333 protein-coding genes, 5 tRNA genes, 5 pseudogenes and 2 CRISPR repeat arrays (2 of these 345 cut by a window edge) are annotated in these 374,341 nt (G+C 63.1%); of the genes and pseudogenes, 171 read left to right on the top strand and 172 right to left on the bottom strand.

The window, feature by feature from the left end; all coding sequences use genetic code 11:
• A protein-coding gene (gene gyrA / locus SLG_RS08220; protein ID WP_014075992.1) for a DNA gyrase subunit A crosses the window boundary here: on the bottom strand, nucleotides 1-304 show its 5' end (the start). The gene continues 2,414 nt to the left of window position 1, outside the view; the window shows 304 of its 2,718 coding nt (coding positions 1-304); its start codon is at nucleotides 302-304; its stop codon lies beyond the left edge, outside the window.
• Between the two features lie 341 nt (nucleotides 305-645).
• Here gyrA and SLG_RS21670 point away from each other — a divergent pair, with 341 nt between their 5' ends.
• On the top strand, nucleotides 646-1,956 hold the full coding sequence (locus SLG_RS21670) for a hypothetical protein (protein WP_014075994.1): 1,311 nt from the start codon (nucleotides 646-648) through the stop codon (nucleotides 1,954-1,956).
• A 97-nt stretch (nucleotides 1,957-2,053) separates the two neighbouring features.
• Here SLG_RS21670 and SLG_RS08230 read toward each other — a convergent pair whose 3' ends face one another.
• Complete coding sequence (locus SLG_RS08230) at nucleotides 2,054-2,527, bottom strand: Lrp/AsnC family transcriptional regulator (RefSeq protein WP_014075995.1); 474 nt, start codon at nucleotides 2,525-2,527, stop codon at nucleotides 2,054-2,056.
• Between the two features lie 152 nt (nucleotides 2,528-2,679).
• Here SLG_RS08230 and SLG_RS08235 point away from each other — a divergent pair, with 152 nt between their 5' ends.
• The 8 genes from SLG_RS08235 (at nucleotide 2,680) to SLG_RS08270 (ending at nucleotide 9,617) form a co-directional block, all read left to right on the top strand.
• Nucleotides 2,680-4,449 (top strand): sensor histidine kinase, encoded by a 1,770-nt coding sequence (locus SLG_RS08235; protein WP_014075996.1) that lies wholly within the window; start codon nucleotides 2,680-2,682, stop codon nucleotides 4,447-4,449.
• A 90-nt stretch (nucleotides 4,450-4,539) separates the two neighbouring features.
• A complete protein-coding gene (locus SLG_RS08240) occupies nucleotides 4,540-5,547 on the top strand; it encodes a polysaccharide deacetylase family protein (RefSeq protein ID WP_041392934.1) in 1,008 nt (335 codons plus the stop codon).
• An 89-nt stretch (nucleotides 5,548-5,636) separates the two neighbouring features.
• A tRNA-Ile gene (locus tag SLG_RS08245) sits at nucleotides 5,637-5,712 on the top strand.
• Nucleotides 5,713-5,885: 173 nt separating this feature from the next.
• Complete coding sequence (locus SLG_RS08250; protein ID WP_041391829.1) at nucleotides 5,886-6,470, top strand: hypothetical protein; 585 nt, start codon at nucleotides 5,886-5,888, stop codon at nucleotides 6,468-6,470.
• A 74-nt stretch (nucleotides 6,471-6,544) separates the two neighbouring features.
• Complete coding sequence (locus tag SLG_RS08255; protein WP_014075999.1) at nucleotides 6,545-7,177, top strand: hypothetical protein; 633 nt, start codon at nucleotides 6,545-6,547, stop codon at nucleotides 7,175-7,177.
• A 14-nt stretch (nucleotides 7,178-7,191) separates the two neighbouring features.
• Nucleotides 7,192-8,319, top strand: coding sequence for a hypothetical protein (locus SLG_RS08260; protein WP_014076000.1), 1,128 nt, complete (start codon nucleotides 7,192-7,194; stop codon nucleotides 8,317-8,319).
• Between the two features lie 17 nt (nucleotides 8,320-8,336).
• The gene (locus tag SLG_RS08265; protein ID WP_014076001.1) at nucleotides 8,337-8,792 is read left to right on the top strand and encodes a DUF1425 domain-containing protein; all 456 of its coding nucleotides are present in this window, start codon (nucleotides 8,337-8,339) and stop codon (nucleotides 8,790-8,792) included.
• Between the two features lie 24 nt (nucleotides 8,793-8,816).
• On the top strand, nucleotides 8,817-9,617 hold the full coding sequence (locus tag SLG_RS08270; RefSeq protein ID WP_014076002.1) for a hypothetical protein: 801 nt from the start codon (nucleotides 8,817-8,819) through the stop codon (nucleotides 9,615-9,617).
• On the opposite strand, the gene SLG_RS08275 is transcribed toward SLG_RS08270, so the two are convergent.
• The 3 genes from SLG_RS08275 to SLG_RS22140 form a co-directional block, all read right to left on the bottom strand.
• Nucleotides 9,618-10,751, bottom strand: a complete 1,134-nt coding sequence (locus SLG_RS08275) for a helix-turn-helix transcriptional regulator (RefSeq protein WP_070098715.1) — start codon at nucleotides 10,749-10,751, stop codon at nucleotides 9,618-9,620.
• A 530-nt stretch (nucleotides 10,752-11,281) separates the two neighbouring features.
• Nucleotides 11,282-11,557: an HU family DNA-binding protein gene (locus SLG_RS08280; RefSeq protein ID WP_014076004.1), complete on the bottom strand. Its 276-nt coding sequence runs from the start codon at nucleotides 11,555-11,557 to the stop codon at nucleotides 11,282-11,284.
• A 34-nt stretch (nucleotides 11,558-11,591) separates the two neighbouring features.
• Nucleotides 11,592-11,816 carry a hypothetical protein gene (locus tag SLG_RS22140; RefSeq protein WP_148276530.1) on the bottom strand — a complete coding sequence of 75 codons (225 nt, stop codon included), beginning with the start codon at nucleotides 11,814-11,816 and terminating at the stop codon, nucleotides 11,592-11,594.
• A 54-nt stretch (nucleotides 11,817-11,870) separates the two neighbouring features.
• On the opposite strand from SLG_RS22140, the gene SLG_RS08285 reads away from it, so the two are divergent.
• Nucleotides 11,871-12,410 carry a DUF6438 domain-containing protein gene (locus tag SLG_RS08285; protein ID WP_014076005.1) on the top strand — a complete coding sequence of 180 codons (540 nt, stop codon included), beginning with the start codon at nucleotides 11,871-11,873 and terminating at the stop codon, nucleotides 12,408-12,410.
• A 24-nt stretch (nucleotides 12,411-12,434) separates the two neighbouring features.
• On the top strand, nucleotides 12,435-12,830 hold the full coding sequence (locus tag SLG_RS08290) for a hypothetical protein (RefSeq protein ID WP_041392940.1): 396 nt from the start codon (nucleotides 12,435-12,437) through the stop codon (nucleotides 12,828-12,830).
• A 15-nt stretch (nucleotides 12,831-12,845) separates the two neighbouring features.
• Here the strand turns inward: SLG_RS08290 and SLG_RS08295 are convergent, their stop codons facing one another.
• The 3 genes from SLG_RS08295 to SLG_RS08305 all read right to left on the bottom strand — a co-directional run bounded on the left by SLG_RS08295 (nucleotide 12,846) and on the right by SLG_RS08305 (nucleotide 16,881).
• A complete protein-coding gene (locus SLG_RS08295; RefSeq protein WP_051003718.1) occupies nucleotides 12,846-13,811 on the bottom strand; it encodes a helix-turn-helix domain-containing protein in 966 nt (321 codons plus the stop codon).
• A gap of 138 nt (nucleotides 13,812-13,949) precedes the next feature.
• Nucleotides 13,950-16,325, bottom strand: coding sequence for a serine/threonine-protein kinase (locus tag SLG_RS08300; RefSeq protein WP_014076008.1), 2,376 nt, complete (start codon nucleotides 16,323-16,325; stop codon nucleotides 13,950-13,952).
• Complete coding sequence (locus SLG_RS08305; protein WP_014076009.1) at nucleotides 16,318-16,881, bottom strand: ECF-type sigma factor; 564 nt, start codon at nucleotides 16,879-16,881, stop codon at nucleotides 16,318-16,320. Before SLG_RS08305 ends, SLG_RS08300 begins: the two co-directional genes overlap by 8 nt.
• 270 nt (nucleotides 16,882-17,151) lie before the next feature.
• Between SLG_RS08305 and SLG_RS22145 the strand changes: the two genes are divergently transcribed.
• Nucleotides 17,152-17,961, top strand: a complete 810-nt coding sequence (locus SLG_RS22145) for a PEPxxWA-CTERM sorting domain-containing protein (RefSeq protein WP_148276531.1) — start codon at nucleotides 17,152-17,154, stop codon at nucleotides 17,959-17,961.
• An 84-nt stretch (nucleotides 17,962-18,045) separates the two neighbouring features.
• On the opposite strand, the gene SLG_RS08315 is transcribed toward SLG_RS22145, so the two are convergent.
• Entirely contained in the window at nucleotides 18,046-19,212 is a 1,167-nt protein-coding gene (locus SLG_RS08315; RefSeq protein WP_014076011.1) for a DDE-type integrase/transposase/recombinase, read from the bottom strand.
• Nucleotides 19,213-19,413: 201 nt separating this feature from the next.
• Nucleotides 19,414-20,589, bottom strand: a complete 1,176-nt coding sequence (gene pobA / locus SLG_RS08320; protein WP_014076012.1) for a 4-hydroxybenzoate 3-monooxygenase — start codon at nucleotides 20,587-20,589, stop codon at nucleotides 19,414-19,416.
• Between the two features lie 121 nt (nucleotides 20,590-20,710).
• Between pobA and SLG_RS08325 the strand changes: the two genes are divergently transcribed.
• Complete coding sequence (locus SLG_RS08325; protein WP_014076013.1) at nucleotides 20,711-21,601, top strand: helix-turn-helix domain-containing protein; 891 nt, start codon at nucleotides 20,711-20,713, stop codon at nucleotides 21,599-21,601.
• Nucleotides 21,602-21,644: 43 nt separating this feature from the next.
• On the opposite strand, the gene ppsA is transcribed toward SLG_RS08325, so the two are convergent.
• On the bottom strand, nucleotides 21,645-24,044 hold the full coding sequence (gene ppsA, locus SLG_RS08330) for a phosphoenolpyruvate synthase (protein ID WP_014076014.1): 2,400 nt from the start codon (nucleotides 24,042-24,044) through the stop codon (nucleotides 21,645-21,647).
• A 238-nt stretch (nucleotides 24,045-24,282) separates the two neighbouring features.
• Here ppsA and SLG_RS08335 point away from each other — a divergent pair, with 238 nt between their 5' ends.
• From SLG_RS08335 to SLG_RS08385, 11 genes are all read left to right on the top strand, one after another.
• Nucleotides 24,283-27,135 carry a monovalent cation/H+ antiporter subunit A gene (locus tag SLG_RS08335; RefSeq protein WP_014076015.1) on the top strand — a complete coding sequence of 951 codons (2,853 nt, stop codon included), beginning with the start codon at nucleotides 24,283-24,285 and terminating at the stop codon, nucleotides 27,133-27,135.
• Nucleotides 27,132-27,485, top strand: a complete 354-nt coding sequence (locus SLG_RS08340) for a Na+/H+ antiporter subunit C (protein ID WP_014076016.1) — start codon at nucleotides 27,132-27,134, stop codon at nucleotides 27,483-27,485. Before SLG_RS08335 ends, SLG_RS08340 begins: the two co-directional genes overlap by 4 nt.
• Nucleotides 27,485-29,020, top strand: coding sequence for a monovalent cation/H+ antiporter subunit D (locus SLG_RS08345; RefSeq protein ID WP_014076017.1), 1,536 nt, complete (start codon nucleotides 27,485-27,487; stop codon nucleotides 29,018-29,020). The genes SLG_RS08340 and SLG_RS08345 overlap by 1 nt, the downstream gene beginning before the upstream one ends.
• A 1-nt stretch (nucleotide 29,021) precedes the next feature.
• Nucleotides 29,022-29,513: a Na+/H+ antiporter subunit E gene (locus SLG_RS08350; RefSeq protein WP_014076018.1), complete on the top strand. Its 492-nt coding sequence runs from the start codon at nucleotides 29,022-29,024 to the stop codon at nucleotides 29,511-29,513.
• A complete protein-coding gene (locus SLG_RS08355) occupies nucleotides 29,510-29,779 on the top strand; it encodes a K+/H+ antiporter subunit F (RefSeq protein WP_014076019.1) in 270 nt (89 codons plus the stop codon). The genes SLG_RS08350 and SLG_RS08355 overlap by 4 nt, the downstream gene beginning before the upstream one ends.
• Nucleotides 29,776-30,183: a Na+/H+ antiporter subunit G gene (locus tag SLG_RS08360; protein ID WP_014076020.1), complete on the top strand. Its 408-nt coding sequence runs from the start codon at nucleotides 29,776-29,778 to the stop codon at nucleotides 30,181-30,183. Before SLG_RS08355 ends, SLG_RS08360 begins: the two co-directional genes overlap by 4 nt.
• An 81-nt stretch (nucleotides 30,184-30,264) precedes the next feature.
• Nucleotides 30,265-30,669: a DUF2946 family protein gene (locus tag SLG_RS08365; protein ID WP_014076021.1), complete on the top strand. Its 405-nt coding sequence runs from the start codon at nucleotides 30,265-30,267 to the stop codon at nucleotides 30,667-30,669.
• Between the two features lie 78 nt (nucleotides 30,670-30,747).
• The gene (locus SLG_RS08370) at nucleotides 30,748-31,284 is read left to right on the top strand and encodes a DUF2244 domain-containing protein (RefSeq protein ID WP_014076022.1); all 537 of its coding nucleotides are present in this window, start codon (nucleotides 30,748-30,750) and stop codon (nucleotides 31,282-31,284) included.
• 2 nt (nucleotides 31,285-31,286) lie between these two features.
• Nucleotides 31,287-31,493 carry a hypothetical protein gene (locus SLG_RS08375; protein WP_014076023.1) on the top strand — a complete coding sequence of 69 codons (207 nt, stop codon included), beginning with the start codon at nucleotides 31,287-31,289 and terminating at the stop codon, nucleotides 31,491-31,493.
• 30 nt (nucleotides 31,494-31,523) lie between these two features.
• Nucleotides 31,524-33,554: a TonB-dependent receptor family protein gene (locus SLG_RS08380; RefSeq protein ID WP_014076024.1), complete on the top strand. Its 2,031-nt coding sequence runs from the start codon at nucleotides 31,524-31,526 to the stop codon at nucleotides 33,552-33,554.
• A 52-nt stretch (nucleotides 33,555-33,606) separates the two neighbouring features.
• Nucleotides 33,607-34,983 carry a PepSY-associated TM helix domain-containing protein gene (locus SLG_RS08385; protein ID WP_014076025.1) on the top strand — a complete coding sequence of 459 codons (1,377 nt, stop codon included), beginning with the start codon at nucleotides 33,607-33,609 and terminating at the stop codon, nucleotides 34,981-34,983.
• 12 nt (nucleotides 34,984-34,995) lie between these two features.
• On the opposite strand, the gene SLG_RS08390 is transcribed toward SLG_RS08385, so the two are convergent.
• From SLG_RS08390 to phnX, 5 genes are all read right to left on the bottom strand, one after another.
• Nucleotides 34,996-36,174, bottom strand: a complete 1,179-nt coding sequence (locus SLG_RS08390; protein ID WP_197535683.1) for a PepSY-associated TM helix domain-containing protein — start codon at nucleotides 36,172-36,174, stop codon at nucleotides 34,996-34,998.
• Nucleotides 36,175-36,189: 15 nt separating this feature from the next.
• The gene (locus SLG_RS08395; RefSeq protein ID WP_014076027.1) at nucleotides 36,190-38,340 is read right to left on the bottom strand and encodes a TonB-dependent siderophore receptor; all 2,151 of its coding nucleotides are present in this window, start codon (nucleotides 38,338-38,340) and stop codon (nucleotides 36,190-36,192) included.
• A gap of 162 nt (nucleotides 38,341-38,502) precedes the next feature.
• Nucleotides 38,503-39,798 (bottom strand): MFS transporter, encoded by a 1,296-nt coding sequence (locus tag SLG_RS08400; RefSeq protein WP_014076028.1) that lies wholly within the window; start codon nucleotides 39,796-39,798, stop codon nucleotides 38,503-38,505.
• A 118-nt stretch (nucleotides 39,799-39,916) separates the two neighbouring features.
• Nucleotides 39,917-41,017 carry an iron-containing alcohol dehydrogenase PsrA gene (gene psrA / locus SLG_RS08405; protein WP_014076029.1) on the bottom strand — a complete coding sequence of 367 codons (1,101 nt, stop codon included), beginning with the start codon at nucleotides 41,015-41,017 and terminating at the stop codon, nucleotides 39,917-39,919.
• On the bottom strand, nucleotides 41,014-41,847 hold the full coding sequence (gene phnX, locus SLG_RS08410; RefSeq protein WP_014076030.1) for a phosphonoacetaldehyde hydrolase: 834 nt from the start codon (nucleotides 41,845-41,847) through the stop codon (nucleotides 41,014-41,016). The genes psrA and phnX overlap by 4 nt, the downstream gene beginning before the upstream one ends.
• Before the next feature lie 127 nt (nucleotides 41,848-41,974).
• Here phnX and SLG_RS08415 point away from each other — a divergent pair, with 127 nt between their 5' ends.
• The 3 genes from SLG_RS08415 to SLG_RS08425 all read left to right on the top strand — a co-directional run bounded on the left by SLG_RS08415 (nucleotide 41,975) and on the right by SLG_RS08425 (nucleotide 47,699).
• Nucleotides 41,975-42,841, top strand: coding sequence for a LysR substrate-binding domain-containing protein (locus SLG_RS08415; protein ID WP_014076031.1), 867 nt, complete (start codon nucleotides 41,975-41,977; stop codon nucleotides 42,839-42,841).
• A 215-nt stretch (nucleotides 42,842-43,056) separates the two neighbouring features.
• Nucleotides 43,057-46,326 carry a TonB-dependent receptor domain-containing protein gene (locus SLG_RS08420; protein ID WP_148276532.1) on the top strand — a complete coding sequence of 1,090 codons (3,270 nt, stop codon included), beginning with the start codon at nucleotides 43,057-43,059 and terminating at the stop codon, nucleotides 46,324-46,326.
• A gap of 71 nt (nucleotides 46,327-46,397) precedes the next feature.
• Nucleotides 46,398-47,699 carry an alkaline phosphatase family protein gene (locus SLG_RS08425; RefSeq protein ID WP_014076033.1) on the top strand — a complete coding sequence of 434 codons (1,302 nt, stop codon included), beginning with the start codon at nucleotides 46,398-46,400 and terminating at the stop codon, nucleotides 47,697-47,699.
• 59 nt (nucleotides 47,700-47,758) lie between these two features.
• On the opposite strand, the gene SLG_RS08430 is transcribed toward SLG_RS08425, so the two are convergent.
• Nucleotides 47,759-49,987: a TonB-dependent receptor domain-containing protein gene (locus SLG_RS08430; protein WP_148276533.1), complete on the bottom strand. Its 2,229-nt coding sequence runs from the start codon at nucleotides 49,985-49,987 to the stop codon at nucleotides 47,759-47,761.
• Nucleotides 49,988-50,368: 381 nt separating this feature from the next.
• Nucleotides 50,369-50,724 (bottom strand): annotated as a pseudogene (locus tag SLG_RS22460) (ParD-like family protein).
• A 255-nt stretch (nucleotides 50,725-50,979) separates the two neighbouring features.
• On the opposite strand from SLG_RS22460, the gene SLG_RS21305 reads away from it, so the two are divergent.
• Nucleotides 50,980-51,477: a hypothetical protein gene (locus SLG_RS21305; RefSeq protein ID WP_148276534.1), complete on the top strand. Its 498-nt coding sequence runs from the start codon at nucleotides 50,980-50,982 to the stop codon at nucleotides 51,475-51,477.
• Entirely contained in the window at nucleotides 51,470-52,198 is a 729-nt protein-coding gene (locus SLG_RS08440) for a hypothetical protein (protein ID WP_041392951.1), read from the top strand. Before SLG_RS21305 ends, SLG_RS08440 begins: the two co-directional genes overlap by 8 nt.
• A gap of 230 nt (nucleotides 52,199-52,428) precedes the next feature.
• On the opposite strand, the gene SLG_RS08445 is transcribed toward SLG_RS08440, so the two are convergent.
• The 6 genes from SLG_RS08445 to SLG_RS08470 all read right to left on the bottom strand — a co-directional run bounded on the left by SLG_RS08445 (nucleotide 52,429) and on the right by SLG_RS08470 (nucleotide 58,586).
• Nucleotides 52,429-52,504 (bottom strand) — tRNA-Lys (locus tag SLG_RS08445).
• A 408-nt stretch (nucleotides 52,505-52,912) separates the two neighbouring features.
• On the bottom strand, nucleotides 52,913-54,028 hold the full coding sequence (rodA, locus tag SLG_RS08450; protein ID WP_014076037.1) for a rod shape-determining protein RodA: 1,116 nt from the start codon (nucleotides 54,026-54,028) through the stop codon (nucleotides 52,913-52,915).
• Nucleotides 54,025-56,127: a penicillin-binding protein 2 gene (gene mrdA, locus SLG_RS08455; RefSeq protein ID WP_148276535.1), complete on the bottom strand. Its 2,103-nt coding sequence runs from the start codon at nucleotides 56,125-56,127 to the stop codon at nucleotides 54,025-54,027. Before mrdA ends, rodA begins: the two co-directional genes overlap by 4 nt.
• Nucleotides 56,112-56,624 (bottom strand): hypothetical protein, encoded by a 513-nt coding sequence (locus tag SLG_RS08460; RefSeq protein WP_014076039.1) that lies wholly within the window; start codon nucleotides 56,622-56,624, stop codon nucleotides 56,112-56,114. Before SLG_RS08460 ends, mrdA begins: the two co-directional genes overlap by 16 nt.
• The gene (gene mreC, locus SLG_RS08465; RefSeq protein WP_014076040.1) at nucleotides 56,624-57,526 is read right to left on the bottom strand and encodes a rod shape-determining protein MreC; all 903 of its coding nucleotides are present in this window, start codon (nucleotides 57,524-57,526) and stop codon (nucleotides 56,624-56,626) included. The genes SLG_RS08460 and mreC overlap by 1 nt, the downstream gene beginning before the upstream one ends.
• A gap of 16 nt (nucleotides 57,527-57,542) precedes the next feature.
• A complete protein-coding gene (locus tag SLG_RS08470; protein ID WP_014076041.1) occupies nucleotides 57,543-58,586 on the bottom strand; it encodes a rod shape-determining protein in 1,044 nt (347 codons plus the stop codon).
• A 142-nt stretch (nucleotides 58,587-58,728) separates the two neighbouring features.
• Between SLG_RS08470 and mutL the strand changes: the two genes are divergently transcribed.
• A complete protein-coding gene (gene mutL / locus SLG_RS08475; protein ID WP_041391834.1) occupies nucleotides 58,729-60,558 on the top strand; it encodes a DNA mismatch repair endonuclease MutL in 1,830 nt (609 codons plus the stop codon).
• Between the two features lie 29 nt (nucleotides 60,559-60,587).
• On the opposite strand, the gene SLG_RS08480 is transcribed toward mutL, so the two are convergent.
• The 4 genes from SLG_RS08480 to ychF form a co-directional block, all read right to left on the bottom strand.
• Nucleotides 60,588-61,052 (bottom strand): MaoC family dehydratase, encoded by a 465-nt coding sequence (locus SLG_RS08480; RefSeq protein ID WP_014076043.1) that lies wholly within the window; start codon nucleotides 61,050-61,052, stop codon nucleotides 60,588-60,590.
• Nucleotides 61,053-61,099: 47 nt separating this feature from the next.
• Nucleotides 61,100-62,650, bottom strand: a complete 1,551-nt coding sequence (locus SLG_RS08485; protein WP_041392955.1) for an alkaline phosphatase D family protein — start codon at nucleotides 62,648-62,650, stop codon at nucleotides 61,100-61,102.
• A 70-nt stretch (nucleotides 62,651-62,720) separates the two neighbouring features.
• Nucleotides 62,721-63,152, bottom strand: coding sequence for a group II truncated hemoglobin (locus tag SLG_RS08490; RefSeq protein WP_014076045.1), 432 nt, complete (start codon nucleotides 63,150-63,152; stop codon nucleotides 62,721-62,723).
• A 72-nt stretch (nucleotides 63,153-63,224) separates the two neighbouring features.
• Nucleotides 63,225-64,322, bottom strand: a complete 1,098-nt coding sequence (ychF, locus tag SLG_RS08495) for a redox-regulated ATPase YchF (RefSeq protein WP_014076046.1) — start codon at nucleotides 64,320-64,322, stop codon at nucleotides 63,225-63,227.
• A gap of 194 nt (nucleotides 64,323-64,516) precedes the next feature.
• On the opposite strand from ychF, the gene SLG_RS08500 reads away from it, so the two are divergent.
• On the top strand, nucleotides 64,517-66,295 hold the full coding sequence (locus tag SLG_RS08500) for a hypothetical protein (RefSeq protein WP_014076047.1): 1,779 nt from the start codon (nucleotides 64,517-64,519) through the stop codon (nucleotides 66,293-66,295).
• Nucleotides 66,296-66,378: 83 nt separating this feature from the next.
• On the opposite strand, the gene SLG_RS08505 is transcribed toward SLG_RS08500, so the two are convergent.
• Nucleotides 66,379-68,262, bottom strand: coding sequence for a PhoX family protein (locus tag SLG_RS08505; RefSeq protein ID WP_014076048.1), 1,884 nt, complete (start codon nucleotides 68,260-68,262; stop codon nucleotides 66,379-66,381).
• Between the two features lie 236 nt (nucleotides 68,263-68,498).
• On the opposite strand from SLG_RS08505, the gene SLG_RS08510 reads away from it, so the two are divergent.
• A complete protein-coding gene (locus tag SLG_RS08510) occupies nucleotides 68,499-69,122 on the top strand; it encodes a septal ring lytic transglycosylase RlpA family protein (RefSeq protein ID WP_148276537.1) in 624 nt (207 codons plus the stop codon).
• Between the two features lie 61 nt (nucleotides 69,123-69,183).
• On the opposite strand, the gene pth is transcribed toward SLG_RS08510, so the two are convergent.
• The 5 genes from pth to SLG_RS08535 form a co-directional block, all read right to left on the bottom strand.
• The gene (gene pth, locus SLG_RS08515) at nucleotides 69,184-69,753 is read right to left on the bottom strand and encodes an aminoacyl-tRNA hydrolase (protein ID WP_014076050.1); all 570 of its coding nucleotides are present in this window, start codon (nucleotides 69,751-69,753) and stop codon (nucleotides 69,184-69,186) included.
• Between the two features lie 27 nt (nucleotides 69,754-69,780).
• Nucleotides 69,781-70,404 (bottom strand): 50S ribosomal protein L25/general stress protein Ctc, encoded by a 624-nt coding sequence (locus SLG_RS08520; protein WP_014076051.1) that lies wholly within the window; start codon nucleotides 70,402-70,404, stop codon nucleotides 69,781-69,783.
• Nucleotides 70,405-70,552: 148 nt separating this feature from the next.
• Nucleotides 70,553-71,359, bottom strand: a complete 807-nt coding sequence (locus tag SLG_RS20850) for a PAS domain S-box protein (protein ID WP_014076052.1) — start codon at nucleotides 71,357-71,359, stop codon at nucleotides 70,553-70,555.
• 115 nt (nucleotides 71,360-71,474) lie between these two features.
• Nucleotides 71,475-72,410 (bottom strand): TraB/GumN family protein, encoded by a 936-nt coding sequence (locus tag SLG_RS08530; protein WP_014076053.1) that lies wholly within the window; start codon nucleotides 72,408-72,410, stop codon nucleotides 71,475-71,477.
• A 6-nt stretch (nucleotides 72,411-72,416) separates the two neighbouring features.
• Nucleotides 72,417-73,364, bottom strand: a complete 948-nt coding sequence (locus SLG_RS08535) for a TraB/GumN family protein (protein ID WP_041392962.1) — start codon at nucleotides 73,362-73,364, stop codon at nucleotides 72,417-72,419.
• Nucleotides 73,365-73,526: 162 nt separating this feature from the next.
• Between SLG_RS08535 and SLG_RS08540 the strand changes: the two genes are divergently transcribed.
• The 4 genes from SLG_RS08540 to SLG_RS08555 all read left to right on the top strand — a co-directional run bounded on the left by SLG_RS08540 (nucleotide 73,527) and on the right by SLG_RS08555 (nucleotide 79,527).
• On the top strand, nucleotides 73,527-74,447 hold the full coding sequence (locus SLG_RS08540; RefSeq protein ID WP_014076055.1) for a glycine--tRNA ligase subunit alpha: 921 nt from the start codon (nucleotides 73,527-73,529) through the stop codon (nucleotides 74,445-74,447).
• The gene (glyS, locus tag SLG_RS08545; RefSeq protein ID WP_014076056.1) at nucleotides 74,447-76,588 is read left to right on the top strand and encodes a glycine--tRNA ligase subunit beta; all 2,142 of its coding nucleotides are present in this window, start codon (nucleotides 74,447-74,449) and stop codon (nucleotides 76,586-76,588) included. Before SLG_RS08540 ends, glyS begins: the two co-directional genes overlap by 1 nt.
• Before the next feature lie 96 nt (nucleotides 76,589-76,684).
• Complete coding sequence (gene ppdK, locus SLG_RS08550) at nucleotides 76,685-79,354, top strand: pyruvate, phosphate dikinase (protein ID WP_014076057.1); 2,670 nt, start codon at nucleotides 76,685-76,687, stop codon at nucleotides 79,352-79,354.
• A 96-nt stretch (nucleotides 79,355-79,450) separates the two neighbouring features.
• Nucleotides 79,451-79,527, top strand: a tRNA-Arg gene (locus SLG_RS08555).
• 499 nt (nucleotides 79,528-80,026) lie between these two features.
• Here the strand turns inward: SLG_RS08555 and SLG_RS08560 are convergent.
• A complete protein-coding gene (locus tag SLG_RS08560; RefSeq protein WP_041391836.1) occupies nucleotides 80,027-80,338 on the bottom strand; it encodes a hypothetical protein in 312 nt (103 codons plus the stop codon).
• Between the two features lie 173 nt (nucleotides 80,339-80,511).
• On the opposite strand from SLG_RS08560, the pseudogene SLG_RS20855 reads away from it, so the two are divergent.
• The 3 genes and pseudogenes from SLG_RS20855 to SLG_RS08575 all read left to right on the top strand — a co-directional run bounded on the left by SLG_RS20855 (nucleotide 80,512) and on the right by SLG_RS08575 (nucleotide 83,065).
• Nucleotides 80,512-81,242, top strand: a pseudogene (locus SLG_RS20855) (IS5 family transposase).
• 150 nt (nucleotides 81,243-81,392) lie between these two features.
• Nucleotides 81,393-81,644, top strand: a complete 252-nt coding sequence (locus tag SLG_RS21310; protein WP_148276538.1) for a hypothetical protein — start codon at nucleotides 81,393-81,395, stop codon at nucleotides 81,642-81,644.
• Entirely contained in the window at nucleotides 81,644-83,065 is a 1,422-nt protein-coding gene (locus tag SLG_RS08575) for an SGNH/GDSL hydrolase family protein (protein WP_014076061.1), read from the top strand. Before SLG_RS21310 ends, SLG_RS08575 begins: the two co-directional genes overlap by 1 nt.
• A 729-nt stretch (nucleotides 83,066-83,794) precedes the next feature.
• Here the strand turns inward: SLG_RS08575 and SLG_RS21675 are convergent.
• Both SLG_RS21675 and SLG_RS08580 read right to left on the bottom strand, forming a co-directional pair.
• On the bottom strand, nucleotides 83,795-83,962 hold the full coding sequence (locus SLG_RS21675) for a hypothetical protein (RefSeq protein WP_158512696.1): 168 nt from the start codon (nucleotides 83,960-83,962) through the stop codon (nucleotides 83,795-83,797).
• A gap of 118 nt (nucleotides 83,963-84,080) precedes the next feature.
• Entirely contained in the window at nucleotides 84,081-84,344 is a 264-nt protein-coding gene (locus SLG_RS08580) for a hypothetical protein (RefSeq protein ID WP_041391838.1), read from the bottom strand.
• Nucleotides 84,345-85,891: 1,547 nt separating this feature from the next.
• Between SLG_RS08580 and SLG_RS20340 the strand changes: the two genes are divergently transcribed.
• The 12 genes and pseudogenes from SLG_RS20340 (at nucleotide 85,892) to SLG_RS20860 (ending at nucleotide 100,433) form a co-directional block, all read left to right on the top strand.
• Entirely contained in the window at nucleotides 85,892-86,434 is a 543-nt protein-coding gene (locus SLG_RS20340; protein ID WP_014076063.1) for a transposase, read from the top strand.
• Between the two features lie 329 nt (nucleotides 86,435-86,763).
• Nucleotides 86,764-89,115, top strand: a complete 2,352-nt coding sequence (locus SLG_RS08590; RefSeq protein ID WP_014076064.1) for a CRISPR-associated endonuclease Cas3'' — start codon at nucleotides 86,764-86,766, stop codon at nucleotides 89,113-89,115.
• Between the two features lie 153 nt (nucleotides 89,116-89,268).
• Nucleotides 89,269-89,934, top strand: a complete 666-nt coding sequence (gene cas5c / locus SLG_RS08595) for a type I-C CRISPR-associated protein Cas5c (RefSeq protein ID WP_014076065.1) — start codon at nucleotides 89,269-89,271, stop codon at nucleotides 89,932-89,934.
• Nucleotides 89,931-91,736: a type I-C CRISPR-associated protein Cas8c/Csd1 gene (cas8c, locus tag SLG_RS08600; RefSeq protein WP_014076066.1), complete on the top strand. Its 1,806-nt coding sequence runs from the start codon at nucleotides 89,931-89,933 to the stop codon at nucleotides 91,734-91,736. Before cas5c ends, cas8c begins: the two co-directional genes overlap by 4 nt.
• Nucleotides 91,733-92,665 (top strand): type I-C CRISPR-associated protein Cas7/Csd2, encoded by a 933-nt coding sequence (gene cas7c / locus SLG_RS08605; protein ID WP_014076067.1) that lies wholly within the window; start codon nucleotides 91,733-91,735, stop codon nucleotides 92,663-92,665. Before cas8c ends, cas7c begins: the two co-directional genes overlap by 4 nt.
• 228 nt (nucleotides 92,666-92,893) lie before the next feature.
• On the top strand, nucleotides 92,894-93,553 hold the full coding sequence (gene cas4 / locus SLG_RS08610; protein ID WP_014076068.1) for a CRISPR-associated protein Cas4: 660 nt from the start codon (nucleotides 92,894-92,896) through the stop codon (nucleotides 93,551-93,553).
• A 3-nt stretch (nucleotides 93,554-93,556) separates the two neighbouring features.
• On the top strand, nucleotides 93,557-94,597 hold the full coding sequence (cas1c, locus tag SLG_RS08615; RefSeq protein ID WP_014076069.1) for a type I-C CRISPR-associated endonuclease Cas1c: 1,041 nt from the start codon (nucleotides 93,557-93,559) through the stop codon (nucleotides 94,595-94,597).
• A 4-nt stretch (nucleotides 94,598-94,601) separates the two neighbouring features.
• Nucleotides 94,602-94,892 carry a CRISPR-associated endonuclease Cas2 gene (cas2, locus tag SLG_RS08620; protein ID WP_014076070.1) on the top strand — a complete coding sequence of 97 codons (291 nt, stop codon included), beginning with the start codon at nucleotides 94,602-94,604 and terminating at the stop codon, nucleotides 94,890-94,892.
• 194 nt (nucleotides 94,893-95,086) lie between these two features.
• Nucleotides 95,087-96,376: direct repeats of the CRISPR family, unit length 32 nt; unit sequence GTCGCTCCCCGTGCGGGGGCGTGGATCGAAAC.
• Nucleotides 96,377-96,473: 97 nt separating this feature from the next.
• Nucleotides 96,474-97,103: a CRISPR direct-repeat array (repeat unit 32 nt; unit sequence GTCGCTCCCCGTGCGGGGGCGTGGATCGAAAC).
• A 460-nt stretch (nucleotides 97,104-97,563) separates the two neighbouring features.
• The gene (locus SLG_RS08625) at nucleotides 97,564-98,196 is read left to right on the top strand and encodes a hypothetical protein (protein ID WP_014076071.1); all 633 of its coding nucleotides are present in this window, start codon (nucleotides 97,564-97,566) and stop codon (nucleotides 98,194-98,196) included.
• Between the two features lie 25 nt (nucleotides 98,197-98,221).
• On the top strand, nucleotides 98,222-98,875 hold the full coding sequence (locus SLG_RS08630; protein ID WP_014076072.1) for a DUF2971 domain-containing protein: 654 nt from the start codon (nucleotides 98,222-98,224) through the stop codon (nucleotides 98,873-98,875).
• The gene (locus SLG_RS08635) at nucleotides 98,872-99,345 is read left to right on the top strand and encodes a hypothetical protein (RefSeq protein WP_051003720.1); all 474 of its coding nucleotides are present in this window, start codon (nucleotides 98,872-98,874) and stop codon (nucleotides 99,343-99,345) included. The genes SLG_RS08630 and SLG_RS08635 overlap by 4 nt, the downstream gene beginning before the upstream one ends.
• Before the next feature lie 330 nt (nucleotides 99,346-99,675).
• Nucleotides 99,676-100,433, top strand: a pseudogene (locus SLG_RS20860) (IS5 family transposase).
• A gap of 171 nt (nucleotides 100,434-100,604) precedes the next feature.
• On the opposite strand, the gene SLG_RS20345 reads toward SLG_RS20860, so the two are convergent.
• The 9 genes from SLG_RS20345 to SLG_RS08680 form a co-directional block, all read right to left on the bottom strand.
• Nucleotides 100,605-103,094 carry a VapE domain-containing protein gene (locus SLG_RS20345; protein WP_014076075.1) on the bottom strand — a complete coding sequence of 830 codons (2,490 nt, stop codon included), beginning with the start codon at nucleotides 103,092-103,094 and terminating at the stop codon, nucleotides 100,605-100,607.
• Between the two features lie 437 nt (nucleotides 103,095-103,531).
• Entirely contained in the window at nucleotides 103,532-103,786 is a 255-nt protein-coding gene (locus SLG_RS21315; protein ID WP_014076076.1) for a hypothetical protein, read from the bottom strand.
• The gene (locus SLG_RS08655) at nucleotides 103,783-104,574 is read right to left on the bottom strand and encodes a hypothetical protein (RefSeq protein ID WP_041391839.1); all 792 of its coding nucleotides are present in this window, start codon (nucleotides 104,572-104,574) and stop codon (nucleotides 103,783-103,785) included. The genes SLG_RS21315 and SLG_RS08655 overlap by 4 nt, the downstream gene beginning before the upstream one ends.
• Nucleotides 104,571-104,828, bottom strand: a complete 258-nt coding sequence (locus SLG_RS08660; protein ID WP_014076078.1) for a hypothetical protein — start codon at nucleotides 104,826-104,828, stop codon at nucleotides 104,571-104,573. Before SLG_RS08660 ends, SLG_RS08655 begins: the two co-directional genes overlap by 4 nt.
• On the bottom strand, nucleotides 104,825-105,046 hold the full coding sequence (locus tag SLG_RS08665; RefSeq protein WP_014076079.1) for a hypothetical protein: 222 nt from the start codon (nucleotides 105,044-105,046) through the stop codon (nucleotides 104,825-104,827). The genes SLG_RS08660 and SLG_RS08665 overlap by 4 nt, the downstream gene beginning before the upstream one ends.
• A gap of 446 nt (nucleotides 105,047-105,492) precedes the next feature.
• Nucleotides 105,493-106,776, bottom strand: coding sequence for a tyrosine-type recombinase/integrase (locus SLG_RS08670; protein ID WP_014076080.1), 1,284 nt, complete (start codon nucleotides 106,774-106,776; stop codon nucleotides 105,493-105,495).
• Between the two features lie 343 nt (nucleotides 106,777-107,119).
• The gene (gene sciP / locus SLG_RS08675; protein ID WP_014076081.1) at nucleotides 107,120-107,446 is read right to left on the bottom strand and encodes a CtrA inhibitor SciP; all 327 of its coding nucleotides are present in this window, start codon (nucleotides 107,444-107,446) and stop codon (nucleotides 107,120-107,122) included.
• 128 nt (nucleotides 107,447-107,574) lie between these two features.
• Complete coding sequence (locus tag SLG_RS21930; RefSeq protein ID WP_173384999.1) at nucleotides 107,575-107,742, bottom strand: hypothetical protein; 168 nt, start codon at nucleotides 107,740-107,742, stop codon at nucleotides 107,575-107,577.
• 40 nt (nucleotides 107,743-107,782) lie between these two features.
• Nucleotides 107,783-108,277 carry a nuclear transport factor 2 family protein gene (locus SLG_RS08680; protein WP_014076083.1) on the bottom strand — a complete coding sequence of 165 codons (495 nt, stop codon included), beginning with the start codon at nucleotides 108,275-108,277 and terminating at the stop codon, nucleotides 107,783-107,785.
• A 264-nt stretch (nucleotides 108,278-108,541) separates the two neighbouring features.
• Between SLG_RS08680 and SLG_RS08685 the strand changes: the two genes are divergently transcribed.
• Nucleotides 108,542-111,187 (top strand): TonB-dependent receptor, encoded by a 2,646-nt coding sequence (locus SLG_RS08685; RefSeq protein ID WP_014076084.1) that lies wholly within the window; start codon nucleotides 108,542-108,544, stop codon nucleotides 111,185-111,187.
• A 10-nt stretch (nucleotides 111,188-111,197) separates the two neighbouring features.
• On the opposite strand, the gene SLG_RS08690 is transcribed toward SLG_RS08685, so the two are convergent.
• From SLG_RS08690 to SLG_RS08700, 3 genes are read right to left on the bottom strand one after another with little or no spacing between them, the layout of a single operon-like run.
• Nucleotides 111,198-112,100, bottom strand: coding sequence for a carbon-nitrogen hydrolase family protein (locus SLG_RS08690; RefSeq protein ID WP_014076085.1), 903 nt, complete (start codon nucleotides 112,098-112,100; stop codon nucleotides 111,198-111,200).
• On the bottom strand, nucleotides 112,097-112,690 hold the full coding sequence (locus SLG_RS08695; protein ID WP_014076086.1) for a GNAT family N-acetyltransferase: 594 nt from the start codon (nucleotides 112,688-112,690) through the stop codon (nucleotides 112,097-112,099). The genes SLG_RS08690 and SLG_RS08695 overlap by 4 nt, the downstream gene beginning before the upstream one ends.
• Nucleotides 112,687-113,112 (bottom strand): ketosteroid isomerase-related protein, encoded by a 426-nt coding sequence (locus SLG_RS08700; RefSeq protein ID WP_014076087.1) that lies wholly within the window; start codon nucleotides 113,110-113,112, stop codon nucleotides 112,687-112,689. The genes SLG_RS08695 and SLG_RS08700 overlap by 4 nt, the downstream gene beginning before the upstream one ends.
• Before the next feature lie 95 nt (nucleotides 113,113-113,207).
• Between SLG_RS08700 and ald the strand changes: the two genes are divergently transcribed.
• Complete coding sequence (gene ald, locus SLG_RS08705; RefSeq protein WP_014076088.1) at nucleotides 113,208-114,326, top strand: alanine dehydrogenase; 1,119 nt, start codon at nucleotides 113,208-113,210, stop codon at nucleotides 114,324-114,326.
• 4 nt (nucleotides 114,327-114,330) lie between these two features.
• Here ald and SLG_RS08710 read toward each other — a convergent pair whose 3' ends face one another.
• A complete protein-coding gene (locus SLG_RS08710) occupies nucleotides 114,331-114,552 on the bottom strand; it encodes a hypothetical protein (protein ID WP_041392974.1) in 222 nt (73 codons plus the stop codon).
• A 127-nt stretch (nucleotides 114,553-114,679) separates the two neighbouring features.
• Nucleotides 114,680-115,159: an RNA pyrophosphohydrolase gene (locus SLG_RS08715; RefSeq protein WP_014076090.1), complete on the bottom strand. Its 480-nt coding sequence runs from the start codon at nucleotides 115,157-115,159 to the stop codon at nucleotides 114,680-114,682.
• A 383-nt stretch (nucleotides 115,160-115,542) separates the two neighbouring features.
• Here SLG_RS08715 and SLG_RS08725 point away from each other — a divergent pair, with 383 nt between their 5' ends.
• Genes SLG_RS08725 through SLG_RS08735 form a run of 3 tightly spaced genes read left to right on the top strand, consistent with a single transcriptional unit; the run spans nucleotide 115,543 to nucleotide 119,216 of the window.
• The gene (locus tag SLG_RS08725; protein ID WP_014076091.1) at nucleotides 115,543-116,496 is read left to right on the top strand and encodes a metal-dependent hydrolase; all 954 of its coding nucleotides are present in this window, start codon (nucleotides 115,543-115,545) and stop codon (nucleotides 116,494-116,496) included.
• Between the two features lie 9 nt (nucleotides 116,497-116,505).
• The gene (locus tag SLG_RS08730) at nucleotides 116,506-117,882 is read left to right on the top strand and encodes a cryptochrome/photolyase family protein (RefSeq protein ID WP_014076092.1); all 1,377 of its coding nucleotides are present in this window, start codon (nucleotides 116,506-116,508) and stop codon (nucleotides 117,880-117,882) included.
• A gap of 56 nt (nucleotides 117,883-117,938) precedes the next feature.
• Complete coding sequence (locus SLG_RS08735; RefSeq protein WP_014076093.1) at nucleotides 117,939-119,216, top strand: SAM-dependent methyltransferase; 1,278 nt, start codon at nucleotides 117,939-117,941, stop codon at nucleotides 119,214-119,216.
• Here SLG_RS08735 and SLG_RS08740 read toward each other — a convergent pair.
• Together SLG_RS08740 and SLG_RS08745 are read right to left on the bottom strand one after the other, a co-directional pair.
• A complete protein-coding gene (locus SLG_RS08740; protein WP_014076094.1) occupies nucleotides 119,182-121,554 on the bottom strand; it encodes a patatin-like protein in 2,373 nt (790 codons plus the stop codon). The genes SLG_RS08735 and SLG_RS08740 overlap by 35 nt on opposite strands.
• 98 nt (nucleotides 121,555-121,652) lie before the next feature.
• Complete coding sequence (locus tag SLG_RS08745; protein WP_014076095.1) at nucleotides 121,653-122,363, bottom strand: endonuclease/exonuclease/phosphatase family protein; 711 nt, start codon at nucleotides 122,361-122,363, stop codon at nucleotides 121,653-121,655.
• A 113-nt stretch (nucleotides 122,364-122,476) separates the two neighbouring features.
• Here SLG_RS08745 and SLG_RS08750 point away from each other — a divergent pair, with 113 nt between their 5' ends.
• From SLG_RS08750 to SLG_RS08775, 6 genes are all read left to right on the top strand, one after another.
• Entirely contained in the window at nucleotides 122,477-122,917 is a 441-nt protein-coding gene (locus SLG_RS08750) for a host attachment family protein (RefSeq protein ID WP_014076096.1), read from the top strand.
• Nucleotides 122,918-122,987: 70 nt separating this feature from the next.
• Nucleotides 122,988-124,355 (top strand): DNA repair protein RadA, encoded by a 1,368-nt coding sequence (gene radA / locus SLG_RS08755; RefSeq protein WP_014076097.1) that lies wholly within the window; start codon nucleotides 122,988-122,990, stop codon nucleotides 124,353-124,355.
• 10 nt (nucleotides 124,356-124,365) lie between these two features.
• Complete coding sequence (locus SLG_RS08760; RefSeq protein ID WP_014076098.1) at nucleotides 124,366-124,923, top strand: CvpA family protein; 558 nt, start codon at nucleotides 124,366-124,368, stop codon at nucleotides 124,921-124,923.
• A gap of 15 nt (nucleotides 124,924-124,938) precedes the next feature.
• Nucleotides 124,939-125,382: a hypothetical protein gene (locus SLG_RS08765; protein ID WP_014076099.1), complete on the top strand. Its 444-nt coding sequence runs from the start codon at nucleotides 124,939-124,941 to the stop codon at nucleotides 125,380-125,382.
• Nucleotides 125,375-127,180 carry a cation:proton antiporter domain-containing protein gene (locus SLG_RS08770; protein WP_014076100.1) on the top strand — a complete coding sequence of 602 codons (1,806 nt, stop codon included), beginning with the start codon at nucleotides 125,375-125,377 and terminating at the stop codon, nucleotides 127,178-127,180. Before SLG_RS08765 ends, SLG_RS08770 begins: the two co-directional genes overlap by 8 nt.
• Entirely contained in the window at nucleotides 127,177-127,515 is a 339-nt protein-coding gene (locus SLG_RS08775) for a DUF423 domain-containing protein (RefSeq protein ID WP_014076101.1), read from the top strand. Before SLG_RS08770 ends, SLG_RS08775 begins: the two co-directional genes overlap by 4 nt.
• A 1-nt stretch (nucleotide 127,516) precedes the next feature.
• On the opposite strand, the gene aroB is transcribed toward SLG_RS08775, so the two are convergent.
• On the bottom strand, nucleotides 127,517-128,617 hold the full coding sequence (gene aroB / locus SLG_RS08780; protein ID WP_014076102.1) for a 3-dehydroquinate synthase: 1,101 nt from the start codon (nucleotides 128,615-128,617) through the stop codon (nucleotides 127,517-127,519).
• Complete coding sequence (locus SLG_RS08785; RefSeq protein ID WP_014076103.1) at nucleotides 128,614-129,153, bottom strand: shikimate kinase; 540 nt, start codon at nucleotides 129,151-129,153, stop codon at nucleotides 128,614-128,616. Before SLG_RS08785 ends, aroB begins: the two co-directional genes overlap by 4 nt.
• Nucleotides 129,154-129,249: 96 nt before the next feature.
• Between SLG_RS08785 and SLG_RS21680 the strand changes: the two genes are divergently transcribed.
• From SLG_RS21680 to SLG_RS08805, 5 genes are all read left to right on the top strand, one after another.
• Nucleotides 129,250-129,423 carry a hypothetical protein gene (locus SLG_RS21680; RefSeq protein ID WP_014076104.1) on the top strand — a complete coding sequence of 58 codons (174 nt, stop codon included), beginning with the start codon at nucleotides 129,250-129,252 and terminating at the stop codon, nucleotides 129,421-129,423.
• Between the two features lie 8 nt (nucleotides 129,424-129,431).
• Entirely contained in the window at nucleotides 129,432-131,267 is a 1,836-nt protein-coding gene (locus tag SLG_RS08790; RefSeq protein WP_014076105.1) for a hypothetical protein, read from the top strand.
• Nucleotides 131,267-132,196, top strand: coding sequence for a tyrosine-type recombinase/integrase (locus SLG_RS08795; RefSeq protein WP_014076106.1), 930 nt, complete (start codon nucleotides 131,267-131,269; stop codon nucleotides 132,194-132,196). The genes SLG_RS08790 and SLG_RS08795 overlap by 1 nt, the downstream gene beginning before the upstream one ends.
• Nucleotides 132,197-132,206: 10 nt before the next feature.
• Nucleotides 132,207-133,151, top strand: a complete 945-nt coding sequence (locus SLG_RS08800) for an acetyl-CoA carboxylase carboxyltransferase subunit alpha (protein WP_014076107.1) — start codon at nucleotides 132,207-132,209, stop codon at nucleotides 133,149-133,151.
• Nucleotides 133,152-133,300: 149 nt separating this feature from the next.
• Nucleotides 133,301-134,779 (top strand): M48 family metalloprotease, encoded by a 1,479-nt coding sequence (locus tag SLG_RS08805; protein WP_014076108.1) that lies wholly within the window; start codon nucleotides 133,301-133,303, stop codon nucleotides 134,777-134,779.
• Between the two features lie 117 nt (nucleotides 134,780-134,896).
• On the opposite strand, the gene SLG_RS08810 is transcribed toward SLG_RS08805, so the two are convergent.
• Together SLG_RS08810 and SLG_RS08815 are read right to left on the bottom strand one after the other, a co-directional pair.
• On the bottom strand, nucleotides 134,897-135,061 hold the full coding sequence (locus tag SLG_RS08810; RefSeq protein ID WP_014076109.1) for a Flp family type IVb pilin: 165 nt from the start codon (nucleotides 135,059-135,061) through the stop codon (nucleotides 134,897-134,899).
• A 127-nt stretch (nucleotides 135,062-135,188) separates the two neighbouring features.
• Nucleotides 135,189-135,359, bottom strand: coding sequence for a Flp family type IVb pilin (locus SLG_RS08815; RefSeq protein ID WP_014076110.1), 171 nt, complete (start codon nucleotides 135,357-135,359; stop codon nucleotides 135,189-135,191).
• Nucleotides 135,360-135,436: 77 nt separating this feature from the next.
• Here SLG_RS08815 and SLG_RS08820 point away from each other — a divergent pair, with 77 nt between their 5' ends.
• On the top strand, nucleotides 135,437-135,841 hold the full coding sequence (locus SLG_RS08820; RefSeq protein WP_014076111.1) for a (deoxy)nucleoside triphosphate pyrophosphohydrolase: 405 nt from the start codon (nucleotides 135,437-135,439) through the stop codon (nucleotides 135,839-135,841).
• Nucleotide 135,842: 1 nt separating this feature from the next.
• On the opposite strand, the gene SLG_RS08825 is transcribed toward SLG_RS08820, so the two are convergent.
• Complete coding sequence (locus SLG_RS08825; protein ID WP_014076112.1) at nucleotides 135,843-136,754, bottom strand: class I SAM-dependent methyltransferase; 912 nt, start codon at nucleotides 136,752-136,754, stop codon at nucleotides 135,843-135,845.
• Between SLG_RS08825 and SLG_RS08830 the strand changes: the two genes are divergently transcribed.
• The 7 genes from SLG_RS08830 to mazG all read left to right on the top strand — a co-directional run bounded on the left by SLG_RS08830 (nucleotide 136,753) and on the right by mazG (nucleotide 141,092).
• A complete protein-coding gene (locus SLG_RS08830) occupies nucleotides 136,753-137,499 on the top strand; it encodes a ComF family protein (protein ID WP_014076113.1) in 747 nt (248 codons plus the stop codon). The genes SLG_RS08825 and SLG_RS08830 overlap by 2 nt on opposite strands.
• 57 nt (nucleotides 137,500-137,556) lie before the next feature.
• Nucleotides 137,557-137,814, top strand: a complete 258-nt coding sequence (gene grxC / locus SLG_RS08835) for a glutaredoxin 3 (protein WP_014076114.1) — start codon at nucleotides 137,557-137,559, stop codon at nucleotides 137,812-137,814.
• Between the two features lie 16 nt (nucleotides 137,815-137,830).
• Nucleotides 137,831-138,658, top strand: a complete 828-nt coding sequence (locus SLG_RS08840) for a carbon-nitrogen hydrolase family protein (RefSeq protein ID WP_014076115.1) — start codon at nucleotides 137,831-137,833, stop codon at nucleotides 138,656-138,658.
• Nucleotides 138,655-139,131, top strand: coding sequence for a DUF1178 family protein (locus tag SLG_RS08845; protein WP_014076116.1), 477 nt, complete (start codon nucleotides 138,655-138,657; stop codon nucleotides 139,129-139,131). Before SLG_RS08840 ends, SLG_RS08845 begins: the two co-directional genes overlap by 4 nt.
• A 79-nt stretch (nucleotides 139,132-139,210) precedes the next feature.
• Nucleotides 139,211-139,287 (top strand) — tRNA-Arg (locus tag SLG_RS08850).
• A 124-nt stretch (nucleotides 139,288-139,411) separates the two neighbouring features.
• The gene (locus SLG_RS08855; protein ID WP_014076117.1) at nucleotides 139,412-140,260 is read left to right on the top strand and encodes a WecB/TagA/CpsF family glycosyltransferase; all 849 of its coding nucleotides are present in this window, start codon (nucleotides 139,412-139,414) and stop codon (nucleotides 140,258-140,260) included.
• Between the two features lie 55 nt (nucleotides 140,261-140,315).
• Nucleotides 140,316-141,092: a nucleoside triphosphate pyrophosphohydrolase gene (gene mazG, locus SLG_RS08860; RefSeq protein WP_014076118.1), complete on the top strand. Its 777-nt coding sequence runs from the start codon at nucleotides 140,316-140,318 to the stop codon at nucleotides 141,090-141,092.
• Between the two features lie 139 nt (nucleotides 141,093-141,231).
• Here mazG and hflX read toward each other — a convergent pair whose 3' ends face one another.
• From hflX to dusB, 7 genes are all read right to left on the bottom strand, one after another.
• The gene (hflX, locus tag SLG_RS08865; RefSeq protein WP_014076119.1) at nucleotides 141,232-142,551 is read right to left on the bottom strand and encodes a GTPase HflX; all 1,320 of its coding nucleotides are present in this window, start codon (nucleotides 142,549-142,551) and stop codon (nucleotides 141,232-141,234) included.
• Nucleotides 142,552-142,621: 70 nt separating this feature from the next.
• Nucleotides 142,622-143,110, bottom strand: coding sequence for an RNA chaperone Hfq (gene hfq / locus SLG_RS08870; RefSeq protein ID WP_014076120.1), 489 nt, complete (start codon nucleotides 143,108-143,110; stop codon nucleotides 142,622-142,624).
• Nucleotides 143,111-143,329: 219 nt separating this feature from the next.
• Complete coding sequence (ntrX, locus tag SLG_RS08875; RefSeq protein WP_014076121.1) at nucleotides 143,330-144,697, bottom strand: nitrogen assimilation response regulator NtrX; 1,368 nt, start codon at nucleotides 144,695-144,697, stop codon at nucleotides 143,330-143,332.
• On the bottom strand, nucleotides 144,687-146,933 hold the full coding sequence (locus SLG_RS08880) for a sensor histidine kinase (RefSeq protein WP_051003722.1): 2,247 nt from the start codon (nucleotides 146,931-146,933) through the stop codon (nucleotides 144,687-144,689). Before SLG_RS08880 ends, ntrX begins: the two co-directional genes overlap by 11 nt.
• A 142-nt stretch (nucleotides 146,934-147,075) precedes the next feature.
• Complete coding sequence (gene ntrC, locus SLG_RS08885; RefSeq protein ID WP_014076123.1) at nucleotides 147,076-148,527, bottom strand: nitrogen regulation protein NR(I); 1,452 nt, start codon at nucleotides 148,525-148,527, stop codon at nucleotides 147,076-147,078.
• Nucleotides 148,524-149,642, bottom strand: a complete 1,119-nt coding sequence (locus SLG_RS08890; RefSeq protein WP_014076124.1) for a two-component system sensor histidine kinase NtrB — start codon at nucleotides 149,640-149,642, stop codon at nucleotides 148,524-148,526. Before SLG_RS08890 ends, ntrC begins: the two co-directional genes overlap by 4 nt.
• Nucleotides 149,632-150,660, bottom strand: a complete 1,029-nt coding sequence (dusB, locus tag SLG_RS08895) for a tRNA dihydrouridine synthase DusB (protein ID WP_014076125.1) — start codon at nucleotides 150,658-150,660, stop codon at nucleotides 149,632-149,634. Before dusB ends, SLG_RS08890 begins: the two co-directional genes overlap by 11 nt.
• An 84-nt stretch (nucleotides 150,661-150,744) precedes the next feature.
• Here dusB and SLG_RS08900 point away from each other — a divergent pair, with 84 nt between their 5' ends.
• Both SLG_RS08900 and SLG_RS08905 read left to right on the top strand, forming a co-directional pair.
• On the top strand, nucleotides 150,745-151,941 hold the full coding sequence (locus tag SLG_RS08900; protein WP_014076126.1) for a bifunctional 2-C-methyl-D-erythritol 4-phosphate cytidylyltransferase/2-C-methyl-D-erythritol 2,4-cyclodiphosphate synthase: 1,197 nt from the start codon (nucleotides 150,745-150,747) through the stop codon (nucleotides 151,939-151,941).
• 81 nt (nucleotides 151,942-152,022) lie between these two features.
• Nucleotides 152,023-152,559, top strand: a complete 537-nt coding sequence (locus SLG_RS08905) for a CinA family protein (RefSeq protein ID WP_041392983.1) — start codon at nucleotides 152,023-152,025, stop codon at nucleotides 152,557-152,559.
• Here the strand turns inward: SLG_RS08905 and SLG_RS08910 are convergent.
• Complete coding sequence (locus SLG_RS08910; RefSeq protein WP_014076128.1) at nucleotides 152,505-152,981, bottom strand: type II toxin-antitoxin system RatA family toxin; 477 nt, start codon at nucleotides 152,979-152,981, stop codon at nucleotides 152,505-152,507. The genes SLG_RS08905 and SLG_RS08910 overlap by 55 nt on opposite strands.
• A gap of 6 nt (nucleotides 152,982-152,987) precedes the next feature.
• The gene (lipA, locus tag SLG_RS08915) at nucleotides 152,988-153,965 is read right to left on the bottom strand and encodes a lipoyl synthase (RefSeq protein WP_014076129.1); all 978 of its coding nucleotides are present in this window, start codon (nucleotides 153,963-153,965) and stop codon (nucleotides 152,988-152,990) included.
• 68 nt (nucleotides 153,966-154,033) lie between these two features.
• Here lipA and SLG_RS08920 point away from each other — a divergent pair, with 68 nt between their 5' ends.
• The 3 genes from SLG_RS08920 (at nucleotide 154,034) to SLG_RS08930 (ending at nucleotide 155,434) form a co-directional block, all read left to right on the top strand.
• Entirely contained in the window at nucleotides 154,034-154,675 is a 642-nt protein-coding gene (locus SLG_RS08920) for a carbonic anhydrase (protein ID WP_014076130.1), read from the top strand.
• Entirely contained in the window at nucleotides 154,668-155,051 is a 384-nt protein-coding gene (locus tag SLG_RS08925) for a gamma-glutamylcyclotransferase family protein (RefSeq protein WP_014076131.1), read from the top strand. Before SLG_RS08920 ends, SLG_RS08925 begins: the two co-directional genes overlap by 8 nt.
• 101 nt (nucleotides 155,052-155,152) lie before the next feature.
• Nucleotides 155,153-155,434, top strand: a complete 282-nt coding sequence (locus SLG_RS08930; RefSeq protein ID WP_014076132.1) for an acylphosphatase — start codon at nucleotides 155,153-155,155, stop codon at nucleotides 155,432-155,434.
• 82 nt (nucleotides 155,435-155,516) lie between these two features.
• Here the strand turns inward: SLG_RS08930 and ettA are convergent, their stop codons facing one another.
• On the bottom strand, nucleotides 155,517-157,196 hold the full coding sequence (gene ettA, locus SLG_RS08935) for an energy-dependent translational throttle protein EttA (RefSeq protein WP_014076133.1): 1,680 nt from the start codon (nucleotides 157,194-157,196) through the stop codon (nucleotides 155,517-155,519).
• A gap of 274 nt (nucleotides 157,197-157,470) precedes the next feature.
• Between ettA and SLG_RS08940 the strand changes: the two genes are divergently transcribed.
• The 3 genes from SLG_RS08940 to SLG_RS21685 all read left to right on the top strand — a co-directional run bounded on the left by SLG_RS08940 (nucleotide 157,471) and on the right by SLG_RS21685 (nucleotide 158,196).
• Nucleotides 157,471-157,683 (top strand): hypothetical protein, encoded by a 213-nt coding sequence (locus tag SLG_RS08940; RefSeq protein ID WP_014076134.1) that lies wholly within the window; start codon nucleotides 157,471-157,473, stop codon nucleotides 157,681-157,683.
• Between the two features lie 167 nt (nucleotides 157,684-157,850).
• Nucleotides 157,851-157,927: transfer RNA gene (locus SLG_RS08945), tRNA-Pro, on the top strand.
• Between the two features lie 122 nt (nucleotides 157,928-158,049).
• Nucleotides 158,050-158,196 (top strand): hypothetical protein, encoded by a 147-nt coding sequence (locus tag SLG_RS21685; RefSeq protein ID WP_158512697.1) that lies wholly within the window; start codon nucleotides 158,050-158,052, stop codon nucleotides 158,194-158,196.
• A gap of 115 nt (nucleotides 158,197-158,311) precedes the next feature.
• Here the strand turns inward: SLG_RS21685 and SLG_RS08950 are convergent, their stop codons facing one another.
• The 4 genes from SLG_RS08950 to SLG_RS08965 form a co-directional block, all read right to left on the bottom strand.
• Entirely contained in the window at nucleotides 158,312-159,775 is a 1,464-nt protein-coding gene (locus SLG_RS08950; protein ID WP_014076136.1) for an amino acid permease, read from the bottom strand.
• 50 nt (nucleotides 159,776-159,825) lie between these two features.
• On the bottom strand, nucleotides 159,826-160,476 hold the full coding sequence (locus SLG_RS08955; protein WP_014076137.1) for a GntR family transcriptional regulator: 651 nt from the start codon (nucleotides 160,474-160,476) through the stop codon (nucleotides 159,826-159,828).
• 86 nt (nucleotides 160,477-160,562) lie between these two features.
• Nucleotides 160,563-161,561 carry a 4-hydroxyproline epimerase gene (locus tag SLG_RS08960; RefSeq protein WP_014076138.1) on the bottom strand — a complete coding sequence of 333 codons (999 nt, stop codon included), beginning with the start codon at nucleotides 161,559-161,561 and terminating at the stop codon, nucleotides 160,563-160,565.
• Nucleotides 161,562-161,567: 6 nt separating this feature from the next.
• Nucleotides 161,568-162,485 (bottom strand): dihydrodipicolinate synthase family protein, encoded by a 918-nt coding sequence (locus SLG_RS08965; RefSeq protein ID WP_014076139.1) that lies wholly within the window; start codon nucleotides 162,483-162,485, stop codon nucleotides 161,568-161,570.
• A 65-nt stretch (nucleotides 162,486-162,550) separates the two neighbouring features.
• Here SLG_RS08965 and SLG_RS08970 point away from each other — a divergent pair, with 65 nt between their 5' ends.
• Nucleotides 162,551-163,789 (top strand): NAD(P)/FAD-dependent oxidoreductase, encoded by a 1,239-nt coding sequence (locus SLG_RS08970; RefSeq protein ID WP_014076140.1) that lies wholly within the window; start codon nucleotides 162,551-162,553, stop codon nucleotides 163,787-163,789.
• Nucleotides 163,790-163,804: 15 nt separating this feature from the next.
• On the top strand, nucleotides 163,805-165,007 hold the full coding sequence (locus SLG_RS08975; RefSeq protein ID WP_014076141.1) for a M24 family metallopeptidase: 1,203 nt from the start codon (nucleotides 163,805-163,807) through the stop codon (nucleotides 165,005-165,007).
• A gap of 43 nt (nucleotides 165,008-165,050) precedes the next feature.
• Here the strand turns inward: SLG_RS08975 and SLG_RS08980 are convergent, their stop codons facing one another.
• On the bottom strand, nucleotides 165,051-166,070 hold the full coding sequence (locus SLG_RS08980) for an Ldh family oxidoreductase (protein WP_014076142.1): 1,020 nt from the start codon (nucleotides 166,068-166,070) through the stop codon (nucleotides 165,051-165,053).
• Between the two features lie 133 nt (nucleotides 166,071-166,203).
• Between SLG_RS08980 and SLG_RS08985 the strand changes: the two genes are divergently transcribed.
• Genes SLG_RS08985 through SLG_RS09000 form a run of 4 tightly spaced genes read left to right on the top strand, consistent with a single transcriptional unit; the run spans nucleotide 166,204 to nucleotide 172,730 of the window.
• Complete coding sequence (locus SLG_RS08985) at nucleotides 166,204-168,621, top strand: glycoside hydrolase family 127 protein (RefSeq protein WP_014076143.1); 2,418 nt, start codon at nucleotides 166,204-166,206, stop codon at nucleotides 168,619-168,621.
• 54 nt (nucleotides 168,622-168,675) lie between these two features.
• Nucleotides 168,676-170,403, top strand: coding sequence for a gamma-glutamyltransferase family protein (locus SLG_RS08990; RefSeq protein ID WP_158512698.1), 1,728 nt, complete (start codon nucleotides 168,676-168,678; stop codon nucleotides 170,401-170,403).
• A gap of 37 nt (nucleotides 170,404-170,440) precedes the next feature.
• The gene (locus SLG_RS08995; RefSeq protein ID WP_014076145.1) at nucleotides 170,441-172,228 is read left to right on the top strand and encodes a DUF885 domain-containing protein; all 1,788 of its coding nucleotides are present in this window, start codon (nucleotides 170,441-170,443) and stop codon (nucleotides 172,226-172,228) included.
• The gene (locus SLG_RS09000; protein WP_014076146.1) at nucleotides 172,215-172,730 is read left to right on the top strand and encodes a YybH family protein; all 516 of its coding nucleotides are present in this window, start codon (nucleotides 172,215-172,217) and stop codon (nucleotides 172,728-172,730) included. Before SLG_RS08995 ends, SLG_RS09000 begins: the two co-directional genes overlap by 14 nt.
• A gap of 122 nt (nucleotides 172,731-172,852) precedes the next feature.
• Here the strand turns inward: SLG_RS09000 and SLG_RS09005 are convergent, their stop codons facing one another.
• Together SLG_RS09005 and SLG_RS09010 are read right to left on the bottom strand one after the other, a co-directional pair.
• On the bottom strand, nucleotides 172,853-174,418 hold the full coding sequence (locus SLG_RS09005) for an aldehyde dehydrogenase (NADP(+)) (RefSeq protein ID WP_014076147.1): 1,566 nt from the start codon (nucleotides 174,416-174,418) through the stop codon (nucleotides 172,853-172,855).
• Between the two features lie 61 nt (nucleotides 174,419-174,479).
• Nucleotides 174,480-175,583: an alpha/beta fold hydrolase gene (locus SLG_RS09010; protein ID WP_014076148.1), complete on the bottom strand. Its 1,104-nt coding sequence runs from the start codon at nucleotides 175,581-175,583 to the stop codon at nucleotides 174,480-174,482.
• Between the two features lie 122 nt (nucleotides 175,584-175,705).
• Here SLG_RS09010 and SLG_RS09015 point away from each other — a divergent pair, with 122 nt between their 5' ends.
• Complete coding sequence (locus SLG_RS09015) at nucleotides 175,706-177,265, top strand: S10 family serine carboxypeptidase-like protein (RefSeq protein WP_041391848.1); 1,560 nt, start codon at nucleotides 175,706-175,708, stop codon at nucleotides 177,263-177,265.
• 445 nt (nucleotides 177,266-177,710) lie between these two features.
• Here SLG_RS09015 and SLG_RS09020 read toward each other — a convergent pair whose 3' ends face one another.
• From SLG_RS09020 to SLG_RS09040, 5 genes are all read right to left on the bottom strand, one after another.
• The gene (locus tag SLG_RS09020; RefSeq protein ID WP_014076150.1) at nucleotides 177,711-179,378 is read right to left on the bottom strand and encodes an amidohydrolase family protein; all 1,668 of its coding nucleotides are present in this window, start codon (nucleotides 179,376-179,378) and stop codon (nucleotides 177,711-177,713) included.
• A 61-nt stretch (nucleotides 179,379-179,439) separates the two neighbouring features.
• Complete coding sequence (locus SLG_RS09025) at nucleotides 179,440-182,331, bottom strand: TonB-dependent receptor domain-containing protein (RefSeq protein WP_148276541.1); 2,892 nt, start codon at nucleotides 182,329-182,331, stop codon at nucleotides 179,440-179,442.
• A 123-nt stretch (nucleotides 182,332-182,454) separates the two neighbouring features.
• Nucleotides 182,455-183,858: a M24 family metallopeptidase gene (locus SLG_RS09030; RefSeq protein WP_014076152.1), complete on the bottom strand. Its 1,404-nt coding sequence runs from the start codon at nucleotides 183,856-183,858 to the stop codon at nucleotides 182,455-182,457.
• Between the two features lie 184 nt (nucleotides 183,859-184,042).
• A complete protein-coding gene (locus SLG_RS09035; protein WP_041391849.1) occupies nucleotides 184,043-185,227 on the bottom strand; it encodes an efflux RND transporter periplasmic adaptor subunit in 1,185 nt (394 codons plus the stop codon).
• Nucleotides 185,220-188,414, bottom strand: coding sequence for an efflux RND transporter permease subunit (locus SLG_RS09040; RefSeq protein ID WP_014076154.1), 3,195 nt, complete (start codon nucleotides 188,412-188,414; stop codon nucleotides 185,220-185,222). The genes SLG_RS09035 and SLG_RS09040 overlap by 8 nt, the downstream gene beginning before the upstream one ends.
• Before the next feature lie 458 nt (nucleotides 188,415-188,872).
• On the opposite strand from SLG_RS09040, the gene SLG_RS09045 reads away from it, so the two are divergent.
• Nucleotides 188,873-190,507, top strand: a complete 1,635-nt coding sequence (locus SLG_RS09045) for an amidohydrolase family protein (protein WP_041391851.1) — start codon at nucleotides 188,873-188,875, stop codon at nucleotides 190,505-190,507.
• 97 nt (nucleotides 190,508-190,604) lie between these two features.
• On the opposite strand, the gene SLG_RS09050 is transcribed toward SLG_RS09045, so the two are convergent.
• From SLG_RS09050 to SLG_RS20865, 4 genes are all read right to left on the bottom strand, one after another.
• Nucleotides 190,605-191,627 carry a proline racemase family protein gene (locus tag SLG_RS09050; RefSeq protein WP_014076156.1) on the bottom strand — a complete coding sequence of 341 codons (1,023 nt, stop codon included), beginning with the start codon at nucleotides 191,625-191,627 and terminating at the stop codon, nucleotides 190,605-190,607.
• 125 nt (nucleotides 191,628-191,752) lie between these two features.
• Nucleotides 191,753-194,137: a hypothetical protein gene (locus SLG_RS09055; RefSeq protein WP_014076157.1), complete on the bottom strand. Its 2,385-nt coding sequence runs from the start codon at nucleotides 194,135-194,137 to the stop codon at nucleotides 191,753-191,755.
• Between the two features lie 113 nt (nucleotides 194,138-194,250).
• Nucleotides 194,251-194,811 (bottom strand): hypothetical protein, encoded by a 561-nt coding sequence (locus tag SLG_RS09060; protein ID WP_014076158.1) that lies wholly within the window; start codon nucleotides 194,809-194,811, stop codon nucleotides 194,251-194,253.
• Between the two features lie 400 nt (nucleotides 194,812-195,211).
• Nucleotides 195,212-195,972, bottom strand: a protein-coding gene (locus SLG_RS20865; RefSeq protein WP_086012830.1) for an IS5 family transposase whose coding sequence is annotated in 2 segments (ribosomal slippage) — nucleotides 195,212-195,639 and nucleotides 195,639-195,972 — 762 coding nt in all. Because the reading frame shifts where the segments join, the coding sequence is not laid out codon by codon here.
• A gap of 302 nt (nucleotides 195,973-196,274) precedes the next feature.
• On the opposite strand from SLG_RS20865, the gene SLG_RS09075 reads away from it, so the two are divergent.
• Nucleotides 196,275-202,283, top strand: coding sequence for a DUF3320 domain-containing protein (locus SLG_RS09075; protein WP_051003723.1), 6,009 nt, complete (start codon nucleotides 196,275-196,277; stop codon nucleotides 202,281-202,283).
• Here the strand turns inward: SLG_RS09075 and SLG_RS21690 are convergent.
• From SLG_RS21690 to SLG_RS09085, 3 genes are all read right to left on the bottom strand, one after another.
• Nucleotides 202,219-202,719: a hypothetical protein gene (locus SLG_RS21690; RefSeq protein WP_158512699.1), complete on the bottom strand. Its 501-nt coding sequence runs from the start codon at nucleotides 202,717-202,719 to the stop codon at nucleotides 202,219-202,221. The two genes, SLG_RS09075 and SLG_RS21690, sit on opposite strands and share 65 nt — an antisense overlap.
• 161 nt (nucleotides 202,720-202,880) lie before the next feature.
• Nucleotides 202,881-204,002 (bottom strand): aromatic ring-hydroxylating dioxygenase subunit alpha, encoded by a 1,122-nt coding sequence (locus SLG_RS09080; protein ID WP_014076161.1) that lies wholly within the window; start codon nucleotides 204,000-204,002, stop codon nucleotides 202,881-202,883.
• A 236-nt stretch (nucleotides 204,003-204,238) separates the two neighbouring features.
• Nucleotides 204,239-205,531: an acyl-CoA dehydrogenase family protein gene (locus SLG_RS09085; RefSeq protein ID WP_197535684.1), complete on the bottom strand. Its 1,293-nt coding sequence runs from the start codon at nucleotides 205,529-205,531 to the stop codon at nucleotides 204,239-204,241.
• 253 nt (nucleotides 205,532-205,784) lie between these two features.
• Between SLG_RS09085 and tnpA the strand changes: the two genes are divergently transcribed.
• The 3 genes from tnpA to tnpC all read left to right on the top strand — a co-directional run bounded on the left by tnpA (nucleotide 205,785) and on the right by tnpC (nucleotide 208,112).
• Nucleotides 205,785-206,168 carry an IS66-like element accessory protein TnpA gene (gene tnpA / locus SLG_RS09090; protein WP_041391853.1) on the top strand — a complete coding sequence of 128 codons (384 nt, stop codon included), beginning with the start codon at nucleotides 205,785-205,787 and terminating at the stop codon, nucleotides 206,166-206,168.
• Nucleotides 206,165-206,512 (top strand): IS66 family insertion sequence element accessory protein TnpB, encoded by a 348-nt coding sequence (gene tnpB / locus SLG_RS09095; RefSeq protein ID WP_014072621.1) that lies wholly within the window; start codon nucleotides 206,165-206,167, stop codon nucleotides 206,510-206,512. Before tnpA ends, tnpB begins: the two co-directional genes overlap by 4 nt.
• Before the next feature lie 61 nt (nucleotides 206,513-206,573).
• Entirely contained in the window at nucleotides 206,574-208,112 is a 1,539-nt protein-coding gene (tnpC, locus tag SLG_RS09100; RefSeq protein ID WP_014072622.1) for an IS66 family transposase, read from the top strand.
• Between the two features lie 342 nt (nucleotides 208,113-208,454).
• Here the strand turns inward: tnpC and SLG_RS20870 are convergent, their stop codons facing one another.
• Genes SLG_RS20870 through SLG_RS09115 form a run of 4 tightly spaced genes read right to left on the bottom strand, consistent with a single transcriptional unit; the run spans nucleotide 208,455 to nucleotide 211,611 of the window.
• Nucleotides 208,455-208,889, bottom strand: a complete 435-nt coding sequence (locus SLG_RS20870; RefSeq protein WP_014076163.1) for a nuclear transport factor 2 family protein — start codon at nucleotides 208,887-208,889, stop codon at nucleotides 208,455-208,457.
• 41 nt (nucleotides 208,890-208,930) lie between these two features.
• Nucleotides 208,931-209,317, bottom strand: coding sequence for a VOC family protein (locus SLG_RS09105; RefSeq protein WP_014076164.1), 387 nt, complete (start codon nucleotides 209,315-209,317; stop codon nucleotides 208,931-208,933).
• 45 nt (nucleotides 209,318-209,362) lie between these two features.
• Nucleotides 209,363-210,373 carry a TonB-dependent receptor domain-containing protein gene (locus SLG_RS09110; RefSeq protein WP_158512748.1) on the bottom strand — a complete coding sequence of 337 codons (1,011 nt, stop codon included), beginning with the start codon at nucleotides 210,371-210,373 and terminating at the stop codon, nucleotides 209,363-209,365.
• Complete coding sequence (locus SLG_RS09115; protein ID WP_014076166.1) at nucleotides 210,352-211,611, bottom strand: TonB-dependent receptor; 1,260 nt, start codon at nucleotides 211,609-211,611, stop codon at nucleotides 210,352-210,354. The genes SLG_RS09110 and SLG_RS09115 overlap by 22 nt, the downstream gene beginning before the upstream one ends.
• Between SLG_RS09115 and SLG_RS22465 the strand changes: the two genes are divergently transcribed.
• Entirely contained in the window at nucleotides 211,599-211,763 is a 165-nt protein-coding gene (locus SLG_RS22465; RefSeq protein WP_148276544.1) for a hypothetical protein, read from the top strand. The genes SLG_RS09115 and SLG_RS22465 overlap by 13 nt on opposite strands.
• 109 nt (nucleotides 211,764-211,872) lie before the next feature.
• On the opposite strand, the gene SLG_RS09120 is transcribed toward SLG_RS22465, so the two are convergent.
• Both SLG_RS09120 and SLG_RS09125 read right to left on the bottom strand, forming a co-directional pair.
• Nucleotides 211,873-212,931, bottom strand: a complete 1,059-nt coding sequence (locus SLG_RS09120) for an aldo/keto reductase (RefSeq protein WP_014076167.1) — start codon at nucleotides 212,929-212,931, stop codon at nucleotides 211,873-211,875.
• A 984-nt stretch (nucleotides 212,932-213,915) separates the two neighbouring features.
• The gene (locus SLG_RS09125) at nucleotides 213,916-214,434 is read right to left on the bottom strand and encodes a MarR family winged helix-turn-helix transcriptional regulator (RefSeq protein WP_014076168.1); all 519 of its coding nucleotides are present in this window, start codon (nucleotides 214,432-214,434) and stop codon (nucleotides 213,916-213,918) included.
• Between the two features lie 532 nt (nucleotides 214,435-214,966).
• Between SLG_RS09125 and SLG_RS09130 the strand changes: the two genes are divergently transcribed.
• The gene (locus tag SLG_RS09130) at nucleotides 214,967-215,632 is read left to right on the top strand and encodes an FABP family protein (protein WP_014076169.1); all 666 of its coding nucleotides are present in this window, start codon (nucleotides 214,967-214,969) and stop codon (nucleotides 215,630-215,632) included.
• Nucleotides 215,633-215,945: 313 nt separating this feature from the next.
• Here SLG_RS09130 and SLG_RS09135 read toward each other — a convergent pair whose 3' ends face one another.
• Nucleotides 215,946-216,254, bottom strand: coding sequence for a formate dehydrogenase subunit delta (locus tag SLG_RS09135; RefSeq protein ID WP_070098720.1), 309 nt, complete (start codon nucleotides 216,252-216,254; stop codon nucleotides 215,946-215,948).
• Here SLG_RS09135 and SLG_RS22155 point away from each other — a divergent pair.
• Nucleotides 216,152-216,622, top strand: coding sequence for an MFS transporter (locus SLG_RS22155; protein WP_231848815.1), 471 nt, complete (start codon nucleotides 216,152-216,154; stop codon nucleotides 216,620-216,622). The genes SLG_RS09135 and SLG_RS22155 overlap by 103 nt on opposite strands.
• Nucleotides 216,623-217,002: 380 nt before the next feature.
• Here the strand turns inward: SLG_RS22155 and SLG_RS09140 are convergent, their stop codons facing one another.
• Both SLG_RS09140 and SLG_RS09145 read right to left on the bottom strand, forming a co-directional pair.
• The gene (locus SLG_RS09140; RefSeq protein ID WP_051003725.1) at nucleotides 217,003-219,270 is read right to left on the bottom strand and encodes a TonB-dependent receptor; all 2,268 of its coding nucleotides are present in this window, start codon (nucleotides 219,268-219,270) and stop codon (nucleotides 217,003-217,005) included.
• Between the two features lie 816 nt (nucleotides 219,271-220,086).
• Complete coding sequence (locus SLG_RS09145) at nucleotides 220,087-221,166, bottom strand: aromatic ring-hydroxylating dioxygenase subunit alpha (RefSeq protein WP_014076174.1); 1,080 nt, start codon at nucleotides 221,164-221,166, stop codon at nucleotides 220,087-220,089.
• Between the two features lie 427 nt (nucleotides 221,167-221,593).
• Here SLG_RS09145 and SLG_RS20350 point away from each other — a divergent pair, with 427 nt between their 5' ends.
• Both SLG_RS20350 and SLG_RS09155 read left to right on the top strand, forming a co-directional pair.
• The gene (locus tag SLG_RS20350; RefSeq protein WP_014076176.1) at nucleotides 221,594-222,211 is read left to right on the top strand and encodes a hypothetical protein; all 618 of its coding nucleotides are present in this window, start codon (nucleotides 221,594-221,596) and stop codon (nucleotides 222,209-222,211) included.
• A 19-nt stretch (nucleotides 222,212-222,230) separates the two neighbouring features.
• A complete protein-coding gene (locus SLG_RS09155; RefSeq protein WP_014076177.1) occupies nucleotides 222,231-222,791 on the top strand; it encodes a nuclear transport factor 2 family protein in 561 nt (186 codons plus the stop codon).
• Nucleotides 222,792-222,803: 12 nt separating this feature from the next.
• Here SLG_RS09155 and SLG_RS09160 read toward each other — a convergent pair whose 3' ends face one another.
• The 4 genes from SLG_RS09160 to SLG_RS09175 form a co-directional block, all read right to left on the bottom strand.
• Nucleotides 222,804-223,691 (bottom strand): MBL fold metallo-hydrolase, encoded by an 888-nt coding sequence (locus tag SLG_RS09160; RefSeq protein ID WP_014076178.1) that lies wholly within the window; start codon nucleotides 223,689-223,691, stop codon nucleotides 222,804-222,806.
• Between the two features lie 108 nt (nucleotides 223,692-223,799).
• A complete protein-coding gene (locus tag SLG_RS09165; protein ID WP_041391854.1) occupies nucleotides 223,800-225,752 on the bottom strand; it encodes an MFS transporter in 1,953 nt (650 codons plus the stop codon).
• Nucleotides 225,749-226,504 carry an SDR family NAD(P)-dependent oxidoreductase gene (locus tag SLG_RS09170; RefSeq protein ID WP_014076180.1) on the bottom strand — a complete coding sequence of 252 codons (756 nt, stop codon included), beginning with the start codon at nucleotides 226,502-226,504 and terminating at the stop codon, nucleotides 225,749-225,751. Before SLG_RS09170 ends, SLG_RS09165 begins: the two co-directional genes overlap by 4 nt.
• A 103-nt stretch (nucleotides 226,505-226,607) precedes the next feature.
• Nucleotides 226,608-228,932, bottom strand: coding sequence for a TonB-dependent receptor (locus SLG_RS09175; RefSeq protein ID WP_158512702.1), 2,325 nt, complete (start codon nucleotides 228,930-228,932; stop codon nucleotides 226,608-226,610).
• A gap of 248 nt (nucleotides 228,933-229,180) precedes the next feature.
• On the opposite strand from SLG_RS09175, the gene SLG_RS09180 reads away from it, so the two are divergent.
• Nucleotides 229,181-231,370: a PQQ-dependent dehydrogenase, methanol/ethanol family gene (locus SLG_RS09180; protein WP_148276545.1), complete on the top strand. Its 2,190-nt coding sequence runs from the start codon at nucleotides 229,181-229,183 to the stop codon at nucleotides 231,368-231,370.
• A gap of 159 nt (nucleotides 231,371-231,529) precedes the next feature.
• Here the strand turns inward: SLG_RS09180 and SLG_RS22400 are convergent, their stop codons facing one another.
• The 3 genes from SLG_RS22400 to SLG_RS09190 all read right to left on the bottom strand — a co-directional run bounded on the left by SLG_RS22400 (nucleotide 231,530) and on the right by SLG_RS09190 (nucleotide 232,806).
• Nucleotides 231,530-231,856: a TetR/AcrR family transcriptional regulator C-terminal domain-containing protein gene (locus SLG_RS22400; RefSeq protein WP_014076183.1), complete on the bottom strand. Its 327-nt coding sequence runs from the start codon at nucleotides 231,854-231,856 to the stop codon at nucleotides 231,530-231,532.
• Between the two features lie 5 nt (nucleotides 231,857-231,861).
• Complete coding sequence (locus tag SLG_RS22405) at nucleotides 231,862-232,107, bottom strand: TetR/AcrR family transcriptional regulator (protein WP_331386528.1); 246 nt, start codon at nucleotides 232,105-232,107, stop codon at nucleotides 231,862-231,864.
• Between the two features lie 267 nt (nucleotides 232,108-232,374).
• Nucleotides 232,375-232,806, bottom strand: a complete 432-nt coding sequence (locus tag SLG_RS09190; protein ID WP_014076185.1) for a MarR family winged helix-turn-helix transcriptional regulator — start codon at nucleotides 232,804-232,806, stop codon at nucleotides 232,375-232,377.
• A 130-nt stretch (nucleotides 232,807-232,936) separates the two neighbouring features.
• Between SLG_RS09190 and SLG_RS09195 the strand changes: the two genes are divergently transcribed.
• Nucleotides 232,937-233,539: an SgcJ/EcaC family oxidoreductase gene (locus SLG_RS09195; RefSeq protein WP_083853353.1), complete on the top strand. Its 603-nt coding sequence runs from the start codon at nucleotides 232,937-232,939 to the stop codon at nucleotides 233,537-233,539.
• 101 nt (nucleotides 233,540-233,640) lie between these two features.
• On the opposite strand, the gene SLG_RS09200 is transcribed toward SLG_RS09195, so the two are convergent.
• Genes SLG_RS09200 through SLG_RS09210 form a run of 3 tightly spaced genes read right to left on the bottom strand, consistent with a single transcriptional unit; the run spans nucleotide 233,641 to nucleotide 235,305 of the window.
• Nucleotides 233,641-234,300 (bottom strand): hypothetical protein, encoded by a 660-nt coding sequence (locus SLG_RS09200; RefSeq protein ID WP_041391858.1) that lies wholly within the window; start codon nucleotides 234,298-234,300, stop codon nucleotides 233,641-233,643.
• On the bottom strand, nucleotides 234,300-234,800 hold the full coding sequence (locus tag SLG_RS09205; RefSeq protein WP_014076188.1) for a nuclear transport factor 2 family protein: 501 nt from the start codon (nucleotides 234,798-234,800) through the stop codon (nucleotides 234,300-234,302). The genes SLG_RS09200 and SLG_RS09205 overlap by 1 nt, the downstream gene beginning before the upstream one ends.
• Before the next feature lie 19 nt (nucleotides 234,801-234,819).
• Entirely contained in the window at nucleotides 234,820-235,305 is a 486-nt protein-coding gene (locus SLG_RS09210) for a hypothetical protein (protein ID WP_014076189.1), read from the bottom strand.
• 291 nt (nucleotides 235,306-235,596) lie between these two features.
• Between SLG_RS09210 and SLG_RS21330 the strand changes: the two genes are divergently transcribed.
• Entirely contained in the window at nucleotides 235,597-235,815 is a 219-nt protein-coding gene (locus tag SLG_RS21330) for a hypothetical protein (RefSeq protein ID WP_148276546.1), read from the top strand.
• Nucleotides 235,808-237,175 (top strand): MFS transporter, encoded by a 1,368-nt coding sequence (locus tag SLG_RS09215; protein ID WP_014076190.1) that lies wholly within the window; start codon nucleotides 235,808-235,810, stop codon nucleotides 237,173-237,175. Before SLG_RS21330 ends, SLG_RS09215 begins: the two co-directional genes overlap by 8 nt.
• On the opposite strand, the gene SLG_RS09220 is transcribed toward SLG_RS09215, so the two are convergent.
• A complete protein-coding gene (locus SLG_RS09220) occupies nucleotides 237,141-238,502 on the bottom strand; it encodes an MFS transporter (protein ID WP_158512703.1) in 1,362 nt (453 codons plus the stop codon). The genes SLG_RS09215 and SLG_RS09220 overlap by 35 nt on opposite strands.
• A 95-nt stretch (nucleotides 238,503-238,597) precedes the next feature.
• On the opposite strand from SLG_RS09220, the gene SLG_RS09225 reads away from it, so the two are divergent.
• Both SLG_RS09225 and SLG_RS09230 read left to right on the top strand, forming a co-directional pair.
• Nucleotides 238,598-239,788 carry a multidrug effflux MFS transporter gene (locus SLG_RS09225; RefSeq protein ID WP_014076192.1) on the top strand — a complete coding sequence of 397 codons (1,191 nt, stop codon included), beginning with the start codon at nucleotides 238,598-238,600 and terminating at the stop codon, nucleotides 239,786-239,788.
• Nucleotides 239,785-240,669 carry an MBL fold metallo-hydrolase gene (locus tag SLG_RS09230; protein ID WP_014076193.1) on the top strand — a complete coding sequence of 295 codons (885 nt, stop codon included), beginning with the start codon at nucleotides 239,785-239,787 and terminating at the stop codon, nucleotides 240,667-240,669. Before SLG_RS09225 ends, SLG_RS09230 begins: the two co-directional genes overlap by 4 nt.
• A 178-nt stretch (nucleotides 240,670-240,847) precedes the next feature.
• Here SLG_RS09230 and SLG_RS09235 read toward each other — a convergent pair whose 3' ends face one another.
• Both SLG_RS09235 and SLG_RS09240 read right to left on the bottom strand, forming a co-directional pair.
• Nucleotides 240,848-241,903 (bottom strand): aromatic ring-hydroxylating dioxygenase subunit alpha, encoded by a 1,056-nt coding sequence (locus SLG_RS09235; RefSeq protein ID WP_014076194.1) that lies wholly within the window; start codon nucleotides 241,901-241,903, stop codon nucleotides 240,848-240,850.
• A gap of 161 nt (nucleotides 241,904-242,064) precedes the next feature.
• Complete coding sequence (locus SLG_RS09240) at nucleotides 242,065-242,556, bottom strand: nuclear transport factor 2 family protein (RefSeq protein ID WP_014076195.1); 492 nt, start codon at nucleotides 242,554-242,556, stop codon at nucleotides 242,065-242,067.
• A gap of 330 nt (nucleotides 242,557-242,886) precedes the next feature.
• On the opposite strand from SLG_RS09240, the gene SLG_RS09245 reads away from it, so the two are divergent.
• Nucleotides 242,887-243,180, top strand: a complete 294-nt coding sequence (locus tag SLG_RS09245; protein WP_041393015.1) for a hypothetical protein — start codon at nucleotides 242,887-242,889, stop codon at nucleotides 243,178-243,180.
• Between the two features lie 547 nt (nucleotides 243,181-243,727).
• Here SLG_RS09245 and SLG_RS09250 read toward each other — a convergent pair.
• On the bottom strand, nucleotides 243,728-245,743 hold the full coding sequence (locus SLG_RS09250; protein ID WP_014076197.1) for a hydantoinase B/oxoprolinase family protein: 2,016 nt from the start codon (nucleotides 245,741-245,743) through the stop codon (nucleotides 243,728-243,730).
• A gap of 10 nt (nucleotides 245,744-245,753) precedes the next feature.
• Nucleotides 245,754-247,883, bottom strand: coding sequence for a hydantoinase/oxoprolinase family protein (locus tag SLG_RS09255; protein WP_014076198.1), 2,130 nt, complete (start codon nucleotides 247,881-247,883; stop codon nucleotides 245,754-245,756).
• A gap of 188 nt (nucleotides 247,884-248,071) precedes the next feature.
• Between SLG_RS09255 and SLG_RS09260 the strand changes: the two genes are divergently transcribed.
• The 3 genes from SLG_RS09260 (at nucleotide 248,072) to SLG_RS09270 (ending at nucleotide 251,638) form a co-directional block, all read left to right on the top strand.
• A complete protein-coding gene (locus SLG_RS09260; protein WP_051003730.1) occupies nucleotides 248,072-248,866 on the top strand; it encodes an SDR family NAD(P)-dependent oxidoreductase in 795 nt (264 codons plus the stop codon).
• 47 nt (nucleotides 248,867-248,913) lie between these two features.
• Entirely contained in the window at nucleotides 248,914-249,837 is a 924-nt protein-coding gene (locus SLG_RS09265) for a nuclear transport factor 2 family protein (protein WP_158512704.1), read from the top strand.
• A 514-nt stretch (nucleotides 249,838-250,351) separates the two neighbouring features.
• The gene (locus SLG_RS09270; protein WP_158512705.1) at nucleotides 250,352-251,638 is read left to right on the top strand and encodes an MFS transporter; all 1,287 of its coding nucleotides are present in this window, start codon (nucleotides 250,352-250,354) and stop codon (nucleotides 251,636-251,638) included.
• 71 nt (nucleotides 251,639-251,709) lie between these two features.
• On the opposite strand, the gene SLG_RS09275 is transcribed toward SLG_RS09270, so the two are convergent.
• Nucleotides 251,710-252,402, bottom strand: coding sequence for a pentapeptide repeat-containing protein (locus SLG_RS09275; protein WP_041391866.1), 693 nt, complete (start codon nucleotides 252,400-252,402; stop codon nucleotides 251,710-251,712).
• 370 nt (nucleotides 252,403-252,772) lie between these two features.
• On the opposite strand from SLG_RS09275, the gene SLG_RS09280 reads away from it, so the two are divergent.
• A complete protein-coding gene (locus SLG_RS09280; protein WP_014076203.1) occupies nucleotides 252,773-255,115 on the top strand; it encodes a TonB-dependent receptor in 2,343 nt (780 codons plus the stop codon).
• Between the two features lie 977 nt (nucleotides 255,116-256,092).
• Here the strand turns inward: SLG_RS09280 and SLG_RS09285 are convergent.
• The 5 genes from SLG_RS09285 to SLG_RS09305 are packed head-to-tail and all read right to left on the bottom strand — an operon-like array spanning nucleotide 256,093 to nucleotide 260,084.
• Entirely contained in the window at nucleotides 256,093-257,355 is a 1,263-nt protein-coding gene (locus SLG_RS09285) for an NAD(P)/FAD-dependent oxidoreductase (protein ID WP_014076204.1), read from the bottom strand.
• A 5-nt stretch (nucleotides 257,356-257,360) separates the two neighbouring features.
• Nucleotides 257,361-257,678 (bottom strand): 2Fe-2S iron-sulfur cluster-binding protein, encoded by a 318-nt coding sequence (locus tag SLG_RS09290; protein WP_014076205.1) that lies wholly within the window; start codon nucleotides 257,676-257,678, stop codon nucleotides 257,361-257,363.
• Nucleotides 257,679-257,692: 14 nt separating this feature from the next.
• Entirely contained in the window at nucleotides 257,693-258,529 is an 837-nt protein-coding gene (gene fghA / locus SLG_RS09295; RefSeq protein ID WP_014076206.1) for an S-formylglutathione hydrolase, read from the bottom strand.
• Nucleotides 258,530-258,550: 21 nt separating this feature from the next.
• Complete coding sequence (locus tag SLG_RS09300; protein ID WP_014076207.1) at nucleotides 258,551-258,943, bottom strand: VOC family protein; 393 nt, start codon at nucleotides 258,941-258,943, stop codon at nucleotides 258,551-258,553.
• A 28-nt stretch (nucleotides 258,944-258,971) separates the two neighbouring features.
• Complete coding sequence (locus SLG_RS09305) at nucleotides 258,972-260,084, bottom strand: S-(hydroxymethyl)glutathione dehydrogenase/class III alcohol dehydrogenase (protein ID WP_014076208.1); 1,113 nt, start codon at nucleotides 260,082-260,084, stop codon at nucleotides 258,972-258,974.
• A gap of 126 nt (nucleotides 260,085-260,210) precedes the next feature.
• On the opposite strand from SLG_RS09305, the gene SLG_RS09310 reads away from it, so the two are divergent.
• Both SLG_RS09310 and SLG_RS09315 read left to right on the top strand, forming a co-directional pair.
• Complete coding sequence (locus SLG_RS09310) at nucleotides 260,211-261,302, top strand: aromatic ring-hydroxylating dioxygenase subunit alpha (RefSeq protein ID WP_014076209.1); 1,092 nt, start codon at nucleotides 260,211-260,213, stop codon at nucleotides 261,300-261,302.
• Between the two features lie 208 nt (nucleotides 261,303-261,510).
• A complete protein-coding gene (locus SLG_RS09315; RefSeq protein ID WP_014076210.1) occupies nucleotides 261,511-262,260 on the top strand; it encodes an SDR family NAD(P)-dependent oxidoreductase in 750 nt (249 codons plus the stop codon).
• Nucleotides 262,261-262,778: 518 nt separating this feature from the next.
• Here SLG_RS09315 and SLG_RS09320 read toward each other — a convergent pair.
• From SLG_RS09320 to SLG_RS09330, 3 genes are read right to left on the bottom strand one after another with little or no spacing between them, the layout of a single operon-like run.
• Nucleotides 262,779-263,456, bottom strand: coding sequence for a GntR family transcriptional regulator (locus SLG_RS09320; RefSeq protein WP_014076211.1), 678 nt, complete (start codon nucleotides 263,454-263,456; stop codon nucleotides 262,779-262,781).
• Between the two features lie 31 nt (nucleotides 263,457-263,487).
• Nucleotides 263,488-264,597 (bottom strand): zinc-dependent alcohol dehydrogenase, encoded by a 1,110-nt coding sequence (locus SLG_RS09325; protein ID WP_014076212.1) that lies wholly within the window; start codon nucleotides 264,595-264,597, stop codon nucleotides 263,488-263,490.
• A gap of 1 nt (nucleotide 264,598) precedes the next feature.
• A complete protein-coding gene (locus tag SLG_RS09330) occupies nucleotides 264,599-265,744 on the bottom strand; it encodes an MFS transporter (RefSeq protein WP_014076213.1) in 1,146 nt (381 codons plus the stop codon).
• A gap of 283 nt (nucleotides 265,745-266,027) precedes the next feature.
• Between SLG_RS09330 and SLG_RS09335 the strand changes: the two genes are divergently transcribed.
• A complete protein-coding gene (locus SLG_RS09335) occupies nucleotides 266,028-266,882 on the top strand; it encodes an amidohydrolase family protein (protein ID WP_083853359.1) in 855 nt (284 codons plus the stop codon).
• 263 nt (nucleotides 266,883-267,145) lie between these two features.
• Here the strand turns inward: SLG_RS09335 and SLG_RS09340 are convergent, their stop codons facing one another.
• Nucleotides 267,146-268,480: an MFS transporter gene (locus SLG_RS09340; RefSeq protein ID WP_014076215.1), complete on the bottom strand. Its 1,335-nt coding sequence runs from the start codon at nucleotides 268,478-268,480 to the stop codon at nucleotides 267,146-267,148.
• Nucleotides 268,480-270,693, bottom strand: a complete 2,214-nt coding sequence (locus SLG_RS09345) for a TonB-dependent receptor (protein ID WP_158512706.1) — start codon at nucleotides 270,691-270,693, stop codon at nucleotides 268,480-268,482. Before SLG_RS09345 ends, SLG_RS09340 begins: the two co-directional genes overlap by 1 nt.
• Nucleotides 270,694-271,425: 732 nt before the next feature.
• Between SLG_RS09345 and pdhA the strand changes: the two genes are divergently transcribed.
• The 3 genes and pseudogenes from pdhA to SLG_RS09360 all read left to right on the top strand — a co-directional run.
• Entirely contained in the window at nucleotides 271,426-272,433 is a 1,008-nt protein-coding gene (gene pdhA, locus SLG_RS09350; RefSeq protein ID WP_231848789.1) for a pyruvate dehydrogenase (acetyl-transferring) E1 component subunit alpha, read from the top strand.
• Entirely contained in the window at nucleotides 272,433-273,821 is a 1,389-nt protein-coding gene (locus SLG_RS09355; protein WP_014076218.1) for a pyruvate dehydrogenase complex E1 component subunit beta, read from the top strand. The genes pdhA and SLG_RS09355 overlap by 1 nt, the downstream gene beginning before the upstream one ends.
• Before the next feature lie 47 nt (nucleotides 273,822-273,868).
• Nucleotides 273,869-274,804, top strand: a pseudogene (locus SLG_RS09360) (2-oxo acid dehydrogenase subunit E2); the annotation flags it as partial.
• A gap of 58 nt (nucleotides 274,805-274,862) precedes the next feature.
• Here the strand turns inward: SLG_RS09360 and SLG_RS09365 are convergent.
• The 3 genes from SLG_RS09365 to SLG_RS09375 form a co-directional block, all read right to left on the bottom strand.
• Complete coding sequence (locus SLG_RS09365) at nucleotides 274,863-275,546, bottom strand: GntR family transcriptional regulator (protein WP_014076220.1); 684 nt, start codon at nucleotides 275,544-275,546, stop codon at nucleotides 274,863-274,865.
• 109 nt (nucleotides 275,547-275,655) lie between these two features.
• A complete protein-coding gene (locus SLG_RS09370) occupies nucleotides 275,656-276,837 on the bottom strand; it encodes an acyl-CoA dehydrogenase family protein (protein ID WP_197535685.1) in 1,182 nt (393 codons plus the stop codon).
• A 53-nt stretch (nucleotides 276,838-276,890) separates the two neighbouring features.
• Nucleotides 276,891-278,039: a WD40/YVTN/BNR-like repeat-containing protein gene (locus tag SLG_RS09375; protein ID WP_014076222.1), complete on the bottom strand. Its 1,149-nt coding sequence runs from the start codon at nucleotides 278,037-278,039 to the stop codon at nucleotides 276,891-276,893.
• Between the two features lie 139 nt (nucleotides 278,040-278,178).
• On the opposite strand from SLG_RS09375, the gene SLG_RS09380 reads away from it, so the two are divergent.
• From SLG_RS09380 to SLG_RS09420, 9 genes are all read left to right on the top strand, one after another.
• Complete coding sequence (locus SLG_RS09380; RefSeq protein WP_014076223.1) at nucleotides 278,179-279,228, top strand: amidohydrolase family protein; 1,050 nt, start codon at nucleotides 278,179-278,181, stop codon at nucleotides 279,226-279,228.
• Complete coding sequence (locus tag SLG_RS09385; protein ID WP_014076224.1) at nucleotides 279,228-280,220, top strand: protocatechuate 3,4-dioxygenase; 993 nt, start codon at nucleotides 279,228-279,230, stop codon at nucleotides 280,218-280,220. The genes SLG_RS09380 and SLG_RS09385 overlap by 1 nt, the downstream gene beginning before the upstream one ends.
• Nucleotides 280,221-280,288: 68 nt before the next feature.
• Nucleotides 280,289-280,942, top strand: a complete 654-nt coding sequence (locus SLG_RS09390) for an RraA family protein (protein ID WP_231848643.1) — start codon at nucleotides 280,289-280,291, stop codon at nucleotides 280,940-280,942.
• A gap of 8 nt (nucleotides 280,943-280,950) precedes the next feature.
• Nucleotides 280,951-281,604 carry an RraA family protein gene (locus SLG_RS09395; protein ID WP_014076226.1) on the top strand — a complete coding sequence of 218 codons (654 nt, stop codon included), beginning with the start codon at nucleotides 280,951-280,953 and terminating at the stop codon, nucleotides 281,602-281,604.
• A gap of 12 nt (nucleotides 281,605-281,616) precedes the next feature.
• Nucleotides 281,617-282,282, top strand: coding sequence for a 4-carboxy-4-hydroxy-2-oxoadipate aldolase/oxaloacetate decarboxylase (locus SLG_RS09400; protein WP_014076227.1), 666 nt, complete (start codon nucleotides 281,617-281,619; stop codon nucleotides 282,280-282,282).
• 36 nt (nucleotides 282,283-282,318) lie between these two features.
• Nucleotides 282,319-282,828: a flavin reductase family protein gene (locus SLG_RS09405; protein ID WP_070098781.1), complete on the top strand. Its 510-nt coding sequence runs from the start codon at nucleotides 282,319-282,321 to the stop codon at nucleotides 282,826-282,828.
• Nucleotides 282,828-283,124: a YciI family protein gene (locus SLG_RS09410; protein WP_014076229.1), complete on the top strand. Its 297-nt coding sequence runs from the start codon at nucleotides 282,828-282,830 to the stop codon at nucleotides 283,122-283,124. The genes SLG_RS09405 and SLG_RS09410 overlap by 1 nt, the downstream gene beginning before the upstream one ends.
• A gap of 35 nt (nucleotides 283,125-283,159) precedes the next feature.
• Nucleotides 283,160-283,471 carry a DUF2218 domain-containing protein gene (locus SLG_RS09415; protein WP_014076230.1) on the top strand — a complete coding sequence of 104 codons (312 nt, stop codon included), beginning with the start codon at nucleotides 283,160-283,162 and terminating at the stop codon, nucleotides 283,469-283,471.
• A 41-nt stretch (nucleotides 283,472-283,512) separates the two neighbouring features.
• The gene (locus SLG_RS09420) at nucleotides 283,513-284,064 is read left to right on the top strand and encodes a nuclear transport factor 2 family protein (protein WP_014076231.1); all 552 of its coding nucleotides are present in this window, start codon (nucleotides 283,513-283,515) and stop codon (nucleotides 284,062-284,064) included.
• 101 nt (nucleotides 284,065-284,165) lie between these two features.
• Here the strand turns inward: SLG_RS09420 and SLG_RS21700 are convergent, their stop codons facing one another.
• Entirely contained in the window at nucleotides 284,166-284,324 is a 159-nt protein-coding gene (locus tag SLG_RS21700; protein ID WP_014076232.1) for a hypothetical protein, read from the bottom strand.
• A 214-nt stretch (nucleotides 284,325-284,538) separates the two neighbouring features.
• Here SLG_RS21700 and SLG_RS09425 point away from each other — a divergent pair, with 214 nt between their 5' ends.
• The 5 genes from SLG_RS09425 (at nucleotide 284,539) to SLG_RS09445 (ending at nucleotide 289,687) form a co-directional block, all read left to right on the top strand.
• Nucleotides 284,539-285,810 (top strand): Rieske 2Fe-2S domain-containing protein, encoded by a 1,272-nt coding sequence (locus SLG_RS09425; protein ID WP_014076233.1) that lies wholly within the window; start codon nucleotides 284,539-284,541, stop codon nucleotides 285,808-285,810.
• Between the two features lie 82 nt (nucleotides 285,811-285,892).
• Entirely contained in the window at nucleotides 285,893-286,618 is a 726-nt protein-coding gene (locus SLG_RS09430; protein WP_051003733.1) for an amidohydrolase family protein, read from the top strand.
• Nucleotides 286,619-286,804: 186 nt separating this feature from the next.
• On the top strand, nucleotides 286,805-287,710 hold the full coding sequence (locus SLG_RS09435) for a LysR family transcriptional regulator (RefSeq protein WP_014076235.1): 906 nt from the start codon (nucleotides 286,805-286,807) through the stop codon (nucleotides 287,708-287,710).
• A 192-nt stretch (nucleotides 287,711-287,902) separates the two neighbouring features.
• Nucleotides 287,903-289,108, top strand: coding sequence for an NAD-dependent formate dehydrogenase (locus SLG_RS09440; protein ID WP_041393037.1), 1,206 nt, complete (start codon nucleotides 287,903-287,905; stop codon nucleotides 289,106-289,108).
• Between the two features lie 90 nt (nucleotides 289,109-289,198).
• The gene (locus SLG_RS09445; protein ID WP_014076237.1) at nucleotides 289,199-289,687 is read left to right on the top strand and encodes an HPP family protein; all 489 of its coding nucleotides are present in this window, start codon (nucleotides 289,199-289,201) and stop codon (nucleotides 289,685-289,687) included.
• A gap of 147 nt (nucleotides 289,688-289,834) precedes the next feature.
• Here the strand turns inward: SLG_RS09445 and SLG_RS22160 are convergent, their stop codons facing one another.
• Nucleotides 289,835-290,047, bottom strand: a complete 213-nt coding sequence (locus SLG_RS22160; protein WP_231848644.1) for a hypothetical protein — start codon at nucleotides 290,045-290,047, stop codon at nucleotides 289,835-289,837.
• A gap of 606 nt (nucleotides 290,048-290,653) precedes the next feature.
• Nucleotides 290,654-291,034, bottom strand: coding sequence for a hypothetical protein (locus SLG_RS09450; RefSeq protein ID WP_014076239.1), 381 nt, complete (start codon nucleotides 291,032-291,034; stop codon nucleotides 290,654-290,656).
• A gap of 194 nt (nucleotides 291,035-291,228) precedes the next feature.
• On the opposite strand from SLG_RS09450, the gene SLG_RS09455 reads away from it, so the two are divergent.
• Complete coding sequence (locus SLG_RS09455) at nucleotides 291,229-291,456, top strand: hypothetical protein (protein WP_014076240.1); 228 nt, start codon at nucleotides 291,229-291,231, stop codon at nucleotides 291,454-291,456.
• A gap of 15 nt (nucleotides 291,457-291,471) precedes the next feature.
• Here the strand turns inward: SLG_RS09455 and SLG_RS09460 are convergent, their stop codons facing one another.
• The 12 genes from SLG_RS09460 to SLG_RS09515 form a co-directional block, all read right to left on the bottom strand.
• Complete coding sequence (locus SLG_RS09460; protein WP_014076241.1) at nucleotides 291,472-291,984, bottom strand: hypothetical protein; 513 nt, start codon at nucleotides 291,982-291,984, stop codon at nucleotides 291,472-291,474.
• 280 nt (nucleotides 291,985-292,264) lie between these two features.
• A complete protein-coding gene (locus SLG_RS09465; protein WP_014076242.1) occupies nucleotides 292,265-293,245 on the bottom strand; it encodes a DUF2493 domain-containing protein in 981 nt (326 codons plus the stop codon).
• 398 nt (nucleotides 293,246-293,643) lie between these two features.
• Nucleotides 293,644-294,654 (bottom strand): DUF2493 domain-containing protein, encoded by a 1,011-nt coding sequence (locus SLG_RS09470; protein WP_014076243.1) that lies wholly within the window; start codon nucleotides 294,652-294,654, stop codon nucleotides 293,644-293,646.
• 70 nt (nucleotides 294,655-294,724) lie between these two features.
• Nucleotides 294,725-295,003: a hypothetical protein gene (locus SLG_RS09475; RefSeq protein ID WP_014076244.1), complete on the bottom strand. Its 279-nt coding sequence runs from the start codon at nucleotides 295,001-295,003 to the stop codon at nucleotides 294,725-294,727.
• An 87-nt stretch (nucleotides 295,004-295,090) separates the two neighbouring features.
• A complete protein-coding gene (locus SLG_RS09480) occupies nucleotides 295,091-295,561 on the bottom strand; it encodes a DUF736 domain-containing protein (protein ID WP_014076245.1) in 471 nt (156 codons plus the stop codon).
• A gap of 621 nt (nucleotides 295,562-296,182) precedes the next feature.
• Nucleotides 296,183-297,133: a hypothetical protein gene (locus SLG_RS20880; RefSeq protein WP_014076246.1), complete on the bottom strand. Its 951-nt coding sequence runs from the start codon at nucleotides 297,131-297,133 to the stop codon at nucleotides 296,183-296,185.
• Nucleotides 297,134-297,514: 381 nt separating this feature from the next.
• Nucleotides 297,515-297,718, bottom strand: coding sequence for a hypothetical protein (locus SLG_RS09490; protein WP_014076248.1), 204 nt, complete (start codon nucleotides 297,716-297,718; stop codon nucleotides 297,515-297,517).
• A 363-nt stretch (nucleotides 297,719-298,081) separates the two neighbouring features.
• Nucleotides 298,082-299,380 carry a hypothetical protein gene (locus SLG_RS09495; RefSeq protein WP_014076250.1) on the bottom strand — a complete coding sequence of 433 codons (1,299 nt, stop codon included), beginning with the start codon at nucleotides 299,378-299,380 and terminating at the stop codon, nucleotides 298,082-298,084.
• A 12-nt stretch (nucleotides 299,381-299,392) separates the two neighbouring features.
• Nucleotides 299,393-300,595: an ATP-binding protein gene (locus tag SLG_RS09500; protein WP_014076251.1), complete on the bottom strand. Its 1,203-nt coding sequence runs from the start codon at nucleotides 300,593-300,595 to the stop codon at nucleotides 299,393-299,395.
• A gap of 62 nt (nucleotides 300,596-300,657) precedes the next feature.
• Complete coding sequence (locus SLG_RS09505; protein ID WP_014076252.1) at nucleotides 300,658-301,500, bottom strand: hypothetical protein; 843 nt, start codon at nucleotides 301,498-301,500, stop codon at nucleotides 300,658-300,660.
• The gene (locus tag SLG_RS09510) at nucleotides 301,497-302,066 is read right to left on the bottom strand and encodes a DUF5983 family protein (RefSeq protein ID WP_014076253.1); all 570 of its coding nucleotides are present in this window, start codon (nucleotides 302,064-302,066) and stop codon (nucleotides 301,497-301,499) included. Before SLG_RS09510 ends, SLG_RS09505 begins: the two co-directional genes overlap by 4 nt.
• A 66-nt stretch (nucleotides 302,067-302,132) precedes the next feature.
• Nucleotides 302,133-303,893 (bottom strand): ATP-binding protein, encoded by a 1,761-nt coding sequence (locus SLG_RS09515; protein ID WP_231848645.1) that lies wholly within the window; start codon nucleotides 303,891-303,893, stop codon nucleotides 302,133-302,135.
• 41 nt (nucleotides 303,894-303,934) lie between these two features.
• Here SLG_RS09515 and SLG_RS22165 point away from each other — a divergent pair, with 41 nt between their 5' ends.
• Nucleotides 303,935-304,099, top strand: coding sequence for a hypothetical protein (locus SLG_RS22165; RefSeq protein WP_014076255.1), 165 nt, complete (start codon nucleotides 303,935-303,937; stop codon nucleotides 304,097-304,099).
• A gap of 20 nt (nucleotides 304,100-304,119) precedes the next feature.
• Here the strand turns inward: SLG_RS22165 and SLG_RS09520 are convergent, their stop codons facing one another.
• The 9 genes from SLG_RS09520 to SLG_RS09560 all read right to left on the bottom strand — a co-directional run bounded on the left by SLG_RS09520 (nucleotide 304,120) and on the right by SLG_RS09560 (nucleotide 310,621).
• The gene (locus SLG_RS09520) at nucleotides 304,120-304,530 is read right to left on the bottom strand and encodes a hypothetical protein (RefSeq protein WP_014076256.1); all 411 of its coding nucleotides are present in this window, start codon (nucleotides 304,528-304,530) and stop codon (nucleotides 304,120-304,122) included.
• 26 nt (nucleotides 304,531-304,556) lie between these two features.
• On the bottom strand, nucleotides 304,557-305,639 hold the full coding sequence (locus tag SLG_RS22170) for a DUF5983 family protein (protein WP_014076257.1): 1,083 nt from the start codon (nucleotides 305,637-305,639) through the stop codon (nucleotides 304,557-304,559).
• Between the two features lie 15 nt (nucleotides 305,640-305,654).
• Nucleotides 305,655-306,116 (bottom strand): hypothetical protein, encoded by a 462-nt coding sequence (locus SLG_RS09530; protein WP_014076258.1) that lies wholly within the window; start codon nucleotides 306,114-306,116, stop codon nucleotides 305,655-305,657.
• A 137-nt stretch (nucleotides 306,117-306,253) separates the two neighbouring features.
• Nucleotides 306,254-306,514, bottom strand: coding sequence for a hypothetical protein (locus SLG_RS09535; protein ID WP_014076259.1), 261 nt, complete (start codon nucleotides 306,512-306,514; stop codon nucleotides 306,254-306,256).
• A 76-nt stretch (nucleotides 306,515-306,590) separates the two neighbouring features.
• Nucleotides 306,591-307,025 (bottom strand): DUF4262 domain-containing protein, encoded by a 435-nt coding sequence (locus tag SLG_RS09540; RefSeq protein ID WP_014076260.1) that lies wholly within the window; start codon nucleotides 307,023-307,025, stop codon nucleotides 306,591-306,593.
• Nucleotides 307,026-307,077: 52 nt separating this feature from the next.
• On the bottom strand, nucleotides 307,078-308,340 hold the full coding sequence (locus SLG_RS09545) for a hypothetical protein (RefSeq protein WP_041391874.1): 1,263 nt from the start codon (nucleotides 308,338-308,340) through the stop codon (nucleotides 307,078-307,080).
• A gap of 215 nt (nucleotides 308,341-308,555) precedes the next feature.
• Complete coding sequence (locus SLG_RS20895; protein ID WP_162471092.1) at nucleotides 308,556-308,903, bottom strand: hypothetical protein; 348 nt, start codon at nucleotides 308,901-308,903, stop codon at nucleotides 308,556-308,558.
• Nucleotides 308,904-309,126: 223 nt separating this feature from the next.
• Nucleotides 309,127-309,339, bottom strand: coding sequence for a hypothetical protein (locus SLG_RS09555; protein ID WP_014076263.1), 213 nt, complete (start codon nucleotides 309,337-309,339; stop codon nucleotides 309,127-309,129).
• A gap of 85 nt (nucleotides 309,340-309,424) precedes the next feature.
• The gene (locus SLG_RS09560) at nucleotides 309,425-310,621 is read right to left on the bottom strand and encodes a hypothetical protein (RefSeq protein ID WP_051003735.1); all 1,197 of its coding nucleotides are present in this window, start codon (nucleotides 310,619-310,621) and stop codon (nucleotides 309,425-309,427) included.
• A 188-nt stretch (nucleotides 310,622-310,809) separates the two neighbouring features.
• On the opposite strand from SLG_RS09560, the gene SLG_RS09565 reads away from it, so the two are divergent.
• Genes SLG_RS09565 through SLG_RS09575 form a run of 3 tightly spaced genes read left to right on the top strand, consistent with a single transcriptional unit; the run spans nucleotide 310,810 to nucleotide 313,430 of the window.
• The gene (locus tag SLG_RS09565; RefSeq protein ID WP_014076265.1) at nucleotides 310,810-312,540 is read left to right on the top strand and encodes an ABC transporter ATP-binding protein; all 1,731 of its coding nucleotides are present in this window, start codon (nucleotides 310,810-310,812) and stop codon (nucleotides 312,538-312,540) included.
• A complete protein-coding gene (locus tag SLG_RS09570; RefSeq protein ID WP_231848646.1) occupies nucleotides 312,524-312,889 on the top strand; it encodes a hypothetical protein in 366 nt (121 codons plus the stop codon). The genes SLG_RS09565 and SLG_RS09570 overlap by 17 nt, the downstream gene beginning before the upstream one ends.
• Entirely contained in the window at nucleotides 312,879-313,430 is a 552-nt protein-coding gene (locus SLG_RS09575) for a type II toxin-antitoxin system VapC family toxin (RefSeq protein ID WP_041391876.1), read from the top strand. The genes SLG_RS09570 and SLG_RS09575 overlap by 11 nt, the downstream gene beginning before the upstream one ends.
• Nucleotides 313,431-313,451: 21 nt before the next feature.
• On the opposite strand, the gene SLG_RS09580 is transcribed toward SLG_RS09575, so the two are convergent.
• From SLG_RS09580 to SLG_RS09610, 7 genes and pseudogenes are all read right to left on the bottom strand, one after another.
• Nucleotides 313,452-313,757: a hypothetical protein gene (locus SLG_RS09580; protein ID WP_014076268.1), complete on the bottom strand. Its 306-nt coding sequence runs from the start codon at nucleotides 313,755-313,757 to the stop codon at nucleotides 313,452-313,454.
• 106 nt (nucleotides 313,758-313,863) lie between these two features.
• On the bottom strand, nucleotides 313,864-314,784 hold the full coding sequence (locus tag SLG_RS09585; RefSeq protein WP_014076269.1) for a deazapurine DNA modification protein DpdA family protein: 921 nt from the start codon (nucleotides 314,782-314,784) through the stop codon (nucleotides 313,864-313,866).
• 5 nt (nucleotides 314,785-314,789) lie between these two features.
• Nucleotides 314,790-315,131: a hypothetical protein gene (locus SLG_RS09590; protein WP_014076270.1), complete on the bottom strand. Its 342-nt coding sequence runs from the start codon at nucleotides 315,129-315,131 to the stop codon at nucleotides 314,790-314,792.
• A gap of 305 nt (nucleotides 315,132-315,436) precedes the next feature.
• On the bottom strand, nucleotides 315,437-315,793 hold the full coding sequence (locus SLG_RS22175; RefSeq protein ID WP_231848647.1) for an N-6 DNA methylase: 357 nt from the start codon (nucleotides 315,791-315,793) through the stop codon (nucleotides 315,437-315,439).
• A 324-nt stretch (nucleotides 315,794-316,117) separates the two neighbouring features.
• Nucleotides 316,118-316,822, bottom strand: a pseudogene (locus SLG_RS09600) (hypothetical protein).
• A 45-nt stretch (nucleotides 316,823-316,867) separates the two neighbouring features.
• Nucleotides 316,868-317,530: a hypothetical protein gene (locus SLG_RS09605; protein ID WP_014076274.1), complete on the bottom strand. Its 663-nt coding sequence runs from the start codon at nucleotides 317,528-317,530 to the stop codon at nucleotides 316,868-316,870.
• Nucleotides 317,523-318,005, bottom strand: a complete 483-nt coding sequence (locus SLG_RS09610) for a hypothetical protein (RefSeq protein ID WP_014076275.1) — start codon at nucleotides 318,003-318,005, stop codon at nucleotides 317,523-317,525. Before SLG_RS09610 ends, SLG_RS09605 begins: the two co-directional genes overlap by 8 nt.
• A gap of 168 nt (nucleotides 318,006-318,173) precedes the next feature.
• On the opposite strand from SLG_RS09610, the gene SLG_RS09615 reads away from it, so the two are divergent.
• Complete coding sequence (locus SLG_RS09615) at nucleotides 318,174-319,133, top strand: MucR family transcriptional regulator (RefSeq protein ID WP_014076276.1); 960 nt, start codon at nucleotides 318,174-318,176, stop codon at nucleotides 319,131-319,133.
• Nucleotides 319,134-319,208: 75 nt separating this feature from the next.
• On the opposite strand, the gene SLG_RS09620 is transcribed toward SLG_RS09615, so the two are convergent.
• The gene (locus SLG_RS09620) at nucleotides 319,209-323,363 is read right to left on the bottom strand and encodes a strawberry notch family protein (protein WP_014076277.1); all 4,155 of its coding nucleotides are present in this window, start codon (nucleotides 323,361-323,363) and stop codon (nucleotides 319,209-319,211) included.
• 228 nt (nucleotides 323,364-323,591) lie between these two features.
• On the opposite strand from SLG_RS09620, the gene SLG_RS09625 reads away from it, so the two are divergent.
• Nucleotides 323,592-323,774, top strand: coding sequence for a ribbon-helix-helix domain-containing protein (locus SLG_RS09625; RefSeq protein WP_014076278.1), 183 nt, complete (start codon nucleotides 323,592-323,594; stop codon nucleotides 323,772-323,774).
• A gap of 192 nt (nucleotides 323,775-323,966) precedes the next feature.
• Here the strand turns inward: SLG_RS09625 and SLG_RS09630 are convergent, their stop codons facing one another.
• The 5 genes from SLG_RS09630 to SLG_RS22470 all read right to left on the bottom strand — a co-directional run bounded on the left by SLG_RS09630 (nucleotide 323,967) and on the right by SLG_RS22470 (nucleotide 331,358).
• Nucleotides 323,967-326,417 carry a S8 family peptidase gene (locus SLG_RS09630; RefSeq protein WP_231848648.1) on the bottom strand — a complete coding sequence of 817 codons (2,451 nt, stop codon included), beginning with the start codon at nucleotides 326,415-326,417 and terminating at the stop codon, nucleotides 323,967-323,969.
• 54 nt (nucleotides 326,418-326,471) lie between these two features.
• Entirely contained in the window at nucleotides 326,472-327,467 is a 996-nt protein-coding gene (locus SLG_RS09635) for an AAA family ATPase (RefSeq protein ID WP_014076280.1), read from the bottom strand.
• 332 nt (nucleotides 327,468-327,799) lie between these two features.
• Nucleotides 327,800-329,842, bottom strand: a complete 2,043-nt coding sequence (locus SLG_RS09640) for a ParB/RepB/Spo0J family partition protein (RefSeq protein WP_014076281.1) — start codon at nucleotides 329,840-329,842, stop codon at nucleotides 327,800-327,802.
• 174 nt (nucleotides 329,843-330,016) lie between these two features.
• On the bottom strand, nucleotides 330,017-330,946 hold the full coding sequence (locus SLG_RS09645) for a DUF7146 domain-containing protein (protein WP_014076282.1): 930 nt from the start codon (nucleotides 330,944-330,946) through the stop codon (nucleotides 330,017-330,019).
• A gap of 130 nt (nucleotides 330,947-331,076) precedes the next feature.
• Complete coding sequence (locus SLG_RS22470) at nucleotides 331,077-331,358, bottom strand: RNA polymerase sigma factor (protein WP_443018056.1); 282 nt, start codon at nucleotides 331,356-331,358, stop codon at nucleotides 331,077-331,079.
• A 173-nt stretch (nucleotides 331,359-331,531) separates the two neighbouring features.
• On the opposite strand from SLG_RS22470, the gene SLG_RS20360 reads away from it, so the two are divergent.
• From SLG_RS20360 to SLG_RS09670, 5 genes are all read left to right on the top strand, one after another.
• Entirely contained in the window at nucleotides 331,532-332,344 is an 813-nt protein-coding gene (locus SLG_RS20360; RefSeq protein WP_148276551.1) for a helix-turn-helix transcriptional regulator, read from the top strand.
• 78 nt (nucleotides 332,345-332,422) lie between these two features.
• Nucleotides 332,423-333,049: an acyl-homoserine-lactone synthase gene (locus tag SLG_RS09655; protein ID WP_014076284.1), complete on the top strand. Its 627-nt coding sequence runs from the start codon at nucleotides 332,423-332,425 to the stop codon at nucleotides 333,047-333,049.
• A gap of 12 nt (nucleotides 333,050-333,061) precedes the next feature.
• Nucleotides 333,062-333,976 (top strand): phytanoyl-CoA dioxygenase family protein, encoded by a 915-nt coding sequence (locus SLG_RS09660; protein ID WP_014076285.1) that lies wholly within the window; start codon nucleotides 333,062-333,064, stop codon nucleotides 333,974-333,976.
• A gap of 6 nt (nucleotides 333,977-333,982) precedes the next feature.
• Nucleotides 333,983-334,324: a MarR family transcriptional regulator gene (locus tag SLG_RS09665; protein ID WP_014076286.1), complete on the top strand. Its 342-nt coding sequence runs from the start codon at nucleotides 333,983-333,985 to the stop codon at nucleotides 334,322-334,324.
• 176 nt (nucleotides 334,325-334,500) lie between these two features.
• Nucleotides 334,501-334,734 carry a DUF6429 family protein gene (locus tag SLG_RS09670; protein ID WP_014076287.1) on the top strand — a complete coding sequence of 78 codons (234 nt, stop codon included), beginning with the start codon at nucleotides 334,501-334,503 and terminating at the stop codon, nucleotides 334,732-334,734.
• Between the two features lie 216 nt (nucleotides 334,735-334,950).
• On the opposite strand, the gene SLG_RS09675 is transcribed toward SLG_RS09670, so the two are convergent.
• Both SLG_RS09675 and SLG_RS09680 read right to left on the bottom strand, forming a co-directional pair.
• Nucleotides 334,951-335,859 carry a hypothetical protein gene (locus SLG_RS09675; protein ID WP_014076288.1) on the bottom strand — a complete coding sequence of 303 codons (909 nt, stop codon included), beginning with the start codon at nucleotides 335,857-335,859 and terminating at the stop codon, nucleotides 334,951-334,953.
• Nucleotides 335,859-336,944 carry a hypothetical protein gene (locus SLG_RS09680; protein WP_014076289.1) on the bottom strand — a complete coding sequence of 362 codons (1,086 nt, stop codon included), beginning with the start codon at nucleotides 336,942-336,944 and terminating at the stop codon, nucleotides 335,859-335,861. The genes SLG_RS09675 and SLG_RS09680 overlap by 1 nt, the downstream gene beginning before the upstream one ends.
• A gap of 560 nt (nucleotides 336,945-337,504) precedes the next feature.
• Between SLG_RS09680 and SLG_RS09685 the strand changes: the two genes are divergently transcribed.
• The 4 genes from SLG_RS09685 to SLG_RS09700 all read left to right on the top strand — a co-directional run bounded on the left by SLG_RS09685 (nucleotide 337,505) and on the right by SLG_RS09700 (nucleotide 343,803).
• Nucleotides 337,505-338,050 carry an RNA polymerase sigma factor gene (locus SLG_RS09685; protein WP_014076290.1) on the top strand — a complete coding sequence of 182 codons (546 nt, stop codon included), beginning with the start codon at nucleotides 337,505-337,507 and terminating at the stop codon, nucleotides 338,048-338,050.
• On the top strand, nucleotides 338,047-339,075 hold the full coding sequence (locus tag SLG_RS09690) for a FecR family protein (protein WP_014076291.1): 1,029 nt from the start codon (nucleotides 338,047-338,049) through the stop codon (nucleotides 339,073-339,075). The genes SLG_RS09685 and SLG_RS09690 overlap by 4 nt, the downstream gene beginning before the upstream one ends.
• Nucleotides 339,076-339,163: 88 nt before the next feature.
• The gene (locus tag SLG_RS09695; protein WP_014076292.1) at nucleotides 339,164-341,725 is read left to right on the top strand and encodes a TonB-dependent receptor; all 2,562 of its coding nucleotides are present in this window, start codon (nucleotides 339,164-339,166) and stop codon (nucleotides 341,723-341,725) included.
• 35 nt (nucleotides 341,726-341,760) lie between these two features.
• Nucleotides 341,761-343,803 carry an Atxe2 family lasso peptide isopeptidase gene (locus tag SLG_RS09700; protein ID WP_231848649.1) on the top strand — a complete coding sequence of 681 codons (2,043 nt, stop codon included), beginning with the start codon at nucleotides 341,761-341,763 and terminating at the stop codon, nucleotides 343,801-343,803.
• Here the strand turns inward: SLG_RS09700 and SLG_RS09705 are convergent.
• The 6 genes from SLG_RS09705 to SLG_RS09720 all read right to left on the bottom strand — a co-directional run bounded on the left by SLG_RS09705 (nucleotide 343,791) and on the right by SLG_RS09720 (nucleotide 348,040).
• Entirely contained in the window at nucleotides 343,791-345,479 is a 1,689-nt protein-coding gene (locus SLG_RS09705; protein ID WP_148276552.1) for an asparagine synthase-related protein, read from the bottom strand. The genes SLG_RS09700 and SLG_RS09705 overlap by 13 nt on opposite strands.
• Nucleotides 345,476-346,150: a lasso peptide biosynthesis B2 protein gene (locus tag SLG_RS20910; RefSeq protein ID WP_083853361.1), complete on the bottom strand. Its 675-nt coding sequence runs from the start codon at nucleotides 346,148-346,150 to the stop codon at nucleotides 345,476-345,478. Before SLG_RS20910 ends, SLG_RS09705 begins: the two co-directional genes overlap by 4 nt.
• Nucleotides 346,151-346,209: 59 nt before the next feature.
• Nucleotides 346,210-346,344 carry a hypothetical protein gene (locus tag SLG_RS22355; RefSeq protein ID WP_269453875.1) on the bottom strand — a complete coding sequence of 45 codons (135 nt, stop codon included), beginning with the start codon at nucleotides 346,342-346,344 and terminating at the stop codon, nucleotides 346,210-346,212.
• 171 nt (nucleotides 346,345-346,515) lie between these two features.
• Nucleotides 346,516-347,130 (bottom strand): GntR family transcriptional regulator, encoded by a 615-nt coding sequence (locus SLG_RS09710; RefSeq protein ID WP_014076295.1) that lies wholly within the window; start codon nucleotides 347,128-347,130, stop codon nucleotides 346,516-346,518.
• A gap of 6 nt (nucleotides 347,131-347,136) precedes the next feature.
• Nucleotides 347,137-347,559, bottom strand: coding sequence for a transcriptional regulator (locus SLG_RS09715; protein WP_014076296.1), 423 nt, complete (start codon nucleotides 347,557-347,559; stop codon nucleotides 347,137-347,139).
• 157 nt (nucleotides 347,560-347,716) lie between these two features.
• Nucleotides 347,717-348,040, bottom strand: coding sequence for a hypothetical protein (locus SLG_RS09720; protein WP_231848650.1), 324 nt, complete (start codon nucleotides 348,038-348,040; stop codon nucleotides 347,717-347,719).
• Nucleotides 348,041-348,580: 540 nt separating this feature from the next.
• Between SLG_RS09720 and SLG_RS09725 the strand changes: the two genes are divergently transcribed.
• From SLG_RS09725 to SLG_RS09825, 21 genes are all read left to right on the top strand, one after another.
• The gene (locus SLG_RS09725; protein ID WP_443018051.1) at nucleotides 348,581-349,348 is read left to right on the top strand and encodes a DsbC family protein; all 768 of its coding nucleotides are present in this window, start codon (nucleotides 348,581-348,583) and stop codon (nucleotides 349,346-349,348) included.
• Nucleotides 349,349-349,542: 194 nt separating this feature from the next.
• Complete coding sequence (locus tag SLG_RS09730; protein ID WP_041393065.1) at nucleotides 349,543-349,857, top strand: hypothetical protein; 315 nt, start codon at nucleotides 349,543-349,545, stop codon at nucleotides 349,855-349,857.
• 129 nt (nucleotides 349,858-349,986) lie between these two features.
• Complete coding sequence (locus tag SLG_RS09735) at nucleotides 349,987-350,253, top strand: type IV conjugative transfer system protein TraL (protein WP_014076300.1); 267 nt, start codon at nucleotides 349,987-349,989, stop codon at nucleotides 350,251-350,253.
• Between the two features lie 11 nt (nucleotides 350,254-350,264).
• Complete coding sequence (locus SLG_RS09740) at nucleotides 350,265-350,894, top strand: TraE/TraK family type IV conjugative transfer system protein (protein WP_173385003.1); 630 nt, start codon at nucleotides 350,265-350,267, stop codon at nucleotides 350,892-350,894.
• Nucleotides 350,895-350,967: 73 nt separating this feature from the next.
• Nucleotides 350,968-351,714, top strand: coding sequence for a type-F conjugative transfer system secretin TraK (locus SLG_RS09745; protein ID WP_014076302.1), 747 nt, complete (start codon nucleotides 350,968-350,970; stop codon nucleotides 351,712-351,714).
• The gene (locus SLG_RS09750; protein ID WP_014076303.1) at nucleotides 351,711-353,042 is read left to right on the top strand and encodes a TraB/VirB10 family protein; all 1,332 of its coding nucleotides are present in this window, start codon (nucleotides 351,711-351,713) and stop codon (nucleotides 353,040-353,042) included. The genes SLG_RS09745 and SLG_RS09750 overlap by 4 nt, the downstream gene beginning before the upstream one ends.
• A 56-nt stretch (nucleotides 353,043-353,098) precedes the next feature.
• On the top strand, nucleotides 353,099-353,689 hold the full coding sequence (locus SLG_RS09755) for a TraV family lipoprotein (RefSeq protein WP_231848651.1): 591 nt from the start codon (nucleotides 353,099-353,101) through the stop codon (nucleotides 353,687-353,689).
• Nucleotides 353,686-356,208 carry a TraC family protein gene (locus SLG_RS09760; protein WP_014076305.1) on the top strand — a complete coding sequence of 841 codons (2,523 nt, stop codon included), beginning with the start codon at nucleotides 353,686-353,688 and terminating at the stop codon, nucleotides 356,206-356,208. Before SLG_RS09755 ends, SLG_RS09760 begins: the two co-directional genes overlap by 4 nt.
• Entirely contained in the window at nucleotides 356,205-356,534 is a 330-nt protein-coding gene (locus SLG_RS09765) for a hypothetical protein (RefSeq protein ID WP_014076306.1), read from the top strand. The genes SLG_RS09760 and SLG_RS09765 overlap by 4 nt, the downstream gene beginning before the upstream one ends.
• A gap of 29 nt (nucleotides 356,535-356,563) precedes the next feature.
• Nucleotides 356,564-356,938 (top strand): hypothetical protein, encoded by a 375-nt coding sequence (locus SLG_RS09770; protein ID WP_148276553.1) that lies wholly within the window; start codon nucleotides 356,564-356,566, stop codon nucleotides 356,936-356,938.
• Between the two features lie 50 nt (nucleotides 356,939-356,988).
• Nucleotides 356,989-357,249 (top strand): hypothetical protein, encoded by a 261-nt coding sequence (locus tag SLG_RS09775; protein ID WP_014076308.1) that lies wholly within the window; start codon nucleotides 356,989-356,991, stop codon nucleotides 357,247-357,249.
• On the top strand, nucleotides 357,246-357,482 hold the full coding sequence (locus tag SLG_RS09780) for a hypothetical protein (RefSeq protein ID WP_014076309.1): 237 nt from the start codon (nucleotides 357,246-357,248) through the stop codon (nucleotides 357,480-357,482). The genes SLG_RS09775 and SLG_RS09780 overlap by 4 nt, the downstream gene beginning before the upstream one ends.
• On the top strand, nucleotides 357,472-358,131 hold the full coding sequence (locus SLG_RS09785) for a conjugal transfer protein TraW (protein WP_014076310.1): 660 nt from the start codon (nucleotides 357,472-357,474) through the stop codon (nucleotides 358,129-358,131). The genes SLG_RS09780 and SLG_RS09785 overlap by 11 nt, the downstream gene beginning before the upstream one ends.
• A complete protein-coding gene (locus SLG_RS09790) occupies nucleotides 358,128-359,141 on the top strand; it encodes a TraU family protein (protein WP_014076311.1) in 1,014 nt (337 codons plus the stop codon). Before SLG_RS09785 ends, SLG_RS09790 begins: the two co-directional genes overlap by 4 nt.
• Before the next feature lie 137 nt (nucleotides 359,142-359,278).
• The gene (locus tag SLG_RS22180; protein WP_231848652.1) at nucleotides 359,279-359,461 is read left to right on the top strand and encodes a hypothetical protein; all 183 of its coding nucleotides are present in this window, start codon (nucleotides 359,279-359,281) and stop codon (nucleotides 359,459-359,461) included.
• Nucleotides 359,458-361,389 (top strand): hypothetical protein, encoded by a 1,932-nt coding sequence (locus tag SLG_RS09800; protein WP_014076312.1) that lies wholly within the window; start codon nucleotides 359,458-359,460, stop codon nucleotides 361,387-361,389. The genes SLG_RS22180 and SLG_RS09800 overlap by 4 nt, the downstream gene beginning before the upstream one ends.
• Nucleotides 361,386-362,480 carry a conjugal transfer protein TraN gene (gene traN / locus SLG_RS09805; RefSeq protein WP_014076313.1) on the top strand — a complete coding sequence of 365 codons (1,095 nt, stop codon included), beginning with the start codon at nucleotides 361,386-361,388 and terminating at the stop codon, nucleotides 362,478-362,480. Before SLG_RS09800 ends, traN begins: the two co-directional genes overlap by 4 nt.
• Before the next feature lie 13 nt (nucleotides 362,481-362,493).
• Nucleotides 362,494-363,342, top strand: a complete 849-nt coding sequence (locus SLG_RS09810) for a type-F conjugative transfer system pilin assembly protein TrbC (protein ID WP_014076314.1) — start codon at nucleotides 362,494-362,496, stop codon at nucleotides 363,340-363,342.
• Nucleotides 363,314-363,910: a S26 family signal peptidase gene (locus tag SLG_RS09815; RefSeq protein ID WP_014076315.1), complete on the top strand. Its 597-nt coding sequence runs from the start codon at nucleotides 363,314-363,316 to the stop codon at nucleotides 363,908-363,910. Before SLG_RS09810 ends, SLG_RS09815 begins: the two co-directional genes overlap by 29 nt.
• Entirely contained in the window at nucleotides 363,907-364,794 is an 888-nt protein-coding gene (locus tag SLG_RS09820) for a conjugal transfer protein TraF (protein WP_014076316.1), read from the top strand. The genes SLG_RS09815 and SLG_RS09820 overlap by 4 nt, the downstream gene beginning before the upstream one ends.
• Nucleotides 364,791-365,387 (top strand): hypothetical protein, encoded by a 597-nt coding sequence (locus SLG_RS09825; RefSeq protein WP_014076317.1) that lies wholly within the window; start codon nucleotides 364,791-364,793, stop codon nucleotides 365,385-365,387. Before SLG_RS09820 ends, SLG_RS09825 begins: the two co-directional genes overlap by 4 nt.
• 59 nt (nucleotides 365,388-365,446) lie before the next feature.
• Here the strand turns inward: SLG_RS09825 and SLG_RS09830 are convergent, their stop codons facing one another.
• Complete coding sequence (locus SLG_RS09830) at nucleotides 365,447-366,613, bottom strand: ATP-binding protein (RefSeq protein WP_014076318.1); 1,167 nt, start codon at nucleotides 366,611-366,613, stop codon at nucleotides 365,447-365,449.
• Between the two features lie 104 nt (nucleotides 366,614-366,717).
• On the opposite strand from SLG_RS09830, the gene SLG_RS09835 reads away from it, so the two are divergent.
• Together SLG_RS09835 and SLG_RS09840 are read left to right on the top strand one after the other, a co-directional pair.
• Complete coding sequence (locus SLG_RS09835) at nucleotides 366,718-368,142, top strand: conjugal transfer protein TraH (protein ID WP_014076319.1); 1,425 nt, start codon at nucleotides 366,718-366,720, stop codon at nucleotides 368,140-368,142.
• Nucleotides 368,143-368,150: 8 nt separating this feature from the next.
• Nucleotides 368,151-371,894: a conjugal transfer protein TraG N-terminal domain-containing protein gene (locus tag SLG_RS09840; protein ID WP_014076320.1), complete on the top strand. Its 3,744-nt coding sequence runs from the start codon at nucleotides 368,151-368,153 to the stop codon at nucleotides 371,892-371,894.
• On the opposite strand, the gene SLG_RS09845 is transcribed toward SLG_RS09840, so the two are convergent.
• The gene (locus tag SLG_RS09845) at nucleotides 371,891-372,298 is read right to left on the bottom strand and encodes a hypothetical protein (RefSeq protein ID WP_041391883.1); all 408 of its coding nucleotides are present in this window, start codon (nucleotides 372,296-372,298) and stop codon (nucleotides 371,891-371,893) included. The genes SLG_RS09840 and SLG_RS09845 overlap by 4 nt on opposite strands.
• 609 nt (nucleotides 372,299-372,907) lie before the next feature.
• Between SLG_RS09845 and SLG_RS20670 the strand changes: the two genes are divergently transcribed.
• On the top strand, nucleotides 372,908-374,341 hold the 5' portion of the coding sequence (locus tag SLG_RS20670; RefSeq protein WP_014076322.1) for a recombinase family protein. The gene runs 261 nt beyond the window's last position; the window shows 1,434 of its 1,695 coding nt (coding positions 1-1,434); its start codon is at nucleotides 372,908-372,910; its stop codon lies off the right edge, out of view.

Genomic DNA, 374,341 nt, shown 5'->3' on the forward strand with positions numbered 1-374,341 from the left:
AGTCCTGCGCCAGGCGGGCGAGGGCATCGTAGATGGCGGAGTCGCCATGCGGGTGGTAATTACCCATCACGTCGCCGACGATCTTGGCCGACTTGCGGTACGGCCGCCCGGCCACGAAGCCGCCTTCGTGGCTCGCCCACAGGATGCGGCGATGCACGGGCTTGAGGCCATCGCGCACGTCCGGCAGGGCGCGGGAAACGATGACCGACATGGCGTAGTCGAGATAGCTCGACTTCATCTCGTCGACGATGCTGATCGGGCTGATATCCGAGGGTTCGGCGAGGAGTGTCTCGTCGCTGCTCAATTATGTTCTCTTATGTCTGTTGCATGGAAAAGGGAGTTCCCGAGCCTAGCCGCCGGGGCGTCCGAATGCCAGAAAAAAGGGGTGGCGCGATGGCGCCCGACGACGCCTCCGGCCAGGCAGGCCGCTCATGTTCACAGCGCCGGAATCGCAAGCGTCCATCGACATGGCGGGCATGAGCTGCGATGATCCGCTTGCGGACCGATGACAAGCTGCGCTAGCCAGTTTATACCGCATTCAAACCCGGTTAACACTCACATTGCCATGGAACCATCCGGGACACATGCCGGTTTTTCCGTTCCCCGGCGAACCGATCATGAGCCTAGTCTTTGGAGGAAGTTTTGATGCGTCTGTTGAGAACTACTGCCCTGTCGATCGCGCTTGCGGCCGTTTCGGCCGGCATGATGATGCCGTCGGCCGCGGTAGCGCAGAAGAAGAACGACAAGAAAGCCGATGACGGCAAGATGAAGCTTTCGCCGAGCAAGGAATTCACCCCCGGTGCGCAGGCCCTGCAGGAAATGCTCGCCAAGAGCGATTTCGAAGGCGCCAAGGCGAAGCTCGCCGAAATCGAGCCGACCGCCACCAAGCCGGACGACAAATATTTCCTCGGCAATTTCTACCTGAACACCGGCATCGGGCTGAAGGACGAAAGCCTGCAGCGCAAGGGCGTGGAAACCATGCTCGCCTCCGGCATGACGCCGGCTGCCGACGTGCCCAAATTCCATTATTTCGCCGGCCAGTTCGCGCTGAACGCCAAGGATCACGCGGCCGCGCGCCAGCATCTGCAGCAGGCCGCGCAGGCGGGCTATGAAGGCGCCAACCCGGAAATCTACCTGGCCGAGAGCTATTTCGGCGAAGCCTACAACAATGTGAACGGCAACCAGTTCAACCCGGCCGGCAAGGCGCTGGTGCAGCAGGGCCTGCCGCACCTGAAGAAGGCCATCGAGCTGCGGCAGTCAGCGGGCGAGGCGGTTGATGCGAGCTGGTATACGCGCGGCCTCAAGATGTCGGTTCTGGCCGATGATCCCTCGCAGATCGAGTGGTCCAAGCTCGCGCTCGCCCATGCCGGGACGCCGGACAACTGGCGCGTGGTGCTGCGCTCGCTTCAGGACGCGAATGACAACATGACCCGGGATGAAACCCTGGACCTCATGCGTCTGATGGACAGCAGCAAATCGCTGCAGAATGCCTACAGCTACAGCGAATATGCCGAATCCGCCTGGAAAGCGGGCCTGCCGGGCGAAGTGAAGGCCGTGATCGAGACCGGCCGCGCCCGGGGTGAGATCGATAACAACAGCCTTGCCGACCTGTATCGCCTCGCCACGGAAAGCGCCGCGAAGGACAAGGCGACGCTCGCCTCCTCCGCGACCAGCGCCGCCTCCGCCGCGACCGGCAAGCCGGCCTCTTCGACCGCCAGCGCCTATATGGGCTTTGGCGACTATGCCAAGGCGGCCGAGCTTTACCGGCTGGCGCTGCAGAAGGGCGGCGTGGACGCGGACGAGGTCAACACGCGGCTCGGCATCGCGCTGGCACGCAGCGGCGACAAGGCCGGGGCCGTGGAAGCTTTCGGCAAGGTCGGCAACGGTGGCACCAACGGCGTGCGCCGCAAGATCGCCGATCTCTGGACGGTGTGGGTGAACAATCCCACCGCCTGATCGGCTCTCGCTATCGGGAAACAGGAAGAACGCCGGCGGAGTTTTCCGTCGGCGTTTTCGTTTGGGGGCGCTGCGTTTTCAGGGAGCGGCGCCGCGCTCAGATCTCGACCGGAACCCCGGGCAGATTCTTCGACGTGCGAATGGTGAGGGAGGTCTTGACGCTCGCTACGTTGGGTGCCTGCGTCAGGCGCGAGGTGAGGAACTGCTGGAAGCTCCGCAGATCCCGCGCCACCACTTTCAGGATGAAATCAATCTCGCCGTTGAGCATGTGGCACTCGCGCACTTCCGGCAGCTCGGCGACGTAGCTCTCGAAGGCGCGCAGGTCATTCTCCGCCTGGCTCCTGAGGCTCACCATGGCGAAGACGGTGATCGTATAGCCCAGCGAGACGGGATCGAGATGCGCGTGATAGGAGCCGATATAGCCGCGCTCTTCCAGCGTGCGCACGCGGCGCAGGCAGGGCGGCGCGGTGAGGCCCACTTTCGCGGCCAGATCCACATTCGTCATGCGTCCATCCGCCTGCAGGGCGTCGAGGATCTTGAGGTCGATTTCGTCGATGGCCGCACCCGGCATGAGCTGACATTTCCTTTCGCAATGATGCTCTATACCACAAGATAATGTCTCGACAATGCAATTGTCCCACAATGCGACGTCCCGTTTTTTGCAGCTAGGCGTCCGCTGAAACCAAGGTTACCCGTCGCTTAACCACGAAGGGTCCCCGGGCAATGCGTTTCAATGATATCTTGCGGACGGTGCTCGCCAACCCGGGCGAGGGCGCCACCGCGACCGTGACGCGCTGGCGGCAATGCATCGACCTCATCGCGCAGCATGACGTCTCCGGTGCGCAGCCGCCGCGCCTGCTGGACGAGGACGATCGCCGCCTCGTCCTGGGGATCATTGCCCGCCTGAGCCCGCAAGTGCCGCTCGAGAAGCGCATCGCATCCATCGTGGAGCTGGGCGGGCGGCTGCGCTCGCCGGGGCTCGTGCGCAGTCTCGCGCAGGATCATCCCTCGCTGGTCGCCGCGCTGATGAGCCATGTCCGCCTCGCCGACGCGGACTGGGCCGCGCTGATCCCCGATCTCGGCCCGCTGGCGCGCAGCGTCCTGCGCCGCCGCACCGACCTCGGGCCGCGCGCGGACGCGACGCTGCGCCAGTTCGGGCCGAACGACATGGCACTTCCCTCGCTGGTGGACGCCGACATCCTCACGCTGGCGGACGCGGATCGCATGCCGGCCTTCGCGGGCGATTCCGGCCACGGGCTGGACGATCGCCAGGACGAGGGGGCGGACGATGGGCCGAGCCAGTTCGAGCGCATCGTCGCGCGGATCGAGCGCTTCAAGGAAAGCCGTGTTCCCTCCGAGGCTGAAGGGGCGGACCAGACGCAGGACATTGCGCCGGCCGTCGAGGAAACCGCGCCCGCTTACCGGGATGAGGCTGCGGTTCCTGCGCCGACACCGATCGACCAGTTCACTTTCGAGACGGACGCTTCGGGGCTCATCCGGCTTGTCGGCGCGGCCCCGCGCGGCGCCGCCTTCGGCCTCAGCATCGCCGTGGCGGACCTGGACAATCGCCATGGCGCCGACGGAACGGCGCTTGGCGCGTTCCGTCGGCGCGCGGCCTTCGACAATGCGCGCTTCTCCATCGGGGAAGGTGCGCTGGCGGGCGAATGGCGGATGTCGGCGACGCCCCGTTTCGACAAGGCGAGCGGCCGGTTCCTGGGCTATGCCGGTTCGGCCAGACGCGAATTGCCGCATGAAGGGCTGGTGCGCTCGACGGCGCAGGATGACGCACAGGGATGGGCAGGCCTTTCCGCCCAGAGCACCCGCCAGCTCATCCATGAACTGCGCACGCCGCTCAATGCCATCCAGGGCTATGCCGAGATGATCCAGACCCAGCTCGTGGGGCCGGTGCCCGGCGAGTATCGGGACATGGCGCAGCATATTCTCTCCGATGCCCATGTGCTGCTGACGACATTCGACGATCTCGATCTGGCGAGCCGCATCGCGCGCGGCGACGACCGGACGCGGCCCGAGCCTCTCGATATCGAGGCGCTGCTGCGCGCGATCATGAGCAGCGCGGCACCCGAGGGCGTGGTGGCACTGTCCGTCGAGGAAGGTCTGCCTGCCATCACCGGCGATCGCCAGCAGGTGGAGCGGATGCTGCGCCATCTCGTGCGGGCCGGCTGTGCCGCGCTCGAACCGGGGGAGCAATTGACCCTGCGCCTGCAACAGGACGGCGCCGGGGCGAAGGTCCGCTTCCTCATGGCGCGCCCCAATGCGCTGCAATCCCTGTCCGAGCGCGACCTACTCGATCATGGCGGGGCGGGGGAACAGAAATTCCACGATGTCCCCCCGCTCGGGCTCGCCTTCACGCTCAGGCTGGTGAGGGGCATTGCCGCGCATCTGGGTGGCGGGTTCAGCATCACGAGCGAGCATTTCTGCATCCTCATGCCGGTCGCGGCCTCGCTGGAGAGCGGGCAGGAGAGCCAGCGCTGACGCCGGTCCGCGGTGTGCGCATGCTTAATCCACCGGCAGGGATTTCATGCTAGGGCGGCGAACGCACATCCCGCTCAAGACGAGGTCCGCATCATCGTGGCTGCCTTTGCCGCCAATCTGATCGAGCCGCCGCCCTCCACGGCAGCCATCGACTGGCCCGGGAGCCTCGGCCGGCGCTTCATGCTGTGGATCGACACGGAGGAAGAATTCGACTGGGCGGCGCCGTTCAGCCGGAGCGCGACGCAGGTCAGCGTCGTCGCGGGCATGGAGCGGTTCCAGCGCTTCATCGGGTCGGCCGGCGTGCGCCCGGTCTATGTGACGGACTATCCCGTCATCGAGGACGAGGCGGCCAGCGCCTTGCTGCGTGGCTGGGCGGAGGACGGTGTGGCGGACGTGGGCGTCCACCTGCATCCCTGGGTCAATCCGCCGCATCAGGAGGAAGTGAGCCTCTTCAACAGCTATGCGGGCAATCTGCCGCTCTCGCTGGAGCGCGCCAAGCTGACCGCGCTGCGCAACCGCATCGAGCAGCGCATCGGCGTGAAGCCGGTCGCTTACCGGGCCGGACGCTATGGCGTGGGGCCGCATACCGCCGCTTTGCTCGAGGACGCCGGCTTCCGGATCGACAGCTCGGTGCGGAGCCGCTTCGACTATCGCGGCCAGCTCGGGCCGGACTTTTCCGGGATGCCGCTGCGGCCCTGGCGCGCGGGGCCGACGGGCGGGCTCATCGAAGTGCCGCTCTCCACCGCCTATGTCGGCGCCCTGAGGCGCGGCGGCGAACGGCTCCATCCCCTGCTGGCGCGGGCCGGGCGTGTGGCCGGCGCGTTCTCCCGCTTCGGGCTGCTCGCGCGGGTGCCGCTGACGCCGGAGGGCGTCGATCTCGCCGCATGCCGCGCGGCGATCGACGCGCTGATCGAAGAAGGCGCGCCCTTGCTCAATTTCTCCTTTCATTCGCCGACGCTTGAGCCCGGACACACGCCCTACACGCGCAGCGCAGCCGACGTGGAGCGTTTCTATCGCTGGTGGGACGGCGTGCTGGATCATCTGGAAAAGCGCGGCATCGCGCCGATCAGCCAGGCCGAGCTGCTCGCCGCGATATAGCGCCGGCGCATGAGGATACTTGCCTTGCGGGGCTGGGGCGGGCTAACGCGTGGCTCGATACCCCTTGTCCGGGCGTCTGATGGACATCGGGGCCTGTAGCTCAATGGTTAGAGCTGGCCGCTCATAACGGCTAGGTTGCGGGTTCGAGTCCTGCCGGGCCCACCATCCCCTCACGCCGCATCCGTCCATTCCTGGTTCCGATTGTCCGCCGCTGACTGGCCGGTGAGGATGCGGGTCTTTGGCTACAGGATTTTGCCGCATAACCCGCGCGGGTGATGTGGGATGTCGCGAGGTTCATTACTCGGCCCCTCCGAACGTCAGGTTCAGGGGGTATCTATATGAACTATCGTGCGACGAGTGCTGCTCTGCTTCTCGCTCTCTCTCTTTCAGCCTGCGCCAGCTCCGGCGGCGTGCAGGATGTGGCCCGCATTTCCGATCCGGTCCAGCGGGAACAGGCGATCGCCGCGCTCCGCGCCGCAGCGCCCAAGCCGATCGAGGGCAATGGCGGCGCCTTCATGTCGCCCTTCACGTCGGATGGCGTGACGGCCGAGTGGGTCACCAATGCCATGGGCGTGCAGAATGCCGGCGACATCGCGGGCGCCGCGGGACAGGTCGCCGCTGACCAGCTGCTCAGCAACATTCCCTTCGCCGGCCTGTTCGCGGGCCAGGCGACCAAGAAGCTGGCGCGCGCCGCGGCGCTGAAGTCGATCGGCGGCGAGGAATTCCTCAAGAGCTCGAGCGACCAGTCGTTCAACACGCTCGAGGACATGGCAGCCAACATGTACGCCTTCCATTCCGGGCACACCGAATATGCGCGCATCGTGAAGGCCGTGACGGCGATCTATCCCGATTTCGGCAATATCTATGCCCGTTATCCGCGCACGCCGGTCGTGAGCGAAGCCACCACTTCGGCCTCGCTCTGAACATTCCGGGCCTGCGGGCGGGGCTCCATGCCCGCAGGCCAATTCCCCATATTCGAAGGAAAGGCCGGAAGATCATGGTCGCCAGATTCGGCAGGGCGTTCGTCGCGCTCGCAGTGATCGGTTGCATGCCCGCAGTGGCGGACGCCAAGACGAAGTCCCGGCAGCCAAGTCTCTACCAGTCTCCGGATTCGCCGGGCGCGGTGCGGGGCGTGGGCGTCGAATCGCAGGACATCGTCTCGATGAGCGACGCGATGATGCGTGACCTGCTCACCGTGCCGGCGATCATGAACGCGGCCACGGCGCCGCGCGTCATCATCGATTCCGCGCATTTCCGCAACGAGAGCTCCGAGATCATCGACAAGGCCATGATCACGGACCGCATCCGCGTGCTGCTGAGCCGCGCGGCGAGCGGGCGGGTGCGCTTTGTCGGACGTGAATATGCCGATGCCGTGCAGATGGAGCGCGACCTCAAGGATGCCGGGCAGGTCGACGTGGGAACGACCGGACGCACGCGCGCGATGGCCGGAGCGGACTATCGCCTCGTCGGCCGCATCGGGACGCGCGACGCGGTGGACACCCGCACCGGCGTCAAGGAGCGCTACAGCACCTATACCTTCGAGCTTCTCGACCTCGAATATGGCGACCTCATCTGGTCGAACATCTACGAGTTCAAGAAGGCCGCGCAGGACAACGTGGTCTATCGTTGAGCCGGGCTTCGACGATGTTCCGCAAGCTCCTCGCAGGTCTCCTCGTCCTGGCCCAGGGCGCGCCCGCGCTCGCGCTGGCCGACGCGGACCCGGCGCCCTATCTCGCGAAGCTGGATTCCGAGGGTGACCGCAACCGCGTGCTCAACCAGATGGAGATCGGTACGCGCTATTTCTGGTCGCAGGACTTCCAGGGCGCCGGCCGCAGCTTCGACGACTGCATCCAGAACATCGAGCTGGTCTTCCTCAACGATCCCAGCGTCGTGAAGGCGCGCAGCCTCTGGTACGAGGAGGGCGCCAAGACGTTCAAGGGCGAGCCCTATGAACGGGCGATGGTCTATTATTATCGCGGCCTCGTGTTCCTCGCGCAGGGGGACTATGAGAATGCGCGCGCCGCTTTCCGGCAAGGCACGTTCCAGGATGCCTTCGCGGAGGAAGAGCAGAACCAGGCCGACTTCGCGGTTCTCTATTTCCTCGAGGCATGGGCGTCCCATCTGAACGGCGACAAGGACCTGCGCGACGAGGCGCTGGCGAAGGTCCACGCGCTGCGGCCCGATTTCCCGGGAATCGGCGAGAGCGACGACACGCTCGCGCTGGTCGAGACCGGTACGGCGCCGCGCAAGCTGGGCGACGGGCTCGACCACAGCTATTTCGTTTTTCGGCGGGGCAAGGGCTTCACCGAGAACCGCGCCGAGCTGGTTACGGCGGGCGAGCAGCTTCCGCTCTATGCCATGGAGGACGTCTACCGCCAGGCAGCGACGCGCGGCGGACGCGAGATCGATCAGATCATCAAGGGCCAGGTCAAGTTCAAGCGTGCGGCCAACGACGTCGGCTCGACATTGACGGACACCGCCCAGGTCGTCTCCGCGCTGGGCGGCGACGGGACCGTGTCCGGCGCACTGGCCGGGGTGGGCGCGCTGGCCTCGATCCTCTCCGGCAAGGCCAAGGTGAAGGCCGATACCCGGACCTGGAGCTCGCTGCCCGATCGCGTCCACGTCTCCACCTTCGCTTCGGGGAAGCTGGGGATGCAGGATCTCGCCGTCCAGTTCCTGACGGACGGCACGCCGACGGACCAGCCTGCCCAACAGCTCATCACCATCAAGGACCCGAGGGGCCGCCAGCTGGCGCTGGCCCGCTCTCGCTAGGAAAGAAGGACGTGCAGATGACAGTTCACCGGATTGCGGCGCTTGCCGCCACGGCAGCCGCAGCAGCGATGCTCGCGGGATGCTCCGCGACCATGCCCGAGGGTGGCGTGCGCATCGACAACCAGAATTATGTGCGTCCCACGCTCAACACGGTTCGGGTGATCGACGAGAGCCTGGCGCGCTACAAGAACCGCAAGTGGGAAGCGAACTCGGTGCTCGACGTCGAGAATGTCGTGCTGAGCGATACCGGTACCGGCTTCAAGCGGATCAGCGTCGAGCTGCGCAACAAGACGGGCGTGGAAATCCCGCTCGAGGTGCGCAACAGCTGGTACGATCCCAATGGCCGCCCGGTCGACGCCGCATCCTCCTGGACACGCCTTTTCGTGAAGCCCCAGTCCATGGTGCTCTTCGAGCAGGTGGCGAGCAATGGCTCGGCTTCGCAATATTATGTCGAGGTTCGCGCCGCGCAGTAAGCGCGGCGCGCGGGGAGATCTGCCATGCGAGCTTTCATCATTCCGGCTCTGGCTGCCAGCGCGCTGGCCTGCGGCGGGGCCCAGGCGCAGGAACGCACCGGCATGCCGGTGGTCGCCGGTGCGGAGCGCGGCGGCATGCCCGCCGTCAATCCGCGCCGCGCGACAGCCGATCCGGACGCGGCCATGTATCGCACCCAGGACGAATTCCGCTCCTGGTCGCGCAAGGCCGGCAACCCGCGCATCCTGCTCTTCTGGAACGTGGCGCTGACGGACGAATCCTCGTCACGCTACCGCCTGCGCGCGCAGGAGGACGTGACTGTCGAGGCGTATGGCGGCACCGTGACGCGCTCCACCGACGCAGTGATCGAGGCCGAGCGCACCACCGGCGGGCCCAGTGCCTGGCTCGACAGGGACGATGAAGGCGATCTCGAAAGCGCCTATGTCACGGCCTTCGTGCGCGCGGGCGCCAATCTGGTCGATCGCGCCGCACTGATGCGCAAGGTCTCCGCCGCGCGGAACCAGGACGACCGGGTGGACCAGCAGTTCATGGAGACGCTCGCGGTCGAGGAAGGCATTGATTATCTGGTCGAGGTGCTGCCGGAATATCGCAGCGGCAGCGCCACAGGCATGATCTTCGGCATCCGGGTGCTGCACGTGCCGAGCTCCCGCGTGGTGGCAACTTTCCGGACCGAGGCGCGCCCGGCGGCCGGTCCCGAGCGCCTCGTGGCACGACCCGGCGGTTTCCAGCGCGAGCGGGATGAGCGCATCACGCCCGATCTCGTCGCCGAGACGCTGGCTTCGGAGACGATGCGCGGCTTCCTCTGATCAGCCGAGCAGATCAGCGAGCAGCAGGACGAGTTCCGCCTCGCGGTTGCAGCCGGTCTTGGCGTAGATATTGCGGACCTGAACCCGCAGCGTCTCGTTGGAGATGTTGCGGACGGCCGTGATCTGTTCGCGCGTCAGTCCCCCGGCCAGCAGCAGCGCCACCGAGGCTTCAGCCGTGGTAAGGCCGAAAGCGAGGCCGAGCAGCCTGGCATCCTCATCGCGGTCGCCGCGCAGGTCCTGGTCGCGAATGACGACGGCAACGGCGGGAATGAAACCAAGGGACCATTCGCGCTGCTGGAGCCGGAAGAAATCCACCCGGAACGGCCGCGTTTCACCGTGTCCGTCGTCGTCCTCCGGCCGCGCCAGGAGAAGGCGGCGGTGCGTGCTGCCGCCTTTGTCGATCACATCGCCGAGCGCGCGATCAATCTCGCGCGTCGCATGCTGCGTGACGCCGAACAGCCGGCCACCGATGGCGCGAAGCACGCCGGCGCGATCTGCCATATGGCGCTCGGCTCCCTCGGTCATCGCACCGACCCGGCCGGCCCGGTCGACGAGGATGCAGTTCACGGACATGTCGCCAAGCATGCCGCCGACGAGGCTCAACCCCTGCTTTTCCAGCGCGATCTGCATGCGGACCCCGGTGCGCGCGGCGCGATCGGCCAGGGCGAATATGCGCCGCGATTCCTCGGTGGTCCTGCCGTCCCGCTCGGTCCGCAGCAGGGCGAAACCGATCATCTGCCCGGTCTCCTGAAGGAGCACGGACTGGCAGCCATGAGGTATCTGGTGCCTCTCGCAGAATTCGAGATAGATGTCGCTGCGCAGCGCCGATTTGGCTTCATCGTAATCGGCTTCGAAGAGAATTCTGCGGTTGCCGTTTATTCGCTCCGCCGCAATGCGGAAGTTGATGTCCGCATGGCTGCCGTCGATCTCTTCGAAATCCTCCAGCATCCACGGATCGGCATGAGTCACCCAGTTGAAGGAAATGGCCTTGTCGCCGAGGCCGATCAGCTGGGCTCGGGCAGAGCCGGTATGGTCGGCGAGGTTCGCGAGCGTATTTGCCCACAGCGAAGGATCGAGCGCAGCATCCTGAAAGCTGCGCTCCCAATGGTGCGCTTCGTCCAAAATTCCCCCCAATTTTTCCGTCCGTTATGAAGTCGCGATAGTGCAGCATGGTTAACAGGCAGCTAATCCATGCACAGCGACCAGCACGCCCGGCATGAAGACCGGCCACGCCGTAGATGATCTGTCTATTGGCCCCCCCGGGTCATGAGCGCCCGGAATATCCGCACGCACCTTGTCCCCATAGCGAGTGCGAATGCTTCCCGCTACTGGGCTTTTACTGCCGGGACATGAGATTCCTTGGCCACGCCTCGGGCGCGGCGGCGGTCCGATGGCTCTTCGCGCCGGGGAAGAGGCGGCAAGGCGATCCTGAAGCAACCGCGGGCATGGGAGGGCAGGGCGGGGCCAGGGCGGCGGCGTGTGCGTTGTCACGAACGATGGCCGCCATGCCAGGGCGCGACACGCATATAAGAGCCCGGCTCAGTCGGGACTGGAAGCCGGGCTCTCATCGATGACCAGAGGTTGGCGACAGTCCTCAGAACGGGACGGGTCGCTGAACCTTCAGGGGCAAATCCGCTGCGGGGGGATTCTGCCGGCCAACGGCATCAGCCGTTGAGCTTGTCCTTCACGGCCTTGGCAGGCGCGAAGCTCAGCTTCTTCGAAGCCGCGATCTGGATCGTGGCGCCGGTGGAGGGGTTGCGGCCCTCGCGAGCGGGCGTGTCCTTGACCTTGAACTTGCCGAAGCCGTTCAGCGAGATTTCCTCACCCTTGGCAGCGGCGTCGGCGATCGAAGCGAACACCGCGTCGACGACGGCGCGGGCGTCCGTCTTGGTGAGATCGTGCTTGGCGGCAATGGTATCGGCGAGATCGTTATTGTTCATGGCACATCCTTTCTCTGTTTTCGGTCGGGCGCGCTTAGCGGCACCGCTCATGACAGTCTACCGCCGTCATGTCCTCTCCGCTTGTCCGCTGCGTCTTTGCGTTCGTTTGCAACGCGCCGGATCGTAACCAGCGCCAAGCCGGGCTTTGATATCCATCGTTCGGGAAAAAGCCAACGGCATCGGCCGAAAAGAGCGAATTTGCCTGAAAAACGGGGGCGTGGCGGCCTTTTTCAAGACAGGCGGCGTTCAGTTCCGTCATGTCATCGGGTGACGCTGGACGTTATCCGGACACTCAGGATCAAAGGGCATCTTCATGAATTTCCGTCATCTTGTCCCGCTCCCGCATATGGCTCTTGCCGGCCTCGCCCTCTCCCTTGCGGGGTGCGCGGCCACTGATGCGCCGGCGACGGGGGTGCCCGCGAGCGAAGGACCCGCCGAGTCCATTGCCTATGAAGTGGGCCCGTGCTTCGGCTTCTGCCCCGTCTACAATGCGCGCATCGCGTCGGATGGCACAGTCGCTTTCGAGGGGATTCGTCATAGCGCGACGATTGGAAAACAGGCAGTGGCGAAGGATGCCGGCACCTATCGCGCGTTCGCCGAGGCCCTTGCGCCTTTCCGTCCGGCGGACGGGACGACGGCCAGCACGACCTGCGAGGCGCGCATCAGCGATCAGCAGCATTATCGAATTACCTGGACATCGGCCGATGGCAAGACGACCGTCCTCCAGCATGATCGCGGGTGCCGGTCGCCGCGGAACGACCAGCTGAACGCAGTCCTGGAAGGCGCGCCGGAGAGGCTGGGCATTGCCGACCTTGCAAGACAGACGACCCGGCCCGGCGCCTCGCGGGGCTGAGCGTGAACGATCAGGGAGTGAATGATGTTACCCGCGCGAAGTTTCAGCGTCTCGATCGCCATGGAAGCCAAGGCGCTCTACGATCTCATCTGGCAGCCGGAGTTTTTCCCGAAATGGGCGCTGGGGCTGGCCGAATCGGACCTGCGGATGGAGGACGGTCGCTGGCAGGCCGATGGTCCCGAGGGGCCGATCCATATCCGCTTCACGCCCTATAATGATTTCGGCGTGATGGATCATTTCGTCGACACCGGGGAGGGGCCGGAGATCCATGTTCCGCTTCGCGTGGTCGAGAACGGCGCGGGCGCCGAAGTGATCATCACGCTCTTTCGGCAGCCGGACATGGACGAAGAGCGATTTGCCGGGGATATCAAGCTGGTGAACCGGGACTTGAAGGCTCTCAAGAAGCTCGTCGAAGGCTGAACGACTGGGATATCTTCAAGCGCCGGTCAGCCGGTCGGGCGTGACCGGCCTGCCGCGCATGGCGCGGTAGCGGCTCGGGCTCATGTCGAACCGGCGGCGGAAGGAGCGGCAGAAGCTGCTGAGATCATTGAAGCCGACATCGAAGGCGATCTCGGTGATGGTCACCTCGCTGCTTGCCTTGCTGAGGCGCGAGGCCGCCCGCTCCAGCCTGCGCCGCTGGATATAGGCGGACGGCGTCGTCGCCATGCCGGCGAAGAGGAGCTGGACATAACGGGCGCTCACCCCCACGCCGGCCGCGATCCGGTGCGTGTCGAGCGCGGCGTCGCACAGATTGGCCTCGATGAGATCGAGCACGGCGCGGCGGCGCAGATCCCGCCGGTTGGCCTGCTGCACCTCGGGACAGGCCGGGCTGTAGGCAAGATCGAGCAAGGGCCAGATGACATCGCTGATCGCATCGCCCCAGTCATTCTCGCCCGCTTCGAGCTGGCTCCACGCCGAGCGAAGGAAGCGCGAGAAGAGCGCGCCTGCGCCGCTGTCCCCGCGCACCGGAATGCCGACCATCTGGCGCAGGCGGGGCAGGCGGGCTTCCACATAGGCAACCGGCAGCCGCAGCACGATGGTCTGCGTCGGTTCGGCAAAGGTCAGCTCAAGCGAGCGGGAGGGATCGAAGAGCAGGAAATCGCCCTCGTTCAGCCGGCTTGTCCGCCCGCCCGTGTGATTGACGCTGCTGCCGACATGCTGAAGCTGAAGATTGAGGGCGCCGACGTCCAGCCCCGGCTGATTGTAGATCCGGGCGGGCGAGGAGCAGGGCGAGATGATGTCGCAATCCCGGAGCGAGGCGCGATACATGCGGGCCTCGAAGGGGCAATCGTCCGGCACCTCGATGGTGAGCGGCGCAATGAACCTGTCTGCCAGTTCCGTCCAGAAAGGCAGCCGATCGCGCGCGGCCACACTGCTGGTGTCGATTGCCTGGAGCATCATGTCCACGCCTCTCCTCATATGGTCCTGCCCTCTGTGCGGAGCATTTTTCCGGACGATGGCCGCAGGCTATGCGCAAATGACTCCCGCAGCAAGGCGATAGCAGCGACGGCGCCGGCGGTCCGTCCTCCGCCGCGCGAGTCAGCGCATGGGGAAATCGATCGGGCCGCCGTTCGCGCAGGCTTTCACATGCGCCTCGATGCCGGGGATGAAGCCCTGGTGGAAGCCGATGATCTTCTGCGCCTTCTCGGCCGTGCGCAGGCTGGCGAGCGCATCGCGCCAGGCCGCGCAGGCAAGCGGGCGCTGTCCGCCATCGCGCGCGACGACGCCGAGAATCATCTGCGAGAAACCGAGATTGCCGAGGTCATTGGTGGTGCCGGCCCTGCGTGCCTTTTCGGCGGCAGCCTTGCGCAGCGCGACCACCTGTTGCGCGGCCGCGATCGCGTCCTCGAATGCGCCCGCATCGCGCAGATTCTGGGACAGCGCTTCCTTGATGTTCATCTGCAGCGCGCGGACCGCATCGTCGCGATCATCGATCAGCGCGAGCCGGTCGATGACCTGCGCGGCGCGACGGATAAGGCGATCCGAAACATGCTCGATGCCCGCCCGCGAGCCCGCTGCGAAGCCATCGAGGCCGTTCCACGCCGCGCGGTAGAGCAGCAGGGGATCGTCGCGCCGTTCCTTCAGCAGGGCATCGTAGCGCTTCTCCGCCTCGAGATGCACGGCCAGCGCCTTCTCATATTCCGTATCGCCCAGGCTCAGGCCTTCATAATAGAGCAGCATGGCCTCGTCGGCGCGGGCGCCGAAGCTGTTGCGCTGGGCCGGCGTCCAGCCCTGCAGCTCCGTCCGTGCGCGCTCGATGAGGCTCGCCAGCCCGGCGCGCTCTCCCGCCACATCCAGGAACTCGAGCTGCGCGATCCGCAACGCGCTCATGGCGCGCACCCATTCATCGTCGCGGCCTGCCGGGGCGACGCTCGCGAGGCTGGCTTCGGCTTGGGCGATCGAGGCGCGCGCTGCCTTCTGGTCAGCCTTGCCATGCACTTCTATGAGGCCGCGATAGAGGGCCGAAAGGCCGCGATAGATGGCCGCATGCGCATCCTCCCGGGGGCGGGGCGTGAGCAGCTGGTCGGCCCTGCGCAGATTGGCGAGGGCATTGTCCCGCTCGCCGAGATTGGGCTCGTTGGGCACGCCCTGGATCTGGGCGAGGCGCAGCAGGCCGCGCGCTGTCTCGAGCTGAAGGTCCGGAGAAGCGCCGGGCGTGGCGGCGAGGGACGCGAGGTAGCGCTGCGCCTGATCGGCCAATGCCGCTCGCGCGGCGGTATTGCCCGGCACGCGGGCCAGCTGCCCGTTGAGATCGAAGAGCATGTAGTTGGCGAGGGCGCGAACGTCATTGAACCGGGTTTCCGCATCGGCCCGCGCGATCTGGGCGCGGTGGTTCGCGACGAGCGCATAGACGAGCGCGGCCACCAGCAGGGCGATCGTCAGGGCCGCCGCGGCAATGGGCAGACGATTGCGGCCGACGAACTTGGCGAAGATGTAGCCCGGCCCGCGCCGGACGGCGGAGACCGGATAGCCTGTCGCCCAGGCCTCGACATCCTCGGCCAGCGATTCGGCTGTGGCGTAGCGGTCATTGGGATCATCCGCCGTGGCCTTGGCGATGATGGCCCGCAATTCGCTGCTCTTGTCGTCGACCAGCCAGCCGAGCAGCTTGCCCAGCGAATAGATGTCCGTGCTGGTCGAGACGGCGGCGCTGGTCATGCGCTCGGGGGCCGCATAGCCCGGCGTAAGGCTGAGGCTGCCGATGGACGGCGCCCTGGCACCGTCAGTCGACGGCGCGAGATCGGGCGCGCGGGCAATGCCGAAATCGATGAGCTTGGGGGAGCCGTCCGGCGTGACCAGCACGTTGGAAGGGGTGAGATCGCGATGGACCACCAGGCTGCGATGCGCAAAGCCGACCGCGCGGCAGATCGCGCCGAACATGCGCAATCGATCCGCCCGGGACGGCGCCGTCTCCTCGACCCAGCGCAGCAGCGAAAAGCCGGGGACGAACTCCATGACGATGTAAGGCGCGCCTTCATCGGTCTCGCCGCCATCGAACAGCTGGGCGATGTGCGGATGGGAGAGCTGTGCCAGCGTCTGCCGCTCGCGGCGGAAACGCTCGGCCAGCGCGTCACTCAGAAGCCCGGGCTTGATGACCTTGACCGCGACCACATGATCGAAGTCGCCGGAATCGCGCTCGCCCCGGTACACCGTGCCCATGCCGCCGCGCCCGATGAGGCCGGTGATCCGATAGGCGCCGATGCGCGCCGGGAGTTCGGCCGTGTCCTCGCTCAGCCATGCGCCGCCCGTGCTCAGGCTGGCGCGCCGTTCGGCCGCGAGCAGGGAGCGCAGCCGCCCGGCCAGCGCTTCGTTGCCTTCGGTCCGGGCGGCGATCCACGCCTCGCGGTCCACCTCGGGAATGTCGGTCAGCGCCTCGAACAGGCGCAGTGCCTCGCGCTCCAGCGCGACATCATCCATGGTCGATCGTTTCCGCCATGGCGTCGGCCAGCCAGGCCCGCGCCGTGCGCCAGCGCCGCTTCACCGTGGCGGGAGACTGATCCGTGGCGATCGCCACGTCCTCGATGCTCATCGCTCCGAAATAACGCATCTCGACAAGCTCCATCAGCGCCGGATCGATGGCGCCCAGCCTGATAAGCGCGAAATTGAGCGATTCGAGATCAATGCGCTGCCCGCCGTCGACGCGGGTGTTCAGCTCGATCTTGTGGTGCTGGCGCTTGTCCGTCGCTTTCGCCCGCGCATGGTCGGTCAGCACATTGCGCATGATGCGCGAGGCCAGCGCGATGAAATGCGCCCGGTCGGCAAGGTCGATCGCGGACAGGCGCATGAAGCGGACGACGGCATCGTTGATCAGGTCGTCCGTGGACAGGGAGCTGTTCAGCTCATTGCGCAGCCGCGCCGCGGCGATCTGGCGCAGCTCCGGAAGCATCCGGCCGATCAGTTCGTCCCGCGCAACACGGTCCCCGGACCGCCACCGTTCGACAAGATGGGCAAAGCCCCCATCGGACCGATCCATGTCATTCGACCCCCACCGTCCTTGACCGCGCGATCTTCGATGGCCGGGCGTGGCCTGTCCAGTCCTAATGATGCCGTGAGCGCCGGGCGGAGAGGGAAGACGGGGAAAGCAGGAGGGCGGCGCCGGAGCATGCGTCTCCTCCGAACGCGAATGTCCTGAACCGGGACGAAGCCGGCGCGGCGTCGTGACCCGATCGACGCCATTTTCACGCTGTTCGTGATGGGAGGTCGCGTTCCGCGTCTCCCGGATCGATGATGTGGGAGAAAACAAATGACCAGGACGATGAAGCGGGTCCGCTCGGGCGTGACGGCCCTGACCATTCCGACCCTGACGATGATCGCGACGGCGCCGGCTCTTGCGGCCGAAGTGCCTGTCGACCTCTCCACCTGGACGGCGGAAGGCTACGGCAACAGCTACAATTGGGTTCTCGAAAGCGGCAACGACACGGTCCGCCAGACCGTGAACGGATCCCCGACGGTTTTCTACAGCGACTTCAACGCGTTCGGAAACCAGCTCTCCGGAACGATCCGCGTCAACACGAGCAGTGACGATGATTTCGTAGGCTTCGTGATCGGCTTCAACCCCGGAGACCTGACGGCGGAGTCCACCGATTTCCTGCTGATCGACTGGAAGCAGCTCAACCAGAATTTCTATGGCTTTGCCCCGGCCGGCCTCGCGATATCGCATGTGAGTGCCGGCCTTGCCGACAATGCCGGCGCCTGGTCGCATGACCCGGCTCTGGGCGTGACGGAACTGGCGCGCGGGGCTACGCTGGGCAGCACCGGCTGGGGCGACAACGTCACGTATAATTTCGACATCGCGTTCACCGCGAGCAACATCAAGGTCTGGGTGGACGATGTCCTCCAGTTCGATCTCGATGGCACGTTCAGCGATGGCCGGTTCGGGTTCTACAATTACTCGCAGGCGCAGGTCATTTATGCGGGCATCACCAACGAGGTCCTGCCCCCGCCGCCGCCGGCGGTGCCGGAACCTGCGACCTGGGGCATGATGATCGGCGGTCTGGCGCTGGTCGGCTCGGTCCTGCGCCGTCAGCGCGGATATCGGGTGCACTTCGCCTGAATTCGCCGGGCAGCGGCGCGCGGAAGCCGGGCGGGGGAGAACCCCTTGTCCGGCTTCTGGCCGTGCGCTGCCAGCCCAAGGGAATTAGCGGCCCCCGGAGGAGCGGAGGGGGGCGACGCTGTCGCAGGCGCGGGGACAGAGTCTGAGCTGAACCAGCGGCGGCTGTCGGAGTTTCCGAGAGAGGGCTTCAAAGGTCGCGATGTCGGGCGAGCGGACATTCCCACTTTTCGTCATTCCCGCGCATGCGGGAATCCAGCTGAGACATCGCGTACGAGCGCCACGGTGTAACTGGATTCCCGCATGCGTGTTGTGTTTCGTGAGGATGGCAAGTTGTTGCGCTGGGGCGTGGTATGCGAGGCATCGCAGTCTTGTTCGGTTATAGTTATTGACGAACTGTCGGATGAAGCTGTTGCGCTCCTGATGTGAAGAGAAGTGGTTTCGGCCTGCATTTTGGTTGTTTGCGGGGTGAGCGGCGATGGCCTGGCTGATACGTCTGTTGAAACGCTCGACCATGCCGTTGGTTTGGGGATGATAGGGCCGTGTGAGCTTGTGCTTGATGCCATGGGCGGCGCAAACCTGATCGAAGGCATGGCGGCCTGTTCCGGTGTTGCGTTTGCCCCAGTAGGCGCCACCGAAGCGATCGGTGAACTCGCTGCCATTATCTGTCAGCACGGTGTGGACGGGATGGCTGAAGGCTTTGAGGAAGCGCTCGAAGGCGGCAGCGAGGGTTGCGGCGCTGCGATCATCGAGGATGTCGACATGGACGAAGCGGGTTGCCCGCTCGATGACGACAAGCACATAGGCTGGTTTGCCGAGCAGGCGGGGCAGATGCTTGAGATCGGCATGGACATAGCCGAAGGGTGCAGGATCGAAGGGCAGGCTTGCGCCAGCGCCTTGATCGCTGGTGCGCGGGGCAGCGATGCCATGCCGACGCCACAGGCGGTAGAGAGCGGCGCGGGAGATATCGGCGCGCAGACAGCGGCGCATCACCTCGAGTGCATCGTCGAGCGAGAGGGCAAGGCGGGAGCGCAGTTCGACTGCGATATCCTCTTCCTCGGTTGAGAAGCGGGTCATCAGGCGGTGGGGTGTTGATGGCCGGTCCATCGTATCACGCCGCCCTTTCCAGCGGCGGATGCAACTCTGGTTGACGCCCAGTTCACGCGCCAGGTCCGCAACGCTCTTGTCGCTGGCCTGGATATAAGCCCGCTGGCGCGGGGTCGTGGTCGCATTCCGGTGAAGCTTGATCAGCATAGTCCGCGACTCCTCAGCCACGTCATGCCTCTCTCTACCCCAGAGGCTTCATGCCAACCATCCGAAACACTACACATGCGCGGGAATGACGATGTGGGATGAGGTGACGTCTCCTTTGGCGTCTTGTCCCGGCGGGCTATTTCCGGACCGAAACCCCGCCTAGCCGCCATTCCGCAGAGCCATCCTATGTGGCCACGCAGCCTAAAGCGGCAGGCCGACATAGTTTTCCGCGATGGTGGTCTGGGCTGCCGTCGAGGAAGCGATATAGTCGAGTTCGGCCATCTGCATCCGGCGCGCGAAGGGATCCGTGTCCGGGAAGCGATGCATGAGGGTGGTCAGCTGCCAGGAGAAACGCTCCGCTTTCCACACACGCGCCAGGGCTCTCGGCCCGTAAGCGGCGATCCCGTCGCTGTCGCTCTGCTGGAAATAGCGGATCAGCGCATCGGAGAGATAAGCGACGTCCGACGCGGCGAGGTTGAGACCCTTGGCACCGGTGGGCGGGACGATATGCGCGGCATCGCCGGCGAGCATCAGGCGGCCGTGACGCATCGGCTCGAACACGAAGGAGCGAAGCGGCGCGATCGATTTCTCGATGGCGGGACCGCGCGTCATCGAAGCCGCGGCATCGGGCCCGAGCCGAACCGCAAGCTCGTCCCACAGCCTGTCATCGGGCCAGTCTTCCACCCGGTCGGTGAGGGGAACCTGGATATAGTAACGGCTGCGCGTCTTCGAGCGCATGGACGCCAGGGCAAATCCATTCTCGTGGTTGGCGTAGATCAGCTCATGATTGCAGGGCGGGACATCGGCGAGGATGCCGAGCCAACCGAAAGGATAGATCTTCTCGAAGGCCTGACCGGCCGATGCGGGGATCGTCTGGCGGGAGGGGCCATGGAAGCCATCGCATCCGCAGATGAAATCGGCCTCGATCCGATGGACGCTGCCATCCTTCTGAAATGTGACGGAGGGACGATCGCTCTCGATATCGTGCAGGGCCACGTCGGCGGCTTCGTAGACGATCTCCAGCCCTCGTGCCGGCGCGGCATCCATCAGGTCGCGGGTCAGCTCGGTCTGGCCGTAGACCATGACCTGCTTGCCGGTGAGCGCCGCGATATCGATGCGGATCAGCCGCTCGCCATCGGCGAGGTTGAAGCCATCATGGGGCAATCCTTCCGCGTTCATCCGATCGCTGAGGCCGAGCCGGTCAAGCAGGTCGGTCGTCGTGCGTTCCAGCACGCCCGCGCGGATGCGGCCCAGCACATAATCGGGCGATGCGCGCTCTATGACGAGCGCCTCGATCCCTTCCGCCCGGAGAAGATGCCCCAGGAGCAGGCCCGCGGGCCCGGCTCCGATGATCGCGACCTGTACCTTGGTCTTCATGACCTCTCCTGCCTGGCGTGAAATCCGTACCTGCCACCTTCATGCCGCGAATCGGCCTTGCCTCCCATGGCCGGATCAACCAGACATCTGGACGATTCAGTCTCCGGCCGGGCGTCACCAGATGTCTCAAGTGTCTTCCACCAATGTCGTTCCTGCTTACTCTCTCTACGGCGAGGAGCAGCGGGGGATCACCGAAGGCTTCGTCCATGTCGAAACGCTGGACGAACGGTCCCGGCCCGAGGAATGGACGATCAAGCCACATGTCCATGGCCATCTCGATCATGCCATCCTCATCGCCCGGGGCGGCGGAACCATCCATGCCGAGGGCCAGCGCACCGATTTCGAGGCGCCGGCGCTGCTGCTGATTCCCGCCGGGGTCATCCACGGCTTTTCCTGGCATCGCGAATCGAGCGGATGGGTTTTGACGACGGCGGATTCCTATCTGCGCCAGCTTCTCTCCAGAGATCCGGACATCGCCTCCCTGTTCAGGGAAGCGACTGCCGTGCCGCTGGACGCCGGGGACGGACAGGCTGCCGAGCAGTGGATGATCGCGATCCGGCGCGAGCTGGACGAAGGAGCAAAGGGGTTTCGCGTGGGCGTGGAGGCATCGCTCCTCGCCTTGCTGGTGCTTGCGCTTCGCCGGTCGGCGGTCCTGCCTGAGCCATCGGCGGGGCAGGCCTATGCCGCCGATCTGATGCCGCGCTGGCGCGCCCGCATCGAGCAGCGGTTCCGGCTGCGGGAGCCCGTCAGCGTTCATGCCCGTGCGCTTGGCGTGAGCGAGACGACATTGCGGCGCGCGTGCCTGAGCGTCGCCGGCCTGTCGCCCGCCGCGATGATCGACCAGCGCGCCTTGCTGGAAGCGCGACGGCTGCTGTTCTATTCGCAATTGAGCGTCGCCGAAGTCGCTTATGCGATCGGGTTCGAAGACCCCGGCTACTTCTCCCGCTTCTTCTCCCGCCACATGGGCGAAGCGCCCAGCGTCTATCGGGCGAGGTGGGAGAAAGGCAGCTGAGGCTTGCCTGCCCGGTGCTCGCGACCGGTGCAGGCGGGCCCGATCAGCCCCCAGCGGCCGATTTCTCCGCTTGCGCGATGACGGCGCTGGTCCGCACGAAACTGTCCGGATTGAGCGAGATCGAGTCGATGCCCTCGCCGACCAGGAAGGCGGCGAAATCCGCATGGTTGCTGGGCGCCTGCCCGCATATCCCGATCTTGATGCCGGCCTCATGAGCCGCGCGAATGGCTTGGGCGATGGAGATCTTCACGGCCGGGTCCCGCTCGTCGAACATCGCGGCCAGCAGATCGGAGTCCCGATCGACGCCCAGGATGAGCTGGGTCAGGTCGTTCGAGCCGATGGAAAAGCCATCGAAGCGCCTGGCGAATTCGCTCGCGAGGATGACGTTCGAGGGAATCTCGCACATCATGTAAACCTGCAGCCCATCCACGCCGCGCTGCAGGCCATTCTCCGCCATCACCGCCAGCACGCGGTCGGCCTCCGCCAGCGTGCGGCAGAAGGGGACCATGACGATGATGTTCGAGAAGCCCATGGCTTCCCGGGCCATCTTGAGGGCCTTGCATTCGAGCGCGAAGCCTTCCCGGTAGCGATCGTCATAATAACGGGATGCGCCACGAAAGCCGAGCATCGGGTTTTCCTCGCTCGGCTCGAAGGCGCTGCCGCCGATCAGATGGGCATATTCGTTGGTCTTGAAATCGCTGAGGCGGACAATGGCCGGATGCGGGAAGAAGGGCGCAGCCAGCCGGGCGATGCCGCGCGCGAGCGTCTCGACGAAGAAGTCGGGCGGGCTGGCGAAGCCCTTTGCCAGCGCATTGATCTGGCGCCGGTCCGCATCGGAAATCCGCTCGGGATGCAGCAGCGCCATGGGATGGGCCTTGATGAGATTGTTGATGATGAACTCCATCCGGGCGAGGCCGACGCCCCGTGCCGGCAAGGGCCACCACTGGAACGCGGCGGACGGCTCGGCGATGTTCAGCATGACGGCCGTTTCCGCCTGCGGAATGGCCGTCAGATCGATGTCCTCGACGATGAAATCGAGCAGGCCATCATAGACCAGGCCTTTGTCGCCCGACGCGCAGGACAGGGTGACTTGCTGGCCATCGCGGAGGATCGAGGTGCCCGAGCCGGTGCCCACGATGGCGGGCACGCCCAGCTCGCGGCTGACGATGGCGGCATGGCTGGTGCTGCCGCCCCGATCAGTGATGATCCCGGCGGCGCGTTTCATCACCGGCACCCAGTCCGGATCGGTATTGCCGGTGACCAGGATCGCGCCATCCGTGAAGCGGGCGATGTCCGAGGCATCCTGGATGAGGCAGATTTGTCCGCTGGCGATCGCGCTGCCGACGGCCACGCCGGAGAGCAGGGGACTTGCCTGCGTCTTCAGCTCATAGCGGCGGAACGTCTTCTGCTGCCCGGTCCCGTGGACTGTCTCGGGGCGTGCCTGGACCAGATAGAGAAGGCCGTTGCTGCCGTCCTTCGCCCATTCGAGGTCCATGGGCCGGCCGTAATGGGCTTCGACGGCGACCGCCCAGCGGCCGAGCTCGAGGATCTCCGCGTCGTCCAGCACGAATGCCAGCCGCTTGTCCGGATCGGTCGGGATCACGCGGGTCTGGTGCGCGGCATCCTGCGCATAGACCATCGTGATGGCTTTCTCGCCCCGGCTCTTCTCGATGATCGGGGCAGCGCCGGGCTTCTCCAGCAAGGCCTTGAAGACGACATAACGATCCGGATTGACGGCGCCCTGGACGACGGTCTCTCCCAGTCCCCAGGCAGCGCTGATCGTGGCGACGCCGGGAAAGCCGGATTCGGGGTCGATCGTGAAGATGACGCCCGAGCCGGCGAGATCCGAGCGAACCATCTGCTGGATGCCCACCGAGAGCGCCACCGAGAAATGATCGAAGCCCTTCGCCTCGCGATAGCTGATCGCGCGATCCGTGAAGAGCGAGGCGAAGCAGCGCAGGCAGGCATCCAGCAGCGCTTTTTCGCCCCGGATGTTGAGGAAGCTCTCGTGCTGCCCGGCAAAGCTCGCATCGGGCAGGTCCTCGGCGGTCGCGCTGCTGCGCACCGCGACGGCGGGGTCGCGCGTCTGCGTGATCTCGGACAGGCGCGCATAGGCGGTGCGGATCTGGCTGACGAGATCGTCCGGGAGGTGGCAGGCGAGGATGAGCGTGCGGATCGCGTGGCCCGCGTCCTGCAGGCTTTCCTCCCCGGCACGAAAGCGAGCGATGTGCGCTTCCATTGCCGGACGGACGCCGCCAGCCGCGATGAAGTCCCGATAGGCCTGCGCCGTCGTGGCGAAACCGGCGGGAACACGCACCCCGGCGGTTCCAAGCTGACGCACCAGTTCGCCCAGGGAAGCGTTCTTCCCGCCAACGGACGGCACGTCGCCGATGGACAGGTCCTGAAACCATATCACGGCCGGATCAGTGGGTTGATGCGCCATTTTTCTCTCCCTTCGAATGCGACGGGTTGATTCGCTGCCGGACAGACATGGACAACCAAAAGGGGGCTGCGGCAGGGACCGGGTCATGACTAGGTGGGGAGGAGCGCCTGTGCCTTGATCGAGGTCAGGCCGGGGAAATCGCGCGGGAGGAAAGGGGTGGCCGGAATACAGCCCTAAGCGCCGGATTTGATTGCACATCGCGAGCCATGCTGACACTGAGGCGGAGCGGAGGACCGGATTGCTACTGCTGCTACTGATCGCCTTGCCCTTTCTGGGCACCTTGCTCCTTGCGTCGCTCGGAAGCGCCGGACGCACGGTCCAGGCGACCGCTGCAGGCGCCATGACTGGCGCGGCGCTGCTCATTCTGGTCAGTCTGGCGCCATCCGTGCTGCAGGGCGAGGTGCCGGCGGCGCGTCTCGACTGGGTCCCCGGCCTCGGCCTCGCGTTCAGCCTGTTCCTCGATCCGCTCGGCCTCATGTTCGCCGGGCTGATCCTGGGCATCGGCCTGCTCATCATCATCTATGCGCGCTTTTATCTCTCCGCGGCCGATCCCATGGGGCGCTTCCTTTCCTATCTGCTGCTGTTCCAGGGCGCGATGCTGGGCATCGTGATCTCGGACAACCTGCTGCTGTTGCTCGTCTTCTGGGAACTCACCAGCCTGTCCTCCTTCCTGCTGATCGGCTTCTGGCGGCACGAATCGGAAGCGCGGCAGGGCGCCCGCATGGCGCTGCTGGTGACGGGCGGCGGCGGCCTTGCGCTGATGGCGGGCCTGCTGCTGCTCGGGCAGGCGGCCGGCAGCTACGAACTGACCAGCATCCTCGCGAGTGGCGACGCCATCCGCCATTCGAGCCTCTATCCCGTGGCGCTCGTGCTGATCCTGATCGGCTGCTTCGCCAAGTCGGCCCAGTTCCCGTTCCACTTCTGGCTGCCGCACGCCATGGCCGCGCCGACGCCGGTGAGCGCCTATCTGCACTCGGCAACGATGGTGAAGGCAGGCATATTCCTGCTGGCGCGCCTCTGGCCGGTGCTGGCCGGGACGGAGCTGTGGTTCTATCTGGTCGCCACCACCGGCCTCGTCACCATGCTGATCGGTGCGACCGTGGCGCTGTTCCGGCACGATCTCAAATCGATCCTCGCTTATTCGACGATCAGCCAGCTCGGCATGCTGACGATGCTGTTCGGCTTCGGTACGCCGGCCGCCGCTATCGTCGGCCTGTTCCACATCCTCAATCATGCGACTTTCAAGGCGGCGCTGTTCATGAACGCCGGCATCGTCGACCATGAGGCAGGCACCCGCGACATCCGCGCGCTGGGCGGACTGGCCACGCTCATGCCGATCACGGCGACGCTGGGCATCGTCGCGGCGGCCTCCATGGCCGGCATTCCGCCCCTCAACGGCTTCCTCTCCAAGGAAATGATGCTGGAAGAGGCGACGCATTTCCAGTGGCTTGGATCGTCCTGGTTGATCCCGGCGCTGGCGACGCTCGGCGCGCTGCTCTCGGTGGCCTATTCGCTGCGCTACATCGTGCAGGTCTATCTCGGGCCGCGCCGGGCGAGCTATCCCGGCAAGCCGCACGATCCATCCTTCGGCTTGTGGGGACCATCCGGCCTGCTCGTGCTGCTGGTGATCGCCATCGGCCTGTGGCCCGCCACCATCGCGGCGCCGCTGATCCTCCCCGTCGCGCAGGCGGTCACGGGTGATGCCGCCATCCGCTTCGCGCCCAAGCTCTGGCATGGCTTTACGCCGGCCCTGTACATGAGCGTGCTGGCGATCGGGGGCGGCGCCATCCTGCTGGCGCGGCACGCCGGCCTGCTCTCGCTCTGGGAGCGGCTGCCGCTGCCTTATGCCAAGCCGCTGTTCGAGCGCGGGGTGGAGATGGTCGTCCACGCCAGCCGGACAATGACGCTGTTCGTTCACAACCAGTCGCTCCAGCGGCAGATGGCGTTCCTGTTCCTCGTCGCCATTCTCCTGGGTGTCGAAGGCGCGATGACAGGCGGGCTGCCGGCAGGGACAGGCCCCACGCTGCCCGCGCCGCCGCTCGCCGTGGTGGCCTGGCTGCTGCTGATCTGCGCGACGCTGGCCGTGGTGCGCGCCCAGCGGCAACGCTATCTGACGCTGATCTTCATCAGCGTCATCGGCCTGATCGTCTCGCTCGCTTTCATCTACCTCTCGGCGCCCGACCTCGCGCTCACGCAGATCTCCGTGGAAGTGGTGACGATCCTGCTGCTGCTGCTGGCGCTCAATCTCCTGCCGAAGACGCCGCCACGCCTGTCCGGCAACGCGCGGCGTCTGCGCGATGCCGTGCTGGGCGGGGCAGGGGGGCTCGCGACGGGCGTAGCGGCCTATGCTGTCATGACCCGGCAACCCAATGACCCGATCTCGCAATATCATTGGGCGAACAGCTATTCGGGCGGTGGCGGCACCAATGTTGTCAACGTGACGCTGGTGGATTTCCGCGCCTTCGACACCTTCGGCGAGATCATCGTGCTCGGCATCGCGGCGCTCACTATCTTCGCGCTGCTGCAGACCGCGATCATGGGTGCCTCGGGACGGCGGCTGCTCGCCTGGATCCCGGACATCGTCCGCTCCCCCGAGCGCCATCCGATGATGTTCGTCGTGGCGACGCGCCTGCTGTTCCCGCTGGCCGTGCTGGTCGGCCTCTACATCTTCCTGCGCGGCCACAACATGCCGGGCGGCGGCTTCATTGCCGGGCTTGTCATCTCCATCGCGATGCTGATGCAATATATGGCGTCCGGCTTCGAATGGGCCGAGCAGCGCCGGCAGGTGGACGAGCATCTGATGATCGGCCTCGGCGTCATCATCGCGGCGCTGACGGGCCTGGGATCGCTGGCGTTCGGCCTGCCCGTCTTCACCAGCGCTTTCGGCTACTTCACCTTGCCGGTCGTCGGCACGTTCGAGCTGGCGACGGCCATGCTGTTCGACATCGGCGTGGCCATGACCGTGATCGGCGCAGTGATGCTCGCGCTCGCCGAGCTCAGCAACATCGCCCAGCGCGCGCAGAAGGAAGTGTTCCCGGACAGCGGCCCGATGGACATCGACCCGGCCCGGATCAGGAAGGAGCTGTCATGAGCATGGAATTCCTGATCGCCAGCGCCATCGCGGTGCTCACGGCGGCGGGCATTTATCTGTGCCTGCGGGCGCGGACCTTCCAGGTCGTGCTCGGCCTCGCCATGCTCTCTTATGCCATCAACCTGTTCCTGTTCTCGATGGGCCGGCTGAAAGTGGATCGCCCGCCGATCTACGAGAAAGGGCTGATGGACTATACGGACCCGCTGCCACAGGCGCTGGTGCTCACCGCGATCGTCATCGCGTTCGGCATGACGGCGTTGGTGGTGGTGCTTTCGCTGCGCTCCTATCTCGAAAGCGGGACGGACCAGGTGGACGGCAAGCCCGACCCGGACGAGCGCGGGGAGCCGTGATGGATCAGCTGATCGTCGCGCCTCTTCTCCTGCCGGCCATCGCGGCCGCCGCCTCGCTGCTCTTCATGCGGCGCCGGCGCTGGATCGGCGCGGCCCTGTCGCTGGGCAGCGTGCTGCTGCTGATCGCCCTCGCGCTCCACATGCTGCTCACCGCCAGCACAGGCGCGGTCAACGCTTATGCACTCGGGAACTGGCCTGCGCCGTTCGGCATCGTGCTGGTGCTGGACCGGCTCGCCGCGCTCATGCTGCTGCTGACCGCGCTGCTGGCGCTGCCGGTGCTGGCCCATGCCGTCATCTCGGGGCTCGACCGGAAGGGCTGGCACTTTCACCCGCTCTTCCAGTTCCAGCTTCTCGGGCTGAACGGCGCTTTCCTGACCGGCGACCTGTTCAATCTGTTCGTCTTCTTCGAAGTGCTGCTGATCGCCTCCTATGGCCTGATGCTCCACGGCCAGGGGCCCGAGCGCCTGAAGGCGGGCGTCCAGTATGTCGTCATCAACCTCGTCGGCTCGACGCTGTTCCTCATCGCGCTCGGGATCCTCTATGGCGTGACGGGCACGCTCAACATGGCGGACATGGCAGTGCGCATTCCCGCCCTGCCGGCAAGCGACGGCGGGCTCGTCCGAGCGGGGGCGCTGATCCTGCTGTGCGTCTTCGCGCTCAAGGCGGCGCTGCTGCCGCTGCATCTCTGGCTGCCGCGCACTTATGCCGCGACATCGCCCGCCGTCGCGGCGTTCTTCGCCATCATGACCAAGGTGGGCATCTACGCCATCATCCGCACCGTGCCGCTGATCTTCGGCGCGCAGGCAGGCGCGGCGGCCTGGGCGCCGATGCCGTGGATGCTGCCCAGCGCGCTGGCGACGACCATCATCGGTTTCCTGGGGCTGCTCGCCGCGCGGGGCCTGCGCGATCTCGCCGCCTTCGCCCTGATCGGATCGACCGGCACGCTGCTGATCTCCGTCTCGCGCTTCGATCCCGGCGCGATGGCAGCGGGCCTCTATTATCTCCCGCATACGACGCTGACGGCGGCCCTGCTGTTCATCCTCGTCGACATCATCGCGCGCCGGCGCGGGAGCTATGGCGACGCTGTGGTGCCGGGCGTGCGCTTCGCCGGGCTGGAACGCCTTTCCCTGCTTTACCTGCTGGCGGCCATGGCGCTGGTGGGGATGCCGCCGCTCTCCGGTTTCATCGGCAAGCTGCTGATCCTGCAGGCGACCCTGACCGACCCGTGGCGCGCCTGGATCTGGGCGACCATCCTCGGCACGACGCTGCTCGGCATGCTCGGCATGGCCCGGGTGGGAAGCGCGATCTTCTGGAAAAGCGCTTCGGCGATGCCGCAGCCTTCCTTCCGCACCGCGGCGCCCTCGCCGCCGGGTTTCACGGAGCTGCTGCCGGTGCTTTTCCTGCTCCTGCTCCTTGGTGGCCTGACCGTGGGTGCGGGCGTAGCGAGCCACTATGCCCAGGAGACCGCCAGCCAGATCTTCGCGCCGGCCGCCTATATCGAGGCGGTGCTCGGCCCGGCAGTGGGGGAGCGATAACATGCTGCGACGGCTTTTCCCGCATCCCGGCCTCTTCGTCCTGCTGGTGATCGTCTGGATGCTGATGCTCAACAGCCTCACGCCGGGCGGCCTGCTGCTGGGGCTCGTCTTCGCCACGCTCGTGCCGATCTTCACCGGGCCGTTCTGGCCGGACCGGCCGCTGCTGCGCTTCGGCTGGCCGATGGTGGCCTATCTGGGCATCGTGCTGTGGGACATCGTGGTGGCGAATTTCCAGGTGGCCGCGCTGATCCTGTTCCGGCGCAATCGCGACCTGCGCTCGCACTGGCTGTTCGTGCCGCTGGACCTCACTTCCGCCGAGGCGATCACGACGTTGGCCGGGACGATCAGCCTGACGCCGGGAACAGTCTCGGCGGACGTCTCGACCGACGGGCGCCATCTTCTCGTCCATGCGCTGGACGTGCCGGACGAGGCTGCCGAAGTGGCGCGGATCAAGTCCCGCTACGAAGCCCGGCTGAAGGGGATCTTCCCATGATCGGCATCGCGCTCATTATCGCCCTGGGCTGCGTGGGACTGGCCATGCTGCTCAACCTCTACCGGCTGCTCAAGGGCCCCAACAGCAGCGACCGCATCCTCGCGCTCGACACGATGGTGATCAACGCGATCGCGCTCATCATCCTGTTCGGCATCTACGAGACCAGCACGACCTATTTCGAGGCGGCACTCCTGCTGGCGATGGTCGGCTTCGTGGGGACTGTCGCCTATTGCAAGTTCCTGCTGCGGGGGGACATCGTGGAATGAGCCTGGACGTGATCGCCGAGGCGCTCATCGCCTTCCTCATCCTGCTCGGCGGGGCCTTCGCGCTCATCGGCAGCTGGGGCCTCACGCGGCTGCCGACGCTGATGAGCCGCCTGCACGGGCCGACCAAGGCGACGACGCTGGGCGTGGGAAGCTGCCTCATCTCCTCCATGATCTACTTTCCGCTCAAGGCGGGCAGCTGGTCGGCGCACGAGCTGCTCATCACGCTCTTCCTCTTCATCACCGCGCCCGTCTCGGCGAACATGATCGCCAAGGCGCATCTCCACCGGCGGCGCAGCGGCGATGACGGGGAAGGGGGGAAGGCCATCCACGACCCCCTGCCGCCGCCGCCACCCGAGGCCCATTGGGCAAGCTTCGGCAGCGAGGACGGCGCGAGGATGCCGTAGCGGCAGGGGCAGCGTGATCCCGCGAAAGGCTGGCGCGCGAGGGATGACTTTGGATTTCCGCTCGGCTAAGGACCTGCCAGGATGCTGCCGCTTCGTGCCCTTTTCCTGCGTCATCGCGCAATCGCCCTGCTGCTGGTGCTCGCCGCGCTGTGCATGAAGGCGCTGGTGCCGGGCGGCTACATGATCGGGCAGAACAGCAAGGTACTGACCGTCCAGATCTGCCATGACGGGCTCGGCGAGCCGGTCACCAGGCAAATCGTCATTCCGATGAACGGCGAACCCGGCGATCACGGCAGCAAGCAGGGGAAAAGCGACTGCGCTTTCTCCTCGCTCTCCATGGCTTCGCTGGCCGGGGCGGGACCAGCGTTGCTCGCCATCGCGCTCGCCTTCATCATCGCGCTCGGCTTCGCGCCGGTGCGGCTGCCGCATCCCCGGCGCATCTTCCATCTCCGTCCGCCGCTGCGCGGGCCACCGGCGTTCGCCTGACAAAACCGCATTTTGTCGGACCGGCCGGTCTGAGCGCCTGATCGCGCGCATGCACCGGCCCTGCCGGAGCATTTTCCTATGTATCAGTTACTGCGCCGTTCACCCGAACGGCCCTGGGGCGCGCCCCGCCACGAGCTGCCGCCCGGTTCATCACGAGACGACACGACCGACCATCCCCTCATCCTGCACATGCGGGAGAACCGCTCGCACCTGACCCGCGCGGCGCGGGCGTGCGTCGGCATGATCGCCCTGCTGTTCATGCTGACCACCCTTGGTCCCGCGATGGAGGGGCAATGGCCGGTGCCGGTCTTCTCGATGGTCACCATCGCCGCGCTGACCTTCGCGCTGGAGCGGCATGCACGATCCCGACCCGCCAGCGAGACGCTCGAGCTCGATGACGGCCGCGTGCGGCACCGCGACAGCGCCGGGCGCAGCGTGGACTATCCCGCCTGCTGGATGCGGCTCGCCACGGAAGGGCGAAGCGCGGCCGAATTGCGCCTCTTCCTGCGGTGCCGGGAGGGCGCGATCGAGTTCGGGCGCTGCCTGAGCCTCGACGAGAAGCGAGAGGTGGCGCCACTGGTGGCACGCGCCCTCGCCGCCGCGCGGGGGCGTTGAGGATGCGCTGGCTCGCTCTTCCCGAGAGGCGCGCGCGGCAACTGCGTCGCTTCCGCCGCCGCACCTGGCTGCTGGTCGCGCTCTGCTTCGTCGCGCGCGGCGCGGACGCGGCGCTGGGCCTCGACCTCATCGAACATATCCCGCCGGTCGCCGCCCAGGACGCGGCGACCTGCCTGCATGACGCCCGCCATTCCGGCGCCGGCGCCTGACCAGACCATATCCAGACAGGAACACAGACCATGAAGACGTCCATCATCGCGCTTGGCGCAGCTCTTGCCGCAACCATGCCGGCGCAGGCCCAGACCGGAACCCCGACCGGGACCGGAACAAGAGGCTCTGCACCGGATGACATCCTCGTCATCGGCACACTCAATACCGATCAGGCCCGCACCGAGATCGAGAGAACGCCCGGTGGGGTGGAGGTGGTCCCGGATACGGCGTTCAAGAATACGCCGGTCCAGCATATCAAGGACATCCTTGGCTATGTGCCGGGCGTCATCACGCAGCCGCGCATGGGCGACGATGCGCGCGTCTCGGTGCGCGGATCGGGGCTCTCGCGAGCCTATGGCGCACGCGGCATTGCTTTGCTGCTCGACGGCGTGCCGATGAACACGGCGGATGGCCTCGTCGACTTCTTCGAGGTCGATCCCAGCGCCTATCGCTATGTGGAGGTGTTCAAGGGCGGCAACGCGCTGCGTTTCGGGGCCAATGCGCTCGGCGGCGCGATCAATCTCGTTACGCCGACCGGACGCGATGCCGCGCCGCTCGATGCGCGCATCGACGTCGGCAGTTTCGGCTATGTGAAGGGGCAAGCCAGCACAGGCGGGGTTTCAGGCGCGCTCGACTATTTCGCGACCGTCTCGGCACAGCGGATCGACGGCTATCGCGACCATAGCGATGGCAATGCCCTTCGCGGTAACATGAACGTGGGATACCGCATCTCGCCCAATGTCGAGACGCGCTTCTATCTGACCGGCGCCTCCACCAACCAGCGCATTCCGGGCGAGGTCTCGAAAGAGCAGGCGCTGGGCAATCCGCGTGCCGCGAACCCCGCCTGGGTCGATCAGGACCAGCAGCGCAATGTCGATTCCATCCGCATCTCGAACAAGACGACGGTCCGGCTCGACCAGACGGTGCTGGAGTTCGGCGCCTTCTATAACTGGCGCCATGTCGATCATCCGATCTACCAGTATCTCGACTACACCGTGGACGATTATGGCGGGTTCCTGCGCGCCGTGGACGATCGCAATCTCGGCGGCCTGCGCAACCGGCTGATCCTCGGCGCCAATCTCCACAACGGCACGATGGATACCGAGCAGTTCGTCAATCTGCCCGGCGCGGTGAAGGGCGACCTCACTCAATCCATGGTCGACAAGTCGAAGAACCTTTCCGTCTATGCCGAGGATTCGCTCTACGTTCAGCCCAACCTCGCGCTGATCGCGGGCGTCCAGTATCTGCACGCGACCCGCGATCGGCGCGACCGGATCGGCACCGGGTCAGGCCGTCAGAGCTTCGACCTGTGGAGCCCGAAGTTCGGTGTGCTGTGGGACGTGCAGCCGGACGTCCAGCTCTTCGCCAATGTCTCGCGCAGTGCCGAAGTGCCGAGCTACGACGCGGGCATTTTCTCCTCGCCGACGACGAGTATGAAGGCGCAGCGGGCGACCACCTATGAGATCGGCACACGCGGGCGCAGCGGCATCATCGGCTGGGATGTCTCGCTGTATCGCTCGGATATCCGCGACGAGCTTCAATGCCTCACGCTCTTCCCCTGGGCGCCGTGCACGACGACCAATGCCGATCGCACCGTGCATCAGGGGATCGAAGCAGGGCTCGACGCGACCATTCCGCTCTCGGCCTCCGGTGATAGCCTCGCGCTGACCGCGGCTTACACTTTCAGCGACTTCTTCTTCGATGATGACGCTATCTACGCCAACAATCGCATCCCCGGCGTGCCGAAACATTATCTGCGTGCCGAGATGCTCTACAAGCATCCGGGCGGCTTCTACGCTGGCCCGAATGTCGAATGGGCGCCGGGCCACTACTTCGCTGACAATGCCAACACGTTGACGGTCGATCCCTACGCGTTGCTGAACCTTAAGGCCGGGTTTGATCTGGGCGAGCGCTGGTCGCTCTATGTCGAGGGACGCAACCTCACCGACAAGCGATACATCTCCACGGTGGCCATTGCCGGCACAGCCAACCTGACGTCGGAGATATTCAATCCGGGCACGGGCCGGGCCGTCTATGGTGGCATCCGGTTCCGCTGGTGACCATGCGCGGCCGCAACCTGACCTTCATCAAGCGCTCCTGAGGACAACCGACATGGCAACCGGACAGCCCCGCCCGAACAGCTATCGCACGATCTGGCGATGGCATTTCTACGCCGGGCTGTTCGTGCTGCCCTTCATCATCACCTTGTCGCTCTCGGGCGCGCTCTATCTGTTCAAGCCGCAGATCGAGCGTTGGGAAGAGCGGGACTTCCGGGGATCGCCAGTCGCAACGCAGGGCGCGCCATCGCGGCAGGTGGAGGCTGCGATGGCCGCCTTTCCAGGTGCGCATCTGCTGGACTACCGCTTGCCCGAGCGCGCCGGTGACGCGGCAATGGTGCGTCTCGATCTGCCGGATGGCGGAGGCGTGCGGGAGACGTTCGTCGCTGCCGACGGGGCGGTCGTGGGGAGCCTCAGGCCAGAGGCGCGGATCATGGCGCTGGTCAAGACCGTCCACAGCCAACTGATGATCGGCAAGGCCGGCAACTGGCTGGTGGAACTGGCGGCGAGCTGGGCGATCCTGATGATCGCGTCCGGCCTGTATCTCTGGTGGCCGCGCGGGCAGGGGATGGCCGGCGTGCTGTGGCCGCGGCTGACGGGCGGGCGGCGCCTGTTCTGGCGCGACCTGCATGCCGTCACGGGCTTCTGGATTTCCGGGCTCGCGCTGGTGCTGCTGCTGACCGGCCTGCCGTGGACGGACGTCTGGGGCAGCGGCTTCAACCGGCTGCGTGCTGAGCTGGGTTGGGTGAAAGGTGCTTCGCCCTGGGTGACCGAAGAGGGGGCAGCCGAGGAACGGCAGCCGATTGCCGCAGCAGAACCCCATGCACCTCATCATGACGGCCATTCCGGCGTCGGGCACATGGGCGGGGATGACGGCGCCTTTTCGCCGACGCTTTTCGACGCGATGGTGGCGCGGGCACGATCCGAACGTCTCGCCTTTCCCGCCATCGTCACGCCGCCCGGCGCGCCCGGCCGGTTCGGCGCGCCCGGGGAGATGGCGTGGACGATCCGCTCCGACGCGGCCAACGTGCCCCTGCAGCAGACCATCCGCTTCAGCCGCGATGGCAGCGAGCAACTCTACCGCGAGCGGTTCGGAGACATCCATGTCATCGACCGCATGGTGGGCTACGGCATCGCCTGGCATCAGGGACAGCTCTTCGGTCCGCTCAATCAGGCGATCGGCGTGCTGACCGCCGCCGGACTGATCACCCTGGCCGTCAGCGGCTTCATGATGTGGCGCCGGCGCAAGCCCGCGGGCAGGCTTGGCGCGCCGTCGGCGGCGGAAAGGCCGGGGCGTGTTGTCGTCACCATCCTGCTGGCCTCTGCGGCGCTGCTGCCGCTGCTCGCCCTCTCGCTGCTGCTCATCTGGCTCGTCGAGCGCTTGGCTTTCCCCCGATTGCCACGGCTTGCCCGGTGGCTCGGCGCCGCATGACGAGGGCGAGCTCTAGCTGGCGCCGCCGATCGCCCCCGGGGTCAAGGCCAGTGCCAGGATGACCGCTGCGATCGACACATAGGCCCAGAGCCCCATGCCGGCCCATGCGATGCGCACCCCGCCGCCTTCGACGCGATCGGCGCGCTGGATACGCCTGGCGTAGATCAGCATGCCAGTGACGGACAGGCCGGTGAGCAGCGCGCCGGCGAGGAACCAGATGATCTTGGTTGCGAGCCCGCCGAACGTGCCGAAGTGCAGCGGGTCCGCCATTTCCGAAATGCGCTGGTGGACGGAGAGGTCGCGGCCATCCAGCATGGCGGTCACGCGGCCGGTGGCCGGATCGACCGCCACGCCATTGGCGCGCTCGCGCACCAGCCAGGCGCGATCCTGCCCCAGGAAGATGACGCCATTATCCGGCGTGAAGCGGATCTCGCGGATCGAGAGCGTGGGCTTCGCCGCGCGCGCGGTGGCGACAAGCCGGTCGAGCGCGGGGCCGGTCACCGGCGCGGCAGTGACAGCGAGGCGCGGCAGCTCCGGCACCGGCGCGCGCCCGCCGAGCGTCTCGACGAGATACCAGATGCCGGTCACCGTCATGAGCGCCACGAACCACAGGCTCCACACGCCGGCCAGCCGGTGCAACTCCCCCTGGAAGCGCCGCGCGTCGCCGCCGCGCGGGAGGCGCAGGAAGCCTCGCCACCATTTCTTGTAAGTGACGATGCCGGTGACGAGCGATGCCAGCAGCAGAAAGGCCAGCGAGCTGACGATGGGAATGCCGATCCGGGTGGGCAGCATGAGGTGCCGATGCACCTGACGCAGGAAGCGGTGGACATTCGCCCAGCCATGCGTGCCCGTCACCTGCGCTTCCCACGGGTCGACATAGACGCGGCGCGGCGCGCCCTTGCCCATGTCCACCCATGCCTCAACGGCGAACCATGGATCGATCGGCGCATGGAGCGTCTGCAGGCGTCCCTCCGGCTCGGCGCGCGCGGCGGCCTGCGCGATCTCGCCCCAGCTGGCAAGCGGGCGATCCTGCGGCGTGACGCGCATGGCGGGCGTCACCAGCCAGTCGATCTCATGCGCGAACACGGCAAGCGTGCCGGTGGCGAGGATGAAGGTCAGGAAGATCGAGAGCTTCAGCCCCGCCCAGCTGTGCACGCGCCACCACAGGGAACGCCGCTTGGGTGGTTTCACCGGTCGCATCGGCCGTCAGAACCGGACGCGCAGCTCGGCCAGGAAGGTGCGCGGCTCGCCGGGGAAATGCCCGCTCTGCGCGCTGAAGCCGGATGCGGCATAGACCTTGTCGAAGATGTTATCGACCCGGAGCAGCAGTTCGGCAAAGCCCAGCCCCTTGGTGATCGACGCGTCGAAAATCGTGTAGGGCTGCACCGACTGGCCGGAAAGGCTGATGCGGCTGGACACATGCTCGCCGCCGAAGGCGAAGGCCGCGTCAAGCCCCGGAAACTGATAACGCGTCCAGAAGCCGACCTTGTGCCGGGGCGCGTTGGCGAAGCGGTCCCCGACCGCATTGGTGATCGCCTGACCGGCGACCGTCCCGGTGATCCGGGTGTCGTTATAGCCATAATTCACCAGCAAGACCCAGTCGGGCGTGATGTCGGCGGCGAGGTCCACCTCGAAGCCCTTGCTCGTCACCTCGCCGATCGGGGCGAGCTGGTCGACGCCGTTCACGGGCGGAAGCGAAGGATCGACCTGCAGGATGTTCCGGCGGACGATGCGATAGGCCGCGAGATTGGCCTGGAGCCGTCCGTCGAGCAACTGCGTCTTCACGCCGCCCTCGATCTGGTTGCCGGTGACGGGCGCGAACGGGCCGCCGGCATTGGCATCCTGGCTGGCGGCCGCCTGCGGCTCGAAACTCTGCGACCAGCTGACATAGGTCGAGATGTCCGGCAGCGGCTTGAAGATCAGGCCCGTGCGCAACGTGACGTCACCATCCCGATAGGAGGAGCGGTTGCTCACCGTCCCGTCGGTGCTGGTCGTCACCTTGTCCTCGAAATGATCGTAACGCACGCCGCCCACCAGCAGCAGGCTGCGCGTCAGGCTGATCTGGTCCTGCAGATAGACGCCCTGCCGCTTGGTCCGGGTATCGGTCGTGGTGAACGGCAGCAGTGCTGCGCGCGCCGCATCGCCCTCCGCTGCGCCCCCATAGACTGGGTTGGAAAGGCTAAGGGACGTCACGCCCGTCCGCAGGATGCGGGAATCCAGCACATTCTTCTCGTCATACCAGTCCGCCCCGGCCTGGAACTTGTGCTCCATGCCGAACAGGTCCACCCGGGCCGTGGCATTGGTCATGAACGAGAGGCCGTGGACCGGGCGGATCTGATCGCGGAACTCCCGGCGGACGAGATCGGGATTGGCCGGATCGAGTCCTCGCGGCTCGTGATATTTCTGGGCCTCGCGCGCATCGAAATAGCGCACGCCCGCGTCGAACGTCACACGGTCCCCCACGCTCGTCTCATAGCGGGCCTGATAGGCCTGGCTCTTGAGATGCAGGAAGTCGGTCGGCTCATTGGCGTTCCAGCGGATATCCGTCAGGAAATTGCCGGCATCGTCGACAAGGACGCCGCGCAGCCGGTTGGCGCGCAGATAATTGTCGTAGATCGTGGCCTGCAGCGTGAGCTTGCCGCCCTCGTTGGTGCGGATCGCGATCGCGCCATCGGCGATCTTCGCCTTGTTCTGCGTGTTGCGCCGATACGGGTCCATGGCCTCGTAGAAACCGCCAAGGCGATAAGTGATGACGCCGTCGGCATCGACCGGCCCTGTCGCTTCCGCCGAGATGCCGACGCGATCATAATTGCCGCCGGTGGCGACCATGCGCAGCGAAGACGTGTCGGACGGGGTCTTGGACACGTAATTGATGATGCCGCCGGGCGATCCGGGGCCGAAGAACAGGCCGGCCGGACCCTTCAGGACCTCCACCCGCTCGATGTTGAACAGTTGCGGGACGGAAAAGCCGATGAACGGATTGCCGCGCTGCCCGTCATAGAAGGACTGGTCCTGCCGGAACCCCCGGAACGTCACGCCGGCATAGCTGAAGAAGCTGACGCCCGAGATGTTGCGATAGATGTCCGTTGCATCACGGGCGCCCTGATCTGTGAACAGCTCGGAATTGATGACCTGCACGGACTGCGGGATGTTCATCGGGTCTTCCGCAGCCTTGCCCACCGTCGTCTGCTCCGCGCGATACAGGCGCTGGACCCGGCCGGTGACGATGATCGTATCGGCCCCGTCGCTCTCGCCGGCATCGGCCGGAAGAGGCGCCTGCTGCGCGAGCGCGGGCACGGAAGACAGCGCGGCGGGCAGAACGACGGACGCAAGCAGGATGGATCGGAAAACAGACAAGACAGCCCCCTCGGAAGATTCGATAATGCGAGTTAGTCGCAACTATTGAAGGGTGCTTAGGAATGCAATGGCCTGTTTCTGGATTTTTCTGTTCGGGAATTGAGAGGGTTGCGCAGGCTGCGCGGAGGGCCGGAAGGCCGTATTGCCGCCTCGATCGTCAGGTCAGCGGCGGATGAAAGACGCCGTCACGGCGCTTGCGCCGCTTGCCATGGCGACGAGCAGGAAGATGACGGAGGTGGTGCCGCTGCTGTCCATCACCTTGCCGATCAGCGGCTCGCCAAGGCCGGCGAACAGATAGGCGAAGAAGTTCATGACGCCGACCGCGGTGCCCGCGCGGCGATGGCCGACGAGATCCGGGCAGAGCGCCCAGAAGCTGGCCTGTGGTCCATAGACGAAGAAGCCACAGAGGAAGAGCACGGCAAGCCCGAGTTGAACGGACGCGGCCGGAATGCTGTACATCAGCAAGGCCATCGCCGTGGCGAGCGTCATGTACAGGACGATGGCGACATAGCGACGGGTGGCGAAATAGCGATCCGAGATGTAGCCGTTGGTCGCGGCCCCGATCGCCATGCCGACCGGTAGCGCGATTGTCGTCCATTCCGGCGCGATCAGGCTTCCCGTGCCCGCCGCTGCGGCGCCGTCTCCGCCGATGAAATGGACCGGAACCCAGACCAGCAGGCCGTAGCGGGCCGCGTTCTGGAAGCCGATCGCCAGGCCCCCCATCCATATCCGCCAGTTGGAAAGCACCGCCCGGTAGCGCTGCATCGAGCTTTCTTCGCTTGTCTCGGAAACGGCCTCACGCTCGGAGGCATGCGGGGAACCGAAACCCAGGTCTTCCGGACGCTCTCGCGCGACGAAGAAGAAGGTCAGCCCACCCAGCAGCATCAGCAGCACCGGGATGCGGAAAATCCAGCGCCACTCCATCTCGAAGATATGGACCACAAGGATGGAGGTCACGAAGCTGAGGACCGAAGCCATGCCCGCCGCAAACACATAGCAGCCAAACACCTTCCCCCGGTCGCCCGGCCCGAACCAGTTGGAGAGGACGCGGCTGCCGGGCGCCCAGCCCATCGCCTGGAAATAGCCGTTGAGGCCCCAGAGGAAGCCGAGGCTCAGCAACCCGGTCGAGAAGCTCACCGCCCAGTTCGTCGCGCAGGAGAGGATCGCCCCGGCGCTCATGACCGTGCGGCCGCCCAGCTTGTCACCGAGATTGCCGTTGATGGCCTGGCCGATGGCGTAGCACCAGAGGAGCGCGGCGCTGACCCAGCCCAGCGTCTCCTTGCTGACGCCGAACTCCGCCTGAATGCCGGGTATGGCGAAGCCGAAGGTTTGCCGCCCCGTGTAGAAGAACAGATAGCAGAACATGGTCGCAAGCAGCACTTTGCGCCGCGCCCGCAGGAAGGATTGCCGCTGGTCGGGCAAGGCGGCGATCATCGCGATCGAGCTGGAGGAAGTCACGGCCGGGGAATCCTTGCTGTCGGCTTCCGCCAGAGGGACGTTCCCTGGCCGGGAGACATGTCTTCATGATGACAGCGCGACGGCAGCCCTTGCCGCGACCTCATCGGCGCGGTGGCGCTCACGCGACGGGCCGATCAGGAAAGCGTTCGCGCGCCCCGATGAAATTGCGGCCGCGCGGACCGTCAAAGGCGTCGGCCACGATGCCGCGCCATGCCTCGCCACCGATACCAAAAGCGGCAGGATCACCCGCAATGCCGAGATCGGTCAGCCTGCGGCGCAGGGCTTGCGGGGCCTGGGCGAGCGCGCCGAAAATCGATCCCAGCGCCGTGTCGCACGCATCATCCGCGCCGATCGCGGCGGCCATCACTTCCGGCAGGCAGAAGGAACAGGCGATCCCGTGAGCGACGCCATAGTCCAGTGTGATCGGGTAGGAGATGTTGTGCGCCAGCGCCGTTTGCGTGTTCGAGAAGGCGAGCCCGGCTTTCATCGCGCCGGCCGCGAGCATGGAGCGGGCGTCCTGATCGTCCAGATCTCCCTGCAGCCGGGCGAGCGCCGTCAGCACATCGCCGGCCGCCGCAATGGCGAAGCTGCGCGTGATGGGGTTTGCGTTGCGGTTCCAGAGGCTCTCAAGCGCGTGGGACAGCGCGTCCAGTCCGCTGGCAAGCGTGAGGGGCCAGGGCAGGCTCGCGGTCAGCTCCGGATCGATGAAGGCCGCCTCGGCATAAAGATCGTCCCGGTTCAGAGACAGCTTGCGTCCCTGCTCCGGATCCCAGATCGTCGCCCATTTGGTGAGCTCGCTGCCGGTGCCCGCCGTGGTGGGAACCGCGATGACCGGCAGCGCCCTGCCGCCAAGCGCGACCTGTCCATCCAGATAGCAGGCCACGCTCCTGAAGTCGCAATGGCCGGCCGCCAGGAACTTCGCCGTGTCCATCACCGAACCGCCGCCAAGCGCCACGATGACGTCTATTCCGTCAGCCCTGGCCTGCAGGAGCCCGCAGACATGCTGCAGCATGGCCAGGCTGGGATTGGGCATGATCGCATCGGCAATGGCGAGGGGCGGGTGGACATGGCCGAGCAGCCGGTCGCGCATGGGTGCGAACGGCGCGTCTTTATGGGTCACCAGCAGCCATCTGCGCTGCCCGATCTGTTCCTTCACCCGATCGAATACACCCGCCCCGAAATGCAGGGCGACGGGATTGTGAAAGGACCATTGCCTCATGGCCTTTCGCCGCCGGCAAGGCGCGCCTCGATGGCGTCGATGATCGGCGGGAGATCGGCGATGGTATCGATCACATAATGGGCGCCCGCCCGAGCAAGGACCGGAAGGCCGCGACCCCGATGCGCATCCTGCTCGTCGGCGGACAATGCCGTCCAGTCCTCCAGCGACAGGCCGACTTCGTTGCCGCTCGCCAGGATGCCGATCGCCCACATGCCGACCGCGCGACCGGCGGTGAGGCCGCTCGGGCTGTCATCCACGACGATGGCGCCGCGCACGTCGGCGAGGCCGAGCGCGAGGGCATTGGCGAGGATCATGTCGGGATAAGGGCGGCCGCGCGTGACATCGCTCACCGTGATGCAGCAATCCGGCTCATAGCCCTGCGCCGCCGCAAGGGGGATGAGCCCATCCATGATGCTGCGCGGATAACCGGTGGTGCTCCCGATCGCGATTCCCCGCTCGCGCAGGGCGCCGATCGTTTCCAGAGCACCCGGGATCAGCGCACTGTAGCGCGCGCAATTCACCTGATCGATCCTCAGGAAATCCGCATAGAGCGCATCGAGGTCCTGCTCGTCCGAAGGCTTGCCATGGTAAGCCAGCCAGCGCCCGGCGACGGCTTTATCAGCCAGGATCAGTTCGATGTGCGTGCGTTTCGCCGCTCCCATGGGCCCACGCGCTTCCGCTTCGCTGATCGGCACGCGGGCGTTGGCAAACGCCTCCTGGAAAGCGGCGACAGGCGCGATGCATCCGAAATCGAGGACCGTCCCGGCCCAGTCAAAAATAGCGGCAGTGATCTTGCCTGAATAGGCGAGGGGGGAAGCAATCTCGTTCATCAACCTGCTCTGATGGTCTCGGTCAGAGCGGCTCTAGGGCGCGAACATGACAGTCATATGCCTGAAACATACGTGCCATACCGATTGATCGACCGATATTTTCGGTGGATTGGAAGCGGGCCTTCACGTGACGCTCACGCAACTTCGCAGTTTCATCGCGGTCGCGCGCTACAACGGCTTCACGGCTGCTGCGCGCGCCTTGCGCACGAGCCAGACGACCATCACGTCACAGATCCAGGCCCTGGAGGAAGAGCATGGCGCGCGCCTGTTCGAGCGACGGGGGCGGCGCATCGACCTGACGCCGGTCGGCACCGAATTCCTGCAGATCGCGCGGCAGATGATCGAGCTGGAGAATGACGCCGCAATCCTGCTGAAGGACAGCGGCGCCCTGCGGCAGGGCGCGATCAAGATCGGCGCGGTAAGCCCTTTCCATGTGATCGCCATGATCGAGGCCTTTCACAGCCAGTATCCGGACATCTACACGTCCATGAGGCTCGGCAACTCAGGCGACGTCCTCACTGACCTCGGCAATTACGCGGCGGACGTCGGCGTCGTCGCCCGGGCGGACGACGATGATCGCTATTATATGCAGCATTATGCGAGCTATCCGGTGACGGCCTTCGTACATCGTGATCACCGCCTGGCCGCCAATGGCTCGATCGAGCTGGCCGAGCTCTCCAAGGAGCGTCTGCTGATGCGCGAGACCGGCTCCACGACGCGCCGGGCGCTCGAGGATGCCATGGCGTCGATCGGCCGCAAGCCGCGCATCGCGATGGAGATCGGCAGTCGCGAGGCGATCCGCGAGGCCGTGATCCGTGGCCTCGGCATCGGCACCGTCTCGCAATCGGAATATGTGCCGGACGAGCGGCTGGTGCCGCTCCCCATCACGGGCACCGCCGTCGTCACGCACATCTATCTGTGCTGCCTTCGGGAGCGGCGGCGCAGCCTGCTGATCTCTGCATTTCTGAATGCCGTGACCCGGCGGACCACCTGAAAATAACGCCATCCTGCTCTTTCAACATCGCGCTCCAATCCATCGAATTGTTCGGTGATTGTATCGACGGAACACGGGTAAATCCGCAGCATTGCGGTCACGCACCCTGTCTATCTCACCGGTCGAGGCGAAGGGCCGGGGCTGTCCAGAAGGCGAGCGACATCGCCTCAACCCCGGCCAACGCAGTCCTTTCCGGAACAATCAGGGGTCTCCACGTGAACATTCGACTTTCAGCCATGACCGGCAGCGCCCTTTTCGCGCTCGTCGCCGCCCATTCCCAAGCGAATGCAGCCGAGGCGGCAAGCCCGTCCGACAGCGCGATCGCACAGCCGACGCCCGGCGACGCGATGAGCGACACCATGGGCGAAATCGTGGTGACGGGCACCAACCTGCGCCGCTCCACCAGCGAAGGAGCGCTGCCGATCAGCGTCATCACGGCGGACGACATCGCGCTGCGCGGCGGCTCGACCGGCGCCGATCTTTTCGCGACGCTGCCCATGGCGGGTCCGCCGTCGATCAACGAAGCCACCATCGGGTCGCAGGCTGCGCGTGGCGATGTCATGTCCGTCGACCTGCGTGGCATTGGCGCGGGCAGCACGCTGATGCTGATCAACGGCCGCCGCATCGCCGCGCATCCGCTGTCCGGCACGGACCAAGGCGTGCCGGCGCTGTCTCCGAACGCCAACGTCATCCCCACCGCACTGCTGAGCCGCGTGGAAATTCTGCGCGACGGCGCATCGGCGATCTACGGCGCAGACGCCGCCGCGGGCGTCATCAATTCGATCGTTTCGCCCAACGCCCAGGGCGGGCGCCTCTCGATCGAGACGGCCCAGACGCAACATGGCGGCGCCGGCGAATATCGGATCACCGGGTCCAATATGTTCAAATTCGGTCGCACGTCGATCGGCCTCTCGCTCGACCTGTTCAAGCGCGACAAGATGATGGTCAGCGACCGCGACTGGGGCACCCAGAGCGACTTGCGCCGCACGCGCGACCTGCCGGCCCCGTGGAACGGTCTTCCCGTCGTCGACCCGAAGACCGGCACCGCCTTCGCGGTCGACAATGATTTCGACAACAGCAGCACGATCACCAATTTCGGCCAGTTCCGGCGGGGCTACATCCAGCCCGACTTCCAGACCTTCGTGAGCGGACGACCGGCCGGCAATGCGGGAATCGTGACGACCGCCAGCCCGACCGGCGGCGTGGCGACCATGGCTGCGGACGGCACCTTCTTCCTTGTCCCGGACGGGAATGGCGGCATCAACTTCAAGCAGAGCACGCCGAGCCGGACGCTGGGCAATGTGGAGAACGGCTATTATCACAATCGACTGCCCCACCGCACGCTGATCCCCGGGGTCGAACGCATCAACGGGGCATTGTTCATCGAGCATGAGGTGAACGACAATCTCACCCTGTTCGGCGACGTGCTTTATTCGGGCTCGCGCGCGAACAGCCAGCGGGAATCCGCCAATCTCCAGAATGTGAACGAGCCGGGCATCTATGTCCCCGCGTCGAACCCGTACAACCCGTTCGGCGAACGCTTCTACAATATCGATGGCTTGCCCAATGCGGACGGCACGCCGCGCATCAAGGGGGCTCCGGCCGATGTGACGATCGCCGCAGGCACGATGCCGAACGGCACGAAGGACCGCTATATCCAGGTCGACTCCAGCTTCTACCGGGCCCTTGCCGGTGTCCGGGGCACGATCGGCAGCGACTGGTCCTGGGAAAGCGCGGTCATGATGTCGGGCGCGTACAGCCATGAGACCGAGACCAATATCTACCGCGAATCCCTCGTTCGCAAAGCGCTCGAGCGGACGGACGCTACCGCGTACAATCCGTTCCCGGTGACCTTCAAGGTCGAGAACGGCAAGATCGTGGTCGACAAGCCCTATACCAATCCGGCGTCAGTGACCGACCCGATGTACGATACCGACAATCGCTACGGAAAGACGCGGATCATCACCTGGGACGCGAAGCTCTCCGGCGAGCTGTTCCAGCTGCCATTCGGCGGCGGTCGCGTCCAAGCGGCGGGCGGCACGGAAGTCCGCTGGGAGAATTACGATGCCTGGAAAGCTCCCTATGCCGGCCTGAACCCGCCGGGATCGGGCGCGCAATTCCCCTATCTGCGCGAGAATGACAACGACTTCATCTCGATGAGCCCGAACGCGGACGTCAGTGCGCATCAGCGCGTGCTTTCCGCTTATGCCGAGATTGGCCTGCCGCTCATCACGCCAGCGAACGCGCTGCCGCTGATCCATCGCCTCGAACTGGGCGCCGCGGTGCGCCACGAGCGCTTCTCGATCCATGGCGAAAGCACGACGCCCAAGTTCAGCCTGTTGTGGAGCCCGACGCCATGGCTGAGCCTGCGCGGCTCATACAACAGGAGCTTCCGGGCGCCCAATCTCGCGCAGACCGACACGACGCAATTGCTTCGCGTGAACTACACGCAGGATCCCTATCGCTACAGCGTCACCGGCTTTGCGCTGGACGGCAGCGGCCCGCGCCGCACTTATCGACAGGGCAACAACCGGCTGAACCCGGAACGCGCGGAGAATTTCGGTCTCGGCTTCGTGCTCGACGTGCCGGGCATTCGCGGCCTGTCGATCACCGGCGACTATTGGCGGATGAAGCAGCGGGACGCGATCAGCGCGCTCAGCAATGCCGATGTGCTGGCGCTGGACGAGCTGGCGCTCGATCTGGCGACCCAGGCCGCGCTGGCCAGCGGAAAATCGATCGATCAGATCGACCTCGGCTCGGGGACCGGCGCCTATGCCGGCAGTGCCCGCGTCGTTCGCCGTGCCGTGACCGCCGCTGACCGGGCGGCCTTCGATGCCTACAACGCTGCACAGACGTCCAATGCCTCGAAGCGGGCAGTCGTGGGTGAAATCGAGAATATGGTCGTCGACTATATCAACCTCGGGTCGCGCACTCTGTCCGGTCTCGATTTCGGCCTGCAGTATCGCTCGCCCGAAACGGCTTTCGGCCGCTTCACGATGCGTGCCGAGGCCACGCGCAATCTGCAGCGCGACGAGGACCTCACCGATGAAGGCGTCACCATCGATCAGCTGGGCCGCAACGGCTACGCCAAATGGATCGGCAATGCCGCCATTGGCTGGTCTAAGGGCGGCGTGTCCGTCAACTGGCTGACCACCTATTATGGCTCTTTCTCGAGCACTTCGGCGGCGACCACCGAAGCGATCTATGAGGCCCTCGGCCGCCCCGACTATATCAATGTCGTCGATGATAATGGCGTGATGCGCTATTATTACCGGGTGAAACCGGCCATCCAGCACACGCTGAACGCCAGCTATGCCTTTGGCCGCACGGTGAATGACGGCAAGCCACGCCATGCCGTGACATTCACGGTGCACAACCTCTTCGATGCGGACCCGCCGGTGGCAGACGAAGACAATGGCTTCGTGGTCGGCACCGTCAATCCGCGCGGTCGCCAGTTCCGGCTCAGATACACGTTCGGTTTCTGAGGACCGTCATCGCCTCCTGGAAGGCAGCTTCGCGCCGCCTTCCATCCCCGCCAAGCCAGCACGGACAGCCCATGAACCTCCTTCGCATCATGATCGGCGCGACCTGCGCCCTGCTTCTGGCCCAGGCACCATCACTCGCTGCCTCGTCGCTGGCGCAAGCGGATGAAAGCGTGAGCCAGGCGCATGGCGAGGAGAAGCCGCATCGCCCGGTTCTTCTCGTCAGCATTGACGGCTTCTCGCCCGATAGCCTGCTCGGGCCCGAAAAGGACCGGCCGAACCTCCCGGTGCTGCGCGGCCTGCTGCACGAAGGCAGCCATGCCGAGCGCGTCGTCAACGTCAACCCGACCGTCACCAATCCCAATCACACGACGCTGGTGACCGGCGTTTCCCCGATCGAGCACGGCGTGTTCAACAATCGTCCGTTTGCCGCAACGGCCAGGCTGCCGGAGTCCTACAGTCAGTATGAGGCGATCAAGGTGCCGACGCTCTGGTCGGCCGCGAAGGAGGCCGGGCTGCGGACAGCCAGCCTTTACTGGCCCGTGACCCGGGGCGCCGCGCCGATCGATGTCAACATCAATAACGGCGATTCCACCGACGACGAGCAGATCACCAGGGAGGCGATCCGGATCATCACCGAATATCGGCCTCATCTCCTGACGGTGCATTATGTGTCGCACGACAAGGAACAGCACGCCCACGGGCCGGGCTCGGCAGAGGGTCGCGCGGCGCTGGAACGGATCGACCGGGAAATCGGCAAGCTCGTGGCAGCGTATCGAGCTCAGAACCCGCAGGGCGTGATCGCGATCGCGTCCGACCACGGCTTCGACCGGACGACCCGGGAGGTCAACCTGAACATCGCCTTCGCGGATGCCGGGCTCATCACCTTCACGGACGAGACGCGCAGCGAAGTGAAATCCTGGCGCGCCTTTGCATGGTATGTCGGCGGCAGCGCGATGGTCGTGCTGCAGGACCCCGGCAATCGTGCGCTGGAGGCGGAGGTCGCCACATTTCTTGGAAAGCTCGCCCGGCAACCCGAAGCCGGCATCGCCGCCATCCTGCCCGCCGAGGACTTGCGGCACAGCGGCTTGTCGGATCAGGCGCGTTTCGTGATCGCCCTGAAGCCGGGCTATCGCATGGGAAATGCGATGAAAGGGCCGTTCAGCCAGGCTTATGCAGGCGGCTCGCACGGCGCCTATTCGACCACCAACACGCGCCGGGACATGCACGCCGCTCTCATCCTGGTGGGCGAGGGGATAGCGGCGAACAGGAATCTCGGCACGATCGACATGCGCCGGATCGCCCCGACGCTTGCCGGATTTCTGCATGTGCCCCTTGCCGCTGCGCGGGGCGCGCCGCTGGACGTTGGCGAATGATCTGGTGATCGCGATTCAGATGAGGCGGCAGGCACCCGACGCCCGCCGCCTCGCCCGGGTCAGAATGCGTGACGCATGCCGATGGCGACGCTGCGGCCGCGCAGCGGCGATTGATCCTTCACGAACGAGGTGTGCGCGAACGCCAGCTCGTTGAGAAGGTTGGTGCCGCGAACATAGAATTCCACCGCCTTTGCCCGGCCCAGATCGAAGCGGTAGCTCAAGGTCGCGTTGAGCATGTCATAGCCGGCCGTGCGCGTCTCATAAGAGGCGATCTTGTCCTGCTCGAATGTGTGATAATATTCCACATCGCCTGAGAGGGGACCCGCGGTGAGATCATAGCGGACGCCGAGCCGGCCGGGGGGAATGCGCGGAAGATTGTCATCCTCGCTTTTCAGCCTGGCATCCACATAGTCCCCGAAGATCGTCACGCGCGATTGCGGCGTCAGCTGATAGCCGATCTGCCCGTCGATCCCGGCGAAGCGGACGTTGGCGGCCGTGTAGATGAGGAAGTTGTGCCGGACCCCGGTTTCCGTTTCGGTCTCGATCAGCCGCGCGAAGACATAATCCTCGATATCCTGGTAAAACAGGCCCACTTCGAAGGCGAGGGGGCCGCCCGTCTTTCGGAAGGTAAGGTTGATCGCGTCCGTGGTCTCGAGCACATCCTCGGGCGCAATACCGGCATCGTTGAGGAGGGGATTTCGGGCGGCGAGCCCGAGCTCATAGCTGTTTGTGGCGAGATTGTTCCCGCGCGCGTAAAGCTCACGCACGCTCGGGGCGCGCTCGGTGTGCGCAAGCGACAGCGACGCGGCGTATCCATTGCCGACATTCCATGTCGCGCCGAACGAGACCGAGAACGGATCATGCCTGACGGGCGGATTGCGGCTGAGAAACGATTCAATCGTTTCGTCCTCGATCGCCTTCTTCCAGTCGGGCCCATAGAAATCGCGGAAGATCGTGTCGTAGATCGCTTCCATGTCCGGCGTCAGCGTGAACAGGAACTGCGGTCTTGCGGCCCGGGTCCTGCGCCAATCCTTGCGGGCGGCAAGCTCGACATCGACCGCACCGAATGACCGGCGCTCGCTCAGGAAGATGCCGACATTCTCCGTGAGGTGATAATAAGGCGGGACGGTGCCATAAGCATTGTCAGGGAACGGCACGTGAAGGTCTTCGACATTGATGCCGCTGAACTTGCCGTCGGTATACTGAACGCCCAGCGTGCCGGTGAAGCCGAAGATCGGCTTGTGGGTCAGCTCGAGCCGCCCGTCCCAGACCTCGTTGGTGTAGCGGGTGAACAGCAGGTCACCGTCGATCTCGTCATGGGCATAGTCGGTATAGGATCCGCGAAGGCGCACATGGGCAAGGCCGGGCAGAAGATCATCATAGTCCGCGCGCAGGTCGACCCGGTCGGCACGCAGCCTGATATAGGCAGTATGGTCGTCGGACCCGCCGAACGGATCGTCGAACCCGCCATGCGCCTCGCAATGCAGATCGAGGCCATGTGTGTGGCACACGCCGTTGATGTGGCTGTGGCCGGGCAGGCCATACTCGCTTTCCATCCGGCTGTAGGACGCGCCGATATAGCCCTTTGACGTGACCCAGGATGCGCCGAAGGCGTAGCTGGTGCTGTCTGCAAAGGAATCGCGCAGCTTGTCCGTGCCAAAGGCATCCGGCACGTCATAATCATCGGCCCTGCGACGCGCCCCCTCGGCGTGTATGGCAAATTGCCCGAGCCCGGCGGTCACACGGCCGACGAGTGTCTTCTCCTCGTCGCCTGTGCCGAAACGCACCTCGGTAGCGCCGGTGAGGCCGCCGACCGGAACGACCTTCGGCACCTTGCTGTCGATCAGGTTGATCGCGCCATTGGTGGCATTCCCGCCATAATGGATCGCCGCAGGGCCGCGCTGGATCTCGATTGCATCGAGCAGCAGCGGATCGGCGGTGATGGCGTGATCGGGCGAGATGGACGACACGTCGAACAGATTGGCCCCATCGGTCAGCACCTCGATGCGCGGCAGCGTCTGGCCCCGGATGACAGGGCGCGACGCGCCGCCACCGAAATTGTCCAGATGCACGCCTGGCAGACCGGCCAGAGTCTCACCCAGCCCGCCCTGACGGCGATGGGCGAGTTCGTCGCCGGCCAGAACCTGCACTGGCAGGGCTGTCTCTTCCGTTCTCAGCGACTGGCCGGTCACCACGATGTCTCTGCGCGCCGAACCGCGCTCCCTCGGGTCCGGATCGTCGCGCTCCACTTGCGGTTCCTGTGCCCATGCGGGCATGGGGCCGGACATGGCGACCGTTGCGAGAAGCGCTGCTGCGCGATGGGAAATATGTCGTAAACGCAATGACTTTGCTCCGCCCTGAGTTGCAGAGCGGGCGTGTATGATATGTTATACCGTAATTTCAAGAGGGATTGCGCTTTCTGCCCCGAGATATCAAGATCGACTTCATAGACCGATCTGATCCAGCCGGGGCAGGCGCGGCAACGCATAGACCAGGCCGCCCGTTCGCGAATGTCAGACAGTGGTTTGGCGGCTGGTTTAGGCGGGAATTGTTCGTGGGGACGATATGCCCGCCTTCATGGACGTGCGTACCGACACGCGCGATAGAGAGGTCCGGCGCATGGACGCCGATATGCATCATCGGCCCGGCAAGCGCGATCATCGTCGGCTTCATCCCTTGCCGGCAGATTTCCCGAGCACGAGGTTCCCGGCTTCGTCGAGACCGACGCCCAGACGGAGCTTCAGCCGCCGGTCAAAGAACGCAGTCTCGTCAGGACCGGGCCGCGCCATTTTGTCCACAAAGCCGTCGAGCCAGACATATTTTTCCTCATGGGTGAGGTCCGTGGTTTCCATGTCACCGGCCAGAGTGGCGGTGATGCGGGCATGATCGAAATTACCCGATTTCTCGATGGCACGGCCATGCGGACCCAATGCGCGATCTGGCCGGCGATCGAACGGCTCTGCAACTCGGATTCCCGGCGCGCGATGTTCATGATGTCGTCGCCAAGCTTGACGGACTGGGCCATGGATCACCTCTGGTGCCGAAGTAGCATTTCGCTACCTCGGTACCAACTAGCAGCTATTCCCAGGGACCGCCAAACCATAGGTTTGACCGTCGGTCGGAGTAAGTAACTCAGAAGATGTGATAATTTTTGCACCACAGCACGTCGATACGTCTACCGTAAGTAACGTAAGTCGTTTTACGCCTTACTCTTGACTTTTTTAAGTAGCGATCCATCTTCTTCGTGACCGCTGGGGGCAGCGGCTAACGGGGAAATCTCATGGTTGCAAAAGTCCGAATTAAAGCCGGTCCGGTTGAGTTTGAATATGAAGGTGAAACTGAATTAGCGGTCACCGACATTAAAGACTTGTTCTCTCATATCGAGACCTTGTTCAAGGTTCCTATACTGGCGGAGGGCGGAGAGACACATACGCCCGTAGAGCCTGCGCCTCCTGTTATCTCGGGCAACGCAAGTAGCGGAGGGGGTAAGAAGCTTCATGTCAACAGCGTCGCTCAGACACTCAAAGCGAAGAGTGGCTCGGAAGTGGCACTTGCAGCAGCTGCAACCCTTCAGATTTGTGAGGGTAAGCAAACATTTTCACGCACCGAATTGCTGGACACAATGAAAAAGGCAACGATGCACTACAATGCCAATATGTCGAGCAATTTGACTAAAATTCTTGGTACATTGGTGGGTTCAAAGTTCAATCAAATCGGTGATGGGGTGTATTCTCTTAAGTCTGAGGAGCATCAAAAGTTGGCGGCAGCACTTGCTTGATGTCGCCGGGCTGAAGGACTGGCTGCATCGCGATCTTGGTGCGCGTGATAAGCTGCTCCTCATACTCGCTACATTCGACCAGCCCGTTCAGCTTGCCGACTTACGCTCGCGTTCGGAGGAAGCGGGTTTCAAGCTTCCGAAGAAGTGGAATCTATCGCAGGTGCTAGGCCGTAGTGGTGGTTTAGCTCTGCGGATACCATCGGGATGGGAACTTGCCGAGACTGGCAAGAACTACCTCCGCAATCTCGGCGTGGAGTCGATCAGCCCAGCAGCGATGCAGGTTGCCGCTGATCTTCGGAAACACCTCGCCAATGTTCAAAACGTGACCACACGGGCGTTCGTCGAGGAAGCCATCAAGTGCCACGAGGCGAAGCTATATCGCTCGGCCATCGTTATGTCGTGGGTAGCGGCGGTAGACGTGCTGTATCGCGAGGTTGTCGCCAATCATCTCGCCGCGTTCAACGCCGAGGCGCACAAGTTCAATGCCAAGTGGAAGGCGGCGGTCAACGAGGACGGCCTCTCCAAGATGCAAGAGGCCGATTTTCTCGACCGGCTCGTCCCGATTGGTGTCATAGGTAAGAACGTGAAGGAGGAACTGGCGAAGGCGTTGAAGCTGCGGAACGGGTGTGGTCATCCTAACAGCCTCAAGATCGGGCCGAACATGGTCGCCAGCCATATCGAAACGCTCATCCTCAACGTATTCGAGCAATTCCAGGTCTGAATTACGCCCGAGCGCATTTTCCGGCAAATTCACCCGCATGTTAAGAAGCTGGCGATGGGGCCGACGCTTTCTGCAATTTGACACATACCCCCACCGGCAGGGGTTCGTCGCCCTGTCACCGGTGACGCTTACGGGTGCCGCCACTGCTTACGATTTGCTTATGGGTGAAATACTGGCAGCGCTCGGAGCGATCCCCTCGCGGGGTAAGTTACTGTATTTGAAAGAAAATGTGGTGGACGCACTAGGGCTCGAACCTAGGACCCGCTGATTAAGAGTCAGCTGCTCTACCAACTGAGCTATGCGTCCACTCGCCAAACAAACGACCCTGCAATGCAACGGTCCCGTTCAGGAGCGGCGCCGTTAGCATGGGGTTTGGGTGTTGCCAAACAAAAAATGCGCGATGCGGTGATTGTATCGTTCCGGAGGTGAAGAGGGGGAAGGGGACGGACTTGAAATGGGGCGGTGACGCCACGCCTGAGAGGCGAATGCGGGGTGGATGGCCGTTTCGGTCGCGCTCTGCGGGCGTGGGGGAGGCGGTCGGTAGAATGCCAGCGGGCCCGGCAGAGCGATGCGGGCGGCCTGCGCGCCGTTGGTGCGTCGCATTCAGCACAGGCGTCCGGCGCTTGTAATGACCTTGCCTGCGGTGCCGGGGAAAGCGCTCCGGCTGGCCGTCATGGTCCGCGCGCAAGCCTCCCCAGCACGCCGCCCTTGCATTCAGGGCCAGCGTTCGCCCAGCGCCTTGCGGTTGCGATCGATGTTCATGATGATGCCGACGCACAGCATGACGGTGAGCATCGATGATCCGCCATAGGACATGAAGGGCAGGGGGATGCCCACCACGGGCGCCATGCCCATCACCATCATGAGGTTGATGGCGATATAGAGGAAGATGGTGGTGGTAAGGCCGCCGGCGACGAGGCGCGCGAAGCGGTCCTCGGTGCGCTGCGCCACACGCATGCCCCAGCGCAGCAGCAGGAACAGGGCGATGATGAGCGCCAGTCCCCCCATCATGCCCCATTCCTCCGCCATGGTGGCGAAGACGAAATCGGTATGGCCCTCGGGCAGGTAGTCGAGATGGCTCTGGGTGCCGTTCAGGAAGCCCTTGCCGAACAGGCCGCCCGAGCCGATCGCGATTTTCGACTGGCTGATGTGATAGCCCGCGCCCAGCGGATCGCTCTCCGGGTCCATGAAGATCAGCACGCGCTTCTGCTGATACTCATGCAGGAAGCTGAAGGCGATGGGGATGAGCGCCGCGCCCGCCAGCCCCGCGCTCACGAAAAGCCGGAGCGGCAGGCCCGCGAGGAACATGACGGTGACGCCGCCGAACCCGATCATGCTCGCCGTGCCGAGATCCGGCTGGAGGAGCACGAGGAGGACAGGCATGCCAATCAGCACCAGCGACGGCCAGATCGCCATGAACGTCCGGATGAAAGCGCTGGGCAGGAGCGCATAGAAGCGGGCGACGGCAAGCACGATCGCCACTTTCATGAACTCGGAGGGCTGCAACTGCATGAAGCCGAGATTGATCCAGCGCTGGCTGCCGCCGGCGACCCCGCCGATGAGCTCCACGAGGAACAAAGCGACGAGCACCACGCCATAGATCGGGAAGGCGCTCATCCTGATGTAGCGGAAAGGCACACGCGAGATGACTTCCGCCATCACCAGGAAGATGCTGAAGCGGACCATCTGCATGCCCGCCCACGGCGTCACATGGCCGCCGGCGGCGCTGTAGAGAACGATGGCGCCGAACGAGGCGAGCACGATCAGCAGCACGTACAGCCGCCAGGGGAGGCGCGCGATCGCATCGGGGACGGGGACCAGCCGGTTCATTCGGGGTCCACGGCGTTCTGGCCGGCGGGCCGGACGATCGAGAGAGAGGCTTCGTCCTCCGCCCCGAGATCGTCCCCGGCGACGGGCGCGCTCTCGCCGGCACTGGTGGCGCCGCTCGCATTGGCTGGGTCGGATGCGTTCCCATTCCCGGTGGCGGCTTCCAGGATCGGCGCGGCCGCGGCCAGGCCCCGCGCGACGCGGAACTCGTTGAGCTGCCGCTCCAGCCGCTGCTGCGGCGTCCCGCCCCAGCTCCGTTCGAGATTGGTGAGCTTTTCCATCGCCTTGGCCGGATCGTACAGATAAGTGATGCAATCGCCAGAGATCATCGGCGCATCCTGGTTCCGATCGAGATGGCCGCCATGCTCGACGATGCAGGCAATGGCATAGCGCGGGTTGTCATGAGGCGCGAAGCCCTGGAACAGCGCATGGTCGCGCCGCTTGTAGGGCAGGGATGCGCTGCCCATGCCCCGGGCGGAGACGGCGCCTACCTGTGCGGTGCCGGTCTTCCCTGCCAGCAATATGTTCGGAATGGGGAGCCGGGCGGCGCGTCCGGTGCCGCCGCCATTCACCACATCCTTCATGGCATTGCGAATGACGGTGAGATGATCGAGCCCGATGCCCAGCGGCTGCCCTTCGTGCTTCTTCCCGTCCATGAGAAGATGGGGCTGGAGATCCATGCCCGTGGCGAGGCGCGCCGCCATCACTGCCATCTGCGTGGGATTGACCAGCATATAGCCCTGGCCAATGGTGGCGTTGACGGTGTCGTAGGTCTGCCACTCCTGCTGATATTTGCGCTTCTTCCAGGCGGGGTCCGGCACGGTGCCGTAGCTCTGGCTGGGGAAGGGCAGATCGAAGCGCTGGCCCAGCCCCAGCCGGCGAGCCATCGCGGCGATCGCGTCCATCCCGATCTTCTGCGCGAAATAATAGAAGTAGATGTTGCAGCTCTGCTCGATGGCGCGGTGCATGTCCACCCGGCCATGGCCACGCCGCGAATGGCAGTGGAACAGGCGATTGCCGACGCGCAGCGCACCCGTGCAGGTGACGGTGTCGTCAGGCGCGAGGCCGGCTTCCAGGAAGGACAGCGCGATCATGGGCTTCACGGTCGATCCGGGGGGATAGAGACCCGCCAGCGTCTTGTTGCGCAGCGGGACATGATCGTCCTTCGAGAGCATTTCCCATTCGAGATGCGATATGCCGTCCGAGAAGCTGTTGGGATCGAAACTCGGCATCGAGGTGGAGGCGAGGATGTCCCCGGTCAGGCAATCGACGATGACCACGGCGCCGCTCTGGGTGCCGAGCCGCCGGCCGGCGAATTCCTGAAGGCCGGCATCGATGGTGAGCTTGATGGTGCGGCCGGGCGTATCAGGCCGGGTGGTGAGATCGCGCACGACGCGGCCGCGCGCGGTGACTTCCACGCGCCGCGCGCCGGGCTTTCCGGTCAGCAGCGTGTCCAGCGATTGCTCGAGCCCCTGCTTGCCGAGCTTGAAGCCCGGCGTGATGAGCAGCGGGTCTTTCGTCTTGCGATAATCCTCTGCCGAGGCGGCGCCCACATAGCCCAGGAGATGGCCCACGGCGGGCCCGGCGGGATAATGGCGCGAGAAGCCTTGCGCGGGCGCGACGCCCGGCAACTCGGAAAGGCGCACCGATACGGCGGCATATTGCTCGTAGCTGAGGTCATCGGCGACTTGCACCGGCTGGAAACCGGCGGCCTTGTCCAGATCCTCGCCGATCCGGTCCACCGTGTTGGGATCGAGCTTGAGCAGGTCGGTCAGCTCGGCGATCACCTTGGGGCGGTTCTGCAACCGGTCGGGAATGAGATCGACGCGGAAGTTCGTGCGGTTGGAGGCGAGCGGCAGGCCGCGGCGATCCACGATCCACCCGCGCCGGGGCGGCGTGATGGTGAGATTGACCCGGTTGCTCTCCGAGAGGAGCTGGTATTTCTCGTTCTCGGCAATGGCGATCCAGCCCATGCGGCCGACGAGCAGCCCGCCGACCGTGACCTGCGCCGCGCCCAGGAAGAAGGCCCGGCGGCTGAACGTGAAGGACTGGCTGGCGTCGGTTACGGTCTTCTTGCCAAAGAGATTCACGGCAATCGCCATCTGTCGAGTGCAGCGCAAAGGCGCACGATGATCGGGAACAGACCGATACTATAGGCAATCTGTGGCAGGATTTGAATGATCGGCCCGCCATGGCCGGCAAGATGCACTGCCAGCCAGCCCCCGGCCAGCGCGAAGGCCATCGCCACGGACGCGACGAACCAGCCATGCCAGTAGTCCCGCCAGGTGTGGCGCTGGCTCTCGAAATCGAGCGCAAGGAGGATGATCGTCCACAGGAAGATCGCGCTGCCGAGCGGCTGTCCGCTCATGAGATCGTCGAACAGGCCAAGCGGCAATCCCACCCACAAGGGCCAGATGTCCGGCCGCAGCAGGCGCCAGGCGAGGAAGATCATGAGGCCAAAGGGCGGCAGGAGCGGCGTCTGCGCGATCACCGGGGCGACCGCGACGATCATCGAGCCGATCATCACCGAGACGACCGGCGTCCCCCGGATGTGGAGGAGCGTCCGGTCCCGGCCAATGCGGTGATCGTAGCGCGGCACTATTCCGCGCCCGCATTACTGGCTTCGACTTCACGTGCCGCTGCCTCGCGGGCGGCCTCGGCGGGCCGATAGGGCGTCTGCACCAGCACCAGCTCCACGCGCGAGGGATTGGCGAGCGGGAAGGCGACGGCACGGTCCCCTTCCAGCCGCGCCACGACTGCGACGGGGATGTTGGGCCGATAGATGCCGCCGATGCCGGACGTGACGAGGATATCCCCGGGCTTGAAGGGATTGCGCTCCGTATTCAGGGCACGGATCTCGACGGTGCCATCGCCACGGCCCGAGCTGATGCCGGGAATATTGTCCGTCGTCCGGCGCACCGGCACGACATTGCCCTCGTCGATCAGCAGCAGCACGTCCGAGCTGTTGGGCCCGGCGCGCAGCACGCGGCCGACCAGCCCCTCCGGCGCGCGGACGGGCATGCCCGGCTGCACACCGCGCGCGCGGCCGATGTCCAGACGGGCGAGGCGCGCGGCGCTGCTGCTCGTGGAGGATATGAGATGCCCGGCGGAAACCACGCCGGTCTCGCTCTCGGTCAGCCGCAGCAGGCGCTTGAGCCGTGCATTCTCCTGCCGGATGGCCTCCGCCTCGATCAGCCGGGTGCGATTGGCTTCCACCTGCCTGAGCAGCGCGGCATTCTGGGCACCGGCATTGATATAGGCCGCGACCGCCTCGTCCAGATTGCCGATTCCCACCACCACGGTCCGCAGCCCGCTGGACACGGGCCGCGTGATCTCGGCCGCGACGGATCGCAGCGCCGCGAACCCGGTCGGGTCGGCAATCGAGATCATGAGCAGCAGCAGGCCAAGGGCCGCGCCGGCAAGAGCGATCACATAGCTGGCGAACAGGCCATATTGCGCCTTCCGGTCATAGCCGGGGCGCCTCTTTCCTGGTGGCGGCACGACGCGCCGCCCTTGATCAGGCGGTCTGGAGCACGCCGCGGAAGACCGGGTCCTCCATTGCGCGCCCCGTCCCGATCGCGACGCAAGTCAGGGGATCCTCGGCGACGGTGACCGGCAGGCCGGTCTCGTCGCGCAGTTCCTCGTCAAGCCCCTTGAGCAGCGCGCCGCCGCCGGTGAGGACAATGCCCTGATCGACGATGTCGGCCGCCAGCTCCGGCGCCGTGTTCTCCAGCGCGATGCGCACGCCTTCCACGATGGTGCCGATCGGCTCCGCCAGCGCGTCGGCGATCTGGCCCTGATTGATCGATATTTCCTTGGGCACGCCATTCACGAGATCGCGGCCCTTGATGTGGATGATGGCGCCCACGCCGTCCGCCGGCTTCTGGGCAATGCCATATTCCTTCTTGATGCGCTCGGCGGTCGCTTCGCCGATCAGCAGATTGTGGTGACGGCGGACATAGGAGACGATCGCCTCGTCCATCTTGTCGCCGCCCACGCGCACGCTGGTGGTGTAGGCAAGGCCGCGCAGCGAAAGCACGGCGACTTCCGTCGTGCCGCCGCCGATGTCGACGACCATCGAGCCGATCGGCTCCGTCACCGGCATGTCGGCGCCGATCGCGGCGGCCATCGGCTCCTCGATCAGGAACACCTGGCTCGCGCCGGCATTGCTCGCGGCATCGCGAATGGCGCGCCGCTCGACGCTGGTCGAGCCCGAGGGCACGCAGATCACGATTTCCGGGAAGCGCGGGAATCGGCGATGGCCGTGCACCTTGCTGATGAACCATTTGATCATCTGCTCGGCGATATCGATGTCCGCGATCACGCCGTCGCGCAGGGGACGGATCGCCTCGATGGAATCGGGCGTCTTGCCCATCATCAGCTTGGCATCCTCGCCCACGGCCTTGACGCGCTTGACGCCATTGATCGTCTCGACCGCTACCACCGAGGGCTCGTTGAGGACGATGCCGTGGCCCCGGACGTAGACGACCGTATTGGCCGTCCCCAGGTCGATCGCCATGTCGCGGGAAGTGAACTTGAACAAATTGGAGAAAAACGACATCGAATGTCCTGTTCATGCCAGCGCGCCGGGACCGGCGCGTTTCGCGATCCTTTGGGAATGTCCGCTCTGGCGACTCCAACCATTTCAGGAAATGAATGGCTTTCGCTCGCGTAGGTCGCTCGCTTGGTCTAGTCGCCATCAGATGTCAATACGCCGCCTGCCCGAGACTCTGGTGAATCGCATTGCCGCTGGCGAAGTGGTCGAAAGACCCGCCAGCGCGCTCAAAGAACTGATCGAGAATGCGCTGGATGCGGGCGCCGACACGATCGCCGTGACGCTGCGGCAAGGCGGCCTTGACGGCATCGCCGTGACCGACAACGGCCATGGCATCGCGCAAGGGGAGATCGCGCTCGCGCTGGAGCGCCACGCCACCTCCAAGTTGCCCGACGAGGCGATCGAGCAGGTCCGCACGCTCGGTTTTCGCGGTGAGGCGCTGCCCTCCATCGGCAGCGTCTCGCGCCTCACCCTGTCGAGCCGGCAGCCGGGCGCCGACGGATGGCGCCTCATCTGCGACAATGGCGCCATCGCGCCACTGGTGCCTTGCGCGATGCCGGCCGGCACGCGCGTGGAAGTGGACGGCCTGTTCGCTCGCGTGCCGGCCCGGCGCAAGTTCCTGCGCAGTGCCCGTTCGGAATATGCCGCCTGTCTCGACATCGTGCGTCGCCTCGCCATGGCGCGCAACGACGTGAGCTTCGTGCTCGAGCATGACGGCCGGCGCGTGCTCTCGCTGCCCGGCGGGCAGGATCGCGAGGATCGCGTGGCCCAGATCATCGACCGCGAACTGGCGGACAATCATGTGATCGTCGCGCTGGAGCGTGAAGGCGTCTCGCTGGCCGGCGTGGCCTCACTGCCGACATTCCATCGCGGCAGCGCGGATCATCAGTATCTCTTCGTGAACGGGCGGCCCGTGCGCGACAGGCTGCTGGTCGGCGCGGTCCGTGGTGCCTATGCCGATTTCATCGCGCGGGACCGGCATCCGGTGCTGGCGCTGTTCCTGGCGCTGCCGGTGGAGGAGGTGGACGTGAACGTCCATCCCGCCAAGACCGAAGTGCGCTTCCGCGACCCGGCATTCGTGCGCGGCATGATCGTGAGCGGGCTGCGCCGCGCGCTCGACGAGGCCGGGATGCGCGTCGCCAATCGCCCCGAGGCCGGCTCGGGTGATCTCTGGCAGCGCGAGCCGGCGGCCATGGAACAGATGGCCGCCCTGGCTGCGCAGGGCATGCCGTTCGGGCCAGCGGGAGCGGGGATCGGAGTGGGCGCGATGTCCCGGGGCGGCGCTTATGGCGGCGCGCCGCTCCTGGGCGACCGGCAAGCGCGCTTCTCCGGCTTCGCACCCTCGGGCCGCGCCGAACCGGCATCACCGGCGGCCCCGGCGGGGCAGGACGCGCGCGAATTTCCGCTCGGCGTGGCACGGGGGCAAGTGGCGCGGACCTATATCGTCGCGGAGGCCGAGGACGGCCTTGTCATCGTCGATCAGCACGCCGCGCACGAGCGGCTGGTGCTGGAACGGATGCGCCGGGCGCTGGCCGATGGCGCGGTGGCTCGTCAGGCGCTGCTGCTGCCCGAAGTCATCGAGCTGGACGAGCCCGCCTGCGACCGGATCGAGGCGCGGATCCCCGAACTGGCCGAGCTGGGCCTGGAGATCGAGCGCTTCGGCCCCGCCGCCATGCTGGTGCGCGCCGCACCCGCGCTGCTCGGGTTGAGCGACGTTGCCGGGCTTGTGCGCGATCTGGCGGACGATCTCGCGGCGCTCGGCGATGCGACGTCCCTCAAGGCGCGGCTTGATCTGGTCGCGGCCACCATGGCCTGCCACGGCTCGGTGCGCGCCGGACGCATCCTCTCGGTCGCCGAGATGAACGCCCTGCTGCGCGAGATGGAGGTGACACCCCATTCCGGCCAGTGCAACCATGGCCGCCCGACCTGGATCAAGCTCGCCCATGGCGACATCGAGAAGCTGTTCGGCCGCCACTGAGCGGCGGGTCAGCCGCGCGGCTGCGCGCCTTACCCGTCTGCCGGGCGGCGCTTCTGCATCGCGATGGAAATGAGGCTCAGCACATCCTCGTCATGCTGGTTGACGATGCGGGTCTGCCATTTGAGGATACCCATTTCCGGGCGGGAACGGCTGGCGATCTTCTCGATCAGTTCACTGCTGCCGCGCAGGACGTCGCCGGGGAAGACCGGGCGCTTCCAGCGCAGCTCATCGATGCCCATCGCGCCGAGCGACTGTTCCTGCCAGCCGGGGACAGCCTGCCAGCGCTCGACCATGGCGGCCATCATCATCGCGCAGGTGTGCCAGCCGCTGGCGGCCAGGCGCCCGAAATGGGTCTGCGCCGCCGCGTCCTCATCGAGGTGGAAGGGCTGGGGATCGTAGCGCCGGGCGAAGGCGATCACTTCCTCGCGGTCGACCGTGAAGGGGCCGAAACTGTCGCTGATGCCCGGTTCGAGATCTTCCCAGTAATAGCTCATCGTCAGGAACTGCCCACTGCCAGCAAAAGCCCATTGTCGGATGCGGCTCAGCCAATGTCCAGAGCGACGGTTCCGCGCGGGACGGTCGCCGTCGCGCGACGACTGAGCGTGCCGCCCGGCGTCGATACCCGATCGAGCACCATGAAATGGGTGCGCCAGGCCTCCGGCGTCACTTCGCACACGCTGTAGCCGCGCTGATCGTTCATGAAGCGCAGCTGGGGATTGTTGGCCATCATCATGTCGGTTCCGGGCCGCTTGTCCTGCCCGTCACCACCGCTGGAAATGGACGTGGTGACGCATTCGACAGCGACGGGGCGATCGCGATCGTACAGGAGCCCGGCGAAATTCTGGTGCTCGTCGCCGGTCAGCACGACGGCGTTGTCGACGCCCGCGAGGCGGCGCATCAGGCGATTGCGCGGGGCGTCATAGGCGGCCCAGCTGTCGAGATTGAGGATTTTCTCCGTCTCTTCTTCGGAGCGTCGCCTGTCGAGCGGCATCATCATCACCTGCTGGGCGAGGCAGGTCCACACGGCGTCCTTGCGAGCAAGGTTCGCGTCCAGCCAGCTTTCCTGCGCCTGCCCCAGCACGGTCGCCTTCGGGTCCGCCACGTCGGCGCAGAAGGGCCGGAAACCATCCTCGCAAGGCTGGTCGGACCGGAAGCTGCGGGTGTCGAGCAGGTTGATGCTGGCCAGATCGCCATAATGCAGCGCACGATTGGCATGGATGAGGGGGCCGTGCGGGATCATGGCAGGGCGCACCGGCATATGCTCGTACCAGGCCTGCATCGCTGCCTGGCGCCGCAGGGCGAAAATCTCCGGCGGCACATCGCCATGCTGCTGGAAATCCTGCACCCAATTGTTCTCGACTTCGTGATCATCGAAGGTCGAGAGGAAGGGATGGCGGGAGCGGGCGGCCTGCAGATCGATATCCAGCAGATATTGCGCATAATGCGCACGGTAATCGTCCAACGAATACAGTACCCGGAGCCGGTGATCGCGCACCTTGGGCACGGGCAATCCCTGCTGGAAGGCATAGTCCGAGCGATATTCGTAGATGAAGTCGCCATAATGGAAGACGAAGGCCAGGTCTTCCTGCGCGAGATGCCGATAAGCGGTGTAGAGACCCGCCTCGTAATGCTGGCAACCGCACACGCCGAACCTGAGCGAGGAGACTGGCGCGCCCGCGCGGGGCAGGGTCCGTGCGCGGCCGAAGAGCGAGCGATCCGATCCGAGGCGAAAGCGATACCAGTAGGGCCGGTCGGGCTCGAGCCCGGTGACTTCCACATGGACGCTGTGGCCCAGCTCCGGCCGGGCCGTGGCCGTGCCGCTGGCGACGATGGTCGCGAACCGGTCATCGCTGGCGACTTCCCACAGGACGGGCAGGGCGGACATCGGCATGCCGCCATGCGGCGCGAAGGGCTCGGGCGCCAGCTTCGTCCAGATCACGAAGCCGTCCGGCGCGGGATCGCCCGAGGCGACGCCAAGCCGGAAGGGCGTGTCCGAAAACCAGTTCTGCGCGCGCACGATGGCAGGCGCGCCGGCGATGCCCAGTGCAGCGGCCGTGCCGCCGGTGGACAGGAAATCTCTACGTGTCAGCATGGCCGGATGCATTAACCGCCAAGTGTGACGGGTCAGGGACAGGCTGGCGAGGATGAGGTCGCGCTGCCTCTCACGCCTGCGCCAGCGTCTCCCTCTGCGAGGCCAGATGCGCGGCGCGCGCGGCCATGCCGTCGCACATGCGGCCGAGCGCTTCCAGCACGAGCTTGCGCACCTGCGCGTCACCGGGCTGGGTCTCGGCCATCGCGCGGCTCATGGCATCGATCCATTGCGTGGCGGTGGTTCGCGCAAGACCCGGCAGCACGACATGCATCGACATGATGCAGGCGCCTGGCCGCTGCTCGAACCAGTCCCGCGGTCCACCCGTCCATGCGACCAGGAAATCGGTGAGCGATGCGACCATCGGCACGAGGTCCGGCCCGTGCATGGCGCGCAGCTCCGCATAAGCCGGATCGCTGTCCATGATCTGGTAGAAGCGCTCGGCAAGCCGGGCGATCGCCGCGCGACTGCCCAGGCGCTCAAAGGGGGAGGCGAATTCATCCATGAAGCGGCGCTATCATCCGCGCCGCATCCTCCATTTGATCGGGATCAAGGCACGCCGAGCTGCTGTGAATGCTCAGCTGTGAAGGAAATGCATGACGTCCCCGTCCTGCACCACATAGGCCTTGCCTTCGGCGCGCAGCTTGCCCGCCTCGCGCGCCTTCGCTTCGCCGCCGAGCGCCACGAAATCGTCGAATGCGACGGTTTCCGCGCGAATGAAGCCTTTCTGGAAATCGCTGTGGATCTCACCCGCGGCCTCGGGCGCGTGCGCACCCTTGTGGACAGTCCAGGCCCGCGCTTCCTTGGGGCCAACGGTGAAGAAGGTGATGAGATCGAGCAGCTCATACCCGGCCCGGATGACCCGGGCGAGACCGGCTTCCTCAAGGCCCATGGCCTCCAGAAACTCGGCGCGGTCCTCGATCGGCATCGTCACCAGATCGGCCTCGATGGCGGCGGACACCACGACTGCCTGCGCGCCCTCGGCCTTCGCCTTCTCGAACACGCGGGCGCTGAAGGCATTGCCCTGCGCCGCGCTCTCTTCCTCGACATTGCAGACGTAAAGCACCGGCTTGGACGTGAGGAGCTGCGCCTGGCGGAAGATGCGGGCCTCCTCCTCGTCATGGGGCTCGACAAGGCGGGCGGGCTTGCCTTCGCGCAGGAGGTCGAGCGCGCGGCCCAGCACGGCGGCCGCGATCTTCGCTTCCTTGTCGCCACCGGTCGCCTTCTTTTGATAAGCCGGCACGCGCTTCTCGAGGCTTTCGAGATCGGAGAGCATCAGCTCGGTCTCGACCGTCTCGGCATCAGCGATGGGATCGACGCGATTGTCGACATGCTGGATGTCGTCATTCTCGAAACAGCGCAGCACATGGACGATGGCGTCCACTTCCCGGATGTTGCCGAGGAACTGGTTGCCAAGGCCCTCGCCCTTCGAAGCGCCCCGCACCAGACCCGCAATGTCCACGAAAGCCAGCTGAGTGGGGATGATCTTCTGGCTGCCCGCGATGGCCGCCAGCTTGTCCAGCCGGGCGTCGGGCACCGCCACCTGGCCGACATTGGGCTCGATGGTGCAGAAGGGATAATTGGCAGCCTGCGCCGCCTGCGTCTCGGTGAGCGCATTGAAAAGGGTCGACTTGCCGACATTGGGCAGGCCGACGATACCGCATTTGAAACCCATTGGACGTCCGTTCGATAGAGCGATTGGCAGCCCATTAACGCCGGGGTGGGCGCAATGCCAGTGCGAAGGGTATCCCGCTCGCTGCCGTCGCCTGCGCCCTCATGGATCCTGTTCACTTGGAAACGCCGCCGGTGTAGAAGATCGAGGGGTTCAAGGGGGGACGTATGAAGCCGGCTATATGGTGTCCATTTCTGTTGTCGCTGGCCATTGCCGGCGATGCGAGCGCGCAAGACGTCGCTCTTCCGACGCGTCTCGCGCAATGTCAGCCGCAGAGCACGACGACGGATGCTTCCGAGATACGCTACCGGAACTGCTTCCCCGATATCCGCGAGAGTAGCTACGCGGCCGCCTATATCAGTTTCAACAACGACCGGATGAATCTCGACGCCTATCTGGACGGGCTCGAACGAAACCAGCGGAGGAGCTTTCTCACCTTCCTGAGATCGCTTTTCGTCTCCAACACGGACACGGTGCTGGTCGTCGCACGGATCGTCGCAAAGCCCGGGGGCGGGCGGCCGGACGAGCTGGTCGGCAGCTACACGCTGATGAAGATCTTCAAGAGCGACAGGGGCGGCGAGCATTTCTCCGTGGAAAAACTGACCAAGGACGGGCTCGAAGGCCCGATCTTCTCAGCGGATTCAACCTCGAGGGTGGTTGTCCAGATTTCCTACGCGGCGGAGCACCGCGCGGAATCCAATGTCAGCGGCGCCATCAGCCAGCTGGGCGACTTGCTCGGGGGCATCAGTTATCTGCGGAAGATTTCGGCGCTCGCCGCTGACAAGAAGGCCGAGATCAAGCGGCTCGACGATCTGATTACCTCCAAGTTCAACCGGAATGCGGATTTCGGCAATGCCGTCGACCTGGGGCTCGACCCTGCCGGGACGCAGGCCTTCTACGGACGGCTGACGCTCGGCAAATATCTGGACAGTTCAGCGGGCGGCAATCTGCACGTCGCCGTGGTGCCGGTGGCTTCCGTCCTGGTGAACAATGCGCCGGTTGATCCATCCAGCATCCAATATGGCGATGGCCGCTGGGATCCTGTGGCGACCAGGCGGATCAGCGACCGCTACATCGACGGCCTGCCGCTTTCCTCCCATGTTCGCCAGGCGATGGGCGACGATTATCTGCTGTTGAGCCGGGCAGCCGACCAGACGACATTCAATCGCGTCTGCGACAAGCTTTCAGAGTTCCTGAGCGATCCGGCCTTCGGCCTATCCGGTACGGACAGCATGGCAGCGACCTGGGCCTTCATTGCGGGCAACCCCTTACTGAAATCTCCGCCGGTGCGGGCGAATTATTGCCTGAGCGCTTTCGAGCAGCAAGGCATCCTGGAGCGCCACGGCCTCGGCTTGCCGCCGCTCTCCATCGTCCCGGATGCCAAGTTCGACAGCCTCATCGCCGCAGCGCAGCTTTATGCGGCAAGGGCCGATGAAAGTGCGATCGCGGCCCAGCAGGAAATCAACCGTGCCCTCGTCGCCGAAACGCGCGCGGCCCTGATCCCGCCACCGGAGGGCTATTCGTCGACGCCGCTGGGAGGTCATCGTTATGCGGGGCAAACCGTCGATCCGGTCGAGCCATTCCACGGCGTAGCAACCGAGACGATGTCCGGACGGGAAGGCAATCGATATGAAGGGCAGCTCACGCTTGCCGGCAGCGGGCTCATCTACGAAGGACTGGGACGTTATGTGGTCAGTCGTCCTGGTACCGCCGGCTGGGAGTATCGCGACTATACCGGGGACTTTCAGGCCAACTGGTTCAGCGGAAACGGCGTGATGCGCTGGCCCGACGGGCGCGAGTTCAAGGGTCAGTTCGCGCGCGACCTGCCAAGCGGCTACGGGATACTGAGTTACTCCTCGGGGGAGCGCTATCATGTCCGAATGGTGGACGGGCTCCCGAACGGACCCGCCGTGAGAGAACAGAATGGGGAGCGCCGGGGCGGCAACTGGATATCAGGCACGTTCGTGCCGGAATGACCCGGTGGTGATTTTGCCGCGGAAGAATCATGCAATGGCGCAGGCACCGGCGGCAGGGGTTCCGCCGCCGGTGCCGCTCTGCATCAGTTGCCGACCGGCTGGTTGTCCGTCCGCGTGACCACCACGGTCGAGGACCGCGGCTGCTGGCCCGACACCGGCCAGTTGCCGGTCGGGTGCTGGATGTTCACGAAAAAGGTGCGCAGGTCCGGCGTGTAGGCGAGGCCGGTGATCTCGCAGCCTTCCGGACCGACGAGGAAGCGCTTGGACTGCTTCGTCGTCTGGTCGATGTAGAACATCGCATTGTGGCCGATCGTATCCTCGATGGACACGCCCGAGACGCCGGACGAGCCGGGAACGCTGTGATCGGTCTGCACCCACAGGCGACCCTGCGGATCGATGCGGATGCCATCGGGGCTCGAGAAGGTATCCCCATTGATGTTGCCGGCCAGATTCGCGCCGCCCGGTGCCCAGGCGGGATCGCCCGCGAGCAGGAACAGCTCCCAGGTGAAGCTGGTCGCGAGCGGAGAATCGCCACTTTCCCGGAACTTCAGGATGTGGCCGTGGCGATTTGTGACGCGCGGGTTGGCGGCATCGACCACACGACGGCCGCTGTTGTTCGTCAGCGTGACGAAGATCGCCTTGCCGTCGGGTGCGACCGTGATCCATTCCGGGCGGTCCATCACCGTCCCGCCGGCGACGCGCGCGGCGGACTGGCACTTGACGAGCACTTCGGCCTGGTTCGCGAACGAGACCGGCGTGGGCGCAGGCGGCGTCGTGCTCTGGCTGACATTGCCCGGATCGGACGCGGTCGCCGTCAGGCCGTTCTGGCCGTGGACGAGCGCGCGCCACTCGCCAGTGCCATCAGCGTTGAACTTCGCCACATAGAGCGTGCCGTAGTCGAGGAGGTTGGTGTTCGCCGCCCGATTGGTGGTGCTGTAGGCACTGTCCGGAACGAACTTGTAGATGCAGCCCGGGGTGCTGTCGTCGCCCATGTAGAAGGCCACGCGCCGATCGGTGTTTGCGAGGAACGTGACGTTCTCATGGCTGAAGCGGCCCATGGCGGTGCGCTTGGTGGGCGCGGCCAGCTCGAGATAGGGATCGATCTCGACGACCCAGCCATAGTTCTGCTCGGGCTGCGCGGGATCGAAATAGTTGTCCGTCGTTTCCTCGCAGGTGAGGTAAGTGCCCCAGGGCGTGCGACCGCTGGCGCAATTGTTCAGCATGCCCTTGATCGTGCCGGAGAGCAGGCCTGCGGCCGGGCCGCCGGCGCGATAGCTGGAATTGCCGGTGTAGCGCTTGTTGTACTTCGAGCCGGCCTTGACCGCCCATTTGCCGGTGGAATCGGCGGCGACCTCGATCACGCCGATGCCGACCGCGGAGAGAGCGAGCGCCTTCTGCTCGGCCGTGGCCGTCGCGATGTCCGGCACGCTCGCCATCAGGATGTTGAAATCGGGATATTCGAAGTTGATGGCCAGCAGTCCGCCCTTGTTCGCATCGGTGCCGGACAGCTCGAAATACTCCATGCCGTCATGATTGCCGCCGGACCACTTCTCGGCCTGCTCGAGGGTGGGGAAGCTGCCGGAATAAGGTGTGCCGGCCTCGATGGAGTCACCGGCCTTCAGCAGCACCTCGACCTTGTAGCCGGTCGGAACGGTGACGGTGTCGTTGCGGTTCGCGGGCACCGACGTGAAGCCGATCGTGTAGCTCGGGGTGGGCGTGGGGGTCGGTGTGGGCGTGGGGGTCGGTGTGGGGGTCGGCGTCGGAATGGTCACCGGGCCATCATCATCGTCATCACAGCCGGCAAGCATGGCAGCGACGGGGAGAATGGACAGGCCGAACAGGCCATTGCGCAACAGGCTGCGACGCGACGGATTCGCGGCAACGATGGCTTCAAGGCTGTTGGGCTGCGGCTCGCCTTCGACTTCGGTGCGATAGGGCGCGCGCGCCTTATCCGTGAGATAGGACATGATTTTCCCCTTGTTGGCAGTCTGGCTCGGATGCGGAAGCGACGGCTGGCTGCCCCCGCCCTTGGCGCCCACCTGATTGCAGCCGTTCATGTCATCACCATTGCCGGAGCGTTGCTTCGCCATGACAGTTGCATGACCATTGCGCGGCAGAACCATGTCCGATCCGTTACGGCAGCGGGCGGCTTCCCGGCCGGGCGCAGCTGCGTTAGAGAGCGCGCATGACCTGTGCCGATCAGATGAGGGCTCTTCCGTCGGCTCCGCGCCGACGCGGCGGATACGGCCTGAGTACCCTTGCCGGGCTCGCGCTGCTTCTCGCCGGCTGCGCTTCCACCAAATACCGCCCCGTGAGCGACACGCCGGTGCGGATCGGCAAGCCCTATGCCGTGCGCGGGATGACCTATACCCCGGCCGACGATCGTGCCTACGACCGCCTCGGCTATGCGAGCTGGTATGGCGACGAATCCGGCAACATGACCGCAAATGGCGAACGCTTCCGCAAGGGCGCGATCGCCGCCGCGCATACGACGCTGCCACTGCCGAGCTATGTCGAGGTCACGGCGCTCGATACCGGGCGGACGATCCTGGTGCGGATCAACGATCGCGGGCCTTTCACCAGCGGGCGGATCATCGATCTCTCGAAAGGCGCTGCGGCCCTGCTCGGCATCGAGCGGCAAGGCGTGGCTGCCGTGCGCGTGCGCCGGGTCGAGCCCCCCGAAAGCGACCGCGCGCGTCTTCGGGCCGGTCGCGAGGCCATGGCGCGCCCCCGGGTCGCGGAATCGACGCTGACGCTCTGGCGCGCCGCACTTGCGGACTCACGCACGGGGCAGGGCGGCTGCGGCGCACAGACCGCACGCTGCTGAAGGCGCGGGGTTCTGATACTGGGGTAATCCTAGTGAGCCCGGGAACCCTTTCGGGGCACCCTCAATCCGCGAGGCGCAGGGCGACTTCGCTCATGAAGCGGGCGTCATCGCCCTTCGCCAGCCATTCCGCTTCGCGGGACATCGCGCCGAGCAGGTCGGCCAGCGGGTCGATCTCGCTCTTGGCATAATTGCCGAGCACATGGCCCGTCACACGATCCTTGTGGCCGGGATGACCGATGCCGATGCGCACGCGGCGGAAGGCATTGCCGACATGCGCTTCGGTCGAACGCAGGCCGTTATGCCCGGCGGTGCCGCCGCCGCGCTTCACTTTCATCTTCATGGGCGCCAGATCGAGCTCGTCGTGAAAGACGGTCACGTTCCCGACATCCAGCTTGTAGAAATCGCAAGCCGCGCGAACGGCCCTGCCGCTCTCGTTCATGAAGGTCTGGGGTTTGAGGAGAAGGATCTTCTCGGGCCCGATGCGGCCCTCGGCGGTCAGGCCCTGAAACTGCTTTTTCCAGGGCGAAAAGCCGTGATCTTCGGCCATGACGTCAAGCACCATGAAGCCGACATTGTGGCGGTGGAGCGCATATTGCGTCCCGGGATTGCCGAGGCCAACCCAGAGTTGCACAGATGCGCTCCCCCCGCGCGGAGAGGCTTACGCCTCGCCGGCCTCTTCGCCTTCCTTCGTCGTGTCGCCTTCGCTCGACTTGAGCGCGGACGGTGCAACGATGGTAGCAATGGTGAAATCGCGATCGGTGATCGCCGGCTCGGCGCCCTTGGGCAGCTTCACCGCGCTGATGTGGATCGAATCGCCCACGTCAAAGCCGGTAAGGTCAACCGTGATGCTGTCCGGAATCTCGGCGGCATCCACGATCATTTCCAACTCGTGACGGACGACGTTGAGCACGCCACCGCGCTTGAGACCGGGAGCGGCCTCTTCGTTCTCGAACACCACGGGCACATTCACATGCACCTGGGCGTGCTCGGAAACGCGCAGGAAATCGGCATGGAGCGGGCGGTCCGTGACGGGATGGAAAGCGACGTCCTTGGGAAGGGTGCGAACCTTCTTGCCGCCAACCTCGACCATCACCACCGAGTTGAAGAAGTGGCCGGTGCCCAGCAGCTTGGAGAGAATCTTCTCCTCGACATGGACCATCTGCGGCTCTTCATTGTTGCCATAAATGACGGCGGGAACGCGGCCCTCGCGGCGGAGAGCGCGGGAGGCTCCCTTGCCTGCCCGATCGCGTGCCTCGGCCGACAGCGTAAGCGTGTCGCTCATATGCGTGTCTCCAAAAGCAGATTGTGTATATTCCGCCACGCCTCCAGGGATGACCATGACGGAAGGCGGCGCGCTTAGCGGCAAATGCAGGCAAAAGCAATGCCCATGAGCAACGCTGCGATGGGGCGGTGCCCGCCGGGCGCTCCGCTCAGCCGAGCACTTCCTGCACCGCAGCGACCAGCGAGCGGGCGCGAACGGGCTTCGAAAAGCTGGGCGCGCCGCTGAAGATCGGGGGCTGCACGTCCGCGAGATAGCCCGACATGACGAAGAAGGGAATATCGTCCTCCTTCAGCCGGCCCGCGAGCGGAGCCGACGTCTCGCCGTCGCCCAGGTTGATATCGAGGAGGGCAAGGGCGCATTCGTGCCGATCGAGCAGCGCCATCGCCGTGGGCACGTCTCCGGCCGGGCCGATGACGTCGAACCCCGCATTCTCCAGCATGGCGGCGAGGCCGAGGCCGACCAGCGGCTCGTCCTCCACGACCAGGATGTTCCGCGCGACCGGCGAGGGCGCCGCGAGCAGATAAGTCCACTCATCCCCGCGCGATGAGCGGTGCATTGGTCGCTCGGCAACGATGAGCGCGGCCGCAACGATGACGCCGCCGGAATCGCGAACCGCGGAGAAGGCCGCGCTCACCGGAATTTCGGCGCCCGACGCGGCGAGATGCGTCGTTTCCTGCCGGTCCGGCTGCTGCCCTTCCCGCAGGCGGGCAAGCACGGCTTCCTGATCGCGCCGGAGATGGTGCGGCAGGATACGACTGAAGGATCGCCCGATCATCTCGCTGGCAGAATGGCCGTAGAGTCGCGCGGCCGCGTCGTTCCAGCTCAGCACGATGCCGCCAAGATCGAGGCCGATGATCGCATGTTGAGCGCCATGCACGATGGCAGCGAGCAGCGCGTTGCTGCCAGTGATGAACGGCCCCTCGGCGAGGCCGGATTCATGATCGAAACGGGGCATCCGTGCGCCCTTTCCCGGTTCGTCCCACTCCGGGACGGATAGTGCCCGAGTCGCAGGAGGGGCGCAAACATAATCTCGGATTAACCGGTCGGGTCGTGTGACTTGCGGGGCCGGTTCACTGGAGGCGGGCCACGCGCCAGCCGCGCCGGGCCAGTTCGTTCTGCAGGCTCGCGGAACCCAGCAGATGACCTGCGCCCACAGCCACGAAAGCGATCCCTTGATGGCGGCGCAGATCGCCATCGAGAGCGGCGCCCCAACGTGCATTGCGCGCGTCGATGAGCGCCCGGCGCAAGCGCGGCGCGCTGTCGAGCGGCGCGAGGAACTGCCGCTCCAGCCGATCGAGGTCGCCTTGCGCCCAGGCCTGCTGCAGATCGGCATGGAGACTAGCCGCCGCATCCGCTTCCCGCACGGCCTGCACGAGCAGCAGGCGCTGGTCCGCTTCCGGCAGCGCATCGAAGATGCCGAGCTGCTCCTCGATGGTTTCGAGCCCCCGCACCGGCTTGCCGGCGGTCTCGAAGGTGCGGGTCAGCACGGTCTCGCCGCCATCCTCCGAGGAAAGGCCGAGCTCGGCGGATGCGGCGGCACTGACCAGCAGGGCGGCGGCCCAGCTCTCATAGCCGTCCAGCCCATGTAGCACGCCGGGCCGCCGCCGGATCAGGGCGCGCAGCGTCTCGGCATCGGCAGGCGCGAGCCGGGCGGTGGCCGGGGCAAGGCCCGTGGCGCGGCCGAGCCGCTCGAACACCGCGCGGCTGCGGCGCTCCTTTTCCAGCCCGGTCACCTCAAGGATCAGCCGGTCGCTGCGCGCCGTTGCCCGCGCGATCTCTGGCGACAGCCATGTCGTACCACGCTGCAGGGCGTGGACCGTGCCGAACAGATAGGCTTCCCGGCCGTGGCCAGTGACATGCCACAGGGCCGGTCGCGCGGTGACCTCCGCCTGCCCGCCCTGACGCCCGATCTGCCAGCCTGCCCAGGCGAGCACGACCAGCGCGGCAAGCGCGAGGCAAAGGAGCAGCGGGCGGGACAGGCTCCGGCGGGATGCCCGATCGGCCATGAAGGCTCAGCGCCGTCGGCTGACGCGCCGGGCGGAAATGCCGCGCGCCTTCAGCATCTGCTGCACGCTGCCGTCCCCGGCGAGATGGCCCGCGCCCACGGCGATGAAGACCGTGCCGGGCTTCTCCATGCGGGTGCTGATCCAGTCCGCCCAGCGGGCATTGCGATCAGTGAGCAGGCGCTTCTCCAGCTCCGGATTGCTGTCCACGGACTCGTTCATGATGGCGGCGAGTTCGTCCGGCTTGCCCTTCGCCCATGCGTCGATCATCCGCTCGATGGTTTGCGCGAGCGTGGGCAGTTCGTCGAGCGTCTGCACCAGCAAGTCCACCTGCAGCGGATCGGGCAGGGTTTCAAAAATGCCGATCTGCTCGGCGGCCGTCTCCAGCCCGGTCAGGGTCTTGCCGGCTTGCGTTGCCGCGGCCTCGATCACGCGGTCCGCACCGCTCTGCGGATCATAGCCGAGCCGGTGCAGCGGCGCGACGGTCAGGGTCAGGGTCGTGAACCATGGCTTCACATGGTCGAAAATTTCCAGCGGCAGGTCGTTCGCTGCCAGCGCGGCCTGCAGCTTCTCCCGCGACGGCGCGGGCAGGCGGCTGCTCAGGCTCTCGCCACCCGGATCGAACGCGCGCCGCAGGAGCATCTGCTGCGCCTCCGGCTCGTCATCCTGCCCCGCGATTTCGAGCACCACCTCCCCGGACTTGTCGAACGCGGCGCGCATCGGCCCCTCGAACCAGCGCATCCCGGGCTTGAGAAGGTGGATGGTGCCGAACAGATAGATGGTCGTATCCTCGTCCCGCACGACCCACAGTGCCGGACGCGCCCGCACGGAGCGCGGGGCCGAGGCGGCACGCGTCGGCGCATCCGCCGATGGTGCCGCAGGCGCGGCAAGGGCAGGGGCGGGCAGGCAGGGGGCGAGGGCCAGCGCGCAGCCGAGGATGAATGAGGTCCAGCGCATGATCTCTTTTTCCGGGTCCGGCCGTTGCATCGCGGAGTTGCCGGCGCCGCGCAAGGCCCTTGCGTCGCCGCGCCTTGACCCGCGCCCACCCATGCGCCAAAGCGCGCCCGTCCGTTCTCCCGCGGAAATGCGGGAGAAAGTTGCAGGTGAAATGATTGGGCGATGCCGGATACGGAAACCAAGCCGCTGAGTTTTCAGCAACTGATCCTGAAGCTGCATGCCTATTGGGCGGCGCAGGGATGCGTCATCCTGCAGCCGTTCGACATGGAGGTGGGCGCGGGCACTTTCCATCCGGCCACGACGCTGCGCAGCCTCGGCCCCGACCCGTGGAACTGCGCCTATGTGCAGCCCTCGCGCCGGCCGACCGACGGGCGCTATGGCGAGAACCCGAACCGGCTCCAGCATTATTACCAGTATCAGGTCATCATGAAGCCGAGCCCGCCGGACCTTCAGGGGCTTTATCTCGGCTCGCTCGAGGCGATCGGCATCGATCCGCTGCTGCATGACATCCGCTTCGTGGAGGACGACTGGGAAAGCCCGACCCTCGGTGCTTGGGGACTGGGCTGGGAAGTCTGGTGCGACGGCATGGAAGTCACTCAGTTCACGTATTTCCAGCAGATGGGCGGCTTTGACTGCAAGCCGGTCGCCGGCGAACTGACCTACGGGCTGGAGCGGCTCGCCATGTACATCCAGGGCGTGGACAGCGTGTACGACCTCGTCTTCAACGACGCGGTGGGGGACCGCCCGGCCGTGACCTATGGCGACGTGTTCCTCGCCAACGAGCAGCAGATGTCGAAATGGAATTTCGAGGTGGCGGACACCGAGAAGCTGCTGCGCTGGTTCCGGGACTGCGAGGCGGAGTGCCAGGCCTCCATCGCGGCGCACGTGCCGCTAGCGGCCTATGAGCAGGCGATCAAGGCCAGCCATGTCTTTAACCTGCTGCAGGCGCGCGGCGTCATCAGTGTGCAGGAGCGCGCCAGCTATATCGGCCGGGTGCGCGATCTCGCGCGCGGAAGCTGCGAGGCTTTTATCGAGGGCAATCGCCCGGATTGGGAAGCCAGATATCCCGGGTGGACGCTCTGATGGCCAATTTCCTTCTTGAACTGCGCTGCGAGGAAATCCCGGCGCGCATGCAGGCCAAGGCGAGCGAGGATCTTGCCCGCCTGTTCCGCGACAAGCTGGCGGAAAGCGGGCTCCGGCCGGGCGAGATCACATCCTATGTGACGCCGCGCCGTCTCGCGCTCATCGCACATGACCTGCCGATGGCGACGGACGCGGTGAGCGAGGAATATAAGGGGCCGCGCACATCGGCGCCGCCACAGGCGCTGGAAGGCTTCCTGCGCAAGACCGGTCTGACACAGGACCAGCTCGAGGATCGCGACGGCATCTGGTTCGCGGTGGTCGAGAAGCCGGGCCGCGCCACGGCGGACGTGCTGGCCGAGGCGATCCCCGCCATCGTGCGCGCTTTCCCCTGGCCCAAGTCGATGCGCTGGGGCGATGCTAGCCTGTCGAGCGGCAGCCTGCGCTGGGTGCGCCCGCTGCAGGGCATCGTGGCGCTGCTGGGCCATGACGTCGTGCCGTTCGACATCGAGGGCGTGACGGCGGGCAATGCCACCGTCGGGCACCGCTTCCATTCGCGCGGGCCAGTCACCATCGCTTCGGCCGAGGCCTATGTCACGGCGCTGGAACAGGCGCACGTCATCGTCGATCAGGAACAGCGCAAGGCAATCATTCGCGGCGAAGCCAACCGGCTGGCGCGCGAGGCGGGGCTGGAGCTGATCCCGGACGAAGGGCTGGTAGCCGAGAATGCCGGGCTCACCGAATGGCCAGTGCCGCTGCTCGGCCGCTTCGACCCGGCCTTTCTTGAGGTGCCGCCGGAAGTTATCCAGCTAACCCTCCGCATAAACCAGAAATACTTCGTACTGCGCGATGGTGCAGGCAAGCTGGCCAACGCCTTCATCTGCACCGCCAACATCGTGGCGAGCGATGGCGGCGCGGCGATCGTCGCGGGCAATGGCAAGGTGCTGGCCGCGCGGCTCTCCGATGCGCGCTTCTTCTGGGAGCAGGACCGCAAGACCCCGCTCGCGGTGCAGGCGCAGAAGCTCGGGCGGATCACCTTTCACGAGAAGCTGGGCACGGTCGCGGACAAGGTCGAGCGCGTGGCGAAACTGGCCGAATGGCTTGCGAGCGAAGGCATCGTTCCCGATTGCGACCCCGCCCTGGCGCGGCAGGCAGCGGAACTGTGCAAGGCCGATCTCGTCACCGAGATGGTCGGAGAATTTCCTGAACTTCAGGGCCTTATGGGCGGCTATTATGCTCGCGCCGAAGGTCTGCCGGATGCCGTCGCCGATGCGATCCGCGATCATTACAAGCCGGTCGGGCAGGGGGACGATGTGCCGACTGCCCCAGTGACGGTGGCTGTGTCGCTGGCGGACAAGCTGGATACGATCATCGGGTTCTTTGCCATCGATGAGAAACCCACGGGCTCCAAGGATCCCTTCGCTCTCCGACGCGCCGCCTTGGGCTGCATCGCGATTATGTCGACAGCGGGATTGCGGCTTGGATTGCGGGATGCATTGGGCTGGTGGCGCCATTCGGGAAACCAGACACTCCCTAACGAAACTTACGACAACCTGCTCGACTTCTTCGCTGACCGGCTCAAGGTCCAGCAGCGCGAAGCGGGTGTCCGCCATGATCTCATCGATGCCGTGTTCGCGCTTGGCGGGGAGGACGATCTGGTCCGGCTGCTGGCGCGGGTGAAGGCGCTGCAGGCCTTCGTCGGCACGCCGGACGGCGCCAATCTGCTCGCCGGGTACAAGCGCGCCGCCAACATCCTCAAGAAGGAACGGCCGGAGGGAACCAAGCCGGAAAGCGAAGCCGGCGAGGAAGATCCCGGCGTGGCGCTGACCGACCCCGACGTGGCGGAAGCGATCCGCGTGCATGACGAGAATGTCGGTCCCGGTTACGAGCCCGAGCCGGCGGAAGCCGCGCTCATGGCGGCGCTCGATGCTGCCGAGCCGCGTGCCGATGCCGCGATCGAGGCGGAGGACTTCGAGGGCGCCATGGCTGCCCTCGCCACGCTGCGGGCGCCGATCGACGCGTTCTTCGACGCCGTGACGGTCAATGATCCCGATGAACGGAAACGGAATTCCCGGTTAAACCTGTTGACCCGAATTCGTGCTGCGGTGCACAAAGTCGCCGATTTTTCACGGATTGAAAGCTAAAAACACGCAAGCGGACGCAGACCCGCATCTCATTGTCTGGACATTGGTCGCCCGGACGAACTCAGGCCATCCTGGCTCAAGAAGGTGGAACGGCAGATGACACGATATGTCTATCGCTTCGGCGGTGGTGTGGACGATGGTGGCAAGGGGAACAAGAATCTCCTCGGCGGCAAGGGCGCCAATCTGGATGGCATGGCCGCGATCGGCCTGCCGGTGCCGCCCGGCTTCACCATCACCACGGAGATGTGCACCCGTTACTATGAGGACGGGGAGACCTATCCCGAGAGCCTGAAGGCGGAAGTGGCCAATGGCATCGCCCATATCGAGGGCGTCACCGGCAAGCGCTTCGGCAATGCGGCCGATCCGCTGCTCGTCTCGGTGCGCTCCGGCGCGCGCGTCTCCATGCCGGGCATGATGGATACGGTGCTCAATCTCGGCCTCAACGACGAGACGGTCGAGGGGCTGGCCGCCGTTTCCGGCGATGCCCGCTTCGCGTGGGACAGCTACCGCCGCTTCATCCAGATGTACTCGGACGTCGTGCTCGGACTCGATCACGGCAAGTTCGAGGAAGCGCTTGAAATCGCCAAGGAAGACAAGGGCGCCTATCTCGACACCGAGCTGGAGGCCGCGGACTGGCAAGCGCTGGTCGGCGAGTACAAGAGGCTGGTGGAAACGCTCTGGGGCCGGCCTTTCCCGCAGGATGTGCATGAGCAGCTATGGGGTGCCATCGGCGCGGTGTTCGGCTCCTGGCAGTCCGAGCGCGCCAAGGTCTATCGCCGGCTCAACGGCATTCCCGGCGAATGGGGAACGGCCGTCAACGTGCAGGCCATGGTGTTCGGCAACATGGGCGACACCTCGGCGACTGGCGTGGCCTTCACGCGCGATCCGGCGACCGGCGAGAATGCCTATTATGGCGAATATCTCATCAATGCGCAGGGCGAGGACGTCGTCGCCGGCATCCGCACGCCGCAATATCTGACCAGGGCCGCGCGCGAGCGGGCCGGGGCGAAGCCGCTCAGCATGGAAGAGGCGATGCCGGAGACCTATGCCGAGCTGGCGCAGGTCTTCCAGATCCTCGAGACGCATTATCGCGACATGCAGGACATCGAGTTCACCGTGCAGCAGGGCAAGCTCTGGATGCTCCAGACGCGCGCCGGCAAGCGCACCGCCAAGGCGGCGCTGAAGATCGCGGTGGACATGGCCAGTGAAGGGCTCATCACGCGCGCCGAAGCCGTGGCCCGCGTCGATGCGGGGGCGCTCGACCAGCTCCTGCACCCGACGCTTGATCCCAAGGCGCCGCGCGATGTGCTCACCAAGGGCCTGCCCGCCTCGCCGGGCGCGGCATCCGGCCAGGTCGTGTTCGACGCGGAAACCGCCGAGCGGCTCAACGAACTGGGCGAGGCCGTCATCCTCGTGCGCATCGAGACGAGCCCCGAGGACATTCACGGCATGCATGCCGCCAAGGGCATCCTCACCGCGCGCGGCGGCATGACGTCACATGCCGCCGTGGTGGCGCGCGGCATGGGCCGCCCCTGCGTCTCGGGCGCGGGCGCCATCTCCATCGACGCGCCGAGCAAGCTGCTGCGCATCGGGGAACGCCTGCTCAAGGAAGGCGACATCATCACCATCGACGGCGCAACCGGCGAGGTGATGGCCGGCGAAGTGCCGACCGTGCAGCCCGAGCTGGCCGGCGATTTCGGCACGCTCATGGAATGGGCGGACGAAGTGCGCCGCCTGAAGGTGCGCGCCAATGCCGAGACCCCGCTCGACTGCCGCACCGCGCGCGAGTTCGGCGCCGAGGGCATCGGCCTGTGCCGCACCGAGCACATGTTCTTCGATGCCGCGCGCATCACCGCCGTGCGCCAGATGATCCTGGCGGACAGCGAGGCAGGACGGCGGGAAGCGCTGGCGAAGCTGCTGCCCGAGCAGCGCGCCGACTTCACGGCGATCTTCACCGAGATGGCGGGCCTGCCCGTCACCATCCGCCTGCTCGATCCGCCGCTCCACGAGTTCCTGCCGCACGAGGATGTAGACTTCGCGGACGTCGCGGCGGCAGCGGGCGTGGGCGTCGACCTGCTCAAGCGACGCGCGGCCGAACTGCACGAGTTCAATCCCATGCTCGGCCATCGCGGCTGCCGTCTTGGCGTCACATATCCCGAGATCTACGAGATGCAGGCCCGCGCCATTTTCGAGGCCGCGCTGGACGTGGCCGCGGCGAGCGGCGAGGCGCCGATACCCGAGGTCATGATCCCGCTCGTCGCCACGAAGCGCGAGCTGGAGCTGATGAAGGATGTGGTGGACCGCACGGCGCAGGCCGTGTTCGCCGAGCGCGGCGCACGGGTCGAGTATCTGGTTGGCACCATGATCGAGCTGCCGCGCGCGGCCCTGATGGCCGGCGAGATCGCGCAGGTGGGGGAATTCTTCTCCTTCGGCACCAACGACCTGACGCAGACGACCATCGGCATCAGCCGGGACGATGCCGGGCGCTTCCTCACCCAATATGTCGACAAGGGCATCTTCACGCGCGACCCGTTCGTGAGCCTGGATGTGGAAGGCGTGGGACAGCTCATCGGCCTCGCGGCTGAGCGGGGCAGGGCGACTCGCGCCGGCATCAAGCTCGGCATTTGTGGCGAACATGGCGGCGATCCGGCCAGCATCGCCTTCTGCGAGGAAACCGGCCTCGATTATGTCAGCGCCTCGCCTTACCGCGTCCCGATCGCCCGGCTCGCCGCGGCGCAGGCGGCTCTGGCCAAGGCGAATAAATAACCGGGCCAAGGCACAAAAAGGGGTTGCCATGGGGAGGGGCCGGGACTATCTGCGCCTCTCCCGGCTGCCCCACAGGCAGCCCGGTAAATGGCTCAAGCACCCGTAGCTCAGCTGGATAGAGCATCAGACTACGAATCTGAGGGTCGGACGTTCGAATCGTTCCGGGTGCGCCATTTCCTCCCATATTATCAAATGGATAATGGCGGCGTCCCGCTTTCACCTTCCTGGCAGGTGGCGGGCAGGCATCACATAGGCATCACGCCTATGGGAACCTGAATATCGTTCACCTTTCGGTTCAAGCGCCCGCGCAGTGATCCGCAGTGAACATCTCGCCCTTAGTGCTCTCACTCAACCTGCCGAGTCGCTTGCCTCGGGTAGCGAACGCGACCGCTGAGGCGCGATCGTGGATGTCATTGCGCGTCGGAAATACGAGCGCACGCTGGGGCCCCACTCTCCGCCCAGTCCGATCAAAATGAGCCTCCCGACTCATGGCTCCATCCCTGCCCCGTGGTCGCGGCGCCAGTAGAAGCCGACACGGAGTCTCGCCTGCTGCTTGCCTCCCGGCAGCCTGGCAATGACGAGAGAGGGTGCGTTGCGCTGTTCGCACTGACTTGACGAGATAGTCATGCGAACGGGCACCTCTTAGGCGGCGTGGACAAATTCGGATTGAATTTAGTCGGTCACAACGACCGCTTCTCCAATGATGCGCCCTTCCCACAGGTAGAATTTTCCGGCCCGCTTGAATGTGGATGCAGCCTGATCGCCGGATAGGAACATCCAGCCGAAGCGGCCAGTTTCACCGGGTCGCAACTCAACCCCGCCCAAAATCGGCCAGCCATCCCAAGCGGGTTCTTCCGGTGCGATGGTCGTTTTGCAGGGGCAGCCCCACCCCGAGAATACAGGCTGCGATTTGCCACCTTGATCGGTTGGATAGAGCCAGACGTCTGCAATCAGGTCTCGGCGCGCGTGGCGCATATCGGGCATGGGATTTCCTCCGATCCCATAGTGCCGTGAGAAGAAGGCTTGGGCAACATTATGGCGGAAACGCCAAGCCTCGTTGACGAAGCGCCAACAGATTGATTCAAGGCTTCCTTTTGGAGGCGGGTTTGAGCAGGGGCGATCTCACCGAAGCGGAATGGCGCGTTTTGAAGGACTTGTTGCCAATCGAGCCGAAGAACCGTGGCCGAGGCAGGCCACCAGAACAGAACCGATCAATCATCAACGGCATACTCTGGCGGCTCCGGTGTGGAGCGCTATGGCGCGACGTTCCGCCCAAGTATGGGAGTTGGAACACCATCTATCGACGGTTCCGGCGGTGGAGCGAAGCCGGGGTTTGGGAAACCGTCGCCGTGACGCTGGCTGAGATCATGACGGACAGCGGCCACTACAGCATCGACAGCACCACCGTTCGCGCCCACGTCTCGGCAGCGGGCGGAAAAGGGGGACTCATCGACGCGCTCTTGGCCGCTCGCGGGGCGGGTTCACCAGTAAGCTTCACTACCTAGCTGATGCTCTCGGACGACCGCTCGCCTTCCATCTGACGGTCGGCGAAGCGGCAGATTGCAAAGCTTATGACGCCCTGATCGGTCTGCCAGAGCGCACGCCATATGCTTTGCTCGCCGATAAAGGCTATGACGCTGACGCCATCCGCGCCGACCTTGCCGAACGGAAAATTGAGGCCGTCATTCCCGGTCGGTCAAACCGCCGCGTGAAGATCGAGCATGACCGGACGTTTTACAAGCAGCGCAACCGCATCGAACGCATGTTCGGTCATCTCAAGATCAACCGTGCTATCGCCACCCGCTACGATCAACTGGCCAACAGCTTCCTCGGCATGGTCCATCTCGCCACCGCCAGATACTGGCTCAAATTTGTGCACGCGGCCTAACTCATCCGGGCATATAAAATAAATACAGATATAATTTCCGTAAATGCGCATATATCCCAAAGTAAGTCTAGCAATAATCCGCGTTTTATTGATATATTCCAATTTTGGTATTATATTTAATGGCTAGATGCACTTTAGCGGGAGTGCCCTGTGCCCCTTCAAATTGTCGAGTTCAACGATCTTACGCCGCTGCATAACGGCGTCGCTCAGGTTTCTCTAGGATCACCGGTGGCCAACACCGATGGCGAGATCACCGGCGAAGTGACGCTGAGCGGGAAGACCAGGATCATCAAGATCGTCGGCGACGGAACGATCGACTGGGGCAACGACACTCATCCGGAGCCATTCCGCGGCGTCGAGTTCCGCGGTGTTAAGCCCGGAACCCAATTTACGGTCGCCTGATGTTCGGAACGCTTGGAGCCGGGGGCGCGAACGGCGCCTCCACCCGTCCGCGCAACGTGCGCGTCGCTGCGAATACGGCCGGGATCGTCTACCGTGTGCGCCGTCTGCTCGGCAGCACCTCGACGATTTCCCTGACCGCCGCGAGCAATGCGAACCTCAGCCTCGACGGCGACAATATCGAGGCTGAGAGCGGCATCGCGCTGGGGGAGACGCAGAAGGCCGTAATCCGCGAAGAGCTCGGCGACCAGGCGGTCGAGTATGCGGTCAACGTCAGCGCAACATCGGGGAGCGAACCTACGCCGACGCTCGACCCTGCCGTGAGCGGTCTCACGCTCGCCAACACGGCCGCCATCCGCGCCGGGTTCGCCGCCGTGCGCGCCGGCACGCGGGACATGCGGATTATCACGATCGGCGACAGCACGACCGCCACAGGCGGCGTCGTCACCGGCAACTCACGCTACCACTCCTGGCCGGCCCGCATGGCGAGACTGCTCCGCGATGGAGGCCTTGCGACGAGCCACGAAAATCTCGTTGGCTTCGCGGGCCAAAGCTCCGCCGACAATGCCAATACCAGCTTCCCCAACTTCACCTTCACCGGGCAGTGTAACCCCGTGGAGGATTCGCTGGGCGGGAAGATATTCGGCCAGTCCACTACGGGGACGTTCACCTTTACGCCGAGCGAGAATGTGACCGGCTTCCGGGTGCTCTACACCAAGTCGACATCGGCGGGTGTCTTCTCCTGGAAGGTCAACGGTGGTGCGGCGACCAACGTTAACCGCCAGATCGGTGCGGGTTATGCGTTAGGTGAACTGATCGTCGATGCCGCCACCGTGCCGGCGCTCGCAACGCCCGGCCTGCATACGATCAGCTTCTCGTGGGTAAGCGGCTATCACGCAGTCATCTCGGTCGAGGGCCTGCGGGACGAGCGCCTCGTTAACGTCTATAATGCAGCCATCTCGTCCAGCAAGGCGGTTGACTGGCCAACTCCGACAGGCCGGCCCTACTACCGGAAGGAGCTGTTGCAGACCGAGCAGGCTGACCTCGTGATCATCAACCTCGGCATCAACGATTGGCGGGCAGGCAACTGGACATCAGCCTACAACACGGCGCTGCAGTCGCTTATCACCTCCGCGAAGGCCGGCGGTTCGGACGTGATCCTGCTGTGCCCCTGTCCCTCGGCTGAATCCAGCGGCGAGAGCATATCGGCCGTGCGGCAGCTCGCCTATAACGACGCCATCCTGGCGCTCGCGGCGAGCAATGACGTGCCGGTCGTCAACCTGCGCAGCTTCTATGGCAATGGCGATGCGGCGGTGAGCGCGGGCTACCTGCTGGCGGACGGGATCCACCAGACGCAGGAAGGCTATGCCGCGACGGCGGCGCTGATGGCCGGCACGCTGGTCTATATCGAGCAGATGGCGTAAACGTCAGCATCGATCATGTGCATTCGATCCGCATTAGTGATTGCGAGCACTCCGGCAGAAGCACGAGGCGGCGGGCATACTTGACAGCGCCGGAGTGGAACCTCTGCAAAGGATGTCCCCAAGAGGGGCGCCGAAGTTGCCGTCCTCCGATTTCCCCGGTGGGCGCTGACGCGGTGCGATGTCACGTTTATAGGGATTATCGCTTGTCACGGCGTCACCTAACGCGTTGTAGCACAACCAATAGCCCCCGCAGAGTCCGCCAGGACTCTGCGGGGGGCTTCGCCGTTCAGTCGCTGGCGTGGCCGCTATCCATCGCCCGCAGCAGGCACAGGCGGCACCTCACCTTATCCGGATCCACGGTGACCAGGATGACTCTTACGCCCGACGCGCAGCGCCTTACGGCCGTTTCGATCGGGCGTATCTGGAGCGGGGGCCTATGCTCATGCGGCAATGCGTCCGATCGTGCGACATGATCCCGTGCACAGCGCGCGGCCGGCCGCCGGTGACGTCGCGAGGCTTCCATGGAGCGCGGTGGAGGGGGCATAGCACGATACCAGGCCGCACGATCCAGCCAGCGTTTCCAGCTCGCGGAGACTTGATGCGCTGAAGCCGTAGCGCGTGGCGCATATGTCGCATTGGCGCCCCATGGTTGCGCCTCTTAGCTTCGTCGACCTGAATCGAAAAGGGCGCCCCGTGAGGCGCCCCCGTCGATCGATCAGGCTGGCAGGATCAACGCACGAGCGAAACCAGGATAAAAAGCCCTATCACGCTCAATATCGATAGCGGGATCCATTCGAGGCGCTTCACCATAGCGCGCGCTTCGCTTCGTTGCTCGGGCGTTGCGATGGCGTTGCCCATGAGCGCCAGCACGGCGAATAGCATTATGATTTTCAGCATGGCAGGACTCCCGTGCGTTGCTCGATTCCGTGGCTGCCGTCATAGACGGCGACATCGGCCGGCGCATCGTGCTCCCTGCCGCCCCCTTGGAATATAGGGAGCGGCGGGCCTTCACCGTCTAGGGCAGGATGTGCTCGCCGAGCCTGTGGAAGAACGCTCGCTCCATGGGGCCGAGATCCCCGGCTTTGGAGATCGCGTCAGCCACGAACGGTAGCATGATCGGATGCCCGCTAACCCGCATTGCGTTAACGAGTGCGTCGGCGCGGGATTTCCCCTCAACAGTGAGTTCCTGGCCGCCCTTGTCCGACGCAGGCCAGTAATTTATCAGCCCACCCTGGAAGCATTCTGCGAAGTAGAGTGTTTCCAGCTTAACTTGATCCATGATGCATTCCTTTACTTCTTTGTTTGTTGATAGGTTTTCAGAGACGTCGCCCGTTGCCGCGGGCGGCGTTTTTTTCTTTAGATTAAGCTAAGCTAACTTTTATCGTCATTCAAGATAACCCTCGCGAATCGGTAAGCAATACTACCACCTCATCGGCGTGAGTCAAACGAATATTAAATCACTATAATAGTGACATCATGGAGTATTAAATCACTATTATAGGGACAGTGTCGAATATAATGCTGAATCTGCCCCTTTGGGCGGCTTTTTGTTATCCGCCGTCTTCTGGCCGCGCTCGCGAGGACGCATTGGGCGACGGGATCGCCAGCCAAGTCGCGCGGCAGATGCGGCCTCGCCGTTGAGGCTGAGCGCCCGTGCCGGCCGATAGCCTTTGCGCTCTCCGGACTCCATCACGCGACAGCCAAGCTCCGATGGCGGCTCACCCGAGAAGGCTCTAAGATGGGGAGGCTAGGACGCCAGGCGATTGGTGCGAGCTGGCGCGTCAGAGATGCGTAGGGCGCAGGCTTTCATCCTGAAGGGTAAGGGCTCTGGGTGCGGGGCGGGGGAGGGCTCAAATCTACCCGTCACATGTTCGCTCCGGGTCCCATCTCGCGATTACGCGGTAACGGGGGACGCGCTGAGCCCGATTCTCGCAAGGTTCTAGATCGGCCACTGAGACAAACGGGTATCATGACGCCTTTAACCTGAGGCAGACGGTAGAGTTTGCCATTGTCACAGGGTGAACAGGTACCCACCATACCCTGTGTCAGGAAAATTTGATTGAAATCATAAACTTGCACAGGGTGAACAGGGTGAACAGCCCTATTGTCTAGGGAATAGTGAGAGAGAAGAACCCCAGGTAGGCAATAGCTTGGTCGAGGGGAAAGCTGTAAAATGACAGCCTATAAGGAAATGCCTGTCCACCCTGCACACCCTGTACAACAGATTAGTTTTATTGGATTTTATCAGTCACAGGGTAGGGCGGGCACCTGTTCACCCTGTTCAGGTGTATGGTGGGCTAGTGTCCGACTGCATCCTGAACGCTCAGATTCCGGACAACCGCCGTCACGGCAACTCACTACTTTATCCTGAGCGACGAGTCGCGACGCGGATTCACTGCTCGGTGTCGAACCCGGGGCGACAGCGCCGAGGATGTGCAAAGTCCAGTTCTAGAGACACGCAACGCAAAGCTGATGGGGTGGACGCCCCCGCGACGGCATCTAGGTGCCAAAGTGGAGGTGTTGGAGCACCACTGAGGGAAGCGTCTGTGTCGCAGGTCACCACAATCGGTCTGGATATCGCCAAGAGTCTTTTCCATGCGCACGGCAACGGCGAGCGCGGTGTGATGGTTTTCAATCGCAAGCTGACGAGAACCAAGCTGCTCGACGTCCTTGCTGGACAGCGCGCATCATTGGGCGCGAGAGTTGCAGGCGATGAGACACGAGTTACGGCCCGTCCCACCGGCCTATGTGAAGTCGTTCATGAAGCGGAACAAGAACGATGCGATCGATGCGGAAGCGAGCTGCGAAGCAGCGTAGCGCCCCGGCATGCGCTTCGCTGCGGTGGGGAGCGAGGAACAGCAGGCTGCCCGCCTTGTGTTCCGGACGCGCGATCTGGTGATGCGTCAGCGCACCCAGTTCATCAATCCGATCCGAGGGCATTTGGCAGAGTATGGCTGGGTAGCACCACGCGGAACGGCGCACGTGACGATGTTCGCCGATCTGCTTGAGGATGAGGAGATGATCTCGACCCTGTCGGAAGCAGCTCGGCCGATGTTCAAGCTCCTGGTTGAACTGCTGCCGAGCTCGACCAGCAAATCACCGTGCTTGACCGTGCGATCGGCGGAGCCAGCAGGAGGAAGACGCTGTCCGGCGGCTGATCGGTTCTATCACCGCCACTGCTATCCTCTTGCTGGCGCCGCCGATCGAGACGTTTGCAACAGTCGGGACTTCGCGGCGTGGCTCGGCCTCGCCCCGCGCCGACGCTCAAGGGGCGGCAAACAGAGGCTTGGCAGCATATCGAAGAAGGGCGAGCGGACCATCAGACGGCTGCTCATCATCGGTGGTAGCACCGTCCGGCCGCGATCATGAAGGCTCGGACACTCGCAACGAAGCCGTCCGATGACCTCGCAATACGGGAACAGGTAAGCCGATGCGAAAATCATCAGGCAATGATTCGGAACGGCAGGCCAAAGTGACAAAAGCCGAATAGCGGACATCCGTGCGCCGCTTTCCAAAGGTCCTCAATTTCTACGCATTTTCAGCGCGGACGAATTTCGATGTCATTTCAGTTGTTCACATTGGACGCGTGGAGTTAACCTGAGCAGGAAATAGAAACGTATGTCACCCCCTCTCCCTTTTGGGTTCGCTGCCTTCTTGGCACGCGGATGGCATATCGTTTCCCCTTTTGAGGTGCAGCCGTGATTTATGCCCACTCGATTTCCAGTAAATCGGAGAACACCTGGGAGCCTCTTTCTCACCATTTAAGCAGCGTCAGTAACTGCGCGGAAGCATTTGCTGAGCGTTTCGGAGTAGGGGTTCTTGGCCGCATTATGGGGGCGCTTCACGATATCGGGAAGTGTTCGGCGGCCTACCAGCACTATATTCGCACACCACAGCAGGGTGATGGAAGGGCGCGCGGCCCCGACCACAGCACCGCCGGGGCGAAGGAAGCGCTGCGCCTGTACGGTGTGGCCGGCCGCCTGATGGCCTTCGGTATCGCCGGCCACCACAGTGGCCTGATGGACGGCCCGAGCCTGACTGAACGCGAAAACAAGGCGGTCGAGGACTATGTGGGGTGGGAAGGTCAGGCCCCGCCGCTGCCTGATCGACGCACATGGATGGCGAGCATGACATCGCCCCAACCGAATGCGATCGAACCGGCGTTCAGGGGTTTCTTCCTGACGCGGATGCTGTTCTCCTGCCTTGTTGATGCCGATTTTCTGGAGACGGAGCGCTTCTATGCCGTCGCCGAGGGCCGTTCACCGCCCGAGCGCGGAGGGCGGATCGACCGGCGCCACCGCGACGCCGTCCGCACATACATGGCGAAGTACCGGCGCGAAGATACGCCGGTCAACACGCTGCGCTCGCAGATTCTCGATCATGCCGTGGTAAAGGCCGCACTGACGCCGGGTCTGTTCACGCTTACTGTACCGACGGGAGGCGGCAAGACGCTTACCTCGCTTAGCTTCGCAATAGAACATGCGCTCCGGCATGGGCTGGAGCGGATCATCTACGTCATCCCCTTCACGTCAATCATTGAGCAGACCGCCGAAGTGTTCCGCACCGCGCTGGGGGCCGGACTGGCCGGCGATGTGCTGGAACATCATTCCAGCTTCGACTGGGACGCGCGCCAGCCCACCGAAGAGGGCGACGAGGAAGGGGAGGGCGCCAGCGGCCTCGCCAAGCTGCGCCGCGATGCAGAGAATTGGGACGTGCCGATTGTGGTGACCACGGCGGTGCAGTTCTTCGAAAGCCTGTTTGCTGCCCGCACCAGCCGCGCGCGCAAGCTGCACAATCTGGCGAAGAGCGTGATCGTGATCGACGAGGCGCAATCGATCCCCGTCCATTTATTGCGCCCGTGCATGGCGGCTATCGACGAACTGGCGAAGAATTACGGGGCGAGCGTGGTGTTGTGTACTGCAACCCAGCCTGCGCTGCGAAAGCAGGACGACGCGTTGCCGCGACCAGTAAGGGCGCCATCGGATGCCGGACCGGAACGGACAGACGGCCTCGATATTCCGGATGAACGCGAGTTGGCGCCCGATCCGCGCGGATTGTACCGGAGACTGCGGCGGGTGAGAGTCGAATGGTCGCAGATGCCGGTGCCCGACGCGGCGATTGCCGCCCGGTTTGCCGAGCGACCGCAGATGCTATGCATTGTGAACAGCCGCGCCCATGCACGGGAATTGTTCGAGGCGATCCGCCACCAGCCGGGCGCGCGCCACCTAACCACGCTGATGTGTGCGCGTCACCGCCGCGACGTGCTGGCTTCGGTGCGCGCCGATCTGGCGGCGGGCCAGCCGGTGCGGCTCGTAGCGACCAGCCTGATCGAGGCGGGGGTCGACGTGTCGTTCCCCGAAGTGTGGCGCGCCGCCGCGGGACTCTCGAACATCGCCCAAGCGGCCGGACGCTGCAACCGCAGCGGCGAACTGGGTCCGTTGGGTGAGGCCCATGGCCGGACGCTGGTGTTCGAACCCGAAATGGTGGAGGGCCGCCGCCCGATCCCGCGCGACCTCATGCCCTTTTACGATGCGGCGCGGGAGGTGCTGAAAAACCCAGCGCTCGATCCGCTTAGCCTGGAGGGCGTGACCGACTATTATCGATGGCTGTACTGGAAAAAGGGATATGCCGCGCTCGATCAGGCGAAAGGGACCGGGAGCGACTATCCGATCCTCTCCGCGATCCACGAGACGGTAGGCAGAGGCGGGGTCAACTGTCCGTTCCGCACCATTTCGGATGCCTTCCAGATGATCGACCAGGCGATGGACCCGGTGCTGATCCCGTATGACGCGGATGCGGAGGAGGCCTTGCGCGTGCTCGTCCATGCCGATCGCCCGCCGGCGGGCACGCTGCGGACGCTCCAGCAATATGTGGTGCCAGTGCCCAAACAGATCCGCGCGGCGATGTTGGCGAACGGTGACGCGGCGGTAGTGCGCGAGGACTATGGCGACCGGTTCGTACGGTTGGGTGACATGTTCCTGTATGACCGCAGTCTGGGCTTAGCGCTTTCTACCCCGGAATGGCGCGCATCGGAGCAGAACATCATGTGATGTTTCTAGAACGGGATGAGTCATTTTTGAATCAGATCCGATATGAGGTGGTGCTGCTGTAGATGCGGCACCACCGTCCGAGCAGATCGGTTCGCGCTTTGTTTGACTGATCTCAAAACATAATTATGAAAGTCGCATATTGGGGGCGGGTAAATGGCGGTCAGGCTACATATCTGGGGCGATCACGCCTGTTTCACGCGCCCGGAAATGAAGGTAGAGCGCGTCAGTTATGACGTGATTACGCCATCCGCAGCGCGCGGTATCCTTGAGGCCATTCACTGGAAGCCGGCGATCCGCTGGCATGTGACGCGCATCCATGTGCTGAACCCGATCCGGTTCCAGTCGATCCGCCGCAATGAAGGGGGTGCCAAGGCGAGCGCCGCCAACGCCGCCAGCGCGATGAAGCGCGGCACCACCGATGGGCTGGGCATCGCGGTCGACGAAAATCGCCAGCAGCGCGCGGCGCTGGTGCTGGTCGATGTCGCCTATGTGATCGAGGCGCATTTCACGATGACCGATCGGGCCGGGCCGGACGACAGCGCCGCCAAGCATATCGCGATGTTCAATCGCCGTGCGACGCAGGGCCAGTGTTTCCATCGCCCCTGCCTGGGCACGCGCGAATTTCCCGCCGAATTCGCGCTGATCGCGGACGGCGCGCCGCTGCCGGAATCGCGCCTGATCGAGCGTGATCGCGATTTCGGCTGGATGCTCCACGATATCGATTTCGCGCGAGGCAATGAATCGCGTTTCTTTCGCGCGCAGATGCAGGGCGGCGTGGTCGACGTGCCGCCCTTCGATGCCGAAGAGGTGGTGCGGTGACGATCCTCCAGGCGCTGGTGCGATATTATGACCGGCTGCCGGGCGTCGCAGCGCAGGGATGGAGTTCGGAAAAGTTCGGCTGGTGCATCGTGCTGAATGCCGATGGCGATGCGGTTGAGGTCGAGACTCTGCACGACCTGTCGGGCAAGAAGCCGCGACCGACGCTCCGGGTAGTACCTGCCGCAGTGAAGCGCACCGTTGCCATCGCGCCCAACTTCCTGTGGGATAAGAGCGCCTATGTGCTTGGGCGCACGGCCGGCGAAGGCAGGCGCACGGTCGACGAGCACGCCGCCTTCGTCGCGCTGCATCTGGAGCGGCTGGCAGGGCAGGGGGATGTGGGGCTGGTGGCACTTCGCCGCTTCCTTGAGAACTGGCGTCCCGAACGTTTCGACGAACTGCCGCGCGGCACCCCAGACATACTCGACGCGAACATCCTATTTCGACTGGAGGGCGAGCGTGGCTATCTGCACGAGCGGCCTGCGGCGCGCGCACTGGTTGAGGCGGGGGCGGTCGCCGGCGATGGTGTGGGCAGCTTGTGCCTCGTCACGGGCGAAATTGGGCCAATCGCGCGGCTGCATCCGACGATCAAGGGCGTGGAAGGCGCGCAATCCTCGGGCGCCGCGCTGGTGTCGTTCAATCTCGACGCCTTCACTTCGCTCGGCAAGGAGCAGGGGGCGAATGCGCCGACCAGCGAAGCCGCCGCCTTCCGCTATGGCGAGGCGCTCAATAAACTGCTGCGGCGCGACAGCCGCAATCGCCTGCCGCGCCCAATCGGCGACACGACGGTGGTGTTTTGGGCCGATTCTAGCGATGTGAAGGCGGCGGAGGCTGCTGACATGCTGGCGGGTGACTGGCTGTTGGGCGGCGCGGACGAGGTCTCCGACGCGCAAGAGGCCGCCAAGGTACGGGAGCAACTGGAAAAGATCGCCGCCGGGCGCCCGATCCAGGAGATCGCCGACGGAATCGAGCCGGGCACGCGCTTTCACATCCTGGGCCTGTCCCCCAATGCGGCGCGGCTGTCGGTGCGGTTCTGGCTGTGCCAGAGCTTCAGCGATTTCGCCCGCGCGCTGGCGCAGCATTATCAGGACATGCGCGTGGAGCCGTTGCCTTTTAGCTGGGGCGCCGCCCCTTCGGTCGGGCGGCTACTGGTCAACAGCACTGCGGCGCAGCGCGATTACAAGAACATTCCGCATGCGCTGGCGGGCGAGGTGCTGCGCGCCGTGCTCTACGGCGGGCGGTATCCGCAAACGCTGCTGGCGACCGCGCTGATACGGCTGCGCGCTGGCGATGACGCGGGCTCCGGCTGGCACGCGGCTGTGATCCGCGGTGTACTGGTGCGCGAAGGCCGCGCCAAACCCCTTGTTCCCGAATCAGGAGAGCTTCCGATGAGTTTGCAACGCGACTATCAGGACGCGGGCTATCAGCTCGGTCGCCTGTTCGCCGTCTATGAACTGGCGCAGCGTTCGGCGCTGGGGCGCGTGAACGCCAGCATCCGCGACAAATATTTCGGCGCGGCCTCGGCGGCGCCGGCCAGCGTGTTTCCGATCATCGTGCGCGGGGGGCAGAACCATCTGGCCAAGGTGCGCAAGGAAAAGCCCGGATGGGCCGCGCTGATCGAACGCGAGTTGGAGGAGATCCATGGCCATCTCGCCCCCGCGCTGCCACGCTCGCTGACGCTGCAAAAGCAGGGGGAATTCGCCGTTGGCTACTACCACCAGCGCGCCGCGAAGCTGAGCGACGGCAAGGAGGTGATCGATCCGGCCACGTTGAACGATACCACTAACTCCGAGGGGGAAGCATGAGCACGCCGGTTATCCAGCGCCACGAATTCGTCCTGTATTTCGACGTGACGAACGGCAATCCCAATGGCGATCCCGATGCCGGCAACATGCCCCGGCTCGATCCCGAGACCAACCAGGGGCTGGTTTCGGACGTCGCACTGAAGCGCAAGGTCCGCAACTTCGTCGCGCTGGTGAAGGAGGATCAACCGGGCTTCGAGATCTACATGACCGAAGGGGCCACGCTCAACAATCAGCACAAGAAGGCGTGGGCCGCGCTGCTGCCCGAAGTTACCAAGGACGACGAGTTCAAGCGGCTTCCCAAGGACCAGCAGAAGGCGCAGGAACTCACCCGCTGGATGTGTGCGAATTTCTGGGACATCCGCACCTTCGGCGCGGTGATGACCACCGGCGTCAATGCCGGGCAGGTGCGCGGGCCGGTGCAGTTCGGCTTCGCCAAGTCGGTCGAGCGCATCCTCCCGCTGGAAATCTCGATCACCCGCATGGCCGCGACGACCGAGAAGGATGCCGAGGAAAAGGGTGGCCGCACCATGGGCCGCAAGCATATCGTGCCGTACGGACTGTACCGCGTCCACGGCTTCGTCTCCGCGCCGCTCGCCAGCCACCCGACCAAGGGCACCGGTTTTTCGGAAAGCGATCTGGAACTGCTGTGGCAGGCGCTGGGCCAGATGTTCGACCATGACCGCTCGGCCGCGCGCGGCGAGATGGCCAGCCGCAAGCTGATCGTCTTCCGCCACCAGAGCGCGCTCGGCAATGCCCAGGCGCAGAGCCTGTTCGATCGCGTGAAGACGTGGCGGGTCCACGAAGGCTCGGTGCAGGAAATCGGCAGCACCGCCACCGACAACTGGCCGCCCGCACGCAAATGGGAGGATTACAAGGTCACGATTGACCGCGAGGGCCTGCCGGCGGGGGTCGAGATTCTGGAACTTTAGTAGGTGGGCCTCGATGGTGTCGAGGCTCACGCATTTTATACAACAATCTCAGTAGGTTTCGATCCACGCCGATTTCTCGACGACAGGAGATTATCCTATGGGGGCCACCATTCAATCTCAATCACGCTGATGCCGAGGACCTTCACTCTAATCCGTTTGGACACTCGCATGAGCTTGCCTTTCCTGGTTGGCAACTCGAAGCCTAGCCTAATCTTAGTAGGAAGGTAAATGGTTTTCGCGCCGCCCCCGGACCCGGCCGCCGAAGACGCTCTGGTGCCGGTGTCGGCGTTGCAGCATTATTTGTTCTGCCCGCGCCAGTGCGCGCTGATCCATGTCGAGCGCATCTGGGCGGAGGACGGCGCCACCGCCGAGGGGCGCATCCTCCACGAGCGGGTGGATGGCGGCCGGCCGGACCGCCGCGCCGGCGTCCGCACGGTGCGCGGGCTGGTGTTGCGCTCCTTCGAATATGGCCTGGCCGGCAAAGCCGACGCGGTCGAGTTCGTGCGCGGCGTGCCCTATCCGGTCGAGTATAAGCGCGGCCGCCCCAAGGCGCACCGCGCCGACGAGGTGCAGCTCTGCGCCCAGGCCCTGTGCCTGGAGGAGATGTTCGGCTGCACCGTGCCCGAGGGCGCGCTGTTCTACGCCCAGACGAAGAAGCGCAGCCGGATCGCCTTCGATGCCGAGCTACGTGCTCTGACCGCCGCGCTTGCCGCAGAAACCCGGGCGATGCTCGCCGCCGGCCACACCCCGCCGCCCCGGGCGATGCCCGGCTGCCGACGCTGCTCGCTGGCAGACGCATGTCAGCCCAAGCGGCTGGAACGCCCGCCGTCCGTCCGGTGCTGGCTGCTGCGCCAGATCGCCGAACCCGATGCCCTGTCGGAGGATTGACCGATGCGGCGCCATCTCAACACCATCTATGTCACCACCGAGGATGCCTGGCTGCGCAAGGACGGCGCCAATATCGTCGTTGAGGTGGAGGGCACCGAGCGCGGGCGCGTGCCGATGCACCTGCTGGAAGGGGTGGTGTGTTTCGGCCGGCCGGGCGCTTCGCCCGCGCTGATGGCGGCCTGTGCGGAGGCAGGGATCGCGCTCTCCTTCCTCACCCCTAACGGCAAGTTCCTCGCCCGGGTGGAGGGGCCGCGCACCGGCAATGTGCTGCTGCGCCGGACCCAGCATCGCGTCGCCGACGATCTCGTCCGCGCCGTGCCGATCGTGCGGGGGATCGTTTCCGCCAAGGCCGCTAACCAGCGCACCGTGCTACGCCGCGCGTTGCGGGATCATCGCGATCGGCTCGCACCCGAAACACATGCGGCGCTCACTGCAGCCGAGGCACGACTGGGCCATGTCGCCCGCCGGGCCGCGCAGGCGGAGGATATCAACAGCCTGCGCGGGCATGAAGGGGAGGCGGCGCTCGTCTATTTCGGTGTGTTCGATGCCATGCTGCAAGGCCAACGCCCCGCCTTCACCTTCGCCGGGCGGTCGCGCCGGCCGCCGCTCGATCGGGTGAATGCGCTGCTCAGCTTTCTATACGCAATGCTTGGGCATGACTGCCGTTCGGCGCTGGAGGGTGTGGGCTTCGATCCGCAGGTGGGGCTGCTCCATGCCGATCGACCCGGTCGCGCAAGCCTGGCGCTCGACCTGATGGAGGAGCTGCGTCCGGTACTGGCGGACCGGCTGGCGCTGACGCTCATCAATCGCGGCCAGCTGAAACCCCGCGATTTCACCGTGGACGAAGGCGGCGCCGTGTCGCTGACCGAGGATGGCCGCAAGGCTGTGCTGGTCGCCTGGCAGGAGCGCAAGAAGCGCGAATTGCGCCATCCGTTCCTGGGGGAAAACATGCCGATGGGGCTGGTCGTGCATGTCCAGGCCCAACTGCTGGCGCGCCACCTTCGCGGTGACCTCGACGGCTATCCGCCCTTCGTGTGGAAATGACCCGATGCTGATGTTGATTACCTATGATGTGCACACTCAGGACGCGGCCGGTCGGCGTCGGCTGCGGCGAGTGGCCAAGACATGTTTGGACTTGGGACAACGGGTGCAGAATTCGGTATTCGAGTGCGAGGTTGACCCTGCACAATGGGCTCTGCTTCGGGTTGCCTTAGTCAAGGAGATCGACCCGAGGAAAGATTCGCTGCGTTTTTATCGGCTCGGTGCCGATGGCAAGCGGAGGGTGGAGCATGTCGGCGCCAAGCCCATACTTGACCTAGATGGCCCCCTGCTATTCTGAACAGCGACACCGAGCGCCGCGCGAACCCCAGTCTGTTGGACAAACAGTGGTAGGTTCGCGCGAAATATTTCGTCGTGTTTCCAGAAGGGTGGCAGATAAGCCGCCCACGTCACCCGATCGGAGTGCTGCAGAAGAAGGCGTCCGCGCCACCGCCAAGATTTACTGCTCTTTCTCATCGTATTAGCCAAGTGGCCGTCGCTCCCCGTGCGGGGGCGTGGATCGAAACATGTTGTGGAACGCGATGCTGTCGTCATCCCATGGTCGCTCCCCGTGCGGGGGCGTGGATCGAAACCGTTTCCGCCTCGCGTGTAGGGAGGGATCAGCTTGTCGCTCCCCGTGCGGGGGCGTGGATCGAAACCCGCCCAACCCGGCGCCACATATCACGGCATGGCGTCGCTCCCCGTGCGGGGGCGTGGATCGAAACCAAACTTCGATGCCTAATTCTCAATCTCGCCCCGGTCGCTCCCCGTGCGGGGGCGTGGATCGAAACCTGAGCCAGTCAGGCAAGCCGCCGAACCAGGACGTCGCTCCCCGTGCGGGGGCGTGGATCGAAACTTCCAGCGGCTGAACGTCGTGGGATGGACCCCCGGTCGCTCCCCGTGCGGGGGCGTGGATCGAAACGCCGGCGAGATCGACGTCGCCACCATGCGATCCGGTCGCTCCCCGTGCGGGGGCGTGGATCGAAACACGCGGCAGACCATGTTGGGGATGTCGATGTAGGTCGCTCCCCGTGCGGGGGCGTGGATCGAAACCGCGAGACTAGCCCGGCTTTGGTCGTCATCGAAGGTCGCTCCCCGTGCGGGGGCGTGGATCGAAACTGGTTGAACAGATTGTCGCGCGCCTGCGCCCCAGGTCGCTCCCCGTGCGGGGGCGTGGATCGAAACAACGGCACGACCGGCAATGCGACCACCAGCGGCTGTCGCTCCCCGTGCGGGGGCGTGGATCGAAACAAGCCGTGGAACGCGAAGCGGCAAGGAGACGGGCCGTCGCTCCCCGTGCGGAGGCGTGGATCGAAACTACGCAGAAGAACATCGGGTGAAAGCAGCCAAGGCTGTCGCTCCCCGTGCGGGGGCGTGGATCGAAACGTGTCGCTTGCTGCGCCAGCTCCGACGCCATTGAGTCGCTCCCCGTGCGGGGGCGTGGATCGAAACGATGATGGCGGCAAGGAAGTGCAGGCACGGTGGAAGTCGCTCCCCGTGCGGGGGCGTGGATCGAAACCAGTCACTGCACGGCTCGCTCGTCCAGTCCTCCAGGTCGCTCCCCGTGCGGGGGCGTGGATCGAAACTTCGACCAGATAGCTGTCGCCACGTCCAGATCGAGTCGCTCCCCGTGCGGGGGCGTGGATCGAAACGCCGTGCCAGCGGGCCATGCTGCCCGGATAAGGGTCGCTCCCCGTGCGGGGGCGTGGATCGAAACGTTGATTTCGGTGACCTTGATGCCATGGACGATGGGTCGCTCCCCGTGCGGGGGCGTGGATCGAAACGCGTTCGGCACGGCGATAGTCGCGGTCCGCCTCGTCGCTCCCGTGCGGGGGCGTGGATCGAAACAAGCAGGAGCATCTGCGCCGCTGGCACGCGAAGGGTCGCTCCCCGTGCGGGGGCGTGGATCGAAACGTCGCGTCATAGGTCGATGCGGTGCCGGTCAGAGAGGTCGCTCCCCGTGCGGGGGCGTGGATCGAAACCGTCTTGATCCCAAGGACGTGCGCCTTGCGCAGAGTCGCTCCCCGTGCGGGGGCGTGGATCGAAACTACAAGGATTTCTCGATCGACATGCAGCTCGGCACGTCGCTCCCCGTGCGGGGGCGTGGATCGAAACTGAACCCGTGGGGATGGTCCCCCCGTCCGCGAAGTCGCTCCCCGTGCGGGGGCGTGGATCGAAACGGTGCGGCTTATACCAGTGATACGCCGCTGGGCGTCGCTCCCCGTGCGGGGGCGTGGATCGAAACAACGACATCACGGCGACATCGGGCGTCTTCGACAGTCGCTCCCCGTGCGGGGGCGTGGATCGAAACCGGGAATACGAGGCGCACCACGAGGCCCAGGCAGAGGTCGCTCCCCGTGCGGGCGCGTGGATCGAAACCCCTCCGAGCCGGTGGGATATCGCTCCGGGAACGTCGCTCCCCGTGCGGGGGCGTGGATTGAAACAGCCGCACTGCGATATATTCGGCGCCACCCTCGGCGGTCGCTCCCCGTGCGGGGGCGTGGTTTGAGACGCGTGACACCTTACCATGCGACCGCGGTTCCTGCGTCTCGCGAACGCCCCGCAGCCAACCCCTTAATGCGCGGCAAGCTTCGATAGGCGCTTCACGCCGGGAAGGTCGGTTACAGGGCGAGCGCTCCCTAGGCCCGGTCGCTTGCACCCGAACCGAAAAACGTTAGTTCCGGCCGAAGCGGCCATCCGCGCAAGTTCATACTCGACGATAATTGGCCGGTTGAAGCGAAGAGCGTTCCATTATCAGGCATCCCAAATCGACGCCGGCACACTCTGGGATCATAGTTCAGGCACGGTAATCGTCGCGGATGGATAACTCTGTTGTTGTCTGCAGAAGGTGCGCCGCTTGCTCTTCAACTGATAGATCCAAGTAGCGAGCCGGAGAACACCGCGCTAACATTCTCCTTCATCTGAATGATCCCGCGCGGGGCGCCGATTCAATCGCACAAAGGATGTATCGCATGGAAGATTCTGATCGCGGCCTGACCTTCTTTGACGGGTGCATCCGCGCTTATGGAGCCGCGACCCGTCATATGATGGAGGTCTGGCAGGACGTGACTGACAAGCCAATGGACACGCTGTCGGGCTATCCAAGGGATCGCTTTCGCGAAGCCCTCGGTTATTTTGTGCGAGCGATGAAAAGCGGCGACGCCGCGGTGCTGCGCGCGAAGCTGGATGAGGCGACGAGGCATGACGGGACCGTCAAATCCCTGATCGAGGACAGCCTTGCATCGCCGGCGGAGGCGTTCGCTCCGGATATCGACGATGTGCCGCCGTCCATTTTCAAGAAGGCAATCTGGGCTGAGGCCCTCAATTGTGTGGGCGACGAGCCCGTCGACGTCGACTTGGAGGTTTTCCTGCGGGCCGTCGTGTCGCGAGTGATTGGCGAGATGGGATGGAAGCGTCGTTTCAACGTGGGGGAGAATCGTCACTTTCCGCGCATGGTCCAGTGGCTGCGGGAAGTGGAGGAGGAGACGGCAGGGGATGAGGGCTTTGGCTTGCACCTCATGAATCGCGGGTCGGCGGGACGGGTTGCTTCTTACCCTGCCGGCCCTCACAATCTTAAGGTCAGACTAGACGCGGATTGGCTCTGAGGGGCCGACTGTAAGGAGTTGACTCTTGCTGCTCTATCACTTCGTACCGTCGCACTGGGGGCTTCAGAACATCCAACGTCGGCGGGTCAAGGTCGCAACGCTCGACGCCCTGAACGATCCCTTCGAGATGCTCGCGGCCACGTCGCCGTCGCGGGCGCATCGGGCGGCCTTTCGCCGGGCCAAGGCCGAGCGGGCGGCCGCTGTTGGCCTGCTGTGCTTCAGCCGCAACTGGTCGAACCCGGTGCAATGGTCGCATTACGCCGACGGGCACAAAGGGCTGTGCTTGGGCTTCGAGGTCGATGATGCTCGGTGCCGTCCCGTTCGCTACCGAAAAAAGCGGGTCGCGTTCGATCCGCACGGTCTCGACGATCCTGCCGCCGCCAAAGTCCTCATCGAGAGCCTGATGACCGTGAAGTTCGCGCATTGGGCCTATGAGGAGGAGGTGCGTGTATGGGAGGATCTTGCGACGTGCGACCACGAGGGGGATAATCGTTTCAAGCGCTTCTCGAACGTGATGAGTCTGAAGGAGGTCATTCTCGGCGCCGAGTGTGACACGGGCAGGCAGGCGATCACCGCCAAGCTTGGCGACCTCGCCCCGACTGTTCGACTGCGCGACGCACGGCTGGCATTCAAACGCTTCGCCGTCACGGAACAGCTCGATTCCAGGCGGTGGCAATGACCTCGTTGGTCGAGCCGGGCGGAGATTGCTGGACTATCGAGGACAGTACGGACCAAGAGTTCCTTCATCGAAACATCACGGCATCTGCCGAGCGCCTGCTCGCATTTCTCGACCTCAATCGGGTTGAGGGTATTTTCGAGTTCCCCTCCTCCAGATCGTTCCCGCACAACGCCTGCCAGAGAGTGTCTATGATCTTCGCCTTCTTGGTCGAGGAGCGTTATGCCGTACGAGACGCAGCCATCATCCGGGGCACCAATCCGAGGAGATATGAGCATCATTTCTGGGTTCGGGCCTGTGGTCGGATCTATGATCTCACCGCCCAACAATTCCGCGGTCGTCGGCCCATCCTAGGTATGGTTGCCACACCGCTCGCCCGGCGCTTCAACGAGCAGCAGGAAATGCACGACGCCGATTCCGTTGAGCGGGCTGAGGTGATCGACCTATTCCGTCGTGGCATCATCCCGTTCTGATGGCGCTCGTGGTTCCATTTTCCACCTGGCACTCAGACTCCTCGCAGAAAGCGAAGGCCCTGCCGGCCCGATTTGATGAAACGGATAAAGACTAACCTACGCATCCAGCACAGCCGGGCACTCCCTTGCATCGTTCTACCGGGCCGTTGCGTCTTTGTTTCGTGCACCCTCATATCGTTGTCGCAGCAACGCCAGCACCCCAGCGTGGCAGCGCAATCATCTCGGCGGACGAAGCGACAAAGCTCGTAAGACTAGGGCGGCTCGCCATTCAGGATTCCCAAGAGGACTGATCGCTGATTCATAGCATCCGTGTTGAGGCGCGGGCGAACGATGTCGGCCAAACGATATGAACTGAATGAAGCGCAATGGGCGAAGATCGCGCCCTTGTTGCCGGGCAAGGTGGCCGATCCGGGACGGTCGGCGTCTGATAACCGCTTGTTCGTGAACGGATGTCTGTGGGTTTTGCGATCAGGAGCACATTGGTGTGACCTGCCGGAGCGCTACGGTAAGTGGAAGACGGTGCATCGTCGCTTCAGTCGCTGGTGCCATGCGGGCGTCTGGGAGCGGGTGTTCGAAGCGCTGACCGCCGACCGGAACAACCAGTATCTGATGATCGACAGCACCATCGTTCGCGCACACCAGCAGGCGGCGACCGGAAAAGGGGGGCGTGCAATCAGGCGCTGGGGCGTTCCCGAGGCGGACTGACCACCAAGGTCCACATGTTGGCCGACCCGCTCGGCAGGCCGCTGCGCTTCATCATCACACCCGGCCAGACCGGGGACATCACCCAGGCACCAGCCCTGCTTCACGGCCAGAATGGTGCCGCCGTGCTTGCCGACAAAGCCTATGACAGCAATGCCTTACGGGCCATCATCGCTGGCATGGGCGCCAAAGCGGTCATTCCCTCCAACCGATCCCGCAAGCTCATCATCCCGCATGATGCGGCGCTCTATAAACACCGCAACCGCATCGAGCGATGCTTTGGCCGGCTCAAGCACTTCCGTCGCTTCGCAACCCGATATGAACGACGAACCATCCATTTCGCTGGCTTCGCATACCTTGCCGCCGCCATGGTCTGGTTACGCTGAATGTCGGTTAGCCCTAAGGGACGGCATACTCACCGATGCCGAATTCGAGGCGGAAAAGCACAAGCGTCTCGCTCAACACGGCTCAGGTTCCTGAACGTACGGCGGCTATTAGCAAGGTAACCAATCTTTGCTGAGCGCTGGCCGTGTTGGAGCAATAGCCTGGCACCATTGTCATAGAGCACCGACCCGATAGTACCGGCGCTGACGGCCATAGGGCTTGGAGAAGTTCCACTGTCGCCCGTCGCTTTCCCATCCGTTAACCAGTCGCATAGCCTTGCCGAGCTTCTGAGCTTCAACCTGATTGTACCGAAGCAAATCTCCCTGCAGACATTCCACCCAAATCTGATTCAGACAGGTGACAGAGCGGACCTCGCCATCGCATTCGATGTTTCCGCTATAGGCAGGAGCTTCGAGCCAAGCAGCAATGCGGCCAGCCAGCGCGTCTTCCGGAGTTTCCACTCGCCGGGATTCCTGGAGCCTTGCAGCCGTTTCAGCAGCATCGCGGTTGGTAAGATAGAGGGGCAGGGGGCCGAATGGCTGTATCTCGCGCATTGCCAGATATGTGTGGCGCGCTTCAGCCCAAATCTGATCCACATTCGCTGAGAGAGAACTGATGTCGATCGAGCGGCCGGCACATTCCACCGGCATGAAGCGACGTCCACCCGTGGAGTCCTTCAGGTATTCTCGATCATTGGTGGTGCCAACCAGGATCGAGGAGCGGGGAAAATCTGAGGCTCGAGCGTCATAAGCGAGGCGGACGCGGTCTACTGGCCGGCTGATGAAGGCCTTGATTGCTTGCACGTCTGAGCGAGCAAAGCCTGAGAGCTCGGGCATTTCGATCACGAACGCCCCCTGCATTTTCTCAACAAGCTCTTTGGGAGCATGGAAATCTCCATCCAGTTCGCCGGGCCAGTGCTTCGCCAACGTCCGGATAAAGGTGCTTTTGCCGATACCTTGCGGTCCTTCCAGGATAACTGCCGTGTCGTACTTGTGGCCCGGCTCATAAATGCGTGTCACTCCGGCCACCAACAGGAGCTTCGCCACTTCGCGGTGGTAGACGTTATCAGGGGTGCCCAAGTAATCGATGAACAGGGTTTCGAGTCTCTCAGCGCCATCCCATTCCACGCATTCCAGCCACTCCCGCACCGGATGAAAGGCGTTTTGCCAAGCGGCATTGACCGTGGCTGCCTTGAGATCGCGGTCAGCGACCTTGAGAGAGTAGCCGCCCTGCGTCTTTGGGGCCTCGAGTATTGATCGAATTGCATGCTCACGAGCGGACGACCACAGATCGCCGTTCAAAGAATCCTTTACCCGCCAGACGTCGCTGGTGAGCTGGCGCGTTGGTTTTGCGGGCTTCTTGCGACTCTGTTTAACACCTGGTGCCCTACGCTGCGTCACTTCTCGAGTGAACTCGTTCAGTTGTGCAAGGCCCCGAAATCTAGGGTCATGGGAGATGATCAGCTCAATATTGTGGAGCGTATTTTTGATGCCGCCAGCCTCATTGATATCCAGCAGCGATTTCCACTCAAGCTCAGGCACATCATCGCTCGGCGCCTTGGCGTCTGCCTTATCAAAGTCATCGACATGGGCGTCATCATCGTCGTCGTCGAGAGAATCGCCCTCAACGCCTAGCAAATCTGCGAATTCTTCGTCGTTTCCACCATCTCGGCCGGCCACCTCGTCGGCATCATCCAGGTCGTCGAGATCGTCCAGTTCGGCGGCCATCGCCGCGGCGCGCGCGTCCTGCGCCCACTGCCGGATCGTCGCCATCGTGACCGGGCGGCCGCGGTAGCGCCCAAAGCTCCGCCACTTGATGCGCCGCATCTCGCGGTCCTGGCGGTCACCGGTATATTTCTTCGAGCGCTTTGTGTGGCTCAGCCACAGATCGAAGCCTTCCTGACTGCCACCCGTCTGGTGGTGGATCGCCTGGCCGAGCCGGATCCAATCATCATAATGAAGATCAGAGACGTTGAGCGCATCGAGATCGCGCTCCATCTGGCCGGGCTTGAAGTCCAGCGGCGGAACGGCCTCAAAGGCGTAGGCCGTATCTTCGACGACGCCCAGTGCCTCCACGCGCGAAGCCGGAACAAACGGTCCCAGTCCCATCTCAAGCATGTCGAGATCGAACGGGCGCTCCCAGCGATAAGGCTCACCGGTGTTGGGGTGGATCGACGGCGGCAGCACGACCTGCTTGCCGCTGCCGAACAATTCCACTTCCCATTCGCAGGACCAGACATCCTTGTCCTGAGCCTTGTCGAAGCGGCGAAATTTCTCCGCCGAGGCGGCGAGACGACGGCTGCGGAACGGCTTTTCAGTGACGAAATAGAGGTGCCGACTGGCGCCGCCGCTGCCCGATATGACCGACGGGAACGACATGGCGTCCGGAAACATCTCGAGCAGCTTCGCCATAGCCTCTTCCGCCATGTCCGGCACCCGGATGTCGACGTCGAGCACATGGAGGTAGCCGCCTTCGACTTGCGAGGGCTCCCCGAGGCGGACGCCTGCGTTCAGACCATCCCGATAGCTCGCGCGCAGAGCGTCAAGCGTCGCGACCGGGATGTCTGACCAGTTGTCCTTGATGGGACGTTTCGAGCGGGGCGCCAGCCAGTGGACGGCAAAGCCCGCGCGCACAAAAGGCGCGACCTGGTCGAGCATGGTCATAAGGTTGAGAGTCCTTAAATTTGAACTCCGAACCAGAATCCGCTATATGCTGAGTTGTCTTCAATGACGGACTGGTTGGAGTTGCCGCGGCTGTCCCCATTGCCGCGGCAATTTCATCAGAACCCGGATCGTTGGATTAGCGCTAACACAGCGCGATCCATGTCGTTCCGGATGGCACGATCATCTATTGTGTATCGGAATGTGATTCCTTCCGGGCCGTCCGCTCCGTCCTCAAAGCTGAGGACGAGTTGCCCCGAGCGGGCGGCCCGGCTTCCAATATAGCGAGCAAGTGCCCGCCGCTTCCTGCATTCGGCCCGAACGATTTTACGGGCAACGCTGGCGGATAGGCCTTCGCTCGTGAGTAGGCGGACCCGTCCGTTCTCAAACGCCCGCCACTGCCGATTTTCCTGCCTCCCGGTCATCGAACGCATCGGCGGCTAGCTCGCCTGTTTGCGGGCAGCGTCACCATGACCAGCGAAGCCCTGCAGGCCAAAAGCTCGTGCCAGAGCGATATCGTCCGACGCGTCGTCCGGGTTCCTCGACTTGGACGATGCCGGCGGAAATGTTCCGGCGCTCGGCGTATCCTTCGACGGTCCACCGTTTCCGCCATTGGCAAAGCCTTTCAGGCCGAAGCTCCGAGCCAACTCGATATCGGACGAGGTATCGTCCGGGTTGTGGTTTCGTCTGGTCATGCCGCTTCTCCCATGCTTTCGACAGGTGCCGACACTGCGGCGTCACCACTGGCGAGCGCCTCATTTGCCGAAGCGACCTCTCGGAACATCCGGAGATAGTCGATCACGATCTCATTGACCTTCGGCCGTACCCCATTGAGAGGCGCCCAGCTCGGTCGAAACGAATGGGGCCATGTCGGCCACTTCAGATTCTGCAGGATCTCGATCAAGGCGCCGGCCGGACCGTACTGCCACTGATGGCCGGGCTTCCAGCCAAGCTGCGTGGCCTCGTGGTAGAGCTCCACCGATTGGGCGACGACCGCCGGCAGGGCCTCGATATATCCCTCGATGAGGGCATTTGCGCGCGCTGCGGGGCCTTCGGGATCGTGGATTTTCCACTTCAGAGACGCACGCTGGTACGCGTCCTGCAGGGCCGAAACGATCCGCTCGGCAGCAGAAATCGCTGCCCGCTCTTCGGAGGCTTCGATTTCCGCTTTTTTGAGCGCCTTCTCCAGAGCCGAAAGGGTCACCGAGGCTTCTGCGGAAGCCTCTCCGGTCAGCACCTCCACTTCAACGCGCTCTTCTGCCGCGACCTTTCGCTTGACGAGATCGTCAATGCTCTTGGTACGCGACTCGAGTTTTGTCCGGAGCTTCTGAAGCTCCAGCTCTGCCTCGGCCAAGTTCATCTCCGCTTCTCGCACATATGCCGGCGGATTTGTTTTCCGGGAGGAGTAGGACTTCGCCGATTCAACCAGTGTCGACACATGGAGGTGCCCGTACTTTTCGGGCAAGATCGCGGTCGTCGTCATGACAGCCCCCCGAAAGTCTGCGGGTCGGACCCGCTCAACTGAGCGAGGCTGAGGATTTTCGTCCGCGAGGCGATCAGCATGTCGAGTTCGTCGAGTTCCTCGATCGCCTCAAGCCCCATGAGCTCGGCGCGCTGAGCAGGGCTGTCACAATAGAAGATCGTGCCCGGCAGAATGCTGCCGTTGATACGAAAGACGGCCTTCACGGGCGCAAGACCGTCCGGGCCGGCCGCGGCATTGAGAGTCTTCCTGGTCATGCCGCGCCCTCCGTGTTCCGGAGACGCTGCTCCATCCAGGATGTCACCGAATTTGGGCCGGTGAGGGGGTAAACCACCCGTCGCCCGATGCGAGCGAAAGGCGGAGATAGCTCGGGGCGGTACAGGCGATATTGAACCAGCGTCTGCTTCGCGAGGCCGGTGATTTCAGCGACGTCATCGACATTACCGTAGCGCGTAAGGTCCGGTTGGATGCTCATAACAAATAGCTCCTTCTCCGGGCGGCCGTTCCGCGGCGCCCGGAAGCCCAGTATAAGGGCTCCGGATCCTAATATGAAGAGCTAGCGTTACGGTTCCACAGAATTTCCCAGAACCTTCAAATACTCAGTCAACATTCCGGTGACAACTACCATCTGTGATGATGTATATGGCCTCCTGTCAACATTTCGGTGACACATGCTTTTCTTTTAAAGTTCGGAATTAAGCTCAGATTGCGAGAAGGCGGCGCGTCTGTCAACATTTCGGTGACAGATGTTATTCTCTTAAATCTTAAAGTTCGGCATGCGGGTCAGATCGCGAGAAGGCGACCATGTTCGCGAGATTGCACGGGCACGCCGCTGGCTATGAGCCTGCACACGTCGCGGCAGGCTCTATAAACGTGAAGCCCTGTTCGACCGGGAGTCCAGCGCATGTAGCGCTTGGCTTGTTACGCCTTTTCCGGGTTGCTTCTATCTGTGACATAGCACGCCCAAGCTTCCAGCGCTGCGCGCTTCTCTGCCGCCCATCCATATCGCTGATAAACACCAGCTATGCCGGATCGCGAGCCCGAGAGATGGTTGAGCACCGCCTCTGTTACCTCAAAACGGACGCCGAGCCGTTGAAGGCCAGTTGCCACGGTCCGGCGAATGTCATGGACGCGCCACGGCGGAATGGCCACATTGCCCGCTTGGGCGGCCTTTGCGGCCTGCAACATAGCCGCGTCCAGGAGACGCTTACCTTGAGAGAATGCGGATAGCGATGTTTTCGCTCGGCTCGGAAAAACCACTCCGGATCTCGGCCATTCTGCACTCCCGGCCAAGCCGTCAAAAAGTGAGACCATCTGACGGCTGAGGGGAATGATGTTGGATTCACCGTTCTTTGCGCGCTCACCCGGCAGTGTCCATTCTCGGGCATTGCGGTTCACCTCTTCCCACCGCAAGCCGGCAACCTCCTCCCTTCGCTGACCGGTGAGAACTAGCGTCCTGTAGAAGGCAGGATAGGGGGATGGCAGCATGGTCGACGCCTGCCAAAGCCAGCGGAGCTCTTCGTCGCTCAGTACGCGGTCCCGCGCCTCCGCAGCCGGCGGCGGCTTCATGCTCGCCATGGGATTTGCGAGAAGGTCCAGATCCTCCACGGCCCAGGCGCTAAGCCAACTCAGGACAGCGAATACGTTCCTTCTTAATGCAGTCTGCCTCAGTTCCAGTGTGGATAGCGCCTGGTTCACGTGACTTCTCGTCAACTCATCCAGTCTTACCGCGCCGATAGATGGCAGAACGTGAAGACGCAGTGTTCCTTCACAGAACTCGTAGGACGCAGGAGAGGTTGTTTTGATGAACTTCAGAAAGCGCCCACTCAGCGCTCTGAGCGTCAGTTTTTGCGCCTTTTCCTGGGCCGCCGCCGCCGCAGCGGCTTCACGCTCCCGGCATCGCCTTTCGTCCTGAGCCGCGGCTACCGGATCAACTCCCTGAGCGACCATGACTGCCAGCTCAGCGGCGCGCGCTCTCGCCATTTCGGGGGTGAGTAAGCCGTGCCGTCCCAACGTCACCTTCCGCGGCGGGATCGTTCGCTTCTGCTCTGTGTGGGGCGGCCGGTACTGGAACAAATAGGTTTTGGTGCCGGCGGGGGTAACCCTCACCCCAAAGCCCTTCAGAGAGCTATCCCACAATACATATTCCATTGCGCTTGGATTCAGAGCTGCGACGCTTCTTCTCGTGATCAATCCAACTGCCAAACGAACCTCCAGGCATCACGCTAGGCATCACAGCGATGGATTTCAGCGCATCTTCACCCAACAGGAGCAATGATAGCCGGAAAGCAAGGCATTGAATATAGGTCAAAAGTTAAGCTAGAAACATCACAGGAAAGCTCAGCAAAACTCACGCCCCAGAACTACGAATCTGAGGGTCGGACGTTCGAATCGTTCCGGGTGCGCCATTTCCCCTGACAGGACTGGATCGAACGGATGGCGTGGGCCATCGGCTTCCGGTCGCTTCCCTTTCGGGATGGCTCTCCTTTTTATTCCGGGCTTGAGTGCAGCGCGCCGCCGGGCGTGGGGTCCCGGCGGCGCGTCTTTGTCAGGCGGCCCAGCCGAAACGCTGGCTGCGCTCCTGCAGGTCACGATAGTGCTGGATGCGGGTCTGCCGCAGGCCGGCGAGGCCGAAACGCTCGACAGCACGCTGCCAGCTCGCGAATTCCTCGACGGAGAGATTGTAAAGCGACATCACCTCATCGGCGGTCATCAGACCACCATTAACGGCCGCGACCACTTCCGCTTTGCGGCGGGGTGTCCACTGGCTATCTGGCGCGGGCAGATCTTCCCGACCGATGAGCTCACCGAGCGGTCCGATGACACGATCGGCAGAGGTAACAGGTTGATTTCTTTCGAAGGGGACGACATTCATGGCCACGATCCTTTGTCTTTTGCCATGACGTCAATTTTCGGCAATCTCGGTAAAAAAGCTGTTAACCATGCTCTAGGTAATTAACCGGATATTCTCGGTTCGTCGCAAATTGCGCCCTCGGGGCGCCCCTAGCGCCGGAGCAGGCCCATCGCGATCGCCAGGGCGATGCCGATACCAATCCCCGCGATGATATTATCCATGGCAAGGCCGATTGCCACGCCGAGCGCAAGCCCGACGCCAATCCCGACCGCGCTCCTGTTCCAACCGCCCATGATCCGCGCTCCGCTGGTTTCCATCAGAGACACAATGCCCTGCTGTGCGGATCGATCCGACGGTTCAGCGGCGGATGACCAGCGAATCGGGCCGTTTGCGGGGCACCCATTCGCCGCGGCCGGGGAAATTCTTCAGCACTTCGCCATCCCACAGGCGCACGGTGCGCCGATGGAAACGCCACTGGCCGTCCTCGCCCTTCACCGCATGATCGTCGTACCAGCCGGTGAATCGCAGCAGATAGGGCGGCTCGCCCTCGCACTCGGTGACGATGGCGAAGGAGCGCATCTTCACCGAGCCGTCCGGCTGAGGCTTGAATTGCGTTTGCGTCACATGGTGCTGGCGGCCGGGGAAGCCTGCCGCGTTGCGATAATGCTCGGCAATGCCGCGAATACCCTCATGGCCTTCCCAGATGTCCGGATCCTCGAACACTTCCTCGACCATGCGGGCATCCGGCGTGAAGCAGGCGACCAGCGCCTCGACATCGCCGGTGTCCAGTGCCCAGCTATAATTGGCGATGAGATCCTGAAGGCCAAGCCTGTCCTCGATAGGCAATGTCATCCGCATCCTCTCCCTGGTTGACCGGTCGTGCCGGCCTCGCGGGCATGACGACAATTTAGTACAAGTTCAACGATTGTCGGGGGCGACGATTTCCGGCAATCGCGCCGCGATTTGCCGTCATTCTCCTGCACGCGCCGCCCGCGCCGGCGATCTCGCCGGGCAAGCGCCGGTCACGGCTGCGCCGCGCGGTCCGGTCAGGGAAGTGACAGCTTTCACCGTTTAACGCGCTCCGGACACTACTCACCAGCAAGGCTGATCCTGCCCATGAACCATCCGTTCCGTTTCTCCGCCATGATCCTGGCGACGGCATCTTTCGGCGCCTTGGCCGGAGCACGGGCCAGTGCCCAGACGCTTGACGAGAAGGAAACGGAGCAAACGGACGGGACGATGCTGCCACCCGTCGGCGCGGGCACCAGCGGGGAATTCGGCGACGAAGAGGAAATCGTCGTGACCGGCGCGCGCGAACGCGGCGCGGTGGTCGGCGACACCAAGCCCGAGCAGCAATTTCGCGCCGCGGATATCCGCGCGCTGGGCGTCAGCACGATCAGCGACCTGCTGACCGAACTCGGGCCGCAATTGCAGAGCGCGAGCGGCAAGCCCCCGGTGACGCTGCTGGAAGGCCGGCGCATCGCCAGCTTCCGCGAGATCGCGTCGCTGCCTGCCGAGGCGATTGCCCGCGTCGACATCCTGCCCGAGGAAGTGGGGCTGCGCTACGGGTATAGCGCGGACCAGAAGGTGATGAACATCGTCCTGCGCCAGCGTTTCCGCGCCTTCACCGGTGAGGCGGGCACGCGGCTCCCGACTGCGGGCGGCGCGGCAACGCTGGAGGCAGAGGGTGGCTTCCTCGCCATCCGCAATGGCCAGCGCGTGAACATCTCGGCGGAATGGACGCAGACCAGCGGCCTGCTGGAATCGGATCGCGGACTCACCCGGCCGGAAAGCGCCGCCCGCTCGCTCGTTCCGCAGCGCGACCAATTGACCATCAATGGCAGCTATTATCGCCCGCTAAGCGAGCGCACGCATGCGACATTGAGCGCCGAGATCGGTACGACCGGCAGCGAGAGCGATGTCGGCCTTGCCTTGCCCGGCGTTACCATCCCCGGCGGCACGCCTTATGCCGGTGGTCCCGAGGACAGTATCGTCTATCCAACCGCCCCCGGCATCGGCGCGCTCGGCCGCTCGTCGAGCACGCAGAATGGCGAGATCGGCCTGACGATCAATGCGCAGCGCAGTTCGGGGCAATGGACGCTGACCGCCAATTACGCCCGGCAGGAATCGCGCGGCATCACAGCCCGGCCCTTCGACCTCACTGCTTATGCGCAGGCGGTCGCGGCGGGTGATCCGACCGCTGACCCGTCGCTGCCGCTGGCGGGCAACTGGCTGGTCGGCCGCCCGGCAGATGACACGCGCAGCACGCGCGACACCGCCAATGTCGACCTGCTCTACAACCGCTCGCTGCTGCGGCTGCCGGCGGGCGATGTCGCGGCGACTGTGCGGGTCAGCGGTTCGACCCTGCGGATCGACAACAGCCTCGACCGCGATCTCGTCCTTACCCGGCGAAATCTCGCGCGGGATGCTGCTAGCGGCGCGCTGACGCTGGAAATCCCCCTCACGCCCGCTTCGAGCCCGATCGGCCGCTTGTCCGCCAATGCGAGCGGCGGGGTGGAGCACCTGTCGGACGCGGGGACGCTGCGCGAACTCGGGCTCGGCCTCAACTGGACACCCCGCCGGGGCATCGCCTTCTCCGCCTCCTATCGCGACGAGAAGACCGCACCGACACCGGCGCAGCTCGGTGATCCGGTCACTTTCACCCAGTTCGTGCCGGTGTTCGACTATGTGCGGGGCGAAACCGCGCTCGTCACCACCATTTCCGGCGGCAATGCCGGTCTGGATGCCCCGCGTGCGCGGAATTTCCGCTTGGGCGTCGTGGTGACGGCGCTGGACGACCCGAACCTGCGCCTCAGCCTCGACTATAGCCGGCGGCGGACCGATGCCGGCATCACCGGCTTTCCCGGCATCACGGCGGAAACCGCAGCGGCCTTCCCGGATCGCTTCATGCGCGATGGCGCGGGCAGGCTGACGCAGGTGGACCTGCGGCCGATCAACATCAGGGAAGAGAAGCGCGATTCGATCCGCTGGGGCATCAACTTCAGCAAGCGGCTGCGTACCCCGCAAAGCCAGATCGATGCGATGCGGGCGGCGTTCCAGCGGCGGGGCGCTCAAGGTGGGCAGGGCGGGGCAGCGCGGCAACCCGGCCAGGATGCGCCTGCGCCGGCCGGCGAGAGCGAGCGGCCCCCTGCTGACGGCGCATCAGGGCAGGGCATGCGCGCCGATCGCGGCCCAGGCGGCGCCGGTGCCGGGGGCGGCCCGCGCGCCGGGGGCGGCGGCCGCTTCGGAGGCGGTGCCGGCGGGCCCGGAGGCGGCGGGCGTCTCAGCTTCGCGCTGTATCATGAGATCCAGCTCACCAACACGACGCAGCTGGCGACGGGCCTGCCGGTGCTCGACCTGCTCGACGGCGCGGCGCTGGGCAGCGGCGCCGGGCCTTCCCGCCACACGGTGGAAGCGCAGGCCGGCTTCTCGCGCGGCGGTTATGGCCTGCGACTGACCGGAGAATGGAAAAGCGCTACGCATATCGATGGCGTGGTGGGCGTGCCCTCCAGCCAGCTGCGGTTCGGTGACCTCGCAACCGTCAATGTGCGCCTGTTCGCCAACCTGACGCAAATGCCCGGGCTCGTGACGAAAGTGCCGCTGCTGCGCGGGGTGCGGGTGCAGATCGGCGTCGACAATCTGTTCAACAACCGCCAGCGCGTCACGGACGGCAATGGCGACACGCCCTTCGCTTACCAGCCCGCCTTCGTGGATCCGCTGGGCAGGACGATCCGGCTGAACATCCGCAAGCTCATCTTCTGATCGGGCGGGCTCAGCCGAGCGTAACGACCTCACAGGGCAGCGCCGGGGGCATCGCGCCGGCAAACTGCTCGTCCCAATGGGCAAAGGGCCGCACGGCGCCAAGGCTGCGCCAGCGCGGCACGCGCGCCGCCTCGACCGGGGCATGCACCCACTGCGCGTGCCCCGGCTCACCCGAGGCCAGCACGCCATCGTCCGGCGCGTCGCCATCCGGCGGAGCGAAGAGCCCGGCCGCGCCATAATTCTCGTCCAGAACCGGCGACCAGGGCGCCATGCCGACCGTGGGAGCCTGCGCGACGAAACATTGGTTCTCCAGTGCCCGCGCCTGCGCGCCGATCCGCACGCGCCAGTAACCCTGCATCGTGTCCGTGCAGGACGGCGCGAGGATGAGCGTTGCGCCCGCCTGGGCCTGCGCCCGGGCGATCATGGGAAACTCGATATCATAGCAGATCGAGATGCCGACGAGGCCGATCGCAGTGCGGAACAGGCGGATCGCGGTGCCGCCGGATATGCCCCAGCGCTCGCGCTCGAAGCGGGTCATCACGATCTTGTCCTGATGGCCCATCTGTCCCCCCGGGGTGAACAGGCGCGCGCGGTTCACGACGCGGCCGTCCGGTAGCGGCCAGGGCAGGCTGGCGGCGAGGATATGGACATCATGCGCCGCAGCGAGAGCGCGGTGATGCGCATCGATCTGGGGAGCCAGCCCCGCCACGAAGCGGAGCGAGCCCTGCAGATCGCCCATGCTGGCAGGATCGAGCGCGGCCAGTTCCATCGCGCCATATTCCGGGAAGACCAGCAGCCGGGCACCGGCATCGGCCGCTTCCTTCACCCATCGGGCCGTCTTCGCTTGCCATTCCGCGAAGCTGGCGAGCCGGTCGATGGGATATTGGGCGAGGGCGAGATTGAAGGCGCTCACAGGCTTTTGTGCCAGAACTGCATGGGATGGGATGTCTCCCCGGGCTGATCGAGGTCCTTCCAGTCATAATGCGCGATGACGCCCTCAAGCGGTGCATAGCCCCGCTTGCGCCAGAAGGGAGCGAGATCGCGGGCACCCGCCGGTCGGAGATCGTGGTCGGCGGGCCGGATCACGCCGCAGAAGCAGGCTGAGCGAGCGCCGGCCGCCCGCGCCGCCGCTTCGCGCGCATCGAAGAAGGCATGGCCAAGGCCGTGGCCGCGATAAGCTGGCAGCAGCACCGATTCCCCGAAATAGGCGAGGCGAGCGACGTCGTGCCCACGCTGCTCGAAGGGGGCGCGGAACGCCGCTTCCTGCCCTGCCATGGGCGAAGCAGTGGCCGCGCCGACAATGACATCGCCGGCGCGCGCCACCACCAGCACCGCGCCCGGATCACCGAGGAAATGCGCGAGATAGCGGCGCTCGTAATCGAGGGAGCCGTCATAGAGATAGGGCCACGCGCGGAACACGGCGATGCGCAGCCGCGCGAGATCCTCCAGCACGGCAGCGTGTGCCTCCGGTGTCAATAGGGTCTCGACAGCGACAGCGTTCACGCGGCCGCCTCTTCCTTGCTCACCTGCGCGATCCAGTCGGCGAGATTGTAATAGACGGTGACGCGCGTGATGAGCCCGTCGGCGAGCGTGAAGAAAGTGCCCGCGGGCAATTCGTAGCGCTGGCCTCGCGCGGGCGGGAGGCCTTCCTCGCCCTGCAGATATTCCCCATGGACGACGAACTCGGCGGCGGCCCGGCTGCCATCGTCGCTGGCCATGATCGCGATGTCGGTCAGCCGCTCGCGATAGGCGTTGTCCATCCGGCCCAGGAACGCGCGGAAAGCCGCCTTGCCGGTCTCGCGGCCGCCCTGATTAACGTCATGAGCGATATCGTCCGCGAGACAATCCAGCATGGTCTGGTGATCGCCCGCATTGAAGGCGGCGTAATAGCGCTCGATCAGGGAGATGGCTTCGTCACGCGTCATCTGCTCGCTTCTCCGTCCAGAATTGTGCCTCGGGGTCTCTATCGCCCCTCGCGCATTTCGCTAAGGTCAAATCCAAATAAAGCAGGAGAAGACTCATGCTTGTCGGCACAGTCCGGGAAATCAAGACACACGAATATCGCGTCGGCCTGACACCTGAAAGCGTCCACGAACTCGTCACGCATGGCCATGACGTGCTGGTGGAAAGCGGCGCCGGCCTCGGCATCGGCGCGACCGACGAGGACTATCGCAAGGCGGGGGCACAGGTCGTCCCGACCGCCGGGGAGGTTTTCGAGCGCGCGGAAATGGTGGTCAAGGTGAAGGAGCCGCAGCCTGTCGAACGGGCGATGCTCCGCAAGGACCAGATCCTCTATACCTATCTCCACCTCGCGCCCGATGCCGAGCAGACGGCCGATCTGGTGAAATCCGGTGCGACCTGCATCGCCTATGAGACCGTGACGGATGCCCATGGCGGCCTGCCGCTGCTCAAGCCGATGAGTCAGGTCGCCGGGCGCATGTCGATCCAGGCGGGCGCAACGGCGCTGGAGAAAGCGCATGGGGGCAGGGGCGTCCTGCTGGGCGGCGTGCCCGGCGTGCTGCCAGCCAGGGTGACGGTGATCGGCGGGGGCGTGGTCGGCTTCAATGCCGCGCAGATGGCCGCCGGGCTGGGCGCGGACGTGACGATCCTCGATCGCAATCCCGAGGTGCTGGAAAAGCTCGGCACCTATTTCGAGGCGCGGGCCAAGACGCGCTTTTCCAACAAGGCCAATCTCGCCGATTGCGTGGCGCAGGCCGATCTGGTGATCGGCGCGGTGCTGATTCCCGGCGCGGCGGCCCCCAAGCTGGTCTCCCGCGAGATGCTGGGCACGATGAAGCAGGGTGCGGTGCTGGTCGACGTCGCCATCGATCAGGGCGGCTGCTTCGAGACGAGCGTGCCGACGACCCATGCCGAGCCGACCTACATCGTGGATGGCATCGTCCATTACTGCGTCGCCAACATGCCCGGCGCCGTCGCGCGCACCAGCACTTATGCGCTCAACAATGTGACGCTGCCGCACGCCCTGCGCATCGCCGACCTCGGCTGGAAGGAAGCGATGCGCCGCGACAGCCACCTGCTTGAGGGGCTCAACGTGTGGAACGGCCAGGTCACTTGCGCGCCGGTGGCGCAGGAGCATGGCTATGAGGTCGTGCCGCTGGAGAGCGCGCTGGAAGGTTGACGCATCAGCTCTCGTAAGTGCGCTTGAGCGTCACCGCGTCGATCATCAGCCCACCGGCGATCATCACGGCGCTGACACAGGCCAGTGCCAGAAGCTTGCCGGGCGTTCCGGGATATTGCTCCATGTAATGGAGGCCGCGGGTGACGGCCCCGAGCGCCAGGGCGTAGATGGCCAGAAAGGCCTCGAACTTGGTCTTGATCGTGAAGAGGCGCCTGATCGTCTTCATGGCGATCATTACGCAATGTCCATGCCAGTCCCGCATTCCCGCGTGGGACGATGGTTAATGGTTAAGAAAGTGTAAACGCTGCCGACAGATCAGGCCGCGGGGAAGCAGATTCACTCGTTACCCGGCATCACAGAAGATGCCCGAATTCCTGCACCACCTCGCGGTAAACGGGGCGCTTGAACGGCACGATCAGGTCGACCAGCTCTTCCGCCTGCACCCAGCGCCAGTCGGCGAACTCGGGATGGTGCGTCTCGATATTGATGTCGCCATCCTCGCCCTTGAAGCGCAGGAGGAACCAGCGCTGGGCCTGGCCGCGATATTTGCCGCCCCACAGTTTTCCGATGAGCGGCTCGGGCAGATCGTAAAGATGCTCGCGGGCCGAACGCGCGATAATGTCCACGAGGTTGGCGGCGACGCCCGTTTCCTCGGCCAGTTCGCGCATCAGGGCCTGTTCGGCGGTCTCGCCCCGATCGATCCCTCCCTGCGGCATCTGCCAGGCATCGCCTTCCTTCGGCTGGATCCGCCTGCCGACGAACACATGGCCCTGCCGGTTGGCCAGCATGATGCCCACGCAGGGGCGATAGGGGAGGTCAGCCTTGTCCGTCACGGTTCTGCTCGCATTCGTCCTTCCTGAGGCGCTGCTTCATCCGATCAGCGCCCTGAGGCCTGCCGATGGCAAGCGGGGAGAGAAAAGGCAATGGCCGCGCGCGGCGCAACGGGCAGTTCATGCCTGCGATGGTCCTTTCCGGCCACGGTGCTGCGATAGTCGCCATGTTCCCCCAACGCCCCCACCTAATCCGGATCTTGTTTCCGGACGTCATCCCGTGGGGACCGATCCGGAGCCGCCGACAGTAGCATGACCGGCGGCGTGGCGGATATCCTCATCGCGATGAATCCCGCCCCTCTCAGGACGAATTCTAGCCCTTCGCCGGCCCGAGCGTTCATCGCCAATCGCTTGACGGCACGCCAGGAGGGCCGGAAGAACAGCGGATGGACAATCTGACGCACAGCATGGTCGGCGCCGTGCTCGGGCAACTGGGGCTGAAGCGCAAGTCGGGCCTCGGCATGCCGACCATCATCATCGCGGCCAATATTCCGGATATCGACGCGACGTGCACCGTTCTCGGCACGCAGTCGCTCGCCTTGCGCCGGGGGCTGACGCACGGTCCGCTGGCCATGCTGATCCTACCCGTCCTGCTTGCGGTCATCATGGTCCTGGTGGACCGGTGGCAAGCGCGCCGCGGGACGCGGCCGGCAGGAAGGCTCCCGGTCCATTTCGGCTGGCTGTGGTTCATCGCTCTTGTCGGGACGCTCAGTCATCCCGCTTTCGACTGGCTGAACAGCTATGGCGTACGCCTGCTCTCGCCCTTCAGCGACCGCTGGTTCTACGGCGACACGCTGTTCATCATCGATATCTGGCTCTGGGCGCTGCTGATCGGCGGCTATGTCTGGGCGCGGCGGGGAGAGCGCGTTTCCTTTGACGGGATGAAGACACGCGCCGCGATCATCGTGGCGGCGAGCAGTGCCTATATCTTCGTCAACGGCGCCATCTCCGGCGTGGCGCAGGCACAGGGCGACACATGGTTGCGCCAGCAAGGGCGGGCAGCCGAGACGCTCGTCGCCAATCCGCAACCCTTCATTCCATGGCAACGCGAGATGCTCTGGCGGGCGGATGGCCTCCATGGCCGCTTCCAATATAGTCTCTTCGGCAGCGCCGGGCCCGGCTCCGCTGCCGCACCGGGTCAGCCCACCGGGATGGACGACCCCGCCATCGAGAAAGCATGCGCGGTCGATCCCGATGCCCGTGCCTTCCTGTTCTGGTCACGCATGCCGCTCGCACGGCGCGAGGCCAATGGCGATCTGGTCCTGAGCGACCAGCGCTTCGACAGGATCCCGGTGCGCAACAGCTTCGTGATCCGCGTCCCGGCCGAGGCCCTGCGGTAGCGTCCCTCCATGACGGAGCCGGTCATCCTCTGGCTGCGCCGCGACCTGCGGCTGGGCGATCAGGCTGCCCTGCTCGCGGCCTGCGCGGAAGGGCCGGTCGTGCCGGTCTATGTGCTGGACGACGAGACGCCGGACCATCGACGCATGGGTGCAGCATCCCGCTGGTGGCTGCATGGGAGCCTCGCCAGCCTCGCAGGCGATCTGCGCGCCTCCGGCTCGCGCCTCGTGCTTCGCCGGGGACGCGCGGACGAAGTGCTGCCGGCGCTCGCGCGGGAAGTGGGCGCGCGGCGCGTCCATGCCCTGCACCATTATGAGCCCTGGTGGCGCAATGCGGAACGGGCGATTGCGCGCGTGCTCGACCTCGTGCTGCATGATGGAAACTATCTTCACCCGCCGGGCCTGCTGAAGTCCGGCAGCGGCAGCCCCTATCGCATCTTCACGCCCTTCTGGCGGGCACTGCGGGAGACGATGCCGCCGCCGGAACCCATGGCCCGGCCTGACAAAATCCCCGCGCCCTCCTCATGGCCGGCGAGTGAGCATCTCGACGACTGGTCGCTGCGCCCGTCCAGCCCCGACTGGGCGACCGGCATGGCGCGGGCGTGGCAACCGGGCGAGCAAGGCGCGCTCGACCGGCTCGAGGCTTTTGCGGATAGTGCCGGGGACTATGACATCGCGAGGAACCTGCCGTCGGTGGAGGGCAGTTCGCGCCTGTCGCCGCACCTGCATTTCGGCGAGATTTCGCCGTCCCTCATCTGGCATCGCATTGCCCGGCGCGATGGACGGACCGAGCCCTATCTGCGGGAACTGGCCTGGCGCGACTATGCGCAGACGGTGATCCTCCAGCATCCCCGTCATGGTAGCGCCAACGGCAGGGCGCAGTTCGACGATTTTCCGTGGCGGGACCTGCGCGAAGCTGCCAGCGACTTCGAAGCCTGGAAGCGGGGCCGCACCGGCTATCCCATCGTGGACGCGGGCATGCGCCAGCTCTGGACGACGGGCTGGATGCACAACCGCGTGCGCATGATCGCGGCGAGCTTCCTGGTGAAGCATCTTCTCATCGACTGGCGCCATGGGGAACAGTGGTTCTGGGATACGCTGATCGATGCCGATTACGGCAACAATAGCGTCAACTGGCAGTGGGTAGCGGGCACCGGGATCGATTCCAGCATGTTCGTCCGGATCATGGCGCCACTGGGCCAATCGGCCAAGTTCGACGCCGCGGATTATATCCGCCGCTGGGTGCCCGAACTTGCAGGGCTGCCGGATGGAGTGGTCCACGATCCCGAAAGCCATGGGTTCCGGCCATCGGGCTATCCCGTCAGGATCATCGACCATCGCGCCGCCCGCGAGCGCGCGCTTTCCGCTTACGCCGCCATCCGGGCGTGAAACGTTCGGCAGCCTGAACGATTGTCTTTACGGCGCCGAGAGACCATGTTGGCGCCATGACGGTCCACACCCCGCCAGCGAGCCGCCAACGCGCTTTCCTGCGCCGGACGGGCGCGCGGGCGGGGCGGGGGCTCTGGCGCTTCGTGCCGGGGGCATTGTTCACATCCGTGCTGAGACGAGTCGATCGGGGCCTGCTGACCGGCTCCCTCGAGCTGCACTTGCCGGATGGCGCCGTGCGCCTGCTCGGCGGCCATGCGCCGGGCTTCTCGGCCATCGTCCATCTTGCAAGCTGGCGAGCGGTCGCGCGCCTCGCCACCTCCGGCTCGACGGGCTGGTATCGCGCCTGGGCGGCGGGCGACTGGTCCAGCCCGGATCCGGTGACGCTGTTTGCCCTGTTCGGCGCGAATGCCCGTTCGCTGGGGAGTGCGGCGCGCTCGTCCGGGCTGCCGCGCCTGCTCGGGCGGCTGAAACTCGCCCGGCGGCACAACAGCCGGCGTGGCGCGCGCCGGAACATCGCCGAGCATTACGACCTCGGCAATGATTTCTACGCGCTCTGGCTCGACCGAACTCTCACTTATTCGAGCGCATGCCCCGCCTATCCCGATGAACCGCTGGACGAAGCGCAGACCCGCAAGATCGACGCGCTTCTGGACCGGCTCGACCTCAAAGACGGGGACCGGCTGCTGGAGATCGGCTGCGGGTGGGGCGGCCTCGCCGCGCGGGCGCTCGAGCGATACGACCTGCACTATACGGGCCTTACGCTGTCGAGCGAACAGAAGGCCCATGTCGAGCAACGCCTCGCCGCCAGCGGAGCGCCCGCGCGCGTGCTGCTGCGCGATTATCGCGACGCGGAAGGCACGTATGACGCGATCGCGAGCGTGGAAATGGTCGAGGCGGTCGGGGAGCGCTACTGGCCCGCTTATCTGGAAAGCATTGCGCGCCTGCTGAAGCCGGGCGGGCGGGCGGCCATCCAGTTCATCAGCATCGATGATGCAATCTTTCCCGCTTATGCCGCCCGGGCGGACTTCATCCAGCAATATGTCTTCCCCGGCGGATGCCTGCTCTCCGAGCGGCGCTTCCGGGAGATCGCCGCACAGAAGGGGCTGCTGTGGCAGGATCAGGTCCGCTTCGGGCTTGATTATGCCTGGACCCTGCGCAAGTGGCGTGAGCGCTTCGATGCGGCCGTTGACGCCGGCATGCTGCCGCTACGGTTCGATGTCCGCTTCGTCGATCTGTGGCGCTATTATCTGATGTATTGCGAGGGCGGGTTCATCGGCCGGTCGATCGACGTCTCGCAAGTCACTCTGGTGAAGGGCGATTCGCCGCCGGCATAGCGGCGTCGATCTCCTGCCGGATCCGCGCGATTTCCGCCTGCATGAGCGGCAACTGCGCTTCTTCTTCGTCGAGAATGGCCTCAAAGGCCTGCCGCTTCCACGCGGCCCGGCGCGCATCCGCATCCGGCCAGGCCGGCATGGTGGAGAGCAGCAGGTCGATCAGCCGGTCGGCGCCGTGCAGCCGGCCCCACAGATAGTCATTTTCCCGATAGGCGCGGCTGAAGAACGCGCCGAAGCTGTTGAACTCGATGCCGCGCAGCGTCGCGGCAGCGCCGCCCGCGCGGATAGCCGTCGCATCCTCGGGGGAAATCCGGTCCACCTTGATGGGGTCATATTCGTCCAGTCCCTCACCCTGCAGCAGTGGGAGCGTGGCGATGTCGTAGAAAGGGAAACCCAGATAGGCCTTGAGCAGGTGCCTGCGATCCTCCGGCGCGAGGCATAGCGCCGCTTCGGCGAAGCGCGCGTCCACCACCGCATCGGCCGCGCGCAGATCCCGCGCCTCGGCCACGGCCTCGATGGCGGCGAGCGGATCGCGCCGCGCCGCCCGGGCACGTTCCCGCACAGTCTCGTCGAACCAGCCGGGCAATTGCCTTTCCGCGTAGAGCGCGATGGCCTCGTAAAGCATGTCGCGCATCTGGGCGCGACCGTCATCGACTGCTTCGCCGGCCGAATCCTGCTCGCCCGCCGTCGACAGGTTGCGAGCGAGGAAGCGGAGGCGGCGGATGCGGAAGGCGACGTCATGGCTCCGGTAGAAGGCGATGAGCGCGTCGCTCGCGCCATCCGAAGTCCCGTGCCCCACATTGTCGATGCCACGCACATGCAGCGCATCCCGCAATGTCCGCCGCAATTCCTCCCGGTCCAACGGCGACCCGTCTCCGGCCAGTGCGAGGATCAGGTCGGCCAGTTCCTCGACAATGCCGGAATATTTGAGATAGCCATAAGCGGGATAGGCAAACCCCGCCGATCGGGCCGCCCGCTGCTGAAAGCGGGCGCGCCAAACGGCGAGACGCCGCGCCGTCGGCCGGATGAGGAACAGCGTGCGGCCAAGCGTGCGATCGACAGTGCGCTCGATATCCGGCCGAAGCGCGTCGACGATATGCTGCATGCGCCGTATCCGCGCCGACCGGGCCGCGATCGCTTCCAGATTGTCGCGAATGGGCTGCTCGCGCGGAATGTCGCTGACCGCGCCGAAGATCGTGCGGAAAAAACCGGGGAGGGGGCGTTCGCCCGTCTCTGTCCGTGCGACGGGCGACGTCAGGCGAAAACCCGCCACGTCGGGCGCGGGCTCGACATAGACGAAGCGCCTGTCCACGATCCGGCGGGCAGGGCGATCCTTGAGCGCATCGATGGCCTGCGCGAAGGGCGCATTGGCGAGCACGGAGCCATCGATCAGCACGGCATCCTCCGCCGTGCCCCGCGCACTGTGGTGCGGCAGGATGCGGCGCAGGAAGGCCTCGCGCCCCGGCCATGGCCGCTCCCGCTCGCTCAGCACGCGATCGAGTTCCCGCACCGTGAAAGGCGGAAAGGCGCCGGGAAAGCTCGCCGTGGCGCGCGCCGCGAAGACGAGCTCGGCCGGGTCCGCGAGGCGGCGGGGATAATCGCCCCGAGCCCGGAAAGCGATGGTCAGCCGATGCTCGGTTTCGTTGATCTGGGGGGGGCTGTTGAGCCGCAGCGTTTCCTCATGCCCCGCGAAATCCGTCGCCGTCACGAAGAGATCGAGCGGATGATGAGGCGGCAGCAGCGGCTCGCCATGGGCACCCGCACTCATCGCGTCGAAAGCATCGAGCAGCAGGCCCGAAAAGCCCTTGCCGCCGAAGGGTGGCGCGAACCAGCGCGCGCGCACGAAGTTGGAGAGCTTGCGGCGCACTTCCTCCCGGGCCTCGGGCGCCACCGTCTTGTCCACCGTGTCGCCGCGCCGGCGCATCAGCAGCCAGAGGATGGGCGCCGCCCAGAATTTGGTGAAGCGCGACAGGGGCCGCGCATCGGGATCGAGCAGGATGTCGGCATCGGCGCAGCGGAGCCACAATTCGGTCAGCGGATCGAGCGACTCGCCGGTCTCGATCGCCTGGGCAAGGAAGATGCCGTTGATGCCCCCCGCGCTGGCTCCGGCGATGATGTCCGGCAGGACACGCAGCCTGAGATCATGATCTGCCTGGCAGGCCCGCAGCATCGCGAGATAGATGCTCTCGCTTCCCCCGTCCGGCGCGGGACCGACGCTCCAGAAATCCCGACTGGCGCAGGCGAGGCGCCAGATCTCCTTGGTGACGCCATGCATGTAGACTGCGAGGCTCACGCCGCCATAGCAGACCAGCGCCAGCCTCAGTTCCTTCTCCCGCATGCGGGCAGATTGGCGCGGACGGCGCGGCTTGTCGACTCGTCAATCCTGCGGAGACCGGATTATCGGCAGCGACCTGCGCCCGTCAGTCCCCGCGCCGGTCAGCCCTTCGTGCTGAACGTCGCCCAGATCGGCAGATGGTCGGACGCGCGCCGCGCCAGCGCCGTGCTGTGAACGCCGCAATCCTCGAGCGCGATATTGCCGCGCCACATGATCCGATCCAGCGCCGCGACCTGACGGCGGGCATGGAAGCTGCGACCGCATGGCGCGATCTCATACTGGCGCGCGAAATCGGCAAGGCACCCGCGATTGACGGTCCACTCGTTGGTGTCGCCCATGAGGATCGTCGCGCCCGAGGGATCGCCATCCTCAAGCTGGTCGACATGATGGACGACTGCGGCTGCCTGCCGACGGCGCCACAGCCCCGAAAGGTCGAGATGCATGCCCACCACACGGGTCTTCATGCCCTTGAGATCGAGCGAGGCGAGCACGGCCCCGCGCGGCTCCAGGCACGGCAGATGCATGACGTCACCGGCAGCCCCTTCCTGCGCGTCCCGCCGGACCAGCAGCGCATTGCCATGCCAGCCCATGCTTTCCGTCCGGGTCGGCAATTCAACGGCCCGATAATCCGAGTGCATCGCCAGCAGCCGGTCCGGCAGCACGGCATGGCGTGGCCCGAAGCGGCGATCCGCTTCCTGCAGCGCGATCACGTCGGCATCGAGCTCGTTGAGCACGTCGATGATCCGTTCAGGCAGTCGACGGCGGTCGGTCCCGATGGCTTTGCGAATGTTGTAGGAAGCGACCTTGATCATGGACGCTCTAATTCGGATGCGCGAACCCGCTTGACAAGCCCCCCCGAACGCGGGACGCAACCGGGCGGACCGGCCATTCGTTATCGCTGCAGAACGTCGAATGGAGGAAGAAGATGAAGATCGATCATGGGACTCTTGTCGCGGTGATGGACGGCAAGAAAATGCTGCTCTTCCGGAACGAGGGCGACGAGACCTATCCCAATCTGGTGCTCGAGCAGGAGCGCGAGCAGGACAATCCTCCCGACCACGAGCAGGCCACCGATGCGCCCGGCCGGGCCTTCTCTTCGGTGGGGCCGGGACGCAGTGCCATGGAGCAAACCGACTTCCATCGCCTTGCGGAGGACAAGTTCGCGGACGAAGCTGCCGCGATGCTCAACAAGCGCGCCTTGGCGAATGCCTTCGACAAGCTCATCATCGTCGCGCCGCCCAAAACGCTGGGCGAGTTGCGCGGCCACTACCACAAGGAGCTGGAAAGCCGGCTGGTGGGCGAAGTGGCCAAGGATCTGACGGGGCATCCGGTGCCGGACATCGAGCGGATCGTCAGCGAAAGCTGAGCGCCGCTCCTGCGCTTCCCCGCACGCCGCTTTGATCTGGCGTTCCCTCTTCGTTCTGATATGAGGGGGCATGGTCAAGCTCAAACGCCGATATGTCTGCCAGGCTTGCGGGTCGCTGGCCACGCGCTGGCAGGGACAATGCGACGATTGCGGGGAATGGAACACGCTGGTCGAGGAAGCTGCGCCCACGGCTTTCTCGGTCCGGCACGATCTGCAGGATGGCGGGCGCGCCATCTCGCTGGTCGGGCTGGACAGCGACGTGGCCCTGCCCGAGCGACTCGGCACCGGCCTTGCCGAATTCGACAGGGCGCTGGGGGGAGGCCTCGTAGCCGGATCGGCCACGCTGATCGGCGGTGATCCCGGCATCGGCAAGTCGACACTGCTGCTGCAGGCCGCTGCCAGTCTCGCCCGCGCGGGGCGCGGCGTCGTGTACGTGAGCGGGGAGGAAGCGGCCGATCAGGTGCGGCTGCGGGCGCGCCGGCTCGGCCTTGGCGATGCGCCCGTGCAGCTCGCCAGCGCGACATCCGTGCGCGATATTCTCACCACGCTGGGGCGGGGGCGCGCGCCGGATCTGCTCGTCATCGATTCCATCCAGACAATGCACAGCGACACGATCGAGGGCGCGCCGGGCACGGTGAGCCAGGTCCGCGCTTCGGCGCAGGAACTCGTGCGCTTCGCCAAGAAGGGCGGGGCCGCGCTCATCCTGGTGGGGCATGTCACCAAGGACGGCACGATCGCGGGACCGCGCGTGCTCGAACACATGGTCGACACGGTGCTCAGCTTCGAGGGTGAGCGCAGCCATCAATATCGCATCCTGAGGGCGATCAAGAACCGGTTCGGCGGCACCGACGAAATCGGTGTCTTCGCCATGGCCGGCGAAGGGCTCCAGGAAGTCGCCAATCCTTCCCTGCTTTTCCTCACCGAGCGGGACGAACGCGTGGCCGGCACTGCGGTCTTCCCCGCCATCGAGGGGACGCGGCCGGTGCTTGTGGAAATCCAGGCCCTTACGGTGCGGCTTGCCAGCGGCGCCACGCCCCGGCGCGCCGTGGTGGGCTGGGACAGCGGTCGCCTCGCCATGATCCTCGCCGTGCTGGAGGCGCGTTGCGGACTCAGCTTCTCCGCCTGCGAAGTCTATCTCAACGTCTCGGGCGGCTACCGCCTGCAGGATCCGGCCGCCGACCTCGCGGTGGCCAGCGCCCTCATCTCCGCGCTCTCCGAGCGACCCGTGCAGCAGGACGCCGTGGTGATGGGTGAAATCGCGCTCTCCGGCGAGGTGAGGCCCGTGGCGCATGCCGCGCTGCGCCTGCGCGAATCGGCCAAGCTCGGCTTCCGGCGCGCGCTCGTTCCGTCGAGCGCGGCAAAGCAGGCCAAGGAACTCTCCGTGAGCGGCTTCACGCAGCTCAGCGACCTTGTTGACCATATGCTTGGGCGGGACTAGCGACCGCAGCATGACCGCACTCGACATTGCCGTCCTCCTTCTCATCGGCGGCCTCGCCATTCGCGGGTTCATCGCAGGCTTTGTCACGGAATCGCTGGCGCTGGGCGCATTGATCGGCGGCTTTGTCGCGGTGCGCCTGTTCCACGCCCCGGTGACGGCGATGCTGACCGGCCTCGTCGGCTCGGAATATGGCGCGGCCCTCATCGCCTTCGTCGCGATCTTCGGGCTTGTCTACGGGCTCGGGAAAGTGCTGGCCGGCTATATCGGCGGCAAGACCAAGAGCTCGGCGCTGGGCATGTTCGACCGGCTTCTCGGGCTTGGCTTCGGCGCGGTGAAGGGCCTGCTCGTCGCCACGATCTGTTTCGTTCTCTTCACGATCGTCTATGACGCGCTTTACGGGGTAGAGACGAACCGGCCGGACTGGATGCGCCTCTCGCGCTCCTATCCGCTGCTGAACGCCAGCAGCTCGGCCACGAGCAAATGGATTGCGGAGAACAGTCGGCAGGGTGGGCTGCTCGGCGATTTCGGAGAAAGCGAGCAGGACAATGCGGCCGATGCCGGCGAATGACAGGCAGCCGACGCGATGAGCGCCAGCCTTTACAGCATTGACGTCCTGCGCATGGCGGCGGACGTGGCGTCCTTCCCGCCGCTGGGTGACGCCGATGGCGCCGACGAACGGCGCTCCCCCACCTGCGGCAGCCGCATGAGCGTGACGCTGCGCCTGGATGCGGCAGGCACCATCGAGGCGATCGGGCTCGACGCCAAGGCCTGCGCGCTCGGACAGGCGGCCGCAGCCATCTTCGCGATCGGCGCGATCGGCGCGGACAAAGCGCGGATCGCGGCTGCGAGCCAGGGCTGGCGCGCCTATCTTTCTCGGGAAAGCGACAGCCTGCCCGACTGGCCGTCGCTCGACCTGCTGGCGGCGGGGCGCGATTACCCGGCGCGGCATCCCTCCATGCGCCTCGCCTTCGAAGCGGCGGAAGCCGCCATGGAACAGGCGCTGGTACGGGCATCGGCCGGTGGATGACGCCGGCACGGTCCCGACCGTGACGGAATTGCTGCTGAGCGAAGGTGTCATCCTGCTCAGCGTCGCTTTGGCCTTCGTCATCCTGTTCCGTCGTTTCGGGCTCGGCGCCACGCTCGGCTATCTGGTGGCCGGCGCGCTGGTGGGACCCTATGGGCTCGGCCTGGTGGGCGGGGGCGAAAGCAAGCTCGCCATCGCCGAGATCGGCATCGTGCTGCTGCTGTTCCTGGTCGGCCTGGAGCTCAATCCCGCGCGTCTCTGGCGGCTGAGACGAGATATCTTCGGGCTGGGCGTGCTGCAGGTGGTGACGTGCGGTGTCGTGCTGGTCGCGCTGATCTTCCTGACGACCGGCTTCACACTCGGCGCCGCGATTGCCCTCGGGCTGCCGCTCGCGCTCTCCTCGACCGCGCAGGTGTTGCCCAGTCTCAAGGAGAGCGGGCGGATCAACTCCCCGTTCGGCGAGAAGGCCTTCTCCATCCTGCTGCTGCAGGACCTGGCGATCGTGCCCATGATCACCATCATCGCCTCGCTTTCCCGGGCGCCGACCGATCCCGCCGCGCCCCCCAACTGGATGTTGGCGCTCTATACGCTGGGCGCGATCGTCGGCCTCGTCCTGGCCGGGCGCTTCCTGCTCCAGCCTCTGCTGCGTCTCGTCGGCCGTTTCGGGGAGCGGGAGCTGTTCGTCGCGGTCGGGCTGTTCGCGGTGCTGGCGTCCGCCTCGCTGATGCACGCCCTGCACCTCTCGCCGGCGCTCGGCGCCTTCATTGCGGGCGTGATGCTGGCGGACTCGCCCTATCGGCACGAGATCGAGTCGGACGTCGAACCGTTCCGCATGATCCTGCTCGGCCTGTTCTTCGTTGCGGTCGGCATGGTGCTGGACGTGGCGGTCATCCTCCGGGAACCGCTGTTCATCCTGGGCATGGCGCTCGCGCTGGTGGCCGTGAAAATCGGGCTCATCGCCGGGCTGGGCCGGCTGTTCGGCATGCCAAGCGGGCAGGCGCTGGCGCTCGGCCTGCTGCTGAGCCAGGGTGGCGAGTTCGGCTTCGTGCTGTTTGCCCATGCGCAGAACGCGCTGCTGATCGCGCCGGAAGCCGCGAGCATGTTCAGCGCGATCGTCACCGTCTCGATGATGACCACGCCGCTGCTGCTCATGCTTGCGCGCCGGCTCGAATTCTCGGCGAAGGACGACGAGACGGCGGCGCTCGACGGGCCGGACGGGCAGGTGCGCGGCGGGGCAATCATCATCGGCTATGGCCGTTTCGGCCAGACCGTGGCCCAGATGCTGATGGGCCAGGGCTGCAAGGTCACGCTCATCGACCGCAAGCCAGCCCAGATCGAGCAATCCCGCCAGTTCGACATCAAGGTCTATTATGGCGACGGCACCAGCATCGATCTTCTGCGGCGGGCTGGCGCGGAGGAGGCCAGCCTGCTGATCTTCGCGCTCGATGATCGCCGCCTGACGCCTGCCATGGTCCACGAAGCGATGGAGGCCTTTCCGCAGGCGGCCGTGCTGGTGCGCGCGCATGATCGCCAGCAGCTTCTCGACTTCGCCAGCCTCTCGCCCGCTGCCGTGGTCCGGGAAGTGTTCGAATCCGCCGTGACCATGGGCAGGTTCGCCCTCAAGGAGCTGGGCCTTTCGCCCGAGCAGATCGACGAGATCGAGCGGCAGTATCGCGACAATGACCTCAAGCGACTGGACGTGCAGCTCGCGTCGGGATTGCTGGCGACCAAGGATCTGCTTTACCGGCCCGGGCGGACCATGGTCCTGCCGCACAAGGCGACAGTGGGAGACGAGGCATGATTGTGGTTCTTGCAGCGCTCAGCGCGGCCATTGCCATCGCGGCAGCAGCCTTTGGCGCGCATGCTGCCGGCAGCGAGCAGGCGGCGGAATGGTTGCGCACGGGCGGCCTGTACCAGCTCGTCCATGCCGTGGCCGTTGTTGCGCTGGGGAGCCGGGCAGACCTGCGCGCGCCTGCCGCGTTGCTGCTCGGCGGCAGCGTGCTGTTCGCTGTCACATTGTACGCCATGGCGCTTGGCGCGCCGCGCTGGTTCGGCGCGATCACGCCCATCGGGGGCGTCATGATGATCCTGGGCTGGCTGTGGGCCGGCTGGCTTTTCGCGCGGCCGCGCCGCTGAGTCAGCGGCTCTCGTCGAGAAAGGCGGAGACGTCCGCGAGATCGACATCCTTCGCCAGCCAGGTCTGACCGATGCCGCGCGCGAGCAGGAAGGGCAGGGTGCCTGCGCTCATCTTCTTGTCATGAAGCATATGCGCGACGAGCGTGGCGCCGGAGGCATCGATGCTGGCATCGGCAAGCGAGGCGGGCAGGCCCATGGCGCGCAGATGATCCCTGACGCGCGCGGCATCCTCGGGCGGGCACTCGCCCCGCCGCGCCGAATAGGCAAAGGCAAGGGCCATGCCGGCCGCGACGCCTTCCCCATGGAGCAGCCTGTCGGAAAAGCCGGTCTCGGCTTCCAGCGCATGGCCGAAGGTATGCCCGAGATTGAGGAGAGCGCGTCGGCCAGTGGTTTCGCGCTCGTCTTCCGCGACGATAGCGGCCTTGGCGGCGACGCTCTTGGCGATGGCATGGCTGCGCGCATCCGGATCGCCCGCCAGCAGGGCAGCGCCATTGGCCTCGCACCAGGCGAAAAAGTCGGCATCGTCAATCAGGCCATATTTCACCACTTCGGCATAGCCTGCCGCGACGTCGCGCCGCCCGAGCGTATCCAGCGTGGCCGGATCGATCAGCACCAGCGAGGGCTGGTGGAACGCGCCGATCAGGTTCTTGCCCGCGCGGCTGTTAATCGCGGTCTTGCCGCCCACGGAACTGTCGACCTGAGCGAGCAGCGTCGTCGGGATCTGGATGAAGTGGCAGCCGCGCTTCAGAATCGCCGCCGCGAAGCCGACGAGATCGCCGATCACACCGCCGCCAAAGGCCAGGACATGGTCCGCCCGCTCGATCCCGTGCGCGATCATCCGGTCCGTCAGGCTTTCCAGATGCCTCCAGTCCTTGGTGGCTTCGCCGGCCGGCAGCGTCACCAGCTCGGCGCGCAGCCCGGCGCTTTCCAGCGCGGCGGCAAGGCGGGGCCATTGCGCGGCAGCGACATTCGTGTCGGTGACGACGAGGAACGGGCGGCCCGTGGCATAAGGCGCCAGGGCCTCGCCGGCGCGATCCAGCAGGCCGCTCTCTATGCGCACATCATAGCTGCGCGCGCCGAGGGAAACGGGAACGATGCTCATTGGCCGATCGCCTTCATGATCTTGTCTATGGTCGCGTCATGCGGCGAATCCGAGCTCATCACGCGGATCGGCGCCTGGGAATAGAAGGGGCGCCGCTCATCCGCCAGCTGGGTGAGCACTTCGCGGGCGTTGCGGTTCCGGAGCAGCGGCCGGCCATCGCGGCGAGAGACGCGCTCGACCAGAATGTCGATATTGGCATCGAGCCAGATCGCGACGGCCTTTTCCAGGATGAGCCTGCGCGTGTCCTCGTTGACGAACGCGCCGCCCCCGGTCGCGATCACCTTGGGCGTGCCATCGATCAGCCGCGCGATCACGCGCCGCTCGCCGTCGCGGAACTGCGCTTCGCCGAAGGTGTCGAAGATTTCCTGGATGCTCATTCCGGCGGCGCGTTCGATTTCATCGTCCGCATCGACGAAGGGCAGCCCAAGGCGCGCGGCCAGCCGACGGCCGATGGTCGACTTGCCCACGCCCATCAGTCCTACGAGGACGAGAGAGGTCTGCGGCCGCCGATCCTCATATTTATCGTTTCGCACCATGATTTGCGCGGCTATACAGCGGCACACGCCTGAGGCAACGGCGATCATCTGCCGTCTCGAGAACCTGAAATTTCGGCAAGGCCACGCAATTCCATCATGAAACTCAGCCGCCGCGACCCCTACCGCCCTCGCAGACATCCTCTGTCCCTTCTCGTCTGGATTCCGCCCATCCTGCTGATCCTCCTCCTCGCCCTGTCCTGGTGGAAAGGCGGGGAGCAGCCGGTCAGCGAGATCGAGATCCCCGTTTCCGCCGAAAATCTGGCAGGATAGGCCGCCGGATGCGGTTCAACCGGCCCCTGCTCCTTGCTGGCCTGAGCGCGCTTGCGCTCGCTCTTCCCGTGCTGGCGCAGAGCGGCCCGGAATCGCTGTTGCCGGAGGGATTCGGAGAACCTGCGCCGACGCCCTCGGCGCCCCCGGCTCGCAACCAGCCTGCACCACCACCGTCGACTCCCTCGACGAGCACGCCGACTCCCTTGCTGTCCGCCACGAGTGCGATCGATCAGGCCGCGAACGCGATGCAGGCGCCGGACAATGCGGCCCAGAATGCCGCGCAGGCCGACGAGATCGCGGAGAAATACGACCTGCCGCCGACGGCCCGGCGCTCGCTCGATGTCATCGGGCCGCTCACGCCCGAGCTTGGCGGACTGGACCGCGCGGCATTCGGCCAGACGCATGGACAGGCTCTCGCAAGCATCATGCGCGCCACCCGCGCGCCGTTCATGTCGCGATGGGCCAGCATCCTGCTTCGCCGCGCCCTGATCTCCCAGATCGACACGCCGGGCGACATCAACGGAGCCGACTGGGTAGCCGAGCGGGCCTGGCTGCTGCTGCGCATGGGCGAGGCGGACAATGCCCGCCTGCTCGTCCAAGGCGTCGATTCGGACCAGTATACGCGGCGGCTTTATTCCGTGGCGATGCAGACCCAGCTGGCCACGGCCGATCCCGCCGGTTTCTGCCCGCTGCTGCCCCGCGCCCGCGATTTCAGCGACGAGCCCGGCTGGTTCATGGCGCAAGCGATCTGCGCATCCTTTTCGGCCGACCAAGGCTCGGCAAGCGCGCTGCTCAACCAGGCATCCCGGCGTGGCATTGCGCGTGGCATCGATTACCGGCTCGCCGAGAAGGTGGTCGGCGCGGGCCCCAACAGCCGACGCTCGGTGCGAATCGAGTGGGATGGTGTTGATCGCCTCACCACCTGGCGCTTCGGGCTCGCGACGGCGACGAATGTCGAGATCCCCGCCGCGCTCTATGCCACCGTTGGGCCGCAGGTCCGCGCGTGGGAAGCCCGCGCGCCCGGGCTCACGCCCGCGCAGCGCCTGCCGGGCACGGCCGTGGCGACACGGCTGGGCGTATTCTCAGGCAGGACCACGCTCGGATTTCATGCGGCGCTCGCCGAGGATGACGATGGCAGCGAGAGCGCCGAGCTTCTGCGCAACGCCTATGGCGCGAATTCCATCCGCGGGCGGATCGACGCGATGCGGGAATTCTGGCGCTTACAGCCGGCCGACCGCTGGCCAGCGGGGCCCGGCGAGGTTCATTTCGGCGCACTGCCCGTGATCGCACGCGCTGCCGCCGCATTGCCGCCGACGGCCGGTGCAGGCGAGGATACACCCTGGCTTGTCGCCGCGATGCTGTCCGGCGGCTATGACCGGAACGCCGCGCGCTGGGCCGCCGCGCTCGGCCGGCTGGAAGGCCATGCACGCGAGCGGACCTGGGCGCTTCTCGCCACCGGCCTGCCGGCACCGGCCTTCGACATGTCCGCGGGCCGCATCGAGTCCTTCGTCTCGGCCACGAGCGGCGAGGGAGAATTGCTGGGTGGCAGCCTCGTTGCCGCGCTCGCCGGGCTGGACCGGCTGCCGGTCGATGCCCGCGACCGCCTGTTGCAGGGCGCCGGCATCGATCCCGTTCCCCGGCGGCGCTGGAGCCGTTCGATCATGGCATCGGCGCAGCGCGGGGAACGCGGAACCGTGGCGCTTCTGGCCGCTGTCGGCATGCAGGGGCAGAACTGGCAGGCCATGACGCCCCAGCAGCTCTATTTCATCATCGCGGCGCTCCGTCAGGTGGGACTGGATCCCTATGCCCGCATGATTGCCGCCGAGGCGATGGCGCGGCTCTGATGGCTGAGGGTGAGGACGCGGATCGTCCCATTGCTCCCCGCGACAGGACGATGATCGACCGCTACCTCGCCATGCTGGCGGCGGAACGCGGCGCAGCGCGCAATACGCTGCTCGCCTATCGCAACGATCTGGAGGATGCCGCAGCGCGCCTCGGCCATCTGGCGACCGCGGATGACGCGGCACTGGCGACGCTGGGGGAGGACTGGGCGGACCTCGCGCCCTCCAGCCTCGCGCGAAAATCCTCGGCGCTGCGGGGTTTCTTCGCTTTTCTCGAGACGGAAGGGGAGCGGACCGACAATCCATCGGGCGGCCTCCCGCGGCCGTCCGTCCGCCGCGCCTTGCCGCGCGTGCTGGGCCATGGCGATGTCGACGCGATCTTTGCCGCCATTGCCGAGCGCCTCGCGCACACCCCGGTTAATCCGCTCGACCTGCGCCTCGCTGCCCTGATCGAGCTGCTGTACGGATCGGGCCTACGCGCCACCGAACTGGTCTCGCTGCCCGCCCGGGCGCTTGCGGTCGACCGGCCGTTCCTGATTCTCCGCGGCAAGGGGGGGCGCGAGCGGCTCGTCCCGATATCCGACCGCGCGCGCGCCGCGATCGCCGACTGGCGGCCGCACCTGCCGGAAAACAGCGCCTGGCTCTTCCCCTCCGGCAAAGGGCATCTCAGCCGCGTTCGCCTGTTCCAGATCGTCCGCGCGCTGGCGGCCGAAGCGGGCATCAATCCCGCCCGGGTCAGCCCCCACGTCCTGCGCCACGCCTTCGCGACGCACCTGCTCGAAGGCGGTGCGGACCTGCGCGCGCTGCAGGCGATGCTGGGCCATGCCGACATCGCAACCACGCAGATCTACACTCATGTCGATGCCGGCCGGCTTGTCGCTCTCGTCAATGCCCGTCATCCGCTCGTTGACCTCAGGCGGCCCGGAGTATAGCGCGCTGCCGATGATCAGTTATCTCGACTTTGAGAAGCCGGTCGCGGCCCTGCAGGCGCGCATCGACGAATTGCGCGAAACAGCCGACAGTGGCGCGATCGACATCGATGCGGAAATCGAAAAGCTCCAGCAGCGCTCGACCACGATGCTGGCGGATCTTTATGCCAAGCTCACGCCCTGGCAGAAGACGCAAGTCGCCCGCCACGCGGCGCGCCCACATTTCCGCGATTTCACAGCCATGATGTGCAGCGATTTCATGCCGCTCGCCGGAGACCGCGCCTTTGCGGACGACAAGGCGATCCAGGGCGGATTCGCGACCATCGCCGGCCGCAAGGTCATGCTCATTGGCCACGAGAAGGGCAATGACACGGCCTCGCGCGTGAAGCACAATTTCGGCATGGGCATGCCGGAAGGCTACCGCAAGGCGATCCGCCTCATGGAACTGGCCGACCGCTTCGGCTTGCCGGTGGTCACGCTGGTCGATACGTCAGGCGCTTTTCCCGGCGTCCAGGCGGAGGAGCGCGGGCAGGCCGAGGCCATCGCCCGCGCGACGGAAGCCTGTCTCGCGCTCGGCGTGCCGATGGTCGCCGCGATCGTGGGAGAAGGCGGATCGGGCGGCGCCGTCGCCCTGGCCTCCGCCAACCGGGTGCTGATGTTCGAGCATGCCATCTACTCCGTGATCTCGCCGGAAGGATGCGCGTCCATTCTCTGGCGCACGGCGGACAAGGCCGCGGATGCGGCGCAGGCGATGCAGGTCACCGCGCAGCACCTCGCCACGCTCGGCGTGATCGACCGCATCGTGCCCGAGCCGGTCGGCGGCGCGCATCGCATGCCGGCTGCCGCCATCGAGACGCTGCAGAAGGCGATCGTCGAGGAATTGCGGACGCTCGATGGCCTTGGGGCCGATCAGCTTCGTCGCCAGCGGGCAGACAAGTTCCTCGCCATGGGCGGTTGAGCGACAGCGGAAACGGCCCGTCCGGGGCAACCCGGCTTCCATCCGGAACAAGGCAGGCGGAACCGCGTGGACCGCTTTGCATTCCATGGAAGCCGGACTAATCCACGGAAGGCAGACTGATCTTGCACAAACGGGACGAGGGGAGGCTCATGGGTCGCAGGTTTCTCACGCTTTGGCTCGGCGGCGCGCTGGTGGCCGGTTGCGCGGCCACAGGGACCGGCACTGCCCAGCGCCAGATCCAGACCGCCACCTCGATGAGCCAGAACGAGAAGGCTCAGGGCGCCAAGGCGCATCCGGAGCTTCTAGCCGAATTCGGCGGCCTCTACACCGGACCGCAGGCCGCTTATGTGACCAGCGTCGGCAAGCGGATCGCCGTCCAGTCGAGCCTTTCCAGCCAGCAGAATGATTTCACCATCAGCCTGCTCAACTCGCGGGTGAACAACGCCTTCGCGATCCCCGGCGGCTATGTCTATGTGACGCGGCAACTCATGGCGCTCATGAATGACGAAGCGGAGCTGGCGGGCGTATTGGGGCATGAAGTCGGCCATGTGGCCGCGCAGCACAGCCAGAGGCGCCAGAGCGCGGCGGCGCGCAACTCGATCCTGGGTATGCTCGGGCAGGTCCTGGTGGGCGCTGTTGCCGGCGACTCCGGGCTCGGCCAGCTCCTGCAGCGCGGCATTGGCACGGGGGCGCAGTTGCTCACGCTCAAATTCTCCCGCTCGCAGGAATATGAAGCGGACGATCTGGGCATTCGCTATCTGGCAAGCGCGGGCTATGATCCCAAGGCGCTCTCCTCGATGCTGGCCTCGCTCGCCGCGCAGAACACGCTCGACGGGCAGATCGGCGGGCAGGGGAGCACCGTGCCGGAATGGGCCAGCACGCACCCGGACCCTGCTTCGCGCGTCCGCCGGGCGCTCACCAATGCCCAGGCCACGCGATCCACGAGCAGCTTGCGCAATGCGGACACGTTCCTCCAGAATCTCGACGGCATGCTCTATGACGACGATCCGAAGGAAGGCATCGTCTCTGGGCGGGAGTTCATCCACCCCGCATTCAAGCTCAAGTTCACGGCACCGAGCGGCTTCACCATCCAGAACGGCACCAATGCCGTCTCCATCGTGGGCCAGTCGGGCCAGGCGCAATTCACCGGCACATCGTTCAGCGGCGATCTCGATGCCTATGTCCAGAATGTGTTCGGGCAGCTGGCGGGGCAGGGTCAACGCCCCTCGATCGCGGTGAGACGCACGACCATCAACGGATTGCAGACCGCATCCGGCGCAGCGAGCATGACGAATTCGCAAGGATCCCGGCTCGATGTCACCGTCGTCGCCTATCAGTTCGGACCATCGACAGCCTATCATTTCGTGGTGGTGACGCCGGCGGGGCAGGGGCTCGGCAACCTGTCCCCACTGGTCAATTCCGTGGCGCGCCTCAGCGACACGGAAGCAGGCGCAGTGAAGCCACGCCGGGTGCGTCTGGTGACCGTGCGGGCGGGCGATACCGCGCAGAGCATCGCCAGCCGCATGACTTATAGCGATCATAAGCTGGAACGGTTTCTGGTGCTCAACGCACTGCAGGCTAACAGCCGGCTCGAGCCCGGGCGGCGCGTGAAGATCATCACCAATTAGGAGATGGACGTGCCGTAGCGGCGCGCCGCGCCCCTGAACGCAAAGAAGGCGGCGGCACATGGCGCCGCCGCCTCTTGCCTGTCGAGAAGGAGTCGTCGAAACTCCCCGACGGAAAGACTATTCGTCGAGCTTGTTCGACACCTTGTTGAAGGTATTCTCCAGGCTGCCGCCCAGGCTGCTCATGGCGCCGATAGCGGCGACGGCGATGAGAGCGGCGATCAGGCCATATTCGATGGCGGTCGCGCCCTTGTTGTTCTTCATCATCTTGCGAACGAAATTCATGACAGGTCTCCTCGATCTGCAGTACTACAATCACCCGGCCAACAAAAAATCAGTCAGCATCAGGTTTCTAGCGGCAGGATCGTTTCCAAAGTCCTAACGTAGAGGTCTGACTGTAAAGAATAGATGGTTAACGATTACTCACCTGATTGGCGACATTCGACCACACATTGTTGGTTTTGGTCGCCATGCTGGTCAGCGCACCGATCATCCCAAGCACGATGAGCGAGATGATGAGGCCATATTCCACTGCGGTCGCGCCGTCCTGCGAGACCAGAATTCTGCGGATAAGCGAGCGCACCGATTTTTCCTCTGCGACAGGCGATCGTGCATGTGTAAGGGAGAAGAGGTTAATAATTCATAGAGAACTGTAACCAAATGGCGAAGCAGCCCCTGGTCGTCGTGGCGGCCGCCCTTGTGGATTCAAATACGCGCATTTTTGTCCAGCAACGTCCGCCCGGCAAGGCAATGGCCGGATTGTGGGAGTTTCCGGGAGGAAAAGTGGAGCCGGGCGAGCAACCCGAGGCAGCGCTGGTGCGCGAGTTGCGCGAGGAACTCGCGATCGAGACCGAAACGGCCTGCCTCGCGCCTGCGACCTTCGCCACCGGCATGATCGAGGATCGCCCGCTGCTCCTGCTGCTCTACGTATGCCGCAAGTGGAAAGGGCAGGTCGTGCCAACGGAAGCGAGCGACAGCCGCTGGCTTCACAAGCAGCAGTTGTTCGCGCTCGACATGCCGCCCGCCGACCAGCCGCTCGTCGCCATGCTCGATGCTCTGCTCTGACTCATCCGGTCGGCTTGGGCCCTGAGGGGCGCAAGGCATCGGCAAGGGAGACCGTAGCGCTGCCGCGTCGTGCAGGCTTGGGCTGGGTGGCGCTGGGATGCCAGCCGCTCCCGTGCAGGATCACGAATTTCTCGGTGACCCGTCCATCGGGCTCGGCTTCCTGCGCGAAATGGTCTGCCGCGCGCACCAGCGCGGCGCGGGTGAGCGGCGGGGAAGGCGAAGCGAGGCACTGTGCCGCGCCCATGCCGCGTAGGTCTCCCAGCAGACCGAACAGCGATCCATATCGCACGTTGAGGGTCTGCTGATCCGCGACCGGCATGGCGAAGCCGGCACGGGCCAGCAGATCGCCCAGTGCGCGCACATCCACTTGCGGATGAAGGCGCTGCGCCGGCCGGTCGCCATCGGCTGCCATCAGCGCCGCCCTGAGCCGGGGGAGCGAACCCGCGCCGACGAAGCTCACCAGCAGCAATCCATCAGGCTCCAGCACGCGATTCATCGCGATCAGCGCGCCGGGCAAGTCGTTCACCGTATCCAGCGTCCCGCAGCACAGGATCAGGTCGAAGGCACCCGCCTCATAAGGCAAGGCGTCTTCGCTCACCTGCTCGCCCTGCGCCCGGGCGGCCCACACTGCCCCGGGATCCGCACAGGTCACCTGGCCATAGCCGGTTGCCGACAGATAGTCCCGCAGCCTTGTGTCCGGACAACCGATGACGAGAACGCGGGAAAAGCTGCGCGAGACGTCGCCCAGGCGCTCCAGCAACTCCTCCGCCATGGCGGCATAAAGGAAGTCGTGGCGCTGGAAGGTTGCGGCGGCCCGGTCGCGCCGCGATGCGCGCAAGGCCGGATCGAAGATGCGAGGAACGTTCATCTCGGGCTTGTGCCGTCTGCGGACGCGTGGAACAAGCCGTTTCATGGGGGTTTTTCCGTTTTTGAGGTCCGCGGTCCGGCCGGTGCTGGACTATGCCCTTCCGCCGCGTTGCCCGGCGTGCGGCGTGATCGTGGCCGAACCGGAAACGCTTTGCGCCGCCTGCTGGTCGACCATCGATTTTCTCGGGGAGCCGCTGTGCACGATCTGCGGGAGCGATCTCCCGCATGGCAGCGGGGAAGGGATCGCCTGCGGAGCCTGTCTCGCCACGCCCCCGCCTTATGACCGGGCCCGTGCGGTGATGCGCTATGGGGACGTCGCGCGGACCATGGCGCATCGGCTCAAATATGGTCGCCGGGTCAGCCTGGCCCGGTTCATGGCGATGCATATGGCCCGACTACTCGAGGATAGCGAAACGGCCGACCGGCTGCTTCTCCCGGTGCCCTTGCACCGATGGCGCATCTGGTCGCGCGGCTTCAACCAGGCGGCGCTGATCGCAGGGCATATGCGGCGGGAGACGGGGATCGCGCTGGAGCTGGATCTGCTGCGCCGGGTGAGAAACACGCCGCCGCTCCATGCCCTCTCCCGGCGCGAGCGCAGCCGGATCGTGAGCGGGGCATTCGTGCTGGCGCCCGGCGCCAGGGCGAAGATCGAGGGCCGGCGCGTCGTTCTGGTCGATGACATCTGGACGACGGGGGCGACGGCGACGGCCTGTGCCCGGTTGCTCAAGCGGAATGGAGCGGCCCGGGTGGAGATCCTCTGCTGGACGCGCGTCTCGCAGGCGGACGATTGACAATCCCGTCCGCCGCTCCAACATCCGGGAAAGAAAAAAGAAAGGAAGCGCATCGCCATGCATCAGGTCGAGATCTATACGCGCGCGTTCTGCGGCTATTGCGCTCGCGCTCTTGCCTTGCTCCGTGACAAGGGCGTGGCGTTCGAGGAATATGACATCACGATGGGCGGCCCCGGCCGCGCGGAAATGATCCAGCGCGCCAATGGCCGCGCCACCGTGCCGCAGATCTTCATCGACGGTCAGCATGTGGGCGGGTGCGACGATCTCATGGCGCTGGAGGTCAGCGGGAAGCTCGACGAGCGCCTCGGGCTCTGAAGCGGGCGCCCGAGTCATGCGGATCGCGCTGTTCCAGATGAATACCGGTATCGACCCGCAGGCGAATGCGTCAGCGCTCGTTGCCGGAATCAAGGAGGCTGCCCGTAGCGGCGCCGGGATATTGTTTACCCCGGAAATGTCGGGCTGTCTCGACAGGGACCGGCAGCGCTCCGGGAGCGTGATTGTCCACGAGGAGCAGGACGCCGTGCTCTCGGCCGTCCGGGCAGCAGCGCAGGACGCCGGCATATGGGTCCATCTGGGCTCGCTGGCGATCGCCGATGAGCATCAGCCGGGCAAGCGCCGCAACCGGGGCTATCTCATCGACCCCGCCGGGAATATCCGGGCCCGCTATGACAAGATCCATCTTTTCGATGTCGATCTGCCGACCGGCGAGAGCTGGCGGGAATCGAATAGCTATGTCGCGGGAGAGCAGCCCGTCGCCACCCAGACGCCATGGGGTCGGCTCGGACTGACGATCTGCTATGACCTGCGTTTTCCCGCCCTGTTCAGCGCACTCAGTGATGCCGGTGCGAATATCATCTCGGTGCCGGCCGCATTCACGGTGCCGACCGGCGAGGCGCACTGGCATGTGCTGCTGCGCGCCCGGGCGATTGAATCGGCAAGTTTCATCGTTGCGGCGGCGCAATGCGGACGGCATGAGGATGGCCGCCACACTTATGGCCACAGCCTGGTCGTCGATCCGTGGGGCACCGTCCTTCTCGACGCCGGTCAGACGATCGGCATCCATTATGTGGACCTGCCCCTCGATCGGCTGGAAGATGTGCGAACGAGAATACCGGCCCTGCGGCATCGCAAGCCGATCGGAGACGTTGTGATTTCATGATTTCCTTCGACCTTCAATGTTCCAGCAACCACATCTTCGAAGGCTGGTTTCGGTCTGGCGCCGATTATGAGGAGCAGCGCAGGGCAGGGCAGATCCACTGCCCGACGTGCGGCTGCCCGACGATTTCCAAGGCCGTCATGGCGCCGGCCGTGGCCATGAAGGGCAATCGCCGCAGCGATCTTGCCGGCCGTTCCGACAAGCAACCGGGGATTCCGCAGGATCCGCAGGTCCATGCGGAGCGCGTTCAGCACCTCCTTGATGCGCTGGCGAGCGCCCAGGCGGAAATGTTGAAGGAATCCCGCTGGGTAGGCGCCGACTTTGCCGAGCAGGCGAGGGCCATTCATTATGGGGAAGCCGAGCCCGCGATCCTCCACGGCGTCGCAAAGCCGGCGGACGCCAAGGAGATGCTGGAGGAGGGGATCCCCATCGCGCCGCTTCTCGTGCCGATCGCGCCGCCTGACGAATTGCACTGAATTGCAGCCGGACCGACCACAGGCTTCAAGGCGGTGGACATTGACCCGGTCCAAGCGGCACAATAGGAGCGCATGGCATGCGCCCGTAGCTCAGCAGGATAGAGCATCAGATTCCTAATCTGGGGGCCACAGGTTCGAATCCTGTCGGGCGCACCAATCCTTAACGCGTCGGATGGCATGCGTGCTTTGACGGAGAAGCAGACATGAACTGGAGCGATCCCCGACGCGGCCGTCCCGAGGGAGCGATCCTTTGACGGGGCCGACTATGGAAAACGAGCGAATGGCGCCGCCGCGCGGCGAAGCGGCCTGGCGGCAGGCGCGGCTGCTCAATGTGTGGATCGACGATCTTTCGGTCCAGGAACTGGTCGAGCACCTCGACAATGACGTACTCTTCACCGTCAATTCCGATCATCTCTACCAGCTCCAGCGCAACCCGGACTTCGCCGCCGCTTATGCGGACGCCACGATCGTGTCGTGCGACAGCAAATATGTCAGGGGCGGCGTGCTGGCGCTTGGTCGAGGCCCCATGCGCAAGGCGTGCGGATCGGACATCGTGCCGGCTTACTGGCAACATCACGCATCCAATCCCGATGTGCGGATGTTCCTTCTGGGCGCAAAGCCGGGCGTGGCGGCCATGGCGCAGGCCCGCATCAATCGCTTGGCCGGTCGTGATATCGTCGTCGGCGCGCATGGACCGTCGATGAACTTCGTCAATGACGAAGCCGAATGCGCCGCGGCCATCGAGATGATCAACGCGTCAGGCGCGACCTGTCTCGTCGTGGGGCTCGGCGCGCCCAAGCAGGAAATCTGGATCAGCAAGCATCGGCATCGCATGCCCGGCGTGAAGGTCTTCATGGGCGTGGGCGCAACGATCGATTATGAGGCCGAGGCCGTGGTGCGAGCGCCCAAATGGGTGCGCGCCATCGCGATGGAATGGCTCCATCGGGTGCTCAGCGATCCGAAGCGCTATGCCATGCGCTATCTGCGGAACACGGAATTCTTCTGGCTGGTGCTGCTCGATGGTCTTGGCCGATACCGGCCGCCGGCATTTCTTTCGCCAGTCACCGCGGCGCGAAAGACAAGGCCGGAGACCGGCGGCGCTGAACCGGAAGCGGCGATCACGGGCTGATGCGCGCGCCGAGCACCCCTTTCATTTAACATAATATATATTATCGGACTTTGAGATGAGCAGCAGGGCGGCGGACATAACTCCCCTTCAGGATATCATGGCGCGGCTGCGTGATCCGGAGCACGGTTGTCCGTGGGACGTCGCACAGGACTTCGCTTCAATCGCGCCGTACACGATCGAGGAAGCCTATGAAGTCGCGGACGCGATCCAGCGGGACGACATGGCCGGACTCAAGGACGAGCTTGGCGACCTGCTGCTTCAGGTGGTGTTCCACAGCCGGATGGCTCAGGAAGCCGGATCGTTCGACTTATCCGACGTTATCACAGCCATTTGCGAGAAGATGGTGAGACGTCATCCGCACGTTTTCGGCGATGGCGGCGCATCGCCCGGCTGGGACGAGATCAAGGCGGCGGAACGCGCGGAGAAAGATGACGGCGATCATTCGGCGCTGGCCGGCGTTGCGGTGGCATTGCCGGCGCTGGCCCGCGCCGAGAAGCTCCAGAAACGCGCCGCGCGCGTGGGCTTCGACTGGGACAATGTCGAAGATGTCCGTAACAAGATACTGGAAGAAATGGAGGAGGTCTCCGACGCCGTCGGCTCGGAGGCGCTTGAGGAAGAGATAGGCGACCTGCTGTTCGCGGTGACCAATCTCGCTCGCCATCACAAGGTTGATCCCGAAACTGCGCTCCGGCGGGCCAACGCCAAGTTCGAGCGCCGCTTCCGTGCCATGGAGGCCATGGCCGGCACCGATTTTCCCGGGCTTTCGCTGGGTGATCAGGAAGCGCTCTGGCAGGCCGTGAAAGCAGCGGAGAAGTCGGCCGGACGCGACTGACCGGGCTTCCCCGGCCGGCCTTCCGGCAATCTCATTGAGCGAGCTCGGCGCAGCCAGCCGCTGTTTTAAGCCTTGGAAGACCTGAAAGGGCGCCCCTTCCCCCTCCCCGCGCCCGGTGCTTGCGGGCGCAGCGACGGTCTCAGTTGCTATGGAGGCGAAGGAAGCGCTCATGGTCGGCGGGCGCCATGCGGACCGACACATGCACCGTTGCGGTTTCGCCCGACGTATCGTGCTCTTCCAGGAGCACATCGCCATGCGCATGGAGCCAGGCCAGCGCAGCGCCGTCGCCGCCGTCCAGCGTGATCTCGTAACGGCGATGGCCTTTCGCCAGAATATCCGAGAGCATGCGCCGCAACGCGTCCACCCCCTCCCCGGTCAGCGCCGAGACGATGGCGACATTGCCCTCCTGCTCGGCGCGAGCGCGCACGGCGGCAAGGCGCTCCGGATCCTCGATCAGGTCGGCCTTGTTCCAGATCTCGATGATCGGCGCGACCGGCCCCCCCCCTTCATGCGCCGCGTCCGGCGCTTCCGCCTTCCCGGCCGACCCGTCCTCGTCCGCCGGTGCGGCACCAAGATCGGCGAGAACATCGAGAACGTCCGCTTTCTGCGCCTCGGTATCGGGATGCGCAATGTCCCGCACATGGAGGATGAGGTCGGCCGACAGCACTTCCTCCAGCGTCGCGCGAAAAGCGGCGATGAGCTGGTGGGGCAGATCCGAGACGAAACCCACTGTGTCGGAGAGGATCGCCTTGTCGATGCCCGGCAGGCTGATCTGGCGCATGGTGGGATCGAGCGTGGCGAACAGCATGTCCTGCGCCATGACATCTGCGCCCGTCAGCCGATTGAAAAGCGTCGATTTTCCGGCGTTGGTATAGCCGACGAGCGCGATCACCGGCCAGGGCGCGCGCTGACGGCGGGCCCGGTGCAGCCCCCGCGTACGCGTCACCTGATCCAGCTCCCGCCGGATGCGGGCCATGCGATCGCGGATCATGCGCCGGTCCGCCTCGATCTGCGTCTCGCCGGGACCGCCAAGGAACCCGAAGCCGCCGCGCTGACGCTCAAGATGCGTCCAACTCCGCACGAGCCGGCCGGCCTGATAATCGAGATGCGCCAGCTCGACCTGGAGCCGGCCTTCCGCCGTCGCGGCGCGTTCGCCGAAAATTTCCAGGATGAGCCCGGTGCGATCAATGACTTTCGCGGACCAGGCCTTCTCCAGATTGCTTTGCTGGACCGGCGTCAAATTATTGTCGACGACGACCAGCTCGGCTTCGGCCTGTGCGACCAGTGCGCCGATCTCCTCGACCTGACCGGACCCGAACAGGGCGGCCGGTCGCGACTGGCGGACGCGCCAGACGCCTGTCTCCACGACGTCCAGCCCGATGGCCAGCGCCAGGCCACGCGCTTCCTCGAGACGTGCGGAGACGTCGCGCCGCTGCCGCCCGCCAAGGTCGGCATGCACAACGACAGCCCGCGCCCCGCGCGCGACCTCCTCACGTTCTGTGAAATGGGCGATGGTTCAGACTCGCCGGTCAGTCTTCGTCATCGTCGCTCTCCCCGGAGAGATCGAGCGGATGCGCAGGCTGAACCGTGGAAATCGCATGCTTGTAGACGAGCTGGACAAGGCCATCGCGCTGAAGAAGCATGCAGAACAGGTCGAAAGCGGAAATCTCGCCCTGAAGCATGACGCCGTTCACGAGGAACATCGTCACCGGCTCGCCGGACTTGTGAACCGCCGAGAGGAAAATCTCCTGCAGCAGCTTGGGCTTGCGTTCATTGGCGGAAAAGGCGGACTCGATCTTCGAGAGATCGAGCGGATGCGCCGGCATGACCGTGGAGATTGCGTGCTTGTAAACCAGCTGGGTCTGACCGTCCCGGCGCAGCAGCACGGAGAAGTTGTCGAACCAGGTCACGATGCCCTGAAGCTTGACGCCCTTCACGAGAAACATCGTCACCGGAGTCTTGCTCTTGCGGAGACTATTGAGAAAAATGTCCTGAAGATTGTTAAGTTTATCGGCCATTTTTAACTCCTGTTATTGGCGGGTCGCTGCCCGCATCGCGTCCAGTCTGAACGTCGATTGCCCCACCCTGCGTGGGGACGGCTGGAAACCTAGGCGATTCCCCGGGGGAAATCCAGCCATAGCCTGCTGCAATGCACAAAAGCCATTCATGACAGCCATCCCCCAGGCCAGCGGCTCATTCCGTCGATCGCGCGCAAGGCGCGAGGCGTTTCCCGCGCCTCAGTCCCTGCCCTCTCCGAGCCCAAGCGACTTGAGCTTGCGGTGAAGCGCGGAGCGCTCCATGCCGATGAACGCGGCGGTGCGCGAGATGTTCCCCGAAAACCGTTTGATCTGGATGCGCAGATACTCGCGCTCGAAGTTCTCGCGCGCCTCGCGCAAGGGAGCGCCCATAATCGCGCTCGAAAGCCCCAGATCGTCGCTGCCGCCCGTCGCGTCGACCGGCAACATGTCGAGCTCGATCACGCCCCCGGGCTGCATTGGCGCCAGGATGATGGTGCGCTCCACGACATTGCGGAGCTGCCGCACATTGCCGGGCCAGTCTCCTGACTGCAGCGCCGCCATGGTATTGGGCGCCATGACCGGCGCCGGCATGCCGCGCTCTGCCGCGAAACGGGCCAGATAATGCTCGACCAACCCGGGAATATCATCCCGGCGGTCTGCCAGCGGGGGAATGACGAGCGGCACCACGTTCAGGCGGTAATAGAGGTCCTCGCGGAAACGCCGTTCCTCGATCTCTTCCTTGAGATCGCGGGCGGTGGAGGAAATCACGCGGATATCCACCTTCACTTGCCGCTGGCCGCCAATGCGCGTGAAGCTCTGGTCGGTCAGCACCCGCAGGATCTTGCCCTGGGTGGTCAGCGGCATGTCCGCGATCTCGTCCAGGAACAATGTGCCGCCATGCGCCTGCTCGAGAAGGCCGGGCCGAATGATGCCCTCCGGCGTCTCGACGCCGAACAGCGCTTCCTCGGCCCGCTCAGGCTCGATGCGGGCGGCCGTGACGATGACGAACGGACCGTCCGCCCGGCCGGACCAGTTGTGGAGCATCCGGGCAGCGACTTCCTTGCCCACGCCGGCAGGACCGCAGATCAGCACGCGGCTGCCGGTGCCCGCGACTTTCTTGATGGTGGCGCGCACCGAATTGATGGCATTGCTGGTGCCGGTCAATTCTTCTTCCTGACCGAAACGCGCGCGCAACACCTGATTTTCGCGCCGCAGCCGCTCCGTCTCGGTTGCACGGCCGACGATGTGAAGCAGCCTGTCGGACTCGAAGGGCTTCTCGATGAAATCGACCGCGCCTTTGCGGATGGCCGCGACGGCCGTGTCGATATTGCCGTGCCCGGATATCATCAGCACCGGAATGGTCGCATCCCGCTGCTTGATCTCCTCGAGCAGTTCCAGCCCGTCGAGCCGCGAGCCCTGCAGCCAGACGTCGAGCAGCACCAGCGATGGCCTGCGCGCCGCCAAGGCCTCCAGCGCTTCATCGCTGCTGGCGGCGAGCCGCGTTTCGAAGCCTTCGTCCTCCAGGACGCCCGCGACAAGCTCCCGGATATCCGCTTCATCATCCACGATCAGAACATCAAGCGCCATTCAGTGTCTCTTTCATCATATCTCCGGGCCGCTCCTCGCCGTCCTCCGCCAGGCGAGCGAGCCGCGCGACATCAAAACGCAGCGTCACCACTGCGCCGCCATTCTCCGCGTCGGCAAAGCTCATCGTGCCGAAATGCTCCTCCACGATCTTCTTCACGATCGCGAGCCCAAGGCCGGTGCCCTTGGCGCGCGTCGTCATATAGGGCTCGATGATCCGCTCGCGTTCCACCGGCAGGCCAATGCCGTCATCCGCAACGGAAATGACGAGCTCGCCCTCCTGCTGGTGCACGGCCATGGCGATATGGCCATGAGGCGCGGAAGGGTCCTCCCCGCGCCCGGTCTCGCTGGCTTCCCCGAGATGACGCTGCTCGATCGCCTCGACCGCATTCTTGACGATGTTGGTCAGTGCCTGACCGATCTGCCGCCGATCGCAGACCAGCGTGATATCCGTCGCGTCGCCCTCGAAAGCGAAAGCGATCTCGGGATGCGCCACCTCATGCAGGAACATCGCGTGACGCGCGATATCGATCAGCGCTTCCTCACGGAATACCGGCTTGGGCATGCGCGCGAAGGAGCCGAACTCATCCACGATGCGGCGCAGATCGCCCACCTGACGCACGATCGTCTCGGTGAGGCGACGGAAGGTACCGGGATCGGACTCGATCTCCTTGGCATAGCGGCGCTGGAGCCGCTCGGCGGCGAGCTGGATCGGCGTGAGCGGATTCTTGATCTCGTGCGCGATACGCCGGGCCACGTCCGACCAGGCCGCGCGGCGCTGGTCGAGCAGCTGCTGGGTGATATCGTCGAAGGTCAGCACCCGGTTGCCGCCCTCGGCGACCACCCGAACCGCGAGCGTGCGAATCTCGCCGCCGGCGCGGATCTGGATGATGTCCGCTCCGGTCCCCGCTTCCATGAGTTCGGCAAGCTCCGGCGAGAGTTCAGCGAGCGGCAGGCCGACCGCCTGGACGCCGGGCTTCACGAGAAGAGCAGTCGCCGAACTGTTGAGCAGCAGGATCTCGCCATGGGGATCGACCGAAATGACGCCGGCACTGACGCCCGACAGCACCGCCTCGATGAGCGCGCGGCGGTTGGCGAGCTGGTTGTTGGCGGCGACCAGTGCGGTGGTCTGCGCCTCCAGCCGCTGGGTCATGCGATTGAATGTGCTGGCGAGCGTGCCCAGCTCGTCCCGGCCATGGGCATCGGCGACGCGCGTGGAGAGATCCCCCGCGGTGATGCGGCGGGCCGCGTCGACCAGCTCGCCCACCGGCCGCACCAGCCGGTCCGCGACAGCCAGCGCGATCCAGACCGCCGTCCCCACCAGCATCAGCGTGCCGATGAACAGGGCGATGTTGAAGCGCAGCTGCAATTGTCGCGAACGGGCGGCGAACTCGTCATAATCGGCGAGCACGGCCTGTGCCCGCTCCATCTCGCTGAACGCGGATATGGCGGAATCGCGCGTGGCATAGAGGAAGGTGCGGGAATCCGGATAAAGCAGCGCGAAGGCCTCGATCTGGTTGGGCTTGGCCTGGACGAAAACCGGTTGCCCGGCGCGCAGATGCCGAATGATCTCGGGCGTGATCACGTCCGCCGCCGTGCGCTGCTCGGGGTCCACCGTCGCAGCCGTGCGCGCCACGCCATCGCGGCCAATCTCGATGATCGCCGAGCGGTTCAGCTTCCGGGTGACGACCTGATAGATATAGCCCTCGGCGAAGGAGGGGCTCGTGATGCTCGACTGGGTGAGATAATCGCGCAAGTCGCTGGCCATGGTGATGGTTTCGTCACCCAGCTCCTTGAGATTGGATTGATAATAGCCGCGCGCGAGATCGCTGGCATTCTGCAGCATGCCGCGCGCATCGGCCGAGAACCAGAACTGCACCCCATATTGGAAAAGGAGCGAGGCGAAGATCACCACCAGCAGCAACGGCAGGCTAGCAATCATCGAGAACAGAGCCACGAGGCGCACGTGCAGGCGCCCGTTTCCGCCCACGAGGCTGCGTGCGGCGCGGCGGCGCGCGATCCGCTGGCCGATAAGCACGAGCAGGATGATTGCCGGCAGCAGGTTCAGCACCAGCAACAGCGCCACCACGGGCGCGCTGAGCAGCGAATCGTCCTGCTGCGGCCGACCGATCAGCCAGTAAGTGAAACCGGCAGTGACGAGCAGCGTGACGCCGGCCAGAAGCTCCGCAAGGCGGCCGAGCCGAGGCGAGCCGAACAAGGTCGGCGACGACTCGTCCATCCCTGCATTCCGACCCGTTCTCTGATCCATCGTGGCAGCGATACAACATCGGCGTGTCTCTGAAAACACGCTTTACGAGAGGATCGTCCCGCCCAGGCAACCCGTCGCCGGGCCGCCCCCCGTGCTGTCCGAAAAACGCGTTCTACCGCTCGCGCAAGGGCATGGCGGGATCGATATCGTAATGATTGAGTTTCTTGCGCAGCGTGTTGCGGTTCATGCCCAATGTTGCCGCCGCCCGGATCTGGTTGCCGTCCAGCGCGGCCAGCGTCTCGCCCAGCAATACGGGTTCAATGACACCGAGCAGGCGATCGTGAAGATCATGCGCGATGGCGCCCGTGCCGACGGCGAGTTGTTCCCGCACCCAGCGCCGGGCCGCTTCGCGCAGATCCACCGCGCCGCTCGCGGTGGCCCCGCCCAGCGTCTGCGCAAAGGTGAGGACCTGGCGCAGATGCTGTACCTGGATTTCCTGATCGCGGGTCAGCACGGTCAGCCGCTTCATGAGATTCTGCAGTTCGCGGACATTGCCGGGCCAGTCATAGGCCTCGAGCAACCGCGCCGCTTCGTCCGATAGGCTCTTGCGCGGCAGGCCGCCCTGCGCCGCCTTGTCGAGGAAATAGCGGGCAAGCAGAGGCACGTCGCCCGCGCGTTCCCGCAGGGCTGGCAGGCGGATCGGCACGACATTGAGCCGATAGAACAGGTCCTCACGAAAACGCCCCTCGGCGATCAGGTCCGGGAGATCCTGATTGGTCGCGGCGATGATCCGCACGTTCACGCGCACTGGCCGGGTGCCGCCGACTGTCGTGATCTCGCCGGACTGGAGCACGCGCAGCAGGCGGGTCTGCGCATCCATCGGCATGTCGCCGATCTCGTCGAGGAACAGCGTGCCCCCCTCCGCCTGCTCGAACTTGCCGGCGGAGCGAGCGACCGCACCGGTGAAGGCCCCGCGCTCATAACCGAACAGCTCCGCCTCGATGAGCTCGCGCGGGATGGCGGCCATGTTGATCGCCACGAAGGGCTGGCTGCGCCGGGGCCCAAGGCTGTGGATCGCTTCGGCCACCAGTTCCTTGCCGGTACCGGATTCGCCGAGCACGAGAATGTTGAGATCGTTGCTCACCACCCGCGCAATCGTGCGATACACTTCCTGCATCTGGGGTGAGCGACCGATCAGCGGCAATTCCTCCCCGCCGCCGCCTTCGCCCGCTTCCGGCGCGTCGCCGCTCGAGCGCACGCTGATGGCTTCGGCCACCGCGCGGCTCAGCTCGTTGAGATCGAAAGGCTTGGGAAGATATTCGAAAGCGCCCTGCCCTGTCGCGCGCACCGCGGTGTTGAGCGTGTTCTGCGCGGAAAGGATGATGACCTTGAGATCGGGCTCCTCGGCGAGGATGGCGCCGACATCGTCGAGACCATCGCCATCCGGCAGCATGACGTCCGTGATGAGCACATCCGGCGCGAAGACGGGCAGCGTCGCGCGACGCTCGGCAATGGAGCCGACCGTCCGGACGATATGGCCCTGACGCTTGAGCGCTTCGGATATGACGACGCAGATGGCCGGGTCGTCATCCACAACGAGAATCTTGCCGGTCAGTCTGGTCATCCGTTCGCGCCCATCGGCAACAGCACCCTGAAGATCGAACGGCCAGATGCCTGGTCCCGCTCATATTGCACCAGCCCGTTCATGTCCCGCACCAGCTTGTCCACAAGAGCAAGGCCGAGGCCCTGGCCGCTGCGCTTGTTGGAAATAAAGGGATTGAACAGCACGTCCCGGATGCTGTCCGGCACGCCGGGACCATTGTCGATCACCTGAATCTCGATCTGGAGGGGGGACGTCCCCTTCCCGCTCAGCACCGAGAGGCCGTGCCGATAGGCCGTGGCGACCTGAACTCGCCCATCCTCGACCCCCTCCACGGCTTCCACCGCATTTTTCACGAGATTGAGCATGATCTGGACGAAGGCGTCGCCATTCACCTGCGCGAATGGCAGGGAGGGGTCATAGGTCCGCACGATCGGGCAATCGCGCGCGAAACCGGCGGTCGCGATCTCCACCGCACGATCGAGCAGCGGATAGATGTTCTCCGGGCGGCAGGCGAGCGGCTGGTTGCTGGTGAAGTGCTGCATCCGGTCGATCAGCGCCGCGATGCGGTCCACCTCGTCGCAGATCAGCTTGGTGAGCGGACGTGTGGCTTCCCCCGCATCGCCTTCCAGAAGCTGCGCCGCGCCGCGGATACCGGAAAGCGGATTCTTGATCTCATGCGCAAGCATCGCCGCCGCGCCCGTCGCCGAGCGCACGCCCATGGAGGAGCGGCGCACGCCGAGCGTCTGGGACTGGCCATGAACATGGAGCGCCACGACCCGCCAGCGCTCGTCCTCGAGCAGCGGATGAATCAACACATCCATTTCCAGCGCCTCGTTCCGCCCGGCATGGACCTGGATGCCGAAGGCGGAGAGCGGCTTGTCCGTCATCCAGATGGCCGTATCCATGTGCGGATCGGCAATGCGCAACACGCGCCCGACGACACTGCCCACCAGAGCGGAGCGCGCCATGTTGAGCAGCGATTCCGCGCGGGCATTGGCCGACGCGATGCGGCCGTCCGGTCCGATCAGCAGCGTGGCGACCGGGTGCGCGGCGATCAGTTCGGCGGCGTCCGGCAGTGCCCCCCTGCCGGGAAGGAATTGGCTCGACAGCCGGTTTCTCCCGTTCTCAGGCTGCATTCCGCACTGGTTCGCGCAGGACCGCTTCGGGCTGCGCCAGCAACGGCTCATAGAAGCGGGCCAGCATGTCGAGCACGCGCGCCGCGTCCGGCACCTGGTTCACCTTGTTGCGGAATTCCGCCGAGCCCGGCAGGCCGCGCGTGTACCAGCCCAGATGCTTGCGCGCCATGTTGACGCCCGTCATCTCGCCATAATGATCGAGCATTGCACGGTAATGTTCTGTGATCATGGCATATTGCTCGGCCAGATCGGGGTCAGACCGGTGCTCGCCGGTGGCCAGCGCCTGCATGACCTGGCCAAGCAGCCAGGGCCGCCCATAAGCGCCCCGGCCGATCATCACTCCGTCGGCGCCGCTCTGCGCCAGCGCGGTGCGCGCATCCTCGATGGAGCAGATGTCGCCATTGACGATCACGGGGATGCCGACCGCATCCTTCACTTTCCGCACGAAGGCCCAGTCGGCACTGCCCTTGTACATCTGGTTGCGCGTGCGGCCGTGGACGGTAATCATCCGCGCGCCCAGATCCTCCGCGATGCGCGCCAGCTCCGGCGCATTCAGATTGTCATGGCACCAGCCCATGCGCATCTTGACGGTGACGGGCACATCGACCGCTTCAACCGTCGCCCGGATGAGGCTGGCCGCGAGCGGCAGGTCGCGCATCAGCGCCGAACCCGCATCGCCATTGACCACTTTCTTGACGGGACAGCCCATATTGATGTCGATGATCGCGGCGCCCCGATCGGCGTTCAGCTTCGCGGCCTCCGCCATCTCGGCGGGCTGGCAGCCGGCAAGCTGGAGCGAGACCGGCTCCTCGGCCGGTGCCCATGCCGCTTTCTGGAGCGACTGGCGCGTCTCCCGGATCATCGCAGGCGAGGCGATCATCTCGGTAACGTTGAGCCCGGAGCCATAACGGCGCACGAGCGTACGGAAGGGCATGTCGGTGACACCCGTCATCGGGGCGAGGATCACCGGCATGTCGATCCGCACCGGACCGATCTGGATGGGCTTGAGCGTCGTCATGTTCAGAATGCCTAAAAAACAGGCAGCGCCCTTAGCGCGAAAGCGGTTGGCGAGCAAGCAACCGCTAGGCTAAGCGCCTCGCTCATGGTCTCCCCTCCGCGCACTGCTGCTATCCTCCTCGCTGCCGGAAGCGGTTCACGCACGGGTGCGATGCTGCCCAAGCAATATCGCCCGCTCGCCGGGCGGCCGGTCGCCGCCCATTCCATCTCGGCCTTGCGCGGGCATCCCGCCGTCGACAGCGTGCTGCTGGTGGTGGCGCCGGGCCTCGCGGACGAAGCGCGCGCGATGCTTGGCGAGGAGGCCGCGGATGTGCTCATCGTGGAAGGCGGCGCCTCCCGCCGGCAATCGGTTGCGAACGCGCTGGAAGCCCTGGCGAGCGCGGAGACTCCGCCCGCGCGCGTGCTCATCCATGACAGTGCCCGCCCGCTGCTGCCGGCAGGCGTGATCGACCGGCTGCTGACCGCACTCTCGACGGGCGCTGCAGCAGCCATGCCCGTGCTGCCGGTGGCCGATACGCTGGTGCGGGCGGAGGGGGACGAGGCCGGCGCCGTGATCGACCGCGCAGTCCTGCGCCGGGTGCAGACGCCGCAGGCATTCGATTTTGAAGTGGTGCTGGCCGCCCATCGCAGTTGGTCCGGCGAGCTGGAACCGACGGACGACGCGCAGATGGTCCGGGCGACGGGCAGCGCAGTCCGGCTGGTGGACGGCGACCCCCGGCTCGACAAGATCACCTGGCCGGGCGATCATGAAAGAATGGAGCGGGAGCTCATGGCAATGATGACGACCCGCACTGGCCTCGGCTTCGATGTTCACCGGCTGGTCGCGGGCGCGCCGCTCTGGTTGTGCGGTGTCGAAATTCCCCACAGCCATGGGCTGTCCGGCCATAGCGATGCAGATGTGGCGATCCACGCCCTTGTCGACGCCATTCTGGGCGCGCTGGCGGAAGGCGATATCGGGAGCCATTTCCCTCCCTCCGATCCGCAGTGGCGCGGCGCGCGATCCGGGCAGTTCCTGGCCTTCGCGGCGGAGCGTGTCCGCGCCCGGGGCGGGATCATCGACCATGTCGACGTGACCATCATCTGCGAGGCTCCGAAGATCGGGCCTCATCGCGATGCGATGCGCAGCGCCCTCGCCCGGATCATGGACCTGCCTGAGTCGCGGGTGAGCGTGAAGGCGACGACCACGGAACGGCTTGGCCTCACCGGCCGGGGCGAGGGCATCGCGGCGCAAGCCCTGGCGAGCCTCCGCTTGCCCGAAGAACCGGCCTTTCCTGCGGCCTGAGCCTCACCGGTTCACTGGGCGAAACCCGCAGGAGAGTTAATGCCATTGGCTTTTGAGGCGGATCGGCCCATGCTGCGCGGCATGGCAGGGGTCGCAGAAGCAAAGATATGCTTGCTGCCGGAAGAGCTGGTGACGTTGGCCCGCGAGGTAATCGAGGCCAATCGCAAGCTCGGACGGCGTATCGTTGTTGCCGAGAGCTGCACTGGCGGCCTCGTGTCCGCAGCGCTCACCGAAATTCCCGGTTCGTCCGCGGTGTTCGAAGCAGGTTTCGTCACTTATTCCAACGCGCAGAAGGTCAGCCTGCTCGGTGTGAGCGAGGACGTGCTCGATACCTTCGGCGCGGTCTCGATCGCCACGGCCTGGGCCATGGCGCAAGGCGCACTCAATCGCAGCGGCGCGGATATCGCCGTCTCGATCACTGGCGTCGCGGGTCCTGACGGCGGAACGGAACTCAAGCCGGTCGGCACCGTCGTCTTCGCCCGCGCCGAACGCGGCGACGAAAGCGAGAATGTGGTGGCGGACCTGCGACGGTTCGAGGACGAAGGCCGCGCGAAGATCCGGCTTCACGCCGCGCTGTGTGCGCTCGAATTGCTGTTGCCGGAGGCGCTGGGCGAATAAAGCGCTGCGGCGCGCTCTTCGAAAGCGCCGATCATCTTGCGCAGGGCCCGGTCAAAGACCTGCCCGGCCAGCATCTCGAACATGCGGCTCTTGAACGCGAAATCGACCGAGAAGTCGATGAGGACGCCGCCTTCCCCGTCCGGCCGGAACTGCCAGTCGTTGGAAAGATGCCGCAGCGGCCCGTCGACATAATCGACATGCACGCTTTCCGGCCGGCGCTTGACGACGCGCGAGGTGAAGGTCTCGCGCAGCCCCTTGAAGCCGACCACCATGTCCGCCACCATTTCCGTCTCGCTCTGCGAGCGGACGCGAATGGCCGTCACCCAGGGCAGGAATTCCGGATAGGACGCGACATCGGCCACCAGATCATACATCTGGGCCGGGCTGTAGGGCAGTCTTCGGGTTTCGTTATGTCTGGGCATGGCAGGTCAGCGGGCTGACGCCTCCCCTGCCCCCGATCCGGCCGGGCCGATGCCCGAAGCAGCGGCGGCCTTCGCCAGCGCAGCCTCGCGCGCCGCGCGCATCTGCTGGAAGTCCGCGCCGGCATGATAGCTGGAGCGCGTGAGCGGGCTCGATGCCACCTGCAGGAAGCCCTTGGCCCGCGCAATCGCCGCATAGGCCTTGAATGCCTGCGGCGTCACGAACTCCATCACCGGCGCATGTTTGGGCGTGGGCCGCAGATACTGCCCCATGGTGAGGAAATCGACATCGGCCGAGCGCATGTCGTCCATCACCTGATGCACTTCGAGCCGCTGCTCGCCCAGGCCAAGCATCACGCCGGACTTGGTGAAGATAGAGGGATCAAGCTTCTTCACCATCTCCAGCAGACGCAGCGAGGCGTAGTAACGCGCACCCGGCCGAATGGTGGGATAGAGGCGCGGGACCGTCTCCAGATTGTGATTATAGACGTCCGGCCGGGCAGCGACGATCGCCTCTACGGCGGCTTCATGCTTGTTGCGGAAATCCGGCGTGAGGATCTCGATGGTCGTTTCCGGCGTGGTGCGGCGCAGGGCCTCGATCACCTTGACAAACTGCCGCGCGCCGCCGTCGGGCAGGTCATCCCGGTCGACGGAGGTGACGACGATGTGCTCCAGCCCCATCTCGGCGCAGGCATCGGCCAGATTCTGGGGCTCGCGGGGGTCGACGGGACGCGGCATGCCCGTCTTGACGTTACAGAAGGCGCAGGCGCGCGTGCAGACATCGCCCAAAATCATGACGGTGGCGTGCTTCTTCGTCCAGCACTCCCCGATGTTCGGGCAGGCGGCTTCCTCGCAGACAGTCGCCAGTCCCTTGTCCCGCATCAGCTTGCGGGTCGCCTCATAGCCCTGGCTGACGGGGGCCTTGACGCGGATCCAGTCCGGCTTGCGCGAACCAAGGCCGCGCGGTTCCGAGGAAATGTCGTTCATTGGGTCCAGATAGCGATCCGCACGCCGCCTTGCCAGCCCTGTCGAACTTGTGCAGGAGCGAAATCGCCATGGCAACATTCGCGAACATGCTCGAAGGATATCGGCGCTTCCGCAGCACCGGTTGGACGAATCAGCGCGCGCGATGGGAGCAATTGGCCGACGGCCAGAGTCCCCGCGTCATGGTGATCGCCTGTTCGGACAGCCGCGTTGACCCGACCGAGATATTCGACGCCGATCCGGGCGAGATCTTCGTCGTGCGCAACGTTGCCGCGCTCGTGCCGCCTTTCGAGACCAGCCCGGGCCACCACGGCGTCTCGGCGGCACTGGAATTCGCGGTGCAGATGCTGGGCGTCGAGGAGATCCTGGTGCTCGGCCACGGCCTGTGCGGCGGCTGCCATGCCGCGCTGACACAGGACATGCATGGCGCGCCGCCGGGCGAAGGGGGCTTCATCGCCAGCTGGATTTCCCTGCTCGACGACGCCCGCGCGGACGTCATCGCCCGTTACGGCGAGAACCGCAGCCGCGATGTCGGCCGCGCGATGGAGCAGGCGGCCGTCAAGGTCAGCCTCGCCAACCTGCGCACTTTCCCCTGGGTAAGGGAAAAGGAGAACTGCAACGTCCTGTCACTGAAGGGAGCCTTCTTCGCCATTTCCGACGGGAAGCTCCACTTGCTGGATGAACAGACAGGTGTCTTCACGCCCTATGAATAGCCCTTTCCGCCTGTTCACTTATGGCCAGCTCATGCCCGGCGGAACAGGGTATCAGACGCTCGGCCTCGAGCACCGGACCAGGCATCTCGGGCCCGACCGGGTGGCGGGCCGCCTTTATCATCTCGGCGATTATCCCGGCCTCATAACGGGTGCGCATGGGATCGTCCAGGGAGAAGTCCTGGAGTTCGAAGAGCCCGGACTGATCGAAGAGATCGATCTCTACGAGCTTTACGATCCGGAAAATCCGGTCGGTTCGGAATATCGCCGGATCGAGGTCGATCTGCTCGACAGCCCCCGGCGCGTCTGGACATATGAATATAACCGCACCGTCCGCGATCGCCCGATCATCGCCACCGGAAACTGGCGGATGCGCTGAGATTCGCGACGCGTTCCAGAGCGATCATCCGTGGAACGCCGGCCCTGTCCGGCGATCTCCCGCGACTTGAAAATGCGCCGGGCGCCTGACACATCCCGCTCATGGCCTTCATCGCAAAGCACATCAGGATCACCGGCCGGGTACAGGGCGTGTTCTATCGCGGCTGGACGGTTGCCACGGCTCGCAAGCTGGGACTGGCCGGCTGGGTGCGCAACCGGCTGGACGGCAGCGTCGAGGCCTTCGTGCAGGGCGAGGACGGGCAGGTCGAGCATTTCTTGATGCTGGCGCGGTCCGGCCCGCCTGCCGCACAGGTCGATGCGGTCCGGGACAGCCCCGCGAACCCCGGCGAGCACCATCTGTTCGAGCAGCGCCCGACCGCCTGAGCCACAGGCCGGCAGTCTCTCGCCGCTACCGCGAAAAGGCGCCCGCAACCGAGCGAGCGCCTTTTCACCATGCTGTTTCAGGTCAGCGCGTCAGCTTCTTGTAAGCGAGGCGGGTCGGGCGATCTGCCGCATCGCCGAGCCGGCGGCGCTTGTCTTCCTCATAGGCCTCGAAATTGCCTTCAAACCATTCGACGTGGCTGTTGCCCTCGAAAGCGAGGATGTGCGTGGCGAGTCGGTCGAGGAAGAAACGGTCGTGGCTGATGACCACGGCGCAGCCGGCAAAATTCTCCAGCGCATCTTCCAGCGCACGGAGCGTCTCGACGTCGAGGTCGTTGGTCGGCTCGTCGAGCAGGAGGACATTGCCGCCCTCCTTGAGCATCTTGGCGAGATGCACGCGATTGCGCTCACCGCCGGACAGCTGACCGACCTTCTTCTGCTGGTCGACGCCCTTGAAGTTGAACGCGCCGACATAGGCCCGCGTCTGGATCTCGTGCTTGCCGATGGTCATGAGATCATGGCCGCCGCTGATCTCTTCCCACACATTATGGTTGGGATCGAGCGAATCGCGGCTCTGGTCGACATAACCGAGCTGGACCGTCTCACCCACCTCGATGGTCCCGCTGTCGGGCGTCTCCTGGCCCGTGATCAGCCGGAACAGGGTCGACTTGCCGGCGCCGTTCGGGCCGATGACGCCCACGATGCCGCCGGGGGGAAGCAGAAAGTCGAGATTCTCGAAGAGCAACTTGTCGCCATAGGCCATAGTGAGGCCCTTGGCCTCGATCACCTTGCCGCCGAGGCGCTTGGGCGTCTGGATGACGATCTGCGCCTTGCCCGGTGCGCGGTTCTCCTGCTTCTCGACCAGTTCATCGAACGCGCGGATACGGGCCTTGCTCTTGGTCTGGCGCGCCTTAGGAGACTGGCGAATCCACTCCAGCTCCTCCTTGATGGCCTTCTGGCGCCCGGCTTCCTCGCGCTCTTCCTGCTCCATGCGCTTGGCTTTCGCCTCGAGCCAGGCGGAATAATTGCCCTCGAACGGGATTCCCCTGCCCCGGTCCAGTTCCAGCACCCAGCCCACGACATTGTCGAGGAAGTAGCGATCGTGGGTGACGAGGATCACATTGCCCGGATAATTGATGAGATGCTGTTCCAGCCACTGGACGCTCTCGGCGTCGAGATGGTTGGTCGGCTCGTCGAGCAGAAGGATATCGGGCTTCTCCAGCAGCAGCCGGCACAAAGCGATCCGGCGCTTCTCGCCGCCGGAGAGATTCTCGACGCCCCAGTCGCCCGGCGGGCAGCGCAGCGCTTCCATGGCGATCTCGAGCTGGTTGTCGAGTGTCCAGCCATCGACAGCGTCGATCTTTTCCTGAAGCTCGCCCATCTCGGTCATCAGCGCATCGAAATCGACATCTTCGGGCGGGTCCCCCATGATATTGCTGATCTCGTTGAAGCGGTCGACGAGATCGGCGACGGGGCGCACGCCGTCCTTCACATTCTCCATCACCGTCTTGTTGGGATCGAGCTGCGGCTCCTGCGGCAGATAGCCCACCCGAATGCCCTCGCCCGCCCAGGCCTCGCCCTGGAACTCGGTGTCGATACCGGCGATCACCTTCATCAGCGTCGACTTGCCCGCGCCGTTCACACCGATGACGGCGATCTTCGTCCCGGGCAGGAACTGAAGGTTTATGTTGTTGAAAACCGGCTTGTTGGCGCCGGGAAAGGTCTTGGTCAGCCCCTTCATGACAAAACTGTACTGGACGGCCATGGAGATCGGTCCTCGAATGGGATTTGGGTTGTGGAAAAATCCCGGCCCGGTTAGCCGAGCCGGCGTTGCTTGGCAAATGTCCGCTGACATGGTGCGAGTCCGGGGCCACGGTGCCGCCACCGAGACTCGCAGCTCAGCCGATCTCGCATGCTGCGCTGCGACAATTTCCAATTGGATCGGTTGAAAAGCCTATTGATTTCCCCGCTGCACGCGTTAATTGGGCGGCTCGTGCTTCTTAGCGGAAGCACGCACTTTGCTATGGGAGCCAAATAATATGAAGAAGTTTGCTGTGGCCTGCGCTGCTGCTGCGCTGATGAGCCTGGCTGCGTGCGGCGAGAAGCCGGCGGCTGAGATGAACAACGCGAGCAACGAAGTCGTCGTTGACGAGCTCGAGAACGCCGCGAACGCCGTCGACAATGCTGCCAACGCCGTCGACAATGCCGCGAACGTTGCCAACGTTGCCAACGCGACGAACGCCGCAGAGTAATCTGCGCGAATTTCGGTTCGATGAATAATTCGCAAGGGCGGTGTCGCAACGCGGCGCCGCCCTTTCCGTTTCCGGAAAACGCCTGACCTTCGGGCCGCCCCGGGACGCAAACAAAGATCACCATGGCGATTGCCGAGCCGCTCCCGCTTCGTTAAGCGGGCAGCCGTCGGGGAGTAGCGCAGCCTGGTAGCGCATCTGCTTTGGGAGCAGAGGGTCGCAGGTTCGAATCCTGTCTCCCCGACCATTTTCCCGTTCGTGCCATTCCCTGCCCCGCGTGCACGCTTCGCCGCATGGCCCGGAACATTCTCACCACGGCCGGATTTTCTTCCTGTCCCCCCAGCGAGGGACGAAAAGGAGAGAACCGAAATGGCAGAGCAGACACCGCGCAACAATCAGGACCAGAATCGCCAGCAGGGCGGAAATGTCGAGCGGGATCGCCAGCAGTCCCAGCAGCAGGACCAGAACCGGCAGCAGCAGGGCGGCGAGCGCCAGAATAATCAGCCTCAGCGCTGACGGATCCATTCCTGAAAAGGCAAGGGCCGCCCATCGGGCGGCCCTTTGTCATATCGGCGTGTGGCGTGGGACGGTACATCCGGCCATCCCACTCTGCTCCTTGTGGGTGCGCCCCTTACTGGTGGGGCGGGATCGGTTCGGGTTCGCTGCCTTCCGCCGCCGGCTTGCCCGTCCGGGCCAGCAGGCTACGCGAGCGGCCGTAAGCGAAATAGATCAGCAAGCCGACGATGTTCCATCCCACGAAGCGCACCAGCGTCGTGGAAGGCAGGCTGATGAGCAGGTAGATGCAGCCCAGAATTGCCAGTGTGCCGACGAGGTAGGGCTGCGGACACCGGAAGACCCGGGCGAGGTCCGGCGCGCGACGACGCAGGATCATCATGCAGGCCGCGACCGCGATGAAAGCAATGAGCGTTCCGGCATTGGCCAGTTCGGCGATCTCGTCGAGACGAAAGAAACCGGCCACTGCAGCCACGAAGACGCCCGTGATCGCCGTGATCTTCACCGGCGTGCCGGTGCGCGGTGACACATCGCTGAGGGAACGCGGCAGGAGGCCGTCACGTGCCATCACGAAGAAGATGCGGCTCTGCCCATACATCATCACGAGGATGACCGAAGGCAAAGCGATCAAAGCGGCGGCCGCAATGGCCCATGCGGCGAACGGATGGCCCAGGGTCCGCAGGACAAGCGCCAGCGGCTCTGACGAGCCTGCAAGCTCGGTGAAATGCAGCGAACCGACGGCAGAGACCGCCACTGCCATGTAGATGAGCGTGCAGACCGCCATCGAGCCGATGATGCCGATGGTGAGATCGCGGCCGGGATTGCGGGCCTCCTCTGCCGAGGTCGCCACCGCGTCGAAGCCGTAGAAGGCGAAGAAGACGATGGCCGCCGCCGCCATGACGCCACGGGTCGTGCCGCCGATTTCATGGCTGCCGAAACCATAAGGCATGAATGGCTCGAAATTGCCGGCGGAGAAGCTGGGCAGCGCCAGGATCACGAAAAAGGACAGGGCCGTCAGCTTGATGATGACCAGCACGATGTTCAACGTCGCGCTTTCCCGCGTGCCGGCAATGAGCATGCCCGCAATGGCGAGCGCCACGAGCACCGCGGGAAGATTGATGATCCCGCCGCCATGGGGCCCCGCCAGGAGCATTGGCGGCAACTCGATCCCGACGGACTGGATCCAGCCGACCAGATAGCCCGACCAGCCGACCGCCACAGTGCTGCACGCCAGCGAATATTCGAGGATCAGGCTCCAGCCGACCACCCAGCCGATGGTCTCGCCCATGACGGAATAGCTGTAGGTATAGGCGCTGCCTGCGGTGGGAATGAGCGTCGCGAGTTCGGCATAAGCCAGCGCCGCGCAGGCGCAGACGGCCCCGGCGATCGCAAAGGCCAGCACCACGGCGGGGCCCGCCCTGTCGGCGCCCACGCCGGTGAGTGTGTAGATACCCGTTCCCACGATGGCGCCAACGCCAAGCGCAATCAGGTGCGGCCAGGACAGCGTCGGTTTCAGCCGACGATGATGATCATGCTGTCCGCCGCCGATCGGCTTGATCGGCCCCCAAAATCCTGAACTCACCCCAAAATCTCCCTGTTTATCTTATTGGATGATCCGGGAGAGTCGCGACCCTATTCCGGACTTTCCAACTGTTGCGTAAGGTCATCGATGGTTGCGCGCGTATGGGCGTCCGTCAATGCCAGCACTTTCTCGACGTCCCGGGCGAGCCAGGCATCGAGGATCTCGCGATGCTCCTCGTTCGCGCGCTCGTCGCGTCCCAGCGGTTCGAGATGCTTGCGGACATAGCGTTCCGACAGAACGTGCAGGCGTTGCAGAATATTGACGGTGAGATTGCGATGGCTCGGCGCTAGCAGCGCGAGGTGGAACGCCCGGTTGAAGGAGCCCACGCCGTAGCCGCCCTCGTCCGTCACCTGGTACAGCGTGGCGAAGACGTCCTGCGCGGCGCGCCGCTCCTCCTCGTTCGCATTCAGGGCGGCAAGGGCCATGGTTTCCGGCTCGAGCTTCAGGCGCAGATGATAGACCTCGTAGGCCTCCTCCGTGCTGAGCGGGCGCACGAAGAAGCCGCGATTGGCATGCGAGATCAGGAGACCTTCCTGTTCGAGACGCGCCAGCGCCTCGCGCAGCGGGATCTTGGAAATGCCCAGTTCGGCCGCGAGCAGATCCTGCCGCACCGGGCTCTCGGGCGGAACACGGCCGGAAAGGACGCGCTCGCGGACGAGATCCACGAGCTGCTCTGAAAGATTGCGAATGACGAGACTCATGCCGGCTCCACGCAGAGGCCCCCCGGATCGGGGAAGAAGATGCACCTTTAGACCATAAGTGGGGGCAAATACGATCCGTCACGACATCACACCACCGAAAATCCGTGCCAGAACGGGTCCGACCGATCGATCCAGATGGTATTGAACCCGGTTGAGATCGCAGAGCCTTGAATAGAGGGAATAATGGCCGGCTTTCCTCCCACGGTCGTAACTTCCTCAATTCTTCCCGTGAAGCGGCTGCAAATATAGCTTTCATGCACGAAAGGCTCGCCGGGCTTGAGCAGCCCCTTGGCATGGAGATGGGCGAGCCGCGCCGAGGTGCCGGTGCCGCAGGGGCTCCGGTCGATCGCCTTCTCGCCATAGAAGACGGCGTTGCGGCCATGGGCGCCCTCACCCTTGGGCTTGTCAGTCCACATGACGTGATTGACGCCCCGGATGCTGGGTTCCTCGGGATGGACGGGTTCGATCTTCTCGCGCACCATCGACCGGATGGTGCGGCTCAGCTCTATCAGCTGGCTCGCGCTCATGCCGTCCAGCCCCTCGTAGCGACCCTGGGGCTCGATGATCGCATAGAAATTGCCGCCATAAGCGATGTCGAGCGTGATCGGGCCCAGCCCGGGCACGTCCAGCTCGATACCGGTTTCGGCGAGATAGGAAGCGACATTGCGAAACCGTATGAACCGGACGCGATCGCCGTCGACCTCATAGTCCACGTCCAGCCGTCCCGCCGGGACATCGACGCGCAACTTGCCCGGCGTGGCCGGGGTTATCAGGCCATTCTCGAGGCCGAATGTGAGCATCCCGATGGTGCCGTGGCCACACATCGGGAGGGACCCGCTGGTCTCGATGAAGATGATGCCGATGTCGGCATCAGGGGAAGGGGCCGGATAGAGAAAGCCGCCGGACATCATGTCGTGCCCGCGCGGCTCGAAGCAGAGCCCGGTGCGGATCCAGTCGAACCGCTCCAGAAAATCCAGCCGCCGCTCGGCCATGGTCGCGCCCTTGAGATGAGGGGCACCGCCGGCAACCAGTCGCACTGGATTGCCGGCGGTATGGCCATCGATGCAGAAGAAGACGTGCTTCACGCCGCCTCAGGCCGCTGTCGCCAGGCTGGGCTGCGTTGCGGCGCACGTCTCGACCCAGCGAACGACGTCCTCACGACGCTTGCCTTCGAGCGGCATGCGCGGCAGGCGAACATGCTCGCTGCCACGGCCCATGATCGCTTCGGCCAGCTTGATCGACTGCACGAGATCATGCTCGGCATCGAGATGAAGCAGCGGCATGAACCAGCGATAGATGCGCAGCGCCTTCTCCATGTCGCCATCGTTGATCGCGGCGACCAGCGCGACGGATTCCCGCGGGAAAGCGCTGGTGAGGCCCGAGATCCACCCATGCGCGCCGAGGATCAGCCCTTCGAGCGCCACGTCGTCGAGACCCGCCATCACGATGTAGCGATCTCCGAACGCATTGATGATGTCCGTGAAGCGACGCGAGTCCGGCGCACTTTCCTTCACCGCGACGATGTTGGACTGCGCGGCGAGCCGCTCCAGCGCATCGATGCCGATCGAGACACGATAAGCAGGCGGATTGTTGTACAGCATGATCGGCGCATCGACCGCTTGGGCGATCGTCTCGAAATGCGTGCACAGCTCGCCCACGGTGGGGACGTAGACCAGTGCCGGAAGGACCATGAGCCCGTCCGCGCCAGCCTTGACCGCATCCTTCGCATAGGCGACGCCCTGCGCCGTGGTCAGCTCGGATACGCCCGAGAGCCAGGGCACGCGACCGGCGATGACTTCCTGAGCCGCCGCGAGCACCTGCCGCTTCTCATCAGGCAGAAGGGCGTTGTTCTCGCCACAGGTACCCAGGATGATGAGGCCATCCACGCCATCCTTGATCAGATTGTCGAGAACCGTCTGCGTGGCCTCGAAATCGATTGCGGAATCCGCCGTAAACTGGGTGGTGGCGGCAGGGTAGACGCCCCGCCAGGTTAATTTCGTTTCTTGCACTTAACTCTCCGTTGTCCACCCGTATCGTATACGGTATATTGTCTGAGAGGCCAAGAGGTAATTTTGTGTCGAAGAATGTCATCGTGATCGGAGGCGGGGTGGTCGGGTTGGCCGCAGCCGCTGCTTTAGTGGAAGCCGGCCATCAGGTTCGCGTGATCGCCCCTCTCAGCGACTCGCAGCCGGCGAGTTGGGGCAATGCCGGGCACATCGCTGTCGAGCAAGTCGAACCGCTCGCATCGCGGGCTGCGATCCGCTCCGTTCCGCGACGCCTTTTCTGGCGGGGCGGCGCCTTGTCGCTACCGGTTGCGAGCCTTGCGACATGGCTTCCCTTCACGCTGCGGTTGGTGCGCGCAGCCGCACCTTCCCGGTTCGAAGCGGGCAAGACGGCGCTGCGAGGCTTGCTCGCCGCGTCCCTCCCGGCCTGGCAGCGCCTCGCGCTGCGGATGGAAACTGCCGATCTCCTGCGGGAGGATGGTCACTTCATCCTTTGGGAAAAGCATGAGTCCGCCCTCAGGGGTGAGGCGGCCTGGGGCGCCGTCGACACCGGCGAAACGCACTTCCGCAGAGCCAGCGTCGATGAACTCGCGCATCTCGGCAATCTCATCCTTCCCAAGCCAGCCGACGCGATCCGTTTCGAAGGCAGTGCCCATATTGCCGATCTCGGGCTTTGCCTGGACGCGCTTCGCCGCCTCATCGAACGAAATGGCGGCGAGATGCTGGACGGACGCGCCAGCGCCGTTGCATCCGGGCCTTCGGGCGGGGTCTTGGTCACGCTCGAAACCGGGGAACGCCTCGAGGCGGATCATGCCCTGGTCTGCGCGGGCGCGCGTTCATCCGAGCTGATGCGCCCGCTCGGCTATCATGTCCCCATGATCGACGAGCGGGGGTATCATGTCGAGGCGCCGGTCACCGCCGCGCAATGGCCGGAACATCTGCCGCCCATCGTCTTCGAGGACCGGCAGATGATCGTGACGCGGTTCAGGGACAAGCTGCGCGCGGCGAGCTTCGTGGAGCTCTCGAGGCCGGGCGCCCCCGCCGATCCGGCCAAATGGCAACGGCTAGAGGACCATATCGCGGCGCTCGGCCTCCCGATCGGCAAGGACGCGACGCGCTGGATGGGCTCGCGCCCTACCCTTCCCGATTATCTGCCGGCCATCGGACGGTGCTCGCGCCATCCCGCCATCTTCCATGCCTTCGGGCATCAGCATCTCGGCTTGACGCTGGCCGCCGTCACGGCCGACATAGTGGCCGACATGATCGCCGGAGAAGCGCCACCCCCGGCGCTCTCCCTCGATCGCTTCTGACTTTTGACGCAAGGAATGACCATGACGCAGATCGGCGGCTCGGATGCGGCAACGGAGCTGGCATCCCTTGGCCCATGGCCCTCGCCGGCCCCGGCCATAACTGTGGACGAATATGCCAGCCGCATCGCCAAGGCACGGACCCTGGCGGCGCAAGAGGGCGTGGACGCGCTCCTGATCGGCGCCGGTCAGAGCTTCAATTATTTCGCCGGGCTGGGCTGGGGCGAGACCGAGCGGCTGGTCGCCATGCTGCTGCCGCTCGATGGAGAGCCGATCTTCATCTGCCCCCGCTTCGAGCTCGGCTCGCTGGAAGCGGAGCTGGCGATCAGCGGCGACATCCGCCTCTGGGAAGAGGACGAGAATCCGATAGCGCTGCTGGCGGACGCCTGCGCGCAAAGGAAAGTGCGTTCACTCGCCATCGATCCGGCGATGAGTTTCGGTTTCGTTCACCGCATCCGCAATGCCATGGATGACCTGCGCATCGAGAGCGCCGCCCCGATCATCGACGGATGCCGTCGCGCCAAATCACCTGCCGAGCTCGCGCTCATGCAGCAGGCGAAGAACATGACGCTGGAAGTGCAGCGCCGCGCGGCCCGCATTCTGCGCCCCGGCATTCGCGCCAGCGCCGTCACCCGATTCATCGAGGATGCGCACCGCGCTCTCGGAGCCTCCGGCAACAGCTTCTGCATCGTGCTGTTCGGCGAGGCGACGGCCTATCCGCATGGCCTTCCCGGCGATCCCGAACTGCGCGAAGGCGACATGGTGCTCATCGACACGGGCTGTCGCATCCGGGGCTACAACTCGGACATTACGCGCAGCTATGTCTATGGCGAGCCGACTGCCGAGCAGGCGCGTATCTGGTCCCTGGAACAGGAAGCGCAGCAGGCCGCGTTCGACGCTGTCCGGCCCGGCCGGGCCTGCCAGGACATTGACGATGCCGCGCGCGCGGTACTGGAGCGCGGCGGACTGGGGCCGGATTATCGGCTGCCGGGCCTGCCGCACCGCACTGGCCATGGCATTGGTCTCTCCATCCATGAAGCGCCGTATCTGGTGCGCGGCGACAAGACGCCGCTGGAGCCGGGCATGTGCTTCTCCAACGAGCCGATGATCGTCGTGCCCGGCCGGTTCGGCGTGCGGCTGGAGGACCATTTCCATGTCACCGAGACCGGCGCGCAATGGTTCACGCCGCCCTCCCCGGCCATCGACCGGCCTTTCGCCTGAGCGGCACGAACGCCCTGCGAGATGCAGGCGTCCGGCGCGGCGATCAGGCGGTCCGGGTCAATTCCTCGTAAAGTTCGCGGGCAATCGTCACGCCTTCGGCCGGCGTACGACGACGCGCCGCGAAACGGCGCTCGGAAGGCAGGCGGGCGCCCTGACCGGTGATGCCCTCGAACAGCGCTTCCGCCCGCGCGATGTGCGCGGCTGCCGCCTCGCCCAGGATGCCCGCCGGATCGATGGCAATCACGATTTCCCCGCCATAAGGCGAGGCGAGCGCGCCATCGTCATGCGCCAGCGACTCCGCGCTGGTCATGTCGCCGATCAGCGGGCCGGCCAGCAATTCGACCATCGTTGACAGCGCGGAGCCCTTGTGTCCGCCGAAGGTGAGTAATGCGCCCGCCAGCCCCGCTTCCGGGTCGGTAGTGGGATTGCCCTGCGCATCGATCGTCCAGCCTTCGGGAATGGGCTTGCCGGCGCGCCGATGCAGTTCGATCTCGCCGCGCGCGACGGCACTGGTCGCGAAATCGAAGACATAGGGGTCGCGGTCCGGGCGCGGCCAGCCGAACGCAATGGGATTGGTGCCGAAGAGCGGCGCCGTGCCGCCCGCCGGCGCCACCCAGGCATGGCTGGGCGTACAGGCGAGCGCGACGAGGCCGTGCGCCGTCACCGCCTCGATTTCCGGCCAGAGCGCCGCGAAATGAACGCAATGGTTGATCGCGAGAATGGCGATGCCGTGCGCCTGCGCCTTCTCGACCAGCAGCGGCAGGCCCTGAGCGAATGCGGCCTGCGCGAAGCCGCCATCCGCATCCACGCGCACCACCGCCCCGGCGGCCGGGACAAGGCGCGGCACGGCATGGGGGTTCACCTTGCCTGTCTCCAGCGTGCGGATGCAATTGGTCAGGCGGTAGACGCCATGAGCCGCGCAGCCATCCCGCTCCCCCGCCACGATGGTTTCGGCCACCAGCGGAACATGCGCTTCGCCGAGCCCATGACGTCGCAACACCCGATAGGCGAGGTCGCGTACATCATCGAGCGAGAGGTGAATCATCGTCTTATCGTCAGCCATGCTATCCTATCCCTCGGCCACCCTGCGGGCTGCAATGAATTGATCGAGCCTTTGTCGGCCGACCAATCCAGAGGCTTGCAGGAAAGCAGGAATCGTATACGTTATAACCATCAAGGGTCAATCGAGTAAGAACATGATCGATACGCAGTGCGGCCGCCGCTCCTTCCTGCTGGGTTCGGCAGCGGCGGTCCTGACGCCCGGCGCGGCACAGGCCGCGAGCCGACTCGCGGCGCGACCGTCCGCCACCCCGCTCGAACGCGCCCGGCCGCTGCCGCTGAGCGCCACGCGCCTCCTCCCCTCCCCTTATGCCGATGCGGTGGACGCCAACCGGCGCTACCTGCTGCAACTCGAGCCGGACCGCCTGCTGCACAATTTCCTCGTGCATGCCGGGCTGGAACCCAAAGGCGAGGCCTATGGCGGATGGGAAGGCGACACGATCGCCGGGCATACGCTTGGTCACTATATGACCGCACTTGCGCTGATGCATGCGCAGACGGGAGACGCGGAATGCGCCCGGCGTGCCCTCTACATCGTCGACGAGCTGGAGCGGGCCCAGAAGGCGTCCGGTGACGGCTATGTCGCCGGCTTCACGCGCCGCAACGGCGATGTCGTGGAGGATGGCAAGGCGATTTTCCCCGAGATCATGGCCGGGGACATCCGCTCCGCCGGCTTCGACCTCAACGGATGCTGGGTCCCGTTCTATAACTGGCACAAGCTCTACGCCGGGCTGTTCGACATCCAGACCTGGATCGGCAGCGACAAGGCGATTCCCATTGCCGTCAGTCTCTCCGGTTATATCGAGAAAGTGTTCGCTTCGCTGGACGACACGCAATTGCAGACTGTGCTGGACTGCGAGCATGGCGGCATCAATGAGAGCTTCGCCGAGTTGCATGTGCGCACGGGCGATCCGCGCTGGCTGGCGCTGGCCGAGCGCATCCGCCATCGCAAAGTGCTCGATCCGCTGAGCCGTGGCGAGAACTCGCTCCCCTGGATCCATGCCAATACCCAGATCCCCAAGGTCATCGGCCTTGCCCGGCTTCACGAGATCACCGGCCGGGCCGACCATGCCATCGCGGCGCGCTATTTCTGGGATACGGTCGTCCATCGCTACAGCTATGTGATCGGCGGCAATGCGGACCGGGAATATTTCCCCGATCCGGACACGGTCTCCCGCCACATCACCGAGCAGACCTGCGAGAGCTGCAATACATACAACATGCTCAAGCTGACGCGGCATCTCTATGCCTGGCGGCCCGAAGCGAGCCTGTTCGACTATTATGAGCGCGCGCACATCAATCACATTCTCGCCCAGCAGCGGACGGACAACGGCATGTTCGCCTATATGGTGCCGCTGATGTCCGGCACCCACCGGGCCTGGTCCGATCCCTTCGACAGCTTCTGGTGCTGCGTGGGCAGCGGCATCGAGAGCCACTCCAAGCATGGCGAATCGATCTGGTGGGAAGAGGACGACCAGCGCAGGGCCGGCGAAGCCCTCGTCGCCAACCTCTATATCCCGTCGCGCACGCAGTGGAGCGCACGCGGCGCCACGCTGGTGATGGAAACCGCTTACCCCTTCGACGGAGAGATCGATATCGCGCTGACCGAGCTCGCGAAGCCCGGCACCTTCACGCTCGCCCTACGCATCCCGGCCTGGTGCGACGAACCGGCGGTGCTGATCAACGGCAAGGCATGGAAAGCGACGCCCGCAGATGGCTATATCGCCATCAAGCGGCCATGGAAGCGCGGCGACAGCATCCGGCTTTCCCTGCCCATGAAGCTGCGCATGGAGCCGACGCCGGATGATCCCTCCACGGTGGCCTTCCTGCGTGGTCCGGTGGTGCTGGCCGCCGACATGGGGCCGGCCGACAAACCCTTCGACGGACCGGCACCCGTACTTGTCTCGAGCAACGTGCTTGGCGGCTTTTCTCCCGAGCCCAAGCCTGCGCCGTCTGCCCCGCCCCTTTATCGGGCGACAGAGATGGCCCGCCCGGCGCCGCTCGCCTTCGCGCCTTTCTTCCAGCAGCGGGACCGGCGCACCGCCGTTTATTTCCGCCGCTTCACGGAGGAGAACTGGCAAGTCGCCCAGCAGGCCTATGCCGCCGAGCAGGCCGCCCTGCGCGATCTCGACCGGCGATCGGTCGATGTCATGCACCTGGGCGAAATGCAGCCCGAGCGGGACCATGAGCTGGAATCGAAGATCTCCTACACCACCACCTATCGTGGCCGGCATGGGCGCGACGCGCGGTTCGAGGGCTTCTTCGCCTTCCGGATGAAAGTGCGGCCCGGCCCGCTCATTCTGCGCGCCACCTATTGGGGCGAAGAACGCAATCGCAGTTTCGAGATTCTCGTCGATGGCGAGAAGATCGCCACGCAGACGCTCGACGCCGCGCATCCCGGCGCGTTCTTCGATGTCGACTATGCGATCCCGGAGCATCTCACGCGGGGCAAGGACAGCGTCATCGTCCGCTTCCAGGCCGCTCCCGGCAGCACCCGGATCGGCCCCGTTTTCGGGTGCAGGATCTTCACGCCGCCAAAAGCACAGGCCACTTGACCGAGGCGAATGAAGGTATATCGTATACGTCAGTCTTTGACAGGGGGTAGCTTCATGAGATTCAGGCGTTCGCTGGCCGTGCTCGGCCTTTCCACCGCGTTTGTCATGGCAGTGCCCGCAGCCATATCCCCTGTCTACGCGCAGGAGCAGGGCGCCAAGCCGGCGGCCCATGCCCGCAGCGCGATGGTCTCAGCCAATCACCCCATCGTTTCGCGCGCCATGCTGGACACGCTGAAGAAGGGCGGCAATGCCATGGACGCCGCGCTGGTCGGCGTCATCATGCAGCCGATCATCGAGCCGCAGATGACCACTCTCGCCGGCGGCATGTCGATCCTCTATTATGAGGCGAAGACCGGCAAATATTACTATCTCGATGCCGAACTGGACCACAGCTCGAAGGGCGCGAAGATCACTCCGTCCTGGACCGCGATGACGACAGGTGGCAGCGCGGTGCCGGAAACGTCCGGTATCCGCATCGGCGTTCCGGGAACGGTCGCCGGACTGAAGGCAGCGGCAGACCGCTTCGGCTCGCTCAAATGGGCGGACTATTTCCAGCCGTCCATCAAGGTGGCCGAGCAGGGCTTCCCGATGTATTCCTTCCTTTATGGAGACATGGCGGAAGCCTCCATCGGACGGCTCGCCGCTTATCCCTCCGGGCGCGAGGAATTCATGCCGCAGGGCTATGTGCCGCCCGTAGGCACCACGGTGACTCGCCCGCGCCTCGCTGCCACGCTCAAGCGCATCGCGGCCGCCGACGGCGTGGATTATTTCTACAAGGGCGCCTGGGCGCAGAAGTTCGTGAGCGAGGTACAGCGGACCGGCGGCATGCTGAGCATGGCCGATCTCGCGGGCTACCAGGTGCGCTGGAACGAGCCCGTGCGCACCACTTACAAGGACTATGAGATCATCAGCGCCCCGCCGCCCTCCACGGCCGGCACGCTCATCGGCATGATCCTCAACATCATCGAACCCTGGGATCTCAAGGCAGCGCCGCATTTCACCCAGTCTGCCGAGAGCTTCGCGCGGATCCGCCAGGCCTTCGCGTTCGCCGAGAGCGCGACGGACATGTTCATCAAGGACCCGCTGTCCTTCAACCTGCCGGTCGAGTCGCTGTTGTCCAAGGATTATGCGGCGATCCTCACTGCCCAGATCGACGGCAGCATGCCCAAGACGGTGAAAAGCGCGGCCGCCCTGCCGCCGAGCGGCATGGAGTTCGCAGCCGACTTCTCGCGGCCCGATCCGCACAAGACCGACACCGACCATATCGTGGCTGTCGACAAGGACGGCAACATGGTCTCGGTGACCCACACGGTCTACGGCTCCACCTTCGGCACGGGCCTCGTGGTGGACGGCGTCGTCGTCAACACCGGCAATGGCTTCCCCGGCACGGACAAGGGACCGGGCAAGCGCGTGATCTCCCCCTTCCCCCCCACGATCGTCGCGAAGGCCGGGAAGCCCGAGCTGGTCATCGGTTCGCCTGGCCTCTCCTCACGCGCGGTGGCGCTCACGCTCATCAATTATCTGGGCTATGGCATGTCACTGGAGCAGTCGGTGGACGCGCCGCGCTTCTCCGGTTCGCAGCCCGGCGTTCCGACCATCATCGAGACGCGTGTGTCCGAAGCCGTCCGCGAGAGCCTCAAGACCGACTATGGCGTGGCCGTGCATCCCACCACGCCCTATAACTGGCATCTGGGCTCCATTCACGCGATCGCCCGCGGGGCGGACGGTACGCTGACCGGCGTGGCCGACCCGCGTCGTTCGGGCGAGGCCATCGGTTATTGATCTGCTGCCAGCATCGTTGAGAAAGAGACTGTCCCCCATGATCCTGCGCCACGCCACATCCCTCGCCGCTCTCGCCTTCGCGACCGTGCTGTCCCCCGTCATCTCCATGGCCTTGCCGACAAGCGCCGCCATGGCCGCGGAAGCCACGGACGCGGACCGCAAGCTCCAGGCCCTCTACAATGCCGAATGGCCCTGGCGGATGAAGGAATTCGCCCGCAGCGCGGATCCGGACGGCGGCCGCGCCAAGGCGTCCGATCATCTGCCGAGCGTCACCGCCGCCAGCCAGCAGAAGCGCTACGACTATTGGACGGGCATCCTCAAGCAGCTCGACGCCATCCCGGTCGATCAGCTTTCCCATGAGGAGAAGATCAACGCGGCGGTGTTCCGCGAGTCCATCTGGGCTATGGCGATGAATATCCGCTACAAAACCTATGAGGCGCCGTTCAACAGCGACACCTTCTTCTGGGGCGGCCTCAATCCCCGCACGCCTTATTCCACGGCGGAGGATTACCGGCTTTACCTCAGCCGCATGAAGGATGTGCCGCGTTATTTCGACGAGAATATCGTCAACATGAAGGCGGGCATCAAGCGCGGCTACACCGTGCCGCGTGTCTCCATCGAAGGGCGTGACAAGACGATCGAGGCCTTCGTCTCGCCGGGGACGGACAATCCCTTCTACGATGCGTTCCGCAACATGCCGGACACCATCCCGGCCGATCAACGGCAGGCGCTTCAGGCAGAAGCGCAGGCAGCGATCCGCGATTCCGTCGCGCCGGCTTATGCGAAGCTGCTCGCCTTCATGCGCACCGAATATATGCCCAAGGCGCGCAAGACGATCGACGCTTATTCGCTGCCGGACGGCAAGGCCTTCTATCAGGACCAGATCAAGGAATATACGACACTCGACTATACCCCGCAGCAGATCCATGAGATCGGCCTCAAGGAAGTGGCCCGCATCGATGCGGACATGAAGCAGACCATGAAGGATGCCAAATGGAACGGCACTTTCAAGGAATTCCTGACCTTCCTGCGCACCGATCCGCAATTCTACGCCAAGACACCCAAGGAGCTGCTGTCGTTGTCCGCCTATGTCGTCAAGAAGATGGACGGCAAGCTCAAGGACACCTTCAACCTGCTGCCGCGCTATCGCTTCACCATCCTGCCGGTGCCGGACGCCATCGCGCCGATCTACACCTCTGGCCGGGGCGGCCTCGATAGCTGCCTCATGAATACCTATGAGCTGCCTTCGCGCCCGCTCTACAGCATCCCGGCGCTGACTCTGCACGAGTGCAATCCCGGCCACAGTTTCCAGGCCGCTTATGCGCTGGAGGCGCCCGACCGCCCGATCTTCCGCGGCCAGACCTATTTCTCCGGCTATGGCGAAGGCTGGGGCCTCTATACCGAGTGGCTGGGCAAGAAGATGGGGATCTACGAGAGCCCCTATGAAGAGTTCGGCCGCCAGACCTTCGAGATGTGGCGCGCCGTGCGGCTCGTGATCGACACCGGCATGCACAGCATGGGCTGGACCCGCCAGCAGGCCATCGATTACATGACGGAGCATACCGCGCTCGCGCCCCTCGACATCCAGAACGAGGTCGATCGCTATATCGCATGGCCGGGCCAGGCCCTTGCCTACAAGCTGGGTGAAATCTCCATCCGCAACCTGCGCGCCGAAGCGGAGAAGGAACTGGGCGACAAGTTCGACCAGCGGCCCTTCCATGACACGCTGCTGGGCATGGGCTCGGTGCCGCTCACCGTGATGGAAGCCGAAATGCGCGCCTTCATCGCACGGGAAAAGGCAAAGCACGCGAATGCGGCCGACTGAGCGGCTCGCGCTCGTTCTTCTGGCCCTGGCGCCCTGCGCGCCGGGGCCCTTGCATGCGCAGGCTCCGGCACAGGCCGCTGCGATCGATGAGGCCGCTGAGAAGGCCGCCATCCGCACCGTGATCGCGGATATGGAGAAGGCATGGAACCGCGGCGATTTTCGCGGCTACATGGAAGGCTTCGAGAATCCCGGCGTCGTGTTCGTTTCGCGCGGACGCTTTCAGCGGGACTGGCAAGGCACGCTCGACCATTATATCCGCGATTATGGCGGCTCGGTGGAGCGTCGCGGCACGCTGCATTTCTATGACGTACAGGTGGAGATGCTCGCGCCGGACGCCGCGCAGCTCATCAGCCGCTTTCATCTCGATCGGCCGGATACGCCGCAATATGGGATCAACACCCGGCTGATGCGCAAGATCGACGGGCGCTGGGTGATCGCCCTCAATCATGTCTCGGCTGTCGAGACTCCCGATCCGGAAGACCCCGTCGCCAGCCATCGCTGACGCCATCACCGACGACGGGGTGCTCCTCCTGCGCGCGGGGTTTCCTCCCCGCGTCTTGCCGGGTCGAGCCGTCCGTTCCGCATTCACCGCAAGACGGCCGACTCAACCGGGAAAGAATGCCTTCAGATGCGCTGCCCGTCGACTCGCAAAGGCAGCGAAAGCGGATTGCTCTGGCGCAGGGCCTCGGGCAGCAGCGCATCGGAGATGTCCTGGAAGCAGACCGGGCGCAGGAAGCGCTCGATCGCCATCGTGCCGACCGATGTCGTCCGCCCGTCCGATGTCGCCGGGAACGGGCCGCCATGCACCATGGCATGCGTCACTTCGACGCCCGTGGGCCAGCCATTGGCGAGGATCCGGCCGACCTTGCGGATCAGGCGCGGCATGAGCCGACCGGCGAGCGCCTGATCGCCCTCGTCCATGTGCAGCGTGGCGGTGAGCTGGCCCTCCAGCCCTTCGAGCACCGCGCACAGCTCCGCTTCATCCTTGCAGCGCACCAGAAGCGAAGTCGAACCGAAGACCTCGCGCGAGAGAACGGGATCGGAAAGGAACTGGCTGGCGCTGGTTTCGAAAAGCGCCGCCCGGGCCATATGCGGCCCCTCGCCCACCAGCCCCCGCGCAACGAGCCGCGCGCCGCCATGGTCGGCCAGGGCTTCGATGCCCGCGCAATAAGCGGCATGAATACCGGGCGTCAGCATGGTGAGCGCAGCGCTTTCCACCAGCGCTTTCGTCGCACCGTCGAGGAAGCGATCCGCATCGGGCCCATCCAGCACGAGAAGCAGGCCGGGATTGGTGCAGAACTGCCCCGCGCCCATGGTGAGCGATCCGACGAAGGCGCCGCCCAGTGCCTCGGCCGCCGCCTTCAGTCGGGAAGGCAGCAGGAGGACCGGGTTGATGCTGCTCATCTCGGCATAGACCGGGACCGGCACTTCACGCGCCGCGGCGGTCTTCATCAGTGCCAGGCCGCCGGCGCGCGATCCCGTGAAGCCCACGGCCGCGATGAGGGGATGCGCCACCAGTGCCTGACCGAGTTCATGGGATGGGCCCGGAAGATAGGAGAACACCCCTTCAGGCAGGCCGCAATCACTGACCGCACTCTGGATGGCGCGCGCCACCAGCTCGCCGGTCGCCGGATGCGCGGGGTGCCCCTTGAACACAACCGGACAGCCGGCCGCCAGCGCGGAAGCCGTGTCGCCACCCGCGACCGAGAAGGCCAGCGGGAAATTGCTGGCGCCGAACACGGCTACCGGGCCCAGCGCCATCTTGCGCGAACGGATGTCAGATCGTGGCGCGGGGGCGCGGTCCGGCATCGCCGGGTCGATCCGAGCGTCGATCCATTCCCCCTGCCGGACCAGTCCGGCGAAGAGCCGCAGCTGGCCCACCGTGCGTCCGCGCTCGCCCTCGAGCCGGGGGCGCGGCAGGCCCGTTTCCCGCATGGCCGAGACAATGAGCTCATCGCCGATCGCCAAGATATTCTCGGCGATCTTTTCCAGGAACGCTGCGATCCGTGCCGGTGGGCTCATGGCGTAGTCCATGAAGGCCAGGTCCGCGAGACGGCATGCGGCGTCAACATCCTCGACGCCCGCCTCTGGGAAGCGCGCTTCGATGAGTTCGCCCGTCGCGGGGTCGGTCGCCTGGAAGAAGCGGTCGCTCGAACGAGCTTCACCGCCGACGAGAATTGCACCGGTCATATGTCACCTTATGGTTGGAAATCTGCTGGGCCGGTCCCGGCCCGGATGATGCTGCCGTCCTTCAGCGGGAACGATCGAGCAGGGCTTGCAACTCGTCCTTCCAGAACAACGCGTAAGTGTGCGTGCTGTGTCCGCGCGTTTCCGGCGAGGGTGGAATGAGGACGTAACGGGTCGTGGGCAGACGCGGGAGCACCGCTTCGGCAAGGCCCAGCTCGGGCGGATTGATGAAGTCGTCCGCCGAGTTGATCCAGGTCATCGGCGCCCTGATCTTCTCCAGATCCGGCGAGGGATCGTAGAAGCGCGATGAATCGAACTGGTAGAGGAAATCATTGGCATCGCGCGAGGCGAGGTCAGCTTCGAAACGCTCGGCGAGATAGGCTTCGGCCGCCTCGCGCGTGGGATAATTGACCTGCGCCCACCAAGGCGGCGTGCCCGCGACGACCGACAGGCTGGAGGCAGCGCGCAGGCCCATGAGAGGCTGCGTCTCATAGTTGCCGTTCTTCCAGGCCGGATCAGCCCGGATCGCGTCCATGGCGAGCTTGCGCCACATGCGGTTGCGCCCGGCGATCGGTACGGCCTGGCAAGCCATGGGCATCAGCGCCTGCGCGAAATCGGGATGCTGCTCGCCCCACAGGAAGATATGCATGCAGCCCATCGACGTGCCGAAGATCAGCCGCAACCGGTTGATCTTGAGGCCATCGACCAGCAGGCGCCGCTGCGCCTCCACCATGTCATTGTAGGTATAAGCGGGGAACCGCATCTTCAGGCCGTCGCTCGGCTTGGCGGAACGGCCATGGCCGATATTGTCCGGCAGGATGATGAAATAACGCGAAGCGTCGAGCGGCTGCCCGGGCCCGTAGAGATGGTCGGCAAAGCGCGGGACCAGGAATTGCGCACCCGATCCCCCCGTGCCGTGCAGGATCATCACGGCATTCTCGATCTCGCCCGCAGCGTTGCGGCGCGGCTGGCCGATCGTGCGATAATGCATCCGCAGCTCCGGCAGCGTCTCTCCGCTCTCGAATCGAAAGCTCCGGACGACATGATCGCCTTCCTTGATGACGGAAGCGTCGAAGGGCCGCGGATCGGCCTGCGCTGTTGCCGGCAAGGGGGCCAGAAACAGCGAGAGCGCCGCCGCTAGCGCTGCCCGAAAAGCTTGGCGTTTCATGATGATCTCCCGGGGAGAAAGGCAAGGGCCGGAAACGGGCTTGCCATGATCGGACGAGTTGACAGATTTCGTATACGATGTACGAGGAGATAGCAAGAACCGCAATCAAAAGGGTCCTTTCCATGCGCCGATCCACTTCGACTGCTTTGTTGAGCCTGCTTCTCCTCACTACGGCCGCCCCGCTTGCTCCCGCCTTCGCCCAGAAGAATGACAGTGCGGCGACGGCAAGCGAGAAGAAGGACGATGTCGTCCAGGCGCCGGTCGAGGAGCAGGCAAGCCCGAAGCGGGGCAATGTCACCGTTGCCGGCCGCCGCATCGACTACACGGTCACGCCCGGAACGCTGACCATCCGCAATGACGATGGCGAGCCTATCGCAAGCATGTTCTATGTCTCCTATGTGGCGGACAAGGCGCCCGGCGCTGCCCGCCGCCCGGTGACTTTCGTGTTCAATGGCGGCCCCGGCTCCTCGACCATGTGGCTCCACATCGGTTCCTTCGGCCCGGTCCGCGTCGATACGCCGACGGACAAGGCGACGGCGCCCGCGCCCTTCAAGATCGGCCCCAATCCCGACACCCTGCTCGACAAGACCGATTTCGTGTTCATGGACGCGATCGGCACCGGCCTTTCCCGCCCGCTCGGCAAGGCCCAGGGCAAGCAGTTCTGGGGCGTCGATCAGGATATCGACGTGTTCGCCAGCGCCATCCAGCGCTACATCACGATCAACGATCGGTGGAACGACCCCAAGGTCATCCTGGGCGAAAGCTATGGCACGCTGCGCGGCGCCGGCCTGGTGAACGAGCTGCAGAATCGCGGCGTGCAGATGAACGGCGTGATCCTCCTCTCGTCCATCCTCAATTACGGCATCCGCAATCCGGGCTACGACCAGATCAACGTCACCTATCTGCCGAGCTATGCGGCCACTGCATGGTATCATAATCGCCTGCCCAACCGGCCGGCCACGCTCGAACCCTTCCTGACCGAAGTGCGTGACTTCGCCAACGGGCCCTATCTCACGGCGCTGGCCAAGGGCGATGACCTGAGCGACGCCGAGCGCAACGAGATCGCGACGAAGCTTTCGACCTATACCGGGCTTTCTCCGCAGTTCCTCATCCAGAACGACCTGCGCGTGGACCTTGGCCGGTTCCGTAAGGAACTGATGCGTGGCAGCAGCCGCACCGTCGGCCGGCTCGACTCCCGCTTCCTCGGCATCGACGTGGACGATGGCGCCGAGCAGCCGGAATATGACGCTGCGGACGCAGCGATCAGCGGCGCCTATATCAGCGCGATCAACGACTATCTCTTCGGCACGCTCGGCTACGAAACCAAGCTCCAGTATCGCCCGAACTTCTACAAGGAAATCAGCCCGGCCTGGGACCAGAGCCACAGGAACCCGCTGGGCGGCTTCCGCAAGATGCCGGCGGCCGACACGGCGCTCGATCTCGGCCGCGCGATGCGGATCAATCCCTATCTCAAGGTCCTGTCGCTCAACGGCTATTATGACATGGCGACGCCCTTCTTCGGCGCGGAATATGATCTCAAGCACATGCAGATCGATCCCTCGCTGAAATCCAACATCACCTATCGCTATTATGAATCCGGGCACATGATCTACATCCACCCGGAATCCATGACAGCGCTGCGCACGGACCTCATTTCCTTCTACGACAGCCTGCGCGGCTGACGATCCTTCCACAGATCGGCTTCCGGAAGGCCGCGCACAGCTCAAGGGCCGTGCGCGGCCTTTCTCGTCAGTCCGGACCCAGCTGCGTTGACCCGGACGTGCCGTGCAGAGGCGCTGCCGGAGAATAGGCAAGTGGGAGGGTGTTCGGATGATCGATGAGCTTTCGACGAAAGCCCCTTGCCGTGCCGGCGATGCGAAACCCCACAGCTCAGGCCTGCACGGCAGGACGCCTCCCCCACCGGCATCCTTCCCCCCTTCAGAAGGACCGGTTGAGCGCCTGACCTGAAATGGTTCTGAGGTTAGCACTGGGCTGCACGGCCGAGCCTGCAGCTACCCGCTTGTTTCACGAAATCGCGCTGCCCGATTGGCCTATCCTGCACATATGAGAAGGGGCACCGCGCGCGGTGCCCCTTCCCCTCTGGGGAGCTCTTTCAGGACGTGAACCTCACTGACCGGTGAGATCAGCGTCCTCGATCGTCATGATGCCGTTGGGCAGGCCGCGCTCCGCCTTGGCCTTGGCGACCATGTCGCGGATTTCCGCGCGGATCTGGCGAGCGTCGTACACGATGCCGTCCTTGATCGTGTAGGTGATGCCGCCCACGCGCTCGACCTTGCCGGTCTCGTCATTCAGGTTGAGCGTACCGGTGCCGTAGAGAAGCTTCATGTTCGCAAGGGGATTGCCCTTGACGATGGCGAAGTCCGCTTTCCGCCCCACCCGGATCGTGCCGATCTCGTCCTCATGGCCGAGGACCTTGGCGCCGACCTGCGTCGCGGCATGGATCACCTCGAGCGGCGTGAAACCCGCCTCGCGCAGCAGCTCCATCTCCTGGACGTAGCCGAAGCCATAGAGATTATAGATGTAGCCGGAGTCACTGCCGACCGAGACCAGGCCGCCGCGGTTCTTGTATTCGTTCACGAACTGCATCCAGAGACGATAATTCTCCTTCCAGTCCATCTCGTCTTCCGTGGTCCAGTCGAACCAGTAAGAACCGTGATTGTGACGGCTGGGCTTGTAATAATCCCAGATGCCCGGCATCGAATATTGCTCATGCCACTGGGCACGGCTCATCCGCATGAAATCGCGGCTGGTGAGATAGGCCGTGAATGTCGGGCTCAGCGCGAAATTGCGCTCGAGCAGCGTGTCCATCACCTGGTTCCACTTGTCCGAACCGGGCTTGGCAGCCTGCTGCCAGAGACGGCCGGATTCGGCGAAGCGCATCTGCTCGTCATTGTTGATGAAGTCGTTCGGCCACTTCTGGAATTGCCGATCGGCGAACATGGCTTCGGGCAGGCCGTACCAGTGCTCCATGGACTCAAGGCCCACTTCCGAGGTGGTCAGCACATTGGCATAGGCCACGCTGGGCTGCGCATGATGCATGGTCGTGCGCAAGTCCAGCTTGTCGGCCTCCTCGATGGCCGCCATCAGCACATCTTCGGCGCCGCCGATGAACTTGATGCCGTCCGCGCCGCGCTTCTTGGCTTCCTGGATAGTCGCCCGCGCGTCAGCCGCCGTATTGACGAGCGCACCCCGGCGGATCGCCTGGAACATGGGGTAGACGTCGAAACGCGGCGCCAGAATCTCGTTCGCGGCACTACGCCGCTTGATGTCGACCGACCATTCCATCGGATGGTTGTTGCCGACTTCGCGCACGGTGGTGACACCATGCGCCATCCACAGCTTCAGAATATAATTGGTCGGGACCTTCTGGTCGTCTTCCAGCGAATGGAGATGGACGTGCGTGTCGATGAAGCCCGGCATCACATAATAGCCGGTCAGGTCGATCTCATAGTCGCCCTTGGCGGCGCGCTGGCTCTCGACGATTGCCTTGGGCGCGCCGATGCTCTTGATCTCCGCGATGCGATCGCCGGAGATGACGATGTCGACCGGTCCCTGCGCCGGAGCGCCGGTGCCGTCGATCATGATGGCGTTGCGCAGCACCAGCCGCTTGTAGGGGCCAACCCCCTCCGTGCGCGCCAGAACCGGATCGACGCCGGTGGCCGTGATTTGCGCCTGCGCGCTTTGCGAGATCGGCGTCAATGTCGTGGCCGCAAGGCCCAGGACGATGGCAAGGCGCCGTACAGCGCTGCAGCGCTGACTGAATGTCGTCTTCATGCAAGAAGCTCCAGTAAAGGAAAAGGGCCCGGCTGCATGTGCGGCCGGGCCCGTGGGAGGATCAGAACTTCATCGTGGCACCGATGAAGAAGCGCCGCCCCATGATGTCGTAGAGCGTGACGTCGGTGTTGGCGTCGCCCACATAGGTCGTTCCGAAAATCGGAGGCTTCTTGTTGAAGAGGTTGTTGATACCTCCGAACACCGAAAGCCCGCCGGTCACGTCCACATTGCTGGTGAGATCGAAGTACCAGACCGGATCGATGTCGCCGGCGACGGTCGTGACGCCCGAATAGGGCTTGATCGCGCCGATCATCCGGCCCTGCATCGTCAGTGTCACCGGACCGCTGGTATAGCGAGCGCTGACATTGAGCTTGAAGTCCGGAATGATGAAACCGCCCGAGCCCGAGGAGCAACCGCCCGCATAGTGGCCGGCGCAATCGAGCGGACCGGACGCGCTGGTGGTCTGCAGCGAGCGTTCGAACATCCAGCTGCCCACGGCCTGGAGAGACAGCGACGCATCGCCATCCAGGCTGAGGACGGACGGCAACCCCATGCGATAGTCCGCCTGGACGTCGAGACCGCTGGCCTTCATCGCACCGATGTTGCTCAGAGCGACACGGACATAGTCGATCTGACCGCTCGGCAGACGCAGGACGTTCTGGCATGCAACGCTCGACGGGCTGAGGCTTGCGGCGCACTCGGCCATGGTCTGGGCGTTATTGATGCTGGTGATCGCGTCCTCGATCTCCACGTTCCAGTAGTCGACCGTGAGGTTGAGACCCGGCAGGAACGGCGGCGAAACGACCGCACCGATGGTGTAGGTCTTGGACTTCTCTTCCCGGAGATTGGGATTGCCACCGCTCTCCTGGTTCATGCCCAGCGCCTGCTGCTCGAAGGTGTTGATGTCACCAGCCGGCACGCCGGTGGCGACGCAGAGCGCCTTGAGTTCTGCACTGCGGGTGTCGTTCGTCGACGACGTCCTTGCGCAGAAGTCGACCGCACCGTTCACATAACCGATGGTCCGCGCGCCATAGAGCTCGGCGATGTTCGGAGCGCGAATGGCCTGGTTATAGGCGCCGCGGAAGCGGAACCAATGCACCGGCGCATATTCGCCGCCGAGCTTCCAGGTGAACACCCCGCCGATGGTCGAGTAATCGGAGTAGCGGGCTGCGCCCTCGATCGCCAGCGTGTCGATGAACGGCATGTCCGAAAGCAGCGGCACGCGCAGCTCGCCGAACACTTCCTTCACGTCGAACTTGCCGGACAGCGCGGCTTGGGAGCTGGGACCATATTCACCCGCGATATCCTGCGGGCTGGGCACGAAATTGTAGCGGTCCTCGCGATACTCCGCACCAAGCGCCATCGAGACAGGGCCGGCCGGAAGATTGAAGAGGACACCGCTGAGCGAGCCGCCGGCCACGTAACGCTCGAACGTGTCGTGCGAGACCCGGCTTGGCGAAATGAACGCCGCTGCCTCGGGCGAGATCGCCCCTTCGCCGAAGATGTTCACCGGAACGCAGCCGAGCGTCTGCGTCTGGCAGACCACCTGTCCGCTGGAGTTGATCATCGTGTTCAGGCCGAGGCTCAGCCTCGATTGGGAGACCACGCCCTCATAACGGCTGTCCGTGCGGTTGCGATGATACTGGAAGAAGGTGTCCCAGTTCCATTTCCCGGCGCCTAGGTCCATGTCGCCCCGGGCACCCAAAGTGACGGCAAGCGAATTGCGCTCGAAGAACGCGTCGCGCGTGCCCACCTCTTCCGCGCGGCGGCCCGAGCCGACCACGGCAGCCGTGCCGTCGCCATCTGGATCGAAGATCGCCGCGTTGTTGATGAAGAAGTTGCGGACCGACTGGGTGAGACCAGGGTTGGTCGCATATTGCGGGACCAGCAGCGTCTGGGAGGGCGCACCCGGCGTCACGGGCGTGAAGCTGTCCGGCGCGAGCCGATACTCGTTGCGGGCGTTCACATAATAGGTCTCGCCGTAGAGCTGGATCCGGTCGGTCACGTCATAATGGGCGAGAGCCGAGAGGCTGATGCGGTCCTGCGGACGTTGCAGCAGCATGTAGGGCGCATAGTTGTACGTGCTTTCCGGCGCGCAATAGGCCTGCGGCGTCCCGCTGGAATCGAACGTAATGCCGGTGACCGAGGTGCAGTTGGCGCCCGGATTCATGTTCACGCCCACGATGGATGCGCGCTGCGCGGCAGTCAGGCCGACGCGCGTGCCGGGCACGTTGCCCGAGCCGGCATAGACCAGCGCACCGTTCACTTCGCCCAGCGGGATGCGCGACCAGGAGCGATCGCTCTGGTCGAACTGGTCCTGCTTGGCCCAGGTGGCGGCAAGCACGACGCCGCTGCGGTCGCTTTGCGTACCCCAGGTGAAGTCGATCTTGTGCGAAGCGGCATCGCCATATTGCGTGATGCCGGTCTGCGCCGTCATCGTCAGACCCTCGAACGTATCGTTGAGGATGAAGTTGACCGCACCGGCAATGGCGTCGGAACCATAGACGGCCGAGGCGCCGCCGGTGATGATTTCGGCGCGCTTGATGAGCGCATCGGGGATGCTCGCGAGGTCGACTTCGCCCGCGGAGCTCGCCGCCACGAAGCGGCGCCCGTTGACCAGCACCAGCGTACGGGTCGATCCGAGGCCGCGCAGGTTGGCGGTCAGAATGCCCGAGCCGCCACCGATGTTCGCCGAGGACGTGTTGCCCGCCGCAAGCTGCGGGAACTCGTTCAGCGTCTTCTCGAGGCTGACGTTACCCGACAGGGCAATGTCCTCGGAGCTCATGACAGTGGTCGGACTGGGCGCGGTGAGATCCGTGCGAACCAGTCGTGAACCGGTGATGACGATCTCTTCGCCCGAACCGCCGGCCTGAGGGGCCGTTTCCTCGGTCTGAGCAAAGGACGGCGTGGCGACCAGCAGCAACGCGCCGGTGGTCAGGAGCGTTGAACCCAACGCACGGGAAATGACAGTCGCAGTCGACCCAATACGGACATTCTTAATCACAGGAAGTCCCCTTTCGTTTTTGTTTGCTCCCAAGATTTTTCTTTTTTATTCAAGGCAATAAGAATTTCCTGGTCAGATATTGATCCAGGCCCATTCCTCGCTCCAGGGCAGGCGGGACATCTGAAGCGATGGCCCGCTGTCCTTCACGATGAATCCGTCGGAGAAGTTGGCACCGGTGCCGGTCTCGGGATCGAACAGACCGGGCTCCACCGAGAACATCATCCCGGTATCCAGCACGGTATGATCACCCAGCGCGAGATAAGGCGGCTGGTGGCCTTCCATGCCCTCGCCATGCGCGGGGCGGTGATAGACATATTTCTGGACACCCTGCTCCACCTGGAACTTGTGGATGTCGTAGGCGACGTCGGAACATTTCGTGCCCTTGCGCGAAAGGTCCTTCTGCATGAGGCAGGCGTCGCGTGTGACGGTCCAGATCTTCTCCATGTGACCGGTGCGCGGACCGATCATGTAGGGGCGGTAGCATTCGCCGCCGCAGCCGCCGATCCGGACGACGCCCGAGACCTGCAGGGCCTGGCCCTTCTGGATGCGATTGTAGAAGAACTGGTTGGGATGGGGATAGCCGGTGGGCTGGCCGGCCCGGCAATTGACCCCGACGGAGATGCCGACTGCATTGTGCGGCTTACCGTCCGGCGCGAGGTCCTTCATCATGATCTCGACGCCGAATTTCCGGGCGGCGTGCGCCACTTCGAAATCCATGAGATCGGTGCCGTGGGTGAGGATGAGGTCGCGAGCGTAAGCGTGGATCTTGTCGAAGTAGCTATAGGCTCTGCGCGTGAGGGCAATTTCCAGCGGCGTCTTGCGCATGCGCATGTAGAGGCAGAGTTGTTCGGCCGAAGCCATCGGAGTGCCGATTTCTTCCCCGACCTTGGTCTGGGCGGTGGGGGTCAGTTCCTTGTCGACAGCGAGCTTCTTGCCCCCGTAACCCCTCTTCTTGATATGGCGGAGCATCCAGCGCCAAAGATCGTTAGTGGGCCCTTTCGCTACCTTCCCTTCCTGGACCATCGTGCCTTCGACATCCAGCCAGTCGAAGTACATCTCCCCGCCATCGTCATACCACCAGGACTGAATGAGATCGCGGTCGAGTGCGGGGTAGAACCAGATCGGCGTTCCTGTGGCCGTCGGGATGAAGCAATGGATCATCCGCTCCGTCGTGGTGTGCCAGAGACCAGTGAAGTAGATGATGTTCCACTGGTTGGTGAGGAGGATCCCTTCGAAGCCCTGCTCCTTGAGCATTTCGCAAAGCCGGGATGTTCGTTCCTTGCTCCAGGAAAGAGGCAACCGATCGACCGTGGCAGGCGCCACCTCATCGGGTGGGAGAAACAGCTTGGCGGACTCCGCTCCGGTTACCGAAGCGCCCTTGGCGGGAGCCGGCGCAGCAAGCGCGGGGCTCATTCCCGGCACGGCGGCAAGAGCCGACACGCCAACGCCTTTCATGATGTTGCGTCGCGTGAGCAAGATATTTCCCCTCTTTTCGAATCAGCAGCGAGGGGAAGTATATCGGATATCGTATACTTTGCAATGCGTCGAACCGAGGAATGGGAAGGTTTGTTGAAATTTTATGACGCGTAGGGGCGTTTTTACATTCTAAAAATCGACACAATCGCCCTTCGGTTGTTCGGGGGTGAATCTGGCCCGTCGCTCAGGGCGCGGGCGCTTCCGCCGACGCGCTCCTCGCCACCCTGACGCGATCCCCCGTCTCGAGAATCTCCGGCGGAGAATCGACCACCTGTTCGTTTCTGGTCAGCCCCGCGACGATCTCGACCATCTGCCCGTCGTCCCGGCCCAGCGTGACCGGCTTCATTCGCACCCGGTCGCCGCGTTCGACGACCGCAACATGCGGACCACTGGCGCCGAAGATAAGGGCACTGCCCGGCACCCGAACCGTACTGGTCCGGTTTTGAACCGGGATCGTGACTTCGGCATAAGCGCCCGGCTTGAGGGCTCGCTTCGGATTGCCGGCCTGGAACTCGATCCGGACCGAGCCGGAACGGCGATCGACCGCGTTGGCACTGCGCACCAGCACCGCCTCGAACGTCTCGCCCGGATATTCAGGCAGTGTCATGCGCGCCTTCAGGCCCGGATGGACAGCCCCGCTGTAGCTCTGCGGAAGCTGGACGAAGACGCGCATGCGCGTCACGTCCGCGATCGTATAGAAAGGCCCGTCCACGGCGCCACTCGATCGTGCCAGAGCCCCGACCTCGATGGAGCGGCTCGTCACCACGCCATCAAAGGGTGCGACGATATTGGTGAAGCGCTGCAGGGCTTCGAGGCGATGCACGCTGGCGCTCGCGGCTTCGGCGATCGCCGCCTTGGCCGCGAGATCGCCGCTCTTCTCGTCGAGCGCTTGCGCGGAGACCCAGCCATCCTTGCGCATGGAAGTCCAGCGCTGCGCGGTCGTCTTGGCCAGTTCCTGATTGGCAAGCGCCGTCCGATGGCCGGCTTTGGCCTCGGCAAGCGCCTGGGCGATTTCGGGCGCGTCGATCCGCGCCAGCACCTGGCCTGCCTTCACGCTTTCGCCGATGTCGGCGGACCATGAACGGACATAGCCATCCACCCGGGGATAAAGGGCCGCATAATTATTGGCTTCGAGGACGCCGGGAAGAACGATCTGGCCGGCATCTTTTCCGGGTTGCGGCTTCACCAGCGCGACCGCCGGCAACGCGGCCCGCTCGACATCGGCCCGCTGCTCCGTCGCGCCGAATTGCCGCGCTGCGATACCCGCCGCTGCGATGACCAGCAGGACCGCCGCGCCGGTGAGTGCCATCCGTCTGGCTGTGCGTGCGGGCAGAGCGTCGGGTGTTTCCGGTGAGGTGGCATCATGCATGGGAAAGCTCCAGATCGAGCGCGCTTGCACGCCGCCCGGCGGGCGTATTGCGGTGCAGCAGCGAGAATATGGCCGGAACGAGGAACAGGGTGGCGAAGGTCGCGACGATCAGGCCGCCGATGACCACCCGCCCCAGCGGGGCGTTCTGCTCACCCCCCTCCCCCATCCCGAGGGCGACCGGCGCCATGCCGATGATCATGGCCAGCGCCGTCATCAGCACGGGGCGGAAGCGGACCATGCCCGCCTCCAGCGCGGCGCGGGCGGCGTCCGCGCCCTCGGCCAGCCGCTCCCGCGCGAAGCTCACGACCAGCACCGAGTTGGCGGTCGCGACGCCCATGCACATGATCGCGCCAGTCAGCGCCGGAACCGAGAGCGTCGTGCCGGATATGAACAGGATCCAGACGATCCCCGCCAGCGCGCCCGGCAAGGCAGTGATAATGATGAACGGATCGCGCCAGCTCTGGAAGTTGACGACGATCAGCAGGTAGATCAGCACCACGGCGCCCACCAGCCCCAGCCCAAGACCGCTGAAGGCCGTCTGCATCGTCTCATACTGGCCACGCAGCGCGACGACCGAGCCTTTCGGCGCTTCCGGGGCCATGCGGTCGAGGATCGCCTGGATCTCGCCGGCGACGGCGCCGAGATCGCGCCCCTGAATGTCGGCATAGATATTGTAGGTCGGCTGGAGATTGTAGGTCGTGAAGATCGGCGCCGTCGCCGCGCGGCTGATAGACGCGACGTTACCCAGCGTCTGCTGGCCACCGCCGCCCGACGCCATCGGCAGGTTTCTGAGGTCCGCCAGCGATGCGACATCGCGCTCGGGGGCCTGAGCCACCACCGGATATTGCACGCCGCTGCTCGGATCGATGAAGAAGACCGGCGCCGACTGCCCGGTGCCCGCGAGAATGGTGGAGAGGCTGCTCGTGACGTCCTGCGCGGTCATCCCGAACTGCCCGATCCGCGAGCGATCGATATCCACCCGGAGCTGCGGCGCATTGGCGGGCTGATCGAGCCGCGCATCCACGAGGCCGGGCACGGTGCGCACCGCCCGGAGCAGCGCCAGCGCATAGCGCCGGTTCGCTTCCCGGTCACGCCCGCGCACTTCGATGTTGATGGGCGCGGGCGCGCCGAAGTTCAGTGTCTGGCTCACGATGTCCGCGGGCGGAAAGGAGAATTGACTGCCGGGGAACAGGGGGGGCAGCTCGCGCCGCAGCGTCGCGATATGGTCGGCTGTCGGCGCATGGCCGGAAGCCAGCTTTATCATGATGTCGCCATCATCCTGCCCGAGCGTGCCGGAATTGTTATAGACCAGATTGATCCGGCTCGACGGGTTGCCGATCGTATCCGCCATGGATTCCAGTTCGCCCGGCGGGAGGAGACGTTCGACGGCCTGCTCCACGCGCGCGAACAGCACGGATGTCTGCTCGATGCGATAGCCGGTCGGTGCGCGCACATGCATGAGTATCTGGCCGGAATCGACGCTGGGAAAGAAATTGCTGCCAAGGAAAGGCAGCAATGCCATCGAGGCCAGGACAAAGCCCATGAACCCAAGGATGAACTTGCGACGCCCCGCGATCGCCGTGGCCAACATGGCGCCATAGCGCGCATGAACCCGCTCGAAGCGATGCTCGAAGCCGCGCTGGAGCCGGACGAACGGATTGCGCGAGCCCGACTGGCCGGCGAGATGGGCATCCTCCCCTTTCCCGATCGGGCGGAGCAGATACATGGCCATGGTCGGGACGAGTGTCCTTGAAAGGATGAAGGACGCGATCATCGCGAACACCACGGCCATGGCCATGGGCGCGAACAGATAGCCTGCCACGCCGGGCAGGAAGAACATCGGCAGAAACGCGATGCAGATGCAGAGCAGCGACACGAAGGCGGGCTGAGTGATCTGCGCCGCGCCGTCGAGAATCGCGCGCACCACGCCTTTGCCCTGCTCGAGATGCCAGTTGATATTCTCGATCGTCACGGTGGCGTCGTCGACAAGGATGCCGATCGCCAGTGCCAGTCCGCCCAGCGTCATGACGTTAAGGGTCTGGCCGAACGCTGCGAGCGTGGCGATGGCCGCGAGCACGGCCAGCGGAATGGAGAGGGCAATGATGACGGTGGGTCGCCAGGAGCCGAGGAACAGCAGGATCATGAGCGATGTCAGCGCTGCGGCGATGAAGCCTTCCCGCACCACGCCGGACACGGCCGCCTTCACGAACAGCGATTGATCCCCCATCGGCAGAACCTTGATCGATTCCGGCAGGCCCGCGAGGATCGAGGGAACCATGCCCTTCACGCCTTCGACGATGGCCAGCGTCGATGTCGCGCCGTTCTTGAGCACGGTCAGCAGCACCGAGCGATTGCCGCCGACATGGACGACATTCTCCTGCGGCGCGCTCCCGTCCAGCACATGCGCCACATCGCGCATATAGATCGTCGCGCCGTTCACCACCTTCACCGGCAGGTCATTCAACCCCTCGATTGAATCCGGGGCATTGTTGAGCCTCACCGCATATTGATTGGCGCCGATCTTCACGAAGCCGGCGGGGCTGATCTGGTTCTGCGCCGCGATGGCCCGGGTGACGTCGACGGCCGAGAGCCCCTTGGACTGGAGCGCCTGCGGGTCGATGTCGATCTCGATCCGCCGCTCTTTCCCGCCCGTGGCGCTCGGCACGGCGGCGCCGGGCACCGTCACCAGCCGGGGTCGAATCTGGTTCTGCCCCAGATCGAGCAACTGCTGCTCCGTCATGCCTTCCCCGGAGACGGCAAGCTGGAGAATGGGGACGGTCGACGCGTCAAAATTGAGGATGAGCGGCGCGTTGGTGCCCGGCGGCATGTTCTTGATGAGAGTCTGTGAAACCGACGTAACCTGCGCGGTCGCCGTCTGCAGGTCCGCGCCCGGATGAAGGAAGATCTTCACCACCGCCTTGCCGCGCAGCGACTTGCTCTCGACATGCTCGATATTGTTGACCGTCGTCGTCAGTGCCCGCTCGAAAGGGGCGATGATGCGGGAGGCCATCTCGTCCGCGGGCAGATTGCCATATTCCCAGGCGACGGCGATCACCGGAATGCGGATCGCGGGAAAGATGTCGACGGGCAGGCGCAGGATCGCCGAAAGGCCCGCCAGCGCGATGAGGATCGCCATCACGATGAACGTAAGGGGCCGCTGCAGCGCGACCTTGACGATCCAGGTCACAGCGAGACAAGCTCCGTCATGGCGATGCCGCCCCGAGTGAATGAAGAGAAGACCCGTATCCGGGCGGCACCGCAACGCCCGGCATTTCCACTCATGATCCGTCCGCGCATTCCCTGGAGTCCCCCTTTCCCGGCCGTCTTCGTGGCCGCCTGGCACCCTTGCGGACCAGCAGCAGCAAGTCTGAGCCCGGTCGGCCTGCATTCTCGTCAGGCTCTCCGGCTCCCCCTCCGGTGATAGCACCGGCCCGTTCGACAGACGGACTTCGCTGCCGCGTTGACAGGCCGACACAGGAGTATATCGTATACATCGTGCGCATCAAGTCGCTGTTTCAATCGACTGGGAAGCACAGCCGCGACAGTCATACGACACGTCAGACCAGAAGCGTTTCCACAGGGGGGTTCGCTATGAAGCCGATAAAGGGGTTCCCGTTCAGCCAGTCCATGACAGCGATCTGCGCCATGGCCGCCGCATTCACGCTAGCACCGGGCAGTGCTACCGCGCAGGAGAAGAAGGCCGTCGAGGCCGTGCCGGAGCGCGCAGGTGCCTATCCCGCGCCCGCGCGCAATGGCGAAGGCATAGGGCCATTCCGCAAGATGGTGATTCGCGGCGTGACGCTGATCGACGGCTCGGGCGCTCCACCGCGTGGCCCGGTCGACATCGTGATCGAGAACAATGTCATTGCCGACATCAAGCCCGCCGGAACGCCCGGACTGCCGCTCAAGGAAGGGCGCGAGCCGCGCGACTTCGACTATGAACTCGACGCCACCGGCATGTTCATGACGCCCGGCTTCATCGACATGCACGTGCATGGATCGAGCGCCGACAAGGCCCCGGATCTCTCCTATTCATACAAGCTGTGGCTCGCGCATGGCGTGACCACGGTGCGCGGCGTCGACCTGGCGCCTTTCGAGATTTCGCTGAGCGAGCGCGCGCGCTCCGCCCGCAACGAGATCGTCGCCCCGCGCATCTTCGTCTATCAGCGCCCGGGACAAGGCAATGGATGGACCGGCGGACGCGCGAACACGCCCGAAAAGGTCCGCGAATGGATTCGCTGGGCCGCCAAGCAGGGCATCGACGGCATCAAGATTTCGGCCAACGAGGATCAGCCGCCCGAAGTGCTCGTCGCCATCACGGACGAAGCCAAGAAGCTCAACCTCGGCACGGTCGCGCACATTTCGCAGGTCGGCGTGGCCCGTATGAGCGCGCTGGAATTCGGTCGCGCCGGCCTCGGCACGGTGACCCATTATTATGGCCACTTCGAGTCCATGCTGAAGAACGGCGCGATCCAGAACTGGCCGGTCGATTACAACTACATGGACGAGCAGGACCGCTTCGGGAACGTCGCCAATCTCGCGGCGGAAAGCGCCGAGCCCGGTTCCGAGCAATGGTGGGATTATCTCAAGGAGCAGAAGGCCAACAACGTCACCTTCGATCCCACGATGACCATCTACGTCGCCGGGCGCGACCTCATGCGCCTGCGCAACGCGGACTGGCATGACAAATATACCATGCCGCAGCTGTGGCAATTCTACCAATCATCACGCGTGAACCATGGCTCCTATTTCTTCGACTGGACCACGGAAATTGAGGTCAAGTGGAAGAATTTCTACCACAAGTTCATGAGATTGCTGAACGATTACAAGACGATCGGTGGACGCGTGACGACGGGCTCCGACTCCGGCTTCATCTATCAGCCTTATGGCTTCGGCTATATCCAGGAACTGGAACTGCTGCAGGAAGCGGGCTTCAATCCCTCCCAGGTCATCACCGCCGCCACGCTCAACGGCGCCCTGACGCTTTATGAGCCCAAGGGACAGCCTGTGCCACCGATCGGCACGGTGCGGGTCGGCAAGCTGGCCGACCTCGTGATCCTCAAGGAAAACCCGCTGCAGAATCTCAAGACCCTGTACGGCACCGGTGCGCTGCGCCTGAACGAGCAGACCCAGCAGCTCGAACGGGTCGGCGGCGTGTCATACACGGTGAAGGACGGCATCGTTTACGATGCCAAGAAGCTGCTCGCCGACGTCGCGGACATGGTACGCGCCGAGAAGCGCCGCATGGGCATGCCCGAGGAAGGCCTGCCCCATCCCTGAAGGCGCTTGTCGGGGCGTCCACTGCCGGGATCAGGTCAGCAGCATCATGATCTGGTCCCGGCACCTGAGCGGCAGGCGCCGCGCCCGGCTCGCATCGTCAGAGAGCTGGAAGGTCAGCGAAGCGTGCCGGCAGCGCGAAGCCGTAGCGGAGCGGATCATCCTCCCGCAGCTGGAACTCCGCGGTGCCGGTATAGCTTGACTGGCCGGCCACGCGGACCCGGCATGTCATGCGCCCGTCTGCTTCTTCGGTGGAGACGACCGATGCGCTGAATGCCCCGCCTGTCGGTCCGGCGAAGCGACGGGTCATGCCGGGCGCAATCAGCCCGCGTGCATGATCGCGCGCCAGACGCGCCGTGACGCCGCTACCGGTCGGGCTGCGATCGATCTGGCCTTCCGCGAACACGCACAGGTTGAACGTCGGCTGATCCGGCGCCACATCATCGATCAGGATCGTGCCATAGAGAAAGGCAAGATCGGGCGCTTCGTCATGGCGGATGTCGAGCTGCGCCCGCCCTGCACTGGTCAGTCGCGTGCCAAGCTCAATCAGTTGCGCCAATGGCGCGTTGAGGAAATCGATGCCGAGCGATGAGCTGGGCAGGATGAGATAATAAGCCCCGCCATAAGCCAGATCGCATGTGACGCTACCCAATCCCGGCACATCCAGAGCGATATCGCGGCCGGCGAGAAAGGCCGGCACGCTGATAAAGCTCGTCTCGACGACCTGGCCTTCCCGGATCAGGCACGTCACCTCGACCACGCCGCAAGGCAATTCCAGCCCGAAACTTACATCCTCGCCGGATGCGGTCACCTGTCCGCTTTCCACCAGCCACTTGCCCAGTGCGATGGTCGCATGGCCGCACATGGTGCTGTATCCCTCATTATGTGTGAAGAGGGCGGCCGCCGCGGCGCCGGGCTGTGTCGGCGCGACGGGGATCACGCCATACATGCCGGCATGACCGCGAGGCTCGAGCATCAGCGCGCGCCGGAGATGGTCATGATGCGCCCGCGCGTCGCGTCGCTTGGCCAGAATGTCGTCGCCCACCAGCACGGGATAGCCGCCCGTGACGATGCGGACAGGCTCGCCGCATGTGTGCATGTCCAGAACCGAGAGGCGCTCCATCGACTTTTCCCCTTCCCTGCCCAGCTGCGCGATCGCCGATCGCGCTGATAAACGCCGGAAGACTGCTGAGCCAACGCCATTCCGGCCATGACGCGCCGATTTACGCGAAGTCCACCCCTGCCACCTCAGGGTCGATCAGGGAGCCTCAGCCGCACCACCGACTCCGGGGCATCGTGAAGGCGCAGATAGAGGCTGTCCCCCTGCGGGCGGGGCAATGAAAGACTGGTGCCGACGAAGCCGTCCGGGACCGTCACCGGCCTCGCGAACTGCGCATCGTCGGCAATCGCGGCGATCACGAACAGGTCGCGCCCGTCCAGGCGACAATCGCCCCCTTCCGAGGGACAAGCGACACGCTCGACGGCAGGCAGGCGGACGATCCGCACCAGCGGCTGCCAGTCACCCGAGACATCGCCCCGGCTCGGACGGAAACGGATCTCGCCAACAGCGCTCGCACCAAGCAGCGCCTGAGGTTCGATCGTCGCGACGGCGACATCCGTGCCAATGCGCTGCAACTCCCCGTCCGCCACACTCAACCGATGGCTGGCAGTGCCATCAGCCGTGGCGATCTCGATCGCGTCCTGCGCGCCGATGCCGCCTTGCGCATAACGCAGGGAAAAGGTGAGGCGGGCAGCCGGCGGCACAATGTCCTCCGGCAGCGCCAGCGCGAGAGCGTCCGGGACCGCAGGCATGGAGACATTGCGATCGACAACGACCGCACTGGGCCGGGCGGGTGCAATGGTGGCCCGCACATTCGCTGTTCGCCCATCCCGCATGGTCACCCGGGCCTGTGCTTCCCCGGGCTGCGCGGCGATCGGCGCTTCGCTGGCGAGTTCGAGCCGGTCGCCTTCCTTGGCGCGCGTGAGATCGCCTGGCGTGAAGCGGGCCTCGCCGATCTGGAGCTGGGCGACCTGATCGAGCCGGGCGCCCGACAGGACACCGGCCTTGTCGCCGGCATGGAGCAGAAAGCCGTCCAGACGGCTGGCCTCGCGCAGCGCCTTGAGCGGCAGGACGGTGGGCGTCTCGGCGCCGTAATGCGACACAAGCAAAGTCAGGGAACCCGGCGCCATGTCCTCGAGCGGGAGCGTCACCGTCACGTCCTGCGCCGAGTTGGCTTTCCAGGTCAGGCCCCGCAGCGCGCCTGCTCCATCGCGCAGTTCCACCTTCTCGATACAGGCCGCGCCCTCGCCGCGCAGCACGAGCGGCTGCTCGCGGCCGACCACGACATTCGTCTGCTCGGCCTTCCACGAAGCGGGCGCGACGGTCTGCACGCGGACCGACGGTCCCTCGAAATCATCGAAGCCCCAGCGCCCGTTCAGCTTGGCCTCGCTCACACCTCCCGTGGGTTTGCGATCGCCCGGCGCAGTCACCACAAAGGCACCACGGGCCGGGTCGGGCGACAGCGGCAAGTCCGTGGTCCCGCCGTCATCAGTCTTGAGCCGGAGCGAAAGATCCCGCGCATAGGATGTTGCATGGAACAGCGCTGCGCCCTCGATCGGCAACTCCAGATCCGGCCGGTTCAGGCACATCATGCCTTTGGCTCGCGGGCGCAGCACGGGCGGCGTCGCCGGGCCGATCGGCGGCATCGGCACCACCAGCACCGAGCGCGGATTCTGGAAGGAGGGCGCTTCGTTGAGCTGCAGCCGGGTCTCGTCTCCCCGGCCGATCGCCAGTGCCGGCAGATATTGATACTGCGCCGTGCGAAACGCGCCGAACAGCTTGGCCAGATCGCGCGCAAGCCCGATATAGGGGCTGTAGTAGCCCGCCCCGGCCTCCCGCGTCGCGGCGATGCGATAGGCGACGTCCGCAGGCGCGCCCGTCAGCGTCTCGGTGAGCGTCGCGCCGCGATTGATCTGCAGCACCATGCGTTCGCGATTCTGCGTCAGGCATGCGGCCTGCTGGGCACGCGGATGCTTGAGGCACTCGGCGTCGAGCTTGATTCCCAGCGAATTGGCAAGCACCGGCGAAACCTGGCCGAGGCGCTCGGGCGCCGCTTCATCGAGCTTGGCGATCCCGGCAATGAATGTCTCCAGGCGCGCCCGGTCGAGCGAAGCCTGATACAGGTCCTGCGTTGCCCGCAGGAACACGCCGGGCTTGCCGCGAACGCCACTGACCACGGCATCGCGCCCGCCGCCGGTTTCCGGTGCCAGGAACGCGATCGCCTGTTCCGCACCCTCCGGGATCTCGACCGAGAGCGTGCTTTTCTTGGGCTTCCAGGTCTCGGCTTCCACGAACCAGTCCTTCGGCGGCGGATTGGTGGCACCGCGCAGAAAGCCGACGATGAGGAGATAACGGGCGGACTGATCCTCCGGGAGATTGGCGCGCAGGGTCAGCCGATCGCCGGGCTGGAGCGCCGGCACCTGCGCGAGCGGCAGGGTCGTCTCGCCGCGCGTGACCGTCACGGTGAGAGTCGGTCCGGTGAGATCGAACATCGTGCTCTGGGCCTGAGCGCCGCTCAGGGGGGCCACGCACATGATGAGGGAAAGCGCCAGGCGAAGGAGAAAGCGAGCCATGCCCCTCCTATAAGTTGGGGGACCTGGCGGCGCCATCCATGAAGTTCTGCAACTCTGTAAGGAAAACCGGTCCCGGAGCAGAGGTTTCCGGGGGGGTAGTACGAAACATGGAGTTAGTCGCCTGGCGCGAAAGCGGCATAGCGCTCGCGCCATGCCGCCACTTCATCCTCCAGATGCGCGGGCGCCGGATCCCCCGAGATGACGAGCCGTGCGACATCGGTCTCGGGATGCATCAACATCTTCCTTGATCCATCGCTGAACCAGACGGGGACCAGGCGATCGCACAGGCTGTCGAGAATGGCTTTCGCCATGCCATTCTCTATCGCGTCGCTGCCGTCGAGCTTGCGGACGTTGATTGAAACGCCCTCCAGACAGTTGCGTGGTTCCCGGACGAAATTGAGCGAGACCAGGAGGCCGGATCGATCCGGGCGAGCGTCATCAGGCATTTCCGCGACCCTGCGCCAGGCGCAAAACCACGTCCGGCAGATGTGAGGACGCACGGCATGGATCCCGCATCCCTTTGAAGTCAGGTGAGAACAAGCCGTTCCCGCCGGCTTCTTGAAATCGGGCGTATCGACTGTGAGGACATTGCAGCACGCAACGCAATCACCGCAGGCGCGATCGGCAAGGACGGGCCCGAGCAGGGCGGTTTCCAGATCGGGCGCGGCGGACATAAACGCAGGGACTGCCTTGCCTCCGGCGCGAATGCAAGGGTGCCGGGCCGGACGATATGCCCCCCGGACGCACGAAGGCCCCCATCGGGATTACCGAGGGGGGCCTGTGTGTGTGGTGTTGTTTGGTTGCGGGAGGGCGATCCAACCGTGACCGACAAAAGCTAGGAAAATCTGGTTTGTCGGTATCGTTGGTTGCGGGGGCTCGCAACCACCGAGACCGACAAACTTTGAAGGTGAAAATTTAAAGCGGCCCCACCCCAATTTCTGAAGCTCAGTAACCGATTCTAGAGCCTTACGCGGCTACGGTCTGCTTTTCCGCAGCAGTCAACAAAGACCGGTCGATCATATGAGCTTCAATGAAAATCCGGTCCTCGCTGAAGCTACCAATTAGGCTCAGGACTCATTGATTGAGCCAGAAGATGACGGCGGCGGCGATACAGATGGCGGACATGAAGGTGTGGGCGCAACGGTCGTATCGGGTGTGGATGCGCCGCCAGTCCTTGAGCTTGCAGAACATGTTTTCGATCTTGTGGCGCTGACGATAGAGCGCAGCGTCGTGCGGGATTGGCACCTTCCGGTTCTTCTTTGAGGGAATACAGGCGGTGATGTTGCGCTCCGCAAGCGCCTTGCGGAACCAGTCGGCGTCATAGCCTCGATCGCCGAGCAAGGCTTTGGCGGGAGGCAAGGCGTCGAGCATCAGGGCAGCGCCCTTGTAGTCGCTCATCTGGCCCTCGCTCAGCAGCATGACCAGCGGCCGGCCCTTGCCGTCGCAGACGGTGTGGAGCTTCGAGTTCAGGCCGCCCTTGGTGCGTCCGATACGTCTGGGAACATCCCCTTTTTGAGCAGGCTTGCCGCCGTCCGGTGTGCTTTCAGGTGGGTTGCATCTATCATCAACTGGTCGGGCTTGCCGCCCTTCGCCGCGAGGGCCGCGAAGATCTTGTTGAACACGCCGAGCCGGCTCCACCGGATGAAGCGGTTGTAGATCGTCTTCGGCGGGCCATAATCGGCAGGCGCATCGCGCCACCGCAGGCCGTTCCTGATCACGAAGATGATCCCGCTGATGATCCGACGGTCGTCCACCCGTGGCACCCCGTGCGATAGCGGAAAATATGGCTCGATCCGGCGCATCTGCGCTTCCGACAACCAGAGCAGGTCACTCATCACGACGTCTCCTCACGCCGTCATTGAATCAACCCTTCGCTATCACCGCAAGCGATTTAATAGGTCCTGAGCCTAGCTCTGCGGAGTGGTCTGTCGGCGATGCTCCTGATTCTGGCCTTTGGGCAATCAAGCGTGAGTTCCAAAGGCAGCCGTTCATTCATGACGCGCGAATAGCCGCCGTCTATGGAATCAAGCTGAGACAGCTGTCGTCAGTACAGTCCATTTGGCCGGACCCGATAGATCGCTATTTTATCTTTTTTTAGTCGATGGGCTTGTTTAGCTTGCCAGCTGGAGGGGGCTTCATGCACGATTCTAACGATCAGGATTTCACGGCAGTCAATCCTAGCGACGCGAGTGTGAACGATCCGACAATCGCCGCAGATATTGCAGGTAGCTTCACCTATGCCTCCTATCAGAATGCGATACCCGTCGTCCGATCCATCCAGATAGAAAATGCCGACGGACGCCATCACGAAAATATCCGCGTTGATCTCACCTCATCGCCAGCGTTTCTGCGCGCTAAGTCCTGGACAATTGATCGACTTTTACCGGGCGACAACCTCCCGTTGGGCGATCGCAAGGTCGATCTCGACGCTGACTATCTAGCCGGACTGAATGAAGCCGAACGCGGCGAGATCACCCTGCGACTGTCGGCTGGTGATGCGGTGCTCGACGAACAGCGCTTTCCTGTCCGCCTGCTCGCCCGCGACGAATGGGGTGGCGTCGCCGACATGGCACAATTGTTGCCTGCGTTTGTGATGCCCAACGACCCCGCCGTCGCCCGTATCCTGCGCAGCGCGGCCGACCGGCTGGCCGAACATGGGCATCCCAGCGGGCTGGACGGCTATCAATCGGGCGATCCGCAGCGCAGCTATATGCTCGCCGCAGCGATCTATTCGGCCGTTGCTGCGATGGCGATCCATTATGCCGAGCCACCGGCCAGCTTCGAGGATCGCGGGCAGAAAGTCCGACGGCCCGCTACGATTGCGGAAGAGCGGCTAGGCACCTGCCTGGATACGACGCTACTGATCGCTGCGGCCCTGGAAGGAGCCGGCCTGTATCCTGTAATATTGATGTTCCATGGACATGCGGCAGTGGGCGTCTGGCTAACGAAGCGGACTCTGGCCAACACGATCGAGACCGACCAGATGGAGGTTCGCAAGGCGCTGGCGTCGCGCGAGCTGATCGTGTTCGAGACGACCGGCGTCACCCATCGTCCAGCGATGGCCCTGGACGTGGCACAACGCGCTCTCGACCATCGCATGAGCGAGGAGGAAGCGCACGCCTTCGTCGCGGCCATCGATGTGCGGCGCGCGCGCAGCGGCGGCATAACTCCGCTCGCCTCCCATGAAGCATCGCGGCATGACGCTTCTGGGGAAGACGAAAGCGCAGTTGTTGCAGCACTGTCGTTGCCCGAAGCGCCATCTTTCAATGAACTGCCCGACCTTCAGGTCGAGGAGAAGCCGACGACTGCCGCCGGTCGTATCGACCGCTGGCAGAAAAAGCTGCTCGACCTGACGCTTCGCAACCGGCTGTTGAACTTCCCGGAATCGAAGAAGACGATCCCTTTCCTGTGCACTGATGTCGCTTATCTCGAAGACAGGCTGGCGGACGGCGCTGCCATTCAGATTGTGTCGTTGCCACAGCAGAACCCGTTGGGCGAACGTGACGCAGCTCTGTATCGCGAGGTGCATGGCCGCGATCTCCAGCGCGGTTTCGCGGCCGAAGCCCTGCAACGGGACGAGTTACCGTCGCCGCTGGACGCCCCCCAGCTCGAAGCACGGCTGATCGACCTATATCGGCAGGTGCGCAACGATTTCGCCGAGGGCGGCGCCAACACCCTGTTCCTGGCGGTCGGATTTCTGCGTTGGAAGAAGAAGCCGGAAGACGAGCGTAGCTATCGCGCACCGTTGCTGCTGGTTCCCGTCAAGCTGGAGCGACGCAGCGCAAGTGCGCCCTTCCGCCTGCGTTTCCATGAAGATGAGCCGCGCTTCAACGCGACGCTCCTCCAGTTTCTGGAACGCGACTTCGACCTCAGGTTGCACCAGTTCAGCGGAGATTTGCCCCTAGATGACAGTGGCGTCGATGTGCCTCGCGTGCTGGCGATGATGCGTCAGGCGGTGCGCGACGTTCCCGGCATGGAGGTCGTCGACGACACCGCGCTGTCGACGTTCAGCTTCGCCAAGTTCCTCATGTGGAAGGATCTGGTTGAGCGCACCGAAGCATTGCGCGAAAACCGGGTCGTTCGCCACCTCATCGACACGCCGGACAAGCCGTTCGGTGGGGGTGACGGCCAACCTGCGATCCGCGACGAACGTGACCTTGATCGCGTCTATGCACCGGCAGATATCATCAGCCTGTTGCCGTCCGACTCTTCACAGACCGCCGCCAGCCTGGCTGCCGCGGAAGGGCGCGATTTCGTCATCGTGGGACCGCCGGGTACAGGCAAGAGCCAGACCATCGCGAACATGATCGCCAATTGCCTGGGCGTCGGGAAGACCGTGCTGTTCGTGGCGGAAAAGACGGCCGCCCTCGACGTCGTCTATCGCCGACTGCGTGAACATGGGCTGGGCGATCAGTGTATCGAACTACATTCCAGCAAGGCCGACCGGCGCCATTTCCTGGCGCAGCTCAAGGCAGCGTGGGAGCATGGCGGGCGCGTTGATCCTGCGGAATGGATCGCCGTCAACGAGCGGCTGAAGCTGCGCCGTGATACGCTCAACGCCTATGTGGAGGCATTGCACAGGCCTTCGCCCAACGGCTGGACGCCCTATCTTGCGCTCGGCGTCGCGTTGCGCGAGGCTGACGCCTCTGCCCCGGAGCTTGGCTGGCCACGCGGGCAAATGCATGACACGCAGGCATTGGCGACCCTGGAAGAACTGGCGGGAGAGTTAGGCCTGGTCTTCGCGTCCGTCGAACGACGGCCAGCGCTTGACCTTGTCGATATAGAAGAGACCGGCGCAGCAGGGCAAGACGAACTGATCGCCGCCGCACAGTCGCTGCGCAACGCCGCCGATCTGCTGATCGGTGGCATCGACGCATTGCGCGGTGCCATCGGACTTGGCAGCGGCAATCAGCCGGTTGAAACTGAGATTGCGACATTCGCCAGTCTGGCTGAAGCGATGGAGGCTGGTCGCGACCGCGATATTTCCATCGCATTTGATCCCGGATTTGCGCGATCGAAGGACGATCTGGCCGCGTTGATGGTCGCGATCGGCAAATATCGGGACGCCGAAAGGCAACTCGCTGCATCCTATCCGCGGGATGGTGTGCGGGCGATAGAGACCGAGGCACTCGATCGCCAATGGCGCGAAGCAAATGCCTCCCTCTGGCCGTTTTCGGCGTTGGGCAAGCGCAAAGTGACGCACCTGCTCCAGAGCTATGCTGATGCAGGTGCGGCCGACCCTGAAAGCGATCTTGCCCAGCTTCACACCATGAAGCAGCAGTTGACGGAAATCGACGCAACACCATTGGCCGGTCGACCGCTGCCGTTGGCTGGCCTCGATACAGATCTGGGCGCCGTTGCTGACATCCTCGATCACGCAGCGCGACTGCGTGCGGCGCTGCGTTTCGACGGTCGCGATGCGGGCGCGGTGGAGGCCGCCACCCAGCGGATCGCTGGAGCGTTGCGCGAACGCGATCAGGGTGATCGCCTCTGGCAGTCCAGCGCCAAGCTGCTGGCAGCGCGACAAGGCTTTAACGACGCGCGAAGCCGCTTCGCCAAAGCGGCAGGACGCGACATTGCGCTTGAAGCCACGCCGGACGCTCTGGCTACCCTCTCAGCATCGCTCATGGCACTTGTGGATGCACGTCACTTGCTGCGCGATTGGTCAGCCTGGTGCCGCATCCGCAACCGGGCGATCGCTTCCGGGCTTGGCGCGCTGGTCGAGCAGATTGAGGCTGGAGCCGTGGCTGCGGATGGCGCCCGCAAGGCGTTCCGGCTAGGCTATGCCCGCTGGTGGCTGCCCATGGTGTTGGACAGCGATCCGGTGCTTCGCGATTTCCGGCGCTTCCAGCATGAGAACGCGATTGCCGAATTTCGTGAGATCGACGATCTGGTCCGCACCCATGCCACAGGTCGCGTGATCGGCGCGCTCGCTCACAACCTGCCTCCGGTGCAAAGCGTGCCGCGCAATTCCGAACTGGGCCTGCTGCGCTATCAGATGGAGTTGCAGCGTCCGAGCCAGTCGATCCGCGACATGATCGGCAAGATGCCGGAGACTTTCTCTAAGCTTGCCCCGTGCATGCTGATGTCGCCGCTGTCGATCGCGCAATATCTGCCCCCCAATCAGGCCCTGTTCGATGTCGTCATCTTCGACGAGGCATCCCAAATCACGACGTGGGATGCGGTCGGCGCGATCGCGCGCGGGCGCCAGACGATTATCGTTGGTGATCCCAAGCAGCTGCCGCCGACCAACTTCTTCGGCAGCAACGACGATGACGAGGATGTCGCCGACCATGAGCGGGATATGGAGAGCATCCTCGACGAGGCGAAGGCGTCGGGCATCCCGGTTCGCGACCTGCGCTGGCATTATCGTAGCCGTAGCGAGTCCCTGATCGCCTTCTCCAACAACCATTATTATCAGAACCGGCTCGTCACATTCCCATCGCCTCAGGTGGACGACCGCGCGGTGCGTCTGCGCAAGGTGCCGAACGGCGTTTACGATCGTGGCAAGAGCCGGACCAACCGGATCGAAGCGCAGGCTGTTGCGGACGAGGCGGTTTCCCGCATGCGCGGATGGCTAGAGCTTCCAGTAAAGAGCCGACCGACACTCGGCATCATCACCTTCAATGCGCAACAGCAGTCGCTGATCCTCGACCTGCTGGATGTGGCCCGGCGTGATGAACCTGCGCTTGAATGGTTCTTTGCAGATGAGCGGGTCGAGGCGACCATCGTCAAGAACCTGGAGAATGTCCAAGGCGACGAGCGCGACGTCATCCTGTTTTCCATCACCTTCTGGAAGGATGCAGCGGGCAAGCTGACGATGGACTTCGGCGCGCTCAATCGCGACGGCGGCGAGCGCCGGCTGAACGTAGCCGTTACGCGTGCACGGCAGGAACTGATCGTCTTTTCAGGCTTCACCGCCGACCAGATCGATCCGACGCGGACCAAGGCGCTCGCGGTGCATCATCTCAAGACCTTCCTCGACTATGCGGAGCGCGGCGCGATCGCACTGCCGGCCCAGAGCGCGGGTTCGGTGGGCGGCTTCGAGTCGCCCTTCGAGGAGGCAGTGGCCGCGCAGCTGGAGCAACGAGGGTGGCAGGTCGTGCCGCAGGTCGGCATCTCGGGCTTTCGGATTGACCTGGGCGTTCGGCATCCGGACCTGCCCGGCGCGTATCTCGCCGGTGTCGAATGTGATGGCGCATCCTATCATAGCGCGGCGACCGCACGTGATCGCGACAAAGTGCGCGAACAGGTTCTGACAGGTCTCGGTTGGAACATGCTCCGCGTCTGGTCGACCGACTGGTGGTATGATGCCACAGGTTGCGCGGATCGGCTGCATGTGGCGCTGGAAGCGCTGCTAGAGACAAGCCGCGCGGCGGAACCAGACGGCAGCATCACTGCACATTGGGACATGGGGCACGAGGTCGAGGGGATTGAGGAAATCCGCGACGACGAGGCGGCGGCGCGTGTCGAGGAGGTAGCCCCCGCGCCCATGCCGATCGAGATCGAGCTGGTGTCGGCAGAGATTTCTGCCCCCGTCATGCCGGTCAGGATTACCGAAGCGACAGAGGTTCCCGCCTCCATCCCTGTCGCACCAGACGATCCAGACGGCCGTTATAACATCACCGATCTGACAGGATTTACAGCCGATCCTGACCAGTTTTACGATTTCGCCTATCGGGACACCCTGCGCGCGATGGTCGCCGCCGTGATCGAAACCGAAAGCCCGCTGCGCACCGATATATTATGTCAGCGCGTCGCCCGCGCGCACGGCTGGCTGCGCACGGGCGGCAAGATTCGCGAGCGGATCGACATGCACCTGCGCGACTATGATCGGACTCAGGAATCGAGCGGCGAATTCATCTGGAAGATCGGCGCCGTCGCAGATTTCCATCCCTATCGCCCTCCCCATAGCGACGAAGCGCGCCGGGCAATCCCGGATATTCCACTCGCGGAGCTATCGGCGGTCGTCCGGGACAATCCGGACCTGCTCGAAGAGCCGGATCCTGCGCGCGAGCTGGCCCGGATGCTGGGGGTCGAGCGCCTGGCAGCCGGATCGCGTACCCGGCTAGACGAGGCGATCACGCGCGGCCGTGGCAGTGACACGGCCGTGCCGAACACTTCTGCCATACCCGGAGTGGAATGAGCATGGCGCGCTTCATACACTCGAGCGACCTCCATCTGGGCAAGCGCTTCGGAAACTTCTCCGGCGGTTCCGTGCCCGCGAATATGATCGTCTGTTCGCCGCGATGCTGCGCCGCGAGAGCATAAATATGCGGTCGCGCAATCCCGTTCATGGAAGGCTCGAAGGTGAAGCCTCCGTCGCGACTTACATAGAGGCCCTGGTTCCAATGTGTTCCGGCAAGTATGAGTCCCGATCGTGGCTCATACAGGATTGCGCTGATATGCTTGTCGTCCAGCGCGGAGCCACGCAGCGCCCAGTCCGCTTCGGCTCCCCCGCGTTCGAAGATCTTCACGCCCTTCAACGTCGCCGCCAGGAGACGCGTCGCCACCCGGTCGTCACTCGTCACTGTACTTCCGTTGCACGACAAGACGGCGATAGCAGGCATCGCATTTGCCATGATCTTGCTTCCTTATCGATGGTAATGGGCGGACCCGGCAAGGGCTTTGATTGCACTTGCCAATCATGCCCGATCCCTGTTGGTATATCAACTTGTGATTTCATAAGGCAAGCGTTCGACGTCACGCCCGATCCCGACAAGCAGGCAAATCCGCCAAGCGATCAACCATCGGCGGGCACGGCAGCCGAGGAGAAATGCGTGGTAGATTCTTCCGGAGAAGGCTTACTCCTCGCTGGTTGCTTTTCTTGCTCGATCAGCTTCGCCAGCAGGCGCCGAGCGGATATCGGGGCGGCGTCGGTCTGCAGGAGAACGGGATTGAGGTGATGGATATCGGTGACCGGTCCCATTCGGCGCTGAACTGCCTCGATTATGGGCTCGTCCTCCCTCCGAAAGGCCTGGTCGAACATCTCCAATAGCGCATCGTCGACGTCCTTGTCCTCGGTTCGCTGATTGCGTCCGTTGACGAAGAAATAGTGACAGCTGAGTTCGGTCTCAGGGGTGATGAAATGAAGCTGTGGGATCAACGCCCCCTCCTCCTCCGGTGTGTCCATCTCCCATGTTCCGGCGTCGAAATCGATCATTGCCGGCGGGTACCAGGTCATGTGGGTTTTGGCGTTAACAAGTACATCTTCGCCGACACCGAAAAGACGCCGTGCGGCGGCCGGCGCGGGCAGGCCGGTGCGGAGGCGATAATTCAGGATCGACCGTTCCTGCCGCTCGAGCCTCGTGGTCGTGGCCGCAAGTGCCTGTTCGGCATCGACACCCTTTATGGCGAAGCCTGGATGGATAAATTGCGCGTGGCTGAGATCGAGAAGGTTGTCGATTACGAGCTGGTAATTGCCTTCGACGTGCAGCAAGCCCTTTACGAGCCGGTAGCGGTCCGTTTCCTCGAGGAATTTCACCTTTGGAAGGATCGCCTCGTCGGCGAACCCCGGATCGCCGGGCCAAAACCAGAGGATTCCGTATTTTTCCATGACAGGATAGGCCCGTACGGCAGCAGCCCGCAGCGGACCGCCACCCTTCATATGCGGGTTATGAGAACAGGCGCCGGTACGGTCGAAGCGGAGACCATGATAGGGGCATTCGATCTCATCGCCGACCGTCTTGCCAAGCGAAAGGGGCGCAAATCGATGAGGGCAGCGATCCTGTAGCAGTATCGGCCGCCCCGCACTGTCCCGATAGATCATCAGATCCTGGTCGAGCAGCTTGCGGGCCAGTGGCTTTTCGCCGACTTCGTCGGAGAATGCCGCTGCGTACCAGACATTTTCAAGATAGATGCTCATCTCGTTTCTCTCGATCACCATTCATCGCATTGCGCCTGAATGCCCTCCAGAGTTGGGAAGACATATCGCTAGGATTAGTGGTAGTTCTTCCCATGTTCATATTTGGAAATCGAAATATATTTCAGCCAAGTCACTAAATTTCCATCCATCGTCCCCGGCGAAATAGTCTATCGGGCTTAGGCCCGGGGCCGTGCATCGCGCCCCTCCCGGCGTCACGGCTCTTGAAAGCGGCATTTTTACATTGGCGGCTTTTTCGAGGGAATAATATAGGGCTGCGCCGGCAGGCCGAGACGGGCAAGGCCGTAATCGACCATGGCCTTATTTTCCGTGAAACCGATATGCTGTGCGGCCGAGTTGATATCGCGCCAGAAGCGCTGGAAGGACGAATTTTCGTAGATGACGGAGCCACCGGAAAGCGCATAGAGATCATTGATGGCCTTACGGCATGCCTGGATGGCCCAGCACCAGTTTCGAGGAAGCTCTTTCCTCTCGAGTTCGCCGAACTCCTCTGGACTGGTCACCCGATCGATTTTGGCTGCATCCGAGATAACGACGGAGATCGCGGCATCGACGATCACCGAGGCTCGCGAGAGTTCCGTGAGCATTGCGTCCCGGCCGGCCGGGGGCGAAACATTGTTTTCGAGCGAGGCCTGCAAGCTGTCGGCAAAGGATTTCACGGCTCCGCGCGCCATTCCCAGCGGCGCCCCGGCGATGGAAAAGGGCGTCACAGTCCCGAACGGAAGTCGGTAGATCGGCTTGTTGTGGAAGATCGCGCCCGGAGCGAGACCTCCCACCATATCTGTCACCAAGACACTTCTGTGTTCGGGTATGAAGGCATCCGCAACCTTTATCGACCGGCTGCCGGTGCCCCGCATTCCAACGGTGAACCAGTCATCCACGATCTCGATGTCAGACCGGGGCAGAAGGAAGAAGCGCTGTTCGACCTGGCCATCCTTCCGGGTCACGGGAGCGCTGGCAATGATCCAATCCGCGAAATCGACACCACTGCAGAAACGGCCGGAACCGCCTTTAAGGATAAACCCTCCCTCCGCTACGCTCACATCGGCCGACAAGCGGAAAAGGGTCGCCATCAGTGCGCCGGGCAGGGCTGCCACCTCTTCCTGGGCTTTAGCCGGGAAGAGGTTCAACATCCAACTGTGGCCCGCCAGAACGCCGAAGACCCAACCCGTCGAACCACAGGCTTCGGCAATTTCAATCGTGACGCGGACAAGCGCCTCTACGCCGACCTCGGATCCACCGAACTTGCGCGAGCCGACCAATCCGAAAAGGCCGCCGCGCTTGAGATCGGCGATAGACACGTCGGATATCTTCCGCTCCGCCTCCACGTCCGCACATCGTGCCGCTATGTCGGCTTTCAGTTCCCTCGCGCCTTCTACGGCCTCCTCAAGCGACCTCAGGATCCGAGGGCCTTGAACGGGGCTCGCTTCCGGCAAACCTATGTCCGACGCGAGTTGCATACGCAGCATTCCTTTATTGGTGAACCTTGTTGATCGGAGCTTTCCTGCCATTATTATGTTGGTATGTCAACCAAACGGGACGGATGCCTCGCTCCCCGTCGTCGAACCAGTGCGGATTGGGATACTCGGCGATGGCCCGCGGTCGAGTCCATCAAATGCATGGCGGAAGGACGCTGTGTAACCGTGGGCTGCAGGCCGCCTTGCACGGCGCGGGATTGAGGCGCTGATAGCCGCTCCTTTTGATGGGGTGGCCTGGATGGACGGTAGCGAGGCGGAGCGAGCAAGTAGTCATATGAGTGGTCATATGACTACTCGGATTGAGGTCGTGGGCCGGGTGTCCGGCCGCCGTCGCTGGACGGTGGAGCAGAAGCTGGCGATCCTGCGGGATGCGTTTGGGCCGGAGGGTTCGGTCCGCGCAGCGTGCGACCGGCATGAGGTTGGCAGCGGCTCGATCTACACGTGGCGCCGACAGGCGATGTCGGGAGAACTGACCGGCGTCCGGCCACCGGCCTTGCCGGCATTCTCCGAGGTTGAGGTTGCGGATCCGGTCGTCCGCGATGTTGCACCGTCGGTGCCATCGCGTTGCGGGCAGATCGGCATCGAACTGCCGACGGGTGTCCGCCTGACCGTGGATGCGATGGTCGATGCCGACGCCCTTGCCCGGGTGATCGCCGTGCTCGGCCGATGATCCCGCTGCCACCTTCGACGCGGGTTTACCTGGCCTGCGGCGCGACAGACATGAGGAAGGGTTTTGACGGGCTGGCGGTACTGGTCCAGCAGGTGCTGGAGCAGTCTCCGCATTCCGGCGCGCTGTTTGCCTTCCGCGGCAAGCGCGGCGATCTGATCAAGCTGCTCTGGTTCGACGGCCAGGGGATGTGCCTGTTTTCCAAGCGCATGGATCGCGGCAAATTTGTCTGGCCGGTGACGAAGGCAGGCAAGGTCAGCCTTACCTCGGCCCAGCTTTCCATGCTGCTCGAAGGCATCGACTGGCGCCGTCCCGAACGCACCGCTGCGCCGCTTCTGGCAGGATAAAAAGTCCCAGATTTGCGCGGTTTTTCTGGTGCGGGATGGCCCACTTTGCTAGTGGGTCACGGTGTCGGACACAGCCACTTCCAACCTTGATAAAGATGCCCGGATCGCCGAGCTGGAAGCAGCCTTGGCAGCTCGTGACACGCTGATCGACACGCTGCGTTTCCAGCTGGCGCAGTTGCGCCGCATGACGTTCGGCCAATCGTCGGAGAAGATGTCGGCCCAGATCGAGCAGCTCGAACTGACACTCGAGGAGCTCGAAGGCGAAGCCGCTGTCGCCGATGCCCGCAAGGATGCGCCAGCAGCCAAGCCCGAACGGCCAGCGCCGGTCCGCAGCCTTCCGCTCCATCTTCCTCGTGCCGAGCAGCGGATCGAACCGGAGGCAGGCCACTGCAATTGCCCCGATTGTGGCGGCGTCCTGCGCCCGCTGGGTGAGGACAGCGACGAGATGCTCGACGTCCTGCCGGTGCAGTGGCGCGTGATCCGCACCATCCGCCCCAAGTACAGCTGCCGGTCCTGCGAGAAGATCGTGCAGGCGCCGGCCCCGGCGAAGGCCATTGCCCGCGGCAAGGCGAGCTTCGCCACGCTCGCCCATGTGGTCGTGTCCAAGTTCGACCATCATCTCCCGCTCTACCGGCAGGCCGAGATGATGGCAGCGCAGGGCCTCGACATCGACCGCTCGACGCTGGCCGGGTGGGCAGGACAAGCCGCACATCTGCTCGACCCGGTCGTCTCCCGGATCCGCGAGGAAGGCCTGAAGGCCGGCAAGATCCACAGCGACGATACGCCCGTGCCGATGCTGATCCCCGGCAAGGGCAAGACCGCGCAGGGCCGGTTGTGGACCTATGTCGTCGATGACCGGGCCTGCGGATCAACCGCTCCGGCGCTGGTGTGGTACAAGTTCACGCCCGACCGTAGCGGCATTCATCCGCAGACCGAGCTGAAGAGCTTCACCGGCCTCCTCCAGGCCGATGGCTATGCCGGGTACGAGAAGCTCTATGCCGGCAATCGTATCCAGGAGGTGGCCTGCTGGGCCCACTTCCGGCGCAAGATATTCGACAACCACCAGACCAGCCCGACGCCGTTGACTACCGACCTGCTCGGGCGGATCGCCGCGCTCTACCGGATTGAGGACGAGGTTCGCGGCCAACCACCGGATATGCGCCGGCAACGGCGGCAGGAGAAAACCAGGCCGCTGGTCGATGAGCTGCGCGCGGCCATCGACGATGCCTCGCGCCGCCTGTCGCCCAAGTCCGCGATGGCCAAGGCGCTCGCCTATGGTCGCAAGCGCTGGATTGCGCTCACACGCTTCCTCGATGACGGCCTGGCCGAGATCGACAACAACATTGCGGAACGCGCGATGCGCGGCGTCGCAATCGGCCGGAAAAACTGGCTCTTCGCAGGATCGAAGGCTGGCGGTGAGCGCGCCGCCGCCATTTATTCGGTCGTCGAAACGGCAAAGCTCAACGGCATCGAGCCGCAGGCCTACATCGCCGATGTCATCGCAAAGATTGCGGGTGGTTGGCCAGCCTCGCGCTGGGATGAACTCATGCCGTGGAATTGGGTTGCCACCGAGCAACCGCTGATTGCTGAGGCAGCATAACCTGCGGCCTTCAGGCCACGCTTACGACGCTGTGGCCCCAATCGGGACAAGAAGTTCACGCCGAAACTGTATCCTCAGCGCGTTATTACGGCTCCCGTTACCGGGGCTGGCCTGCCTATCGCCGAGCGGCACAGTTGATTGTAATTGACGAGATTAAAAGGGTGCTGGCGCAATCGTCTGCGTGGAGCAGGAAACGCGGGAAGACGGCCTTCGATATCGCCAGACACGAACGTGCGAGGTAGGCACGCCACGCTTGCCTATTCGCGCGCCCGTCCTTCGCACCTGGGTATCCCGGCTGCTTGCGTGCCTCGAAATTGTAGCATCGCCTTGAAGGCCCTCCGGTCAGGCCCAGGGCAATCGAGGTGCCGGCCAACTTTGGATATCACGATAGGCGAAGCGCCAACCATCAGACGTTCGCACGCATTCGCTATTGTAATAGCCCATGTTTCGCACTCGATAATCGTCCGTTTCTGCTAAACGTTCAAGTACGGACCAGTAGCTATACACGCGGCATCGCTCACTATTGCCAGTCATCACGAAATTTGTGTTGTGGTGCTGCCAAGCATTTGTGCCTCGTGCTTTGAAAAAACCTTTGATGCATTCTTCGATCGCCTGATGTCCCTCCGCCCGGAGCGAGCCATAGCCTTCAAGGACCCCATCCGAGGTAAAGGTCGCCGCATATATTTCGGCTTCGCCGCAATCATAGGCCCAGCTGTAGCGGGAGAAGAGATCAAGGACCGCGAAACGATCGCTAGCCAAAATATCGGAATCAGTCATTGTCTGTCTCCAGTCAATAAATACCGAACAAAATCATTGTATCATTTTTGTGTGGGACCACATTTGAACAGTATCTCGACCATTTGTCCGTCAAGATCCTCGATAACGGCCCCATAATAATTTGGCCCATATTGCGGATACCGTGCTGGCGTCAGCGCGGTCTTTCCACCTGCTTTGAGCGCGGTGCTGTGGAAGGCATCCACGGCTTCCTGACTTTCGGCCTGAAAGGCATAATGTCCACCAATCGTAACCGTAAGGAAGGACTCTTGTTGGGGCGACTGTATCCAGAATTCCGCATGATCCCCGCCATAGCCGACCGCTCCTGGGAGATCGATGATCCTCTCCATTCCCAAGGTGGCGAGGACCTCATCATAGAAGTTAGCGGAGCGTGCGACGTCCGTGACACAAATGGCAGTGTGATAAAGCATGTCAGTCCCTCGATAATGTCCTGTGGGCCGCGCATTCCCGAATGATCAGAAGCTGAACCTGATGCGGCCACCGAAAGTTCTCGGCGCGCGGATTGTCGCCAGCACATAGCCTGGAAGAGCAGGTGTTTGGCTGCCGCCGGTATAGACCGCTTTGTCCTCCAGATTCTTGACAAAGCCGGTAATCGCAACACCTCGGCCGGCAGAGGTCCAGCTTAATGTGAGATCGGTGGTGTGATAGAAGTCGGTCTTCTCATAAGCGGTGAAATCGTTGTTGAGATAATAGCTGGACGAGAATTGTGTCGTGACGTCAAGTTCCAGCTTGCTGCCATCGTTGAGGGTCGCGCTATGCTGCCAACCCACCCTTCCCGACCATTTTGGTGCTCTGACAAGGGGGAACCCGCTGCAATCAATCGTCCGCCTGGGGAAGGGCACACCCGGCTCGACGGGCCCGATAGCGCATTCCGTCAGCGGTGCCGAGGGGCCAAGCTGGGCGGTAGTGTACTGGAATTCATCATAGCGTGTGTGGTTGTAGGACAGATCAGCAGAGACGGTGTCATTTTTCGTGACAAGCGCCACAATCGAGAAGTCTGCCCCGTAAAGAGTCGCCTTGCCAGCATTATCGGTTCTTGCGCCGATACCTCCGCTGTTGGTGATCGACAGATAGCTCTGTTGTTTATCCTTATAGTCCCAATAAAAGCCTTCGACGTTCAGCTGAAGCCGGTTGTCGAAGAAGCGGTTCTTGATACCGGCCTGATAGGCAGTCAGATGCTCTGGCTTATACTCGTTGGGCCGGATGTCCGCAAAAAAACCGCCGGCTTTGAAGCCTGTGCTGATATTGGCGTAGAGCATCGATGCCGGTGCAATATCGAATTCGAATCCGGCCCTGAAATTGACGGCCTTGTCTGTTCGCTTTCCCCCAATGTCCAGCACCGTTCCGGGCGGATTTGAGACCGGGAAGCGATCCCACGGAAAGTTGATGCGGCCGTTGACACCTTCTACCGACTTTTGCTCCCATGTGTAGCGAACCCCACCGATCAGGCGGAAACGTCGTTCAATCGCGCGTTCATTTCACCGAACACAGCCCAGGTCTTATCGGTGAGCTTGGGGCGAAAAGTGGCCGAGATGAACGTCACTTGGTTGCTTTGCACCTGATCTTGAACCCGTTCATCTGATGCGAGGGCGCCAATCACCCACTTTACCCGCGATTCTTCACGCGAACTCAGCCGGATCTCGATGGATTTCTGCCTGCTCGCGGTGTCGGTGTAGATGGGAATGACGGGCACGCTATAGCTCAGATTGCGCAGCCTGGAATGGATGAGGGACGGCAGGATCGTCAGAGTCGCCCACGGGAAGTCGTGCTCAATCCGTCCGGTAACGGTATAGGTGCGGATATATTGATATCCGTCCTGCTTTGGCTGGTTCGCATTGCCGGGGCTGACAGCCGCAATAACGGCGAGAGTGTCGGGATCGGTCGGACCGGCCCAAGGATTGGAGCTGATACGAGGCACCAGAACAGCCGCGTCGCCTCTGGCGTCGTTATAGACATAGGATGCGGAGAGCAGGGCGGAGGTGTCAGGCCCCGGGCGCCACAACAATTGCGTGCGTGTCGCCACGCTCTTGTCGTCGTTATAGCCATCGGAGAGATAGCCGTCGCGGTCCACGCGCTGGCCGGCGAACCGGATCGCGAGCGTGTCGCTGACGGGTCCGGTAATGGCGGCTGTCAGGCGCTTGCTGTCATAATTGCCATATTCGAGTTCGATATAGCCGCTGCTGTCGAACTTGGGCTTGGCTGTTATGAGATTGATCACGCCAGCCGATGCGTTGCGTCCGTAAAGTGTCCCTTGCGGCCCCTTGAGGACCTCGACGCGCTCAAGATCGAAAAACTGGCCGCTTAACGCGAAGGTTTTGGGGTAGTAGAAATCATCCACGTTCAACGCGACAGCGGGATCGTTGGCGGCGGTGAACGTCTGATCGCCCACGCCGCGGATGAATGCCTGCACCTGCGGGCCAAGCTGAGCGACCTCAAGGCCAGGCACAAGCGTCGAAAGCGAGGTTGCGTCGACGACGCCCTTACGCGTTAACGCCTCCGCGTCGATCGCTGTCACGTCTCGGGATTCCCGCTGAATATTGGTGGAGCGACGAGACGCCGTAACCACGATATCCTGGATGACGGAGCCGGTCAGGTCGGGAGGCGGCGGGTCTGTCTCCTGGGCAGCGGCTGGCACGCTTGTCGCTGCCAGCGCCGCAACGATCGCGATCCGCACGCTGCCCGCGCACGTCCATGCACCCACCATGCACTTCCTCCCCATGTCATTGTTATCGGCCGAGCTGCAAACGTGCGCTTCGTCACTTTTTGCGGATCGCGTGCGCGCGGGCATTGCTCGACACACTGCCTATCACATTTAGTTGGTATGTCAACTATGCGTTTGCGGCCGGGGCGTCGTGAATGTGCGGCAATACAGATGGCAACTCGTGCAGGGGCCGGCGCCTGCGTGAGCAGCCGCCGGAGATGAGCCATGGACACAATCGATTCGCTGCGGCTTGCAGCCGTGAACTCAGGCAATCGTCTGACTGGGCTTGATCAAATCGCTCCAGTATCCGCCCGTCTGAACGCTTTGCATTGTATCGCGCGTAAGCAGCTCATGAGGGAAACCAAGAGGCTGGGCACTGGCCGCATCGAGCATCTCGACATGTGCCTCATCGAGAACCAGCGGTAGTGCTCCAAGATTGTCATCGAGCTGCTCAAGCGTTCGAGCGCCGATGATAGGCATAGCGGTTGAGCCGGTATAAGCGGCTGTCTTGGCCCGGACCCAGGCAATCGCGACCTGGGCAGGTGACGCGCCCGCGCCGCGGCCAACAGCTTCGATCGCTTCGATGATGCGGGATTCCTGCTCGCCTGACATGCCGCGCACCGCTCCCCCGCCCCGCTCGCGGCGCCCTGCTTCACCGCGACGGTATTTTCCCGTCAATATGCCGCCGCCTAGCGCTGCCCAGATCACGACCGCCAGGCCCAGACCATCCGCCATTGGAAAGAACTCCCGCTCGGCGCTGCGCTCGGCGAGACTGAACTCGACCTGGACCGCCGTTACAGGCGCCCAACCTCGCAATTCCGCGATGGTCGCCGCGCGCGCCACTCGCCAAGCCGGAAAATCGGAGAAGCCAACATAGCGCGCCTTGCCGGACCGTACGACATCGTCGAACCCGCGCATTATTTCTTCGGTCGGCGTGACAAGATCCGAAAAATGCACCCAGAAGAGATCGACATAATCCGTACCGAGCCGCTTCAGGCTTCCCTCAAGGGAATGCATCATTCCCTTGAGGCTGTTCCCTGTCTTCAAGAGGGACTTGGCGCCTGCTGCACTCGTATATTTGGTAGAAATCGCAAAGGCGTCGCGGTCGGACCGGATAAATTCTCCAAGCAAGGATTCCGACTCGCCGTTCTGATAGCCGTCCGCACAATCGAAGAAATTCCCGCCGGCCTCCACGAAGCGATCGAAAAGAACTCGGCTGGCCTCGCGGTCCGCGCCCCACCCCCAGCGCGTCCCAAAAGTCGCGGTACCCAGCGCAATTTCGGAAACTCGTAAGCCTGTCCTGCCAAATAACTTGTATTTCATGGATTAGTCCTCCGAGACATCATCAAAACGAGACACCGCGGAAATCTGACCAGTGAACAAGCCGACCGTAGGGGCCGCCGGTTCATACGTCCGACCACGGTCAGGTGAATCAGTTCACAAATGTCCGCAGCCATCGCCATATCGAACATTAAGCAACGTGCCGCAGGCGGCCGGCCGTCCGCGTGCGATCGTTTCTAAGCCCAGGAGATGCCGCCGGGCCTTGTCGATGTATCGGGTCCTTCCACGATGGAGCCGAAAGGTCCACAGGCCTCCAGATAGTCGACGATGACAATGCCGCGTCCGATCCTGCACAAAGCGCAAGGCATCTGCCGCCGGTAACTGGCGTACCGATGCTGCGCTGCACGCCGCAGCACGATCGCCGAACCATCCGACGAAGGCCTGACCACCTCTTTCCCAAAGACCGCGACGTCGCCGCTCGTGCAGACGCGGGCATGTCCGGAGAATGACAGGTAAATCGGTAGTTCGCCTGGCTTGTGCCAAGCTGGCCGACGGAGTCAGAGAACAGGTGCATAATCACCTGCTTCGCCGATAGGTTGGCGCGGTCGAGATCACACCAATGCCGCGCTACCGCAACTCAGTCCCCAGCGCATGCGGATTTCTATTGGTGAGATCGATGATGCAGGCGCGGGTGCGGGTATTTCGTGATCCTGTGGGTCGCAGAAACCGAAGATCATGATTTCGCTTCCTTTCCCGCCGTCGGCCGAGCGATACACGGCATCCAAAGCGGACAACGATCACGTGTTTTCGCTATCGCCCGACCGCTTCGACCCTACCAACATTAGTTGGCTTGTCAACATACGTCCGCACGGAGCCTGGTGATGATCGAGCGTTTTGCTCCGTTCCCGAAGTGAACTACAGCGCTTTTGCGCTACCGAACTTGCCGACGGGCGGCACATCTTCGGAAGAATCCGCAACCGACGGCCTAATAGACATGTGCATTGAACGGCGGCACATTGATCCTATTCAGTTTTCTCCCCAAACCAAGGAAGAGTCATAGGCATCCACGACAGAAAGATTGGAAACGAGGCGTCGCAGCAATGCCAAAAGGAAGGCTTCTTCGTCTGTGGAGATGCCCTGCGTGAGCAATCTCGTCCTTTCGAGGGCGATTTTGAGGATCTGGTCGTGGAGGATTCTGCCTTGTTCGGTCAGGTAAAGCTTGCGGGCCCGCTGCAGAGGCTTCTCATCGATATAGATAAGATCCCGTGCCTGCAAGGTTTTGATGCTCCTGCTCGCAGATGCCTTATCCAGATCGAGGGCCTCACAAATATAGGAGGCCATAATACCGCCTTCTATAGCAAGAATGGACAGAATGCGCCATTCCATGATGCCCACGCCGAACAGCTTGAGATAGGTCTTTGAAGCCCCTCTTGTCATGCCATTAGCGAGCCGTACCAAAAACCAAGGGATGTATTCGTCTCGATCTAGAAGGTCGTTCTTACCACCGTCTTCTGGGTTGTTTTCTCTTTCTTTAGGCTTCGCCATACCTTCACGCTCCAGCTTCGTCGCGGATTTGTACCATTTTCCTTGTTATAGCAACTAAAGCACTCGCGGGTCCGCCGCAATGTGAAGTCGGGCGCCGCTGACGGAACGGCCGGGCCACAGCCTATCCGTCAACCGCCACCGGTTCGTTCCATCGGTCGAAAGAAGCCGAGTAGCTCTTTAACCGTGGCGATGGATCTTAAGCGATCATCATGATCCTACTGCATCGCCCCGATCACTGTGCCTTTCAGCTCGCAATTGCGGAGCCCGGGCGCATGACGCGCAGAGTTGGTATCTGCCGTCCGCGCCATGCGGGGGAGAAGGCTATTTGCGACTTCGTCATAATTGCGCGGGCTCAAGAGAGGGCTTAGGGCCACCCTTTCACATGATCTGGCTAGGTAGGAGCGTGTGGGAAGAGGGTATCCCTGGAGGACATTCCCGATTGCGCTGGCTATGGTCGGTTATCAATTGACGAATCGAGACGGGCCCTGAACGCCCCCGCAACGAAGGCGTCCAGTTCAAGGGGAAGGAACTTATGGACATACCAGACGACATTTTCACGGAACCTGACGCGGCCTCCGACACCCTCGCCAATCTGGGACCGCTGCGCCGCTTAGCAGGGATCTGGGAAGGGCATCGCGGTGTCGATCTCAACCCGAAGGCCGATGGTCCCGAGCAGCGGGACTATTACGAGCGCATCGACATGCAGCCGATCGACGCACAAACCAACGGGCCGCAGCTTTTCTACGGCCTGCGCTACCATGTCCACATCAACACAACAGAGGAGCAGATCGCCTTCCACGATCAGGTGGGCTATTGGCTTTGGGAACCAGCCACCGGCCTCATCCTCCAGACCCTGGCGATCCCGCGCGGTCAGATCGCCATCGCCGCCGGGCAGGCCGAGCCGAACGCCACCAAGCTGACCCTCAAGGCGGAGCGCGGCCAGACCGAATATGGCATCTGCTCGACGACCTTCCTCGAACTTGCCTTCCGCACGGACTCCTACCAGATCGAGGTCGATTTCAACGCCGACGGCTCGTGGAGCTATGTGTCCGAGACGAGCCTGCTGGTGCGCGGCCGCGATGCGCCCTTCCTGCATCGCGACACCAATACCTTGACCAAGATCGCCGAGCCGGACCTGAATCCCTGGGCGCGGATCATGCGCAACGCGCAGAAGCCTGCCGCCAGCGGAACCGTCTGATTCACCAAGCGCCGCAAGCGTTGGCGTTCGCTTGTCATTCCGCGCTTCGATCCTCGCATGGCTTCGGCTCGGCTGCGACGATTATCCGCTCCGATGAGACGTCGGCAAAGAGACAGGCTGCTTTTTGAATATTCGCGATCCCGGCTCGGCCCGAGGAACTCTTGAATGGGGCAGGAACCAGCGTGCCTGCCTCGCCTGCCATCATCCGAACAAGGATCGCGAAACAACCTTGGAAATTTCCGTTGATTGTCGGCGCCGTACGCAGCCGCCGAACGCTGACTCCCGCTACCGAGCTTCCACTGCTAAAATCCGATCATCCCGCGTCGGCGTGCCCGGTTCCGTCCACGCCATTGAATTCGGTTGCCCTTGTCTGGTGAGGTGGAGCGCCGCGGTCGCGCAACTGGTATAGCGCAGAGGCGGCCACGGGTGTGAGCATTCCGTCTTCCCCATCGAGCAGATCAAATCCCTGCTGCCGCATACGTGGATCCCAGTAGGTGGCGATATGGTCGGCGGTCGCGCTTGCGGCAGCGTCCTCGCCTATCGCTGAGAAGTTGCGCGCGATCTGGTTCAATCGGACGCACGGGGACGCTGCTCGCCGGACTTGGGACGGTTCTTCTTGCATTTCTCGGGTTCAGAGGATTCGATCCGGATTGGAATCTCATTCTCGCCTTTGCGCCTCTCTTTGCTGCGGGATTGATGCTTTCGGGCTGCCTCACGACATTGTTCGCTTACACGACAGATCTCTATCCGGCCGAGATTCGCACAACAGGGCTGGGAATTGGAGAAACAGCCGGACGCCTCGGCGCCGTCGGTGGATCCTATGTGGGAGCTCATGTCATTTCAGCGACGGGGTCGGCAGGCTTCTTCGCCTTGCTGGCAGCAATGGCGCTTCTCTTATTCATCGCATACGCATCTGCGGAGTATATGCGAGCGAGCCTGCTGCCGTCCAAACAGACCCAGAGCACCGTCAAGCTTCTTGGCAAAAGCTAACCCCGACAAGAAGGCAAGCTGTTGCCGCTAGCAATCTAAGCGCTGTTCATGCTCAATCTATTCATCGGTCCGATCCTCGCTCTTGTTTGAGCGGGATAACCAAATGTCTGTGGCAATGATCCAGCAAGTTCCACTGGACGGTTCATTCTGACCTTCGGGGTTCCCGCTTCGAACCAAGCCCTGCGACCTTCAGCGGAGGCATCCAAAACTTTTCTCACCGAGAGCGATGCACCCGTCCGTGATCAGTTGCAGAACCGTGGGTGATCACACCCATGGTCAGGCCTTCTTTCTGAGCGGAAAAGAAGGGGCGTACCTTTCGATACGCCCCCGGGCGGCCCCTTTTCCGCCATATTGGTTAGAGCACAGCTCCAAATTCAGAATCAGAAATTTCGGCGTATCGAAAAGAAGACCTGCCTCTTTCGTGCGACCGCGTGCTGCAGATCGCCATTGAATGCCGTCGCGTCGAAAGCCGACGTATAATAGGTCTTGTTCCCCAGATTCGTGACATTCAGCGACGCTGTCCAGGTCTTGTCTTGCGACTTCCATGCAATGGCAGCATTGAACAAGGTGAACGCCTTGATAAGCGACGTCTCGGCGTTGTTCGCCTCCGAATACATGCGTCCCTGATGGGTCATGTCGATACGCGGTGTAAGGATAGAGCCATCGCCCAACTCAATGCCATAGCTGATGCCGGCGTTCGCATTGAATTTCGCGGTATAAGGCGTGATAAAGGGCGAAGCGCCCGGCACCGGACCGCCGATCAGGCCGGTCAATGACGTATATTTGAAGTCCAGCAGGCCGCCGCCGGCAGTGAGGATCAAGCGATCAACTGGTTCCCAATTGATTTCAGCCTCAAGTCCCTTGATCGTGGCATCGCCAGCGTTTCTCGGCACGATACCGAAGGGCGCCGGCGGATTTGCCGGATCGTTGCCACAACAGGCCTGCGAGTCAACGAGGATGATATCCTTATACTTGCTGTAGAAGGCCGCCATGTTCAGCCGGAGCGTTCGATCGAAGAGATCGCTTTTGAACCCGACTTCATAGGAATCGAGAAACTCCGGATTGAAGCTTACGATCTGGGTCGGATTAATCGGTCGCGGATTAGTGCCGCCGCCCTTGTAGCCGGTGGACCATTGGGCGTAGACCATGAGATCGCGGCTGAAGCGATAGTCGACGCCAAGTCGGTAATCGACATGATCGCCCTTAAACTCGGCTGATAGGCCGTTATTCGGGGCGGGAATGTCGGTCCAGGCCCTAAACTGACGGAATTGATAGGTCTTTTCGTCCTTCGTGTAGCGGATGCCGCCAACGAAGTTCAACGAATCCGTCGCATGCACGACCAGATGGCCGAATACGGATTTGCTGGAGTTGTCAACCCTATCATTATTGTTGACATTGTTGAGGGGGAATGCGGGTGCATTCAGGATGTCCAACACGCCTGCAGCACTCGACGCGATGCGGTTAGCGAGGTTATTATAAGAGTCAAAATAGTAACCGCCGACGGTCCAGTCCGCCAGGGAGCCCACCGTTCCGGACAATCTGAGTTCCTGCGAAAACTGATGGTACCGCATATGGTTGTAATTCAACCTGTTGCTGAACGGATTGCCACCTTCCTGATCGTTCGAATAGTCAGCCCTCATGTTACGATAGGCCGTAATGGACTGAATACTGAGATTGTCGGTCAGTTTCCCATCGATGTTCAGTGCGATCCCGTCGCTATCGACGGCGCTGACGTTCGGATAGATTTCGCCCGTCTCGAAATCCTTGAAATTCGAATAGTTCTTGAAAGGGCCTGGCGAGATGAAGCGGGGGTCCTTGGAGCGCACCTGCTGTAGACCAGTCACTTGCGAGCTGTCCCGCACCATGTCCGTCCGCAGCGTCACATCCCAACCATCGGCAGGCACCCATCGCAGTGCCGCCGCTATGCCCGACACGTTCTTCCCGCCGAGAGTGCCCGTCTTGCATCCCTTGTTCTTGACGGTGACGGGACCTGGCGGCACGTTGCTCCCGGGGTTCGCACAGGCATAGTCGATCAGGTCGACATAGCCGTCCTGCTGCTGATGCATGGCCGACACGCGGAGAAACAGTTGATCCTTGATGAGAGAGGCATCGAATGCGCCGCGGACGAGAATCTTGTTGTCGGTGCCGTAACCGGCTTCCAGATAACCCTCATTGCTTCCCAGCGGCTTTTTCGTATAAATTTTCACCGAGCCACCAATGGAATTCTTGCCCGAAAGCGTTCCTTGGGGGCCACGAAGCACTTCTACCCGCTCGATATCAAAGAGATCGACGAACGAACCGTTGACTGTGCCATGGTAGACGTCGTCGAAATAGACGCCCACGCCTGGTTCGAAGGCCGGGTTGCTGTCGAACTGGCCGATGCCTCGGATATAGATCGCGGCCGCCGGGCCATGAACTGCGCTCGATGTACTGATATTGACGTTCGGCGCAATCTTGCCGACATTGTCGATGCTGGTAATTCCCCGTGCGTCAAGCGTATCCCCGCTTACCGCCGTGATGGCCAATGGGGTGTCCTGCAAATTCTGCGCGCGAAATTGCGCTGTCACGATGATATCGTCGGTGCCTACATTGTCCGCCTGCGGCGTTTCCTGCGCAAGTGCGGCGCCGGCGCAACCGAGCGCGATCACACTTGTAGCAACACACAAAATCGACCTTAAAGCCATCCTGCCCCTCCCCTGAATCCCAAATTCACATAACCCGCCGCGCTCCCAGGTTCATTAGCCCAGGATGCCTCGACTCAATCTCGGTACCATATGTATGCTATCTCGTCTACGTCGATGTTATACATTTTAGATATACGTATTTCCGGCTTGCGCGGAGTTACGTCACCCCACGGTCTCGCTGAAGACGAAATGGACGCTGATATTCAGGCAAGCGCCGCGGAAAATGGTGACGCGGGCACAACACTCCCTTTCCCGGCGAGCTGGATGATAGTATCCGGCGTTGATGGTCTTGATCCATCGGCAGTCCCACAGAAGGGATGCCAAATTGGTCAGGGCCCGATCAATGTCGACACACCTCCGGCGCGCACGCTATCTGCCGGTATGGAAGGCACCCGACTCACGCGCGTGATCCTCCCAACACCACGGCAAGAATAGCGCCGTGACCGAATTGCAATATTACGAAAATGCAAATTTGGCGACGATTATGGTGGCAGGCGCAAGCATAGCTCTGATCCCACGCAGAATTAGACCATCTTTCATATCACCAGCAAAAGATTGCACTATCGCCTCTTCAGACGAATATGCTGACGATATACATGAAAGTCTTACTCCGGCGGCTCGCAAATGGACATACGACTGTTGTACGTCCCGCAATGGGAGCTGTTCGGAACTAACCGCTTGGTGGGGATGACATTACGCCACCGTCTGGCGATTACGATGAAATAGTCGCATTGGCGCAAAGCGCCAGCCGCACATCTTCGCCAGTGGAGAAACCGATCGCTATTCCGCGGCGACAACCATTGGCCCTGCAATCTCCTTTTCCGCCCGGATCAGCGAGGCCAGCATTCGTCGTGCGGAAACAGGCGCTGCATCCGTCTGCAGGAGGATGGGGTTGAGTTCATTGATGTCGCTTACGCCCCCCATCCGGCGTTGGACCGCTTCGATCATAGGTTCATCCTGCCGGTGGAATGCGACGTCGAACATCTCCAGCAGTGCCGCATCGACTTGCGGATCGTCACGGCGCTGGTTGCGGCCATTCACGAAGAAATAGTGCGAGGTAAACTCGGTCTCTGGCGTAATGAAGTGCAACTGCGGAATATGTGCGCCGTCTTCCTCAGCCTCATCCATCGCCCAACTTCCAGCATCGAAATCCAGCATTGATGGGGGATACCAGGTCATCGTGGACTTGGTGTAGACCGGTGTTTCCGCATCATAGCCGAACAAAGCCTGGCTAGGCGCCGGCGCAGCCAAGCCACTGCGGACGCGGTGATTGACGATGGAGTTCTCACGACGTTCAAGCTTCTGCGTCGTCGCGGCAAGCAACTGCTCCGGTGAATAGGCGGAGCCGCCGAACTGAGGATGGATATAGGATGCGTGGCTCAGATCGAGGAGATTGTCGACGACCAGCTCATAGTTACCCTTAACGTGTAGCAGGCCTTTTACGACGCTGAACGCGTCAGGCCGCTCGAGGAACTCCACGCGCGGCAAGGCGCTCGGCTCCGCCAGATCCGGATTTCCGGGCCAAAACCACAGGATCCCATATTTCTCCATCACCGGCCACGCTGTGATATTCGCCGCCTTGAGCGCCCCGCCACCCTTCACGTGCGGATTGTGCGTGCACTCCCCCTGCGCATTGAAGCGCAGTCCATGATATGGACATTGAATCTCATCGCCGATCACCTTGCCTCCGGACAGAGGGGCAAAGCGATGGGGGCAGCGATCAGCCAGCATAGCCGCGGTACCATCCCCTTTGCGAAAGAGCATGATTTCCTGGTCGAGCAGCGTGCGGGCGAGCGGCTTGTCGGAAATTTCGTCCGCGAAGGCGGCCGCATACCAGACATTTTTCAAGTAGACGCCCATCGGCTCCCGTCCATAAATTGACTAGCAGAATTGCTGTACGATTATGAGAGAAAACGCGCGGTGACGCAAGGCGCAATTCAAAACCCACAGTCTGCCAATATCTCGATGATCAGATCGCGAAAGGCCTTCTGGCGGTCTGCCCGGGCTCGGATCAGCTTGTCGATATCGCGATCGACCAGCGCGCGTACAGTAGCCGATTTGTCGAGGATATCGCGTTCTTCAGATGGGCGCCGCGGCAAAGGCCCCAATATTCGATAACGGTCAGTCAGTCCCCAGAGCCGAGGCCCACACGATCTCGCGCCATCAAAAAAAATGCTGGCGGCCCGCCCAAACTTGACAGGGCGGCCCAGCCGCGGAGGTTAAGCCGACAGGATTTAATATATCAATTTTGCATGCAATTGTACATAATCGAAAAAGGGAGAAGAGGATGTTGCGACGGCTGATTCCGTTAGCGCGAATGCTGATGGGGGCAATCTATCTGATCAACGGCCTGAACTGGTGGGTGAAGATGATCTCGCCCTATCCTAGCATGTCCGATTTCGTAAACATGCCGCCCCCGCCAGACGTCGTCGGCGCGATGATCCAGAATGGCATATTGTTCCATCTGGTCAAGGCCACCGAAGTAGCAGCTGGCCTCGCGCTGCTCTCCAATCGCTTCGTGCCGCTCGCGCTGGTGTCCGTACTGCCGGTGACGTTTCCGATCTTCATCGTCGATGTCTTTTTCATCGCGCACCTAAGGGGCATGGTGATGGGCGGCGGATCCTTGTTGCTCAATCTCTTTCTCCTCCTCGCCTATCTGGGACATTACCGACCGCTCCTTTCCTCTCGCGGAGTTCTGGACCTGGAGGGCAATGCGGCGACGATCGATGACAGCGCCTCGATCGCTTCGCCCTTGGCAAAGCTATTCCGGCCGGCGATGCCCATGCTCGCAATCCTTGCGGTTGCTACAGGCCTGCTGATGTTGGGATGGCTGACCATCCTCATCGGCCAGTATATCACCAATCCGCTGCCGCTGAGCGCCGTCATCCCAGCGCGCGACCACTAGGTTCGAGAATGGAGACAGAATGATGGAACAAGGTCCGGACATCTCTCGACGCCGGCTTGCCATCGCCGCAATGGGAAGCGCACTGACAGGCATTGCCGTTCCGACCGCCACTCCGGCGGCGGCGACCCGCCGCGCGGCCACGCACGTCCCGGCGGACGACAAGCTGTCGATCATCGAACTCATGGCCCGCTACGCCTGGGCCTATGATACGAGCGACGTCGCCGGCTTCACACAGACCTTCACCGCCGACGGCATAATCGAGATATTTGGCAATGTGCTGGTCCGCGGTTGGCACGACGTTCCCGCGTTTCTCGCCACAGCCTACGAAATGCGCAAGGGCAATGGGTGGCAACATTTGACCGACCATCATGTCTTCGAAGAATATGACGGGAAACGATGCACCGTCTATTCCTATTATCTGATGCCTGAAGGCGATCCGTCGGGCAGCAATGTGCATTTGCGCGCGATGGGCTATTATGTCAGCAGATGCGTGAAGATCGGGAATGACTGGTTGTTCAGCAAGCGATCGGTATTCCGTTGGAACGGCAAGAAACCCTGGGCCGAGCAACCGTCCGGCTGAGGCGCTGCCAGATCAGGCGTCTAGGAACTCGAACCGAAAGGCTTCGCCATCGCGCTTGACGTGTCCACAGGAACTGTACCGGAAGTGCGCTGGAAACAGGACCGTCTCTGTATCCGCGACACGATTGAGTAGCTGCAGACGTGTCGCCGATGCCATATAGGGATCCTCGTCCGCGAAGATGTGCAAGTCCGGACGCACGAGCTGGATTGGATGATGGACGACATCGCCGGAGAACAATGCCGGCGGCCCGCCACGCTGCGCGTTGATCGCAAAACAGCCGGGTGAATGGCCGAACGCCGGCTCCAGCCACACACCATCCCCGAGTTCGCGATGCACTATGCTGTCTTCCTCGACGATATCCGCCAGGCCGGCCTCGACCACAGGAAGTACCGAGTCAAGATAGGCCTCACGATGAAAGGCTTCATGGTGCTGCATGCTGTAAAACGCATAATCCCTGCGCCCGAACAGATAACGCGCGTTCGGAAATGTCGGAACCCAGCGCCCGTCAATGAGCCGGGTGTTCCATCCCACATGATCGGCGTGGAGGTGTGTGCACAGAACCAGGTCGATATCCTCGGGCTTCAGGCCGATTGCGGCGAGATTGTCGAGATATCCCGTATTGAGCTGATGCGCGAACGGGATCGAGCGATCCTTGTGATTGCCGTTGCAGGCATCGATCAGAATATTGCGTCCGTCCAGTTGAAGGACATAGCTGTGGATACTGAGCGCGAAGGATGCATCCGCTGGATCGTCCGCCAGTGTCTCGTCCCAGAACCAGGGTTTGAGCCGAGCGAGATCGTCCGCGCTCACCCCGGGCATGACCATCGACATGGGCAACCCGTCCTCCAGTTCGAAGACCTTGCGGACGATCAGGTCGCCCAATTTCACGCCATGTTTCATCGTTCGCTTTCATTTGTCGTTGCGCGGTTCAACGCGGCCGCCGATCCCATATCAATGCGGCGATCAGGAAAAGGGTCGCGATGGAATAGGGGATGACGTCGAACATGTTCATGGCCGCGCCTCCCCTTCTACGCTGCCAGTCACGGGATCGCGCCCGGCGCTATCGCGTCCACCTCGCCAGATCGGCGTGAAGTGCGCCCCAGCTGTCAGCAGGGGTCGAAAATAGGCGAAATAGGCTGCGATCAGAATGAGATTGTAGAATAGTTCACGCGGCCCCGTGTAGAGTTGCCGCGGCGCACCGTCGACGAACGTATTCAGGTAGAAAATGGACATCGTCGTGGGCATCTCTAGCACTAACACGAGCGGTACATAGATATTCAGGATGAGGCATATGCCGACTAAGATTTCGACGATCTTGATCAAGCCAAAAAGCCCGATATGATCCATCTCCATAACGAAGGGGCCGGCCGGTGAAACCCCGATCGGGGCGGGCGGGACAAGCGGATGGAAATAATTGATGCCCGACAAAAGCGCATGAGCGCCAAAGGCAATGCGCAGCCATAATATGGCATAAGAGGTCCACCCTGCCTTGCCATGTTCGGTCCCGAACAAGTCCCACATCATCCTCTCCTTCTTAAATTCCGTGCCGCCAGCTTTTACATCCCGCCGCGCCAGGGTTGCCAACAGTCCGCACAAGGCGATCATGGAAGCCGCGAGAAAGGCCCGGTTGAGCGACGCCAGCGGCGTGCCCTCGCCTTCGGCCAGGCTCAGCAAGGCCACCGAGCCTATCGCGATCCCGATCTGCTGGCTAGTGAAGGTCACGGCCGCGATCACGCCCTGCTGATGCGGAGGGTGGGGACCGGTGATGACGGCGGTCAGCATGATGACCGCGAAGATGCTGCCGGCGGCGCCGAGGATCATGGGGATCATCACGTTGAACAGATAGCCGCCTCCCGGAAACATCCATCCATTGATGAAAGTGCCGAGGATCAGCAGCGCAAAGCCTGTGAGTACGTTGTGCGAGAGCGTGAATCGGCCCATCAACCAACCGATCGCCTGTCCCGCGCAGACCACCGTGACGGCGTGCGGAAGCATGCCGACGCCTGATTGCGCGGCCGACCATCCCATGCCGCGCTGCATGACCAGACTGGGCAGAATGAACAGCGCCGCCGATGCGGCCATTACCGCCATCATTCCGATCAGACCGGACTTCACGCGGGGATAGGCGAAGATATCGAGTGGCAGCAGCGGTGAATCTACGCGCTTCTGGATGCGCAGGAAGAGCGCCATCAGGCCGCATCCGGCGATCCCGAGCACAAGCCGTTCGGTCACACCCGGCACGAGGCCCGAACCGCTGGTGATCGCGATCACCAGCAGCAAGACCGCCGGCACGAACGAAACCGCGCCCGCAATGTCGAATGGCCGGCGGGCAGAAACAATCCGATCCGGAACGAGAACGCGGCTGAGGACGAGCAACGCGATCATGAACACGGCATTGGCGACGAAGACCGAGCGCCAGCCGAAGGCCGTCGCCAGTGCGCCGCCGAGCCCTGGCCCGATAAACAGCGCCAGCCCCTGCGCCATGCCGAAGATGCCATAGGCACGGCGCCGCTGCGGGCCCTCGGGAATGACCGTGTTGATCAACGAGAAATTGGCGGGGACCAGGATTGCAGCGCCCACGCCGAAGAACAATCGGCCGGCAAGGAGCAGGATGAAGCTCGGCGCCAACGCGGAGACGACCGCTCCGGCGGCCGCCAGCAGCAGACCGATCGCGAAGCAGCTCCTCTGTCCGGCCAGATCGGACAGACGCCCGCCGATCAGCAGCATGCTGGCAAACGTCAGCGCGCTGAAGCTCACCAGTCCGCTCAGCAGCGCGCGCCCGACCGGATATTCATCGCCGATCGAGGGAAGCAGAATGCCCATCGTCACCAGGTCCATGGTGACGACCATCTGGCACGCGCCAACCAGCAGCGTAAGAATCAGGACGTTACCACTCCGGCTCTCGGTCGCTCCCAGGGTCGCCACGGTCCGCTCCTCTTCCAGATCTTCGCGATCGATCAATGCTTTGCGTCGCCGCCATCGACTACGAGCGTCTGGCCAGTCACGAAACCGGCTTCCTCGCTCGCGAAGAAGGAGACCACTGGGGCAGAATATTCGGGTAGACTGACTTTCTTGACCGACTGGCTTTCAACGAAGCGGTTCATGAAATCCATGAAACTCGCTTCGTCGGGAAATCCCCCGCGTGTTCCTTCCGTGACCGTCGGCCCCGGGGCCACTGCGTTGACCGTGATGCCATATTGGCCCAGTTCGCCAGCAAGCGAGCGGACATAACCGATACTCGCGGACTTCGACGCGACATAGGCGGTGAGTCCGGGTGGCGGGATAAAGCAGCTGTTCGAAGCTACATTGATGATCCGTCCCCAACCTTTGGCCTTCATCCCCGGCAGGACCGCCTGGGTGAGCAGGAACATGCCATCGAGATTGAGCGACATGATCTTGCGCCAGACGTCGATCGTCACGGTTTCATGCGGGGTGAAATCATAGACCCCGGCATTGTTGACCAGGACGTCGACACCACCCATCTCTTTGTCGAGTCCCGCGACCAGTTCACCGATGGCATCGGCGTCGCGGAGGTCGCAAACATAGGCTCTGGCTTTCCCGCCATCGGCTTCGATCGCCGCGACGGTCCGGCCGGCATCCTGAACATCGATCGCGGCGATCTGGAAGCCATCCGCCGCCAGTCGCCTTGCATAGGCGGCGCCGAGGCCGTTCGCCGCCCCGGTCACGATTGCCGTCTTGCCGTTTCGCGCCATTCTCAAGCCCTTTCCTGGGAAATCTACCACCCCGCCGGAATCCGGGGTTGCTTCACTAAACTGTCAGTCCGAACGTTGGCATCGAGCAGGACGGCCGTGCGGATCATCGTTGTCCAAAATTATGTTTGAGTGTGAGGGCTACCCGTCGGGGCGGCGCAACCTGGGCTGCGGTGTAGCCCAGGAGATTCGCCTGCTGGTCAAAATGGTTAAGAATATAATATTTGTCGAACAGGTTGGTCGCTTCCAGCGACGCCTCCCAGGCCCCGGCCTCGGCACGATATGTTAGACGGGCATTGAAGACAGAAAAGGACGGTATCCGGGTCGAAGGTGCGTTGTTACCGTAGCTGAACGAAGAGGCCTGGTAGGAGCCGTCGAACCGGGGCGTCAGCGTGCCGCTGCCAACTGGAATTTCATATTGGATGCCGAAACTCCATTTCCAGTCGGGCGAGTTGGGCGCGACATTGTCTTTTGTAAAACCGGTTAGCGGATTCACGCGCGTATACTGGAAATGCAGATAGCTGAGCGAACCGTCGATGGTGAGCCCGGGGACGGGCTGCATCAATGTTTCGAACTCCAGCCCCTTGATCGTCGCGTCACCGGCATTGAGCTGCGCGAAGCAGAAGTTGAAAGCGCCGGTGTTAGGATCCGGGCAGTTATTGGCCTGGATCTGCATATCCTTATATTTGCTGATGAACCCGGCGACATTCAAGCGCACCCGCCGATCCAGGAACGTCGTCTTCACGCCTGCTTCATAGGATGTAAGGGTCTCAGGCTTGAAGGTCCGATAGGGCGAACCCGGCTCCAGTTCGATCAACGCGATCGGACGCGGATTGGGCCCGCCGCCCTTGAAGCCGGTAGCGGTCTGGGCATAGGCCATGAGTTGCGGCGTGAATTGATAGTCGAGGGCCACACGATAGTCCCAGCGCGATCCCCTATAGGTTTCGGCCTTACCCGTGGCGGCCTGGCCGACGCCCCTGTCGTAATCATGATGCTTATATTCTCGCGTGTAGCGAAGACCTCCGGTGAGGTTCAGACCGGCTAACGGGTGAACGACCAGATGGGCAAAGCCCGCCTCCGTATGCGCCTGGGTGCGGTCGTTCGTGTAGAGATTGGTCGGAATCGGAGGGTTGAAGGAAAAATCGGGGAAGATCGGAGCATCGATATGCTCGCGGTCCTTACCCTTCGTATCCAGGTAGAAGCCGCCGATTGTATATTCTGCGAAATCACCGAAGTTGCCGTTCAGCCGCACTTCCTGGGTGAATTGGCGGAAATCGATTTCCATATATTGCTGGCTTTCCGTAAAGGGCGAGCCATCAACATCGAGCGAGAAAAGCGTCTTTTGCTTTCGCCAGGCCGTGATCGAGGTGAGCGACATCGAGTCGCTGAGATCGAGCTTTGCCTGGAGAGACAGTCCACCGCCTGTCGATTGCGACAGCGGGTCGATGCAGTATCCCCCGTCGGTGGGGCTGCAATAGGTCGAATAGTTGACATAGCTCCCTAGTGTAACGAAGCGGCTGTCATAACCCGGGACGCCTGGCAGTCCATTTTGCGGCTGCTGTGCGACGCTCTGGACGACCGCCTGGCCTTCCGAACTATCCTTCGTATAGTCGCCGCGAAACCTCAGTTCGAACACATCGCTCGGCCGATACAGGATATCCGCGCTGCCAACGAGATATTCCTGCCCGCCGAGCGTGCCAAGTCGACAGTCGCCCCCGCCCTTTCGCACAGCGGTCGGGACATCGGTAGCCGCGGGATGGGAGCATCGATAGTCGATGCGGTCGACGAAGCCGTCCACAGTATGGCCTATCCCCGACAACCGAACGAAAAGATCCGGCGCGAGAGCAAAGTCGGCCGCGCCGCGTACCGTCATCCGGTTATCCGTGCCATAGGTGGCCGAAACATAGCCGGTATTGCTGCCTGCAGGCACCTTGGAATAGATTTTGATCGACCCGCCGATGGAATTCTTGCCGGACAATGTCCCTTGCGGCCCACGGGCAATTTCGATGCGGTCGATATCGACCAGATTGATGAGCTGCCCAGCCATGGTCGCGAGATAGACATCATCAATATAGATGCCGACACCCGGCTCGAGGGCGAGCGAATAATCGGTTTGCCCGACGCCGCGGATCGTAGCACTCATCGTGCCGCCCTGACCGCCACCCGCCCGGAGCGTGACGTTGGGAGCCTGGGCCGCTACATCTATGACATTTGTCTGGCTGCGCGCTTCCAGCAGTTCGGCATTCACGGCCGTGATTGCCAGCGGCGTCTGCTGCACGTTCTGCGCGCGATATTGAGCCGTCACGACGATATCGGCAAGACCCGCCGCCTCTTCCTGTCGGGCCTCGGTCTCCTGCGCATACGCTTGCGTTGCCAATCCGATCACCAGCGGCACGACGGCAGCCGATGCAAGAATATCTCTTCCCCGCATGATCCACATCCCCTCCCACCGAATAGCTTCGGCGCAATTTCTCCCGAGAGCAGCGTTCTACGACGCCTGAATCTCATGTCTGTGAGGCCAGCCTTTGGACCTGGATGGCCGCACATCTAAGCAACCTGTTGGCAAGCCAACCGCGCCGATGGTATGGGTCTTCCATTAGGTAGTCAATTCCTTATTCATTATCGGATACTTTTATAATCGGAAATAGCAAGGCCGTCGAGAACGGCACGGGGGATGGGATGATCCAGCAAAGGACTTGCACACAAAACACGCTCAGCGCGGCTCATTGGTTGTCCGGCAGACGCAAGGTGCTTGCCGAGGCCATTGGAGCAGGCATCGCAATATCGCTCGTCCTTGCAAGCTGCTCGGCCGACCCGTCACAGCCAGCCGCGAAAGACTGGCCCCTGATCGGCCGGGATATCCTCGGCCAGCGCTATTCACCGCTTGAACAGATCAATAAGGACAATGTCGACAAGCTCGGCCTCGCGTTCGAATTCACCGATTTTGTCGTGCGGGGAAGAACCCACCGCGGCGTCGAGGCGACGCCGTTGATGATCGGAGGGATGCTGTATTTCTCCGGACCCTGGGGCGTCGCCTATGCCGTGAATGCGCGCACGGGCAAACATTTGTGGACTTATGACCCAGAGGCGGACGGGCAATCAGGGCAGCATAGCTGCTGCGATGTGGTCAATCGCGGCGTTGCGGTCGACGGCAAAAGACTGTTCACCGCGTCCAGCGACGGCCACCTTGCCGCCGTCGATATCAAGACCGGCAAGGAGCTATGGAATGTCGACACCATCGTCGATCGACGCTGGAACTATTCCAGCACCGGTGCGCCCTATATCGCCGGAAAATATGTGGTGATCGGCAATTCGGGCGCCGACATGGGCGCTCGGGGCTATGCCAGCGCCTATGATATGGCCACCGGCAAGCTGGCGTGGCGCTTCTGGGTGGTCCCCGGCGACCCCAGGGCTGGACCCGACGAAACTCCAGACGTCACGGCCGCGCGCAGAACCTGGCCCATCGATACCAGATGGGAGCTGGGCCTTGGCGGCAATCCCTGGGATGGCCTGGCCTATGATCCGGAAACCAATACGACATTCATCGGCACGGGTAATGGCGGTCCACATCCCGCCTGGCTGCGCAGCGCGAGCGGGACAGTGACCGATCAGCTTTATCTGTCGAGCATCGTCGCCCTCGACGCCGATACGGGGCGCCTCAAATGGCACTATCAGACGACGCCGGGCGACAGCTGGGACTATGCGGCAACCTCGCCCTTTGTGATGGCTGACCTCGAAATCGACGGGAAGCCTCGCAAGGTGATCATGCAGGCGCCCAAGAACGGCTTCTTCTATGTTCTCGATCGCCGGACGGGCGAGTTGTTGCGAGCCGCTCCCTACACCCCTGTCAACTGGGCAAGCTCCATCGATCGACGCACCGGACGGCCGGTGCTGACAAAGCAGGCCGACTTCCGCGATGGTCCAAGCGTGATCTGGCCGAGCATGGCAGGCGGTCACAGCTGGATACCAATGTCATACAGCCCGAAGACAAAGCTGGTCTATCTGCCGACTTATGACGCGGCTGCCAGCTATGTCAGCTACGACAAGGGAGAATTCCTGCCCGGCAACGCCGATCACGGGACGCACAACGCCTTCCCCCCGTTCGAAGATTCGCGGCTCGGAACGCAATTCAAGCAAGGCCCCTCTACACGTTTCGAAGGCCGGCTGAAGGCGTGGGACCCGGCAAAAGGAGAAGCGCGCTGGACGTCGGAACCGCTGCCCTTCATCAACGGCGGCACGCTGGTCGTCGGGGACCTGGTGTTTCAGGGGGCCGCCGACGGATATTTGCGCGCCTATGACGCAGCAAGCGGGCAGGTTCTGGCAAAATTGTTCGTGGGGACGGCAATGATGGCAGCGCCGATCAGCTACGAGTTGGACGGCACGCAATATATCGCGATCCTCGCAGGTTTTGGAGGTCCGCAAGGCGGCTTCTTCGCGCCCGACAATGTGGCAAGCAGCCATGAGAATTATGAGCGGCTCATCGTGCTCAAAATCGGCGGCGCGAAACTCGCGCCTCCCCCAAACCGCGTGGCGGCAGAGCAGCAGCCCACGCCCCGGGCGATCCCCGCCGAGGCGTCAACGATAGCGCGGGGGCAACGACTTTTTGAGCGGCAGTGCAACCGCTGCCATGTCATGGGTGGGGCCGTCGGTATCTATCCCGATCTATGGAATATGGCGCCGGAAACGATCGACGCATTCGAGGGTATCGTCGGAGAGGGCGCGCTCAGCTACGCCGGAATGGGTAATTTCTCGAAAAGCCTCAACCGCCCCGACATCGACGCCATCAAGGCCTTCATCGTCAATGACATGATCGTCAAACGCCGGGAAGGCCCGAACGCAGGCGCACAATTCCGGGAGGCTACACACTAAGCAAGGTGTGGCCGGAACTGCTCGGAACGATGCGACGTACAGTAAAAATCTTTTCATTGCCCTGGAGCTATCGGTGAGCGCCATTACGTCCGAAATTTCCCCCCTTTCGGCAAAGCCGTGGAACTACGCACTCTATCCCGACTGGTTGGAGCCGCAGCCTCAGGACATGGGAGCGTAGGCACGCAAGAAGATGTCGATGGCGAATACCGCGTCACGGTCTATCTGCACCGGGGATGCCGCTTGCATCTGGCCTATCAACAATTGCTGATGGCAACCAACCAGAGTTATCGCCATCAACGCGCGGCCCGCATCCAGCGGATCAGCCTTGCGCAGCTGTCGACGATCCATCGCGCCTTCCAGATATTCCGCTATGTGCACGCGCGTATGATAGGGGGCCAGGTCGAAGAAGATGCGGCTCATTTCCGGGAAGCGCGCGCCTTCCGAAATGATCAGCCGGTTGAGCGCAATCGCCTCCACCGAGGTCACTTTTTTCAACAGGCTGACGCACAGGCGATGCAGTGTTGGCGCCGTTCGCCGCAGGGATCGAGTATCTGCGCGAGATGATCGCGATGGGCGCGGGTGGCGCGCAGTAGCACTGCGGTGAACAATTCCTCCTTCGATGGAAAGTGATTCCACAAGGTTCCCTTCGACCCACCCACTTCGGCGGCGATGCCCGACATGGTGGTACCGGCATAGCCGTGCGCGAGGAAATAAGCCTGCGCCACCGACAGGATCATGTCACGTCGATCAAGCCGACGCGCTTCCCTTCGTCCGGAAATCCGGGATGCATCTGGCATTGTCATAAAAACCGTACCATAAAGTACGCAGTTTCTGTTAGCAAGGCTCTGCGAGACTGGCAATGGCAAGTGGATCGGATTGCATGGCCAAGCCGTCGAACCGAGGACGTAGGCTCACACCGGACCGTGGCCGTCGTTAAACCGCCATTCCCTCCTCCGGATCACGCCAGGCCCGCTCGTATTACTCTTCAGCAATATAGCGTGCGATCACTCATCGAACGATGCAATGATCTTCTTGAGCAAATTGCTAAACTGACGCGCCTCCTCGTCCGAGAGTGCCGTCGTCAGTAGGTTCTGGACCCGCTGGACACCAGGAAAGCCAACCTTGATCAACGCCATTCCCGCCGGCGTAACTGCGAGCCTTTTGACACGACGGTCCTGTGAGCTGACCGTACGCGTGATAAGCCCCTTCCGAATAAGACGTTCGATTACGCCGCCAATGGTGGCCTTGTCGAAATCGATGAGTTCTGCGAGGCGCGTCTGGTCCAGCCCCGGGGTTTCGGCGAGCGCGACGAGAGCGACGAACTGCACGGACGTCAGTTCGAACTCGGCCAATTCCCGGGCGAAATAGGCAGATGAAATCTGCTGTACGCGCCGGATCAAATGTCCGGGCATGTCTTTCAGTAAATCGATCCGCATGTTTTGCCCGCATAACCTCGACATCCCTCAAGTCAAAAGCAATTAATCCAGGAGCGATATCGCCTAGCCGAGAAAGATGGGCTAAGCCCTCTCTGGTTAGTTGGTAAACCATCAATCGAGAGGAGAAACAATGAGCGCACTGTCCGAGCCAAGTGGTCACCCCCGAATGACACGCCGTGAATTGGCGGCATTACCGGTGGGAGTCGGCCTGCTGATGTCATCCAGCAAAAGCATCGCCGCCCAAGCTGGTCAAAAAGCAGGGGAAGCCGCAGTGAACCGTATTCCACTGGATGATCGTAAAGCGATCGAAGATCTCTTCTCGACCTATGTGTGGGCTTATGATTGCAGCGATGAAGCCGGTTTCCTGGAACTGTTTACCGAGGATGGTTTGGTCGTCGGCCTCGGCAAGAAACACGTCGGCAAGGAAGCAATGGGTGCCTGGTTCCGTTACCTTCTCGATATCCGTGAGCGCGAAGGGGATCTCTGGCTCCACCAGGCTGCGCACCATCGTTACGTCGGTAGCGGCAGCAACTATCTCGTCTATTCCTATGCGACGCATTACAATTATGCTGTCGAGGCCAAGACCTATGGGGTCCGGAGCCTTGGATATTTTGTGAGTGAGTGCGTCAAGCAGGGCACGGAATGGAAATTCCGTCGCTTCAGCATCTCCCACTGGGACAAGACAACGCAGCCGTGGAAGAAGTCGCTTCCGTGGGATACGGCCGCGATATGATGTGAATGCTGTCTGGAAGCGGCGGCCCCACGCCGCCGCTTCCCTCGGTCCTCCGCAGGGAGGGCGATGGTGCGGGATCTAGGTTTCGTGCTTCTGCAAGATCAATGCACCGGCGCCAGAACCGCAAGGCTGCTCCAGGGCGCCAACCATTGGCCGACCAATGCGATGATCCACAGCGTGGAAGCTCCGCCGATAACGATTGCGCCCCACCGAATGATCGACATCGCCATCGGGCAGGAAATATCGAGCGCTCGCGGGGTCGCCGTCTCACCCGGGCGTCGCACGAAGAGGGGCCGATAGTGTTCGAACCATTCGAGCATCAGATAGCCCTGCATGAGAAAGACCGCGCCGCCAAAGAAGATCATATCGAGAAACGATGCCCAGAAATTCCGCAGGGAAATCTCTCCACTCAATGCTGCGGCCACCGCCGCCCCGAACGGAATGGCATCCAGGATAAAGGTCATCACCAGGATGGGAAATGCCACCACGAGCACCAGCACGGCGTAGCGGTTGAAGACGAGCGAAACACCAACGCCTATTTCGATCAGCTTGGCGGCGCTGAACATCCAGCCGCTTTCGATCATCGTCGCGACGATCTGGTGTTTCATGGGTCCGGTCATCGGATCGAAGATGTTCGGAAAGGGCAGGATCTTGAACCACCAGTTCAACCCGGAAAGGATGCACTGAACGCCCAGCGCCCAACGGACAATCGTGATCGCCCTCGCCGATGCGTCCGTGACGCCTTCCGCTGTAGAGGGCATCAGAAGGCACCATATTTGTTGGGCGAGTTTTCCGGAATTGGCTGCAGCACGTCCCAATGCTCCACCACCTTGCCATCCTTAACCTTAAAAATATCGACCGCTGCGATACCCTTGGTTCCCGGTTCGCGAACCAGATGATGGTGAACCATGACGATATCGCCCTCCGCGACGATGTGCTTGATCGTCCGTGTGGGGCCGGCCTTGTCCCAGTTCAGATGAGAAAGGCGATCGATGACCGATTGGCGGTCTCCCACGACATTGGGATCGTGGTCGATCAGGTCTGGCGAAAAATATCGCCGCACGGCTTCCGCAGGATTCCGCCCTTCGATGCCGAGCTTCTCAAAAGCCAAAACCACTTCCTTTGGTCCGAGCGATTCCTCGGTCACCTCGGCATAGTGCTCCTTGCTGCGCGGACCAGCGTCCGAGGTTGTCCAGAATGTAAGAGCAACCGGAGCGGCTATACCCCCCAGGATGCACAAGGCATGAACCCATGCGCGCATTATTCAACCTCCCCGAAAATCAGTTGTTCTTGCCAAAAAGCCGCTTCAGGCCCAGGTCGCTTGGATCTCCATTATTCATCACCAGCATCGGCAGAAATTTGTCGAGATGACCAAGAGCAATCACTCCAAGCAGCGTCATGATCACGATGCCGACGACAATGCTGGTGGGATCGCGGTTCGCCACCAGATTGAGATGCGCGATCGAGAGAGCCACGGGAAAGGCGGCCACCACAGCGAGCGGCACGAAGCGGTTAGCGAGCAGCAGCACGCCCGTGATGATCTCGATGATCTTCACCACCTTGAACAGCCCGGAGTGATTGAGCGCACCAATAAGTTCATGCGAGATCGGAGACGACCCGGAGGGTCTGGGAAAGAACTCGAGCCAGTGATTCAGTCCGTGCGCCAGGAACCAGCCCCCGAAGAAGAACTGCACCGCATATACGAGGATCGTAAACCCCCGTCCTTCTCCCGCTTCCTTCGCCGCGGGACTCCCTAGGGTCGCCATGCCGCTTCTCCTCTCCAGGTCTCAAGATGTTTAGCAACGATAGTATTCAAAGTTTCTGTTACTCCGTGCAAACCATGGCTGCAACCACAAATCGTGACCCTAAACGACCGCCCCAGCGCGAGGGCCAAACCGTCGTCCACCCCCTTCTCCCGAACCCACGAATTTCCATCATCGAATAAAATATGGTTAGACTATCAATAACCGGCGTTGCTACTCGGGGCGAGCTTGCATCGGACATATATCGGACCAGCGGCAGCAAAATGCCGCGGATGGGTACCGCGAGGGGACAGAATGAAAGTTCTAGATCGGAAGTTTGCCGTAGGGACACGGGACTATGCGAAGCACGACGCCATTCGCTTCCCGCAGGCGGTCGCGGCGAAAGCTCGTAAAGATCGCACCACCTCCAACGCCCTGGCGCCCCATCCCGTCGGCGCGCGCCGTGCGGAAAATGGAACGATTCCGGAGACGATATTCCAGCGTTTAACGGCACGGAGCGCGCAGATTGAATAATCCTGACCTTTCGCAGACGGATCATCCGGGGCTCCCCCGTCCGCGCCGCTACGCCGCCATCGCCGCCTTGTCGGTGGGCACCTCGCTGGTGGTTCTGGACGGCGCGCTACCATCCGTGGCGCTGCCGACAATCGCACGATCGCTATCGATTCCCGATAGCCTCGTGGTCCTCGTCATCACCATCTACCAGCTTGTCTTGCTGATGTCGTTGCTGCCATTGGCGGCGATGGGCGAACGGATCGGATATCGTACCTTGTATGTGGCCGGCATGGCCGGTTTCTGTCTGGCTTCGCTGCTGTGTTTTGTCGCCCAGTCATTGCCGTTGCTCCTTGTGGCGCGGATCCTGCAGGCCTTTGGAGCCAGCGCAGTCCTGAGCGTGTCGGCCGCGCTCGTTCGCGCAACCTATCCGTCCAAACGGCTCGGGCAAGGCATCGCGATCAACAGCATCGTCGTTTCTGCTTCCAATGCAGTAGCGCCAACGTTGGGAGGCGCGATCATGGCCGTGGCGCCGTGGCCGTTCCTCTTCGCGTCAGTCGTGCCGCTTGGATTGATCACACTTTCAATGGCGCGGTTTCTTCCCGAGCCCGAGCGACGCGCCACTCCTTATGACTGGGGGGCAGCCGCCTTGTGCGCCGCGACCTTCGGCCTTTCCATCAGTGGTCTTGAACTCATGGTGCATGCGAGCCTGTGGAAAGGGACTCTCGTGCTGGCGGCCGGCATCGCCATCGGAGCGGTTTTCGTGCGCCGCGAATTGGGGCGTCCCGACCCGATTTTGCCCCTTGACCTCGTCCGCAGGCCAGTGATCGCGCTCTCTGCGACCGGTGCATTTCTGGCGTTCGTCGCGTCCATGATGATTCTGGTGGCTCTACCCTTTCGCCTACACCACGGCTTCGCCCTCTCGGCATCCCAGATCGGTGCGATGATCGCCCCATGGCCGGGCGCCATCATGCTCGTAGCACCCGTGGCGGGCATCTTGTCGGATCGGCTCGCGCCCAGTCTGATGGGAAGCCTGGGTATGGCCTGCAGCACTTTGGGGATGATTACCCTTGCCCTGTTACCGGCCAATCCAGACTGGTATGATATGGCTTGGCGTACGGCGCTGTGCGGCTGCGGCTTCGCGCTCTACACAGCGCCGAACGCGCGCCTCATCCTCAAATCTGCACCGCGCGATCGCGCGGCGTCGGCGGGGGGCCTGATCTCAACTTCGAGGCTGAGTGGACAGGTGCTGGGCGCATCGATGGCGGCCGGGCTTTTAGCGACCGGCTCCGCTGGCGCAATGCTTGCGCCATGGTTCGCCGCCTTGCTCTGCCTGCTCGCCGGAATGTTCAGCTTTGCTCGATTCTACGCCCGGGAGGGCTAGATTGGGATTGATTTGGCTTGCGGAGATTGAAGCCAAGAGCCGCAAACAACAATAGTCCGCCTAGAACAAGGCAGTATCGCGCGACCCCGCCATGGCCGATCGCCAGGGGACCGATCAGGCCACCGCACATTGCCCCAAGGCGTCCCAGCGTGCTGGCAAGACCGATCCCGCTCGACCGGACCCGCGGAGGGAACGTTCCCGAGGCGCCGGTATAGAGCGCCGTGATCAGGCCGTTCATCGCCATGCCTTCCAGTGCCAGCAGTCCGAACAGGAGCATGGCGGACGCGCTCCCAAACGCAGCCGGCGGCGGTAGCCCGATGCTCAGCAGCAGCGCTATTGTGATTCCGCCTGCCATCAATGCGTTAGCGACTACCCGCTCGCCCCTCGCAACGATCGCCCATCCGGTGAGGAGGACGCCGATGATCCCTGCCAGGGCAAAAACCGAAGTCGATGTGGACGCCAAAGCAAGCGAATAGCCGTTGCTGGCCAACATCGACGGCAACCACCCGAGCACAAGGCTCATCGCGAGATAGATGAAAAAGAAAGCAAGGAACAGGCCGAGCACCGCCGTACGGCGTGGGACCGCGAAGATTGTGCTCAATGACTGGGCAAGGCCGGGATCCTTGTCGCCGGGATTTTCGGCAGGAGCAGGAAGATTCAATGCCGCGAGCAAGGCTGCGAGACGTTCCGGTCGATCACCCTTCAACGCCAGATAGGCTGGCGATTCCGAGAGAAACAAGAACAATAGAACTGCTGCTGCCAAGGGCGCCATACCGCACAGCATGAACAAATTCCCCCACCCCAGCGCCGGGATCAGCCATTTCGCGAGCAGCCCCGCAAGCGCGATCCCGATAGGCGGGCAAACCATCGACAGAGCGACGCACAGGCCGCGTCGGCGGCCGGGCATGGATTCGGTCAGTAATGCCAGCGCGGGAGGGATACACCCGCCCAGACCAAGCCCGGCAACGAAGCGCAAACCGGCGAGATGTGTCGGCTCCCGCGCCATTGCGAGCGCGAGCGTCATCATGCTGAACAGAAGCGTACCGCCGACCAGAACGGGCTTGCGACCGAATCGGTCGCCGAGGATTCCCGCTATCGGCGTTCCCACAAACGCTCCGGCATGCCCTGCGGCCATAGCAATGCCGAAATCCGCGAGCGGCAGCCGCCAATCGGCGACGATCGCGGGCAAAGCGACCGCCAGAATTTGCGTGTCTATGCCGTCGATGACAAAAATGAGTTGAAGCAGCAGAAGCACCTGGAGTTGCCGCCTCGTCCACCGGGTCTGCTTTTCCGCAGCGCCTTCTTGCTTCACCGGCATTTCTCCCATATCTCCACGCGAAACAGCATGGTATCTTATTTTGCTAGACGATAGTATATAGCCTTTCTTACACCTGCCAACCACCATCTCCAAGGGCCGAACGCTTGCTAACACGGAAACAGATCGTTCTCCTGGGTGCCTTTACCGCGCTGGCGCCGCTCGCCATCGATATGTACCTGCCGGCGATGCCGGCGCTGGCCGATGATCTTGCGGTATCGGCCCGCCTCGCCGGCCAAAGCGTCTCGATCTTCCTCTTCGGCATCGCGGGGGGCCAGTTGATCGCGGGGCCGCTCTCGGACCGATTCGGAAGGAAGCCGACGATCGTTGTCGGACTGCTCCTGTTCACGGTCTCGGCTCTGCTGGCCGCGTTGACCCAGAATTTCACCATGCTCCTGGTCACCCGGCTGCTCCAGGCGCTCGGCGCGTGCGCGGTGATGGTGTCGGGACGAGCAGTTGTTCGGGATCGGCTCGATTCTCGCGAATCCGCGCGGCTATTCTCGCTCCTGGCGCTGATCGGCGGGCTGGCGCCGGTGCTGGCGCCGATGGTGGGAGCAATGCTCATCCGTTTTGGCGACTGGCGGATCATCTTCCTTGTCATGGCCGGCCTCAGCCTCGTGATGTTCATCTTCACCCTCCCCTTTCTATCCGAGAGCCGCTCGGCCGAAACGGCTGCCAATGCGCGCGGCGAGCATCCGTTCATGGCGTACTGGACGCTCATTGTGAACAAGCAACTATTGGGATATCTGCTCGCCGCGGCTTTCAATAGCGCGGCGTTCTTTTCTTATGTCGCCAATTCGTCTACCGTTCTGATCGACGGGTTTGGCATCACGCCTCAGGTTTTCAGTATCCTGTTCGCACTCAATGCTGTTGGCTTGGTGGCTGCGAACCAGTTCAACCGGTACCTGCTAAAGAGCCGTTCGCCCGAAGCCGTGCTGCGCGGTTCGGGACGAAATGCAATAGTCGTTGCGCTGTTGCTCTTCGCATTCGCAATGACCGGTGCTGGCGGCCTGCCAACACTTGTAATCCTGCTTTTCATCGTTGTCGCCAGCATCGCGCCGGTCCAGGCCAATACCATGGCTGGCGGACTCGCGGTCGATGGTTTGCGCAGCGGGTCCACAGCGGCCTTGTTCGGAGCGACAACCTTCGCCGCGGGCGCCGTCGCGTCATGGATCGCAGGACTGCTCTATCGCGGCAATGGAGCCGGGCTGGCGATCGTGGCGAGTGTGTGTCTCCTCGGATCGGCGATCGCGATTTTCACACTTATTGACAGCAATAAAAATATGGAGAGGTCATGAAGCAGCTCGAGTTCGGGAAAATTGCCGTATCGCAGGTCAAGGAGAGCGAGGCCGACCTTCCGGTCGCGATGGCGCTGCCGCAGCTCGAGAGCATGGATCTCGAACGCCTCAAACCCTGGTATTGGGATGACGCCCTGTCGCTGGACCCGGCGACCGCAGCGTTGCGACTGGCGGTGCGCAGCTATGTCGTTCGGGTCGATGGACTCAATATCCTGATTGACGCCTGCAACGGCAATCATAAGACCCGAAGCCTTCCCTTCGTCGACAACCTGGAACTGCCATGGCTCGACCGTCTGGCGGAGACCGGCCTTGCCCCCAATGATATCCATCTGGTGACCTGTACACATCTCCATGCCGACCATGTCGGCTGGAACACGCGGCTGGAGAACGGCCGGTGGGTCCCCACATTCCCGAACGCACGATATGTCTTCAGTAGGAAGGATCTGGATTTCTACGTGACCCAGCAGCATGAGCCGCTACATCGCGAATCCTATGACGACAGCGTCCTGCCGGTGATCGAGGCCGGCCTCGCCGACATCGTCGAGTCCGATCATGTCCTTCATCGCGAAATCGATGATGGGATCTGGCTGGAAGATGCAAGCGGTCATTCGCCCGGCAGCGTATGCGTTCACGCCAAACGCGGCGGTAGCCATCTGGTCTTCACCGGAGACTGTATGCACCATCCCGTGCAACTCGTCCGGCCGGACATTCCGTTTTTCGCCGATGAAGATGCCGCTCAGGCCTGCGCGACGCGGCTACGATTGCTCCAGGCCCACGCCGACCGGGAGAGCATACTGTTTCCCGCGCATTTCAGTGGTGACGGCGCCGGACAGGTCCGGTCGAACGGCGACAGTTTCCAATATAGCTTTCTGGCCAGATAGATGGATCGCATGAACCGCCTCGATCCGTTCCGGCATCGAGAGTGCTCCCAATAGAGCGGCACCGCTTGAATCGACGCAAACCATTACATTATAGCGCCGGGGTAGTTCGGTTGCCCGGCGCTATAACACAATGGCATCGGATCACTCGGCAAGCGTCTTACAGGCGGCGGCGGTAGCTTCAGGCCGCGACAGGCGGCCTTTCTTGCTCCTGGGCAATCAATCGCTTGACGATGTTGAGGTAGCGCACCAGCGGTCCATCCATCCCCAGCGTCAGCATGGGCCTATTGGGATTGCGATCGATAATCCGCTGCTGGGCGACGATTATGTCCTCATCCTCGCGAAACGCCTCGCCTGCGACCTTGAAAACCCGATCCTTGAGCTGGGCATGTTTCGACCAAGGACCAACAGCATAGAACAACTTGCACTGACCGTCCTTCACCGGAGTGACGATCTGGCCGATGAATCGGCTCAGGATCGGCTCCTCTTCGGGAATGCCTTCGCTACCGCAGCGGTCCTGAACGCCTGGCGCATAGCTTCTCGTCATGAGCGTGAAGACACCAGGAACGTTCACCTCGTTGATCACCAGGTCATCCGAGGCCATGTCGCCGATGAACGGGTTTTTCTTTCGACCGACGTGCCAGCGTTCGATATGGACGCCACGCTCCAATTTGGTCGTCTTCGCGTGGAACTCGCCCTCGATCAACGTTTGCACAGTCTTTTTGTCGCTCACGCCGAATGTTGCTTCGTGAACATAGGGCGCGTGCGATACGTCGAGCAGGTTGTCGATCAGGAGTTGCCCTTCCGCGTCGATATCGAGCTGAGATTGGGTTATCGCCCAATCCGGATGGTCCGGACCAATGAAGTTCGGGATCAGGGCGAAATCGAGGCGGTCGGCCTCTCCCATCCAGACCCAGGCGCATCCGTCCTTCTCGATCACATTGTAACTGCGCACACAGACGGATTTGGGAATGACCGGCTGGCCGGGGAGGTCAGTGCACGCACCGTCCGGCCCGAACATGATCCCGTGATACATGCAACGAAGATCATTTCCTTCGCGACGCCCTTTCGACAAGGGCGCGGCCCGGTGCGGACATCGATCCTCCAGTGCAACGAGCGAACCATTGTCCGCACGGTACATTACCAGCGGCTCGTTGAGGATCGACACGGACTGGACGTCAGTGCCGGTGAAGTCTTTCGACCATCCCGCCATGTACCAGCAGTTGCGAACATACATCATGCGATCCTCTTCCGGCTATCCGTTTTTATGCAGTGCGACTCACATCCTATTCCAAACGGCCGCCCAGCGTCAATTAATATGTATACTTACTAACGCGCAGTCCGGGCACGATCCGCTTACCTCACAAGGTGTTTCAGTGCCTGGGAAGGATGATCCATTCAGGCGCGATCGCTCTCGAGCAGACCGCCCGAATTACCTGCAGTCTGGTGCCCGATCGTTATAAACTTGTGATTCCACAAGCGGCTGACGATCTTCCAACCGTCCGGATGACGAACCAGCGTGTCTGAATAGCCCCCGTGAACCTGGCTGGCGACGATTTCGCCGTCGTCGGTCTTGGTCGTGGTCGCGTTCAACATCTTCGACTTCACATAGGCTTCGCTTCGGTCCTGGTTGAAGCTGATCCGAAAGCCGGTCGCATGATGAAAATCCTCGATGAAGAACTGTCCGTTACGAATATATTCCGCACGCACAGTAGGCTCCCAATCCGCTCTTATATGACCCACCGAGGTCCAGTCGAAGACGGTGTCGGGAAGAAAGATACGGTCTAGCTCGTCATAGTCCTTGTCGTCGGTCGCGTGAACATAACGAGCATAAAGGTCGATGATGGCCACGCGATCACCGAGTTCGCCAACACTGTAAATATCTTCCATTCCGGCTTCTCCTCACATTGATATAGAAATGCTGTCCATGCACGGCACATCAGTTCGCACAATATTCGCTATAAGCGGTGAGCGGGGTCGTGACTGCCGAGCGACGATTATGCCCTCATCCTCCAGGCTGTTCGATTGTTCAAAAAACAGCCTCTGAATGCCCTTCGCGCAATCTCATTGAGGAAGGCCTCGAACCACGTCCCCGTTACCCCGCTGCACAAGAGCAACGCATTGCCTTCACCGGAGAGTATGTTCCAGACACCTATTGTTACACCATTTTGCATAATGTATCGATATAGGAATCGATTGTCATCAAGGATGGAGAATTTTGTGAGCCTCGACGATATCCACGACGTGGACGACTATTCACAGATAACTGTCCGGGCGATGATCGAGCGGCTGCAGCGATCGACAAGCCCCGAGCAGTTGATCTACCGCGAGACCGAACTGGACGAGATGTGGCGCCTGGCTGACGTCGCACTGGCCGAGGCGGAGCGCAGCCGCTCGCCTGATTGCGAGCGGCTGGCGAGAATAAAGGACGCAATCGTGCAAGCGCATGATCTGGTTGGCGTGAACGGCCAACCGCTGGCAGCGGCGGATGTTCTGCGCGCGCTCGAACTGTGACGGCCCCCGGCGTTATTCTGGAAGTGTGATAACCACGATCCGCTTTGGCTTGATGGAATTGAACTATAGCAGTCCTCCGCGTCACCAAAGGGTCGCCAGACGCCATGCGCTCCGCAAAAGCGGGGTTCGCATGGCGAACAGGGCGATCACGCTGCCGGTGCATTTGCCAGCCCTCGCTCAACAATGGGTCGGTCAGTATCAGCGATGCGCGTACGGCTTGCGGTAGGAGGCCCGTCGCAGCTCGCCTCTCGCAGCACATGACTGATCCTGGCCGGCAACTATCCCGGCGTCTCACTGAAAGACTCCTCGGCGGGTTCGCCGACGACGCCTTCGGCCGGAAGAAGGCGACCGCAATCTTGATGCCGCTCTTCGGAAACGGCATGATAGTTTGTGCGTCGGCGCCTTTGCGAGATAGCCGCATTTCTCCTTCCTCTCGGCAGCTGGCGATCAGTGTTCGCGGTGGCCCGTATCATTCCCCTGGTACTGCCCCGGAATCGCTCCCGTATCCGATCAGCAAGGCGCGGCCGCGCTCCCCTTCGAGCAGCGCTCAACCGCCGTCGCGCAGTTCCAGTCGATCGTCGAGAAGAACGCCTTTTTCGAACGTCCGGACACGAACAGCTCGCCGCCCATCGATCAGAACAGGGCCGACAATCTCTTCGCGATCTGCCGAAACGCAATTCGACAGGACACGCTTTCCGGTCGGTCCGCCGACCGCCGGCTGGATTTCTACGCCATAGGATTTGAGCGCCCCCGCGACCGAGACATATCCTTGGCTGACATCGCGCACCACCGCTTCGACCGGACGCGTCAATGGATCACCGAACCCCGATCCCCCGCCACCGCCGGTCGCATAGACATCACCGGCCGCCAGTTGTGCGCGATGTTTCGCGGAAAGCCTCGTCAGGTGGATGCCGCCGCCGGGGAGAGCGACCTCGGCTTCCTCATTGAACGGCGGAGACAGCGCAGTGCCGCCGAATAACGCCTGCAATGGGTCCACCAGCGCATAGAGCTGATCCATATCCGCTTCGCCGATCCCACGCACGAGGATATTGTTGAGCGGCGGCGCCGGTTCGCCGCCCATCAAGCCGAAGCTGATCGGCCAAGCGTAACCCTGTCCTACCGCGAACACGGACCCGGCACCGCCCCGCATCTGGAAGGCCGACGAGACGGTCGTGCCGCCGCGCAAGCGCCCTGCCCCGCCAGTATCGGGACATTCCCGCCGATAGAGATAAAGCAGCGGGAACGCCATCTCCGCCGTTTCGATGTCGCCGCTCGACGCTCCGGGGCCGTCGGGCAGGCCGCCTGAATCCATCCCGTCGCGCGCACCGCTTGCTGCCAGGCCCTGGCCTGTTTCCATCAGCATCGTGCCGAAGGGCTGACCGCTCGTACGCGCACCGAATAGCTGGACGAGGTTAACATAGGACGCAAATCCCGCGAATGCGCGTTCTGGGCAATCCCCATCCATGGCGGCGAGCCGCCCCAATGCACCCATGACGCCATAGGCCACGCTGCGCGCGGCGAGCACGGAGCCTCCCGAAACGCCCGCCGGCCAGACCGCGTCGCAGACCGTGCCGGGCTTGCTCCTGACGGTGACGCACCGTTCGACCGCAGCCGGAGTCCAGGGAAGGTCGTGACACAGAACCGCGAGCATGCCGGCGACCACGCCCCCGTCCAGCGCGGTCCGAGTGCAGTTGAGCAGCGCCGGCGCCTGCGGGCTCGACGCCGAAAAATCGAGGACAAGCCCCTCGGGACCGTTCGCGACGTCGATGACAATCGCATAGATGCTGTCGCTGTTCACGCCGTCGTCGTCGAGCAGCACCGTCTCGCGGAAAGTGACATGCGGCATCTCCTGCAGGCGGAGGCGCAGCTTGTGCTCCACCATCTCGATCATGCCCGCCAACACGTCGGTCAGCGTATCGACCGAATAGGTAGCGGCGACCTCGCGCAGCCGCTCGATAGCGATATTGTTGGCCGCAATCTGAGCACGCAGGTCGAGCCGCATCAGGTGCGGCATGCGCGAGCGTCGCAGATACCCTGCCTCGACGTCAGCTTGCATGACTCCCCCGCGCACAATGCGGACCGGTGGAAAGACGGGTGCTTCCTCGAATATGGATCGAGCCCCCATCGCAAAGCCGCCAGGGACTGGACCGCCAACATCAAGCTGATGGATCACCGATCCGACCCAGCCGACCAACCGGCCGTCGATGAAGATCGGCGCCACACAGGCCACGTCATTCTGATGGAGCGCCCCCTTCCAGGGATCGTTGCACAGGAACATGTCGCCCTCGTGCACGATGTCCCGGCCATAGTCGGCCAGGATCGACCGCACGACCCAGGGCGTGACCGCGGCCTGGGCCGAAATATACAGACCCGACAATATGCCGTTTCCCTCGGCGTCCATCAAACAGGTATTGAAATCCCCTGCTTCGCTCGCAATCGGAGAGCCCGACATCGCCTTGATCGTCGTTCCGAGTTCGCCCTGGATAACCCATAGCCGGTGCCGGAGGATCTCGAAGGTGACGGGATCGATCCGGACAAGCGCACCGGTCCTTGTGCTGCGCACGGGCGTCAAATCAGTTGCGACGTTCATCGCGGACCTCCAACAAATTGATATCTCCACGCCAGCGCGCCGTCCAACCTGGTGGTATGACGACGGAGGTATAGTTGCCGGTGACAATGGCGGGGCCGGCCACGCCCGCCGGTTCACGCGCCGCCGCGAATGTTGCGACCTCCGCGTCATATTCGACGCCGTCGATCCACAGCAGAACAGTATGGCCAAGACCGTTCTCGCCCCCATCTCGGTCACCGGCCCGTTGGCGCATCGGATTATCGGCCGCGATAGGTCGGGCCGCACGGGTCACCGCAGCCGTCAACTCGATCAGATTGTTCGCATCGGATGCGCCGACGCCATAGCGCCGTTCATAGGCTTGCGTGAAGGCGGCGCCCAGATCGACATCCTCATGCACCGGGATGCGCAACTCCTTGGCCTGTTGGTTGTAGCGCAACTCGGCAAAGCGCTCAAATCGAATGCCTTTCCCATCTTCCCGTTCCAGCTCGACCCGCATTTCCTCTTCCATCTGCCGATAGACGTCATTCAGCCAGTTCGCCTCGACGGGAAGCGTGGCATGGATCGAACGCGTCTTCACGCCGCCCTCCCGCGCGCCCAGCATCCCATAGGCAGAAAAGGCCGAGGCGAGCTCCGGCACCAGGAAACGGGTCACACCGAGCTCGCCGCAGAATGCCCCCGCATATTGCGCGCCGGCGCCGCCATAGACCAGCGGCACCGCGCGGCGCGGATCGACCGACCGCTCGATGCAGGCCTTGCGGATCAGATCCGCCATCTGCGCCGAAGCGATGCGCAACACCGCCGCCGCGGCCGACTTCGCCGTCATGCCGGCCGGGCCGGCGATGGCGCGCTCGAGCGCGGCCCGCGCATGCGAAACCGATAGCGCGATACCGTTGGGCATGCGCGAATTCGGCGGCAGCCAGCCTGCCACCAACGCAGCGTCGGTCAGAGTCGGCTCCGCGCCACCGCGCTGATAGCAGGCGGGCCCCGGATCGCCGCCCGCGCTCCGTGGGCCGACGTGGATCAGTCCCAGTTCCTGATCGAAACTCGCCATCGAGCCCCCGCCCGTCCCGATCGAAGCGATCTCGAACGTCGGGACCGCGACGTTCAGCCTTTCGATGACCGGATGCTGGTTCCACTGAACATTGCCGTCATGGATGACGGTGACGTCCAGGCTCGTACCGCCCAGGTCGGCGCAGAGCAGCAATGGCAATTCATCGGGCGCATCGGTTGTCAGCGCCCGCGCGCCCACAACTCCGCCGATCGGACCCGAAAACAAGCTCGGGACCGCATTGCGGCCGACTTGCTCGACGCGTTCGAGATCACCCCAGGCTCGCGTCATCAGGATCCGCCCGGCGAAACCGCGGCGCCGCAATTCGCCGTCCAATGCGTCCAGATAGCTATCGGCGATACCGCCGATATAGGCGTTCAGCGCACAGGTCGCGAACCGCTCATATTCGCCGACCATGGTCGACAGGTCGGACGAGCAGGTGATCCGCGCACCGGGTATCACCTCGGCGATCACGCGCGCGGCCGCCTGCTCGTTCGCTGGATTGACGCACGACCAGAGAAAATTGACAGCGAATGCGGTCACACCCTGATCGCGCAACCTTTGCGCCGCAAGGCGCACTTCCTCTACATCGACTGGCTTTACGATATCACCGGCCGCGTCGATCCGTTCGCGAATCCCTTCAATCAGATTCTTGTCCCGAAACAGCGCAGATTTGTTCAGCTTTGCGAGATCGGTCCGCTCCCACTCGGCAAGACCGGCGACCTTCTGGTGCACGCGGCCGATCGAAAGCGTATCCTCAAAGCCGGCCGTAGTCAGGATTCCGACGGTTGCGCCAGCACCGGTGAGCGTGGCGTTGAGCATCGCGGTGGTCCCATGCGCCAGCACCGATGTTCGCGCCAATACATCATCCAGGCCTCCGATATCCCGCGCCGCGTCCTCGATCGCCGCCACGATGCCGTGCCAAAGCCTGCCCGGCGTCGACAATGCCTTGCCGATCACCAATCCATGCGGTCCGGCGATGGCACAGTCGGTGAAGGTGCCGCCTGTGTCGGTCCCGATAAGCAGTGGCCCCTGCCATGCAACGCTGGATTGGTGAGGGCTTGAAACGGTCATTTCGATCGCCATGGTAACTCTTTGCACAAGGGATGTGGGGCTTCTCCGGCGGGCTGACTCGCGAGCGGCGGAAGCTTGGCTTGTATAGGAATGGGTCTGTTGGTATGTCAACTAAAGTTGGTGCGTTGCCTTGCTGCGCTGCCGGCACGAGAACCGCGCCAATCACATGAATATCGTTTCGGGGAGGAATTATGGTCACAATGAAAAAGGCGCTGGTCACTGGCTCGTCATCGGGGATCGGCGCCGCCTTTGCAGCGCACCTCGCAAGACAGGGAAGCGACCTGGTCCTGGTGGCCCGGCGCCAGGATCGACTGGAGACGCTCGCCGAGCGCCTTCGCGGCGAAACGGGCGTGTCAGTGGAGGTTTTGAAGGCCGATCTTGCTGATCCAACGGACTTGCATCGCATCGAGGAACGGATCGAGCAGGGCGACGACATCGATCTCCTGGTCAACAACGCCGGCATTGGCGATATCGCACATTTTGTCGATCAAGAACGCGATACGCACGAGCGGATGATTGCAGTGAACGTCCTCGCGCTCACACGCCTCAGCCATGCCGCCATTCCCGGAATGGTGGAGCGCGGCGGAGGCACCATCATCAATGTCGCCTCGGGTTTTGCTTTCGACTACATGCCCGGCGCCTCGGTCTATGCCGCGACCAAATCCTACGTCGCCCAACTGACCCATGTGCTTGACGCGGAACTGCGCGAAAAAGGAATGCGCTTCCAGGCGCTGGTGCCCGGTCTCACGCGCACCGAGCTTGGCGGCGACGCGGAATTTTTCGATATGTTCCCGCCGGAGCATGTGATGTCGCCAGAGGTCCTGGTCGAGGTTTCGCTCGCCAGTCTCGAGTTAGGCGAACGCGTCTGCATCCCGCGCCTCGCAGACATTGGGGAATGGGAACGCGCCCATGCCGCAATCAGGGCGGTCGGCAAAAGCCCGCCACATAACCAGGTGGCGCCGCGATATGGCCTGGATCAGCAATCGGCGGGGTGACACTCATGACGGTATCGGCATCTCCTCTCTTGCTTGCGTTGCTACCATTGACGCTGGCGCTCTCCGGGCAGGCTGGCGCTCCCCCTCAGGCTCAGGACCAGTCCGCGCATACAACCAGCAATCTGACCGAATCCACACGCGCAGTCGCTCATGGCTTTCTGGAACAAATGTTCGTGATTGGCGACATGCGCGGCGCCTATGACCGCTTCGTCGACCCGAATTTCATTCAGCATAATCCCGAGATCGGCGACGGCATCGTCGCGCATCGGGCATTCTTTGCCGAGAAGGCGAAGTTGGCGGGAAATACGGGCAGCTGGGCGAACGTCAACAATATCCTCCTGGTCGATGGTGATCTGTTCGCGCTGCATCATCATGTTTTCACAGGCCCAAAGGATTCCGGACGGGTGTTCGTGGACATATGGCGCGTCAGGGACGGACGGATCGTCGAGCATTGGGACGTGATCCAGCCCATCCCTGCCCAACAGGCACACCGCAATGGGATGGCGTGCGGGAAAGGCGAGGACTATGCGAGTGCCCGCGCGATAGGCAACACATTGGCAAAACCGACATGCGGCCTACCCGATCCGTCGTCATCGCGGAGCGCTTCACTCAAAGTGATCGACAGCTATGCGGGCGCGCTCCGCAAAGGGGATGTTCGCGCCGCTACAGAGACGTGGCTTTCTCCAGACTATCGTCAGCACAGCCCCATGGTCGGCGATGGCGTCCAGGGCGCACTCGACTTTCTGCTGGCCGAATTCGGCAAGGGTGTGAGCGCCATGCCCAAGATGGGGGCGATTCGAACCATCGCCGAGGGCGATTATGTGATGCATCATCGGTTGACCACCTACGCCGATGGTCGCGAAACCGCGAATGTCGATATCTTCAGGATTGGCGTCGGGAGGATCAACGAGCATTGGGATCTGAAGCAGCCAGTCCCGGATGAGGCCGCCAATCGTAACGGAATGTGGTAAGACTGACCGCTATTCGAAACACCTTGTTCACTTATTCCCTGCGCTAACGTGCACCGTTTTCTGGCACGCGATAAGTGCTACCGGGTCTGCACACAGCTCGCCATAAGCCCATAAAATTCGTCCGCGAAAGCCGCAACCGACATCTCGCATCGCTTCGTCATGGTTCGCACTTCCCGCGTGCTTCGGCTGTCTACCGTCTGCATCCGGCCGCGCGCGCTGGCTCCTTGCGCTCGCGCGATGCATCAGCGGCGACACCGATGCTGCATATCAGCTAACGATACCAGATAATATTTTGCATTATAGACGGGCCGCCCCGGATTGATATAGGTCCTGCATCTGGCGCCCGCTTTCAGGGCAGCCTGGCGGGGAAAACATCCGCAGGACGGCATGCATCGATCAGGATGGCATAGGAGAGGCAGAAAACATGGTCCCATCAATAGCCTCGATGGATGCATCGGACTCCGGAGATGGAGGTCGATGGACTGCTTTGCAGGTGCGTTTGATGGCTACGGTCATGCTGATCAACGTGATCGACGGCATCGACTATCAATTGCTCGCCGTCAGCCTTTCGACAATCGCGCGCGAATGGAATGAACCCGCCGAAGCGTTCCGCATTGCGATGACGGCAGGATTTTTCGGCGCCGCATTGAGCACTCCGATCGGGGGCTGGCTAGGGGACCGCATCGGCCGAAAACGCGCAATCATTCTGGGTGTGCTTTTGTTCAGCACATTCACCACGTCGATGGGTCTGTGCCGAACAATCCCGCAGCTCATCATCGCGCGCTTCATCAGCGGATTCGGTCTTGGTATCTGCCTGCCTCCGATGCTGGCGCTTGTAGTGGAAACTGCACGTCCCCGCCAACGCGGCACAGTCGTGTCCCTGACCATGCTGAGCAGCCCCCTGGGAATCGCGCTCGCGGGCTTACTCGCCCCTGTGATCATCCCTGCATATGGCTGGCGAATGTTGTTCGTTATCTGCGGCTCCGCGGCGATCGGAATTGGGCTGATCGCGATGGCGGCGCTTATAGAATCTCCCGTCTGGTTGTTGCGCTCGGCGAGCAATCACAGCCGCGCCAAAGCCCTTGCCCAGAGCCTCGGCATTGCGCTTTCTTCGTCTCGGCAAGGCGACGGGGAAGCATCCCGAAGGTCTCCAATCCGGGCTGTCTTTACCGCCGCGCGTCCCTTATCGCTTTTCGCACTCTTCGCGGCGATGTTCTCGATCTATGTAACGATGAGCATTGTCCTGAGCTGGTTGCCTGCTTTCCTGGCCATGAGGCAATTTCCGTTACAATTGTCCAGTACCGTAATCTCCGCCTGGAGCGTCGCAGGCATTGCCGGAACTTTGCTGGCCGGTTTGGCTATAACCCTGCTCGGGATGGCGCGGGGCGTCGGCTATATTCTGTTCGGGACCGCCCTTGCGCTCGTCCTGACCGGTGCTGTTACAACCTTCGTCGATCCCAGAGTCGGCACTGGCGTTACGGTGTTTTTTGCTTTCGTCGCGCTTTCGGGCATGGGTGTGAGCGCAACGATCACTGCGCTGTTTGCCGCCGCAACTGAAGCCTTTCCGACGGATGCCCGCGCGACCGGTGTGGGCATCATATCCCTTTCCGGCAAGATCGGCGGGATTGCCGGCGCGGCGCTTGGCTCGTTCACGCTCACATTCACAGCTATATCGAGCTTCTTCTGGACGGCCGGTGCCGTCGCACTGCTGGCTTGGATCATGTTCGCATTGCACCTCGCCAGTCGCGGAACGCCAAGGGTATCTGAGCCGTCCAATCTCGAATCACAACGTTCGATCTGAGTTGGAAACAAATCGCACGTCCTGGCGGGTGCCTCGGGAACGACATCCGTTCACTTCGGGACGTGCATGCATCAACGCACGTTCAGTCCCAACTCGCTCAGGAGCTGACCCGCCTGCTCGCGTGAAATGGTGGCGCCGCGAAACAGATTCGCGTCGACAAGCCGCAAGCCGCCCAGATCAGCGCCGCGCAGATCAGCCCCCTCAAACCGCGAGCCGGTCATGATCGCCTCGCGCAAACTGCACTCTTCGAAGATCGTGGCCCGAAAATCGCACTTCCGCAGGTCAGCGTGGCTGAAGTCGATCTTTTTCAAGACCTTCTTGCGGAAAGAGTAGCCCGGCAGCTTGGCGTGGATCAACAAGCTTTCCTCGAAGCGGACGTCGAGCCCTTTCGCTTCCGAAAGGTCCGCACCCGTCAGTTTGCATCGCTCGAATATCGCGGTTGCGAGGATCGACCGCCGTAGAACGCAATTGTTGAGGTCGCTTGCGATGAAGGTTGCGTCGCTCAGATCGCTTCCGACGAATTGGGCGAGCGCCGCGCGACAAGATCGCCAGGCCGTACTTTCCAGCCTCGAGCCAGTGAAGTCGCCTCGCCGCAAGTTGCAGCGCTCGAATGTCCAGCGCGATAGGTCCAGCCCGCTCAGGTCAGCATCCTCAAGATCGCAATCGATCAGATGGGACGGTGACGAGGTCGCGAGCAAGCACTCAATGTCGGCTCGCGTTAGCGCCCTATCGCGAACAGAGCGATCGGAAAACAGATCATCCATCTGGAGCTGGTAACCCGGTCCGGCGGCGTTTTCCATAACATCCGTGCAGTGACGGCTCACAAGGAGCGATGGCGGAAATCGGTGAAATCCGCAAAGGCCATGAAGGCCACAATCCTGCCGGCAAAAAAACCATCGTCAAACTCTTTCGATGCAAGCGTCCGTCGACGGATCCGCCCTGGCCCGGGCCGTACCGGACATTCGGGCGATCCATCCTCGCTTACACGGGGCGAGCGGTTGTAGCATGAACTGTAACACGATTGTGCTATACTATCTTGCATTTTCATTGGCGCTCATTTACCCCCCAAACCAGCTTGGCAGCGCAAGAACTTGCTCGGCGACAACGGAACCCGGTGCATTGGGGAGGATGATCATGAAGACAAAATTCTACGGCACATCGCGCCTACAGGTAAAAAAGGCGCTACGTCGCGGCGGCGCTGCGTTCGCGCTCCTCTTGAGCGGCGTATCCCTTCCGGCTCTGGCGCAGGACGCCGGACAGTCCAGCCCACAGGATACCGCCTCTTCGACCGGTATTGCCGATATCATTGTCACCGCGTCGCGGCGAGCCGAGAATCTTCAGAAGGAATCTCGTGCCATTTCCGTGGTCGGCGCCGAACAGCTTGCCCGACAGGGTGTAACGGGCGCGGAAGCGGTTCAGGATCTCGTTCCCGGCCTCACCATTGCGCGCAATGGCCCGCAGCTTCAGGTATCCATTCGCGGCGTTGGCGACCGCACAATCAATGCCTCCACGGATCCGGCCATCGCTATCAATGTCGACGGCATCTACTATCCTAAATCCTTCGAGGCGAATGCTTCATTCTTCGATCTGGAGCGCGTCGAGGTTCTGAAAGGCCCTCAGGGCACACTGTACGGCCGTAACGCATCATCCGGCGCGATCAATCTGATCACCGCGAAGCCCAAGTTCGAAACAAGCGGCTTTGCCGAGGTTGAAATCGGCAACTATGGCAATCAACGGGGTACGGCGGCGATCAACACGTCTTTCGGCGACGCGGTGGCAGTCAGACTTTCCGGCCAAATCGTCGATCGCGAAGGCTATCTCACCGATGGCTTGAATGACGATAAGAGCAAGGCTGTACGGCTTCAGGTTTTGATCGCGCCGACCGACGTCACCTCTCTGCTGCTGACCGGTTTCTACGCCCATATCGGCGGCAAGGGATCGAGTGGCGTGATCGCGCGCAGATTTGGCAGCACCCCGTCTACGTCGCCTGTGCCCGACCCCAGCAATCCTTGGGCAGGACCGACCGATCCAAGAACGCAGGCCCGCATCAACGCAACGAATCCTGGTTATCAGACGATCGTCGAGAACAACTCGTTCCAGGACATCGACATCTACAGCATGTCGGCACAGTTCCAGCATAATATGGACTGGGGATCGCTGACGGTGATCCCGAGCTATGTCGGCGCCCGTCTGGAGGGCCTGAATTACGCGGCCCTGGTGGTCCCCACCTATCAGAAATCCACGAGCGATCAGCTTTCTATCGAAGCGCGGCTCTCCTCGCGCGAAGGTAGCCCCATCCAGTGGGTCGTGGGCGGCTTTGCTTCGTCGGAGGACGTCGACGACCAATATCAGAGCCGAATTCCCTACAGCCCGGCACCTGCATTTGGATCGTTCGCACTCGTGAGCGTCAGCCCGCATCGCGATGACCGGACATGGGCCGTATTCGGCGAAACCAACGCTTCCGTGACGGACACCCTTCGTCTTATCGCCGGTGCCCGATATACATGGGAAAAGAAGATCGTCCGCGGGTTCACCAATCCCATATTCGCACCGATTCCGCAGTTTCCGATCGAGGAAACAGACGCGGCTTTCCCTGCGCGATCCAGTCCCGGCAGCATATCGGTCGACGGGCAAAGCGTCGACAAAGCGTTCAACTTCCGGCTTGGAGCGGAATATGACGTAGCGCCCCGCTCCATGCTTTATGCCACGGTCTCCACCGGGTTCAAAGCGGGAGGCTTCTATGCCAACGTCGCACCCGACAATGCATATGCTCCGGAGAAGCTGACCTCCTATCAGGTCGGAATGAAGAACCGATTCTTCGACAATCGACTGCAGCTAAACGTTGAGGGCTTCTATTGGGACTATAAGGACAAGCAGGAATCCTTCCTCGCCTTGCTCCCGATCGGCAATGTCCTGGTGACCCAAAACGCCGGCAAGGTCTCCATGTATGGCTTTGATGCATCGGCGATCGTTCAAATTAGTGAAAACGATGTCCTGTCTGGAGAGGTGGAATATCTTCACAGCAAATATGACAGATACGTCTACACTTATACCGGCGCACCCGACACAACCGTGAATTGCGGCACGATTGTCAATGGATCTGAGACAACGCGTGATTGTAGCGGCTACCCGCTGGTCCGCGCACCCAAATGGTCCGGCCGGGTCGGCTATGAGCGAACGCAACCGTTACCTGGCCTGGGGAAACTTGTCTTCAATGCGCAGATGACTTTCTCATCTCCGTATTTCGTCGCGAATAACTTTAGCGCGTTGACGCGAACGAAGGCCTATCAACTTTATGATGCATCACTGACTTGGGCATCGGAGAATGATCGTTTCTCGGTGACCGGTTTCATCAAGAATATCGGCAATACTCCAGTCTATCAGGGCGGCGTCGTGTCGGCATCGTTGCAAGATGCGCTGGTCGGCATGATCGGAGCACCGCGAACCTATGGGGTGCGCTTCAGAGCTGGCTTTTAAGCCGATATTTCGAGCTGACCGGGCGACATGGTCCTTATGACCGCCGGTCGCTGATAAAAACAGGACCAGGCATAGCGAACTATCGCTATGCCTGGTCCTACGTTCCGTTGGCGATAGCAGCGCATTATCCCGTTTGTAATAACCCTATCTTCTGCGCACGTTTGCAGACTCAAGGGGCTGGTGACCCCTGAGCTGAGAAAGGTGCTCACCGGGCCATCGAGGCTGAACCTGGTGGGCCTACGTCAGCCCAGTGCTGATCGCCTTCTTCAGCTGCAGTAAGCCCTCATGGCGAGCGCCGCCGCCACCTGATCGATCAGCAACTCCAAGCCAACGTTACCGAGGCATGATCTCTTCACAAAGATAGCCGCGGCTAGGTGGAGAACCGCCGCCCTCTTCGGCTCAACGATCTGCTGTCCTGGAATAGACGTGGCCCCAACGCCGCCTGACTTCCGCCTTTCCGAATGAAGAGGCGATAAAGACAACCTCATCACGCGGTCTTATCACCTTGATCAGAACGACCGCAGTGGCATTGATCATTGGATTGGGGATGAGATCCTTTTCGTAGAGCCGGCCCACCAAGTCAGAAGCTGACGATCTCCCACAGCGCGAGAATCATCAACGCCAAAACTGCCTCGTCGATTAGACCGACGTCAACCTGCGGATCACCGATCGCTGAGTCAGTTGGGGCCAGGACGCACTCCGAAACCAAAAGAGCCGTAGCCGATGTCGCGTTCAACTTTCAGGTGACGATAAGCCTCAGACTGGCCGGCGCATCGGCTAAGGCATCTGAAAAGCCAAACGTGCTGTTCCGAACCGCCGTTCCGAGCTGAAGATCATTCTCATCTTCGTTGACCGACAAACGCAACACACCGTCGTTATCAAGAGAAACATGACATCGCCCGCAAAGAAAACATTCGCTACAGGCGTCAGAATCCCTCGATGCCCAGCTCAAGGAACCCTATGGCCCCGGTTGTTGGTCAAAGCACTTCGACACCCGGTTGCCTATCCTGCGCTTCGACCACCAGTTCCTTCAAGGCTATAGTCGTATCGGCAAGGCTTGTCGCGCCAACACGGGCCCTCTGGATGACGAGAGCCTTACCTTGGACATAGTCCTTGACCTGATTGACACAGTCGAGTGCGATTACGGCGCCATCCTTCAGGTAGATGACCGAAAAGCTTCGGGAGGCAGGATCGCCCCGCACAACCGTGTCGTCGTAACCCGTCGAAAGCCCCACGGTCTGGAGTTTGAGGTCATATTGATTGGACCAGAACCAGGGAACCGCATGATAAGGACGGGGCTCTCCGACAATCGCCTGCGCGACGGTTTTGGCCATATCGTTGGCGTTTTGAACGGATTCAAGGCGGATGCGGGCACCCCCTGCGAAGACATTCGCGTGCGCCGCGCAATCGCCGATCGCATAGACATCCGGCAGGCTCGTCTGGCAATTAACTTCGACTTCGACGCCATTGCCACCTTTGGCGCCGCAGGCGAGCAGGGGCTCCACAGCGGGAACGACGCCGACGCCGACGATCACCATGTCGGCGGGAATAACCTCTCCGTTCGCCAGTCGCACTGCCTTGACCTCGCCGCCCTCCCCTTCGAGCGCGTCAACCTGCACATCGGTGCGTAAATCGACACCATGAGCACGATGTTCGGCCTCGTAGAAAGCGGAAAGGGCTGGTCCAGCCACACGGGCCAATACGCGCGGCTGAGCCTCAAGTACTGTCACCTCGCAGCCCAATTTGGTCAGGACTGCTGCAGCTTCCAGGCCGATATATCCGCCGCCGATGACGACAACACGCACCAGGCCCGCGTCCAGGCGGGTCATCATCTGGTCCACATCTGCGCGATCTCTGATCGTATAGACGCCGGAGAGATCCGCACCAGTACATCCTAGCCTGCGCGGGTCCCCGCCCGTAGCCCAGATGAGCTTGCCGTATTGAACCTGCCCGCCGTCGGCGAAATCGACGCGATGGGCCACCGGATCAACCGAGACCGCCGCCCTCCCCAGGACGAGATCAATGTTCTTGTCTCGCCAAAAGCCTGGCGGTCTGAGGTAGAGCCGTTCGAAGGTCTTCTCCCGCGCGAGATATTCCTTGCTGAGAGGAGGCCGCTCATAGGGCGGCTCGCTGTCCCGTCCGACCATCAGGATCGAGCCGGAGAACCCCATTTGCCGCAAAGAGATCGCGGCCTGGGCTCCACCATGACCTGCCCCAACAATGACGATGTCGGCCTTCATTACCCTTAGTCTTCCGGAGCGATGGTTGCTTCAAGGCCATCCAGTTCGTCGCCGATGACGATCTGGCACGAGAGTCGCGATGCAGCGGTCCGATGGCTCGAACTGTCCAGCAGATCATCCTCATCCGCGCTCATCGCGGGAAGTTTGGGCAAATAGGCGAGCTCGACATAGACGTGACAGGTGGCGCAAGAGAGACACCCCCCGCACAGCGCAAGCAACTCGTCGATGCCATGATCGCGGATAACTTCCATCAGCGACAAACCCGATTTCGCTTCGATAGACTGCTGCGCACCGCCGCGATCCGTGACGACAATTTGAACCATTAACTTGTCCGATCTTACAGCCGAGCAGCGTGCCATTGCAGATGATCGGCCATGAATGTTGAAATGAAATAATAGCTGTGATCATAGCCCGGCTGGAGCCGCAGCGTGAGCGGAATGGCTGCAGCCTTACAGGCATCCCTCAGCAATTCGGGCCTCAGCTGTTCGTGCAGAAACTGATCCGCGTCACCCTGGTCGACCAGCAGATCCGGAATATGGGAGCCGTCTTCGATCAGGGCGACCGCGTCGTGCTTGCGCCACGCCGAAACATCATCTCCCAGATAGCCTCGGAGCGCTTTCTGGCCCCACGGAACCTGAGATGGCGCCGTGATCGGCGAGAAAGCCGAAACCGCGCGGTAACGGTCGGGAAAGGCCAGGCCGATCGTCAGAGCGCCATGACCTCCCATGGAATGTCCCATGATCGATTGCCGTTCGAGGTCGGACGGAAATTCCGACTCGATCACGCGCGGCAACTCTTCGGTCACATAGGACCACATGCGATAATGATGGGAGAAAGGCTCCTGCGTCGCATCGACATAGAAACCCGCGCCAAGACCGAAATCATAGCTGCCGGCTGGATCGTCGGTCACGCCTTCGCCACGCGGCGAGGTGTCAGGGGCCACGAAGATGAGGCCGAGTTCCGCGCATGCTCGCCGGAATTCACCCTTCTCGGTCACATTGGCATGCGTGCAGGTGAGACCTGACAGATACCACACCACCGGCAACTTTTCTCCCGGGGCGCAGTCCGGGACGAAAACGGAAAAGACCATCTCCGTCCCGGTCACCTTCGACTGATGCTTGTAAACGCCTTGTATACCGCCATGACTGCGGTTCGCGCTCAGCTGTTCGATCATGGCGGCAACTGTTCCCGGTTCTTACACGAAGGTGTAGGCACAAACCTTGTTGCCGGCCGGATCGCGCAGATAGGCGGCATAGGCTCCGGGCAGATGGCTGCGCGGTCCGGCCGCGCCTTCGTCCGTTCCGCCATTTTCGAGGCCGGCCGCATAAAAGGCATCGACTTCGGCGGTGCTGGCGGCCGCAAAGCCAACCGTCACGCCGTTGCTGGAAGGCGCTTCGCCGTTGCCGGGACGCGCAATGATGAACGCCGGCTTTTCCTTGCCGTAAAGAATCCATCTATTGCCGAAAGGCCCCAGATTCTGCACTCCGAGGGCACCCAGCGCCGCGTCATAGAACTTCGCCGACGTCTCGACATCCGCCGCGCCAATGAAAACATGCGAGAAGACGCCGTCACCAGAAATCACTGCCATAATATTTCTCCTGTAGCCTTGTTGGAATTCAAAACACCACGACGCTGCGGATGCTCTCACCCTTGTGCATGAGATCGAAACCCTTGTTGATTTCCTCCAGGCTGAGAACATGAGTAATCATGGGATCGATCTCGATCTTGCCGTTCATGTACCAGTCGACGATCTTGGGCACATCGGTGCGTCCCTTCGCCCCGCCGAACGCAGTGCCGCGCCAGTTGCGTCCGGTGACGAGCTGGAACGGGCGCGTACTGATCTCCTTGCCCGCCTCGGCCACACCAACAACGATGCTCGTGCCCCAGCCGCGATGGCAGGCTTCGAGGGCGGTGCGCATCACCTCTGTATTTCCGGTGCAGTCGAAAGTGTAGTCCGCGCCGCCATCGGTGAGGGAGAGGATCTCAGCGACAGTGGCGGCGCGGTCCTTCCCGCGACCATCGACGAAGTCGGTCATGCCGAACCTTCGCCCCCAATCTTCGCGGTCGGGATTGATGTCGACGCCGATGATCTTGCCTGCGCCAGCGAGCTTCGCGCCCTGGATGACGTTGAGGCCGATGCCGCCAAGACCGAAGATGACGACATTGTCGCCAACCTGGACCTTCGCCGTGTTCACGACAGCCCCGACACCGGTGGTCACGCCGCAGCCGACATAGCAACTCGACTGGAACGGCGCGTCCTCGCGAATCTTGGCGACGGCGATCTCGGGCAGCACGGTGAAGTTGGAAAAGGTCGAGCAGCCCATATAATGGAAGATCGGCTGGCCCTTATAGGAAAAGCGTGTGGTGCCGTCCGGCATCAGTCCCTTACCCTGGGTCGCGCGGATCGCGGTGCACAGGTTGGTCTTGCCCGACAGACAGCTTTTGCACTGGCGGCATTCGGGGGTGTAGAGCGGGATGACATGATCGCCCGGCTTCAGGCTGGTGACACCCGGCCCGATCTCGCGCACGATGCCCGCGCCCTCATGCCCAAGCACGCTGGGGAAAATGCCCTCGCTGTCAAAGCCGTCGAGCGTATAGGCATCGGTATGGCAGATACCGGTCGCCTTGATCTCAACCAGAACCTCGCCAGCCTTCGGACCCTCAAGGTCCAGCTCCACAATCTCCAGCGGCTTCTTGACTTCAAACGCTACCGCGGCGCGTGTCTTCATCCCCAAATGCCCCCTCTTCGAAAACTAGCAGGAACCCCGATGGTCCGCAGCGGAACCGTTTCAATCTCGACTCCACAGCCCATAGATTGTATAAATGATCGTTAGTCAAGTGAAGGATAAAGAAGGATGCTGAACTATCTCCGCAACGCCTGGTATGCGTCGGCCTATGCCGACGAAATCGGTGAACGGCCGCTGGCGCGCAAGCTGCTCGATCGCGACATGGTCATCTATCGCGACGCGGAGAAGCAACTCGCCGTTCTCGAAGATAGATGCCCGCATCGATTCGCCCCCTTGTCAGGCGGCAAGGTGATCGAGGGAACGATCCAGTGCCCTTATCACGGCCTGCGGTTCGATCGTACGGGCGCCTGCACCCATAATCCGCATATGAAGGGCGGAGGCCCCCTCAAGGCGGCGTCCGTCGCTGCCTGGCCCGTCCTGGAAAAATATGGCATCGTCTGGATCTGGCCGGGCGATCCAGAGAGAGCGCGCGAGGACGCGCTTCCCAGGATCGACTTTCTCGAACGTCCCAAGGACTTCAGCGTCGTCAAGGGACTGCTTCATGTCCGCGGCCATTATGAACTGGTGGTCGATAACCTGCTCGACCTCAGCCATGCCGCTTATATCCATCCCCAGTTTGCCGGTGGTCAGTATAGCAGTGAAGAGCTGCTGGCCGCGACGAAGCAGAAGCTCGAACGCCGCGAACGCTCCATCGTCAATCATCGCATCCGCAGCGGCCTTGCCGCTCCCGCGGCGCATCAGGCGCTGTTCGGTTTCGATGCGCAAACGCCGGTTCATTCCGAATCGACGATGACCTGGCATCCACCTGCAATGCTCGATTTCGCGGTCGGGAGCTGGATCGACGGGACCCCGAAGGAGGAAGGCGCTCATATCCCGCAGCTTCACTTCATCACGCCGGAGACGGAATTCTCATCGCATTACTTCTTCGTCAACGGCCGCAACCGACGGCTCGGCGATCCGGAGGTCGACAAGGCCCTGCTCGATTTCTTCGACCTCGCCTTTGGCCGGCAGGACGAACCCATGATCGAAATGGTGCAACGGCGGATGGGCAAGATAAGCGACATCAACCTCCTTAACCCGATACTTCTTCCAACGGACGCGGCACCCGTTTCAGCGCGTCGTCTTCTCGCCAAGCTGATCGCCGATGAAGCGGCCCAGGATCTTTCGCGATCGAACGAAGACGCCATCGCGGCGGAATGAGACATTGGGCTGAGACCAGCCATTCCGATAGTTTCGCAGCGCTCTGTGGACGTGCGGAGGAGCAAGCTGGTCCGCCAATGCGCCAAGTCCACGGCGTGCTAAAATAGAATAAATTATTGCCTGACAATCTTCGATCACCAATGATAGGCCAACATAGAAATTGGCAGAGCGGCTCGCCAAGCGAGTCCCGAGTGGAGCGGAAAGAAATATGGGTATTCTCGAAGGAAAGGTCGCGGTCGTCACGGGCGCTGCCCGGGGGATCGGTGCCGAGATCGTCCGCACACTGGCGCACGAAGGCGCGGCAGTGGTCGCGACGGACATTCTCGACTGCGACCAGACGGTTCAAAGCGTCAAATCGGCTGGCGGGCACGCCATCGCGGTCACTGGCGATATCAGTTCACCCGAGGCGGTCGCCCAACTGGCGTCCAGAACCGCCGAGGCATTTGGCCCGGCACATATTCTCGTGAACAATGCCGGCCTGCATCCCTCGCCGATGCCTTTCGAGGAATTGGGCTTCGATTATTGGCGTCGTACCATGTCCGTCAATCTTGACGCCATGTTCCTCACAATTCAGGCATTCCTGCCGCAACTGAAGCAAAATAGCTGGGGCCGTATCGTCAATTTCTCTTCAGCCGCAGCCAACACCGCTCCGCCCAATGGCGCACCTTATGTTGCGAGCAAGGCGGGCGTGGTTGGCCTGACACGCGCGGCGGCGACCGAGTTCGGCAAGTACAATATCACGGTGAATTCCATAGCGCCCAATCCGGTGCGCACGCCCGGCGCCGACGACGCGATCAATGAAGATATGTTCCAGGCGATTGCCCAACTCCAGCCCGTCCCCAAGGTGATGGAACCCCGGCATCTGACAGGCGCCATCCTGTTCCTTTGCACCGATGGCGCCGAGTTCATCACCGGTCAAAATCTGCATGTGGACGGCGGAATGGTCCGCGCCGGCTAAGAAAGGACGCGCAGATCCATTCCCAACCCCTTGTGCGCGATCCGTTGGGAAAGCAGTTCCCTCGGTCGGCTCGCCCGTCGCAAAGCTGCCAGGCGCTGAAGTCACGAGAATGGCTGGGCATTGCGAGGGCATTCTCGCGCGTACCAATGCTGGAGGCCTTTCCTCGCCCCGCATCATTGGACAATCGCCGCCCTGTGCTTCTCGACCGCCGCGATCAGGCTCGATAGCGTGGTTACGCTGGTCGCATTGCCCTCGACCTGGATCGGGCATCCCATCCCGTTCAACCGATCACGATGTGCCCCCAGTTATGCACTTCGCAGTGGCAAACTCTGCCGTCCGATCGGGCGGCGCGACGGGCAGTCTGATGGCGATCGCCCGCTTGACAGGCGATATCTGAATTCCACGCTGCCCAGCGTCATCCTTGCGCCAGGTTGGGTCGCCAGCCCTGCGACTTTTTGCTATCCGGCAGGCCTTGTCGTCACTGCTGCCTTCTTCGGCCTCACACGCGAAGACGCGAGCTAGTCAGCCGTCCAATAGCCAGGCAGGCTGTCAAACACCTCTTCAAGCAAATGTTCGATGCGATCCCGATCCGCCGAATGAGCCGCGAGCAAAGTGTCGCGATCCTTCATCACCAGCGCGTCATACAGGGCCTTCTCACCTGTCGCGGATTCCTCATCGGGAAGCAGGGCGCGAAAACGGTCCGTCAAGGTCCATAAGCGCATGGCCTCGCGCAGCAGAATCTTCTCCGGCGAAAGACTGAAGATCAGTTCGCGCGCCGCCGTCAGGGCTTCGAGCCATATCTCACGCTTTCCCGGACTTAATGGGCGAGAGATGATTTCGAAATAGGCCTTCAGTTTCTTGATCTCCGTGGCGTTGGGCCAACGGGCGCTGCGCAGCAACTCGGCTTCGAGCCAGCGCCGCAACTTATAAAGCTGACGCGCTTCCCCGCGCGACAGGCGAGTCACGAAATAACCCCGGTTGCGATCATGCTGCAGCAAGCCTTCCGCATGCAGCTGCTTGAGGGCCTCCCGAACCGGAACCTTGCTCACCGAATATTCCTCGGCCAGGCCGGTTTGGCTGAGATGAGCGCCGGGCTGAAGTCCTCCACGCATGATCGCGCGACGGATCAACTGTACCATTCGATCCGACAGCGCGGATTCGGGTTGGGCGGTAGAAATTGACGATGCTGTACTCATCGAGGATTCACACCTGAAAGTCGCATGGCTGTCAAGTCGCCCGCCATGGCGAAACCGTCACATGAATCGCGCCCTCGATTCCTCGCCCGGCGGTGGCCAGTATCGCCTCGTGCACCTGATCGAGACCAAAATCATGGCTGCACAACAGATCGATCGGCCAGCGGGTCGATCCGATAAGTTGCAGCGCGATTTCCACCGACCGGTAACTATGACCTCGCGGCGCACGGACGGTGAGATAGCGCTTTTTGATCTCACCGATCGGCACCTGCTGGCGAAGACCGTTAAGGCTGAGCCACGCCCCCTTGGCGGACAGGCTGATCGCCTGCTCGGCAATTTCACCCGTGGGATCCCCGGTTGTGTCCACCACCACGTCGACGCCACGACCCGCAGTCTCGCGCATCACGATCGCTTCGAGATTCTCCTGCTCGACATCGACGGCGATGTCCGCGCCCAGTTGGGGGGCAAGGTCCAGACGACTGCGATCGCGCGTCATCCCGCAGATAATGACCTTTGCCGCTCCCGCGGCCTTGGCCGCGAGCGCGCAGCCCAGGCCTTGCTGCCCGGGACCGTAGACAAGGACAGTCTTACCGAGGCCGGCGCCACCGTCGAGCACTGCCCACTGGACCCCGTTTCCGAGCGGCACAGCAAGCGTGGCGTGACGCGCGTCCATGTCCGCAGGAATCCTGTGGATCACGGCGTTAGGAGCGAGATACATATATTGCGCGTTGCCGCCCCAGAGATGCGGTGGATGCTCGGCGTTGCAGGTGCCGTAGCGCAATGTGTTGAACTGGTCCTTCACGTTGAAGAAGTCTGCTTCCATGCACAGCCGAAAGTCGCCCTGCCGACACCAGTGGCAATGCCAGCAGGGCAGATATTCGTGCAGCGCTATCCGGTCTCCGACCTTAAGCCCCCAACGCTTTGCTGCCGCTTCACCCAGCTCCTCTACCGTGCCGACATTCTCGTGTCCCATAATACATGGAGCGCTGTCGGGCTTTCGGTACATTTCCGGGTCGCTGCCTCCGACGCCGGAAGCCTCGACCCGCAGGAGGCCGGCCTCCGCGCCGATAGCGGGACGTTCAAACTCGCGGATTTCCGTCTTTTCGACGTCGACCTTTACGGCGGCGCGAACCGGTGCCTTCATTTCAGATTTCCTTATTAATGGTCGTTGCCGGTGCGATCCGACCCGACATCAGCAGGATGGCCACCAGGATTGGCGGTATAGCGAACAGCAGGTAGAGACCCGGTCGCCCGATCCCGATCTGAAGGGCCAAACCGGCCAGCATTGGCCCAACGGTCGCGCCGAGCCGGCCGATCCCGATCGCAAGGCCTGTGCCCGCGGCGCGCACTTTTGCAGGAAAGATAAGCGGCGTGCTGGCATAGAGGCTCGTCATTGCGCCTGCCATCAACAGCCCGATCAGGGCTGCTATCATATAGATCACCCATAGATCGGTCGTTGCCCCGGCAAACAATGCGATTGCGCCGCCAAAACCGACGAAATAGAGGCCAGCCACGCGAATGAGCCCAAATCTGTCCGCGAGCGCGCCGAAAAGGAAGGGTCCTACAAGACTGGCGAGATTGACGATCGTCATCGCCGTCGCGCCGACATTCTCCGGCACGCCAATCGCGATCGTCAGCCGCGTGGTCCACAGGAGGATGAAATAGAAGCTGATCATGTTGAGGAAGAAAGCGAGGCAAATCGCGACCGTGGCAGCTCGTTGCTTAGGGCCGAACGGGCGCCATGATGTGTCATCGTCGCCGCGGGCAGGCAGGGCGCCGCGCGGCGGTTCCGGCAATGAAAAGAGATTGAAGAAGAAAACGAGGGTAGCCAGCGTGCCACCGATGACGAAGACTACGGGCCAGCCGAATTTGGCCATCAGGCCGATTGCAAAGCCCCCCGCCAGGGTGGATCCAAGTGGATAGCCGGATGAAAAGATGGCCATTACCATGTTACGTCGCTCGGGCGGCGCTATCTCCGCAACAACGGTGTTGAGCGTCGCCAAGACCCCGCCGATACCCAGGCCTGTTACCGCAAGGGCCGCAAGCAGTTGCCACACATTCCCCGCGAGCGCGGCACAGAACATGCTGATCGCGACGAGCAAGAGCGACGCAAGCGCCACTTTCCTGCGCCCCAACCGGTCCGCGAACGGGGAGATGACAAGCGAGCCTATCATCATTCCTGCAGGGCCTGCGGCGAAAACGAGCCCCAGCATCGCTGGATCGAGATGCCACACCCGCTCGATCGCCTTGCCGATGAATGCGACCGCGACGACCCCATAGCCGTCGACCACATTCCCGAGGATGCACCCCGTTATCGCAACTGCGCGCCCTCTTTCCCGCAAAGCACAACCCTCTCATCGTATCTACTATTGCCTACATTATCGTATATTCAGCAAGTTCTATGGTCACCGCAACCGAAAAATGCAGCCGCCCCGTTCCCACGCCCTGAGGAGGAGCCTGGGCCCGTCGCGCTCATGTCCGCGACGACCTTCTGCGCGGGCCGCCTACACTTCGATAACCCATATTGCCTAACACTATTGCATACTCTACTGCCAGTAGTTCCACTTTAATTCAATGGGGATCGCAGCGATGCACGATTCGCACGCGCACATCATTTCTGACAATCTTGCAAAATATCCCGCAGCAAATCCCGACGATCCAAAGGTGGCGGAGGTGTTGAATGATCCCTTCCCGGCTGAGCGTCTGATCGAGGAGATGACGAGTTGCGGCGTCTCGAAGGCCCTGGTTGTGCAGCGAGGCCAAATTTATGGCTTTGACAACAGTTATGTCATCGATGCAGCCAAGGCCAGCAATGGAAAATTGAAAGCCGTCTGCAACGTCGATGTCAGCCAAAGCGCCTGCGGCGATGAAGTCAGAAAATTGCACACCTCCGGCGCCGCCGGATTTCGGCTGATGGCGAATATCCAGGACAAGACGTTCAACTGGCTTGATGGCCCGAATGCTCCGGCTTTCTGGAGCGCTGTGTCGGATTTATGCGTCCCCGTGTGCGTGCATTTCTTTGTCTGGAACCGCGACGAAGGTTTGACACGCCTTGAAACGCTACTCGATAAGTATCCCGTTACACAGCTCGTTATAGACCATCTGACCAACGGCCCCATCGGGAATGAGGTAGACAGCGGCATCGACGATCTGGTCCGCCGCATGGGCGATCGTGCCAATGTGTCGCTCAAGTTCACATCAATCCCGCTCAACTCCCTGGCCGAGCGCCAGCTTGACGCGAGCCGCGTGCTGGACGCCTATCTCGCCATTTTTAGCGCTGACAGGTTGCTGTGGGGATCCGACGTGACCCAGTCAAAGGGGTCCTATGCTGAGATGGTTGCCCGCGGCCGCCAGGCCGTGGAGCGCTTCCCGCAAGATATCCAGACAAAGCTTCTGGAAGCCAACGTAGCACGGATCTACAACCTCTAGGAACGCAGAATGAGCGGTCAGGGCGCGCGCCCCTGACCGCCAGACAGCGTCAGCATTGTTCAACGGATAACATGCCGGAATCGCGCGCACGGGGAACCCATCCCGGTAAGCACACTTCGCCTGACTGGGAAAGGTTGGGTAACCCTGGCGCCCCCACATGAAGGATTTGGCCGATCCACGGTTCGGAGTGAAATCCGCACAGGGCCTCAGCCGTCCCTAGGATCGATCGCTTCTGATCGGCAATCGGTTGAATATGTCCTGCTTCAGTGATCGGAAACCGATCGGCTTTTGCCTTGCAGATGCTGGCGAAAAGCCACGGCCGCAACCATGATAAAGAAGGATGCGATAGCTATCTGAAGGAAGAAAGCCGTGATGCCTCCGAATTTTACAACGGCAGCCGTCACAGCGGAACTGGTTACGGCGCCAAGGCGCCCAAACCCGAATGCGAAGCCCACGCCGGAAGCCCTACTGCTTGTGGGGAATGCCTCGGCAGCAACGGGATAACTGGCCTGCAGAAGCGCGGTCAAAACAGCCCCGCTCACAACGACATAAAGGATGATCACCCCTTCGCTGATTTCGCCCGCGACACTATAGATCCCGAGCGAAGCAAGAACGCTTACGCCCGAGAAAGTGATGAAAATCCACTTCGATCCCCACTTGTAGAGGACGAAGGACGTCGCGAGCGCACAGACGAGGCCGGCGAGATTGTATAATGTCATGACGGACGCGGCGAACTTTATGCCATAGCCGAGATCCGAGATGACCATTGTTCCCCAATTGCCGATCGCCACCCAGGCAAACAGGGTGAAAAACACCATGAAAGCCATGATCAGCGTCGTAGTCCGATATTCGGGCCCGAATACTGTTCGAAGCGGTCTCTTCGCCGCCGGGTCCTCTGCGGAAGTGAATTCCACATCCCCACTGAACATCATTCGCCTCGCAAGGCGGTTGAGAACACGAGCGGCGTCCGCGTGCCTTCCGCGGCCCATCAGGAACTTAGGCGATTCCGGGACCCAAAGGGACACCAAGGCGGCGATGACCAGCGGCATCGTTCCCCCTATCAGGAAAATCGCGCGCCAACCCGGATCGGGAAGCATTTCACGAGACAGAAGCCCCGCCAGGCTGGTTCCGATCGTCGATAAGGCATAGGCGATCATCATGATCTGTCGCCGCAATCTCCGTGGCAAGATCTCGGCCAAAAGCGCAGCCGCATTCGGCGTCATGACCCCCAGACCAAATCCGGCAAGCAGCCGCGCCAGCGCAAAGAGGAAAACGTCGGTCGCCATGGCGGAAAGAAGGGTCAGGACACCGAAAATCAGCAGGCTGACGCCGATCATCCGCCGGCGGCCGAACAGATCGCCCAGATATCCGCCGGCAAAGCCCCCGATCGCGACGCCGATCAGCGACGCCGTCAGGACAGCGCCGATCCCGCCATAACCCAGCCCGAAACTGGCATTCACGGCAGGGGCCACGAAACCGAGGACGACGATATCGAAGCCGTCGACGATGAGCGCCAGAGCAATGACGAACGACACTGTCAGTACATGCAATGTGACCGGCGCGTCATCGAGCGCGGTGTCTATGTCGATCTTGTTCATCAGTATTTGTACCGCAGGCGAACGCCGTAGGTCCTGGGCAACTGCGTTGTTGCCAGAACAAGACCGTCTATCCCGGAACTCTGAGCGCCCAGCGTATAGACTTCTTTATTCTCGATGTTACGCACATAAGCAGACACGTCCAGTCTCTCGCCCGCCGTCAGGTAGGCCAGCGACACGTCGCTGACATGATAGCTCTTTGTCCGTTCAACGGGGATGAAGTCAGGCGCCAGCCAATAGGGCGATGAGAAGCGCGTTTGCGCCAGCAGCGAGACGCGGGAACCGTCGGCAAGCGGGAAGTTATGCTGGAAGCTCACCCGGCCGCTCCACTTGGGAGCGCGCACAAGCTGGAAGCCGCTACAATCCACACTCGCACTGAGCCGCGGATCGGATGGCGCGCCGAGGCGGCACCCTGTCCGGGCAGCCGTGGTGTTCGTATCATAGACGAAATCGATATATTTGGAGTCGAGATATTCGGCGTCGAACGTCAGCCTGTCATTGTCCGTCAGTAGCGCCATGATGCTCGCATCGACACCCCTTATCCGGGCAGAACCGGCGTTGGTGGTGATATTGGCGGTAGCGCCCCCGGTAACGATGCCGATGTAAGATTCCTGGCGATCCGTATAGTCCCACCAGAACGCATCGACGTTGACCTGCAGATGATTGTCGAAAAAGCGGCTCTTCACGCCTGCCTCATAGGACGTCAGGCGTTCGGGCTTATAAGTATTCGGCGGAAGGGCGCCGAAGAAACCTCCCGCTTTGAAGCCGGTACTCACGGTCGCGTAGAGCATCACGCGGTCGGCGGCATCATATTCAACGCCGGCACGATAATTCACGGCATCAAAGGACGTATCGCCGAAAATGCGCCCGGCCGGTGTTGGATTGCCGCCAACAATCGTTTGCGACGTCCCATCGATCTTCTTCGTCTCGTAGGTGTATCGGACGCCGCCAATCGCCCGCAAGCGGTCGGTCAGACTGAGCTTACCCTCGCCGAACACTGCCCAGGTCTCGTCATCGAGCGTCGGGAAATTCCGTCTGATCTGGACAGCCCGGTTGATGGCGAACTGACTCCAATCGGTTGACTTCTCCTTGGAATAATATCCACCAAGCACCCATTGCAGGGCCGAGGACCCATCAGACGAAAGCCTTGCCTCGATCGATTTTTGGTTGCTCGTCTGAACCTGGTCATAGGGTATCCCCGGAACATAATTCCTGTTCCGGTTCGTGCCATGGACATATCCGGGAAGGACGGTCAGAACGATACCGTCTATCGGTCGCCATTCCGCAGTCGCGCTGAGCACCCAACTGTCCGTGTCGAGATAAACGTCGGTCCCGGGCCGGAACAGCGAATTGCTCGGATTGAGCAGGTTGAAGCGAGCGATCGACGCCGGATCAGCGGCGCCAACGAAAGAACGGCTGGAATCCACCTGTGGCAACAGCACGGGCGCTGCGCCAGTTCCACCCTGGTGGGCATAAGTCGCGCCAACGCGGAGGGAGAATTTATCGCTTGGCTGGAACATGAGTTGAAGCCTGGCGGACTGCATCTTTTCGTCGGAAAGACCATCGCTTAGATAACCGTCGCGGGTAGTGACCTGCCCGCTCGCACGCACCGATAAATTGGGAGCGATTGCTCCGCTCACCGCAGCTGCGGCGCGCATGGCCTGAAGGTTGCCGGCCTCCATTTCCACGAAGCCGCCCAGTGCCTCCGTCGGCCGCGCGGAGATGAGATTCATCGCCCCCGCGGTCGCGTTGCGGCCATATAGGGTGCCTTGGGGTCCCTTCACCACCTCAACCCGCTCCAGGTCGAAGAACAAGCCGGGGATGGTGAAGGATCTCGGGATATAGACGCCATCCAGACTCGGAGCCACCGCAGGATCGCCGAAGGCGTTCACAGAGCGATCCCCAACGCCGCGGATATAGATCTGGAATTGCGGTCCCGAACGACCGATGGTCAGGCCCGGAACGAGGTTAGCCAGAGCAGCGGGATCAGCGACGCCATTGCGTGAAAGCTCATCCCCTCCAACCGCCGACAGTTGCCTGGACTCCCGCTGTACGTTGACCGCTCTGCGCGATGCGGTCACGACGATATCCTGAATGCCGTTCGACTGGTCGGCGCCAGAACTGGACTCGTCCTGCCCTTCCACTGCCTGCGCGTGAGCTGGTAGCGCGATCAGCAACCCCAAGCTGGCAAAAGCAACCGATGTCCTTCGCAACACGAACCTCCCCTTTATCATGATCGTAACCCGAGCATGCGCTGAAACAGCAGCGCCCCCTCAACAGCTCCTCGCCGTCCGCCAAGGCATCACAGCGCGACCCGCAATGCGGCTCGCCATGTCGCAGGACTCGCCTCGCCGACCATCGAGATCTCGGGTGGCATCGACCGGGATCTCGATGGTTGGCGATTTGCGTTTCCGCGCATTCACACCTCCCGTCGCAGCCTTTGCGCCACCAACTGTCGATCCAGTTTGCATTTGATGCATTTTCTTTATACGATCTTGAATATCGAAGCGCCTGACAAAGCGCAACCCCCACCCGTCAAGGAACGCCGCCGGCGCGTAACGAATGCCTTCAATTCACTCACCGATTGGCGTGGCCGCGACCACAACGCGACCTGCCATGCCCCGCAGGCTCACGCCGGTAATTCCTTGGTGGCGAAATGCGAAACACCGCCGTTCGACCACTGGCGCCGGGCCGCCCCGGGCTCCGGCGAAAGCACCGGGCCTGTGGCTATGCGCACTATCGCCCTGATCGTCGTCAGACCGGATCGCCAGCAATCCTCCTTCGTCCACCGAGGTCGCATGCGGCTGGCATCTCCAAAACTCTCAGTCGGTGCGCCGCGCTCTTCCCATCCGCCATCCATTACTATTAAGGAGGGATCCTTGGTCTCCACTCGAACACGTGCTACGAAAAGAACATCGGCCAAGCCGCCTGCCGCGAGCAGTTCGCCGATCGTCGACCGCAAACGTCCGCAGCAGCCTTCCAATTATCCGGCAAGCAAGGACGAACTCCTCGCCTTATACCGCCAGATGCTCCTCATCCGCCGATTCGAGGAAAGGGCGGGCCAGCTCTATGGTCTCGGCCTGATCGGCGGTTTCTGTCACCTCTATATTGGCCAGGAGGCGGTCGCGGTGGGCATTCAGTCGGCACTCGAACCGGGCAAGGACAGCGTCATCACCGGCTATCGCGACCATGGCCACATGCTCGCCTATGGCATCGATCCCAAGCTCATCATGGCGGAGCTGACCGGGCGCGAGGCCGGCATTTCCAAGGGCAAGGGCGGTTCGATGCACATGTTCAGCGTCGAACATAAATTCTACGGCGGCCACGGCATCGTCGGCGCACAGGTTTCGCTGGGCGCGGGCCTTGGCTTTGCGCATAAATATAGTGGCGATGGCGGCGTGTGCGTCGCCTATTTCGGCGATGGCGCGGCCAACCAGGGCCAGGTCTATGAAAGCTTCAACATGGCCGAGCTGTGGAAGCTGCCGATCATCTTCGTGATCGAGAATAACCAATATGCCATGGGCACCAGCGTCAACCGCTCGTCGGCCGAGGATCAGCTCTATCGCCGTGGTGAGAGTTTCCGGATTCCGGGGCTTCAGGTCAACGGCATGGACGTGCTTGCGGTGCGCGGCGCGACCGAAGAGGCGCTAAAATGGGTGAAGGATGGCAATGGGCCGATCCTGCTTGAGATGAAGACCTATCGCTATCGCGGCCATTCCATGTCCGATCCCGCCAAATATCGCTCGCGCGAGGAAGTGCAGGAGGTGCGGGAGAAGTCAGACCCCATCGAAGGCGCGAAGAAGCATCTGGAAGCCGCCGGTATCAGCGAGGAGGAACTCAAGAAGATCGATCAGGACATCCGCAAGATCGTCAGCGACGCAGCGGATTTCGCGGAAAGCTCGCCCGAACCTGAACTGAGCGAACTCTATACCGACGTGCTGGTGGAGCAATATTAATGGGTATCGAAATCAAGATGCCGGCGCTGTCGCCGACTATGGAGGAAGGCACGCTGGCCAAGTGGCTGGTGAAGGAAGGCGATGAGGTGCGGTCCGGCGACATATTGGCCGAGATTGAGACCGACAAGGCGACGATGGAATTCGAAGCAGTCGATGAAGGCAAGATTGGCAAGATCGTCGTGGCCGAAGGGACCGAAGGGGTGAAGGTTGGAACCGTCCTCGCCGAAATGGCGGGCGAGGGCGGCGAAAGCGCAAAAGCCGCGCCCAAGGCGGAGGAGAGCGCGCCGCCTGCCAAATCCGATGCCGCGCCTGAAGCGTCGAAGAAGGCGGAAAGCGGCACAACCAAACTCGCCACGCAGGCGCAGGCGACCATTGCCGACCCGGACCTGCCCGAAGGCACTGAATATGTGAAGACGACGGTGCGTGAGGCGCTGCGCGACGCGATGGCGGAGGAAATGCGCGCGGACGAGCGCGTCTTCGTGATGGGCGAGGAAGTGGCCGAATATCAGGGCGCCTACAAGGTGACTCAGGGCCTGCTGGAGGAGTTCGGCGCCAGGCGCGTAATCGACACGCCGATCACCGAATATGGCTTTGCCGGTATCGGTGCGGGTGCGGCGATGGGCGGCCTGAAGCCCATTGTCGAGTTCATGACGTTCAACTTCGCCATGCAGGCTATCGACCACATCATCAACTCGGCGGCCAAGACTAATTATATGTCCGGCGGCCAGATGCGCTGCCCCATCGTGTTCCGCGGCCCCAATGGCGCCGCGAGTCGCGTGGGCGCGCAGCACAGCCAGAACTATGGCCCCTGGTACGCGGCGGTGCCCGGCCTGATCGTGATCGCGCCCTATGACTCGGCCGATGCGAAGGGCCTGCTGAAGGCGGCGATCCGCTGCCCCGATCCGGTGGTGTTCCTAGAGAACGAGCTTCTCTATGGCCGCAGCTTCGAAGTGCCCAAGCTGGACGACTACGTCCTGCCGATCGGCAAGGCGCGGATCATGCGCGAGGGCAAGGACGTGACGCTGGTCAGCTATTCGATCGGCGTGGGCGTGGCGCTGGAAGCGGCCGAAGCGCTGGCGGGCGAGGGGATCGAGGCGGAGGTCATCGACCTGCGCACGCTCCGCCCGCTCGACACCGCGACGGTGCTCCAGAGCCTCAGGAAGACCAACCGCCTGGTGGTGGTCGAGGAAGGCTGGCCGGTCTGCTCGATCGCTTCCGAAATCGCTGCGGTGGTGATGGAACAGGGCTTCGACGACCTCGACGCCCCGGTGCTGCGCGTCACCAACGAGGACGTGCCGCTGCCCTATGCCGCGAACCTCGAAAAAGCCGCACTCATCGACGCCGGACGCGTCGTCGAGGCGGTCAAAAGCGTATCCTACAGGAAGTGAGCGACATGCTGACCCAACCCCTTCAGCCCCGCAGGTTCCGTCAACCCAGGATCAACGCCTCTCCGGTGGCACGCAGGCTTGCGCAGCGACATGATCTTGATCTGCGCTCAGTCTCGGGTTCGGGACCCGCTGGCCGGATCGTGAAAAGCGATCTGGACGCCATGCTCCAGGCCGTCCCCATACAGGAAAAAGCCGTCACTGCTTTCCCCACACCCTCGTCGGACCCGTCGCTGACCGTTCCTTTATCGGTTGATCCGCCCGAACGCCCGGGAACGCAGGGCCCTTGGGTAAATGTCCCCCATGTGGCGGACAAGATCGCCGGCATGCGCAAGACGATCGCCCGACGCCTTACCGAAGCGAAACAGCAGATACCCCATATCTATTTGACCCTTGACGTCCGCGTCGATCCTCTTCTGGCCCTGCGACAACAGCTGAATGCATCGCTTGAGGGGCGCGCGATCAAGCTGTCGGTGAACGACATGCTGATCAAGGCGCTCGCACTGGCGCTAAAGGAGGTTCCCGAGTGCAACGTCATGATCTCGGGCGACCATCTCCTTAGCTTTCAGCGCGCCGATATATCGGTCGCAGTCTCGGTTCCAAATGGTCTGCTGACACCCGTGATAATCGATGCGGACGGCAAATCTCTTTCTACAATCGCGGTTGAAGCGCAGAATCTCGCACGAAGGGCACGGGAGGGCAAGCTGACGCCTGACCAATATCAGGGTGGAACCGCCAGCCTCTCCAATTTGGGAATGTTCGGCATCAAACAATTTGATGCGATCATCAACCCGCCCCAGAGCGCGATCCTGGCAATTGGCGCTGCCGAAAAGCGCCCCTATGTCATCGATGGCGAGCTGTCCGTCGCGACCGTTCTGACGGCCACTGGCAGCTTCGATCACCGCGCTATCGACGGGGCGGCAGGCGCACAATTGATGTCGGCATTAAAATCCCTGATCGAGAATCCGCTTGCACTCCTGGCATGAAGCGCGCCTGCGGGAGCGGACGCTCTAGCCGTTCCCGCAGGCGCCTCTCGTGGTGAGGCTACAAACTCCGCTCCTCGAGAATGGTCAGAACCGCTTCCTCAAATGCGCGGCGGCGGTTGGAGCGGACCTTGAGCAACTTCTTCGTATTGCGCTCGGCCAGCGCCTCGACCAGGTCTGCCTTGTTGACAATATTACGCGCCGCCGATGGTCGGCGCGGCAGGGGGACCAACGCGCGATATCGGTCGGTGAGCGACCAGTAGCGCATGGCCTCACGCACCATGATCTTGTTTGGCGATAGATTGAACAGGGCATGATGGAAAGCCTGGTGACGATCCCACCATTCGGCCCGATTGCCTTTGTTGAGCAGTTCTTCGAGTTCCTCCGCCTTCGCCCGAAGCTCCTCCAGATCGGCTTCCGTCGGCCACCGGATTGTCACCAGAAGCTCATCCTCGACCATGTCGCGCAGCCGGAAATACTGCCGTGCCTCATCAGCAGAGAAGCGCGCCACGAAAAAGCCCCGGTTCGGATCGTGCTCCACTACGCCCTCAGCGGATAGCAACTTGAGCGCTTCGCGTACCGGCACGCGGCTCGCGGAGAATTGCTGGGCAAGTTCGGTCTGGCCGAGCCGGATGCCTGGTGAATAATGGCCACAGGCTATAAGCGTCCGCAATTTTCCCGCAATAATGGACGGAACCGCGTCCGCAGTTTGTTTTGTATTCTGCTTTTCAATACTCGTAGCCACAAGCTTCTGCCTTATCCTTTGGACGAATATGATGTTAGGCAGAATCGTGATCTTTGGAAAGGGAGAACCGCAGTTCGGTGCCGGTCGGCGCGGCTCTCCCCGCCCGAGCCTATTTCCGGCGGTTAGGCAATGCAAACTCGGAGGGCTTGAGACCGCTCGCCGCTCTCCCGTAGCGGCTCATTGCACTATCCCATGTGAAAGCAAAATGTTGCGCAGCACTGTTAACATCGCGCCACACCCGCTGTAACCCGTGGCCGTCATAGATACCAGACCCACCCGATGCTTCGAAGATCCTGGTCGCCGCGTAGCGTGCGGTCTGCGCCGCCCAGGCCCAATCGCGCGGGATCCTGGCGCGATCAAGCGGCGAAATGTCCGCCGGTGAATGCGCCCGGTCAATCAATTCGGCATCGCGTAACACCAGCGCAAGCGCCGCATCCACCTCGGCCGAAGCCTGGGCAATTCGCGCATAGGTGGCCGATTGTTCGCCAAGTTCGACATCACCCGCGTCAGACAGGCGCTGGCCCAACTGTTCGGCGAAATTCCGCACGGCGCCTTGCGCCATGCCAATCGGCGCCCCGATGATCGAAAAGGGCGCGATATCGGCAAACGGCATACGATAGATTGCACCCTTATGCGCGTTCGCGCCCGGCGAGTTGCCGCTCAGCATCTCGGCAAGCGATACCGAGCGATGGGCCGGAATGAAGCTGTCCGCGATACGGATCGTGCGGCTTCCAGTGCCGCGCATGCCGACCGTATACCAGTCGTCGACGACTTCGATCTCGCTGCGCGGGATCACGAAGAAACGCGGCTCGAAACTGCCATCCGCGCGCGTGATACCGTTGCCGATAATGACCCAGTCGGCAAAGTCGATACCCGAGCAGAACCGTCCGTCGCCTCCTTGCAGCCGGTATCCGCCTTCGACTTCCTCGACCTTTCCGGCGAGCCGGAAAACCGTCGCGATCAAGGCGTCCGGGTTGGAGAAGACATCGTCCTGCGCCGCGGCTGGAAACAGGTTCAATAGCCAGCTGTGTCCGGCCAACACGCCATAGACCCACCCGGTCGAGCCACAGACGGCGGCGATTTCGGCGGTCACCCGGACGAGATCGGCAAAGCCGAGTTCGCTGCCGCCCAACGTCTTGGGCGTGACGATATTGAAAAGGCCCGACTGACGTAGTTCGTCGATCGTCGCGTCGGACACATGTCGATCCTCGTCCACCATCCGGGCACGCTCCCGAATTGCGGGCAGGAGACCCCGAACGCGATCAAGAGCGTCGGCGCTGTCGGCGATCAAAGTCCGTCCCTCGCCAATCGTTGGATTAGTAGCCATTTGATATTCCCCGTTCTTCAGCCGACAGCGGCCGTTTTCTGCTTGCGCAGTTCTTCTTCGATCTCCGCGCGACGCTCATCGGTCAGGAACCAGCGATAATGACCGCCCTTGGAGATCGGCGGCAGCCGCTCGGCAAGCAACGACCAGGTTTCCCCGCAATCATCGCTGTGGAAGATCTCGCCCGTGGCCGTACCGGCATAGAGACTGAAGGCGTCGCCGAAGCTGTGAAGGCCCATCGCCTCGATATTGCCAACGATTTTCGGAAGACCCACACCCATCGTCTCCCAGGTGGCGCCGCCATCGGCGCTATATAGCACCGCAGGGTCTGCCATCGGCGTGTCCTGTTCGCGCCACTTGCGCGGCGGGTTTTGCGGTCCGCCCATGATCACGCCATTTTCGTTACGCGGATCCAGGAACATGGCGTCCGGGTAACCGATGCGATCGTCCCGGGTGGTCAGATGCGTCCACACCCCATGCGCGCTGCGATAGAGCCCTTCGCCCCCGTCCATGAGGAAATCGTCCGGATCCGACGGCCTGATGAGCACGCGGTGATTGTCGTTATAGAAGAAATCCTCGCTCGACTCGTAACCTGTGACTTCGTCCCAGGTCTCGCCGGCATCATCGGACTTCAGCAGCGCGCCCTGTTCGATACAAATATAAATCTCGTCGGGACGATCCGGGTGAAAGGCGACATTCTTGACATGCGCCACATGCGGCGGCGGCGGGAACGTCCATTTGTCGGTGTTCTTGACCTTGAGCATGCCGGGCAACGCCGTCCAGCTCCTGCCGAGATCCGTCGATTTATAGAGCATCGGCGGCTCGGTGCCCAACCAGAGGACCGTCCCTTCCTCGCGCTGCTGCGCCGCCAGCGTATAGATGTGGCGGCTTTGCAGGCCTTCGTTATACGGCGTCCAATTCTCGCCAAGATCCTCGCTGACCCAGAGGCCCGCCTCATAATGGCCACCCGCGAACAGCAGCCCGGATTCGGGCTCATGCAGAATCGCGCTGATATGATAATCGATCAGCTTGCGATCGACCAGCCGCCAGGGCTCGCCCGGCGCGCGCTCGAAAATATGGACCCCATGAAGCGTCGCCGCGAGTAGGCGAGTCGCCGGCCCTTCACCCGTCGTAACGGTTCCACCATTGCAGGATAACAGTGCCAGCATGTCTTTCTCCTCGTCCTTAACCGGTCCGGCCGAGTTCTCGGCGCGGCCCAAATGCCGCAGGGAAGCCAAACCGCCTTGTTGACCTCCTGTCCCGGATTGCTATACAGTTCAGTATCCGATTCAAGAGAGGAACGCAAGCATGACGCCAGAAGCTGCGACGGACGCCGGAAGAGACCCCCTCATCATCGACTGCCACGGACATGTGAGCGCGCCGGATGCGCTCTGGGTTTATAAGTCTCTACTGTTGTCCCACCGCGGCGAGCATGGCCGGAAGTTTCCCGAAGTAACCGACGAGGAAATTCTCCACTTCGCCAACAAGAGGGAAATGGGCCCTTGCGGGCATCTCGACATGCTTGATCGCGCCGGCACGCATATGCAACTGCTCTCGCCGCGGCCCTTCCAGCAGATGCATTCGGAAAAGCCCGGCAAGCTCGTCCACTGGTTCACCGAGGAAACCAACAACATCATCGCGCGCACGGTCAAGCTGCTGCCGGAGCGGTTCTTTGGCGTCGCGGGCATACCGCAGGTCGCCGGAGACCCGATCGAGGGTGTCCTCCCCGAACTGGAGCGTGCGGTGAAGTCTCTTGGCTTCAAGGGATGCCTGCTCAACCCCGATCCATTCGAAAACCGGCCGGGCACCGAGCCGCCCGCGATGGGCGACCGCTACTGGTATCCCCTGTACGAGAAATTGTGCGAACTCGACGTCCCGGCCCATATCCACAGCGCATCATCGCACTCCGAGCGCTCGCCCTACACCCTCAACTTCCTGCTGGACGAAACAACGGCCGTTTACGGGCTTCTCCATTCGGACGTGTTCAAGGATTTCCCGACCCTCAAGATCGTCGTGAGCCATGGCGGCGGGGCCATTCCCTACCATGCCGGGCGCTTCCACGCCTCGGCGCTGCGGCGCGGCGGGAATTTCTACGAGCAGCTGCGTCAGCTCTATTTCGACACGGTCCTCTACAATGAGGAATCGCTGCGCCTACTCATCAAGACCGTGGGCGTCGACAACTGCCTGTTCGGCGCTGAATGCCCGGGCGTCGGCTCGGCCGTAGACCCGCAGACCGGGCATACGCTCGATCATATCTCGCCCTTCATCCGGGGATTCGACTGGCTGACGGACGAGGAAAAGCAGAAAATCCTCGCGGGCAATGCGATCCGCGTGTTCAACCTGGAAGGATTTGACTGATGGCTGAGATCGTCCTTGGCATCGGCACGAGCCACGGCCCGATGCTTGTCACACAAACCGAGCAATGGCGTTCGCGCCTCGCCTTCGATCAGAGCGTCAACCACGCCTGGCGCGGCGGTTCCTGGTCCTATGATCAGTTGGTCGCTGAGCGCGCCGATCAAAATTTCGCCGCGCAGATCACGCCCGAAGCGATGACAGCGCACAATGCGCGCTGCCAAGCTTCACTCGACCAACTGGCGGAGATATTCTCGGAGGCCAAGATCGATGTCGCAGTCATTCTCGGCAATGATCAGATGGAGATATTCGACGAACGGCTCGTGCCCGCTTTCTCCGTCTTCTATGGCGACACGATCACCAATTACGAGTTCCCGCCCGAGCGTATGGCGGCGTTGCCACCGGGCATCAACCTGTCCGTGGCGGGCTATATTCCTTCAGGCGGCGCCGAATATGCCGGCCAACCCGAACTGGCGCGATCGATCATCGCCCAGGCAATGGCCGACGAGTTCGATGTCGCGGCGATGAAGGCCCTGCCCAAGCCGGAAACGCCCCACGCTTTCGGCTTCGTCTATCGTCGCATCATGCGCGATAATCCCGTGCCCAGCGTGCCGGTGCTCGTGAACACTTTCTATCCGCCCAACCAGCCCACCGTGCGGCGCTGCTATGAATTCGGCAAGTCCGTGCTGCGCGGCATCCAGGCCTGGGAAAGCGATGCGCGGGTGGCCGTGCTGGCCTCGGGCGGTCTCACGCATTTCGTCATCGACGAGGAGATCGACCGGCTATTCTTCCAGGCCATGGAAGATCGCGACATCGCCCGGCTGGCGGATCTGGGCGAGGCGATCTTCCAGGACGGCACGTCCGAGCTCAAGAACTGGATCCCGCTCGCCGGCATGATGGCCGAACTCGGCCTCGACCATGAAATCCTCGATTATGTGCCCTGCTATCGAAGCGAAGCGGGAACCGGCAATGCGATGGGTTTCGTCTGCTGGCGATGAACAGCTGAAAATATGCGCGCCCCTGGGGCGCCTTCCTGTGAGAGGATAGCTTGATGGACCAAAACAATATGCTTGTGGCGCGCCTGAAGCGGCTGGATTGTTGCGCCGTGTCAGACGCGATGGATCGCCTCAAGATCCGCGGCCAGGTGACGGAACTCGCCCAGCGATCGGGCAAGGGCCGGATCGCGGGACGCGCAGTGACGGTGCGCCTTGGAACCGGCGATCCGCCGCCGGGCCCGCCCCGCCACCTGGGCACGACCGCGATCGAAGCCGCCGGCGCTGACACTGTGATCGTGGTGGAGCAAAAGACCGGGGTTGAGGCAGGATGTTGGGGTGGATTGCTGACCCTGGGCGCGAAAGTGCGCGGAGTGGCGGGCGTCGTGGCGGATGGACCGGTGCGGGATATCGACGAGGCCCAGGGCTACGAGTTTCCGATCTTCACGAACCGCACCACCTGTCTCACGGCACGCGGGCGCGTGGTGGAAAAGGAAACCAACGGGACGGTGACGATCTGCGACGTCACCGTCGAGCCGGGCGATTATGTGGTCGCCGACCAGAGCGCATGCCTCTTCATCAAGTCTGCCGACATCGAACGAGTGCTGGACACCGCCGAGGAGATCGTCGCCCGCGAAGCTGCGATGGCCAAGGCGATCCTGGCCGGCACGCCGATCAGCGAGGTCATGGGCGGAAACTACGAGCATATGCTTGAAAGCAAGGATTGAGAACCGGAATGAGCGAAGAAAACGTCACGCGAGCCGCGCGCCTCGACACCGCAACGATCAGCGACGCGCTCGATCGGCTCGGGATCGTCGGCCAATGCTACGAGATCAAGGGACGCGATCCCGGCTTCCGCATGGCAGGCCGCGCCTTTACCATGCGCTGCGGACCCGCCGCCAATCCGCCGGGCACCGTCGGCGATTACATCGATGAAGTGCCGGAGGGCCATGTCGTGGTGATCGACAATGGCGGACGCACCGACGCCACCATCTGGGGCGACATCCTGACGGAGATCGCGCATCGTCGCGGTCTTGCCGGCACGGTCATCGACGGCATCAACCGCGACGTCGCCCTCTGTCGTGAGCTTGGTTATCCGATCTTTTCCAAGGATCATTGGATGCGCACCGGCAAGGACCGCGTCCAGGTCGAAGAGATGCATTGCGTCGTCAATATCGGCGGCGCGCGGGTCGCGCCCGGAGATCTGCTCCGCGGCGATCCCGACGGTGTCGTCGTCATCCCGGCCGAGCACGAGGAAGTGGTGCTGGCCGCCGCCGAGGAGATCCATGAGGCCGAGGAGCATATCCGCCAGGCCGTACGCGGCGGCATGCGGCTCGACGAGGCGCGCACGCAGTTCAAATATCATCAACTCCAGACGCGAAAGGCATAGGCGGTACCGCGCATGACCAAAGTCGATCCCAAATGGCGCATCCGCTCCGATGGCTTTGCCCGCGTCCATCCCGATCTGGTCAAGCAGGCGAAAGCCCTCTCGAGCGCCACCATACATGAAGCCGGCGGCAAGATCGGTGTCATGCCGCCCGAAATCAAACCCGTCCATCCGCATTTTCGCGTGTGCGGCTCGGTGTTGACAGTCCATTCGCCCCCCGGCGACAATCTCTGGCTGCATTATGCGATCTATGCGGCGCAGCCAGGCGATGTGCTGGTCGTCCACTGCAACGGCGCCTATGACCACGGCTATTGGGGCGAAGTCATGTCGACGGCGGCAAAAGTCCGGGGTCTCGGCGGTCTCGTGATCGATGGTGGCGTGCGCGACTATACATTGCTCGATGAGGTCGGCTTTCCCGTATTTTGCCGCGGTCAATGCATTCGTGGCACCGGCAAGGACACGCAGGCGATCGGGTGGATCGGTGCGCCCATCCTGTTCGGAGACCTCGTCGTTCGCTCCGGCGATCTCGTCTTCGGCGACAATGATGGTGTCGTGATCGTCCCCTCCGACAGGGCAGAAGAGGTCATTCTCGCCTCAAAGAAGCGCGATGCCGACGAAATCGACATCTGCCGTCGTCTCGAGGCAGGCGAAACCACGCTCGACATTTACGGTCTGGGCTGACCTGTGGGCGTTTCGGCCGATGAGTTCCGGGAGGGCATGCGCAGGCTCGCCGCGAGCGTAACCGTCTTGACCACGCGGCTGGACGACGAGGCCCGCGTCGGCATGACGGCAACGGCCGTGACCTCTGTCTCGGGAGATCCGCCGACGCTATTATGCTGTGTCAATCGGGCCAACGCCACCAGAACAGCGTTTGCGCAGGCGGGCGTCTTCGCGGTCAACGTTCTGGCGGCGGGGGATAATGATCTGGCGACCCGTTTCGCCACACCGATGGCGCCAGAGGAGCGGTTTACCAGCGGCGCGTGGACGACCCTGTCGACGGGCGCGCCGATCCTTGAGACCGCCGTCGCTTCTTTCGATTGCCGCATCATGCAGACAACGGAAATCGGCAGCCACAGCATCTTTTTCGGTGAAGTGCTCGCCGTCGCCTTGCGCGGGCCGCACGTGATGCCGCTGCTCTATGCCCATGGCGGCTACGGCAAGTTCGCCGGCCCCCATCCTTCATTCCAGGATCTTATGTGGACCCCCGACTGGCAGGTGTACGACTGATGACCCAATCCTTTTTCCTGATCCAATATGTCCAGACCGGCAGCAATGCGCTGCGCGAGGAAAAGCGTGGCGAGCATATCGCCTACCGGAAGGGGCTGGGCGAAGCGCTGGCGCTTGCCGGTCCGCTGCTTGACGATGAAGGACGCCCGGTCGGCAGCGTGATCATCCTGGCGGCCGGCAGCAAAGCCGACGCCGACCGTTTGGCAACCGGCGATCCGTTCGTCGAGGCAGGCCTGTTGGCACTCGAGTCCATAAAGCCGATGCGGATCGCCGCAATGGTGCCACCTCGGCCATGAAATTTGAGGCGCTGATGATCGAAAGGTTCTGATCGATGTTTTCCAGCACCGCCATCGTGCCGACCGAAAGGGCAAGCCGGTACCTCCAGCAACTGTGCAAGCACTGGTCGCACAATCTCTCGGTCGAATTCGACCCGCATCATGGTCGCGTGGTCTTCCCCCACGACACGCGCGGGGCCGATTGGCCCGGCGACGGTGTGTTCATCATGGAAGCATCAGAGACCGCCCTCACCTGCCGGATCGAAGCCTCCGCCCTGGGCCAGCTCGAAGGGCTCAAGGGCGCAGTCGAACGTCATCTGAACCGCTTCGCCTTTCGTGAGGGCGAGTTGGAGTTCGCCTGGGTTTAACGCGCCACAACACACTGTTCATAACCACGAGAGGACCACTTATGTTTAACCTGCGTTCGACGACAGCGGCATTCCTTATTCCCTGCGCCCTTCTGATGGCCAATGCCCACGCCCAGACGCCTGCCGGCGCACAGGCGGGGAGCGCGGTCCCTGAGAACCAGCCGCAGACGGAGGCCGAGCGCAAGGCGTTCGCGCCGGATGACAAGTCGCCACTCGCCGTGGTCAACGCTTTCAACCAGATGGCTTTTTTCGATCGCCGTCCGATCGAGGCGTTCAAACGGTATCTTGCTGACGATTTTATCGAACGCAGTCCCGATTTTGCCCATGACGGTCATGGCAGCGATAAGGCGGGTCTCATCGCCTTCTTCGAAACCCGCGGCTGGAAAGAAGGAGAAGCGCTCAAGGACACGATCTATCAGGTGATCGGGGATGGCGAGCGCGTGGCGGTTTTTCACAAGGTTACGATGAATGACAAGGATCGTGGCACGGCATTTGTCGATATCTTCCGCGTCCGGGACGGTCTGATTGTCGAACATTGGGCGATCAGCCAGCCGATCCCGGCCAACACGACGCCTCGCCACAGCATGTTCTGAACCTGGCAGCCTCGCCCGCCGCAATTCAGCGGACGCTCCCTGACCATTGACGGTGCCGGCACCACAGCGACGCGGCCGCGCCGTCAATCGTCAACTATGGCTCACCGTGCCAGCTTGCGCAGCTCCTCGGCAGCCTCACACGGCCTGCCATCCACGCCGACCAGATCATGCGCCTTCATGATCGTCGCGCAAAGGCTCCGGAGAGCGCTGCGCTCGCCCTCCCCTGCCCGCTTGAACTCGATATTGGCGAGACGCCACATCTCATCCGGCTCGCTTTCGCGATAAACCAGATGTTCGGATGAGGTCGATCGCTCGAATCATGCTTTCTGCATATTCGTCTACATCGTGGATCTCATCCAGAGCACGACAGCCTCCACAAAAAATTCCTCTGTTTGCGTTCGATCAAGGATTAGTGACAAGCTCTCCGGTACGTGATATGGAATACACGATTGACTAACAAAAGGAGATTCGTCCATGCTCTCGCGAGAGGACAATGAGCTGCTCGTTCATGTGGGTTCTGGTACCGCCATGGGCGATCTCATGCGCCGTTTCTGGATGCCCGCGCTTTTGGAAAGCGAACTTCCCGAAAAAGACGGGAAGCCGGTGCGCATTCGCCTGATGGGGGAGGATCTGGTCGCCTTCCGGGATAGCGAAGGCCGGATCGGCCTGCTCGACGAGCATTGCCCCCATCGCGGCTCCTCGCTTGCTCTGGGCGTGAACGGCGAGTGCGGTCTGCGCTGCCTCTTTCACGGCTGGAAGTTCGACGTGACCGGCCAGTGCACGGACACGCCCGCCGAGCCAGAAGGCGCCACGCTCGCCAAGGCGATGCGCGTCAAGGCCTATCCGACCCGCGTCGCGGGTGGCATGATCTGGACCTATATGGGCCCCAAGGAAGCCGAGCCGCCCTTCCCGCATTTCCCTTGGTTCGATATGCCCGAAGGCCATTGCGAGGCGTTCAAGGTCATCTACGAATGCAACTACGCCCAGGCGATCGAGGGCGCCATCGACTCCGCCCATGCCGGCGTCCTGCACCGGGAGAGCCCGTGGGGCGAAGAGGCGAAATATCCGCACGAACGCGATCTGCGCCCCAAACTGGAAGTTGAATTCACCAATTATGGGCTGCGCTACTGTGCGGTGCGGAAGGACGGCGATCAAGGTCATGCCCGCATCACCCAGGTGCCGCTGCCGTTCTGGACTTTCATTCCGTCCGATGGAGGAAACTCGCCAGTGTATCGCCGCAATCGGCGCCTGATCAATGCCTTCGTGCCGCGCGACGATGTGACGACATGGCACATCCAGTTCTTCTATGACGAGACGCACCCCATCGATCGCGAGCATCGCATCGCCGAGGCCGGCACGCAGCATGACAAGGATTTCTTCAAGCTCGTCGGCAACAGGCAGTGGTACAATCAGGATCGCGAGATGATGCGGACCACGAACATGTCCGGCATCGTCGGTATCGCCGCGCAGGACCATGCCGTCAGCGAGACCATGGGGCCGATCGCCGATCGCACCAAGGAACATCTCGGCCGTACCGACATGGCTGTCGTCGCCTGGCGGCGGCTGATGCTCAAGGCAGCCCGCGAGCTGGCAACGACCGGAACCCTGCCCCAGGCGGCCCAGGCCAATCTCGACTGGAGCAAGATCACGGCAGAGACCTTCACCTTCCCATTGGAAGAGAAGAGCTGGAAGGACGTGGTCCCGCTGCCCCAGGAGATGCATCCGAGCCTGTCGACCGCGGCCTGAGCATCGCTGCATCGTGATTGTCGACACACATTGCCACGCTTCCTCGCGCTGGTATGAACCTATCGACACGCTCCTGTTCAACATGGACAGGTGCGGCGTCGATAGGGCCGTGCTCATCCAATTGCTGGGAAGTACGGACAGCGCCGACATGCGCGCAGCCCAACGCGCGCATCCCGACCGGCTCCGCTATGTTGCCGCGATCAATCCCGGCGCGCCCGATGCAGTGGCCGCGATCGAAGCTGCGGCTGCCGAGGGCGCGGTGGGACTTCGCATGCGCGCCGCGTGGCGCAGCCCGGGAGACGATCCACTGGCCCTATGGCGCGCGGTGGCCAGCAGCGGATTGCGGGTGTCGATGGTGGGCCCAGCCTCCAGTTTTACAGATGGCGAACTCGCTGAAATCGCGCTTGCCTGCCCCGATCTGCCGATCATTCTGGAACATCTGGGCGGACTTGGCCGCCCAGATGTTGGAGATCGCGCCGCCGCGCTGCGTGCGGTCATCGCTCTTGCAAGCCATCCCAACGTGATGCTGAAGCTGCCCGGCCTCGGTCAATTGGCCCCGCGTCTTTCCGGCATCGATGCTGCTGGCGCACTTCCCCTGGACATGAAAGGCGTCGAGCCGCTGCTCGCCTCTATCCTCGATGCGTTCGGTGCTGACCGGTTGATGTGGGGAAGCGATTTCCCGCCGGTCGCCAGCCGGGAAGGTTATGCCAACGCCCTCGGCTGGACACGCGATCTGATCGATCGCGTGTCGCCCGGCGCGGCCTCCCTCATCTTCGAAGAGACGGCCGCACGCGTTTTCGGTTTCTGAACCAACAGCGGTTTGATCGCAGTTCTGCGGCCATAAGCCCTCGAAGCGTTCATGACCGGATATCAGCGCTTAATCTGATGCCACTTCGCTGCTAGACCCATGCGAGATATCCGCGCAAACCGCTTATTTTGCGCTGATAGTCCAAGATAGAATGGACGCCGCAGTTGCCATGCTATGTGAGGCATCATGCTTGTTCGCCATCTCTCCTATTTCGTCACCCTCGCCAGGGAGCGCCACTTCGCGAGGGCCGCTGAAGTCTGCCATATCGCCCAACCCACACTCTCCGCTGCGATCCGCAAGCTCGAGGAGGATCTGGGAACCCCGCTGGTCGAACGTAGTCATCGCTTTGTCGGTCTGACGCCTGAAGGCGAGAAGCTGCTTGTCTGGGGTCGTCAGATTCTCACCGATTATCACAGTTTGCGCGATGATCTCGCGGGTTCTCGGCAGGGTCTCGTCGGCGAATTGCGGCTTGGCGTCATCCCCGCCGCCTTGCCCTGCGTCTCCTTCGTCACGGAACGCTTCTGTGCTGCTAACCCGGCTGCCACAATCGACATCCGCTCCATCACGTCGCGCGCCATCGCGGAAGGCCTCGATGCGTTCGAACTTGATGGCGGTATCACCTATCTCGAAAATGAGCCGATCGCCCACGTTCAGCGTGTGCCGCTCTATCGCGAACGTTACAAATTCGTCGTAGACCGGGAGCATCCGTTCGCCGGCCGCAAAACGATCAGCTGGCAGGAAGCGGCAGGCGAACGGCTGTGCCTGCTCAGTCAGGACATGCAGAATCGTCGCATCATCGACCGGCTGACGACCTCGATCGGTCTCGCCGTTCACCCCGTCGTCGCGAGCAATTCATTCCTCGCTGTCTGTGCGCATCTGCGGCACGGTAACTGGGCAAGCATCATGCCGCACAGCTTTTTCCACGTGCTGGGCAGCCAGCCAGATCTTGCTGCAATTGATCTGGTTGACCCTGTTCATGACGAAGCGGTCGGCCTTGTCATTTCCGGCCGTGAGCCGAGATCGCCAATGGCCACGGCGCTGCTCGCCGCAGCCCTCGAAACAGACATCGAAACCGCATTCGCAGATTTTTGATAGATGGATCCTATCAATCCTTCCGAGACTTTCATTGGATTTGCGAACCGTTTGCAGTCCATGCCAGCATCGTCCGAAGCGAAGCGCGGCAAGCGCGGCGCGAATGACCGGATGAGGATGGCTGATTTCGCGCCGCTGCCGTCGCCGATCGAGAGGTCGCTGCCGTCCTCCCCTCTTCTGAAGGATGACGAGATGGCAAAAGTTGTATGTGTTCTATATGATGATCCCATTGATGGCGCTCCGACGTCATATGCGCGAGATGAGCTGCCGCAGATCGACACATATCCCGATGGCCAGACGCTTCCCACGCCCAAGGCAATCGATTTCCAGCCCGGTACCCTGCTGGGCAGCGTTTCGGGCGAACTGGGCCTGCGGAAATATCTCGAAGCCAACGGTCACACGCTGGTGGTGACTTCGAGCAAGGATGGGCCGGACTCCGTTCTCGAGCGCGAGTTGGCCGACGCCGAAGTCGTGATCTCGCAGCCCTTCTGGCCCGCTTATCTCACTGCCGAGCGTATCGCCAGGGCACCCAAGCTCAAGCTTGCGCTCACCGCCGGCATCGGCTCGGACCATGTCGATCTGCAGGCTGCCATCGACCGCGACATCACCGTGGCGGAAGTCACCTATTGCAACTCGATCAGCGTCGCCGAGCATGTCGTGATGATGATCCTCGGCCTCGTGCGCAATTACATTCCTTCCTATCAGTGGGTGATGAAAGGCGGCTGGAACATCGCCGATTGCGTCGCGCGCTCCTATGATGTCGAGGGCATGCATGTCGGCACGGTGGCCGCCGGCCGCATCGGCCTCGCGGTGCTCAAGCGCCTCAAACCGTTCGACATGCACCTCCATTACACCGACCGTCACCGCCTGCCGGAAGCGGTCGAGAAGGAGTTGGGCCTGACCTGGCACGCGACGCGCGAGGAGATGTATGGCGTCTGCGATGTGGTGACCCTCAACTGCCCGCTCCACCCGGAGACAGAGCATATGATCAACGACGAGACGCTGAAGCTCTTCAAGCGCGGCGCCTATCTGGTCAACACCGCGCGCGGCAAGCTGTGCGATCGCGATTCCATCGCGCGCGCACTCGAATCCGGCCAGCTCGCCGGTTATGCGGGCGACGTCTGGTTCCCGCAGCCGGCGCCGCAGGATCATCCATGGCGCACTATGCCGCATCACGGCATGACCCCGCATATCTCTGGCACGTCGCTCTCCGCGCAGGCACGCTATGCGGCAGGCACGCGAGAAATCCTCGAATGCTATTTCGAGGGCCGCCCGATCCGCGACGAATACCTGATCGTCCAGGGCGGTGCGCTCGCCGGCGTCGGCGCGCATAGCTATTCGAAGGGCAATGCGACCGGCGGATCGGAAGAAGCCGCCAAGTTCGAAAAGGTCGACTGACCGTCATGACCCACGCGGACGCATAGTCCGCGTGGGTCATCGGGCCTTCAGAGTATCAAAATGACATCGGAAACCGAGAGCCTTCCGGCCGTGAGCGGCCTCGACAACATCACCGACTATGTTCGGGCCAACGGTCTGCCATCGCTGGTGGCCGGCCTCGGCGGCGCTTTGGCAATCTGGCTCCTCGCACAACTTGCCCAAACACTTGAACAGGCCCTCCTGATCGCTCCTTTCGGCGCCAGTTGCGTTTTGCTGTTTGCACTGCCGCAGAGTCCGCTTGCACAGCCCAAAAATGTGATTGGCGGTCATCTGCTTTCAGCCTCGGTAGGGCTGCTGGTTTTAACGCTTGTCGGCCACGGCCCATTCGCGTGCGGCCTGGGCGTAGGCATGGCGATCGCGGTTATGCGGTTCACCGGGACGCTGCATCCGCCGGCCGGGGCGGATCCCCTTGTCGTGATCATGGCGGGAGTCGGCTGGACATTCCTGGGTTTTCCAATCCTCGCAGGAACAATAGCCCTCGTCCTGCTGGCTTTGCTCTACCACCGACTTGTTTCGCGCAGGGCCTACCCGGCAGGATGAAGCGGCAGCCTCAACAGAGGGCCGCTTTGGTCGTAATCGATCTGCCGGAGCACACACCTGAGGCTTTGCTTTCGGACAAGGGCCATGACGCCGACGCCCTGCGTACCGGCCCTGCCCAGCGGAAGATCGAAGTGGTCTCCAGGTCGATCAAACCGCCACGTTACGATCGAGAAAGGCCAAACGCCATATAAACAGCGCTATCGCATCGAGCGAATGTTCGGCCACCTTAAGGTGAACCGTACCATCTTCAAACGCTGCGACCAATTGGCCAATAGCTTCCTCGGCATGGTGCATCTCGCTACCACAGGATACTGGCTCAAATTCGTTTCTGCCGCATAGAGTTTCGCCTGAATCAACCATTTCGCATTGTTGATGACGACTTGGCCACCGATCGCCGTTATCCCACGCATAGCAGACCAGCACCACATGTCGGTTAGGAAGATAGCCGTTCCAACGGCCCCGTCGAAAATGTCCGGCGTCAGAAAATCGCGACGCCGATCCAGGATTCAGCGCATTGCGAAGGTGTCGGGATCGGATGCATTTCAAGTCATACAAGAGGGCTAGCCCTACTGAGCCATCCGGCAACGAATTGGGGCCATGTACGACGTGAAATACGCGGGATCTTGTTTAGTTTCCAATGCCTTAAATCTGAAGCCGTGAACCTCTGTGTGCTTCGTAATACAGCAAGGAAGAAACGCGTATCACGAGGACTACAAAATAAGCCATTGAAAAAGAAATGGAAATACTCTGCAGCACCCGTGCGTAGGGTCCATTACAAACGGCCTCGCGCCGTGCGTCCAGCCTTACGCAGCGCGCTCGCGCTGCGCAGCCTCGTGCCGGAAGGCGCGGGGCAACCTTGCTTCAGAAGATTGGTGTTCATCGCTGCAGCGGCACGAGGGACGAAATGCATTGGTGGGGACTCCCCGCAAGCAAAAAAGGGGCCGGGCGCTAGCCCGCCCCCGGAAGTCATTTGCTATCATTCGCCGGGGCACGGAGTGTCCGGATCGCTGTGGAAGATATTGTAGTGGGCGTTGTGACGATCTGCGCGGTCTCGTTGGTCCTCCCCTGTGCCTTCAGGATCAGATAGGCATTCGAAGTCGCCGCGATCCAGCCGAGGTCATGGGCTTTGGTCGTCGCCTCATCATATTCAGCGTCGCATTCGCCGGTGATGACAAGGCCGTGGGTCACCGGGTCGATGTAGCCAGTGTAGCAACCGGCATAGTGGTCCGTCCGTCTGACCTGCTCCTCGATCTGGGCAATGAGCGCGAAACCTCTGATCTGCGCTGCCCGGTAATCGGGGTCATTGGGTCCAACAAAGCGATCGAGATGGGGATCGGTGATCGACATGACAGTCTCCTTGTCTCCCTTGCCTGCGCAGGGGAGGAATGATGGGAAAATGAGATCTCGGGAGGGCATGGAGCTGCGTATCTGAGCCGCCGGTGCCGGTATAAGCGGCAAGCGGCCCTTGCCTTGCCGAGTGACTATGGCAGAATGCACCGTGACGGGCAGGCCATCGGGGAAGGACGATGGACATGCCAAAGATGACCGAAAGGGATCGGCTCGCCGATCTGGAAGCGCGTCAGCGCAAGATGAATGATGAACTGGAAAGCGCGCGCCGTGCCCTGCGCGGCAAATATGCCGCTATGATCGCGGAGATGCCGGTGGAGAAGTTCACGGAAAAAGAATTCCGCGAGCTTCTCACACAGGCGATCCGGGTCGGTGGCAGTGCGGCACTAACCGCGGTTAAGGGACTGCCAGCGGTGAGCTAATCACGCCGCTGGTCATCACAGGTTCCGGCAGGGATGCGCCTCGAGAAAGCTGTCCCTGTCGGAATCCGATCTCAGGGTGATGAACCGCGCTTCCGGCCCGAACCAGATCATGGTGAAGCACCGCCGAACCGCCAACCGGTGGATATTGGCAAGGCTTCCCCGGCTGCGACCGTCCCAGATCACGAGACCGCTGAAGGCATCGCGCGCCATCGCCGCATCCTTCGGGACATAGAAGGCGGCGGTGCCCTTTCGCCCGGAAGAAGGAATGTTACGGACAGGCCAATCGCCCAGATTGTTACGTGGTCCCTCGCCTGAGCAATAGACCGTAACGGCAGCGATATCCCGGTCGGCAAGATGGCGCTGGACCAACCGATCCACGCCGCGTGCGTCCCCGATCAGGACGGGAAGCGCGCGCTCGACGATGTCGCCGATGCGTTCGATGACAGGTTCGGGAAGTGCGGTAATGGACAGCGATCCGGAAATGAAGACGGCCGAACCGGAGAGGTGTGATGGGGTATGCTCGGACATGGCTTTAATCTCCTCGAATGAGCCACTCCTCTTTGCCCTCCTCTCCTCTGGTGGGCAGACGCGACTTTGCCACCTCAGCCAACCCCGCCAAGACCGCACCCGAGGGGTGTCCCAGCGGCGAGCACGGCGGAGCCGCGCGCAGACGGCCGGGACCGCCTTGGCGGTTCCGCATCGCGCCCGCGACGGGCCCGCTCGCGGGTCCCTGAGCGGGGGCGAGTGTGACGCTCGAAAAAGAAATGAGGACCGGCCCGGCGAACCGGACCGATCCTCTTGGGGACGCTCACTGCGCCTCCCATCCCTGATCGCTGAGCCTGACGAACCGCGCCGGAACCCGCTTCTCCTTAACGAGGCGTGCGAGGTGAGACTGCAATCCCGACCCTTCGCAGACCAGCGCCTCGACGGGCCGCAGTCCGACCAGTTGCTCGTTGCGTACGAACCCCGCCCTCTTGCCCAGCTTCGCACTGAGGCGGAACGTGATGAGTGTCACCTTGCGGGATGCTGCCCATGCTGCGGCCATCGCATCGCACCCCTTGTCCTGTGCGGTGGTCGCCAGCACCATCATCGGGTTTCGCGCTTTCGCTTCGTCAAGTTTCCCCCAGATGAGGTGCTCGTCGAACCAGCAGTCCGCCCCGCCTGAGAAGATCACGACGGGTCCCTGCGGGCTGTGCGCATCGTTCCTGCGCTGGCGGCGGGCGGCTAGGAAATCGGTGGCGGCGATCACCGAGGCGGTGCGCTTGCTCGATACCAGCGACCCCTTCGGCGCTGACCACGGTCGTCCGGTTTCGGTGTGGAAGACGTCGGCGGCATAGTCGCGCATGCACCGTAGGGCGTCGGTGGCTTCGTCGAGAAATTCGAGATTATCGCGCGCCTGCTCGAGTTCGACGCTGTGGATTTCGCTGCCGTCGGCGCACCGCAGCAGGTCCTGAACATCGCGGGTCGCCTTGTCGGCTTGACCTGCCCACTGGTCGGCGACGTGATGGAAGCTGTTGACGATGCCCCATGCGAGACGTTCGGCTGCGGGCTGCAACCGGGTGTCCCGCAGCACGTCGAAGAGCGTCGTGACAATGAGTTCCACGGCGAGTTGCGCTTCCCTCGGATCGGGCATGTCGGTCGTCATCTCTTCCTCACCGCGCCCGATGCGGATACCCTCGAGATTGGAGGAGAAGGCGGCGTGGAAATCCTCGGTAGTGGCCGCTGTCTCCTGTGCGATGAATTCGGCGATGTCACAGAACGGGCGGATGCTGCGGTTGATATTCGTCATTGGAACCTCCTGCTGAAACGAAAGAGGTCCCCCCATGGGCACGGGCTCCGAGCGGCGGGGTCAAGGATCGCGTAGCGACCGGCGCAGCCGGCGATGGGGGTCACGATTTTTTTGGGCGGCCACCAACATTGCAGGACAGGGCCAAGGCTGACCCGCCCAAAAAAATGGTGGGGCCCCGTCGTCCTTGAGGCCGACGCGGTCCCGTGCCACCATAGGAATTCTTGAGAGAGAGAAGAGGCTTTGCGAATCTGGGGCTCGATGCCCCTGATTCGCAAATGGGTGCCTCCAGGCCCGACATCTCAGTAAAGCGCCTCAACGCCAAAACCACACTCAGCCTTTGCATGAAGAAGGGGACAGCGCGTTACGCCGTCCCCCGAAATGCTTTCGCGATTGAAGTATCAGGCAGCGGAGCGAAGACGACCACGCGGGGTCGGCGCGATCTTCTCGACCGGAGCCTGATCAGCCTTGCGGAAGGCGTGAATCGGAACACCCGCCTTGCGTAGCGCCTGATAGAGGTTCGCCTGAATGCCCGACCCCTCACCCAGCAAGGCTTCGACGGGTTTTAGGTCCACCAGCTTGCGATTGCGGGCAAAGGGCGCACCGCGTCCCGATCCCATCAGCGAATAGGTCACGAGCTGGACGTCACGATTGCCCGCCCACGACGCCACGATGGCATCGAAACCTTTGCGCTGCGCGGTCGTCACCAGCGTCATATGGGGGATGCGCTCGAGGATGGAATCGAGCCGATCCCAGAGCAGTTGCCAGTCATGCCATTCGGCATGTCCCGAGGCGACGACGATCGGTCCACGCGGGCGGTACCGCTCGCGTTCGGACAGTTCCCGGGCGCGCAAGAAGTCCTGTATCGACACCTGCGTGGCGGTGGCGGCCTTCGATACGCGTGAGCCGCGCGCCGGCGACCATGGGCGACCCGATAGCACGCGGAAGGTTTCGGCGGCATAGTCGCGCATGCACTCGACAGCCTCGCGCTGTTCGGTCAGCGACTGGCACAGGAGCTGCTTCTCCTCCAGTTCGGTGTTGAAGACCTCGGAAGGATCGGCACGGCGCATCATGTCGCGCAGTTCGTCCGCCAACGCATCTTCCTGTCTTTCGAGCTTGCCCGCGACAAAGTGGAAGCTGTTGACCATGCCCCATGTAATCTCGGGCGCGAGCGCATCGAGGCGGGTATCGGTCAGAAGATCGAAGATGGTGGCGATGATCCCCGCGCAATCCGCCTGCGCATGAAGCGGCTCCGGCATGTCATGCTCGCCCGGTTCATCTCCGAGGCTGATGATCGAAAGCGGGATAGGATCGCCAAAGGCGCGCTGGAATTCCGGTGTCGCGGTGATCTCGGCGAACAGCGCCGGCAGGTCTGCGAAGCGGCTGACGCTGCGCGAGCGGTCTTGGGTCATGGGACTTCTCCCTGTGGTGGATAAAAAAGGGGCGCAGACGCGCGATGCGTCCCGCCCCCATGGTGTCGGATCAGTGCATGCTCGCCCGGATGCCGGCGAAGGCGGCCGAGCGCGTCAGGACGGCCCCGACGATTTCAGCGGCATGCGGGGCAAAGGGTGTACCCTCGAGCAGGTCGTAAATGGCGGCGATGATCTCGCCGCAGGTGATTCCCGCCGGGATCTCCGGAATGTGGGCCGCAGGAAGGGGCGGCGAAAGCATATCCCGGATGGCGGGACTGGCCATGATCGCAGCGCAGAGCGCGGAGAGATCGGCCAGCGGGGCGAGGTCGTGCAACGAAGGGAGCGGCATGGGCTGCCTCCTCAGACAAGAGAAAAGAAAAGGGGCCGGGAAGGCTGACGCCTCCCCGGCCCGGAACCTGTTCCGATCAACCGGCGATCAGAACGGGTCCTCCTCGCCGAACGGCGCACCCGCGCCGGTCAGTTCGCCATTGGCACCGGCGGTGCTGCCGCCGAAGCCGTCCTGATCGCGCGGACCGCGATCGTCATAGTTGGTGCGGCTGACGCCCATGCCGCCTCCGAAGTCGGAGCGCATGGTGTCGCGCCGCCATGCGACCATGTAACCCCCGTGATCGGCCGGGAAGAGCGCGATCGGCATCGGTTCGGGCAGGCTGGGATCGTCAATGTTCCCGGCAAGGAACACTTCGCCGGTGCGCTTCGAGACGGCTTCCCACAGCGCGCCGATCTGGACCCAGCGGCGTGCGACGTTCAGGGCGAGAATCTCGTAGACCGGAGCCTTCTCATTCTCGCTCATCACCTTGCGCAGCCCGATGCGGGGCAGGTCGATCGTGCGGGTGGCGATCGAGCCCGTCAGGCGGTTGTTCACATTGAAGATTTCACCGATGTTCATCGTCTTGACCTTTCGAATGTCGCTCGAAATCCATTTCCCGGCGACACCCTCCCCGGTCCTTCTCTCCTCTCTGTCCCGCCCTCTCACCGCGCGCCGCGCGCCCATGGGACAGTGCTCCGCCTGCCTCCCGCACGACGCCGCCCCGCCTGCCCCACGCGCAACGCCGCGGCCCGCCCACAACTCTGCGCGACCACCGCGGCATGGCGCGGAGCCGGGGTGGAAGGTGCGGGGCCGAAGAAAGGTTGGGGAGCGAGGCTGGAGGCGCGGCGGTAGCCGCGCTGGCGCTACGCCGGCGGGAGTAGCGGTAGCGGCGGGGGCTGCATGATCAGGCGGTTCCTGCAGCCAGAACCAACGGGTCCATGCAGGGCGGCACCGGCCGGTGCGTTTCCGGTAGCGGGACCCATCAGGGGATGGTGCGGGCCGCACGGCGGGATCGCCGGACACTTCGCTTCCCTCGGGGATAGCTTATGGCACACACAGCAAAGCGCATGGATCGCGATTGACTACGAAGCGGCGGACGACGCCTTTGTGCTGACTGCACTGATCGTTTCAGCCAACGTCCGTGATGGGTGCCAAGGTCGCTGGCACCAGGTATGTTCCATGCCCGGCGGGAGCCAGGGATCAAGCTGTCCGGGGGAGGTCATCCGGATCATTGGCGGGCGGGGGAGCACAGGCTCGCCCGGCATTGAAACGCTCGATCCATGTGCTGATATGGGATCGTTGCTCGATCGGAACAGCAGCGGCCGCACGCTGGAATTCAAGAAGATCGAGAGGCGAGTTGGCGATGATCTCATCGATCTCGCCGGGATCGAGTAACCCTTCGGCACGGATGAACGCGGTCATCGAACCAGGACGTTTTTTCGTCGATTTGCGCCATAGCCCTTCAACGGTTCGAAGCCTCGGCGCGGCGCGCGCTTCAAGCAGGACGATGAGGCGCAATTCCTCGCGAGGCAGTGCGCGGACCTCTGAAACCTGCATTGCCGTGCAGAAGCAACATGAACTTTTACAAAAGCTTGGCAAGCCAGCATCTGCGATGATGTGTTCACAATCCTCGCGCGTGAGACCCCATTCCCGAAGTGGGTACCTGTACTCATAGAGATCTGAAACATGCCCTTCGCGATGAGCATAGCGCTGGTTGTCCCGGGCGGAGCAGTCGTAGCCGATCAGGCGGACAACCTTGCGTCCATTCGCCCAGGCGTGCTGCGCCGGAGGCCATGCCTTGACCCACTTATCCTGCGGTGAAATTTTATGCCGGGCCGAACAGCTGTGCTGCCCGAAGGCAATCGACGGCAATGTGCCGTTCGTCAGGCACGCATCGAGCAGCGAGGTGTAGGGTGGCCAATGCTTGAAGAACCGGGCCTGATATTCGACGATCTCGTTGGGAACACCATGATCGTCCATCCACTGGCGGAAGACAGGGATAAGCCGCCTCGTGTGTGGCTGCTCGGGCATGGCTGCCAGCAACGTCATGTCCGGGATTTCGCCGCGGCGGACCAGCTCGATGATCATCGCGGTCGAATTGATGCCCGCACCCCATGCCGCGACGACGGGCGCACGACTGCCCGCGCTCATGCGACCATCGCCAGCCAGCGGTCCGGCCAGGCCGGCGGCCTCGTCGTCACCCGATAGGCCTGGAGGGGCAGGATCCCGCGTACGACATAATGCGGGACGCCTTTGTCACGTCGAAGGATAAGGGCGATTTTGTACGCATTGTCGAAAGAGGAGAGTTTCTGCCTCAATGGCGAGAAACCGTTGCTTTGGTCTGGCGGGGACATGGAGCCTCCAGTGGGATAGGCGGAAAATCTGGCCGCGATCGACAGATCGTCAGCAGCGGCCGCAGTATTTCGAGCGGTACGGCGACGGGGATTGGCGACGTGGTCGCGTAGATCATCAGCCTGAACGGCTCGGAGAGCCTAAAACGCGATCTCTTGGGGATCGTGCGGGCTTCGTCGCTCAGTCCGCATTGCGCAGGATGCCGGGCGACGGGCTTCGGGCATAATGGACGCCCGCTAGCTCGAAACTCTCGGCCGTTTCGCCACGGGCACAATAGTCGATGCAATCCTCGCAAAGGCCATAGCCGGTATCGCGATTCCAGTGCTGCTCGAAATGGCCGGCATATTGACCGCAACAGCAACAGGTTTTCCAGGCAGATGGCATGGTGTCCTCCATCCGGTTGACGGTGGGTGTCGAGGATCAGGGTTGTGAGCAGCAGCGCGGAGTGCCGCTATTGCTTTCCAGAACTTCCGCTTGCGCCAGTCGCCATTCGGCCATGGCGGCGTCTTCGCGCTTCTGGAAGATGGGGCGTTCCTCGAAGGGGCGCGGATCGCAAACGATGCGCCATTTGCCGTCGGGATAGTTTCGGGAGACACAACCGATCGCACCATTTGGGTAGCGGACGCCGTGAACATACCAGCCGCCATGTCTCCAGCGGGAATAGGTAAATTCGGGCCTTGTGGATGGTGACGCGGAAGGGCCGCGATGGTTAGACGATGACATGATGACCTCCGTGCTGGAACAGGATCAGGCAGCGAGCGGAAGGTCGACATCGACCGCGTCCGCGGAATCGAGCGCGAGCAGGCTCCGAAGCGTGATGGGAATGCGATTTGCCCGCCGGGTCTTCGGGCCTCGGACAGGCCTTGCAGGATCGTTGAACCGACAGCCGATACGCGCGGCATGCTTGCCGATGACGGCGGGATCGCGGCCCAGCGCCTGGGCGACATCGACCATCGAGACGCCATATGTCCAGGCATTGCGGATTGCCCTGTCCTCGTCGGCGCTGAACGCGCGCATAAAACCGTGGGTAAGGCCCATCCGGTTGGCATGGTAGAGAACGGCGCGCACCCCGCGGCCAATCTGGTCGGCGATCTGCCGTGTCGGAATCTTGCCATAGTCCGCCCGCAACCGGGCTTCTTCCTCGGCTGTCCAGACGGGCCCTTGCCGAAAGCCGTCGCGATGGACATGGGTGCCGCGCAAGCCCAGCGCTTCGACCCGCCATCGGATCGAGTGCGGCGTGCGCCCAAGACGTTCGCGCAGCGGCGTCAGGCTCGCGCCGGTCGTATAGGCGTGACGCAGCAGATCGTCTTCCTCAGCAATCCATGGACGTCCCCAGCCCCGACCATAGCCCAATTTGCGCAGGCGTTGCCCGAGGCTGCGACCGTTGCGGGCCGGAAAGCCTTCAGCAGTCAGAAGCTGCGCAATGGCGACATAGCGTGCACCGGTCGATGCAAGTTCGAGCGCACGGGTCATTTCCGCGTCGCTCCAGTCGTCGGGCTGGCAGGCATGGCGCAGGCCCAATGTCGATGCGCGGGAAATGATGCCGGTGAACGGGCGGCCGATCAGGCTCGCGATCTGGGCGACAGGAACGCCCTTGTCGTAGCCGGCGCGAAGTTGCGCATCTTCCCAGCCACTATAGGGTGGCGATCCGGGCTCGGACAGGTCCAGCAGCCGTGCGCGTGCATAGAGCGCACTTACACCGCGGCCGAGCCGGGCGGCCAGCGTTGCCGTGGGTTCGTGCGCATAGCAGCGTGCCATCTCCTCGTCGTCCCAATCCGTCCAGGACCGCCGCGAATTGCGGCGCAGGCCAAGATCATGGATACGCGTGGCGACACCTGCCCGGGGCCTGCCGAGCATGGCCGCGATCTCGTCGATCGTGTGATCTTCGGCGAATGCGGCCCGCAGGCGGTTTGTCTCATCGGGGAGCCATGCGTCCGCACGGAAGGCCAGTTCTGCAAGCGGCGCGGTCGGGACAGCTTCCGCTTCGGGGACAAAGGGGGTCAGTTCGACGATATCGGCGTCGAGATCGAAGCTTTTATGGGTCATGATGCGCTTCCTTCAGACCAGACCGACGACGGGCGTATCGACGACGCGCAGGCGCAACCGGGCCGACAGACGCGCAATACGCGTATCCCCGCGCGGCATCGTATCGGACGCGCCGATGGCAGCGAGCAGATCCAGTCCGGCGTCGACATCATTGGCGGCAAGCGCAAGATGGCGCGCAAGATCGTCGGACGTGGTGGCATTAGGTGCAATGTTGCCCAGGGCACCGACAATGCGTGCGGCGGCGGGAGCGGCAGGGTCGAGCAGAAAGGCATCGAGCGCGCGCTGCCCCCGCATGGCAGCATGGGTGGTCCTGACCGGCGCAACCTCGCGCAGATTTTCAAGGTCGAGCAAAGTGCGGCTTTCGTCCGGGCCGAGGTCGGCAGCGGCCACAAGGTCAGGCGTGCGGCCGATATGCGGCGTGATCGTCGGATCGATCTTCGCGAGCACGGGCGTGGCGGACAGCGCGGGACCGAAGGCGAAGAACTCGCCGGGTGGAAGCAGGCGCAATAGCGCCGCCTGATCGCTGCCGAACCCGAGCAGGTCCGCGGCGCGCGCCACATCGCGGTCGAAGACGTTGAGGCCGATCAGATGATTATGCAGTTCCGAGACCACCGAACTGGCGAGTTTGGCGAGGCGCTGCGTAGCGATGATTGTGCCGATGCCGCGTTTGCGCCCCCGGGCGCACATGTCGGTCAGCGTGGCGACGCCTAGGCGGCGGGTTTCCGCATCACGGGCGGACGCTGCCATATGCGGTGCCAGCAGATGCGCTTCGTCGATGCATACCAGCACCGTGTGCGCCCAATGTTCGCGTTGGGCTGACAGAAGCCCGGCGAAAAAGGCGGCTGCCTTCTCGATGCGGTGATCGGGTTCGAGATCGGTGAGATCGAGGTGCAACGCGATCCGGTGCTGGCGCGTGCGCAGCGCAAGTGCAGTGAGACCGTCATTGGCATAGTCGCGCGCGACCACGGTGGTAGCGCCGATATGCGCGGCGAGATTGGCAAACTCTCCCTCCGGGTCCACGATGATGGTCGTGAGATAGTCGAAGGCCTCCTCGATGATCCGGCGCAGCGTCTGGCTCTTGCCCGCGCCCGATGATCCCTGGATCAGGCAGCGGCCCGACATCAGCTTGCCGAGATCCAGTTCGAGGGGACCGGTCGAGCACTGGCCGAGCGGGACGCGGGCGTCACGGGTGAAATTGCTGATGGGAATGTTCATCGGACATACTCCTTGACCGGCCGCCAGAAGGCGGTCGTTCGCGTTGAATGTGGAGGGGGAATTCAGGCGGCGATCGCTGCCGGAAGAATGATGGGTCCAGCATTGCGCCAGTCATGACCGGCCGCTTCCAGGGCATCGGTCACGACAGCGAACTGGCGATCGCCGTCATCGTGAAGGATTCCCAGCGCGCAAGGGTCGGCCATCACCTGGCTGAACAGACCGGCTCGATAGGCGTCGAAATCCTGCCCTGCCCCGAACGGTTCTTCGCAGGTAATCCAGAGCGACGCCTCAATCTCCCGGATCAGGGCAGCTGCGCGGTCGAGCTTGGGATCGTGGAACAGCGAGCGGCGGCGCAGCAGAAGCTCGGATGCCCAGCGAGGCCCTTCGGGCTGATCGATTTGCCACGCGGCGGCCTGCCAGCCCTTTTGTGACAGCGTATCGGGCGGGAGGAACGCGAATATATCGTTGAGCCAGCGCATCTGGTGCATGCAATGGATGCGCGCACCGATGGCGTCGCGCCGATCCAGCGCATCGGGATGCTCGGCCTCGAGCGCCGCTTCCAGTTCGGCGGGCGTCAGCGCGATGAAGCAGGCACGCTGATCCGGATCGGGAACGGCGCGGGACGCATAAAGTTTAGCCCGCGTGACTGGCGCGGATGCGTATGGCGGAAGTTCGACAAAGGCGGGCGCTACCGCGTGCCAGAGCGCATCAGGATAGTCGTCCAGGGCGACGACATGTTTGAGCGTGTCGCTGTCGTCAGCGTCGATAAGGTTGAGCCGCGCGCCGCCACGGATCGATGCAATGGATGCGGGATCGAAAAGGGCGACCTGCAAGGCCGAGCGTTCGAGGCTGCTGAGCGCGACATGGGTGACAGGATGGTCAATGGAACCCGATGGCAAGGTCATGCTGCCATCTCCATGGTTTCAAGGATCTCCACGACCAGTGTCGTGTCGTTCTCGCAGGCTTCGCAAAAGGCTGCGTCGAACACCGAGCCGAGCACCCAGTCCTGTGCGTGATCGTCCCAGCAGGCCCAAGCGTCGCGCATTACATCAGTGCTGCCGCAAGAGGCGCAGCGCACGGTGGTACCGGCCACAGGGCTTGCGGTGGCAACCGGTTCGGCCAGGTCGCCGGATTCCTTCGCCACTATTTCCGTTTCTTCGGGAAAGACCGGAAATCGATCGCAGGGCGGTTCGTCGCGGTCGAAGCTGATCCAGGTGGCGCCGGTCTTGCGGGCGTGGGTCAGCAGAGCCCAGATCTCAGGGGAAAGCGTGTCGGGGCGCTCGGGCCAGTCATCGAGGAGACCAAGATGGATCCAGTAGCCATACTGGTGTGGCTCGATGGACAATATGGGATGGTCGATGATGATCCGGCCGCTGTGTATGTGTGCTGCCAGGATCAACGCTTCGATGGTGTTACGCTCGGCGAGGGGAAGATGCACCGTCGAGCAGGCGCAGACGGGGAAGCGGCGCATGGCCCGTCTCCTTCATGAAGTTGAGAATTTGAAAAGTGTGAGCGCCGGGCGCCCTGCGGTGGATTTTTAGCTCGGAATGAAGTCGACGGTGATGCCGCCGCGCTCCGCCTGGATGACGATCTTGCGATCCTGCGGTATCAACCAGGTGAGATGATCCCGTGCGCTCATGTCGATGGCCTGAAGGATGGCTGCATCTTCTCCGAGAAGGATCCTGGTTGCCTCCTGGCGGGCATCACGCTCGAAGGCGCGTGACTGGGTTTCCCAGCTATCGTTGTCGCCATCGTCGATCGAACAGAATAATGTCGCGTAGATCAGCTGTCCCAAACGGTCTGGTGTGATGTCGCTGTCGCGCGTCACAAGGATGGTGGCCGCTTCGATGTCCCAACCGTTGTTGTCGCAAACAAGAGCCGGGATATTGATTGAATGCATGTATTGTGGTGCGTTTTCGCGTCCGGACTGAGCGACTGTCAGTTCGAGGACGATCCTGTCGACAAGGCCCGAAGGCAGATCAGCGGGAAGATGGTTGTTGTCATCATAGCGATATGCAGCGCCATCGTGGTGGATTTGAAAGGAAACATGCACGATGATCGGAAGCTGGTCGTACCAGGCATAGCCTTCCAGCAGGCGTTCCTCCTCGACAAGCTGAAAATACTGAAGCGGTGTCTGGCGCCGGGCGAGTCCGATCGGCTGCGCGAGGTCGGGCTGCAGAAAGGGGACGATCAGCATGGTGCCTTCGGAAGCGAACCTGGTGCGGATGCGCCCATGATGGTCATCCGCGGTCTGTGGATGCCAGGGCGACAACGATGATCGCGACTCAGGCAGTGCCACACCCAGTTCTTGAGCCCGCTCCCAGGCGGCAAAGGGGAGGCGATGATCGGGCCGGGCGGCGATGGCTTTGTATATAGCTCGTTCCGCAGCGTCACGAAGGGCCTTCATCGCCCCGTTTTCGATCACCTCCTTGCGGGCGGGCAGCACCAGATGGACATCCGGCGCATCGACAATATCGATCCGGACGGTCCAGCGGGCGCTGCTGTCCTTGAGTTCAAGAGTGGTGGGCAGGGAGCATTTGACGCGCAAACCGTGAAAATTGATGCGGCGACCATCCTGCCAGTCAGGGTCGAGATCATAAACACCGATACGGCAGCCGCAGGCGTCTTCGACCAGCAGCGCACCCTTGAGGAAATCCTCGCGCGGCTGCAGCACCCCGTTCATCGTGATCGGCAGGGGAAAGTGGAGGGCGATATCTGCGACAATGCTGTGCAATCCAAAATGCCAGTCACCAGGCATTTCGATCGAGATCAGCGTGCCCCAGCCAATCGTGCCCTGCTCAAGCGGAAGCGGTGCGCCGCTGTCCCATGCATGGGCCGGGATGCGGACTTTCCAGGCCGTGCCGGCTGATGGCGAGAAGGACTGGATTTCGACCGTGCGGCCGGCAAGGCTGAACATGCCCATTCCGGCGGGATCTTCGGACCGCGCGATATCATGATGCCAGCCCGAATGTCCCAACATCAGCAGGGCAGCCGGATCGTCGATGCCGCAACCATCATCGCGGATATGGAGGCAGAAACGGCCTTCCTGCTGTGTGAGATCGATGGCGATGCGCGTGGCGCCGGCGCGCCTCGCATTCTGGCACATTTCGTGGAGGCAGTCCCGGCTGTCGCCTGAGAAGAGACGCGACGCGCGGCGGATCGCGTCCTGGCTGACGGCCGTCTGGATGGTGGCGGGAAGAGGCATGATCATCTCCGGTCTCGACGACGGACCGTCTGTCCGCCCCCCTTGCGCCGCCCCCTCCCCTTTCATCCCGGATTGCAGATGCCAGGTGGGCAAGACGGTTGCCGCCGGGATGACCGTCCTGCAAAAAGAGGGTGATGAAGCATTCAAACGATGTGAAACTGCGAGACTTTCTGCGGCGCTTGCCCGACTGGATGCGAAAGGATCTGGCCTCGAGCGATGCGACAAGGCGGGAGCGCGCGGAAGATGCCCTCCATGCGATGTTGCTGCCGTTGCTGGTGAGTGGTGCCGATGGCCCCTGACGCGGCCGAGTGGGGATGCGCTAGCGGGCAGCATGATCGTCGGCGAGGAAAGTCGACCAATCCCCATATAAGGTGCCGCCATATTCGATGAGATCGTCGATCACGTTGAATTGCCAGTCGCAAACCGGTCCGTGAGAGTTGCTGACTCCACTGGCGCGCCACTGTGCCATGACGTCAGGGAAGAAGCGTTCCATGACGTCCGGGGTCGCGGCGAATTTCAGATGACACATATAGGTCACATGGATCGAGGCGAGCGGTCCGATCACGGGGCCATCGCTGCCCCAGTCCTCCATCTGCTCGTCGGGCGTGGCGCGGCCATGGTATGGACGCAGATAAAGCTTGCCCGGTTCCAGTGGTAGCGTGGGGAGCGTCGGCGGTGTCTGCGCATTGTCCGAACGGCAGGGAGCCGCAGGGCGCTCAAGCGTTCCCATAATCGGGATTCCTTTCCAATGTGGAATCACCAGTCGTGGACCGGCAAATCATCCGAGCTGTCACCGTCGCAATCGAGCAGCAGGAACTGAAAACCCCGGCTCCGGCCGAAGGCCATGAGGCGGAGCAGGTCGTCTGGCAGTTGCGCCTGGCGCGCTTCATCGAGCAAACGGGTGGGCACGAACCACCCGTAGACGGAGGCGGCGATGTCGATCGGGCGTTCGGTCGGCGGCCAGGAGGCCCAGCCATCGAGAAGGCCGGCCGTCTGGACCGTCAGATGCGCGGTCGAGAGCACACAGTAGCGTCCTGTTTCCACCGATTCCGGAGCGACGCTTGCCTGGACAGGTGGCGGGACGACCTGAAGTTGGTCCCTGGCGCATCCGTCCGATGGATGCCCGTCGAAATAGACGGCGATCACGGTCTCATTGTCCAGCGTGGCGGGATCGCGTTCGTCGCCGGTTTCCTTCCACCACTCCCTGCACCAGGCGGCGATTTCCGCGTCCAGCGCGGCCTCATCGATCGCGGCATGGATATTGGTGCCATAGCGGTGCTCGATGGCGGCGGCATGAAGGTGGACCGGCCAGGGCAAGGGCGATCGCTGGAGTCGATCTTCGGCTCCGCGGATTTTCGCGATCAGTTGGTTCCGTGCATGGTTTGCGAGGTCATCGGGATGTTCGATGGCCGAGCGTGCCCGTGCCAGCAGGTCGAGGTGATCCTCGCGGCTGGCGATATCCGTCGCTCCCGACGATCGCTCTTCGCCAATGGCGGTTGCCGAAGCATGTTCAGCATGCTGTCCGGCCGCATCGGAACGCAGGATCGGATGGTGCGGATGGGACCAGTCGACGCTCTCCGCTAGCCATCGGCCTATGAAGGACCAGTCGAGGCCGAAGGGGCAATCGTCATCGATGTCCTGCCATGCGCGTTCGACCGCAGCAGTCCAACTGAGCACAATGGGACGCAGGGCCTGAGTCCCAAGGCTGTCGAAGACCCTGCGAATGACGAAGGCACGTGCCAGCGCATCGGGATCGGTAGCGGGTCGATCGCGAAAGGTCAGGACAGTTTCCCACAGGCAGGCGGCGATTTCGAGACGGAAAGGGGCATAGCTGGTCATGGGCTGGATCCTGCTTCAGGCTGCGCGGCGTTGATTGTTGATGCAAAGCCCGAGATCGGCGGCCATCAGCGTTTCGATCCGCGGTGCGAGGCTATCCAAGGCTGCGTTGAGATCGATGCCGGACATGCGATGGCTGGCCTCCCCGGGATTATGATCGAGCTGAAGCATCGGCGGAACGAGACGCGCAGTCATTTCAGGGAAAATGGCGTGCAGGATGATGGCTTCGACACGGCGCGAAACGAGATTGAGTCGCGCCGCCAGGCCGCAATGCATGGCGAGATAGCGCTCGAACCAGCGGTTCGGCGCAAGCACGTCGGCGAGCCGGGTACAGGGCTGTCGTCCGGCCGGTGTCACGGCATGAAGAATGACCACACGATGACGACGGAGGGGAGTGAGCTGGTCCAGCGGGATAAGGACACGGTAGCTGTAAAGCGGAGCCTGCCCGTCAATGCGGGTCCTGCAGGTGATCATGTCCATCGGGCGTCTCCTTGACATGGGTGCGCGATGCTGCTCGCGGTGTCCTGCACACCCCCTCCCCCTCCGCTCCGCTGTTCGGTCCGGAGAGGGGTCTGGATACTCTGGAGAAATGGGCCGGATCGGGCTGAAAGCGGATGTCAGCCCGCGGCCTCGCCACCAGGGCAAGCCGCGTTGTCGTAGATAGGCCTGTCACCTGGCCGCCATGGGATGGGATGCCAGATGCGGCCATTGTAGCTGATGCGGCCGACGATGACGCCGTCGCGCATGAGTTCGGCTTCCGGGAAAGCGCTGGCGCCAAGGCAGGTCTTGTCGCGGCGTTCGCAATAGCGGCGCGACGCATCAGCGAGCGTCTCCACCATGATGTCGGGATATCCGGCTTGCCTGACGATCAGCGGCAACGGGTTTGCCCGGCCTGTTTCTGCATATGGGATTTTCGCGTTCGGGCGCATGGCTGCGATCCTCAACGGCAGGACATCATGGACGGGGAACGTCGTAGCGGGGATCGCATTCTGGCTTGCCGGGATAGAAGCCCAGTGGATCGGGCAGGAGGAGCTGAACGGCGGCATATTCGTCATGGCCGAGAAAGCGCCCAACCTGGAGGGTGAAGGCGCTGCGAGCTTCAGCCCCGGCAAGGCGGGGACGGATCGGGAAGGCGCTGCCGAAATCGATATCCTTGTCGGGCACTTGGTCCGTCTGGCGCATTCGCCGACCGACTTGGTTAAGAACCGACCCCATCAGGACCGGCGCGAGATTACCGACAATCAACAGTTCGGGCAGGCCGAGACGGGCGTTGCCGATCGTGTAGGCAAAGCCTGGATTTGTGGCGTCGGGGAAGATTGCGAAGATATGCTGCCCCGTCCTGTCGATGTTGGATTGAATGATGGCCCTGCTGGTGGTGGGGATGATCATGATGGGCTTCCAATCTCGCGATGCGAGCCGGCGTCGCGTGGTCCAGGGGAGGTCAATAGTGCGGGATCGCGGAAGCAAAGCGGCGCAGCATTGCTGCCATATGCTTGCGCAAATGCGCCTTGTTGGAGATGATCGCTTCCGGCTTGAGCCGTTCTCCCTGCGGCGTCATGAATCCGTTCGCGGACGCGCCGTTTGTCAGCTCGACGACGATCTGATGGCCGCGCGGGCGGGCGGGGCCGGCATAGCGGGCGATAAATTCGCCGAGGCGGCCGGAGAGCCCCTGGGCGACCTTCGTCCAGCAAATATGGCCGCCGGCCATGATTTCGCCGGTATCAAGCCCACGATCGAGCCAGGCGCGAAGCTGACCGCGTTGCTGGATCACCGAGTTTCGTGTTCTCTCCATCGTGCGGCAGAGTGGAAGGAGATCGGTGTGATGGTCGATCCAGTCGAGATCATCGCCACCGGCAACGACCAGAATATCGTCAGGGTCGACATCGGCGAGCAAGACAGGCAACGAGTTCGGCGCACTCGCCGATCCGCCATTGCAGATACTATTCCACAGGCGAAATCCCTGGCCCGGAACGGCAAGGATCACCGTCATCTCCTGATGGCCTGGCCGGGACTGTAGCATGGCAGGAAGGGCAAGGCCTGCATCCGCCGCGGCAGTCGCACCTATGATGAGCAGGCGTCTGGACCATCGCGTGGGGCGCGGCGCGTCTGTCGGCAGAGGCCAATTGCTTGGAAGTGGCCGGGACACCGGCTGAACAGGGTTGCTGCTTGCCTCACGCTGCGTTGCGGCCGCGGCGGTATAGGCGCGCCGCGCTGCGTCGAACGGGTCGTCGAAACAACCTCCGCCGTCGCGAAAACCCTGGGCGTAGGCACTGTCGAGAGGATCAGCATTCGCGTGAGCCGTTGTACTGAAGAATCGGCGCGGCTCCCAGCCTGCCAGTGCCGCGATAGTACCATCCGCATATTGAACCGCGTCGTCCCAGTCATAGCCATGACGGTTTCGGGCCTGGAGGATGAAACGATCGCGCGCGTCGGTGCTGACTGCGGCTATACGGCGCTCGATGAATGCGAAATTCCTGCGCTTCCTTTCGCGTTCGCCCTCCTCGCGGATGGCGTCGTTGAGAGGACGAAGCGCCGCGACCCGCTCGCGAATGCGGGCCATCCGGTCCTGGGCTGGCGCCTCATTCGGGAGATCCGGGAAGTCAGCCCATGCGAGAGCCAGTTGCCCTGCGTGATCCTCGGGGCGGCCTCGCACGATCCAGCATTGGGCATCGGCGGGGTCAAAGGCGGTCGAGACTTCAGCCAAATTGGACGACCCCTGCCCGGTATGGCAGGATGGTCGCATAGGGTCGGATCCTGACCGCGTTGCGATGTGGCGCGAGTTGTCAGGCATGGGCGATCTCCTTGAGGATCACGCCATCCCTCCCCCCTCTCCTCCAGTGCTCAGGTTATTGCGCAAGTGGTTGCGATCGGTACGGGCCATCGGCCGCAAGGAGGCACCGCAAGTGGCGAAACGAGGCCTCAATCTCCGGCGTTACCCGAGCCGGTGAAGGGGCAGCCGGCGGCATCATAGCGATCGGGATCGGCTGCCCGGACATGCCATCCGAACATGGCGCCAGCCTGCATGGCCACAATCGCGGCGGGCGTTGCGTTGAAACTGGTATTGAACGCATCGACGGCGATCATCGAAGGCATCGGCCAGTAGCCCGTCTCTCCTCGCTTGATGATGATGGTCTCACCGGTTTCTGGATGAGGACAGGCGCACATGTCGGGAAGTTTTTCGAGATTGGCGAGACGCCGTGCCGCGTGTTGGAGGCGAAGCCTGGGCAAGTCCCAGAGCCAGGATGGCCCGAACTGGTTGCGGATCATGCGAAGCGATGTGCTATATGGCTCCCGCTCGTCATCGCCGTTCATCCATTTGAGAGTGAGCGCGTCCTTCCAACGCCGTCCGTGGCGCGCACGAAAATCGAGCAGCGCACGCCACATGCGATCGTCGGGTTCCTGCATGATGATTTCCTTGATCGGGACTGGCGACTCCGCCGCATGATGCGGCAGACTGGTCGGCTTTGGCCGGCGTGATCGCCGATCGGCGTCAGGCGGACCGGACGGTGGCGGTGCGACGGAGATCGGGAATGCGCGCATTGTCGTAGACGCTGTTCACCGACATATGCAGCGCCTGCTGCTGCGCGCTGAACCATGTCGCGGCCGGGATCCGATATGTCTCGGTGGCGAAAGGGTCGGCGCCGCTGAAAAAAGCGACGTCGACGGTGAATTCCTGAAGCGGAACGGCAGAATGGGGACGCATGAGGGCATCCTTTCAAGACAAAGGGCATCCTGGCGCGGGACCAGGATGCCGGATTGGAGGGGGAGAAGCGGAAGAAGGCCGGACGTCAGAGCGCCTGTTCGAGGAGCTTTCGGGCCCTGGTTTCCAGCTCGAGGCGGCTGTCCTGATGGGGCTTCGATCGGGCGAGCGCGGTTATGCCCTGCACGAAATCATAAATGGATTCAGGCGGCCGGCCTTCCTCGGCGAGCACGGTCTGGATGATTTTCGTGGTCTCGGCCTTCGAGAAGCCGCGCCTGCGCAGGAAAGGTTCGCGATCTTCGTCCTTGCGCGCGACGATCCGTTCGCGGGCGGCCTTGATGCCGGTGATGAAGTGCGACGGCGAGGAGTTCGCGAAATGCTCGAGCGCGGGCGCCGCCTGCTGGGCAAAACGAGCAGCGGCGAATTTCGAGTGGCGGATGTTGACCTCCTCGAAATTCTCGACACCCCAAAGGCATCTGTTCGCGCACACGCCGCGGAGGAAAAAGGTCGCGATGCCAAGCGTCTTCGAGCCGACCTCGCTGTTCCAGGCATAGAAGCCGCGAAAGTACAGGTCAGGATCGCCATTTGGCAGTTTCCCTGCCTCGATCGGATGCGTATCGTCGACGAGGAACAGGAAAATATCTCTGTCCGATGCGTAGAGCGTGGTCGTTTCCCTGGTGACATCGACATAAGGGTTGTAGGTCATGGTGCCCCACTGGATTGTGCCGGGCACCTTCCAGCGCGTATCGCCGACGCCATCACCGGCAAAGGCCATCACAGCCTGGACGAGTTCCCAGTCGAAAATGCGCCCATATTCGGAACCGGTAGCAGCCCGCAGTTCGGTTCTGCCTTCATCCGTCTGCAGCAGTTTGACCTGCTCGCCGCGGTGGGTCATGAGCCCATGTTGCAGGTTGATGCCCGCAAGGGCCGCCGGAAGCTGGCGCAGATAGGAAGCCGGCGCCCCAACCAGGCTCGCCACCTGGCCGAAGGACCAGTTGGTCGGCGCCAGGGGGCGATCATCGCCGGGCGCCATCAGCATCAGGCGTTCGAGATTGTCGCTTTTCGCCTCGACCCGGATCGCGCGGCTTTCGACGATGCGGGTGGTCGCCCGGTCCGCGCGGCCACGAACGGCATTATAGAGGCTGGTCAGCGAGAGATATTTCTCATCGTCGGGGCGTGAAAACCATTCCGACGAGACGCGGCTGCTCATTCGGCCGCGCGAGACGTCGATGCGATAGGGAGCGGATACGGGGGGCGTGTCGGTCATGCGGGCAAGGGTCGCCATGGGAACCATCTCCTTGAGATAGAGGAACGACGGGACGATCCACGTCTCCCGTCACATTCCCGCCCCTCCCTTCCCTTTCTGGCGTCTCGCGATCCCGGCTTCGCAAAACCCTGATTTGACGCTAGGATAAAGGCCGCGTTCCAAATCCTCCTTCTGGCTTATCCATCGATCGCCAGGAGGCCATTACAGTGACGACGTTCGGAATATTGGTCCGGCTGACGCGGCTGATGCCGTCTGCGGACCTCGGTGCCAGGCGAAGCCTGATAGAGGCTTTTGCCCTGGAAGCGCTCGTGATCGCGATGGGCGTTGCCGGTCCCTATGCGCTCAAGCTGCTGATCGACACCCTGGCCGGACCAGTAGGACCGCCCGTACAATTATTGTTGTACATCCTGCTGTTCGTGGGATGCTGGGCGGGCGCCTCCATTCTGGAAACGGCCAGGCTTTCCTGCACTGCGAAAATGGTCGAGGCATTGGCGCGAAAGCTCAATACTAATGCGCTTGGCGCGTCCCTGCCTCAAATCACGGCGGCGCGCGACAACCAGAGCGGACGCGTTCCCGGCATGCTGGAGCGATTGCCCTACAGCCTCACGCTGGTCGTGGAAGGATTGATCTGGCGGCTGGGGCCCGTGTTCCTGCAGGCTCTCGCCAGTCTCGCGGTGATCGCCAGCCTGATCGAGCCTCGTTATGTCCTGATCCTTGGCGTGACGCTTTTGGGATTCCTCGGGGCGACGTGGATCGGCGCGGCACGCCATCGTGTGCATGCCGATGCAACCAATGCGGCTTCATCGCATGTGTCCCGCACAATCGGCGACATCGTTCGCAATGCCCGGCGGGTCATCCTCAACGGCGCTCTCGATCGCGAACTCCACTATGTAGGCAGGACATTGAGCGCGAAGCGGCAGGCCAGCGCGGCCATGTACCGTTCGCTCACTGTCATGGCGGCGCTGCAGTTCTGCATCGTGGGAGCCGGGCTTGTGGCGCTGCTCATGCTGGCCGGTCTCGACGTCGGCAAAGGGCGAATGACGGCAGGCGACTTCGTGCTGTTGCAGACGTACGCCTTTCGACTGACGGTTCCGCTGAGTTCGCTGGGTTATATCCTGGCGCAAGCGGGTGTCGCGATCGCCAACATCCGCGACGTTCTGGCATTGACGAATGCCGAGGATGAGCGGGGTTCCTGGCAGCCGGACCGCTTTGCCGACGGCGATCTCGCCGCCGAAAATCTCAGCTTCGGCTATGGTGATGGCCTGCCTGCTCTCGCCGGGATTTCACTGCGCATCGCGTCAGGGCGCTTCGTCGCCATTGTTGGCCCGAACGGTTCGGGCAAATCCACGCTTGCCCAAATCCTTGCCGGCGTGCTCGCACCTGCCTCGGGAAGAGTCGAGATTGCAGGGGTCGATATCGCGACGATCCCCTGGGGAGAGCGTCATCGCTATATTCTTTATGCGCCGCAGTTCATCGGCCTGTTCAACCGCTCGCTGCGGGAGAACATCCTCTATCCCCCTGCAAACCAGCCCATCAGCGACGTCGAGGAACTGCTTCATGTCTGGCGCTTCCACGAGCCCGGGAGACCGATCGACTTCGATATGGAATTGGGGGAACAGGGCGAGCGCCTGTCGGGAGGCCAGATTCAGAAGCTGGAGCTTGCCCGCCTGGCGGGAGTAGACGTGCCGGTCCTGATCCTGGATGAAAGCACGTCCGCGCTCGATCCGCGCAGCGAGGCAGATGTGATCGCGAGGCTGCGGTGCAGGACCGATAGCGCGACGACGCTCATCATGATCACCCATCGGCTGGCGACAGCAAAGGGTGCCGACCAGGTCCTTTTCATGAATGGCGGTGAGCTGGTCGACAGCGGAACGCATGCGGAGTTGATGAGGCGATGCGTGACCTACCAGGATCTCTGGCTTGCTCCGCAAGAATGAGGCTGGCAGGCAGCTTCCCGGCAACGCCTTGCATGTTTTACAAAATGGCGTATATGTTCAACGCAAGGAGTTCCCGATGGCGACAAAGCATGAAGATCATCTGTCCCAGCGCCATGAAGCGGTCGTGGCTGCGGCAAAAGCGGCAGGCTTGCTGTCAGGCACGAACAGCGCCGTCGGCGCGCGCGTGCCGCGTGAACTCATCGATCGCGCCAAGATGCGCAGTGGCATCGCCTCGACCACGGATCTCGTCGAATATGCTCTTGCCAAAGTGGCGCTCGAGGATGATTTCGGCGCCAGGCTGGTAGGCCGGAAGGGTTCCATTCCTGCGGATATTGCGCTTGGGATTTGATCGCAAGGCGTCGTTACGCAGGATCAGGCCGCAGCGGCTCGCAGCAAGACTGACACGGCGACCCGAAGAGGAATTGCCGCTTGTTCACAAGGCAGCCGTCGTCGGCCGGGAGTTCCTGCTTGACACCTGTGTCTATATCGACGTGCTTCAGGGCAAGACACCGGTCGAAGTAGATCGCTTGCTTGAAAACCGGATCGTCAACCATTCGAGCGTGGCGCTTGGCGAAATGACCCATCTGATGGGTGCGCTCGATCCGGCCGACAAGCGCACGGCGTCTGTTCTCAAGATGCTGGGGCGGACGATCGATGATATTCCCGAGCATCGCCTGAGCGTGCCCTCTTCGCGTGTGTTCGGCGAGGCGGGCATGCTGGCGGGAATGGTGACACGCCTTTCCGGTCAGCCGCATTCCATCGCGCTGCTCAACGATGCCCTGCTGTTTCTTCAGGCTGCGGCGACAGGTTGCGATCTGTTGACGGGAAACCGGCGCGATTTCGATTTTCTGAACCAACTCATGCCGGAGACGGGCCTGATCCTCTACTGATCGGTGGTTCCCGTGCTCGGGTCACACCTCATCACGCAGAATGGAATAGACGTCATCACCATATAGGCGGGTGGTCTGGCAGCTCTCATCCCAGAAATGCGTTCCGGCGCGAAGGCGCGCTGCCACCCGGAGTCCGGTGTCGAGGATGCGCCAGATGCCGATGGGGGTCCACAGCCCGTGTGGAGAATATTCAAACCAGAGTTGGCGGCCGAGCTGGCCGCATTTCATCTGAAATGCCCAGCCGCGACGGTGGCGCTCGGCTCTCACCTCGTTCCCCGCATATAGGCCGGGCAGGATGCGTTCCATGCTTTCGCCGTGGCGGATCATCGTGAGTCCCCGGCGGATACAGGCGGTTCGGCCTGGAAGATGTCGGCTGCCCACTGCGCGATCCACGGTTCGGAAATTTCGTCGTGCGACAGTTGTCCCTCTTCGATCAGCGCCCGGATTTCGGCGCGCGCCTTTGCAATCGCCCTCTCCCATGGATCGCGTGGCGGTCGGTCATCGGGGCCGAGCGGCAGTTCGCCCTGCATGGGCGCGAGAGCGCGGACGGACCGCGCATATTGGCGGCGTGCCCAGCGCTCCATATGATCGGCGACGAAGGCGTCGGTCTTGGAGATCCGCGCTGGCGGGCCTCGATCCTGCTGCCTAGCCCGAATGCCTGGCTGTCTGTCGAAGCCACACGACGTTCGAGCCGGCGGAGCTTGCTGAGGGCCGTGCCTTTTATGCCGAGTCCGTGAATCATCGTCCTGCTCCCGAGAATGCGATCGAGATGCTCGAAGATGGCGATCACCCCATCGCTGCCGCCTACGGGTCTGCGGCACATGGAGCCGATACCGATCAGGGGTACGGCATCGATGATATCGCCTAGCGCATCGATGCACTTTTCATAATCGCCTGCGACCCGGCCTCGTATTACCGGCATGAAGCGATGGGCAATGCCGCGGTCATGAGCGCCGCGCCAGCAATCGCGGTTGACCCGGATGGTTCTCGAAATCCGGTCGCGCACCTCTTCACGATCGGGTGCGATCTCGGGTTCGACGCAATAGTCCATGCTGGCGAACCAGCGGAACGGATAGCTTGCGGCGAGATCGAGATAAGCTTCTGTCGCCCAGGGAAATCCGCGATACTGCGATAAAGCGACGAATCCGGCACTGTCCAATGCGATGCCGGACAATCCGTCGGCATTTTTCAGCAGATCAAGGCGCCATCCCTGCCATTCGGGCCTGCCCTTGCGGCGATTCCAGCGCGGCAGCGCGTTCGCGGAGATGAGTGTCGGCACCTGCATGGCGCGGGCGCGGTTCAGTATCGGCCCCGTGCGCAGGTGCGGCAAGCCGACCATGATCTCGATCGCCATGGGACTCAGGAGACGTGCCAGCAGCACCAGCGCTCTGCGGCCTGCCGAGCGCTGAGCAGGCCATGGTGCGCGCTACACCATCTGCGGAAAGGTGGATCGAGAGCAAGTGCGGGGTCGCCGAGCTGACCGACCACATCCTGGACAAAGGCATCGGCCGGATCCTTGCCGAGCCCGGCGCGCGCAGCGGTGATGGCCGCCTGAAGCCGCGCCGCCATCTTCTCGGCTTCCTCGATAGAAATATCCTCTACGGTGCGCATGCCGCCGCGTGGTCCGCAGATGGCCAGCGTTATGACCGTCATGCCGGCCGGTGTCTGGCTGAGCGCGGTGATATGGACATGATGGGACATGCCAGCCTCCAGCAATGTGAAATCTCGGATGGTCAGAAAAGGCTCAGCTGTTGCGGCATGGCCGGTGGCGAAATCCGTGGCTCGCGCGACGGTGAAACTGCATGGTTGATCGGGGCCGGCGCAGGTGGCGCTTCGACAGCATGGACAAGCGTCTCACCGGCGGGCTCGTGGCGTCGTCGATGGGCGAGCCGGGCGTTCCATCCGCCCAGAATATGGGCCGGTGTGTACCAATGCTCGGCCGTTTCGCCCGAGAGGGAGTTTCCAACCATGAGATGCGCCGGCACATGCAGCAGCGAGAGCTGGACTTAGGCCATGTGGATCGCGCGCGGGTCGATATCGATCGCGGTGACATGAAGATGGCGCTGATAGTTTATACCGAGATCGCGCATGGCCTCAGCGAGCGCGATCACCATCGACCCCGCCCCGCAGGCCGGTTCCATGGCGGTCACGAAGCCATGGTCGCCGATGATCGCCTTGACGCTTTCGGAATCCCGGATTGTCACCTGGGCCATGAAGCGACTGAGGGTATAAGGCGTGAAGAACTGGCCCCGCGCCTTGTTGTGCAGCTCAAGGTCGTGGAACAGGGCGCCCAGCACATCGCCGGGGCCGACTTCTAGAGCCTGCACCAGTTCTGCGAGGACTCGCGGAAACAGATCGATCACATCCGGCCGGTAGTGCCCGACAATGTCGAGATAGCTCGCCTCGCGTGGCTCGCGCTGCCGCGACGCCGTTGGCCATGGCGAGTGCCATGGCCTCCATACAGTGGCCGAAAACGGTGTAGAGATCGTGGCGCGGCTGGCTGCGGCGGAGCAGTGTCGCCATCGCCTTGAGATAGGGCTCATGCATCGGAGCCTCCAGATCGGTGATGAGGGCGAGCGGGCGCGGGGGCGGATGGCCCAGCCGCAGCGGGATCGTCCGCGAGGTGCTTTTCGTGACCGCCCGCAATTTACGCGGATTTAAGAGTGCAGGCGCGGATATGGCCCTGCTCAGGCAGCGTTCTTGCGAATCCACTCGTATAGAAGGTGATCATCCGGACCATATTCCGAGCCGATGGCGATGCGGATCAGACGGCCGTCTCAGGCAAAGGCCGATGCTCGGGGAAAGCTGAGGTAGGAGCGTCCTTCAAGGATCAGGTCGCCGGAGCGCACCTTCGTGATTTCGCGGGTCGTGCCGAGCAGGCGATGACCGGTCGGCGCGTCGATCAGTTTCAACTGGTCGCCGGCTTTGATCCGCTTCTTGAAGGCCGCCAACGATATCACCGTATCGACCGGATTGCGGCTCCCTTGACGCTTTGCCAACGCCGCCCAATAAGCTTGGCCGATGCGCACGTCGCAGTAGAAACTGCACGACCAGAAATCCTGCAATGGATTGGTCCGGGTCGAACCGAACCGTTCTATCTGATCGCGTATTTCGACTATGAAGGCGTTCTGCGCGTCGCGGCCGGTCAGGTCGGTTGGAGCATCGAGAATCTCCGCGATGACCTTGCGCCCCCCGGAAAACTTCTCCGTGCGGATCGCGAACGTGGTTTCGGTAAAATGTTCTGCCAGATGGCGCTCGATCCGAGAAGCGAGCGACGGCAACGCTTCTCCGGCGCGATAGAGGTCGCCTTCGTAGTGGAAGTTCCCGCGGTCGTCATGTTCGGTCTGGCTATACAGGCGCGCGGATGCGCCCGGCGCGGTGGCGTCGGTCATGATATTGTCCTTCAGGTTTAAGAAGTTTTTTGTGGTGTGAGCCGGTCAGGCCGGCGGCGGCACCGTCAGGGCATCGGTGCTATCGCCTGCTTCAATCCTGGGGAGCGTCCAGTCGAGATAACCAAGACGCGTGTCGCCATTCAGGACCTCGGCGATCCAGTCGACTGAAGGATGGTCGGGTTCGTCGACCCATGGATCGGGCGGGTCTCGCACTGGCGCGGTAGCGAATATGGCCAGTCGCCGCGCCAGCTGCTGCTGCGTGGTCTCGAACTCGACATGATCGGCGAAAATCGCGCACCACCCTCCCCCGAAGCTGTCGTGACGGGGACGTGAGCAGCTGTAGCTCCAGTCGAAGCCGAGGGGCTTGGATTTCAAACTTTCCTGGCAACACCGGCGGATGAGTTCGGCGATCGGGCCTGGCTGAAAATCCGTGGTTCCGTAGATCGAGACGACACAGTCTGCGCCGCCCGAAATTTCAATCTCCGCACCGAAATCGGGAAAGGCGGGATCATCGAAGATGCCAAGCAGGCCGTTGAACGGATTGCCGAGGTCCGTCGGCATGAAGGCGGCCAGAAACTCCGCGCTCGGTTCGCTCGGGCTGAAGTCGCCCAGCAGGTCGGCAGCGTGCTGCCACGCCTCCTCGATCAGCGCGCTTTCGGCTGCCGTGCAAGTGAAAGCGAAGGATCCCTGGACATGATGATCAGCCATGGACGGTCTCCGAAATGGCTGCATCGGGATCGTGGTCGACCAGGACCATCGGGGGCGGATTCATGCGCGCAAGCCGGTATTCCGCTTCGATCGCCTCGATGCTTCCCAGTTCCCTGATACGCTCGATCGGGAAGACTTGTTCGTCCTCCTCGGTTGTCGGGACCAGTTGTGGTTCGCCATGACCCAGGTAAAGAACGCGAACGGACGGAAAGCTGCCGGGATAGCCGCCGGACCAGCGAACATAGTGGAGACCATGGAGGCGACAGACATCTTCGATCTCTTCGAAACGACCATCGGCGACGTCATGATCCATCAGCGCGAGTGCCGTATCGGTGGGTAGATCTTCAGGGCTGAACGGCGTGCCATCCCAATCGATAGCGGGATTGTCTTTCCCGATAGCCTGGATGAGTTGAGGATATCTGGAGCGGGCAAGCACGCCACCGATCATGATGTGGACGGATACGCGGTCGGCCATGGTTCGCCGTTCATGGAAACAAGACCTTCAATCGGTCCTGATCGTCCCCTCTCCCTCCACTTTCCATTTCCGGACCTGCGCGAGCACGATGCACAGGATGCTTGCATGAGCGGCGCATTCCCGCTTAGCTGTTGACCCCAAATTCTTCCCACAATCACCGCCATCTTCATGGCCTTCCAGTTCAGGGAGTTTTACGTGGCCGACACCGAGCAGCCCGATTTCACCGCCATGACGGTGCAGTTATTGAGCGCCTATTTCTCGAACAATCAGGTGCCGGCGGGCGACATTGCCGGGATCATCGAAGCGACCCGCGGCGCTCTGGAACGGAAAGCCACGGTAGAGACGCCGGCGACGCTCGAATTTGTTCCGGCTGTATCGATCCGTAAAAGCCTGAGTTCGCGAGAGCACATCATCAGCATGCTCGACGGCAAGCCGTACAAGACGCTGAAACGGCATCTGGCGACAAACGGACTGACACCGTCGGAATATCGCGAACGCTATAATCTTCCCAAGGATTATCCGATGATCGCGCCGGCCTATTCGGAGCATCGACGCGCCGTCGCCCAGCAGCTTGGGCTCGGACGACGCGTTGGCGCAAAGGTGGGGGGCGAGGCGCCCGCAGTCGAGGCAGCACCTGTGGCTGAGGCGGGATCCGCTGGGGCTACGCCGGTTGTGCCGGAAGTCGCACCGGCGACCGAGGCGACCCCTGCCCCAGTCCCTGAGAAAAAGTCCCGGCGTTCTCGTGTCAGGGCTGCGGTTGCCAAGCTGGGCGATGAGGCCGGGATCGCTGCACTTGAACCGACGCCGGAGCCGGTAGCTGCGCCTGCACAGCCCGAAGGGGCGACCGCGGCAAAGCCTGCAGGCAAGAAAGCAGCCGCAAAGAAATCCACCGTGAAGAAGGCGCCGGCGAAGCCGAAGGCGAATGCCTCGACGCCAGCGCCGGCGGAGGAAGCTGTGGCCGCGCCGGCAACGGCGGAAGCTGCAAAGCCGGTAGCCAGGAAGAAGGCCTCTACGAAAGCCTCAGCCGTCAAGGCCGCTCCATCCACGAAGTCGAAGGCGCCCAGGCGGCGTGCTGCGACGGTCAAGCAGGATGAGGCCGAGGCGGAGGTGCCGGCACCGGCGGAATGATGATCTTCGGCGAAGTCCGGCGGAAACAGGCCGCGCTTTGCCTGCTCGATGATTTTCAGATCGTTGGAGCCAGGATCAGCAGTGGCGCTCGGCGATGATCCTGGCAAGGATGTCCCGTGCCCGTTCCGGCGGCAGGAATAATCTGGTCTTGAACTGCACCACCTCGCTGAATGCGCCGCATGCCTTCAGCCAGATCCGATCTTCGGGGCGATAGTCCCGGATCTCGAGACGGGCACTGTCGTTGACATGAACGCGCGCGAGCTTTGCCGTCCCGAGGCAGGGGATCGGCACGGCGCTGCCCGCACGCGCGCCGGCGATGATTTCGTCAGGACCAAGGGCGATGCCGCCGTCGAGCCCAAACTCCCTTTCGAGCCGTTCGAGGGCGGCAGGATGGATGATACGCCCGAGGATGGACGTGCCGGCGCCATCGTCGATCCGCCACACGCGCACATCATCCTCGGGCAGCTTGTTCCAGACGGGCAATAGCAGGCCGGTCGCGAGGGTAATCGTCTCGACCAGAAGATTCTTGGCGGCTTCAGCGGCCTCCTGCTGCCAAAGGTGCTGGAATGTGTCGCGGTCGACCTCGCTCCAGTGGCTGGCCGCCAGGGCTGTGACTTCCATGCGGGACTGACCTGTAGGGCGAAGAAGATAGCATCGCTCGATCCAGTTACCGTCCTCATCCTGCCCCGGCCATGTCGGCACGCGCAACGCCACCCGGCCGGAGCGGGCATTGCGAAGCCAGGCGATATCGTCCGCATCCTTGCATTCGAGCAGAAGCATGGCCCAACTGATGATCGGCGGCCGCCGGTGCAGCTCCAGGCGCAATAGCCTCGTCTCGGCCCGGGTCACGGGATCGGTGCGCAAGAGTTGATCCGACAGCAGATCCATGCGGTCGGCGCGAATGGTCTCGATGCCCAGGTCCAGTGTGCCCGCCGTGCGCGCTGCTTCGACGCGATCCTCGATCAGCCCCAGAAACTCCTCGAATATACTGTTCTGGGTTGCGATTCGCAACGCCAGGATGCGGTTGAGCCAGCGATGAATGGGCGGCAGACGCTCGAGCAGTTCCCCTCCCTCGTCGCACAGTTCAAGTCCCGTCATCTCCTGAAAGGCGTCGAGCGAAACGCTGCGCAGCTTGCCCTCGTAAAGGAGATGGAACCATTGCGTGAGCGCGTCGCGCGCAAAGTCCGATTCCAGATTGTCCGACGGGTCGAAGAGATTTTGCGATCCAGTCTGGCGCTGCCCCCTGGTCAAGGCGCCCAATGCTTCGAGACCGCGGATGATGGTGCTGAGGAAGCGGCGCTCACCGCGGCAATCCGTAGTGAGCGGACGATAGACAGGCGCCGTCATCTGATTGGTGCGATGACTGCGCCCGAAGCCTTGTACGGCCGAAAGGATACGGAAGCCCAGTTCCAGAAGGAAATGCGCGCGCCTACGATGGGCGGTCGGGCAGTTCCGATCGGAATGCATGGACCGGCCGGTGCTGCCCGCGAGCGAAAAGGCGGCGATCGGCTTGGTTCCATTCTGGAATGCCTGGACTTCGAGAACGTTGGCGCGGGCGCCCCGCCTTTCGATTTTCTGTTTGCCGGTGACATCGGTCACGATGCGCCGCGAGCGTCCGGTGATCTCGGCGACGCGATCGGTCCCGAAATGCGCGATAAGGGCGTCCAGTGCGGTGGGTATAGCCGGAAGCGCGCACAGATCCTCGATCAGTTCGTCTCGAGCGGTAATCGCCTTCTTGCACAACACCGGATTGCCCTCGGCATCGGTCATCGGTTCGGCGCGCACGGCGCCGTCGTCTGCCCGGAAGACCCGCATCTGGCGTATGGGAAAGGCATTTTTCAAATAGTCGATAAGAGTTTCTTTGGGCGAGACCTGAACATCCAGCATGGCCCGCTCCTCGGCGGTGAGTTCGGAGAGCCGCCGGTCCATGATGGCTTCACCCGTGCTCGCGAGTTGCACCAGCACGGCGTTGTCCGACGCCAGTTCCTGTTCGATCGCCCTGATGAGCGAGGGGATTTTCAGGCTCACGAGGAGGCTGGAAAAGAACCTTAACTTGGCAGACTCGAAGGAACTGAGCCCCGATCCGCGCGCCCGGGCGTTCTGCGTCTTGCCCGATATCCGGTCGACGATGCCGATCTCGGCCAGCACTTCGCGAAGCCCGCGATGAATGATGCTCCAGCTATCCGCATAGCCGTCGTAGATCGCGATCTGGTCGGGCGTCAGCACATGTTCGAGCGGCTCATATTCGACGCCCGCGAAGCTCAGTGCCCTGGCGGTGTAGAGGCCCATCGCCTTGAGGTCGCGGCAAACGACCTCAAGTGCCGCAATGCCACCCTCCTCCATCGCCTTCATGAACATGTCGCGCGTGGCAAAGGCCGTGCCCGGTCCCCACAGGCCAAGGCGAACGGCATAGGAGAGGTTTTCGGGCCTCGCCGCGCCAGTGGCGGACATGTAGAGAATGCGGGCCCGTGGCAGGGCATTTTGCAACCGGATGCCCGCCAGCCCCTGTTCCGACCCTTGGGCCTTTCCGAAATCGGTTTCCGTGCCGCCGGCATGGGCCATGGCGTGGGACTCGTCGAAGACGATCACGCCGGCGAAGTCCTCGCCGGTCCAGTCAAGCAACTGCTGCAGGCGCGATGCCGTGTCATGGCGGGCGGAGCGCAGGGCGGCATAGGTCAGGAAGACGATGCCGCTTTCCATCGTGATCGGTTTGCCGAGAGGGAAATTTGCGATCGGCTGGATATCGATGGCGAGGCCGCCCAGCGCCGTCCAGTCGCGGCGCGCGTCCTCAATGAGGTCGGCCATGGAAATCCAGATCGCGCGGCGATTGCCGCGGTTCCACTGGTCGAGAATGATGCCGGCCGCCTCACGGCCCTTGCCGACGCCGGTGCCGTCGGCGATGAAGAAGCCGGTGCGATAGAGGTGGCCGTCCCTGTCCTCGACAAGGCGATCGCCGGCGAGATTGGCCGCGAAACGACCGGCAAGATCGCGCTCATGGGCGTCGCCCGCATAGATGATGGTTTCGAGCTGCGCCTCCGACAGCGCCTTGATCGCGCGGTCCTGAAGCATTGGCCGATAGCTGGGCGCCGGAAGCGACACCGAAGCCATGGCGATGGATTCGACCAGGTCGTCGGGATGCCGGGAAGCATCCTCGATGGCGATCCGCGCGAGGCGCCAGGCGGAATAAATGCCCACGGTTTCCCCAGGCGCAAGCGGCGCCTGAGGCGCGGTATAGATAATCGGTCGCGCCTCATCCGCCGTGGCGGCGATTCGCGAGGGTGGCGCAAGCTTTTGGCCGTTCATGCGCGCGAAGAGCATGGCGGGCGATTGGGCGGCAGGGACAAGGGAACGGGGCGTAGCGGCGGCCGGCGGCGGCACAAGCGGCGGTGGCTCGAGGGGAGCGAGCCGATCGGGCATGGCAAGCACCAGGCGCAGCGCCGCTTCGAGGTCACCGGCAAAGTGGCGCTCGGGCGTGCCCGTCCATCCCCTGTCGAAGACCAGCAACCGCACATCGATCCCCGTGCCATGCTTGGCGTAAGGACTGCCCGAAATGGTGATCTCGGCGCGGGGCGGGACAAGTTCGGCGACGGCGTTATAGCCAAGCGCCGCAGAACCTTCAGGCGAGAAGCTGGTGGGCATGATGGCGACGCATCGCCCGCCAGGGGCCAGGCACGCCAGGGCGGCGCGCAGATGGCGCGCGCCGGCATGACGATCGATCCCGCGCCCGGTGCTGCGGCTGAAAGGCGGGTTGATCAGCACCACGCCCACGCGCAGGCCATGGACCGCCAGCATGCCGGTGCCCGCCGAGGGTTCGAGCAGGATATCGTCCGATCGGCAGCGCGCCGCCATGGCCACGAGCCATGCGAGGGTGATCGGCGTGCTGAACTGCTGGAGATCGACCTGCTTTTCCGAGCGGTAGGTCTGGGTGGGCAAGCGGCGCTCGAACTGCCGCAGGCGTTCGAAGATGTCGGCGGGCGTGCCGCCAAGGAGCGGGCTTTGCGGATCGGCGAGGAGCAGGACCTGGGCGGTTTCCAATGCGTCATAGGCATCGCGCATCGACCAGAGCCCGCCGGCATCATTGACGCCGAAAACCTCGGTCATCAACCGCTTGAGGCTTTGGCGGCTTACGGCGACGCCATTATGCAGGCGGTGGGAAAGAGAGCGGGCGACCTCGGACAGACATGTGGCGGTGTCTTGGGTCTGCGACAGGGCGAGTTGGGGCAAGTTCATGGGCACCTCTTGGGACAACAGGACAATCCTCCTGTCCCCTTCCCGCTTTCCTTCTTTGGGGCGGTCGGATTTGCGCGGTCGGGTACTGCGTGGGTAATTATTGGAGCGGGTACGAAGGGGACCGTTCAGTTCTTCAGGCGCTGACAGCCATCGCCGTGCCTGCATGGCTGCCCAGCTTGAAGGATGGCGGCGAATAGGATTAAATCATATCCACAAGGAGTGTCATCCATGCGGACGACCCAACAGTTCAGCGTGACGCTGCCGAACGACTTGGCGGCGCAGGTGCGCGACAAGGTGGCGTCGAGCGAATATGCCAGCGAGAGCGAAGTCATTGGCGACGGGCTGCGCGCGCTCGATGCACCGGACCGGGCCGTGGAGCAATGGCTGCGCAACGAGGTCGTCCCTGCCTAGGACGCCTATCGGGCCAATCCCTCGCGCGGGATTCCACTCGAAGACGTGCGCGTCGGGCTAGCAGAACAGCACAAGCGGGTGACCAAGCGCAGCTGAACGTGGCCCATTCCATCATCGTCACGCCGGAAGCGCGTGACCATGTTGATGCCATCTGCGACTTTATCGCCGCTGCCGCGCCGCCAGCGCAGCGGTTTAGCCTTCGATCTCGACGTCGATCAGCGTCGGAATGGCCGCTTCGATCGGAGTGTAGAGATCGATTTCCGCTTCCGGCGTCTCAAGACTGACGATCAGGGCGTAACGCGCTTTGTCGTTGAAGCGCTTGAGCCCGGTTCGCTCCCGCCACCAGCCGGTGATCGGGTGGATATAGAGCATGTTCCGCGCGGCCAGCTCGACGGCCGGGCCTTCCCAAATATCGACGTGCAGCGATCCGGCCGAGATGGTACGCTCGCCAAACAGCCAACCATCATTGTTTTCGCTGACCGGCCGCGAGTCATTCTCCGCACGCCCTTCGGCGTTGTTCCTGCGCAGGAAGTTCGCGGTGGTTTCGCGCGACCGCTTCAAGTCGAACCGCAGGCCGAAGGACTGATAACGAGCCGGGTCGATGGCCGTGGCGAAGCTGGGATTGGGCTCGATGAAATAGGAGAGCGTTACCTTCAGCCGCACGCGCAGATTGTCGAGTTCTTCAAGAATCTGGCGTGGCCAGGGCAGCGGATAGACATGGGCCTCGTGGAAGCGGATGCCTGACGCTTCCTTGCGAAAGGGCTGAATCTCTCTTTGCGCGACAAGGGCGAGATCGTTAATCATGGAGGCGCGAGCCCGGGCGAGGTCGGGAAGGCCATATCCATAGCGGCGGAGACAATCCGCTTTGTCGCGTTTAGCGGCGCAGGCCGCGATGGCCTCGGTCATGGGTGGCGTCCAGCGCGCGCTATGGACCATCAGCGCCCGGATGGTCTCGGGCCAATAATCAGGGTGGTCCGCCGCGATCTGCGCGGCTAAGCGCGCCGCCTGCGCCGTGGCGGCACTGGTGGCCCAGAAGCTGTCGAGCGGACGCTGACCGACATCGCGCGCGGTGGTGAGAAGCGAAAGGGAGTCGAGGCCGGCAATCGCTTCGGTTTTGGCGGGGCTGATCGCCCTGTTGCCCGCCTCGAATACGAGGTCGGGCTTGAACGGCGATTGGCCGGCGCGCCAGAGATAGGAGGTGCGGCTATAGGGGCTTCCGGCGCCGACCGCCGCCATCGGCGTCCAGTCCTCATAGCCGGCCTCCGCGATCTGGCTCTTTTCGGTGTAGCCGCCGATCGCCAGCGCGTTCCAAGCCTGACAGGGATCTTCCGCCGGGAAGGCGTCGGCATCCGCGATCTCCGCCGGATTGGCGTGGTCGGGGACGTTGCCCGCCGCGAGGACGATGAGCCGCTTGGGCGACGGGTTTTCCTGACCCTCGGATTCGGCGCCGGCCGCGGCCTGGTCAATGGCGGCACTCCATGCGGTCGCCTCGGCGCCGCTGCGTCCGCCATTGGTAACGGCCATGCAGAACAGGCGCGCGCGGTCGGGGTTTTGGATTTCGGCGCGTGCGATGGCGCCTTGGGTGATGGGACCGTAAGCGTGCGGGTCGTTCGCGGGAAAGCCTGCGGGCGGCAGGATTTTGACCGATTCCAGTCGGTGCATGAGGCGTCGCTGTTCCTGATCGGCCAAGGGCGCCACGAGGTCGCCGTGCAGCGCCAGGCCCGCCATGCCGGTGCCGTGGCCGGAGCCGGGCGCATGATCGTCGCCGCCCCAGTCGGGATCGACGCTCAACAGGTCTTCGACCGCGAGGGCGGGCTCGATGAGCGGATGGGCGCGATTGACGCCGGTATCGAGGAGGCAGATGGCCGGCGCCTCGCGGCCGGGCCAGATGGTCCGTTCGGCGAGGTCGTCGATGAAGGCTTGTGCTTCGTCACGCAGGTCGTGGGTGAAGACGTGGGGATTGTCGCTCGCGCGCCGCAGCTCGGCGATGCTACCCGTCGCAAACAGCAGCAACTCGATCGCGGCGCGGCGGCCATAGACCGGAACGACGATGGTTTCGGGAAAGCGCAGGAAGGTGTCGTCCTCGCCGACATGGAGCCCGAGCTGTGCGGCGGCTTCGAGAACGCGGTCAACCCGGTCGCGGAAGCACCACAGCGACCACCACATTTCCGCCTGGGGGTCTTCGGGCAATGCTGAGGGATCGTCCCGCCAGAAGGTGCGGATGCGCGCTTCGCGGATATGCTCGATCGTCTCGACGCGAGTTTTCCCTTTGGGCGAGCCGGTACGCTCGTTGAGCGGCCCGAAAGTGTAATCTTGGAACACCGCTTCGAGCGTGTCGCGCATGTCGTCGGGCACGAACAAGGCGATCCGGCGCGCGCCTTGTTCGGTGAACGTCACGGCGCCTTGCCGGGTTTTTTCCCGCGTGCGTTCGAGCGTGGTCGGGCCGGCTTGCGGCGACAATTCCACCTCAAGGAAAGTGCCATCGGGTGGCGCTAGGGGCGGAGCGCCATCCGGGACCTGCCGGACCTGCTCGGCGTGCTGAAAAGCCGAAGCGAGTTCGGCGATCAATCGCTGGCCGTGGTCCTGGCGAATGCGGATGAGCGGGCGCTGCCGGGCATTGCTGCCCGGCGACTTGAAAGCCACGCTGTGAGCAAGTCTCGATATGTCGAGATGCGGTCGATCGTGCTGGGCCACAGGTCAGTGTTTCGCGGAGAAAGCGGTGCGCATCGCTTGGCGCTCGGCGAGGCGAGCGGTGATGTCGGGTGTGGTTATCTGGTCGCGCTGGTCGAGGATGGCCGCCTTAACCGCTTCGTCGGCCGCGCGCGCGATCTCGGCCTGGCTGAGGCCGCGCGCCGCTTTTTCGATGACGGACCATGCCAATCGGGGATATTTCAACGGCTTGAGGTTTGCTTTGACCACTGCTCGCACCTGTTCGGCGGAAGGCATTTCGAACTCGATCACGTCGTCGAAGCGGCGCAGCAAAGCGCGATCGAGCAACTCGGGGTGATTGGTGGCCGCGACGAGCGGACTATCGGTGGCACTCTTTTCCTCCATGAACTGAAGGAAACTGTTGAGGACGCGGCGCATCTCGGCAACGTCGTTGGAGGCGGTCCGATGCCCGCCAACGGCATCGAACTCATCGAACAGATAGACCGCGCGGCGGCGAAGGGTCTCGTCGAACACGAGTCTGAGCTTGGCCGCGGTTTCGCCCATGAAGCGGGTAATGAGTGCTTCCAGTCTTATGATGTAGAGCGGCAGCTTCAACTCGCTGGCGAGTGCCTCGGCGGTCATGGTCTTGCCCGATCCGGGCGGACCCACGAACAGGAGCCGGCGGTTGGGCGCTTTGCCATGCTCGCGCAGCCAGTCGCGTCGCCGCTGCTGGAGAATAGCATTATCGAGCCGCTGCGAGACGGCGGCGGGCAGGATCACGTCGGCGAGCGTTACGGTGGGCTCGCGAAGGTCGAGAAGACCTTCAAGATCACCGCGCGGGCGGGCGAAAGCGATCGGAATGGATGGGCTGACGCCTCGCGCTGCGCGTGCGGTATCGACCGCGGCGCGCAAGTCGTTGGCGGTGTCCCGGCGACCCTGTCGGGCCTCGGCGGCGGCCACCTGCAACGCGATCGAGTAGAACTGCTCGTCGTCGCCTTCGGCTCGACTGCGCAGCATCGCCAGTATCTGCTTGGCATTAGACATTGAATCTACTCGATTTCTTCCGCACGCAATTTTCCCCCATCGTTCCTGATTCGATAACGCAAACGCCAACGGAATTGAAGAACAAGCTGTTGCGGGATGCGACATTTGCAGCCCAGTCGCGTCGATTTGCTCGGCGAAGGGTTGGGCGGATATGCTCCCTCGTCGAGTAGCAATAGTCGTCGGCGTAACCATAAATTCGCGCGGAAAGGTGACAAGTTTCATCTTTCTCTCGTTGGAGGTGGGCCGCGAATGTCGCTATTTCGGCTTCTTGCCGCGTAACGTTCAACTTCGAAGCCAGGGGGACGGGCCGTAGCCCATCCCCCCGGTCCCGATCAGGCAGCCTGGGAGATCTGATCGTCGTTGTCGGCGTCGACGATCCCATTCGGTGATGCATCACGATCATCGCCCGATGCGCCCTGTTCACCAGCGATTTCGGCAGGGCCAAAGCGCATGGCTTCCGGAAGCCATGCAAGCGCCCGTTCCTTAATCTCGGGTTCGATGATGACGTCGCCTCCGAAAAGCCGCTCGGCCGAGGCCGAAAGATCGTGCTTCTTGGAACCGGCGTAGCGCGATTGCAGCTCCAGTCCGCCGATCTCCTGGAACAGGCTGAGAATGGCGGGCTTGGTCAGCTTGTCGAAGTAGGTGAGCGCGGTTGGCCGCCACCAGGCCGCGACATCGATCTCGAGCTTCGTTCCGAGGTGATCGAGGAAGGTTGCTTCGCGGCGGCCGATCGGGACGGCCTGCAGCGTGCGCGCGATCGCCCAGCCTAGCCAGGCTGCACGCGCCTCATCGGGGAGAGCGCAGAAGGCGTCGTAGCGATCCGCGATGGCCTGGTGATTGACCCAGCTCCGGTCGAGCGCTTCGTCGAGCTTCGTCCATTCCGCCACAGCGGCCGTTTCCGGCTTGAAGTCGGCGAGGAGACGGGCGGGAGCCGAGGCGCGGAGATCGCTCGGAATGTCGAAGGACGAGAAGCGGCATTCGCGATCGACCATGATGAAGGTGCCCAGATTCAGCGCGAACGCCGGATTGCTGGCAACATGAACCGCCAGCAGTTCGGTTTTCATCATCGCCAGCATTTCGCGCAGGCGCTGGCTCATCACCGGGCCGATGATTCGCGCTTCGTCCTGGCCAGCCTCTCCGGCGAGGATTTCGCCGTCGGTTTCGCCATCCTCGAGACTTGCATCCTCGTCATCTTCACCCTCTTCGTCGGTGGCGACGGGCGCGACGAACAGTTCCTGGTGAATATGCGGCTGACCGTCCGGCCCGATCACGAGATAGGCGAGCACGCTCGCCTTCTGCTCGGCATCGACGATCGGCTCGCGTTCGACGATGGTGGACAGTTCGGTCTGGAGGGCGGTGTAGCGATTCTGGTCCTCCTCGTCTGGCTCGCAGCCTTCTTCCTCGAGTTCGGCTTCCAGTTCGGCCAGTTCCTCCCTGATTTCCAGCTTGCGCTGTTCCTGCTCCTCGCTGAGCGCCGGCGCCTCGACCGGCAAAGGCGTCAGGGCGTAGGTATCCATATAGGGGACGCGCGTGTTGGCGACGGGACGGACCTCGGCAAAGCCTTCCCGCTCGCGCAACATGTCCGCTTCGGCGGCGAGTTTCATCATCGCAAGCTCGTCGACGATATGGGTGTCGATCCAGCGTTCGTCGTCCGCGTCCGAATAAAGATCGGCATCCTCGATCCGCCCGCCGGCAGCTGTGTAAGCATCACGGCCGACCAGCAAGACGCGGGGGTCGTTGCCGCGATAGCTATAGTCCTTGATGCGGCGGCGAATTTCACTGACGGAATTGCCGGCGTAGCTCTCTGAGAGCATGTCCCAGATCGCTTTCTGGCGGGCGCTGTCAGCCGTGGTGCAATAGGCCTTGGCGACATCGAGCGTGATCTCGCCATTCTCGAGTGCCTCGAAGATCGGCTCGGCAAGGTTAGCGAGACGCAGGCGGCCCATCACGAAGCGTTCGGTGAGCCCGAACCGCTTGGCGACGTCGGCCGCCGTCTTGCCCTCGACCTCGATGATATCCCTGAAGGCGCGGCATTCCTCGCCCGGCCCCATCGGAAGCCGCTCGAAATTTTCAACGAGGCTGACCTCGCGGCCATTCCTGGCGTTGTCGAGGACCAGGACGGGGATCGCATGATCGGCCGGCAGGCTGCCCTTTTCGATCAGGCGATGCACGGCATCTAGGCGGCGACCGCCGGCGGTGATCCGGTAGTGGCCCTTCTTGCGCGAGACCGGCACGCCGACCAGATTCTGGATGAGGCCGTGGGCGAGGATGCTGGCTTCCAGTTCCGCGTCGGCATCCGTATCGGTGCGGGTCCGGACATTGACGGGCGATTTGGTGAGATTGGCAGCGGGTACGGGAATGGGAGTCTGGGACATGGGTTTCTCCATTGGTGCGGCTCGCTCATCGAACCGCCCATCCCCTCTTCCTCCCCTCTTGCTGCGTCGGGCCGGGACGGCACGAGACAGGATCGCAGGCGACATGGATTGTCAGCGAGGGAAGCGCTCATGCGCTCGTGGCAGCGAACAGGTTTTTACGCATTGTCATGATCGTCACGCCGCGCGCGGCATGTCCTCGAGCACCTCCGCCCAGTCATTATGAGGAACGGGGGGCCATGGGCTGAACACCTCCAGACCGCTATGCTGATGGACTAGCCGGATCTGGCGGCTCGCTTTCCATCCCGCCACATCCCTGTCGAAGAGCAGCACGAGGCGTTCCAGTCGGCTGGGCAGCAGGACATGCGCAGCGCGTTCGGTGCCGAGCGTTGCCCAGACCGGGATTCGATGAAGGCGCATCGCAGCGAGCGCCGTTTCGATTCCTTCGGCAAGGCCAAGAATAGTGGTTGCAGGCGCTAGCTGCACGGCGCCGCGGCCAGGACGTCCGAGCATCATTCGCGGGTCGGTCAGATCATTGGCTTTCACGGCCGCTACGGGATCCAGAAAGGTGCGATGAATGGCAACGATCCGATGGCCCTCGCGGACTGCGGCGATGAGCGCAGGTCGAAAGACTGCAGTCCTCCCCCGCCCCAACGGCGTGCGCGGGTTGTAGCGAAGGTCGCGCCAGGGCGGCATGAGGAAACGGTTGGCGAGATAAGCTTCGGCGGGCGTGCCGGCGATTGGATTGGAGGCATCCCAGACACGCAGCGCCGGCCCGGATCCGGTTTGAAAGGGGCGGTGCTTGATCGATGAGATCGGGGCGCCTCGCTCGGGCAGGTCCAGGTGAAGGCGGCGGATAGCCCGCAAGACGGCGATCGTGTCGCAGCCTGCGAAGCATTTGAACAGCAGGGCGGAGTCGCCGACGCGAATGGAGAGGCTAGGGTCATGATCGTCATGGGCGGGGCAGAGACAAAGCCCCTGGCCGCCGCTCCACCTGCCGCCGAGACGTTTGACGAGATTTGCGCCCGCTGCCTCGATTTCTTGCAGCCGCAGCGAGTCGGCACATAGCGCGTTGCGGCGATGCCGGTCAGGTTGGACATTGCTCATGCCATCATATCCCTGAACGGCCGGGGACGACGTTCGCGGGGGAATCGAGGTGCAGTGGAGCGGGGATCAGATCTGGCTCTGATTTGGCGATAGCGCTGGAGATGCCGGTCAGCTTGCGAGAGCAAACCGTTCAAGACGCACGCTCCTCTTCAAAACGGTGTATTGCGCGCAGCAGGTGTCGGCGCACCGTTGCAGCGGATAGATCAAGCCGGATCGCGATATCATCGACCGGACATTTCTCGATGAAATAGAGTTCGAGTATCCGTCGGCCAGGTTCCGGTTCGGAGCGGATGATGCGCCGCAGGCATCGTGTGTCTTCACGCAACTCTCTTGCGGATCGCCGCCTGGTTCGCATGCGCGACAGAATTGCGGATACAGCTTGAACCATTTTGGTTGGGGTCCGGGGAGGCATGGCGCAGCTCACGATGTCGTTGAAATCCGGGCGTAAGCCCGCTTCTCGCCTCACTCTCCCCTTCCGGTTCACGACCAATTTGCGTCCGTGAAATGAGGGTTGTTACCCTGTTGAAGTAACAACTAAATTTTTGCTTTGCAGCATTTTTGATAGGACTTCGGGCCCGACGGTTCTTGAGCGGCGACCGGCGGACAAGGCTATTTCGCGGCCCGCTCCAGAAGGAGCCAGACATGCTACATTCCCAGGAATATCAGTCCATCATTGAGGCCTTTTACGACGCGAGGGACAATCAGGACATTCAAGGTGTTCTTGAACATCTCACCTATTTCCTGGGCTTCCGGCATTTCGCGATCGGGCATCATGTCGATCTTCTCAATCCACCATCCACGTCCTTCGGTGTCTCGAACTACACGCCTGGCTGGCTCAGCGAAGTCTTCCATGAGGGTTACTATATGGATGATCCCATCCATTTCCTGTGCAACGGCCGAAATACAGGTTTTATCTGGCCGGATCCCCATCTGTTGAAGCGCTTGAATGAGCGGCACCGACATATCCTCGAGCGGGGCGCGCTGCGCAATTTCCAGGCCGGCTATACGATCCCCGTCCATCTTCCTGGCGAATATTCAGGAAGCTGCACATTCGCCACGCCCTTGTCGGGACATATCTCACGGGAAGTGCTGCCTGCCGCCTTCTACGCAGCTTCTCATGCGTTCGAGGCAATGCGGCGCCAGGCCCGCATGGCCGCGGGACTGAGCGTTGAACCCCCTCCGGAGATCACGCCACGACAGCGGGAAGTCGTGTTGCTGTTGGGGCAAGGCAAGAGCTACGCGGAAATGGGAGATATCCTCGGAATTTCCGGGAATACGGCCCATCAGCACTGCAAGGCGGTGTTTCGCTCATACGGCAACATCCAGCGGTGCAATCTGATCGCCCGCGTGCTGTTCGACGGTCTCGCCAGCTTCCCGGAGATGCTCCGAAAGCACTAGCAATACCCAGTTCCGGTCATAGGAGTTTGTTGTTCATCGCACCGATGATGCCCTTTCCACCAACGAAGGAGCATCATCATGATCGAGATTTTCGAAGGCGCGGAATGGGGCGAGAGCTCTCCCGTGCTGAACGGCATGTATCGCGACCGGAAAAGGATATTCGTCGATCTGTTGGGTTGGGACGTGCCGGTCGTCGACGGCGCCTATGAAATAGACCAGTTCGACGACGAGCATGCGATCTACGTCGTCGCTACCAATGAGCGCGGCGAGCATGACGGCTCGATCCGTCTGCTTCCGAGCGTTCGCCCGCATGTCCTGGGCAATATCTTCCCCGAACTGTGCGATGGCCCGGTGCCATCGGGCGAGCATATCTTCGAGCTCAGCCGTGCCTGCCTTTCGCCGCGTAACCGTGCGGCGCGCAGACTGCAGGTCCGCAACGCGGTCACGACGGCCGTCGTCGAGTTTGCGCTGCTTCGGGGCATTCGCCGTTTCACGTGCATCGCGGATTCAGGATGGCTGAGCCAGATCCTGTCGCTCGGATGGGACTGTCGGCCGCTGGGCTTGCCCAGGGAGATCGCGGGCCTGAGCACCGGCGCGCTCGTGATCGAGATCGACGGCGATACGCCCGACAAACTGCGGTCTGCAGGCACCTACGTGCCGATGCGTATCGTCCACGCCCACGCTGACGGCCGCGCCGCGGCCTGACGGAGACATCCCATGACCATCATTGCTCTTGACCGGCTGGTGCCGGATACGAAGTCGTGCTGCGAGCGCCTCGAGGCGGACGGGTACTGCATCATCCGCAACGCCGTTCCGTCCAGCCTGGTCGACAGGCTGGCAAGCGATCTCGCACAGGATTTCGCAGCGACCCCGCATTCGGTGGGGCCATTCTATGGAGAGACAACCCGGCGCTTCCACGGTCTCCTGCGGCGGTCACGTCAAATGGGGCGCTTTGCGCTCGACCCGCTGGTGGTAGCGGTCGTCGAGAGGTTCCTCCAGCCCTGGTGCGACACGATCCAGCTCAACCTGACGCAGGCGATCGAGATCGAACCGGGCGGCGTGGCACAGCCCCCGCACCGTGATCAGGACATGTGGCCCGTCCACACTGCCGGCGTCGAATATATGATCAACGTGATGTGGCCTTTCTCCGCGTACCGGGCGGAAAATGGCGCCACGTTGATCTGGCCCGGCAGTCATCGACGGCAAAATGAGATCGTGATGCCCGCGGAAGACGCGATCGCAGCGGAGATGGATCCCGGCGATGCGCTGATTTTCCTTGGGTCCACCCTGCACGCGGGCGGCGCCAACAAGTCGGCCAATTCCCGCCGGGGCATGATCATCAGCTATAGTCTTGGCTGGCTCAAACCCTACGAGCTGCCGTGGCTGGCCTATCCGCCCGAGATTGCGCGGTCCCTGCCCCGGTCTCTCATGACGCTCGCCGGATACCAGGCGCATCGCCCGAACCTGGGAACCTATGAGGGGCGTTGTCCATCGCTGCTGCTCAATGCCATGGGCGATGGAGCGCCAGGTGCGGTCGATGTTCTTCGCCCCGAGCAGGAACGGCTGATCGCCGACTATCGTGCGGGCCGGATTCTACCGGATTTTGCCGGTTCGCCGCCCGAGGACGGATGAGCCGCGATGGTCCGCCGTCGCATCTGCAACGCGCTGGTCGAACAGCCCGGCTTCACCGAAAGTGAACTGGGCCTCGATCGACGCCAGTGGCCGGTATGGATGATGTTTCTGGATCTTTACATGATCGAACAGAAGGACATGGAGGAGGTGTTCAGACAGTTTGCGCGTCTTTCGGGTATGTCTGTAACGACGGGTTTTCGCCGGACGGTCGAAATGGTCGAGGCCGGAATGCTCGACCGGATTCCGCACCCTGACGATCATCGGCGCAGCTTCATCCGTCTGTCGGCGCGAACAAGAGCTGGGATCGACAAGGTCATGGATGATCTCGCGAAATTGCTGTTCCCGTGATAAGCGACATCACCTTGAAGTGGGCAAGGCACCATCCAGGGCGATGCGACAGGATATTGATTGTAAGCAGCCTCACGATTCCCGCCTGCCGTCGGAGCGCGCATTGCAGTGTGTCAGACCCTCAATAATCGAGAGCAGCTGGGCCAGCTTCGGGATCGATCCAAGGTGGGCCTGGGATGAGTGAGGATATTGACACGGGCCGGATCGACGAGGCGGTGCTTGCTCTGCTGTGGCACAATTTGCGCGGTACAGGGATGGCCTGGAAAGGCTTTGACTGGGATGCGATGGAACGGCTCCATCAGCGTGGGCTCATCACCAATCCGGTCGGCAAGGCCCGCTCCGTCGAGCTGACGCCAGAAGGTCGGGAAGAAGCCGGACGTCTTTTTGATGAGCTGTTCACGCGCCGCTAAAGCGGTGTCGATGGCTGGCGGAAGTTCGGATAGTGAAACGTCCCGGCACGGCCTGTTTGTTGCGCTTTTCGTACCAGCGCCACAGCTGAGGAGCCGGGTGGATCTCAGCGCATGCTGTGGCGGCGGAGGGTTGCCGTCGGCGCCGGCACAGGCGGACGCCGAAGGCGGCGGACGGGGAAGAAATCGAGGACTGATTATGCAGACGTTGGCGACTCATTAGTTCAGCCAGGGACCGAGAAATCCGGCCATAACATCCGCCGCGCGCCTTTGGCGGAGAAGGCGAGCGTTGCGAAGTTCCTCGTCGGCCTCGACATCGGCGTCGTCGTCCTCGAACCGGGCGACGGCAACGGGCCCATCGCGCAGATAGCTCTCGTCTGGATTGGGATCGCGAAAGCGGGCAGTGAGACGAGCGATCGCCTCGTGGATGACGTCGGCATGTTTGCCTTCGAGCGCCCGGTGGAATGCGTTGTGGACGGCTTCAAGCCCGCCATCATGATGTTCGATGCAATAGACCAGATCATGCGCGTCCTTGCGCTCATGACGCTGGTCGTAGGCGAACGCCTTCAGGCAGGTGAAGCTGACGATGTCGGCATAGCGGATGGTCTCGGTGGCCCGTCCACCGCCGTTCAGCAGATCCGCCGTGATCTCGACGCGTTCGTGCAGGTCGAACACGATCGAGGCATGCGGAATGTTGATCGCGGTGACATTGCCTTCGGTCGGCAGCTCCTGGACCTTGCCGCCACCCAGTTCCGGCGAATCCGCGAGGAATTCAAGAATCATCTTGGCGCCGCCATCGATCTCGGTCTGCCAGCGCCAGGACTGCTTGGCGCCTTTGTCGTTCTCGGCGCGCTCGAATTTCATCGCCTTCAGATTCTCTTCGAGCGTGCTGTAGGCGTCGGTGTTTGTGAGGATGCCGACATCGACGACGATATCGACATCGCCGGTCCCGGCGTGGGCCGGCACCTTTGGGGGACGCGCGGTGACCAGATATCGAGGCGCCAATCCCCCGACCAGGAAGACCGAATCCTTCCACGGGCCGAGACCGCGCAGCAAGGTCACCAGCACGCGTTCGCACGCCTCGGTTACAGCGGTGCCGTAGCCGCCGATCGTCTGGGGCTTGGTCATTACGCGTCGAGCCTTTCCGAACGCAGGTGCGCTGCCATCTCACGGGAGCGGCCGGAGCCTTGCAGCAAGTCGAGATAGACTTGCAGCGGCGAAGCGAGCCGCACGTTCTCGATGCTTTCTGCCACGGTGACATCGCCCCGGGCGCGGGTCTCAAGAAGGCCCAGGTTCCAGCCTTCGCTGACGGCGCGCGCATTCAAGCGTTCCAGCGCCTCTTCCTGCCGGCGGCCTGGTTCGATCCGGCACTTCACCTGTGAGATGCTCGACAGGTAAGGCGCATAAAGCTGGGCGGCTGCTTCTGCCGTCATGGCATAGGCCGCGTCGGCATCGCGGCACGCCCGATCCAGCTGCTGGGCGAGTTCAAGCGCGTTGTTACCGGGAACATAGTAGCGCGCGAGTTTTGGCGGTTTCTGGTCGGTGATGTAGCTGGACCATGCGTCCACCAGCGCCTTGGCTGAGCGCAGGCGTCGCAGTTTGGAGGGGCCGGCGCCCTCGACGTCGACCCATTCACGTCGCTCCAGTTCACTGAGGGTCGCTGAAACGGTAGCCGGTGACACTTCGGTCGATTCTGCCAGCTCCTTGACACTGAGCCATTCGGACCGGCGATCAAACACGGCCTGGACGACCCGCGCCTTCTGTCCCTGGAACAGGGAACCGAAGATCTTGGCATTCTTCTTCTGGACTGGGCGATCGACATAGACGAAAGCATGGCGGGCGGGGATGTAGAGCGATCCGCCAAGGTCATAGAAGCCAACCCGCTCTTCGCGCAGGATGTCACGCGCGCCAGGGGAGATGGCACGCGCGACAAAGAAAGGCAGGATTTCGCGATCGTTCGGCATGTGTGCGAGGTGGTTGCGCAGCTGCCAGACGGTTTCTCGCACGTCGCGCGGAAAGGCCTCGCGCTTGGTTTCGACAAGGAGCTGGACCGCCTGCCCGCCGATCTGGGCATCAATCAGCGCATCGACCCGCCCACGCGGCCCGACCGCGACCTCGCGCCCATCGATTTCGGCATGGCCGCCTGGTAGCATCCTGATCGTATCGATCAGGCCGTTCAGCAGCTCATGTTCTTCAGCCTCATATTTCAACATATTTTATGTCCAGTGAATATGGCCGATTTATAGAATATTCGACCATCTGTCCATATCCACTGATCAGGAAATTTTCCGCTTATGCAACACGCGGTCCCGTTCTGATAGGGGTGCCACACCCGCTGACGCCTTGATCGAAAGTCGGCGGGATGAACCGCCCGTTATCGTGCCGTTTCAGTTCCAAGGGAATTCAGCAGCATGGTGTTGGATGCACCGGCTGTCAATTAGCTCTTGCCTCCGCGCGGTTCCCATGCACAAATGCCTGCGCTCCCATGAAATCTGGGAGTGGGGCGTGGAAACCCCGTTCACCATGGCTCGGTCACATTTTTGGGGCCGGGTGGCATGTGCGTATGTCCAGCCGGTAACGGTAAAGGCGCATGCGCCTGTGGTGAACAGGTTTCCAACATCCGGCTTCGGCCGTCGCTCCGAGTGGACATAGGTGCGGCGAATGGGGCGAAGAGATCAATCGGAAAATCAGGGCAATGCGGCCGCGGTGATCGACCCGGCCGATGGCAATATTGCGTCGGGAGTGACGGCTTCTCTCGCGGCGAGCGAATGCCATGGTCAATGATGCTCACACCAGTAGCGATGGCGCACATGCGGCCGATGACGATGATCTGATCGTCCGCCTCTATCAGGAGGAGAATCCCCGGCTGGTGCGGTATTTTTACCGGAACTCGGTCACGCGCGCGGAAGCGGATGAGCTCGCGCAGGAAACCTTTCTTCGGTTCGTCCGGAGCGGCGCCGCAAAAATGCTGACCTCGCCGCAGCATTATCTCAGGCGTATCGCGACCAACCTGCTGCGCGATTGGGTAGACCGTTCATCTACACGCGTATCCAAACTCAAAAGCCCCCTGTCGGACGCTGCTGAAATCCCGGGCGATTCAGATCAGCATCGCGCCCTGGCCGCACGGGAGGACCTGGCCTTCTGTGAAAAGCTGCTGTTGGACCTTGAACCATTCGATCGAGAAATATTCCTGCTCAACCGCGTTGACGGTTATAGTTTTCGCGATATCGGAAAGCGCATGGGGCTGAGCGAGTGGGCGGTGAAGAGGAACATGCTCAAAACATTGGGCCATCTGATGGCAAGGATGGAAGACCGATGACGGAGGGGCATGATCCCAGGCTCTCGATCGAGGATCAGGCGAGACTTTGGGTGCTCGAATGCAAAGATGATCCGGCAAGGCGTGCTGCCGCGATGCGCTGGTGCGATGAGGCTGCCGAACATCGGATAGCCTTCGACGAAGCTGAGGCAAAATTGATGCGTCTTGATGCCGCGGGTGAGAGTCTCCGCTCCCGCGAACCTGAGGGCCAAAATATGCCTTCTCGTCAAGGGCTTTGGAAACTGGCGATCGCCGCCTCGGTGATAGGCCTGCTGGTCATCGGCATATTGGGCTTCAGGAAGGAAGTGGGCCAGCCCGAGGGGCAGCGAGAAGTCGCGGTAGGAGGCGGTCACGTGCAGGACGACCCTCTCGTGCTCAGCACGAAAAGGGGAGAGGTGCGCAAGGTCACGCTTACCGATGGATCCGTGGTGACGCTCGATAGCGACAGCCGCCTGCTGGTTTGGATGCGATCGGAGCGACGGGATCTCGAACTCGATCATGGGCGGGTTCATTTTGAAGTGGCGCATGACCGCGCTCGCCCGTTCACTGTAATGGCTGACGGCGGTTCGACGACGGCGCTCGGAACCGTGTTTGATGTGGAACGGCGCGCTCAATGCAAGGTAAATATCGTGCTCTTCGAAGGAAAGGTCGCCGTCACCCCGCCCTGTCAGCGGCAGCAGGTCGACGGTCCGGTTGTGAAACGATATCTCGAACCCGGTGAAAGACTTCGCTATTCTGCGTCCGCGGCCCAGGAGGCACCAGCTGTTCCTGAAGCTGCACCGGAAAACGAAGGGCAATGGGTGACCGGCGTGAAGAGTTATAATGACGAAACCGTAGGTTCGATATTGGCTGAGGTGAACCTCTATTCACAGGTACAACTGGTTGCCGATACGCCCGAGATCGCCAACATGCGCGTGAGCGCCGATCTGCATATCCGCAACCCGCAGAATGTCGCAAAACATCTTGCCCGTTCTCTCGGTCTGACCGTCGAGTTTCAAGGCAACGACAAGATCATCCTCAAGAAGTAGCGTCCCCTCCGCTCAATTCGGAATTCCTCCCGTCTGACCCTCTGAACGCATCCAGCGATGCGCTTTTCATCAGGTCTGGGGGATAGGCATGCGAGCGGTTCGTAGCGGTTTTCTTATAGGCATTGCAGTCAGTGCTTTGATCGCGGTTTCTCCGGCTTCGGCGCAGGCGGACAAGTCTGTCGCCTTCGATCTCCCGGCCCAACCGCGTACCGAGGCCCTTCGCAAAGTCGCGCGGGAGGGTGGTTTGGAGTTTTCCGCGCCCGCCGATCCGCTGCGCGCAAAAAAGTCGAAGCGCCTAAAGGGAACCTACACGATTGAGGATGCCGCAAGACGTCTACTTGCTGGGACGCCATTGACTGCGGATGTAACCGATGGCGCGCTGATCGTGCGGGAGAGCAGCTTTACGGCAAAAAACGATAGGTCGGAAAACGGTGAGAATGAAATCATAGTCACTGGTTCACATCTCAAATCAGCCGAAAGCGCGTCACCGACCATTACGATACGTGCCTCTGACGTCGCATTAGCCGGACAGACTGACTTGGGCGAGGCGATCCGATCCTTGCCTCAGAACTTCAGCGGCGGCCAGAACCCGGGCGTTGCATCGGGTGCAAATGGCATTGCCAATCAGAACCTCGACGCGAGTTCTACTCCCAATCTGCGTGGTCTGGGTGGCGACGCAACGTTGGTGTTACTGAACGGCCATCGTTTGTCGTACGGATCGTTCGTCCAGGCGGTTGACATCAGCGCTGTGCCACTCGCCAGCGTTGAAAGGATCGACGTTGTCGCGGACGGTACGTCGGCGATTTATGGCTCGGACGCGGTTGGCGGCGTCGTCAATATCATACTCAAGCACGCCTATGACGGCGTCAATTTAACGGCCACGTTGGGAGGAGCCACCGACGGTGGGAACTTCCTTCAACAATATAGCGGAGTGGCGGGAAGGACGTGGAACAGCGGTGGAGTTGTCCTGTCCTATAGCCACCAAGCCAATGCCGCTATTTTCTCAAATGAGCGAAATTATACAGCATATATGCCGGAGGGCGGTACTATCTATCCTCGCGTTAATCAGGATAGTGTCGTGGCGAGCGCCCATCAGACACTGTCATCGACGGTAGATTTCAATATCGATGCAGCCTACAGCAACCGGCGTTCTTTCATGGCGCAGGCGACTGATTACGGTGTTTCATATGTGAATCGCCCCGATGTTACATCTTATTCGGTAACACCCTCTTTGCGCATTGGTTTGGCGACCGGATGGGAAGCACACGTCTCGGCGACCTATGGCGAGAGCAAGCTGGTTTACGACCAGGAAACACTCAACAACAGCAGTGCCTCGTCCCGTTCCACCGGCTTCTACAAAAACAGGATCGTCAACCCCGAGGGCTATGTGACCGGCTCGATAGGCGATGTTATCGCTCATCCAATCGAACTCGTGTTCGGTGCGGGCTATCGTTACAATAGCTATCGCTATGCTCCTTCGACGGCATCATTCCGCTATGGCGGATCGATCAACAGCTACTACGGTTTCTCAGAGTTCAAGCTTCCTTTCATCGCGCCCGAGGACGCGTCTCCGTTAGGCGACCGTCTGATCCTGAACGCCGCGCTACGCTATGAGCGTTATCCAAGAATAGCGTCGGTCGCGGTGCCGAAACTCGGTCTCATTTACGGCGCTTCTCCCGATTTCGACCTGAAAGTGACCTGGGGAAAATCCTTCAAGGCTCCGACGCTCGATCAACGCTATCAATTGCGCGGCGCTTACCTCGATTCAACCAGTTATATGGGCGGCGAAAGATTTCCCGCTGGATCCACCGTGCTGACCGACTATGGCGGCAACACTGATTTGAAGCCGGAGCGTGCAAACACTTGGTCGGCGACGATCGACCTCCATCCTCGTGCGGTTGACGGGCTTCATGCCTCTGCCACTTACTTTCACATCAGCTATCGGGACCGCATCATCCAGCCTGTGTCGGGCGCCGCTATGTTCACGGCGCTCGCAGATCCGGCCTATGATCCGGTAGTCAACTATTCTCCGACGTTTGCCGACATCGAGAATATTCTGTCCAATGCCGCCTATTTCTACAACTTTGCCGGTAGCGATGACCGCAGCAAGATCGTTGCCATCATCAACAGCCGCTATACGAATGCGGCCCATCAGATGGTGCAGGGCATCGACCTCGTGGTAGATTATAAACTGCCGCTGCCGGGTAAGTCCAGTGTGACAGTCTCGGCAAATGGCGCATGGCTTTGGTCCGATCAGAATTTCACGGGGGACTCAGCGAAAATTACGCTTGCAGGCGCAATTTTCAACCCGCCGCGTTTTCGGGCAAGGGGCAGCGCTGTCTGGTCGGATAAGCAACTGACCTTGAGTGCCTATGTCAATCATCTGGGCGGCCTTTCGGACAACAGACAATCCCCATCGGTACGAGTTGGGACGCTCACCACGCTGGATATGTCAGCGCGATACAAAATCCCCCAAGGTGAGGGATCTTTGGGCGGCCTTGCTTTGCAGGTCAGTGCCCAGAATATCTTCAACCAGCGTCCTCCCTATGCGGCACCCAGCGGCGGCTACAGCTATTACGTGAACTACGACTCAACCAATTTCTCGCCGATCGGACGCTTTGTCAGCTTCACGATTTCGAAGGATTGGTAATTGAATGAAGGTGGCCCGAGCCGCCCACGTGCCGAATGGACTCCAAAATGAACTTGACGCTTATCGCGCATCTTGGATGCGCCCTGTTGACGTGCGCCGCGCTTCCCGCGCATGCTACGTTGCGCGAAAATGCTCCATGCACCTTGGACATGGCGACGCCAGAGCTCCAAGAAATCCGCGTGGTCAACAAGGATGACCTTCTCCGTTTGCGGGATTTTGGTGCGCTGGGCGTCGGCAGCAATCCCGCTCCGTTCAGTGCATCTGCAGAAGGCCGAGTCGCGGCTTTGCAACTACGGCAGGCCGATGTAACTCATAACCGCTATTGTACGGCGGTCGTTCTTATCGAGATAGACAAGCCCGGTCGTCCGATCGTCATCGATGACGCAGGCGAGATCGTCGCCGCAAATTCAACCCGATATGGCATGACCGATCTCCCCCTCGGCATTCCGAAACCCACTCTACTTCGATGGTCGCGAGACGGAAGCCGATTGGCTTACACCAAGACATTCACAGACCGTTCGGAGATCTGGAGTTATAGTCGCTCGAGCCGTCGAACCAGCCGTGCAGTATCGAGCTCTGTGGACATACTTGATATGGCATGGTCGGATGATGGCAAGCGCCTGCTCTTTTCAAGCCAGCCGGACCTCGTCGCCGCGAGAGCCGCAATCGATTTCGAAAGCAAGCAGGGCTATCGGTATGACGAGCGTTTCTGGCCTCTTTCCAGCGATAGGCCCATGCCGCCGTCCAACATCCCGGTGGTCGATCGTGCCATAAATGCGGGCGATGGCACAGAGGTACCGTTGTCATCGCAAGATGAGACGACCCTCCATCCATCCAGAAACCGGCCCGCTGGCGCCATTGCCTATTCGTCAAGTCAGGGGGGCACACGCACTGCCTGGACCGCGCCCCAGACCGGAGCCCTGGATGCTGTAACGGAAATTCATATGCGATCGCCTCAGGACGATGAGACGGTTTGTCATTTTGCCGCGTGCCGTAACGTTTCAGCTTTATGGTGGTCTTCAGATGGGAAGCGCCTGATCTTCCAGCGCAGGGCTGGGGTCGCTGAGAGCCGGATGGAATTCTATTCGTGGACCCCAGGTTTGGCACCGCCACGCCGCCTGCTTGATACGGCGGACGCGCTTTTTGGCTGCATGCTGATCGGCTCCGATTTGCTGTGCGCGCAGGAGACATCCGTGCGACCCCGCACATTGATTGCGGTGAGCACCGCCACGGGTAAACGCCGTGAATTGTTCGATCCCAATCCGACCTTTCCATCGTTGATACTTGGTGCCGTCCGCCGGCTGGCTTGGTCGAATGCCTTCGGCCTGGATACATTTGGCGATCTCGTTTTACCTCCCGGTTCGTCCGGAAAGCGCCTGCCCCTTGTGATCGTCCAATATGAATCCCGCGGGTTTCTACGAGGAGGCACTGGTGATGAATATCCAATACAAGCAATGGCCGCGCAGGGGCTTGCCGTGCTTAGCTTTAACAGACCACCTTGGTACGGTCTTACCCGGCATCCGGTGACGGATGAGCAGTTTTACGCTTTCAACAACGAGAATTTTGCGGACCGTCGAAGCAATCTCTCATCGTTGGAGCGGATCATTCACCAGTTGGATCGGGAAGGGATCATAGACGCTGACAGGGTCGTCATAACCGGGCAGAGTGATGGAGCCGTTACAGCCACCTTCGCACTTGCAAATTCATCGCTGTTTTCGGCTGCTATTTTGAGCACTTGCTGCGAAAGCGGGCCTGCTCAAGAGGCGAGCGGCCTGGCGCTGGATGATTTTTACGTTTCGATGGGTTATCCTGCGACGCGTTCGAGTGGCAAGGAATTCTGGAGTGTCAATTCCATCGTTGATGCGAAGGATGCAAGAAAGGTTCCCATCTTAATTCAGTCCGCATCCAGTGAGTTCCGTATGGGATTGGCGACTTATCGGGACCTCTATCGGAAAGGGTGGCCGATAGAAATGTATGTCTATCCCGATGAAGGACACGTGAAGCTTCACCCCGCCCATCGAGCAGCAGTCTATAGCCGCAATCTAGAATGGCTCAGCAAGTATCTTCAACACCAGTGACGGCACCACATCTCGACTTCGTGAAGATGCAGAACGCGGATGACATTCGTTTCGTTGGCACCATAAGCATCCAGCGCTGCCCGGATCGTCTTCACATCGATCATCTCTTGGCTTGCCAAAACCCCGGATTCCAAATCTATAAGGATCCGCTTGCGGTTTAGATCAATGATTTGATAGACAAGGCCGTCGAACGCGCCCTTGAGTTTACGGCGGAGAACGTCTTGGGGCAGACGGGTCTTCATGACAGTTCGCGCCAAAGATCGATCCTGGCCACCTGTGAACCAGAACCATGTCGGGAAGGATAAGCACATCTCCACTAGGGGCTGAGAAAGTATCGGATAAATGGTCGGCAATGTATCGACGATATTGAGATAGTCGGTCGATGCGGTTGCTCGAGCGATATTTCTGACGTGCTGCCTTTGCCCTGGATAACAATTTTTGACCGCTTCGAGCCAAGGGTGGAGTTGGGTGTCGCGCAAATCAACTGCTTCGCGTGATAACATCTCGGTTGTGTCTGGCCAAGCTGTCACTCTGGCCCGATCACGCACGGCCGCCATTGCTTGTCTCAAAACCATCGGTAGGGAAGCGCCTGTCGCACCGCATATGTCGAAGGCGGTTGTAGCCAAGCTGCGGGACAGCCCTGAATGAAGGAAGCGGTCAGCAAGCGGATATGATGAATGGAGCTTGCCGAATACGTTATCGCCGCCTCCGCCATTGAAGTGGGCGCTTGCGCCCTTTGCCTCCCCTTGCTTGGCAGCTGCCTTGTCGAATATCTGAGTGAACGATCTGGCAGATGGTCGGGGACGTGCTGCTGAGAGATTCTGTTCAACACATGATGCACGCGGATCGCAAAGGATAGCATCGAGGTCTAGTCCGAGACGGTTCGCGACACTTCCAGCGTAACGGCGTTCATCAGCTTGGGGAGATTCCGCAAAAAACAGCAGAAGACTTGTGGGGCCGCAGTGTGATGCCAGCGCGGCTATGGCCGAAGAATCGAAGCCACCCGATAAGGAGACAAGCGGGTTGGGATAATGTCGGCACCAGGTGCCGATGATATTTGAAAAATTGCATTCCAGGAGGCCAACTGCTTGGCCAAAACTTATATCAAGGCGCGTCCCTATATGCTTCTCCGGTCTCCACAGGAGATCGTGATGAATCTGATCGCTGGTAATGATGGCAATCTCGCCGGGGAGAACCTCCAAAATACCTTTCAGGCAGGTTTCGCGGCGGCGGCGGTCCGGAGCCAGAAGGCAATTTGCGAGACTTTTCCAATCGATTGGCGCGTTAATGCCTGAATCTTCGATGATTGCGCGCGCGTCGGTTGCGATTGAAATTCTTTCCGCGGTTTGAGCATAGTAGCATGGAACCATGCCCGATGGATCGCGGTATATTGCGATTGTCCTTTCTTGTATATCATACGCAATCGCAACAAATCGCCCCCATCGTTTATCGACAATTTGCCGCAATACGGCGATCGGATCTCCGTGCGCATGATTTTCATATGAATTTCCGAAATCAGTATCAAAGGCATCCCCAATGATTATTACCTTGCCGCCGCATATAGTCTCGACTTGGAGATCGGAACTATGCGTCAAATTTTTGGGGAAGCTACTCAATGCCTGAGATCGACAGAGCGCCGATTCGATCTCCACGGATACAGCGAAGGTCGTGTTCATCGCATCACCAAAATGACGCGGAAGCCCGTCACAGTTTCCAAGCTCTGGCACAATACCGCGTCATCATGCTGAACCCAGCAGTGCGCCTGAAATGGGTCGGTCTGCACTCCAAATATGATTTTTGACGACACTCCGCGCCTGGTTATGAAACGCTGCAACGCCAATGCATCCGGCAAGCATCGAGATGCTCGTGGAAAGAGAAGAGTCGCGCGGTAAAATGCGGCCAGGGCATTCATCATGCGCCGAGAATGCTTGGCCGTTTGCGATACCGGCGAGCGCGCCGGGGCCTCCGCGACATTGAGCAGGGTCCTGAGCGCAAAGCGTTTTATGGCCCAGTGGAAGAACGAAAGCCAAAAAATGGCAGCAGCGTATTCGACCAAGAACTTGATTGTCGTAGGATGTGACCCTTCATCACCGACGATACAATACCTAATCGGAAGAGTTTGATCTCTTGATATAGAAGGGGGCTGATCTACGGACACAAAAAGACCGGCCCTATTCAGACCTTCTATTTCACTTGATCCAATCAGGATGCCGTCAGCCCAATTTCTGAGCGCTTGCGCCAGATGAGGGGTAAGCTCGAAATAGCGGTCACGATTGACGTCAAGCACGAGCATGCGGTCATGATAATCGCAAAAGCCGACGCCATGTCTGAGCGCGATGAAGGGCATGATGAGATGCCGCGGAGAACCCGGCTCGAGACATAGGCTCGAGCCAGATCCATCGCTGATCAGTCGTCGAGAGTGCCGAACGACGGCTGTCCCTGCGGATTGTCGATGCGCAGTTGGCCGGCGCCATGGGTCACCTCGCTGGCGATCCCCAGTTCGGTCATGCCTTCCTCGGCAGTTTCATATTCGCGTTCCATATTTGCCTCCTTCTGTCGCCACATGGTTCGTGGCGAGTCAAAGGCTAGGCGTGGGAGCAAATATATTCAGCAATATATGCTTTCATTTTGAAAGCATTATTTGGACTGATCCGGTTAGAGATAGACAACCCTGCCGGAAAGCGTTCTTATCCTTCTATATCAAATCCTTAACTATGGCTCGCAGAGCATCGAGACAGCCCTGATGCGTCTTCGGTGATAGTTCCAGAGCATCTGCAAAAGGGCATTTCCTGTCCCTGAAACTGCCAATATATTGGCAGAGTTGAGCTCGTCGGCACAGTCTGGCCAGCGCTCGATCTCCCGGAGTCGCACGGCCCGCAGGCGCTCCCCGGCATTGGTGATCGCCGCGACAATCTCCTCTGAACCGGAAACGCTTGCCAGCGTGACAAACATGCGTTCGGTGGTAGCGACGATGGCTTCCGGCGTCGTGTAATCGGTAAGCCAGCCATCCGGCGCAATAGGAAGCTGTGCATTGGCCCGCACGCCGGGTTTCAGCGCCAGGCGAATGAGTTGACCATGCCATGTATAGCAGTCGCGCAATTTTTCCGGCGTCCAACCAAGGACGCGGAAGCCATGATGGTGACCCACTTCGAGCAGACGTTCGCCATACATGCGGTGCAGCGTGTCACGGATCGGCGAGGAGCTGAGCCCGAATTCCGACGCAAGGTCCGTGACCGAAAGATCGGAAAATCCCATGTAGCGGCCCGAGAGCAGTGCGTGCTTAAGGTCTCGGTAGACCTGTTCGGCATGGCGTGTTCCAGGCGACATGACAAATCACTCGTCCGTTTTCTTATCGTCATCGTCATCTGCGGCAGACGTCAGGAGCTGGCGTGAGAGCGTGTCGAGATTATGTCGTGCGATGGCGTCGATGCAGACGGTTTCGAGCTTCGAGAGATCGCCTTCGAGAAGTCCGCGAGGGAACACACGGCCGTGCTCGATGAAGAGAAGAGGAATGACGAGGTGCCCGGTCGAGAGGCCTAGCGCATGCGCGCAGCGAAAATGATCGTCGAGTCGCGATTTAGGGTTGCCTGCTTCGATTTCGCGCAGCCAGCGGGTTCCGATCCCGACGGTCGCCGCGAAGTCTTCCTGCGTTATCCGCCCGACTCGTCTCATCATTTCTATGCGCCTCCCGGACATCAATTTGATCGTCGCAAGAACCGAGGGGTCATGTGCATTGGGCAAAGCCTGAAGCGGCATGACAAGGTCTCCCTGCCAATGGCTCAAAGCTCCCGCGCACAGCCCAAGGATGTAAAATGTTGTTAGTCGCACCAATGGTCAAATTATTTTGCTTTCAAATTGAAAGCGTTATTTTGGCGCGTGAATGTCCAGTGAAACAGATAGTTATAACATGCCGTTAACTGGCGGGTGCCGTCGCTGTCTTATAAGCATTCTGCAGTTCCCGGTCTTCGGAGGTCAGGAACATGATCAGCGCCACATTATAGAGACGCCATGTCGCCACCCCGGCTCCGCATTCCCCACTTTCGATAAGGCGCCTGCCGACGCGATCCACGACGTCAGCCAATCGGGATGTCGTGCCGACAAAGCGATAGGACGGGCCACCGAGCTGCCCGCACAGGGGCGATTCGAGTTCCGCAGCGATCTCGGAAGGGTCGCAGCGATCGAGAATGCTGATAGCGACATGAAGAGTCGTTCCATAAGGGATGAATTCTCGGGTCATTCGCGCGAGTCTGCAATGGCAGGCAAGGAACTGATCGACTCCCTGTTCCGACAACTGAAGCTTGTAAGTCCTTGAGGTCCTCATGCACGTTCTCCCTGCATGATTCGCGAGTTGGTCATGGTCATTGCGGCAGTGTCTCCATGAATAGAGACGGGCCAATGACCCCGAAAAAGCGGAAAAATCGGCACTGAGATGCCGAAACCGGTACTGAGGTGCCGAATCGGCATCTCAGTACCCTGCCCATTGCGTGGCCTGGCCTGACCTTTCATCCTTCATCCATCCGAACAACACGGTGACGGCGAGCACAGCCCTTTAACGATGCTCCCAGCCCGAACCGCATGACGAAACCCGACGCGCAAAGAACTGCGCGCCGGAAGAAGGAGGCTTATGTCAGTTTCGCACAGACATTTCCCATTGGCGATCCCTCCAGTTGCGGCTGAGCGCCTGTTTTCTTGGCCGTCCAACCAGGATCGCCGCAGGTCGATTGGCCGGGATGCGCCCACGTCGGTCAAATGGGTGAGCGGTATTTGCGGGGCGGCATTGCTGGCCCTCCTGCAGCCTGGCGCGGCGTTCGCGAAAGAGGATCAGGGCCGCACATCGGATACCGCGCTTGCCAAGGCTGTGGACGAAGCGGAACGGCAACTCCAGCAGACCTTCACCAACCTCCGCTTCGAGGATTTTGGCCCCTCGCCCGTTGAGGGTCCGATCTATCAGGCCAGCGCCGGCGGCCGGATCGTCTATTACGCGCCGCAAAGCGAGCATATCCTGTTCGCTACGGTCTATGATCGTAACGGCGTCAATCTGACCGCGCTGGCGCAGGAACAGGGCGCGACGCGCCGCCTGAAGGCCATCGATCCTGCCAAGGCGCTGGCGATCGGTCCTGCCGGCGCGCCTACGGTCATCGAGTTCACCGATCCCGACTGTCCCTACTGCCAGGCGCTTGATCGCTTCTGGGCCGCGAAGGCAGCGGAGGGCAAGCCTGTGCGGCGGCTCATCTTCTTCGTGAGCGGGATCCACCCGACCGCCGCGGCAAAAGGGGAACATATACTGTGCTCGCCCGATCGCGAGGCTGCGTTCAAGGCGGCCTATTCCGGCCAAAGTCCGGCCGCGCTGGCGCAATGCGCGCAGGGGCGCGCCAAGGTTGCCGACGATGCCGAGCTGGTCGCCAGGATCGGCATTTCGGGAACGCCGACCCTGATCGCCGACGGCAAGCTCATTTCCGGGTTCCAGCAGGCCGAGCTCGAGGCTTTTCTCGACAGCCACGCGAAGCCCTCGGCGGCAAAGGCGGCGAGCGATGCGTCCCGCTGAGTTCAGCCACGCCGTCGCGGCAAGCGACGATCCCCTTTCGGAGGGCATCCAGCCTGGCCTGACATGGCCCGGCGGATGAACCGGATGCCGGCGGCGACGGGCTCTTGGAGCCGTCCACCGACGCCCCGGCCGACACCGATCCTCTTTCGATGCCGGCAGGCTTTGGTTGGACGGCTTCTCTTTGGAGCAATGCCATGATGCGTAAACTCGGTAACAAGGCCCTGGTGGTGGCCAATTTCGGTCTCCCTTTGGGCGCGATGACCCTGGTGGGCGCTCCCGCCCATGCCTTCTCGGCGCCGGCCGCCGGCGACCTCGGCTACGATATCTACGATATCGTCGTGAACCAGGGCGTGAAGGGCCCGCTCGGCTTCGTGGGGGGCGTCGCCGCCTTCCTGTTCGGCGTGTCGCGCCTCTTCTCGAACATCATGATCGGCATCCCGACCATCGTCGCGGCCGTCTGCCTGATCAAGGCGGACTCCATTCTCCAGACTTTCGGGATGGTCGTCTGAGACGCCGCGTGCGGCTGCGCGCTGGCTGAGCGGCCAGACGCATTCGCACCGGCACGTGCTGGGGGCCGATGGTCGGCCTCCGGAAACCGGCACCTTTGCAGGTGTCATGAAGCAGGAGGAGAAGGGCAAGTGGACGAACGCCTTCCGCAATATCTGCATCGGCCGGTCCAGATCCTGTGGTTCGGATCGGACGAGTTCCTGCTCGCGACCTCGAGCGTGTTCGTGGCCGCGATCGTGGGCGGACTTGTCGGCTGGGCGCTAATCGCTGCCCTTCTCCTCTTCATTCCGTGGAAGCGGACCAAGCCCAGGGGCTATCTCGCGCACCTCGCGTGGCGCTGGGGCCTGGTTTCCTTCCCCCATTATCCGGGTCCTACCCAGACCCGCTTCTTCGAGTGAGGGCCATGCGCATGTTCGGTCGCAAAGGGAGCCAGGAGGATCCGCTGCTCGGCAAGCCCGCAAGCTTCGGCATCCATCGCTACCTGCAGGGCTCGGCGAACCTCTTCGAGGAGAACCGGCTGCTCAAGGTCGCGATTGCCGGCATGTTCGGCGTCACCGCGGTGCTGGGCGTGGTGATCTACACCACCAACCAGAATGCCCGCACCATCATCGTACCCTTCGGGGCCACCGGCGATCTCCATGTCTCGGGGAACAAGCCGTCCGAGGCCTATATCGTCGCGATGACGCGCAACATCGTCGCGCTGTCGGGCACCTGGTCGGCCTATTCGGCGGACCGCCAGTTCCAGGAGCTGCTCGGGCTCGCGCACCCTTCCGCCTATGGGGCGATGCGCGACAGCCTCAATGCCGTGCTCGACGAACTGGCGAACAATCCTACCCTGTCGATCGCCACCTATATCCGGGGCGATCAGCCGGTGCGGTGGACCGCGCATGAGATCGTGGTGCCGGTCGAGAAGGTGCGCGTGATCGGCGGCGTGATCCGCAAATTCCGGGGCATTTTGCGCATCGGCTACGCCATCGAAAATGGCCGGTTCTGGCTGACGCGTCTTTCCGAGGAGCAGTTCGATGCCGAAACCCGCTGAAGTGATTTCGAAGCAGGCGGCAGCGCCTGCTGGCTCGGAAATCACGGAAACAAGAAAATGCTGCGGCGCGCCGATGCGCCGCGCCCTGACGCTTTGCCTGCTGCTTGGGGGCCCGCCGGTGTCGGCGCAGACGATCCACGCGCTGCCCGACCAGACCAGCCATATCCGCATGTCCAACCGCGACATCAACCATGTCGTGTGCGAGGGCGGCGAGATGGAGGATATCAAATTCTCGGCCGAAAAGGGCCTCGCCGTCGAGAAGGGCGGCGCGGATGCCTGGATCAAGTTCCTGGCCCGAGAAATCGACGACGCCGGCCAGGTGACGCGCACCTATGTGACGCAGCCTTCCGAATTCTTCGTGCATTGCAACGGCGCCACCTACCCGCTCTATGCCGAGCCGGCGGAGATTCCGGCACAGACAGTGGTGCTGATGCCGGGCGCCCGCCAGCGCGCGCAAGCGAACAATGAGCTGATGGCGGCGCTCGCCGACGAGGACCGCGCCGTCTCGATCACCCTGTCGCTGCTCGACGATCGCATCCCTGCCTCGTTCAGCGAGGTCGCGCCGTCCGGCGGCACGGTCGGCATAGCGGCGGCGCCCGGCCTGTCGATCACCGAACAGCGGCGTATCGCGGTCGAGGGCGCCGCGCTTTCAGCTTCCGAATATCATCTCCGCGCGGCCGCCCCGGTAGCGCTCGACGAACGGCTGCTGGTCGATCCGGTGTTTGGGACAAGCATTTTCTCGCTCACCCTGGACCGGATCCGTCTCGACGCCGGCGAAACGGCCCGACTTGTCGTCGTTCGCCGGGGAGCCGGGCAATGAGCGGCGAAATGGGCAAGGATCCGGCACAGGGACCGGAAGAGCTGTCGCCCTATCAGGCGCATCTCGCCGGCGAAGGCGCGCGGGAAAGGGATGAGGCGATCCGCCGTCCCTCGCCGGCGCTCCTCGACTGGAAGGCGCAGTGGAGCAAGCTTTCCGCCCGCCAGAAGCTGCGCGCGCGCCAGCTTGCCGTCGGCGTAGCGGTCGGCGCAATCGGGTTCGGCCTCTATACGGTCTCCGGCAGCAAGGAGGAGGCGAAGCCCGCCAACCCCGCGTCCTCGCTCAACATGGGTGCGGGCCTGCGCGGTGACAGCCTCGAGGTGAAACTGCGCGGTGACTTCAAGAAGGTCCTCGATGGCCAGCAACTGCTCGGTGACCGGATCAGCGCGATCGAGGAGGGCAAGGTCGTCCCTGGATCGCGCTCGCCGGGGCGCGGAGCGGCCGGGGGCGTCGATGGCGATCTCCCGCCTGCCCTGCCGGACAGCGTGCCCGCCCTTCCCTATCCCCCGGAAACCGGCGACGTCGGCGCGGACGCGGACAAGCTGCCGGCCCCGCCCAACGGCCCGGTAGCGCCACCTGCCCCGCCTGCGCCGCCGGTCGAGAAGACGGTGGGCGCGATCGGGACGGCGACCGGCCAGGTCGTGGCCCAAGGCGCCGATGCCTCTGCTTCGTCCAAAAAAAAGAATCGGACGATCTATTTGCCGCCTGGTTTCATGAAAGCGCGGCTGCTGACCGGGATCGACGCGCTGGCGAGCCGGGACGCGACGAGTAATCCCGAACCCATCATCGCCCGGGTGCAGGCGCCTGCGGTGCTGCCCAATGAGGTGAAGGCGAACCTCGCCGGATGTTTTGTGATCGGCAACGCCACGGGCAGCCTCGCCAAGGAACGGGTCGAGGTCCAGCTCGTCTCACTGTCCTGCGTCGACTTCGACGAACATTCCATCGTCGATCAGCCGGTCAAGGGGTTCTTCGTCGATACCGACGGCAAGAAGGGCCTGTCGGGCAAGGTGGTGACGCGGGCCGGGGCCACGCTGGCGCGCGCCTTCATCGCCGGCACCATCAGCGGCATATCCCAGTCGGTCGAGGGCACGTTCGGCAACATGTCGACCTCGGCGCTGGGAACGATCCGCACGCTCGACGCGGGCGATGCCGCGAAGTCGGGCATTGCCGGCGGTCTCTCCAAATCGTCCGACAAGCTCACCGATTTCTATCTCGATCTCGCGCGGCAGGCCGGTCCCATCGTCGAGGTGGGCGCGGCCAAGGATGTGGTCGTGGTGATCCAGGAGGGCGCGACCCTCGAGATCAAGCCCGGCGCGGGAGTGAAGTTCTGATGCGCGCCCCTTCTGGAGTCAAAGCGATGAAAAGATTTCATCCCTGCCTGGCTGTCATGCCGTTTCTTGGTCTGCCGCTTCTCACGCTGTCCGGCTGCGCCACCGTCGGATCGATGATGTCGCCCTATGGCGAGAAATTCTCCTGCAAGAACAGCGACCATGGCCAGTGCATCCATCCGGACCAGGCCTATGCCGACGCGGTTGCCGGACGGGCGTCGAAATCCGATCCGTCGGTCACCCATGATCGCAAGCTGCTCAGCCCCGACCAGAAGGGGCGAGCGCCCGTGCCGGGCAAGGGCAGCGCGAAAGCGGCCGCCGTCGCCATGTCGCCGCAAGCTGGACAGAGCAATGTCGGCGCGGTGCTCGAGGGGGCCGGTTCGCCGATGCTACGCCCATCGCGCACGATCCGCACGCTGATCCTGCCCTATGCCGACAAGCAGCGGCCCGACCGTCTCTACATGGCGCGCTACGTCTATTCGATCCTCAATCGACCGGCCTGGGTCGTGGGTGACTATCTGGTCGAGCCGGGTGGACGCAGCCCCGCCCCGCCCGTGCTGCGCACGATGCGCGCGCCCGAACCGGACACCGCGGACGGAACGACCGCAGAGGACGTGCCGATGGCGATCGCGACGGAGAAGCGGCCATGAGCACGAACGCCGCCCACAGGACCCTCAGCTATCAGCGGCTCCGCGCGGCCGTGACCCGCGACGCCTATTCGGACTTCCTGCCGATGGTCGCCTGGGTCGAGGAAGAAGAAGCCTTCCTGTGCATCGACGATGGCTGGGGCCAGGCCTGGGAACTCGTGCCCGCCGCCTATATGTTCGCCCATGTCCAGCAGGCGCTGCTTGGTCTTCTCAACATCCATTTCCCGGAAGGCACGGTCCTTCAGCTCATCACCTTCGCCGATCCGCTGATCGATCCGGCGCTCGATGCCTATCTCGACCTCAAGGTGCGGCCGGACCCGCTGGTCCAGGCCTCGGCCCGGCGCACGGCCGACTATCTGCGTCGCGGAACCAGGGGGCTCGATGCGCTGCATTCGATCCCGGTGCGCGATTTCCGGCTGTTCCTCGTCATCAAGACGCGGGTGAAGCTCGGCGTCGATCTTCGCCGCCAGGTCGAGGAGCAACTGGCGAAGATGGGCATCCGGCGCTTACCGCCGGACGAACTGGTCAGCTTCTATCGCCGGATCTTCAACGGCGTCTTTGCCCCCGCGCCCGGCGTGTTCCTCAGTGAAAGCGTCGGCGGCATGCCTGCCCCCTCGATCGCACGGCAGATCATCGAGGCGGGACCAGACCTCTTTTTCGAGGGCCCCGAAGTCTTCCTCGGCAACCAAGTCGCGCGTTGCCTCACCCCCAAGGCGCCGGCGCGGCGGATCACCGCCGAGCGCGCCAACCGTCTAATGGGTGGCATGCGCGGGAGCGCCGAGGACAGCGACCAGATCGGCGGACCGTTCCTCTACTGTCTTTCGGTCCTCTTCGATCATTCGCAGTTCGAGATCCACAAGCGCGCGCAGATCCTTTCGGCGCAGAAAGCAGCCGGCAGCTTCGCGGTTGAGGTCGGCAAGCAGATCGAGGAGATCGGCTGGATATTGGACGAAGCGTCAAACAGCCGGTTCGTCTCGGTGATCCCGACCATGTGGGTGTTCGGCCGTGACAGCGCGCAGGCGCGGGAGATGGCCGCTCGCGCCAAGCGGCTTTGGGAATCCGAACCCCTGCCCTTCATGGTGCAGGAGGAGAGCTATCTGCTGCCGGTGCTGCTCGCCGCCAGCCTGCCCTTCGGGCTTTACCCGGAAAAGCGCACATTGAAGCTGCTGGAGCGCGATTTCCGCATGCCGGTCAAAGCCGCGACCTTGATGGCGCCGGTGCAGACCGATTTTCGCGGCGGTGGCCGCCCGGCGCTGCTCTATGTCGGGCGCAAGGGCCAGCTGATCACGCTCGATCTCTTCGATCCGCGGATCAACAATTACAATTTCATCGTCTCGGCGGAGTCGGGCGCGGGCAAGAGCTTCCTGCTGAACAATCTCTGCCAGCAATATTATGCGCAAGGCGCGCTCATTCGCATCATCGATATCGGCGGTTCCTACCGCAAGCTCTGCACGCTCTGTTCCGGGCGCTATATTGACATTGGCGAGGAGCGCCTCGTCCTCAACCCGTTCGACATGGGGCTGGCGCTCGATGGCGAAGACAAGCAGTCGGCCATTGCCATGGCGGTCGCGATCGTCGCCGAGATGGCCAATGCCTCGACGCGCAAGCCCGTCACCACGTCGGAATGGAACCTTCTCAAGTCCGCCGTGCAATGGACGGTCGATAGCGGACGGGGCGTAGACGGCATTGATGCGGTGCGCGACTGGCTCGGCCGCTATCCCGACAATGCCGTCTCCGATCTCGACCGGGTCGATCATCTCGTGCCGGTCGCGCGCGAACTCGCGTTCAACCTGCGCGATTTCGGGTCGCAGGGCGCTTATGGCCATTTCTTCAACGGCCCCTCCACCTTCGATATCTCCCGCGACGAGTTCGTGGTGCTGGAACTCGAACGGCTGAAGGCTCTTCCGGACCTCTTCAATGTGATCGTGATGGTGGTGGTGAACGCCGTCACCCAGGAGCTCTACCTCTCGGCGCGCGACAAGCCCCGCTTCGTCCTGTGCGACGAGGCCGCGCAGTTCATGACGCGCAGCGACGGGCAGGATCTCTCGCGCCTCGCCGAGGCGTTCGGCCAGGGTTATCGGCGTGCGCGCAAATATCAGGGCAGTTTCGGCATCGTGCTCCAGAGCATGAACGATCTCATGCTGTTCGGCGGCACGGGCCAGGTGATCCTGGAAAATGCCGCGACCAAATTCCTGCTGCAGGGCTCCACCTATGACAAGGCGGTCGACAACAAGATCCTCGACTATTCGGGGTTCGTGCTCGACCTGTTGAAATCGGTCCGCAACGCCAAGCCCCATTATAGCGAGGTCTTCATCGACAGTCCGCTCGGGCTCGGCATCGCGCGGCTGGTGGTCGATCCCTTCAGCTACTGGATCAACACCTCGGCGCCCAATGAGGTCGCCGCCTTCGAGGCGCTGGTGCGGGCCGGCCGCAATCCGCTGGAGGCGGTGTGCGAACTGGCCGGCGTCGATCCGGTCGAAGTGCTGGGCGGCGCCGGCCCCGAGGGCTGGAGGGTCGCATGACGCACAAGGCCCTTCCCCATCCCGACCAGCTGGCGCTCGACTGGGAGAAAAATCCGGCGATCGAGGCGCTGATCGAGGCGCGTGTGGCGAAGCGCGCCGAAGCGGCCGCCTTCCAGTGGCGGCTGCGGCTGGTGGCGATCGAGACCTGCATGATGGGCAGTCTCGTCATCGCGGCCGGGATCGCGCTCGACCAGCCCGTGCTCAAGACGGTCCGCACGGGTCTCATCGTGGCGGCGGCCTGCTTTGCGAGCGGGATGCTGCTGATCGGCCTTTCGGGTGCATGCGGGATGCTTCTCTCGCGCTTGTCGAAATGGAGGCACAAATGACGGACAGGATCGAACCATTCACGCCCAGAATGATCGAGGACATCGGTGCGATGTGCCGGTGCAAGCGCTATCCGGGAGAGAGCCAGAATGATTTTCTGGGTCGCGCGATCCTGTCGTTTCATGAGGCCAATGGCGAATGCGCGCGCAGCCTCAAGACAGCTGACGAGTTGCTCGCCGGGTTTCTCCACGACGCCAGACACCCCGTTCTGGGGCCGCTCATGCAAAGCTGTTGCGCCGTCGTCCCGCTCATTCCGTTCATGGTCCTGATCGGCTGGCCCGTCACTCTCTACGGCCTGTGGCTTGGCATCGTCTGCTTCTGGCCGCTCATCGAAGAAGCCGCGTTCAGGCTCTACTGCCGTCTGCGTCCGGCCGATCAAGAAGAGGCGAAGGTCAGGCCCGCATGACCGACATGTTTTCCTCAGCGCCGGCATTCGAGCCCGGAACCGGCCGATCGATGATCAGCATCGAGACCTATGCATGCTGGAAGGCGCGCGAGGAAGAGGATGCGCGCTGGTCAAGGCGTCTGACCCTGGCGATCCAGCTATTGCTGGCGCTGGGAATCATCGTCGTCAGGCTGGTCTGGTGGGATGAACCGGCTGCCTATCCCAGGCTGCTGTTCGTCTTCTCCTGCCTGGGGCCGGTTCTCTACGGCTATTGGCTGACCCGCGCCTGTCCGGTCCCTGGCCTTCCTTTTCTCGGAGGCAGGCGGTCATGAACGGCATTTTCTCCTCCACGCCCGCGCCGGGACCGATCCGCCTCATGGTCGGCAGCCAGGGCCTGTTGCTCGTGCAGTCCTTCATCGCCTGGCAGCTCCCGGCCGTGCCGACCCTGTTCCGCATTCTCGTCGCGCTCACGGCAATCGTCGCGATGGCGGCCCTCATCAGCGCCGCGATCGGCGAGGATCGCGTGAGTCCTCAGCCATGGTGGAGACGGCGCCATGGTCGCTAGTTCGCAGCATCGGCGTTTCGCTCGCTGTCCCCTCCTGCCCATTCTTGCTGCAATCGCGACGACGCTGAGCACGCTGACCTCTTCGGCCGGCTTGGCGACGACGAGCAAGATCGGGCGTACCTGGCCGATCGCCGAGCCCGACGCGCTGAGCGAGATCGAGGGCCGGGTTGCGCATGTCCCCGACATGAAGAGTGCCTTCGGGCCGCGCGAGAACTGGTCGGCTATGAAGGCGGCGACGCTCGGGATCGCCCAGGCCGACAGGGCCCGAACAGTCGTGCCTTTCTATACCCTCGATTCTGACATCCGGCTCCCGGACGGCAAGCTGCTCTACGCCAGGGGCTACAGCTTCAACCCTCTGGCCTATGTGTCGCTCCCGCAGCGGCTCATCGTGGTCCATCCGCGCGATCTTGCCTGGGCGCTGCGCACCGCGCGGCCGGCCGATTTCATCCTGCTGGCGGCGGGTGGTCCCGGCGATGCCGATGCGATCACACTCGGCGAGCGCCACGGCAGGGCGCTGTTTCTGCTCGAGGAGCGCGTCAAGGCGCGGCTCGGCCTGACCGTCGCGCCGGTGATCGTCGCGCAGACCGGGCAGAAGCTGGTGCTGACCGAGATCGACAGGCGCAAAACGGACCGGAGGGCAGTGCGATGAAACTATTGACGTTTCGCAGATTGCTCGCACTGGGCTGCGGCTTTGCCGCCCTGGCGGTCGCGGCTCCGGCCCATGCCTCCAAATGCGAGGCGGGCACGGTGTTCAATCCCATCACCAAAGTGCGCTGGAACTGCATTTTCCCGATTACCATCGGCGGCGTGAAGGTGGGTCCGAGCGATCCGCTCGGCAAGGCGCTCGATGCCCAGTCCGCTTCCAAGCCGCTGTGCGCCTGCCGCAAGGGTGTGACCTTCTGGTTCGGCGTCAAGGTCAGCTTCTGGTCGCCCAATCGGATGGTCGACGTGGTGACCGAACCGGGGTGCATGTTAGCGCTCGGCGCCGACATCATGCCGACCGGCGGCAGGCTCCAGGGCAGTCAGACCAGCATCTCGGACGGCACCAATAGCCGCAAGATGTTCGCGCAGATGCACTATTATATCGCGCCGGTCTGGAAGATGCTCGACATGTTCACCGACCTGCCGTGCATCGAGGATAATGGCTTCGATGTGGCGCTGATCACCGAAGTGCTGCCGACCTGGCAATCGGCCACGCTGGGCGCGATCATCCAGCCCGAGGCGATCCTCTTCGGCAATCCGGCCGCAGGTCTAGCCTGCATGGCCGACAGTGCCGCTGCAGCCGCCGGCAAGGTCGTCGATCCGCTCTTCTGGTGCATGGGTTCCTGGGGCGCGACCTATCCGGTGGCGGGCGATATCCATTTCGGGGACAGTGTCGAGGCCTGGGCAGGGCTCGCCGCGCGCGGCGTCTTCATGATGGGCAGGCTCGGCGCGCTCACCATCAGTTCGGCGGACGGCTGCTCGTTCATCCCCCAGCCGGTCTGGACCAAGAGCCGCTACAAGTTCCAGCTGATGGAGCCGGTCAAGGGCGGCCAGTGCGTCAATGTCGGTCGGCCAGGCGCGCTCTGGACCAGTGGCAAGCATGCGCCGGGCAAGGACAATGCCCAGTTCATGTTGTTCGAGAAGACGATCTGCTGCGCCGGAGTCTCGACGCCATGAGCCGTCTGTCTCGCCAGATCCGCGCCCGTACGCCTGGGATTAGCCGATGGCCTTCCCGTCACCCCATGGAGCCAGGCGTTCCTTGCGCGGCTAGACCGGTACCGCATGGCCCCCGCGGTGCCGGCCGGACGGTCGGCGTGGCCACGACAGACGATGATGCGGTACCCCCCTCCTCGCCGCATGTCGTCGTGGCCGCGCTGACCGTTTTCGAAGGACAGGCGGTGTTTCGGGCGGAGCTGCCCGGCCCGGTTCCATCCACGCTCCTGTTCCGGCTGCGGCGCGGATCCCGGCGGATCATTCCGAGCGAGATCCAGCCATGAGGCAGCGCGCCCTGCTTCTTATGGCGGCGCTCAGCCTGCCCGTAGCGCTTCATGCCCAGACGGCGGAGGATCGCGCCCGCGCCGCGGCCGAGGCTGCGAGGGCGAAGAGTGCTGATAGCGACGCGATCCTCGGCAACTATGTGACGCCGGGTCTGGCCGGAGAGGCGATCAGCACGGTCGATTCCTCCAAGACATTTACGCCCAACCTCGCCTGCCAGAAAAGCGCGACTTTGCTCGAACTGCTCGCGCAGCCCAATGCGAGCGGAGATATCGGAACGCTCAGCATTTCACGGGACCGCGATCTCGACGGCAGTTTCGATGAGGCGCTGACAGTCCCTGTTCCGGTTTCAGGGATATGCGCGAACGGGCTCATTTCCTGTGCGCCGGGGAGCTGGAACGCCTGCCGCTTCTTCCGCTGGGATACGGCCGCGTCGGGATCGCTCAAGCTCACCGAGGTCGAACTGACCGATCTTGCCGGCTGTTACTGCGTCAACAACAGCTGCGGCAGCAATCTCGTCTGGGGCAATATGGCCTCGGTGCTCAAGGATCTGGGCGGCGGTGTCGTGGGCGCGCTCACCACGAGCGATCCGCGCATCGGCATCGCCCAGGCCGCCATCGAGGGCCCCGTCATCCGCTATATCGGCGCGCAGACCACATCCTGCGCCGTGCAGCCGCACATCGGTGCGACCGCCTACAAAGCCAATCCCAATGCGATCGCCGGCGATGCCTTTAGCGCGGCAGAGGCAAGCAGCGTGTTCCAGGCACTTTCGGCTTCATCCACAGGAACCGGCCGGTCGCAGATCAATCGGAGCTGCACCGTGACCCGTCAGATGACGCTTGAGGAGATAACGCCAGAGAAGATCATCGATCGGGTCTCGGGCGGCTATGCGACCGATGACACGGTGCCTGGGCGGCGCATCTTCCTCATGGGGTCGCCGGCCGACAACAGTCTTTCCGGCGGCGCCTGCACCATCTTCGATTTCCACATGACGCTGCGCGTCAAGGAGCCCGACAGGCTGCAGCAGGTTCTTCTGACCCGCTTCGGGGCCGATGACTGGGCGCAGATCCGGATCGACGGCGAACTGGTGGGGTCAGGGCCGCAGGGCTGGACCGGCATGGGGTTGCCGCCGGGAAACTGCGAGAAGAAGGGCGCTTTCTATGCCTACCCCAATCTCGATATCACGGACAGGCTGACGCAGGGCGATCATTACATATGGCTGCGTATCGCGGTCGCCGATGGCGGCGAGGCCTATGCCTCGATCGAGGCGCTGGTGGACGCCGGCTGCAAGACGTCCGAGCAGCTTGTCGACACCTGCACGGGCTATGCGTCGAATGCGACATGCCGGCTCGACGATGAGGATGTGGACGGCGTCACCACCTTCCGCAACGGCGTAAAGACCGGGCTCAGCCCCCTGCCCCAGACCCGTCTGATGGGCACGGGCGCCTGCGCGATGCAGATCAGCCGCGATTTCTTCGCGCGCCAGCGCAATTATGCCTGCACGGTCGACCAGGGTGCAGTCCCCCAGCCCGATCTGTCGCGCGGCGCCTATATCATCGATCATTCGACCGAGACGCTGCTGGCCGACCGGGTGCGGACGGCCGATGGCGGTCATAGCCTCACGACCCGCACCTTCGCGCTGCCTGATCGTGGCAGCGTAAATGCCTGCGAGCCCATCTGCAAGACACGCAAGGCTCAGGCCAATAGCGCCGCTGCTCCCGATGGCGTGACCGGCTCGAAGCAGACCAATTCAACGGGCTGGGACTTTTTCTATCACGCCTGCCAGGACAGCAATGTCTGCCCCGCGGGCGAGGGCGAGGAGCTGGTGCAGGGCTGCGGCTGCATCGACGATTTCCCCGAAGCGGTGGTGATGATGCAGACGGTGCGTCTGGGCGGCGCGGATATGATCTGCACGGGCGCCGTGCGATGACGCCGGTGCGCGCCTTTCTTCCGACGCTCCTTTTTGTTGGCGCGAGCCTGTCGCTGTTCCCGGCGGCCGGGCTGGCCCAGCAGTTGTGCGCGGTCGACCTCAACGGCAATGGCGATGCGGCCGATGACGGCGAGACGGCGAGCTGCCACCTGACAGGTTCGGGTGGGTGGATGTGTCCGATCGGCGAAACGCGCTGCGAGGCGGATCTGGCCGGGGCGATGCATTGCCCGCTTGGCGATCAATATGCGTGCGCCGTGCCGGCCAGCGGCGGCGCGCCGACCTGTTCGCCCAACGTCTGCATCGACACCAGCGCCAACCCGATCGTCGATGATCCGGTCGTTGACGATCCGGGTGCCGAGGCGGATGGCGGCGTCGATGCCGACGGCAATTGTCTTGGCACGATCGAGATTTTCTCGGGCCGCGCCGCGCGGTGCCGCCCGGCCGGGCTCAAGACCACCTTCTCGAACTGCTGCAAGGACAAGGGCAAGATCGTGAAAGACGGCATGGGTGGTTCGATCTCGTCGATCGGTACCAAGATCGCCGTTGCCAAGGGCGTGTTCACCGGCATGAAAGCTGCCTATGGCGCGTTCAAGGCCGGCGCGACAGCGGGCCAGGCCGCGAGCGCCGGCGCCAATGCGATCGTTGTCGGCATCGACCCGACGTCGATCGCGATCAGCCTCGCCATCAACTTCATGATGGATTTCCTGCTTTCCGGTTGCGACCAGCAGGACATGGAAGTGGGCATGCTGCGTGGGTCGGGCATGTGCCATGAGGTCGGCAGCTATTGCTCCTCAAAGATCCTTGCCATCTGCGTCCAGAAGGCCCGCGGCCATTGCTGCTTCAACACCAAGCTCGGCCGGATCATCCAGGAACAGGGCCGGCCGCAGTTGAAGGCTTTCAGCGCGGTTGGCTGGGGCACGCCCAAGCAGCCCTATTGCCGGGGCTTCACGCCCGAGGAGTTCCAGGCGCTCGATTTCTCGCGAATGGACCTGTCGGAATATTATGCGGAAGTCGAGGCGCGGGCCCAATCCGAAATCCAGATCGACATGAAGGACAAGATCGATGCCACTATGCAGACGATCAACAACTAGCCGCGCGCTCCTCTTGGCAGCCATTGCCCTCGCCCCGCTGCTGGTCGGGGCGAGCGAACCGCAGGGTACGGCCGGTCAGCAGCGGGACGGCAATGCCCGCACGCGCATCCAGGATCAGGGCGAGGCGGCGATGGAGCGCGTGAAGCGCGCCGCCGACAATGCAAAGACCGCCAAGCCCCCTTCACCAGCTCTGCCGGCCAAAGCCGATGCCGCCGCGCAGCGCCGTGCGTTCGAGGGGGTCGACAGGCGCAAGCAGGATCCCGCCATGGCGAAAAGGGTGGAGGCTGATGTCGCGGCGGCTCGTGATGCACTGGCCGTCGAGCGGGAGGCCGCCAGCCGTCGTATCGCCCAGGCCCTGGGTCTTGAACAGCCAGAAGAGGCAGCGCTGGCCGGCGTCGTATCGACGGGTGGCACGAAACGCTGGGTTCCCGTGCTGTTCGTATCCTCCTCGATGCCGGTCGAGACGCTGCGCACCTATGCCGGACAGCTCGAACGTGCCGGCGGCGTCATGGCCTTCCGCGGCATGCCGGGCGGGATGCGGCAAGTGGCGCCGATGGCGAAACTGTCGGCCGTCATATTGCGCCGCGATCCCGGTTGCGAAGGCCCTGCCTGCGCGATGCGCGACGTGCAGGTCATTGTCGATCCGCTCGTGTTCCGGCAGCATGGCGTCACCCAGGTGCCTGCGCTGGCGATGGTGCCGGGTGATCCGACCCTGCCTTATTGCGAGCGTGACGAGGCCAGCCCGCGGGCCGCGCACATCGTGCTGGGCGACGCTGCCCTTTCCGGATTGCTCGAGGAATACGGCCGCATTGGCGGTAAGGAGGAGGTGCGAGATGCTCTTGCTCACCTGGCGCGCTGGTAACCGTCTCTGGCGCGAACTTAAGGATCTCCCGCTCCGGGCCGCGGTGGCACTTGGCGCAAGCGGTCTTGGGCAACCGGCCCGGCCTGCCCAGCTGCTCAAAGCCTATGGGATCGTGCTGCCCATCGGTCTCTTCGCCTGGTGGGCGATGCCGCAGATCACCCTGGTCATGACGCCGTCGATCGACGCATGGGTCGTCCATCGATCTCCGGGTCCGATCCATCGCGGCGACCTCATATCCTTCATATTATCCGATCCCGTAGCCGGCCCGAAGCCCGTCGCCATTACCAAATATGCGCTCTGCCTGCCTGGCGACCGGATCAGCATGGTCGAGAAGCATGGGATTGGCGGGCTGGTCGCGAATGGCTGGTACTATTGCAATGGCAGGTTGATGGGCGTCAGCAAGCCTGCGGCGCGCAATGGCAAGGCGCTCATGCATTGGCGGCCGGAAAGCCCGCGCATTTCCGAGGGGATGATCTTCGTCGGTTCGCGGCATCCCGACGGATATGACAGCCGCTATTATGGCCCGGTGGCGATCGAGCGGCTCACGCGCATGGAGAAGTTGCTGTGAAGCGCATGCTCATCCTGGGCATGGCGTTGCTCCTGCCCGCCGGTCCTGCGTGCGCGCAAGCGGCGCCTGCGAGCGCGGGCGATCGTACGGCGCGGGGCTACTGGTGGTACGAGACACCTAAATCCGGCGCTGAAGAAGAGGTGCTGCAAGAGACGGTCCCCAAGCCCGTCATCCCTCCGATGGTGGAACTGGCCAAATGGTCACCGCCCCGGATCGCGAAGCTCATCGTGGAGCAGCGCGACTATGCCGCTACCGTCCTCACGATCGACGCGGTCGCGGACTTCTGGCGGCTGCAGGATTTTGCCCGGCGCAAGGCCCGCGCCTTTGCCGGCGTGACCCAGCTTGCGATGCTCACCCATCCAGAACTCAATGCCAAAGCCGCCAATCCGATGGTCGGCGAGGCGCGCGATGCGCTGGGCGCGCAGAAGGACCAGGTGCGCCGCCAATATCTGCGTGCGCACGCCGGGGAATTTGCGCTCGTCATGTTTGCCCGGGAATCCTGCGGCTATTGCAAGGTGCAGTGGCCGATCGTCCAGCGGTTCAAGGATGACATGGGCTGGCAGGTGAGCCTGATGGATCTCGATCGCAGACCCGACCTCAAGCAGCGCTTCGGGGTCGAGGTGACGCCGACCACCATGGTCATCCGTCGGGGCAGTCCCCAGCGTATGGTAATTGCCGCTGGGGTCGAGTCTTACCCCAATCTTGCGCAGATGGCCTATCAGGCCGTGCGATTGCTGAGCGGCGATATCCGCCCCGAGCAGTGGCTGACCGGCGCGGGGGAGGAAGACGGCTTCTTCGATGCGCTGGCCAATGGCCCGGTCTCCTCCACCGATCCGCGCGTGATCGGCGGCGATCTTATCGATGCCAGGGAGCGCAGGCCATGAGGTGCCTGGGTTCCATGCTGATCTTCGGCGTCTCGCTGCTGGCGCCATTGATGTTGCTGCCGGCGAGCGCCTGGGCACAGCGGGCAGACCAGGACGTCGCGCGGCAGGCGGCCATTCATCCGGTATCGACGGCTGCGGACATGCGCCTGTGGCTCTCCCGCGTGCCCGTGACGCGCGATTTTCCGCCCGACTTCGAGACCATGCTGCGCGGCCAGGCGTCGCTTTATGTGATCGAGATAAGCACGGCACCCGGATGCCTGCCCTGCGGTGATCTCTGGACGAAGCTTCTCGCATTCCGTGGTCGCTATGGTTGGCAGATCCGAACGTTGCGACAAGATGAGGCGGCGCTCCGATCGGGGCGCCTTGGCCTTCCCTGGGTCGGAAACCCGGTCGCATGGGTGCGGCCACTGTCTGATCCGGGTCGCATGGTGCCGATCGCGATCGGCACCGATCATGGCGCCAATATCGCGCGCAACGCCTGGCTTGCCGCCCGGATGCTGGCCGGGGCGCGTGCCGCCGTGGGTGTGCGCGCCATGTCGAAATTCACCGGGATTGTCGCCTCGACCAGCAGGCAAAATGGAGCGCGGCGATGAGACCGATGCCCCCTGCGCTGCAACCTTCAGGCAAGGCTTTGCCCGGTTTTCCTGCCTGTTCAGTGCTGCGCGAGCAGTTGCTGGCTCATCGGCGCAAGCGGCATCACCTCGATGCCGGCGCCGAGGGGGAACGGTTCCTGCCCCGGGTAAATGACGATGCGCCGCTCGGGATCGATATCGGCGCAAGCATGATGGAAGCCTCGTTCCACTTTGGGATTGAGGCTGCGCTTTATTGCGATGGCCCAACGCTTGCCTCCAGCCAGTGTCAGCAGCAGATCGATTTCAGCGCCTGCCGACGTGCGATAGAAATTGGCCTGCGTTCCTTCCGGTGCGGCAGCGATCAGGGTTTCGATCACGAAACCTTCCCAGCTGGCGCCGGTGACGGGATGGCCAAGAATGTCGTCGATGGTCGCAAGTCCAAGCAGACCGTGAACGAGGCCGCTGTCTCGTACATAGAGGCGCGGGCTCTTGACGAGGCGCTTGCCGTTGGTGCCGTGCCAGGGTTCAAGACGGCGAACGAGCAGCAGATCGACCAGCAGGTCCAGCCATGCCGCTATCGTCTTGCCATCGACGCCGATGGCGCGGGCCAGTTCGGCGGCGTTGTGCAAACGCCCTTGATGATGGGCAAGCATCGTCCAGAAGCGTCGCAGACTTTCCGCAGGGATGCGCGGTCCCAGCATCGGCGCGTCGCGTTCGAGATAAGAGCGGATGAAATCCTGTCGCCAGCGCAGGCTCAGCGTGTCGCTTGTCGCGAGAAAGCTGTTGGGGAATCCGCCCCGAGCCCACAGGTGATCGATCTTCGCTTCGGGGATTTCAAGTGGATCCAGCGGGCGCATTTCCAAGTAACTGATCCGGCCGGCCAGACTCTCTCCCGGTTGCCGCATCAGATCCATGGACGCCGAACCGAGCAGCAGGAAGCGGCCGCTACGCAGACCCTTGCGGCGTCCCCTGTCGATCACGCCGCGCAGGATCTGGAAAAGGTCGGGCGCCCGATAAACTTCATCGAGGATGACGAGCTTGTCCTCATGCCCGGCGAGATAGAGTTCCGGTTCCGCCAGACGCGCACGATCAGCCTCGGACTCAAGATCGAGATAGAGCGAGGGACGCATCCTGGCGATCTCCTGAGCCAGCGTCGTCTTGCCGACCTGTCGAGGCCCGAGCAGCGCGACTGCCGGGCTTCTGTCGATCGTTGCCGCCAGTTCTGCCTTGATACGCCTCTCAATCATCCGCGCATTTATGGATCATCACTCCAGATTTGCAAGGTTAGTGGTTTGCGCCATGGCTCCGCAGGCGGCCCATATTTCGCTCTTTCGGCTCAAGGAAGTTCGTCATGCCTATTTCCCATCGGCGCCTGATCTCCACGCTGGTCCTGATTGTCGCTTCATGCGGCCAGACAGTTCCGGCCCATGCCCAGGGCTGGGCCGAGAGCTGGTTCGATAATGTCACCTACACCTCGCCCGGCAGCTTCGAGGACCAGACACGCGGCTATGTAACGGCAGGCGGCATGTCGGGCCGCGTCGATGTCCATGACGATTATCTGATGAGCCTGACGTTGCCCAAGGTGAAGGCAGGTTGCGGTGGTATCGACATGTTCCTTGGCGGCATGTCGTTTCTCGATCCCGATTATCTCGTCCAGAAGCTGGAGACCATCCTGCAGGCCGCGCCGGCCGTCGCCTTCCAGTATCTTCTGGAAACACTGGATGAGAAGATGGGCAATATTATCTCGAAGATGGAGGCGGCGACCAACTTCCTGAACTCTATTCAGGTGAACGACTGCCGTCTTGCCAATCGCATGGTCCAGATCGCGAAGGGCGACGACAACATGTCGGGAATCGTCGAGGAAATGACCGGCTACAAGTCGATCCGCGAAGGCTATGCCAATAGCTGGCAACAGAGCCGCGAAAAGATCCAGGCCAACAAGGGCAATCCGACCGAGGATCTCAAGGACGCGCTCGCCAATTGCCCGGCCGAGGTCACGGATATCTTCAAGACCGGTTCGCTGCTCGCGCATGCCGCAGCGCGCGTCGGCGCATCCGACTGGGCGGGCGTCATGCGGGCCCGGGTCGGCGACGTCTATATGCGCTGGGATGCAAACGACAAGGTGCCACTCTTCTCGGCCATTCCCGCCTGCCCGCGCCAGGATACCGAGAGCGCCGACGATTTCCTGACTGGTCGCGTGCCGACCCGTGCGCTCAACATCCCCGCCACCGCCGCGGATTGCTCGGTGAACGGCGCTGGCCGCGGCGCACTGATATTGGCGCGCGAGCGGATGGAGGCGATCTCCGTCAAGATCCGGACGCGCGCGGCGCTGACCACGGAGGAAAAGCAGTTCGTCGCCAATGTGCGGACGCTGCCGGTCTATCGCCTGCTCGAATGGGGCGTGCGACAGGGTCTCACCGATAGCGTGATCGCCGACACCGATGAACTCGTCGCCCTCACCCTCGCCTATCAGATGCTGAACGACCTCACCCGCTCGATCGACTTCGCGCTGCAGAATGCCGAACGCGGTGTGACGACGGCGGGGGCTGCCGATGCCGAGAACACGAACATCTGCCAGACCCGTATTCTGACCAAGGGCATCGAGCAGTTGCGCGAACTCAGAGACGAGGTGCTGCGCCAGCGCGCGCAGATGCGCCAGTCCTACATGGCCGCCATGAACCAGGCGAACCTTTCGGCGAATTATGCGGGTGTCGTCCGCCAGCGCGACCGCGATGCCCGCGACGCCGCTGGCGCCAACGCCAATCGCAACCGGTGAGGCGGGCCATGCGTCACATCATCCGCTTGTTCCTCGCTCTCGTCGGGTGTCTGAGCGCGACGCCCGCGCTGGCGATCGACGCGAGCTATCACACATGGGACGGCTTCTCGGAGACCGTCGATGCGTTTCATCTGGTCGCGATGATGTTCGGCGACCCGCGCTACGAAACGCTGGTCGTGATCATCGCGGTTGCCGGGATCGGGCTGGGCGCGGTTCTGGCAAGCATCAAGGGTTCCGGCATGGGTCTGGTTGCCTTCGGCTTTCAGATGCTGATCGGTATCGGCCTGTTCGCCGGCATGATCGCCACGACGGGCACGATCCACATCTACGACCGGGTGCGCAACGCCTATCAGCCGGTCGGTGATGTACCCAACCTCATCGTGCTCGTTGCCGGCGTCACCAACCTCATGGAGCGGACGCTTGCCGAGACTATCGACGACAACACAACCGATCCCAATGCAAAGCTGGAATTCGGTGCCGGCGGCCATGCATTCGACCTATTCCTGAACGCCGTCAGTCCCCGCAGCCCGATCGTGGACACCTTCCTCGATGCGACGGTGAAGGATTATGTGCGGCAATGCTATCCTGTCGCCCGCGTGTCGCCGGCCTATGGGGTCGACGACGATCAACTCTTCCGGACGTCGACCGACCTTCCCGCCTCCTTCGCGGCGATGGCGGGGCCAGCAACCTTCTCGACCGTGTACACGGCGAGCGACAAGGCCGGCACGACGATGAGCTGCGAGGCGGCATGGGAGTATATCGCCGATCGGCTGTCGGACAGCACGTTGTTCGACGCCTATAGCGACCAGGTCTGCGCGCGTACCGGCTTCGACGTGACCCAGGCAGCCCAGCGCGATCGCTGCCGCCAGCAGATCGATGCGCTGGGCGACATGATGCTGGGCCATTCCATGAGCCGGCAGAAGTTCCTGACCAATATTCTCCTCGGCCAGACCGTCGGTGACGTGCTATTCGAGGATTCCCCGGCGGCAACCGCCCGCGTGATGGCGAACCGGGCGATCGAGTCCAACGGGCTCGCCACGCTCTCCATCGCCAACGAATGGATGCCGACCATCCGCGCGTCGGTGTTCGCGATCATGCTGATGATGATGCCGATCGCGCTTCTCTTCATCCTGACACCGATCAACCTGCGGGTCGCGAGCTTCGCGCTCGGCCTCTTCGTGTTCGTCGCGCTCTGGGGCGTCATCGATGCCGGCATTTACCAGCTTACGCTCGGCCGGGCGATGGATGTGCTGGCCGAGCTGCGGGCAACCAATGTCGCCGCCGACAGCTGGATCCTCGCGCCCTCGGCGGCGATGAAGGCGCTTGCCATTTTCGGCTCCTTCCGGACGGCCGCGGCAGGCCTTGCCGGCGCGTTCGTCTTCACGGTGTTCCGCTTCTCCGGTAACATGTTCACTGCCTTCACGTCCGGGATGCTCGGTGTGCAGGGCCAGGGCAGCATGGCGGCCGCGACGGTGGGAACCAGCGAGGGCTATGCCTCGGCGCTGGAGGCGCAGGCCTCGGCCGGCGGCACCATGTCGCGGCGCGCGGCATCGTCGGGCTTCGGCGATTTCGGCGAGCGCAGCAGCTTCGGTCTCGACCGAAATTTCGCGTCGGCCGGATCCATGCTCGGCGAACAGGGTGGCGGCGCAGCAGGAACGGCCGCCTTCGGTCTCGGCCGGGCGGACGCCGCGCGGGAACTGGGCGGGCTCTCCCCGGCGCTTGTCGGCCGGAATCTGAGCGATCCGGCAACGGCGCGCGCGGTACGCGCCAATGCCGCGACTTCCGCGATCCACAATTTTGCCCAGGGCGATGCCCTGCGCAAGCTTGGCACCACCTATTTCGGCCAAGGCCAGGGCGGCGAGCGCGCCTTTGCAGCCCTCGCGCAGAATATGGTGCAGTGGAAGGCGTTCGGCGACCAGCGCGCCTATGACATGATGCAATCCGCCGCGCAGCGGCATTTTGAGCGCAGCGGCTATGATGCGAAGGATGCCGCGCTCAAGGCATCGACGGTGATCGCCCAGGCGAGCGCTGATCCGACTTTCGCCAAGCTGACGGCCAATGCGTTCGATCAGGAGCAGATGCTGCGCAATGACCTGACCGCGGCGCAGACACAGGTGGGCGCGATGGAAGGCCGGCGCGACTATGCAGGCGACAGCGTTGCCGCAGTCGAGCGCGGCAATGTCGCGACCGAGCAAGCGCATCGAACGGGCGGCAATCAGGGACAGAGGCAGGCTGCGGCCATGCTCGGCCTCTCCGTCACCGAAACCAGCCGGCGCATCGGGTTCATCAATGCGCTCTCAGGCGAGGCCCGATCGACGGCGATCAGCCAGCTATCCCGTTCAACCGGGCGCAATGAGGCACAGGTTCTGCGCGCGCTTGAGGGCTATAATGCTGCCGTGCAGGTCGGCACGGCCGATGGCGCGACTGCGGAGGCTGCGCGCGAAGGCACGAGCGTCTACGGACGCACGCGCGAAGCCGCCGGCTACGACTTCGCCGAGCGCTCGGGCAAGCTCGATGCCCAGCGTGAGATTGGTCCCGATGGGGTACGCAGCAATGCCCAGATCGGCGAGCAGCGGCGGCAGGCGGACAATGCGGGCTTTGCCGAGGGTGCTGCGGCCGCCGGTGTATCGGTCCGGGAAGCGGCTCACCTCGATTCCTTCATCCGCTCGCTTGCCGGCACTGCCGGGAACCAGGTCGACATGGCCGAGGGCGGCGCGGAAGGCATTGCCGATCGCGCGCGCAACGAGCGTCTGACCGGAATTGTCGACAGGGAACGTCTCACCCGCACCCAGGCGCTGCTCCGCGCGCACGGGGTGGAGATGTCCAAGCGCCAGATCGCCATGGACCAGAATGGCGACCTCAGTCTCAATCTGACGCCGGAACTCGCGGCGCAGATGTGGCGGGGCGGCCTTATCAACGAGAGTCAGCTTGGCGCCATCGCCAATGGCGGGCATGCCCGGTTCAGCTTCGCCCACAACGACCTGCTCGTCTCCAGCAGCACCGGGTTCAGCCAGTCCGCGCGCAACGATACCAGCACGCGGTTCGAGGCCGGCAAGCAGGCGGGGCCAGACACGATCGAGCATTTCCTCGGCAGTGGTCCGGAAGGTCAGGCTGCCATGGCCAACTGGCTGCGCGGTGGGTTTGAGATGGATCGGCGTGGCGACTGGCGGTTGAAGCCGCAGGTTGCCGATACTCTGGAGCGGGATGTCACGGCCATCATCGCGCAGACAGGGTGGAACAGATCGCTTTCCCGTACCGCAGATCATCAGACTTCAAACACTCAAAGCGTATCGGGTGACCTCTCCGCAACCGCTAGCAGGGGTGTCAGCGCCGGTGACAAGGGTGACAAAGGTAGGGCAGGAACCTCCGGTAGCGCCACTGGATCGCTGAGTGGCAAGCTAGGAATGGATATCTCCGACCGGGGATCTGCGACTGTTTCGGCACAGTCCTCAATGGACATCGTCAACTACGACGTTCGTGAGGTTCTCGCGTCGGCGGAGAGAGCTGCGGCCCGTTCGGGACGCCCCGAGGAAACGTTTGCAAAGGAATTGAGCGAGGGGGTTCTCGGCAATCAAGGGCTTCGCAATCGCTATTTGGAGCAAGCAGATTCTGGTCGCGGCACTATGCAGGTCACCGCCCCTCTTACTTCGATGGAACAATCGTCGATCCTGAGTTCAGGTCGATTAATGTTGGATCGGGATCATGGCTCAGCGGACGGGGACCCCAGCTTCAAGGAGCGCCGGGATCCCTAATGTCTATCCTTCATCAAGCCGATATGTCTGTGGTAGATACTACCAGATCGTATATCAAACGGATCCGTGTAAGGATCGATCATCGGCCTTTGCGAAGGCGGTCCCGGTGTTATCACCCATTCGCCACATGCGACCTTGGCTTTAAGGAAGCCATATCCCAGCACGGCTACCACCGTGATTGGATTGAAGACGAAGATCAGCAATACCATGATGTTGACCAGGTAGATGTTGAGCTGATCGTAGGGAATGGTGATCATCAGCTCGAGACCGATCCAGTAGAGCAGGGTCAGGGCCCAGGTCAGCTTTGCATACCATGGGCGCCAGAACCAGTCGGCAGCGCGAGGCGACGGCGCTGGTGCGGGGGTCTCTTCTGGTGTCGGGTCGAGTTGATCAACATCCTGCATTTGCAGAGCCTTTCCAAAGCAGAGAATAGCACAGCTTCGATGGGCGTGGAACCGGCCAACCATCGTAGCGATGCCCCGATCGTGCGCAGGAAGCCCGTTCCAATCCTCCCCCCTTCGACCTTTCCTTCCTCGCTCCGCCCAGATCTGCGCTCAGGGTCTGGAACGGAGAGAAATTCAGGTTCGGGACGAAAGCCGCAATGAAGAAGAAGCGGCGCGCTCCGGATATGGGTCCTAATCTCTCGCCTGCCGCGGAAGCTGCGATCCTGCGTCTTGCCAGGCTCCTGGGTCGTCAGATTGCGCGTGAACTTCATGAGGAAGCGCTGCAACGCGAAAAGTCTGCGGCTGTGCCACCGAGCCCTTCAGAATAGTTCACCAACGAACGGGCAAGCTGTATCTCTAGCCGAGCGGTCCTCCAAAACATACTCGAATCCATCCGCCCTGTGCCGCGGTTCCTGTTGTACGAACGGGCTGGCGTAGGGAGGAAGCCGTTAAAAAAGGCCGTAATGTCGTAGGCAGACGACCTGATGACCGTGTCAGGTTTTTTGAACTGTCCAACCCGGTTGGCGGCTCAAGTATCTCATGTTATTTTTCTTCGTCCAGGAGAAAGAAATGACCCGCGTTGCTCTCTATGCCCGCTATTCCGACGACAAGCAGAGCCCTGCATCCATCGAAGACCAATTCCTGATTTGTCGGGAACAGGCCAACCGGGAGGGCTGGCGCATTGTGTCGAGCTACAAGGATGCGGCTATCTCGGGTGCCAGCGTGATTTTGCGCCCTGGTATCCAGGCGCTGCTTCAAGATGCACAGATGGGTCGCTTCGATGTGCTGCTAGCCGAAGCGCTTGATCGCGTCTCTCGTGACCAGGCTGACGTAGCAACACTATACAAAAACCTTCATTTCGCTGGTGTGAAGATCGTAACGCTGGCGGAGGGCGAGGTCTCGGAACTTCATGTCGGCCTCAAGGGCACGATGAACGCGCTTTTCCTCAAGGATCTTGCCAAGAAAACCCATCGGGGTCTCCGCGGTCGTGTGGAAAAGGGCAAGTCGGGCGGTGGCCTCTGTTATGGCTATGATGTCGTACGCCGCTTCTCCAGTGAGGGCGAGGCGGTTCACGGCGAACGCACCATCAACGATGGTGAAGCGGAAGTCGTGCGGCAGGTATTTCGGCAGTTCGCTAATGGTCTCAGCCCGCATGCGATCGCCTGTCGCCTCAATGAAGCGGGCATAGCTGCACCGACGGGCAAGCTCTGGACATCGACCACGATCCGCGGACATGCCAAGCGCGGCACCGGTTTGCTCAACAACGAACTCTATATCGGTAAGCTGGTCTGGAACCGACTCCGCTACCTCAAGAATCCGCAGACTGGCAAGCGTGTCTCGCGCATCAATCCGCTGTCCGAGTGGATCGTTACCGAAGTGCCCGACCTGCGGATCCTGGATGACGAACTCTGGCAGGCTGCAAAATCGCGACAGGAAGATATCGCGATCCAATATGCTGGCGTTATCGAAGCGACGCGCTCGGCCCATAATGCGATGAACCGGACCCATCGCCCGAAAAGCCTGCTCTCAGGCCTCGTTTACTGCGGATGCTGTGGCGGGTCTTATACCCTTCGCGGGCAGGGGCGGTTTGCCTGTTCGAACCATATCGACACGAGAAGCTGTTCCAACGGGCATAGCATCGCGCGCGAGAAGTTGGAGGCGCGTGTTCTGGATGGTTTGCGGGACCGGTTGATGAGTCCCGAGGTCGCGGCCGAAGCCATTCGCACCTGCGTCGAAGAAACCAATCGCTTCAATCGCCAGCGTCGCGCCACAGACAGCGCGGATCGGGCTCAGCTCGACAAGGTTCTGAAGGCGATCAAGGGACTGGTGACGCTGGCGACGGAGGGCAAGGGCACGCGCTCGCTCGTCGATCAGCTGCTCGAGCTGGAGGCGCAGGAAGATGCCATCCGCGCCCGGCTCGCTGCGGCACCCGCCGATGTACCGGATATCCATCCGAACATCTCTGAGATTTACCGCCGCAAGGTAGCGAGGTTTGCGGAAGCG

This window comes from Sphingobium sp. SYK-6 (genome assembly GCF_000283515.1).
Lineage (GTDB): Bacteria > Pseudomonadota > Alphaproteobacteria > Sphingomonadales > Sphingomonadaceae > Sphingobium > Sphingobium lignivorans.

Bases quoted from the DNA above. Each gene is read 5' to 3' on its own strand.
- SLG_RS08735 (WP_014076093.1), top strand. From the start codon at position 117,939: ATGACGGTCCACACCCCGCCAGCGAGCCGCCAACGCGCTTTCCTGCGC.
- ppsA (WP_014076014.1), bottom strand. From the start codon at position 24,044: ATGGCGCATCAACCCACTGATCCGGCCGTGATATGGTTTCAGGACCTG.
- SLG_RS09620 (WP_014076277.1), bottom strand. From the start codon at position 323,363: ATGAACTTGCCCCAACTCGCCCTGTCGCAGACCCAAGACACCGCCACA.
- glyS (WP_014076056.1), top strand. From the start codon at position 74,447: ATGGCCAATTTCCTTCTTGAACTGCGCTGCGAGGAAATCCCGGCGCGC.
- SLG_RS09130 (WP_014076169.1), top strand. From the start codon at position 214,967: ATGGACATACCAGACGACATTTTCACGGAACCTGACGCGGCCTCCGAC.
- SLG_RS08385 (WP_014076025.1), top strand. From the start codon at position 33,607: ATGGCAACCGGACAGCCCCGCCCGAACAGCTATCGCACGATCTGGCGA.
- SLG_RS08795 (WP_014076106.1), top strand. From the start codon at position 131,267: ATGGCTGAGGGTGAGGACGCGGATCGTCCCATTGCTCCCCGCGACAGG.
- SLG_RS22465 (WP_148276544.1), top strand. From the start codon at position 211,599: ATGCACCCACCATGCACTTCCTCCCCATGTCATTGTTATCGGCCGAGC.
- SLG_RS09135 (WP_070098720.1), bottom strand. From the start codon at position 216,254: ATGCAAGAAGAACCGTCCCAAGTCCGGCGAGCAGCGTCCCCGTGCGTC.
- SLG_RS09425 (WP_014076233.1), top strand. From the start codon at position 284,539: ATGCTCTCGCGAGAGGACAATGAGCTGCTCGTTCATGTGGGTTCTGGT.
- SLG_RS09415 (WP_014076230.1), top strand. From the start codon at position 283,160: ATGTTTTCCAGCACCGCCATCGTGCCGACCGAAAGGGCAAGCCGGTAC.
- SLG_RS08700 (WP_014076087.1), bottom strand. From the start codon at position 113,112: ATGACGCGTGACGAAGCCATCTCCCTGATCGAGCGCTATTACGCCGCC.
- SLG_RS08530 (WP_014076053.1), bottom strand. From the start codon at position 72,410: ATGGCCGATCGGGCATCCCGCCGGAGCCTGTCCCGCCCGCTGCTCCTT.
- SLG_RS09450 (WP_014076239.1), bottom strand. From the start codon at position 291,034: ATGTCGATCACCGATCCCCATCTCGATCGCTTTGTTGGACCCAATGAC.
- SLG_RS09465 (WP_014076242.1), bottom strand. From the start codon at position 293,245: ATGACGAATATCAACCGCAGCATCCGCCCGTTCTGTGACATCGCCGAA.
- SLG_RS08540 (WP_014076055.1), top strand. From the start codon at position 73,527: ATGCCGGATACGGAAACCAAGCCGCTGAGTTTTCAGCAACTGATCCTG.
- SLG_RS22470 (WP_443018056.1), bottom strand. From the start codon at position 331,358: ATGCCTCCCCGGACCCCAACCAAAATGGTTCAAGCTGTATCCGCAATT.
- SLG_RS08535 (WP_041392962.1), bottom strand. From the start codon at position 73,364: ATGCGCTGGACCTCATTCATCCTCGGCTGCGCGCTGGCCCTCGCCCCC.
- SLG_RS09700 (WP_231848649.1), top strand. From the start codon at position 341,761: ATGGACTCCAAAATGAACTTGACGCTTATCGCGCATCTTGGATGCGCC.
- SLG_RS08930 (WP_014076132.1), top strand. From the start codon at position 155,153: ATGGCCTTCATCGCAAAGCACATCAGGATCACCGGCCGGGTACAGGGC.
- SLG_RS09685 (WP_014076290.1), top strand. From the start codon at position 337,505: ATGGTCAATGATGCTCACACCAGTAGCGATGGCGCACATGCGGCCGAT.
- SLG_RS08840 (WP_014076115.1), top strand. From the start codon at position 137,831: ATGCGGATCGCGCTGTTCCAGATGAATACCGGTATCGACCCGCAGGCG.
- fghA (WP_014076206.1), bottom strand. From the start codon at position 258,529: ATGATCGAACAGCTGAGCGCGAACCGCAGTCATGGCGGTATACAAGGC.
- SLG_RS08340 (WP_014076016.1), top strand. From the start codon at position 27,132: ATGAGCATGGAATTCCTGATCGCCAGCGCCATCGCGGTGCTCACGGCG.
- SLG_RS08800 (WP_014076107.1), top strand. From the start codon at position 132,207: ATGATCAGTTATCTCGACTTTGAGAAGCCGGTCGCGGCCCTGCAGGCG.
- aroB (WP_014076102.1), bottom strand. From the start codon at position 128,617: ATGAGCATCGTTCCCGTTTCCCTCGGCGCGCGCAGCTATGATGTGCGC.
- SLG_RS09475 (WP_014076244.1), bottom strand. From the start codon at position 295,003: ATGCCGCTCCCTTCGTTGCACGACCTCGCCCCGCTGGCCGATCTCTCC.
- mutL (WP_041391834.1), top strand. From the start codon at position 58,729: ATGTCAATACGCCGCCTGCCCGAGACTCTGGTGAATCGCATTGCCGCT.
- SLG_RS09455 (WP_014076240.1), top strand. From the start codon at position 291,229: ATGACCGAAAGGGATCGGCTCGCCGATCTGGAAGCGCGTCAGCGCAAG.
- SLG_RS09320 (WP_014076211.1), bottom strand. From the start codon at position 263,456: ATGAGTACAGCATCGTCAATTTCTACCGCCCAACCCGAATCCGCGCTG.
- SLG_RS09770 (WP_148276553.1), top strand. From the start codon at position 356,564: ATGATCGAGGACATCGGTGCGATGTGCCGGTGCAAGCGCTATCCGGGA.
- SLG_RS08710 (WP_041392974.1), bottom strand. From the start codon at position 114,552: ATGAAGACGATCAGGCGCCTCTTCACGATCAAGACCAAGTTCGAGGCC.
- SLG_RS08625 (WP_014076071.1), top strand. From the start codon at position 97,564: ATGGAAGATTCTGATCGCGGCCTGACCTTCTTTGACGGGTGCATCCGC.
- SLG_RS09405 (WP_070098781.1), top strand. From the start codon at position 282,319: ATGCGCAGGCTCGCCGCGAGCGTAACCGTCTTGACCACGCGGCTGGAC.
- SLG_RS08830 (WP_014076113.1), top strand. From the start codon at position 136,753: ATGGGGGTTTTTCCGTTTTTGAGGTCCGCGGTCCGGCCGGTGCTGGAC.
- SLG_RS09845 (WP_041391883.1), bottom strand. From the start codon at position 372,298: ATGCAGGATGTTGATCAACTCGACCCGACACCAGAAGAGACCCCCGCA.
- SLG_RS09555 (WP_014076263.1), bottom strand. From the start codon at position 309,339: ATGCGTCCCCATTCTGCCGTTCCGCTTCAGGAATTCACCGTCGACGTC.
- SLG_RS08785 (WP_014076103.1), bottom strand. From the start codon at position 129,153: ATGGTGCGAAACGATAAATATGAGGATCGGCGGCCGCAGACCTCTCTC.
- SLG_RS08490 (WP_014076045.1), bottom strand. From the start codon at position 63,152: ATGGATGAATTCGCCTCCCCCTTTGAGCGCCTGGGCAGTCGCGCGGCG.
- SLG_RS09340 (WP_014076215.1), bottom strand. From the start codon at position 268,480: ATGAACAAGATCGACATAGACACCGCGCTCGATGACGCGCCGGTCACA.
- SLG_RS08575 (WP_014076061.1), top strand. From the start codon at position 81,644: ATGTTCGGAACGCTTGGAGCCGGGGGCGCGAACGGCGCCTCCACCCGT.
- SLG_RS08725 (WP_014076091.1), top strand. From the start codon at position 115,543: ATGGACAATCTGACGCACAGCATGGTCGGCGCCGTGCTCGGGCAACTG.
- SLG_RS09520 (WP_014076256.1), bottom strand. From the start codon at position 304,530: ATGGGAACGCTTGAGCGCCCTGCGGCTCCCTGCCGTTCGGACAATGCG.
- SLG_RS21700 (WP_014076232.1), bottom strand. From the start codon at position 284,324: ATGTGGCGTCTCGCCAATATCGAGTTCAAGCGGGCAGGGGAGGGCGAG.
- SLG_RS09510 (WP_014076253.1), bottom strand. From the start codon at position 302,066: ATGCGCCGCTTCCCCGTCTGCGCCTGCTCGACGGTGCATCTTCCCCTC.
- SLG_RS09395 (WP_014076226.1), top strand. From the start codon at position 280,951: ATGAGCGAAGAAAACGTCACGCGAGCCGCGCGCCTCGACACCGCAACG.
- cas2 (WP_014076070.1), top strand. From the start codon at position 94,602: ATGCTGATGTTGATTACCTATGATGTGCACACTCAGGACGCGGCCGGT.
- SLG_RS09055 (WP_014076157.1), bottom strand. From the start codon at position 194,137: ATGGCTCGCTTTCTCCTTCGCCTGGCGCTTTCCCTCATCATGTGCGTG.
- grxC (WP_014076114.1), top strand. From the start codon at position 137,557: ATGCATCAGGTCGAGATCTATACGCGCGCGTTCTGCGGCTATTGCGCT.
- SLG_RS21680 (WP_014076104.1), top strand. From the start codon at position 129,250: ATGAAACTCAGCCGCCGCGACCCCTACCGCCCTCGCAGACATCCTCTG.
- SLG_RS08430 (WP_148276533.1), bottom strand. From the start codon at position 49,987: ATGTCCGGCCCCATGCCCGCATGGGCACAGGAACCGCAAGTGGAGCGC.
- SLG_RS08975 (WP_014076141.1), top strand. From the start codon at position 163,805: ATGACCATGACGCAGATCGGCGGCTCGGATGCGGCAACGGAGCTGGCA.
- SLG_RS09390 (WP_231848643.1), top strand. From the start codon at position 280,289: ATGCTTGTGGCGCGCCTGAAGCGGCTGGATTGTTGCGCCGTGTCAGAC.
- cas4 (WP_014076068.1), top strand. From the start codon at position 92,894: ATGGTTTTCGCGCCGCCCCCGGACCCGGCCGCCGAAGACGCTCTGGTG.
- SLG_RS22160 (WP_231848644.1), bottom strand. From the start codon at position 290,047: ATGGTTGATTCAGGCGAAACTCTATGCGGCAGAAACGAATTTGAGCCA.
- SLG_RS09635 (WP_014076280.1), bottom strand. From the start codon at position 327,467: ATGTCTAATGCCAAGCAGATACTGGCGATGCTGCGCAGTCGAGCCGAA.
- SLG_RS09240 (WP_014076195.1), bottom strand. From the start codon at position 242,556: ATGGAAGATATTTACAGTGTTGGCGAACTCGGTGATCGCGTGGCCATC.
- SLG_RS09420 (WP_014076231.1), top strand. From the start codon at position 283,513: ATGTTTAACCTGCGTTCGACGACAGCGGCATTCCTTATTCCCTGCGCC.
- SLG_RS09660 (WP_014076285.1), top strand. From the start codon at position 333,062: ATGACCATCATTGCTCTTGACCGGCTGGTGCCGGATACGAAGTCGTGC.
- SLG_RS09075 (WP_051003723.1), top strand. From the start codon at position 196,275: ATGCACGATTCTAACGATCAGGATTTCACGGCAGTCAATCCTAGCGAC.
- SLG_RS09010 (WP_014076148.1), bottom strand. From the start codon at position 175,583: ATGAAACGCCAAGCTTTTCGGGCAGCGCTAGCGGCGGCGCTCTCGCTG.
- SLG_RS09045 (WP_041391851.1), top strand. From the start codon at position 188,873: ATGGCCGCCGCATTCACGCTAGCACCGGGCAGTGCTACCGCGCAGGAG.
- SLG_RS22170 (WP_014076257.1), bottom strand. From the start codon at position 305,639: ATGACCAGCTATGCCCCTTTCCGTCTCGAAATCGCCGCCTGCCTGTGG.
- SLG_RS09195 (WP_083853353.1), top strand. From the start codon at position 232,937: ATGAGCGCACTGTCCGAGCCAAGTGGTCACCCCCGAATGACACGCCGT.
- SLG_RS09745 (WP_014076302.1), top strand. From the start codon at position 350,968: ATGCGCCGCGCCCTGACGCTTTGCCTGCTGCTTGGGGGCCCGCCGGTG.
- SLG_RS08290 (WP_041392940.1), top strand. From the start codon at position 12,435: ATGTTACCCGCGCGAAGTTTCAGCGTCTCGATCGCCATGGAAGCCAAG.
- SLG_RS08920 (WP_014076130.1), top strand. From the start codon at position 154,034: ATGGCAACATTCGCGAACATGCTCGAAGGATATCGGCGCTTCCGCAGC.
- SLG_RS08760 (WP_014076098.1), top strand. From the start codon at position 124,366: ATGACCGCACTCGACATTGCCGTCCTCCTTCTCATCGGCGGCCTCGCC.
- SLG_RS22140 (WP_148276530.1), bottom strand. From the start codon at position 11,816: ATGACGGAACTGAACGCCGCCTGTCTTGAAAAAGGCCGCCACGCCCCC.
- ychF (WP_014076046.1), bottom strand. From the start codon at position 64,322: ATGGGTTTCAAATGCGGTATCGTCGGCCTGCCCAATGTCGGCAAGTCG.
- SLG_RS09715 (WP_014076296.1), bottom strand. From the start codon at position 347,559: ATGCCGCTTCAGGCTTTGCCCAATGCACATGACCCCTCGGTTCTTGCG.
- SLG_RS09105 (WP_014076164.1), bottom strand. From the start codon at position 209,317: ATGCTTTATCACACTGCCATTTGTGTCACGGACGTCGCACGCTCCGCT.
- SLG_RS08480 (WP_014076043.1), bottom strand. From the start codon at position 61,052: ATGAGCTATTACTGGGAAGATCTCGAACCGGGCATCAGCGACAGTTTC.
- SLG_RS08260 (WP_014076000.1), top strand. From the start codon at position 7,192: ATGTTCCGCAAGCTCCTCGCAGGTCTCCTCGTCCTGGCCCAGGGCGCG.
- SLG_RS21305 (WP_148276534.1), top strand. From the start codon at position 50,980: ATGGTTGCAAAAGTCCGAATTAAAGCCGGTCCGGTTGAGTTTGAATAT.
- SLG_RS09615 (WP_014076276.1), top strand. From the start codon at position 318,174: ATGGCCTTCCAGTTCAGGGAGTTTTACGTGGCCGACACCGAGCAGCCC.
- SLG_RS09305 (WP_014076208.1), bottom strand. From the start codon at position 260,084: ATGAAGACACGCGCCGCGGTAGCGTTTGAAGTCAAGAAGCCGCTGGAG.
- SLG_RS09410 (WP_014076229.1), top strand. From the start codon at position 282,828: ATGACCCAATCCTTTTTCCTGATCCAATATGTCCAGACCGGCAGCAAT.
- SLG_RS08665 (WP_014076079.1), bottom strand. From the start codon at position 105,046: ATGAGCATCCAACCGGACCTTACGCGCTACGGTAATGTCGATGACGTC.
- SLG_RS09300 (WP_014076207.1), bottom strand. From the start codon at position 258,943: ATGGCAGTGATTTCTGGTGACGGCGTCTTCTCGCATGTTTTCATTGGC.
- SLG_RS09085 (WP_197535684.1), bottom strand. From the start codon at position 205,531: ATGGCAGGAAAGCTCCGATCAACAAGGTTCACCAATAAAGGAATGCTG.
- SLG_RS08745 (WP_014076095.1), bottom strand. From the start codon at position 122,363: ATGATCAAGGTCGCTTCCTACAACATTCGCAAAGCCATCGGGACCGAC.
- SLG_RS08305 (WP_014076009.1), bottom strand. From the start codon at position 16,881: ATGGATCGGTCCGATGGGGGCTTTGCCCATCTTGTCGAACGGTGGCGG.
- SLG_RS09200 (WP_041391858.1), bottom strand. From the start codon at position 234,300: ATGCCCTCTACAGCGGAAGGCGTCACGGACGCATCGGCGAGGGCGATC.
- SLG_RS08790 (WP_014076105.1), top strand. From the start codon at position 129,432: ATGCGGTTCAACCGGCCCCTGCTCCTTGCTGGCCTGAGCGCGCTTGCG.
- SLG_RS09235 (WP_014076194.1), bottom strand. From the start codon at position 241,903: ATGTATGTTCGCAACTGCTGGTACATGGCGGGATGGTCGAAAGACTTC.
- SLG_RS09625 (WP_014076278.1), top strand. From the start codon at position 323,592: ATGCGGACGACCCAACAGTTCAGCGTGACGCTGCCGAACGACTTGGCG.
- SLG_RS09705 (WP_148276552.1), bottom strand. From the start codon at position 345,479: ATGAACACGACCTTCGCTGTATCCGTGGAGATCGAATCGGCGCTCTGT.
- SLG_RS08820 (WP_014076111.1), top strand. From the start codon at position 135,437: ATGGCGAAGCAGCCCCTGGTCGTCGTGGCGGCCGCCCTTGTGGATTCA.
- SLG_RS08985 (WP_014076143.1), top strand. From the start codon at position 166,204: ATGATCGATACGCAGTGCGGCCGCCGCTCCTTCCTGCTGGGTTCGGCA.
- SLG_RS08685 (WP_014076084.1), top strand. From the start codon at position 108,542: ATGAACCATCCGTTCCGTTTCTCCGCCATGATCCTGGCGACGGCATCT.
- SLG_RS09260 (WP_051003730.1), top strand. From the start codon at position 248,072: ATGAAAAAGGCGCTGGTCACTGGCTCGTCATCGGGGATCGGCGCCGCC.
- SLG_RS09750 (WP_014076303.1), top strand. From the start codon at position 351,711: ATGAGCGGCGAAATGGGCAAGGATCCGGCACAGGGACCGGAAGAGCTG.
- SLG_RS09155 (WP_014076177.1), top strand. From the start codon at position 222,231: ATGATGGAACAAGGTCCGGACATCTCTCGACGCCGGCTTGCCATCGCC.
- ettA (WP_014076133.1), bottom strand. From the start codon at position 157,196: ATGGCCGTCCAGTACAGTTTTGTCATGAAGGGGCTGACCAAGACCTTT.
- SLG_RS08825 (WP_014076112.1), bottom strand. From the start codon at position 136,754: ATGAAACGGCTTGTTCCACGCGTCCGCAGACGGCACAAGCCCGAGATG.
- SLG_RS20345 (WP_014076075.1), bottom strand. From the start codon at position 103,094: ATGACCATGCTCGACCAGGTCGCGCCTTTTGTGCGCGCGGGCTTTGCC.
- rodA (WP_014076037.1), bottom strand. From the start codon at position 54,028: ATGAACCGGCTGGTCCCCGTCCCCGATGCGATCGCGCGCCTCCCCTGG.
- SLG_RS09720 (WP_231848650.1), bottom strand. From the start codon at position 348,040: ATGACCCGAGAATTCATCCCTTATGGAACGACTCTTCATGTCGCTATC.
- SLG_RS09800 (WP_014076312.1), top strand. From the start codon at position 359,458: ATGAGGCAGCGCGCCCTGCTTCTTATGGCGGCGCTCAGCCTGCCCGTA.
- SLG_RS09480 (WP_014076245.1), bottom strand. From the start codon at position 295,561: ATGAACATCGGTGAAATCTTCAATGTGAACAACCGCCTGACGGGCTCG.
- SLG_RS08235 (WP_014075996.1), top strand. From the start codon at position 2,680: ATGCGTTTCAATGATATCTTGCGGACGGTGCTCGCCAACCCGGGCGAG.
- SLG_RS09120 (WP_014076167.1), bottom strand. From the start codon at position 212,931: ATGAAATACAAGTTATTTGGCAGGACAGGCTTACGAGTTTCCGAAATT.
- SLG_RS08375 (WP_014076023.1), top strand. From the start codon at position 31,287: ATGCGCTGGCTCGCTCTTCCCGAGAGGCGCGCGCGGCAACTGCGTCGC.
- SLG_RS09115 (WP_014076166.1), bottom strand. From the start codon at position 211,611: ATGGTGGGTGCATGGACGTGCGCGGGCAGCGTGCGGATCGCGATCGTT.
- SLG_RS09270 (WP_158512705.1), top strand. From the start codon at position 250,352: ATGCTGATCAACGTGATCGACGGCATCGACTATCAATTGCTCGCCGTC.
- SLG_RS09385 (WP_014076224.1), top strand. From the start codon at position 279,228: ATGGCTGAGATCGTCCTTGGCATCGGCACGAGCCACGGCCCGATGCTT.
- SLG_RS09580 (WP_014076268.1), bottom strand. From the start codon at position 313,757: ATGATCCGCCACGGCGAAAGCATGGAACGCATCCTGCCCGGCCTATAT.
- SLG_RS08255 (WP_014075999.1), top strand. From the start codon at position 6,545: ATGGTCGCCAGATTCGGCAGGGCGTTCGTCGCGCTCGCAGTGATCGGT.
- SLG_RS08730 (WP_014076092.1), top strand. From the start codon at position 116,506: ATGACGGAGCCGGTCATCCTCTGGCTGCGCCGCGACCTGCGGCTGGGC.
- SLG_RS09470 (WP_014076243.1), bottom strand. From the start codon at position 294,654: ATGACCCAAGACCGCTCGCGCAGCGTCAGCCGCTTCGCAGACCTGCCG.
- SLG_RS08925 (WP_014076131.1), top strand. From the start codon at position 154,668: ATGAATAGCCCTTTCCGCCTGTTCACTTATGGCCAGCTCATGCCCGGC.
- lipA (WP_014076129.1), bottom strand. From the start codon at position 153,965: ATGAACGACATTTCCTCGGAACCGCGCGGCCTTGGTTCGCGCAAGCCG.
- SLG_RS08370 (WP_014076022.1), top strand. From the start codon at position 30,748: ATGTATCAGTTACTGCGCCGTTCACCCGAACGGCCCTGGGGCGCGCCC.
- SLG_RS08280 (WP_014076004.1), bottom strand. From the start codon at position 11,557: ATGAACAATAACGATCTCGCCGATACCATTGCCGCCAAGCACGATCTC.
- SLG_RS20880 (WP_014076246.1), bottom strand. From the start codon at position 297,133: ATGAGCGCGGGCAGTCGTGCGCCCGTCGTCGCGGCATGGGGTGCGGGC.
- SLG_RS09560 (WP_051003735.1), bottom strand. From the start codon at position 310,621: ATGGCGACCCTTGCCCGCATGACCGACACGCCCCCCGTATCCGCTCCC.
- SLG_RS09605 (WP_014076274.1), bottom strand. From the start codon at position 317,530: ATGGCTGATCATCATGTCCAGGGATCCTTCGCTTTCACTTGCACGGCA.
- SLG_RS08680 (WP_014076083.1), bottom strand. From the start codon at position 108,277: ATGACATTGCCTATCGAGGACAGGCTTGGCCTTCAGGATCTCATCGCC.
- SLG_RS20895 (WP_162471092.1), bottom strand. From the start codon at position 308,903: ATGATCCGCAACCAGTTCGGGCCATCCTGGCTCTGGGACTTGCCCAGG.
- SLG_RS09740 (WP_173385003.1), top strand. From the start codon at position 350,265: ATGTTCGGTCGCAAAGGGAGCCAGGAGGATCCGCTGCTCGGCAAGCCC.
- SLG_RS09790 (WP_014076311.1), top strand. From the start codon at position 358,128: ATGAAACTATTGACGTTTCGCAGATTGCTCGCACTGGGCTGCGGCTTT.
- SLG_RS09585 (WP_014076269.1), bottom strand. From the start codon at position 314,784: ATGGCGATCGAGATCATGGTCGGCTTGCCGCACCTGCGCACGGGGCCG.
- SLG_RS08765 (WP_014076099.1), top strand. From the start codon at position 124,939: ATGAGCGCCAGCCTTTACAGCATTGACGTCCTGCGCATGGCGGCGGAC.
- SLG_RS22355 (WP_269453875.1), bottom strand. From the start codon at position 346,344: ATGGAACGCGAATATGAAACTGCCGAGGAAGGCATGACCGAACTGGGG.
- SLG_RS09490 (WP_014076248.1), bottom strand. From the start codon at position 297,718: ATGCCATCTGCCTGGAAAACCTGTTGCTGTTGCGGTCAATATGCCGGC.
- SLG_RS08325 (WP_014076013.1), top strand. From the start codon at position 20,711: ATGTCTCAAGTGTCTTCCACCAATGTCGTTCCTGCTTACTCTCTCTAC.
- SLG_RS09610 (WP_014076275.1), bottom strand. From the start codon at position 318,005: ATGGCCGACCGCGTATCCGTCCACATCATGATCGGTGGCGTGCTTGCC.
- SLG_RS08345 (WP_014076017.1), top strand. From the start codon at position 27,485: ATGGATCAGCTGATCGTCGCGCCTCTTCTCCTGCCGGCCATCGCGGCC.
- SLG_RS09680 (WP_014076289.1), bottom strand. From the start codon at position 336,944: ATGTTGAAATATGAGGCTGAAGAACATGAGCTGCTGAACGGCCTGATC.
- SLG_RS09275 (WP_041391866.1), bottom strand. From the start codon at position 252,402: ATGGATGATCTGTTTTCCGATCGCTCTGTTCGCGATAGGGCGCTAACG.
- SLG_RS20350 (WP_014076176.1), top strand. From the start codon at position 221,594: ATGTTGCGACGGCTGATTCCGTTAGCGCGAATGCTGATGGGGGCAATC.
- ntrC (WP_014076123.1), bottom strand. From the start codon at position 148,527: ATGACCAGACTGACCGGCAAGATTCTCGTTGTGGATGACGACCCGGCC.
- SLG_RS09285 (WP_014076204.1), bottom strand. From the start codon at position 257,355: ATGAAGGCCGACATCGTCATTGTTGGGGCAGGTCATGGTGGAGCCCAG.
- SLG_RS08265 (WP_014076001.1), top strand. From the start codon at position 8,337: ATGACAGTTCACCGGATTGCGGCGCTTGCCGCCACGGCAGCCGCAGCA.
- SLG_RS09050 (WP_014076156.1), bottom strand. From the start codon at position 191,627: ATGGAGCGCCTCTCGGTTCTGGACATGCACACATGCGGCGAGCCTGTC.
- SLG_RS09495 (WP_014076250.1), bottom strand. From the start codon at position 299,380: ATGACCCATAAAAGCTTCGATCTCGACGCCGATATCGTCGAACTGACC.
- SLG_RS09220 (WP_158512703.1), bottom strand. From the start codon at position 238,502: ATGGGAGAAATGCCGGTGAAGCAAGAAGGCGCTGCGGAAAAGCAGACC.
- SLG_RS08775 (WP_014076101.1), top strand. From the start codon at position 127,177: ATGATTGTGGTTCTTGCAGCGCTCAGCGCGGCCATTGCCATCGCGGCA.
- SLG_RS22165 (WP_014076255.1), top strand. From the start codon at position 303,935: ATGAAGCATTCAAACGATGTGAAACTGCGAGACTTTCTGCGGCGCTTG.
- SLG_RS09310 (WP_014076209.1), top strand. From the start codon at position 260,211: ATGCTGAACTATCTCCGCAACGCCTGGTATGCGTCGGCCTATGCCGAC.
- SLG_RS09645 (WP_014076282.1), bottom strand. From the start codon at position 330,946: ATGAGCAATGTCCAACCTGACCGGCATCGCCGCAACGCGCTATGTGCC.
- SLG_RS09665 (WP_014076286.1), top strand. From the start codon at position 333,983: ATGGTCCGCCGTCGCATCTGCAACGCGCTGGTCGAACAGCCCGGCTTC.
- SLG_RS08845 (WP_014076116.1), top strand. From the start codon at position 138,655: ATGATTTCCTTCGACCTTCAATGTTCCAGCAACCACATCTTCGAAGGC.
- SLG_RS08905 (WP_041392983.1), top strand. From the start codon at position 152,023: ATGGCAGGGGTCGCAGAAGCAAAGATATGCTTGCTGCCGGAAGAGCTG.
- cas7c (WP_014076067.1), top strand. From the start codon at position 91,733: ATGAGCACGCCGGTTATCCAGCGCCACGAATTCGTCCTGTATTTCGAC.
- SLG_RS09255 (WP_014076198.1), bottom strand. From the start codon at position 247,883: ATGGCGATCGAAATGACCGTTTCAAGCCCTCACCAATCCAGCGTTGCA.
- SLG_RS08470 (WP_014076041.1), bottom strand. From the start codon at position 58,586: ATGTCGTTTTTCTCCAATTTGTTCAAGTTCACTTCCCGCGACATGGCG.
- SLG_RS08995 (WP_014076145.1), top strand. From the start codon at position 170,441: ATGATCCTGCGCCACGCCACATCCCTCGCCGCTCTCGCCTTCGCGACC.
- SLG_RS08355 (WP_014076019.1), top strand. From the start codon at position 29,510: ATGATCGGCATCGCGCTCATTATCGCCCTGGGCTGCGTGGGACTGGCC.
- SLG_RS08300 (WP_014076008.1), bottom strand. From the start codon at position 16,325: ATGGATGATGTCGCGCTGGAGCGCGAGGCACTGCGCCTGTTCGAGGCG.
- SLG_RS22145 (WP_148276531.1), top strand. From the start codon at position 17,152: ATGACCAGGACGATGAAGCGGGTCCGCTCGGGCGTGACGGCCCTGACC.
- SLG_RS08810 (WP_014076109.1), bottom strand. From the start codon at position 135,061: ATGAATTTCGTTCGCAAGATGATGAAGAACAACAAGGGCGCGACCGCC.
- SLG_RS09695 (WP_014076292.1), top strand. From the start codon at position 339,164: ATGCGAGCGGTTCGTAGCGGTTTTCTTATAGGCATTGCAGTCAGTGCT.
- SLG_RS21670 (WP_014075994.1), top strand. From the start codon at position 646: ATGCGTCTGTTGAGAACTACTGCCCTGTCGATCGCGCTTGCGGCCGTT.
- traN (WP_014076313.1), top strand. From the start codon at position 361,386: ATGACGCCGGTGCGCGCCTTTCTTCCGACGCTCCTTTTTGTTGGCGCG.
- SLG_RS21930 (WP_173384999.1), bottom strand. From the start codon at position 107,742: ATGGAAACCAGCGGAGCGCGGATCATGGGCGGTTGGAACAGGAGCGCG.
- SLG_RS21690 (WP_158512699.1), bottom strand. From the start codon at position 202,719: ATGGCAAATGCGATGCCTGCTATCGCCGTCTTGTCGTGCAACGGAAGT.
- SLG_RS09125 (WP_014076168.1), bottom strand. From the start codon at position 214,434: ATGGCGAAGCCTAAAGAAAGAGAAAACAACCCAGAAGACGGTGGTAAG.
- SLG_RS09430 (WP_051003733.1), top strand. From the start codon at position 285,893: ATGGACAGGTGCGGCGTCGATAGGGCCGTGCTCATCCAATTGCTGGGA.
- SLG_RS09440 (WP_041393037.1), top strand. From the start codon at position 287,903: ATGGCAAAAGTTGTATGTGTTCTATATGATGATCCCATTGATGGCGCT.
- SLG_RS09505 (WP_014076252.1), bottom strand. From the start codon at position 301,500: ATGACCTTGCCATCGGGTTCCATTGACCATCCTGTCACCCATGTCGCG.
- SLG_RS09590 (WP_014076270.1), bottom strand. From the start codon at position 315,131: ATGTCCCATCATGTCCATATCACCGCGCTCAGCCAGACACCGGCCGGC.
- mazG (WP_014076118.1), top strand. From the start codon at position 140,316: ATGAGCAGCAGGGCGGCGGACATAACTCCCCTTCAGGATATCATGGCG.
- SLG_RS09355 (WP_014076218.1), top strand. From the start codon at position 272,433: ATGGGTATCGAAATCAAGATGCCGGCGCTGTCGCCGACTATGGAGGAA.
- SLG_RS21315 (WP_014076076.1), bottom strand. From the start codon at position 103,786: ATGACCAGACGAAACCACAACCCGGACGATACCTCGTCCGATATCGAG.
- SLG_RS09180 (WP_148276545.1), top strand. From the start codon at position 229,181: ATGATCCAGCAAAGGACTTGCACACAAAACACGCTCAGCGCGGCTCAT.
- SLG_RS08750 (WP_014076096.1), top strand. From the start codon at position 122,477: ATGAAGATCGATCATGGGACTCTTGTCGCGGTGATGGACGGCAAGAAA.
- SLG_RS09655 (WP_014076284.1), top strand. From the start codon at position 332,423: ATGATCGAGATTTTCGAAGGCGCGGAATGGGGCGAGAGCTCTCCCGTG.
- SLG_RS09280 (WP_014076203.1), top strand. From the start codon at position 252,773: ATGAAGACAAAATTCTACGGCACATCGCGCCTACAGGTAAAAAAGGCG.
- SLG_RS09675 (WP_014076288.1), bottom strand. From the start codon at position 335,859: ATGACCAAGCCCCAGACGATCGGCGGCTACGGCACCGCTGTAACCGAG.
- SLG_RS22405 (WP_331386528.1), bottom strand. From the start codon at position 232,107: ATGATCCTGTCGGTGGCGCAGGCTTATTTCCTCGCGCACGGCTATGCC.
- mrdA (WP_148276535.1), bottom strand. From the start codon at position 56,127: ATGGCGATTGCCGTGAATCTCTTTGGCAAGAAGACCGTAACCGACGCC.
- SLG_RS08350 (WP_014076018.1), top strand. From the start codon at position 29,022: ATGCTGCGACGGCTTTTCCCGCATCCCGGCCTCTTCGTCCTGCTGGTG.
- SLG_RS21685 (WP_158512697.1), top strand. From the start codon at position 158,050: ATGGCAGAGCAGACACCGCGCAACAATCAGGACCAGAATCGCCAGCAG.
- SLG_RS09210 (WP_014076189.1), bottom strand. From the start codon at position 235,305: ATGGCGACCCTAGGGAGTCCCGCGGCGAAGGAAGCGGGAGAAGGACGG.
- SLG_RS09325 (WP_014076212.1), bottom strand. From the start codon at position 264,597: ATGAAGGCACCGGTTCGCGCCGCCGTAAAGGTCGACGTCGAAAAGACG.
- SLG_RS08980 (WP_014076142.1), bottom strand. From the start codon at position 166,070: ATGGCTGACGATAAGACGATGATTCACCTCTCGCTCGATGATGTACGC.
- SLG_RS09335 (WP_083853359.1), top strand. From the start codon at position 266,028: ATGGGGATCGCAGCGATGCACGATTCGCACGCGCACATCATTTCTGAC.
- SLG_RS08295 (WP_051003718.1), bottom strand. From the start codon at position 13,811: ATGATGCTCCAGGCAATCGACACCAGCAGTGTGGCCGCGCGCGATCGG.
- SLG_RS08660 (WP_014076078.1), bottom strand. From the start codon at position 104,828: ATGACCAGGAAGACTCTCAATGCCGCGGCCGGCCCGGACGGTCTTGCG.
- SLG_RS09315 (WP_014076210.1), top strand. From the start codon at position 261,511: ATGGGTATTCTCGAAGGAAAGGTCGCGGTCGTCACGGGCGCTGCCCGG.
- SLG_RS09640 (WP_014076281.1), bottom strand. From the start codon at position 329,842: ATGTCCCAGACTCCCATTCCCGTACCCGCTGCCAATCTCACCAAATCG.
- cas1c (WP_014076069.1), top strand. From the start codon at position 93,557: ATGCGGCGCCATCTCAACACCATCTATGTCACCACCGAGGATGCCTGG.
- SLG_RS09400 (WP_014076227.1), top strand. From the start codon at position 281,617: ATGACCAAAGTCGATCCCAAATGGCGCATCCGCTCCGATGGCTTTGCC.
- SLG_RS08855 (WP_014076117.1), top strand. From the start codon at position 139,412: ATGGCGCCGCCGCGCGGCGAAGCGGCCTGGCGGCAGGCGCGGCTGCTC.
- SLG_RS09375 (WP_014076222.1), bottom strand. From the start codon at position 278,039: ATGCTGGCACTGTTATCCTGCAATGGTGGAACCGTTACGACGGGTGAA.
- SLG_RS21675 (WP_158512696.1), bottom strand. From the start codon at position 83,962: ATGCTGAAAATCATAATGCTATTCGCCGTGCTGGCGCTCATGGGCAAC.
- SLG_RS09690 (WP_014076291.1), top strand. From the start codon at position 338,047: ATGACGGAGGGGCATGATCCCAGGCTCTCGATCGAGGATCAGGCGAGA.
- SLG_RS08485 (WP_041392955.1), bottom strand. From the start codon at position 62,650: ATGCTGACACGTAGAGATTTCCTGTCCACCGGCGGCACGGCCGCTGCA.
- SLG_RS09170 (WP_014076180.1), bottom strand. From the start codon at position 226,504: ATGGCGCGAAACGGCAAGACGGCAATCGTGACCGGGGCGGCGAACGGC.
- SLG_RS08560 (WP_041391836.1), bottom strand. From the start codon at position 80,338: ATGCCCGATATGCGCCACGCGCGCCGAGACCTGATTGCAGACGTCTGG.
- SLG_RS08510 (WP_148276537.1), top strand. From the start codon at position 68,499: ATGAGGGCTCTTCCGTCGGCTCCGCGCCGACGCGGCGGATACGGCCTG.
- SLG_RS09175 (WP_158512702.1), bottom strand. From the start codon at position 228,932: ATGCGGGGAAGAGATATTCTTGCATCGGCTGCCGTCGTGCCGCTGGTG.
- SLG_RS09205 (WP_014076188.1), bottom strand. From the start codon at position 234,800: ATGCGCGCATGGGTTCATGCCTTGTGCATCCTGGGGGGTATAGCCGCT.
- SLG_RS08380 (WP_014076024.1), top strand. From the start codon at position 31,524: ATGAAGACGTCCATCATCGCGCTTGGCGCAGCTCTTGCCGCAACCATG.
- SLG_RS08900 (WP_014076126.1), top strand. From the start codon at position 150,745: ATGGTCTCCCCTCCGCGCACTGCTGCTATCCTCCTCGCTGCCGGAAGC.
- tnpA (WP_041391853.1), top strand. From the start codon at position 205,785: ATGACTACTCGGATTGAGGTCGTGGGCCGGGTGTCCGGCCGCCGTCGC.
- SLG_RS09530 (WP_014076258.1), bottom strand. From the start codon at position 306,116: ATGGACATGATCACCTGCAGGACCCGCATTGACGGGCAGGCTCCGCTT.
- SLG_RS08230 (WP_014075995.1), bottom strand. From the start codon at position 2,527: ATGCCGGGTGCGGCCATCGACGAAATCGACCTCAAGATCCTCGACGCC.
- SLG_RS08880 (WP_051003722.1), bottom strand. From the start codon at position 146,933: ATGGACGAGTCGTCGCCGACCTTGTTCGGCTCGCCTCGGCTCGGCCGC.
- SLG_RS08990 (WP_158512698.1), top strand. From the start codon at position 168,676: ATGAGATTCAGGCGTTCGCTGGCCGTGCTCGGCCTTTCCACCGCGTTT.
- SLG_RS09785 (WP_014076310.1), top strand. From the start codon at position 357,472: ATGGTCGCTAGTTCGCAGCATCGGCGTTTCGCTCGCTGTCCCCTCCTG.
- SLG_RS09005 (WP_014076147.1), bottom strand. From the start codon at position 174,418: ATGACCGGTGCAATTCTCGTCGGCGGTGAAGCTCGTTCGAGCGACCGC.
- pobA (WP_014076012.1), bottom strand. From the start codon at position 20,589: ATGAAGACCAAGGTACAGGTCGCGATCATCGGAGCCGGGCCCGCGGGC.
- SLG_RS09160 (WP_014076178.1), bottom strand. From the start codon at position 223,691: ATGAAACATGGCGTGAAATTGGGCGACCTGATCGTCCGCAAGGTCTTC.
- SLG_RS08250 (WP_041391829.1), top strand. From the start codon at position 5,886: ATGAACTATCGTGCGACGAGTGCTGCTCTGCTTCTCGCTCTCTCTCTT.
- SLG_RS08805 (WP_014076108.1), top strand. From the start codon at position 133,301: ATGGGTCGCAGGTTTCTCACGCTTTGGCTCGGCGGCGCGCTGGTGGCC.
- SLG_RS09035 (WP_041391849.1), bottom strand. From the start codon at position 185,227: ATGCATGATGCCACCTCACCGGAAACACCCGACGCTCTGCCCGCACGC.
- SLG_RS20910 (WP_083853361.1), bottom strand. From the start codon at position 346,150: ATGCCCTTCATCGCGCTCAGACATGGCGTCGGCTTTTGCGATTATCAT.
- SLG_RS09730 (WP_041393065.1), top strand. From the start codon at position 349,543: ATGATGCGTAAACTCGGTAACAAGGCCCTGGTGGTGGCCAATTTCGGT.
- SLG_RS08425 (WP_014076033.1), top strand. From the start codon at position 46,398: ATGAACCTCCTTCGCATCATGATCGGCGCGACCTGCGCCCTGCTTCTG.
- SLG_RS08580 (WP_041391838.1), bottom strand. From the start codon at position 84,344: ATGGATCAAGTTAAGCTGGAAACACTCTACTTCGCAGAATGCTTCCAG.
- SLG_RS08910 (WP_014076128.1), bottom strand. From the start codon at position 152,981: ATGCCCAGACATAACGAAACCCGAAGACTGCCCTACAGCCCGGCCCAG.
- SLG_RS08360 (WP_014076020.1), top strand. From the start codon at position 29,776: ATGAGCCTGGACGTGATCGCCGAGGCGCTCATCGCCTTCCTCATCCTG.
- SLG_RS08520 (WP_014076051.1), bottom strand. From the start codon at position 70,404: ATGAGCGACACGCTTACGCTGTCGGCCGAGGCACGCGATCGGGCAGGC.
- SLG_RS08940 (WP_014076134.1), top strand. From the start codon at position 157,471: ATGAAGAAGTTTGCTGTGGCCTGCGCTGCTGCTGCGCTGATGAGCCTG.
- SLG_RS09540 (WP_014076260.1), bottom strand. From the start codon at position 307,025: ATGATCATCCCCACCACCAGCAGGGCCATCATTCAATCCAACATCGAC.
- phnX (WP_014076030.1), bottom strand. From the start codon at position 41,847: ATGAACGAGATTGCTTCCCCCCTCGCCTATTCAGGCAAGATCACTGCC.
- SLG_RS09015 (WP_041391848.1), top strand. From the start codon at position 175,706: ATGCGCCGATCCACTTCGACTGCTTTGTTGAGCCTGCTTCTCCTCACT.
- SLG_RS09000 (WP_014076146.1), top strand. From the start codon at position 172,215: ATGCGGCCGACTGAGCGGCTCGCGCTCGTTCTTCTGGCCCTGGCGCCC.
- SLG_RS08955 (WP_014076137.1), bottom strand. From the start codon at position 160,476: ATGAGTCTCGTCATTCGCAATCTTTCAGAGCAGCTCGTGGATCTCGTC.
- SLG_RS09460 (WP_014076241.1), bottom strand. From the start codon at position 291,984: ATGTCCGAGCATACCCCATCACACCTCTCCGGTTCGGCCGTCTTCATT.
- dusB (WP_014076125.1), bottom strand. From the start codon at position 150,660: ATGACGACGCTCAAGCCCATCCAGATCGGTCCGGTGCGGATCGACATG.
- ntrX (WP_014076121.1), bottom strand. From the start codon at position 144,697: ATGGCGCTTGATGTTCTGATCGTGGATGATGAAGCGGATATCCGGGAG.
- SLG_RS09060 (WP_014076158.1), bottom strand. From the start codon at position 194,811: ATGTCCGCCGCGCCCGATCTGGAAACCGCCCTGCTCGGGCCCGTCCTT.
- SLG_RS09815 (WP_014076315.1), top strand. From the start codon at position 363,314: ATGCTCTTGCTCACCTGGCGCGCTGGTAACCGTCTCTGGCGCGAACTT.
- ppdK (WP_014076057.1), top strand. From the start codon at position 76,685: ATGACACGATATGTCTATCGCTTCGGCGGTGGTGTGGACGATGGTGGC.
- SLG_RS09825 (WP_014076317.1), top strand. From the start codon at position 364,791: ATGAGGTGCCTGGGTTCCATGCTGATCTTCGGCGTCTCGCTGCTGGCG.
- ald (WP_014076088.1), top strand. From the start codon at position 113,208: ATGCTTGTCGGCACAGTCCGGGAAATCAAGACACACGAATATCGCGTC.
- SLG_RS09145 (WP_014076174.1), bottom strand. From the start codon at position 221,166: ATGGGCGTCTACTTGAAAAATGTCTGGTATGCGGCCGCCTTCGCGGAC.
- SLG_RS09760 (WP_014076305.1), top strand. From the start codon at position 353,686: ATGAGCACGAACGCCGCCCACAGGACCCTCAGCTATCAGCGGCTCCGC.
- SLG_RS08270 (WP_014076002.1), top strand. From the start codon at position 8,817: ATGCGAGCTTTCATCATTCCGGCTCTGGCTGCCAGCGCGCTGGCCTGC.
- SLG_RS09190 (WP_014076185.1), bottom strand. From the start codon at position 232,806: ATGCGGATCGATTTACTGAAAGACATGCCCGGACATTTGATCCGGCGC.
- radA (WP_014076097.1), top strand. From the start codon at position 122,988: ATGGTCAAGCTCAAACGCCGATATGTCTGCCAGGCTTGCGGGTCGCTG.
- SLG_RS09780 (WP_014076309.1), top strand. From the start codon at position 357,246: ATGAACGGCATTTTCTCCTCCACGCCCGCGCCGGGACCGATCCGCCTC.
- SLG_RS08635 (WP_051003720.1), top strand. From the start codon at position 98,872: ATGACCTCGTTGGTCGAGCCGGGCGGAGATTGCTGGACTATCGAGGAC.
- SLG_RS20870 (WP_014076163.1), bottom strand. From the start codon at position 208,889: ATGACTGATTCCGATATTTTGGCTAGCGATCGTTTCGCGGTCCTTGAT.
- SLG_RS09500 (WP_014076251.1), bottom strand. From the start codon at position 300,595: ATGAACATTCCCATCAGCAATTTCACCCGTGACGCCCGCGTCCCGCTC.
- SLG_RS09840 (WP_014076320.1), top strand. From the start codon at position 368,151: ATGCGTCACATCATCCGCTTGTTCCTCGCTCTCGTCGGGTGTCTGAGC.
- SLG_RS08505 (WP_014076048.1), bottom strand. From the start codon at position 68,262: ATGTCCTATCTCACGGATAAGGCGCGCGCGCCCTATCGCACCGAAGTC.
- SLG_RS09020 (WP_014076150.1), bottom strand. From the start codon at position 179,378: ATGAAGACGACATTCAGTCAGCGCTGCAGCGCTGTACGGCGCCTTGCC.
- SLG_RS09765 (WP_014076306.1), top strand. From the start codon at position 356,205: ATGACGCACAAGGCCCTTCCCCATCCCGACCAGCTGGCGCTCGACTGG.
- SLG_RS09710 (WP_014076295.1), bottom strand. From the start codon at position 347,130: ATGTCGCCTGGAACACGCCATGCCGAACAGGTCTACCGAGACCTTAAG.
- SLG_RS08365 (WP_014076021.1), top strand. From the start codon at position 30,265: ATGCTGCCGCTTCGTGCCCTTTTCCTGCGTCATCGCGCAATCGCCCTG.
- SLG_RS09775 (WP_014076308.1), top strand. From the start codon at position 356,989: ATGATCAGCATCGAGACCTATGCATGCTGGAAGGCGCGCGAGGAAGAG.
- tnpB (WP_014072621.1), top strand. From the start codon at position 206,165: ATGATCCCGCTGCCACCTTCGACGCGGGTTTACCTGGCCTGCGGCGCG.
- SLG_RS09670 (WP_014076287.1), top strand. From the start codon at position 334,501: ATGAGTGAGGATATTGACACGGGCCGGATCGACGAGGCGGTGCTTGCT.
- sciP (WP_014076081.1), bottom strand. From the start codon at position 107,446: ATGAATGTCGTCCCCTTCGAAAGAAATCAACCTGTTACCTCTGCCGAT.
- SLG_RS09830 (WP_014076318.1), bottom strand. From the start codon at position 366,613: ATGATTGAGAGGCGTATCAAGGCAGAACTGGCGGCAACGATCGACAGA.
- SLG_RS09290 (WP_014076205.1), bottom strand. From the start codon at position 257,678: ATGGTTCAAATTGTCGTCACGGATCGCGGCGGTGCGCAGCAGTCTATC.
- SLG_RS09755 (WP_231848651.1), top strand. From the start codon at position 353,099: ATGCCGTTTCTTGGTCTGCCGCTTCTCACGCTGTCCGGCTGCGCCACC.
- SLG_RS08655 (WP_041391839.1), bottom strand. From the start codon at position 104,574: ATGACGACGACCGCGATCTTGCCCGAAAAGTACGGGCACCTCCATGTG.
- SLG_RS09380 (WP_014076223.1), top strand. From the start codon at position 278,179: ATGACGCCAGAAGCTGCGACGGACGCCGGAAGAGACCCCCTCATCATC.
- cas5c (WP_014076065.1), top strand. From the start codon at position 89,269: ATGGCGGTCAGGCTACATATCTGGGGCGATCACGCCTGTTTCACGCGC.
- SLG_RS09435 (WP_014076235.1), top strand. From the start codon at position 286,805: ATGCTTGTTCGCCATCTCTCCTATTTCGTCACCCTCGCCAGGGAGCGC.
- SLG_RS20340 (WP_014076063.1), top strand. From the start codon at position 85,892: ATGCGCTTCGCTGCGGTGGGGAGCGAGGAACAGCAGGCTGCCCGCCTT.
- SLG_RS20850 (WP_014076052.1), bottom strand. From the start codon at position 71,359: ATGCCCCGTTTCGATCATGAATCCGGCCTCGCCGAGGGGCCGTTCATC.
- SLG_RS08315 (WP_014076011.1), bottom strand. From the start codon at position 19,212: ATGCTGATCAAGCTTCACCGGAATGCGACCACGACCCCGCGCCAGCGG.
- SLG_RS09835 (WP_014076319.1), top strand. From the start codon at position 366,718: ATGCCTATTTCCCATCGGCGCCTGATCTCCACGCTGGTCCTGATTGTC.
- SLG_RS08740 (WP_014076094.1), bottom strand. From the start codon at position 121,554: ATGCGGGAGAAGGAACTGAGGCTGGCGCTGGTCTGCTATGGCGGCGTG.
- SLG_RS09080 (WP_014076161.1), bottom strand. From the start codon at position 204,002: ATGAGCATCTATCTTGAAAATGTCTGGTACGCAGCGGCATTCTCCGAC.
- SLG_RS21330 (WP_148276546.1), top strand. From the start codon at position 235,597: ATGAAAGTTCTAGATCGGAAGTTTGCCGTAGGGACACGGGACTATGCG.
- psrA (WP_014076029.1), bottom strand. From the start codon at position 41,017: ATGAGGCAATGGTCCTTTCACAATCCCGTCGCCCTGCATTTCGGGGCG.
- hfq (WP_014076120.1), bottom strand. From the start codon at position 143,110: ATGGCCGATAAACTTAACAATCTTCAGGACATTTTTCTCAATAGTCTC.
- SLG_RS08890 (WP_014076124.1), bottom strand. From the start codon at position 149,642: ATGCAGCCTGAGAACGGGAGAAACCGGCTGTCGAGCCAATTCCTTCCC.
- SLG_RS09230 (WP_014076193.1), top strand. From the start codon at position 239,785: ATGAAGCAGCTCGAGTTCGGGAAAATTGCCGTATCGCAGGTCAAGGAG.
- SLG_RS08285 (WP_014076005.1), top strand. From the start codon at position 11,871: ATGAATTTCCGTCATCTTGTCCCGCTCCCGCATATGGCTCTTGCCGGC.